Here is a 444,911-nt window from a genome sequence, read left to right as displayed (position 1 = left end):
AGCCGCACACCTTCCTCGTACGCCAGTCGTCGTACCGCGTCCTCGGCGGCGAGCACCAGCCAGCGTTGCGCAGTCGCACCTTCCCCGTACGGCGCCAGCTCGGCCCGGTGCCGGGCGATGTCGGCGAGGTGCTCGGTCAGGTCGCCGGCGTACTGCTGCTCCAGTACTTCGGCGACGCTCCGGTGCAGCGCGGCTCGATCGGTGGTGCTCAGCGAGGCCTCGACCGCGTCGCGGGTGAGGGCATGGACGAAGCGCAGGTTCTGGTCGAGGAAGCCGAAGGTGATGGCCTCGTCGACCAGCGGCAGGCAGCTCTCCACCGGAAGGTCGAGGACGGCGGCAACTGTGGCGAGCTGGAACTCACGACCGACGATCGCCGCTGCCTGCACCAGCCGGCGGCAGTCGCCGGTGACGCGATCGAGTCTGCTGGCGACGATGTCTCGGACGGTCCGCGGTGGCCGGTTGGGGCGCCAGGAGCCGTCGGCGATCGCGCGCGCGACCTCGGTGACGAACAGCGGGTTGCCGCCGGTGATCGCGTAGACATGGTCGACCTGGTCTGGTGTTGCTGTGGGCAACTGTTCGCGGACGGCGTCGAGGTCGAGCCCGTGGAGGTCGAGGCGGTCGGCGGGGAGGTCTGCCAGGAGTTTCGGGCGCTCGTCGTGGCGGCAGGTGGCGACAACGAGAACCGGGAGGTTGCCGACTTGGCCGGCCAGGTAGCGCAGTACGAGCAGGGAGGGTTCGTCTGCGCGGTGGATGTCGTCCAGCAGGATCACCAGTCCTTGGGGACCGGCGGCGTTCTCGATCGCTTCGGTGACCGCTTCGAACAGCTGGAACCTGTCGCCACCTGCTTCGGCCACGGCGTCTGGACCGCCTGTGCTGGCTTTGCCGGTCAGCAGGTGGTCGGCGTCGGCCTGCAGGCCCTTCAGCACCTGCCGCCACGGCCAGTACGCCGGTGCGCCGTCGCCCTCTACGCACCGGCCCCACACCACCGTGGCACCGGTCGCCAAGGCGCTCCCGGCGAACTCCTGCGCCAGCCGCGTCTTGCCGATACCTGCCTCACCGCCGCAGATCACCACCCGGCCGCGCCCGGCCCGCCCTTCCTCCAGCCAGCCCCGCAAAGCCTCGAGTTCCCGCCCCCGCCCAACGATCCCCATTGGCTTAGCATCGCGCCTCACCCGTACTTCGGGAAGGCCGGTGCCACGGAGCCGGGGCCTTGTCGGTCAGACTTGACCGGTGAAACGGTTCCTGCGGCGGGCTCTCCTGGTGATCGTCGGGTTCCTGCTGGTCGTCACGGTGGGGTCGTTCGCGTACAACGCCTTCACGGACGGCACGGCTCCGGCGCCGGACGGGTTGAAGTTCGTCCAGGCGGGTGACGTCAAAACCCGGTACGAGACGTGGGGCTCCACCGGTACGCCGGTAGTGCTGGTGCACGGCTCGGCGGAGTCGGTTGACACCTGGTCGCTGCTGGCGCCACTGCTGGCCAAGGGGCATCGCGTCTACGCCTATGACATCACCGGGTACGGGTACAGCGAGCGCAAGGCGCCGTACACGGTGGAACACCTTGCTGCCCAGTTGCTCGGGTTCCTGGAGGCTATGCAGCTCGGGGGCCCTGGGCAACCACGGCCGATGCTGGTGGGGCACTCGCTGGGTGCAGGCATCGCGGCTGAGGCGACGCTGGAGGCTCCTGAGCGGATCGGTGGGCTGATGTTCCTCGACGGTGACGGGTTGCCGCTACCGGAGGGTCGCTCGATAGCGCAGGACCTGATCGTTCCGCCGTACCGGACGACGCTGTACCGGATGGTCCTCGGCTCGGACTGGCTGCTGCGGCGGATCTACGAGGACACGTGCGGGCCGGGGTGCCCGGCGATGGTGGTCGACCAGTGGGTCCGGCCGTTCCGTCAGCCGGGGGCGGAGAAGGCAGTGTGGGAGATGACGGCTGACGGGATTCCCGCAGTACAGGCTGAGCGGCTGGAGTTGCTGCGCGGCGTACCGGCTCCTCGGTCAGTGGTGTTTGGGGAGTTCGACACCCAGGGCGGGAACGCGGCTGAGACGGCCACGCGGGTTGGTGCGCCGGCGGCTACGATCATTGCTGGGGCCAACCATTTGACACCGATCTCCCACCCGAGCGAGGTCGCGGCCGCTGTCGAGACGCTTGCTGGGCGGCAGGCTTCGTAGCTGTCAGGCTCAGGCTCCGGCGAGTTCGAGGTTGGCGGCGGTGGCGGTCAGGACGATCGACTGTCCCTCGACGGCGATCTGCCGGAGCTGGGCCTTGAACGGCAACCTCGGGACGGTGATACCGCGGGCCAGCACCGTGCGGACCGTGTCCCGCAGCGGCGCCGGAACGTTGTCGAGGGCAACCTTGTCGACGACCAGCCCGATCCGGCCGTTGCGCGCCACCGGCTGGACCGCGGCGGACGCCTGCAAACCCCGCACGGTCAGGTTCGCCACCAGCTGGTTGTCGACGATCTGCAGCTTGAGACCCTCGATGCCGCTGGTTCGCGCGGTGAGTCTGGTCAGCGCGGCCGGCGAGACGCGGAGCCTGACATCGGCCTGGTCCACCGTGACGGTCCCGCTCGTGTTTCCGGTCAGCATCTCCCGCGGTACGTGGATGGTGTGCATCTCGACCGTCAGGTCCTCGGCGGCGATCTTCTCGACGGTCGGCTCGCGCATGCTGAGCGTGACCTTGTCGAACTTGCTCCTGGCCACCTGCGGCAGGAAGCCGAACCCGCCGATCTCCACCGAGGTGCCGGCCGCGCGGACGTCGTACTGCGCAGCCTCCTCGGCAGCGGCCGTCGCCAGCCGGTCCTCGGCGAGTGACTCGCCGATCCGGTCAGCGGCGACGCCCAGGCCCGCCAGCACCAGCAGGATGACGAGCAGCGTCCGGAACGCGCGACGCGGTTTCGTGGAGCTCATGCTGGCGAAGCCTAGCGAGTTACTCCTAACCCCTGCTCGGCCCGTGCCCGTGGCCCGGTGCCCACTGCCCATGCCCCTGAGGCCAGCGCCCGTGACCCTGGTGCCAGTGCTTGTGGCGACGGGCTCCGCTGAACAGGGCGACCCAGAACAGCATCCACAGGATCCAGGGAGCAGTCAGTACTACGGCCGACACGACCAGCCCGACCGTCAGCACCGGCAGCAACATCATGAGTGGAGGCGGCGGGCCGACCCGGGTCCTGGGACGCTTTGGCCCTTGCTGGGTCAGCTCCGGAAGATCCGCGAACAGGAGCTCGACCTCATCGGCGTACCGGGCCCGGGTCGCCCGGTCGCTGCGCTCCTCGAACTCCTCCTGCGTCAACCGCCCGGCCACGAAGTGCTCACTCAGCGAGGAGACGGCCCGGTCGCGCTCGGCATCGCCGATGCGTAGTGAACCGCCGCCCCAGACAGGGAGAGGCTCGCTCATGACTGGTCCCGCTCGTCGTCGGCGAGGATCGAGTACAGCGTCCGCCGCAAGGTGATCACGGCATCCCGCGCCTTCGCCTGCTGCTCCGGCGTACCGGTCGCCATGACCTGCCACATCGCCGTCGCCACCTGCCCGAGGACCGGCTTCAGCCCGTTCTCGTCATCGTCCGCCGGCGCCGACATCGCCTCCCAGGGAGCCGAGACCTCGTCGGCATGCTCGGCGACATAGGCCCGGCCCTCGTCGGTCAGGGTGAACGTCCGTCGCCCGGTCGCGGCGTCTGCCGTCACCAACCCCTCGTCCTCGAGCTGCTGCAGAGTCGGATAGATCGACCCCGGGCTGGGCTTCCAGGCGCCACCACTGCGCTCAGCCACCTCCTGAATGATCTGGTAACCATTCATCGGCTGCTCCGCCAGTACTGCGAGGATCGCCGCCCGGACGTCGCCCCGCCGGGCTTTCGGACCCCTGAAGCCACGCGGCCCACCCGCCCACGGTGGCGGCCCGCCGAACATCCCCCAGCCGCCGAACGGGTGCTGCCCCCCGAACGGATGCTGCCCGCCGAACGGGTGCTGCCCCTTCGCTGTCCGCCGGCCGGTCATCGCCGCCAGCAGTTCTTCCTTGATCTCCTCGAATCCCGCGCAAGCACGCCCGAACCCGTGCCAGCCGCCGATATACGCCGATCCCGTCATCCCAACCACTCCTCACCGAGCCATCACGATACTCCGACGATATATCGGGAAGTCGCTTCACCCAAGGGCCCGATGGACGGCGGTACGGGAAGTTGCGGTTTGTTGTTACGGTGGGTGATTCCCCGCCGAGCCGTGCACGACTGAAGGGTCGCTATGAGCATCTTCGACAAATTCAAGGACAAGGCGTCCGAACTCCTGGAAGGCGCCACCGGCAAGGTCTCCGAGGCCACCGGTATCGACCTGAGCGGCGCCACCGACAAGATCGCCGAGTCCACCGGCGTGGACGTCGGCGGCGTCACCGACCAGGCGACGCAGTACACGGATGGTCTCGCCGACCAGGCCACGCAGTACACCGAGGGCCTCAGCGAAACCGCCCAGAACGCAGGCGAAACCGCCCAGGGCCACGCCGACGCCGCGGGCGACCAACTCGCCGGCACCACCGGCATCGACGTCCCCACCGAAGACCTCGGCACCCAGGCCACCGACAAACTAGGCGACATCACCGGCCGCTGACCCACCCCTGCCGATCAACTCCCGCGGCCCGTGGCCAGGCGGGAGTGATCGGCGGTCCGGTCAGGTGCCTGGGCGGTTGAGGAGGTAGTCCTCGGCGCGCATGGAGGCGGCCGGTTTGACGTCTTCGGGGATGATCTCGCGCAGGTCGCGTTCGGTCAGGCTGTCCGGGTCGCGCAGGGACAGCCGCGTTGCCTGGTTGGAGATCGCCTCTTCGAGCACGTTGCGGATGAAGCGGCCGTTGCCGAAGTTGTGGCCCCGGGGCGCGGCCGGGATGATCCGGCGGACCTTCTCCAGCACCGCGGGCGAGTGGATCATGCCCTTCTGCCTGGCCTGGAGTTCGAAGATCGCGACCAGCTGGTCGGTGTCGTACTCGTTGAAGGACAGCAGCTTCGGGAACCGCGACGCCAGGCCGGGGTTCGACTCCAGGAACCGCTGCATCTCGCGGTGGTACCCGGCGACGATCACCACGACGTCGTCGCGGTGGTCCTCCATCATCTTCAGCAACGTGGCAACGGCTTCGAGACCGTAGTCGCCCGGCTGGTTCTCCGGTACCAGGGTGTACGCCTCGTCGACGAACAGCACCCCGCCGATGGCCTCGCGGAACTTGGCTGCCGTCAGCGGAGCCGTAGTACCGACTCCTGATCCGACCAGGTCGGACCGGTCGACCTCGACCACGTGACCCTTCTCGAGCACGCCGAGCTGCAGGTAGATCCGGGCGAGCAACCGGGCGATCGTGGTCTTCGCAGTACCGGGCTTTCCGACGAACACCATGTGTCGCGCGCGATCCTGCGTCGGCAGGCCGAGCTCCCTGCGGCGCAGGTTGGTCTTGATCTCGGCGACCATCCGGCGTACCGCGTCCTTGATCGACTCCAGGCCGATCAGGGACTCCAGCTCAGCCAGCGCGTCATCGACCGGCGTCACAGGCTCAGGCAGCACCGACTCCTCCTGCGCCACGGCCGAGGTGTTCGTCTCGCGCGCCGGGACCGGGGTGTTCGTCTCCTTCGCCGCGGCGGGGGTGTTCGTCTCGTCCGCCAGGGCGGGGGTCGCCGGCGTCGCAGTCTTCGGGGCGGTCTTGACGGCCGGCTCGGGCGCCCTCACCGCGGGCGTGGGCTGCGTCTCCGTGGCGGGATGCATCTCGGGCAGCGTGAGCACAGCGGGTTCGGCGGTTTCTGCCGGGGCGAGGCGCTCACGGTTCAGCAGCTGGAAGAACGCACCCAGATCCGGCACCTCCGGCTCCGGCCACGGCCCCTTCTCCAGCACGCCGGCCAGATGGACCGACACGCGAGTCGCCGCGGCCGCCCAAGCCCGCGCCAGTACCTGCTGGTCCTGACCGATCGCCCGCGCCAGCCACTCGGTGTTGCGCTTCAGCCAGACCTGCGTGTCAAAAGCACCGCGCAAATCCGCCAGCGCATGCTCAACATCCCACCCAGCCACACCGAGGATCTGCCCCACGGCGGCAGGCTGCCCACTGAGCCCAGTGGCCCGAATCAACCGGGCGAGGAGCCGCGCGAAGTCCAGCCCGTCATCATCCGCGAGCACCGCCGACAGCTTGGCGTGCGCGTCCCTGAGCGACTCAAGTGAATAGTGCAAAGCCGCCGTGGCGCCCCCAAGCTCCGGCAGTACTGCGCGCTCGGCATCGCTGAGCACGGCGGTGCGCCAGAACTGAACGATCGTGTCGTAGTCGGCCGCAGTGTGCATCCGGACGGCCTCGCGGTCACCCAGCACCCGGTCGAACGCAGCGGTCAGCGCCTGCGCGCGAACCGCCATCGGCTCCGCACCGACGAACATATGCACCACATCACGCGACAACTGCAACGCCTGCAGACGCCCGGCCTCATGGAAGCTGCGCGCCCCACTCACCGCCAGCAACGGCCAATCAGTCGCCGCGACCCGAACCACATGACCGGCCCCCGCGAACCGAACCGAAGGCCGATAGAAATCCCGAGTCAGTACTGCGGAAATGTCGGCGTACGGCCCCTGAAGCACCGGAATCCACCCGGTGAGCAGCGGCGCAACCTGATGCACCAGCCACACGGCAGCCGGCGTACCGTCCACAAAATCCGGAAAGACCCCCGGCCGCAGCCCGTCGGGATCATCGGCCCATTCCCGAAGCCGCCCCCGAACCCCTTCCAGCCACCCATCCGGCACTTCCCACGGCCGATCAGCCCCAAGAACATCGAGCACGCGAGGCCTCCGGATCTCCTGAACCACAGACTCCCTCTCCGCCCTCGGACATCTGCCTTGAAAGCCTCACTTTAATCCGACACCAGCCGACCCCCGGCCACCGGCACCACCCACCGATCCGTAACGAGCCCAGCCGGATCCGTAACGAGCCCGCCCGGCTGAGCGATAGGGCGTGCAACGGGGCGGGGGCCCTTGGGATCAACTATGGGGAGGGCTCAAATGTTTCGAAGCATCAAGCGACTGGGGATCATCACCGCCGTACTGGCGTCGATGATCGTCGTACCGGCGCAGACCGCCGCCGCGGCCGACGGTTGCGGGGACGACTGGTACAAGGGATCGGACGGCTACCTGGAGAAGGACGGCCCCTGGGACGGTGCGGGCACCCGCAACGCGTGGGTCTATCACTCCGGACGGGTGCGGTTCTGCACCCAGAACGACTTCATCGGCGACGACGACAACCGCCGGGCGCTGATCGGGTACCCGAGCGATTCGTACCCGTTCGAGAGCTGGGTCATGAAGAACGGGAACTACAGCAAGTTCTGCGTCCGGCAGACCATCAAGGCGCAGATCACCGGGGTGAAGAGCTCCTCGTCGTGGACCATCAGCGGCTCGGTCTCCAAGGGCGACCCCTCGGTGAGCGCTTCCTACTCCTCCAGCTCCGAGACCCTGACGGTAACGGTGGCCAAGACCGGCACCTGCGCCCCCAACGCCAACCAGATCATCGCCCGCACCAGCGGAATCGTGATCACCGGCACCTCCGACGACTCCGCCGAGGTCCAGTGGGTAGAACTCAACACCCAACTCAGCATCGAGTACTGGGTCAACGGCACCAAACACGTCGACAACCACAACCTCACCGAAAAGGACTACAGCTAACCCGCAGTCCTCCCGAAGTGGCACCCCGACAACTTCCCGGGGTGCCACTTCTCAGCTCGACACAATGCAGGGTGACTACAGTCGAATGATGGACGAGCTGGACGACGATGCTGAGGACTACTGGCTTGAGGGTGGCGTCGATGTTCTGACGAGCGGCGCCGAGAACGGCTTCCTGCAGGAGGTCGACCGGGTCATCGATCTCCTGGGTACGGACGAGTCGTGGCTGGCGTGGTGGCGCGGGGCCAGTAGGACGCCAACTCTGGAGATCTGGCTTGTGGTGGCGAAAGCAGAGTCCGAGGGGGTTGACGAAGAGCGGGTGGTGCGCGGCAGAAAGCGGCACCTCGTGGAGATGCGCGTCGACTTCGAGAAACTCGAACCGTTCGAGCGGGACGAACGCAGACTGCTTGCGCTGCCGGCGATTCTGGAGGGCATCTCACGAGCATGCTCAGCCTTGAAGCTGCCGGGGGAGCCGCCCGCAATCCCCGATGCCGCGCATCCCGCGCCTCTCACCCCCGGCGTCCTCCGCCGAAGACGCCTCCGCGAACTCCGCGGCGAACCGAACACACCGCTACCTGACGGCGGCCTGTTCCCAGCTGCCCACCCGCCGACCACCACCCTGACAGTCCGCTCGGTCCAACCCCCAGACACCCAGCGCCTCGCACCAGTCGCCGCCGTCCCCGACCATGCCCCCGCCGACGGCGAACTCATCGTCGAAATCCACGTCCCCCTGACCGAAACCGGCAACGTCCTACCCGGCGGTCACGGATACGCCCACGGCTGGATCGACGACATCGAGGAGTTCCTCGAGGACGAGTCAAGCGACGGCAGCTTCGAGATCTACGACGGAGCCGAAGAACTCGACGGCGCCTACATCTTCTTCATCGCCGGCGCCCCCGCCGAGGACCTGCTCCGCGTAGCAGCGAACGTGGCCGCCCTCCCCGCCGTACCGCCCGGCGCCTTCGCCGTAATCACCAACGACCAGAGCGAAGAGATGGGAACCGGCCACCACGTCGCCCTTGGCTGAGCGGCACGACCCCCGCGGCTTGAAATCCTTTGCCTACAGCAACTACTGCGCCATGCTCAGTCCGAGCGCCCTTTCAACCGGCGGCTCAGCGCACGCTCCGCCTCACGGCCGGCCTCTCGCTCAGCCAGTGCGTACCGCTTGTCCCAAGTCTTCTTGCCCCGCCCCAGCGCAATCTCCACCTTCGCGCGACCATCCTTGAAGTAGAGCGTCAACGGCACGATCGTCAGCCCGCTTTCGTTGACCTTCCGCTCGATCTTGTCGATCTGAGCCCGGTGCAACAGCAACTTCCGCTTCCGCCGCGACCCATCGTTGAACCACCGCGCCTGCGAGTACTGCGGAATGTGTACCCCGTGCAGCCAGATCTCCCGGTTCTCCACCATGGCGAACCCACCCACCAAAGAAGCCCGCCCAGCCCGAAGCGCCTTGACCTCCATCCCCTGCAACACAATCCCCGCCTCCCACGACTCACCCAGCAGGTAGTCATGAGCAGCCTCCTTGTTACGCGCAACCACAGGCTCGGCCTCGGGCTTCTTCACCCCTAGATTCTCCCCCCACAACGCAACCCACCAGCAACCCGCGCCTCAACTGCCGGCCCGAATCGGACGACATGCTCAGCCGCTCCAGCAATGGTTCTGCGGGCCATCATTGACAGGTGACTAAATGGTCACCTATTTTGCGAGTATGGATGACGACCTGGTGTTCAAGGCGCTCGCGGATGCCACCCGCAGGCTGCTTCTGGATGCACTGCGGGCTCGCGACGGACTCACACTCACCGAGCTCGAGGCCGTCGTCGCGACTCAGGCCGACATGACGCGGTTCGGGGTGATGAAGCACCTGAAGGTTCTGGTCGAGGCGGGTCTGGTGAGGACCGTCAGAGACGGCCGGAACAAACGGCACCACCTGAACCCCGTCCCGATCCGCTTGATCCACGATCGCTGGATCTCTCGCTACACCGAAGTCCAGGTCGCTGCGCTCAGTGACCTCAAACAGCAGCTGGAGACCTCATGACTGAGGGAACGCAGATCTTCGAGATCTACATCCGAGCAACGCCGGAGCAGATCTGGGCGGCGATCACGTCCAACGAGTTCCGGGTCAAGTACTTCCACGGCGGCCGGGCCGAGAGCAGCTGGGAAACAGGCGCCCGGCTGCGCACGGTCGGCCCCGACGGCGACCTGTGGGGCGACAACGAGATCCTGCAGTCCGACCCACCGAAGCTGCTGTCCCACACTGGCGCAGTCTGTACGACCCGGCGATGGCGGCCGAGCCAACGAGCCGCGTCACGTGGACGATCGAGCCCATGAACGAGACCGACGCCCCCAGGTCGGGCGACTACTGCCGTCTTACCGTCACTCACGACCAACTCGAGAACTCGCCACTGACCGCGGAGTCCATCAAGGGCTGGACCTTCATCCTCAGCGGCCTGAAGTCGGTCCTCGAGACCGGGGAAGGACTGGTGACGTCATGGTGACCTGGTACCTGTACCGGCTGCTGCCGCATCGACCCGACTTCGCGGCCACGATGACCGCCGAGGAGAGCGCGGCCATGTTCGAGCACTTCGCCTACTGGCGCGGCCACCTCGACGCGGGGCGCGTGCTGGTGTTCTCGCCGGTCGCCGACCCCGGGCGCAGCTGGGGTTTCGCGGTGGTGTCGGGCGAGGCTGACGAGCTCGCCGACCTGCGCGCCGCCGATCCAGCGGTCAAGGCCGGCTACGCCGACGCCGATTTCCTCCTCCTACCCTCCCCGGTCATCGCCGGCCGGCCCCAGTGATGCCGTTAGGCACAAAGTCATCGCCACCGGACGGCATGGTCGCACCAAGACGCGGCTGTGACCGTTCGGCAAGCCCGAGGCCGACGTTGTACTGCACGAGCGAGTCACGAGGGACCACCGGCGCGCTTCTGCTTATGAGCGATGGCGGTAGGAACTTCACCGCGGCCGGCACAGGCTCAAGGGTGTGCCGACGTCCCGGCCGGATGAAGGCGTTTTCGACAGGTGTTCCTCCGGCAGTGTTGTGGCGCGTTGCAACGTTGCATGGTCACCGCACCACCCAAAGGCCCACGCGCTCGTGAAAGCTGTGCGGTGATGCGACCTTGTGGGGTTGCCGTGGCGGGGTTGGGAATGGCCGACGGCGAGCGGCGACGTAGGAGGCGCGGCTCGGGTGGGTGGGAGCTGCGACGGAGGAGCTGCGTGGCGGCTGTTCGGCTTACGTCTTGGTGGGTGCCCCCGGCAGGATTCGAACCTGCGACGCACGGTTTAGGAAACCGACGCTCTATCCCCTGAGCTACGGGGGCGCACGATGTGACCGGGGTAAGCGTAGCGGACGTTAGCCGGTGATTGCGGTGACGCCTAGGTGGCCGGCTATGGAGGCGTAGCGTTCGGCGTACAGGGTGGTGCAGCGGGAGGCTGTGCAGCCGGCGCCGGCGAAGGTTATGCCTCGGATGGTTGCGGTGGTTGAGCCGGAGCGGGTGTAGAGGGGGCCGCCGGAGTCGCCGCCGACGATTACTACGGAGGTGCCGCGGGTTGCCCGGATCACGTATGTCGTGCAGCCGTCGGGGTCGCAGTACTTGGCGCTGAGCGACTTCACGGTGATGCCGCACAGCGAAGTACTGAAGGAGCCGGACTGGCAGACGGATGCGCCGATGGCTGGGTCGCCGGCGCTCTTGACTGTGCGGGTGTCCACTGGGTCGCCGGGGCCGTCGGTCCAGATCTTGGAGCCGTAGGAGCTGCCGGTCACCAGGGCCTGGTCGTAGTCGGGGTAGTTCGTCCGAACCGTCGTGGTGCCGTAGTAGTGGCTGCCGGAGCGCCAGGCTGTGCCCTTGCCGCCGCAGTGGCCGGCCGTGACCGAGCCGCGCTGGCCGGTGGAGCGCTTGATGACCGAGAAGCCGGCAGTGCAGTTCTTGGTCGCCGATGAGATCCGCGCGCCGCCCCAGTGGCCGCCCTTCGCGGTGTCGTTCAACCGGCTGGTCCGCTGTGCGGCCCCGGCAACCGCCCGTACGCCGTCCAGCGACTGCAGCGCCTCGACCGCAGCGGCGGATGTTGTGGCCTTGTCGTACTCGACCACGATGTCCTCGGACGCCGGATCCAGGTCAACCGTGTAAGTGGTCTTCGCGGCATCGGCCCAGGAGCGGGCGCCTACCCGGTTCCAGGCGTCGGCGATGGAGCGGGCCGAGCGGCAGCTGCGCTCGACGCCGAGCATCTTGAGGCCGGCGGCCGGAACGTTCTTGGAGACGGCGGCCTGGTACTTCTTCTCGTCGGCGACCGAGTCGTCGATGACCACCTTGTAGCCGGTCTCGGCCGACCCCAGTACGCCGACGATGCCCTGGCTGAGCCCGTACGGCAGCCCCGACGTGGGACGCCCGGTCGCATCCAGCGGCTCGATCGACCGTACTGCGGTCGTCACGCCCTCGCCGATCGCCTCGCCCAGCGGCCTCGGGTCCTTGGCAGAGACTGGTTGCGCCAGCCGCGCCCGGTTGGAGGAGGACGTGGTGGGACTCGCGTGGTTGCACACCGCGGCCTTCGTGGCGGCTGTCGCAGCGCCCGGCGCAGCAGTCGACGGCAGGGCCGCGACCGAGGCTGCCACCAGTGACACGGAGCAAAGGGCGAGCAGCGGGACAGTAGCTGAGAGTCGCACTAAAGCTCCCCAATCGGTGGACGGCCTCCGCAATCGTCCGGTCAGGGACTGCACATAGTCAATAGCCGATCACGGTCCGCAAGCAAATTTGACTACCGTGCGCGAGCGTATCTCGCAACTTCACGCCCGTCGCCCGCGTAGAAAGCCAGGCTCGTGGTGTCGGCGCTGATCCGTTTGGCCGCCGCCAGTACCGCCGTGTGCGGCACGTTGTCGCAGCCGATCAGGCGGTGGCCGTTCGCCTGGCTGCTGAACTCGCCGCGCTGCCCGATCGAGTACGTGCCGCTGAGCGAGTTGCAGCCGTCCGAACCGACCCAGGTGCCGTCAGCCTTGAAGGTGATGATCGGGTCCTCGGGGCGCCCGGCCTTGAGGGTGGTGAAGCCGGCAAGCACCTGGGGACGCCAGGTCCCGGCCACTGTCTGGGCGGTTGTCGCAGGGGCCTGCTCGGTGGAGCCGGCGGTTGTGGGGCTGCTTGCGGCTGGCTCTGAGGTGGGCTGCGACGAGCCGTGCAGGCTGGAGCCGACGACTGCGATCACCGCGACCGCGGCAGCCGCAGTACCGGAGACCAGCCAGGTACGCCGCTGCGCGTGGTGCGCGCCGTTGGCGGCTCGGCCGGCCAGGTCAGCTGCCAGCGGGACGGAAGCCGCGGCGCGTTCGAACGTGGCGCGCAGTTCTTCCTCTAGCTCTGTCTTGCTCACGACAACCTCTCATCAACACGGTGGGACTGCCTCGTCCTGCGGAGCGCGGCGAGGGCTCTGCTCGCGGTCGCGCGCACCGAGGACGGTTTGATGCCGAGCAGGTCGGCGATCGTGCGGTCGTCCAGGTCCTGGTAGTAGCGCAGGACCAGGACGACCCTTTCCCGTGGCGACAACGTGGCGAGGGCTCGCCAGAGGTCGTCGGAGTTCACGATGTCCGTGGCCGGATCCGGAACCGTGCGATCGCTGCTGAGGTCGGCCGCCGGAGCCTCGGTGAAGGACCGGCGGCGCGTCATCGACAGGTAGGAGTTGATCAGGATCCGGCGTACGTAGAGGTGTGGGTCGTCGGCCCGCTGCACCTTGCGCCAGGACCGGAACGCCTGCATGAGCGCGATCTGGGCCAGGTCCTCGGCGCGTTGGTAGTCGCCGGAGACGGTGAAACCGAGGCGCACCAGTTCCTGCCCGCGCGCGGACGCGTACTCCTCGAACTCCACTCGCAACTCCCCAGCTGGGCGTACAACACCTCACACCTATTAGACGCACTGTGCTACCCAGGGTGCTGCAGAGATTCACACACAGTTCCGTCTCACCCCACTCGCACCCGGTACGCCGGTACGCGGGCGCGCGAACTGCCGGAGGCGTCAGGGTGCGGGGGCGCAAACGCGGATGAGCACGAGGCTGGCGGCTCGCCTCGAGAGACGGCGGCGGCGAGCCGGGTGCGCCAAGAGGCAGGGGTTGGCGTCGAGGAGCTGGCGGCGGCGGGGCGGGGATGCCCGTGAGGCAGGGCTGGCATTGAGGACCTGGCACCCGGGCGTCTGTTGGGGCGCGGTGAGGTGCGGGCGAGGTGGCGGTTGGGCGTCAGTCGGGGGCGCGCCGGGCGAGAGGCTGGTGGCTGGCCTAAACCGGGTGGGGCCTGGCCACCCGCCTTGCGGGGTCCCCTGGGGGTGGTCGCAAGGCGGGTGGGTGACCCTGGCTCGGACGGCTTCGGGGGGCGCGTCCGGGGCAGGGTCAGCGTAGGCCGAGCGCCTTCACCAGCTCGGGGGTAACCTGCCGCGGCGCGGGGAGCTCGCCTGGCTTGCCCTGTCCTTCGAAAGAGGTTGCGACCAGCTGGCGGCAACCGAATGCTTCCGCGGTGAACGACAGGACGCCGCGGTCGTTGTCGGTGAAACGCAGAACGTAGGTCGGGCCTAGTTCCTTGGTGCACATGGCCGGCTTCTTGGCCACCGGCGGTGCGCTGTTCACCAGGGCGAACAGGTCCGTGGCCTGTTTGGCGGTCCGCTTGGTGTTGACCGTGGCGTAGTCCTGGCCGGTCGCGTCCGGCTCGAACTGGCAGATCGTCACGCTGACCGGCTGGAACAGGGACTTGGCGGTCCCCTTCCCCCAGACAGCCTTGTCGACGGCCGTACGGATCGCGCTGATGGTCTCCGGGCATTCCATGCTCGGTGTGCCGCTGGGTGTGGCGGTGGGGGGAGTGGGCGTTGTGCCGACTGTGGTCGGCGTCTGGCTGGGCGGCTGGGCGCCGGCGCCGCTTGGGCTCTCGTCACCGCAGGCGGCGGTGAATCCGAGAACTGTCACGACGAGCGTCGCCCCGATGAGGCCCCGTGTCCTTGATGCACTCACGACTCGGTCCTTCCGGGTTGGGCAAGGAGACCATCATGGTCGAGGAGGATCTCACTGGTCGTGGCAGAACTGTCACGGCGGCGCGTCTATCTGGTCACGAGGCGGATCGAGTGTCAAAAGTGGCAGTTCTGTAACGCGTGCGACCTGTTCGGGCCCCGGCAATGGGATGATCTGGCGGCAACCGGAGTGACCTGAGGACCGGAGTACCCGACTGGGAGGACGGACGTGGGCAAGAGGAAGGACGCGGCGGAGCTGGCTCGCCGCGAACGCGAGGAATGGCAGCTGGGTCAGGACTGGGCCCGCTGGCTGATCGCGGGCAACACCCCGCAACCGCTCACGTTGTTCGGAATCGTCCTGGAACATGGGGAGATCGCCTACCTGCAGTCCTCCGCGCACTACGCCCGCCTGTACGCCGGGAGTGGCGCCTACACCACCAGCGGCGGGCTGTTCATCGGCAAGCCGGGCATGGTGCTCGGCATGATGGCGGCGAACGCGGCGGTCAACGCGAGCCGGAAGGCGGCCGCCCGGCGGAACACCCAGGTGCTGTGGCGCGATCTGCAGGAAGTCCCGTTGATCGCGACCAACTACCGGCTGATGTGTCATCTGCCGGCCCGGGGCTGGTTGAGCTTCTACTACAACGCGGTCCAGGAGTTCTATCCCGATCCGGCCAACTGGACGGTGACGTTCGGCTTCCAGAACGCCGAGCCGTTGCGCCTCGGCGGACTGGCGGTACCGACGTTGTCCGTGCTCACCGCGTGGTGTGTGCTCGGCGAACGCTGGCAGCAGGAGCCCGGGATCGCACCGCTCGTGCAGGCCGCAACAGCTCCCCAGGTGCAGCCGCCGGAGCAGCAGGCTCAGCTGGAAGGCCAGCAGAAGAACCTGCCTCGAATCCCAGGCCAGGACTGACCCGAAGCGAGGGCCGAGAACCGGATCGCGACTTCACGCGTCGCCCGTCCAGCCCGGACGACGTCGTCACCGCCGTCCGGTACGGGCGCGCCCCAAATCTTGCCGTTCACCAAGCCCGCGTCGATGGCTGGCCCGACGTGCTCCTCGCGGCCCCAAGTCGATGGCTGCTCCGACGTGCTCCCCTGCGGCCCTAAGTCGATGGCTGCTCCGATGTGCTCTCCTTCGGTCGGTAGCCTGGATGCATGACAAGCCCGTACGAAGACGACGAGCCGCTGCTGCCGGACCAGACCCGGGATGACGACGCCCGCACCTGGGGCGAGAACGACACCAGCGACGACGACGAACGCATCCTCCGCGAGGTCCCGCCACACCACTGAGCCCGCTGACCCGGTGAGTTGAAGACCCGATGAGTACGGTTCTTCTGATTCACGGTGGGTTGTGGGACTCGATGGACGCGGAACGCTTCTGGCGTACTCCGAACGTTGTCGCCGAACTGGAGGTACGCGGCGGCTACTGCTGGCGGGCGCGGAGGGCGTCGCGGATTTCGATCAGGAGTTCCTGGTCCATGGTGAGCGGCTCGGGGTCTTCCTCGGGGGTGTCGGAGCGGGCGGCGCGGCGGTCCTGGATCTTCTTCATGGGGACGACGAGGACGAAGTACACGACGGCGGCGGTCAGGAAGAAGACGATGAAGGCGTTGATGACCGCACCTAGGTCGACCTTCGAGGCTGCGTTGCCGTCGACGATGTAGAAGGCCAGGCCGTTGACGTTCTTGCCGCCGAGGGACGCGATCAGCGGGGAGACCAGATTGTCGACCACGGTCTTCACGACCGTGGCGAAGGCGGTGCCGATGACGACCGCGATGGCCAGATCGAGGACGTTGCCCCGCATCAGAAACTTCTTGAAGCCCTCGAACATGGTGCCCGCCTCCACGGATGTGGGCCCGGTCGGACCCTCGACTGATTGACCCCGCAAAAGTAGGACCCAGCCCGGTGGATGGCGAGCAAACGCGCCGCAGCGTCACCGATCGCGATCGGATGTGTCCGATAGGTGATCAGCTCGTGTCCGGAGTCAGCGCGAAACTGATCCGGGCGTTGGCGCTGGCCTGGGCCACTTTGGCGATGGACTCCCGGCCTGCGGCGATCACGACCAAGGCGCCGGACGATCCGGTGGTCGAGGCGCGGGCAGCGGGGAGTGCGAGCACACGCACCCCGTCGGCCAGGGGAGTGGCGGCATCGCCGGGGGTGCTCGTGGCGGCGTACAGGTCTATTCGGTCGCCGACCTGGAGGAGGGTGGTGAGGTCGGCGTCGTCGACGCGCACGGGATAGGCGAATTGGCCGGGTGGCAGCGCGGCAGGCGTGAGGAAGCGGGCGTCGGTCAGTGGCTCGCCGGAACGCACTGGGCCCGCCAGGACGCGTTTGGTGAGGTCGCTGCCAGGGCGGAGCGCGCCGGAGGGCACGACTCCGGTGGGTAGTCGCACGGTGCGGAGGTCACGCGCGGTCGGAGGCGAGCCGCCGGACAGGTCGCGCGCCGCCGCCAGCACGGCCACGGTGGGCGGCGGTGGCGGAGACAGGGCGGTCAGGCCGCAGTACACGGCTGCCGCGGCGGACAGCCCCGCGAGGAGACGGCGGTGCCGGCGAACGGCTTTCAGCAGATGACGAAAAAGTGGTCGGCTCATGCCAGAGAAGGTACGAGCCTTCGAGCACCGTTCCCCCGTTGTCCACAAGGGAATCCGGGAAAGTTCAGGCGGCGCTGCTCGACGACGACCCCGAAGAGCCGGCCGAGGACGAACCCGAGGACGACGAACCAGACGACGACGAACCGGATGACGAACCAGCCGAGGACTTCGCGGCGTCCGACTTCGCCGAGGTGGACGAGGACGACTCCGAGGAGGACGACGACTCGCTCTTGGCCGACACCGTGCTGCTGTTCGACGAGCGGCTGTCGGTGCGGTAGAAACCCGAGCCCTTGAAAACGACGCCGACCGCGTTGAAGACCTTGCGCAAGGTGCCCTCGCACGCCGGGCAGACCGTCAGGGCGTCATCGGTGAAGCTCTGGCGGACCTCGAGCGAGTTACCACACTCGGTGCACTGGTACTGGTACGTCGGCACGTGATTCCCCTTCAGTCCGCTGGCACTCGTACTACTCGACTGCTAATAATGCGCCACGGGCCCGAAGTATTCCAACTCCGGCCCCGCGGCCACCCGGCTCCGGCCCCGCGGCCACCCGGCTCCGGCCCCGCGGCCACCCGGCTCCGGCCCCGCGGACACCCGGTCTAGGCCGCTTTCCGCCGGACCGAGAAGTTCCAGCAGCCGGCGATCACGTTGCGGACGTGGACCAGCGCGACGGCAGGGTCGTCGAAGAGCCGTTTGAGCTCTCCTTCGCTCTCCCCAGGCTCGGCCAGCACCCCTTCGAGCATCTGCCCGGCAGCGTCGTACGGGCGCAGTACTGCCCGCCGATCGATGAAGTCGGCGGGAAAGGACGATCCGGTGAAGCCCGGGCACGCCTCAACGTGGACGAAGACCGGCCCGATCTCCGCGTACGGGCCGCCGAGTTCCGAGGGGCGGTAGGAGATGAGGGCGATCTGCTCGCCCTCGCGAGACAGCCTCAGGCAACAGCGCAAAGGAGCGCCGGCTCCGGAGGTCCGGGGGACCAGCGGGTTGCCGTGGTCGTCATAGCCGTTGCAGCGGATCCTGTCCAGGTCGCGGGCCGGAACGGGGACGAACTCGAGCTCGGTGATCATGCCGGTGGAACGCGAACAGCACCGATTATGTGAGTGGTTGTCCACAGTCCAGGGGAGCGGCATTTGGGGTGGGCCGCCGCATTCTCTAAGTTTGGTCCGTGCGTCGCCTGCTGCGAGTCATCATTGTGTCCGGAATCGCGATCGCCACCTTGCTTCTGGTGGTGGCCGGGACCGGCATCTTCGTCGTCCGCCACTCCTTCCCGAGCTACGACGGGACGGTCGAGCTGACCGGCCTCGACGCGGACGTGGAGGTGGTCCGCGACGGCAACGGCATTCCGCAGATCTACGCCGACAAGCCGGGTGATCTCTTCGCTGCCCAGGGCTACGTGCACGCTCAGGACCGCTTCTTCGAGATGGACTTCCGCCGCCACGTCACCTCCGGCCGGCTGGCCGAGCTGTTCGGCAAGGACGCGCTGGAGACCGACAAGTTCGTCCGCACGCTGGGGTGGCGCCGGGTCGCGGAGAAGGAGCTCGGCCTGCTCACACCGGCCACCCGGCAGTACCTCGACGACTACGCCCGCGGCGTCAACGCCTACCTGGCCAGCCACGCGGGCTCCGGCCTCAGCCTCGAGTACGCCGTACTGTCGCTGAAGGATCTCAACGGGCCGGACTACCGTCCCGAGCCGTGGACAGCGGCCGACTCGCTGGCCTGGCTGAAGGCGATGGCGTGGGATCTCGGCGGCAACATGAACGACGAGATCGCCCGGACCAAGCTCGCGGCGAAGTACCCGGCCACCAACATCGAGACCCTCTACCCGGCCTACCCCTACGACCGCAACGAGCCGATCGTCCCGACCGCCGCGGTGAGCAAGGGCGGCACGTTCACCACCTCCCCGGCCGACACCGAGGCGCGGCGCGGGATGCTGACCCAGGATCTGCTCAAGTCGCTCGACACCGTCCAGAAGGTGGCGAAGGGGCTGCCGCAGCTCCTCGGCCGCGGCGACGGGATCGGTTCGAACTCCTGGGTCGTCTCCGGTGAACACACCACGACCGGCAAGCCGCTGCTGGCCAACGACCCGCACCTCGGCGCCACGATGCCGGGGATCTGGACCCAGGTCGGCCTGCACTGCAACAAGGTCGGCACCGGTTGCCCGTACGACGTGTCCGGCTTCAGCTTCTCCGGTCTGCCCGGTGTGGTGATCGGCCACAACGGCGCGATCTCCTGGGGTTTCACCAACCTCGCCCCGGACGTGATGGACCTCTACCTGGAGAAGTTCAGCGGTCCGGACGCCGTCGTCTTCGACAACAAGATCCGCCCGCTGGTCAAGCGCGAGGAGAAGTTCAAGGTCGCCGGCCAGGACGAGGAGGAGACGATCGTCGTCCGGGAGTCCCGGCACGGCCCGATCATCTCCGACGTCTCCGACGACGCGGGCGACGCCGGCAAGCTGGCGGGCGAGCGGCTGAAGAACCCCGAGGCGTACGGCATCGCTCTGCAATGGACCGCCCTGACGCCGGGCAAGACCGCCGATGCGCTGTTCGCGATCAACCGGGCGCAGGACTGGAAGTCCTTCCGGGCCGCCGCGGCGCAGTTCGAGGTGCCCTCGCAGAACCTCGTGTACGCCGACCGCGAGGGCCACATCGGCTATCAGGCGCCCGGCCAGGTGCCGATCCGCAACCGCGGTAACGGCGACTGGCCGGCTCCCGGCTGGGACTCGCGCTACCGCTGGACGGGGTACATCCCCTTCGACTCGATGCCCACCGAGGCCGACCCCGACGACGGCATCATCGTGACGGCGAACCAGGCCGTCGTACCGAAGACCTACCCGTACCACCTGACCGACGACTGGGACTACGGCTACCGGTCGCAGCAGATCCTCGAGCGGATCCGCGCCGGCGGCAAGCTGGACGCGAACGCGATGGCCTCGATCCAGCTCGACACCAAGAACCGCAACGCCGAGGCGATCGTCCCCTACCTGCTGCACGTCCAGATCAACGACGAGTTCGACCGGCAGGGGCAGGACACGCTGCGGAACTGGGACTTCACCCAGCCGGCCGACTCCGCGCCGGCGGCGTACTTCAACGTCGTCTGGCGCAACCTGCTCGAGCTCACCTTCCACGACCAGTTGCCGGAGGACACCTGGCCGGACGGCGGGTCGCGCTGGTTCGAGGTGATGCGCAAACTGGTCACCCAGCCGAACAGTGCCTGGTGGGACAACCTCGGCACCCCCCAGCGGGAGAGTCGCGACGACATGCTCCGGGAGGCGCTCGTCAACGCCCGCGCGGAGATCACCACCAAGATGGCCCGCGATCCCTCCGGCTGGCAGTGGGGCCGGTTGCACAAGCTGACGCTGACCAACCAGACACTCGGCAAGTCGGGGATCGGTGTGGTGGACAAGCTGTTCAACCGCGGCCCGTACGAGCTGGGTGGCGGTTCGTCGCTGGTGAACGCGACCGCGTGGGACGCGTCGGAGGGCTACGGGGTGACCGCGGTGCCGTCGATGCGGATGGTGGTCGACCTGGCCGACTTCGACAAGTCGCGCTGGATCAACCTGACCGGCGTCTCCGGCCACGCGTTCATGTCGAACTACACCGACCAGACGGAGCTGTGGGTGCGTGGCGAGACGCTGCCGTGGGCCTTCACTCGCGGCGCGGTCGAGGCGACCCGCAAACACACGCTCACCTTCACCAAACCCGAGAACTAGCAACCCCGTTCACCGGGTCTAGCCGGCCGGACCGATGCGGTCCGGCTGGTCGATCTCGCGGCCGCGACCGAAGGGCCGGTTAGAAGGCGGCTTCGAACGCCGCGAAAAGCTCGGGCGGCCAGGTCCAGATGGCTCGTTGGGTCAGCAGCAGTACTACGGTCCGCTGGTCCGGCGAGGTCGACCACAGGGTGCCGAGCCCACCGGCCCAGCCGTACCGCCCGCCGCCGACCGACACCCCAAGACCCCAGCCGGTGTCAGGTCCGAGGAAGTCAACCGCCGCCGCTCGCTGTTCCGCGGTCAAGTGATCCGTGGTCATCTGCCGCACGGACTCGCTCGACAGAATTCCGTTGCCTCCAGCAAGCATCATTCGGGCGAACGCGTGGAAGTCGTCCACCGTCGAGATCAGCCCACCGGCTCCGTCAGGGAACGACGGCGGAGTCGACCACTGGCTGGAACCAGCGCTGTCGAAGTCCTCCTCGCCCAGGTACGCCGTAGTCAGCCGCCCAGGATCCGCAGCCGTGAATCCCGTGTCCTTCATCCCCAAAGGCTCGAAGATCCGCTCCCGCAGCACCTCCTCGAGCGACTGACCCGCAGCCCGAGCGATCAGTACTCCGAGCACCTGCGAGCCGGTCCCGTACATCCACCGCTCACCCGGCTGGTACTGCAACGGCAGCGTCCCGAGTCGCCGCATCCACTCATCGGGATCCAGCGGCGACCGCGGTTTCGGCGGCCCGAAGGTCCGCAGTTCGAGTTCTTCCTCCCGAGAGCGGATCTCGGCGTTGTCCGACTCGCCGAGCCCCATCCGGAACGTCAGCAGGTCCCGCACCGTGATCGCCCGCACAGCCGGCACCGTGTCGTCGAGCGGCCCGTCCGGACGACGCAGTACGAGGGGCGAGGCGAGTTCCGGGATCAGGTCGCCGATCGGCTCGTCGAGCTTCAGAACGCCCGACTCGACCAAGCTCATCGTCGCCGCGGCCACGATCGGCTTGGTGAAGGACGCTACTCGGAACAAGCTGTCCCGTTGCATCGGCGGGCCACCGGAAGCGAGGTTGCCGACGACGTCCACCCGCGTCTCCCCGTCGCGGCTCACCAGGGCGACGGCCCCCGCCAGAGTGCCCTTGTCGACGGCTGAAGTCAGTTGGTCGTGCATCAGCCCATCATGTCGGACACCTGGACCAGTCGGGTCGGCGTGAGGGCAGCGTGGACCGGCTGGTCGTGCGGATCGGCCGGGAGCGAGTCGACGATCTCGGAGTCGTAGACCACGGCCCAGACCGGAGTACCGGGGGAGACGCGCGTCAGGGCTCGGTCGTACGAACCGCCGCCGCGCCCGAGTCGTACGCCGTGACGGTCGACCGCCAGCGCCGGGCAGATCACCAGTTCCGCAGTACCGATTGCGTCGGCTCCCAGGTCGACGGGTGGTTCCGAGAGGCCGAGCCGCCCCGGGACCAGGTCGGCTGCTCCTGGCGCGATGCCCCAGCCGAGGTCGTTGTCGGCGTACAGGACCGGCAGGAGCACCTCACGGCCGGAAGCGAGCAGCCAGTCGATCAGCGGACCGGTCTGCGGCTCGGTGCCCATCGAGATGTAGAGCGCGATCCGTCGAGCGGCCAGTACGTCGGCCTGCTCGCGGGCGACGGCGAGCAGTCCCGCGCCGGAGGGCACGGTCATCCGTTGCCGCGCGGCCAACAACTCCTGGCGGATCGCCGCCTTGGGGGAGAGCACAGCGTGAGCCTAGTCCCCGGCGTCCGGCTTTCCTGCGACGCGGAGTGACACAGTTAACGTCGCGTGGTGATCGACTGCCCTAGGGTTGGGACATGAGTGAGGCAGGTCTTCAGCAGGCACAGGAGAAGATGCGGGCGGCCGGCGCGGCCGAGGTCGCGATCAAGGTCTTCTCGCACTACTACCGATTGCTCGAGTCGGGTCAGCAGGGCACGATCCGGGAGGACGACATCGAGCCGGTGGGCGAACTGCCCCACCTGGAGAACCTCGACACCGACCAGGAGTCGCGGCGGGCAGCCCTCGCCGAGACCGTGGTGATCAAGCTCAACGGCGGCCTGGGGACGTCGATGGGCGTGACCGGGCCGAAGTCGGCGCTGCCGGTCAAGGACGGGCTGAGCTTCCTCGACATCATCGCCCGCCAGATCCTGGCCACCCGCAAGGCGTACGACGTACCGCTGCCGCTGGTGCTGATGAACTCCTTCCGCACCAAGGAGGAGTCGCGGGCCATCCTCAGCCAGTACTCCGACCTGCCGGTGGACGGCGTCCCGCTCGACTTCCAGCAGAACATGGAGCCCAAGCTCCTCGCCGACGACCTGACCCCGGCCGAGTGGCCCGACGACCCTGAACTGGCCTGGTGCCCGCCTGGTCACGGTGACCTGTTCACCGCGCTGGTTGCGTCGGGCACCCTCGACGCGCTCCGGGAGAAGGGTTTCCGGCACGCGTTCGTGTCCAACGCCGACAACCTCGGCGCCACCCCGGACGGCCGGATCGCCGCTTGGATGGCCGAGCACGACGTCCCGTTCGGGATGGAGGTCTGCCGCCGGACCAGGTCGGACCGCAAGGGTGGCCACGTCGCCGTCCGCAAGTCCGACGGGCGGTTGATCCTGCGCGACAGCGCCCAGGTGCACGCGGACGACACCCAGCACTTCCAGGACATCACCCGGCACCGGACGTTCAACACGAACAACCTGTGGATCGACCTGGACCGGCTCGCCGAGCTGATGGCGGGCCACGACGGCATCCTCGGGCTGCCGATCATCGTCAACCGCAAGACGGTCGACCCGGCCGACTCGTCCTCGCCGAAGGTGATCCAGCTGGAGACCGGGATGGGCACCGCGATCGAGACCTTCGAGGGGTCGCAGGCGGTGGTCGTCGACCGGAGCCGGTTCAAGCCGGTCAAGACCACCAACGACCTGCTGGTACTGCGTTCCGACGTGTACGAACTCGACGATGCGGGCGACCTGACCACGACGCACGAGGGCGACGAGCCGTACGTCGACCTGGATTCGGAGTACTTCAAGATCCTGGCCGACTTCGAGGCACGGTTCCCGGCCGGCCCGCCGTCGCTGGTCCGGGCCGACCGGCTCGAGGTCCGCGGTGATGTTGCCTTCGGCAAGGACGTGGTGGTGCTCGGCGAGGTCGAGGTGGAGGCGCCGGCCGGGGAACGGCTGGAGATTCCCGACGGGACCGAGCTCCGTGGATGATGTCTGGATCCGGCCGATGGAGCCGTACGACACGGACGAGGCCGCAGCGGTTTGGTGGCGCTCCCGGCATGCTCAGGGTTCGCAGGTGCCACCGGCCGTCCACACTGAGGAACAGGTCCGCGGCTGGTTCGCCGAGGTGCTGCTACCGGACGGGCAGAGCTGGGTAGCGATGGACGACGGCCGGATCGTCGCCGTACTGACGCTGGACGGCGACGACCTCGACCAGCTGTACGTCGACCCGGACGTGGCCGGCCAGGGCATCGGCTCGACCCTGGTCGACCTCGCGAAGGACCTGCGGCCCGGTGGACTCGCCTTGTGGACGTTCCAGAGCAACACGCGGGCACAGGAGTTCTACCGGCGGCACGGGTTCACCGAGGTACGGCGTACCGACGGTGCCGGCAACGAGGAGCACGAGCCGGACGTCAGGATGGTGTGGGGCGCGCATCCCGAAGCGGCATCGTGAGCTGCTCTGCTGCTTGGGTTCTGGCGTAGTAGACCTCGCGGCCGAGTCGGCGGCGTTCTACCAAGCCACTGCTGTGCAGGCGTCCCAGGTGATAGGACACGGTGGCTTTGGACAGGCCGAGACGGGCAGCAAGGCTGTGTCCCGGCTGGGGGACTTCCAAGGCGGCTATGAGGCGATGGCGAGTGCCTAGGCCATCGGTCAGCGGCTCGTCGGGGGCGTCGGCTGTTGCGTGGGGGCCGATGACGGCAGCGCGGCCTCTGCAGGGGTAGCCGATCAGTAGGTCGCCGCCGGAGATGATGATCGCGCGGCCGCGGTCGAGCAGCACCGAAGGTGCCAGCACTATGCGGCGGCCGGTCCGCGTCAGGTCGAGCTCCAGCGGGGAGTCGAGCTGTGCGCTCTGGCCGTCCCAGTCCTCGCCGTCGACGAGTTCGACGGCCGCGGAGGACATACCGGTCGTCTTCACGAGCTGCAGCCGGTGCATGACGTCGGTCTCGGTCACTGACCGGATCACTGGCCAGGTGGGCGCAAGGAGCACCTGCCACGCTTCTGCCAAGGCCTGCTGAACAGCAGCCAGCAGTGGAGCGGTGTCGCCGGCCCAAGCCGCTGCAACCAGTGCGGTCGGCTGCTTACGCCACTTGTCCGCTACAGCCGGTACTGCGCCCAGGTTGCGGGCGAAGTATTCGTCGACCGGCCCTAGGCGGTAGGTGAGGCGTAGGTGGGCGCGCAGGTCGTCAAGCGGAGTGGCGGCGATGGCAGCGAGCTCGGCCTCGGGAGTCGGGCGGTACTGGTCGGTGAGCGGGATGAGGAAGTCCGGGACTGAGTGGGTCGCTGGGTCGATCAGGTCGAGTAGCAGCGCGCGGCTGGCCGACGAGACCCGGGCCCAGCGCTGAGGGAGCCAGGCCGGTGGCTGGTGTGGGCGCTGCCGGATCCACAGGACGGCTTCGACGACATGCATCATCGGTGACACGGTGAAGCGCAACGTGGACAACTGGTGGTCGTTCAGGCCGAGCCGGATCACCTCACTGATCATCGCTGGTGATGGGGTCGGCCGCGAGAGTTCGAAGGTCTCGAATGGATGGCGGCCGAGGCTGTGGGCGGGGTGTGCTGTGCCACCAACGCCCGATCGGTTTGGAGCCCATCATGCGCCGTACGCACTCCCTCCTGATGGCGACCACTCTGGTCGCCTGCCTCCTGCTCGGCGGAAGCACGGCGCAAGCTGGAAGCCCAGCGCAGGCCGGCAGCACGGCCGAAGCTGGCAACACGGCTGAAGCTGGCGCGGCTGAAGCTGGCGGCGGCGCGGCTGAGGTCGGCGAGGCGGCGGTGGGCGGCGGTGGGTGGAGTGGGCTGAGCCAGTGTGTGCAGCCTGAGCTGGCCGCCTACCTTTGTGGCGAGCTGACAGTCCGGCTGGATCGCTCAGACCGCCGGAGCAAGACCCTGGACCTGCCGGTGCTAGTGGCAGGCAACCCGCAGGCCAAGCGCACGATGCTAATGCTCACGGGAGGACCTGGACAGCCGGGCCCGGTCCTTGCGCCGCGAGTCCTGCAGGCCTTTGAGGGCATCCGCAACGACTACCGCATCGTCATGCTGGACCAACGCGGTACGGGCGCCAACGCGCTGAACTGTCCCGAGCTCCAGGCCGAGCGCGGTGGCAGCGATCTCCGGGTGCCGACCAAGGTCGCAGTACTGGCGTGTGCAGCGACCCTGGGCGCTGACCGTGAGCACTACGCGACCACAGACTCCGTGGCCGACTTCGAGGACCTACGGCGAGCACTCAAGGTCGAGCAGTGGGCCGTCAACGGCGTCTCCTACGGCACCTACACCGCGCAGCGGTACGCCGCCGCGCACCGGTCGAGGGTCACCCACCTCGTGCTCGACTCGACAGTGCCGGTCGATTCCTTCAGAGCCGACCTGGCAGAGACCTTCAACGAGTACGCCCGCGTACTACGCGACGTCTGCACAGCCCCCGGCCGCAACTGCCCTGGCGACCCCGCCGCCGACCTGGCGTCCGTAGTACGGCAGGACCCGGCTCTCGGGCCGAAGTTGCTCGAGGCGATCACGATGATGGGGTACGTCGACCCGGCTCGCCTCCTGTTCGCTCCAGAGGCACTGCACGCGGCGGCCAACGGCGACAGCAAGCGGCTCGGAGACCTGTTCGCGCTGGTCGACCGCTTCAGCCAGGCACCGGCATCGCAGTACAGCCAGGGAATCCAGGCGGCGACGCTCTGCCTCGACCTGGACTTCCCCTGGGGCGGCGCACAGTCGCCGGAGCACAGCAGGGCCCGCAAGGCTGACCGGGCTATCAGCAAACTCACTGCTGAGCAGTTGTGGCCGTTCAACGCCGAAACGGCTCGCAGGAACGGCGAGATGGTGATGTGCGAGTACTGGCCCAAGGTCAAGGACCGTGAGGTTCACGGGCTCTCACTGCGAGGTGTCAACGCTCTGCTGCTGCACGGCGAGCGCGACTTGGGTACGCCGCTCATCTGGGCGCATGAGGCTCATCGGGACATCCCCGGGTCGCGGCTGGTCGTAGTACCGGATGGTGGTCACTCGCTGCAGGTCAGTGGGGCCGGTACCGTCCGGCAGACCGTCACGGACTTCCTCCTGAGCTGATGCTCAGGACACTCCGTAGTGGGTGGCGACCGCGGCGGCGCGGTTGCCCAGGGAGGCGCGCAACCACTGCGGGGACAGGGCTTCCGCGCTGGTGGCGAGCTTCCACAAGGCCCACTGGGCATGTCGCGAATCCTGGAAGGTCACCTCGAGCAGCCGCCAGCCGTGGGCATCGGCCTCTTCGGAGAGAACGGCCAGGGCATTGCCCACCAGGTCATCGCGATGCGCGGGATGGACCCGCACCTGCACGGTGACCTGCTCGCCACCGGTCCGGAACTGTGTGCTGCGTTCCTGCCAGGCCTGGTCGAGATCGACGCCGTCGGGCCGCTGAGCGGGGTCGGGGAGCTCCTCGGCGGCCAGGATCCGGGACAGCCGGTAGGTACGGTCGGCGCCGGACTTCATCGCCAGCAAGTAGCCCTTGTCGCGTGCGGTGACCAGGCCGACCGGGTCAACCGTGCTCCACCTCGAGGCCTTGTTCGCCGCGGCGTAGCGGATGCGCAGCTTGTGGCCGGCCAGTACCGCCCGCCGGATCTCGCTCATGATGCTGTCCGGCACCTCCTCCGGGACCAGCTTGCGGGCGAGGAGGTCGGTCTCGGGATCGATGAGCAGGCGCTGAGCCGCGCCGGTCGCGGTCGCGCGATGGCTCTCGGGGAGCGCGTCGACCACCTTGAGCATGGCCGAGGCGAGCGCCGAGCCGAGGCCGAAGGCCTGGGCCCCGCGACGCGATCCGGCGACCACCAGGGCGAGCGCCTCCTCGTGGTTCAGGCCGGTCAGCTCGGTCTGGAAGCCGGGCAGCAACTCGAACCCGCCCCGCCGGCCGCGTTCGGCGTAGACCGGGACGCCTGCCGCGGACAGTGCCTCGATGTCGCGCAGCACGGTCCGGGTGGCCACCTCGAGCTCGCGAGCCAGCTCCGGCGCGGACATCCGGCCGTTCTGGCGCAGTAGCAGGACCAGCGAAACCAGGCGGTCTGCGCGCATGCGAAAACTCTACCGGAATACACGACACAGGGTGTCGTGATTCGCTGAGAGGCTTAGGGCAGTGACTCTCAGGCACCCTGAGCGGTCATTCCATACGGTCTAGGCGCGCGCAGGCAGTGCCACGGGGGACCGGACTTCGGTGGTCGAGTGCTGCCCTGGTCCGGACGACCGTCGGTGTCCGCTGCCACGGTACTAGCCGTTCTCAAGTCACTACCTGAAGGAGTACTCGGTGGGCTCTCAGCTCAACCCCTACATCAGCTACAACGGCAACGCGCGACAGGCGATGGAGTTCTACCAGGAGGTTCTGGGCGGCAAGCTGGAACTGGGCACGCTGGCGGACTTCGGTGCCGCCCCGGCGGACGCCCCGCACGCCGGCCTGATCATGCACGCCAAGCTCGAGTCCCCGGCCGGCTACACGCTGAACGCCTTCGACGTGCCGGAGGGGATGCCCTACCAGCCGGGCAACAACGTCGCGATCTACCTCGGCGGCGACGACGCCGAGCTCCGGGACCACTTCGAGAAACTCTCCGCCGGCGGCACCGTGACGATGCCGCTGGAGAAGCAGGTGTGGGGCGACGAGGCCGGCGCGCTGGTGGACCAGTTCGGGATCTCCTGGATGTTCAACATCACGCAGTAGCACTCCTGATCGACCACGGAGTTCGGGCGGTGGGCCGGTGTGACCGGCCCGCCGCCGCTCTGCCGCGGGGATTTCCTCTCCAGACCGGTGAAAACGGAGCGGAATTTCCCGGCCATTACCATCGTTGAAATGCGCCTGCGCACAATAGGCAGGCAATGTCCAGACGTTTTGACGAGCCTGGATATCGGCCCGGATATGTTGATCGCTGGTTCGCGCGATGATAACCGGGCAGGGGTGCAGGGGGTGGTGGAGTTCACCGGGAAGCCACCAATCGGTTGGATTTTGAATCCTTGACGGATGGAACCTCCGAAGTGTTAAGGTCGCATCACACTTCGATGGCGACCAGGGAATTGAGTCGCAGTGAGGCAACTCATTTCCCTGGCCGCCACCTCTATGCCCGGGGGGGCCATGAAGAAAATCATCCCGACATTGTCGATCGCCACCGCCGTCTTTTTGGTGGCGGGCGCCACCGTCATCAATTCCGCGTACGGCCAGGCCGAAGCGCCCAATGACCCGCCGGCCGGAGCGGCTGCGGATCCACACGCCGGACACGGCACCCACAGCGAATCCGCGGTCAAAGGCGCCCGCCGGCGGACCGGCGGAACCCCAGTGCCAGTAAGGGATCTCAGCGCGACGCTGGCCAGCGCGGAAGCCAACGCCACCGCCACCGCCGGTACGCCGGCCCGGTTGCTGCAACTCCTGGGCGAGCGGATCGTGGCCAAGGACCTGAACGGAATCATCGCGCTCCATGAGCCCACGGCGGCCGTGGTCAATTGGGACGGAACGATTTCCAAGGGCCGGCCGGCGATCCGGGCGATGTACATCGAATGGTTCAAGTCGGATCCGGTGCTCATCGTCAATCCACTGCAGACCTTGATCAACGGAGGCCAGCCCGGACCGAATGGGACGCTGGTGAACCGCACCGCAAGTATCATGGGTGACTACACCCTGGAGCAGACCGCGCCGGACGGCACCCGGGAGAAATTCACCGGGAATTTCTGCGACATCGTCCGCCAGCAGCCGGACGGCACCTGGCTGTATCTCCAGGACAATCCGTACCCGCCGCACAGCTGATCGGTTGATCTCGGCGATTCGACCTTCTTTGTCCTTGACCGGAAATCGGCCGGGGGCACAGAAGGTCTGATCCGCCCTACCCAAAATCACGCATTCCGGGGGAACTCCTGCCACCATGCGGTCCGCGCCCCGGCCATCGGCCGGCGGTGCCGGGCCGCGGGTCGATGCGCGGACGCGAGTTGCCCACATGTCTGAGGTTTGGAGCAAACTTGAACGGCACCTCGCTCGAAGTTTCGCAAGCCCCGGCTGCCTGGCAGCAGCCTCAGTGGGAAGACCCAGCAGAGGTTGCGCAGGTCCGGGATGTGCTCTCGGGCCTTCCTCCGCTCGTGGAGACCGACTCCCTGGCCCGGCTCCGGAGTCTGCTCGCCGGAGTTGCCGCCGGACAGGCGCAGGTCGTGCAGGCAGGTGACTGCGCGGAGGATCCCGCGGAATCCACCGCAGCTGACATCGGCCGCAAGGCAGGACTTCTCACCGTGCTTGCCGGCGTCATGAGCGCCACCACTCATCAACCGGTCGTGCGGGTGGGCCGGATCGCGGGCCAGTACGCCAAGCCACGGTCGGCGCCCACCGAGTGGGTCGATGGCGTCGAGATTCCGGTGTACCGGGGACACCTGGTCAATGGTCCGGAGCCGGCCCTGGAAGCGCGGCGACCTGATCCCCGGCGCCTGCTGGCGGGCTACCACGCGGCGAGCCAGGTGATGGCCCACCTCGCCCCGACCCCGCTGGCGCGGATCGATCCGGACGTGTGGACCAGCCACGAGGCTTTGCTGCTCGACTACGAGACTCCGCTGCTGCGCCGGGACCGGGCGGGCCGGCTCGCGCTCACCTCAACCCACTGGCCCTGGATCGGCGAGCGGACCCGCCAGCTCGAGGGCGCGCACGTCGCGCTGCTGGCTCAGGTGATCAATCCGCTGGCCTGCAAGGTCGGGCCGCGGATGGAGGTCGCCGAACTGCTCGCCCTGTGCGCGCGGCTCGACCCCGGACGGGAGCCGGGCCGGCTGACCTTGATCGCCCGGATGGGTGCTGACGCCGTCACGGAACTGCTGCCGCCGTTGGTCCGGGCGGTGCACGCCGCCGGGCACCCGGTGATCTGGCTGGTCGACCCGATGCACGCCAACACCGTGCTCACCGCCGAGGGTCGCAAGACCCGGGTCGTGGAGACGATCATCCGGGAGGTCACCGCGTTCCAGCTCGCCGTGCGCTCGGCCGGCGGAGTACCGGGTGGAATGCACCTCGAGACCACGCCTGATCACGTGACCGAATGTGTCGACACCCAGCACGGCACCGACCGGATCGGTGAGAGGTACACGACGCTCTGCGACCCACGGCTCAACCCCCGCCAGACGATAGCGGTGGTCTCGGCCTGGCAGACGCAGCTGATGACGCGGCCCGGGGAGGAACTGTGCCCGGCCTAGCACCGATCACGGCGTACCCGCTGCCGACGATGGGCGAACTGCCCACCAGTACTGCGCAGTGGGCCGTCGACCCGAGCCGCGCGGTGCTGCTCGTGCACGACATGCAGCGCTACTTCCTGGCACCGTTCCCGCCGGAGGTCCGTGACCCGCTGGTGCGCCACTGCGTGCAGCTGCGGGAGCGCAGCGCCGCGCTGGGCGTCCCGGTGTTCTACACCGCTCAGCCAGGGGGCATGACCGAACAGGACCGCGGCCTGCTCAAGGACTTCTGGGGTCCGGGCATGAAGGTGGACCCCCGCGATCGTCAGATCATCGACGAACTCGCACCCCGGCCGGAGGACCGGGTCCTCACCAAGTGGCGCTACAGCGCGTTCTTCCGCTCGGATCTGCTGGCGCAGCTGCGCGACCAGGGCCGTGACCAGCTGATCGTCTGTGGGGTGTACGCGCATATCGGGGTGCTGGTGACGGCACTCGAGGCCTTTACCAACGACATCCAGTCGTTCCTGGTCGCCGACGCGTTGGGCGACTTCTCCGCCGAGTACCACCGGCTGGCGCTGGACTACGCGGCGGCCCGCTGCTCGGTGGTCACCACCACCGAGGAGGTTTTCCGATGAACCCGTCGGAGTTGTTCGACCACGTGCTGGGCGCCGATCCGGGGGCCTTCGCCTTGTTGCACCGCCCTGAGGCACTGGGTGCGGACCGGCTGGAGATCCTGCTCGGCCAGGTCAGCACCCCGGCCCGGCTCGCCGACATCCCGCTGACCAGCCCGGCCGGCCACAACGGCCACACCGGCCAGAACGGCCACACCGGCCAGGCCGGCCAGGCCGGCCACAACGGCCACAACGGCCATAACGGCCAGGGCGGCGGCCGGAGTGAGGCTCGGCAGGAAACGCTCGTCCTGGTGCCGCACCAGCAGATCAGCGAGCGTGGCTTCGCCGCCGCCGCGGACGGCTCACCGCTGCTCGCGATGTCGGTGACCGACCAGGGGCAGGTCGCCATCTCCGAGGCGATGTGCCGCCTGCCCGACGAGGCGATCACCTTGGCCGGCGGGCGTTTCGACACCGAGGACGACGCGTATGCGGACACAGTTCGCGCGGTACTGGAGAACGAGATCGGTACCGGAGAAGGCTCGAACTTCGTGATCAAGCGGGCCTTCGTCACCACCATCACCGGCTACTCCACCCGCAGCGCGCTGAGCTTGTTCCGCCGGTTGCTCACCCGGGAGACCGGCGCCTACTGGACCTTCCTCGTCCACACCGGTACCCGGACCTTCGTCGGCGCCACCCCGGAGCGCCACGTCAGCCTGCGGGACGGCGTCGCGACGATGAACCCGATCAGCGGCACCTACCGCTACCCGCCGACCGGCCCGGACCTGTCCGGCGTCATGAAGTTCCTTGCCGACGGCAAGGAGACCGACGAGTTGTCGATGGTCCTGGACGAGGAGCTGAAGATGATGGCCCGCGTCTGCCAGGGTGGCGGCCGGGTGGTGGGCCCGTTCCTGCGGGAGATGGCCTGGCTCGCGCACACCGAGTACTTCATCGAGGGGCGGAGCGACCTCGATCCGCGGGACATCCTGCGGGAAACGATGTTCGCCCCGACGGTGACCGGCAGCCCGCTCGAGAACGCCTGCCGGATGATCGCCCGCTACGAGCCGCGCGGCCGCGGGTACTACGGGGGCGTGGCGGCCCTCATCGGCCGCGATGCCGGCGGTGCCCGGACCCTGGACTCCGCCATCCTCATCCGGACCGCCGACATCCGCAGCTCAGACCTCGACGACAGAGGTCACGTCGAGGTCGGGGTGGGCGCAACCCTGGTGCGGCACTCCGACCCCGATGCGGAGGTCGCCGAGACCCGTACCAAGGCAGCCGGCGTACTCGCGGCGCTGGGCGTCACCGAGACTGGCGGTAACGCAACGGCTCGGGTCGCGGCGCCGCCCGCCACCGAGCGGCTCGATCAGCACCCGATGGTCCAGGAAGCTCTGCGGCGGCGCAACGCGACGTTCGCGCGGTTCTGGCTCGCCGATCCCGACTCGAGGAGCCGGCCGCGGCCCGAGCTGACCGGCCGCCGGGCGCTGATCATCGATGCCGAGGACAACTTCAGCTCGATGCTGGCCCATCAGTTGCGTGCCATCGGGCTGACCGTGCAGCTCGTCCGCTTCGACGAGCCCTATTCCTTCGACGATCACGACCTGGTCGTCCTGGGCCCCGGTCCGGGTGATCCGCGGGAGTCCGGACTGCCGAGGATGGCCCAGGTCACGGCGGCGATCGAGCAGCTCCTGGAGCGGCGAATCCCCTTCCTGGCCGTGTGTCTGAGCCATCAGCTGCTCTGCCAGTACCTCGGGATCAAGTTGATGCGCCGGAACATCCCGAACCAGGGCACCCAGCGGGAGATCGACTTGTTCGGCTCGCGGGAACGAGTCGGCTTCTACAACTCCTACGTGGGTTGGTCCGGAGCGGAGGACCTCGACTGTCCCGGTGTGGGCGAGGTGCGGATCAGCCTGGACGCCGCCACGGGTGAGGTGCACGCCCTGCGCGGCCCTCAGTTCAGCTCGGTGCAGTTCCACCTCGAATCGGTGCTCACCCAGGACGCGGAACGGATTCTGACCTCGATGCTGACCCGGCTGACCGAGACCGAGGAGGTGCTGAACGCATGAAGGCCACCATCGCCTGGTGGGACCTGGCCGGTACCGGCCAGACCATCGACACCCTCCGCGCCCACCTGCGGGAAGAGGGCGTGGAACCGTGGGCGCAGGTGCAGGGACTGCGGCTGAAGTTCTGGATCTCCGACCGGGAGACCAACCGCTGGGGCGCGGTGATGCTGTGGGAGACCAGCCCCGATCCGGCCGCGCCGCTGCCGCCGAACCGGGCCACCGAACTGATCGGATCCGCGCCGACCCACCGGATGGCGACCGAGGTCGAGGCCGTCGTCGAAGGCGTCCACTCCGGTCGCGGCCTGGCCTTCGAGCCGATCGGGGCGTCGTCATGAGCGCATCGACCGAGCCCGCGGTATCCACCGAGTTCTCCGCGCCGCCCCCTGAACCGATGGGACTGGTCCGGGCCTGGTACGACGACGCGGTCGCGGCCGGCGTCAACAAGCCCGCCCCGCTCGCGCTGGCCACCGCCGATGCCGACGGTCGTGCCTCGACCCGGATGGTGTCGGTGCTCGAGATCCGCGACACCGGGCTGGTGTTCGCCAGCCACGCCGGGAGCCGCAAGGGCCGGGACCTGGCCGCGACAGGCTGGGCATCCGGCGTCTGGTACTGGCGTGAAGTCAACCGGCAAGTGATCGTGAGCGGCCCGACCCGTCCGTTGCCCGAGGGGGAGTCCGACGCCCTGTGGGCCGCGCGCCCGGTTAGTGCGCTCGGCATGTCGGTGGCAACGCGGCAAAGCGCGCCGCTGCTGGACGAGGACGCGCTGCGGGCGCGGGCCCTGGAGCTCGGTCGCGAAGGCCCGCAGTTGCGGCGCCCGGCCACCTGGCTGGGCTATCTGCTCGAGCCGGCGTCGGTCGAGTTCTGGCAAACCGCACCGGACCATCTCTATCCGAGGTTGCGCTACGAGCGCGCCGACCCCGGCTGGCGCAGTGAGCGCCTCCAACCCTGACCGGCACGCCGCCCAGCGGACTCGAGACGTAAAGAAGGTAAAGCGATGTGTGGAATCACTGGCTGGGTCTCCTTCGACCGGGATCTGACCCGGCACCGCCCGGACCTGGACGCGATGACGGCGACGATGGCCTGCCGGGGACCGGACGCCGAAGGCGGCTGGTTCGCTCAGCATGCCGCGTTGGGCCACCGGCGGTTGGCAGTCATCGACATCGAAGGCGGCACGCAGCCGATGGAGGTGCACACCGACGACGGGGCGGTGGCGCTCACCTACAGCGGCGAGGTCTACAACTTCGAGGAGCTGCGCAGCGAGTTGGTCAGCCGGGGCCACCGGTTCCAGACCCGCAGTGACACCGAGGTGGTGCTGCACGGCTACCTGGAGTGGGACGAAGCGCTGGCCGAACGACTCAACGGCATGTTCGCCTTCGCCATCTGGGACGCCAGGGTCGAGAAGCTGGTGCTGATCCGCGACCGGCTGGGCGTCAAGCCGCTCTACTACAGCAGCACCGCCGACGGCGTGCTGTTCGGCTCCGAGCCGAAGGCGATTCTCGCCAACGCGCTGGCGGACCGCGCCGTGGACCTCGACGGTCTCCGCGAGCTGGTCAGCTTCACCCAGACGCCGGGGAGTGCGGTGTGGTGTGGCATGCACGAGGTGGTACCGGGTGGCGTGGTCATCGTCGACCGCAACGGCCTGCGGGAACGCCGCTACTGGAGCCTGCCGACGCGCGCTCACACCGACGACCAGCAGACCACCGTCGAGAATGTGCGCTCGCTGCTCGAGGACATCGTCACCCGTCAGATGATCTCCGACGTACCGCGCTGCACGCTGCTGTCCGGTGGGCTGGACTCCAGCGTGATCACCGCGATCGCCGCCGACCAGCTGGCGAAGAAGGGCGAGAAGGTGCGCAGCTTCTCGGTGGACTTCGTCGGCCGGTCGGACGACTTCGTCGCCGACGACCTGCGCTCCACGATCGACACCCCGTTCGCGCACGAGCTGGCCGAGTACGCCGGCACGCAGCACCAGGACATCCTGCTCGACCATGCCGACATCGCCGATCCCGCGGTCCGCCGCGCGGTGATCACGGCACGGGACAGTCCGCTCAGTCTCGGTGACATGGACGCCTCGCTGTACCTGCTGTTCAAGGCCATCCGCGAGCACTCCACGGTGGCCCTGTCCGGGGAGTCCGCCGACGAGGTCTTCGGCGGCTACCGGTGGTTCCACCAGCCCGAGGTCCAGGCCGCGAACACCTTCCCCTGGATGGCCGTCTTCGTCAGTGGCGCGCGGGCCCAGGTGTCCGATCGGTTCAACGCCGACATCACCGCCGCCCTCGACCTGCCCGGCTACATCGCCGACCGGTACGCCGATGCGGTGGCCGAGGTCGAGCCGCTCGACGGTGAGAGCGCGCACGAGACGCGGATGCGGGTGATGTGCCACCTGCACCTGACCCGGTTCGTCCGGATGCTGCTGGAACGCAAGGACCGGATCAGCATGGCTGTCGGGCTGGAGGTCCGGGTGCCGTTCTGCGACCACCGGCTGGTGGAGTATGTCTACAACACGCCGTGGTCGATGAAGACCTTCGACGGCAAGGAGAAGAGCCTGCTCCGCGCCGCCACGGCCGATCTGCTGCCCGAGTCGATCCAGAACCGGACGAAGGCGCCGTACCCGGCCACGCTCGATCCGCGGTACACCGGCGCGTTGCTGCAGCAGGCCGACGAACTGCTCGCGACCGACGACCGCGTCTTCGAGCTCGTCGACCGGAAATGGCTGCTCGACATCACCCGGCGCGACTCGGCCACGATGCCGATCGACGTCCGCAACGGCATCGAGCGAGTGCTCGATCTGAGCACCTGGCTGGACATCTACCGCCCCGAGCTCCGGCTAGGCTGACCCGCCGCTCGCGGCTACTCTCCGCGATCGGCTGATTACCAACCCATCAAAGCATCAAGAGAGGTACTTCATGGCACACACCACCATCAACCCGGACGGCCTGCACAACCCGGTCCCGTTCGGCTACAGCCACACCGCCGCTGTCCCGGCCGGCGCGGAACTGGTCTTCGTCTCGGGCCAGTACGGCTCGGGCCCGGACGGCCGGGTCACCTCGCCCGAGTTCGCCGACCAGGTGAAGCAGGCGTTCAGCAACCTGGGCGTCGCCCTGGCCGCCCACGGGCTGGACCTCAGCGATGTCGTCCAGCTCCGGACGTACGTGGTGAGCCCGGACTTCGAGAAGCTCGGGATCATCGGCCAGGCGGTGGCCGGAGGCGGCGCGACGCCTCCCACCCAGACCGTCATCGGGGTGGCCGGCCTGGCCGCGCCGGACATCCTGTTCGAGGTCGAAGCCGTCGCCGCGAAGTCCTAGGACACCGCCGCCGTTCGGCCGGGGCCTCCGCCCCGGCCGGCTGGTGGCCCCCCACCCACCGCCACGTCATGGATCGAAGGAGATTCGAGATGGTCGACACCACAACGCAGTCCGCGGGATTCGGTACCGACGCCGAGCTACGGCTCCGGAACCGTGCCGTGGTCGAGGACTACATGACCCGCAAGGGCGAGAACCGCCTGACCCGGTACCTCCTGTTCACCGAGGACGGCGGCGCCGGCCTGTGGACCAGCGACACCGGTGAACCGATCAACTCCCAGGGGCACGAGAAGCTCAAGGCCCACGGCGAGTGGTCGCTGCGGATGTTCCCCGACTGGGAATGGAAGAACGTGGAGATCTTCGAGACCCAGGATCCCAACCGGTTCTGGGTCGAGTGTGACGGCGAGGGGCAGATCCTCTACCCGGCCTATCCGCCCGGCCACTACCAGAACCACTTCATCCACTCGTTCCTGCTGGAGAACGGCAAGATCAAGCAGCAGCGCGAGTTCATGAACCCGTTCCAGCAGTTGCGCGCGCTGAACATCGAAGTACCGACGATCAATCGCGGTGGAATCCCTACCTAGGGACTGACAAGCCAGCAGGCAGGTGGGGATTGCGATGCTCAAACTGGCAACAATCGGCGTCTACGGTTTCGACGGCGAGTCTTTCCTGCAACGACTGCAGCAGGCGAACGTCGGGCTGCTGCTCGACGTACGTCAGCGCCGTGGCGTCCGCGGACCCGACTATGCCTGGGCGAACTCACTGCGGTTGCAGGCCGCCCTCGCCGAGGCCGGGATCGCCTACGAGCACCACCGCGAGCTCGCCCCGACCACCGAACTGCGGCAACTCCAGTACGCCGAGGACGACCGCAACGGCGTCGGCAAGCGCTCGCGGCGCGAACTCGCCGCCGAGTACACCCGTCGCTACATCACCGAGATCCTCGACCTCGCCGATCTCGCGCCGATCGGATCGGCGTTGTCGAGCGATCGGGCCACGGCGCTGTTCTGTGTCGAGCGCGACCCGGAGGCCTGTCACCGATCGCTGATCGCCCGGCAGTTCAGCCAACTGCACCGGGTCTCGCTCGAGCACCTGCGGCCGCTGTGATGACCGGGACCCCGCCGGCCGGCGCGCCGCGACCGCGGATCGCGGTGTTCGCCGGTCCGACGGCGACGATTCTGAACGCACCGGACCTGGTCACCTCGAACAAGGCTCGCGCGCGGCACGGTCTCCCGCTGATCCCCGCTCGCTTCGACGACCTCCGCCCTCAGCGGCTCGCGGCACCGGTGACGGTGTACATCGAAGCGTTCAGCGCGCATCCCCTCGAAGAAGATGCGGCCGACCTGTACGCCGCTCCGGATGGCTGGCTCGACAAAGCCGGTACGTTCCACCCGGAGCAGCCGTCCGATGACGCGACCCCGGTGTACGTCGTCGAACTCCATCCCGACGACGGTCTCTATCCCCTTCCCTACATGGCCAGACAGGCGAACGGGTCGGCTTGGGAAGAGACGGCGGCAACGCCGTACGCCGCACCGGCAGCCGCTCGGCAGACGTTCTATCCCGATGCCAGCCGCCTGTACGAGGAGATCGAGCGGTTCGGCCTCGCTGACCACGGCAATCCGGCCGCGTTGTGGTCGGTCGCCGACTTCGACTTCTTCCGCGCCGCCCCATCGGGCGGCTACACCGCCGGACCCGGTGCCGAGCGCCTCGGGCAGGACTTCTTCGCCTACTACCCGTACCACTTGCAGACCGAGCCCGGTCTGACGCACTTGGCCCAAGCGACCAACCAGGTCCAGTCCGTCCTCGACGGCGGAGAATTCGCCGGCCTGCAATGGCTCGAGGGGAGTCCGACCGTCGAGGAGACCTTGTACTGGCTCGGGCTGGTGATCGACACGACAGTGCCGATCGTCGGGCACGCTGCTCAACGCCGGCACCAGTCCTTGAGCGCCGACGGCGACCGCAACGTGGTGGACGGCGTGAAGTACATCGTGTCGGGCGTCGCCCTCGACGACCGTGGCGAAGACCGCGTCGGTGCCTGCGTGATCGTCGACGAACTCGTCTACGCGGCCCGGGACGTGACCAAGGTCGACGCCCGGCCAGGAGGTTACGAAGTCACCGGCGGGCATGGCGGAATCGTTGCTGACATGGGCGGTTACGGACCGCCTCAGCTCACTTACCTCCCCACCCGTCGTCACACGCACTCCTCGGACCTTCGCCTCACCGTGCTCCCCAAGGAGGTTCCCGGCGTCGCCGGGAGCCTGGCGACCGGCGTATCGGTGGTGGACGTTGCGACCAAGGACGCCGAGGGGATTGTCCCCTCCGCCATGCCGCAGGTCACGATCACGAAGTACGGGCGCTTCGCGGCGCCCCAGGCCGACGGCCTGCCCAGCGCCGACGACGAGGTGGAGATCGTTGCCCGGATCAACGCCAATCTGGCGACAGCGGCGCTGGCCGGATTCGTCTGCGAAGGCATGTCGCCGTTCGCGATGGCCGACCCGGCGAAGAACGCGGCGCTGAGTGTCGCCGTCTTCGCCGGCCAGCCGGTGGTCCGGGTCGGCCGCGGCAACACCGGCGGGATGGCCTACCGGACCGATCCGGCGTTCGTTGCCGGAAGCAACCTCACCGCGACCAAGGCGCGCATCCTGCTGATGGCGGCCCTGCTCAAACTCGGCGCACTGCCTCCTGCCAAGGATCCGTTCAGTCCGACGGACGACGAGCGGGCAGCCACAGCGGAGGCAGTCGCCCGCTACCAGGCCTTGTTCGACACGCACTGACCTGTCCACCGAAGAACTGTGAGAGCGGAACCCCATGGGTAGCTATGAGTACGTGGTGGCCGACGTCTTCACCGACGTCCCGCTGGAAGGCAACCCGGTCGCGGTCTTTGTCGACGCGGCCGGTCTCCCGGCCGGGCGCATGCAGCAGATCGCGCAGGAGATGCACCTGTCGGAGACCGTTTTCGTCCTCCCCGCGGAGCAGGACGGTGACGTGCGGGTCCGGATCTTCACGCCGGTGAACGAGTTGCCGTTCGCCGGGCATCCGACCCTCGGTACCGCGATCGTGCTCGGCGAATCGACGACGGCGGAGCGGATCCGGATGGAGACCGCGATGGGCACCGTGCCGTTCGATCTCGAACGGGACAGCGACGGCCGGGTCGGCGCGGCGCGCATGTGGCAACCGATCCCGACCTGGGAGCCGTATGACCGCGCGGACGAGTTGCTCGCCGGGCTCGGTCTGGCGGCGTCCACTTCGCCGGTCGAGGTCTACAACAACGGGCCTCGGCACGTGTTCGTCGGGCTGGACAGTGTCGACGCGCTCTCCAAGGTCGAGCCGGACCAGCGGATTCTCGCCAGGCTTCCCGACATGGCGGCCAACTGCTTCGCTGGTTCAGGCACGCAGTGGCGGTTGCGGATGTTCTCACCGGCGTACGGCGTAGTGGAGGATGCCGCCACAGGTACGGCCGCCGGCTCGCTCGCGGTACACCTTGGCCGGCACGGCCTGGCACCGTTCGGGGAACGGATCGAGATCCTTCAGGGGGTCGAGATCGGCCGTCCGTCGACGATGCGATCGCTGGCCATCGGTACGCCGGAACGGGTCGAGTCGGTCGAGGTGGGCGGGAACGCTGTCGTCGTCGCCCGGGGAACGCTGTGGGCGTAGCTCCCCGGGCAACGGACGGACACCACCTGCTATTCGCCGCGTACTGCGCGGCGGAGTTTCGCCAGGCGCTCGCGCAGGGTGCGTTCCACGCCGTGCTGCGTGGGGCGGTAGTAGTCCTTCCCCACCAGCTCGTCCGGCGGGTACTGCTGCTCCAGGACACCTTCGGGCACCCGATGGGGGTAGCGGTAGCCGACCGCGTTGCCCAGTTCCTTGGCGCCCGTGTAGCGGCCCTGCCGCAGATGGGCGGGCACCGCACCGACCGCACCGTTGCGGACATCGGCCATCGCCTCGTCGATCCCGACGATCACGGTGTTCGACTTCGGCGCCGTGGCCAGGTGCACGGTGGCCTGTGCCAACGCCAGCCGGGCCTCGGGCATCCCGATCAGCTCGACGGTCTGGGCCGCGGCGACGGCGGCCTGCAGCGCGGTCGGGTCGGCCAGCCCGATGTCCTCACTGGCATGCACCATCAGCCGCCGGGCGACGAACCGCGGGTCCTCACCGGCCACCAGCATCCGGGCCAGGTAGTGCAGCGCGGCGTCCGGGTCCGAGCCGCGGATCGACTTGATGAACGCGCTGATGACGTCGTAGTGCTGGTCGCCCTGCCGGTCGTAGCGCACGCTGACCTCGGTGATGGTCCGCTCCACAGCCGGTACGTCGATCAACGACCCGCCCGTGTCGGCCAGGCCGTCAGCGCTTGCTTCCAGCGCGGTCAGCGCGCGCCGGGCATCGCCGGCCGAGAGGCGCACCAGGGCATCCTCGGCATCAGGCTCCAGCGAGACCGAACCGTCGAGGCCGCGCGGATCCGCGATCGCCCGGCGGAGCAGTTCGCGGACCTCGTCCTCGGTGAGCGGCTCGAGCTGCAACACCAGCGACCGCGACAGCAGCGGCGACACGACCGAGAACGACGGGTTCTCTGTGGTCGCCGCGACGAGCAGTACGACCCGGTCTTCCACGGCTCCGAGCAGTGCGTCCTGCTGGGTCTTGGAGAAGCGATGCACCTCGTCGATGAACAGCACGGTCTGCTGACCGTGCTGGTCGCGACGACGACGCGCGTCGCTGATCACGTCGCGGACCTCCTTGACGCCGCTGGACAACGCCGAGAGGGCGACGAAGTGCCGGGTCTCGGCGGTGGCGAGCAGCCGCGCGATCGTGGTCTTGCCGGTGCCGGGTGGGCCGTAGAGCACGACCGACGAGGCCGCGCCGCCGTCCACCAGCCGCCGCAGTGGCGCGCCCGGACGCAGCAGATGCGACTGGCCGACGACCTCGTCGAGCGAACGCGGCCGCATCCGCGCTGCCAGCGGCGCGGTGGCCGGCACCGTCTCCGCGGGCGCGGCCTCGGGCGACGGCAACTCGAACAGCCCCTCGTCAGCGGTCATCCCGTCGGACCTTTTTCTGTGGGCGATTGGCAGTTCATGAGTGGACCCTACTGCGGTCCCACGGTCGGAAAACTTTCTCGGGAGGGCACGGAATGACAGCGGATGGACAGGCAACTCGGAATGTGGTCGAGATCATCACCGGTGGATGGCGGGCACAGGCCCTTTACACCGCGGTGAAACTCGGCCTGCCCGACCAGATCGAGGCCGGCCGGACCACCGGCGGCGAACTGGCCGAAGCGACCGGGGCGAGCCAGGAAGGGATTCACCGCCTGATGCGGCTGCTGGTGGCCATGGGCGTCTTCGAGGGCAGTGAGTCCACCGGGTACCGGAACACCGCTGTCAGCGCGGCACTTCTCGAAGGTCCTCAGTCTCTCCGCGACATGTGCCTGCTCTACGGCGAGGAGTTCTACACCGCCTGGGGTCACGCTCACCAGGCGATCAGCACGGCCAGCTCGGGTTTCGAAGCGGCGTACGGGATGTCGTTCTACGCGTATCTCGGGCAGGACAAGGACACCGCCCAGCGGTTCCAGCACGCGATGAACGCCGGGAACATGTTCTTCCACCAGGTGCCGGAGATCTTCGACTTCTCCGGCAAGTCGGTCGTGGACGTCGGCGGCGGGGGCGGTCACCTGCTCGCCTCGATCCTGGGCGCGGCACCGGATGCCCGGGGCACGCTCTTCGACCGCGAACACATGATGCCCGCGGCGCGCGCGCACCTGGCCGCCACAGTGGGGCTTGATCGGGTGGAGCTGGTCGGCGGCGACATGTTCGTCGACGTACCGGCGGGCGGGGACGTCTATCTCACCTGCCGGGTACTGGCCGGCTGGGACGACGACGCGGTCGTCGGAGTCTTCGAGAACGTCCGCCGGGCGATGGCGGACTCCTCGTCGCGGCTGCTGGTCATCGATCGTCTGGTCGTGGACGAGAAGTCCACCGTGCTTCCCGCGCTGTGGGACCTGCACCTGCTGATGACGGCCGGCGGCCGCGGCCGCACGCTGGAGAGGTTCACGGAGTTGCTGAACCGGGCCGGTCTGGACGTCGAACAGGTGGCCGAGCTGCCCTCGGAGACGACCGCCCTGATCGCGGCGCCGCGTCCCTGAGCGTCGTCTACTCCGGCGGTGGGTTGGGCGCGTACTGCTTCGCGATCCACCGGCAGATCGCCTCGACGACGTAACTTCGCTCGGCGTCGTCGAGGGCGTGCCCGGCGGGGATGCCGTGCCACTTCGACAGGCAGGTGCGACAGCACGTCGCGGTGGCGTGCTGGGCGACGAAGACGGGATGGCCGCGGTAGGGGGTCTGGCGGCCGTCGTTGAGTGGCTCGGCCGGGGCCAGCTTGCGGCCGATCAGATCCTCGGCGTGTTTGCGCACGGTCGTCATGCCGCGCAGGTCGACGACTGCCCGGTCCCGGCCGTACAGCCGGAACTTCGCGCGGAAGTGGTGCTGCCCGATCCGCTGCAACCTGGCATCCAACTCGTCCACTACCGGAGTCTATGCCGTGCGCCGGGCCTCAGGTTCGAGCGACTACAGTCGCTTGCGTGAGACGGAGTGTTGACGAGCATCTGGAAGCAGTACTCGGCAGGGTGAGTCCGCTGCCGCCATTCGAGCAGCCGCTGATGGAGGCACTCGGGCTGGTGCTCTGTGAGGACGTTGTCTCGCCAGTGAGCCTCCCTGGCTTCGACAACTCCGCCATGGACGGGTACGCCGTACAGGCGGGAGACCTGGCCGGTGCTTCGCCGGAGAACCCGATCACGCTGCCAGTGGTCGGGGAGATCGCCGCTGGGCGGAGTGAGCCGATCGTGGTGACTCCTGGGACCTGCGTGCGGATCATGACGGGCGCACCGATGCCCCGCGGCGCCGACAGCGTCGTACCGGTCGAGTGGACCGACGGGGGAGCCGCCAACGTACGGATCGCCCGAGAGCCGGCGCTAGGAGCCTCCGTACGCCGGGCCGGCGAGGACCTGCAGGCCGGCGACAAGGTGATGGACCGCGACACCGTCCTGAGCCCGCGGCAGATCGCAGTACTGGCCGCAGTGGGCAGGGCCCGGGTGTCTGTGCGCCCGCGCCCGCGAGTAGTGGTGGTCTCCACTGGTGCAGAGCTCCGTGAGCCGGGTACGCGGCTGGGGGACGGGCAGATCTACGACTCCAACAGCTACACGCTGGCAGCGGCTGCCAGGCAGGCCGGTGCGGTTGTGTACCGCGTGGGCATCGTGGACGACGACCCGAAGAAGATCATGGACACGCTGTCGGATCAGCTGGTCCGCGCTGACCTGGTGATCACCTCCGGCGGCGTCAGCAAGGGCGTGTACGACGTGGTCAAGGAGGTGCTGACCAAGCTCGGCACCATCGACTTCCCCGAGGTCGCCATGCAGCCGGGCAAGCCGCAGGGCTTCGGTGTGATGGGCGACGACGAGGTGCCGATCTTCACGCTGCCGGGCAACCCGGTGTCGGCATACGTGTCGTTCGAGGTGTTCGTCCGGCCCGCGCTGCGCAAGCTGATGGGGGCGATGCCGTACCGCCGGCCGACGGTGCAGGGCGTCGTACTGGACGGGTTCGCCTCACCCGCTGGGCGGCGGCAGTTCGTCCGGGCAGCGGCCAGCCTCGGCGACGAGGGCTGGATGGCCAGTACAGTCGGCGGGCACGGCTCGCACCTGCTCGGCGGGTTGAGCCGGTCGAACGCGCTGATCGTGGTGCCCGAGGACGTCACCGCCGTCCGGGCCGGCGAGCAAGCGGAGCTCTGGCTGCTGGACGAGGAGACCGGATGACCGAACCTGCCCGGGGGCTCACCCACGTGGACTCCACCGGCGCGGCCCGGATGGTCGACGTCTCGGAGAAGTCGGCCGGTGCCCGCCGAGCTGTTGCCTCTGGCAAGGTTTTCGTGTCGGCCGAGGTGGTGGCCGCGCTGCGCGGCGAGGGCGTACCGAAGGGTGACGCGCTGGCCGTCGCGCGGATCGCCGGGATCATGGGAGCGAAGCGGACACCCGACCTGGTGCCGCTGTGTCACCCGATCGCCATCACCGGGGCCAAGGTCGAGCTGGAGGTGGCGGACGACGCAGTACTGATCGTTGCCACCGTCAAGACCACCGACCGGACCGGCGTGGAGGTGGAGGCGCTGACCGCTGTCGCTGTGGCCGGGCTCACGGTCATCGACATGGTGAAGGCGCTCGACCCGGCGGCGGTGCTGTCCGACGTACGGGTGGAGCTGAAAGACGGCGGCAAGACCGGGCACTGGGAGCGGCCGTGAGGGCTCTGGTCGTCAGCATCTCGAACCGGGCTGCTGCTGGTGTCTACGAGGACACGACCGGACCGCTGATCGCGGAACGGCTCGCTACTTGGGGCTTCACCGTTGAAGGGCCGCAGGTCGTGCCCGATGGGGCTCCTGTCGGCGAGGCGCTGGTTGCGGCGGTCTCCGCGTCGTACGACGTCGTGGTGACGACTGGTGGCACTGGGATCTCGCCTACGGACGAGACGCCGGAGCGTACGCGAGCTGTGCTGGACAAGGAGATCCCAGGCATCGCTGAGGCCATCAGGGCTTACGGGATAGCGCAGGGCGTGCCTACTGCCGCTCTGTCGCGAGGGCTGGCCGGAGTAGCCGGCAAGACCGTGATCGTGAACCTCCCTGGCTCGCGTGGCGGTGTCAAAGACGGACTGGTGGTCCTGGAGCCACTACTGCGGCATGCAGTCGACCAGGTACGCGGGGGAGACCACCCCCGGACGGACCAGGACTGATGGCGATCGTCCACTGGCCTGTCGAACTCCAGCACGGCCAGGTAGGGCTCCGGCCGCTCAAGGCGTCCGACGGTCCCGAGTGGAGCGCAGCGCGTCAGCGGAACATCAACTGGCTCCGCCCCTGGGACGCGACTCAGCCGCCCGGCGCGGAGGACGGCGCCCGCACCTTCCGCGCAATGGCCCGCGACTGGAACCGCCAGGCCCGCTACGGCCGCATGCTCCCCTTCGTCATCACGTACGGCGGTACTGGGGTCGGCCGGGCCAGGCGGCCACTGGTCGGCCAGTTGACGGTGTCCGGGATCACGTACGGCTCGGCGCGTTGGGCGAACCTCGGGTACTGGGTCGACGAGCAGTACGCGGGCCGAGGCATCGTGCCGACGGCTGTCGCGCTGGCTGCTGACCACTGCTGGTTCACCCTCGGTCTGCACCGGCTCGAAGTCGCGATCCGCCCCGAGAACAAGGCAAGTCTGCGGGTGGTGGAGAAGCTCGGCTTCCGCTACGAAGGCGACCGGCCGCGGTTCCTGCACATCGACGGCGACTGGCGCGATCACCGCATCTTCGCCCTCAACGCCGAGGAAGTCGGGCCGGGCCTGGTAGCACGTCTGCCCTGATCACGCTGCGTGCTTATTCACACCAGTCACACGAGTCTTCTTGCGACACACCGGCTCACGTACCGGACGTGACCCGTTCGGGGTCTTAGCGTCGTCGTCATGGGGACGACAGGGCTGATCTATGTGGCGATCGTCGCCGCGTGGGCTGCCTACCTTGTCCCGATGCTGCTGAAGCGCAACGACGAGGCGAGTCAGCGCCGCTCGGCGGAGAAGTACTCGTCGTCGGCTGCGCGCGTGCTGTCGCGGCAGACCGACGTCCAGGCGCGCTCGCGCTACGTCGTACGACCCCCAGGCTCGGAAGTGTCCGCCGGCCCGGGCGGTGCCGACGAAGTCGTGTCGGATCCGTCGCCGCCGACGCGATACGTCCCCAACCGAGCCCGCCGGGTGGCCGCCATGCGCCGCCGGCGGGTGCTGTCGATCCTGACCCTTTCGCTGTTGTCGGTCACGGCGTTCGCGGGCCTCGGAATGCTGGCGTGGTGGACCCTCGCAGTACCGGCGACGCTGATCGCGACCTTCGTCGTACTGACGCGGGTGCAGCTGCGCCGCCAGGCCCGCGAGCGTGCTGCCCTGGCAGCCGAGCGCAGGGCCCGCGCCGAGGCTCACCACGACCGCGGCCCGGCCACCGCACCGGTGCAGTCGCCGGACCACGAGATGACCATCGAGGTGACGCTCCCCGTCATCGAGGAGCCGGTGGTCCAGACGAAGCCGGAACCACGCACCGACGGCCTGTGGGACCCGGTGCCGGTGACCCTCCCGACGTACGTGATGAAGGAGAAGGCCCCCGACCGCACGGTCCGCACGATCAGCCTGTCCGGCCCGGAAGTCTTCTCCTCAGCCCGCACCGCCGACCCGGAACCCCAAGCGGCCCCCGTAGTACCGGAGCCGGCCCCGGCCCCGGTGGAAGAGCCCGAAATCCGCCGAGCCGTCGGCGACTGACGACGTACCACGAACAGCCCCGAGGTCCATCTCGGGGCTGTTCTCATGCCACGGCAACCGCCCCTCACCCCGCCGCGACCTAGTCGCGAGGCCCCTCAAGGGCCGACGCGAGATCCGGTTTCAGAGAGCGACCGATCGCGTGTTAGAGTTTCGCGGTCGCCAGGAACACGGCGGCAACCTGGGGCTGTGGCGCAGTTGGTAGCGCGCTTCGTTCGCAACGAAGAGGCCAGGGGTTCGAATCCCCTCAGCTCCACCCAGAAACACAAGGCCGGTCATCCCCACGGGAGACCGGCTTTCTGCTTGTACTACGCAACTGCACCCCACGCGTCCGCCGCCGCTCGCTCCTCCGTCGCTCACAGCTCTGGCCGCTCCCACCCACCCATCTCCAAAAGCCGCTCCTGCGTCGCGCGAGCTGCCGCTCCTGCGTCGCGGCGGTTGCCCGGGTGCGGCTCGTCTCCTGCCGCACGGGCGCATTCGCCCGTGATGTTCCATGTGCGCTGCCGGGTATCTCGACGTCTTTGCTACGAGCCGGGCCGGTATCTGTCGTGCAGCGCAGCTTGCTCTTCGAGACGTGATCGCTCCGATGCCTCCGCCCGATACGAAGGCCGCGGTCGTGCAGTTCGGAGCCGGTCGCGGACACCTCGGTCACATGAGAGGTCGGCTATCTACTACCACGGTCGCGGCTCCCAGCTATCCCTGATGAGTCCGATCGCATCCTGAACTACTCGATGCCGGCCGAGCATGAAGTCGATGGTGGTCACTTCGTAGTGGGTGCCCTCGCTAGGAAGGTCGGGTGAAGTAATGGTGTCGATGACGTCATCGAGTGTGTGAGGGACGCCGTGGCCGACCAGATACCGGAAGGAGGTCGCGTATATCTCCTGGAAGGGGATCGGACGCAGTCCCAACTGCTGTGGGGTACCAACAACCCAGGTCCAGTCGATGTCGAAGAGGGCTGGCCAACCTCGAGGCATTGCCACTGCAGCCTTTCCAGAGGTCAGGTCAGCGCGTAGGCGATCGACCTGCGCGGCAGCTGATGTGATCCAGTCCTCGATCTTGGCGACTTCAGGGTACGAGATGGCGTCGATCGGCCACTTGATCTCGAAGCTGATACCTCGACGCTGTTGTGGATCCACTGCCAGAACGTCAAGGTCTCCAGCAGCGCTGTGATCCTGCCGTCGGGCTACAACCCGTTCGGTCACCAGGAGACCTGGCACCTGGTCGAGCCAGGTCTTCCATTTTGCTGCGCGCCCGCCTTGTCGCTGGCCGACGGGCCCGTACCGCGCGGGATCGTACGCGGCGCTGCGCAGGATGATGGCGTCGACTGATCGAGGGGTGATGAGAGGAGGGCAGACGATGACGGCGTCGTCGAGGCTGATCAGTGGTGACACACGGCTAGATCGCCCAGCAGCAAAGGTGAGCCGTTCGATGACGGCGTCGATTGTATAGGGCGGACGTTCGGAAGCAGGTCGGCGATCATTTCGAGCAGACGGAACTTCCGGATAGTGGCCAACGTTGTTTCGGTCCGTTTGCGCATATGCGCCGCCGATTCGCACAGCAAGGCGAACCCCATGAGGGCCGAGAGCACCGCGGCCGCATCGCCGACCGTCAGTCCTTCATCGAGCTTGAAGGAGTCCGGGAGGTTCCCCTCCGGTAATGCATGGCGGTACGCATCGACAGCTGTCTTGGCGCGCCGGGTCGCCGCGTGGAGCACGTGCGTTGGTGGAAGGTCACGCGATGTCCCTGGGCGATTCCGGACCCATCTCTCCTCGATCGGCGTGATCTTTGGCAGCTCAGAGGGGGTCGCGGCATCCTCAAGGAACATATCCGCGGCTTCGAGAGCTGGGTTCCAGCGTTGTCGGATCCGTAACGAATCGCCCCGTCGGCGTACCTCATAACCACCGACTCCAAGGTTGTATTGGAGATTGTCGAGGCGAAGAGCTTCCAGGGCAGCGACGCAGATGTCGACGGCGTCCCTTTCGTCACAGGGCCCGGTTCGCAGCGGAATCTCGTGGTGCCAGGTGATGATCCGAGCTAGGACCGACTCCCAAGGAACATCTGTGCTTAGACCCTGCGCAAACTCCATCGCGCGAATGCGGGTCGCGCATTGCAGCAGTGTGAGGATCCGCTCGGGACCCGACGACCATCCTGGGAGCCCCTCCGCAGACCGGCGGCGGCGTTCGATGAGGTCTGACAACTCATCGTCAGGTTTCAAGTCGTGCCTCGTGGTTCCTCGTCGTTCTGAGTACATGGCGATATACGCCGCCTTCTCCAGAAGTGTCCGACATCAGGTCAGAGACCCTTCCGAGTCATCGGGGTCTTTCGCTTGCTGTATAGCAGTGAGGTACAGCTCGCCAGTGATTACTTGGATGTACCGGCCATCTGGTCCGGTGCGTCAACATGGCCGGTCAGCGTCCGAGGCGGACGATCTCGACCGCAAGCTCCACCAGTGTGCGCGCCCGGCGGACCAGGGGTTCGGCCTTGTTCGCGGTCACCACGTCAGTCCCGTACTCGACATCACCTTTGGCCGAGACCAATTCACGCAACGCCCTTTCGCCCGCGGCGGCCTCGGCCCGCCTGGCCAGCGACTGTCGGAGTTCCTTCGCCGCGGTGGCGTGATCCTTCTTCTTGCTTGTCGAACCGGTGAGCGCGGTGACGATCGCATCCTTTGCGCTGATTCCGGCGTGGATCGCGTCGCCGGCTGCCGGGGTGTACCGCCTGGCGGCAAGGTTGGCTTCAGCCGAGGCGAGATACTCCTCGGCCTTCTTGAGGAAGCTCTTGGCGTGATTGCGCTGCTCGGCCGTGGCCATCATGCAGCTCCGTGCTTGATGCGCGGCTTAGCGCCGATCAGCGCGACGCCGTCCCGGAGGATGTCGCTGACGACCGGCTCGCCCGAGGCAGCCAGCCGATTGAAGTCGGCCTTGGTCAAGACGATGACATCGCAGTTGTTGCCGAGACGTTTACGGACACTGTCCTCAAGCTCAACGCGGTTGTCCCAGTCGGACGGCGCAATGACTGCCAGGTCGATGTCACTGTCCTGCGTTGCCTCACCGCGAGCGATCGAGCCGAAGAGGAGCACTGCCTGCACGTCGCCGTCGATCACCGCGCTGACCGCTTCTCGCAGGGCTGCCACCGGGTCCAGCAGAGTCCGCAGCGGAGCCACAGAGGCGTGGTCCTCATTGATGGTGTGTACGCCGGCCCGCCCGATGGTCTGGGTCTCCGCCAGGCCGAGCTTGGTCAGCGACTTCAGGGCTTCTTGGACAGTCCATAGGCTGTAGTCGTCGCTGAGTAGGCTATGGATCTGTCGTCCCGTCAGGGGTGTGCCAGTGCGCAGCAGGACCGCAAGCACTGCGCCCCGTGCTCCTGGGATGATCCCGCCGAACGGCTCATTGAAGAACATATGACCAAAATACCAGTCATATGAAAGGCGTGACAGTCAAATGACAGTGGCGTTGTGAGTAATCCTTGGGCACACCTTTGATGACGACGCCAGGTCTCTGGAGGCGGTTCAGTACCGTGGTCGGATCGGCGCCGAGGCGCTCGCAGACTCCTGCTGGATGCCTGGTTCCTGAGGACACGTCGCAGAGCCTCGGCATCAATCCAAGGCGCTCACCCATCCGCTTGAGTGAGACTCGTGACATAGAGCCGTTCAGCCTCCGGCCGCTCCCACCCAACGGTGTCTAAAGCCGCCCCTGTGTTGCGCGCTGCTCCTGCGTCGCGGCGGGTGTCTGGGCACCGCGCGCCTCCGGCGCTGCGTGCTTCCCCCGCCGGATCGATCTTCGTGTCCCTGGTACGGGTGGAGTACGGGCAGCGGGTTGTCGCCGGCCGCTCGTAGTGTGCGCCAGATCGAGGAGAGCCGGGTGTAGGGCTGCTCGGTTGCTCGGTGATCGGTTCCGCACCCTGACCCTGGAGGTATCAATGACGAAGTTGATCCAGCGTATGAGCGACGGGCTGCTCTCCGCCTTCGCGCCGAAGATCCAAGCATCGGCCGCCTGTCCGGCGTGCCGCCTGGTCGGGCAGTGCGGTAGCTGCAACGGAAACCGCCGGTACCGGAGCAGGGTGTGCTACTCGGGCCCGGGATGCCAGATCGAGACAGTCACCTGTGTAGCTGTCGCCTCCTGCGCCCCGTAGGCCCGTAGGCCCGTAGCCCCGCAGCGATCGTCGGCGGCGGCGTTCGAGCGGACGCCGCCGACGGCGAATCTGGGTGCCCCTGGATAGAGATGACGAGGTGGGTGTGGAGTATCTCGAGTTCGGCTGCCGGGTTCTGCTGGGTGGTGTGTTCGCCGTGTCCGCCGGCTCCAAGCTCTACTCGCGGGCCGTGTTCGCGGACTTCACGGCGGCGACGGCCCGGTTGACCGGGGCGCGGGTGGCACGGGCGCGGCTGTTCGCCGCAGCCACCGTTGCGGCCGAGTTCGCCGTCGTGGTCGCCTTGATCGTCCCGGCGCTGGTTCTGTGGGGGTTTGCCGCAGGCATCGGCTTGCTGGCCGTCTTTTCGGCGGCCATCGTCCGTTCGCTGCGTCGTGGGCAGCGGGCGCCCTGCCGTTGCTTCGGCGCGTCGAACTCGCCGCTTGGTACGCAGCACGTTGCCCGCAATGCCGCCCTCGCGGCGTTCTGCCTCCTCGGCATTGCCGCGGGCCTGAGCGACGGAGCGGCCTCGCTGGACTTGGGGCCGGCCTGCGTCGTCGCCTTCGCCGCGCTGATCGGCGTGGCGCTGACCGCCCGGCTCGACGACCTGATCGGTCTGTTCCGTACTACGACGGCAACGTTGTAGCCCAGCAAGAAGAGTGAAGAGAGGCTGGATTCCTTGACGACGTTTCTCACCGCGCTGGTGGTCGTGGTCGGCATTGTCGGCGTACTGAACCTGTTGCTGCTGTTCGGTGTCATTCGCCGGCTGAAGGAACACGACCAGGCAATCGCGAAGCTCCCGCAGGGCGCGCTGCACGGTCCGCCCGCGGATTCGATGCGGGCTCCGGGCTCGGAGGTCGACGAGTTCACCGCGGTGAGCACGGACGACGTTGCGGTGAGCAAGGAGTCGCTGGCCGGAGAGACGATGGTCGGATTCTTCTCGGCGTCCTGCGCACCCTGCATCGAGAACGCACCGAAGTTCGCCGCCCGCGCCGCCGGCGTACCTGGTGGAAAGGACAGCGTGCTCGCGATCGTCGTCGCCGACGGCGAGGACGATCCGGCCGAGCTGATCGGCGTCCTCGGCGCCGGCGCGCGGGTCGTCGTCGAGGACTACGACGGACCGATCGCCGCCGCGTTCGGTGTGACCGCGTTCCCGACGTACGCCGTGGTCGTGTCCGGCAAGATCACCGCGAGTGCGATCGACGTGTCCATGCTGCCGGTACCCGCGCCGGCCTGACCGGAGCTCGGCGGTGCTGGGGATCGTTGTTCGCGTCGTCGCTGCCGTCGTTGCGGCCGCATCCGTCGTACTGCTAGTGCGGGCACGGCGGCTGGTGGTGGTCGACGTGCAGGGCCCCAGCATGGAACCGACCCTGTACGACGGCGACCGCGTCCTGGTCAGGCGTGCCCCGCTGACCGCACTCCGAACGGGTGACGTCGTCGTCGTTGCCCGTCCGCACCTCCCCGAGTTCGCGGCGGCGGGGACCTGGGTCATCAAGCGCGTCGCTGCGATGCCAGGCGAACAGATACCGCCGGTGATCCGGCGCAGCTGGGCTGAGAACGACGACATCGACTTCGCGGGTGCGTTGGTGCCGGAGGGACGGCTGCTGTTGCTCGGAGACAATCCGACCCGTAGCGGGGACTCCCGGCACTGGGGCTTCACCACAGGGAATGCGGTACTGGGCGTCGTCACCAGGCCAATGCGTGCACGGGCCAGGGGATAGGCCACATGACGACGGGCCGGCGCAGGTGGCGCACCGTGCGGGGGCTGGCGCCTGCGACGGCGATGGCCTTTCGCGGCGCATCCGCGCAGCTCGGGCTGCTGAGTGTGATCACGTTGGTGGGGGCGGTACTCCCGGTCGCGGTCACCTGGCTGACCAAGCTGGTCATCGACGCGGTGATCCGGGGCACTGCGAGAGACACGCTGCTGGCGCTGGCGATCACCCTTGCTGTCCTCGGTGCGTTGACCGCGACGCTTCCGCAGCTCACCCAGTACCTGTCTGCGGAGGCGCAGCGGCGCATCAGCCGAGTGGCCAAGGACCGGCTGTACCAGGCGGTCAACCGTTTCCCTGGACTCGGCCGGTTCGAGGATCCGCAGTTCCTCAACCAGTTGCGTCTTGCCGAAGCCGCCGACAGTGCTCCGGCGCAGTTGACCATCGCAGCGCTGCAGCTGGTCAGGAACCTGATCACGGCGCTCGGCCTGTTCGGATCGCTCTATCTCATCAGCCCGCTCATCGCCGGCGTCGTCCTGGTCGCCGCGCTGCCGGCCCTCCTGGCCGAACTGGCCCTGGCAAGACGCCGGGTGAACACCACCCTGCGGCTGAGCCCGGACGAACGCCGCGAGCTCTTCTACCAGATGCTGCTGTCCGACGCACGGGCCAGTAAGGAGATCCGGCTGTTCGGCACCGGCGACTTTCTGCGCGGCAGAATGATGCGCACGCTGTCGGGGATTCACACCGCCCGGCGAGCACTCGATCGCCGCGAACTGTTCGTCCAAAGTGGACTCGAGCTCTTCGCCGCTGTCGTCGCCGGTACGGGTCTGGTCTGGGCGATTCTCGCGGCCGGCCGCGGTGAGCTGACCGCGGGTGACATCGCCCTGTTCATCGCCGCGGTCGCGGGCGTGCAGATCGCGGTGGCCGGCGTCGTGTCGTTACTGGCGCAGACGAACGAACAGCTGATGATCTTCAACCACTACACCGTCGTACTCGGCGCTCCGCCGGAGCTGCCCGTTGCGGAGCATCCGGTCGCGACGCCGGTACTGCGCCGCGGGATCGTGCTCGAAGATGTCTGGTTCCGCTACGGCGACGACCTGCCGTGGGTGCTGCGAGGCGTGACAGTGACTGTTCCGTACGGCCTGGCCGTCGGTCTGGTCGGAAAGAACGGCGCGGGCAAGTCCACTGTCGTCAAACTGCTGTGCCGGATGTACGACCCGACAAAGGGCAGAATCACCTGGGACGGAATCGACCTGCGCGATCTCGATCCGGCCCGGCTCCGGGAGAGGATCGGCGCGGTGTTCCAGGACTTCATGTCCTATGACCTCACCGCGGCAGAGAACATCGCGCTCGGCGACCTCACCGCGCTGGTGGATCCGGATCGGATCACCGCGGCCGCCGTACAGGCGGACATCCACGATGTCGTCGAGACCCTTCCGCACGGCTACCGCACCATGCTCAGCCGGATGTTCGCCGATGACGACGGGTCGGACGGGACCGGAGTCGTTCTGTCCGGCGGACAGTGGCAGCGGTTGGCGCTGGCCCGGGCCTTCCTCCGCGCCGACACCGACCTGTTGATCCTCGACGAGCCGAACGCGGGCCTTGATCCGGAGGCCGAAGCCGAGCTGCATGCCAGGATCAGCACCTTGCGCGCGGGAGGCACCTCGGTACTGATCTCGCACCGGCTCGGTACCTTGCGCGATGCCGACCTGATCATCGTCCTGGACGACGGGGCTGTCACGGAGACCGGCACCCACACGTCATTGCTCGCCGGCGGTGGCACCTACGCCCGTCTGTTCACCACGCAGGCGAAGGGTTACCAGAGCGAGTAGAACGCTCACGAGTTCGTTGGGCGTCAGTTGGTTGGGGCGGGGAGTTCGAGGCGGGCTTGTAGGCCGATGTGGTCTGAGAGGTGGGTCGGGCCGGTCGACAGGGGGTGCTTGTCGGTGAATAGCAGGGCTGCGTCGTCTACCTGGATCGACTCGGTGGCGAGGATGAAGTCGATGCAGTGTGGGGTGCTGCCTGGCGGGAGGTAGTCGGGGTGGAAGGTGGGTGGGCATTCTCCGTTGAAGGTGTCGCGCAGGCCGGAGCGCTGGTGGAGGTCGGGGTGGAGGGTGCTTTCTCGGGAGATGTTGAAGTCTCCGCAGACGACGGTAGAGCAGGTGTCGGCTGTTACTGCTTGGGCTAGGGCGGTTAGTTGAGTGTGTTGTAGGGGGCGGAAGCGGTTGTGTTCTGACCAGTTGCCGTCGGTGTTGGCGGTGAGATGGATGTTGAGGACGCGGAGCCTGGTGTCGGCCAGGTGGGTGGTTAGTAGGCCACTGTGGAGGGCGTTGAAGCGGGCTCGGGTGGGGAGCTTTGAGTGGCGTGTCGGCTGCGGGAAGCGGGCGTAGGCGGTCCTTGCCAGCGGCAGGCGCGAGAGGGCGACCAGGCCGCCTGCAGGGCCCGCTACCGACCGCCGGTAGGCCAGGTGGGGGAACGTCGGCATGCCTCTGCGGAGGTGAGCCAGGTGTGGGTAGGCGAAGACCTCTTGCAGGCAGATCAGGTCGATGTCGCTGGTGTTGAGCTCGGACGCGATCGCACCGAAGCGCTCGGCCATGCGGGTGCCCTTCAGGGGCAGGCCGCGGATGTTGAGCGTGGCGACGGTCAGGCGGGTCATCGTGGACCGAGCGACCGATCGACGATGCGCGCGGGGCGTCGTGCCGGGTCTCATTCCCGGGGTGAGGATAGTTGAGCGAAAGATCATTCCGTGGGGGATGGGCGGGCGGTGCGGAGAGTGACACTCTGTGGAGCAGGGGGATGGAGGAGACCGTAGGTCAGGTGGTCGGGAAGCTTGTCCTGGTGGGGGCACTGGGGATGGGCGGTCCGGGCGCTTGGAGCGGGTCTCGGGTGCTGTGGGCGTGGGTGGTGGTGGACGGTGTGGCTGAGGAGTTGCAGGGCTCCAGGTTGGGGATGCGTTGAAGGTTGGTTGAGCTCAACCAGGTGGTGAGCTCAACGGCCGGTGGCCGGATGTGATGGGGGCAGTACATCCGGCGGCCGCGCATCTGACAGTCGCGCAAGGTCGTCACCTCCCGCGTTCACGACAGCCGCCGGCCGGCCGCGGCGCGATGAACCTCACTTCTCGCGTTCGCGGCGGCCCGGCCGGGTGAGAGAGTCGAGCTGTGAGCCTCGTCGAGATCGCCTGCGATGAGTCCGGCTATGAGGGTGAGAAGCTGATCGGTGGGGTCACCGACGTCTTCGCCCATGCCGCCGTCGCGCTCGACAAGGCGACTGCCGCCGCATGTGTGGCCGAGTTGCGGCAACGCATCCGCTCGCCTGCCACGGAGTACAAGGCCAACCATGTACTGCGGTCCAAGCACCGGCCGGTACTCCTCTGGCTGCTTGGTCCCACTGGGCCGCTGCTCGGCCAGGCGCAGGTGCAGCTCATGGACAAGGCGTATTTCCTGGTCTCGCAGCTCACTGAGCAGCTGATCGGTGAGCCGGCAGACGACCTCTATCGCGCCGGCCGTCATGCAGCGGGCTGGGCGGATTTCCTCGAGGCGGCGAACGACCTGCTGCGAGCGCGCGACGACCTGATGACCTTCTACGCCGCCCTTGATCGGCTGGACCACGAGAGCCCGGCAGTAGCTGCCCTGAAGAAGTCGCGGCCGCGAGCTGAGGCGATGGTGCGGGAGGATCCGCCGCTGATCCCGCCCCTCGATCCGCTCATGCGGGCGATCGCCCGGGCCGTCGAGTACTGGGCCGAGCGGAGTCGTTGGGTCGTCATCGCCCACGACCGGCAGACCACCTTGTCACCGGAGCGGATCGCGCAGTTACAGACAGGTACTGCGCTGGCGCGTCTGGAGCTGGTGCACTCGTTCACCGACCCGCGCATCCAGGTGGCCGACTTCCTGGCCGGGGTGGCGCGCAAGATCGCCTCCGACCAGCTCAAGGGTCAGGACGACGCCGAGCTGACCGCGTTGATCCGCCCGTACGTCGATCCGCGCTCAATTTGGGGCGACCTGGACAGCTGGCAGCGCCTAGCATCGTAACCAGGAGCAGCAGCTGCCCCGGGTTCTGTGATCGGGCAACCCCTTGGCAACCGTCCGTGACGGCGGGCATAGTCCTCGCTAGCAAGCACAAAACCTGGGTACAGGCCCTTACCCGGGCACAGCATTGACTACACACAGCACTGACTAGGTACAGGGAGACAGCGGCCGGTGGATTCGGACAGGCCTGCACCGTTGCGGGTGGACGCCGAGACGGCGATCATCCTGCGTGAGGCGTACCACAAGATCGAGTCGCTGTACCGCGGCGACCACTACGGGCTGTACGACTATGTCCGTGCGGTGGCCGGCAAGATCACCACCGTCGACAGCTTCTTCGTCGGCTTCCTCCACGGTTCGAACCGGGTGCGTTACCCGTACGGCTACGACTCCGGCCGGTACGACGACCCGGCGACTCACATCTTCGGGCCGAACGGCCAGACGGCCTGGCTGCTCAAACAGCGGCAGACCTACCGCTTCGCCTACGACAACGGAGCGGCCGTGCAAGCGGGGGTGCCGACCGGTGACGTGACCAAGGAGTCCGCGGACGCGGTCACGGTGCCGATCTTCCGACCGACCCAGAACGGGCCGGATCAGCTGTTCGGCATGCTGTCGATGCACAGCTACACCCCGAACACCTATGACGACAACGCGGTGCGTGCGTTCGAATGGCTCTGTGGACTGGTCGAACGGGTGCTCACCCGCGAGGACGAGGACAAGGATGCGCTGCGCCGGCTACCGGCCGGTGACGACAGCCCGAACCTGCTCACCTCCGATCACGTGATGGAGTACATCGGTCACCGAGTCGCCGGTCTGCGCGAGATCGCCACCGAGGCGATGAACGAACCCGACGTGGCCCACTCACCGGTCCAGGAGCACCTGAAACGGCTGATCCGGTCGACGGAGGAGATGCAGTCCGAGCTGATGGAGATGATGCTCGCCACGGACGAAGGGCCCGAGCGCCGGTTCGCGAGTCTGACCAAGGCCCAGCAGGGCGTGGCCGTGCTCTTGGCCGACGGGCTGGAGAACGACCAGCTCGCCGCCGAACTCGGCATCAGCCTCAACACGGTCAAGACTCACCTCAGCGCGATCCTCAAGAAGTACGGCATGGTCAACCGCGCCCAGATCGCCGACGACGTCCGCAAGTACCTGATCCGCTGACGCAGCCCGCGGATTGCCGGGCCAGCCACTCCGCTGGCTCAGTCTCCCGAGGTGCTCGGCCAGTCACTCTGCCGGCTCAGTCTCCTGAGGTGCTTGGCCAGCCGCTCCGGCGGCTCAGTCTCCCGAGGTGCTTGGCCAGCCCTTCCGCTGGCTCAGACTCCCCAGCTGCATCGGCCAACCGCTCCGCTGGCTCAGGCTCCCAGTTGCTCGGCTAACCATGGCTCGACTACTGGGAGGATCTGGGCGGCCTGCATCGCTTGCATGTGGTCGAGTCCGTCCAGCAGGTGAACTGTCCAGCCGAGGTTTTCGAGTAGCGACTTGTTGGCTGCCGCCGGGGTGGCGATGCTGACCAGGGTGTTGCCCCAGCGTTCGCCGTACTGGATGTTGTCGGTGCTGCCGACGATGCAGAGGCGGGGGATGGTGAGCTGGTCCTGTACCGCGTGGTCGTCGAATCCCTGCAGGGCTTGGTAGAGGGTGAGGAACTGCCGCGTCTGATCTTTGCTCAAGGCAACTTCTGTACTGTCCCAGTCGCCGGGCTCGACCACCTTGTCGCTGACCGGCTTGCCTGCCTCGGCATGGGTCGCCTCGGTGACCGCGAGCATGGCGTCGTACGGGCCGTCGATGGGTGGATAACCGCCCATCGCCAAGGCGGTCAGGCGTTTGGTGCGGATGGCGAGTTGCAGGCCGGCCATGCCGAGCCAACTGTAGCCGTAGTACGCGAAGGTGTCGGCGTCGGCGGCGTCCGCGACGGTCAGGAAGTCTTCGACCAGCTTGTCGGGCGTGAGGGTGTCGGGCAGCGGGTTGGCCTGGATGTGACCCTCGTAGTCGAAGGCGATCACTCGGAAGCGCTTGCTGAAGCCCTGGGTCAGGGTGTATCCGAGGGCCGGATCGGCGCCCCAGGCGCGGAGTTGCTCAGTCTCTGGTCCCTCGACCGGAGCGACCGGATTGACTGGGAGCAAGAGGTTCGGGCCTTCGCCGTGCACTTCGAAGTCCATCATCAGAAACTCCTTACGATGTATAGTGTTCCCAGGAACGATAACACTTTACGGCGTAAGGAGTAAAAGTGACCGAGGTGATCGGCCAGGGCGATGCGGCGCGCACGCTCGCTCTCCTGTGGGGCAAGGTCGCCACGCCGAAGCGCGGGCCGCGGCACTCGATCGGCTCCGACGAGGTCATCGCCGCGGCGGTCCGGATCGCCGACCGGCAAGGTCTGCCGGCGGTCACAATGCGGGCCGTGGGCAACGAACTCGGCCGGACGGCGATGTCGCTCTACACCTACGTCCTCAGTCGCGAGGTGCTGGTGGACCTGATGTACGACAGCGTCCATGCGGAGTTCGGCGCGCCGCGCAACGTCAAGGACTGGCGCAAGGCGATCGCGAGTTGGTGCACCAGGTTGCGCGATCTCTACCTCGCTCATCCCTGGCTGCTCGAGGTCTCGTCGGCCAGACCGGTCCTCGGTCCGAAGGAGCAGGAGGTGCTCGAGTCCTTGCTCAGGATCCTGACCAAGGCCGGTCTGCCGCTGGAGGACCGGCCGGCGGCGACCAGTGCGCTGTTCAGCGTCGTACGCGGCGCCGCCAAACAAGCGAGCGAGGCCAGGGCTGCGGTGACGGAGGAGGACGCCGAGTGGTGGGCCGAGCGTGCGCAGGCGCTCGCCGTGGCAGCTCCCGACTTCGCCGAACGGTTCCCGGAGTCCACCGCGATGGCCACCCATCAACGCAAAGGAGGTCCACAACCATGGATCCGTGCGGCCGACCAGGCCTTCACCGGCGCCATCGCGCTCATCGTCGACGGCCTGAGCCAACGAATCGCGCCACCAGCGGAATGATCAGCCGCGTGCCACCAGCGGAATGATCAACCGTACGTCGAGCGCGAAGGTGTACACGTACCACTCGACCAGGCGGCCCATCGAACCTTAAGAACTGCCAGGACCTGCTTCTGGCGAGTCGTCCGGGTCGCCGAGTTTGATGCCCAGCGCCGAGGCCATCGCGATGGTGACGGCGAGGGTGTCGATGGGGGAGGAGTTGGCGATGGTGGCGCCGGCCAGGCTGCCGATGCCGCGGGTGCCGTCCCAGGTGCAGTCGACGAAGACCGCACCGTTGGCGGTCACTTGGGAGAACTCGACGCCGGTCAGGTCGCAGCGGCGGAAGACCGTGCCGGTCAGGTCGGCCGAGACGAAGTCCGCACTCTGCAACCGGCAGTCGGTGAACTCGACCTTCACGAACTTCGCGAACCGGAACGAGCTGAAGTCGAGCACCGAGTCGCGCACGGTCACGTGCTGCAGGTTGGTCCCCGAGCCGGCGAACCCGGTCAGCCGCGACGACGAGATCGCCAGCCGGGTGCCCGAGGCGTCGGCCCAGCGCGCGTTGGCGAGATCGCAGTGGTCGATCTCGAGGTCGACCAGGATCAGCTTGTCGAGGTCCGAGCCGCCGAGGTTGACCCTGGTCAGGCGGCAGCCGCTGAGCTCGAGGTGCTCGGCGAGCAGACCGCCCAGATCCTGGTCGGTCAGCGCGAGGTCGGTGAGCCGGTCCTCGTCCTCCACCTCGTCGACGGTCAGCGTTTTCTCGTCGAGCTGCGTGCGCAGTCGAGGGGTGGCGATGCGGACGGTGGGTTTGCGAGCAGGCATGTCGGCCACCGTAGCGACCGCCGCCGTCAGTTTCCGGAGCCCGTACTGCGCTGGTAGTGCGCGGCCGCGCCGATCAGGGCGGAGTGTTCGGTGTCGGCGGTGGCGCTGACGGGGAACGGGAACACGTCGGCCACCACGTCGAACGCGCCGGAGATCGACCCGCCGAGCACCACCCGAGTCGCGCCGAACCGCTCGAGCCACGGCACCAGTGCGTCGGACAAATCCTGAAACGCTCCGACCAGAGCACCCTTGGCCTTTTCGTCTCCCGCCCGCGCCAGTTCAGCGATTTCTTTGACGCCGGTACTACGGGGCAGTGGCGAGCCGAGCAGTTCGGCGTACCGGTTGAGGATGGCTCGGGCGGAGATCCAGTCTTCGAGCGGGCGGCCGTTGTGGGTAGTTCGGTAGAGCTCGCCGCCGGGTGGGACGGTGTCGCCGGTGCGGATGGCGCGGCCGTTGGCGAGGAAGGCGGAGCCGATGCCGGTGCCGATGGTGATGCCGGCGCAGCGGTCCAGGCCGCGGAGTTCGCCTGCTGACCACTCGCCGACCGTGAACGCCTCGGCGTCGTTCAGGAAGATGACCTGGTCGAGCCCGAGGCGTTCGCGCAGGCTCTGGCCGAGGTCGTGCCCGTAGAGGGACGCGAACTTGTCCAGCTGGTACCACGCCACGCCGGCCGCGAAGTCGAACGGCCCGGGCAACGCCACCGCCAGACCCCTTGCCAACGGCAACTGCCGGGCGGCCGCGCACAGCTCGCCGATGATCGAATCGGCATCAGCCTTCGAATCCAGGCCGGCTCGATGCACGCCCTCGACCACCCCGGTTGAAGGCGACACCATCGCCGCCGTCACATGACTCCCACCGATCTCCAGCACCGGCACACCCGCACTCATGCCGCCCATCATCCACGACGGGCCCGCCGATGGGGGCGCGCGCCTTCACGGTATCGGTCTGAACGTGGCGAGCTGCCGATCGGTGCGGGGGCCGGGCAAACTGCCGCAAAGGTGGCTCAGCAGTTCGGCGAGGAGAAGGTGTTCTTCCTGGGTCACTCGCACGGCGGGTTCGTCGGGCTGCAGTTTGCGCTGGACTACCCGGACCGGGTGCGCGGGATCATCGTCTACGACGGGATGGCGTTCAACGGCCAGGAGTTCGGTGGCGCGCGTCAGTTGCACGACGGGATCGCCGGCTCCGAACTCGTCGTACTGGCCGGCAGCGGGCACTTCGGCCATCTGGAGGAGCCCGGGGAATTCTTCGGTTCCGTACTGCGTTTCGCGACGGCGCACTGAGCCGGGAACCTGTGGGACCTGCCCGAACGTAGAGTGGGGTGGAGGGCGGTCCGTCGCCGCAGCGACTGACGGGGGTTACCGGGTTTGCGTGCCGAGACCAGTGCGACATCCGCGATCACGGCGCTGAGCGTCGCGGTCGCGGCGGTCGGTCATGCGCTGGCGGGTGGATCCGTTTCGCTCGCGGTGCTGCCGCAGCTGGTCGTGCTGGCCGCCATCGGCTGGTCCCTCGGCGAACACCTGACCGGCCGCCGCATCCTCTCAATCACCACCCTCGCCACCCTCCAACTAACCGCTCACCTAACCCTCGACCTAACCCACCCAGCCTCCACACCAGCCCCGACGCCCACCGGCCACGCCGCCATGGGGCACGCCGCCACGGCGATGGACCATGCCGCGATGGGGCACGCCCCGACGTCGATGTCGGACGCCGCGACGGCAGCGGCGACGCACCACGCCACGCTGGCTCACGCCGCGACTGCCGCGGACCAGTCCGCGGCAGCGGGTCATGCCGCGATGGGCCATGGGGCGGGGGAGATGGCGGGGATGCTGCATGGCGGCGGGAGTGCGGTGCCTGGGGCGGGTGAGGCTGCGGGTGGGTTTGCGGCTGGGATGCACGACGGGGTTGGTGGGGCGGCGGCTATGTCGGCTGCCCACCTGCTGGTCTTGCTGGCCGGTGTGGTTCTCGTCGGCAGCACTCATCGGTGGGTTCAGCGTGTAGTGCGGATCCTCGCGCGTCTGGTCCCGCACCTTCCCGAGCCCGCCGTCGCGATCCCCGGTGTGCGCGCAGCGCTGCCCGGCGTACCGGAGCAGCCTCGGCTGACCCAGCGGTGGCTGACCTCGGGGGTCTCGCGGCGCGGGCCTCCGCAGTACCGGGTTCTCGGAGCTCTGTCCTGACCGTCCCGTGCTCTCGCGGGACGGTTCGCAACCGTTGCCCGCGAAGGGTTTTCCGTCATGCCTCAGACGTTTGTACTCCGCGCTGCCGCGATCGCCGCGGCCAGTGCGCTCATCCTGGCCGGAGCCGCCGGTTCGGCCTCCGCCCATGTCACGGTGTCGTCGCCGGACGCCAAGCCGGGCGGTTACGCCAAGCTGGTGTTCCGGGTGCCGACCGAGTCGGACAGCGCCAGTACCACCAAGCTGGTCGTCTCGCTGCCGAAGGATCACCCGTTCGCCCATGTCGGCGCGCAGGTGAAGGACGGCTGGAAGGTGGTCAAGACGACCGAGAAGCTGCCGCAGCCGGTGAAGGTCGGTGACGTCACGCTGTCCGAGGCGATCACCACCGTCACCTGGACGGCCGCGGCCGGCGGCGTACCGCCGAACGACTTCGACGAGTTCGCGTTGTCGGTCGGCAAGCTGCCCGAGGGCGTCGACACGCTCAACTTCCCGGCGGTCCAGACCTACAGCGACGGCGAGGTGGTCAAGTGGGAGCAGCTCGCCAAGGACGGCGCGGACAAGCCGGAGCACCCGGCGCCCACGCTGAAGCTCGCCGCAGCCCTGACGCCGGTGGCGCCCACCACTGAGGTGGACAACACGGACACCCTCGCCCGCGCGCTCGGTGCAGGCGGGTTGCTGCTCGGTCTGGTCGGTCTTGGGCTCGGTCTGCGGGCCGGGCGGACACGGAAGGCGACGCCGTAATCGTGCGTCGAACAGCCGCTGTGCTGGTGGCGTCGCTGCTCGTCCTGGTGGGCTCCACCGGGACGGCGGCGGCGCACGCCAAACTCGAATCCATGACGCCGGCCGACGGTTCGACCCAGGCCGTGCCGCCGACGGAGGTCGTGCTGACCTTCAACGAGCCGGTCGGCAGTACCGGCGCCGTCGTACAGGTCAAGTCACCCAAGGGGACCAACGTGTCCACCGGCGAGCTCAAGGTGATCGACAAGACCGTCACCCAGCCGGTCGACGGGCTGGTCGACATCGGCAAGTACACCGTCGATGCCCGGATCGTCTCCGCCGACGGCCACCCGATCACTGTCACCGCCAGCTTCACGATCACCCACGCCGGCCACCCGGCCACGCCGGTCGCCGGATCACCGGCCACCAAGGACAGCGGGTCGAACGTGGTGGTGATCGTCGCGATGTCCCTGGTGATGCTGGTCGTCGTCGCCCTGGCCATCGTGATCGTCCGCCGTAAACCCGCGCCGCCGCCGCAATGAGAAAGGCCCTAGGGCTTGGAGTTGTCACCGCAGGCGTCGTAGTACTGGTTGCGGCGTTGGTGCTGGCGGGCGGCGCGCCGAAGCCGCTGCCCGCGGGCCTGACGGGTGCCGGCCAGCCGGCCTCGTGGGCAGTCCCCGTACTACGCCTGCTCGCCGACCTCGCCGCTGTCGCCACCGGTGGAGCGGTCCTCGCAGCGGCATGGTTGCTAACAGCAACAGATAAGAAGCTTTCAGGACAAGCCCTTCGGGCCTGCCAGGATGCCGCCGTAACGGCAGGGCTGTGGGCCGTGGCGAGTATCGGGTTGTTGCTGACCACAGCTTCGGTCATCCTCGGCGTGCCGCTGTCGCAGCTGGCTGCGCGGGCCGGGGATGCGGGCTCGCTAGACCAGGTCAGGGCGCTCGCGCTCACCGTCGTACTGACCGCTGTGCTCGCGGTGATCCTTTCGGGTGCGCGCACGGTCGCGACCGCGCGGGTAGCGCTCGTCCTGATCGCCGCGGCCCTGACCGGCCCGCTCCTGACCGGACACGGCGCGACCGAGCAGACAAACCTCTGGTCGGTCCTCGCGACCGCGTCACTCGTCGTCCACGTCTTCTGCGCGACCGCCTGGATCGGTGGGCTCGGTTCGGTACTGCGCTACGGCCGCGACCAGCTGGCGATGATCGAGAGGTTCAGCCGCCTCGCCTTCGCGTGCGCCGTGACGATCGGGCTCACCGGCCTGCTCACCGCCGAGATCCACCTCGGTGGCCGTGACGACGGCTTCGGTCTCATCACCCAGTGGGTGACCACCGGGTACGGCGCACTGGTCTTCGCCAAGGCGGTCGCCTTCGTCCTGCTCGTCTGGATCGGCCGCATGCACCGCCAGGCCACGCTCCCGGCCCTCGCCGCCAACGAGCCGGCCGCCTTCTGGCGGCTCGCCGCGGTCGAGCTCCTCGTCATGGCCGGCACGGTCGGACTCGCCGTCGCCCTGTCCCGTACGCCGTAGCTCAGTGACATGTCAACAGGCCACGTACGATGGGTGGATGAAGGAGACGCGGGGGCTCGATGCGCGGGAAGCACAGCTCTGGCAGCTGTACCGCGACGCCTACCGCGAGCTGACCACGACGCTCGAAGGCCGCCTGATCCGCAACGCCGGGCTGTCCGGCGCGGACTACGCGCTCCTGCATCCGCTCTCCGTCGCGGACTCCGGCGTACTGCGCACGCGCGACCTCGGCCGCTCGATCGGGTGGGAGCGCAGCCGCCTGTCGCACCAGGTCAGCCGGATGGAGAAGCGCGGGCTGGTGGTTCGCGAGGAGTGCGAGTCCGACGCCCGCGGCTCGATGGTCCGCTTGACCGAGGCCGGCCGGGTCGCGATCGAAGCAGCCGCGCCGGACCACGTGGACGCGGTCAGAAGCCACTTCCTCGACCAGCTGACCCGCGAAGAGCAGGACCTCCTCGCCAAACTGCTCGACCGCGTCCTGGCCGACCTCCCCACCCGCGCCGCCGACACCCCCCTCGCCGACTGCTGACGCAGCCCCCTCGCCCCCACGCCCTCTCGCGCGACCTCTGAGGGGTCAACCCCGCAAAGGGTGGGTTGCCCCCCGGGAATCCGAGGGGGCAACCCACCAACTGCGGGGTTGACCCCTCAAACGCCGGGCGGCGGGCGGCGGGCGGGCGAGGGGCGGGGTGGGGCGGAAGGTGGTGGTGACTGCCAGTACTCGGGGTTGGAAGCTGGTGACACGCCGTTACGGGCGACGGGGGCGCGGGGTCTGGCGGAACAATGAAGAGGTCCGTTCAGATGCGCCTGAATTTGACAACTATTTTCATTAACGGCAGGATTCTGACCCGACGACCACTCCTCGTCGGAGCCCCCGACCGTGAAGGAAAAACGGATGTCCGATGTTCTGAACAGACGGGGATTCCTCGGTTTGGCCGGGGGTCTGAGCCTGGCCGCGCTGACCGGTTGCGGATCCGGCGGCAGCACTGACGCGGCTGCCCAGCCGAAGGCGGGCGGCAGGCTGCGCGCCGTCTTCGCCGGTGGTGGCGCCAAGGAGGTCCTCGACCCGCACGTGCAGAGCCTGTTCGTCGACATCGCCCGGCACAAGGCGATGTACGAGAAGCTCGTCGAGCTCGGGCCGGACCTGAAACCGTTGCCACGCCTGGCCGAGAAGTGGGAGCCGGACGCGCAGGGCGCGACCTGGCGGTTCACGTTGCGGGACGCGACCTTCCACGACGGCAAGAAGCTGACCAGCGAGGACGTGCTCTACAGCCTGGCCCGGATGGCCGACCCGGCCGCGCCCGAGCGGGTCGCGCAGTCGTCGCTGGCCGCGCTGGACCTGCGCCGCTGCAAGGCGATCGACCCGCGCACCGTCGAGCTCGTGCTGACCGCCCCGAACGCCGAGTTCCCGGCGTTGCTGGCCGGTATCGGCACCCAGATCGTCCGCGACGGCTTCAAGGACCCGACCAAGCCGATCGGTACCGGCGCGTTCAAGTTCGTCTCGTTCGAGGCCGGCCGCTCGATGGTCGCCGGCCGGTACGACGACTACTGGGACGGCGCGGCGAAGCTCGAGGAGCTGCACATCCTCTCGGCCGACGCCGAGGCGCGCGCCAACGCGTTGCAGGGTGGCCAGGCGGAGTACGCGAACGACATGACCGCGACCTTCGCCCGGACCGCCGAGGCGGGTAAGACGGTCAAGATCGTCGCGGCCAAGGGCAGCACGACGCAGGCGTTCGTGATGAAGGTGGACCAGGCGCCCTTCGACAATCCGGATGTCCGGATGGCCTTCAAGCTGCTCGCGGACCGGCAGCGGCTGGTGGACGTCGTGCTCGCCGGTCGCGGGGTGGTGGGCAACGACCTGTTCGGCAAGGGCTTCCAGTACTACCCGGCCGACCTGCCGCAGCGCGAGCGGAACGTCGAGGAGGCGAAGGCCCTGCTGAAGAAGGCCGGCCTGCTGAACAAGGAGGTCGAGATCTTCACCGCCGATGCTTCGGCGGGCTTCGTCGAAGCGGCGACGCTGTTCGCCGAGCAGGTCGCCGAGGCGGGCGTGAAGCTCAAGGTCACCACCGGCAGCGCCCAGACCTACTCGAAGGACCTGCTCACCAAGGGCGCGATCGGCAGTCACCGCTCGGGGGCGATGCCGATTCCGCAGTACATCACCGACCGGTTGCTGTCGAAGTCGCCGTTCAACGTGACGCACTGGAAGCAGCCGGCTTTCGATGCCGCGTTCGCCGCCGCGCAGGTGCAGACCGACGAGGCGGCCCGGACGGCGAAGTACGGAGAACTGCAGAAGACGTTGCGGGACACCGGCGGCATTCTCGCCTGGGGGCATCCCGACTTCATGGTCGCGGTGTCGGCCAAGGTGCAAGGTGTCCAGGCCGTGCCGCCGAACACTCTGGAGTCGGCCCGGTTCGACAAGGTGTGGCTGGCCTGAATGCGGTCCTATGCTGCCCAGCGGGCCGCATTGGCACTGGTCCAGCTGGCTGTCCTCTCGATCCTCGTCTTCGTCCTGACGGCGTTGCTCCCCGGCGACGCCGCGGACATGCGGTTCACCGAGACGCTGACGCCTGAGCAGGTCGCCCGGCTGCGTGAGCAACTCGGGTTGGATCAACCTGCTCTCGAGCGGTTCACCCACTGGTTCGGCAACGTGCTGACCGGCGACCTCGGGACGTCGCTGATCAGCGGCGGCCCGGTGCTCGACATCGTCAAGGCGTCGGCCGGAGCAACCCTGGTCCTCACCCTCGCCACACTGGCGGTCGTCGTTCCGCTGGCGGTTGCCCTCGGCATCTTGATGGGGACGCGGGAGAACGGCCGGCTGGACCGGACCATCACCTCGATCACCTTGGCGCTGAGCGCGATCCCCGACTTCGTCATCGCGGTCGTGCTGGTTGCGATCTTCTCGCTGAAACTCGGATGGCTGCCCGCTACCTGGGTCGGTGGATCGCTGTTGGCGAGCCCGGTGCTGCTGGTGCTCCCGGTCGCGGTTCTCCTCGGTCGCACGGTCTGCCTGCTGTCCCGCCAGGTGCGGGCGGGCACGATCAATGCGCTGCATGCCGACTACGTCGTACAGGCTCGGCGGCTCGGGGTTCCCCGGCGGCGGTTGTTGCTCCGGCATGTGCTGCCGAACGCTGCGGTTCCCGGAGTACAGGAGTTGGCCAGGACCGGGGACACCTTGCTGGGTGGGGTTCTCGTGGTCGAGGCGATCTTCGCGATCCCCGGGTTTGCGACGGCGCTGGTCGACGGGGTGGAGACGCGGGACGTGCCGGTCGTCCAAGGATTGACTCTCGTGCTCGCGGTCGCCGCGTTGCTGATCAACCTGGGCGCCGACCTCGTCTGCAACCGGCTGGTCCCGCGGACGGAGCTGCTGCGATGAGAGCTCTCAGAGCCCGTACGCCGCTCGCCGTGTCCACGTTGCTGGTCCTGATCCCCTTGCTGGTGGCATTTCTCGGCCCGATGATCTCTGTCGGGGTCAAACCAGGACTGCCGTACGACAAGGCCGGCCTGCTCGGCACGGACGGGCTCGGCCGGGATGTGTTCAGCCTGCTGCTCGAGGGTGGTCGCACGGCTCTCGGGATGGCGCTGGGTGCGGTTGTGACGGCGTACCTGATCGGCGGAGCGATCGGTCTGGTCGCCGCCTCCACTCGTCACCGGTGGGTCGACGAGGCGTTGATCCGGCCACTCGATGTCCTACTGCCGCTGCCCTCACTGCTGGTGATCAGCGTGGTCGCGGTCGGTTGGCGCGCGTCGCCTCTCGCGATCACGCTGGCGGTTGCCATGGTCAACGTCCCGACCGTCGCGCGATTGGTCCGGGCGGCTGCACTGGATGCTGCCAGCGGTCCAGTGGTCGAGGCGTTGCGCATGCAACGGGAGAGCTGGGCCGGCATCCATCTCGGGTACGTCGGTCGCGCGGTCCTCGGGCCGGTTGCCGCCGACATCGGAACGCGGATCACGCTGGCCGTCTTCCTCGTTGCTTCGGTCAACTTCCTCGGTCTCGGCCTCAGCCCCACCGCGCCGGACTGGGCGGTCAGTATCTCGCGCAACCGCGAGGGACTGTTGCTGCAGCCGTGGGCCGTGCTCGCGCCGGCTCTGTTGCTGGTCTCGTTCACGCTCGGTTTCAACCTGCTGGCCGACCGGCTGGTGCACCGGGCGCGGCGGCTTGCCGAGGTCAAGCGATGACGACGGCAGAAGAGCAGGCCGGGCAGGCCCTGGTGAAGGTCGTCGGGCTGGCAGCCGTGGCTGGTCAGAGCATCCTCGTCGACGGCGTGGACTTCGAGGTGTGGCCGGGACAGGTGACCGCCTTGGTCGGTGCCTCGGGGTCCGGCAAGACCACGTCTGCCCTGGCCCTGTTAGGTGAACATGGCAACGGCGTGACACTGACTGGCTCTGTGCAAGTGGACGGGCAAAAAGTCATCGACAGCAACGGTGTGACCGCGACAGCCGCCAACGTTCGTGGCCGGGTTGTCGCCTACATGCCGCAGCATCCGGGCAGCGCGCTCAATCCGGCGCGGCGGATCGGCGCGGCGCTGACCGAGCTGGCCAAGCTGCATCACCCGGGTGCCGAGGTCGTGCCGGAGGCTCTGCGCGCAGCCCAGCTTCCGTCCGACCGGGCTACACTCCGGCGGTTCCCACATCAGTTCTCCGGTGGCCAGCGGCAACGAATCGCCCTGGCGCAAGCGCTGACGTGCCGTCCGAAGGTGCTCGTCCTGGACGAGCCGAGCACCGGGCTGGACTCGATCACACGGCTCCAGTTGGTCGGCGAGCTGAAGGACCTTGCCAACGCGGGTCTCGGCATCCTGCTGCTCAGCCACGATCTCGACCTGGTCCGGGAACTGGCTCATCGCGTCGTGGTGCTGTCGGCGGGCCGGGTGAGCGGCGATGTGCTTCCAAGCGCAACCAGGCCAGCCATCGCCACGGCAACCCGTAGTACAGGCGAGCCGTTGCTGCAGGCATTCAAGGTGTCCGCGTCGTTGCGCACCCGGGGCCGCGACCCGATCCTGCAGGACATCGATCTCGCGGTGCCACCAGGTGGTTGTGTCGGCATCGTGGGCCGGTCGGGCAGTGGCAAGACCACCCTCGCGCGCTGCCTCGCCGGCCTGCACGAGCGCCACACCGGCCGCATCACTTTGGCCGGCGAAGACCTGCCCGTACTACGGAAGCGTTCCCTCGACCAGAACCGTCGCGTCCAGTACGTCTGGCAGGAAGTCCGCGGCTCCTTCGACGAACGCCGACTCGTCGACGAACAAGTCGCCCGTACTGCGGTACGCCTGCGCGGGCTGACCCCGGCCGCGGCGCGAGCCGAAGCCGTGGCGACCCTGGCAAGGCTCGGCGTCTCGGCGATGATCGCCGCGAGACCGCCCAGTCAACTGTCCGGCGGCGAACTCCAGCGAGCCGCTCTCGCGAGGGCGTTGCTCGCGCGTCCCGACGTACTGGTGTGTGACGAGATCACCACGGCGCTGGACGAGCAGGGCACCGCGCTGGTGGTCGAACTCCTGAACGAGCTGAAGACCCAGGGCACTGCCCTGGTGTGGATCAGCCACGACCTCGGACTGGTGTCCGCCGTCTCCGACCACGTGCTGGTGCTCGACGCCGGCCGGGTCGTCGAACAGGGGCCGCCGGCAACTGTCATGACCGAACCGAGCACCGAACTGACCCAGCGGCTGGTGAGGGCCGCTTTGATCGGACAGGAACCCCCAGAAGCGCCGCCCGTGCTGACCAGTAGTGCCGACACGAGAAGCGAGCCGAACCGATGAAGCCTTCCCGACTGCACGATCACCTGGCGGAGGCGATCAAGGACCCGGACCCGATCCGGGTCGGCGACGACCTGATCTGCCTGCGATTCGAAACGATGAAGGTGTACTCCGCGCTCGGAGCGGTGCGCCATCTGCTGGAGACCGGCGCGGTCCAGCCGGGCGACACGTTGATCGACAGCTCGAGCGGGATCTACGCCCACGCGCTGGCGCTGGCCTGCCATCGGTACGGGATGAAGTGCCACATCGTCGGCTCGACCACGGTCGACCGGACCCTGCGGATCCAGCTGGAGATCCTCGGCGCGACGATCGAACAGGTGCCGTCCTCGAACAACCTGCAGCTCGACCAGAACCTCCGGGTCCGCCGGATCAGCGAGATCCTGCAGGACAACCCTACGTACCACTGGATGCGGCAGTACCACGACGACATCCACTACCTCGGCTACGGCGCGGTGGCCGAGCTCGTCTCCGAGGTGGTGCCGTCCGGGCCGCTGTGTCTGGTCGGGGGAGTCGGCACCGGCGCCTCGACCGGTGCTATCGCGCAGTACCTGCGGGACCGTGGACGGGACGTGAACCTGGTCGGCGTCCAGCCGTTCGGCAGCATCACCTTCGGTGCCGGGCACACCCAGGACCCGGAGATGATCATCGCCGGGATCGGCAGCTCGATCGAGTTCCGCAACGTGCGGCACGAGCTGTACGACCGGTTGCACTGGGTGTCCTTCGACTACGCGATGTCGGCTGCCGTGGACCTGCTCCGAACCAGCGGTGTCTTCGCCGGACTGTCCGCGGGCGCGGCGTACCTGTCCGCATTGTGGGAACACAACTGTGACAGCGGCCGCACCCACGTCTTCCTCGCGGCCGACACCGGCACCCGGTACGTCGACTCGGCTTTTTCCCGGTATGCCGATGCGCGGCCGATGGCCAGCATGCGGCCGCGGGAGATCGACTCGCTGGACCAGCTCGCGGTGCCGTGGTCGGCGATGTCCTGGGACCGGCGCGAAACGGTCGTTGCGCAGCGCCAGGAGTTCCCATCTGCGACTCCGTCGCATTAAAGTGGGCTTCATGAGTACCGGCTACCTGCTCCTGCCGCAGTTGTTCACGGCAACGGAAGTCGGCCGCCTGCGCGACGCGGCCGAGCAGGTCCACGCCGAGGTGGTGTCGGCCGCGGAGTCGGGGGAGACCGACGTGACGGTCTGGCCGGACGGGCACCGGCTGGAGGAGATCCGCGGTACGACGATCCACTGGGAGCCGGATGCTGCGGGCAAAGCGGTGCGAAGCCTCGCGCCGGTGGCTCAGCTGCACCCGACGCTGGCCGAGTTGTGGACAGAACCACGCCTGACGACACCGATGGAGTCGTTGATCGGGGCACCGGTTGGGCCGTTCGTGTCCAAGCTCAACTTCAAGCGGGCCGGGGTCGGGTCGGAGTTCGCCTGGCACCAGGACTTCCCGTACTGGTACTGCTGCGCGGGCGACGCGGCGTACGACATCGCCACCGCGATCGTGATGCTCGACGACAACACCGTCGAGAACGGCGCCATGACGCTGATTCCCGGCAGCCACCTCGAAGGCCCGGCTCGGCGTGACCCGCTCGAGCCCACGGGACTGTTCGTCGATCCCTTGACTGTCGACGTCGGGCGCGCGGTGACTGTGACGGCGCCGGCCGGATCGGTGCTGATGTTCCCGGGGCTGATGGTCCACCGGTCCGCGCCCAATCGCACGGCCACCGATCGCCGTTCGCTGCTCTTCTGCTTCCAGCCCGCTGGACGTCCAGAGTTGTCCGCCCTCAACTATCACGCCGAAAGGCTGGCTGATCTGCCATGACCGCCTCCGTGGCCGCCCTCACGACCGAAGTTCTCAACGGGGAGTATGGGCCCGCGCCCTCAGAGCTCAACGTCACCAGCGCTTTCTGGCTGCACCACACCACCCGGCTACCTGGCGCTGACGTCACCTATCGCAACTACTACGTGCTGCTGCGGGTCGGCGAGGTCTTCGGCGCCTGCTCCTTCGAAGCGGGCGAGCTTGACCCGTCGTACTGCGCGGAAACCTCCGGCCTGCCGCTGTCCGAGCTGATTGCCGACGGCCCCTTGCCGGTGCGGATCGCGGCCCTGGACGCGTACCTGGCCGCTGTCGAGCCACACCATCTCTCAGCCCAGGCCGAAGAGGTCGTCCTCCCAGCCGGTACGCCGGACGTGCGCGCCCGAGCCCGCGATGCGGCGGTCGCCGGCCTGCTGGATGTCGCCGAGGGTTCGAAGGTCGCCCTGATCGGCGTCGTGAACCCGTTGGTCGAGGCAATCACTGCGCTGGGCGGCACCTGTCTGCCGTGCGACTTCAACCTCCGCGAAACAGCCTCCGGAATCCCGGTTTCCCGCGACATGGCGCAGGTCGTCGACGCCGCGGACGCCGTGGTGGCGACCGGAATGACCTTGAGCAACGGCAGTTTCGACACCTTGCTTACTAGTTGCCTACAGCAATCGAAGCCGCTGGCCATCTATGCTCAGACCGGAAGCGCCGTCGCCCGCGCCTTCCTCGGCTCCGGTGTCACCGCCCTGTCCGCGGAGCCCTTCCCCTTCTCCCAGTTCAGCGCCCGTCCCACCAGCCTCTATCGCTACCGCAAGAACGGATCCCCCACGCCGTGACCACCACGACCGAAGTACGCAGTACAGGAGAAGTGCCGGGCGACTGGCGGATGGCCAAGCGGTTGTGGCCGTTCCTGCTCGCCTCGGCCGTGAGCCTGATTCCGTTCACCGTGTTCGGCATGTACCTGGTGCCGATCGCGGCGGCGGCCGACGGCAGTGTCGCCGAGATCGGCGGTCTGCGAGGACTCGGAGGCCTCGCAGCCCTCATCGTCGGCATCGCGCTCGCACCGCTCGTCGACCGCCTGGCCCGGGAGCTGGTCGCCGCCGGCGGCCTGGCCCTGCTGGGCCTCTCGGCCGCACTAGGAGCCATCGGCAACGTTTTCGCGCTGGCCACCTTCTGCCTGCTGATCGGCGCCTCGACCTCGATCCTCGCCCCGTCGATCGGTGCCGCGGCCGCCGACCGCTTCACCTCACCCGCCGCCGCGGGCCGGGCCGCGACGCTGGTCTCGGCGACCACGTCGATGATGGCCATGCTGGCCGCGCCCTTGCTCGCAGTACCGGGCCTGTTCTGGGGCTGGCGCGGCAATCTTGTCGCCGCGGCGGTGATCTCACTGGCACTGTCCGCCGCGTTCTTCTGGCGCGGCTGGGGTCGCAAGGCACCGCTGCGAGCCGGTGGAGCGAAGCGGATGAGCTACCTGGCGACGTACCGGGCCCTGGCTCACGTCCCGGGTGCGCTGCCGCTCCTCGGCGTCGCGATGCTGAGGACGGCCGCTTTCATGGGCTATCTCGCTTACATGGCGGCGTTCTACGACGAGAAGTTCGACCTGGCTCCCGGCTGGTTCGCGCTGGTCTGGTCGCTCAGCGGCGCATCGTTCTTCGTGGGCAACCTCTTCGCCGGCCGCTACCTGGCCGCGGACCGGCCGTGGCTCAGCTCCGAGAGGACGCTGCTCCTGGGCCTGCTGGCTGCGCTGCTCGCCGTCTCAGCCTTCTACTTCGCCCCGAGCCTTCCGCTCACCCTCCTGCTGACTTCCCTGATGGGCGTCGCCCACGCCACCGTCGCCGCCTGCGTCACGACCTTGCTGGTACGCCGCAGCGACGCGCTCCGCGGCTCCGCGCTCAGCGTCAACGCCGCGGGGATGAGCATGGGCACCTTCGTGGGAGCCGCGGCGGGCGGCGCAGGCCTCGGCCTCGGCGGATTCCCCGGCCTGGCACTGGTTTTCGCCCTGATCACCTTCGCCGGCGTCCTGCTCGCACTCCGTGTCCGGCCGGTAGCGCAAACCTGATGGCAGCTTTTGACAGGTGATCGGACGCGGTTCCGGACAGGATCCTCTGACATACTCCGCCAGTCTGTCATTCCTGAGGCCCTGGGGGGTCCCTGTGTCGTTCCGTCCTGTCCACCTCGCGTTTCTCGGCGTCCCCGCCGCGCTGATCGCAGCCACGCTGGTAGCCGTCACCGGCCCGTCCAGCACCGCGGCGCCCGAGCCGCACAAGCCGGCCTTCCGCTCGCACACCGCGGCCAAGCCCGAATTCGAGCCGAACTCGGTTCTGGTGAAGTTCAAGAAGAAGGCGAACACCGCGGCACGGAACGCGACCGCGTCGAAGCTCAGGGCCACCGCCGACAAGTCCGTGGTCGCGGACGTGGTCAAGCTGACCGGCGACGCTCCCGCGGCCGACCTGCTGAAGAAGGCGAAGGCCGACCCCGCTGTCGAGCTCGCCTCGCTGAACTACCGGCGCTACGCGTCTGCCACCCCGAACGACTACTACTACAGCAACTACCAGCGGGCGAACCTGACGGGTGCCCGCGTCCCGGAGGCCTGGGATCTGTCCAAGTCCACCGGAAACCAGGTCGTCGCCGTCCTGGACACCGGCGTCGACGCCGGTCACCCGGACCTGGCCGGTCGTCTGGTCCCGGGTTTCAACGCCACCTCTCCGAACCGCGGCCCGATCGACGGTGACGGCCACGGCACGATGACGCTCGGCATCATCGCGGCCGCCGCCAACAACGGCAGCGGCGTCGCCGGGGTCGGCTGGAACGCCAAGGCCATGCCGGTCAAGGTGCTCGCCGACGACGGCACCGGCTACGACGCGGACATCGCCGAGGGCATCGACTGGGCCGTCGCGCACGGTGCCAAGGTGATCAACCTGTCGCTCGGCGGCCCCGGCGACAACCCGGTGCTGCACGACGCCGTCAAGCGCGCTGTCAACGTCGGCAACGTCGTGGTGATCGCCGCCGCCGGTAACGACGGCAACAACGTCTATCAGTACCCGGCGGCGTACCCGGAGGTCATCGCGGTCGGCGCGACCACCGCCAATGGCACGCTGACCGACTTCAGCTCGTTCGGCAGCTGGGTCGACGTCGCGGCGCCGGGGACCGACGTCCTCAGCACCTACCCGCGCGTTCCCGGGGACCCCGATGACATTCCCTACGCGTTCTGCACCGGCACCTCGTGCTCGTCGCCGATCGTCGCGGGCATTGCCGCGCTGATGCGGAACAAGTGGCCGTCGTTGACGACGACCGAGGTCGCGCGCCGCCTCAAGGTGCTGTCCCGGGACGCGGGTCCGCGCGGTACCGACCCGTTCTACGGCGCCGGCATCGTGGACGCGTACGCCGCCCTGGGCGGCAAGGTCGGTGCGGACTTCGCCGGTGGAGCTGCCGACGGCAACGACCAGCCGGCTCGCGCTGTCAGGGTGAGCGCCGGTACCCCGGCAACCGGTGCGATCAACACCGAGGGCGACGTCGACTGGTACGCCGTCGACTCGGCCGCGGCCCGCAACCTGCGCGTCTCGGTGACCGGGCCGACCTTCAACGGGGACGAAAGCTGGACGAACGTCGGTCCGGAGATCGACGTCTACGACGCGGGCCTCAAGTCTCTCGGCCACGCGGTGAACGCGTTCCCGGAGATCGACCCGAAGGCGGGTCCGATCTGGGCACCGCTGACCGCGACCGCCGACGTCAGTGCCGCCGCCGGTACGACGTATGTTGCTGTGCGCAACAACAACGGCTCGCGTGACAGCCGGCCGTACAGCATCAGCATCACCGAAGCCGGCGCAGGCGGCGCGGACACCGGCGATGACTACCCGATCCTGGACATCTCGCCGGCCACCTACGCGGCCGGGGTCGCGAACACCGTGGTGCCGAAGGTGACGTTCGCCCGCGCCATGGACGCGAGCACCGTGGTGACCAACCGGCTCCGGCTGCAGAACGCCAAGACCGGTGCGTTCGTGCCCACCGTGGTCAGCTACGACGCGGCGACCCGGACGGGCACGATCACGCCGTCCGCGCCGCTGCTCGAGAACACGACGTACCGGATCACTGGTGAGGCGCTGCACGAGGAGAACGGCGCGTCGCTGCCGGTGCTGGACTCGGTGTTCACCACGGTCAACCTGGCGCCGCAGAAGCTGACGACGTTCACCGCGACGGGGGCGTACAAGGCCGCGACCGTGGCTTGGACGATTCCGGCGACGCCTGATCTCGACCAGGTCATCATCCGGCAGAACGTCGGGGGCAGGGCGCCGACGCTGACCACCGGGACGCTCGTCTACGCGGGCACCGGGTCGTCGGTCAAGGTGACCGGCCTCGCGCTGGCAACGACGTACACGTACGCCGGCTGGGTGAAGGATCGTGGGGGCAAGGTCAGCCCGGTCTCGGCGAAGGCGCTGAGCGGGGTGAAGTCGGGGATCCGGACTACCTCGACGCTGGTCAACTACGGCGGTGCGATCACGCTCAAGGGGAGTGTGCTGCGGATCGACAACGTGGCGTTCGCGGGGCTGCCGGTGCATCTTTACGGCCGTCCCAAGAACGTCAGCACCCTCAAGCTGATCACCACCTTGAAGACCAGCTCGACCGGTTCGGTCAGCTACACCCTCAAGCCGGGCGTGTCGACCGTCTACACCATGGTGTTCCCGGGCAACGCCGACCTGATGGGAACGCGCACCGCCGACATCACCGTGAACGTCGCGCCGACCATCACGTCCGTCCTGTCCCCGACTGCCATCAGGCTCGGCCAGGCGACAAGGTTCTCCGGCGTCGTCACCCCACGGCACTACGGCACACCGGTCTACCTGCAGTTCTACTCGGCCAAGACCTGGCGCACGATCGCCTCAGTCAAATTGAGCACCACCGGCGCCTACGCCTTCGGCATCAAGCCGGCGGCTCGCGGCAGCTTCGCCTACCGAGCCCTCTTCACCGCAGACGCCGACAACGCCCAGGCCCTGAGCCCGATGCGAATCGTCAACGTCAGCTAACAGCCACACCTTGAAACGCGCCCCGGCCGACTACTCGGCCGGGGCGCGCTGTTGTTCAGTTCGCTCCGGTTGCCCGCTGCTCGGCGAGCACTCCTTCAAGCCACCGCGCGAACGCGGGAATGTCCTTGATCGCGGACTGGTCAACGGTGAGATCCTTGGCCCACTGGTCTCGCGGCACGATCGGAAGCCGCTTCTGCCCCAGCCCGCTCTGAACGAAGCCGACCGTCCCCACCTCGGCCCACGGCAGGAAGCGGTTGCGTCCCGCCCGTACGCCTTCCTGGTCGACGGTCAGCGACGGGTACCGAGTGAAGATCCGCCAGCCGTACCAGGCCGAGCTACCCACAGCGGTCGCCAGGAACAACCCGGCGAAGGCGATTCGGACCGAGTCCGGGTCTGGACCGTCCGCTTGAATCAGCCGAACCACTTGCACCAGCACGAGCGCCCACAGCACGCCCAGGAACTTCAGCACCCAGCGCGGACGGGGAGTGAAGACCACCCGGCCGTTCTCCCGCAGTTCGCTCGACCAGGCGACCTGCGACTCCTCGCCCATCACTGTCACGCTGTTCCCCCCAGCCTTGTGCGGTGTGCGGCAACCTTAGGCCTTAGCGGAGGCGGGCGGCTCGGGTGTTGAGGTAGCGCTGCTCGGGGAGGCTGGTGGTTCGGCGGGCTGCGGCTAGGTAGGCGGTGAGGGCTTCAGCGTGGTTGCCGGCCAGTTCGTGGAGGTGGGCTCGGGCTACGTCGACTCTGTGGTGGTTGGTCAGGCGCGGGTCTTTGGCTAGGTCTTCGATAAGGGTGAGGCCGGCTTGGGGGCCTTGGACCATCGCGATCGCCACGGCGCGGTTGAGGCGGGCGATCGGGGTGTCGTCGAAGCGGACCAGCAAGTCGTACAGGGCAACGATCTGCTTCCAGTCGGTTGCTTCGGGGGTTTGCGCCTCGTCGTGGACGGCAGCGATGGCGGCCTGGAGTTGGTAGGGACCGAGGGCGGTGCGGGTCATCGCGTCGGTGACCAGGGCGGTGCCTTCGGCGATGGCTGTCTTGTCCCAGAGCGAGCGGTCTTGCTCGTCCAGGCGGATCAGGTCGCCGGCCGGCGTAGTACGGGCTGCTCTGCGGGCGTGGGTTAGGAGCATGAGGGCCAGCAGGCCTGCAACCTCGCCATTGTCGGGGAGAAGACGGTAGGCGAGGCGGGCAAGGCGGATGGCCTCCTCCGCGAGGTCGACGCGGTCGGTGCTGGTGTAGCCCTCGTTGAAGATCAGGTACAGGACTTGCAGTACTGCGGCCAGTCGCTCAGGCAGCTCCGCAGGGGGAGGCGGGCGGAACGGGATGCCCGAGGTGCGGATGCTCTGCTTGGCCCGGGTGATCCGCTTGCGCATGGTCTCTTCGGGGACCAGCAGGGCACGGGCGATCTCGTCCGTGGTCAGACCGCCGACCGCTCGCAGGGTCAGCGCGATCTGCGCGGCCCGGTTCAACGACGGATGGCAGCACAAGAACAGCAACAAAAGCGTGTCGTCGGCATCGCGTGGCCCGGCGGAATCGGCGCCGGGGGCAACCAACGGCACCTCCAGCGCCTGCCTGTCCTCGCGGCGGCGCCGAGCCTCCTCGCTGCGGAGCTCGTCGGTCAGCCGCCGCGACGCGACAGTGATCAACCACGCGCGCGGCTGCGCCGGTACGCCGTCGCGCGGCCACTGCTGCGACGCCGCCAGCAGCGCCTCCTGTACGGCGTCCTCGCACGCGTCGAAGTGCCCGTAGCGACGGACCAGCGCCCCGAGCACCTGCGGCGTGAGCTCACGCAACAGGTGCTCGAAGCCGGGCTCGGTCACCTCGGGGACCGGCGCACCGCCCATGGTCAGGACTCCGCCGAGCCGTCCATCAGCGGTCGCACCTCGACGATGTCGCCGACCGTGTCGACGATCCGCTGGGCGATCTCGTAGGCACGATCCGCGCTCACCACGTCGACGATGCCGTAGCTGGCCAGCACCTCCTTGACCTCGGCGTACGGGCCGTCGGCGGCGACCGTGCCGGCCGGGGTGGCGCGGATGGTGCGGGTCAGTGACGGGTCGCCGAGACCGGCGGTGGCGACGAACTCGCCGCTCTCGGTCAGCTCCTTGCCGAGTTGCTCGTAGAAGTCGCAGGCCTTCTGGAACTCCTCCGGATCCCAGCTGCCCTCGACCCAGGTCTGAGCGTTCGTGTAGGCCAGCATGATGAACTTCATCTCGTACTCCTTGCCGATGCGGCCCCCGGGGTGGGCGCCTCTCGTCCAGTAGTCGGAGGCCGGTCCGCCACCGGGACATCCTGCCTGAGAAAAGCTTCTCAGCGGTTGGTGTCCCTGCGACGTCCCCAGCTCCGACCCAGTGGTGAAACCTCCCACGACCAAGGAGCAGGAACGATGAAGCGAGTCACCAAAGCCGTCGCCGCCGTCGCATTGAGCACCGCACTGGTCAGCAGCGCATTTGCCCAGTACTGCGGCCGCCACCGTCGAATGGCCGAACCCAGGTCGCCATACGTACGAGGGCACCATCGACGGCGCGAAGTACAAGGTGGAGATGCCGGAGCGGTGGAACGGGACGCTGCTGCTCTACAGCCACCCGTACTACCCCGACGGAATGCCCGAGTTCCCGCCCGGCTACGGCAACCGGGTCGACAGCGAGGCGTACTTCCTCGAACAGGGCTATGCGCTGGCCGCCTCGGACTTCAAAGGCCGGACCGGGTTCGTGATGAAGGAGGCAGTGGATGACCAGGTCGGCGTACTGAACTGGTTCGAGAAGCACGTCGGGAAGCCGCGCCGGACCGTGGCGACCGGATCGTCGGGTGGCGGGGCGATCTCGCTGCTGCTGGCCGAGAAGCACCCGAGCAGGATCGACGGTGTGGTCGCGATGTGTGCGCCGACCGACGTACACGGGCAGTGGAACATGTCGCTGGACATCAACTTCGCGCTCAAGACCCTGCTCGCGCCGGGTGCCGACGACATCGAACTGGTCAACGCGAAGGACCCGAAGGGCAGCGACCTGCGGATGCAGAAGCTGCTCACCGAACAGGTCGAGACGGCGCAGGGGCGGGCGCGGATCGCGTTGGCCAGTGCCTTCGGGAACGTGACCGGGTGGAACTCCGCGCACGACCCGAAGCCCGCATCGGTCGAGGGGCAGATCCGGGCGCAGTACCAGCTCCACCTGATGGGTGCGGCCAGCGTCTTCGGGGCCGTCGGGCAGGCCGATCTCGCCGCGCATGCGGGTGGCAATCCGTCGCACAACGTCGGCGTGGACTACGCGCGGCAGTTGGCCAAGTCGGATCAGCTCGAGTTGGTTCGCAAGGCGTACCGGGAGGCCGGGCTTGATCTCGGGAAAGACCTCGCGCGGCTCGCGAAGGCACCGCGGATCAGCCCGGATCCGGCCGCCAGGCAATGGATGCTGCGCTACGCCGTACCGCGTGGCACGACGCCGTCACCGGTCGTGACGCTGCACAACACCGTGGATCTGGCCGTCGCCGATCACGAGCGCTGGTACGCCGGACAGGTGCGCCGGAACGGGGACACCGGCAAGTTGCGGCAACTCTTCGCGGCACGGGCGACCCACTGTGCGTTCAGCATCGCCGAGGAGGCTGTTGCCCTGGAGACGTTGCTGACCCGGATCGAGAGCGGACGCTGGCCTTCGACCGCGCCGGCTCACCTCAATGCGAAGGCTGCCGCGCTCGGTGAGTCGTGGAGCAAGGTCTACGACTTCGCCACCAACTCGGACGCGGTACGGCCGCCCGCGTTCACGGCGTACCGGCCGAATCCGCTGCTGCGCCCGTCCCGTTGACGCCCTGGGGCCATGCCGGGTCGGGGGATTCCCCGGTGTGGCCCTGAGGTGTGGGATCGCGACCCTGGATCGGTGCGGAATTCATTCCGGCTGACCGGTGTGGAGGGCTATCGTTCGCGGTTATGGAGAACTTGCCGGAGCCGTCCAACCCGCACGCGCACCTGCGGGCCTCCGACACCGATCGGGACCAGGTGGTCGAGGTACTGCGCGACGCGTTGATGTCCGGCCGGCTGACGCAGGACGAGCACGCCGAGCGGCTGGAGCAGACGCTGCAGGCTCGCACGCTGGGGGAGCTCGAGCCGATCACCCAGGACCTCGCCGTACCGGGTCAGCCGTTCCAGCCGGTGCGCGCCGCGGCGGCCGCGCCGTCGAACAGCCCGGTACCGATCGAGGAGCCGGCCAACCCGGCCGACAGCTTCGACCGCGTGGTCGGCATCTTCGGCGGCGGTGAGCGACAGGGCCGCTGGCGGGTGCGTCGGCGGACCAACGCGCTGTGCATCTTCGGCGGCTACGACCTGGACATGACGGATGCCGTGTTCGAGGGCCGCGAGGTGACGATCTGGGCGTTCGCCATCTTCGGTGGCATCGACCTCACCGTTCCCGACGCCGTCGAGGTCCGCAACGAGGGCTTCGGCATCTTCGGCGGCTTCGGCGCCCGCGGCGGCGACAACCCCGACCCGAACGCCCCGGTCGTCATCGTCAAGGGCCTGGCCCTCTTCGGCGGAGTCGGCGGCCAGGTCAGCTCGAAACGCCACAAGAAACGCTTCAAGAACCAAGGCGGCCACGGCGGCCACGGCGGCCCTCACAGCCTCGGCCACTGAGCTTTCAGCGGCCGGCGGTCAGATCCAGGACTTGAACCACATGCGGCTGAGCCAGTCGGGGTGGGGGAGGACCTGGTCGGTCAGGATCGGCCAGATGTAGGCGAAGTTGAGGACGACCAGGACGACGAAGGCGCCGACGACCGCGCTGCCGACCAGCCGGCGGGGGGTGGACGGCAGGTCGGGCTGCCGGGCCGGGCCGAGGATCTTGCCGAGGACCAGGGCCAGTGCCATCACGGTGAACGGGATCATCGTGACTGCGTAGAAGAAGAAGATCGGCCGGTCGTCGAAGGCGAACCAGGGTGCCCAGCAGGTTGCGAACGCGATGATCGGTACGCCGAACCGCCAGTCGCGCTGGGCGATCCAGTAGACCAGCGAGGCGAGCAGGGCGAGCGCGCCGGCCCACCACAGCAGCGGCGTACCGACGGCTGAGATGACCGAGAGGCAGTTCGTGGGGGGCTGGGCCGTGCAGCCGTTCGTGCCGGGCTTGATGTCGTTGACCGCGTCGAAGCCGATCGGGCGGGCGACGATCGGCCAGCCGGCCGGGTGCGACGAGTACGGGTGGGTGGCCTTCTTGATGTAGTCGCCGGTGTGGAAGTCGAGCAGTTCCTGGTGGTAGTGGATCAGCGAACGGAAGTCGTCCGGAACCACCTTCATCACGCCGTGCGCGGGGTTCTTCGAGGCGTAGTCGTGGCCGTAGGCGTTGTCGTGCAGGAGCCAGCCGGTCCAGGTCGCGGTGTAGGTGACGATCGCGACCAGCACGATGCTGAGAAACGCGGGCAGGCCGTCGACGAAGACGGACTTGAGCAGCGGGCGCTTGGCGCCGAGCGCACGGCGGGCGCCGACGTCCCAGGCGAACACGAGGATGCCGAACGCGGCCATCACCCAGATCGCGGACCACTTGGTGCCCAGCGCCAGGCCGAAGCAGACGCCGGCGGCGATCCGCCACGGCCGGATGAGCAGCCAGCGGCCGATCTTGCGGCTGCCGTCACGGTGCTCGAGCGAGTTGGCGTGCCGGCGGCGGGTCCAGTCGCGGTCCGCGACCAGGCAGGAGATCGCGGCGACCAGCCAGAACGCCAGGAAGACGTCGAGCAGGGCGACCCGGGACATCACGAAGTGCAGGCCGTCGACGGCGAGCAGCAGACCGGCGATGCAGCCGATCAGGGTCGAGCGGGACATCCGGCGGACAGTCCGGATCACCAGCAGCACGGTCAGCGTGCCGAACAGCGCGGGCATGAAGCGCCAGCCGAAGCTGTTCATCCCGAACAGGTGCTCACCGGCCGCGATCATCCACTTGCCGACCTCGGGGTGCACGGTCAGGCTCGGGGTGTCCTTGAAGACGTCCAGGTTGCCGGACAGGATCGCCTTGTCGGCGGCTCCCTCCGGCTTGTCGATGAACTGCCGGGCGTAGCCGAACTTCAGCAGCGAGTACGCGTCCTTGGCGTAGTACGTCTCGTCGAAGACGAACTTGACCGGGTTGCCGAGGTTCCAGAACCGCAGGATCGCCGCGAACGCCGTGATCGCCAGGGTCGCGATCCAGCCGCCCTCGAACTCCTTCGGCATCGGCGGGTACAACCGCTCCTTGAGCGGCGGCAACCGTCTTCCGAGCACGTCCCGCCCGAGCGTCTCACGCACCTCGGCACCCGCCCCGGGCACCTCGGCCGGCTTCGCGGTGTCGTCCTCGATCACGGCAGTCACGCTGGCCATCGTACGGAGCCGGAGGTACCAGCGCCTCCCCGCTCCTCCCCGGGTGTTGCCGACGGGCTGTGGATAACCACGGAAACGTTCGCCGGACCTTCTAGACTCATGACCATGAGGACGCCGAAGGAAGAGCTCCACGCGCTGATCGACTCGCTGTCGGACAGCGCTGCCGCAGATCTCCTGCCGGAACTCCGGCTCCTGAAGCTGCAGGCCGAGGCCGGCGCTGAGCGTCCGCAGCCGAGTGGCGCCTGGCCGCCGGCCTGGTTCGGGTCGATCGAGGGAAGCCGCCCCGACCTGTCCGAGAACCACGAGGACATTCTTCAGGCCGAGCTCGGACGCAATTCCCGGTGATCGTCGTCGACACCGGCCCGCTGGTCGCCGCAGCAATCAGCACCGACACCAACCACCGCCGCTGCGTCGACCTGTTCACGTCCCTGAGGCTGGCCAACGAGCGGCTGATCGTCCCGCCGTTTGTGGTGACAGAGGTGTGCTACCTGCTTGCCCGCGAGAACGGCGCCAAGTCGGAAGAAGCGTTCGCTCGCTCGCTGGCCGCTGGTGACTTCGTCATCGCGCCGGTCACGAGTTCCGGGCTCGACCGTGCCGCTGACTTGATCGGCCAGTACGCCGACCTGCCGCTGGGTTTCGTCGACGCGTCGGTGGTCGCTCTCGCGGAGCAGCTGGAGCTGCAGGAGATTGCGACCTTGGACAGGCGTCACTTCAGTGTTGTCCGGCCTCGGCATGTCGATGCGTTCACTCTGCTGCCGTGAGCGGGCGATTGGTGTTGGTGGGGACTCCTATTGGGGACTTTTCGGATGCTTCGGGGCGGTTGCGGAGGGTTTTGGGGGAAGTTGATGTGGTGGCCGCGGAGGATACTCGGCGGTTGAAGCGGTTGACGAGTGAGTTGGGGATTGTTGTCACCGGGCGGGTGACCAGTTTCTTCGAGGGGAACGAGCGGCAGCGGACCGATGAGTTGGTTCAGGCGTTGCTTGAGGGGCAAACGGTTGCTGTGGTGACCGATGCGGGGATGCCCAGCGTGTCGGATCCGGGGTATCGATTGGTGGCGGCCGCGATCGAGGCGGGGATCCAGGTGACCGCCGTACCGGGGCCGTCCGCCGTACTGACCGCGCTGGCGTTGAGTGGGTTGCCGGTGGATCGGTTCACCTTCGAGGGGTTCCTGCCGCGGAAGTCGGGGGAGCGCGCGAAGCGGTTCGCCGAGCTCGCGCGGGAGCAGCGCACGATGATCTTCTTCGAGGCGCCGCACCGGCTGGCCGCCTCGCTCAAGGATCTCGCCGAGGCGCTCGGCAAGGATCGCCGTACTGCGGTCTGCCGCGAGCTCACCAAGACGTACGAGGAGGTCAAGCGCGGGACCGCCGCCGAGCTGGCCGAGTGGGCCGCCGACGGGGTCCGCGGCGAGATCACCATCGTGGTGGCCGGCGCCGACCCGTCCGCCCGCGAACTCGGTCCCGAGGAGCTGGCCGCCGAGGTGGCCGCCGACGAAGAGGCCGGCACCCCCCGCAAACAGGCCATCGCCGACGTCGCCAAGCGCTTCGGCGTACCGAAACGCACCGTGTACGACGCAGTACTGGCCGCCCGCCCACCCAAGTAATACTGTCGGCGCCGCCTGGTAGATCAAAGGGATGATCACCAGCGAGGAACTCGAAGCCTTCATCGTCCGCGCCAAGGCCGCGAGCTACGTCGGCGACGGCGAACTGCGGTTCACCGACGGCGACCTCGAGTACTGCGACAGCTACCTGGGTGGCGCCGACTTCCTCGGCCAGGAGGTCGTCCGCGTGGGGTCGACGCCGATCTGGGGGATGAACTACTACGGCTTCCTCCTCGAGCCGGGCGTGCTCGATGCGGCCGGGGCTGGGCGGGTCATCAAACGAGCACTGAGCGCGATGTACGCCGAGGGCAGGTTCCTCGGCGGGTTCTCGTACCGGCAGGACGACTGGGTGTACGTCGACGAGAGCCAGGGGACCGTCGATCGGTTCGAAGGGGGTGAGCGGATCGAGAGCGCGGACGGGACTACGGCGTACCGGTTGAGCTACCACGGGGGCCGGATCCTCGCCTGAGGGTCTGGTAAATCGCCCTCAGCCCGAGCACTACCCTTGAGGGCATGTCCGAGAAGGCCTTTTACCTCACCACCCCGATCTACTACGTCACGGCGCCGCCGCACATCGGTAGTGCCTACACGACGGTGGCCGGGGACGTCCTGACCCGTTGGCACGCCCAGCGGGGCGAGCGCAAGTGGTACCTGACGGGTACTGACGAGCATGGCGAGAAGGTGATGCGCAGCGCCCAGGCGCAGGGCATGACGCCGCAGGAGTGGACGGACAAGCTGGTCGAGGAGTCCTGGAAGCCGGCTTGGGTCGATGTCGACATCGACTACGACGACTTCATCCGGACCACCGAGAAGCGGCACACCGAGCGGGTCCGCGACTTCTGGCAGACCCTCTACGACAAGGGTGACGTCTACAAGGGCGAGTACGAGGGCCTGTACTGCGTCGGGTGCGAGGAGTTCAAGCTTCCCGCCGACATCAGGACCGACGAGGACGGCACCCAGCGGTGCATGATCCACGGCACCGAGCTGGAGACGGTCTCGGAGACCAACTACTTCTTCCGGCTGTCCGCGTACGCCGACCGGCTGATCGAGCTGTACGAGTCGCAGCCGGACTTCGTCGCGCCGGCCAGTGCCCGCAACGAGGTCATCTCGTTCGTGAAGCAGGGCTTGCAGGACCTGTCGATCACCCGCTCGACCTTCGACTGGGGCATCCCGGTTCCGTGGGACGAGGACCACGTCCTCTACGTGTGGATCGACGCGCTGCTCAACTACGTCACCGCTGCGGGCTACGGCACCGACCCGGAGCGCTTCGAGGAGCTCTGGCCGGTCGACGTGCACCTGGTCGGCAAGGACATCCTGCGGTTCCACGCGGTGATCTGGCCGGCCATGCTGATGGCTGCCGAGGTCGCAGTACCGAAGCAGGTCTTCGCGCACGGCTGGCTGCTGGTCGGCGGCGAGAAGATGAGCAAATCGAAGCTGACCGCGATCGCGCCGAAGGAGATCACCGACCACTTCGGCTCGGACGCGTTCCGGTACTACTTCCTGCGCACGATCCAGTTCGGTTCGGACGGCTCGTTCTCCTGGGAGCACCTGAACGCGGTGTACACCTCCGAGCTGGCGAACGGCCTCGGCAACCTGGCCAGCCGGATCGCGGCGATGGTGAACAAGTACTTCGACGGCGAACTGCCCGAGCCCGCCGACCACGGCCCGGCCGAGCAGGCGCTCGCCGACCAGCTCGCCGAGGCGGCCACCAAGGCGGACGAGGCGATCAACACCCTCGCGTTCCACGACGCGCTGGCGGCGATCAACGACCTGGTCGGCGCGGTCAACGGCTACGTCTCCGAGCAGGAGCCGTGGAAGGTCGCGAAGGACGAGTCGCAGAAGGCCCGCCTCGCCACCATCCTGTACACCTCGGCCGAGGTACTGCGCGCTGTCGCGGTACTGCACAACCCGACGATGCCGAAGACCGCCGCCAAGCTCTGGACCCTCTTGGGTGCCGAAGCCAAGCTCGGCCCGCTCGCGGACCAGCGCATCCAGGACGCAGGCACCTGGGGCCAACTCCCCGTCGGCTCCGTCCTGGTCAAGGGCGAGTCGCTCTTCCCCCGCCTGGCAGACCCCGAGGCCTAGCCCAGACTGCGGTGCCCGGCCGGCGTCGGCGTCGGCAGGGCACCGCTATTGGCCGGCTGGCCGGTTGTAGAGCCTGTTGCGAATTGGGTTGGGGTTGGCATTGTGTCCCGAGGTCGGTTCCGTGAGCGTGAGATCCGCCGGTCATCGCTCAGGCTGCTGAACCGTTTCGGGAGGGTTTTGTCCAGGACCGGGGTGGGTCTTACCCCCGATCTGGACTACTTCCCTCCCCAGTCGACCGAGTCGTCGTACCGACAGGCGCGTTAGGTCGTCTAGCTGTAGGCGAAGCGGGAAGGGGGCGTGGGGACGTCGTCCAGGCGGGGGTCGAAGCGTTCGACGAAGTTCACCCCGGCCGGGATCTCGATGCTTGCTGTCGAGGTCCAGCCGCGGGTCAGGGTGGGGAAGTCCGGCACATCGGGGTGGTAGTGCGGCTTCCCCGTGCCGAGGGCGTCGACTGCCATCGGGGCGCTGACCGCTTGGTAGCGGAAGTCGGCGGACAACCGGAGTTGCCGCGTCATGTTCGGCATCGCCCCGTGCACGGTCAGGCTGCCGAACAGCAGCACGTCACCCGGCCGGTACGACGTGGTCCGCCACTCGGGGTGGTTCTCATCGGCCTCGGCTCGCATCATCCCGGGTCCGTCCGACGCCTTCACCGGCAGTACGCCGAGCCGCGGCGATCCGGCGAAGACGCGAAGCCCGCCGATCTCGGGTGGCGCGTCACTCAGTGGCAACCACGTCGTCAACGTGTCGATGTCGCCCTGGATGAAGCGGTAGTCCTGGTGGATCGGCGTCGGGTTGGCCCCCGGCGACGGCGGCGCGATCCGGCAGATGTGCGCCGGGTGCGCGAACGCCTCCTCGCCCAGCAACCGCTCCGCCAGCCCCAGCAACTCGGGCCGGATCGCCAGTGCATGAAAGGCCTCCGTGCTCTGGATCGCGGTGTAGGCGCCGAAGAACCCGGGTGAACCTTCCTCGACTGCCCGGCCCGAGGCAAGCAAGTCCTCGGGCGACGACCCAGGCGCGAGCCAGTCGCTGTCGGCGAGAATCTGGGCGATCTGGTTCCGTACGTCGTCGATCACCGCCGCCGGCAGCAGGCCGCGAAAGAACAGGTACCCCTCGGTGGCGAGGCGTTCGCGGAGTACCGCTGCGTCGTCGGCGACGGGGGTGGAGTCGAGCAGCTCTTTCATTTCTTGTTCCCGATCTTGTCCATGGCGGCCGCGATACTGGGCACGCCGGTCTTGTTCAGGTACAGCTCGTTCGCGGTCTTGTTGATCTCGGCAACCTTCGCCGTCCAGCCCTCGGCGATCGGCATGTTCACCGTGCTGCCGGCCGCCGAGTCGAGGAACGGCTGCACGTCGATGTTCTTCTTCTTCCAGTACGCCGCGTAGCCGGCGCCCGCGTCGTTCAGGGCGGGGATGATGTAGCCCGCGTCGCCCATCAGCTTCTGCGCCTTCTCCGAGCCGAGGAAGGCGATCAGCTTGCCGGCCTCGTCGGGGTGCTTGGTCTTCGCGAACATCACCTCGGCCAGCCCGTTGATGACCACCGTCCGCCCGGACGGTCCGGCCGGCAGCGCGGCGACCCCGATCGGGAACTTCACCTCGGGCAACGCGTACGGCAGCAACGCGTTGTTGGCCGGGAACATCGCGACCTCACCGCGGTAGAACATCTCGGTCGCCTGCCCGGTCGGCGGGTTGGTCCGGGTGCCGTCGGGCGAGACCTTCCACTTGAAGATCAGGTCCCGCGCCCATTGCAGTGCCTCGACCGACTTCGGGCCGGCGAAGTCGAAGGCGCCGTACGGCTTGTCCATCGCCTTGCCGCCGTTGGAGGCGATCCAGTTCAGCCACTGCGTCTGGCTGTGGTTCCAGGAGCAGAAGCCCCACTGCTTGTCACCGACCGTCAGCTTGCGGGCGATCTCGAGGAAGTTGCCCGAGCCGTCCGGTGCCCAGGTGAGCTCGGTGGGCATGGTGATCCCGGCCTTGGCGACCAGATTCTTGTTGTAGAGCAGGCCGACCACGCCGAGGTCCTTCGGCATCCCGAGCTGCTTGTCCTCGAACTTGTACGACTGGACCACGTTCGGGTGGTACGAGTCGAGCTTGAGCCCGGCCTTCGCGATCACGTCGTCCAGCGGCGCGAGCACACCCTTGCCGGCCAGGTCGGGGAAGTTCTCGACGGTCAGCCAGAAGACATCGGGCGCCTTGCCACTGGCCAGCTCGGTGGTGAGCTTGGTCCAGTACTGGTCCCAGGGCAGCACCTCCATCCGGACGGTGATGTCGGGGTTCTCGGCGGTGAAGGCTTCGAAGACCTTTTTGTAGCCGACTTCCTGCTGCTCGTCCCACAATCGGTAGACGAGTTCGGTCTTGCCGCCGCTGCTTGCTTTGTCGTTGGACGAGCCGCAGGCAGTCAGGCCGCCGAGCAGACCAGCCGCACCGAGCAACACAGTCCGTCGTGACAGGGGAGTGGACATCATGCCTCCGAATTACTTGAGCCCGGTAACAGCGACCGAGCGGACGATGAAGCGCTGGAAGAAGATGAACAACACCAGCAGGGGAGCCAGCGCGATCAGGCTGCCGGCCATCACGGCGTTGTAGTCGACGCCGATCTCGCTCTTGAACAACGCGATGCCGACCGAGAGCAGCCGCTTGTCCTCGCTGCTCGTGATGATGAGTGGCCACAGGAAGCTGTTCCAGTTGGCGACCACGGCCAACGTGGTGACGGTGACCAGGATCGGTTTGGACAGTGGCAACACGATCGACAGCAGCGTCCGGACCCGCCCGGCGCCGTCGATCCGGGCCGCGTCTTCCAGGTCGGCCGGGATGGTCCGGAAGAACTGCCGGAGCAGGAAGATCGCGTACGGCGTCCCGAGCATCGTCGGCAGCATCAGGCCGGCCCAGGTGTCGACCAGCCCGAGCCGCTGCATCATCAGGTAGAGCGGGATCATCGTCACCACCGGCGGCACCATCAGAGTCGACAAATAGACCCAGAACAAGGTGTCCCGGCCCGGGAACGACAACCGCGCGAACGCATAAGCAGCCAGTACTGCGAACACCAGCTGCCCGACCGTGATGCCCACGGTGACCGCGATGGTGTTGACCAGATAGCCACCGAACCCGGACCCGAACAGCCGGTCGAAAGCCGCCGTGCTGGGTGGCCGGCCGGGCTCCCACGGCGCGGTGGCGAATAGTTGCCCAGGGCCCTTGAAGGCGGTCAGCAGGGTCAGGTAGTAGGGGAAGATCGCGAACACGCAGCCGGCCACCAGGACGCCGTACGGCAGGATCCGGAATCTCGACATCGACACCACCTCAGGAGAAGTCGTACGTCGTGCGACGCTCGAAGTAGACGAACTGGGAGATCGTGACGACCAGGATCACCACGAAGAGCAGCACCGAGATGGTCGAGGCGTAGCCGAAGTCGTACTTGCGGAACGCCTCGTCGTAGATCAGGTAGGTGGCCACCTCGGTGCTGTTGCCGGGGCCGCCCTCGGTCATCACGAAGATCGTGTCGAACGCCTGGAACGAGCCGATCACGTTGGTGATCAGCACGAACAGCATGGTCGGCCGCAGCAGCGGGAGCGTGACGGCGAAGAAGTGCGCGGCCGGTGAGGCACCGTCCAGTGACGATGCCTCGCGCAACGAGGCGGGGATGTTCTGCAACCCGGCCAGGAAGAACAGCATGTTGTAGCCGGCGAACTGCCAGATGTGCACCGCCGCGACACTCGGCATCGCCAGCAGCGACGAGGACAGCCAGGCCGGACCCTCGACGCCGAAGACCGCGAGGAACTGGTTCAGCGCGCCGCGGCCCGGATCGAAGATCCACGTCCAGACCAGGCCCATCGCCACCGGCGTCGCCATCCACGGGATCACCAGCAACGCGCGGAAGTACTTCATCCCGCGAAGTTTCCGGTTGACCAACAAAGACAGCAGCAGAGACAGGATCGTCGTACCGGGGACGCAGATCAGGACGTAGTACAGGGTGACGAGGAAGGAGTGCCAGACGTCGGAGTCGCCGAGCAGGTCGCGGTAGTTGGCCAGGCCGATGAATTCGGGGGTGGACAGCAACTTCCAGTCGAAGAGGCTGAGCACGATGACGATCAGCACCGGTGCGAGCAGGAAGCCGAGGACGCCGACCATGCTCGGAGCGAGCAGGGCGTAACCGGCTAAGGTCTGCCGTTGCCGTTGGGACCCGCGGCTGCGGCGGGGTGCGGGTTTAAGCATCGGGATCCCTCAGCGACGGTTCCTTGAGGGGATGGGGCCGGGGCGAGCTCGGGGTGAGCAGTTCCCGGGTGCGGTCGAGCCCCCACTGGTCGAGTTCGCCGATCGGATCGCTGGACATCCGCAGGCCGGGCGCGGCCTCGATGTGAGCCGCCCACAGCTCGCGTTCCTGCACGTCGGGCCGCACGATCAGGCAGTCGGAATCGTTGGCCCACCAGCGGCCGTGCAGGAACTCGCGAGCGATCGAGGTGGACCGCGCGCCCCGCTGACCGGGTTGGCTGATGTCACCTGAGGGCGGGTCGACCAGCGGGTCGGTGTCGGGGGAGATCCGCATGCAGTCGACCAGTCCGAGGCTCGGCAGGATCGGGGCGCCGCAGCCGTGCAGGATGCGGTTCGGCCCGACCGCCTGGCGGAGCAGACGCAGACCGTGCCGGTACGCCGCGATGCCGTCGAGCTGTTCGTGCCGTCGGCCTTCGATGGCGCCGGCGTACAGGAAGTCGAGTTTGAAGTGGTCGTAGCCCTGGCGGCACAGCTCGGTGAAGACGTCCTGGAGATGTCGGGCGGCGCCGGGATGGGTGACGTCGAGGACAAGTTGCTCCTGGCCCCAGTTGGTACCGGCGGTAATGCCGGGCACGAGCCACTCGGGATGCAACCGCGCGGTCTCGCTCTTGCTGCCGACCAGGAACGGCGCGACCCAGATGCCGGCTCGCCGGCCGCCGGAGCGGATGTCGGCGGCCAGCCGGACCGTCGAGCCGAAGTCTTCGCGCGGAGTCAGCCAGTCGCCGATCTCCGCCTGGTAGCCCTCGTCGAGCAGCACGAGATCGACGCTCAGATCGTGCTCGTCGAACTGCCGCACCTCGGCCATCACGTCCCGCTCGGTGACCTTGCCCCAGTACGCGTACCAACTGCACCACGACGGCCCGAACACCCGTACCGCGTGGTCGAGCGACCCGCGCGCCGCCGAGAACCCGTCGGCCCAGTCGGCCAGCGCCGTGTTCGGGTTGGCGTAGGTGCCGGTGGCAACCGACACCTCGCCGTCGGCGGAAACGACGAGCCGGTCGCCGTGCACCTCGCACCGGATCGATGGCACCAGGTCTGGGGAGGTGGCGCCGATCACGGTCACATCGTTGCCATTGGCAACGGCGAGCAGGCCCTCGCCCTGGAAGCGGGCCAGGCCGGCTTCGGCAGACCCAGCCATCGGCTGGGCCGCCCCGGGCCGATAGGCCATGACGTGGTGGTTCGCAGCGGTGGGCCGCGGTGGCTGCGCGCTGAGCGGGTACCAGCCGGAGGGGCTCCAGGACTGCCAGCCGTGTTCGAAGACCAGGGTGGTGGCATCGGCGGGGAGTTCGGTGACGGGGACGAAACCCACGGGGATCCTCGATTCTGGGGATACAGGATCTTGCTGCTGTGTGGGTAATCTAGGGACCCGCGCGAAGGGTGCACTATGACAGAGCCTGCTGATTTTGAGCACGATCTTGCTACTCAGGTCCTGATCGAGCTCTACAGCGAGATCCCGCCGCCGAGCAAACTGGTGACCGGCCACTTCCACAGCGGTGGCGACTACCGGGTGGTCCGGCCGGGCGGCGTCGGCAGTTGGTACCTGCTCTACACCGCCGGCGGCACGGGGCAGTTCCAGATCGCGGGCGACAGACTCACGCTGCGCCACGGCGACCTGGTGCTGGTCAGCCCGGGGACCGAGCACGACTACGGCACGGTCGGCACCTACTGGGAGACCTGGTGGGCGCACTTCCAGCCGCGGCGGGAGTGGCACGCCTGGTGGTCGTTGCCGCAAGCAATGCCCGGTCTGTCCTACGTGCGGCTCACCAGGCCGTCCGAGACCGACCGTCTGGTGTCCGCGTTCGCCAGGCTGCACAGGGATGCGCAGCTGGCCGGTCTGTCACCGACGGGTGACACCGAGTTGCATCTGCTGGAGAAGAACCTCGCCGTCCAGCTGACGATGAACGGCATCGAGGAAGTCCTGCTGATCGCGACGAGCAGCCTGCGCAAGGACACCCGTCAGCTCGACTCGCGGGTGCAGCTGGTGCTGGACGCGGTCACCTCCGACCCGTCCCGCCCGTACACGCTGACGAGCCTGGCCGGGCTTGCCCAGGTCTCCGTCTCGAGGCTCGCCCACCTGTTCAAGGAACAGGTGGGCGACTCGATCATGAACGTCGTCGTCGGGCTACGGCTCCAGCGCGCCTCCGAGCTGCTCGGCGCGACCGACATGTCCGTCGCGCAGATCGCCCGCGCGGTGGGCTTCGAGTCCCCGCACTACTTCAGTCGGCAGTTCGGCCAGCGCTTCGGCCTGTCGCCGACCAAGTACCGCCAGAAGGTCAGGAGCCCGGAGTTAGAGCAATATTGAGTTCGGTGGCGGCCGCGTAGTTCGCGCCGCCTTCGAGGCCGATCAGACGGACGTAGCGGGCCGTCGTACCGGCTGGGAAGCGGGCGATCTTGGCGTCGACCGTGCCATCCCAGTTGCCGGTGGCAACTGATTGCCAGAGGTTGCCGTCGGCGCTCACCTGGACGTCGTACTTCGAGATCCGGCCGTTCGGCACCGCTGCGTCCTGGCGTGGCGTGTAGACGAGCGCCTCGATCGAGCGGGTCTGCTTGAGGTCGAGAGTGATGTACTGCGGCAACGGCGCATGCGGACTCCAGTTGGAGTGCCACATCGTGGTGCAACTGCCGTCGAGCGCGGCCGCGGCACTGTAGGCGGGCGACCCCTGACTCGTCGCGGTGGCGGTCATCTCGCTTTGCGGCAAAAGGTTCAGCGGCCCGAACGGACCGTCGACCGGTGGCGGCGTACCCGGGATCGCCGTCACCCTGCCGAGTGCGGGAGCCGTGATCGACTGGCGGCTTCGCAAGTAGTTCAGGAAGACCTCCTGGCCCATTCGCGGTGCCCGGATGAGATCCGTGTACTGCTGGAAACCCGGATACCCGTACTGCGCCCCGTGCAACGGCATCGCCGCGCTGGTGGTCACGCGATACGTCTTGCCCAGTTCCAACCGTTTGCCGCGGATGAACACCTTCGCCGGATCGACCCGCTGACCCACCGGCTTGCCGAGATCGTAGGAGTACCGGACCTGATCGGAGACGGCGAGCGAGGACAGCCGCCGGCACCCGTACGCCGGTGGGATCCATTGCTGCTCGAGGAGCTGCTCGATGGTCGAGCCCTTGAGCGACAGTGTGGTGATGGGCGAGATGCCGGCCACCGGCCACGCATCGCCGTACCGGACCGTGCCGGCCTTGAGTCCGGTCGCGATCACGTCGATGCCCAGGTCGGCCGGTACGAGCGCGAGGTCGGCGCCACCGTGGGCGGTGTGCGCGGCCTCCGAGCGGTAGAGGTCCGCGACCAGGTTGCCGGTGCGGCTCTCCGCGGTCTTGGAGAAGTCGAGGTCGCGGTCGAGCTTGGCCAACGGCTGGGTCTGCCGGACGGCCCACTTGTCCATCCAGTACTTCACGATCTTCTGGACGCCGGCGTCGGGCGTGAGGTCCTTGGTCACAGCGTGGTTGGTGGCGGTGGTCGCCGAGCGGATCACCTCACCGGTCGCCGGGGCGAGCGACAGGTTGACCTCGCCGAGCAACCGGCCGTGGTTGGAGGCCTCCAGGACAGGCCGCGGTACGCCGTTCGGGTCGGGGATCATGCAGTTGAAGGCGGTGTGCCAGTGGCCGCCGAGGATCACGTCGACGTCGGGGGAGATCGCCCGAGCGGCGTCGAAGATCGGCCCGGTCGGGTTCTTGCACTCGTTGAACAGCCCGCCCTGCTGACCGCCCTCGTGCATGCTGACCACGATCGCGTTCACACCCTGCGCCTTGAGCTCGGCCGCGGCCCGGTTCGTCCCGTCGACCAGCCCCTGGAACTCCAGCCCGGACTGCGCGATGGACAGCGTCTCGTGCGGCGTACCGGGGAAGGTCACCCCGATGAAGCCGACCCGCGCCGTCCCGGCCTGCGCGATCCAGTACGGCGGAAGGACCGGCTGTTTCGAGGCGGCGTCCACCACGTTGGCCGCGTGATAGCCGTAGTCGGTGCCCTGGAACGGGCGCCCGGTCGAGTCGGTGAAGCAGCTGTCGAAGCCGGGCTTGCCGTAGCACTCACCCGACACCATCCGCCGCAGGAACGGCAGCTCTCGATCGAACTCGTGGTTGCCCGCGACATCGAAGTCCATCCCGAACGCGTTCAGCACCTCGATCGTCGGCTCGTTCGCGAACGCCTGGGTGTAGTCGGGCCAGCCGCTGAACTGGTCACCCGACCCGACCATGAAGCTGTTCGGCTGCCCGGTCCGGAGCTTGTCCAGATGCGCCTTCAGGTACGCCGCGCCGCCGACGGCGAGGCTGCCCGACGGGCCGGCGATGGTCAGGTTCTCGGTCTCGGACAAGTACCCGTGCAGGTCGGTCAGGCTGAGGACCTGGACGGGAATGGGAGCGGCGACGGCTTCTGTCGGTACGACGAGAGTGGTGGTCAACACCGCGCCCACCAAGGCGATCATGGCGCTGAGTCGGGACTTCCTGGGCATCGGCTGCTCCTGGGTCGTCGAGCGGAACGAGTCGCAACCTAGCCAGCCCAGCGGCCCTGCCGATATCGCCGAGCTTGCTGAGTTCCTGCACGATCCGGCTGCGGTGACGCCTTTCTACAAGACGGTGGCGGCGGGTGGTCGTACGGTCGGAGGAGAGCAGATCGATGGGAGTTGGACATCATGGCCGACTATGTGGCCACCGCGGAGACCGAGATCGAGGCGTCGCCCGAGCAGGTCTGGGACGTGCTGACCGATCCTGAGCAGGTCAGGAAGTTCATGTTCGGGGCCGACGTGCAGACCGACTGGCAGCAGGGCAGTCCGATCACCTGGCAGGGCGAGTACGAGGGCAAGAAGTACACCGACAAGGGCGAGATCCTCGCGGTGGAGACGGGACGCCTGCTCAAGGTGACCCACTACAGCCCGCTGAGCGGTCAGCCCGACGAACCGGAGAACTACCACACCCTCACCTACGAGCTGACCGGCGACGGCACCAGGACGCACCTCAAGTTGAGCCAGGACAACAACGGCAGCCAGGAGGAGGCGGACCACTCCCGCGGCATGTGGGAGATGCTCGTCAAGGGCGTGAAAGAGGCAGCCGAGAACAACTAGCCCCCGGGTAGGCGTCATCATTACCGGATGACGGGGACGAATCCGACAGTAATCACTCGGTCACTGCCCGGCATCGGGCTGCTCGGGTGGTGGCTGCTGGTGCCGGTCAGTGCGGTGCTGCTGCTGGTCCGGATCGGCGACTCGACCGGTGAGAGTGTCCGCTGGATCCTCACCTGGCTGATCGCCGTCCTGCTGCCCGGCACACTGCTGTGGCGCGCCCTGGCCGGCGGCCGATCGTTGACCCAGGACCTCGGATTCGGAGCTGTCCTCGGCCTAGCCTGGCAGCTGGCAGTCTGGGGAATCTGTACTGCGCTCGGCGTCCCGCTGCTGCAGTGGGCCTTCGTCGCCGGCTTGCTGGTGGTCTTCGCCGCCAGCAAGACGCTGCGGCCGCATCTCGCCTGGCGCGGCACCAGCCCGTCGCCGCCTCACTGGTGGCACATCCTGCTCGTGGCCAGCCTCTTGCTGGCCATGGTGCGGACTGTGGTGGTCATCCTGCGACCTGTCCCGCTGCCGCCGATCGCAGCGACGCGACACCAGGACATCTGGTACCAGCTCGGGCTGGTCCAGCAGTTGCTGCGTGACGTGACGCCTGCCGACCCCTGGGTGCTGGGCGAGCCGCTGATCTACCACTGGTTCGCGACCGCCTCGATGGCCAGCGGTTCGGTCATGGCCGATGTGCGGCCGCCGCAGGTGCTCATCCACGAGTGGCCGCTCACGATGCTGCTCACTCTGGTCCTGGCCGGCTGGGCCGCTGGCGAGGCGCTGAGCCAGCGAGCCTGGGCCGCACCGCTGGCGGGTGCTCTCGCCGGCGTACTGCCGGGCGCCATCCAGTTGGTCGACACTCCTACTGCCAACATGTCGGCGGCGCAGGTGGTGCAGGGGCCGACGGGCACTATGGCCGGGGTCGTGATGCTGGGGTTGGTCGGTCCGACCGTGCTGATCCTGCGACGCCAGGCGGGTCCGGGTGTCTGGACCGCGATGGTGCTGATGCTCGCGCTGGCGACCGGGACGAAGCCGACGCTACTCCCGATCATGGTGGTCGGTTGCCTCTTCGCCGGTACCTGCGCCTGGGTTGTGGAGCGCCAGGCGCCGTGGCGGACGGCCGCGTTGGCTGGGGTGGCGGCTGCGTTCCTGCTGGCGTCGTCGTTCGCGTTGACCGGCAGTACGGGCGGCAGCCGGTTCCAGTTCCTCGCGGCGCTTCGCGTCCAGCCGTACTACCAGGCCGTCACTGGCGACAAGACCTACCCGGCCACGGGCAACTGGGTGCTGCCGTCGCTGGAGTACGGCGATGCCCGGATGATCCTGTTCGCCGTTGTGCTGGTGGCCTATTACCTTGTGGTCAACGCGGTCCGGTTGCTGACGCTGCTGGGGTTGAAGATGTCCCCGGTACGCCGCGATCCGGCGTACTGGTGGATCGGTGGCTGTGTCATGGCCGGCACTGGCGTGACGCTGATCTTCTCGCACACGGGCTATTCGGAGTACCACTTCCTGGGCGCGATCCTGGCGCTCGGGATGGTCGGAGTGGTTGCCGTTGGCGTCAACCTTTCTGGGCAGATGCAGCCTGGGCAGACGCGGCCGCGCGAGCTCGTCGTGGTTGCGGTTGCTGGGCTGCTCACCGCGACGGCGACCTATCTCCTCTGGCCGACCGACACCGGGACCCACACGGTGGCGCGCGCCGCGGCCGGGTTGCTGGCGCCGTTCGGCGTGCTGGCGGTGGTCGGGGCGATCGCGATCGTGGGGATCAACCGGACACGGCAGGCCGCATCGGCCGCAGTACAGGTGATTGTGCTGATGGTGGCGGCGAGTCTGCCGGTGCAGTTCATCGTGCTCGGGGATGCGGTGCGGGATGCGGCCAGGCCGTTGCCGCCGCCGAACATCGAGTGGCGGACGTACCTGACCAAGGAAGAGCAGAGCGCGATGCTCTGGCTGCGCAAGCATCTCGAGCCCAATGATGTGGCCGTCAGCAACGTGTTCTGCATGCCGGCGCCGTACCGGCCGGGGTGCCCCAACGACGCGTACTGGATGACCGGGCTGAGTGGTGTGCAGCTGTGGATCGGTGGCTGGGCCTACGCGCCGGCGAACCTGGCGGCCACCGATCATCGGCGCAGCTTCCTGCTCCAGCAGTCGCCGTGGCCCGATCGCGTGCTGGACAGCCGGATCGCGGTCGAGAAGCCGTCCGAGCAGCACCTGGCGAAACTGGCCGGCGACTTCGGCATCACCTTGGTCATCGGCGACCTGCGAGCCGGCCCGGTCTCCCCGAAACTGGAACAGCTCGCCACCGAGATCTACCGCAACCAGGACATCCGCATCTACCGCCTCCGATAACCCGTACGGCGTTGTCGGCTCCGGTCAGTAGGCTGTTCCTCATGTCTACCGACGGTGTGGAGGTCGATCGTCCGACCCGGGAACGTGCTGCCATCGGGGAGGACGGCCGCTCGCGGGATCGCAGCCGGCCCGCGGTGCCGGACCAGTTGCCGATGAGTGTGGTCGACGCGCACTGCCACCTGGACATCGCCGACGGCGAGGACGGCAACTGGCTGGCCGCCGCCGAGGCGATCAAGCTGGCCGCGTCCGTCGGGGTGACCCGGATCGTCCAGGTCGGCTGCGACCTGCCCGGCGCGGTCTGGGCGGTCGAGGCCGCCGAGCAGTACCCGAACCTGATCGCCGGCGTCGCCCTGCACCCGAACGAGGCGCCGAAGCTGGCCGCGGCCGGTGAGCTGGACAGCGCGCTGGCCGAGATCGAGCGGCTCGCCTCCTCGTCGGAGAAGGTCCGGGTGATCGGCGAGACCGGCCTGGACTACTTCCGGACCGGCGAGGATGGCCGGGCCGCGCAGCACGCGTCGTTCGCGGCGCACATCGAGCTGGCCAAGCGGCTGGACAAGACGCTGATGATCCACGACCGGGACGCGCACGACGACATCCTGGCCATCCTGGACCGCGAAGGCGTGCCGGACCGGCTGGTGATGCACTGCTTCTCCGGCGACACCGAGTTCGCCCGCGAGTGCGTCAACCGTGGAGCGTTCCTGAGCTTCGCCGGGGTGATCACGTTCAAAAATGCCCAGTCGCTGCGGGACGCGCTGGCCGTGACACCGCTGGACCGGGTCCTGGTCGAGACGGACGCGCCGTACCTGACGCCGATGCCGCATCGCGGGCAGCCGAACGCGTCGTACCTGATCCCGCACACGGTCCGGAAGATGGCCGGGGTCCTGAACATCTCGGTCGCCGAGCTGTGCCAGGCGCTGTCGGACAACTCCGACCGGGCGTTCGGCGGGTCCTGGTAATGGAGTTCAGCGAGGTCGTCCGGCGCCGGCGGATGGTGCGCAACTACGACCCCGACCGGCCGGTGCCGGCCGAGATCCGGGAGCGGATCCTGGAGAACGGGCTGCACGCGCCGTCAGGCGGGTTCAGCCAGGGCTGGGCGTTCCTAACCCTCGAAGGGGACGACCGGGAGCGGTACTGGCGGATCGCGGCCGAGGATCCGGACGAGAAATATGTGGAGTGGATCACAGGGCTGCGGCGGGCTCCGCTGCTGATCTTCGCGTTCGCCCACAAGGACGCGTACCTCGACCGGTACACCGCGCCGGACAAGGGCTGGACCGACCGGGACGAGAAACACTGGACGGCGCCGTACTGGTACATCGACACCGGGATGGCGGCTCTGCTGATGTTGCAGACGGTGGTCGACGAAGGCTTGGGTGCTTGCCTTTTCGGGCCGCCGGCGGAAAAAGTGGAGCGGCTCAAGGAGGAGTTCGGCGTACCGGCCGGGTTCGATCCGGTGGGGGTCATCTCGGTCGGCTACCGGGCCCCCGACAAGCGGTCGCCATCGCTGAAGCGTGGGCGTCGCAGTACTGCCGAAGTCGTGCATCGCGGGCACTGGGGCCGTCACGACGGGTGATGGGCCCGTTACACCTTTTTGCGACTCGCCGACCAGTGGATTGGCGCTTGCGGCACTTGTTCGTTACTGTCTCGTGATGTTGGCCGGGATCGGGGAAGGTTCCGGGTGGCACGCCCCTCGGCGGAGGACCGTGGTTTCCGGGCCCTGTACCCGGCATACGCGGCCTTGCGCCAGTGCCGCCTCACCCCGTGCCCGGGTAGCTCTACCTGGGAGCGTTAGTGCGTAAGTCCATCATCGCGGCTGTGGGCGCCACGGCCGTGTTTGCCGTCGTGGGCGGCTCTGTGGCCTATGCGACCAAGAGCAAGACCGTGAGCCTCTCGATCGACGGCCAGGTGCAGCAGGTCCACACCTTCGGCTCCACCGTCGGGGACGCCCTCAAAGCGAAGAAGATCCAGGTCGGCGAGCGTGACCTGGTGGCCCCTGCGCTGGATGCCAAGCTGCAGGACGGGCAGGAGATCGCGGTGCAGTACGGCCGCCAGCTGACCGTCACCGCGGATGGCTCGAAGAAGACCTTCTGGACCACGGCGGACAGCCTCAGCGAGGCGATGACCGACCTGGGCCTCCGCTATGACGGTGCCGTCTTCTCCACCAGCCGGAGCGCGCCGATCGGGCGCGAAGGCCTGGAGCTGACCGTTCGCACCCCCAAGACCCTGCAGATCGTCCGGCTGGGCAAGGCCGTCGCGGTCAAGTCGATGGCAGCGACCGTGGGTGAGGCGCTGACCAGCGCCAAGATCCCGTTCGACTCCAACGACCGGATCGTCCCGGCCGCGACCACCGCCCTCAAGCCGGGCAGCGTGACCAAGGTCGTCGTGGTCAAGGTCGACACCCGCACTCTCACCGAGAAGCAGGCCATCGCCTTCGACAAGGTGGAGACCAAGTCGGCGACGCTCGAAGAGGGCGAGACCAAGACCACCACGAAGGGCGTGGCCGGCTCCAAGTCGGTCAAGTACCTGCTGACGTACCTGGACGGCAAGCTGGCGACCAAGAAGCTGGTCTCCAGCAGCGTGGTCACCAAGCCCGTCGACGAGCTCGTCACGGTCGGCACCAAGCCGAAGCCGGAAGAGCCCGCAACACCCCCCGCGGCCGACGAAGAGCCGGCCACCGGCAACACCAGCGCCTGGGACCGGATCGCCGAGTGCGAGTCGGGCGGCAACTGGGCGACCAACACCGGCAACGGGTACTACGGCGGCCTGCAGTTCAGCAGTGGCACCTGGGCGGCCTACGGCGGTACGAAGTACGCCCCGAACGCGCACCTGGCGTCCAAGGCGCAGCAGATCGCGATCGCCGAGAAGGTGCGCGCGGCCCGCGGCGGCTACGGTGACTGGCCGCACTGTGGCAAGAGGGCTTGATCCTGAGGCTTCTCTGCCAGACTGGCGCTTGTGACCAGCGCTGATTCATCCACTTCCGCCGGACCGAGGCTTCTCGGTCCGGCGGAAGTGCGTTCACTGGCTGCCCGGCTCGGGGTGCGCCCGACCAAGCAGCGCGGCCAGAACTTCGTCATCGACCCGAACACGGTCCGCCGCATCGTCCGGGCCGCCGAGCTGTCGGCGGAGGGCGAGACGGTGCTGGAGGTGGGTCCAGGGCTCGGTTCGCTGACGCTGGCATTGCTTGCCGAGGGCCACCGGGTGACCGCGGTCGAGATCGACCCGGTGCTGGCCGGTGCGCTGCCCGCCACGATCGCGGAGTACGCGCCGAACCAGGCCGCCCGGCTGACCGTGGTCGAGGCCGACGCGATGAACGTCGGACCGGCCGACATCGGTGAGCCTGACTCGTGTGTCGCGAACCTGCCGTACAACGTCGCAGTACCGGTTCTGCTGCATCTACTGGCCATCTCGCCGTCGCTACGGCACGGGCTGGTGATGGTCCAGTCCGAGGTGGCTGACCGGCTGGCGGCGCCGCCTGGGTCGCGCACGTACGGCATCCCGTCCGCCAAGGCCGCCTGGTACGCCGATGTCCGCCGCGCCGGCCCCATCGGCCGCAACGTCTTCTGGCCGGCCCCGAACGTCGATTCCGGATTGGTTGCCTTCACCCGGCGTGAGCCACCGGCAACTGTCGCCACCCGCCAAGAGGTCTTCGCCGTCATCGAGGCGGCCTTCTCGCAACGCCGCAAGACGGTCCGCTCGGCCCTGGCGCGCTGGATGCCCGACCGCGAACGCCTCGACGCCATCCTCGCCACGGCCGGCATCGACCCGACCCTGCGCGGCGAGATGCTCGGCATCGAGCAGTTCGCCGCAATCGCCGGTGCTGGGCACTAGTGCCCCGCGCCGGAATTTGCGTTGCGCTAGCGGCGCCCAGGCACGCACCTCGCGGCAGCGGAGAAACGGCAACGATGGAAAAACATCGCGGCCGCTCCTCCGCCACCGCGATGCACGCACCTGGACACCGCTATCGCTAACGCAAATTCCGGCGTGGGGCACTAGCCTGTGGCGGTGTCTGCTCATCAGGTGACGGTCCGGTCGCCGGCCAAGATCAATCTCGGTCTGGCCGTCGGTCCGCCGCGCCCGGACGGCTTCCATCCGCTCGCCACCGTCTACCAGGCCGTTGCCTTGTACGACGATGTCACGGCGACGCTGCGCGACGACTCGGAAGTCACCGTCGAGGTGCTCGGCGACTTCGCCGACGACGTCCCGGTCGACGAGTCGAACCTCGCCGTCCGGGCCGCGCGGCTGCTGCAGGCGGAGTACGACGTGGACGAAGGCGTCGATCTCACCATCCGCAAGACCATCCCGGTCGCGGGCGGCATGGCGGGCGGCTCCACGGACGCCGCCGCGACACTCGTTGCCTGCAACCGGTTGTGGGGGCTCGGGCTGGTGCAGTCCGAGCTGGAACACCTCGCGGCGGAGTTGGGCAGCGACGTACCGTTTTGCCTCGTCGGTCACACGGCGTTGGGTCGCGGCCGTGGTGAGCAGGTCACCGAGGTGATGTCGCGCGGCACCTTCCACTGGGTGTTCGCGATCGCCGACGGCGGTCTCTCGACGCCGGCCGTCTACAAAGAACTCGACCGCCTCCGCCCCCTCCGCCGCGTCGAGCCACCGGAGGTCCGGCCCGAACTCCTCTCCGCCCTCCTCTCGGGCCAGCCCGCCGCCCTGGCAGTTGCCGTCAGCAACGACCTCCAAGTAGCTGCCCTCTCCTTGCGCCCAGAGCTGGCCGCCACGCTCCAATTCGGCCTGGACCAAGGCGCCCTAGCCGCCATGATCTCCGGCTCCGGCCCCACCTGCCTCTTCCTGGCAGCCGACAGCCGCCGAGCGGTCGACCTAGCCGTAGAACTAGCCGAATCCGGCCTCTGCCGAGTGGTCCGCCAAGCCGAAGGCCCAGTCCCCGGCGCCCGAATCCTCCCAGCCCCCATCAACCGCTAGTGCTGCGTCTAGCAGCGTTGGGAAGGTAATCGTGTGTTGAGGGCGTCTGGACGGCAGGTCTTGCGGGGGGGGGGGTACGACAGCAGTTGGATCCGCAGCCAGGGCCCCGGACCCGGCCAGGCGCGCTGCCGGCCCCGTGAGCAGCGAGCCGGTCAACCGGCGATGACGCCGTCGTGAACCGGCCGGGGCCCCCCGACACCCACGGATCCCCACCGCATCAATGCCGTCCTGGACGACCCACCGCTGAGCGTGGCGAGTCTCGCGAGCGATCCAGATTGATGGGCTGAAGCTCCGTTGTGCCCACGCCACCCCGGGGCGGGCCTGCCGGTGACCTTGTGCATGACCTGAGCGTTCCGCCGTGCTCCGGACGCTCAGCCCGTGCACAAAGCCGGCACAGGCCGGACCCGGCCGGGCATGGCCGGGCCCGACCTCCCCGAACCGTCGACTGCCCGCTTCCACCGATTCGGGGAGGATCTTCTCCCCACACTGGTAGCACGACCCTCCCCAAGTCCGGCGAAAATCCTCCCCGGAACCAGTCCAGGCGGAGCTGCCACCCCTCCACCCAGCCGCAGGACCTGACCTCCAGCAGACACCAGCCGACCTGACTACCTCCCCAACGTTGCTAGACGAGGCATTAGCTACTACTGCCTATGCAGGGTTCTTGAGGACTTCGGTGAGGGCGGAGATGCTGTGGTTGCCGTGGCCTGCTTCGACGGCTCGTTCGAGGAGGTCGTGGAAGGGTTTGTGCCAGGTGATGTCGAGGTTGGCTTCTTTTCCGAGGGCGGCGTCGTGGGCGGCTCCGGCCAGGAACAGGTTTACCGAGGATGCTGGTTTGGTGTAGTCGGCGCGGTCGATCTCGTCGGCGAAGATCGGTAGGACCGAGTTGATCATTTCGAACCACTTGGTGCTGAAGCGCACCATCGAGGCTGCCTCGAGGCCGCGCGCTTGCAATGCGGCCGCGCCCTGGAAGAAGCCGACGAGCGCAGGGAGCAAGGTGCCGCCCACTGCCATCTCGTAGAGAGCGGCGAGGTCGGGGTCCGCGCCTAGGTAGACGGTGTCGCCGCCCAGGACGCGCAGGGTTGGTGCGAACTCGTCGAAGACGGTTTTGTCGCCGCCGTAGTACAGGAGGGTGTCTTCGGCTCCGACGGCGGACGGGACGTTCTTGACCGCCCCGCCGAGGTAGCGCGCGCCTTGTCCGAGAACCCATTCGGCCAGCTCGCGAGCACCGGCCGGTGAGCCGCTGTTCAGGCTGACGAGCGTCCGCCCTTCGAGCGCAGCGGTGGCCGGCTCCAGGGCCTCGATGGTTCCTTCGTAGGTGGTGAGGCACGTGATGATCAAGGGACTCGCCGCGACTGCCTCGGTGATCGTGGTCGCGTGAACAGCGCCCTGGGCGGCAAGGGGCAAAGCCTTCGAAGCAGTTCTGTTCCAGACGGTGGTCCGGTGGCCGGCCTCGATGAATGCTGCTGCCAGTGCGCTGCCCATCGAGCCCAGCCCGAGGACGGTCACGGGAGTGTGGTGGTCGGTCATGCGACTCAGGCTCTCGTGGCGCAAACGGTGCGACAAGTACCTACTTTTTAGTCAGGTACTGACTCTTTGGTCAGTCGGGCGAGGTCTTCCTGGAGCGGTGTCAGATCGGGCAGGCGTTTCTGGGCGGCGACGGTCAGGGCTTCTTGGAGGTGGGTGGTGGCGATGGAGCGGTCGCCGGCTGCTTCGTGGGCCAGGGCGAGGTGGTGGAGGATCAGGACGTGGCGCTGGCCGTCGTCGTAGTGGGTGCTGATGGTCAGGGCCTCGTCGTGGTGGCCGATCGACGTCTTCGGGTCGCCGGCGAGGCGGTAGGTGACGCCTAGTTCGTCGAGCGCTTCGGCCAGGCCCAGCTGGTCGTCCGCCGTCCTGAACTTCGCCACCGCCTGGTGCAGGTGGTCGAATGAGGCCGCGAAATCGCCGGCTTCCCGATAAGCGATGCCGGAGCCGAGGAGCGCCGTCGCGAGATGGTGCTGCGCGTCGTACCGGTTGCTGATGGCAATGGCTTCGTCGTACGCCGATCGCTGGGCTGCCGTCCTGCCCAGCCGACCCTCGGAGTTGCCGATGTTGAAGTGCGCGATCGCCTCGTCCGGCAGGTCGCCGAGTTGCCGGTAGATCGCGAGAGCTCGGTGGCCGGCGTCGATCGCTTGCTGGTAGTCGCCGTTGAGGTGGAGGACGTGGCTCAGGTTCACCAGGGCCGTCGCGGCGCCGCGTAGATCGCCGAGGCCTTCGAAGAGTGCCACCGCGCGGTGGAGTTCGGCGATGGATTCCTCCGGGCGACCCGCGCCGACCCGCGCGAGGTCGAGAAGGACCAGGCCGAGATCGGTGCGCAGATGGCCCTCGGCACATGGGTCGTCGGTCGCGACCTCGAGCGCCGCACGGAAGACCTGTAGGCAGTCCATCCAGTGCCCGCGGGTGGCGTAGAAGGTGTGCAGCCCGATCGCGAGCCTGAGGATCGACACCGCCGGGACTCCCGGCGTCCGCACAGCCTGCGCCATCACCGCGACCAGATGCGGCCGCTGCCCGTCCAGCCAGGACAGTGCCGCGCCCATGGTCTGGTACTCCGGTCCGCCGTTCGCGATCGGAGGCTGCGCCCGGTACCACGGCACCCGGCCGGCCTTCGGGAAGCCCAGTTCGATCGACTGCCAGCCCGCCGAGGCGTACAGGTCGAGGATCCGGGTGAGCGCCGCGGCCCGTTCGTCCGCGCTGATGGTCGCCTGCGCGCGCTCCCTCGCATACATCCGCAGCAGGTCGTGCAGCCGGTACCGCCGTGGCGCCAGCGACTCGAGCAGGTGAAGATCGCAGAGGTCCTCGAGCGCATCGGTCGCCGCACGCTCGTCACAGTCCAGCAGCCGAGCCGCGACCTCAACAGTCAGATCAGGACCATCCGGTACTCCGAACAGCGCGAACGCGGCCGCGGCTCGTTGCTCACGGCCACTCTGGCTAGCGGCCAGGTCGTCGATCGAGACGTCGAAGCTGGCCCGGACGCCGAGCTCCTGGTCTTGCAGGTGGTCCAGTCGGCTCCGTTCGTCGCGGAGCAGGCCGGCCAGGTGGGTCAGTGGCCAGCGAGGCCTGGCTGCCAGACGGCCGGCGGAGATCTTCAAGGCGAGCGGTAGGAGGCCGCAGGAGTCCAGGATCGATCGGGCGGCCTCTGGTTCCTGGTCGACCCGGTCGCCGCCCACGGTCGTCTTGAGGAGGCCGAGGCCTTCTGGTGCGGACATCAAACCGAGTCGGAGGATCTGCGCGGCCGGCATGCCGGACAACTCCTGGCGACTGGTGATCAGTACGGCGGATCGGCCGGTGCCGGGGACCAAGTACTCGACTTGGGCGGCGTCACGCGCGTTGTCGAGCAGGATCAGGGCGCGACGGGTGGCCAGCAGTGTTCTCAGGCGAGCCGCCGCCTCATCCACCTGGACCGGGACGTCCGGACCGGACAAGCCGAACGCGCGCAGCAGGTAGTTGAGCGCCTCAAGCGGTGAGACGGGGGAGTCAGTGCCGTACCCGCGGAGGTCCAGGTACACCTGCCCGCCGGGGTACTCCTCGGTGACCTCGTGAGCCGCCTTCACAGCCAGCGTCGTCTTGCCGACACCACCCATCCCGGTGATGCCGACGATCGCCACGCCAGACTCCCGGGTGAGCGCGGCCCGCAGTACGCCGAGATCGCCGCTACGCCCGGTGAACCCTGCATCAACCAAGGGAAGCTGTCGCGGCACCGCCGCGTCGGAGCCGCCCGGCTGCCCCGCAGCATCGGCCGAGCCGGGCCCCGCGCTGCCAGGCCCCGCGCCGCCGGGTCCAGCCGTGCCGAGTGGGCCGCGGGACGCAGTACCGGATGCTGGGTTGTCGCGCTGGGCGGCGGGTTTGCCTTTGCGGCGGGCGGCCTGGGTCAGCGCTTGGCGGTCCTCAGGGCGGAGCCGCAGGGCGTGGGCGAGGGCGGTGATGGTCTCTGGGCGTGGGTATTTGCGGACGCCTCGCTCCAGGGCGCCGATGGCGGCGAGGCTGGTGCCCGAGCGGTCCGCCAGGTCCTGCTGGGTCAGGCCGGCGGCCTTGCGGTACTGGTGGAGCAGCGTTGCGAACGCTTCCATCTGCCCGTCCTCTCAGCCGAAAACCCGGTCGCCGGATCCTGACCGGAAGGCTATCGTCAGTGACCGTCAGTGGTCCCGCACGCGATCCAGAGGAGTCCCCAATGCGCGAGGTGTCGATCTACGCCATCACTCCTGATCGCTGCGACGCACCCGCGAGGACCTTTGAACACTCTGACGATGGGCATTCTGGCGCATGTCGACGCTGGTAAGACCAGCCTGACCGAACGCCTGCTGTACGCCGCGGGCGTGATCGACCACGTCGGTCGCGTGGACGACGGCAGCACCACCACCGACTCGATGGACCTGGAACGCCGGCGCGGCATCACGATCCGCTCGGCCGTGGTCTCGTTCGAGCTCGGTGACCTCACCGTCAACCTGATCGACACCCCCGGCCACTCCGACTTCATCGCCGAGGTCGAGCGCGCGCTGTCCGTGCTGGACGGTGCCGTGCTGGTGATCTCGGCGGTCGAGGGCGTCCAGGTGCAGACCCGGCTGCTGATGCGCACGCTGACCCGGCTGCGCATCCCGACCCTGCTGTTCGTCAACAAGATCGACCGGATGGGAGCCCGGTACGACGAACTGCTCGCCGATATCGGGCGACTCCTCACCCCCGCGGCGGTCGCGATGGGTTCAGTCACCGACCTGGGCACCCGCGGGGCGCAGTACGAGCCATTTCCCCTTATCCACAAGGCGCTTGGCGAGTTGCTTGCTGAGAGCAATGATCGCTTCCTGAGCGGCTATCTCGATGACTCATTGACCGCGGAGGACTACCGGCGCGAGCTGGCCGACCAGGTCGGGCGCTCGCTTGTGCATCCCGTGTACTTCGGGTCTGCGATGACCGGCGAAGGCGTGCCCGAACTCATCGACGGCATCCGCGAGTGGTTGCCCCGAGCAACCGGTACGCCGGAGGAGCCGATGCGAGCCTCCGTGTTCAAGGTGGAACGCGGTACGGCGGGGGAAAAGATCGCCTCGGCCCGGGTGTTCGCGGGCACGCTGCAAGCTCGCCAGTCGATCGACGGGCACCACGGCGGGGCGCAGTACGAGGTGAAACCGACCTCGCTGCAGCTGTTCGAGCACGGCGGCACGCGCTCCGTCGACAGCGTGGAGGCGGGCCGGATCGTCGCGCTGCGCGGGCTCAAACGAGTGCAGATCGGTGACCAACTCGGCATGCCCGTCGGCCGGGACGAACAGCTCTTCGCGCCGCCGACGCTGGAGACCGTCATCCGGGCCGGCGATCGGGTGAAGCTGTTCCAGGCGTTGCAGCAGCTGGCTGAGCAGGATCCGCTGATCCGGGTCCGCAAGGGCGCGCTCGGGGAGATCTCGGTCAACCTGTACGGCGAGGTGCAGAAGGAGGTGATCGCCTCGCTGCTGGAGGACGAGTACGGGCTGACGGTCGGCTTCAGCGAGACGACGCCGATCCACGTCGAGCGCCCGGTCGGCGTCGGTACGGCGGTGCGCGAGATGGGTGAGCCCGGCAACCTGTGCTGCGCGGGAGTCGGGTTCCGGATCTCGGCCGCTCCGATCGGTACGGGGATCGACTACCGGCTGGAGGTCGAGCTCGGCGGGCTCCCGCGGGCGTTCCACACCGCGATCGAGGAGACGGTAAGGACCGCTTTCCAGCAAGGGCTGTACGGGTGGGAAGTGCGGGACTGCCGGGTGGACCTCACCCTGACGCAGTACTCCTCCGTCGGAACCGCTGCCGGGGACTTCCGGCGTCTCGTCCCGCTGGTCCTGCTCGACGCGCTACGAGAGGCCGGTACGACGGTGTGCGAGCCGGTCAACAGCTTCGAGCTCGAGCTGCCACCGGACGCGGTTTCGGCGGTGATCGCCAAGCTCACGGAGGCGGGCGCGACGCTCGACAGCACCCAGGTCGCTCCCGACCGGACGGCTCTCACCGGCCGCATCCCGGCCGGCCGCGTTCACGCCTTCGAAGCCCAGCTCCCCGGCATCACCCACGGCGAGGGCATCCTCCTGACCACCTTCCACGGCTATCACCCGGTGGGTGGCCGTCCGGACCGTCACCGCTCCGCCATGCCCTAGGCTTGAGGGGATATGGCCGCCACTCCTGCACCCAACCTTGTCAATCTGGAAGCTGTCTCCAAAGGCTTCGGAACCCGCACCCTGCTCGACGGGGTGACCCTCGGCATCGGCCGGGGCGAGCGGATCGGGGTGGTCGGGCGGAACGGGGACGGGAAATCCACGCTGCTGCGGTTGCTGGCCCGGGAGGAGACGCCCGACGCCGGCCGGATCACGCACAACCGCGACCTGCGACTTGGCTTCCTCGGTCAGGTCGACACTCTGGATCCCGAGCTGACCGTCGCTCACGCAGTACTGGGTGACGTCGAGACCTACACCTGGGCCGCTGATCCCCGCGCACGCTCGGTGATGGAGCACTTGCTCGGTGGCGTCGACCACAAAGCATTGGTCGGCACGCTGAGTGGTGGCGAGCGCCGCCGCGCGTCGCTGGCCCGGCTGCTGATGACCGAGGTCGACCTGCTGATCCTCGACGAGCCCACCAACCACCTCGACATCGAGGCGGTCGACTGGCTCGCGCAACACGTCGTGGACCGGGCCGGCGCGCTGATCGTGGTCACTCACGACCGGTGGTTCCTCGATGCGGTCTGCAACGAGACCTGGGAGGTCCAGGGCGGCAAGGTCAGCTCGTACGAGGGTGGGTACGCCGCCTACGTGCTGGCCAAGGCCGAGCGGTCCCGCAACGAGGCCGTTGTCGAAGGCAAGCGCCAGAACCTGATGAAGAAGGAGCTCGCCTGGCTGCGCCGGGGAGCGCCCGCGCGGTCCACCAAGCCGAAGTTCCGGATCGAGGCCGCGAACGTTTTGATCGAGAACGAGCCGGCCCCGCGCGACAAGCTCGCCCTGGCCCAGCTCGCCACCTCCCGCCTCGGCAAGGACGTCTTCGACGCCGAGGACGTCTCGCTGCGGTTCGGCGACCGGCTGATGCTCGACCACGTCACCTTCCGGCTCGGCCCGGCCGACCGGATCGGTCTGCTCGGGCCGAACGGGGCCGGCAAGACGACCTTCCTCAAGGTCCTCACCGGCCTCCTCCCGCCGGACACCGGCCTGGTCAAGCAGGGCAAGACGGTCCGGGTCGCCAACCTGTCGCAGACGCTGGAGGATCTCGACGGTTCGGTGACCGTGCTGTCGCACATCACCGACATCCGCCGTACCGCTGCGCTGGCCGGCCGGGGCGGGGAGATGACGTCGTCGCAGCTGCTCGAACGCTTCGGCTTCACCGGCGACAAGCTGACCACCCGGATCAGCGACCTGTCCGGTGGCGAGCGCCGCCGGCTGCAGCTGCTCCGGATCCTGCTCGACGAGCCGAACGTGTTGATCCTCGACGAGCCGACCAACGACCTGGACGTCGAGACGCTGACCGTGCTCGAGGACTTCCTGGACAACTGGCCGGGCGTCGTCGTGGTCGTCACCCACGACCGCTACTTCCTGGAGCGGGTCAGCGACATGGTCTACGCGATCATGGGCGACGGCTACATCCGCCACCTGCCCCGCGGCGTCGACCAGTACCTCGACGAACTGGCCTCCGGTACTCCGGTACGCCGCGCCGCCACTTCCGCTCCGACCCCGTCGACGCTGGCTGAGCGGCAGGCCGAAGCCGAGGTGACGCCGGCCGAGCCTGTTGCCGACCCGGCCGCGGCGCGGGCTGCCAAGAAGGAGCTCAACCGGATCGAGCGGCAGCTGGCCAAGCTGACCCAGTCCGAGGCGAAGCTGCACGACCAGCTGGCCGCGAGCGCGAGCAACTACGAGCGGCTGGCCGAGCTGGACACCGAGCTACGCAAGCTGGCCGAAGAACGCGGTGAGCTGGAAACCGCCTGGTTCGAAGCGGCCGAACGCGCGGAATAGCGCGTCGACGGAGGCCTCGATCACGTTGTCAGGACATTTCCGGCGCGGCTGAGAATTGTATACCTGATCAAATCCTGAGGCTCATCTGAGTCGCGGCATACCCTCCGATCCCCTGTAGCTCGGAGGGTATGCCGCGCCTGCCGGGTGAGCGGGTCCCGTACCGGTCAGGTTGTCCGAGCCCCGAGCCCCGGACACCACCAACCGGCTTCGGCGGACCACCTCTGCCGCCGAAGTTCGCCGAATCATGAACGGTGTGTAGCTGATCGACCACCGATGGCGAGGACACTAGTTGGGCCGGTGACTCAGTGTCGATAGTCGGGCGCTACAGCAATCTCACGATCTCGTTGCAACTAGCAACGATCGGCACCGGGATAAAGTGACGGGTCGTCTTTTCGGATTATTCCGGCACAATTCCGGCGGGTAACAGGCCGGTGCCGCGGAAATGTCCGCTCAGTGGTTTTCCTGGTCGAACGGGCCGACCAGTTCGCGCAGTACCCGGGCGATCTTGGCCTGGTCGCGTTCGCTGATCGAGCCGAGCAGGGTGCGTTCGTGGGCGAGCAGGTCGGCCATCGCCGCGTCGACCGAGTCGCGGCCGGCGTCGGTGAGTTGGACGAGCACGCCGCGACGGTCGGCCGGATCGGGCAGCCGCTCGACCAGCCCGCGCGCGGCCAGCCGGTCCACCCGGTTCGTCATCGTCCCCGACGTCACCAGGGTCTCCTTGAGCAGCCGGCCGGGAGAGAGCTGGTACGGCTTGCCGGCCCGCCGCAACGCGGCCAGTACGTCGAACTCCCACGACTCGAGCCCATGCGTCTCGAAGGCCTGCCGGCGAGCCCGGTCGAGATGCCGCGCCAGCCGGCTGACCCGCGACAACACCTCCATCGGCGCCACATCGAGATCCGGCCGCTCCCGCCGCCAGGCCTCGACCAGCCGATCGACCTCGTCTCTCATACTCCCGAGCCTATGCCATCAAGACTCTTGACATCAAGACAACTCCCAGGCGTAAAGTATCTCGACATCAAGAGATCCCCGGCGGAGAGGCTCCCCCATGCGCACATCACCGACCTGGAACCCCCACCAATACAACAAGTACGCCGCAGAACGAGGCCGCCCCTTCGCAGACCTACTAGCCCAAGTCCACCTGGAGGACAGGACGGTTGGTGGTCAGCAAGGAGCGGCTGGGCCAGCCGGATTGCCCGGTGGGCAAGGCGAGCACGCGCCGGCGCAGGCGGCAGCCGAGCAGGGCGAGGACAGGCCGGCGGGGCCGGCAGGCGGCCGGGCTGAGGCAGCTCAGGGCGCCGGCTTTGAGGGGGAGCAAGGCGAGCGGAGCGAGCGAGCTGGGGCGGGCGAGGCGGCGCAGCCGGCTATGCCCGGGGGAGGGGAGGGGGAAGGCGGGGCCTCTCTCGACACTGCGTCTTTCGGAGCCGGCGGCGGGGAAGGGAGTGATGGGTTGCTGGTGGTTGATCTCGGGTGTGGGCCTGGGAATTTGACTGCTTCGTTGGTGGAGCGGTGGCCCGGGGCTCGGGTGCTCGGGGTGGACAGTTCGCCGCAGATGATCGAGGCGGCTCAGGAGCTGGCCGGGGAGCGGCTGAGCTTTGAGGTGGGGGATGTGCGGGAGTGGACCGCGGAGCCAGAGTCGGTCGACGTGATCGTCAGCAACGCGACGCTGCACTGGATCCCCGAGCATCTCGAATTGCTTCCGGGGTTCGTCCGGGCGCTCAAGCCGGGTGGCTGGTTGGCTATTCAGATTCCTGGCAACGGGGATGCGCCATCCCACGCCATTCTTCGCGAGTTGGCGAGCACCGAACCGTACGCGGAGTACGCAAGAGATCAGTCGCTCCGGGCGGATGTGCCTGGCCCGGCGGAGTACGTCGCAGCGCTAAGCGCCGAAGGGTGCACGGTCGACGCGTGGGAGACGACGTACTGCCACATCCTGCAAGGTGACAACGCAGTGCTGGAGTGGGTCAAGGGGACGGGGGCGCGGCCGGTGCTTCAGGCGTTGCCCGACGAGTTGCGGGCGCAATTCGAAGCGGAGTACGGGGCTCGGCTTAACGAGGCTTATCCGCAGCAGCCGTTCGGGACGTTGCTGCCGTTCCGGCGGATCTTCGCTGTTGCTCAGAAGGGAAACTGATGATGAGGCTCGACCATGTGCAGGTGTCCTGTCCGCCCGGCGGTGAGGAGGTCGCCCGCGCCTTCTACCGCGACGCGTTGGGGATGACCGAGCTCGAGAAGCCGCCGTTGCTCGCCGCCCGCGGCGGTTGCTGGTTCAAGGACGGTACTGCCGAGGTGCACGTCGGCGTCGAGGAGAACTTCACACCGGCGCTGAAAGCCCACCCCGCACTGGCCGTCGACGACCTGGATGCACTCGCCGAAACCCTGCAGGCCAAGGGATATCCGGTCAAGTGGGACAACGAAACGATCCCGGGCCGCCGGCGGTTCCACACCGCCGACGGCCACGGGAATCGAGTCGAGATCGTCTGACCTACTCGGTGGCCAGCGCTCCGGCCGGGGCCACCTTGGCCGCGCGCCGAGCCGGCAGGACCGACGCAAGCAGACCGGCCACAGCAGCGACCAACGCGATCGTTAGCAACAGACGACCCGGTACGGCGTACTGGACCGGACCGTCGACCTGGCTACCCATCAACGCTGAGGTCCCGGTCCACCCATAGATCAGGCCGAGCGCGATCCCGAGGCCGGCCGCGACGAGTGCCATCAGCAACGACTCGACCGCGAGCATGCCGCGCAACTGTCGCCGGGTCAGCCCCATCGCCCGCAGCAACGCGTTCTCCCGGGTGCGTTCGAGCACGGACAGGCTGAGGGTGTTCCCGACCCCGACCAGTGCGATCAGGACCGAGACCCCGAGCAGGCCGACCGCGACGAGCAGCAGTACGTCGAACACCTTGGTGTAGAAGCTCCGCTCGGCCAGCCCGCCGCCGATGGTCAGGCTCTTGACCGTGGGCAGCGACTGCTTGAGCGCATCGATCACCTCGGGACCGTCAGCCTTGGGATCGGAGGCCAGCCAGTAGCCGGTCACGGCCGCGTTCGGCGCGAGCTTGCTCAGATCCGCCTGCGTGATGGTGATCGGATCCAGACCGCCCGCCCGGACAGCCTTCAGGGTGAGCTTCTGCTTGCCTGACACGATGGTGATCGTCGAGCCGTCCTCGACGTTGAGCATGCCCAGCGTCTGGCGGTCGATCAGCGCGGTACCGGGCTGCAGTTGACCGACCAGCTTCGGGTCGTGGATCACCGAGCCGGCCACCCCCTGGTCGACGCCGGTGATGTCCAGCGTCTCGCCGCCGGTCTTGACCTTCGCTGACTTGACCGGCACCACCTGCGTGATGCCCTTGATGTCCTGCAGTTGCTTGGCCGCGGTGGCCGGCATCTTCTCGTCGTACACCTTCAGTGTCACATCGACCGGGTACTCCTTGTCCATCGTGACGTCGAACGTCTTGCGGACGGAGGCGATGCCGACACAGGTCAGGCTGATCAGCGTCACGCCGATCAGCAGCGCCGAGGTGGTCGCCGCGGTGCGCCGCGGATTGCGGACAGCGTTGGCGACGGCGATCCGCGCGGGCACCCCACCACTCCGCGCGGGCAACGCGCCCAGGACCCTGACCAGCGCCGGTACGAGCAAGGAACCGACCGCCAGTACGCCGAGGAAGGACATCACCCCGCCGGCGACTCCGATGAGCACCTGGCTCGACGTGGCGGCCATGACGAGGAGGGCTCCACCACCGGCCAGCAACAGGAAGCCGAGGACGAGTCGCAGTACGCCGGCCTTGGACTTGGCGACCGGAGCCGCCTCGGGCCGGAGAGCCGCCAGCGGAGCAACCCTGGTCGCCCGCCTCGCCGGTACGACGGCAGCCAGGATCGTGGCGACCGTACCGAGCGCGAGCGGGACGAACACCGACGCGAGGCCGAGGTGGAGAGCGACCGGCGGCAGTCCCCAGTCGAACGTGCGGGCCAACGTCAGGGCGATCGCGGACAGCGCGACGCCGAAGACCACACCGATGCCGGAGGCAACCAATCCGACGATGGTGGCTTCCGCGAGGACCGAGGAGAACACCTGCTTGCGGGACGCGCCGACACAGCGCAGCAGCGCCATCTCGCGGGTCCGCTGGGCGATCACGATGGTGAACGTGTTGGCGATCACCAGGCAGGCGACGAACAGCGCGATCACGGCGAACATGCCGAACACGCCACCGAGGACGTCGATCCCGCTGGTGATGCCTTTCACTTCGTGGTCGATCCACGCCGTACCGGTGTAGACGTCCACGCCGTCGTTGACGACGCCGTCGATCGCGGCGGCCAGCGCGGCCTGGGTCACGCCGGGCGCGGCCGCGACCTTGATCCGGTTGAGGTAGCTCCCCGGTTCGAAGGTGTTCACGGTCTCGGCGGTGGCGACCGCGTTCGCGCCGCCGATCGACGTACTGTCGTCGAGCAGGCCGACGACCTTCACCGGGTAGGTCTTGCCCTCCCAGGTGCTGAGCTTGAGCTCCTGGCCGACCGCGACCTTGTACTTCTCGGCCAGCTTGACCGGCAGCGCGATCTCGTTCTTTGCGTCCGGCAACTTCCCGGACTTGGCCGTCGGCCCGGCGATCTTGGCGGTGTCGTAGCGCGCGTCGACGCCCAGGCTGTCCGGCCGGACCTGACCGGCCCACTGGACCTGCATGTACGCCGAGAGCTCGGTGACGACCGATGCGGCCTGCGGCAGTTTCGCCACCGCGGCTGCCTCCGCGGTCGTGATCGACTCACGATTCGGGTTGGCGACCGCGTCGACGCCGGCGTTCTGCTTGCCGATGGTCTGGTCGATACCGTTGGTGGCCGACGAATGCGCGGTCATCGCCAGGGTGCCGAAGCCGACCCCGAGCACGATCGCCAGGCAGGCGGCGACCAGGCGGCCCAGATGGGCGCGCAGGGAGGAGAGGATGGAGCGTCGCACGGTCAGGCCCCCAGCTGCCGCAGGGCGTCCAGGACGGACTCCGGGGTCGGGTCGGCGAGCTCACCGGCAAGCTTGCCGTCGGCAAGCATCACGACGCGGTCGGCGTACGACGCCGCCAGCGGGTCGTGGGTGACCATCACCACGGTCTGGCCGAACTCGCGCACCGATCGGCGCAGGAAGCCCAGCACCTCGGCGCCGGAGCGGGAGTCCAGATTGCCGGTCGGCTCGTCGGCGAAGACCACCTCGGGCCGGCCGACCAGCGCGCGGGCCACCGCGACCCGCTGCTGCTGACCGCCGGACAGCTCCGACGGGCGATGCGTGAGCCGGTCCGCCAGGCCGAGTACGTCGATCAGCGTGCTCATCCACTGCTGGTCGGGTTTGCGGCCGCCGAGCTCCAGCGGGAGCAGGATGTTGTCCTTGGCGGACAGCATCGGCAGCAGGTTGAAGGACTGGAAGACGAAGCCGATCCGGTCCCGCCGGATCCTCGTCAGCGCCGCGTCGGGCAGCTGGGTCAGCTCGGTCTCCCCGAGCAGGACCTGTCCCGAGGTCGGGGTGTCCAGCCCGGCCAGGCAGTGCATCAGGGTCGACTTGCCCGAGCCCGACGGACCCATGATCGCGGTGAACCGCCCGACCCCGAAGTCGACGGAGACCCCGTCGAGGGCGGCAACCGCGGTGTCACCCTGGCCGTACACCTTGCGAAGTTCGTGCGCGCGGATGGCGGTCCGGTCAGCGGCGTCCTGCGGCAAACGGCCGAGCGGGAGCTCACCGGTCTGGATGGTCATCGTTCTCCTCGAAAGGCCCGGGACGAGACGTTCTCGCCCACCTTCCAAGAAGCTACTGATCAACCGCCGCTGAAGAGTCGGACCAGGGAATGGAGTGTGCGTACGACCAGAGTCGTACTACTTCCCAGCCCACGCAGTGATCTCGTACGCCGCACCGCCGGGCTGCGGCGGACCCCCACTCAACTCCGTCGACGTCATCTTCGGCTGCTGGAGGACCTGGATGACCCTGCCATCGCGCAGATGGATCTCCAGGAAGATCCCCAGTGGGCGGTATTCGAACTGGGCGAAGTCCACTTCGCTCCGGTGAAACCGGCTGGTCCTGATCGGATGACCCACCAGCAGTTCGTCCTCGGTGATCTTGACGTCGTTGACCATCGCCATGACCAGCACGAAGAGGAGCAGAACAATCGATCCGGCGATCGCCGGATCGAGCACGATGGCGGCGACGATGGCCGCAACGATCAGCACGCCGGCGCAGGTGAAGGTGAAGCGGCCGGGGCCCCAGTGGCGCAGTACCGGGTCTTGCATCATCAGCGAGGTGGTTTGACGATGCCGGTTTCGTAGCCGAGGACCACCAGGGCGACCCGGTCGCGGAGGCCTGTTTTGGCCAGGATCCTGCCGATGTGGGTCTTGACCGTCGCCTCGGACAACGTGAAGAGCCGGGCGATCTCGGTGTTCGACAGGCCGCGGGCCACCTCGACCAGGACCTCGCGTTCGCGAGCCGTCAGGTCGGCCAGGTCGGGGCGTTCGCGCTCCTCGTCGGGGAGGGAGCCGGCGAAGTGCTCGAGCAGGCGGCGCGTAGTACTGGGGGAGACGACCGCGTCGCCGGAGTGGACCTGGCGGATCGCGGAGAGCAGGTCGGCCGGGGGAGTGTTCTTGAGCAGGAAGCCGGCCGCGCCGGCCTTGATCGCGGCGAACGCGTACTCGTCCAGATCGAACGTCGTCAGCACGATGACTCTGGGGGCTTCGGGCAACGATTGTAGTTGCCGCGTCGCCTCAACTCCGTCCAGCCGGGGCATCCGGACGTCCATCAGTACTACGTCGCAGGCGGTGACCCGGAGCTTCTCCAGCGCCTCGCCACCGTCACCGGCCTGGCCGACCACCCGCATGTCCGGCTGCGAGTCCACCAGCATGGTGAAGCCCGCCCGGACCAGTTCCTGGTCGTCCACCAGGAACACCCGGATCGTCTCGTCGGTCGGTCGGGTGCCGTCGGTCGATGCGGTGTCGGTCACTGAACTCCTCCGTGGGGCAGGTTGTACGGCAGCTTGGCGATCACCTCGTAACCGCCGCCCGCCTTCGGTCCGGCGTTCACCGTACCGCCGGAGATCGACGCGCGTTGCCGCATCCCGACCAGCCCGTGCCCCGGGTCGTTGCCCGGCGCGACCCCGGCGCCGCGCCCGTCGTCGGTGACCACCACGGTCAGCATCTCGCGCCCGAAGTCGAGTTGGACGCAGGTCCGCGCTCCCGGCCCGGCGTGTTTCAGCGTGTTGGTCAGCCCTTCCTGCACGATCCGGTACGCCGTCAGTCCCAGCAGCGCGGGCAGATCGCGGGGGGTGCCGGTCACCTCGTAGTCGACGGTGAGCCCGGCCTGCCGCACGTTCTCGATCAGCTCGGGCAGCGACGAGACGCCGGGTTGCGGGCGCGGCTGGTCCGGGTCGAGCTCGGGCTGGGCGTCCTGCTTGAGAATGCCGAGCATCTTGCGCATCTCGGTCAGCGAGGCGCGGCCGGTGTCGCCGATGGTGGCCAGCGCCTTCTTGGCCTGCTCGGGCGAGGCGTCCGCGGCGTACAGGCCGCCGTCGGCCTGGACGATCATGATGGACAGGCCGTGCGCGACCACGTCGTGGATCTCGCGGGCGATCCGGGTCCGTTCGTTCGAGACGGCGAGCTTGGCCTCCCGGTCGCGGTCGCGTTCGAGTTGCGCGGCGCGCTCCTCCAGCTGGGCGACGTACAGGCCCTTGGTCCGGCGGCGCTCGCCGAACGCCCAGACGCCGAACACCATCGCGCCGAGCGCGACCATCATGGTGACCTGCTGGCGCCAGTCCGAGCTGCTGTAGTACCGCGCGGTCGCCATCAGGACGCCGAGTCCGCCGACGGCGAGGGCGATCCGGCTGTACTTCACCTCGCCGTACACGGCGATCGTGTAGAGCGCGATCAGCAGGCCGACGTTGGCCGGCATCAGTTGCGCACCGGAGAGCCACTGCAGGACGGCGACTCCCGAGACGGCGAAGAAGACCGGCTCGGGGTGGCTGCGACGCCAGACCAGGGGCACCAGCATGCCGAAGCCCAGTACGCCGGCGAGGCCCTCGTAGGCGAGCGACAGGAGTCCGACGAACAGGCTGAGCCCGCCCGCAAGCAGCAGGTCGAACGCCTTGCTGCTCGGGCTGACCTGTCGCCGGGGCGCCAGGATCCCGGCCATGGTCCCCGTCATAGCGGCCAGATTACGGCGTACCGGGCCCGATTTGGTCATGCCCCAGGTGGATGTCGGCGTCCTACCGGGGTCTCATCCGCGTGCGCCGTACTGCGGACTCACGCGCGTACGGCGTACTGGCTGGCGCGGTCGGCGCGGGACTTGACGGCGTACCGGCGTCCGGCTCGCCGTCGTACTGCGGGCTACTTGTGCGGGCGGGTCGAGAGGGTGGGCTTCGCCTCGAGGCCGGAGAGGCCGTTCCAGGCGAGGTTGACCAGGTGAGCGGCGACATCGGGCTTCTTCGGGCGGCGTACGTCGAGCCACCACTGGCCGGTCAGCGCGACCATGCCGACCAGCATCTGGGCGTACATCGGGGCGAACTTCGGGTCCAGGCCGCGGCGCTTGAACTCCTCGGCCAGGATGTGTTCGACCCGGGTGCCGACGTCGCTCAGGATCGAGATGAACGAACCGGTGGCCGAGCCGACCGGTGAGTCGCGGACCAGGATGCGGAAGCCGTCGGAGGAGTTCTCGATGTAGTCCAGCAGCGCCAGCGCGGCCTGCTCGACCAACTCGTGAGCGCGGCCGGCCGTCAGACTGGCTGTCACCGTGTCGAGCAGTTTGCGGACCTCGCGATCCACGACTACGGCGTACAGGCCCTCTTTGCCGCCGAAGTGCTCGTAGACGACCGGCTTGGAGACCTCGGCGCGGGCGGCGATCTCCTCCACGGACGTCGCCTCGTAGCCCTTCTCGGCGAACAGGCCGCGGGCTATCACGATGAGCTGCTCGCGCCGGTCGGCACTGGTCATCCGGACCCGGGTCGACCGGCGCGGCTTGGGATCGGTCACTGCGGACACGCCCTAACGATCACGTCAGCATCATGCCGCAATTCGGGGGTCGGAGGTGGGAGATTTACGGCCCGCTCAGGCCGCCGCACGGTCTGCGGCAGTCACCCGCCGCGCTTCGAGACGTTCCTTGACCGGCCAGCGGACGTCGCTGACCCACCCGAGTTTCTCGAAGAACCAGATGCACCGCGCGGAGGTGTCCAGCTGCCCGCGGAGTACGCCATGACGTGCGCAGGTCGGGTCGGAGTGGTGCAGGTTGTGCCACGACTCACCCTGGCTGAGGATCGCCAGCCACCAGACGTTGCCCGACTTGTCCCGGCTCTTGAACGGCCGCGCGCCGATCGTGTGGCAGATCGAGTTGATCGACCAGGTGACGTGGTGCAGCAGCGCGATCCGGACCAGGCTGGCCCAGAAGAACGCGGTCAGCGCACCCTCGATCGACCATGACCAGAGCCCGCCGATGACAGCCGGCGCGAACAGGCTCGCCAGCACCAGGAACGGGAACATCCGGGACACCTTGACGATGTCGCGATCCTTGAGCAGATCCGGCGCGTACTGCCGCTGCGGGGTCTGTTCGGTGTCGAACAGCCAGCCGATGTGCGCATGCAGGAAGCCCTTGGTCAGCGCGCCGAAACTGGTGCCGTACTTCCACGGGCTGTGCGGGTCGCCCTCGCGGTCGGAGAACTTGTGGTGCTTGCGGTGGTCCGCCACCCAGCGCACCACCGGCCCCTCGATCGCCAGCGAACCGGCGATTGCCAGCGCATACTTGAGCGGCCGGTTCGGCTTGAACGACTTGTGGGTGAAATACCGGTGGAAGCCGATCGAGATCCCGTGCCCGGAGACCGTGTAGAACACGGCCGCGATCACGATGTCCCGCCAGCCGAGGAACCCACCCCAGGCGATCGGTACCGCTGCCAGCACCGCCAGGAACGGGATCCCGATGAACAGCGCCAGGGCGATCTGCTCCCAGATCCCCTTCTGCTCACCCCCACGCGTCCCGTGATCGGTGTCGAACTCGCCAGCCTGCCGGGCGCCGATGGGCGCCTCCGGTGCCGCAACTGGAGTCATGATTTCCCCTTGGTGGAGGACGGCTTACCTACGCAACCGTAAGCTACGGAGCCGTAGGTAAGGAACCCCTGGCGTGTCGCCTTGCCCACCCATGGCAGACTGTTCCGGCGTCCACGCGATCCCCCGTGGGGTAATCGGCAGCCCGCGAGACTTTGAATCTCGAAGATCTGGATCGAAACCAGGCGGGGGAGCAACACAAACCCCCAGGTCAGAGCTCTGACCTGGGGGTTTCCTGTACTTCGCACCCACTCGTACTCGTGTCGCGGGGCTAGATGTGATGTCCAGGGACGTTGGTCAGTCGGCTGACTGGTGGCCTGCCGCCGATTGCGGAGTGGGCTCGGTGATGATTGTAGAAGTGGAGCCAGCCGGGCAGGGCTGTGTTGCGTTGGTCGGTTGAGGTGTAGAACCGGGCGTAGGCCCAGCCGTCGGCCAGGGTGCGGTGGAAGCGTTCGATCTTGCCGTTGGTTTGTGGCCGGTAGGGCCGGGTCCGTTTCGGGGTGATGCCGAGTGCTGCGCAGGTGTCGCGCCAGGCGAATGAGCGGTAGCAGGACCCGTTGTCGGACAGGACGCGTTCGACGGTGACGCCGTGGTCGGCGTACCAGGCGACGGCCCGCTGGAGTACTCCGGCGGCGGTGTCGGCTTTCTCGTCGGTGTGGATCTCGGCGTAGGCGACGCGGGAGTGGTCGTCGATGACGGTGTGCAGGAAGGCTTTGCCGGTGCGGGGTTTGTAGTCCTTGCCCTTGGGCAGGCCGGGTGTGGCGAGCTGATTTTGGTAGCCCTGCTGGCGGCCGACGAAGCGGTGGCCTCCGCCGTCGGGGATGTTGGCGAACTTGGTGACATCGACGTGTATCAGCGAGCCGGGGTGGTCGTGTTCGTAGCGGCGCAGCGGTTCGCCGGTGACCCGGTCGACGCGGGACAGGCGGTTGACCCGGCAGCGGACCAGTACGGCGTGCACGGTCGAGGCCGCGACGCCGAGCCGGCCGGCGATCTGGACCGGGCCGAGCCGGTGGCGCCAGCGCAGTCGCACGATCCGGCGTACCAGATGCGGCGGTGTCTTGGCGGGGCTGTGGTGTGGGCGGGAGCTGCGGTCAGCCATCCCAGCGGCCCCTTCGGCCCGGTACCGCTCGGCCCACTTGCGCGCCGTCTTGGCGGCAACCATGAACATTTTCGCCGCCGCGGCGTAGGTCCAGCCCTGATCGACGATCAGACGCGCCAGCCGTAGCCGGGTGCGTGGGGTCAGAGTCGCGTTAACGTGGGACACGAAGGCCTCCGGTTTGGTGAAGCGGTTCCTTAGACAGCTCCACTTCACAACCGGAGGCCTTCACCTGTCACACCGACTCACCGCCACAAGGCGGGCCAACCTCCCTGGACATCACAGCTAGAGCGTTGTGCCCACCCGAACCAGGTGGCCGGGGTGGGGCGTTTGGGCGTCTGGCTCGCGGTGCGTCGGCAGGGTCGACGCGCGCCGCCCCCTGCAACCACCGATGCGCTGGCTGCCGTCCTCCGCCGTTGTCCGCAAGGTCGGGGACAGCTCGGCTACTCCTCCGGCGAGCCTGAGAACACTCGGAGTACATGGCCGTCCGGATCGGCGACACGAAATTCTGCATCGTCACCCGCGTAGGGCACCAGGATCTTGGCATCCTTGGTGATGAGGCGGTCGTACAGCGCGGCGGGTTCGGTGACGAACAGCGCGAGCCATGTGCCGGGCTGTCCCTGGCCGCCCACGCAGAGATAGATCTCGTGTTCATCCCAGCGGATGATGCCGAAGTCGGCTGGATCTCCGAAGGTGGCAAGAAGCTCGAAGTCGAGAACCTCTGTGTAGAACTTGAGGCTGACTTGCAGGTCGGAGACGTTCAAAATCGGGTTGATGTGGACAAGAGTCCCGCCTGCCGGACCCGGCATGGTCTGCTCCTTCGGGTCGATCTTGCTAACGCTTTTGCTAACAGGGTGTGGACGGCTGTGGGGCAAACTCCGACCTGGGTGGATGCCAAGCTTGCCGACCTGCTCCAACAGGAGCACGGGTGGTGCGAAACCTGAATCCCAGGTCGGCAGGCTGACCTGGCCCTACTTGGTTTGGGGGCGGGGTTTGAAGCGGCGGACTTCGTGGGGCCAGCCGCAGGCTTCGGCTACTTTGGCGGCCCAGTGTTTGGCGGTTTCGTCGTCGGGGACGTCTACCAGAGCGAATCCGCCCAGGAACTCCTTGGTTTCGACGTACGGGCCGTCGGTGATGAGGATCTCGCCGGACGTGGGGTCGGCGTTGTAGATCGGGCCGTCTTCTTCCTCGAGGCCGCCGGCGAAGACGTAGACGCCGGCTTCCTTCATCTCGTTCACGACGGCCATGGCGCGGGGGCCGCGTCCGGCGAACCATTGCTCGGTGTGGTCACCCACCCACTGCTGGTTGAAGTAGATGAGGTACTCGGGCATGTCTGCTCCTTCGGCTCGGGCGGACCCGCTGTCCGCCTCCACCTACGCTACGAACGGCGCCGGGCGGATACGACAGAACCGCCGCAAGATGTTCGCCCCGATCTGGGATGCGGGAGAGGATGGGGGTTATGTCGACTGAATACGGACTCCCTCTCGCCCAGGTACTCGGCGACGGCTTCCGCGTGCCGCCGCTGCTTCCGGGCTGGACTGCCCTGGAAGGCGTCGTACTGGTCAAGTGTCTGGACGACGAGGGCCATCCGAGCTGGGCGTTTCGCGAGACCGAGGGAATGAACGTCGAAGAGGTGATCGGCATCCTGACCATCCAACTCGACATGCTCCGCGAGCGGGCCGTCGATTCCTTCCGCTCCGAAGACGACTGAACAGGTGCCGGACCTCAAGCTCGAGCTCTTGCGGACCTTGCAGAGCAGCCGGGCGATCATGCTCGCCAAGCTGGACGGGCTGCCGGAGTACGACCGCCGCCGCCCGCTGACACCGACCGGTACCAACCTGCTCGGGCTAGTCAAACACCTGGCCGGCCTGGAGTACGGGTATCTCGGCGAATCGTTCGGTCGTCCAGCGCCCGAGCGCCCGACCTGGTTCCGCGACGACCCGTACGACGAGATCGACATGTGGGCCGAGCCGAACGAGTCGACCGACTACATCATCGGCGTGTACCGCCAGGCCTGCGCCCACTCGGACACCACCGTCGGCACCCTCACCCTGGACAGCCCCGGCCACGTAGCCCACTGGCCCGAGGATCAGCAGACGACCACGTTGGGGGTCCTGCTGATCAGAATGCTCACCGAAACAGCCCAGCACGCCGGCCACGCCGACATGATCCGCGAACTCATCGACACCCCTGCCTGACCAGCAAAGCGGTCAGCGCCCACACCTCGGCCCGATATCAGTTGGTCCCCAGTTCCGGTCTAAGGGAGTCAACGAGCTTGGTGCGCCGGCCGCGCCTTGGTCAGGCGGGAGGCAAGCCTAGGCGCGCCCTAACGATCTGAGCATCCCCTGTGCCACAATCCGGCGCGCCGGTGATCTGTGAGCGCTTCGTGATGCGCGTGTTTGCGCTGAACCAACTCACAAGCTGGCCTTGGCAGTCAATCAGGTTTGCCACATTCGCGGCAACCACCTCTGGCCACAATGTACGGTCCAGCACCTCCAAGAAATGACGCTCGGTCTTCAGTCCCTTGACGGCGTCGGCCCGTAGTGCCTTTGCCGATGCGCCTGCGTCGTAATCTTTGGCGAACTTCTCACTGGTGACATTCCTCGGTTCCACCGCAGCCAAATAGACTTTGCCTGCCTGCGCGATGGTCAGGACCTTCGGCGTCGGCGTTGAGGTTGGCGTCGGCGTTGGCGGCGCTGGCGTGACCTCGCTCATTACTTCACCCGCGAGCCTTTGCGCTGTCGCATCATCAATGCCGTTGCAGGCTGTGGGACGGCTCGCTGTTGGGCCACCAGGTGTCGCCAGCGCCTTGCCATAGTCGGCCTTCATTGCTGCCTTGCACGCCGCCGTATCGCCCGGCCCGTTTGAGGGTGGCTCCTCCCCGCTGCAGCTAGCCAGCATGGCAACCACTGCAATGCTGCCAATTGTCGCTACGAACTTCCTCATGAAAATCATCCCCTCCTCTGGCGAGATTCGCAGCAGGCGGCATGGTCGGCAAGGTCGTACGGAGCACTGACGCACAAACGGAAGACAAGAGCACGACCACCAGGGACGGGGTGATCGTGGCTCCTAGGGACCGCTGAGGGCTCGTCAGGCGGCCGCCTGAGTACGCCGGCGACCATCACGCGCAGCTTGGCTGGTTCCTTGGTCGGCCGGATTCCCCGGGCGGCTGGCCACTACGACGTGGCCAACGCCCAGGAATATCCGGTCGCCCCGCCATCGCAACCAAGAGACCATCGCCGCACTTCGTCGAGGTGGTGAGTAGTTCACATGTTGCCCCACGCAACATCACGCCGTCGTCCACAGGATTGACCTCCTTGTGTACAACATGGCCACTTCCTGCCAAACGCGCTTTCCCTTATCTACAAGGCGGTCTGGGCACGGAAACTGTCGGTGGCGGTGTCTAGAGTCTTCTGCATGGAGACCACGCAGCTACTCCCACCATCGAGACTCGGCGACAGCGACCTGCTGTCCACCCTCGACGCCGTGGACGCTGCCCTCTCCACCTTGACCACGTACCGCCTGCAGTTGGTCGCCGACTTCGACCAGCGCGGCCTCGCGGCCCAACACGGTGCCCGCGACACCATCGAGTTCTTGTCGCTGCGTCACCATCGCAACCGCCGCGAGATCAAGCGAGACCTCACGACCGCCGAGGCCCTCCCCAGCTACACCGCCGTCACCGCCGCCCTGCCCGACCCGGCAGCACCCGCCGACCCGACACCCACCACCGCCGACGCCCCGGCACTGGGCCTGGTGTTGAACCCGGGCCAGGCCGAAGCGATCATCACCACCTTGAAGAAAGCCCCAGCGTCGGTCCCGGTCGAGTTGTTGCGGGTGGCCGAGGAGCAGATGATCGAAGCCTCCCAGCTGCTCACTCCCGACGGGCTCCTGGGTTTCGGCCGCGAAGTCCTGGCCCGGCTGGACACCGACGGCCCCGAACCCGCCGAACACGACGCCGCCGCCAAGGAAACTCTTACCTTGCACCGGGCCGACGGCGGCGTGAAGTTCACCGGCTACCTCGCGGGCGAGAACGCCGAACAGTTCCGCACCCAGATCAACCGGTTGTCCAAGCCTCACCGCACCGTCGACGGTGAGCTGGACCCGCGCCCGCACGACAAGCGCCAGGCCGACGCGTTGAGCTTGATCCTGGACCTCGCCGCGGCCAACACACCCCGCACCGACAACGACCCGGCCACCTCGAACGGCTCGCACGCCCCGGGCGTCCCGCACATCACCATCACCATCGACTTCGACGACCTCCGCACCGCCACCGCCCACGCCGTCGGCGAACTGGTTTACGGCGACAACCTGTCCGCCTCCGCGATCCGGCGCCTCGCCTGCGACGCTGCCATCCTGCCGATCGTGCTCGGCTCGGACTCCCAACCGCTCGACGTCGGCACCGAACAACGCTTCGTGACCCGGCCGATCCGGCGCGCGCTGATGAGGCGGGACAAGGGCTGCGTGGTCTGCAAGGCGCCGCCGTGGCAGTGCCACGCCCACCACCTCATCCACTGGATCGACGGCGGCCCGACCTCGATCGCCAATCTGGTGCTGCTGTGCGCCGGTCACCACCGCGCCGTGCACTCCGGCCAGTGGGCCATCACCATCACCGGCGGCGTCGTCCACGTAACCCGGCCCACCTGGACCAGCCCCGGCACCACCACCGCCGCGGATCTCGCCAACCTCACCGACCTGTCCAGGTACACCTCGACCTCCGGCCGACAGGTCAGCGTCAACCCCCACCACGAACACCCCAGCATCACCACGCCCCACGAGCACCCCAACGTCACCCCGAACCACGAGCACCCCAACCGGCTCCCGGGCACCAGCCTCACCGGACAACCCGACCGGCAGATCAGCCGGCGGGTCAGCCCGGAGCCCAGTCCGCAGCTGAGTCCGCAGAGCAGCTCGGGGCCCGGTCCGCAGCCAGGCGGCGGCGCCTTGCCCTGGCTGACTCCCGAAGCTGTCGCACTCCTCGATCCGTGGGGCGACGGCGGCACCCCCTTCCGCCGGGCCGTAGTAGCCACCGCGCCGGGCGGCGGTTCTCAGGCCGCCGCCCGAAACCCCCATCGGCCACGGGCAGGGGGGCGCGCAAAAGCACGTCATCGCACGCTCGATGACCGCAGGCCGATGACCGCAGCCCGATGACCGCAGCAGCATTCCACGAGCAGCAGAGCGCAGTACGAGCCGAGCTCTCGACGCCAGCTCTGCCGCGGGAGAACGCCGCCGCCAACCCGCGCGCAGCGCTTCGGGGACAGCGCCGCCGCCAATCCGCGGGCAGCGCTGGGGAGACAGCGCGGCGGGACAACGCCGCTGCCAACCCGCGGGCAGCGGTGCGGGGACAGCGTCGCGGGACATCGCCGCTGCCAACCCGCGGGCAGCGCCGCGGGACGGCGCGGAGGACAACACTGCTGGCTACCCAGGATGCGGGCAGGGGGCGGCCGGTTGGCCTGGCTGGCTCCCGATGTTGTCGGGTTTGTGGATCGCCAACAGCACCTGGTCGCTGAAGTCGGCAAGAGACTGGTCATCCGGCCCGCGGTGCGTCGTACGCCCTGGTCAGGCTGAGGTGGTTGCTCAGCAGCGTGGGTGGCTGGTTGCCATGAGCCGCCGCGTACGCGGGTGGCCTCCCTCGTCGAAGCGCGCGGTCTGGGATAGCCCGTGGTGCCGCTTAGGCCGGCGGTAGCGGCTGGCCGCGGTGGAGCGGTGCTTCGGATCGGGCATGGCTTCGCTGCGGCTCGGTGGTGGCGTTCGTGTTCTGTTTATGGTTTCGGCATGGAATTGGATGAGTATCAACGAGCGGCGCTTCGGACGGCTGCGCCGAAGGAGAAGTTCAACGAGGTGTTTCATCTGCTGCTCGGGCTGGTCGGCGAGACAGGTGAGATCGCTGAGAAGGCCAAGAAGATCGTGCGGGACAAGGACAGTGACTTCTCGCAGTGGGATATCGAAGATCTCAGCAAGGAGCTCGGGGACACGCTCTGGTACGTCGCGGTGATCGCGGACTACTTCGGCATTTCGCTCGATGACGTTGCCCGACTCAACATCGCGAAGCTTGCCGATCGGCAGGACCGGGCAATGCTTGGCGGCAGTGGCGACAACCGCTGAGCCGTACAGCTGGTGGGAACCGAACCGCCAACACTCACAAACTGCTCTGCACAGCGCGAGACCATGCCCATCCACGCCTGACCGGGATGGCTGGACGAGGTTTGTGAGTGCGGCCGGTCCGCGAAACACGTCAGGCGTCCGGCGTCGACCGACGCGGTCCGAGGCTGAGACGTATGGGCCTGCACTCCCATCCGGCCAGGCTGGGGATGAGGCGCTGCCGCGGCATGGGGACAGGTGCGGGCGGGCGGTTACCCGATCGACGCCAGGCCAGGTGGACCCAAATGCCTGCACCGCAACTAGGTTCGGGTGGCGCAACGCTCCAGGCGGCGACAAGAGCACGGGTGTGGGTAGGTGCTAGGCCGTTGTACTCTGCCGGTCGGATGTTGACGGAGGGTGGGCATGGCGGTCGGCGAAGGGTCGGGGCGGTTCGAGGTCGAGGTGGATGGGGAGCGGTTTGAGGTAGTCGCGCGCCCTGAGACGCCGGGGCAGTACGACTTCACCTGGCTGTCTGGGCCCAACCCTGGTTATGGCTTCAGCTCGGCTAGCTCAGACGGGTCGGATCGCACCGCGGCCGCGCTGGAGGAGTCGATTCGGGGGTTTTTGGATCAGGTTGATCCGGTCACTGGCTATATCGAGTAGGTGACGGGGTGCGGGAGTTGTTGAGGCCGGCGATTGCGGCCCTCGTGGTTGCGGCTGGGTTGTGGTTGGCGATTTCGCCGACGGAGAGCACTGTTCGGTTGACTAGTGATGCTGCTCGCGGGGTCACCTTGCGCGATGTGCGGCCCAGTGCGACCGGTGACGTTGATCCGCGACTGGCTAATGCTGTGGATGCGAGTCTGGCTCGTCGCGGCGTCGCCGTCCGGACTGGCAACCTTGCGCTTTTCCTGCAGGATGTTGCGCCCGCGTTGCGGCCCAGGCAGGCGCAGTTGTTCCGCAATCTCCAGGCCATTGGCGTGAGCGTGACCTACCGTCGCGCCGAGCCCTGGGACAAGTTCGGCACGGAGACCACGACCTTCCGCGTCAGCATGCGATATCTCCTCCGCGGCAGCCGCCTCGGTCAAGCGGCCACGGACGTCGGCTACACCTACTCTTTCCGCAAAGGCCGCCTGCTGCTCGTCTCCGATCGCGACCTCGACCGGGCCATCGGCTCCAACCGTCAGCCCTGGGACTTCGGTCCTGTCGCGGTGGTCCGCAGGGTCAATGTGGTCGTGATCGCGAACCAAGGTCAGCTCCAGCGTGCCGTGCGTCTCGCCGACGAGACGGTTGCGGGGGCTCGGGAGATCCGCAAGATCTGGCCTGGGCAGCTACAGACAGTCCCGTACGTCGTGGCGCTGCGCGAGCCGCAGGTCTTGACCGAGCTCCCGCCGACGATTCCCGGCGACGAACCGGCTCAGGTGCGAGCGATGCCGAGCCCGGCGAGCGATTCGATCCAGCCGGCTGGTGGCTGGCTGGTACTCCGGCAACCCGCGCTGACCACGGCCCAGTGGAGTCATGTGCTCATGCATCTCCTGCCGGTCAGACTCGGCGACGGAGCGCCCCGCTGGTTGTCTGAGGGCATGGCGCAGTACGCCGGGAACCTGCGGTTGCCGGCTGCGCAGCGAGCCAAAATGCGGGCCGCCATCACCCAGCAAGAGCTCACGCGCCTCACCAGGCTGCCCAGTGATGACGAGTTCACCGGAGGTGCCGGCGGCGGGACCGCCGGCGGAGGTGGCGCCGGTACCGGCGGGGGTGGCGAGGGAGTCGCCGGTGGAGGTGGCGCCGGGGTGGCTGGGGAAGGTGCCGACGGCGGAGTCGCGGGAGGACGTGGAGCCGGTACCGCTGCAGTTGGCGCAGGGGGCGTCCGAGGTGGAGGCGACGGGCCCGCTGGACGGGCAGCCGAGGGGGTCAGTTGGCTGGCGGTGGAGCGTTTGGTCTCGGAAGCGGGAGTGAAACGGGTCACGGAGTACTACCGTCAGGTCGCTCGTCGGGGCTACAACGACGCTGCCAGGGAGCGGCTGATGCAGGAATACACCGGGTTCACGCCAGCGCGGCTGGTGGAGGCCGTGCGTGGGACCGCGCGCTGAGCCAGTAGGCTTGCTAAGGCACCGTTCCGAGTGTCCGTGACAGTCGTTCCAGCCGAACTCGCCGGGAACTCGAGGAGAAAACCGCGTGACCTCCCACCGTCCTGCCTCTGTCATCATCATGGCCGCCGGGCAGGGGACCCGGATGAAATCCGCCACCCCCAAGGTGCTGCACGAGATCGGCGGGCGCAGTCTCGTCGGGCACGCGGTGGTCACCGCCCGTGCGCTGGCACCTGAGCACCTGGTCGTCGTGGTCGGTACCGGCCGCGAGCTGGTCGAGGCCCACCTGGCCGAGATCGACCCCGACGCCCGCACCGCCGTCCAGGAGCAGCAGCTGGGCACCGGCGACGCGGTCCGCTCGGGCCTGAGCGCAGTACCGGCTGATTTCGATGGCGCCGTGATCGTCACGTCGGGTGACGTTCCGCTGCTCGCGGCCGAGACGCTCCAGGAGCTCGTCGCCGAGCACGAGCGCAGCGGCAACGCGGTCACCGTGCTGACCGCGCGGGTGCCCGACCCGACCGGCTACGGCCGGATCATCCCGGGTGAGGACGGCAGTGTCGCCGGCATCGTGGAGCACAAGGACGCGACGCCCGAGCAGCGCCAGATCGACGAGATCAACGCCGGGATCTACGCCTTCGACGCGGCCACCCTGCGCGACGGGCTGACCCGGATCACCACCGACAACGCCCAGGGCGAGCTGTACCTGACCGACGTACTCGCGATCGCCAAGAGCGACGGCAAGCGGGTCGGCGCGTACGTCACCGAGGACGCGATGCAGACCGAGGGCGTGAACGACCGCGTCCAGCTGGCCACGCTCCGCGCCGAGCTCAACCGGCGCACGCTCGACGGCCTGATGCGGGCCGGCGTCACCGTGGTCGACCCGAACACCACCTGGGTCGACTCCACCGTCACCCTCGACCGCGACGTCACCCTGCTGCCGAACACCCAGCTGCACGGTGCCACCAAGGTCGCCACCGGCGCCACGATCGGCCCGGACACCACGCTGACCGACGTCGAGGTCGGCGAGGGCGCCTCGATCATCCGGTGCCACGGCTCGGGCGCGGTGATCGGCGCCCAGGCGACGGTCGGTCCGTTCGCCTACCTGCGGCCCGGTACGACGCTGGGCGTCAAGGGCAAGATCGGCACCTTCGTGGAGACCAAGAACGCCGCGATCGCGGACGGCGCCAAGGTCCCGCACCTCACCTACGCCGGGGACGCGACGATCGGTGAGGGCGCCAACATCGGCGCCGGCACGATCTTCGCCAACTACGACGGGGTCAACAAGTTCCACTCGACGATCGGCAAGTACTCGTTCGTCGGCAGCAACTCGGTCCTGGTCGCGCCGGCGGACATTGCCGACGGCGCCTACATCGCGGCGGGCAGTGCGATCGACGCCCCGGTCGGGCCGGGCGAGATCGCGGTCGCCCGGGGCCGCCAGCGCAACATCCGAGGCTGGGTCGCGCGCAAGCGGGCCGGGACGAAGACGGCGAAGGCCGCCGAGGCGGCACTCGCGGCGGCCGGCGAGACACCGGCCGGTGGCTCGGATGCTGCGCCGGGCGGCGCTCAGAGCGACACTGGCGAGAAGGCGTAACGGGAGGCATGGCCATGAGTGGGATGAAGCGGACCACCGAGAAGAACCTGATGGTGTTCTCAGGCCGGGCGCACCCCGCCCTGGCCGAGCAGGTCGCCGAGGAGCTCGGATCGGGGCTGGTGCCGACCTCGGCGTACGACTTCGCCAACGGCGAGATCTACGTCCGGTTCGAGGAGTCGGTCCGGGGCAGCGACGCGTTCGTGATCCAGAGCCACACCTCGCCGATCAACGAGTGGATCATGGAGCAGCTGATCATGGTCGACGCGCTGAAGCGGGCGTCGGCCAAGCGGATCACCGTCGTACTGCCGTTCTACGGCTACGCCCGGCAGGACAAGAAGCACCGCGGCCGGGAGCCGATCTCGGCCCGGCTGATGGCCGACCTGTTCAAGACCGCCGGCGCGAACCGGCTGATCTGCGTCGACCTGCACACCTCGCAGATCCAGGGCTTCTTCGACGGCCCGGTGGACCACCTGATGGCGCTGCCGATCCTGACCGACTACGTGCGGGACAAGTACGGCGACCAGCAGCTGGCCGTCGTCTCCCCGGACGCCGGCCGGATCAAGGTGGCCGAGCAGTGGTCGGCCCGGCTGGACAACGCGCCGCTGGCCTTCATCCACAAGACCCGCGACATCCACCGGCCGAACGAGACGGTCGCCAACCGGGTCGTCGGTGAGGTCAAGGACCGGGTCTGCATCCTGGTCGACGACATGATCGACACCGGCGGCACGATCACCAAGGCGGCCGACGCGCTGATGGCCGACGGCGCCGCGGGTGTGGTGATCGCGGCGACGCACGCGATCCTGTCCGGCCCGGCGGTCGACCGGCTGAAGAACTGCCAGGCGAGCGAGGTGATCGTCACCAACACGCTGCCGATCGCCGAGGAGAGCGAGTTCGACAAGCTCACCGTGCTGACCATCGCGCCGCTGATCAGCCAGGCGATCCGCGAGGTCTTCGAAGACGGCTCGGTCACCAAACTCTTCGACGGCCGCGCCTGACCAACCCGCCGGTCAGCCGCACTGACCTGACCAACCCGCCGGCCGACCACGCCTGACGGCTGACCACGCCTGACGGCTGACCACGCCTGACGGCTGACCAAGCCGCCGCCCGCCCGCTGACGGCCGGCACAGTCGGCGACATGCGCTAGCCCGCACGCTGCCCGAGCCGGCGCCACGCGCAGTACGCCGTACCGAGGCTGGCGGCCGTCATCGGTACCGCGGTGAGCAGTCCGGCGATCTAACGTCGGGATCGGCCGCCGGCTCTGGCTCAACGAGCGCACCGTCGAGACCCATGTCGGCAGCATCATGGCCAAGCTCGGCCTGGTGTCGAACGCCGAGGATGACCGGCGGGTGCTTGCGGTCCTGGCCTATCTTGGTCAGAACTGACTTCCGAAGGAGCTGGCCACATGCGCATCGCCGTCTTCCACCCCGGCGCGATGGGTTCGCGGCTCGCAGCCCAACTGGTTGCTGCAGGCCACGAAGTCCACTGGGACCCGGAAGGTCGCAGCCCAGCCTCCGTCGAGCGGGCCGAGGCAGCCGGACTGATCGGTACTCCGTTCGCTGACGCGGTCGGCGCGGCCGATGCCGTGCTCTGCTCGTGCGCACCCCAAGGCGCGGTCGACGTCGCGGCCCGGGTGGGAGCAGCCGGCTTCACCGGCATCTACATCGAGGCGAATCCACTGTCTCCGAGCTCGTTGCGCAAGGCCCAGGAAGCGTTGCCAGACGCAACCTTCGTCGACGCCGGCGTGCTCGGCCCGCCGCCGGTGGGCGGACCGTTGCCGACGCACCTGATGCTGTCGGGATCGGCGGCTCAGCAGGTCGCTGAGTTCTGGGCCGGGACGGCCCTGACGCCGATGGTCGTGGGTGCCGAGGTAGGTGCCGCCAGTGCGGCCAAGGCGGCGTACGCCCTTTACAACAAGGGCAAGGCGGCGCTCGCGGTCCTGGCGTTCCAGCTCGCCGAGAAGCACGGTGTCACGGACGCGCTGACCGCCCAACACGTCCGACTGGACGCGGAGGCACTCAAGGACCCCGGCCTCCCCGACAACCTGCGACGAGTCGCCTGGCGTTGGGGCCCCGAGTTCGACGAACTAGGCGAGACCCTCGACGCCGCGGGCCTCGAAGGCGACGCGGCCCGCGCGCTCCGCCAGGTCTGGACCAAGCTCAGTCAATAGGCTTGCCGTAGTCGGTCAGGACGAACGGGGGCAGACGGTCTACGACGCCGGTCAGGCAGTCGAGATCCTGCAGAGCCTGGATGATGGTCCAGTAGTCCCTGCCCGGCGAGATCAGCAGGTGGTTCTCGATCCGCCAGGTAACGTCCGGGTACCGCAGCATCCACTCCATCATCTGCGGGTGCAGCACAGCCGAGGAGAAGCGGTCGTCGGGTCCCTGGACCCAGAAGTTCTTGTTGAAGGCGTTGCTCTCGAGTTCCAGATCCGGCACGCCCAGCGTTCGCAGGACCGGCTGGTCCTTGTCCACCACCAGGCGGGGCAGGGCGACCGGCAGGTCGACGACGACCATGTGCACCTCGTTGATCCTGGTCGACTTGCCCGACCTGGTCACGTACGTGTAGTCGAACAGCCGGAACGAGTGGCCGTTGTGCTCGCCGGTGAAGGTCACGTGGGCCTCGCCCCAGTGGCCGAAGATGTCCACGGCAACGGCTGCCAGCTCGAGATCCGGGTCGCCGTAGTCCCAGCCCAGTTCGACCGCCGCCGCGGCACGGGCCGCCAGCCGCCGCTTGGCCCGCGTCACGAAGTACCGGTAGAGCGCGATGCAGCCGGCGATCGGGACCAGGATGGACGCGATGGTGAGGAGAAGTTCGTTCATGTACGCCGCCTGTCCGTGGTCGCGGGAGCTGGCGTCCCGGCCCCGGGACCCTAGCGGAGGCGGCGGGCCACGGAGGGGTCTACTGCGCCGTCGTGCAACAAAGCCGCCAGCGCCTCGACGCCGTCCACCAGCCGCGGGCCTGGGCGCGCGAAGCAACCGTTCGCATCCACAGCCCAGACCGGTACTGCGCGTGGCAGCGAGCCCTGGTCGAGCAGGTCCTGCGTGAGCCGGCTGGCCTCGTCGAGGTCGAAGCCGCAGGGCGCCGACACGATCACCTCGGGCCTAGCCGCCTCGATGGCGGGCCAGGTCGTCCGCACCGACCGGAGTCCGGCCGTGCCGAGTACGGGGAAACCGCCGGCGTACTCGACCATCTCCGGGATCCAGTGGCCGGGCGCGAACGGTGGATCGGTCCACTCCAGCACCATCACCCGGATGCTGCCCTGGATCCGGACCTTCGCCAGCCGCTTGCGCAGGTCCTCGGCGAATCGGCCGGCCGGACGCCCGATCGCGTCACCGATCAGCTCGATCGAGTCGAAGACGCCGTCGAGGTCGTACGGGTCCGTGCTCACCACCTGCGCCTCGCAGCCGAGGTAGCTCAACGCCTCCTCGACATCGTCCACGTCGACCGCGCAGACGGCGCACAGGTCCTGGGTGATGACGAGATCGGGGGACAGGTCGCGCAGGGCATCGCGGTCCAGCTTGTAGAGGTCTTCGCCCGCGGCCACCCGTTCCCGGACGGTCGCGTCGATCTCGGCCGGCGTCAGGCCCGCGGGGAGGCTGGTGGCCGAGACGATCCGCCGCTCCCGTGCCTCGCGCGGATAGTCGCACTCGAAAGTCACGCCCACGACGTCGTCCCCGGCCCCGAGCGCGAAGCAGATCTCGGTGGCCGAGGGCAGCAGCGAGACGATCCTCATCCCTCGACTTTACGACGTGACCGTCGCCATCGCAGATCCCGAAACCCTCTGAGGGGTCAACCCCTCGGAGGGTGGGTTGCCCAGCCGGAAACTCGCTGGGCAACCCGCTCGTGGAGGGGTCAACCCCTCAGAGGCCGGACGTGACGATTACGGCTGGACGGTGAAGGTGTAGGTCTTCTGTCCGGTGGTCACCGCGGCGCCGGCGGCCGTAGTACCGGTGGCTTCGAAGGTGACGGTGTAGGTGCCGGCTGCCTCGAAGGCCCAGTTGGCGTGGGCGTGGGTGTTGATGGCGAACGTCCGGGTGTCCGGCAGTCCGTTGCCGCTGTCGTACCAGACCGTCGGCGTCCCGAACGAGTTGGTGGTGAAGAGGCTGACGTGGGCCGGCCCGGTAACGGAGACCAGCTTGACGCTCAGGTTGTTGCCCTGCAGCGCTCCGCTGGGTACGCCTTCGGTGTTGATGCCAGGCCAGACGAGGTTGCTCGCCTGGGTCTGCGGCAGGATCCACACCGGCGAGCCCGCCGTACCGAGGAACGCGTACGCCGATCCCGACGGCACCGTGGTCTTACTGGCCGACACAGCATTCAGTACAACGTCCGCCGGGGCCCGGTCGACCGCCGGGGTGACCGTGGCGTCGCGGAGGTCGAGGGTGAGTGCGGAGCCGGTCCAGTCGACGTCCACGGCGTCGACGTGACCCTGGGAGATGGTGGTGAGAGCGTGAGCCGGCAGGACCTGGAGCATGGTCAGCACTGCGGCAGTGGCAGCGCCGGCGAGCACCCGGCCCTTCACTGGCCGACCTTGAAGCAGTAGGTGGCGATGGCCGAGGTGACCCTCTTGCCGGTCGCCGCCAGCGTTCCGCTGACCCGGACCTTCACCTGGTAGGTGCCGGCCGCCTCGAACGCCCAGTTGGCGTGCAGGTGACCGCCGGCCGAGGTGTTGATCCGGTCGGGCAGCCCGTTGCCGCTGTCGACCAGGACGGTCGGCGCGCCGAAGGCGTCGGTGGTGAAGATGCTCAGCTGGCCCGGGCCGCTGACCCCGACGACGTCGACCTTCAGCGAGTCGTGGGTGAAGGTACCGGGAGTGACCTCCTCGGAGCCGATCCCGGGCCAGAGCAGCTCGGGGTCCTGCACCTGGGGCAGCACCCAGGCGCGAGCGCCCGGAGCACCGAGGAAGCTGTACTGCGGGTCGGCGGGTACGGCGATCTCGGAGCCGGGCTTGGCGACCAGCTGGACCTCCGAGGGGGCGTACTCGGTGTCGGTCTCGTCGTCGTGGACGTGCACGTTGAAGGCACCGTCCTCGAAGGCGATCCCGACCACGTCGACGTGGCCCTGGTCCAGCACGACCCTCGAGGTGGTGGCGTCGGCCGGCAGGGCGACGCCGGAGAACGCGAGCACTGCTACGGCAGGCAGCGCCACGCGGTGGAGTTTGCGCATGACTTTCCTTTCACACTCGGGCGGGGACTACAGCCGCCGCAGCGGAGCTGCGACGGTGGCGGAGGAGGCCGTGCCGGGGCGCGAACACCCAGCAGGCGAGGAAGACGGCGGTCGCCGTCAGCACGATCAGCCCGCCGGCGGCGAGGTTGAACGCGTAGGATAGGTACAGGCCGGTCAGGCCGGAGAACGCGCCGATCAGCGGCGCGATCAGCATCATCGCGACGATCCGGTCGGTGAGCAGCCGGGCGCAGGCGGCCGGGGTGATCAGCAGCGCCAGCACCAGGATGTTGCCGACGGCCTGGATCGAGATGACGATCGCGATCGTCACCATCGCGTACAGGGCCATGTCCAGCCAGAAGATCGGCAGCCCGACCGAGCGCGCGGTCTCCCGGTCGAGACCGACGGTGACGAACTCCTTGTGGAACGCCGCACTGACCAGCAGCAGGACGGCACCCGCGACCGCGACCGTGACGACGTCACCGTCACTGATCCCGAGCACCGAGCCGAACAGGAACGACTCCAGCGATCCGCCGTACCCCGGCGCGGTGCTCATCACCACGATGCCGAGCCCGAACGCCGCCGCGAAGAACACCCCGATCACGGTGTCCTCCTTGAGCCGGCGGTTCTGGGAAACGACCGCGATCGAGAAGGCGGTGATCAGCCCGGCAACGATTCCCCCGGCCACCAGGCTGGTCTGCAGCACGAAGGCGATCGCGATACCGGGGAAGACCGCATGCGCCACCGCATCGCCGATGAACGCCATCCCGCGCAGCGCCACGTGGCTGCCGATCACGCCGCAGACGACGCCGGACATCAGGACGACGAGGAACGCCCGCTGCATGAACACGTGCTGCCACGGCTCGACGAAGAACTCGATCATCGGGTCACCCCGAGCGTGTGCAGCAGCTGCTCGGACCGCGCGACGCCGAAGGCCCGCAGCCAGATGGCGGGATCCCGCAGCTCCTCGGGCGATCCGTCGGCGATGACGGTCTCGTTCAGCAGACAGAGCCGGCCACAGGTGTCGGCGGCGGCCGGCAAGTCGTGCGTGGTCATCAGAATCGCGGTGCCTTCACTGGTCAGCGTGCGGAACAGCCGGGTGAGAATCTCCTGCGTCGGTACGTCGAGACCCGTGAACGGCTCGTCCAGCAGGAGAAGGCTCGGGCGCAGCGCGAGGGCGCGGGCGACCAGCACGCGCTGGCGCTGCCCACCGGACAACTCACCGATCGGCCGGCGCTGGAGATCGGTCAGGTCCACGCGCTCCAGCGCTTCGGCGACAGCTGCGTGGTCGTCTTTGCCGGGCCTTCGCAGCCACCCGATCCGATGTGTCCGGCCGGTCATCACCGCGGTCCGGACGTCGACCGGATAGTCCCAGACGAACTCGTGCCGCTGCGGCACGTAGCCGATCCGCCCGCGGGCTTCCCGCGGCGACTGCCCGCCGACGACGATGCTGCCTTCCTTCACCGGCAGGAGCCCGAGCAAAGCCCGCAACAGCGTCGTCTTGCCAGCTCCGTTGGGTCCGATCAATCCAACCTGCTCGCCTTCCTCGACGACCAGATCCACGTCGTGCAGGACCCGCCGCCCACCCAACGCCACACCCACACCCGCAACCCGTAGTACTGCGGACGAGGTGCCGGCGCCAACAGTTGCCTCGGCGTCGGAGGCGCCCGCCTTCATGCTCGCCTCCGGTGGATGAGGACGTAGGTCGCAGCGAGTAGCGCGATCAGGGCGGCGGAGCCGCCGATCCATGGCCAAGGCGTGCCGCTGCCCTCGTCCGCCGGCTGCTGCTCAGCGGCGGGTGCCTCCGCGCCTGCGGTTGTGGGTTTGAAGGCTTCTCGGGGGTTGCCGGGGCCGGCGTACAGGCGGAGGGGTCTGCGGTCGGTGACGGTGGTGCCGTCGGTGAGTTTCGCGGTCATGGCGATGTCGAGCAGGTAGGTGCCGGGCGCGGAGAAGGTCCAGTTGCCGTGCACGTGGGTGTTGACGTCGACGCCGGTCTGCTGCGGGAACGGCTTGCGGCTGTCGAAGACCGGCGACGGCTTGCCGAAGTCCGAGTTCAGGAAGAGCGTGAAGGTGCCCGGCCCTTCGACGCCTTCAAGCGACCACGTCACCTCACGGTCGACGCGCTTCGCCACCTCGGTGTCCTGCGTGTTCCAGCCCGGCCAGACCACACCGTCCTGCTGCACCTGCGGGATCACCCACACCTTCGCCCCCGGCTTGCCGAGGAACTCGTACGACGGATCGGCGGGCACGGCGAGTGACGCTTTGTCGGTCGCCTGGACGACGACGTTCTCCAGCGGCCGCCAGACCGTCGGGTCACCGGTGTCGTCGCGCAACTGGATCGTCCACTTGCCGTCCACGAACCGCGGCCCGATGTCGACATGCCCCGTGGCGATCACCACCTGTTCGGTCGGCGGCGCCGGAACAATTGCCACCGGCAACAAAAGCGCGAGCAGCAGTCTCACTTCGGATCCCCCAGGCAGCGCAGCAGTTCGTCGGCGTTGTGCCGCATCATTGCGACGTAGGTCTTGGCCTTCTCGTCGAACGAGTCGCCGTAGATCGAGCAGACCCGGACGCCGTTGTCGCGGGCGACCTGGGTCAGCACGGACGCGCGCTGCGCCAGGTTCGGCTCGATGAAAACGGCAGGCACCTTCAGGTTGCGGATCGTCTCGGACAGCTTGCGCACCTGCTCGACACTCGGCTCCTGCGCCGGATTCGGTACGACGAACCCGGCCACCTTCATCCCGTACGCCGACGCCAGGTAGCCGAACGCGTCATGGGTCGTGATCAGCTGCCGCCGCGCGGCCGGAATCTTCGCCAACTGGGAGCGGACATAGGAGTCGAGGTCGTCGAGCTCCCGCAGATACGCGTCGGTGTTGCTGCGATAGGTATTCGCCCCATCCGGATCGACCTTGACCAGCGTGTCCCGCATCAACTGCACGTAGGCCTTCACGTTCGCGACGTCCTCCCACAGATGCGGGTCGATCTCGCCGTGCACGTGCTTGCCGAGCACCGCCTGCGGGAGTTGGTGGATCTGCGCTCCCGCCTTGCCGAGGAACGCGAACCGCGGATCGTCCGGCACGGTCTCGAGCGCCTTGCCCGGGACGTCGATGACGACGCGGGCCGCCGGTACGACGGTTTGCGCCTCGCCTGGCTGCTTCGCATCGGAGTACGCGTAGACCTGGCCGGTGTCGAGGTCGACGGTCAAGTCGGTGTGGCCGTCGTCGAGGACGGTCGCCTTGCCGCCGTCGGCCGGGCGGACCTGGTGGGGTTCGACTCCGACGGCGAAGGTGAAGGTGCCGCTGCCCAGTGTCTGCAGGGGTTTGCCGTCGCCGACGTCGAGCTTGCCCTCGAGGGTGAGGTGGTAGACGCCGGGTTTGGTGAAGGCCCAGTTGAGGTGGGTGTGGGCGGCGGGTGGCAGCGTCATGCTCTCCGCCGGGCCGTCGGAGTCGAAGTACACGTCGGGCTGGCCGAGCGACTCGGTCAGGTAGGCGACGAGTTTGCCGGGGCCGACGACCTTGGTGGCGGTGAGCTGGACGGACGACGTACGGGTGGCGCCGCGCGCCTTGCCGTTGCCGCGAACGCGAAGACCGAGCCACAGCACGTCCAGGCCGATGTCCTCGACGAGCGGGATCACGTGCGCGCCGTACGACTCGGCCGCCTCGGCGAGCGAGACGTTGGGGGAGTCCTTGGGCGCGTTCGCGTCGATCGTCTTGATCAGGGCCTGCGGTTCGAGCAGCAGGTGGTTGGTGAAGGTGACGTCGGCCTTGGCCACGCGCTTGGCGTCCGCCGGGGCCGGCTCGTAGGAATGCGGGTCACCACCGGCCGGTACCAGCGAGGACGCCTCCACCCGGTCACCACCCACGCGCTGGGCGAGGTCAGCCAGAATCTCGGTCGTCGCGACGACATTGAGCTTCCCGCCACCACCGGCCGCAACTCCAGAACATCCACTGGCAGCCAGTACTACGAACGCCAGCGCCGCGGCGGTCACCCGCCTGCCGCGCCTCACGCGTCACTCCGGCGGCGAGTGGCAACCAGCACGACAACACCGATCACTACCAGCGCAGCCCCGCCGCCAACCCACCCGGCGCCGATGTCACCGCCGGTAGAAGCCAACTTGCAGTCCACCCCAGGCCGAGGCGAACCACCCGCCACCAACGCGGTCACTGCGCTCTGGGTGCCGCTGCCGCCTATAGCAACCGCATTCGAGGCGGCTGTGTTCTGTGCGCCCGTGGCGCGGGCGGCTGCTGGGTAGGCGGCGCCGCCGGGGGCGTTGGCGGTGGTGGCTACAACGAAGGTGAGGGTTGCGGTGGTGGAGGAGGTGGCTCCGCTGGTGAGCGTTGCGGTGTGGGTGAAGGTGGCTTGGTAGGTGCCTGGCGTGGTGAAGGCCCAGTTGCCGTGGGCGTGGGTGCCCAGCGGGATCCTGTAGGTGTCCGGCAGGCCGTCACCGCTGTTGAAGATGATCTTCGGGCGGCCGAACGAGTCGAACTCGAAGATGGCGAAGTTGCCCGGTCCGGTGACCCGGTCGAGGCGCCAGTCGACACCGGTGGAGAGCTGGCCGGCGGTGAGTTCCTCGGTGTTCCAGCCGAGCCAGATGACGCCGTCCTTCTGCGTCTGCGGGATCTGCCAGAGTTGCGCGCCCTCAGGGCCGAGGAAGCCGAACGCTCCGCCGGGTGCTCGGGTGGCGGCTGCCGCGGTCAGGCGGATGGTGACCTTGGCGGGGTCGCGCCAGATCGGGGTGCCGGGCTTTGTGCCGTCCTTTACCCGGGAGGTGAGTTTGTTGCCCTCCAGGCGTACGGCGTAGTCGGCGTGGCCGTTGGAGAGGGTTACTCGAGTTGGGTCGGCGCCTGGTGGGTTGGGCGGGGTGGTGGTGCTGGGGGTTGTGCCGGGGGAGGTGGTGCCGCCGGGAGAAGACGTGGTGGCGCCGGGAGAGGTGGTGGTGTCGCCGGGTTGGTTCGGGGTGCTGGTGGAGGTGGTTCCGCCCGGTGCGGTCGTGGTGGGGGCCGGCGGTGGGGTGGTGATGCAGGGTGGGAGGTTGCCCGAGGGCGTGCTGGTCGGGTTGGGATTCGGCGGGGAATCACTTGAGTTGTCATCCGCTTGCCCGCCAGAAGGAGCGGTGGGCGAGGTCCGCGGTTGGGTGGGCGTTGGCGTCGAGGACGGCGTCGGCGTCGGGCTGGTGCCGGGAGGAGTCGGCGCGGTGGTCGGTGGTGTCGTCGGTGGGGTGGCCGGCGGGGTGGTGGGTGGCGTGGTCGGGGGAGTGCTCGTCGGTGGGGTCACCGGAGGGGTGGTGGGTGGGGTGCCGGTGGGTGGGGTGACCGGAGGCGTGGTCGGGGGAGTGCCCGTGGGTGGGGTGACCGGAGGGGTGGTGGGTGGGGTGCCGGTCGGTGGGGTCACCGTCGGGCTGGTCGGTGGGGTGCTGGTGGGCGGGGTCACCGTCGGGCTGGTCGGTGGGGTGACGGTGGGGGTGGGGGTTGGTGGGGTGTAGGGGCCGACTACGAAGGTGTAGGTGACTGGGCCTGAGCTCAGCGGGGCGCCGGCTGTTGTGGTGGCGGTTGCTTGGAAGGTGAGGGTGTAGGTGCCTAGCTGGGAGAACGACCAGTTCGCGTGGACGTGTCGGCCGACCTGTTGGCGGTGGACGCGGATTGCGGGGTCGGCTGAGCTGAACACTCTCTGCGCTACGCCGGTGAACTCGTTGTAGTTGAAGAAGACCTCGACGTTGCCCGGCCCGGTGGCCGACACCAGCGTCAGGTCGACGACGTCGCCGGCCAGTACGCCGGGGGCGATCGTCTCGGTGTCCCAGCCCGGCCAGATCAGCTCGGGATCCTGCGCCTCCGGTGCGATCCAGACCGAGTCGCCGGGCTTGCCGAGGAACGCGAAGGCCGGGTGGTCGGGGAGTTCCACCCTGGCCGTGCCCTTGTCCTCCAGGTTGAAGATCAGCCCGGCCGGGTCCGCCTCGCGGTAGTCACCCAGTCCGATCCGCGTGTTGAGTCGCAGCGCCGAGCCGTCGTACGTCGTGTGCAGGGCGTCGGTGTGGACCGCCTGCAGCACCTCGGGCGGCGCTTCGGCGTACGAGCGCAACGGCAGGAACGCCACCGCCAGTGCCAGCACCAGCGCGAACCCGGCGGCAGCGGCACTCCGCAGAACGGAACGGCGCCTGTCGGGTCGGGCGGAGGTGGGCAGGGCAGGGCTGAAGCGTTGGTGAGCGGCGGTCACCGGGTCCCCCAGGGTTCGGTTGTCAGCGTGCAGCAGGACTGTATCTGACTTGACAACCATTTTCAGTAAGCCCGGACGAAACTCCGCTCCACCCCGCCCGAAAGTCGGCGCCGGCGCGAGGGGAGAAAATCACCCCCGGAGCGGATTTCTCGTCTGGGCGCACACGTGGGTAGACTGTTTTGGTTGCCTCGGCGAGGGACGCCCCCCGGACGCAGTCACGCTCACCCGTGATCTGTCGGGCGCGGCTCCGTGATCGACGCGGTGGTTCGTTGCCTGACGCCTTCCGGAGTCAAGACGTGCCCGCTGAGGCCAGCAGCTGTGCAGGACCACCACAACACATCACCGCAACGCACTTGAGGAGTTCATCTCGTGGCCGAGGTCAAGATCCAAGCCGAGTCGCGCACGGAGTTCGGCAAGGGTGCTGCCCGCCGTATCCGCCGGGACCACAAGGTGCCCGCCGTTCTCTACGGTCACGGCACGGACCCGGTGCACATCACCCTGCCCGGTCACGACACGATGCTGGCGCTGAAGACCGCCAACGCGCTGCTGCTGATCGAGGTCGAGGGCTCCGACAGCCTGCTCGCACTGCCCAAGCAGGTCCAGCGTGACCCGATCAAGAACACCATCGAGCACGTCGACCTGGTGATCGTGAAGCGTGGCGAGAAGGTCCAGGTCGAGATCGCCGTGCACGTCGAGGGCGAGGCCGTCTCCGAGACCCTGGTGGTGCTGGAGAACGCGTCCATCCTGGTCGAGGCCGAGGCGACCCACATCCCGGACGGCGTCACCGTCTCCGTCGAGGGCCTGGACGCCGGTGCGCAGATCCACGCGTCCGACCTGCAGCTGCCGGCCGGTACGACGCTGGCCGTCGACCCGGACACCCTGATCGTCAACGTCACCGCGGCCCAGACCGCCGCGCAGGCCGACGCCGAGATGGCCGAGGCGGAGGCCGAGGCCGGTATCGAGCGCGACGAGCCGGCCGCTGCCGAGGCCAGCGCCTAGGCAGTACGCCCCAGCAGTAGGTAACAAAGTTCGACAGGAGGGCCGGGATCCGTGGCGGACGACGTGTGGTTGGTCGTCGGGCTGGGGAATCCCGGCCCTTCCTATGCCAAGACCCGGCACAACGTCGGGCAGATGGTCGCCGACGAGCTGGCCGCCCGGTCCGGCGGCAACTTCAAGCAGCACAAGCAGGCCAAGGCCGACGTGGTCGAGACCAGGATCAGCGGCATCCGGACCATCCTGGCCAAGCCCCGGTCGTACATGAACGAGTCGGGCGGCCCGGTCTCCGGGCTGCTGAAGTTCTTCAAGGTGGAGCCGACGAACCTGATCGTGCTGCACGACGAGCTGGACATCGACTTCGGCGTACTCCGGGCCAAGTTCGGCGGCGGCGACAACGGGCACAACGGACTCAAGTCGATCCGGAAGTCTGTCGGTACCGGCGACTACTATCGGGTCCGGTTCGGGGTCGGCCGCCCGCCCGGGCGGCAGAACCCGGCCGACTTCGTGCTGAACGAGTTCTCCTCAGCCGAACGCAAGGATCTCCCGTTCGCGGTCGACCGGACCGCCGACGCCGTCGAGTCCCTGCTGACGGATGGCCTAGAAGTGACCCAAGGACGGTATAACTCGTAGTGATGGACAACTCGTGAAACTGGCCGGTCTGGTCGACACCCTGATCACCGATCCGGTGGTGGCCGAGGCGGTGCGGGACGCCCGCACGGACGACGTCACGACCCTCGACCTGAGCGCTCCCGGGCCGGTCCGCCCGGTCCTGATGGCTGCCCTCGCCGCTGCCCGTGGCGCGGACCGTCCCGTCCTCGCTGTCACCGCAACCTTCCGCGAGGCCGAGGAGCTCACCGAGTCGCTGCAGTGCCTGGTCGAGCCCGGCACGGTCGCCTACTACCCGGCCTGGGAGACCCTGCCGCACGAGCGCCTGTCGCCCCGGTCCGACACGGTCGGCCGCCGGCTCGCCGTACTGCGCCGGCTCGCGCACCCCGATCCGTCGGACGAGACCACCGGGCCGATCAAGATCCTGGTCGCGCCGGTCCGGTCCGTGCTGCAGCCGCAGGTCGCCGGGCTGGCCGATCTCCGGCCGGTCCAGCTGCACGTCGGCGACTCCGTCGAGCTCGAGGACGTCACCGAGCGGCTCTCAGCGGCGGCGTACCACCGGGTCGATCTGGTCGAGCGGCGTGGCGAGTTCGCGGTCCGCGGCGGCATCATCGACGTCTTCCCGCCGACCGAGGAGCACCCGCTGCGGGTGGACTTCTTCGGTGACGATGTGGAGGAGATCCGGTACTTCGCGGTCGCCGACCAGCGGTCGCTCGAGATCGCCCAGCACGGCCTGTGGGCTCCACCCTGCCGCGAGCTGTTGCTCACCGACGAGGTGCGCTCCCGCGCCGCAGTACTGGCCAAGGAACACCCTCAGCTGTCCGAACTGTTCGAGAAGCTTGCCGAGGGGCACGCGGTCGAGGGGATGGAGTCGCTCGCGCCCGTCCTGGTCGACCACATGGAGTTGCTGGTCGACCTGATGCCGGCCGGCACCCACGTCATCGTCAGCGACCCCGAGCGGGTCCGGGCCCGGGCGCACGATCTGGTCGCCACCAGCCAGGAGTTCCTGGAGGCGTCCTGGGCGGCCGCTGCCGGTGGTGGCCAGGCGCCGATCGACCTGGGCGCGGCGGCGTACATCTCGCTGGCCGACGTCCGGGCGCACGCGCTGAGCAAGGGCCTTGCCTGGTGGAGCATGTCGCCGTTCGCGGCGGCCCCGACCGACGTGCCGACCGACCTGCGCGACTCGATGGGCGAGCGGATCTCGGTCGACATCGACACCGATGCCGGCGCGGTCCGCAGCCGCTCGATCGCGGTCACCGAGGTCGACCCGTACCGCGGCGAAACGGCTGCTGCCGTTGAGGATGTGCGTCGCTGGCTTCGGGACGGGTGGCGCGTCGTCTGCGTCACCGAGGGACACGGCCCGGCGCAGCGTCTGGCCGAGGTGTTCTCCGAGGCGGAGCTGCCGGCGCGGACCGTCGAGAGCATCGACGAGATCCCGCCGACGGGTGTCGTGCAGATCTCGCAGGGCCAGCTCGAACGCGGATTCATTGCCGAAGGCATCAAGTTCGCCGTACTGACCGAGAACGACCTGGCCGGTCAGCGGTCGGCGGCCGAACGGCGTTCCCAGCAACGGATGCCGAGTCGGCGGAAGAAGACCGTCGACCCGCTGGAGCTCGCGCCCGGCGACTACGTCGTGCACGAACAGCACGGCGTCGGCCGGTACGCCGAGATGCTGCAACGCACCGTCGGCACCGGCGCGCAGAAGGCCACTCGCGAGTACATCGTCATCGAGTTCGCGCCGAGCAAACGCGGCCAGCCGGGCGACCGGCTGTACGTGCCGACCGACCAGCTCGACCAGGTCACCCGGTACGTCGGCGGCGAGCAGCCCTCGCTCGACAAGATGGGCGGCGGCGACTGGGCCAAGCGCAAGGGCCGCGCTCGCAAGGCGGTCCGCCAGATCGCCGGCGAACTGATCAAGCTGTACGCCGCGCGCCAGGCGACCAAGGGGCACGCGTTCGCCAAGGACACCCCGTGGCAGCGTGAGCTGGAAGACGCGTTCCCGTTCGTGGAGACGCCCGACCAGCTGGCCACCATCGACGACGTGAAGCACGACATGGAACGCGTCACCCCGATGGACCGGATCGTCTGCGGTGACGTCGGTTACGGCAAGACGGAGATCGCCGTCCGGGCCGCGTTCAAGGCGGTGCAGGACGGCAAGCAGGTCGCCGTACTGGTGCCGACCACGCTGCTGGTCCAGCAGCACTACGCGACCTTCGCCGAGCGGTACGCCGCCTTCCCGGTGAACGTCGCGCCGTTGTCGCGGTTCCAGACCGACAAGGAGTCCAAGGCGACGCTGGACGGTCTGGCCGACGGCTCGGTCGACGTGGTGATCGGGACGCACCGGCTGCTCGGCGGTGAGGTCGCGTTCAAGGATCTCGGCCTGGTCGTGGTCGACGAGGAGCAGCGCTTCGGGGTCGAGCACAAGGAGCAGCTCAAGCAGCTCAGGACCGCGGTCGACGTACTGACGATGTCCGCGACGCCGATCCCGCGCACGCTGGAGATGTCGATCACCGGCATCCGCGAGATGTCCACGATCGCGACCCCGCCCGAGGAGCGGCACCCGGTACTGACCTTCGTCGGTGCCTACGAAGAGGGTCAGGTGACCGCCGCGATCCGGCGCGAGCTGCTCCGCGAGGGCCAGGTCTTCTTCGTCCACAACCGGGTGAACACGATCGAGAAGGCGGCCGCCCGGATCCGCCAGCTGGTCCCCGAGGCCCGGGTCAGCGTCGCGCACGGGCAGATGCCGGAGCACCAGCTCGAGCAGGTCATCCAGGGCTTCTGGGAAAAGGAGTCCGACGTCATCGTCTGTACGACGATCGTCGAGTCCGGCATCGATATCTCGAACGCGAACACCCTGATCGTCGAGCGCGCCGACCTGCTCGGCCTGTCCCAGCTGCACCAGCTGCGCGGCCGGGTCGGCCGTGGCCGCGAGCGCGCCTACGCGTACTTCTTCTTCCCGCCGGAGAAACCGCTCACCGAGACGGCACACGACCGGCTGGCCACCATCGCGCAGCACGCCGACCTGGGTGCCGGCATGCAGGTCGCGATGAAGGACCTGGAGATCCGCGGCGCCGGCAACCTGCTCGGCGGCGAGCAGTCCGGGCACATCGCGGACGTCGGGTTCGACTTGTATGTCCGGCTGGTCGGCGAGGCGGTCGCGGAGTACCGGGGCGACACCCAGGCCGATGAGCCCGAGGTCAAGATCGAGCTGCCGATCGACGCGCACCTGCCGCACGACTACGTGCCGTCACAGCGGCTGCGCCTGGAGATGTACCAGCGGCTGGCCGCGGTACGGGACGAGGACGGCATCGCGGAACTGGTCGAGGAGCTGCACGACCGGTACGGCGACATCCCGCAGCCGGTGCTGAACCTGATCGAGGTGGCGAAGTTCCGCAACCACGCTCGCAAGGCCGGGCTGCACGACGTCACCCTGCAGGGCAATCTGATCAGGTTCGGACCGGTCGAGCTGCCCGATTCGAAGGTCCTGCGGCTCAACAGGCTGTACCCGAAGAGTCTGGTCAAGCCGCAACTGCGTACGATCCTGGTGCCGAGACCTGCCACCCGGCCGGTCGCCGGTCAGCCGTTCCGCGACCAGGAGCTGCTGCAGTGGTGCACCAGACTGATCGACGACGTGATCGCCGAACCGGTCGGCGCGTCGGTATGACCAAGAACTGGAAGATGCGAGGAGATTCGGTGAGCACTTCGCGACGGCTTCGGGCGGCCAGGCTGCGGGTAGGTGGCGTGGCGCTGGCCTCGGTCCTGCTGCTCGGCGGCTGCGCAGCGGGCACCCACCCGGGCGCGGCGGCGACGATCGGCGACAAGGAGATCAGCGTCGGCGAGCTGGAGAAGTCCACCACGGCGATCCAGAGCGCGGTGGGCTCCGAGCAGCAGGTCGCGCCGGCGGCCGTGCTGAAGATCCTGGTCAGCAACGAGCTGGCCGCCCAGGTGCTCGACCAGCGCTCGATCAAGGTCAGCGACGCCGAGCTCGCGCCGGCCATGAAGGTCGTCGTCGACCAGTCGCTCTACCCGAAGTTCGTGGCGAACCCGGTCACCACCGACTTCCTCCGGGCGGCGGCCCGCGCGGTGGTCGGCCAGATCAAGCTGGGCGGCGGTACCGGGTCGGTCACCGACCCGAACGCGCAGCAGCAGAGCGCCGAGGGCGCCAGGCTGGTCGAGGAGGCGGCGAAGGCCATCAACGTCGACATCGCGCCGCGCTACGGCAGCTGGGACGGCACCCAGCTCAAGGAGGGTTCGGGCTCGCTGTCGAACCTGTCCGAGCAGTCCAAGAAGGCCCAGACGCCTGACCCGCAGCAACAGCAGCAGCCCGAGCAGCCGCCGGCCGAGCCGCAGGGCTGATCCTTGCCGGGCTCGATCAAGGTCGTCCTCACCAGTCCACGGGTCGCGCCCGGGTTGCTGACCCGGGCAGCCTGGCAGGTGTTCACCGACGCCGGCCAGATCGGCGCCTCGGCCGGGCCTTCCCGGCCTGACGTCCAGGCGCTGATCGGGTCCGGGCTCGTCGTCCAGCACATCGACGGCGATGTCTCCGAGCAGTGGAGCTGGCTGACGAGCGCTGCGTTGGACGGTTCCGACGTAGCCTGGCTGGTCGGTGAGGACGGCGAGCCCGCGTTGCTCCGGCTGATCGCCGACGAGCTCAGCCGCGAGCCGCGACCGGAGTACGAGGTCGAGATCGTGCACGGCTCGTACGACGTACCGGGGGCGCGGCTGATCGACCTGGTCCGGGTGATGGACCGGCTCCGCCGGGTCTGCCCGTGGGACCAGGAGCAGACGCACCAGAGCCTGGCGAAGTACCTGCTGGAAGAGACCTACGAGACGCTCGAGGCGATCGACTCCGGCGACTACGTGCACCTGCGCGAGGAGCTCGGCGACCTGGTCTTCCAGGTCATCTTCCACTCCCGCATCGCCGAGGAGATCGACCCCGACGACGACGGCTTCTCGATCGACGACGTGGCCGGCGACCTGGTCGAAAAACTCATCCGCCGCCACCCGCACGTCTTCGCCGGCGTCCCGGTCGCCGACGCGGCCGCGGTCGAGGCGAACTGGGAATCCATCAAAGCCACCGAAAAACAACGCACCTCAGTCCTCGAAGGCATCCCGCTCGCCCTCCCCGCCCTGGCACTCGCCGACAAGGTCCTGGGCAGAGCGGCCAAAGTCCTTCCTGATGGTCTTCCAACTGTTGAAGCCACCGATGAAGACGCGCGCATCGGCCAACTCCTGCTCGACCTCGTCCGCCAGGCCCGCGCGGTCGGCGTGGACCCAGAGCAGGCCCTTCGCACTGCCACCCACCGCCTCGCCGACCAGATCCGAACCGCAGAAACCGGCTAGCTTGCGGATCCAGGCTTGGATCAGATCTTGTCGGCCGCTACGACCGAGACACGAGCCTCGTCGCCGACCAGGGCGACCAGGTCGCCGAGGTCGGAGGTCGCGATCACGCAGGGACCCGGTTCCGCGAGCGCGGTGGCGACGAGGATCGCATCCACCGCCTGACCGGATCCCAGCCTGGCACTACCGATCAGCTTCCCGGCGTGTTCACCGATCGCCGGGGTGACCGGCTGAACGACGATCCCACCGAGGACGCGGTGGACGCCCGCGTCACGCGGTGAGCCGCGAAGGGCTTCGGCGAGGATCGCGGCGGAGGTGACGACGCGACGGCCGTCGAGGTACGCGGCTTGCAGCCGGATGTACATGGCGCGGTCGGTGGCCGCCCGCGACAGGCCTTCGTTGTCCAGAACCAGAGTCCCTTGCGCGGTGGAACGCACGCGCTTGCGGGCACTCACTGCTCGGGCCATTCGGCGCGGGCCTGCGCCAGTTCTTCCTCGGTCACCGGATCGTGGTTCTCCGCAAGCTCGGCCAGCAGATCGCCGAGGCGGTCGTGCTCCAGTTGGCGAACCAGCGCCTCCGTCACGTAGGCGGACACGTTGCCGCGACCGGCCCTCGCCCTGAGCTCGGCAGCCAGCTCGGAGGGAATGGTGACGCTCATCTTGTCGGTGCGTGCTGGTTCACCCATGGGGCTATCCTACCGTCGGTAGGATCCGTGCTCCAGCGGTTCGATTTTCCAGGTCGCGGTGATGGCTGCTTCGGCGGTCGGCCAGTTCGGGGTGTGGGTCAGGCCGGCTGGGATGGTTCGCTGGGGGCCGAAGAGGTAGCGGTGGGGGACCAGGCCGGCCAGGGCGTGGTGGACGTCGGGTTTGTCGTCGATGAAGTGGGTGATGGCCAAGTCCGCGCAGTGGATCGCCTTGTCGGGGCGGCGGAGGCAGAAGCGGACGTTGGCTTCGGGGATCCCGGTCCGGGTGAAGAAGTCGTGGTGCCGCAGCCAGTCGAGTGAGCGTTGCTGGATGCGTGGGCCGCACTTGGAGACCAGCCAGGCCTGGCCGTCGAAGAGTTCCACCAAGCGGGTGATGGCCGCGAAAGCGCCCGGTACGCCGGGAGTACGCAGTACGGCCGCCCGGTCGCCGTGGAAGAACGCGGTGTCCTCGCCGGGCGGGCTGTCGATGATGACGCGGCCGATGTCGATGCCCAATCTGTTCATGGATCGATGGTGCCGCTGCGGACTATGTCGACAGAACTATTAAGCGACCTGAAAGCTATAGTTTGAAGTGATGATTCTGGATCGCCTGGTCGCCGAGGACCTGGAGACGTTCGCGGTCTTCGCCAAGCACCGCAACTTCACCCATGCGGCCGGCGAGCTGCACGTCAGCCAGCCCGCGTTGCATGCCAGGATCCGCAAGCTCGAGCAGACGCTGGGCAAGCAGCTGTACGAGAAGCAGGGCCGCACCCTCCTGCTCACCGAGACCGGCGACCAGCTTGCTGCTTTCGCCAACGACACCAGGTCGCGCGCCGCCGCGTTCCTCGACTCGCTCGACGTCCTGCCGCCCCGGCCGCTCGTCCTCGCGGCCGGCTCCGGGGCGTATCTCTACGTCATCGGTGACGTGCTCCGCCGGTACCTCGATCGCAAGCTTGGGTTGCGCCTGATGACCACCGACTCGGACGCCACGCTCGCCGCAGTACGGGATGGCACGGCTGATGTCGGGGTCACCGCGCTCACGATTCCGCCGGAGGATCTCGACTGCGCGTTGCTGACGCAGTACCCGCAGGTGCTCGCGGTTCGGCCCGATCATCGGCTGGCGGAGCGGCGTACGGTGCGATTGAAGGATCTCCAGGGAGAGGCGCTCGTCGTACCGCCGAAGACCCGCCCGCATCGGCAGCAACTGGAGCGGAGCCTGCTGGACGCGGGCGTCGACTGGTCCGTCGCGGTGGAGGCCGAAGGCTGGGTTCTGCTGGTCCACTTCGTCCGGATGGGGATCGCGCCCGCGGTGGTCAACGGCTTCGTCCGTACGCCTGCCGCCGTACGGACCATCCCGATCAAGGACCTCCCGAAGATCCGTTACTACCTGGTCACCCGTCGCAACCGCCCCGCCGACAACCGTCTCGACACGTTGCGGACCTTGCTGACACGCTACGTCTCGTGAGCCAGGCGAGCCGGCAGTTGTCCCGACTGCTCAGACACACCGCGGGCGAGCGCGGCCTCGCCATGACCCCCGACGGCTGGGCTCTGATCGAAGACGTCTGCGAACTCCTCCACCTGGACCGTACTGCGCTCGCGGCCGCCGTCGAGCGCAACGATAAGGCGCGCCTGCAGGTGGACGGCGACCGGATCCGCGCCTGCCAAGGGCATTCCAGCGAGGGCATGCCGGTCACCCTGGAAGCTCTGGAAAACAGTTGGCGCCAGGTGACCCCCACCGAACTCCTGTGGCACGGCACGAATCTGGCCGCGCTCGACTCCATCCTGGCCGCGGGCCTGCACCCGGGCCGGCGTACCCACGTGCACCTCGCCCCAGCCCCGGACAGCCCTGTCGGCAGGCGATCCAAGGTCGAGGTACTCCTCGGCATCCACCCGGCGAGGCTCGGCCAGCCGGTTTTCGAAGCTCCCAACGGGGTCCTGCTGGTCCGCTCGGTCCCGCCCGCTGCGATCTGCCTGGTGGAGAAGGTCACCTCTGTGTGATCGAGAGTTTCATCCCGACGTAGTCGAAGGTGACGGCGTACGGCTTGAAGAACTCATGGGTGAAGTTGGCGATCAGGTCGAACCCGAACTGCGCCGACTGTCCCGGGCCGGGGATGCCGGGGCCGAGCTTCTCCACGGCGTTGCCCCGGATGTTGCGCCTGACCGCGTTGCCGAGACTGATCCGGTCGGCGGTGACCGGGTACACCTTGATCCCGTTCCGCTCCCTCGGATGGGCGTAGTCCACGGTGAGGCCGTACTGCTCGGCGATCGCCACCGTCGTGTCCAGGCCGCTGGCGATGCCACCGGTGTCCACGGTCACCATCTTGGGTTTGTGCCGCCCGAGGCTGCCCACCGTGCACGGGAAGTGGTCGCCGGCCAGCCACAGCGGCAATCTGGCGAGCTCGTTGCGTGGGGGACGAGCAGGAGTGCGCCGCAGCAGCAGGGCCTGGCCGGCATAGTCCATCGTGGTCAGGAAGTGGTAGAAGACCGTGGTGCCGAACGCACCGGCCGCCTGCGAGCCGTCGGGAAGGGGCGGCCGCTGCACGTTGTTCCACTGCACCGGGATGTTGCGGATCTCGATGTCGCCGATCCTGAACGAAGCCAGGATGCCCAGGTGGATCACGACGGGCTGGCCGTCAACGACGCCGCCTTCCCAGCTGGCCAGCGTCCGCAGTCCTGCCTTCTCCGCGGCCTCTGGCGACAGGTCCAGCGTGCCGTAGGTGTCGAGATAGAACTTCTCCGGCCTTCCACCGTTGAGACGCGCCTCGACCGACGGCACCGGATCCAAGGTGTGGAAGGGTACGCGGGTACTGCGGGCCCCGGAGATCTGCCAGGGCCTGCCCTTGAGTTGGGAGTAGACCTCGCCGAACGCTGTGTCGCGCGGACGGCCGGTACGCCGCATCAGCGGGACCGCGCGAGCGAGTTGGTCCCGCCGTACGAAGGACTCCGCGAGGCGCTGGGTGGAAGCGATGTCGCCAGGCGCCAGGGAGATGGCTTCGGACAGATGCGTCTCCGCAGTACGGAATCGGTTGGCCAGTAGCGCGATGTAACCGATCCGGGCGTGAGCGTGAGCGTTGTCCGGGTCGTCGCGCAGCAGGCATCGGTAGCCCCACTCGGCGTCCGCGAACCGGCCTTGCCAGAAGAGCTGATCCGGATCGGCCGGGGCGGCGTACGCCGGGAGCGTGGAACCCAGCAGGGGAAGGGCCGCGCCGGCCGCGGCCGCAGTACCGGCTCGCTGCAGGAATGCGCGGCGGTCGAGACCGTTTTCTGGCAGAGACATGTCAGGTTCCTTCCAGGATGCTGCGGACGTGGCTGTGCGGCCAATCAACCGGAGCAGAGGTTTCCTGAGCGTTTCCCCACTGGTATCGGACGCGGTCCACCGGGCCGGCTGGTCTGGCCGCTAGGCTCGGGGCTGACATCAGGTGTGAACAAGGGAGTAGATGTGGCCACCATCGAGGCCGTCGGCGCCCGCGAGATTCTTGACTCGCGCGGTAACCCCACTGTCGAGGTCGAGGTTCTCCTCGACGACGACACCGTAGCCCGGGCGGCAGTGCCGTCGGGTGCTTCCACCGGCCAGTTCGAGGCCGTCGAGCTGCGTGACGGGGACAAGTCCCGTTACGGCGGCAAGGGGGTCCAGAAGGCCGTCACGGCCATTCTGGAGGACATCGACAAGGAGATCGTCGGCTACGACGTCCACGAGCAGCGGCTGATCGACCAGGCCATGCTCGACCTGGACGGTACGCCGAACAAGTCCAAGCTGGGCGCGAACGCCATCCTCGGCGTCAGCCTGGCGGTCGCCAAGGCCGCGGCCGAGAGTGCCGGTCTGGACCTGTACCGCTACGTCGGCGGCCCGAACGCGCACGTGCTCCCGGTGCCGATGATGAACATCCTCAACGGCGGTTCGCACGCGGACAGCAACGTCGACGTGCAGGAGTTCATGATCGCCCCGATCGGCGCGGCGACCTACTCCGAGGCCGTCATGCAGGGCGCCGGCGTCTACCACGCGCTGAAGGCCGTGCTGAAGGAGAAGGGCCTGTCCACCGGGCTCGGCGACGAGGGCGGCTTCGCCCCGAACCTGCCGAGCAACCGCGACGCGCTGGACCTGATCCTGGTCGCGATCGAGCGGGCCGGCCTGCAGCCGGGCAAGGACATCGCGCTGGCCATGGACGTGGCCGCGAGCGAGTTCCACACCGACGGCGTGTACGCCTTCGAGGGTGGCAAGAAGACGACCGACGAGATGATCGCGTACTACGCCGAGCTGGTCGCGTCCTACCCGATCGTGTCGATCGAGGACCCGCTGAACGAGGAGGACTGGGCCGGCTGGATCAGCCTCAGCTCCCAGCTCGGCGACAAGATCCAGATCGTCGGCGACGACCTGTTCGTCACCAACGTCGAGCGGCTGCAGCGCGGTATCACCGAGAAGGCGGCGAACTCGCTGCTGGTCAAGGTGAACCAGATCGGCTCGCTGACCGAGACGCTGGACGCCGTCGACCTGGCCCACCGCAGCGGCTTCACCTGCATGATGAGCCACCGCTCCGGCGAGACCGAGGACACCACGATCGCCGACCTCGCGGTGGCGACCAACTGCGGCCAGATCAAGTCCGGCGCCCCGGCCCGGTCCGATCGCACCGCGAAGTACAACCAGCTGCTCCGGATCGAGGAGGAGCTCGACGACGCGGCCCGGTACGCCGGCCGTTCGGCCTTCCCTCGTTTCAAGGGCTGACCGACGTAAGCTGCTGAGATGTCCTCCCGCCGGGATCCAGGTGCGCGCCCAGGCTCGCGACCGACGAGTCGTACTCCGTCACGCCCACCTGCCCGCCGGGACGGCACCCAGCCGAAACGCCGGACGACGAGTGCCCCGGCCGGGCCACCCCGGACCCGGGGTTCTCGCAACCTCACCGGCCGGGCAGCCGTCGTGCTGCTCGTGCTCGGTGCGCTGATCGTCTCGTACGCGCAGAGCCTGCGGGTCTGGTTCGACCAGCACCAGCAGATCAGCACGCTGCAGCAGGAGATCCGCGACCGGGAGAAGCGGGTCGACCAGCTGGGCGACGAGGTCCAGCGCTGGAACGACGACGCCTACGTCAAGGCGCAGGCGCGGCAAAGGCTCGGCTGGGTGATGCCCGGCGAGATCGGCTACCGGGTGATCGGCGCGGACGGCAAGCCGATCGGCGCCCCGCCCGAGCCGGCCGGACCGGCCGATCCGCAGGCCGACGACCCGGAGAAGCCGACCTGGTACACCAAGCTCTGGGGCAGCGTCGAAGGCGCGGGCAAGCCGCCGGAGCCGGTGAAACCGGCGACGCCGAAGCCGACCCCCAAACCAGTTCTGACCGCACCACCGAAGGGCAGCAGGTGAGCGTCACCCCCGAGACCGGGTCGTCCAGGGACGCCACGGCCGTCAGCGAGCAGCTCGGCCGCCCGGCCCGCGGGATCCGCTCGATCGCGCACCGCTGCAGCTGCGGCCTGCCCGACGTCGCCGAAACCGAGCCCCGGCTGCCCGACGGCACCCCGTTCCCCACCACGTACTACGTCACCTGCCCACGACTCGCCTCGGCGATCGGCCGGCTCGAGGCGGAAGGCGTGATGAAGGAGATGACGGAGCGCTTGGGTGAGGACGAGGAGCTCGCTGCCCGCTATCGCGCCGCGCACGAGGACTACCTGCGCCGGCGCAAGGCACTGGGCGACGTACCGGAGGTCGAAGGCATCAGCGCCGGCGGCATGCCGACGCGAGTCAAGTGCCTGCACGTACTGGTCGGCCATTCACTGGCCGCCGGCCCCGGCATCAACCCCCTAGGCGACGAAGCCCTAGCCATGCTCCCCGACTGGGGCCGCCGAGGCCCCTGTGTCTGAGTCGTTGCGCGTTGCGGCCGTCGATTGTGGGACCAACTCGATTCGGCTGTTGATTGCCGACTATGCCGACGGGGAGCTCAGCGAGGTTGATCGGCAGATGCGGATCGTCCGGCTGGGGCAGGGGGTCGACTCGACTGGGGCGTTCGCGGCCGAGGCGCTGGCGCGCACCTTCGAGGCGTGTGCGGAGTACGCCGGGATCGTGCGGGCGGCCGGTGTCGAGCGGTTGAGGTTCGTGGCGACGTCGGCTGCGCGAGACGTGAGCAACCGGGACGAGTTCTTCGCGGGCGTGTCCGAGCGGTTCGGGGTCGAGCCGGACATCATCTCGGGTGCTGAGGAGGCGGCGCTGAGCTTTCGCGGTGCGACGAGTGGGCTGGCTGCGCTCGAGGTGCCAGGTCCGTATCTGGTGGCCGACATCGGGGGTGGGTCGACCGAGTTGGTGCTCGGCGACGCCCGCGGAGTACTGGCTGCCGAGTCGCTCGACATGGGGTCGGTTCGGATGACCGAGCGGCATCTGCACTCGGATCCGGCGTCGATCGAGGAGATGCGGGCCGCGACGAAGGATGTGGACGCGCTGCTCGACTCGACCTCCGTGCCGTTGTCGGAGGCGCGGTGTTTGATCGGGGTGGCCGGGACGGTGACGACGGTCGCCGCGGTCGCGCTCAAACTGACCGAGTACGACCCCGGCGTGATCCACCATGCCCGGATCGCGGCCCCTTTGTTGCTGGACACGACTTCGTGGTTGATGGGGTCGAGTCGCGCCGCACGTTCCGTAGTACCGGCGATTCATCCTGGGCGGGTTGATGTCATCGGGGCGGGCGCGTTGATTCTGCAGCGGTTGCACGACCGGGTTGCCGATGGGCTGGCTTTCGACGAGGTGCTGGTGTCGGAACACGACATCCTCGACGGAGTCGCGCTAGCCCTCGCGACGGGCGAGTAGCGAGAAGCTGTTGGGGAGGCGGCCCTCCCAGGCGGCTGCCCGGTGTCCGTCGGCGGGACGCCAGAACGGTTCGGCGTACTCTTCCAGCGCCTCGATCGCGAGACCCGCCCGGACGCACGCGGTGACGATGTCGCCCAGCGACCACTGCCACTCCTGAGCGCCGTTCGCCGGGAAGCTGTCGTTGATGTGCGACCTCGCGAAGTAACTGCGATCGTCCCGGATCCGTGGCTTGTCCTCGTCCCAGGACCACAACGGCACGGTCGGGTGTGCCTCGTACACATAAAGCCGGCCACCAGGCTTGAGCAGCCTCGCGACCTCCGTCGCCCAGGCCTGGATGTCGCGCATCCAGATGAGCGCGCCCTTGCCCGTGTAGACCAGATCCGCGCACCCGTCCCGGAGCGGGAGCGTCGGCACCTCGGCCACGACGTACTGGACTCCGACCTCCAGTTCACACGCCCTCCGCTGCGCCGCCGCGGCCGCCGTCGAGCTGTAGTCGACCCCCACCACCTTCCGCGCACCCTTCGCCAGCAGGTCCACGTCGTCGAGCCCATGCCCACTCTGCAGATGCACCACCACCGGAGCCTCAGCGAGCGTCGGCCCCAGCAACTCCAGCTCCCACGCCCTCAACGACTCCAGCCGCCGGGCCTCAGCCAGAAGCTCGTCGTACTCATCCACATGCTTCCGCGACGCCCGCTCCCACGCCACCCGATTGGCTGCCACCTCAGCGTCCATCCACGACATCTTTCCGGTCCCGGCCGGCCACGGCCACCCATATAACCTGGCTGGATGCGACTACCGCACCCGTTGACGGGGGAGTTGTATGAAAGTCCGGTGCCGCCGGGCACGGGCTGGCCCGAGGATCCGGCGGCGCGCAGTACGCCGGTTGCTCATGATGCGAACGAAGTCGTGGAGCTTGCGCAGACGGATGATTTGGCGGAGATCGACGCGAGAGTGTCCGTCTGCCGGGCCTGTCCGCGATTGGTCGAGTGGCGTGAAGACGTTGCCTTGAGCAAGCGAAAGTCCTTTGCCGACCAGCCGTACTGGGGTCGCCCGATCGCGGGCTGGGGTGCGGCCGAGCCTCGCGTGCTGATCGCGGGTCTGGCGCCGGCCGCGAACGGCGGCAACCGGACCGGTCGCGTCTTCACCGGCGACCGCTCGGGCGACTGGCTGTTCGCCTCGCTCTACCGGGTCGGCCTGGCGTCCCAGCCGACCAGCGAACACGCCGGCGACGGCCTCCACCTGCTCGGTGCCCGGATGATGGCCGCGGTCCGCTGTGCCCCACCCGCCAACAAGCCGACCCCGCTGGAGCGCGACACCTGCGCACCCTGGTTCCACGCCGAACTGAAGCTCGTCCTGCCGACCACCCGGGCCATCGTCTGCCTCGGCAAATTCGGCTTCGACGTCCTGCTCAACGCGCTGCAGGCGGTCGGCGGCCAGGTCCCGCGCCCCCGCCCCACCTTCGGCCACGCGGTCGAGTACGCCGTACCGGGCCCGTACGGCGAAGTCACCGTCCTCGGCTGCTTCCACCCCAGCCAGCAGAACACCTTCACCGGCAAACTCACCGAACCCATGCTCGACGCGGTCCTCACCCGAGCCAAAACCATCGCCGGGCTGTAATGGACATGTGTTCAATTTCCGAGCGTGTTCAGCTAGATTGAACATGTCAAAATATTGAACGGAGTGAACAACAGGGTGGATTCGGAGATCGGCGGGCTCCTGAGGGAGCAGCTAGAGGCAGTTGGATTGCGGATTGACGGGCCGACCTTGTCAGAGGTGGTCGAGGCTGGGGAACCGCTGACTGCCAACCTGAGCCGTCGCGGGACGCGGCGGTCCTACTGGCTGAGCTATCAACCGGATATGACTCTGACGGAGGTCAGCAGACTCAGGCACTGGGCCGGCGAGCGCCCGCTGCTGGTGCTTGGCGAGCGAATCTCCGAGCGGAGTGCGAGTGCCCTCCGAGATGCGGACATCCAGTACCTCGACAGTGCGGGTAACGCCTACATCGCCTTCGAGGATGTCCTGATCGACATCAGGGGACGGCGCAGTCCTCTGCCGAGACTGAGGCCGGCTTCGTCGGCCCGTTCGGTCAACCTGTTCAGCCCGCGCCGGGCGCGCGTCGTCTTCGCGCTCGTCACTTGGCCGCAGTTGGTCAAGGCGAGTATCCGTGAGCTTGCGACCGTCGCAGGCGTGTCGCCAGGACTCGCGCACGACTCTCTCGACCTGCTGGCGCAGAACGGATATGTAGGTTCCGGTCGGCACCGTGAGTTGCGTGATGCTGAAGACCTCCTGGATCACTGGACTGCCGCCTATTCGTCAGGCTTGGCACCGACCCTCGGGCTACGGGAGTACTCCGGCGACATCGATCAAGTGCGGTCCGCGAATCAGCCGATCTTCGTCAGTGGAGAGTCGGCCGTCCCGCGGATGATCCGGCCGGTCTCTCTCACGATCTATGTCGAGCAGTGGGACCCGATGCTGGCGCTCGTCAACCGCTGGCGCTCCGACGAACGGCCGAACATCTCGGTCAGGCAGAAATTCTGGAACGAACCCGAGCCCGCCAAGGAGTTGTCGGACGGGATGCTGCTGGTGCCGTGGACCTTGGCGTACGCCGATCTGATGGCGACCGGCGAGTCGCGCCAGCGGGACATCGCTCGCCAACTGAGGGACGAGCTTGCTGCGTTTTGACGATGTTGACGTCCGACAGCTCGACCTTGCCCGCCTGGTCGTCGAGGAACTCCTGGAACTGGGTGACCTCGAACCGGACCACCTCATGATCGTGGGAGCTTCGTGCCGCGACATCCTGCATGCGGGTTTGGGGCACGATTTCGCGCTTCGAGCGACCACGGATGTCGACGTGGCCATCGCGCTTCCTGCGTGGGCGCCTTTCGAGACACTGACCCAGCAGTTGCAACCGACCGGTTCCAACGGAATTCGCTACCTCGTCCGGGAGATCGCCGTAGATCTCATGCCCTTCGGTGAGGTGGAAGATCCGGTAGGCACAGTGATGCCGGCGCGGCGGGCGGAGGATATGAATGTCTTTGCCTTCAGTGAAGTCTTCGAAGGAGCGTTGAAGCTCTCGTTGAGATCGGGTCTCGAGGTCCGGATCCCTGACCCGGCCGGGTACTGCGCGCTGAAGCTGTCCGCCTGGGCGGCTCGCTGCCCGGGCTACGAGTACCGGGACGGAGCCGACATTGCAGCAGCGCTCTACTGGTACGCGGAATCTGATGACATCAAGAATCGCCTCTTCGAGACCGACGAAGGCAGGGCGATCCTGCTGGCCGCGGACTTTGACCAACTACTGGCCTCCGCGGAACTGCTCGGACGGGACGTTGCCGTCAAGATCGGGCCGGAGCGAACTCGCGAGCTGGAGGCCAGGTGGCCGCCCCTGGTCCGGAGCCGACTGGTGGGTGAGTTGGGGCACGAGACCATCCCGCGGTGGACTTCAGATCTCGTCCGCCGCGAGGTGGTCATCGAGAGGCTCTGCGCCGGACTCTGGGACTGACCGTCCGGCACCCCTCCTGAGCCGAGCCAAAACCATCGCCGGGCTGTAATGGGTTATCGCTAGGACTGGGTACGGGGCAGGACGCAGGATAGGGGACGTTGGTCCCCCGGATGAGGGACTTCCGGTGGTTGAGATCACCCGCCAGAGGGTTTGTGAAAGTTTTCACGAGCGCGTTATGCTGAAGCGGACATGAAGTTGGAGCATCCACTCAGGGAGAGTGAAGCAATGGCAGCCCAGGTACCGCACATCCTCGTCGTCGGAGGCGGTTACGTCGGGATGTACACCGCCTACGGCCTGCGCAAGGCCGCCCGCCCGGGCAAGATCCGGGTCACCGTGGTCGACCCCCGCTCGGTGATGACCTACCAGCCGTTCCTGCCCGAAGCGGCGGCCGGTTCGGTGGAGCCGCGGCACGTCGTGGTGCCGCTGCGCAAGACCCTCAAGGGCTGCCGGGTGGTCACCGGCCGCGTCACCGGCATCGACCACGACCGCAAGGTCGCCAAGGTGATGCCCGAGGAGGGCCCGGACTACGAGCTCGCGTACGACCAGGTCGTGATCGCGATCGGCTCGATCGCCCGGACGCTGCCGATCCCGGGGCTGGCCGAGGAGGCCACCGGGTTCAAGAACGTCGAGGAAGCGATCGCCCTGCGCAACAAGGTGCTGGACCGGCTCGACGTCGCGTCCTCCCAGCCCGACCCGGCGCTGCGCAAGTCCGCGCTGACCTTCGTCTTCGTCGGTGGCGGATACGCAGGCATCGAGGCGTTCGCCGAGCTCGAGGACATGGCCCGCTACGCCACCCGGTACTACGACAACATCCAGCCCGAGGACATGCGCTGGGTGCTCGTCGAGGCGACCAACCGGATCCTGCCCGAGGTCGGCCCGGAGCTCGGCCAGTACACCGTCGAGCAGCTGCGCAAGCGCAACATGGACATCAAGCTGGAGACCCGGCTGGAGTCCTGCGAGAAGGGCCACGTCGTGCTCAGCGACGGCGAGGAGTTCGACTCCGACACCATCGTCTGGACGGCCGGCGTGAAGGCCAACCCGGCGCTCGCCGCGACCGGCTTCCCGCTGGACGAGCGCGGCCGGGTCAAGTGCCTGGCCAACCTGCGGATCGAGGGTGTCGACGACGCCTGGTCCGCCGGTGACAACGCCGCCGTACCGGACCTGACGGCGGAGCCCGGTGTGTACTGCGCACCGAACGCACAGCACGCAGTACGGCAGGCCAACCGGCTCGCGGCGAACATCCTCCGGGTGGTCGACGGTCAGGAGCCGCAGGAGTACAAGCACAAGTACGTCGGCTCGGTGGCGAGCCTCGGCCTGCACAAGGGCGTCGCCCAGCTGTACGGCGTGAAGGTCAAGGGCTGGCCGGCCTGGTTCCTGCACCGGACGTACCACGTGTCCCGCGTCCCCACCTTCAACCGCAAGGCCCGGGTCATCCTGGACTGGACCCTCGCGCTGTTCTTCCGCCGCGAGGTCACCAGCCTGGGGAGCCTGCAGACCCCGAACGACGAGTTCCGCCGGGCTACCGGCAGCTGATCAGTAGTCGATGGGAGCGGTACCCCAGTTGGTGGGGGCCGCTCCCATCTGTACGTCGATCCGCCCGCCATTCGTGATGAACGACTCGGGTAACCAGGACTCGGCGCGCGCCTTCCCGTTCAGGCTCAGCGATTGCACGTACTGGTTGGCATCCGAGGTCTCCGGTGCCGTGATGGTGAGTCGTACTCCGTTGCTGCGGTGAAGCTCGACCTTCGGGAACAGGGGACTCCCGACGAGCAACTCGGCCCGCCCCGGCGTCTGCGGGAACAGCCCGATCGCGGCGAACACGTACCAGGCCGACAACGTCCCCAGATCGTCATTCCCGGGCAGCCCCGACGGTCCGGTCCCATAGACCGTGTCGACGATCTCGCGAGTCGTCGCCTGCGTCTTCCAAGCCACGCCCAGTCCGTTGTAGAGCCAGGGCGTGTGCAGCCCCGGTTCGTTGGTCGGGTCGTACCGCAGCGGACTGCCGCCCTTGACCGCCCAGTTGCCCGCGGCATCGTGGAAGAACCCGTCAAGCCGCGGTACGACGTCACTGCCGATCGCCGCCGCGAGCCCGGACACGTCCTGCGGCACCATCCACGTGTACGTCGCACTGGATCCCTGCGCGAATCCCACCTCGGTCGACGGGGTGAACCCCGGCTGCCAGGTCCCGTCAGCCTTCCTTGCCCGCTGGTAGCCGACGGCCGGATCGAAGGTGTTCTTCCACCAGCTACCGCGTTCCGCGTCGAACTGCTTCCCGAGCCGCGATCCCCACTGGGCAAGGGAGAAGTCGGCCAGCGAGTTCTCCAGCGTCTCGGCCGCGCCACCCCAGCAGTGACACGCGTCCTGCGGCGCAAAGTGCTTTGCCAGATAGGTGTTCAGAGCGGGTCGTTGCCCAGTGCATTGCCCCGGGCAACCGCCGTCGTTCTCCGCGTCGGCGTTCTGAACCGTTGCCTGCCGCACCAAGGAGTCATAGGCGCCCTCGGCATCGAAGTTCCGCACACCCATCGCCGCGAAGGTCGCCAGCGTCGGCGCCGCCGGATCGCCGGTCATCACGTGGGTCGGGCCGTTGTTGTGCAGCCAGCGATCCCAGATCCCCTTGTTCTGCTGGGCGAACTGGTACATCGACTGTGCGAAGTCACCCGCGATGTCCGGCTTCAGCAAGGCCAGCAGCTGGATGTGCGCCCGGTATTGGTCCCACCCCGAGAACGTCCCGTACTGCGCCCGCTGTCCCTCGGCGAGGCGGTGGATCCGCTGGTCGCTGCCGAGGTACTGACCGTCGACGTCGTTGAAGATGTTCGGCTGCAGCATCGCGTGGTAGAGCGCGGTGTAGAAGGTGGTCCGCTGCGCTTGGCTTCCGCCGGTGATCCGGACCTTCTGCAACTCGTTCTTCCACTGCTTGTAGCCGTCGGCGGCGATCCGGTTCACGGTCGCGTTCGGGCGCACCTCGGCGGCGAGGTTCTGCTCCGCACCTGCGAGGCTGACGTAGGAGATGCCGATCCGCATCCGCACCTTCGCACCGGGCGCGAAGCTGACGTAACCGCCCGAGCCGCGACCAGCCCGGTCCGCGCCCGTAGCGTAGCCCTCGCCGCCCGTGGTCCGGGTGCCGCCCGGCGTGATCGTGCTGTCCTTCCACGTCCCGGTCGCGACCACAGGCTGGTCGAAGGAGGCGGTGAAGTAGAGCCGGTAGTACGACTTGCGGTTGTTGATGCCACCGTTGGCACGCCGGCCGCAGAACGCGCCGGTCAGCACGGAGCCCGTCACCTTGCGGCCGGCCGCGTCGAGGGTGATCTCCGCGTCCTCGCTGCCGTTGAGCGAGTTCGACGTACGGAAGAGCAGATGGGGCCGGCCCTCGCTGGGGAAGGAGAAGTCGCCGACGCCCGCGCGGGTGGTGACCGCGAGATCCGACTTCACCCCGTTCGCCAGCGTCACGGTGTACCGGCCGGGCTTGGCGACTTCGTCCGCATGGCTGAAGTTGCTCGCGTACTTCGCGTCGGTGGTGTCGGCCGTCGGCGAGGTGTCCACCGCACCGACGTACGGCATGATCGGCACGTCACCGGCCGCGCCCGGATTGCAGCCGGCGCCGTTGACGTGCGTGAGGCTGAAGCCACGCACCCGCGTCACGTCGTACTGATAGCCGTTGGCCGCGCCGGTACTGGTCTGGTCGCCGCGCGTGCTGGTCGGGCTCCACGAGATCATCCCGAACGGGCGGACCGCTCCGGGCCAGGTGTTCCCGTCCCGGGCGGAGCCGATCAGCGGGTCGACGTACGAGGCTGGATCCACCGAGGCTTCAGCCGGTACGGCGGGCAACAGCAGGACCAGAGCGAGACCACCGACGAGCAGGCGCATGGAGAACCTTCCGGGACGGGCGGGAGGGTTCGAGGCTAAAGCGGTTGAGTGAAGCGGCGGTGATCAGCGCGTGTCGTCGAGGAGGCCGGCGTCGTGGACGAGCAGGGCGATCTGGACGCGGTTGTTCAGGTCCAGCTTGGTGAGGATGCGGGAGACGTGCGTCTTCACCGTCGGGATGCTGAGGTAGAGGGTCGCGCTGATCTCGGCGTTCGACTTGCCCTCGCCGACGGCCACGGCGATGTCGCGTTCGCGGTCGTTCAGGTCCTTGAGGCGGTTGACGGCCTTGAGTTTGCGCTGGTCCTGGCCGGAGGCGGCGACCCGGTTGATCAGCCGCTTGGTGACGACCGGCGACAACACCGGCTGGCCGCTCGCGACCCGGCGTACCGACTCGACGATCTCCGCCGGTGGAGTGTCCTTGAGGATGAAGCCCGCGGCGCCCGCGCGGAGCGCGCGCAGTACGTGCTCGTCGGCGTCGAAGGTGGTCAGGATGACGACCTCGGGCGCTTTCGGCCGTCGGCGGACCGCCTCGGTGGCGGTCAGGCCGTCCATCCCGGGCATCCGGATGTCCATCAGCACGACATCGGGGGAGAGCCGGTCGATCAGGCTCTGGACGCCGCTGCCGTCGCCCGCCTCGCCGACCACCCGGATGTCGGGCGCACCACCGAGCATCAGCTGCAGGCCGGCGCGCAGCAGCGGATCGTCGTCCACGATCAGTACCCGAATGGTCATGCCGGCCACGGTAACCAGGCGGCGAGCCGGAACTCGCCCTCGGGGGTCCGGCCGTGTTCGAGCCGGCCGTCGACGAGCTGGGCGCGTTCGGTCAGGCCGAGCAGTCCCTGACCGTCGCCGAATCGCTTGCTGGGCGCGGGATTCGTCACTTCGACCTTCAATCCGTTGCCTGGTGCACCGATCACCTGGATCCGCACCGCCTGGCCCGGAGCGTGCTTGAGCGCATTGGTCAGACCTTCCTGGACGATCCGGTACGCAGTCCGCCCGACGTGGTCCGGAGGGTTGCCCGGGGCATCGAAATTCAGCTCGACCGGTACGCCGGCCTGGCGGGAATCCTCGACCAGAACCGGCAGATCGGCGAAGGTCGGCTGGGGGAGTTCGCCGACCGGCGCGCGGAGTACGCCGATCACTTCGCGGAGGTCCTGGAGGGCTTGGTGCGCGCTGGCCCGGATGGTCTCCGCGGCGCCGGCGACCTCCTGCGTTGTCGCGTCCGGGCGGTAGGCCAGGGCACCCGCGTGGACGCTGAGCAGGGACAGTCGGTGCCCGAGTACGTCGTGCATCTCGCGGGCGATCTCCTCCCGGGCCCTCATCTGGGCCTGCTGTGCCTGGAGGCGGGCCACCGCCTCGGCTCGGTCTGCGCGATCGCGGAGGGTCTGCAGGAGTTGCCGGCGGGACCGCAGGTACAGGCCCCAGCCCGCCAGAGCCACGTAGATCAGGATCGCCCAGAGGGCGACTTCCCTCGGCGTCTCGGCCTTCTGCCGGACCTCGATGTAGATCATCAGGCAGATCAGGTTGAGGCCGAAGATCATCGCGGTGGTCCGGAACGGCCGGTAGATCGCCACGGTGAGGATCAGGAACAGGGTCGCGATCCCGGCCGTGTCCGAGAACGTCCCGAGGAGCGCCGAGATCACCCCCAGCTGGACCGGCCACCGGCGCCGGAACCAGAGTGCCAGGCACAGCGCCATTCCGGCCCAGAAGTCGAGCGCGAGCAACCAGGGGGCGATCGGGTCGCTCTTGCCGTCGTCGTACAGGAGGAACCCGCCGAACACCGCGACGAGAAAGCTGAGGCTGTCGACCGCCCAGTCCCGGACGCTGCGTCGAGGGCCTTCGGATCCGACCATGAGGACGAAGATAGCCAGACTTCCGCGCCTCCGGGGCCGGTTGACCGTGTCCGGATACCGAAGTCGTGGCGGGTCGAGACTTTGGTCCGGGTAGGTTTTCGCCCATGAGTCAGCTCGCAGTCACCGTCATCGGCCCGGATCGCCCGGGCATCATCGCCGACGTCACCGAGGCGCTGGCGCAGACCGGCACCAACCTCGAAGACTCCACGATGACGCTGCTCCGCGGCCATTTCGCCATGATGATCGTCTGCACCGGCCCGCTGGCCGAGGTCCGCGAGGCGCTCGAGCCGCTGCGTGGGGAACTGGTCATCACCGTCCGCGAGATCGGTCCCGAACACGCCCACGCGCCCATCGGAGCGCCGTACCTGCTGAGCGTCCACGGCGCCGACCGGCCGGGCATCGTCTCCGCGGTGACCCGGATGATCGCGAGCGTCGGCGGCACGATCACCGACCAGACGACCCGGCTGAGCGGCTCGCTGTACGTGCTGACCGCCGAGGTGGAGATCCCGGCGACGGCCGAGCTGGGCATGCTGCAACGCGCACTGGAGATCACCGCCGAGGAACTCGGTGTCGGCGTAACCCTGCGCCCGGCCGAGAGCGACGATCTGTGAGCTCGCAAGCCGCGCACCCCAACCAGGCTCTCGCCAGCTGGAGCCCAGCCCAACTGGGCCTCGTCGGCGACGTACTGGAGGTAGTCCAGGCGCCTCATCCCGTGCTCGCCACTGAGGGCGCTGAGGTCGACCCGCTGGACCCGGTGATGGTCGCGCTGGCTGCCGATTTGGTGGCGACCATGCGGGTATCGCCGGGGTGCGTGGGGCTGGCGGCGCCGCAGGTGGGGGTAGCGGCCCAGATGTTCGCCCTGGACGTGACCGGCCATCCGAAAACCCGCACCTGCCACGGCGTCTTCGTGCTGTGCAACGCCGTCATCGTGGAAGCCACCCGCCAGGAGAAGGCCCGCGAGGGCTGCATGTCGGTGCCAGACCTCACCGGAGACGTCAAACGAGCCACCCGCCTGACCGTGACAGGCGTCCTGCCCGGTACGAAGGACGAGGTCACCCTGACCACGGACGCCTTCGAAGCCCGCGCAATCCAACACGAAATCGACCACTGCGCGGGTGCTTTGTTTCTGGACCGCGTCGCAGGCGCCCACGCCATCTACCCCCGAAAGGTCTACCTGTAGGCCCCCGGCGACGGCTTCTGCCCCGTACTCCTCATCCGCGTACGCACGTCGCCCCACCCACCCCCTCGTCTCGCCGTGGGCTATTGCGGGTGCGCGTCAGGCGCAGGCCGACTCTGGCTTCCCCGCCCACCCACCCTTTGGGGTGAGCGCCAAGCGTGGGCGAAAGCTGGTTTCCCCGCCCGCCCACCCTCCCCAGGCGGCGGCAGCGGCTCAACCAACGCCCACTCATCGTCGGACAGCTCCGAGGGATAACACGACCTCGCATCACCCCGGCATCCTGACCGAATCAACCACTCAAAACACGCACTCAGGCAGGTGGGCGCCGGGCCGCGAAATACTGGTTGAACCGCCTCAGGAAGACCAGCGGAATGGATGCGACCATCGCGAGCAGAGCCAGGGCGCTTCGCGCGTAGTCCAGTACGAAGTACGAACTCGGGAACTCGAAGAATGGGGGTATGTAGCCGGTCGTGAAGCCCTGGGTGTCGCCCCGGGTCAGCGCGACGAGGCTGGACAGGGCCCACAGGGAGGCGAGCACGGTCATCGTGATCCGCGCCCAGTGCCGGCCGCTACGCATCTTGAGGCCGAGCAGGATCCAGAGCCCGCTCAGGAGCAGGTCTCGGACCGTGAAGAAGACGAACAAGGCGAGCAGAGGCCCGTTCACCTTGTCACGGAGTTCGACCATCGACGCCTGAACGTCCCCGCCCGTCGTGCCGAACACATCGTCCACAGCCCTCTTCACGACCACGAAGGCGGCCACGTTGAGCACGATCGCCACCGGCGGCACCACAACCGCGATCCAAAACGCGACCTCGACCGCGACCGGCCGCCTGCCGGTGAACCCGTACGAGCGCAGCGGCGAAGACATGCGACAGAACTATAGGGCTCCGCCTCCGCTCGCCGTCACGACCGCCGGGCAGGGAACGGACGCAGGCGTGGCTGACCGCCCACCGGCGATTCGCCCGCGACTACGCCCGAAAGGCCTACCTGTAGGCCCCCGCTGACGGTCTCTGCCCCGTACTCCCCATCCGCCGACCCACATCGCCCCACCCACCACCTCATGTCGTCAAGGGCTATTGCGGGTGCCGTCAGAGGTAGGCCGACTGTGGTTTCCCCACCCGCCCACCCTGCTGCTGCCCGTCAAGCGTCAGCGGGAGCTGGATACCCCGCCCGCCCTCCATGCGGTTGAGCATCAAGCGCTGGCGGAACCTGGTTTCCCGCCCGCCCTCCCCGGGTGCGAGCGTCACGCGGTGTCTACCCTGCCGGGACCGCTGCGTCTGCGCCGAGCTGATCCACCTCAATCGCCTGTCCGGACATACCCACCGCACCCGACCTGCTTACCCTGTGTCCGTGGCCAGCATCTACTTGTAAGGTGCTCCTCTGGTCTCACGCCCGGGTGGCGGAACGGCAGACGCAGCGAGCTTAAACCTCGCGGCCCTAACAGGCATACGGGTTCGAATCCCGTCCCGGGCACACGGAACCTGACTGCGAAATACAGGCGGTCTGACAGACCACGGCTGTCGCGGTTGCAGGCGCGGTTGCAGTCGGCGCAGTGTCAGCCGTGTCCTCCGACCGCGGGCGTCAGAATCTCCAGCCCTCTCGGCCCCCTCCGTCCATCGAGATCTGACAACTTTCTGTACGGCTTCAAGACGGGCCCCTCCAGGGCCCGAAAGGCGCGCCGCCACCGAAGGACCGGGGGAGCGGGGCAGCCTCCGGCTCCTCGCCTAAGGGCTCGTCGGCCCCGTCCCCCGTTGGCTTGGCGCGCACGTGCCAAAGGTGCCGGTCGCAGACAGCAGAACTCGCCATCAACGATCGACACCCTGTGATGTAGCCACTCGCAAATCGGCCGGCCACTCGCCGCCGTGGTCCAGGCCGCCCGCCCTCTGATCCTGAGCTACCGCATCGCCCCGCTAGCAATCATGGAAGGGACGGTCCGGCCCGGCACGCGTCAAGGGCGCCTTCGGCGTCGCTTCGCGATCGAGCCCCTTGACCCGCACCGAACCAAACCTAACGTCGGCAGCTATCGGGGCGATGCGGGAGGACTGCCCGCATCCTCAGGTTTGAGGGGCTTGGTTCATTTCCGGGGATGGTCGAGTTGAGAAGGACAGATGCCAGTCCTCTTGCTCTTCCCCATTGATCTGAAGGTGCCACGAATACCTCTTGCCGGGAGCGAGCGCGAGGACGGGGATGTTGATCGCAAGCGGGACATCGATCGGCGTACCTTGCTTTAAGCCTGCTGGCCGACCGACCTCGAATGAGCCCCGCACCTCTATGGCTGTGTCACCAGCCGGACCAGGCTGCGTCACGGGCTCGCCGTCCTCACCCAGAAGTCTCATAAATAGCGCAAACGGCTCATTTGTCCGATCCCAGGGAACATCGAACTTCAGGGCCAACGCTGAGGTGAACGGCCCAGGACCTGTGACACTCCATCCGCCACCGGAGATGAAGAGCTTGCCGTCCGCCACCTGCACATGGTCGCACAGCAGCATCGTGACTCTTATTGCCATCCAGCTAGCTCCAGGTGCTCATTGACCTCGGCTTCCAGTCCGTTTGACGATTGCACCGGAAACGCGAACCCGTAGGACATGAAGGCAGAGAAATGTTGGCGAACGACATCGCCCGAGCTTGCACCTATGCCGAGCGGTGCCGTCAGTGACTTTCCCGCAGAAATCTCAGCAACAACAACCGCACCGCTAGACGATGTCTCAAGAAGCTCAATGTCCTCGGTCTCTAGATAGAAAGGTAAACCATCTTTAACAAGACCGCGGACCTCAGCCAAACTGTCACCGACCACGACATACCCACTAATGTCCGGTGAGTCCGCCCACCAACCATCTAATTCATGATGGTATTGAATGCGAATTGTTTTCACTGCAAGGCCTCCCTTCTATCTATAGCAAATCCAGCGCTTCATCTTCATCCAAGCCGACGCTGTCAACCAGGATCTTCCTGACTACTCCCGGCGGAACTGTGGCACCCGAGTGATAGGAGTACAAAATTTGAGGTCTCCCCTCGCTCCGAAGCACTCGATGCGACCCGTTCTGCCTCACGATCTTGTACTTCAATGGCGCCCGCAGCAGTACCGCCAACAGTGCATCAGCCTTAACTGACGGGAACTGTGGCACAGCGAGCATCGTGCCATGGCGTCTCGCGACTGCATAGAGCTCAAGGCCCACCACCCCCCGTGACTGCGACTGGCACATGCTCCACATCTCCAGTGTGCCCTGAAGCGCAACCGAGAAGCATCATGTAGGGGGTAGGATCACGAACGCAGTCGGTCGGTCCGCGCTGGACAGGTCGGTCAGGTCGGTCAGGTCGGTCAGGTCGGTCAGGTCGGTCAGGTCGGTCAGGTCGGTCAGGTCGGTCAGGTCGGTCAGGTCGGTCAGGTCGGTCAGGTCGGTCAGGTCGGTCAGGTCGGTCAGGTCGGTCAGGTCGGTCAGGTCGGTCAGGTCGGTCCGAAGGGCTCGGTATCGACCACGGCTGCGCTTGAATGGCCCCGTTCTGACGTCGTTGCCCCAGTTTGGAACGATGAGGCGCGGTTGCATTAGCGGTTGCAGTTCACCCCTGTTCATCAGTGATCGATGCGGTGCTGGCCGAGCTGGCCACGACTCCCGCGAACGTCTATGGACGGGCAAGGATAAGGTCAGGTCGAACTTAAACCTCGCGGCCCTAACAGGCATACGGGTTCGAATCCCCGGGCACACACGGCACCTGACCCAAGAAGTACCGGCAAAGTGACCATGGCTTTTCGCGATTGCCTGCGCGGTTGCAGCGCCCGTCCTCCGCATAGAGTGATCTGGTGCCAGACTTCCCGCCTTGTGATGACGTCTGCGGCGCTCTCGAGGAACACGTCAGGCGCTACTTTGCGGGCCGAGCCATCGACGCGTTCACGTGGCCGGCTGGGCCCATCCACGAACAGAATCCTCACTTCAGGGTTCTTCGCGTCGCACCAGCAACCGCCGCCGACGTCTGGACCTACGTCTCCGTGGGCGGCTGGGCCTCGACCGATGGAGATTTCGGTCTCGAGTTTCTGATCTGCACGGCCGCTGCCGAGGACCGCGCTGTGGAACTGCTGGCGATGACGGTCTTCTACAACCGCGGAGGGAAGCTCGGACTGGCGCACACGCTGCCGATCGGTGAGCCGTGGCTCCCGGGGTCAGTTTGCGACCACCTACTGATCAGCCTCCCGTACCCCTACGGTCCCGAGTTGCAGACGTGCCACGTTGGTGATCGTCACGTCGAGTTCTTGTGGCTCCTTCCGATCTCCGACGCGGAGCGAGACTTCAAGGTCGCCTCGGGCCTGGAGGCCCTCGAATCGCGTTTCGACGAGGTCGGGTTGAGGTATTGGCAGGCCGATCGAGCCTCTGTGGTCTGACCGCAACATACTCAGCTGCCGCGATCCGCGCGCTCGACTGTCGCAGATCCCGAACCTCATGGCTGGGCTGCGGCGGTCGTAGCATGGCTCGATGTTCTTTGGTTCTGGTCGGTCGATTGCTCGCCGGGATGTGCATCGTAACGGGATGATTGCCGCGGTGGAGACTGCGCGGGTCGTGCGGGACGACGCGGAGGCGCTGCTCACCTGGACTGCAGCCGGGTCGGACTGCATGTTGCGTGGCACTCGGGATGGCGCGTCGATTCGGAAGATGTCGGTGGCGGAGCGGGACCGCACGCCGTCCATGCTCTGGCCGCGGCGGTGGGAAGGCCGGCACGTGCTGATCCGCACCGAACCCGGGGCCGACCATTCGGTGTGGTGGTTCTTCGACCTGGAGATGAGGTTCGAAGGCTGGTACGTGAACCTGGAGTCTCCGGTGCGCCGCTGGTCGGCCGGGTACGACATCCTCGATCACGCGCTGGACATCGTGGTCGCGCCCGATCGCAGCTGGTCCTGGAAGGACGAGGACGAGCTGGCCGAGCGCACCGATCACCCGGCGTACTGGACGGCAGCCGAGGCCGACCGCGTCCGCGCCGCCGGCAAGCGCGTCATCGGCGACATCGAGGCCGCCCGCTTCCCATTCGACGGCCAGTACACAGACTTCCGCCCCGACCCGTCCTGGGCCCCAGCCGACCTACCCCCGTACTGGGACACCGAGGTGGCGTCCCACTGATCTCAGTGCGGGCAACGCTCAGCCGATGGGCTGACAGGAGTACGTCTAGGTGAGCGGCATCCGGCGGCCGACGCCGATCTCCTCAGCCTCGTCATTGGTGACAATGGCGAAAACACCCTGCGGGATGCCAGGCAATGCGGCCACGTCGCCGGCCACGGTGAGGAGGATGTCTTCGCTGGCCCCGGTGATGAAGTACAAGTACTCGTCGCCGAGTTCTTCACCATCGTCGTATACCTCGAAGGTTCCTTCGTCCTCCCGCTCGGTGAGGTACTCATCGACCTCGAAGATCCAGGGACACGGATAGTCATCCGGGATGATGGCTGTACTCCGCGGCCAGGTGGTGCCGGGCGGCAGACCTGTGCTGACGAGCGGTATGTGAATCTCGACGATGAGCTGCGCCATGATCGGATCCTAGGGACTGGGCAGGCCGTAGTTCAGCACACCGTCCTCGGCCTATGGGTTCAGGTAGAAGTCGACCTTTGGTAGGGCTTCGGGCAGGGGCTGGTGCATGTCCAGTTGGAGGTAGTTTCCTGGGGGTCGTTGGATGCGATTCATCCCATCGCGGAACAGCGCCTCGCCGTCCGCCAGTTCGTTGCCGAGGTCTAGTGGTGGATGGTTGACGCCGCGGCGGTGGCTTCTGAGTCGCGGTCGTTGGCGAAGCCTTTCGTCGAGGATCTTCAGGTCACGAACCTGGCATTCGATGTATCTGTAGGTCGCGTTGTGCTCCCTGGCGATTTCCATGCCCTCGGTCAGGATCCTCGGCCAGAAGCATGGGCTGTCCATGACTACGGGATGCCCTTGAGCGAGCACGTGGCGGGCCTGCGCATACATCACCTCGTACGCCGCCTTGGTACTACTGGCCAGGTCGAAGCCGGCGCCGAGAAGAGCGGACTTGATGACGTCGTAGTCCACGGCGACCGCACCGAACGTGTGTACGACGTGGGCCGCGACGGTGGATTTCCCCGAACCTGGAACGCCAGACATCTGCAGCAGGAACATCGGCCCCCGCCCTCCATTCGTGGCTCGCCGTCATTCATTGGGTGGTGCCAGCCGTTGGGATTAGCTCGGTGGTTCGCCGGGGGCGCGGTTGTTGAGGATTCGGTGGTAGAGGGTGCTGTCTCGCCAGGCGTTGTTGATGTGTAGGTAGTTGCGGGCCAAGCCGTACTGCTCGAAGTTGTTCTTGGTGAGGACGCGTTGGGATGCGGTGTTCTCGGCGTTGGTGCTGGCTGCGATTCGGTGCAATAGGAGGTCGGCGTCGGCGATCTCGCAGACGGTTGCGACGGCGGCCGAGGCCAGGCCGCGGCCTACGTTCGAGGCCTCGATCCAGTAGCCGAGGTCGCCGCTGCGGAGGGCTCCGGCGACGATGTTGGACAAGGTTGCGGTTCCGATCAGGCGGTCGCCGGCTACGAGCACCCACGGGATGGTGTTCTCCCTGGAGAGCAGGTCCTCGAATCGCGCTGTCTGGAAGTCCGGTTCGTACCACTCGGGTGGGCGGCGCGGTTCCCACGGTGCCAGTTGCTCGCGGCTGCGCCACTGCGCCGTACAGAACGCGGCGGCGTCGCTGAGTTCGACAGGTCTGAGCAGTACTTCGGTCGTCAGCGGACGCGCGAGATTCACCTGAGCACCCTATAGAGCGGGGACGAGCGGACCTCAGGGCTGTCAAACTGGCGGGATGGAGGGGACACAGCCGCAGCAGTCTGAGGAGTCGACTGTCGATGCGCAGGCAGGCCGGGTGGGGATTTTCCGTCAGCTGTTCGACATCAACTCTTTTTACTCGGAGGAAGGGCGGCGGGGTTGGCGGCTCTGGCTCGTCCAGCTGGTTCTTTTCGGGGTGGGCAGCGGGGTCGGCTGGCTCGTCTGGCGGATCGTCGACGCGGATTCGGCGAGCGATCGGTCGTTCTTCGAGCGCATCCTCACGAACGCCTACATCTGGACCTGTCTGATCGTCACTGCCGTCTACGCACTCCGCGATTGGCTGGCCCGTCGGCGGAACGCCAAGCGCGCCTGAGTCCATGAGGTCGTTGCGGAGTTGGTTTGTTCGCGAGACGTCGCCTGGAGCAGTTGTCCAGGACGCGCCGGCGACCGAGATCCTCGGTGTCACGGACGATCCCCGGCACGATGTCGCGAGTGGCGGGACCGGGCTTTACGAGTTCCGGACCGCCGGCGGCGTACCGGTGTATTTGCATGACACCACGTTGACCAGCCTCGAGTGGCAGCCCGTACTGCGAAGGCTGGTGGTGCGGTTTGCGTACGACGATCCGCAGTGGACGCCGGCGGAGGCGGTCGACACCCCGGTCGTGGTGATGGCCTTCGACGACGTGGTGATTCGCGAATGGCGCCAGGATCACGAGGATGAGGAATCAGCTCCCGCGAACGTCGCCGGGCAGGTGAGTGATTTCTCGTACGACGGTGGTGACTCGTTCGGGTTGGTCACCTATCAGTCGGAGATCTCTTTCCGGGCGAAGCGGCTGACCGTTTCGGTGGAGCCTGTCCGATAGCGGCGAGGCTGTTCGTCGTACTGGGTGACGGAAGGAGTCGAGCGTGAATGTGATTGTGGCCGGCAAGGTGTACGTCGATCCGGCGGTGCGGGACCGTTTTGTGGCGGCGCATCGGGAGATTGTCGAGCGGGGGCGGGAATATCCGGGCTGCCTGGAATTGTCGGTTTCGCCGGATTCCGTGGAGCCGGGGCGGGTGAATATCTACGAGTACTGGGATTCGCACGACTCCCTGGATGCTTTCCGGGCGATCGCGCCGGCGCCGGCGGAGCGGATCGAAATGCTGGACATGCAGGTGCTCAAGCACGACGTGTCCAACACCAGAGGACCGTTCGACTAGGCGTCGATCGACAGGCCGGGCCGTTCGTCGTCCCAGGCGGCCGCGGAGATGCGCCAGCCGTCAGCACTGCGGATGAACTGCATCGTCTTCATGCCACGACCCGTGAAGGCGACGCCGTTCTGCACACCCTTCTTGGCATAGCTGCCCCACCAGTGCGCGATGTCCCCGAAAATCTCGGTCCGCCCGGTCTCGGCCCATTCACGGAAGTCGACCAGCGTGCCGCCCTCCAGCAACACCTGACGCGGAGCGATGAAGTCCTCAACCCCATAGACAGCGGGCTCGCCGCCACCAGTCCGCACGATCACAGCTTCCGCAAGAAACAGCTCCCGCAGTACGCCAAGCCGCTCGGCGCACCCCTCCCCAGAGGTGAACGCCCCGAAGAACGCATCCACCATCCCTTCAAGCTCAGCGCGGTCGGCGGCGATGGCGGCGTCGGGGGAGTCCATGGCGGCGGAGTCAGTCATCCGCCGATCGTAGATGTCCGCCTCGCCGGCATTGTCAGAGTGTCGTGAGAGCCGTTGACTGTCCGCCGACACCTGCGTCACACCTGCTGATCGGTTGGGTTTTGCAACTGGTTTCGTGGGGCGGGAGGGAATTGGTGGGGAACAGGGGGTGATCCTCAGGCGTTGTTAAGGGTGGGCCCGTAGTATCGGTGTACGACCCACAGCGGGTCGACAGTGGGTCATCAGGAGGATGACATGCAGAGCAGTAACCCGGTCCTGAACCGGTCGAGTGCATTTGCGCCTGGCCAAGGCCAGGCCTATCCCGGGGCCGCTCCGTACGGTCAGCCGGGTCCTTACGGTCAGCCCGGCCAGTACGGCGGGCCCGGTATGCCGCCCCAGCAGTACCAGGGCGCGCCGGCTGACAGCCGCCCCATGACGTTGGACGACGTCATCGTCAAGACCAGCATCACGCTCGGTGTCGTGGTCGCGGCCGCGGCGGCCGCCTGGGTCATGGTGCCGAACAACCTGGTCACGCCGGTGTTCCTGGCCGGCATGTTGCTGGCGTTCGCGCTCTCGATGGTGCTGTCGTTCTCGCGCCGGATCAATCCCGCGCTGGTGATGGTGTTCGCCGCCGCCGAGGGTGTGTTCCTCGGGATCGGCAGCAAGTTCATCGCCGCGTACGTCAATGACGCGGGCATCGTCGTCCAGGCGATCCTGGCCACGATGGTGACAGCGGCTCTGACGCTCGCGTCGTACAAGTACTTCGCGATCAAGGTGACGCCGAAGTTCACCAAGATGGTCATCATCGGCACGATGGGCTTCGCCGGTGTGATCCTGATCAACTTCATCGCCAGCATGTTCGGCTACAACTCCGGGATCGGCGGCTTCGGCCCGATGGGTCTGCTGTTCGCCGCGATCGGTGCCGGACTGGCGGTGTTCAACCTGATCCTCGACTTCGACATGGTCGAGCAGGGTGTCCGCGCCGGAGCCCCGCAGAACGAGGCCTGGCGCGCCGCCTTCGGCCTGACCGTCACGCTGGTCTGGCTGTACTGGAACCTGCTCCGGATCCTCGCGATCCTGCGCGGTGGCGACTGATCAGCAACTAGCGGCAGCAAGCTAGCCGACTGACACAAGGCCCGGCTCCTTCAGGTGGAGGAGCCGGGCCTTCGTCGTCCCCGGTACGCCGCGGGCAACACGCTAGGTGACGGACCGGGACTCGCTGGCCGCGCGTCGCGAAGCGTCAGTGGTCAGGCGAAGCGTCGACCGGTCAGGCGGGGTCGGTGAACGAGATCGGCTTGCCGGCGGCGCGGGCGTAGGCGATCTCGCGGCTCGTGGACTCACCGATGTACCCACCGGGGTTGACGACCAGAACCCGGTCAGCCAGGTCGATCTTGCGCATGTGAAGCGCGCCCAACGCGGCCTTCTGCTCGTCGCTGATGAGCCCGTCTGCTTCGTGATCCCCGGCGCGCGGAAAGACCCCTGGCGCCACGACGATGACGCCGGCCAAGGTCAGCTCACGGTTCGCCGCCTGCATCTCGTCCAGGAACCGGGCAGACCCGCAGATACACACAATCTCAGTTCGCTCAGCCACGACCCGACACCTTACGCAGCGAGTCCCGGGCGAACGAGTTTGCAGCGGATCCTCCCGGCCGGAAGCTCGCCGCGCGTGGGCACCCACCGCGACGTAGGAGCGGCAAAGGAGGGGCGGGTGGGAGCGGCCAGAGCTGGGAGCGGCGGCGGCGCGTGGGGGGTTCGTAGTACGGCCGCGGGAACAACGAAGACCTGCCCTTCCACCTGAAAGGGCAGGTCTCCGCGAAAAGTCAGTCTCCTGTTCGGCTCGTCAGCCCATTCGCCTTTGCGCTTTGACCAGGTCGTATTCGTGGACGATGGCTGTGGCGTGCCCGTGAGCGAGGGCGTACTCGCTGGAAAGCCATCTCACCCTGTCGTCGAAGCGCAGGAACGACGGTCCGTCGTTCATCAGTTTGAACCACTCATCCATCTCGCGTCCGGTGCACCGGGGCACCTTCTCCACCAGGCGTTGGTGCGTCTCCTCGGAGTGGTTCAAGCCCATCTTCGCCTCCCGTCATCGGGGTATCGCGTTGCTATCGACTGTGCCTCAGGAAAACGCCACAGACAAGACCTTCTTGATGAAAGTCAACGCTCAGCGGACGCTCTATTTCCCAACAGGCACAGCGTCCGGGGTGGATTCGGACGGCTCCTCGACGCGCTCGACCTCGGGATTCGGGTGCCGGCGGCGATGCCGCAACTCAGCCCAACGGCCCCGCGGACCGCGTTCGTGGCCGGCGACCTGAGCGGCCGCGACCTCGGTACCGGCGGTGCGAGCAGCCTGTACTGCGGCCTCCGCGATCGGCAGCACCGCTTCGCCCCGGAACGGCTCCGGGTGGACGAACGATTCCGGGCCGATCCCCATCGCGGCGGCCACCGAGGGCAGCAGCGCGGCCGCGGCTGCGGCGTACCCGGTGACGGAGGGGTGGAAGTTGTCCTCGCCCCACATCGACGGGTTGGTCCGGAAGGCCTCGCTGAGCAGTGAGCCCATCGACACCGTCCGGCCGCCGGCCTCGACCACGCTGATCGTCTGGGCCGCGGCCAGTCGCTGGCTCCACGAGCGCGCCACCTGGCGCAGCGGCGGCATGATCGGCCGGACGACGCCGAGGTCCGGGCAGGTGCCGACGACGACCTCGCAGTTCGCGGCGCGGAGCCGGCGTACGGCGGCGTCGAGCAGCCGGACCGAGGTGGACGGCGGCACCTGGGACTTCACGTCGTTGACGCCGATCAGGATCGCGGCCACGTGCGGGCCGGCCAGCAGGGCGTTGTCGACCTGACCGGCCAGGTCGATCGACTTGGCGCCGGTGCGCGAGACGTCGACCAGCCGGACCGGGCGCTTCGCCAGCTCGGCGAGACCGCAGGCGAGCAGGACGCCGGGGGTCTCGTCGGGTGAGGAGGTGCCGTATCCGGCGGCGCTGGAGTCGCCGATCATCGCGAGCGTGATCGGGTGACCTGGGTAGCGGCCGTACAGGCCGTCGCCCTTGGCCGGGTGAGCCTTCATCGGACCGATGACGCGCTTCGCGTACCGCGCTTCCGCGGTCAGTACGCCGTACAGCGTCGCCCCGATCAGTCCGAGTCCCCCGCCACCGAAGGCTGCGGCCTGGGCCAGTTTCTTCGCGGCCCGGGCTTTTGTCATACCCCAAGGATTACATGCTGTGAACACCACGCAAGCGAAATAGGCCATCGACGCGCTCAAGTGCCACCTCGGCGCTATCGCGTGGCGCTGGCGACGCCCAGGCACGCACCTCGCGGCGTTGGAGAAACGTCCACGATGCTGGGCATCGAGGACGCTTCTCCGCCTTGCGATGCACGCACCTGGACGCCGCCATCACTCACGCGATGGCGCCGAGGTGGCACTTGTCCCATACAGTGAGATACGTGCGCTACGTGAACTCACTCCTGGACCTGGTCGGCAACACGCCGCTCGTGCGGCTTTCGAAGACCACTGACGGCGCCAAGCCGCTGGTGCTCGCGAAGGTCGAGTACTTCAACCCGGGCGGGTCCGTGAAGGACCGGATCGCCGTCCGGATGGTCGAGGCGGCCGAGGCTTCCGGCGAGCTCAAGCCGGGCGGCACGATCGTCGAGCCGACGTCCGGCAACACCGGGGTCGGGCTGGCGATGGTTGCCCAGGCCAAGGGGTACAAGTGCGTCTTCGTCTGCCCGGACAAGGTCAGCGAGGACAAGCGCAACGTGCTGAAGGCGTACGGCGCGGAGGTCGTGGTCTGCCCGACCGCGGTCGCGCCGGAGCACCCGAACTCGTATTACAACGTGTCCGACCGTCTGGTCCGCGAGATCGAGGGCGCCTGGAAGCCGAACCAGTACGCCAATGTGAACAACCCGATCTCGCACTACGAGTCGACCGGTCCCGAGCTGTGGGAGCAGACCGAGGGCAAGATCACCCACTTTGTCGCGGGTGTCGGCACCGGCGGCACGATCAGCGGCACCGGCAAGTACCTCAAGGAGGTCTCCGGCGGTCGCGTCCAGATCATCGGCGCTGACCCGGTGGGCTCGGTGTACTCCGGCGGCAGCGGCCGGCCGTACCTGGTCGAGGGCGTCGGTGAGGACTTCTGGCCGGAAACCTACGACCGGAACATCGCCGACCGGATCATCGAGGTCTCCGACGCGGACTCGTTCGCGGTGACGCGACGGCTGGCTCGCGAAGAGGCGATGCTGGTCGGCGGTTCCGCCGGGATGGCGGCCGCTGCGGCGATCCGGCTGGCACACGAGCTGGACGACCCGGAGGCCGTGATCGTCGTACTGCTGCCGGACGGCGGGCGCGGCTACCTGACCAAGGTGTTCAACGACGAGTGGCTGGCGCAGTACGGGTTCCTGGCGCACGAGCGGCAGGGCGCGACGCTGGGCGAGGTGCTCGCCCGCAAGGACGGCAGCCTGCCGCCGCTGGTGCACACGCACCCGCACGAGACGATCGCCGAGGCGGTTGAGATCCTGCGCGAGTACGGCGTCTCGCAGATGCCGGTCGTCCGCGCGGAGCCGCCGGTGATGGCGGCCGAGGTGGCCGGCTCGGTGTCGGAGCGGACGCTGATGGACGCCCTGTACTCCGGCAAGGCGCGGCTCGCCGACATCGTCGAGCTGCACATGGACCCGGCGCTACCGTCACTCGGAGCGGGCGAGTCGGTCACGAAGGCGGTCGAGATGCTGGAAGGGCGCGACGCCCTGATGGTGCTCGACGACGGCAAGCCGGTCGGCGTGCTGACCCGGCAGGACCTGCTCGGTCACCTGTCCGTCGGCTGAGGTTTTCGGCTGGGGTCAGCGGTCGACGACGGTGGGGATGATGGCGATCAGGGCGGTGATCAGGACACCGCCGACGATGACTACTGTGCTGAGGATCTGGAGGAGGTTCATGCTCCAAGGATCCTTCGCCGGGTGATGGAAAACGTCGGTCCAAGGACCAGTCTTCTTCTCCACCCATAGTCGTAGGCCGGCCCTGAGCGGCTCCGACTTCAGTACTCCGGGGGGACCCTGAGAGTGCCGGACCGCCCCCACTCACAAACCTGCTCTCCGCGGGCCCGAACGCACCCCGCCACGCGTGGCTGGGCCTGGTCCGTGCCGGCTGGGCAAGGTTTGTGAGTGGGAGCGGTCCGCGCCCACCCCGTGCGGCGCGGCGTTGGCGGGGCTAGTGGGTGAGGACGTAGTCGGCGGGGTTGAGGCGGCGGGTTCGGTTCCAGTAGGAGATGGTGAACTTGGGCCAGATGGTGGAGTTGCGGCCCTGGGGGTCGAGGTACCAGCTGTTGCAGCCCGACTGCCAGACCGTGTCGTCGAGCTCGCTCTGGACCTCGGTGACGAACCGCTCCTGCGCCTCCTCTCGTACTTCGACCGACGACGCGCCTCTCCGCCGCAGCAGGTCTAGTGCCTGCATCACGTAGCGCACCTGCGCCTCGATCATGAACACCATCGAGGAGTGCCCGAGTGCGGTGTTCGGGCCGACCAGCAGGAACAGGTTCGGGTAGCCGGCCACCGTGATGCCCAGGTGGGCGCCGATGCCGTTCTGCTTCCAGGTGTCGGCGAGGTCGATCCCCTCGCGGCCGAGGATGCCGATCCGGGTCAGGTTGCCGGACACCTCGAACCCGGTGCCGAGCACGATCGTGTCGCACTCCCGCTCAAGCCCGTCGTCGGTCACCACACCGGTCGGCGTGACGCGGCTGATCCCGGTCGTCACCACCTCGACGTTGTCGCGCATCAAGGCCGGGTAGTAGTCGTTCGAAATGAGGATCCGCTTGCAACCGATCTGGTAGTCCGGCGTCAGCTTGGCCCGGAGTACGGGGTCGGTGATCTGCTTGCGGAGGTGGCGTTTGGCCTGCAGTTCTAGGCCCTTCATCAGCTTCGGGTTGGCCGCGAACCCGAGCCCGCGCGCCTCCAGCCCCCAGAAGATGACGTCGCGGATCGCCCGCTGCCCAGCCGGGAAACGGGAGTGCAGCGCCCGCTCACGCGGACCGATCGCGCGGTCCGGCTTCGGCGTGACCCACGGCGCGGTCCGCTGGTACACGTCCACCTGAGCGGCCTGCTCGGCGACCGGCGGGACGAACTGGATCGCCGAGGCCCCCGTCCCGATCACTGCCACCCGGCGCCCGGTCAGGTCGTGCTCGTGGTCCCACTGCGACGAGTGAAACGCCTTGCCGGCAAAGGAATCGAGCCCAACGATGTCGGGGTACTTCGGCTTGTGCAGGTTGCCCACACCGGCCACCAGGGCCTGCGTCTCGAGCGTCTCGGTGCCGTTGACCGTGACCGTCCACTGCCCGGTCAGCTCGTCGAACGCCGCCTCGGTGACGTCGGCGCCGTACCGGATCTTGTCGGCGATCCCGTACTTCGCGGCGCAGTGCTCCAGGTAGGCGAGGATCTCGTCCCAGGGCGCGAACATCCTGGTCCAGCGCGGGTTCTGCTCGAACGAGAAGGAGTACAGGTACGACGGGATGTCGCAGGCGCAGCCCGGATAGGTGTTGTCCCGCCAGGTGCCGCCGAGCCGGTCGGCCTTCTCCAGGATGACGAAGTTCTCGCAGCCGGCCTGGCGGAGTTTGATCGCCATGCACAGGCCCGCGAACCCGGACCCGACGATCGCGACCTCGACTGTTTGCGAACCTGCGCCGGCTGCCATAGCAGCGAAGGTTACCGGCCAGTCAGGTCCGGTGTCAGTGCTCTTCCGGGTCGAGTTTCAGCCGATGCAGGATCTCCCCGGCGTTCGGGATGACGAGGGTGTCCGGATCCTTCTCGTACTGCGCCAGGTCGAACCCCGCCGGATCCAGGTACCCGAGGTGGGCGCCGCGGACGACGTCTTCCGGGATGCCCGTCGCCAGCGTGACGTCGACGCGGCAGCGCTCGCCCTCGACCGGGCCCCAGGTACCTGCGCCGCGGAGGTGGGTCGAGTGGGCGAGCACACCCCAGTGCATCGACCGGAACCTGTCCCACTGGCCGAGGAAGTAGTCGCGGCAGTGGTACCCGAGCTGCTCGATCTCCGGATGCATAGCGGCCAGTTGGGTGATGTGCGGCGCGTAGAGGATGACCTCACCGCCGTCGGCGACGATCGGCTCGACCTTGTAGAACCCTTTGGCGGCCGTCCAGATGTCCTGGTACCGCGCTGGCATCAGCGACACGACGCGGCGTACCGGCTTGTCGAGGTAGCGGACGTGGGTCTGCGCGGAGACGGCAGCCGCTGCTTGCCAGGAGGAGGCGGTGTCGCCGAAAGCCACGGCGTGCAAGGCGTCCGTGCCGGATTGGGCGACGACGCTGAGGGCGAGTTTCTCGGCCGGGATAAGGGCGGCGGCCTCGTCGATCAGCGCGCGGACGGGGGTGATGCCCGGCGTACCGATGATGCCGGCGCTGGTGATGAGCGCGCCCAGCCAGTGGGACAGGTCGATCACCTCCTGGCCGGCGACGCCTGGGAAGAAGTACTTGTTGCCCCCGGAGAACCCGACCACTTCGTGCGGGAAGACCGGTCCCACGACGAGGGCGACATCGTGCTCGACGACCGCACGGTTGAGGCGGACCGGGACGGCCTCGTGGAGGAGTCCGCCGGAGATCTCGGCGACCCGGGACGCGCTGATGGTGCCGAGGTCGACGAAGGTCTCCTCCTTCCACCATTCGTGGTTCAGGACGGTCAGGTCGTCGTACCGGCCGCCGAGGTGGGCGGTCAGCTCGGCCGGCGACATCTCGGCATGGGTGCCTAGAGCAACGAGTACGGTCAGCCGGGAGACCTTGCCGGCCAGCGCGCTGTGGACGGCACCGAGCAGGAGCGGGAGGGGGCAGCTGCGGGTGGCGTCGGGGACGATGACGCAGACGCTTCGCCCGTCCAGTCCGGCGCCGGCCAACTGGTCGCGGATGAAATCGCTGACCTCACCGCCGGACAGCACCTGCCCGGCTCCACCCAGCACGGTCGCCCTCGGCACCTCCATCACACCCATCCCCAAAGCGTAGCGGGAAGCGATTGCCGAGCCTCGCCTCCGGAGAGGGGGATGCGGGCGGTCAGGTGGGCCAGGCTTTGAGGGCTGCGGTGGCTATGGCGGTCAGGTCTGCCGGGGTTGCGCCGTCGCGGGATTGCTGGGACATGCCCTGGAGGGTGGCGCCGGTGAAGAGGGCGAGGGTGCGGGCGTCGGCGGTCGGCGGGAGGATGCCTGCGTCGATGTCGGACTGGATGCGGGACTCCAGGGCCGCCACATTGGCGTTGCGCATGGCGCGGAGAGACTCTTCGACGTCGGCGGAGGCCGCTGAGCAGTTCTGGGCGGCGCTGATCACCAGGCAGCCGCGGGGGTGATCCGGTGACGTGTACTCCGCGGCCGCTTCGAGCAGCATGCGTGCGATCGCCTCCCGGGCGGTCGGTTCCTCTGCCAGCGCCTTCGCGGTGAACGAGCCGTGGGTCTGCTGGTAGCTCGCGACCGCCTCCTGGAAGAGCTGCCGCTTGTCGCCGAACGCGGCGTACAGGCTGGGCGCGCCGATCCCGAGCGCCGTGGTCAGGTCGCTGATCGAGGTCGCCTCGTACCCGTGCTCCCAGAAGGTCAGGGCCGCCTGCTCGAGCGCCGCCTGGCGGTCGAAGGAGCGCGGCCGTCCGCGTTGCGCTGTCATGCGAAACATTCTATAGCGCTCGCTACAAAACATGGTACGGTTCTTTCTGTAGTGATCACTAGAGAAAGGGCTCGAGGATGAAGAAGCTGCAGGGCAAGACGGCGCTGGTGACCGGTGGCAGCCGCGGGATCGGCCGGGCGATCTCGCTCCGGCTGGCGGCCGACGGCGCCCGCGTGGCGGTCCACTACGGCCGCAACGAGGTCGCCGCGAAACAGACGATCGCCGACATCGAGGCGGCCGGCGGCGCAGCGTTCGCAGTACGGGCGGATCTGGCGGCCGAGGATGCGGCGCGGACGCTCTGGGCCGCGTTCGATGCGCAGGCTGACGGGCTCGACATCCTGGTGAACAACGCGGGGATCGGCAAGCAGCAGCCGCTCGCGGACGTCACACCCGAGTGGTTCGACGAGTTGTTCGCGGTGAACGCCAAGGCGCCGTTCTTCCTGATCCAGCAGGGTCTGTCGCGGTTGCGCGATGGTGGCCGGATCATCAACATCGGCTCTGGCGTGACCCGGATCGCGTTCCCCGCCGACACGGCGTACTCGATGACCAAGGGTGCGCTGAACATCCTGACGCTTGCCTTGGCCAAGGAACTCGGGCCACGCGGGATCACCGTCAACACGGTTGCCCCAGGCATCATCGAGACCGAGATGAACGGCTGGCTGGCCGACCCGGCCGCGGCCGCCTCCGCAGCGGCGTACTCGACCTTCAACCGCGTCGGCCAACCCGCCGACGTCGCCGACGTGGTCGGGTTTGTTGCCTCTGACGACGCTCGCTGGGTGAGTGGCCAGTACCTCGACGCAACCGGCGGCTCCCAGCTGTAGTCAACCGGAAACCCTTGGTAGGCAAGGGATTACCGGCCCGTAAGGGATGAGCCGTTGACCGGTTCGGCCGCCGGGGAGCACGATCGGCGTGTCCACTGGGGAACAGCTGAGCGAGGGGGAGTTCCCATGTCCGACACGATCGCGCGTACGCCAGGAGCTCACCGGGGACGGCCGGACGGGTTCGGGGGAGTGGTACTGCGGCCGGGCGATCCGCCGTACGACGAGGCCCGATCGGTGTTCAACGCAATGATCGACAAGCGGCCGGGCGTGATCGCGCAGTGCGAGTCGGCCGCCGATGTCGCCGCAGCGGTCCGGTACGGCGTCGCTGAGGGACTCGAGATCGCGGTCCGCGGCGGCGGTCACAGCGTTGCCGGCGCATCGGTGACGGACGGCGGTGTGGTCGTCGACCTGCGCAAGATGCGGTCGGTCCAGCTCGATCCGGAGGCCAAGCTTGCCCGGGTGGCTGGTGGCGCCACCTGGGCGGACCTTGACGGAGCCTGCCAGCGGTACTGGCTGGCGACGACCGGCGGCCGGGTTTCGACGACGGGGGTTGCAGGGCTGACGCTCGGGGGCGGGTCGGGCTGGCTGGAACGCAAGTTCGGCCTGGCCTGCGACAGCCTGGTGTCGGTGGAGCTGATCACCGCGGACGGGCAGCTGGTGATCGCCGACGAGACCAAGAACACCGAACTGTTCTGGGCCTTGCACGGCGGTGGCGGCAACTTCGGGATCGCGACGGCGCTGACGTTCAAGCTGCGGCCGCTGACGTCCGCGACCTTGATGCTGCTGTTGTGGCCGGCTGACGCGGGGCCCGAGGTGATCCGCCGGTATCGCGACCTGTTCGAGGCCGGTGCGCCCGAGGAACTCGGTGGTGGCGTGATCTTCCTGACCGGGCCGCCGGAGCCGTTCGTACCGCTGCATCTGCAGGATGAGCGGCTGATCGCCGTAGCTGCCGTCCACGCGGGGCCGGAGGACGAGGCGCGGGAGCTGTTCGCGCCGATGTTCGACCTCGGGCCGGAAGGCGTGATGGTCGCCGAGATGCCGTACGCCGAGATCCAGTCCTCGCTGGACGATCCGCCGGGTCTGCGCAACTACTGGTCGGCCGAGCATCTGACCGAACTGCCGGACGAGGCGATCAAGGCCTTCTGCGACCGGGACGCCGATCGGCCGCACCCGTCGCCGTCACAACAGGCGCTCTTTCCGTGGGGCGGTGCCGTGGCCCGAGATGCCGGCAAGTGGCCGTTGCCGCACCGGAACGCCGCCTGGGTGGTGCATCCGTTCGGACTGTGGATGGATGCGGCCGATGACGAGCGCGGGATCGAATGGGCGCGGAACGTCTGCGCGCACCTGAAGCCGTGGTCGACCGGTGCGGTGTACCTGAACTTCATCGGCGACGAGGGGCATGGCCGGGTGGTCGCGGGCTTCGGTCAGGAGAACTACGACCGGCTGGCGCGGGTGAAGGCCGAGTTCGATCCCGGCAACGTGTTCCACCTGAACCACAACATCTTGCCCGCTTAGGAGACCAGCTCAGAGGTGACGGTGGTCCGCTTCAGGCGCGACCACTGGAGACCGACCACGATCAGGTACGCGGCGACGCCGAGCGGCGCGATCCAGAGCTGGTAGAAGGGAAACTTGCCGGAGGCAACGCTCACCACGAAGATCACGGCGTACGTGACGAGACCGGCGACGGTGCCGCGCCGACGGGAGTCGCGGGCGGTGCTGGGCAGCGGACCGTTGCCGCGATCAACTTTCGTCGCGAGAGCGGCCAGACCGGCGACCATTGCGACGGCCATGACCAGCGCGCCCGGAGGTCCGCCGAGGATCGCGGCGAACACGTTGGCGCCGGCGTACAGGCCGAGGGCCAGGAAGGTGAGGCCCCCGCCGATCCCGAGATGCCAGAGTCGGCGGGTGCGGAGGTTGACGGCTTCCGCGGAACGCGGGATGCCTGGCGGCTCGGCCAGCCGCCGAAGTACGCAGTACAGGCCGAACGCGGTGAAGGCGGCGGTGAGGACGAAGATGATCGTCAGGACCGTCGAGCGGGTGGGCGAGATGAACTGGTGGACCTCGCTGCCGTAATCGCACGCCGCGTGCGGAGGCAGCCACTGCGTGGTGATCCGTAGACCATCGCCCTCGGCTAGTGGGAACGCCTCCAGGCAGTCGCGGTCCGGATCGAACCAGCTCGGCATCGAGGCCGACACTGCCAGACTCCACCCCAGCATCGACAGCAGTCCGAGCACGAACACGCTGCCCGCTCTACGCCTCACCAGATCCACGCCTCCACCTTCTCACCAGTTCGGGATCGCTCCGGGCGGGTACCGGGTGCCGGTGAGCGACTGGTTCCTGACCGCCGCCGAGCGAGGAAATCCCGCGACCGAGCTCGACCGCGCCTGGTCGACCGGCAACTCGGTGCGCCTGCTGGTCCACGGAGCCGTCTACTTCCAGCGCCTGTACGACGAACTGCGCGGGCTCTCGCGCGGCGATCGCGTCTACTTCACCGACTGGCGCGGAGACGCCGACGAGCGGCTGACCGAGGACGGGCCGGCGATCGGCGATCTGCTCTGCGACCTGGTGCGCAAGGGGGTCGAGGTCCGCGGGTTGCTCTGGCGGTCGCACTCGGACCATCTGCGGTTCAGCGCGCAGGAGAACCAGCGGCTCGGGACCGAGCTCAACGAGGCCGGTGCTGAGATCCTCCTCGATCAGCGGGTCCGCAGGCTGGCCTCCCACCACCAGAAGCTGTTCGTCATCCGGCACAAGGGGGCGGCGGCCTCGGATGTCGCGTTCGTGGGTGGGATCGATCTGTGTCATCAGCGCCGGGACGACCGGCGGCACCTGGGCGATCCGCAGCAGGCGCCGATGGACCCGAAGTACGGTCCGCGGACGCCGTGGCACGACGCGATGCTGGAACTGCGAGGGCCGGTGGTCGGGGACGTCCTGCTCACCTTCGTCGAGCGCTGGGACGATCCGCATCCCCTCGACCGGCGGACGCCGTACCGGATGTTCGTGCAGCGTAAGGAGAGGATGCCGCGCCACCCGTCGAAGCTGCCCGAGACGTTTCCGGATCCGCCGGAGGCGGGGCAGCACGCAGTACAGCTGCTGCGGACGTACGGGCACAAGCATCCGCCCTTTCGCTTTGCTCCGAAGGGGGAGTACAGCGTGGCGCGCGCCTACCGGAAGGCGTTCGGGCGGGCGCAACGGCTGATCTACTGCGAGGATCAGTACCTGTGGTCGGCAGTGGTTGCCGACGGCATCCGTGAGGCGCTGGAGCGGTCGCCGGAGTTGCGGGTGATCGCGGTGGTGCCGCGGTACCCGGATGCGGGCGGACGGATCAGCGGACCGCCCGAGTGGTACGGGCGGCTGCAGGCACTGGAGACTCTGCGCTCGGCGGCGCCGGACCGGGTCGGGGTCTACGACCTGGAGAATGCGGAGAGTACGCCGATCTACGTGCACGCGAAGGTGTGCGTAGTCGACGACGAGTGGTTCACCTGTGGGTCGGACAACTTCAACCGGCGCTCCTGGACGAATGACAGCGAACTGACGTGTGCTGTGGTCGGCGAGGGACTGGCGCGCTCGGTGCGGTCGGAGCTCTGGTCGGAACACTTGGGTGGCGAGCCGCAACTCGATCCGGTGGAGGGCTTCGAGCAATGGAGGTCGGTCGCCGCCGCGCTGGATGCCTGGCATTTTTCGGGCCGGATTGGGCCGCGTCCGCCGGGCCAGATCCGGTCCCATGATCCCGCCCCGCTCGGACGGCTGACCAAGCTGTGGGCGCGCCCGCTGTACAACCACCTCTACGACCCGGACGGCCGCCCCCGAAAGCTCCGCCGGCACAACGACTTCTGATTCAGTTTCCTGACAGGTGGAAGCCGGCGAAGAGGCGGCCGCCGTGTGGGGTGAGGATGGCGTCGACGGTTGCTGTCAGTGCTTCCGGGTTGCCGTTTGCGGCTGCGCGCATCGCGGCGGGGAGGGCGGTCACGTAGTCGGTGGCGTGCTTTGTGTCGTACGCCGTGAGCTCCCGCAGGAGGCCTTTGCCTGTGCCGGTCCAGTGGTGGGAGCCGGTGAGTAGCAGGGCGGCGGCTTCCTGCCAGAGGATCGAGGCGACGGCGGTTCTCACGTCGTTGCTGTCGGCACCGATCAGGTCCTCGAGGAGGTCGGTGATCTTGTAGCGCAGCAGCTGGAGTTCGGTGTTCGTCAGGGGTGGTGGGCCGGCCTGGATCTGGGCTTTGCCGCTCTCCTGCCATCGGGTCGCGGAACCGTCGGTGTCGAGCAGGATGATGGTCTCGCCGATCAGGCGCATCATCGACGGCTGGCGGCGTTGGCGGTCCTTCTCGCAGTACGTGGCAAGTGAGGCTTCGGTGTGGACGAAGAGTTCGACCGGCCAGGCGGCGTACTGGAGTGATTCGCGGAGCGGCGCCGGCGGGCCGGGGAGGAGCACGGTGATGTCGAGGTCGGAGGTTGTGGTCGCGGTGCCGCGGGCGACGCTGCCGCCCAGCCAGGCGGCGCGCGCCTGCGGGTAGCGCTCCTTCACCAACTGGCGGGCGAGGTCTACCGCTTCGTCGAGCATCCGGTCAGTCTCGCGGAGCGGGTGTGGGATCTCCAATGGCTTTAGAGCGGGTCCTGGCCGAGCTCGGTGCGGCCGTCGATGAGTTCGCGGGCGGCGTCCAGGTGGCCGAGGTGGCGGGCGGTCTCCTCGATCATGTGCAGGACGATGAAACGCAGGTCGGTGATCAGCGCGGTGTCACCCTGACCGTGGTCGCCGACGGGGACGGTGGACAGCGGCAGGGTTTCCAGTACTGAGTCCGCGCGGGCGATCTGGTCGCGGTAGAACGCGAAGACGGTCTCGGCCGAGTGTGGGCTGGTGAACGCGTCGCCGTCCTTCTCGTCGGGATCGTCCGGGTCGTCCGGGTCGTCCGGCCAGGGGAGCGGACCTGCGGACCCGAGCGCGACCTCTTGGAACCAGTGCCGCTCCGCGTGCGCGAGGTGCTCGATCATGCCGAGCATTGTCCAGCCAGAAGGCAGCACCGCGGTCGCCAACTGCTTGTCATCGAGCCCCGCCACCACCTCGAACACCCGATCCCGCTGAGCATCCAGAAACGAGATCAACATCCGATCCACGCCATCCATCCCCATACCCCGCATTCTGCTCCACCCCACCGACAAACCACCCGCGATCGCCCGGCGCCGGGACCGGCCCGCGAGCCCCCGGTACCCAGCTACCAGCGGAGTGCGCCGGCCCATCTCAGGACGGCTAGGCGGGGACGGCTAAGGGGGACCGGCTAGGCGGGGACGGCTAAGGGGGACCGGCTAGGCGGGGACGGCTAAGGGGGACCGGCTAGGCGGGGACGGCTAAGGGGGACCGGCTAGGCGGGGACGGCTAAGGGGGACCGGCTAGGCGGGGACGGTCAGGCCGGGGCGGCTTCGCGGGGATGGCTACGCCGGCCCGGCGGCTTGGCGGGGACGGCTACGCCGGCTTGGGCGAACGGCTCGACCAGCACCGTGTAGTGCTCCTGCGCGATGCGCTCCCGCTTGAGCAGCGCCCGGGCCGCGATGACCGTCGTGCTGACCGCATCCGAGAACAGGTACTGGCGCTAGTCGTCCAGCTCGTCGGCCCGCGGTAGGAGAGCCGACCGAACCGCGTGGCTCACCGCCGAGAACTCCGATGCGGACAGCACCTTGCTTGTCACGCGTCCACCGGCGGCACAAGGCAGAGCGACCATCGGGTGAAGGCATTACTACTCGGCGGACGCCGGCAGCAGCCACCGCGGTGGCTGTCCGCCGCATGACTGCGGCGAGAACCCAAGGCTTCGCCGACCAGGCCGGCCAGCGCCTCCGGCGGCACAGGCAGAGCGACCATCGGGTGAAGGCATCAATCAACTACTCGGCGGACGCCGGCAGCAGCCACCGCGGTGGCTGTCCGCCGCATGACTGCGGCGAGAACCCCAGGTCGTTCGCCCAAGCTAGGCGGTGTGGGTTCGCTCGAGGGTAGCGAGGTCGCGTTCGGCGTACTGGCGGTGCTGGTATTCCTCGTTGAGGACGATCGAGAGGCATTCGCGGATCGGGTAGCTGATGGGATGGGGCCAGCCCGATGCTCCGGTCACCGGGGTGGTGTCGCCGGCCAGTTGGTCCTCGGTGAGTTGGTCGACGTACCGGCGTACGGTCGCCATCCGGTCCTTGCGCAGGGCAAGCGCCTCGTCCAAGGTCGGGCGGGCGGCGCGATCTCGCGGTACGCCGGGCATGTCCGGCATCTCGTCCCATGGCAGGTCGAGCGGATGCCACGGTGAGGGGTCGCCCAGGATCGCGCGGCGTACCCAGGCATCGGTGGCGAAGGCGAGGTGGCGCAGCGTCTCGATGAAGGACCACTCGCCGTTCACGCTCTCGTGCAGGGCCTCCGGTGGCAGCGCTCTGGCCCGCGCGACCGTCTCGTCCCAGCGCCGCTCCAGCAGATCCCACGCTTCCCGGAAGCCGGTGGGGTCGGTGGGACGCATCTTGGGCCGGTCGGGATCACGCCGGTCGAGCTCGGCCTCGACCAAGGGTGCGACGTCGACCCCATTGATGGTGACGTTCTGGACCTCGCCGGTGATCCGCACGTCCGTCAGCTCCACGCCGCGCAGTTCGGCGCCGTGCAGGTTGACGTCGCGAAGCAGGGCCCCGTCCAAATTGACGCTGCGCAGTACCGAATCGCTCAGATCGACGTCGCGCAGTACTGCGCCGCTCAGGTCCACGCGCTCGAACTGTGCCCCCGGCAACTTCGCCGAGCGGAACTGTGCGTCCCGCAGCGTGACCTCTTCGAAGATGCCGGAATCCTCAGTCATACCTCGCACGGTAGAGCAGCACCCGGACAATTTCCCGCCCTGATTCAGCGAGAGGTTGTGACCACGATCTTGCCCACGTGCGTGTTGGCCTCGAGGTGCCGGTGGGCCTCGACGATGTCCTCCAGCGGGAAGGTGCGATCGACGACCGGCCGGAACCCGCCCGACCGCAGACCCGTGCTGACAAAGGCGACAGCCCGGCGCAGCCGCTCAGGATCGCGACTGATCTCGTGAACCGTGTAGGTGCGCAGGTTGAGCGCAGGCATCCCGAGCTCGAATCCCGGGTACGGCGTCGGCTGCCCGCTCGCCGCACCCCACAGGAAGAGCGTCCCGTCGGCAGCGACGGCGCGCGCCAGATCGACCACGCCCGGCCCCGCCACCGCATCGAACACGTACTCCGCGCCGCGCCCGCTCGTCAGCGCCAGGATGCGGCCCGCCACGTCCTCTTCGTCCGAAATGATCACCTCGGCAGCACCCTCGTCGAGCAGCCGCTGGCTCTTGCCGCTGGTCCGAGTGACGGCGACCGGTGTGGCGCCCAGTCGGTTCGCGGTGTGGATCGCCGCCAGCCCGACGCTGCTCGACGCCGCGTTGATCACGACCACATCGCCCGCCCGGACACGGCCGACCTCGACCATCGCGCCGTACGCCGTGAGGTAGGGCATCCAGACCGCCGCACCCGATACGGCGTCGACCGACTCGGGGCGGGGGAGCAACGCGGTCACCGGCGCGAGCGCGCGTTCGGAGTACTGGGGGTAGTCGTTCTGGGAGAAGTTCGGGATGACGCTGACCGGTTGCCCTTTTGTGAACCCGCTGACGCCGGGGCCGAGTGCCTCGATCACGCCGGCTGATTCGCTGCCCAGGCCGGCGGGGAACTGCTTGACCGGCTCGATGTACTGACCGCTGCGGAAGAGGATGTCGGCCCGGTTCAGCCCGATGGCTTCGACCCTGAGGAGGACCTCACCCGGGCCTGGTTGGCCGGGCTCGACGTCGTCGAGTCGCAGTACGTCGGGCCCGCCTGTCTCCTGAAACCGCACGGTGATCGCCATGCGCTCCAGGGAACCCCAGAACTATGACGACTGTCAAACTATGATGGCTGTCGTACTATGGAGCACATGGGCCGTACGTCGCACCACCCCGAGCTGTCCGAGTTCGACCTCCAGCAGGTCCTGGAGGCGCTCGTCGACCCGGTCCGCCGCAGCATCGTCCAGCAACTCGATGCCGCCGGCCACGACATCAAGTGCGGCGACTTCGACCTGTCCGTCCACAAGTCCACCGCCACCCACCACTTCAAGGTCCTCCGCGAGGCCGGCCTGATCCGCCAGTACTACGTAGGCACCTCCCGCCTCAACACCCTCCGCCGCGAAGACCTCGACCAGGCGTTCCCCGGCCTCCTCACCGCCATCACCACACCTCAACCGGCAGCGCACTAGCGGCCGCGGGATGCGGGAGTATGCGCAGATGCATGAACCACCGTCCACCGCCGGCAAGTTGATCAGAGACCGGATCCCCGAGATTGTCCGGGCCAAGGGCGAGGAGTTGGTGACGTACCGGGCCGACGCGGCCGAGTATCGCCGCAGGCTTCGCGACAAGTTGCTGGAGGAGGTCGACGAGTTCCTGACGGCCCAGCCGGACGAGGCGATCGAAGAACTCGCTGATGTGCTCGAGGTCGTCTATGCGCTGGCCGCCGATCTGGGAGCCGACTCGTCCACCTTGGATCGGGTCCGCCGCGACAAGGCAGTCGCCCGAGGCGCCTTTGCCGAGCGACTCGTCTGGACCGGCTCGTAGTACTTGGAACTGGAATGAGTATGTGATCAGCCAAGAGATCCGCGATCCGCCGATGAGCGGACTCAGAGATAGCTCTCCGGCACCGGCCCAAGAACATCCACCTGGCATCGGGCTGCGATCTCGTCCAGTAGTTCCGGCGTCGCCGAGTCGGTTGCTACTGCGTCGGCCAACTCCTCGAAATACTGGACCATGGCGGCAGGCGAGAAGAGATTCAGCTTCTTACCAGGACCCGCCGAAACGACCTTGAACGTGTGGGGCGTGGCTCTTGGTACGTAGACAAAAGTTCCGGGCGGACACAGGGTTTGCTGCTCCTCGATGAACATCAAGTATTCACCCTCAAGCACAAAGAACGCCTCGGCAGCATCACGATGAAGGTGGAGTGAGGGACCAAACTCCGGTGGCTCACTTTGCGTCTGCAGCAGAGTGAACTGGCCAGCTGTCTGCGTAGATGTTGCCAGGACTTCGGCCTCGAAGTTGCCCAGATCGAGATGCCGGCCCTGGCCAGGAGGAACGATGAACGCCTCGTTCATGGTTGACATGGTGCTCCTGGCGCATGCTGATCGCAACCAGCTCACATGGCCACACCGTGCGCTGTGCCCCCATCCGGAGCTGCCGCAATCCGTGCTTTCACCTGTCGCAGCTCACCTGGCGGACAAGTGTCGCGCAGCACCCGACGGAGGACAGAACTGGAATGAGTAGAGGTCAATAGTTGTCCGCTACTGCTTCTAGGGTCGGAGTATGACGACAGCGATTGAGCAGCAGAACGTGACGGGCGAGCGGGCCGACATCCTGGACTTTCTCGGGAAGCACCGGTACTTCCTGCGGTACACCGCGCAGGGTCTCTCCGACGAGCAGGCGAACACGCGCAGTACCGTCAGCGCGCTGACGATCGGCGGGCTGATCAAGCACGTCACCGCGGTCGAGCGGAACTGGGCCGAGTTCGCCCAGGCGGGTGGCGGCCAGCAGGTGCCCGAGGAGATCGAGTTCACCCCGGAACGGATCGCCGAGTGGGAGAACCAGTTCCGCCTCGCCGAGAGCGAGACGCTCGCCGGCGTACTGGCGGAGTACGAGAAGGTCGCGGCCGCCACCGACGAGCTCGTCCGCACCCTCGACCTCGACACCACCTACGAGCTCCCGGCCGCCCCCTGGCAACCCCCGGGCGTCTTCTGGTCGGTACGCCGCGTCTTCCTCCACATCACCGCCGAAACCGCCCAACACGCCGGCCACGCCGACATCATCCGAGAGTCCATAGACGGCCAGAAATCCATGGGCTGACCGACCCAGAACCCGGCCGGCGTTGCTGGCCGGGTTCTCGCCTGTTCAATCGGTCTGTTCGGGGTCGTACATAAATTTGCGCACGTCCTGCGCGCAACGACAGGCAACCGCGGTCTTGGCCGCCCACTTCAATGCGTCCTCCCGCGTGGGTACGTCGACGATCATCACCCCGCCGATGACCTCCTTGCTCTCCGGATACGGACCGTCCGTCACGAGCCCGCCCGTGTCGACCACCGCGTGCTCAACGTCGTTGTCGTCGTAACGCAGCCCACCGGCGAAAACGAACACCCCGGCATCCTTGGCCTCCTGCACCACCGCATGACTGACCCTGCTCACCTCCGGGAAGTCCTCCACGGGGATGTGGTCCATCGCGCCCTTCTCGAACGAGATCAGGTACTTCGGCATCGCACCACTCCTAGGTCCCAGGCAGCCTTCTCCAACCGCCACTCACCCCTACTACGAACGCCCACCACAGATTCCGACACGCTACTGAAAAATTCTCCGCCCGTCGGTTGGGACTGCGCATTCCATCTTCGTGCCCACAGATCAAGCGGTTGCGTCAAGCGCGACATTACTCACAGCCGAAAGTGGCTCAGGGCGTGCCGAAATAGGTCATACGATGGCCAGGGGCGAGAACTTCTCGGCCCTTGAACGGAGTGGTGATGACGGAAAACAAAATCGACTTCCGCGTATTCAACAAGGACGTCATCGAAGAATTTCGCAGTAATGCCGGAAAGGTCGGCGGGGTGTTCGACGGCATACCCCTGGTCCTCATCATCACGAAAGGCGCAAAGACCGGCGAGGATCGAGTGAGCCCGCTCGCCTACTACGCCGACGGCGACCGCATCGCCATAGCCGCCACGTACGCCGGCTCCGACACGCATCCCGCGTGGTACCACAACCTGGTCGCCAACCCAGACCTCGTGGTGGAAACCGGCACCGACACCTACGAGGCAACGGCGGCGGAGGTCAAGGGCGAAGAACGCAACCGACTGTTCGCCGGCTTGGTAGAGACCAACCCCCGCCTCGGCACCTACAGAACTCTGACCACCCGCAAGATCCCCGTCCTGGCAGTAGAACGCAAACGCCGCTAGCCAGTAGGCGAGGCTTGGGATTTGGCCCCGCTTCGGCGTCTGATGGAGATCCAGGTCCAAAGCGTGTCAATAACGAACACGAAGCACCAGATCCGACTCCAAAACTTCAGCAGAGTCGAGTTCTCCCGGTCATTGCCGAACAACCAGTTCCACCGAGGAGTCCCCTCAGGGATGCCGTCCTGAATAGCATCCAGCGGCCAAGACTGCCCAATCACCACCAACACGACCTGCCCCACCACAAACAACCCCAAATGCCCAACCCAACGCTTCCGGGAATACAGATTCTCCGCCTGCACCTCATCCCGCTCGTCCTCGTGCCTCGGACCATCCTGTCCACTCGCCACGATCGCCCCTCCCTCTGTAGCCGGGCTGTTTTCACACGATCGTAACAATACCGAGGCTCAAGACGCCGTTAGCCGAACCTGGACGGTGAGTGCAGCCCGCCGAGCGCGCCTCATGCAGCCACGCCCGTGGGCTTGAGTGTCCCGAGCGACAGGATGTAGCCCGCACGACCGCGGTTCCGCACGCTCACGGACCACGCCGGCAGTCCGGAATCAGGCACTACGTCCTGTCGCTCGGCACACCCGCCCTCACGACGGCAGCCGCGGCACCCCCGGCGCGAGGCACATGACGCGCTGATGGATGTGATGTGTTGCTGCAGGGACGTGAGTGCCGGCGGGACGACCGACCTAGCGCTCGGAAAGGTAGGCCGGTGTGCGTCCGTCAATCCCGGCAGGCGAAGCCGCTCTCGTCCGCCGGGAGCGGGGACCAGTCGGTGGGTGCTACTCGTAGGAGATGCTCACCTGTTCGCCCACCGAGCCATCCGGATTCCTAACGATTCGGCGCGTGGTGTCGGCCGGCAATACCCCGGCAGTACCGTCGGTCGGCGCGACTGGTGCCATGACCGGATTACCCTCATCGTCCAGCACCACCCGACCGTCTTCCCCAGCCACTGGCGCCATAGACCCGGGCACGAACGTCCCAGGTTCTTCCTCCCACCATGGCTGCGACGAGTAGCCGTGGCCCGGCTATTCGCCGTCCAGCCAGGCGTTGGTGCGGGTGGCGTGGACTGCGCCGGTGAAGGCGACCGGGATCTTGCCGTGCGACGTGATCGCGGTCGCCGTGCCGTTGGCCTTGCTGAAGGCGTATTGGTAGCCGGAGTCGGTGTTGTGGTCGATGCCCACGACGATGGACCCGTAGTTGTTGCCGCAGTGCTCGACCTGGAGCGACTCGAAGGAGGACCAGCCGGCCTTGCGGATCAGCTTGACGACCGGCTTCGCTGTCGCGGTGGTGGGGATGCGGATTGTGTAGAGCGCGCCGGCGGTGGTCGTCATCAGGAGCGTGTCGTACGTCGGCTGCTGGCTGATCATCGCCATCGCCTTGAAGCTCTTGAACCCACCGAACGAGCCGTATGCCTTGTATCCGATGCCGTTCGCCGCGTACCGGTAGAGGCTCCCATTGGTGTTCAGGCCGTACAGGAACGAGTGCTTGTGACCGAGCGGGTCGGCGTAGTTCGAGGTGGCGATCGCCTTGAAGCTCGTCCACCCGCCGCCGAGCTTCGTCGCGGTCACCCGTGCCCGGCTACCCGGCGGGGTGATGGTCGAGTGCCGGTACAAGTTCCCGCCTTGCAGCAGCAGCCCGTAGGAGTACTGCTGACCCTGACGCGTCGTCGACATGTGCCAGGTCGACATCGCCCTGACCGGCACGAACTGCGCAACCTCAAAGCGATCCCAGACTCGCGGCGGCTTTGCAGCGAGGATGTCAGCCTCCTGCACGGCGTTCGCGCTGTCAGTCCAGACAATCCGATTGATGCACGGCACCGAATCGGCAACAGCAGCCTGCGCCGGCCCTGATAATCCGCTGGCCACCAACACTCCGACCCCACCCAGAACCAACCCGAGTCGCCGCACGCCCATCGCCCCGCCCCTCCACAATCCTGAACCCCGGACCGCAGACGATAGCGCCCCCTCCGGACCAACCACCCATCCTCTGCCACTTCCTGCAAACGAAAGCGGCCCCCACTACCCGGTGGGGGCCGCCTTCAAAGCGAAGGGATTGGGGCGGCGCGAGCGACGCGGGTCCGGTTGGCGTCACGTGAGGCCGCCGTTGGGCTCGGGTGGGCGCAAAACTGCGGCCCGCCGTATGAGTACGGGTGGGTGCGAGACGCCGACCCGGGTCCGCGATGCGGGTTGGATCCGCATCGCGGGGAGTTCGCTATGGGTTCGGGCGGGTGCGACGCTCCAGTCCGATTTACGAGTACGGGTGGGGCGATGGGCCTAGCTTGGGAACGGTACGCCGGTGTTGCTGTGGCAGCGGTAGCCGTTGGGGTTTTTGTGGAGGTACTGCTGGCGGTAGCAGTACCACGGAGGCGACAGAAGGTCCTTGTAGCGGGAGGACGCCGTGTCTGACTTGAAGTAGTCGGCGGACCCCTGCCCGGAGGTTTTGTTCCCAGCCGTCACATCTCCAGCAGTCACTGCACGCTCGGTCCGAGCTTGTCGCGGACCGCAGCTGACACTACGACGTTCCACGTACCGTCACGATCGTTCCTCCCGGTGATCTCCAGGTCGAACCGTAGTGGTTGCCGGGGACGGATCGCGGCGGGTCGGTCGCACGGAGTATTGGTCGGGCCTTCGCTCTTCCTCTTGACAGTTCTGGGAGGCTGGGCGCCATGCCAGAGAGCCGCACGTGGAAGAAGGGGGAGCGCCGCACTCCGGAAGAACGCCTTGATCAACTGGTCTTTCGGTGGCTGACTCCGACCTGGCGCTATCCACGCCTGCGGGGTGTCAAGGCTTTCGTCATGCCGCGCCCTCGGCAGCGATGGTTCCAGTGGCGCCTGTACAGAGCGGGCCGTCGAATCCCCGCCGCCGACGCGATCGTGCTGCTCGAATCCGGCGCGCGGACAGGGATGGTCGCCACCTGGCTCATCGCGGCCGGACGACGTGAGGATCTGCGTCCAGCTATCGAACGTGGCTTCGTCGGCGAGATGCCGTACGGGTTGGGGTGGGACTACTGCCGCACGCTGGCCTGTCTGGGCACCGACGAAGATGCCCGGATACTCGTCACTTACCTGGAGCGGGCTTTGGCCCTGCCGCCCGATGAAAGCGATTCGAATCCCTTGCAAGCCGGTGCTCTCGTCGCGCTTGAGTACCTCGACGAGAAGCTCGGCACCGAGTATGCGCAACGGTTCACTGCCCCCGGCGGGCCGTGGGAGCGTTGGCCCGGTTCCGAGGGCGAACCCTGGACCAGCGATCTGGAGCCAATCCGGGCCGAGGTTGCCTTCGCTTGCGGCCAGGACCCCGGCTATCGCCGGCAGACGAAACTCGAACGAGCCGAGGCCAAGCGCAACCGCCGATCGTAGGCGATCAGCTCACCGGATCGGCTGGGTGAGGGTGGGGGGAAGGGGCAGGCCGGCCTTGGTCAGGGTGTGTCAGGCGAAGTGGGTTGGAGCGTCGACTCGCCGCCGGCAGTACCGCTTCGCCCGTCTGGTTCGAGTGCAACGATGCGATTCCGGGTCGGCAAGGTGCGGGCCCACGCGATACGGGTTGGTCCGCATCGCGGGGGCCTCGCTATGGGTTCGGGTGAGCTCAACGCTCCAGCCCGGAACGTGAGTACGGGTGGGGGAATCTGCTAGCCCGGGAACGGCACCCCAGTGTTGCTGTGGCATCTGTAGCCGTTCGGCACCTTGTGTAAATACTGCTGGTGGTAGGCCTCGGCGTAGTAGAAGGTGTCGGCTGGGGCTATTTCGGTGGTGATGTCGCCGTAGCCGAGGGGCTTGATGACTGGGGCGTAGAGGTCGCGGGTTCGTTCGGCCTCTGCCTTCTGCTCCTCGGTGGTGTAGTAGATCGCCGAGCGGTACTGGGAGCCGAGGTCGTTGCCCTGGCGCATGCCCTGGGTTGGGTCGTGGGTTTCCCAGAAGACCTTCAGCAAGTCGGTGAAGGTGGTTTTCGACGGGTCGTAAACCACCCGAACAGCCTCGGTCTGGCCGGTGCGGCCGCTGCAGACTTCCTCGTACGTCGGGTTCGGGGTGTAGCCGCCGGCGTAGCCGACTGCGGTGGTGTAGACCCCGGGCTGCTGCCAGAAGATCTCCTCGGTGCCCCAGAAGCAGCCGGTGCCGAACCAGACCTCCTCGAACCCTTCGGGGGCGGGTGCGGTCTGCGGCGTACCCAGCACGATGTTCTCCGCCGGTACGGCGAATGTGGGCTCCGGCCGGCCCGGCAGGGCGGCCTCCGGCTCGACCAGGGCTGTCTTGTGGTTGAAGAACGACATCTCACGCCTCTCGCAGAGTGACTCTCATAGTCTCCCAACGCCACACCCGGAGCGAACCTTCCCCCAGCCGATTACGGGACGTTTACGTCCAACCGGCCAAGCGAGGCAAGGCGGCCAAGCGAGGCAAGGCGGCCAACACGGCCCACACGGCCAAGGCCGTCAGGCGATCATCGCGGCGGTACGACGGAACGGTGGCGCCTCGGTCAGCGACTCGTACGACGACGCCAGTCGCGCGACAGCGTCACGCAACGTGTCCGGATCAAGCGTGTACGGCAACCGCAAGAACGACTCCAACCCGCCATCAGGCGAGAACCGCGACCCCGCCACCACCAGTACTCCGTTCCGCTGGGCCACCCCCACCAAGCTCGAACTCACCGGCTCCGGCAGTTCACACCACATCGACAACCCGCCTCCCGGCATCTCGAATCGCCACGACGGAAGCGCAGTACGGAGAGCATCGGCCAACGTGTCGCGGCGGCGGGCGAGTTCTGCTCGGCGCTCGGTCATCAGCGAGGTGCGCGACCGTAGCAGCCGGGTGACGATGAGTTGTTCGAGGACCGGGGCGCCCAGGTCGAGGGAGGCGCGGGCGTCGAGGATGCGGGCGACGAGGGTTTCGGGGGCGCGTAGCCAGCCGATCCGGAGGCCGCCCCAGAACGACTTGCTGACCGAGCCGATCGTGAGCACGCCCTGTGGGTCGAACGCGGCGAACGGCGGCGGCATCTCCTGCCCGTCGAGCGACAGTTCGAACAGGGTCTCGTCGATGATCGCGGTGGTCCGGGCCCGCGCGAACGCGGTTGCCAGCCGCTTCCGGTCGTCGGCGGACATCAGCCGGCCGGTCGGGTTCTGGAAGTCGATCACCAGCCAGGCGGCGCGTGGCGACGACTGCCGGATCGTTGCCTCCAGCAAGGGAAGGTCCCAGCCGTGCGGGCTCATCGGGACGGCGACGACGCGGCAGCCGCTGCGCCGGATCGCGTCGACGGAGTTGGGGTGGGTCGGGCTCTCGGTCAGCACCCGGTCGCCGATCTGGGTCATCGCGCGGATCGCGAGCGAGGTCGCGGCCAGCGCGCCGGCGGTGACGACGATCTGGTCGGCCGTGGTGGGCAAGCCGCGCTCCCGGTACGTCGCGGCGATCTCCTCCCGCAACTCAGGCAGCCCCTGCGGGTGGTAGCCGGCCGTGGCCAGATGCCTAGGCAGGTCCTCGAGCGCGTCGCTCACGGCACTGCTGATCCCCGGCACGGCCGGTGACGCGGCGCAGGTGAAGTCGTAGAGCCCGTCGGTGTCGATCCCCGGTGCATGATGGCGGCCGAGCTCCGGCTCGACCTTCGACGGCAGCGAGGTGACACTGCCCGAACCGCGTCGGCTGGTCAGATAGCCGCGGTCACGCAGCTCCCGGTATGCCGAGGCGACCGTCGTGCGGCTGACTCCCAACGCGTCGGTCAGTTCGCGCTCCGACGGAACCCGTGCGCCGGGCATCAGCCGGCCATCGGCGATCAGCAACCGCAGCCGCTCGGCAAGACTCCGGTACGCCGGTCCGGAGCCGTCCGACCAGCTTCCGAGCAGACCGGCGAGCGTGCTGGCGGGAACCTGTTGCCCTGTCATGCAGTCCACTATTACCTAATTGGCTATCGAACACCAGGCCAATCGGCCGCAAAGTGGTCACTGTGACCGCCACTTCTGAAGCCCCGCCCGCTCGGGGCCGCCAACTAGCCGCACTGAACCCGATCGAGCAGCTCCGTGCCGGCCACCTCCCGCGCCGCCTCGTCCAGCTCTACGTCGGCCTGACCCTGTACGGCGCGTCGATGGGCCTGATGATCCAGGGCAACCTGGGACTCGACCCGTGGGACGTCCTGCACTACGGCATCACCCAGCACGTCGACGTGAGCTTCGGCACCGTGGTGATCGCGATGAGCTTCCTCGTGTTGCTCGCCTGGATCCCGCTGCGGCAGTGGCCCGGACTCGGCACGATCAGCAACGCCATCGTGATCGGCCTGGTCACCGACCTGACGCTGTCGGTCGTCGACCGGCCGGACGCGCTCTGGGTGCGGATCGTGTTCATGACCGCGGGCGTCGTGGTGAATGCCGTGGCAGGCGCGCTCTACATCGGCGCCCAGCTCGGGCCGGGTCCGCGCGACGGGATGATGACCGGTCTGGTCCGGCGTACCGGGAAGAGTGTGCGGCTGGTGCGGACCAGCATCGAGGTCACCGTGCTTGCGATCGGCTGGCTGCTCGGCGGCGTGGTCGGCTTCGGCACCGTTTTCTACGCCCTGGCGATCGGCCCACTCGTGCACGTCCTCCTTCCGATCTTCACCGTCAAACTCCCCGACCGGGCCGAGGCAAAGAGCTGAGCCAACGGCCCAACAGGCAGCGGCTCCCGATCCAGGTGGATCGGGAGCCGCTTGTTTCGCAGGACCCCTCAGACCTGCGTCCGGACAGATCAGCCGACCGGTTCCATCGCCCGGTCCTCGGTGGGCGCGGCCGGCTTGATCTTCAGCTTCCGCGGCCACCAGATCCGGTGGCCGAGCAGCGCGGTCAGGCTCGGGACCAGGAAGATCGACATCAGGAACGCCGAGATCGCGATCCCCGCCGCGACCGAGAAGCCCATCTCGGTCAGCAGCGCCATCCCGGCCAGCATCAGCGACGAGAACGTCCCGGCGAGGATCAGCCCGGCCGCCGCCACCGACGGACCGCCGTGCTCGATGGCCAGATCCGCAGCTTCGCGCGGATCGGTACCGAGCTCGGCTTCCTCGCGCAGCCGCGCGATCATCAGGATGTTGTAGTCGGTGCCGATGGCAACGACGAACAGGTAGAGCATGATCGGCAGCGAGAACGTCACGCCCGCGTGCCCGGCCGCGCCCTGGAAGACCAGCACGGTCGCGCCGGTGGTGCTGAAGAAGCTGAGCACGACCGCCAGCATCAGCATCAGCGGCGCCAGCAGGCTGCGCAGCAGAAGCGCCAGGATGATCGCGATCAAGCCGCCCGCGACCGGGAAGATCACCTTGAGGTCGCGGCTGTTGGCGTCCCGGATGTCGGCGTAGCTCGCACTGACCCCGCCGATCAGCGTCGTCGTACCGGCCGGGGCCTGGGCGTGGGCGACGTCGTTCAGCTCGCCGTCGATGAGATCCAGCGAGGCTTTCGCGTACGGCGCGTCGGCCAGCACCACGTTGATCTGGGCAACTGACTTGTCCGGGTTGAGCGCGGCCGGCGAACCGTCGGCCCCGGCGGGAAGAACCGAGCCGACACCCGGCACCTTCGCCAGCTTGCCCGCGAACGTCTGGAGCTCGGCGGGATCGAGCGGCGAACCGTCGGTGCTCTTGACGTAGACCGTGGTCGGGTTGAGCGCCCCGGCCGGGAAGCCGGCCTGGAGATCCTTGATCGCGCGACCGGACTCGGTGTCCTTCGGCAGTTGGCTGAAGGCGTCGTAGTCGACCTTCATCCCCAGCGTCCCGAGCGCGAGCAGCACCATGATTCCGCCGGAGACCAGTGCGACCACACCCGGCCGGCGGGCGGTGAACTGGCCGAGCCGCTTGAAGGTGGCGCCCTTCGGCGTCTTCTGCCAGGACTTCGACGGCCAAAACACCTTCGGGCCGAGCAGTGAGACGACCGCCGGGATCAAGGTGATCGCGGCGAAGGCCATCACCGCGACAGCGATCGCCAGGCCGGGGCCGAGGCTCTTGAAGCCACCGAACACGGCCAGCAGCAGTGCGCTGAAGGCGACCACGATCGCTCCGGCCGCCGACACGATGACCTCGGACACTCGCGCGGTCGCCGAGACCAGAGCCTCCTTCGGCTGCTCACCGGCGCGCAGGCGTTCCCGGAAGCGGAACAGCAGGAACAGGATGTAGTCCGTCCCGACGCCGTACAGGACGACGGTCAGGATTGTCTGCAGGTCCTGGGTCACCTGCAGGTCGAACGCCTTTGCAGCAAGGGCGATCAGCCCCGGAGCGATCGCGCTGACCAGACCGACCGTGAGGATCGGCAGCAGGGCCGCGACCGGGCTGCGGTAGATGAACAACAGCAGGCCGACGATCAGGACGAGGGTCGCGATCCCGACCACGACGAAGGCGTTCTCGAACGCGTCCTGGTTGTCGAGGAAGAGCGCGACATCGCCGGTGACGCCGTACTGCAGGCCGCTGTCCTTCATGGCCGGGCCGGCCACGTCGCGGACCTTCTGGACCGCGTCGAGGACGGCCTGGTCCTCGGCCAGACCCTTGAGGCCGACGCTGACGAGCTGGACCTGCTTGTTCGGCGAGACCGCCTGAGGGCCGGTGACGGCGCCGGTGACCCGCTCGATCTTCGCGGCGGTGATCTTGGTCGCGAGATCAGCGACCTTGGTCTGGTCGGCCGCTGTCAGCGCGCCGCCGTCGGAGCGTTTCACCACGATGCTCGCCGTGGCGTCGTTGGTCTGGCCGAACGCGTCGGCGGCCAGTTTCTGGGCCTGGACGGACTCGTAGGAATCAGGCAGGAAGCTCGCCTGGTCCTTGTTGGTCACGTCGGCCAGCGTCGGCGCGAAGGCGACCACGGCGACGGCCGCGATCACCCAGGCGGCGATCACCTTCCACGGGTTGTGGACGACAAAGCGTCCGAGCTTGGTGAACACAGGTCCCTCCTGACAGTCATGTCTCACTTACCTGCCGGTCGGTAGGTAGGTAGACTACCTGCCGCACGGTAGATAAGAAAAATGAGAGGGTGGGGACGTGCAGCACGAGACTTCGCGAGACGGCGGCCGCCCCCGCGACACCAAGGCCGAGATCCATCGGGCGGCGCTGGCGCTGTTCTCCAGCCAGGGCTACGAGAAGACGAGCCTGCGAGAAATCGCCGAGCAGGTAGGCATCACGAAGGCGTCGCTGTACTACCACTACTCGTCCAAGCAGGATCTGCTGCGGGCGATCATGGGGACGTTCTTCGAGGACATCGCGGTGCTGTTCGAGCGGGTCGACAGCCTCGAGTGGTCACCGGAGAACGAGATGGTGCTGCTGGGCGAGTACCTGGACGTCGTCATCAAGCACCGCTCGACCGGCCCGACTCTGGTGCGGGACATGACCGCGGTACTGGCCGCTTTCGGTGACGAGTTGGACAACCTGATCAAGCACAGCCGGCGCTTCCAGGTGTGGCTGGCCGGGCCGGACCCGAGCCCGGCCGATCGGGTCCGGGCGTCGGCCGCGGTCGAGGTGATCGGCGCGGTGCTGTCCGCCGGGATGGAACCGGAGGTGATGCCCGACGAGGAGCTGCGGGCCATCCTGCTGGACGCCGCAGGCGCAGTACTGTCCCGCAGAACCCGCTGACGCAGTACTGGGCGTCGAACGCGCTGGCGGTGAGCAACGGGCGTGGTGCCAGGCATGGAGCGCGCCGGCCGGAGCGCAGTACCGGCGGGTGAAAAGGCGCTGACGCCCGGCCTGGGGAGCCGGACGTCAGCGGGTGAGTGCTGGGGTCAGCGCTCCGGGCTGTCTGGTTTGCGGTGCTTGTTGTGGCTGTTGGCAGCCTCGCCCTTGTGGCCTGCGGCTGCCTGAGCCGCCGGCTTGGTGGCGACCGCCGCGGAGGCGGGGGCCATGGCTGGGTCCGCTCCTGGTGCCGGTGGGCCGCTCTTAGCCGGCTTGCCGCCCTCGCCCGACTGCTGGCCGGCGGGGGCGTTCGCTACACCGTTCTGGGTCTGCGTCACCGGGCCGGTGTTGCCGCTGGCCACCTGTACGCCGTTGACCGGGCCGTTGATGGTCGGGCCGTTGCTGCCGGCCTCGACCTCGGGCGCACGGTGACGTCCGCCGGTCTGCTGCGCCTCGGCGGCAGGCATCGGCATCGTGTTGTTGAGCGCGGCGTGGAAAGACTTGGCCTCCGCGGCCTTGGCCGCGGGGAGGTCCGGAGCCGCCTGCGCGGCAGCGGCAGCGTTCTCCGGCACGACAGGCACATTGACCAACGTCGGCGGTCCGTTGTCGTCGACAGCGGCAACCGGCGCGGCCTCGGCCGGAGTCGAGACCTGCGCCGCAGCCGGCGCGGCCTCGGCCGGAGTGGGGACCTGCGCCGCAGCCGGCCCGGCCTCGGCCGGGGTTGGGACCTGGACCGCGGCCGCTTCCTCTCGACCCGGAGCAGCCGCAGCGGCCGTTGGCTGCTGTGCGCTGCGCCCGGTCGGGTTCTGGCGGCGTTCGTTGTAGTCGGCGGCGAACTTCTCGGCCTTCTCCTTCGCGCCGTTCGCCACCGCTCTGGAGCCGTCAGCCACGGCCTTGGACCAGCGCGATGCCGTGTTGACCACGTTCGCCGTTCGCTGCCCCATGGTCTGGCGGACAGGATCTGGTCGTGCCGCGACGGCTGCCGCGGCTGCCCGCGCCTGGGTGTAGTGCTGCTGCGCCGCTTGCTCGATGCCGTTGCGCACGACGCCACTCAGCTGGGCATGGGAGAGCATCTTCAGATCCTGCTTGTTGACCCCTGATCGGCCGATCGCCTCCCGGACCTTCGGGTCGACCCGCTTCACCTCGCTCTTGGCCTGGGCATAGGCCTGCTTGAGGATTTGCTTACCGGCGCGGACGTCCTTGCGGTTCTCGTTCCACCGCGAAAGCTTCTTGAACGGATTGCGGGTCTTCTGGTGCGACGGCGTCGTCGCCTGGACCTGAGCGCTGGCCTGGGCGTTGATTTGCTGGGCGAAGCGCTCGTGCCCGTTCCCGTAGAGGCCCTCGACGTTGGCGTGCGCCAAGTGCTTCAGGTCGCTGCTGTTCATCCCCGAGCGCCCGATGGCGGCCAGCACGGCCGGGTCCATCCGCTTCACGTCCCGCATCGCCTGGGCGTACGCGGCCTTCAGCGTGCTGGTGCCTTGCTTGGTGAACTTCTTCGGGGACGGATTCCTCCAGCGGCTCACGGTTCTCCTAGTCGATGTAGACGGCGTAGTTGACCCCGACGGCCGTGGTCAGCGGATCCTTGGTCGGCTTGGTGCTGTACAGCCGCAGTTGCGCGCCCGGGCGCATCCAGACCGCAAGGTGTCGACGGCCCGCGCCGGCACCCGGTTCCCACTCGTCGTCGAACCCGTCGATGCTGTCGTCGCCCACGTAGTCCGGGACGCCGAAGTGCCGGGTCACCAGCGCGACGTGGTCCGGCCAGTGCGCGTCCAGCCCGGCCTCGGCCGCGGCCAGGTCGTCAGGACCGATCTCGTACGCCGACCAGCCGCTGTCCGGGCAGTCCGAGAAGGCCAGCCCGGCGAAGACGATCATCGTGGTCCCGCGCGGGGTGGTGAAGCCCCAGGAGACCATCTCGTCGTCGATCACCTCGCCCGGTTCGAGCGGCCACGGCTTCCAGGTCGTGTGCGTCATCACCCGGTTGACCAGGGCGCGGACGACCGCCGGACCCGACTCGTCGTCGTCCGGACCGGCCAGCAGGCTCCAGTCGGCGATCTCGGCGAAGTCGGCCAACGCCCGGTCGTCCTGGTCGAGCAGCCTGTCCTGCGTTCTCATCCGCGGCGTTCCTTCCGTCCGTCACAACGCGTCAACCAGGCAAACCGTAGGCCCCTTCCGGGGTCACCGCCAGTCGCTATCCACAGGCACTCCGTGCGCCCCCGCCGTAGCTGTGGACGGGGTGCCGGACGGGATAGGACCAGGACGTACGCTGGTCCGGTGAACTCTGAACACTCCTACGGCTTCGAGACGCTTGCGATCCACGCCGGGAACGAGCCCGACCCGACCACCGGCGCGGTGGTACCGCCGATCTACGCGACCAGCACCTACAAGCAGGACGGTGTCGGCGGGCTGCGCAACGGTTACGAGTACTCCCGGTCGGCCAACCCGACCCGGACGGCGCTGGAGGAGTGTCTGGCGGCGATCGAGGCGGGCACCCGCGGGTTCGCGTTCGCGAGCGGGCTGGCGGCCGAGGACACGCTGATCCGGTCACTGTGCGTGCCGGGTGACCACGTGGTCTTCCCCGACGACGCGTACGGCGGCACCTTCCGGCTGTTCGCCAAGGTGCTCGGCACCTGGGGTGTCGAGATGACCCCGGCGGCGGTGACGCACCCGGACGCGATCCGGGCCGCGATCCGGCCGGGCAAGACCAAGGTGGTCTGGCTGGAGACGCCGACCAACCCGCTGCTCAACGTGGCCGACATCGCGATCGTCGCCCAGATCGCGCACGACGCCGGCGCGTTGCTGGTGGTCGACAACACGTTCGCCTCGGCGTACCTGCAGCAGCCGCTGGAGCTCGGCGCCGACGTGGTGGTGCACTCCACCACGAAGTACATGGGTGGGCACTCCGACGTGATCGGCGGCGCGCTGATCGTCCGCGACCAGGAGCTGGCCGACAAGATCGCCTTCCACCAGAACGCGATCGGCGCGGTGGCCGGCCCGTTCGACTCCTTCCTGGTGCTGCGCGGTATCAAGACGCTCGGCGTCCGGATGGACCGGCACAGCGACAACGCGGAGAAGGTCGTCGAGTTCCTGCAGCGGCACCCGGGCGTCACCTCGGTGCTCTACCCGGGCATCGACGGCCACCCCGGTCACGAGACGGCCGCCAAGCAGATGAAGCGGTTCGGCGGGATCGTGTCGTTCCGGGTCACCGGCGGTCTGGAGCACGCGCTGGAGATCTGCAACAAGGCCGAGGTCTTCACCCTGGGTGAGTCGCTCGGCGGCGTCGAGTCGCTCATCGAGCACCCGGGCAAGATGACGCACGCCTCGGTCGCCGGTACACCGCTGGAGGTGCCGGCCGACCTGATCCGGCTCAGCGTGGGCATCGAGACGATCGACGACCTGCTGCTGGACCTCGACCGCGCGATGGCGTGAGCCTGTGGGTGGCGGTCGACTTCGGGTCGACCTTCACGAAGGCGATCGCGGTGGACGCGGGCTCGGGCGACCTGGTCGCCCGGGCCGAACACCGCACCACCATCGACACCGACGTACTGGACGGCTGGCAGGCCTGTCGTACTGCGCTGCTGGCGGCGGACGCCGGTGTCGCCAAGGCTGACGTGCTCGCCTGCTCCAGCGCGGGTGGCGGGCTGCGGATCGGTGTCGTAGGCAACGAAGAGCTCGTCACCGCGGAGGCGGGCCGGCGGGTCGCGTTGTCCAGCGGTGGGCGAGTGGTTGCTGTGGTCAACGGTGGGCTCACGGCAACTTCTCTGAAGGCGCTGCGGGCCGAGCGGCCTGACGTCGTCCTCTTGCTCGGCGGCACGGACGGTGGCAACTCGGCGGTCATCACTAACGCGGCCGCGGTGCTGGCGAAGTACAAGTGGCGGCGTCCTGTGGTTGCTGCGGGCAACGTTGATGCTCAGGGCGAGATTCGTGAGTTGTTGTCAGCGGCAAACGTTCCGCACGTGATCGCGGCGAACGTCGTACCGGAGATCGGGGTGTTCGCGCCGGACGGGGCGCGGGCGGCGATCCGGGAGATGTTCCTGGCGCATGTGATCGGTGGGAAGAACCTGTCCCGCGATCCGGGCTTCGCCGCGATGGTCCGGGCGGCGACGCCGGACGTCGTACTGCGCGGCGTCGGGGTGCTCGCCAAGTTGCACGGTGACGTCGCGGTGGTCGACATCGGTGGCGCGACCACGGACGTGCACTCGGTCATCGAGCTCGACCCGGAGGACGCGAACCTCGGCCGTGAGGTGGTCGCGACCCACCCGGTCACCCGGACCGTCGAAGGCGATCTCGGGATGCGCTGGAGCGCAGTACCGGTGGTGGCGGCCGGGATCGAGGCTGGCCTGCTCGAAGCCGGTACGCCGCTTGACGCTGCCGCCGCCCGGCGACACGAGGACCCCGCGTTCCTGCCGGGTGATGCGGCGGAGGCGTCGTACGACGAAACTCTTGCGCGGGTGGCCGCGACGGTGGCGCTGCGGCGGCACGCGGGCCGGCAGCGGGTGGTCTTCGGGCCGGGTGGCCGCGTGATCGAGCGCTCCGGCAAGGATCTGCGCGAAGTGGACCTACTGGTCGGGTCCGGGGGAGTGCTGCGGCACAACGGGCCGGAGGTCGCCGCGCGGATCCTCGGCGGCATCTCGCTCGGGGCGCAGGAGGAAGGCTGGCTGGTGCCGAACTCACCTCGCACCTGCGTGGACTCGGACTACGTTCTGGCCGGCGTCGGGCTCCTCGCTGACCTCGACCCGGTGGCTGCTGAAGGACTGGCCGCACAGATTCATGGAACGGTTGGCGCCGGGCACTAGTCTCGAAGAACTTTGAGACCCGGAGGTGTCATGAGCAAACCGGACGAGCCGGTCCGACCGGAATCCGACGACGCCGGTGTGCCGCATCCCGGGGTGCCTGACGTCGGCGGCGACCAGGAGAGCCCGGTCGCGGACAACTCCGCCGCCACTCGGGTCAGCACGACAGTGCCCGCCGCTGAGGAACACCTGGTCGCGTCGTCGAGCCGCGGGCGGGTCGATCTCGGCGTGACGCCGGCGATGCAGATCGCCAGTGCGTGGTCGTGGCGGTTCCTGGTGATCGTGGCAGCCGTGCTGGTGATCGGCTACGGGATGCGGTACCTGTCCGAGGTCGTCGTACCGGTGACCGTCGGCGTCCTGCTCACCGCGCTGCTCGTGCCGGTGACCAACGGGCTGCAGAAGCTTCGGCTACCGCGCGGTCCGGCCGCCGGCATCACGGTGATCGCGACGATCGTGGTCGTCGCCGGGCTGCTCACGCTGGTCGGCGCGCAGATCGCCAGCCAGTTCGACAAGTTGTCGGCCCAGGTCGGCGAGGGCGTCCAGCAGTTGCGCGACATGCTCCGGATCAGCTTCGGGCTGACCGAGAAGGACATCACCGACTCGCTCAACAAGCTCCGCGAAACCGTGATGAGTGGCGGCGGTATCGGTCAGCGCGCGGCCGAGGTCGGTACGACGGCGACGCACGCCATCGCGGGTATGTTCATCGCGCTGTTCTGCCTGTTCTTCTTCCTCTACCAGGGACCGCAGATCTGGGCCTGGGTGGTGCGGCTGTTCCCGCTGCACGCCCGCGACAAGGCGGACTCGTCCGGGCGCAAGGCCTGGGTCTCGCTGACGGCGTTCGTCCGCGCGACGATCATCGTGGCCGCGGTCGACGCGATCGGCATCTCCCTCGGCGCGGCGATCCTCGGCCTGCCACTGGTGAGCGCGATCGGCATCCTGGTCTTCGTCGGCGCCTTCGTCCCGGTGGTCGGCGCGCTGGTCAGCGGCATCGTCGCGGTCCTGGTCGCCTTGGTCGCCAAGGGCCCGATCGTCGCGATCATCATGCTGGCGGTCGTGATCGGCGTGCAGCAACTAGAGGCCCATGTCCTGCAGCCGTTCTTGCTCGGCCGCGCCGTCAGCGTCCACCCGCTGGCAGTCATCCTGGCGATCGCCACCGGCGTTGTCGTCGCCGGCATCGTCGGCGCCCTGCTCGCGGTCCCGACCGCCGCAGTCCTCAACACCATCATCAACCACCTGGCCGGCAACGACGTGGACCCAGAACCCCCACGCCCCATCCCCAGAACAATTCCCCGCCGCCGCCCACCCAGAAGACCAGTGGACGACCCACTCCCGTAAACCCAGCACGCCACTACGCGGTTGCGCTGGATCCGTCGCGGAGGACGAGAGGCGCGGCGTCAGCGTTCGCGTTCCTCGGGGCCGCGGGATTGTTCATAGGGGCGGCGGGTTGCTTCGCCGGTGGAGGCTGCTGCTTGGGGTACGCCGGGGCGGGTGTGGCCGGTCTGGAGGAGGCGCATGGAGTTGTCGAGGTCAGGGGACGCGGCGCGGGTTCGCATCTCCTGGGCCCAGGCGGACATGTCCTGCTTGAGGGCTGCGGTCTGCTCCGGGCCGAGGCCTTGTTCGGCGTACTTCGCGTCCGGGATGCGCGCGGCCGTCGACAACTGCTCGGCGAACATCTGCCGGTCCATCGGAGTGCCCTCGCGCTCGTCGCCCAGGGCAAGCAACTCGTCGCGGGAGTACCGGCCGTCCTGGACCGCGGACTGCAGGTCGACAAAATCCTTGGCTTCACCGCGACCATAGGCCGCACCCACCTTCGAACCGACCGCGTCGTCGACCGACAGTACCGGCCCCACGTCGGACTCCACCGCGGGACGGCTGCGGTAGTCGCGGCCCATGTCGAGCTGGGTCGTCCGGCCGTCCTTGGTGACCTGCAGCTGGGCGAACTCCTCGTACTGGCGGGGAACCGCGACCTGGTAGCCCTCCGCCTCGAAGGCCGACTGCACGTTGGTGACCGCGCTGTTGAAGTCCGTCTGCCGGTCGGTGAAGATGTCGACGTCCTTGGACGGCCTGCTGCCGATCCCGTGCATGGTCAACGCGTTGCCGCCGGCCAGCGCGAACCCCTGCTCGCGGCTGGCCGACAGGGCGATCCGGGCGGCTGCTTCGTGATCCGGATCCATCACTGCCACACGCCGCCGGCCCCCAGCGCCGCCAGCTCAGGGAACGCGGTGTGCCAGCGACGGACGCAGTACCGGGGCAGTCGCAGCTGCGGCCACAGCTCGATGAGCAGCTCCTTGTTCAGGAAACGGCTCAGGTCCTCGACGGTCGAGGCCTCGCTCAGCACCGCGGTGTACAGCGATACCCGGTCGTCGGAGTTGGCCAGGTCGTAGGTCCGCGGCGGACTCCAGTCGATCGGCACGCCGACCTCGACGGTCCCAGAACGCGGGCCGGTGAGCTGGTCGAGAGACTGCGGTACGACGTACGGGATCCGGGACGCGTACGTGTCTCCGGGCTGGGTCCGGCGCTCCTCGTTCATTCGGCCATTCTCGCTGATGCCTGGCTCAGCCGCTCGGCCCATTCGGTCGCGGTGGTGCGGATCCTGGCGATGAGCTCGGGTGATGCGCCGTAGCGTTCGAAGCCGGAGGCGGGGAGGCGGCTGGCGGTGCGGAGTTGGGTGGCGAGCATCGGGCGGTCCAGGGGAGTGGCTTCTCGGTGGTCGGCGAGGGTGAGGAGGGCGTCCGTGTCGTAGCGGCCGCTGTCGAGTACTGCCTGGATGTCCATGAGGTCTCGGGGCTCCAGGCGGGAGTACAGCGCGCCGACCTTGCTGCCGACCGCGTCGGGCTCTGACAGCACCGGGCCGACGGCCAGCTCGACGGGCGGGTGACCGCGGTGGTCGACGCCGAGGTCGGCCTTGGCGTTGGTGCCGTCCTCGGCGGTGACGACGAGCCGGGCGAAGAGCGGAGCCTGCCGGGCCACCACGACGTCGAGACCATCAGCCCGGTACGCCGCCGCAAGCTGCTCGACCGCCTGGGCGAAGAGCTCGGGGTCCAGCACATTGGTGAACAGGTCGATGTCGTCGGAGTCGCGTTCGCCGAAGCCGTGCGCTCGCAACGCATAACCGCCGGCTAGGACGAACCCGTCGCCGGCAACGGCACGCAGGCCGACGGTCGCCAGCCTGGTCTGCAGCGGATTCATGCCGACAGTCTGCGTCAGCCCGACCCGGTACGCCGGTACGCCGGCCGAGTCGCCGGCGCGAAACAGCCGCCGGGACGCCGGTCGAGTTGCCGGCGCAGATCAGCCGCCGGTACGCCGGCCGAATCGCCGGCACAGAACAGCCGCCCCCGGGGGATCCCGAAGGCGGCTGCTGGTAGTGGTGTGGATCAGTGCAAGGCGGCGGCGGACGAGGTTTCGATGTTCTGCTCGTCGGGGTTCTGCGGGCCGTCGGCGCGGCCGGCCAGGCGCTGCTCCGGGGTGATGATCGCGAGGACCAGGGCGATCGCCAGGAAGGGCAGCGAGACCAGGAACACGTCGTCCATCGCGCTGACCAGGCCGTTGAGGGCCCAGCCCTTCATCGGTTCCTTCAGCTCGTGCAGTGCCTGCACGCTGTTGGCGGCCTTGGCGAGTCCGTCGACCATGCTCTGGGTCGCGTTCGGGACGATGTCCTTCAGGTGGACCTCCAGCCGGCTGGTCAGCACCGCGCCGTACACGGCCGTGCCGATCGCGCCACCCATCGAACGGAAGAACGTCATCGTCGAGGTCGCGGTCCCCATGTGCTGCCGGGGCACGCTGTTCTGCGCGGCCGTGACGGTGATCTGCATCGACAGGCCGAGACCGGCTCCCATCACGAACATGTAGATCGCCAGGTGCCAGTACGGCGTGGTCAGCCCGATCGTGGACAGCATCACCATCGCACCGCCGACCAGGACCGCGGAGATGATCGGGTAGATCTTGTACCGCCCGGTCTTGCTCATCAGCTGGCCGCTCGGGATCGAGGCGGAGAAGATGCCGACGATCATCGGCAGCAGGGCCAGCCCCGACCTGGTCGGGGACATGTCCTTGACCGCCTGCAGGTACAGCGGCAGGAAGATCAGCGCACCGAACATCGCGAATCCCAGCAGGAACGCGTAGCCCGCGTAGCCGGAGAAGATGCGGCCCTTGAACAGGTCCATCGGGATGATCGGTTCGGACACCCGCAGCTCGACCAGGACGAAGACGACGGCCAGTACGACGGCGCCGATCAGCAGCGCGAGCGTGGTGACGTTGCCCCAGCCGTTCTCGGGACCGGACCAGGACACCGCCAGCAGCAGCGCGGTCACCGCGCCGGTCACGATCGCGGCGCCCAGGTAGTCGATCTTGTGGTTGCGCCGCACGTGCGGCAACTTCAGGACGGCGGCGACGACGGCCAGTGCGACCAGGCCGATCGGCAGGTTGATCCAGAAGATCCAGCGCCAGCCCGGTCCGTCGGTGAGCAGGCCGCCGAGCAGCGGGCCGGCCACCGAGGACAGACCAAAGACGGCACCGAACCATCCCATGTACTTGCCGCGCTCGCGCGGCGGGACCACGTCGGCGATGGTGGCGAACGCCAGCGACAGCAGGCCGCCGGCGCCCAGACCCTGGACGGCCCGGAAGCCGATCAGCATCTCGATGTTCTGCGCCAGCGCTGCCAGCACCGAACCGGCCAGGAAGGTGACGATCGCCGCGATGAACAGCGGGCGCCGGCCGTACAGGTCGGAGATCTTGCCCCACAGGGGAGTGGAGGCGGTCGACGTCAGCAGGTACGCCGTGACCACCCAGGACAGCTTGTCGAGACTGTTGAACTCGCTGACGATCTGCGGCAGCGCGGTACCGACGATGCTCTGGTCGAGGGCGGCCAGGAACATGCCGGCCATCAGGCCGCCGAGGACCACCATGATCTGCTTGTGGGACAGGTAGCTCGGGGCATCCGGGTCTGGCGCTGCGCCGCCGCCGGCGACGGCGGGCTCTGTGGTGCTCATCTGTTGTTCTCCACGTTCTCTACGGATTTGCGGTGCGCGGCGGCGGCAGCGGCCCAGCCCTTGTCGGCCCAGGCCTTGCCGGCGTCGCCACGCTCGTCGACGAGACTGGTGACGCCGTCGGCGAACCGGGTCATCAGCCGCTCGAAAGTCTCGATATCGCTCTCGGACCAGCCGTTCATCGCCTGGCTGAGCAGTTCCATCCGCCGCTTGGCGGCGGCTTCCCACTCTTCGCTGCCCTGCTCGGTCAGCTCGACCCGGAAGGCGCGTCCGTCGTCGGGGTCCGGGGAGCGGCGCAGCAGGCCCGCCTGCTCGAGCGCCCGGACGTGCCGGCTGGCGGTCGAGGCGTCGATCTCCATCTTGGCGGCGAGATCGGACAGCCGCAGTGCGCCGTTGCACCGCAGGACGAACAGCACGAGATGAGCGCTGTGGTCGATCGTGTCGCCGGGTTGCTTCGACCGCAGCCTGCGGCCGATCCGGGTGAAGGCGTGCAGAACGCCCTCCACCGGCGTCTTCGGCTCTGAGCCTTCATTTACATGCATGGTGCAAGCATATACATACTTGCGTGATGCACGCAAATGGTTTCTGGGAGGACAGAATGAGGCAATCGGGCGAACTTGGAGGACGGGTATGCAGCAGGTGGCGGTAGTGACCGGCGGGGGATCGGGGCTGGGGCGGGAGATGGCGCTCGCGCTGGCCGCAGTCGGGTTCCAGGTCACGGTGACCGGGCGGACCGAGGCGAAACTGCGCGAGACGGCCCAGGCGGCCAGCGTGGCTGCTGTCGGGTCGGCGGGTGTGGGAGAGGTGCGGACCGCAGTACTGGATGTGGTGGATGGTCGTGCTGTGGCTGCGTTCTTCGAGTCGCTGGAGCGGATCGATCTGCTGGTGAACAACGCGGGGACGGGGGCGCCGGCGGCCGCAGTACAGGATGTGACCGAGGAGGACTGGCGGCGAGTTGTCGACACGAATCTGACTGGGTCGTTTCTGTGTGCGCAGGCGGCGTTCGCGTTGATGTTGCGGCAGGAGCCGTCGGGTGGGCGGATCATCAACAACGGCTCGATCTCGGCGCACGCGCCGCGGCCGCACGCGATCGCGTACACGGCGTCGAAGCATGCGATCACCGGCCTGACCAAGGGCCTGGAGCTGGAAGGCCGCGGGCGCGGGATCACGGCTTGCCAGATCGACATCGGCAACGCGGCCACGTCGATGACGGCGGGGATGGGCGAGGGGGTGCTGCAGGCCGACGGCTCGGTGGCGGCCGAGCCAACCTTCGACCCGAAGATCGTGGCGGACTTCGTGGTGCGGATCGCCCAGTTGCCCACCGACGTCGCAGTGCCAACCCTGACAGTGATGGCGGCCGGCATGCCGTTCGTGGGGCGCGGCTAGGTACTGCGCACCTCCGTAATCCGCGGGCGGCTTGTCGGTGGGGCGGTCTAGGGTCGGGGTGTGGCGGAGTTGCGGGAGTCGTTGGTGCGGGCGCGGGGGTTGCGGAAGTCCTATGGGGACTTCGAGGCCGTCGCGGGGATCGACCTGGACGTCTGGAAGGGCGAGGCGTTCGGGTTCCTCGGACCGAACGGCGCGGGCAAGTCGTCGACGATGCGGATGATCGGGGCGGTGTCGCCGATCAGTGGTGGTGAGTTGCGGATCCTCGGGATGGATCCGGCGACCGACGGGCCGGCGATCCGGGGGCGGCTGGGAGTCTGTCCACAGGACGACTCACTCGACCTCGAGTTGTCCGTGCACGAGAACCTGACGATCTACGGCCGGTACTTCGGGCTCAGCCGGGCCGTCTGCCGGGAGCGGGCCGACGAGTTGCTCGAGTTCGTCGCGCTGACCGAGAAGGCCAAGGTCAAGGTCGACGAGCTGTCCGGTGGGATGAAGCGGCGGCTGACGATCGCCCGGTCCCTGGTGAGCAAGCCGGACCTGTTGCTGCTGGACGAGCCGACGACCGGGCTGGACCCGCAGGCGCGGCATCTGCTCTGGGACAAGTTGTTCCGCCTGAAGCAGGCGGGCGTCACGCTCATCATCACCACCCACTACATGGACGAGGCCGAGCAGCTGTGTGACCGGCTGGTGGTGATGGATGCCGGCCAGATCGCGGCCGAGGGGTCGCCGGCCGAGCTGATCCGCGACTACTCGACCCGTGAGGTGACCGAGCTGCGGTTCGGGCCGGAGGTGATGAGTTCGGATCACGATGCTTTGGCCGGCAAGGTGGAGGACCTCGCGCAGCGCATCGAAGTACTGCCTGATCGGTTGCTGCTCTACACCGATGACGGTGAGCGTGCGGTCGCGGCGGTGCACGAGCGTGGTCTGCAGCCCGCGGCCGTCCTGGTACGCCGGTCCACCCTGGAGGACGTGTTCCTCCGGTTGACCGGCCGGACCCTGGTCGACTGATGTCCGTCGCGGTGGAGAACGGCCTGCGTCAGTTCGACTACTGGCTCACGGTCTACAAACGCACCTGGAAGGGCAGCCTGGTCAGCAGTTTCCTGCTGCCACTGCTCTATCTGGCCGCGATGGGGATCGGGCTCGGATCGTTTGTCGACGGCAACGGGACGGGTGCGCTCGGCGGCGTCAGCTATCTGCAGTTCATCGCGCCGGGGCTGCTCGCCGCGACCGCGTTGCAGATCGCGGTGGGCGAGTCGACGTACCCGGTGATGGGCGGGATCAGGTGGCACAAGACCTACTTCTCGATGGTCGCCACGCCGCTGCGGCCGGCCGACGTGATGTACGGGCAGCTGGCCTTCATCGCCTTCCGGGTGCTGACGACCTGCCTGGTGTTCCTCGCGGTGATCGCCGCCTTCGGTGGGCTGGGATCGGCGTGGGGTCTGCTCGCGTTGCCGGTCGCGTTGCTCACCGGGATGGCGGCGTCGGCGCCGGTCTGCGCGGTCGCGGTCGGGCTCGACAACGACGCCGGTTTCGCGATGATCTTCCGGTTCGGCGTCATCCCGGCGTTCCTGTTCTCCGGCGCGTTCTTCCCGGTCTCGCAACTGCCGAACTGGATCGAGTGGCTCGCCTACGTGAGCCCGTTGTGGCACGGCGTCGAGTTGTCCCGTGACCTCAGCCTCAGCACGGTCGAAGTCCTGCCCGCGCTCGGCAACCTCGCCTATCTGGCGGCCTGGTTCGCCGTCGGCACCTGGTTCGCGGTCCGCCGCCTGCACGAGAGGTTGATCAGCTGATGGCGACACTCGCCGCCCGCGTCGTACCAGTACCGGTGCGGCCCGGCAACGGCCGCCAGTTGGTGGAGCGCAACTTCCTGGTCTACCGCCGGGCCTGGGTGGTGTTCGTCTCCGGGTTCTTCGAGCCGGTGTTCTACCTGCTGTCGATCGGCATCGGAGTCGCCCAACTGGTCGGTGACTTCACCCTGTCCGACGGCACGGTGATCGGGTACGCGGCGTTCGTCGCGCCCGCGATGCTGGCCAGTTCCGCGATGAACGGGGCGATCTTCGACTCGACGTACAACATCTTCTTCCGGATGAAATACGCCAAGCTCTACGACTCGATCCTCGCCACGCCGCTGCGGCCGTGGGACGTCGCGACCGGTGAGGTGACGTGGGCGTTGCTGCGCGGCGCGTGCTACTCGGCGATGTTCATCCTGGTGATGCTCGCGCTGGGCCTGGTGGAGTCCTGGTGGGCAGTGCTCGCGCTGCCGGGGGCGGTGCTGATCGGCTACGCGTTCGCCGGCGCCGGGATGGCGCTGACCACGTTCATGCGCAGCTGGCAGGACTTCGAGTTCGTCCAGCTGGCGACGATGCCGATGTTCCTGTTCTCGGCGACCTTCTACCCGGTCGAGACCTACCCCGGCTGGATCCGCTGGCTGGTCGAGCTCACCCCGCTCTACCAAGGGGTGGTGCTGGAGCGAGCCCTCACCACCGGCACGGTCAGCTGGACCCTGCTCATCAACGCCCTGTACCTCGCGGCGATGGGCACCGTCGGCATGTACGTCGCCTCCCGCCGCCTCGGCAAGCTCCTCCTCAAGTAGCAATCAGTCTGCGAAGCCACCAGAGAGCACCGCGGATCATGGCGCCGGTACCCCGATCGGACAGGTGATCCGCGAGGTGCAGGGAGGTCATCGTTTGATGGAGCGCGCCCAGCTCCTCGGCGAGCGTGAGCGCGCGGCGCAGCTCGGCCGGCGACGCGTACTCCTGCCACTCGGCCAGATAGGCGTCTCGCACCTGCGGGCTGGTCGACAGCGGTGATCGTTTCTCGACGAAGGTGACCAGGTCGAGGAACGGATGCGACACCGCCGCGTCGGTCCAGTCGAAGGCCAGCACCTCCCCATCCCGTACTGCAAGGTTGCGCGGGTGCAGGTCGCCATGCAGCAACGTCTCCGGTACGCCGATCGCCGCCAGCTCGCCGATGGCTTTCCGCAACTCCTCCGCCCGGCGAGGCAGCTCGGCGCGCTCGTGCGGCTCGAGTTGCTCGGTCGCCGCGTTGGCCCCGAGGAGCCGGTCGATTTCGCCGTCGAGCACCGCGAGTCGGCGATCTACGCAGGTGAGGGAGAAAAGCACCTCGGTCTGGTCCGCGAAGCTGCGCTGCAGACGCGCATGACCCCGCAAGGACTCGATCCACAGCTCAACCCCGGTTTCATGAGCCAGCGCCCGCCCGAGATCGGGCAGCAGCATCCAAGCGCGCTCCTCGTCGATCGCCAGCGGCGCGGGAACCTCACCGGGCCGGGCGTCGGACAGCCCGCGCAACAACACCGGCTCATGCGCGAACAACAACGGCAACGCGTCGGCCCGGGCCGGCCGGATCGTGCTCGAATGCCCCAGAGCCTTGAAATACACGTTCCCTTTGGCAGTGGGACACCGCAGTACGTTCGACAAACCCCAGCACCGCACTTGAGCCGGTACGCCGGTCAGCGGGGTGCCCGCGTCGGTCAGCTGCTTCTTGATCCACGGCAGCGCCTCGGCGTACCAGCCAGGTCTCGTCCAGGCCGGTGTCACGGGAGCATCCGAGGGCAGGGCCAGCTGCCGTCTCGCTGACTCGGCCGCTGGGTCGTCGAAGTCGGCAACCCAGCGCGCCCCGGGAGGGATCGCCCCGGTGTTCACCATCAGATACATCACCTCGCCGGACCCAGCGCCGGACCCAGCGGCAGCTTTGCCGTCGTCGAGGCAGCTCAGGACGTACGCATCGATCCCGAGCTGATCGCTCAAAGCCCGCACCGCCGGCTCGACATCGGGGAACCAGAAGTCGTCCGCGACCTCCACCCGAGGGAGCCCAGTAGGCAACACCAGAAGGGATTCGTCGTCCGGTCGCACCACCACCGCCGTGACTCTCATACGGGTTGACGCTAGTTGACCCACGCAAGCCAAATTCCGATGCCGTGACGGTCACCTGCTGCAACCAGTCGGTCGCACCCAGCGTCCGACGGATATGGTCAACCTCTTCGCCGCCTGGTTCCGGCGCATCAAGGATCAAGCGACCGTCCTCGAGCAACTGAAGGCACCGCTGGAGGAGCTGCCCGGCGGTCAGGATCAGTGGATCCAGGACTCGATGGACTGGTTCGTCGAGCAGTTCGGGCGCGACGTGCTGGAGCGCCCGATCGTGCTGCCGTCCGAGTTCGTTGCGGCGGAGTACGACGGCTCCGAGACGGCTGCGCGCGCCCTCTTCGAGCGGGTTCGCGAGCGGATGGGCGTGCTGCCCGGCCGGCTGATAGTGCGCTTCGACCTGGATGCCCTCGACGGCCACCTCGACAGGTACCGCGGTAGGCAGGCGCCCCAGATCGCCGGAGCGACTCGCCTGCGGTTCGGGTCGTGGCTGCCGGGCAAGGAGTACAACACGGTCTTCATCAGCGGGCGGCTGCTTGCCGAGCCGTCCGTGCTGGTGGCGAACTTCGCCCACGAGATCGGGCACGAGGTGCTGCTCGGCTCGGGCCGGGTCAGCGTCTCCCGGCCGGACCAGGAGTCGCTGACCGATCTGCTGGCCGTCGTGACACAAACAACGCAAACCACCGCACCGGCCCGCCTGACCTGGGACGCGCGCCTCTGGGGCGCCCTCCTCGTGGTCTGCGGCGTGATCTTCCTCGACGGCCTGGACGTGTCCATGGTCGGTATGTCGCTGCCCTCGATCGGGGCCGACCTGGGCGTCTCGCTCTCCTCCCTGCAGTGGGTCGTCACCGGCTACGTGCTCGGGTACGGCGGGTTCCTGCTGCTCGGTGGCCGCACGGCCGACCTGCTCGGTCGCCGCAAGGTCTTCCTGATCGCGCTGGCCGTCTTCGCCGTGGTCTCCATGCTGAGCTCACTGGCCACCAACCCCGAACTGCTCGTCGCGACCCGGTTCGTGAAGGGCATCGCCGCCGCCTTCACCGCGCCGGCCGCGCTCTCGATCCTCACCACGACCTTCCACGAGGGCCCGGATCGCAACCGTGCCCTCAGTATCTTCACCACCTGCGCCGCCAGCGGCTTCTCGATGGGCCTGATCCTCGGCGGCCTGCTGACCGAGGTCGGCTGGCGCTGGACCTTCCTCGCGCCCGGCCCGGTCGCGCTGATCGTGCTGCTGTTCGCCGTCAAGCTGATCCCGAACAGCCCCCGCGACGAGACCGTCAGCGGGTACGACGTACCGGGTGCCATCACCGTCACGGCCGGCATGCTGACGCTGGTCTTCGCGGTCGTCGGCGCCGAAGGGGCCGGCTGGGGATCCTTCCGCACCATCGGCCTGTTCGTCCTGGCCGCTGCCCTGCTGGCGGCCTTCGTCCTGATCGAACTGAAGACCAAGTACCCGCTGGTCCGGCTCGGCATCTTCCGGGAAGGCAACCTGCGGCGCGCCAACCTGGCGATCATGACGGTCTTCGGGGCCTACGTCTCCTTCCAGTTCATCGGAACGCTCTACCTGCAGAACATGCTCGGCTGGTCGTCGCTGGAGACCGCGCTCGGCTTCCTGCCGGCCGGCCTGATCGTGGCCTTCCTGGCGCCGAACGCCGGCAAAGTGGCGGACCGGATCGGTACCGAGCGGATGGTCGCGACCGGCCTGGCGCTGTTCGTCGTCGGCTACGCGCTGTTCCTGCGGATCGGCCCGTCGTCGGACTACGTGGCGACCGTGCTGCCGACGATCGTGCTGATCGGTCTCGGCTTCGCGCTCAGCTTCCCGGCGCTGAACATGCAGGCGGTCAACGGCATCCCGGACCACGAGCAGGGGCTCGCCTCGGGGGTCTTCAACACCTCCAGCCAGGTGGGTGGAGCGATCGTGCTCGCCATCACCACCGCGGTGATCGGTAGCCAGTCGCATGGCGTCACCACGCCGAGCGGGATGCTCTCGGCGTACAAGCCGGCCCTGATCGTCATCACCGCCATCACCATCGGCGGCCTGCTGATCGGCCTGGCTGGGCTGCGTGGCCTGAACGCCCGGCGGGCTTCCGCGGCCGCGGAAGCTGCCGAACTCGAAGCAGTGCAGAAAGAACTGGCGGACGAGGAAATGAGCCCGGTCGCCTGAACACCACAGAGAGAAGCAGTGCGGGTCACGGGCTACTCCGCCGTGACCCGCACTGCCATGTTCCAGTTGGGCGTGGCTGGGCACCGGTGATGGATGCGCACCGAAGAGTCGGAAGGTCGTCTCCTGGCCGCGAGGTACCGGCTACTCGAAGTACTGGGCCGGGGCGGGATGGGGTTGGTCTGGCATGCGCGGGACGAGGTGCTCGACCGCGAGGTGGCGGTCAAGGAGATCGTGCTGCCGCCCGAGTTGCCCGAGGAGGAACGCGCCGTACTGCGACGCCGAACGCTCCGGGAGGCCCGCTCGGCGGCCAGGCTCAGTGACCCGAACGTCGTCGCTGTGTACGACGTCGTGGAGGAAGAGGGCCGGCCGTGGATCGTGATGGAGTTCGTCAAGTCCCGCACGCTGGCCGACGTCGTCCGGCAGGACGGGCCGCTGCCGTACCGGCAGGTGGCGAAGATCGGGCTGCAGGTGCTGGCCGCATTGGAGGCGGCGCATCCGGCGGGCGTGCTGCATCGCGATGTGAAGCCGAGCAATGTGCTGCTGGCCGACGATGGGCGCGTGGTGCTCACCGACTTCGGCATCGCGACGCTGGAGGGTGAGTCGACGCTGACCCAGTCGGGGACGCTGGTGGGATCTCCGGCGTACATCGCTCCTGAACGCGTGCAGGCGCGAGGCGCCGGGCCCGAGTCGGACCTGTGGTCGCTGGGCGCCACTCTGTACACGGCGGTCGAGGGTCGGCCGCCGTACGAGCGCGGCAATGCGCTGACCACCCTGACCGCTGCGGTGACCGAGCCTCCCGATCCACCGAGGCTGGCGGGGCCGCTGTGGCCGGCACTGGAAGGTCTACTCCGCAAGAGCCCAGCAGACCGCGTAGACGCCGCTACCGCCCGCCAGTTGCTACTACAAGCGGCCACCCCCATCACTCCGGCAACCGTGCCGCGTCCTGCGCCCACCCCACGACCTGACGCGGATCGGGGGCAGGGGACTCGGGTGCTTCCGGTGCCGCCGGTTGTTCCGGAGGCCGAGGTGCCGGAGGTCGCCTCTGCGTCCACCTCGCCGGTTGTGCCACCGCCTGCGCCACCGCCTGTGGCTCCGCCGCCGCCTTCGGGCGACCGGAGGCCTCGGCTGCTGCCTGTGCTGTTGGTTTGCCTGTTGCTGATTGCAGCTCTTGGGGCGTGGGCCGCCTTCCGTCCGGACGACGACAGCCCGCGGAGCCAGTCACCGGGGACGTCCAGTGCGGCACCTACGGTTGCGCCGACCTCGCAGCCGACTGCTGCAGGGCAGAGCAGTGCCCCTCCGAGTAGTCAGCCCCAGACCAGCCAGCCACAGACGAGCCAGCCGCAGACCAGCCAGCCGCAGACGAGTCAGCCGCCGAGCACCCGGCCGCAGAGCAGTGCGCCTTCCACTCCGGCTCCGACCACGCGGCCAACCAGTCGGAACACTCAGCCGGGCAACGCGGGCGCAGTACCGGCTGGGTTTGAGCGGCATGTCGATCCGACCGGGTTCTCGCTCGCAGTACCGGACAACTGGACCGTGCGGCGCGAAGGAAGCCGGGTGTACTTCCGTGAGTCCGGGGGGCCGCGCTTCCTGCTCATCGACCAGACCGACCAGCCGAAGGCTGATCCGGTGGCCGACTGGCGTCAGCAGGAGGCTGCGCGACGGGACAGCTATCCGGAGTACAGGCGGATCCGGCTGGAGGCGGTGGACTACTTCCAGAAGGCTGCCGACTGGGAGTTCAGCTACGCGGTCCGCGGCGGGCGGCAGCACGTGCTGAACCGTGGCGTGGTCACCAGCCCGCAGCAGGCGTACGGGATCTACTGGTCGACACCCGAGGGGCAGTGGGCGGCTAGTCAGGATCTGTGGCGCACCATCACGGACAGCTTCCGCCCGGCCACCTGACCCCTGTCCTGGCACCTGGGCGGCGGGCAGTTCAGGGGCTGCGCGGGAGAGCTCCGGGCTATCCCCGATTGGTTTCGACCCGTCCGGGTGCTGGACTGGGGGTATGAGCGATCAGAGCAACTACGACCGACGGGTCAAGGACATCCTCGACCGAGTCGCCAACGGCCACCTCACCTCCGAAGAAGCCGCGACCCTGATCGCTGCCATCCCGACCACGTCCAGCTCAGAGAGCGCCCCACCCACCCCCGGCGCCTCCGGCGAACCCAGCACGCCCGCCGCTGAGGCGGAAGACGAGGCTGATTCCGGTACGCCGTCGGCGGCTGTCTGGGCCGAGGTCGTCGACACGCCCGACACCACGATCCCGGCACCCGGCGCGCCGAAGCACGCCGCAGAGCCGTCGCAGCCTTCGCAGCCGGCTGAGCCGACTGTGGCGGCTTCAGGTGGCGAGGGCAGCGTGGTGGATGACGCCGCGATCGTGCGGGAGCCCGAGCGGACGGCCGAGCCGCCGCCGGCCGCCGAGTCGGTGGTTCAGGACGAGACGTTGCACAGCAATCTCGTCGTACCGGCCGGCGTACGACGGGTGACGATTCGCGCGATCGGCCGCCGGGTGCGGCTGATCGGGGAGCCGGCCGTCACCGGTGTCGCGGTCGACGGGCCGCACGTGATCAAGCGCGACGGCGACACCCTCGCGATCAGCAGCGAAGGCGACATGGGCGTCTCGATCGACGGGTTCAGCATGCTGCGCAACCCGACCGACCTGAAGTCGCACGTGAACGGCCTCGCCAAGGAGCTGTCGATCCGGGTCAACCCGATGCTCCAGGTGGAGATCGAGGTGACCGGCGGAAGTGTCACGGCCGAACGCCTCCCCGGCCTGGCCCGCGTCCGCGTCACCGCCGGGACGGCGAAGGTCACCGACGTCGACGGCCCGATCGACCTGCTCGTCCAGGCCGGCACCGCCACCCTCGACGCCCAGATCACCAAGGGCCGCTCCCGGGTGCGGGTCGAGTCCGGCGCTGCCAACGTCATCCTCCGCCGCGGCTCCGACGTCCGCGTCCACACCGAAGCCCAACTCGGCCGCGTCAGCTGGTCCGGCGCAGTCTCCGGTCAATCCAAAGACGTGGAAATCGGCCGAGGCCGAGCCGCTCTGGACGTCGAGGTCCTGGTCGGCTCCGCCCAAATCACCTCCGACTAACCGCACATCTACCTGCACGCCCCGCCTCAGTGGCTGTCTGCTGGGGTGGGGATGGTGCGGAGGGTGCGGTAGGGGGAGAGGAGTAGCCAGGTGGTGCCTAGCAACGTGGCTAGGCCGGCTATGAGAAGGGTGGGGCGTAGGCCGAGGGCTGTGGCAGTGAGGCCGCCTAGGAGGCTGCCTACGGGGGCAGCTCCCCAGCTGACGAAGCTCATGGTGGCGCTGACTCGGCCCTGGAGGTCTGGTGGGCACAGGCGTTGGCGGGTGCTGATCGCCAGGATGTAGCTGACGATGATGCAGATCGCCGCCAGCAGAGTGCCCAGTACATACCAGGCGAGTCCCCAGCCGGGCCCGGTCAGCGCCTGCATCGTGAACGCCACCCCGATGCCCGCTGACGACAGTACGAGCGCCCGTGCGTCGCCCACCCGCCTGCTCAGCCGCTCCGTGAACCATGAAGCCGCCAGCGCACCCAGTAAGCCGACCATGCTGAGCAGCCCGATCGTGCTCGGCGACAGGTGGATCTCCCGGACCAGGAACACGATCATCACCGCCCCGCTGGCCATCTGGAACAGCATCGTCGTGGTCTGGTTCAACGCGATCGGGCGCAACAGCGGATGCCGGAACACGTACTGCAGCCCTTCACCGATCTCCCGCCGCAGGTTCGGCCGTTCCGCCGGCGCCGGCCGCGGTTCCGGAGTACGGATCGAGCGGAGCCACAAGGCTGACCAGAGGAAGCCGACGGCGTTGAGGCCGAGCGTGACGGCTGCACCGATCCACTGGACCAGGAACCCGCCAGCACCAGCTCCTGCGATAGCGGCAACCGAGTGGTTGGCCGCGAGCTTCGCATTGCCGGGCAGGAGCTGTTCAGGAGCGAGCAACCGCGGCGGATAGGAGCTGTGCGCCACGTCGAACAGCACAGTCAACAGACCAGCCACCGCCAGTACGACGTACAGCTGCGTGAGAGTCAGTACTCCGAACCACGCCGCCACCGGGATGGACCCGAAGAGCACAGCCCGGCCCAGATCCGCAGCGACGAGCACCGGCAGGCAGCGCACTCGGTCAACCCAAGCGCCGGCGAACAACCCGATCAGCAGCCAGGCTGCCGTCTCGCAGGTGCGCAGCAGCGAGACCTGCAGCGTGGAGGCGTCCAGGACCAGTACTGCGAGCAGCGGCGCCGCCATCATGCCGAGGCGACTGCCGAGCTGGCTCAGCAGGTCCGCGATCCACAAGCGGCGGAAGTCGGGATGGCGGAGGATGCCCGGCGGCGTGGGGCCGGACCCGTCGCGAGCGGGAGGCGTCATGAAGCCGACGGTAGGACGCAAACTTGAGCCCTGTCGACTCAATGTCAACAAAGTTGAGTCGAGGCGACTCAGGTTGGGCTGGCACGGAAAAGCCCTCGAAAACTGTCGGCGAGGTCCGCCAGGATGACCTGCATCACATCCCTGGAAGGAGCGGCTGCGATGGCTGCAATCGAGGCGAGCGGCCTCGTGAAGACGTTCAAGGCCCGCAAGAACACGGTCAAAGCGCTCGACGGTATCGACCTGGAGGTCCCCGAAGGCACCGTGCTCGGTCTGCTCGGGCCGAACGGCGCGGGCAAGACCACCACGGTCCGGGTGCTCACCACGCTGATGAGGCCGGATGCGGGCAGCGCCCGCGTGCTCGGCCACGACGTGGTGAAGGAGGCCGACACCGTGCGCAGTCTGGTCGGGCTGTCCGGCCAGTACGCCGCGGTCGACGAGCTACTGACCGGCCGGGAGAACCTGTGGATGTTCGGCCGGCTCTACCGGCTGAACAGCGCGCAGGCCAAGCAGCGGGCCGACGAACTGCTCGAGATCTTCGATCTGACCGACGCGGCCGACCGGATCCTGAAGACGTACTCCGGTGGCATGCGCCGCCGGCTCGACCTGGCCGGTTCGCTGATCGCGCACCCGAAGGTGCTGTTCCTGGACGAGCCGACCACCGGGCTCGACCCGCGCAGCCGGCTCGACCTGTGGAAGATCATCCGCGACCGGGTCAGCGAGGGCGTGACGATCCTGCTGACCACGCAGTACCTGGAAGAGGCCGACGAGCTGGCCGACACGATCGCCGTGGTCGACCACGGTTCGGTGATCGCCCGCGGTACGGCGGACGAGCTGAAGGCCAAGGTGGGTGGCGAGCGGATCGAGCTCGTGGTGAGCGAGCCCGACGAGACCTATCGGGCGCTCGAGCTGCTGACCGCGGCACTGGAGATCACCGACCCGGACGCGACCACGCTCGAGCAGCACAGCAAGCGGGTGACGATGCCGGCACCGGGCGGCTCGGACGCGCTGGTCACGGTGATCCGCACGCTGGACAACGCCGGGATCCGGATCGCCGACATCGGTCTGCGCCGGCCGACGCTCGACGACGTGTTCCTCAGCCTGACCGGCCACGTGACCGACAACCCCGACACGGCCACCGACGAGGACCAGGCCGGCTCCGCGAAGAAGAAGGTGAAGTCATGAGCACGACCGGTACGCCGGTGAAGGTGAGCCCGCTCGGCCGGGCGGTCTCGGATGCGGGCATCCTGGCCTGGCGCAGCCTGAAGCGCATCCCGCGGACTCCGGACATGCTGATCTACGCGACCATCCAGCCGATCATGTTCGTGCTGCTGTTCGCGTACGTCTTCGGCAACGCGATCCCGATCCCGGGCTTCCCGGGGGCGCGGGCCTACCGGGAGTTCCTGATGTCCGGGATCTTCGCGCAGACGATGGCGTTCGCGGTCGCCTCGGCCAGCGTCGGGCTCGCCGACGACATGTCCAAGGGCCTGATCGACCGGTTCCGGTCGCTGCCGATGGCGCGCTCGGGCGTGATCGCCGGGCGGGTGATCGGTGACGTCGTCTTCAACGCGTTCGTCATGCTGGTGATGGTGATCTGCGGCTTCATCGTCGGCTGGCGCTGGCACAACGGTCTGGGCAACGCACTGGCGGCGTTCGCGATCCTGCTGCTGTTCGCGTTCGCCATGCTGTGGGTCGGCGCGCTGATCGGCCTGTCGGTCGGCGGCCCGGAGGTCGCGGCCTCAGCCGGGCTGCTCTGGCTGTTCCCGTTGACGTTCCTTTCGAACGCCTTCGTGCCGACCCCCAACCTGCCCGGCGGTCTGCAACCGGTGGCCGAGTGGAACCCGATCTCCTCGATCGTCGCCGCCTGCCGTCACCTGTTCGGCAACCCGAGCCCGTTCGCCAGCCCCGACGGCTTCCCGGCCCAGCACCCGGTCCTGCTCTCCCTGATCTGGTGCACCGTCATCATCGCCGTCTTCGCCCCACTCGCCGTCAACAAGTACCGCCGAGCCACCGGCCACTGAGACCCCGCAGTACCGGCTCGGACGTAGTACCGGAGCAAAGAAGAACCCCGGGGACCGATGTGAACTGGTCCCCGGGGTGTCTTCCAGGAAGCGGTCAGGCTTTGAAGGGGACCGCGGCGACGATCTCCACCGTGACGGGCTTGCCGTTCGGGGCCTCGTAGGTCGCCTTCTCACCCTTCTTCTTGCCCAGGATGGCCGAGCCGAGCGGGGACTGCGGTGAGTACACGTCGATGTCGACCGAGGTGTCCAGGGCGAGCAGCTCGCGGGAGCCGAGCAGGAACGTCTCGACCTCGTCGTCACCGGCGAACTTGATCGAGACCTTCATCCCGGGCTCGACCTTGCCGCCGGCCTTCGGGGTCTCGCCGACGCGGGCGCGGCGCAGCATGTCCTCGAGCTGCCGGATCCGCGCCTCCATCTTGCCCTGCTCGTCCTTGGCGGCGTGGTAGCCACCGTTCTCCTTGAGGTCGCCCTCGTCCCGCGCCTCGCTGATCCGCTGGGTGATCTCGGACCGGCCGGGACCCTTCAGCTCCTCGAGCTCGGACTTCAGCTGGTCGTAACCATCCTGTGTCAGCCAGACAACGCTGTCCTCGTCGATCTTCTGCGTCACGGGCTGCTCCTTTGTCGATGGGATGGGTAGAAAAGCAACAGGGCCGCCGTCGTCGACGGCGACCAATCCACTGAGCGTAGCAAGACTGCGCTCAGAACCCCACAGTTCTTCGCCTGCGCAAACACTTGGCAAACGGTTACCAACGAAGTCGAGGTAATCGTTTGCCCTGCCCGGGCTGCCCGGAAAGAGCCGGCGCGGGGGGATCCTCAGTTCGGACGGTGGGCGTCGGCCGTAGTACAGCCGATCAGTACGACGGCCGTCGCGGCCCGCTGCGTGGTCAGCGTCGCGTCGACCGCCTGCTGGCGGGGCGAATCGGCGGGCACCGTCACGGTGATCTCGCCGACGATCGAGAAGTCGGCCGCTTTCGCCTGCACCCGGCACTGCGCCTCGACCGACTTGGTCCGATCGACCTGGATCGTCGCGGTCGCCGAGGTCGGCGAAGTGATCCGGAAACCCAGCAGCCGCGACGATACCGGCGGGTTCGACTGGATCAGCGCGACCCAGAGCAGCCAGGCCAGCGCGACCAGGGCGAGCGCGCCGATGACGCCGTACAGCAGCGGTTTCCGGCCGCGGCCGGTCCGTCCGTAGCGGGCGTCCAGAGCGGCGCTCCGGCTGCCGGTCGGGGCGGCAGGGCGTGGGTCGGTCACTGGTTCTCCTCGGGCTTGGAGGACCATTGTGTCTTGTGACCGAAGATCTTCGCCTGCTGCATGTCCATGCCCACCCCGACGACGAGTCCAGCAAGGGTGCCGCGTCGACCGCCCGCTACGTCGCCGAAGGCGTCGATGTGATGGTCGCCACCTGTACCGGCGGGGAACGCGGCTCGATCCTCAACCCCAAGATGGACCGCCCGGACGTGCTGGCGAACATTACCGAGATCCGCCGCCAGGAGATGGACGCGGCCCGCGAAATCCTCGGCGTCCGGCAGGAGTGGCTCGGCTGGGTCGACTCCGGCTTCCCCGAAGGTGACCCGCTGCCGCCGCTGCCGGAGGGCTGCTTCGCCTCGCTCAAGGTGGAGGACGCGGCGGCGCCGCTGGTGAAGCTGATCCGCGAGTTCCGTCCGCAGGTCGTCACGACGTACGACGAGAACGGCGGCTACCCGCATCCCGATCACGTGATGTGCCACCAGATCACGGTCGCGGCGTTCGAGGCGGCCGGCGACCCGGACGCGTACCCGGAGCTCGGTACGCCGTACCAGCCGCTGAAGCTCTACTACCACCACACCTTCCACCGCGAGCGGATGAAGGCGCTGCACGACGCGATGCTCGCGCGCGGCCTGGAATCGCCGTACGCCGATCGCCTGAAGGACTGGAAGCCGGACCCGGAGAACGAGAAGCGGATCACCACCCGGGTCGCCTGCGCCCAGTACTTCGAGGTGCGCGATCGCGCGTTGCTCGCGCACGCGACCCAGATCGACCCCGACGGCGCGTGGTTCGCAGTACCGCTGGACGTTCACCAGCAGGCGTGGCCGACCGAGGACTACGAGCTGGCCCGGAGTCTGGTGGAGTCCGAACTGCCTGAGGACGACCTCTTCGCGGGGCTGCGCTGACGGCGGGAGCAGACGGTGAGACACTGGCAAGGTGACAGCGATGAGCCCACTCCTGAGCATCAGTCTGCCGATGGCCGAGATCGACCCGAACTCGGTGCGGCCCGGCTGGGTCGCGCTGCTGATCGTGCTCGCGCTCGGTGGCGCCACCTTCCTGCTGTGGCGCAACATGGCCAAGCAGCTGAAGAAGATCGACTTCGATCCGGACGCTGGTGCGCGCGACCGAGCACCGTCCGACGTCCCGCCGACCACCTCCCCGGCCCCGGCGGACGCTGCCGAGCCGAAGACGGCGGACAAAGCCACTGACGCCGACCGCCCGGTGGACCACCCCACGAACTGACGCCTGCTCACCGCGGGTAGGCAGCGCCGGGAGTTGGTGCCTGGGGCAACGGTCGGCGGTGCCGGCGGCAGGCTGGGATCGCCGAAAGTCACGCTCTGGCAACCGTTTGCGCTGGTCTGATCACGAGATGGTGTCGTGCCGGGACACTGTTAGATAGCTCACCTATAGTGTGCGCGTGTCCATCCATGGCCCCGAGGGCGGGAACGCTCTGTGACCGCGACCCGCGCCGCCCGGCATCGCATGCCCGGACGTCTGGTCGCGGGTGGTGCAAGCGCTGTCCTGGTCGCCGCGGTGGCGATGGTGATCGCTCTCTACGCGTCCGGCAGTGAGCCGACGGGGGAGGCCGGAGGACTTGGCGGGCCCAGTGCCTTGACCGAATGGCTGCTACCGCTGTCCCGATTGCTAGCCACCATGGCCACCGTCGGCTGCGCCGGCGCATTGCTGGCCGCGGTCGTTCTGCTGCGGACCGACGGCGGACCGCTCGGTCTGCAAGGCCGGCGGGCGATCCGGGACGCCAGCAACTCCGCGATCATCTGGGCCGCCGCCGCGTTGGCCGGCGCGATCCTGACCGCCGCGGTCCTACTGAACACCCCGGTCGACCTGCTCCGCCTCCGCCTGGACGACGCACTCGGCGTCCCCGAGGTGAAGGCGCTGCTGATCAGCACCATCCTGGTGGTCGCGCTCGCGGTCGGCATCCGTCGCGTCCAGACCTCCTCGGCCGCCGGACTCGGCGTACTGGTGGCGATCGCCGCCCTCATCCCGCCCGCGCTGACCAGCTATCCCCGCAACGAGCCGTACGTCGTCCTCGCGGGCGCGGCGCTCGTCATCCACGTGATCGCGGCGACGAGCTGGGTCGGCGGCCTGGCCGGCCTGGTTCGCTACGGAAGGGCCAGCCGCAACGGCCTCCCGCTCGTCCTCGAACGCTTCAGCCAGGTCGCGCTGGCCTCCTCGATCGCCGTCCTGATCAGCGGCCTGATCAGCGCGGTCGGCCGCCTCGCCGCCAAGGGCGGTGGCTTCGACGCGGTCCTCGACGTCCTCACCTCGGACGCGTACGGCGCCCTCCTGCTCGCCAAAACCGTCGCCTTCGTCGCCCTCATCATCGGCGGCTGGCTCCACCGCCGCCACGCCGTCGACAACGTCACCACCACCGGCCGCGGCTTCTGGCAACTGGTCGGCACCGAACTCTTCATCATGGCCGTAGCCATCGGCCTCTCCGTAGCCCTCGCCCAAACCACCTGACACGCGAAGCATCGCCACCGTCACCGATTGCCCTAGTGTGCTGAGCAACAAGGACAAGGGGTGGGCGCCGTGACCCAAGTACAGAGCCAGGTCAGCTTCGACATTCTCGCCGGTGATGACGCGCTGGGCCTCGAGCGGCTGACGACAGATCTCGAGGCGGACCTGTCAGCGGTCGGCGAGGTGTCCAGGCTGGTCAGTGAGCCGAAGCCTGGGGACAAGGGGGACGCCGAGCCGGCCCCCGCCGTCCTGAATGTGCTGACGGGCGTCGCCCCGGTACAGATCGAGGCGCTGGTCCGGGTGCTCACCGGTTTTGCCAGGCGTCACAAGGATCGCGGTGTGTACGTGCAGCTCGATGGCTACGAGATCAAGCTCGACCACGCCTCCGCCGAGCAGGTCGACGATCTGATCGCCACGTTCCAGTCAGCTGTCAAGCGGCACCAGAGCTGACGGGGCGGCACGCGCTGCGTGCAGCCCGGCGCCCGGGGTTGCCGGCGACGACCTAACGTGGGGGTATGGCCTCCAACGAGCTTGGTAAGTCGACTTCGCCCTATCTTCGGCAGCACGCCGACAACCCGGTGCACTGGCGGGAGTGGTCGGAGGGGGTGTTCGCGGAGGCGCGGGAGCGGGATGTTCCGGTGTTCCTGTCGGTCGGGTACTCGGCTTGTCACTGGTGTCATGTAATGGCGCACGAGTCGTTCGAGGACGCGGCGACGGCGGCTTATCTGAACGAGAACTTCGTGTGTGTGAAGGTCGACCGGGAGGAGCGACCCGACGTCGACGCGATCTACATGCAGGCGACCGTCGCGATGACCGGGCACGGTGGCTGGCCGATGTCGGTGTTCCTGACGCCGGCGGCCGAGCCCTTCTTCTGCGGGACCTACTTCCCGTCGGAGCCGCGGCACGGGATGGCGAGTTTCCGGCAGGTGCTGGAGTCGCTGGTGAACGCGTGGCAGACCAAGCGCGGGGACATCGACAAGGTCGGTCGCTCGGTTGTCGAGCAGCTTGGTGCTCCGGCGGCGGCCGCTGAGGGAGTCATCGGTGAGGAGACGCTGGAGCGCGCTGTCGCGTTGCTGAAGGCGGACTTCGATCCGGTCGACGCGGGCTTCGGGAGGGCGCCGAAGTTCCCGCCGTCGATGGTGCTCGACTTTCTGCTCCGATACCACCGGCGGACCGGTTCGGCGGAGGCGCTCGAGATGGTCAGCCAGACCTGTGAACGAATGGCGCGCGGTGGCATGTACGACCAGCTCGCCGGGGGATTCGCCCGGTACAGCGTCGACGGGCAGTGGGTGATCCCGCACTTCGAGAAGATGCTGTACGACAATGCCCTGCTGCTCGACGTCTACACCCACTGGTGGGCGATCACCGAGGAGCCGCTGGCGAAGCGGATCGCCATCGAGACCGCCGACTTCCTGCTCGCCGAGCTGCGCACTCCCGAGGGCGGCTTCGCCTCCGCCCTCGACGCCGACACGGAAGGCGAAGAGGGCCGGTACTACGTCTGGACGCCTGACGAGCTCCGCCAATTGCTCGGCGACGAGGACGCCGGCTGGGTGATCGACCTCTGCGACGTGACCGGCACGTTCGAGCACGGCACGTCCGTTCTGCAGTTGCGCGAGGATCCCGACGACCCGGTGCGCTGGCAGAAGCTCAGGTCAGTACTCCGCGACGCCCGTCGCGCCCGCACCTATCCCGGGCGCGACGACAAGGTGGTCGCGGCGTGGAACGGATTGGCGATCACGGCCCTTGCGCGCGCGGGCGTAGTACTGGAGAAGCCGGAGTACGTCGAGGCTGCGGTGGCGGCGGCCGAATTGGTCCGGGAGGTGCATCTGGATCAGGCCGGAATCCTGCATCGGACGTCGCGGGACGGGCAGGTCGGCGGCGCGCACGGTGTGCTGGAGGACTATGCGGCGTATGCGCAAGCCTGCCTGACGTTGCTGGGTGTCACCGGCAACGATGCGTGGCTGGAGCTGGCGCAAACCTTGCTGGACCGGGTGCTGGAGCAGTTTGTTGCTGATGGCACCTTCTATGACACGGCGGCTGATGCGGAGGCGCTGGTGTGGCGGCCGCAGGACGCGACCGACAATGCGAGTCCGTCCGGTGTGTCACTGGCGGCCGAGGCGTTCACCACGCTGGCGTCGGTGACCGGATCGGCCCGGTACGAGGACGCTGCGCAGCAAGCACTGCGGTTGTCCGCGTCGATCGCAGGCAGGGCGCCGCGCTTCGCCGGCCGAGCGCTGGCCGTTGCCGACGGCTTTGCTTCCGGTCCACTCGAGATCGCCATCATCGGCGGCTCCGACGAGTTGTTGCGCGAGGCAATGGTGCAGGCGCCGTGGGGGACTGCGATCGCCACCGGGGTGCCGGGTTCGAACGTTCCACTGCTGGCCGGTCGTGGGCTGGTCGACGGCAGCCCCGCGGCGTACGTGTGTCAGAAGTTCACCTGCCGGCTGCCGGTCGTGTTGCCGGAAGACCTTCGCCGTGAGTTGACGGCTGCTCGCTGACAACCTGCGTCAGTGCGGGTTTTCCCTGCCATTTCGCTGGAATCTCTTGACTCTCGGGGTCCTGAGGGCCAGAGTCCACCCTCAGTCGGATGTAACAGATTTCGCATGTCCTGATACATAGTGTCACAGGTGAGCAGTGGCACTGCTGGGCCAGAAGCATCCGGCGTCCCCAATTGAATTGGTCGTTGCGCCCAAACAGCGACCACACCGTGAGGAGATGTTGTCTTGAAACGACTGACATCAGCAGGGGCGGTGGCCATCGTCGCAGCAGCGGGAATGGCCGGAGCTTTCACAGGATCGCCCGCAGGAGCCGCCGACCGTACGGCTCCGCTTCCGGCATCCGGCTTCAACCAGCCGGCCGCCGTCCAGGCCGAACAGGCGCTGACCGCGCAGACGGCCGCAGCTCTCGGTTTGGCGGGCGGTGAGGTACTGCAGGTCCGCGACATCGTCAAGGACGCCGACGGCACCGAGCACGTGCGCTACGACCGCACGTTCAACGGCCTCAAGGTCATCGGTGGTGACCTGATCGTGGAGCGCAAGAGCAACGCGATCAAGAAGGTGGTCTACAACCGCGGCGCCAAGGCCGTCGGGGTCGCCTCCATCAAGCCGTCGCTGTCCCAGGCCGCCGCCCTGGCCAAGGGCTCGAAGTCAGCGAACTTCAAGGCCACCAGCAACAAGGGGACGCTGGTCGTCTTCGTCGGCACCGGCAAGCCAGTGCTGGCCTACGAGGTCGTCACGTCGGGCGTCAAGGCCGACCAGACCCCGTCCGTGCTGCACTCGATCGTCGACGCCAAGACCGGCGCCGTGCTCGAGCAGGACGACGAGGTCAAGTCCGGTACCGGTAACTCGATGTACTCCGGCCAGGTCAGCATCGGGACCTCCGGCAGCTACTCGATGTCGGACCCGAGCCGCGGTGGCAACAACACCACCGACCTGAACGGCGGCACCTCCGGCACCGGCACGATCTTCACCGATCCCGACGACACCTGGGGCAGCGGCACGACCGCGAACCGCCAGACCGCCGGCGTCGACGCGCACTACGGAGCGCAGGTGACCTGGGACTACTACAAGAACGTCCACGGCCGCAACGGCATCTGGAACGACGGCCGGGGTGCGCGGTCCCGCGTGCACTACGGCAACGCCTACGTGAACGCGTTCTGGGACGGCACCCAGATGACGTACGGCGACGGCGCGAACAACGCCCAGCCGTTGACCTCGCTCGACGTGGCCGCCCATGAGATGAGCCACGGCGTCACCGAGGCGACCGCCAACCTGAACTACTCCGGTGACGCGGGCGGCCTGAACGAGTCCACCTCCGACATCTTCGGTACCGCGGCTGAGTTCGCCGCCAACAACACGCAGGACCCGGGCGACTACCTGATCGGCGAGAAGATCAACATCCGGGGCAACGGCACGCCGCTGCGCTACATGGACAAGCCGTCGAAGGACGGTCGTAGCGTGGACTGCTGGTCGACGAGCACCGGCGGTATGGACCCGCACTACTCCTCCGGCCCGCTGAACCACTGGTTCTACCTGGCCTCCGAGGGCACCGGCAGCAAGGTCATCGGCGGCGTCACGCACAGCAGCACCGCCTGCAACGGCGCCACCATCACCCCGGTCGGCCGCGACGTGGCGGCCAAGGTCTGGTACCGCACGCTGAGCACCAAGCTCACCTCGGGCAGCAACTACAAGGCCGCCCGCGAAGGGGCGATCAACTCCGCCATGGAGCTGTACGGCGCAGACTCCGCGCAGTGCAAGGGCATCCAGGCTGCCTTCGACGGCATCTCGGTCCCGGCCGGCACGGCCGCCTGTGGCGGTGGCACCGACCCGGAGCCGCCGACCGGTGACAACCTGCTGAAGAACCCGGGCTTCGAGTCGGGCGCGGTGAACTGGACCGGCACCACCGGTGTGATCACCAACAGCACCTCCAAGCCGGCCCGCACCGGCAGCTACAAGGCGTGGCTGCAGGGCAACGGCCGCTCCAGCACCGAGAACATCGGCCAGTCCGTCGCCATCCCGGCCACGGCCACCGCGGCCAGCCTGTCCTTCTGGATCCGGATCGACACCGCGGAGACCACCAGCTCCAGGGTCTACGACACGGTAAAGGTCCAGGTCGTGGACGGTACGACCACCACCACGCTCGGCACCCTGTCGAACCTGAACAAGAACACCTCCTACGTGCAGAAGACCTTCAACATGACCGCCTACAAGGGCAAAACCGTCACCGTGAAGTTCGTCGGCCAGGAGGACTACTCGCTGCAGACCAGCTTCGTCATCGACGACGTGTCCCTGGTCGCCGGCTGATCCCAGCCCGCACCAAGTAGTCCCGCTTCTCCAAGCCCGGGGCGTACGGCCTCCGCCCAGGCCGTACGCCCCGTCTGTTTTCCCCGCACCACCGCCCTTGTGAGGCAAGGAGTCCCCCATGCTCAAGTCCCCCGTGATCGGCGTCCTCGGCACCGCCCTCGTCGCAGCCGCCGTCCTCGTCCCCGGCAGCTCCGCCCAGGCTGTCGTCTCGCCCGACATCTCGGTCACCAACGCCAAGGCGCATCTCGACCAGTTGCAGTCGATCGCCACGAACAACGGTGGCAACCGCTACACCGGCCGCCCCGGCTACCTCGCGTCCGCCAACTGGGTGAAGTCCAAGCTCGACGCGGCCGGCTACACCACCTTCCTGCAGTCGTTCTCGACCTCGGCCGGTACGTCGTACAACGTGATCGCGGAGTGGCCGTACGGCGATGCCAACCACGTCGTGATGGCCGGCTCGCACCTCGACAGCGTCAGCTCCGGTCCCGGCATCAACGACAACGGCACCGGCAGCGCGGGCGTGCTGGAAACCGCACTCGCGTACGCCGCCAGTGGGCAGGTGCCCAAGAACCGGTTGCGGTTCGGCTTCTGGGGCGCCGAGGAGCTCGGCCTGCTCGGCTCGAAGTACTACGTGAACAGCCTGCCCTCGGCCGACCGGGCCAAGATCGAGCTCTACCTGAACTTCGACATGATCGGGTCGCCGAACCCGGGGTACTTCGTCTACAACGACAACCCGGCCGGCAACGGCGCCCGCGACGACTTCGTCAGCTACTTCACCAGCAAGAACATCCAGACCGAGTACGTCGACGTGCAGGGCCGGTCGGACCATGCCGCGTTCCGGTCGCTCGGGATCGCCACCGCCGGGACCTTCTCCGGCGCCGAGGGCACCAAGACGTCAGCCCAGGCGGCGAAATGGGGAGGCACAGCCGGACGGGCGTACGACCCCTGCTACCACCGCTCGTGCGACAACATCAACAACCTCAACCTGACGTCGCTGGACCGCCAGATCGACGCGATCGGTCACATGGTCTGGAACTACGCGCAGAAGGACTACGGCACGACCGAACCGCCGACCGGCGACAACCTGCTCCAGAACCCGGGCTTCGAGTCCGGCGCGGTGAACTGGACCGGCACCACCGGCGTCATCACCAGCAGCACCTCGAAGCCGGCCCGCACCGGCACCTACAAGGCGTGGCTGCAGGGCAACGGCCGCACCAGCACCGAGAACATCGGCCAGTCGGTCGCCATCCCGGCGTCGGCGACCGCTGCCTCCCTGTCGTTGTGGATTCGCATCGACACCGCGGAGACGACCAGTTCGACCGTCTACGACACCGTGAAGGTGCAGGTGGTCGACGGGACGACGACGACCACGCTGGCGACGTACTCGAATCTCAACAAGTCCACGTCGTACGTGCAGAAGACGCTGAACGTCCTTGCCTACAAGGGCAAAACGATCACGGTGAAGTTCGTCGGCGCCGAGGATTCGTCGCTGCAGACGAGCTTCGTCATCGACGACGTGGCGGTCACCGCCGGCTAGATCAGCTAGACCGGCTTGCAGCGGTTGCCGGGTTTGGTGGCTTCGGTGAGCAGCGTGCCCACCGGGGCCACCATCGGCTTCAGCTTCGGGTCCTCGAGCCGGGCCAGCCCGCCACCGGCCGACACCGCGACGATCATGTCGTCCGGGTGCCGCACCGTCGGCTTCGTGATGCCGACCGAGGCCCAGTCGACCTGCTGGATCGCGGTGGTGAGGTCGCCGAGCAAACCGGCGTCCAGCTTGCACTTCGCGGGCTCCTTGCCCATCGAGGTGACGGTGGCGACTCCGTCGGTGCCCACCACGACCGTGTCGTTGAAGCCGGCGAAACCGCCCGTCCGGGTCACGGTGAACGGCAGCGGGCCGGCGCCGGGCGTCGCGCTCGGAGTACTGGTGATCGGTGTAGTCGCCCCGGGCAGGGACGGCGTACTGCCCGCGCCAGGATCGGATTCGTCGCCACACCCGGCGAGGGCGAGGCCGGCTGTCGCTGCCAGTACTGCGAACCGAAGGTGTCTCACACCCTCATGCATACCCATCAATCGGCTGACGGCAGACTTCGTGCATGGGCTGGTACACGAATGTCATCCGCTCGTTAGGGCATCGGCCGGTGTTCGCCACGGTCGGTCGCGCTGCGGTACCAGTTGATCGCTGGCTGCAACAGAAGACGGGTGGTCGGATCATGGTCCTCGGCCGTCTCGCCCTGCCGACTTTGCTGCTGACCACCAAGGGACGCAAGTCCGGTCTGCCCCGGACCGTCCCGCTGCTCTACGCGCCCGACGGCGACAACTTCGTCGTCACCGCCTCGAACTGGGGACAGCAGAACCACCCGGCCTGGTCGGGCAACCTGCTCGCCTGCGACGGGGCGACGGTCGCTCTGCCGGGTGGACGCCAGATCCCGGTCCGCGCAGCCCTGGCAGAAGGGGCTGAGCGGGACCGGGTCTGGCCTCTGGTCACCCGGGTCTGGTCTGCCTACGACACGTACGGCGAACGCAGCGGCCGCGCGATCCGGGTGTTCGTCCTCACTCCTCGATGACCGTCGACACCAGGTCGACCAGCGCGCGGGTCAGGCGCACTCGCTCCTCGAAGAGGTCGAGGCCGCACTCGGTCAGCTTGCCCAGCTGCTCCAGTGGCAGCGCGGTGAAGGTCGCCCGGACCAGCAGCGAGCCGAGGTAGCCGTAGAGCACCTCGTCCTCGGTGACGGTCATGCCCTCCGCGGCCACTCCGTCCAGAAATCCCCTGAGGATGACCGTGTGGATTGTGGGCAGGTCCTCCGCCTTGAGCTCCCCGGCGTGCGCCAGGCCGACCAGGAGCTGGCCCAGGTCGAACCCGATCGCCTGAGGGCAGTCGAACCCCCAGTCGATCACGACGAACTCGTCCTGGTTGTCCTTCGGTACCAGCAGATTCTGCGGACTCGCGTCCCCGTGCTGATACGTCTGCGGCAAGGTATCCAGCCGATCCAGTACTGCGGGCAGCCGGCTCCCCAGGTCGAGCAGCTCGTCCCGAAGCCCGTGATCGCCGGTGGCGCAGACAGCCTCGGCCAGCAGCGGGTGACGCCAGGTCTGGTCGTCAGCCAGCAAGGGGAGTGCGCCCATGATGACTCGGCCGTTCGCGTAGTACCGCAGGCCGGCCCCGGGTTCGTGCACGTTGGCCCGCTCGAGGAGTGGCTCGACGAGGTGGGCTTGGCGGCGGGCGGACAGCTGGCCGATCAGGTGGGCCGCGTGCTCGAAGCGCCCGAGTGGCCAGGCGCCGGGCGCCTGGATGACGTCTTCCATCCACAGGGTCGCCCGGTCGTCGTCGTACTCGGTGATCCGGTACATCTTGGGCAACCGCAGTCCGTCCGGCAGCAGGGTCGCGATGTTGCTCCGGTGCGCCGCGACCTCGAGTTGCCAGGGCAGGTTCTCGACGAAGTGCTCGCGGAACGGCTCCGGGACGAGGTGGATCAGTGGCCAGTGCCGGGCCGAGCGGAGCTTCTTGACGAAGGTGGACCACTCGACGGTCCGGCCGGCGACGGTCGCGGTGCCGGCCACCCGGAGGAGTTGCTCGGTGCTCGGCGTACCGATCTCGTAGTCGACCGGTTCGACCCGGGCGGTGAGCGGCTGGGCGTCGGCACTGCCGGTGACGGCGCGGACCAGCTCGGTCAGGGCGCGTTCGTCGGGTGCGTCCCGGCCCAGCGGGGCCAGGCTGGTGATGGTGGTGGTCTGCATGGGTCCCCCCGGCGTTCTGCGGTGATGGTCCGAGGATGCACCCGAACCTTCAGCTCACCTTCAGATCGCCGCGCTGGGACCCCGGATCAGCCCACCCGGTGTCAGCCCCCTGGAGTCAGCCCCCTGGAGTCAGCGCGGCCGGAGTCAGCCGGCCCGGTAGGTGGCGATGCTGACCGCGATGTAGTGGCAGATGAACGCGGCCACCGTGCAGGCGTGGAAGATCTCGTGGAAGCCGAACCACAGCGGGGACGGGTTCGGCCGCTTGGTGCCGTAGATGACCGCGCCGATCGAGTAGAGCCCGCCGCCGACGGCCAGCAGGCTCACCACGGCCGCGCCGCCCAGCTGGTAGAAGTCACCCATCCAGAAGATGGCCACCCAGCCCAGGGCCAGGTAGATCGGGGTGTAGAGCCAGCGCGGGGCGCCGACCCAGAAGATCCGGAACAGGATGCCGATCAGCGCGCCGCCCCAGGCCAGGCTGAGCAGCAGGATCCGGTCGTTGCCGCGCAGCAGCACCACGCCCAGTGGGGTGTAGGTGCCGGCGATCAGCAGGAAGATGTTGCTGTGGTCGAGCCGGCGCAGGATCGCCTCGCCGGTCGAACCCCAGTAGAACCGGTGGTAGAGCGCGGAGATGCCGAACAGCAGCATCGAGCCCATCGTGTAGACGGCAGCGGCCCAGCGAGCGCTCGAGGTCGGCGCGAGACAGATCAGCACGATGCCGGCCGCGGTCGCGAGCGGGAAGGTGCCGGCGTGCAGCCAGCCGCGCAGCTTGGGCTTCAGCGGCGAGAGCTTGTCGCTCAACCGATGGCCGTGCTCGTGCTCGTCCTCGTGCGGAGTGGCATCGGTCGGGGTGCTGGCTGTGGTCCTGGCCGTCATCGCCGTCCTCTCGCTGGGGCGTCCAAAAATCCTTACCCAACCGTAACCTACGGGACCGTAGGTTGGTTCCTCCCGAAGGATGAAATGTAGGCGAGATCACCGGCACGGACAGCCCCCACGGAGTGTCCGATGCACGAACTCCGGCAAAAGTTCGATCCCGCTACGAACCGGAAATGTCGGCTAGCCTCGAAGCCTCAGCGTCGTCGAGGAGAGCACACTGCCCATGCGGACACCTGGCAAGGCCAAGCTGCGCGACCTGGTCTACGGACTGTACGAGCGCAGGCTGGCGCGATCGCTGTCGCCGGACCGGATGCCCCGCCACATCGGCGTGATCATCGACGGCAACCGGCGCTGGGCCAGGGCCGCCGGCGACCCGGTGTCGCGCGGTCACGAGGCGGGCGCCACCAAGATCACCGAGTTCCTGCACTGGTGCGACGAGGTCGGCGTCAAGGTGGTCACGGTGTGGATGCTCTCCACCGACAACCTGACCCGCCCGGCCGACGAGCTGGAGCCGCTGCTGCGGATCATCGAGCAGACGGTCGAGGAGCTGACCGAGATCGGCCAGTGGCGGATCCACCCGGTCGGCGCGCTCGACCTGCTGCCCGGTGCGACCGCCGAAGTACTGAAAGGCGCCGAGGCCGCCACCGAGCACGCGCAGGGCATGCTGGTCAACGTCGCCGTCGGGTACGGCGGCCGCCGTGAGCTGGCAGACGCGGTCCGGTCGCTGTTGCTGGAGGAGGCCGCCAAGGGCATCTCGATCGAGGAGCTGGCCGAGCGGGTCGACGTCGAGCACATCGCCGAGCACCTCTACACCAAGGGCCAGCCGGATCCGGACCTGGTCATCCGGACGTCGGGGGAGCAGCGGCTGGGCGGGTTCCTGCTGTGGCAGAGCGCGCTGAGCGAGTTCTACTTCTGCGAGGCGCTCTGGCCGGACTTCCGTCACGTCGACTTCCTGCGGGCGATCCGGAGCTACGCCCAGCGCGAGCGCCGCTTCGGGACGTGAGTACTGCGGCCTCGGGAGCACCCCGGCCGCACCGGCGGCACGTAGTACGGCGTCGGAGGTAGTAGGCGTAGGTTGCTGCGCCCAGTGCCACGCCCCAGACGACCCAGAGGGTGCCTGGCAGCGTCAGGCCCCACAGGTCGCCGCCGTCCTCGTCTGACAGCCGCAGGTTCATCAGCCCGGCAGGGATCAGTACTACGGCCACGATCGACGCCGGGATGATCGCCAGCATCGGTGGGACCCGCCGGCCGGCCTTGAACCAGATCCAGCGTGGGTAGACCTCACCCCAGCGGTGCACCAGGCCGTGCGTCAGGATGCTGCCGGCAACCGCCATGAGCGCCATCCCGAGACCCATCTCGAGCATGCCGGGGGTGTCGGCCATCATCTGGTGGAACTCGTCGGTGATGCCGAGCTGCCAGCCGAAGTACCAGGCGATCCGGGTGAGCTCGTAGGGGATGTTGGCAACTACTGCGACGAGTACTGCGCGGCGGCCCCAGCGCAGGGCGCCCTCGGGGGTCTGCCAGGGCCTGAGTGGCCGCTCGCTTCGACCGCAGCTGCCACAGGCCTGACGGCGCCTGCGGTGGTAGCTGACGGCTGTAGCGGCCCACAGGAGGCCGCCGAGGAACATGATCAGGATGTTCACGCGGTGCCAGTACAGGATGTCGCCGATGCCCTCCTGTGCGCCTGGTACGCCGGTGAAGGCGAACACGAGGATCGCCGGCGACAGCGCGAGCATCCCCAGCGGCGTGTAGTCGGGGATGACCAGTGCCAGCAGAACGGCCATGGTGCCGGCAAAACCCAGCAGCAGAACCCCGCCGCCTCTGCCGCCTCGGCCGTCGCCGCCTTGGCGGCCGCCGCTCGGGCCAGCCGCTGGCCGGGCCGTCGGCCTCTGCAGAGTCATCACCAGTGCGACGATCGCGCCCAGCAGGCCGAGCACGGCCATCGCCGGGGCCACCACGTCCACCGGAGCGCCTTCCAGCAGTGAGGCGGTCGAGTGGTCGTCGTCGACGCGGGCGAACGGGTAGCCGGAGCCGCCGGTGGCCCAATAGATGCCTAGTGCTCCATAAGTCAGCGACCAGAGCGATGTGGCGTAACCCAGCGCGTTTTTCAGCATACGTAGAGCGTGCGGCGGCGTACCGGCGTACCGGCTCACCCGGCGGGGTGAACGGCGTCGCCCGGTGGAGGGAAACGTGTAACAAGCCGTTAACCCCGTGGCCGGGCGTGTCGGGCTGCGCCATTTGCGGGACAGACCTACGCTCACTAGTGACGGTCGGAGGGGAAGCCGGTCGTCCGGGAGGCCCGATCAGATGAGACGCAACTGCTCGCCGGTAGCCCCATGAGGGGCCGAACGGAGTGCCCGAGACCCACGGTCTCATTCTCGCTGATTTCCGGTTCCGTGCGTGCAGCGGAACGGAGGGGGTCTGCACCAGACCTCCGGGTCCGGACCCGGTCCAACACCTAACCACTGGTGGGCCGGGCGTGGTGCACGCTGCGGTCCGAGAGGACGTGCGACATGGCTGCCACCCACGCCAAGGCGTCAAACCCCTCATCCACACCGGACCAGCGCACTTTCGTGCTGGACACCTCGGTGCTGCTGTCGGATCCGCATGCGATGGAGCGGTTCGACGAGCACGAGGTGGTCATTCCGGTGGTCGTCGTCACCGAACTGGAGGCAAAACGGCATCACCCTGAGCTCGGCTACTTCGCTCGCACCGCGTTGCGCTTGATGGACGAGCTCCGGATCCAGCACGGACGGTTGGACGCACCCCTGCCAGTGGGGGAGAAGGGTGGAACACTCCGGGTCGAGCTCAATCACACCGACCCCGAGAGCCTGCCGGCCGGTTTCCGGCTCGGCGACAACGACAGCCGCATCCTCGCGGTGGCCTGCAACTTCCAGGCCGAGGGCCGCAACGTCACGCTGGTCTCCAAGGACCTGCCGATGCGGGTCAAGGCCTCGGCCTGCGGGCTGGACGCCGAGGAGTACCGGGCCGAGCTGGCCCTGGAGTCGGGCTGGACCGGGATGGACGAGCTCGAGGTCCCGGTGAGCGACGTCGACGCGTTGTACGAGGACGGCGTACTGGACATCCCGGAGGGTCGTGAGTTCCCGACCCACACTGGGCTGGTGCTGCTGTCCGAACGAGGCAGCGCGCTGGGCCGGGTGATGCCGGACAAGCGGATCCGGCTGGTGCGCGGCGACCGGGAGGCGTTCGGGATCCGCGGGCGGTCGGCGGAGCAGCGGGTCGCGCTTGACCTGCTGCTGGATCCCGACGTCGGGATCATCTCGCTCGGCGGCCGGGCCGGTACCGGCAAGTCGGCGCTGGCGCTGTGTGCCGGGCTCGAGGCGGTGATGGAGCGCCGCCAGCACAAGAAGGTGGTCGTCTTCCGGCCGCTGTTCGCGGTCGGCGGCCAGGAGCTGGGCTACCTGCCCGGTTCGGAGTCCGAGAAGATGGCGCCGTGGGCGCAGGCCGTGCACGACACGCTCGGCGCGCTGACCAGCGGTGACGTGATCGACGAGGTGATGGACCGCGGCATGCTCGAAGTCCTGCCGCTGACCCACATCCGCGGCCGGTCGCTGCACGACGCGTTCGTGATCGTCGACGAGGCGCAGTCGCTGGAGCGCAACGTGCTGCTCACCGTGCTGTCCCGGATCGGCGCGAACTCACGGGTGGTGCTCACCCACGACGTGGCGCAGCGTGACAACCTGCGGGTCGGCCGGCACGACGGTGTCGTCGCGGTGGTCGAGAAGCTGAAGGGTCACCCACTCTTCGCCCACGTGACGCTGACCCGGTCGGAGCGCTCGCCGATCGCGGCGCTGGTCACCGAGATGCTGGAGGACGTCCAGCTCTAGGTCTTCTCGCCGGCAGTTCTGTAAAACAAGAGTAAGACTTTCGCGGTACCCGGTGCGGCCACCTGCCAGGTGGCCGCACCGTTCCTTGTGACGTTGTTGTGATCACGCTCTGATTAGGCCAGAGTATGTTCCTGTTGCAGCCGACGGGGGTCGGGTATCTCGGAAGGACAGATGAAAGCGAAGCGCTCTGTCGCGATCCTCGCAGTCAGTGGTATCGCCGTTGTATCGGTTGTCGCAGGCTTCGACCTCTTCGCCTCCCCGGGCAGTAACTCGGCGTCCGGCGCGGTCTCCGGGCGCGCCGAGATGGCCGTGATGAACAGCGAGCGCGCGCTGGCCGCCAAGGCGCCGACCCCGAAGCCGAAGTCGGCCGCCGAGCAGGCCCAGGAAGTCATCCAGCTGCGCAACCAGATCGAGGCCGTCGACGCCGCCCGCCGGGCCGCGCAGGACGCCTCCGACCGGAAGCAGAAGGCGAAGAACACCGCCCTCGCCCGGTACAAGGCACTGAAGAAGACCGAGGAGAGCTCCCGCGAGGAACGCGCCAGCCGGGACGCCGAGCGCAAGAAGCTCGAGGGCACCCCGCGGGAGATCGCGAAGAACCTGCTGGCCGACCACGGCTGGGGCGAGAGCCAGTTCAGCTGCCTGGACAAGTTGTGGATGAAGGAATCGGGCTGGCGGGTGTCGGCGGACAACCCGACCTCCAGCGCCTACGGCATCCCGCAGGCCCTCCCCGGCAACCGGATGGCGGCGTACGGCAAGGACTGGCGCACCAACCCGGTCACCCAGATCAAGTGGGGCCTCGACTACATCGAGAACCGCCACAACTCCCCCTGCGGCGCCTGGGCCCACTCCAGAGCTAAGGGCTGGTACTGAGCGAGCTGGCGCGGGCGATCAGCGAGCGGGGCGAGCTCCTGCTGCGACGCCGAGAAGACGGGGCACTCGAGCTGCGGGTGAACGGCGTGTTCGTGATGGACGATGCCGAGACCTCCAGCGAGGAGTTGCTCGCCTCTGCGGCTCTGGACGCCGTACTACGGCCCGCCCGGGTGCTGGTGGGCGGGTTGGGGCTCGGGTACACCGTGCGCGCGTTGCTGGCCGACTCGCGAGTGGAGTCGGTGGTGGTCGCGGAGATCGAGCCGGCGGTCGTGCAGTGGATGCGGGACGGGCTGGTGCCGTCGGTGCTGGACGACGACCGGGTTGCAGTCGAGGTGGGCGACGTGCGAGACGTAGTACTGGCTCAGCCTCCCGCGTCGTTGGACGGGTTGTTGCTGGATGTGGACAATGGGCCGGATTTCCTTGTGTACAACGAGAATTCGGCGTTGTACGAGAGTGACTTCCTGGCTGAGTGCAGGCGGCGGCTGGCTCCGGGTGGGGTGCTGACCGTGTGGTCGTCGTCGGCGTCAGCCGCGTTGGAGCTGGCGATTCGGGAGACTTTCGGCAGGTGTGAGGTGCGACCCGTCCCGGTGCGACTGCAGGGACGGGCCGAGGCGTACTACGTCTATCAGGGCAGTTCGTAGTCGAGGGTGAGGCGCGGGCCCTTGTCGTCGTGCTCGAAGACGACCGCGCCGGTGAGGCCGGTCAGGTCGCCGTCGGCCGCGACGATCTTGCCGGGGGAGGAGTCCTGGTCGGCGCTGGCCCCGTGCACCATCACGAAGGTGCCCTCGCGACCGGCCAGCGTGCCGGTGAACCGCTCCACCGCCGTGTACGCCGCGGGGCCGGCCGGGGTGCCCACCATCAGCAGCTCGGCCGAGCTGGTCCCGTCGAGACCGCTGCCCTCCAGCTCGGCGCTGCTGAAGGTCTTGCCGACCACGGCCCGGCCCAGGGTGAGATCACCCGAGTCGTCGTAGTCCGACTGGTCCCACTTGGTGATCTCGAAAGCCTGGGTGAAGCGCATCGGAACTCCCTTGGTGTCGTTGTCCACAACGGTTCTATCAGTCCCGGCCGACAGTGCGGATCGAAGTACTCTGCAGGTATGGGAGACAACGTGGAATTCAGGATCGAGCACGACACGATGGGCGAGGTGAAGGTGCCGCGCGACGCGTTGTGGCGGGCGCAGACCCAGCGTGCGGTGGAGAACTTCCCGATCTCCGGCCGGCCGCTGGCGCCGGCGCTGGTGCACGCGCTCGCCCAGATCAAGGCGTCGGCCGCGGTGGTCAACGCCGAGCTCGGGGTGGTGGACCAGAAGCTTGCCGACGGCATCGTGGCGGCCGCGGACCGGGTGGCCGCGGGGGAGTTCGACGCCGAGTTCCCGATCGACGTGTTCCAGACGGGGTCCGGGACGTCGACCAACATGAACGTGAACGAGGTGCTGGCCACCTTGGCGACCCGCGAGCTGGACGCCGAGGTGCACCCGAACGACCACGTCAACGCGAGCCAGTCCAGCAACGACACCTTCCCGTCGGCGATCCACGTCGCCGCGACGGCGGGTGTGGTCCACGACCTGCTGCCTGCGTTGGAGCACCTGGCGGAGTCCCTGTCGCGCAAGGGCTCTGAGTTCGCCGAGGTGGTGAAGTCCGGGCGCACGCACCTGATGGACGCGACACCGGTCACCCTCGGGCAGGAGTTCAACGGGTACGCCGCGCAGATCACCCGTGGGGCCGATCGCGTCCGCGCGACCCTCCCGCGCGTGACCGAGTTGCCGCTGGGCGGGACGGCGGTGGGGACCGGGATCAACACGCCGGCGGGGTTCGCGGCCAAGGTGATCACTGAGCTGAACCGGCGTACCGGGCTGGAGCTCAGCGAGGCGGCCGACCACTTCGAGGCACAGGGTGCCCGCGACGCGCTGGTCGAGTTGTCGGGCCAGCTGAAGACCATCGCGGTCAGCCTGACGAAGATCTGCAACGACCTGCGCTGGATGGGTTCGGGGCCGCGCGCCGGGCTCGGCGAGATCGCGTTGCCGGACCTGCAGCCGGGCTCGAGCATCATGCCCGGCAAGGTGAACCCGGTGATCTGCGAGGCGACGCTGATGGTCGCCGCGCAGGTGATCGGCAACGACACCACCATCACGGTGTCCGGCGCGGGCGGAAACTTCGAGCTGAACGTGATGCTCCCGGTGATCGCGCGCAACCTGCTCGAGTCGATCCAGCTGCTGAGCAACGCCTCCCGCCTGCTCGCCGACCGCTGCGTCGACGGCATCACCGCGAACGTCGAGCACGCCCGCGCACTGGCCGAGTCGTCGCCGTCGATCGTCACCCCGCTCAACCGCTACATCGGGTACGAGAACGCCGCGGCGGTGGCCAAGAGCGCGCTCAAGCAGGGCAAGACGATCCGCGAGGTCGTGATCGAGAACGGTCACGTCGCGAACGGCGACCTGACCGAGGCCCAGCTCGACGCCGCCCTCGACCTGCTCTCGATGACCCGGCCGGCCGACTCGTGACGGCCGCCGCGACGGCCGGGACGGACCTGCACTGGGCGCCCGGGACGACGATCGAGTGGATCTACGAAGGAACGGGCCGGTTCAGCGACCTGCCGAACGTGCGGCCGATGACGGTGATCCGCGACGACGAGGACGGACTGGTCGCCTGGCTCGCCCCCGGCACCCCGGTGATCAAGCCGGTCCTGTCCGACGGCCGCGAGATGCGGTACGCCGGTCCGGAGGGCATGTTCACCGAGGATCGGGTGCTCAAGCTCGACATCTGGCACGGCACCGGCATCCTCAAGGTGGCACCGACCGGCAAGCCCTGGTCGATCTGGCACTTCTGGGCTGCCGACGACACGTTCCTGGGGTGGTACGTGAACCTGGAAGAGGAGCACCGGCGCGACGTGGCGGCCCGGCGTACCAGCTCGGTCGATCATGTCCTCGACCTGTGGATCACGCCGGACCGCCGGATCGACTGGAAGGACGAGGACGAACTGGAAGGCGCCGTCACCACCGGCCGGTTCACCGCCGCCGAGGCGACCCGCATCACCGCCGACGCCCACGCCGCGGTCCAGGAGATCGAAGCCTGGGGCCCACCGTTCACCGACAACTGGAAAGACTGGCGCCCCGACCCCACCCTCCGCCTCCCCGAGGCCCCCACCGGCTACAAGGTCACCCACATCACCAAGGAACTCCTCGGCTAGCCTCCGTCGGTCACTTGCCGTGTGTGTCGCGCCGGCTGATGCGGCCTGGAGTGGGGCCGGGTCCGGCAGACTTGGGGGATGGCGATGATGGATACCGGCTGCCGGGGGTTGTTGATCGCCGGCGGTGGGGGAGCCGGCAAAACGACCATGGGGCAGGCGATCGCGCGGATCCTCACCGACCGGTTGCTGCCGACCGCGGTGATCGACCTCGACGCGCTGGCGCAGTACGGGCCGGCGCCGGCGACCGAGCGTGGGTTCCACGACCGGCTCCGGATCCGGAACCTCGCGGCGGTCTGGGCGACCTATCGGGCAGCCGGTGCCCGGTTTGTCGTAGTCAGCGGGGCCATCGGCAGCCCGGAACTCCGTCAGGCGTTCACCGAGTCTCTGGCGGGCTGTGACGTGCAGATGGTCAAGTTGCTGACCCCGCCGACGCTGGTCGAGAGCCGCACCCGGGGCACCACTCGAGGCCCGGAGTGGGACCTCCAGCAGGCGCTGGCGGAGTACGACGAAACCCCCGGGGTCGAGGACTTCGCCATCACAAACGACCGCCCGGCCCCGGAGACCGCCGCCAAGATCCTGCTGACCGCAGGCTGGATCGACCACTGAGCCTGGGGACCGCAACGGGTCGATTACGGGCGGCGCTTTTCTCCGGGGACGGGTTTACCGTGAGAAACATGCACACCATCGAACTGAACGACGAGGAGCTCCGGCTGCTGCGACACGCCCTGCGCTCCTACCTGCAAGCCTTCGGCCACGACGAAGCCGAGCAGCTCCGCGCCGCAAAACACCTGATGATCCGCCTCCCCGACCCAGCCACAGCAGCCGACGCCGGCTGACCAACTACAGGTTTACTCGGCGAAGCCGAGGCCGCGGTCCGCGAGCGCGGCCTCGAGGATCGTGACGGCCTTCGGGCCTACTCCGTGCATCGCGAGAAGGTCGCGTCGGGAGTGGGTGGCAAGCTGGGTGAGGGTGGTGATTCCGGCTGCCAGGAGGGCGCTGTTTGCCGGGCGGCCGATCGGGGGTAGGTCGCCGATCTGGGCGGGGACGTCGCGGGTGCTCATGGGTCAGCTTCGCGGGCGGACGGTCAGTGGGACCGGCTTCCGGGTGTCGGTGAAGAAGTCGTTGCCTTTGTCATCGACCACGACGAAGGCCGGGAAGTCTTCGACCTCGATCTTCCACACCGCTTCCATCCCGAGTTCGGCGTACTCGATCACGTCGACGGACTTGATGCAGTCCTGCGCCAGCCGCGCCGCCGGTCCGCCGATCGAGCCGAGGTAGAAGCCGCCGTGCTCCTTGCAGGCCGCCGTCACCTTCGCCGAGCGGTTGCCCTTGGCAAGCATCACGAAGGATCCCCCGGCCGCCTGGAACTGGTCGACGTACGCGTCCATCCGCCCCGCCGTCGTCGGCCCGAACGACCCCGACGCGTAACCCTCCGGCGTCTTGGCCGGCCCCGCGTAGTACACGGCGTGGTCCTTCAGGTACTGCGGCATCGGCTCACCCGCGTCGAGCCGCTCCTTGATCTTGGCGTGCGCGATGTCGCGCGCCACCACCAGCGGCCCGTTCAGCGACAGCCGCGTCTTCACCGGCAGCTTCGACAGCTCGGCGCGGATCTCCGTCATCGGCCGGTTCAGGTCGATCCGGACGACCTCCGACTCCTCGGCCAGGTGCTCATCGGTCGTGTCCGGCAGGAACCGCGCCGGATCGCGCTCGAGCTGCTCCAGGAAGACACCCTCCGGCGTGATCTTCGCCAGCGCCTGCCGGTCCGCCGAGCAGGACACCGCGATCGCGACCGGGCAGGACGCGCCGTGCCGCGGCAGCCGGATCACCCGGACGTCGTGGCAGAAGTATTTGCCACCGAACTGCGCGCCGATCCCGAACTCCTGGGTCAGCTTGAAGACTTCCTCCTCCAGTTCGACGTCACGGAACCCGTGCCCCAGCGGCGATCCCGTCGTCGGCAGCGCGTCGAGGTAGTGCGCCGACGCGTACTTCGCGGTCTTCAGCGCGTACTCCGCGGACGTCCCGCCGACCACGATCGCGAGATGGTACGGCGGGCAGGCCGCGGTACCGAGGGAGCGGATCTTCTCGTCCAGGAACTTCATCATCCCGTCCGGGTTCAGCACCGCCTTGGTCTCCTGGAACAGGAACGACTTGTTCGCCGACCCGCCACCCTTGGCCATGAAGAGGAACTTGTACGCCGGGTCCGCCGCGGCCGAGCCCGGCGTCGAGTAGAGCTCGATCTGGGCCGGCAGGTTCGAGCCGGTGTTCTCCTCGTCCCACATGGTCAGCGGCGCCATCTGCGAGTAGCGCAGGTTGAGCTTGGTGTAGGCGTCGTACACGCCCCGGCTGATCCACTCCTCGTCGATCGCGCCGGTGAGCACGCCCTCGGACTTCTTGCCCATCACGATCGCCGTACCGGTGTCCTGGCACATCGGCAGCACGCCGCCGGCCGAGATGTTCGCGTTCTTCAGCAGGTCGAGCGCGACGAACCGGTCGTTCCCGGACGCCTCCGGGTCGTCGATGATCCGCCGCAGCTGGGCGAGGTGCGCAGTACGGAGGTAGTGCGAGATGTCGTGCATCGCCTCGGCCGTGAGCTGCTGCAGCACCGCCGGCTCCACCTGCAGGAACGTGCGGCCGCCCGCCGTGAACGTGCTCACGCCCTCGGTGGTGAGGAGCCTGTACTCCGTGTCGTCGGCACCCAGCGGCAGCAGTTCGGAGAAGTTGAAGTCGGCGGACACCGGTGCGTACCTCCTGGCAAGTGGTCTGAGTCGGTGCTCAGCCTAAGCCGCCCGGGTCGCCCCCGCTCCGACAGGGGACGGACTGTGCCGTCCCTCACGCCGGACCGGGGGCCGCCGGATCAGTACCAGTCGGTGTAGGCGAGCGCCCAGGAACCGTTGGCGTCCCTGCAGACCAGGGTCGCCTTGGCCAGTCGACCGTTCAGATTGTTGGCCATCTTGGTGTAGGCGAAGTCAATGCCGGGATCGACGCTCTCGCTGACGGCTCCGTCGGAGATCCGGTCACCGTTGGAGTCGCGGTGGACGATGACAGAACAGCCCTGCGGTGCGTTGCTGATCCGCCCGTAGGCGCCGCAGCGGTTCGAGTAGTAGAACTCCAGCTTGACCTGGCGGCCCTGCCAGCCGGCGTACTGGACCGCACCGCGCGGGACATCGGACGGAAGGAAGAAGGTGCCGCTGCACCCGGCGATTGTCGGGTAGGACCCCTCATAGGCCAGGGCGCCGTAGTTGCCCGAACTGGAGGGGGCCGCCTGGGCGGCGGACGGCTGGAGGCAGAACGCCACGACCGCGGCGACGAGCGCGGCGAACACAGTCATCGTTCGTTTCAAGGTTGGTCTCCTCGGTGAAAGCTGAGCGGCCAGGATGGCGCGGTGCCGGGTTCACTTCGACTGTGATCTCAGGGTTTGCCTCAGGGGTGGATCGGGGTGATAACGCATCGGCGAGTGGCCGTTCTCGCGCGTAAGGTTTGGTTGTGGCCCACGACGACGCACCGCAGCCCGACCGCCCGCAGGACACCCCGCCGCCTGCGCGGCCGGCGCCGCTGGGTGGCGATGAGTTGGCATTGCGGCGGCGGGTGTCGGACTTCGAGCGCGAAGAGGTCGCCGACGTACTGCGCGAATCCGCGGCCGAAGGCCGGCTGAGCTACACCGAGCTGGAAGACCGGCTGGAGACCCTGTACTCCGCCAAGACCTACGGCGAGCTCGTCGAGATCACCGCCGACCTCCCGAACGGCCCCGCCCTGCCTGCCGCGACGGCCGGTCAGGCGAGCGCTGCAGCAGTCACGCCCGCAGCGGAGCCGGGGATGACCGTGCACGCACCGGCCATCAAGGTCTTCCTCTCCGACGCGAAGCGCGTCGGCAACTGGCTCGCCCCACAACACCAGGAGATCAACGCCGTCCTGGGCGACGTGACCCTGGACTACACCGAGGCGCACATCCCGTACGACGAGGTCTTCATCGAGGTGAAGTCGATCCTCGCGGACGTGAAGATCCGGGTCCCCCAGAACGCAATCGTCCACCTGGACAGCAACCCAGTCCTAGGCTCCGTCACCGAACAAGGCGAAAGCGGCCTAGGCCCAGTCGCCGCACCCCCCACCACCCCACCCAAAACCTTCCACATCCGAGGCACCGCCATCCTCGGCGACATAAAAATCAAACGAGGCCCCCGCCTAACCAAACGCCTCGGCCTGATCTGAGCCCGCGCGGCTCACTCAGCCCCAGGTTGTGGTGTGGTCTGTGGCTGTGGGTGGGTCGGCGCCGGGGCGGGTGCAGGTGATGGCGGCGGCCTTGACTGCGTAGTCGATGACAGCGTGGAGGGTTTGTTCGTTCAGGCCTTCGAGGCGTGCTGCGCCTAGTAGGCCTCGGGTTTGCAGGCCTGCGATCAGGGCTGACATGAAGGAGTCGCCGGCGCCTACTGTGTCGACGACCTTGATGGCCGGGGCGGTCACCTCGACGCGGGTGGTGCGGGTGAGGCCGATGGCGCCGTCGCCGCCGCGGGTGATCACCACGCACTTGGTCCGGTCGACAGTTAGTAGTTCGGCCGCGATCTCGTCCGGCGACGCACCGGGGCGCAGGAACTCGCAGTCCTCGTCGCTCAGTTTCACCAGGTCCGCCGAGGCTGCCAGCTCCCGTACTGCGGTCCAGGTGCTTTCCGGGTCGGGCGTGATCGTTGGGCGCGCGTTCGGGTCGAGGGTGACCGTGACGGGCTGCTCGGTCAGCGATGCGAGGAAGGTGCGGATCGCGGCGGCGCCTGGTTCGAGCACGGTGGCGATCGAGCCCGTGTGCACCGCCGGGCAGCCGCGCCGCAACGAGAGCGCCGGAGGCTCCCAGGTGATGTCGAACTGGTACGACGCGACCCCGTTGGCGTCGAGCGTCGCGGTCGCAGTACTGGTCCGGAAGTTCGGGTCGACCGAGCCGGGGGACAGCTGGACGCCGTTCCCGAACAGGTGCGCGCCGAGCTGATCGCCGTACGGGTCCGTGCCGAACCGCGTCACCAGCTCGGTCGGCAGCCCAAGCCGAGCCAGCCCAACCGCCACGTTGGCAGGAGACCCACCAGGCGTCGCCTTGCTCCCGTTCTTCCCGTTCCGCCCAGAACCAGTCCCCGATCCGCTACGGCTGGAGACGATGTCGACGAGCGCCTCACCGATCACGAGTACGGGCGCGGTCATACCGCCACCCGCCCTTGACCAATGAGGTGAGGCAGCCCGGTCATGGGGCCTCCCGGTCTGGACTGAGGAGCGGAGGAGCGAAGCGACGGAGCGACGAGGGAAGACCGGGAGGTTAGCCCCATGACCGCGCCGAGCCGGAGGCGAGGCCAAAAGCAGAGCCTCATCGGGCGTGCTCGAAGTCGATTGCGGAGTAGGCGCGGAGCTTCGCCAGCTGGTGTTCGCTTTCGATGCTGCGGATGGTGCCGCTGCGGGAGCGCATCACCAGTGAGTGGGTGCGCGCGATCGAGCTGCGGTATCGCACGCCGCGGAGCAGCTCGCCGTCGGTGATGCCGGTCGCGACGAAGAAGCAGTCGTCGCCGCTGACCAGGTCGTCGGTCGACAGCACCCGGTCGAGGTCGTGGCCGGCGTCGATCGCCTTCTGCCGCTCGTCGTCGTCCTTCGGCCAGAGCCGGCCCTGGATCATCCCGCCCATGCACTTCATCGCGCAGGCCGCGATGATGCCCTCCGGCGTACCGCCGATGCCGACCAGCATGTCCAGACCGGTGTCGGGCCGGGCCGCCTCGACCGCACCCGCGACATCGCCGTCGCTGATGAACTTGATCCGCGCACCGGTCGCCCGGATCTGCGCCGCCAGGTCGTCGTGCCGCGGACGGTCGAGCAGTACGACGGTGACGTCGTCGACCGAGGAGCCCTTCGCCTTCGCGACCCTCCGGATGTTCTCCGCGACCGGCAGCCGGATGTCCACCACGTCAGCGGCCTCCGGGCCGACGACGAGCTTCTCCATGTAGAACACCGCGGACGGGTCGTACATCGTGTGGCGCGGCGCCACCGCCATCACGGCGATGCCGTTGGCCATCCCCTTGGCGACCAGCGTCGTCCCGTCGACCGGGTCGACCGCCACGTCGCACTCCGGGCCGTCGCCGGAACCGACCTGCTCGCCGTTGTAGAGCATCGGGGCGTTGTCCTTCTCGCCCTCGCCGATCACCACCACGCCGTTCATCCCGACGGTGCCGATCAGGGTCCGCATCGCGTTCACGGCCGCGCCGTCGGCGCCGTTCTTGTCGCCCCGGCCGACCCACCGTCCGGCCGCCATCGCGGCTGCCTCGGTGACCCGGACGAGTTCCAGGGCGAGGTTGCGGTCGGGCGCGTGCTCGTCGACCTCGAGATGGGCAGGGGGAGTGGACGGGTCGCTCATGCCACGGATCGTAGCCAACGACCGGTGTCCGGCCGTGAGCGGTCTCGGGGGACACTGGTGCCATGAGCTCGACAGGTGAGGAGCAGACGGCGGCGCAGACACGGGCCCAGGCGGAGCGCGCACAGGTGCGTGCCGAGGCCGAGGCCTACCGTGCGCAGAACAAGATCGACCGGGCCAAGGCGCGGACGCTGACCAACATGGTCTGGGCCCTGCTGGCCTGCTTCATCGTGGTCGCGTTCCTGATGCTCGTCACCTGGCGGCCCAAGGAGGAGCGGGTCCGCGCGGTCGACTACACGCCTCAACTGGCCGAAGCCCGCAAGGTCGCCCCCTGGGTTCGCGGGCCCGAGCCGATGCCGGCCGGCTGGACCGCGACCAGCGCGACATTCCGGGCGCCGCAGCAAAGCCCGATCACCTGGCACCTGGGAATTGTCACCGACCAGAAGAAATACGTCGGGCTGGAGCAGTCGAACGTGACCAGCAATGGATTCCAGACCGACAAACTCGGCAAAACCGAGGACGACGGTACGGCGACCGTGGCGGGCGTGGTCTGGCAGCGCAAAACCCTGCTGGAGCGAAAGAATGAGCATGCGCTTGTTCTGATCGGCTCCGGGGTCACCACGATCGTCACCGGAAATGCGGGTTATCCCGTACTGGAAACGTTTGCCGCTACTTTGCGCTGAATTCCGGAACCTATTCAGCCGTTGACACACCGGGCCGGACGCGGTTCTATCGTCGGGTCGGCATCGACGGAGGAGTTCCGATGTTTCGCATCGACCGGTCCAGGGGTTGATGCCGCGTGTTCGTCACCGGACTGGTCCTGGCCGCCGACGGGTCCCCGCGCCTCGGCGTACCGAAGCAATTGCTGGCCTATCAGGGCGGCACGTTGCTGGAGGCGTCCCTGGAGACCGCGCGCGAATGCGGCTTCGACCAGTTGATCGTGACGCTCGGGACGGCGTCGGAGCAGGTTCGCGAACGGGTCGATCTGGACGGCGCGCGGGTGATCGAGTCGCCGCATGCCGACACCGGGAGCTCCTCGATCGTGCCGGCGCTGGACGCGGTCGATCGGCGTACCGACGGCATTGTGGTGATGCTCGGTGACCAGCCGGGAGTGACATCGGCCACTGTCTGGTCGCTGGTCGCAGAGGTGGCCGGGCCGTCGACACCGATCGGCGTGAGCCGCTACGACAACGGCCGCGGCAACCCGTGCTGGTTCGGGCGGGAGCTGTTCGGCGAGCTGCGGCAGCTGCGCAATGACCAGGACATCTGGGCGGTGATCGCCGCCAGCCGCCACCCGGTCACCGATGTAGATGCCGTAGGCAACATTCCGCTCCGGGTCGAGAGCTGGGACGACTACCAGTCGCTGGTCGCCCAGCCCCACACCCGCGGCCTCGACCCGCCGATCGTCCCGCCGGCCGCCCTCCCCACCCGGGGCCGCATCACCCGCCGCCCCCACCACCGCCGCCGCGTCTGACTCTGTACGCCGTCTACTCGCTTCCGGTGAGGCGAAGGCCGATGACGCCGATCAGGATCAGGGCTATACAAGCCAGGCGGGGAAAGCTGAGTTGTTCGCCGAAGAGGAGTACGCCGAGGGTGACGACTCCGAGCGAGCCCAGCCCGGTCCAGACGGCGTACGCCGTGCCGACCGGGAGGCGGTCGAGCGTCTTGGACAGCAGCACCACCGAGATCACCCCGAAGACGAGAACGCCGGCCGTCGGCCAGAAGCGGCTGAACCCGTCGCTCGGTTTGAGGCTCAGTGCGAACGCGATCTCGAACACGGCCGCGGCGATCAGCACCAGCCAGGCCATCAGGCCGCCAACGAGCCACGCTGGTGGCGCAGCGTGACGTTCGCGACCCGGGCGCCGAGGGCGGCGGCGGTGCGCAGGTCGGTCTCCGGCGGCGCTTTCTCCGCGGACAGGTCGGCATCCGACTGCGCCATCGCGCCCAGCCAGCTGCCGAGCCGGTTGAGGTCCTCGATGCTTGCGGTCGAATCGGCCCAGCCGGGGTAGAGGTCGAGACCGACCCAGATCATCCCGTGCTGGGCGGCGAACACGGCCATGTCGACCAGGCTGTTCAGCTTGTCGCCCGACATCGCCTTGGAGTTGGTGAAACCGGCGGCGATCTTGTCCCGCCAGGCCAGATCGGCGGCCCAGACCTTCACGCTGGCCTCGGCGAACGCCTTGAACACCGCGCTCGGGCTGCCCATGTAGGTCGGCGCGCCGAAGATGATCGCGTCGGCGGCGGTCAGCCGCTCCCACACGTCATCGGTCAGTTCGTCCAGCGGTACCAGCTCGGCGACGGCTCCCGGTACTGCGGACGCGCCCGCCGCGACGGCCTCGGCCTGCCTCGCGGTGTGCCCGTAGCCCGAGTGGAAGGCGATCGCGATCCGGACGGATGGGTTGCTCATGGTGCTTCCTCCAACGGTCGTGTGCGGACTACAGTCCGTCTTATGAACGACAGTACCGGACCGCAGTCCGTTTCTCCAACGACTCTGCCACTTCTGGGTGAACCACGCCCAGAGCGCGCGGACGCACGCCGAAACCGGCTGAAGGTGCTGGAGGCGGCGGAGCGGCTCTTCGCGGAGCAAGGCGTGAAGAATGTGTCGCTGGACGCGATCGCGGCCGAGGCAGGCGTAGGGAAGGGCACCGTCTTCCGCCGCTTCGGCGATCGGGCCGGCCTCGCCGTCGCGCTGCTGGATGAGCGCGAGGTGGAGCTGCAGACGAAAATCCTGTCCGGCCCGCCACCCCTCGGCCCGGGAGCACCCGCGATCGACCGGGTGAACGCCTTCCTGACGGCGTACTGCGAACTGCTGGACCGCCACGTCGAACTGTTCGTCGACAGCGAAAACGCGTCAGACGGCGCCCGCTACCGCATCGGCTCATACCGCCTGTGGCACCGCCACATCGCGATGCTCGTCGAAGAGGCCCGCCCAGACCTGGACGCCGACTACACCGCCCACTTCATCCTGGCCCCGCTGGCAGCCGACCTCCACCAGGCCCTCCGCGCCGAAGGCTTCACCCTCCCGCGCATGCAATCAGCCCTCATCACAGCCACCACAGCCCTGCTCACTTCCTGAAACCCAGGAAGCAGGATCAGTTCGACTTGTCCTCGTGGCTGGCTTGCGCTTCGGCTAGGCGTTGGCGGGCGCCGTCGAGCCATTGCTGGCAGGTGGTGGCGAGTTGTTCGCCGCGCTCCCACAGCGCCAGGGATTCCTCGAGGGTGGTGCCGCCGGCTTCGAGTTTGCGGACTACCTCGACGAGTTCCTCACGGGCTTGTTCGTACGAGATCTCCGGGCGGGCCGCCGGTTCGGCGCTCTTGCTCACGTGCTCTCCTTCACCTGTACGTCGAAACGGCCGTCGCTGACCCGTGCGTTCAGCACATCACCCGCTGCCACCTGAGCCACCTCGCGCACCGCTGTCCCGTCGTCCAGTTGCAGCACGGAGTACCCGCGCTCGAGGGTGGCCTTGGGGGACAGCGCCCGGACGCTCGCCAGCCGGTGCGCGAGATCGTCACTCGCGCGATCCAGCCGGTGGGTCAGGGTGCGGCGGCTGCGGTCGAGCAGTGCGGCGACCTCGTCGGACCGCCGTTGCAGATCTGTTGTCGGAGCGGCCAGCGACGGCCGGCTGCGGATCGCGGCCAGCGCATGCGCCTCGCGCTCCAGCCAGCCGCGGATCGCCCGCGACCCCCGCTCACGCAGCAGCCGTACGCCGTCGAGCTCCTCCCGCACGTCCGGCACGATCCGCTTGGCCGCGTCGGTCGGGGTCGAGGCGCGCAGGTCGGCGACCAGGTCGAGCAGGGGCGAGTCGGGCTCGTGGCCGATCGCGCTGACGATCGGCGTACTGGCCTGGGAGACGGCGCGGATCAGGCCCTCGTCGGAGAACGGCAGCAGGTCTTCGAGCGAACCGCCGCCGCGGGCGATCACGATCACCTCGACGGACTCGTCGCTGTCGAGCCGGCGGAGCGCGGTCATCACCTCACCGGCCGCGGCCGGGCCCTGGACCGACGCGTACTCGACGCGGAACGCGACCGCCGGCCAGCGGCGTTTGGCGTTCTCCAGGACGTCGCGCTCCGCGGCGGAGTCGCGGCCGCAGATCAGCCCGATGGTGTGCGGCAGGAACGGCAGCTTCTTCTTGCGGTACGACTCGAACAGCCCCTCGGCGGCGAGTAGTTGCTTCAGCCGCTCGATCCGGGCCAGCAACTCACCGATGCCGACGTGCCGGATCTCGCTGACCGCGAGCGCGAGCGTGCCGCGCTTGGCGAAGAAGTTGGCCTTGGCGTTCACCACGACCCGGGCGCCGTCGGTCACCGGTGGATCCACCGCGTCGAAGATCCGCCGGTTGCAGGTGAAGCGCAGCGAGATGTCCGCGTCGGTGTCGCGCAGGGTGCCGAAGACGGTGGTCATGCCCCGCCCTGCCGAGACGTCCGTCAGCTGCCCCTCGACCCACACGGCGCCGAGCTGGTTGATCCAGCCGGCAATGCCGTTCGCAATCGTGCGAACGGCCGCGGGTGCGTCCGGCGAGGTTTCCAATGCCACCCGGCGACTCTACGACCCCGCACCGACAACCCCCGCCGGCGCCACCAGGTTGCGTGTCATGGCAGCCCGCCCGTACCTCCTCCTGGACGTTGACGGCCCGCTCAATCCGTACCGCGCGAAGACGATCCCACCCGGCTACCAGCTCGAAGACGCCGCACGTGGCCCGCTGGGTGGGCGGTCGGCCGTTCCTCTGGATCGACGACGAGATCAACCGCCACGACCGGTTCTACCTGGAGTCGACCGAGGGAATCGGACCATTTCGCCTACATCGCGTCGAGGCCAACCGCGGACTGACACCGGCGGACTTCGTCGCGATCAGAGCCTGGGGCGAAGGCAACCGGTCACAACCTTCTCGATGAGTTCGTCGATTTGCGGTGGACCATCAGGTCTACCGCAGCGGAGTGGCTGTCCTGACCTACGAACCCCGCTAATTCCTTTGCGTCAAAGGCAGCAAGGACGCATTCTTGTGGGGAAGGTACACCTCCTGGAATCAGTCGCCCGGATAGGGCGGGCGACTGATTTCGCTTGCTGTCAGCAACAAAGTCGACCGGTCGGCTGACGCGTACTCAGCCGATCGGTTGAGCTGCGACAAGAGCTGGTTGGTCAATGCGCGAGGCCCGGCCGCAAGGTTCCGCTCACCGGCCGTCGGCGTCAGCGACCGGGGCGCCGTGTGGCCGAAGCGTTTCATCGCGGTCTGCTCACGCTCGGTGACAGCTGACCCGTCGCAGGCCGTGATGTCCGCCACGGCCGGTGGGGTGTCCGGCTACGCCCCGTACGATGGGAGCCGTGACTGCCCAGCCTAAGACCACCGCTACTTCGACCGCCGTGAGAACCAAGCGGGTTCTGCTCGCGGCACCGCGGGGATACTGCGCCGGCGTGGACCGGGCCGTGGTGGCGGTCGAGAAGGCGCTCGACCTGTACGGGCCGCCGGTCTACGTGCGCAAGGAGATCGTGCACAACAAGCACGTCGTCTCCACGCTGCAGGCGCGCGGGGCGATCTTCGTCGACGAGACCGACGAGGTGCCCGAGGGCGAGACGGTGATCTTCTCCGCGCACGGCGTGGCGCCGGTGGTGCACCAGGAGGCGGCCGCGCGGCAGCTGAAGACGATCGACGCGACCTGCCCGCTGGTCACCAAGGTGCACCACGAGGCGAAGCGGTTCGCCGCCGTCGACTACGACATCCTGCTGATCGGTCACGACGGGCACGAGGAAGTCATCGGCACCAGCGGTGAGGCTCCCGACCACGTGCACCTGGTCGACGGCCCGGGCGACGTACCGAACGTGGTCGTCCGTGACCCGGAGAAGGTGGTCTGGCTGTCCCAGACGACCCTCTCGGTGGACGAGACGATGGAGACCGTACGCCGCCTGCGCGAGCGGTTCCCGCAGCTGCAGGACCCGCCGAGCGACGACATCTGCTACGCCACCCAGAACCGGCAGACCGCGGTGAAGAAGATGGCGCCGGACGTCGACCTGATGATCGTGGTCGGCTCGCGCAACTCGTCCAACTCGGTCCGGCTGGTCGAGGTCGCCCTCGAGCACGGCACGAAGGCGGGCTACCTGGTCGACTACGCGGCGGAGATCGACGAGGCCTGGCTGGAGGGCGTCGACTCGGTCGGTGTCACCAGCGGCGCCAGCGTGCCCGAGCTGCTGGTGCGCGACGTGCTCAGCTGGCTCGCCGAGCGCGGTTACGCCGACGTCCAGGAGGTCACCACTGCGGAGGAGAGCCTGGTTTTCTCTCTCCCCCGCGAGCTGCGCGCCGACCTCAAGGCGGCGGGCATGCCGACCACCGGTACTTCGGACCACGCCTGAGGGTCAGCGGATGACGATCTTGGCGGACTTGGTCGCCCGGAGCGTCTTACCGTTCGCGCCGCAGTACATGACCGTGTAGCTGAAGGTGTACGTGCCGGCCTTCTGGTAGACGTGCGGACCGTCCATGAGGGTGTAGGTCTCCTGTGAGGTGACCCGCTTCTTGGCGCCGGTACAGGTGACCGAGCCGCCGTCGGAACCGCTCTGCTCACCGTCGCCGTAGGTGTAGTCGGTGCCCAGTGTGCGGTTCAGGAAGCTGGTGCCGGCCGGTAGTTCGGTGCCGGCCGTGGTGTCCCCTTCGATGCCGAGCGGTGAGATCACCGTGCCCTTGAGCGTCACCTCCATCAGCAGGGACCGGCCGGTCACCGTCGGCGTGAGCGTCACGGCGACGCCGATCGCCGGCGGAACAGGCGGCGGGGTTGTGGTCGGAGATCTGGTCACGGTGACGGTGATGCCACCAGTTGGCGGCAGGTCCACGATCGAGCTCCCGCCGCCCGGCTTACCGGAGACCGGTGGGCTGGTGTTGATCTCGGTGAGGCTGTTGCCCGCCACAGTGATCGCAACCACTGCCGCGGCTGCCAGTACGGCGACACCCGCGGTACGACGGCGGCGTACGGTGCGGACCTTCGCGAACACCGCTTCACTCGGTACTGCGCTGGGCGGTGGCGGATCCGCGACCAGTTGCTGGAACCTGTCCTTCAGCTCTTCGGGCATGGGTCAGCCCTCCTTCCGGGCCGCGGCGCTGGCGGCCGGAGCGATCAGGGGATCATCACCGTGCGGGTGTAGGACTCCAGCGCGTTGGGACTGCGCAGGGTCTTGCGGTGGAACCACACCTTGGTCAGCGAGGTCTGGACGAGATCCTCGGCCAGATGCCATTCACCGGTCAGCAGGTAGCCGAACCGTTGCAGTGCGGTGAAACGTCCGTCGACGAACGCGGCGAACTCGGCGTCCAGCCCTGGATCCATCAGATGCCCCCTCAGGTGACTCGGTCAGCAGTGTGATGACCGGGCCGGGGCAAAAGGTTGACGTGTGATCAGGCGGAGTCGAGGTCGTAACTGTTCTGTGCGGCCGAGATGGCCGGCATGTGCTCCTCGGCCCAGTCGCTGACGGCCTGGATCGGGCCGATCAGGGACTCGCCCATCGGAGTCAGCGTGTAGACGACCCGCGGCGGTACTTCGGCGAAGATCTCGCGGCTCACCAGCCCGTCGCGCTGGAGCCGGCGCAGGGTCTGGGTGAGCACCTTGGGCGCGACCTTGCCGATGCCGTCGCGGAGCTCGGTGAAGCGCATCGGGCCGCTGCTCAGCAGCAGGACGGCGAGCACGGTCCACTTGTCGCCGATCCGGTCCAGGACCAGGCGAGTCGGGCAGTCGGGGTCGAACACGTCGCCCCGGGTGAACAGCCTGGCGGCCAGGTCCTCTCCATTGGTAACCACCAGGTACTTATAGCACGTTGAAGTAGCCAGTTACCAATGGTTACTGTCGGCGCTGTTGTGTCGGTCAACGAGAGGAGAGCTGTTCATGAAGATCGCGATCTACGGTGCGAGCGGGATGGTCGGGAGCCGGATTGCCGCCGAGGCGGTCAGCCGTGGGCATGAGGTCGTGGGCATCACGCGGTCGGGTGGCGAGCAGCCGGCCGGCGTACGGGCGGTGGTCGGCAGTGCGAACGACGAGGCGTCGGTGAAGGAGATCGCGTCGTCGGTCGACGTGCTGGTGTCGGCGATCGGACCGAGCCGGACCGGTGGAGACCCGCAGGAGTTCGTGAACGCGATCGACACGCTGATCGCCGCGGCTGGTGGAACCCGCCTGGTCGTCGTCGGTGGCGCCGGAAGCTTGGTTGCCGATGGCAAGCGGTTGGTGGACTCGCCCGAGTTCCCGGAGATCTACAAGTCGGAGGCGCTGGTCGTCGCCGGCGTGCTCGACACGTTGCGCGCGACCCCTGCTGGTGTCGAGTGGACAATGCTGTCGCCGGCTCAGGTCATCCAGCCGGGCGAGCGCACCGGCAGCTTCCGCCTCGGCCTCGACGAGCCGGTCGGCACCGAGATCTCGGCCGAGGACTACGCCATCGCCCTCGTCAACGAACTCGAAACCCCCGCCCACTCCCGCCAGCGCTTCACGGTCGGCTACTGAGAAGCCCCCGTGGGCCCGCCACCCGCTCGGGTGGCGGGGTAATCGCGTGCCAAACGACAGGATGTGCCGCTCGAACTTGTAGAGCGGTTACGCCTGAGTCTTGCAGGCGAGACGGCGTATACGGGGTGCACTACCTGTCGGTCGGGACACAAGTCGCCCACCGGGGCGCTCCGTGGACCGGTCGGGCCTCAGGCTGGTTGGCTGGTGTAGTCCAGGTAGCGGTCGAGGGTGTAGACCCAGCCGGTGTCGTAGGCGGTGCGGGCTTCCTCGCCGTCGGGGCGGCGTTCCCAGCCGGTGTGGATCAATTCGACCTCGGTTCCGTCGTCGAGTGGGATGAAGCTGACCTTGATGCTGCCGGCCTGCTTCGGGTCGGTGCCTGGATGCCAGGTGAAGGACAGGCTCTTGGGCGGGTCCCAGTCCGAGATCGTGCCCCAGTAACCGAGCGGGCCGTCTTCGCCGTACTCGACGATGCGGCCGCCGACCGCGCCCTCGAGTTTGACGTCGGTCGCCTTGGCATGGCCGACTGAGTGCGTGGCGAGCGGCCACCAGGCGCCGATCTCGGCGGTGAACAACTCGAAGGCGCGCTCCGGGCCGACCGGCACGACCAGCCGTTTGATCAATGGCGCGATGCTCATCTCTGGTCCTCCTGAGTCGCTTCGCCGGTGCCCTTGCCGGCGCCCTTCTCGGTGCCCGCATGGGCGGTGACCGTTTCGGCACGCTCGACGTGCTCGGCGAAGGCGTCCAGCGCGTCGCCCCAGAACTGGTCGAGCCAGTCCCGTACTTCGTCCAGACCGCCGCGGTCGATCCGGTAGATGTTCCGGGTGCCCCGCGTCTCGTGGTCGACCAGTCCGGCCCGGCCGAGCACCTTCAGGTGCTGGGAGATCGCCGGTCGGCTGACCGGGACGCGTTCGGCGAGCCCGGCCACCGAGCTCGGTCCGCCCCGGCGCAGGATCTCCAGGATCGTGCGCCGGGTCGGATCACCGAGGGCGTCCAGAACGGCGCCCGCTTGGTAAGTACCCACGAACGGTAAGTTGCCACTTACCATCGCAGCTGTCCAGACCGTGGCAGAACCCCGGACCCCGCGCGGGCGGATGCGCGGGACCCGGGGTGGCCGGCGTACCGGAGTACTGGTCAGCTGAAGGGGTCGAGGGTGATGTAGGCCTGTTGCGGGTTGCCGTCGTGGACGAGCGACTCGTGGTGGCCGACGTCGTCGAAGGCGAAGCCGTAGGCCTTGCCGTCGACCATCTGGGCGTGGATCTTGCGCGAGTAGTGGTTGGTCACGTTGTCGAGGTAGAAGCCGGAGTTGTTCGCGTCGGGCTGGTTCGGGTTGGTCAGCAGCGTGGAGCGGTTGAACCCGGCGCACAGCGTGCGGGAGATCGGCCCGCGAACCAGGTCGTTCGGAGCGTCGAGCAGGCCCGCGCAGCCGAAGATGCTGGCCGAGTTGGGCTTCTGGAACGAGGTGACGACCGCGCCGGAGCTGTTGGTGAAGTTCATGACGTTGCCCGAGACGCGCCCGAAGTACTTGATGTTCGGCTGGTCGCCGAACGGCGTCACGGTGAGCGTCTGCGAGCTGTACTTCGACCAGACCCGGTTGACGTAGTCATCCATGATCGAGGCCGGCAACGCGCCCGTCTCCACCCCGTACGTCGGGGCGAGGGCGCGCAGGATGGACCCGTTGGGTGCTGTCTGGATCAGGTTCGCCCAGCCGCCGGGCTGGCCGCGGAGGGCGTTGAAGAAGTTGTTGTAGCCACCGGGCTTGAGATGGCCGGTGTTCTTGGTGCTGCCGTTCGCGAGCTGGACGCCGACGGCGTACGGGGCCGAGAACATGTCGACCTGGGTGCTGTTGATCCACAGGCCGGAGTCGTTCAGCGTGTACTCGGTCCAGTTGAAGAGGATGTTGCGGTTGGGGTCGCTCGGGTTCTGAACAGCCGGCTGCACCAGGCCGCCGGTGGTCAGTTTGAAGACGAGCTTCTGGCCGTAGGAGAAGTACACCCGGCCGGAGAACTTCGGCATCCGGATCGTGATCGACTGGCCGTTGGCGGGTCCGGCGATCGACGCGTCGGGTGCCGGGGTGGGCGGGTTGCCGCCGGCGGGCCACGCGTGGAAGGTGCCGTTGGCATCGGCCCAGCCCTGCTGGCCGGTCTGCAGATTGGTGCCGAGGTTGTAGATGTAGACGGGGTCGGCCCGGCCGGACTTGTTGGAGATCTTCAGCGGGATGGTCGACGGCACGGCTTCGGCCGGGATCGTGACCGTTGCCACCAGTCCGGCGGCGACGGTACTCGCGGCGGCGAGAACCGCCAGCAACTTTGTTGTGATGCGCACAGCTCCTCCTCAGGTTTGTCCCAGGTGAGAAGGCGTCATCCGGCGAGGGACGGTGGATCGCCGAATGAGTGAGAGCGCTCTCATACTTGAGTTGCCCTTCCCGCCTTGTCAACCTCCGGCAGGTGGCGGCTTTCCGACGCTTGATATGCCGACCTGGCCTTGATCGGCCTGACAAGTGCCGGCCGACGGGTTTCCGGCCGCGCGGGACGGTCAATGCTCGGGACATGAGCCTTGGGCAACATTTTGTTCGGAGCGTCCAGCTGTCGAGTGTCCGGACGCGGTATCCACGCGTCGTCGGGCGGAACGCGCGGCTCGGCAGCCATGGGAGCGGGGGAGAGGACGAGATCGTTGTCCTGCGCACCGATACCGGCAAGGTCGGGTGGGGGCTTGTTGCCGGTCCGGTCCCAGACGTGGTGGGGCGGTCGGTGGAGGAGTTGATCGATCCCGCGTCGGGGGTGCGGGACGAGTCGCTGCGCGGGCTGGACTTCGCACTGCATGACCTGGTGGGGCAGATCGAGGATCTGCCGGTGTATGCGCTGCTCGGCGGGCGAGGCCGTACGACGGTGCCGGCGTACGACGGGGCGATCTACTTCGCCGATCTCGATCCGGATGAGGAGCCGGGTGGGCCGGCCGCAGTACTGGCTGACTGTGCTGCCGATGATGCGGCCGGGTATCGGGCGTTCAAGCTGAAGATCGGCCGGGGCAACCGGTGGATGGAACGCGCGGCCGGTGACGCGCGGGACATCGAGGTGACGCGGGCCGTTCGGGCGGCCTATCCCGAGCATCGTCTGCTGGTGGACGCCAACGACGGGTATGACTGCGACGGCTTCATCGAGTATCTGCGGGCGGTCGATGACTGCGATCTCTACTGGGTCGAGGAGCCGTTCCTCGACGATCCGGACGATCTCGCTCGGCTGCGCGGCTATCTCCGGGAGACCGGATCGGCGACGCTGATCGCCGAGGGCGAGAGCAACCCGGACTTGACGTTGCTGCTGGAGATCGCGGGCCGTGGAGACCTCGACGTCCTGCTGATGGATGTGGTCTCGTTCGGCCTGACCAGCTGGCGCTCGGTGATGCCGACCCTCGGACGGCTCCGCGTCCGGGCATCACCCCACGCCTGGGGCCTCCCACTCAAGACCCTGTACGCCGCCCAACTCGCCGCCGGCCTGGGCTGTGTCGACACCATCGAGGGCGTCCCCGGCGAGACGCTCGGGGTGGACACCACCGCCTACCGCTGGCAAGACGGCAACCTCACCGTCCCAGACCGCCCCGGCTTCGGTCTCCCCCTCGATGTGCTGTCAGATTGACGTGCCTCAGCCGGCCTCGGTGTCGAAGCCGGGGAGTGGCGGTGGCTCTCGGCGGGTTTTGTCGACGGTGGGGCCGGGGAGCCAGCGGTGGGTGTCGGCGGAGTCTTCGACGGCCAGGAACTCGGGTGCGGTGAGCGGGCGCGTCGAGGCCTCTATCGACTCCATCGCGGTGAGCTCGGCTTCGGTGACGTGAAGGTCGCGGAGTTTGCGGGCGGAGGTAAAGACACGGCGTTCGAACGAGCCGACGGTGCTGTTGTAGGCGTCGACAGCTGAGGTGAGGGAGCGGCCGACCCGGCTGAGGTGTTCGCCCATCGTGCTGAGGCGTTCGTAGAGTTCGCGGCCGAGCTCGAAGACCTGCTGGGCCGACTCGGTCAAGGCCGACTGGTTCCACGCGTACGCCGCTGCGCGCAGTGTCGCGATCAGGGTCGTCGGCGTCGCCAGGATGACGCGGCGTTCGGCGGCGTACTCGAGCAGGCTCGGCTCCACGTCGAGCGCCGCGGACAGGAACGACTCCCCGGGCACGAAGAGGATGACGAACTCCGGTGTCGAGGGCAGCCTCGACCAGTACGCCTTGGCGGAGAGCTGGTCGACGTGCGTGCGCAGGTGGCGCGCATGCGCCCGCAACCGCTCTTCGCGGAAGTCCGCATCGTCGCTCTCGGCCGCCTCCAGGAACGCGGCCAGCGGCACCTTCGAGTCGACCACCAGATTCTTGCCCTCGGCAAGTCTCACCACCATGTCGGGACGCAGCATCCCGTCGACGGACGTGGTCGTCGTCTGCTCGGTGAAGTCGCAGTGCGCGACCATCCCGGCCAGCTCGACCGTACGCCGAAGGTGCAGCTCACCCCACCGCCCGCGCACCTGCGGTTTTCGCAACGCGGTCGACAGCGACGCGGTCTCGCGCCGCAACGCCTCACCACTCATCCGTACTTCGTTCACCTGCTGGTGCAACTGGCTCTGCCAGGCGGCACGCCCCTTCTCCAACTGGTTGAGCTGGGCATGCAATCGGTCGAGCGACTCCTTGACGACCGCCTGGCCCGACATCTGCTGCCCGACCGTGGTCCGCTCCTGCGTCAGCTCCACCACCCGGTCTTCCGCCGCGTCGCGCTCGGCCGTGATCCGGGCGAGCTCGGCACCGTCGCGCCCCCGCGACCAGAGCACGCCGAAGACCCAGCCGAGCCCGAGCCCGACCAGCAAAAACACGAGGAGCAGCAGAACCGCAGTACCGGTCATGTCACCGACAGTTGCAGACGGCACCGACAATTTCTCGCCGACAAGCCCGGCGGCCTCGAACTGCCCGTTTCTAGAGCACGAGTTCCGGCTTCTCCCCGGCCTCGCGGACGGCGCGGGAGCGGGTGATGCGCCACGCCGGGAAGGTGCCGAGCAGGGCCGCCGCGGCGAAGACCCAGAGCAGCAAGTGGGCCGAGTCGAGCACGGAAGGCTCACCGAGCTTGACCAGTACTCCGGCCAGCGCGGCGCTGAAGGCGCTTGCCATCAGGAAGACCGTGTTGATGCCTGCCGAAGCCTTGGCTGCCTCCTCCTCGTCCGCGACGCTGCTGAACGCGGCGACAGCGAGGTGCGGGAACGCGATGCCGATCCCGGCGCCGGCCGCGAACAGAGTGACGAACCACAGAGTCACCACCACCGCGGGCGGGGTGTGCTGTTGCAGAGCGGCGTACGCAGCCAGGCCGATCGCCAGCAAAGCGGGACCGCCGACGAGCAATCGCCGTACGACGCCCGGCTGGTTGGCGCTCGCGCTGACCGTCTGGCTCAGCGACCAACCCAGTGACAGAGCGGCGCCGAGGAAGCCGGCCAGCAACGGCGACAATCCGCCCAGCTCCTGACCGAACAGCGGGATGAACGCCTCGGTACCGATGCCGAAGGCAAGAACACCGACGGTGAGGTAGACCCACTTCAGCGCAGTGCCGCGCGCGAAGGTGACCCGGGGAAGAACCGCTGCCTTGGCGGTGCGCTCATGCGCAACGAACGCGGCACCCAATCCGAGCCCGACGATCAGCGCCAGACCGGTTGCCACACCCGCGGGCACGATGCTCGCGATGCTGACCATCGCAACAGCAGCAGTCAACAAGACCAGCGATACAGCCGGTACTGCGGAGCTGGACGCCGAACGCTCGGTCCGCGGGATCACGCGCACGACGACGACCATCAGTACTGCGGCAAGCGCGACCAGGATGCCGAAGGCCGGCCGCCATACCCCGACCTCGCCGAAGGCACCACCTGCGGCCGGGCCGACCAGGTTGCCGACTCCCCACATCGCCGAGACGAGCGCCGCTCCCTTGGCCCACAACCGCTCAGGCAGCGCTCGCTGCAGGAGTGCGTAACCGAGACCGGCAAGGAGACCTCCGCCGAGCCCTTGCACGGCCCGGCCGGCCAGGAAGACGCCGATGCCCGGGCTGGCGGCCGCGAGCAGTGAGCCTGCGCCGAACAACCCGAACGCCAGCAGATAGGCGAACAGCGAGCCACGGGTGGTGAGGATCCGGCTGACCAGCATCGAACTGATCACCGAGGCGACCAGGAAGGCGGTCATCGTCCAGGCGTAGAAGCCGGCGCCGCCGATGTCGCCGACGATCGTCGGCAGCAGGCTGGTGGTGAGGTAGACGTTGCTGGCTTCCATCAGTACCCCGCCGGCCAGCACCACCGCCACGGGGGCATAGGTGCGGCCGAGCAGTTCACGCCAGGTACCGGTCTGTGTCGTCGTCTTCGCCATGTGGCCGACCGTAAAACTTCAAGGGCGCTTTAGTTCAAGGGTGAGTTAGCACTCCATCGCGGGGAAGGTGTAACCCTGGGCCTTCAGGATGCGCAGCGCCTTGTCGAGGGCCGCGACGGTTTGGCTGCGGTCGCCGCCGCCGTCGTGCATGAGGACGATGTTGCGGCGATGGGCGTTCGTCAGGATGTTGTTGACGATGGCCTGGGTTCCCGGCCGGGCCCAGTCGCGAGGGTCGACGTCCCAGAGCACCTCGACCATGCCGGCCGCCTTGATGTCGGCGCGGACCTTCGGGTTCGACGCGCCGTACGGCGGACGGAAGCACTTCGACCGCGGGCCGTCGAAGATCTCGTGGTGGCGTTTGGCCGCGGAGATCGCGGTCAGTTGCGCATGTGAGATCGAGTGACTGCCGATTGTGTTGCCTGCGGCAAGGATCTGTTCGCGTAGGCCGGGGTGGGCCGACTGCATGGTGCCCAGTTGGAAGAAGGTCGCGTGGGCGCCGTATTTCGCCAGCACCTGCAGGATCTTCGGTGTCCAGACCGGATCGGGGCCGTCGTCGAAACTGAAGAAGATGACCTTCTTGTTGCCCGCCGCCGCGGCCGCGGTCGGGTTGCCGGCCGGGACGCCCGGCGTACCGGAGCCCGGCTTGCCTGTGGTCGGGGTCGACGTCGGCGGAGTGGGTGGCGGCTGCGGGGATGGCGAGGTGTGCGGTTTGGACGAGACGGCCGGCTTGGGCGGTGTGGTGTGGCCCAACGCCAGGGCGATGAGTGAACCGACGACCAGCGCGGCCGCGACCCCGGTGGCAATGAAGGCGGCAAGCTTGCGGGACATGATGCTCCCTTGCGGATCAGGCGGATGTTCCCCAGAAACGCTCCCCCTCAAGGAGCTTTCACAAGAGGAGACGCCCTGCCTGTCGCGGTGGTTGGCGCAGCCGTGTTGCGACCACATCTCAGTGACCTTGCGGTGCAGGCCGGCGTACCGGCGTACCGATGGCCACGGTGTGTGATCGGGTGGCGGCACCGACTATTTAGGTCGGCCGGGCCGGGCCGCGTAGTCTTGTCGCCCGTGGCACTCTCCATCGGAATCGTCGGGCTCCCCAATGCGGGCAAGTCCACGCTCTTCAACGCGCTGACCAAGAACAACGTGCTCGCGGCGAACTACCCGTTCGCCACGATCGAGCCCAACGTCGGGGTGGTCGGCGTACCCGACGCCCGGCTGGGCAAGCTCGCCGAACTGTTCGGCTCGGCCAAGCAGCTGCCGGCCACCGTGCAGTTCGTCGACATCGCCGGCATCGTCCGCGGCGCGTCGGAGGGGGAGGGGCTGGGCAACAAGTTCCTCAGCCACATCCGCGAGTCGGACGCGATCTGCCAGGTCACCCGGGTGTTCCGCGACGACGACGTCACCCACGTCGACGGCAAGGTCTCGCCCGCCGACGACATCTCCACGATCCAGACCGAGCTGATCCTGGCCGACCTGCAGACCGTCGAGAAGGCGATCCCGCGGCTGGAGAAGGAGTCGCGCCTGAAGAAGGAGAGCGTCGCCGTTTTGGAGGCGGTCCGCGTCGCGCAGAAGCACCTCGAGGCCGGTACGCCGATCATCGCCACCGACGTCGACCGGGACGCGATCCGCGAACTCATGCTGATGACGGCCAAGCCGTACCTGTTCGTCTTCAACTGCGACGCCGACGAACTGGCCGACGAGTCGCTCAAGCAGCAGATGCGCGACCTGGTCGCGCCGGCCGAGGCGATCTTCCTGGACGCCAAGTTCGAGGCCGAACTGGTCGAACTCGGCGACGAGGACGAAGCCCGCGAGATGCTCGCCGAAATGGGCGTCGAGGAGCCGGGTCTCGACGTACTGGCCCGCGTAGGCTTCGAAACCCTGGGCCTCCAGACCTACCTCACGGCAGGCCCCAAGGAATCCCGCGCCTGGACCATCAAAAAGGGCGCCACCGCCCCCGAAGCCGCCGGCGTCATCCACACCGACTTCCAGCGCGGCTTCATCAAGGCCGAAATAGTCTCCTTCAACGACCTGATGGAAGCCGGCTCCATGGCAGCAGCCAAAGCAGCCGGCAAGGTCCGCATGGAAGGCAAGGACTACATCATGTCCGACGGCGACGTAGTCGAGTTCCGCTTCAGTCCAACGTCTGGCGCGAAGAAAGCCTGATCGTGGCGCGGGTGGTCGATCCGCGATGGGCCAGGGAGGTTCGATTCAGTCCTACGCCTGGCTTAGTCAAGAGGCAGGAGGGTGGGCAAGTGACCGGCGTGGGCTGTGATGCGTGAAGACCCGGACGCGTCGGAGCGTCCTGGAGAAGACGACGGAGAGTTGGCGACCAGTCAGCGTGTGGTCTGTACGGCGGTTGCGCTGGTGACGGGGGCCGGCGGAGGCGTGGGAGTGTTCGTTGACGGTGCGAGTAGCGCCGGTGTCCCCGTACTGCTAGGTATCGGCGCATTATTCGGCTATATCGCTATCTCGGGTCAGCGACTGACCCGTCTGAAGCTTGGCGACAATGAAGCGGCATTCGGCCGTTCGTTCAAACGAATCTTGAAGGATCCGGATATCTCGGATTATGCCAAGGCGGAAGTTGCTGAGCATCTGGACGAAGACGATCTTCCGCTTCCAAAGAGCGTCAAGGATGTAGTTCATGCGGTGCTCGAAGATCGTCGCCAGTCGATGGCTTATGAGCGAGACGTCAGCTCTGCGCTTATGCGAACAGTTGGTTCTGATCGTAGGATCGAGCTTGACGGCACTGAATTCGCAGACGGCGGTGTCGTCTTCACTGGCCCTGAGAGCGGGGTTATCGGGATCGCAGTAAAATGGTTTGAGCAGCCGGTTGACGACGTGGAGTTCTTTCGCGCCGTCAGACCGCTGGGCAGGATTTCTCAGTTCGGAATTCTTGTGACGAACCAATCCTGCGGGGAGAGTGCATTCAACTTCGATGTGCACGGGCGATCGGCTGAATGGACTATTGTCACTTGGCGAAATCCGGCTGATGACGCCGAGTTGTGGCGGGCCTACGGCCGTGTTGTCAATGACGCTTCGGACGAATCCCTGCGGCGTAATATGCAAGATGGGAATTCTGCGTAGTCGAGTTCCGCTTCAGCCCAACATTGGGTCCGGCAAGTAGGAATCTCCTGCAGGTGGTGTCGATCTCCTGGCGCGGGTGTCGTAGCGAGAGGGACGGCCGGTCTATTAACAGCGAGGTGGAGTTCCATGAACGTGGATCGGTGGATAGGGCTTGCGGGTCTGCTAGCTAGCATCGTTGGTATCCCGCTTGCAGTAGTTCTCGCGCGGCGTGGTCGGCAGCGACCAAAACTCCGTACGGCCGAAGATTTTGACATCCTCATGAGTCCTGAGCAGGGGATCGCGCGCGAGGCACTAAGTATCGCCTACAAGGACAGGAGCATCGAGCGAGTCAGTCGCACCAATATCGCCATTTGGAATGAGAAGGGCGGCGATACCATAAACGGGACCGACACACTCACTCATGACCCGCTCCGGATTCAAGTCGAAGGCGATGATGACGCGATCTTGCAAGTCCAGCTTCTCGCCGTCAGTCGTGAGCAATGCCAGATTGCGCCAGAATTGGATCCTGATGATCCAACCAAGGTGCTGTTAAAGTTTGACTTTCTTGACGCCGGTGACGGCGCTGTATTCGAGGTGCTGCATGTGGGCGATCAGGCGGCGACGGTTACAGGGACTATCCGGGGCGCGACCCTTTCAGGTAAAACAAAGACGGTTCTCACGCCACCGTCTCTCAATGTCATTGCGGTGCGACCCATCTTCAAGCGCGTGTGGCATCTGCTAAGAGGTAACGATGTGCACCCTGGGTCCAGTCGCTTCCGGCCAATTTTCGCCTTGGCCTTCATTCTTTCAACTGTAGTGGCATCGGCTGTAGTTGTCGTTTTGTTGGCTCTCATGCAATTCAAGAATCCGGAACTCGTCGACATCTCTCAGTTTGACGTGACATCAACATCGGGTCAGGCTGAGTTGGCTGAGGAGATAAGAAAAGGAAACACCCTGCCGAGGGAGCGGGTGCTTAGTCTATTGTTCATATTCCCTGTAGGTCTCTTTGTTTATACGGCACGTCAGACTTGGAGAGATCAGTTCGGTTCCCCGATCCCTTCCTCAATTGTAGCTAGGCGGCTTTATGGACCGGTTGAAGGGGAGAATCAGATTTCTTCTCCTGACTGAGGCGCTCGTCGCGCAGAGGCGACAAATCGAATTGCGATTGTGCAACGAATTCCGCTTCGGTCCAATCTGGCAGCAGCAAGTAATCTGACATGCAGCAGGGGGTGGCTCTCCGACTAGAGAGCCCACCCCCTGCTGCATGAGGGAAGCGAGCTGACCTTGCTTGGCTTAATCGGCCGCCACTCGCCTTCGAAGCTGGGTACCCGGCACGGGCCGTCGCTTCAAGTTGTACTGGAAGGCTCGCCGCTCATCCCCACCCGGCACGACCTCCGTAAGGTACGCGCTCGATGGATGAACCGGGATGATCTGCGCGACGGTTGCTAGAAGTCCGTACCTCCCATGCCGTGGGGCGTGCACGGGCGGTCCCTCTCCGCTTCGTGACCAGGCGGTGACCGTCTGACACATGGCCTTGCGCCTGGATCTCTCCACTAGGTGGGTATACGCTAAAGGATCCTGTAGTACTAGGACCCTAAGGAGTTTGTGCGCACTATGAGCCGCGTTTCCCTGGATCCTTCGGCTGACCGCTCCCTGACCGATCAACTGGCTGACATGCTGCGGAGTGAAATCCACTCCGGGCAGCGTCAGCAGGGTAGCCAATTACCTAGCGAACGTGAATTTGAGCAGGACTACGGAATCAGCCGAACGGTAGTCCGGGACGCCTTAGATGAGCTCGTTCTTGAGGGCATCGTCGTTAAGAGAAAAGGGTATGGGTCCTTCGTGCGCGAACAACCTCCCGTTCGCCGGATTTCCTCCGATTCCCGGCATGCCGTCCACCGCAATTCAGGCAAGCCAGTATTCGACGCCGAAGCCGATATGCAGGGCAGGGTTCCATCACGGCGCATTCTGGGTGTCGAGCGTGGACCTGTCCCCTCTGACATTGCGCCTTGGCTCGCCTGCTCCCCTGGAGACGAGGTAGTCATCCGACGCCGATTGCAGTTGCTCGATGATCGGCCGGCCGTTTTATCAATGAGCTACTACCCACTCTGGTTGGCCGCTGACACCGATCTAGAGTCACCGGACGCATTGAAAGTCGGACCAGACGCGACGATTGAGAATCTGGGACACCGATTCTCATGGGGCACTGAGGTCTTTCGTGCGCGGATGCCCACCCCCCACGAGCGCCGACTGTTGCAACTCGACCCGGGCGTACCTGTAGTTCGGATGCTTCATATCGACTACGACCCGGACAACCGCCCCCTTCAGGTTGCCGATGATTTATACGCGGCAGATCAGCACGAGTTTGCATTTATATGGTCCGAGCCAGAAGGCGGTAACAAATGACCGTGCCTGAATGGCCTGCGGACTGGAGCGAGCGCATCTCAGGCGCAAGTTGCGATTTCTGCGAGAATGGCGGCCAAGACAGAAATGCCTACGGCGCACGGATCTTCTCTGGCGAATATGTCGATGGATACTTGCAAAGCGCGGATATTCAGCGTGGCTACACCCTGGCAATCTGGAAGGGCCGCCACATAGTTGAGCCGACCGAGTTGCACGACAGAGAAGCAGCGGGATTCTGGATAGAAACACTCACCGTCGCTCGCGCCTTGATGCAGTTCTACCAACCTCTCAAGATGAATTACGAAACACTCGGCAACACTAGTCCGCATCTTCACACGCACCTCTTACCGCGCTATGAGATCGATCCGCGTCCTGGGCAGCCATTTCCACTACTCCCCCAATCTGACAATGAAGTCCAGATGCCGGAAGATCGATTCGTCTCCGAAGTGACTGCCCTCCGGAAATTGCTGCAAGCTACCTAAAGCAACCCGCTCCCGAAGCCCTCGCCTCCCCCGCCACTGACGGGGATGGGGCGAGGGCTTCCGCATGCCTAGGACTACCAGTGCTTGACATCACTCCCACTGGTAGTCCTAGGATGACCAGTGGGATGACGGCCCTTCAGAACCGAACTGAGCGACGCCCCGGTGGCTGGCACCACCGAGGCGTCCGGGTCGCACTAGTCCATTCGCGTAGAGGAGCACAACCCGTGAGCATCATCCACCTTTCCCCCGTCAGCGGCGAAGAGCCGACCGCCTCCGATTTGGCGAAGATCGATCGTGAGTGGCCGCTGATCGCGGCCGAACTGGATCTGCTGGACGCGCAGATTTCCTTCATCAACGCTGGTCCGTCGCCGTGCGCGCTGGACCGTCGCCGGGTGCGCCGCGCTGAGCGGCGTGTACTGGCCGTCAGCCGCGAGCTGGCCGACGCCGACGCCGACGCCGGTTCGGAGGTTGTGGCATGAGGCGGCCGCGCAGGGTGAGTCTGTGGGATGTACAGGCCCGCCGCCTTGGCGTTGACCCGGCCGCTGTGCCAACCGAACTTGAAGCCCGTCTGGTGGCGTTGCTGGCCACCGTGACCGGTGAGGTTCCGCCCGCCGATTCAGCCGAAGCTGCGGTTGCCGCTGGCGACCTGTGGGCGCTGTCCGGCTTCCTGACCGACGCTCGCCGCGTCCTTGCAGGCAAGGAGATTGCAGCATGAGCACGCCGCTTCGCACGACCTACCCGGCCCCGGTCGAGGAACTGATCCCGGCCGCCCGCAAACTCGCTGACAAGCTCGGCAGGATCCCGTCACAGAACAAGATCAAGACCGAGCTTCGGATCGGCACGGAAAAGGCTCGTATGGTCCGTGCCGCCCTGATGGGGTTCGACTCCCAGCCCACTCCCGACCCGGCACCGGAACCGGTCGAGCCGCACTTGCGCGTAGTCGAGGACCAGACCCCGGACGCGCCCACCGAGCCCGACAACGGGCCTGACGGTGAGCCTGCCGGTAGTGGCGAGGAGATGCCCCCCGCGCCTCAGGCGGGGGCATCTCCGCAGGTCACGCCGCACACAGAACCGGACAAGACCACTGCCCCGACTGCTGCCCCAGTCCCGGCCGAGGCGGGCAAGCCGGTTCGCACCTGGCCGGTGTGGGTGCTGGCGCTGCCCGCGTTCGTCGCGGTGTGGTCGGGCTGGGTCGGACTGGGTGGGCTGACCGGGTTCGGGGTGGTCGCGCCGCTGCCCGGCATCGCTGACGGGTTCACGATCAACACCGCGATCACGCTGCCGATCGGAGTCGAGACGTACGCCGCGTTTGCGCTGCGGGTCTGGCTGTCCGGCACGGTCCCGAGCCGGGCGCGCAAGTTCGCGATGTGGTCCGCGCTCGGTTCCCTGCTGACCGGCGCGCTGGGTCAGGTGGCCTATCACCTGCTCGAAGCAGCCGGATACACGAAAGCCCCCTGGCCGATCGTCATGGCCGTTGCCTGCCTCCCGGTGGCCGTGCTCGGCATGGGTGCCGCCCTGGCCCACCTGATCCACGCCCGTCCCACCACCGAGGAGGACTGAGCGATGACCGAGCTCCCCAACGACAACGTGCCTGAGCCGATCGACCTGGACGCGCGCCGCGCTCGCCGCGACGACCCGAAGACCGACGCCACCACCACGGCCGCCGCCGATGCTGACGGCTCGACCGAGAGTGCCGGCACTTCGGTCCCGCTGTCGCCGCGTGAGGTTGAGCGGATGGACACCGCCTACGAAGTCGCGCTGGATGACGAGTCCGACACCGACCCGGGCGCGGGCAAGGTGCTGGTGCCGGTCGATCGCCCGGGACTGGCCGTGCCGGTGGCTGAAGGTGAGCGGCTGCCGATCATCCCGGTTCACCTGCTACCGGGGAACCTGCGCGGCACGATCTCGCGGGCGCTCGCCCGGTCGGGCCATGTGGCCGCGTTCCACGCCGTTCGTTCGCCCTGGTACGGGACGAAGCTGGCGTGGTTCGCCGGTCGCGGTTTCACCCGGCTGGTGCGCAACCAGATCCGCTGGTGGTGGGTGCCGAACTCGTTCTCGCTGCTGCAGAAGACTGCCGATGACTCGGCCTACAAGGAGTGGGAACGAATCCACAGGCAGGTCAAGGCAACCCGCGCGTGGCGTGGTGGCGTTCTTGCCGCTCAGAACCTGGCCGTGGCCATTGGTGCGCCGATCGCTGTGAACATGGCTCCTACGGCCGCTGTGGTCGCTGCCGGGGCCGGTGCGGTCGCTGCCCTGGCGCACTACGGCCGTCCGGCTGGTCAGACGCTGGTCGGGACAGCGGTGGTCGCTCCGCGGTTCCGCAAGCTGAACTCAGACATCGTTCTTCGTGCCTACTACGCGGCCGGTCTGGGGAACCCGGACAAGACCGACAAGCAGGTCAACTTCGGCTCAACCATGTCGCGAGACAAGTCCGACACCGGTACAGAGGTCCTGATCGACCTGCCGTGGGGTTTGGGCTGGTCAGACGTGCTGAAAGCCCGGGAGAAGATCGCTTCTGGCCTGGACGTGCACGAGCGTCAGGTGTTCCTGTCCCCGGACGATTCCTCGTCGCGCCGTCACCGGTTGTTCGTGGCCGACGTGGACCCGCTGGGCATCCCGGCCGGGCACACCGACCTGTTGGACGGCAAGCGCCGCTCGATATGGAAGCCCGTCCGGTTCGGCCTGGACGAGCGCGGCAACGTGGTCTGGCTGTCGCTGCCGTGGTTCTCCCTGCTGGTCGGAGCCCAACCCCGCAAGGGCAAAACCTTCTCTGCCCGGCTGGTCGCGCTGCACGCCGCGCTCGACCCGTACGTGAAGTTGATCGTTGTCGACGGCAAGAACTCTCCGGACTGGCTGGGCTTCAAGAAGATCGCCCACCGGATGATTTTCGGTGAGGTCCCGAACGTGAACGACCCCGACCCGATCGGGCACCTGCTCGCGTCGCTGGACGAGATCATCGCCCACATCGACACCGTCAACAGCCTGCTCACCACCCTGCCGGTCGATGTGTGCCCGGACGGGAAGCTGACCGAGGAACTGGCCCGCGACCCGCGCTATCCCGACCTTCGCGTGTGGGTGCTGGTGATGGAGGAATTCCAGAAGTACTTCGAGACCGAGGACCAGGAGGTCAACAAGCAGATTGCCCGCAAGCTGTCGCTGATCCAGGCAGTCGGCCCATCGGCTGGTGTGTGGCTGATCTCCTGCTCGCAAAAGCCTTCTGGCGTCGGTGCCGGTGACGTGGGCCGGTTGTTCAACCGGTTCCGCGACAACCACACGCTGCGGTTCGCGCTGCGCTGCGGTAACCGTGACGTGTCCATGGCCGTCCTGGGTGGCGACGCCTACCAGGAAGGCTTCGACGCCTCCACACTGCCGCTGGGCGACAAGTTCCGGGGAGTCGGCTACCTGTACGGCGCGGACGACCACCCGCCGACAGTGCGCACCTACCTGGCCGACGCCAAGGACGCCGACAAGATCCTCACCGCTGCCCGCAAGCACCGCGAGGCGATGAACCTGCTCACCGGCGAGGCAGCAGGCGAGCAGATCGAGCGGGCAAGCCGCGACGTGCTGGCCGACATCCTCACCGTGCTGGGTGCCGACACCGCCGCGCACTGGGAGGCGATCGCCGGACGGCTCGCCGAGCAGATGCCCGAGCAGTACGAGGGCACGACGCCGGAGGCGATCTCGGCTCAGGCCCGCGCGCTCAACGTCCCCAGCCGGGACGTGAAGCGCGACGGCGTCAACCGCAAGGGTGCCCGCGCCGACGACATCCGCAAGGCGATCGAGCGCCGCGACGCGGGCAGCTAACCCAGATGCCGGCAATCACCACGATCTACAGACAGTAACCAACTCAACAGGGGTCGCGGGACGGTTCAGGTAGCGCGCCCAGCGCTACCGGTAGCGGCAACGCTACCCGCCCCGCTACCCCACAACTCCACCCTGACCAGGCCGTATATCCGCAGGTATCGGGTCGCGGCTCAGGCTCCTCACGCCCAAAAACAGCCCTCTGGAGGCTTTTCATGCTCTCCCCCTCCGCTACCTCTACCCTCGCCGCCGCTACCCACGGTAGCGGGCAGGGTAGCGCCCTCGTCGGCCTGTCCGGCGAGCTGGCAGCCACCGCCCACACCATCGCTCAAGCCGCTGTCGTGGCACTCATCGTGACCGGCGTCGCCGCGTTCTACCTGCTCACCTGTCTGGTCTGGCCGTTCGGCAAGTGCCGCCGCTGCCACGGCGAGGGCAAGTTCAAATCCCCGCTCGGCAGCGCCTACCGCCACTGCGGCCGGTGCCGTGGCTCCGGGCTGCGGCTGCGGCTCGGCCGCCACGTCGTCAACCACATCCGCGCCACCCGAGGGGCGGGCACCAACACCGTCAGCAAAGGCAACAAGAAGTGACCCGCCGCCTGATGGACAAGGCGAGTCTGCACCCGGCACGGGCGCGCTGGATCACCTTGTGGAACGACAAACAAGCCCTCGGCTGGGACCACCATGGCACCCCAGTGTTCAAGTTCAAGTGGGCACCCGCAGGACTCGCCACCCGCCGCCAACTCCGCGCAATGCGCATGTGCCCGGGCGGACACGAGCCCTACGCCCTGCTCGTGTGGCGCAACGGGCAGCGCTGGGCATACCTGTACCGGCTCGATCTCGCCCGGCCGTCACGCGTGCCGTCACCGGCCCAGTTGAACGCCCTCGACAAGGCCATGCAAGCCCGCCGCACCTGCGGGCAGTGCGGCCGGGTCACCGACTACTGCATCCCCACCTCAGACGGCCGCTGCGACCTGTGCATCGCGGCCTACGCCGACCGCTACAACACCGCCGCCTGACTCCGAATCCCTCGAGGGGAGAACGCGATGAGCGACATCCTGACCACCGCCCTGGACGCCGCCGAACACGGCTGGCCAGTGTTCATGCTCGGACGCTCCAAGCGACCCGTAGCCAACTGCGACGACTGCCCGCCCGACGCGCACGACCCGGCGACCTGCGGACACCTGACCTGCCACGGCTTCTACGCCGCCGCCACCGACCCGGCCCGCGTCGCCGCGATCGTCGCGGCCGTCCCGCGCGGACAACTCGCCGTACGAACCGGTGTCGTGTCCGGGCTAGCGGTGGTCGATGTAGACCCCGCACACGGCGGCGACCACAGCCTCTCCGGCCTGATGACTGAGCGGCTGGTGCCGCGCACCCTGCACGTTCACACCGGCTCTGGTGGCCTGCACCTGTACTACCGCCACCCCGGACAGCACATTGCGTCCCGGCCGATGCCGAACCGGCCCGGAATCGATGTGAAGGCAGACGGCGGCTACGTCGTCCTTCCGCCCTCGATCCACCACCGCACCGGCCGCGCCTACCGATGGGGCATCGCACACGAGCTCGAAGAGATGCCCCCCGCCCTCGTCGAGGCCTGCCTGCCGCCTATGCCGGCACTTTCGCCCGCCCCGCCGACCACCCCAACCACCACGATTCCGGGCGGGGGCATCTCCCACCCCGACAAGCTCCTCAGCGCCCACATCGACGCCGTACGCCACGCCCCCAAGGGCAAGCGCCGAACCACCCTCTACGGGGCCGCTAGAGGCGTTGCGCGGATGGTCGCGGCCGGAGTCATCGACCAAGCCGACGCCGTCGCCGCGCTCACCTACGCAGGTCACGTTGCCGCGCAAAGCGACCGAGACATCCGAGCCGCCATTACCGGCGGATTCCGTGACGAAGGGATCGCCGCCGCATGAGCGCCGAGCACCTGCCCGACTGGCTCCCACCCCTCGAAGAGCCACCCGAAGACCCCTGGGAAACCGAGCCGATCATCCCACCGACACCGCTCAGGCCAACCCAAAATCTTCAGCACACACCCATGCATCACGACCCGATGGGCACGCCTGCCACCGTTGCGGCCGGGCCCGTGTGGGACGGCGAACCGGTGCCGCTGAGGACTGACCGGCTGCTACGGCCGTTCCCGGTAGACACCTTCCCTGGCTGGCTGGCCGACCACGTTCACGCGGTGGCCGAAGCGACCCAGACACCGGCCGACCTGGCCGGGTCGGTGGCACTGGCCTGCTTGTCCACGGCGGCCGGTGGCAAGGTGCTCGTGCAAGTCGATCGGTCCTGGGTCGAGCCCGTCAACCTCTACACCGTCACTGCACTGCCGCCCGGGTCGCGCAAGTCGCCGGTGTTCCGCGCGATGACCGGCCCGCTCAACGACGCCGAACAGGCGCTGCGCGAGACCACCGCAGAGCAGCGCGTCGAAGCCGAACTAGCCTCCCGGATCGCCCTGGCCCGCGCCGAAGACCTTGCTAAGAAGGCCGAACGCGCCACCGCCAACCCGCAAGAGGCTCTGGCCGACGCGACCGAGGCAGCCAAGGAAGCCGCGGGAATCGTGGTGCCCGCGCTGCCGCAACTGATGACCGACGACGTGACGCCGGAAGCGTGCGTGTCCCTCATGGCCAACCACGACGGCCGGATCGCTGTCCTGTCGGCCGAGGGCGATGTGTTCGCCACCCTCACCGGCACCCGCTATTCGGCCGCGCCCAACCTCGGAGTGTTCCTCAAAGGCCACGCAGGCGACCCGATCCAAGTCGATCGCAAAGGCCGCGAGTCCGAGTCGATCGAACGACCCGCGCTCACGCTCGGAGTCACCACCCAACCCGGCACCCTGCAAGGACTCGCAGCCCAACCCGGCTTCCGCGACCGAGGCGTCATCGCCCGCATCCTCTACAGCCTGCCCGTCAACACCGTCGGCACCCGCAACAACCAAGCCGAACCCGTCCCCGAACCCATCGAACAGACCTACCGCGACACTCTCCGCACCCTCGTCCTGCTCCTGGCCGACCACGACACCCCGCACCTGCTCACCCTCACCCCCGACGCCCGCCAGATCCTGCTCGACTTCCAAGACTGGATCGAACCCCGCCTCCACCCCCGCACCGGGCAACTCGCCACCGTCACCGACTGGGCCTCCAAGCTCGCCGGAGCCGTCGTCCGCCTCGCCGCCCTGCTCCACCTGGCCCACACCTTCACCACCGGCTACGCCACCCCCATCACCGCCGACACCATGCATGCCGCCGAACGCATCGGCCGCTACTACCTCGACCACGCCCTGGCCGTCTACGACCTCATGGGCCGCTCCGACCCCGACCTAGACGACGCCCGCGAAGTACTCGACTGGATCACCAAGCACTGCCACAAAACCGGCCGCGACACCTTCACCCAACGCGACCTACTCCGCGCCAAAAACGGCCGAACCGGACTCAACACCGCCGCCGCCCTCGAAACCCCGCTGCGCGTACTCACCGACCACGGCTACATCCGACTCCGCGAAAACAAGCCCGGACGAGGCCGCCCCTCCATCGCCTTCGACGTCCACCCCGCCACCCTCCAAACCCCCTGACAAAAATGACAAAAATGACGAAACCCAACTTCTGTCATTTTTGTCATTTTTGTCAGGGCATCATCGACACAGGGAGACCTAGCACTGTGAGCCAAGTGATGGCCGATGAGTTGGCAGCCCACATCGCGGCTGTTGTAGCAGCCGCCCCGCCGCTGACTGAGGAGCAGTTGAGGACGATCGTCTCGCTACTCGCTCCGAAGAACACGACCGCGCAGATGCGCACGCGCACCGCGCGTGACAAGCGCGATCGCATCTACGGCGATTCCCGCGCCGCATAGCGGTCACCAACAAAGCAGGTCCGGTCCCTCGCTCTGGGGCCGGACCTGCTTGTCTTTATGCCAGGCTATTCGCGCCATTCCAGTGAATCGGAACAGTCGCCGGGTTGAACCTTCTGTCACCGTGCTTGCCGGGTCGGAGGATCACCGTCATGAGGCTGTCAAGCACGGTTCTTTGTGCCATAAGCGTCAGGTCATCGAATGCGGCGGCCGGGTCGGGTCGGCTTAATAGTTCGACCAGGGGAGCAGTGCCGCTAATGGCTGCAAGTCGCCGCTCGATATCCTGAAGCTCGACCCGAATCTTCTCAGTCGCGACTGAATAGCGGCGACCGTCGATGTGTCCGGCGTCGTAGTCGTTCTCTATAAGCTCAAGCCTCGCTCTAAGCGCCCTGGATTCCGCTTCAAGCGGTGTGGCCGACTCTGCCGGTGCGCGGCGCATTCGTGCCAGAACATCGGTCAGGCTGAGTCGCGCTTTGATGACTGAAATCACGTACGCGTCTACGGGAGCTATGGAGCGGACCAGGCACGCGTTCGGGCAGCGGTATCGGTTGCCGGACCAGGCGTAGATCCGTGAGCCGCAATCACAGCACAGGAAGAGACCACTTCCTAAGTGGCGGCGATGAGTGCCGATTTTGTTCGTCTTCCGACGTGGATCAGCTAATCGCGCTTGCACCAAGGCGAATTGGTCTTCTGAAACCAGAGGCTCCCAGTTGCCGGGTTTTCCTGTAACTTCACCCTTGTATATCGCCAGTCCTGCATATCGAGGATTGCGAAGGATTGAAGAAATAGAGGAGTAGTTCCAACGACCACCACGCCGCGTCTTTATTCCCTCCGCTTCGAATCGTGCAGCGATACCTTTCAGTGATTCGCCATGGCTGAACTCTTCGAATATGCGCCTAATAAGAACTGCCTCAGATTCCACAATCTCGCCCGTCGTGGTGTATCCGGTCAACCGGACTCCCAAGGGAGGGCGACCCATATCTGCGCGCTGTTGCAGGGCGCGTTTTTGTCGAGCACTTTTGCGATCTACCTCGCCGCGAGCTACGGCGAGTTTGATTCGAGCGAAAAGCATGCCTCCATCCGTAGAGAGATCCGCCTCGCCGTTTGCGGTGACGATGACCAATTGCCCTGTCTTCGCTCGATCAATCCAGTCTTCGAGTTGCCGAGGCTGACGCGTCAGTCGGTCAAGGTCATAGCAAGCCAGTGCATCAAATGATCCGGCGTCGTATGCGCTAATCAGGGCGTCGTAACCCGGACGCTTTTTCCGCTCATCGCTGGCGCTTACGCTGTTGTCGACGAACTCACCAACGATCGTCCATCCTCGCTCGTCGCAGATCCGGAGGCAGTCCTCCCGCTGGCGATCGATGGCCAGCATCTCCCCAGTAGCGTCCAGGCTGATGCGCAGATACAGGGCGGCTCGGCGGCTCGGCTGCATGATCACACGTTGGATCGTAGCGTAACTGGGTCGAGTTCCGCTTCAACGTCTAATCCGGGCGTTACTGCGGTGACCGGGGGGCCTCCCAGCGTGCACAGCGCTCATCAGAAATACAGCAAAAAGAGCTTAATGCCTGCTTCCCGAGCCTAGTATCTCGAGATCGGGGTCACCTGCAGGGAGTCAATGCCGTGACCTTTAGCGGTATGCCCAGCTAATGCAAGCATTGGGTCTTGCGGGCCGTTGTATCGGCCACGTCCGTTCATCCCGCGCAGGGCTGGTCATCCTGACCGGGGATGGCGGAGACATCCTGCATACTGGTCAGATGCGGGTCTTCATCAGCAGTGTCCGCCGGGGGCTGGAGTCGGAGCGGGATGCCCTACCTGGCCTGCTGATCGCGACCGGCTTCGAGCCCGCGCGGTTCGAGGACTTCGGCGCCTTGCCCACACCCAGTCGGGAGGCCTGCGTTCGTGGCGTCCAGGCCAGCGACGTCTACCTTTTGCTCCTGGGGCCGGCCTATGGCGACCCGCTCCCTGAGACGGGCCAGTCTCCCACCGAGGATGAGTGGGTAGCGGCCATCACTAAGGGCATGCCGAAACTGGTGTTTCGGAAGGCGGGCATCGACGCCACCACTGAGCCTCGGCAGAGGACCTTCATCGAGAAGGTAGGCGACTACGCATCCGGGATCTTCTACGCGACCTTCTCCGACACTACCGACCTGCAGAGGAAGGTTGTCGAAGCCCTACGCCGTCTCGCTGCCGCACCCAGCCCACTGACGTACGAGACACTCCCGCACGATCAGACGCCAACATTCTCGTGGCGGGACGACTGGCGGAAGCCCCAGGACACCACCTGGAGCGGTCAGAGCAGCGGACTCGGCATGGTCGAGCTTCACATCGTGCCGCTCGACGGTGGCGGTCGGCCAGGGCGAATAATGCGTGCCATCAGCGACACCCTGGTGACCCGGCTTCGTGAGTTCGGGGCGCTGTCGACCCATCAGGGTGTCGAACCGCGAACGTCGAATACCGAAGCGGTCATCGAACTCCCGCCACCGCCGCGCGGAGGCTCGGGTATCGGTACGACCCATCCTGCTCAGCTGCGCGGCGTTCGCCTAGTCGCAGCCGGACAGTTGTCAGTGTGGTGGACCCTGCCAGGCGATTCGATGGCTGCAATCCTGGACCCCGACGAACTGGTCACGACCACCGCATTCCACCTCCGGTTGGCCGGCGCCCTCGGCGTGCTTGATGGAGGCCGCTTTGCAATCGCTATCGGGCTCAGCGGCGGCAACATGATCACCGAGGGAAAGGTGACCGGCGTCGCCCGCTCGTCGGTGAGCTACGCGATGAACAGCGACGAGCATGTCCATGTCGTCCCGGACGAAACCGTATCGGCGGCCGCGTTCGACCTGGGTGCAGACGAGGTCGCCCGCAACCTCGTCGGGGCGCTCATCCAGGAGTTTCACGGTCGCCGCTGAGCCATCTTGTGCCTGGGGGCCGACTGTCACCCACGCTAGCAGGCGGCGGAGTTGCCTGCTGACGTTCCGCTATTCACTATTCTCCGCGGTTCTCGGATAGTAGGACGTACGTCACCCCTCAAATGTTCGTAGGTCGAACAGGTGACGAAGGAGGAGCCGGTGAGTGATCAATACCGCGTCCGGGTCAAGTTTATCTGCCGCTCGGGCCATGAGCATATGATGTGCATCCCGATCGACCGGGGTCTGCCCCCGGAGCTTCGATGCCCCCCTGAGCAGCAGCAGGGTTTCGGCGGCGGGGGCGAAGGTTGCCCCCTCCCACCTGATTATGAGGCCAGGATTGATTACGAGCTGGGACGCAATCTGCAAGAGAGCAAGCGCCGGGGATTCGTGCTGATCGAGGGGTGATGTCGGGCGTCCTTGAGACCGCGAGTCCTCCTGCGCGCGGGTGGTACGAGCGGCGTGGGTGACGTTCGACAAGGGTGGGTGGAGCGTCACCGAGACGGCGTTCCGTCGTCAACTCCTGACCCAGCCGAGCACGAACTCGTCCGACCTTTACGGTGCGGCCCGGGGCAGGTAGAGGTCGTGTCACCTGGTGACTAGCGGGTGTCCGCTGGTAACTGCCAGATGGGCTGGATTCCGGGCAACGATAGGGAGGTGCTGCGGCAGTCGGTTGCCGTGGGTGCCTGACCGGAGGGAATTGTTGTGGGAGAGCGGGGAGTTGCCGGAGGGTCGGCTGCGGCGACTATGCGGGCTGTTGTTGTCGGTGAGACCGGTGGTTTGGATGCGCTTCGGTTGAGCACGGTGCCGTTGCCCGAGTCGCCGCCCGGATGGGTGCGCATCAAGGTGAAGGCGTTCGGTGTCAACGAATCTGAGGTCACCACTCGCAAAGGCGAGTCGGACGGTGAGGTGACGTATCCGCGGGTCCCCGGCATCGAGGGCGTAGGGATCGTCGACCTGGCCCCCGAGGGTAGTGGGCTGCGGGTGGGGCAGCGGGTGGCGACGATGATGGGTGGGATGGGGCGGTCGTTTGACGGTTCCTATGCGCAGTACGTGGTTGTGCCGGTTGATCAGGTCATCTCGTTTGAGACCAGGCTGCCTTGGGATGTGGTTGGGGCGTTGCCGGAGATGTTTCAGACTGCCTACGGGTCGCTGGACAAGGGGCTGAAACTCGAGGCCGGGCAGACGGTGCTGATTCGCGGTGGTACCTCGACCGTGGGGCTGAGTGCGGCGGCGATGGCGAAAGGGCTCGGAGCGACCGTGATCGCTACCACGCGCGACGCCAACCGGATCGATGAACTGCTGGCGATGGGTGTCGATCACCCGATCGTGGATAACGGGGAGATCGCCGGGAAGGTTCGGGAGATTGCCCCGGACGGCGTGGATGCCGCGCTGGAGTTGGTGGGTTGCTCGGTGCTGGCTGACACGCTCGGGTGCGTGCGCGTCTACGGCACGGTCTGCTTCACCGGAGCGCTGGCGGGTGCGTGGACGCTGCCCGACTTCTCCCCGTTCCTGATCCCCACCGGAGTACGGCTGACCAGCTACGCGGGCGGGGCCAGGGACTTGCCTGCGCGGGTGTTCCAGGAGCAGTTGGACGCCATCGCCGATGGGCGGCTCAAGGCCCCGGTCGCGAAGGTCTACCACGGTCTGGAGCAGGTCCGCGAGGCTCACGCCGCCATCGAGGCCGGCACCAGCCCGGGCAAGCACGTAGTACTGCTCGACAATCCGGGAAGGACCGAGTAGTGAGCAACACAGCCACAGCGCCGGATGCGATCAAGGTGCACCGGGCGCGGGTGCACAACCTGAAGAACATCGACGTCACGGTGCCGTTGGGGAAGCTTGTTGCGATCGCCGGAGTCTCCGGCTCGGGCAAGTCCTCGCTTGCTCTCGGGGTCCTGTACGCCGAGGGGTCCCGTCGCTACCTGGAAGCCTTGTCCACCTACACCCGGCGCCGCCTGACCCAGGCTGGCCGCGCGGCCGTGGACAGCGTTGAACACGTGCCTGCCGCGCTCGCACTACGCCAGCGACCCAGCATCCCCGGCGTCCGCAGTACGTTCGGTACCTCGACCGAACTGCTCAACAGCCTCCGCCTGATCTACTCCCGGCTCGGGCACCACCAATGCCCCAACGGCCACCGCCTCGAACCCACCATGGACGTCGCCCTCGACCTGCCGCTGACCTGTCCGGTCTGCGAGGTGGTGTTCGGACCGCCGGGCGCCGAGTCGTACGCCTTCAACAGCGACGGAGCCTGCCCCCGCTGCAGCGGCACCGGGACCATCCGCGATGTCGACGACGACTCGCTCGTCCCCGACCCGTCGCGCAGCATCGACGAGGGCGCGGTCGTTCCCTGGTCGATGTTCGGGCTGGCCGCCATTCCGAAGGTGGTCGCCGAGCTCGGCGTACGGACCGACGTGCCGTTCGCGGAGCTGACGAAGAAGGAACGGGCGGTCGTCTTCGAGGGGGAGCCGGTCAAGCGGCGGATCGTCTACCCGGCCAAGAACGGCAAACTCTTCGAGTTGAACGCCAGCTACCGCAACGCCCGCCAGGCGGTCGAGCAAGCACTGAAGAACGCCACGACCGCCAAAGGCCTGGACCGCGTCGACCGGTTCCTGTCCGTCCAGACCTGCCCGGACTGCCACGGCACGCGGCTCAGTGAGCTGGCCCGGTCCACCCTCGTCGACGGCATCAACCTCGCCGAGGCCACCGCCAAGTCACTCGACGACGTCGCCGCGTGGGTCCAGAAGATCCCCGCCACGATGCCGGGACCGATGACCGCGATGGCCGACAGCATCGTGGTCCAGATGGTCGAGACCGCCCAGCGCCTGATCGAACTCGGCCTCGGCTACCTCACCCTCGACCGTGCCTCGTCGACCCTGTCCACCGGTGAACGTCAGCGCGTCGCCCTGTCCCGTGCTGTGCGCAACCGCACCACAGGTGTCCTGTACGTCCTCGACGAGCCCTCGATCGGCCTGCACCCGGCCAATGTCGACGGCCTGTTGAGCGTCATCCGCAGCCTCCTTGCCGACGGCAACTCTGTGGTCGTCGTCGACCACGACACCCAGCTACTGCGACAAGCCGACTGGCTGATCGAGATCGGACCGGGCTCCGGCCGCGACGGTGGCACTGTCATCGCCGCCGGCACCCTCGACGACGTCGCTCGTTCCAGCGACTCCCGGATCGCCGGGTTCCTCACCGGGCGCGAGGACGTGGTCGTCCGCGCCCGCCCCGATCCGGACGAGGTCTTCGAACTCGGCCGGGTCCACCTGCGCACCGACCCGCTGCACACCGTCCATGCCCTCGACCTCGACCTCCCGCGCGGCCGAATGATCGCCGTGACCGGAGCCTCCGGTTCAGGTAAGACCACCCTTGTCCTGGAGAGCCTGGTCCCGGCATTGAAAGCGCATGCGGCCGGCAACCAACTTCCCGCTCACGTCCGCAAGCTCACCCCCGACGGCATCACCCGGGTCAACGTCGTCGACGCCGCCCCGATCGGCATCAACGTACGCTCCACCGTCGCGACGTACAGCGGCGTCCTGGACGAGCTGCGCCGCGCGTACGCCGCCACCCCCGCGGCGAAGGAACGCGGCCTGAAGGCAGGCGACTTCTCCTACAACACCGGCAGCCTGCGCTGCCCGACCTGTGAGGGCACCGGCCAGATCGAGCTCGACGTCCAGTTCCTGCCCGATGTCGACATCATCTGTCCCGACTGCGAGGGAAGGCGCTATGCCCCGGCCGCCGACGCCATTCGGCGTACCGTCGGCGAAGACGAGGGCCTGACCCTGCCCGAACTGCTGGCCTGCACCGTTGCCCAGGGCATCGAGTACGCGGGCGACCTGAAGAAGGTCCGCTCCCGCCTGGAAACGCTGCAGGAGCTCGGCCTTGGTTACCTCACCCTCGGCGAGGCCACGCCGGCCCTCTCGGGCGGCGAGGCGCAGCGGCTCAAGCTCGCCTCCGAACTCGACCGCGACCAGCACGACGCCCTGTTCGTCCTGGACGAACCCAGCGTCGGCCTGCATCCCCTCGACGTACGCGTCCTGCTCGGCGTCCTGCAGCGGCTGGTCGACAACGGCGCCACCGTCCTCTTCATCGAGCACGACCTCGACCTGATCGCCAACGCCGACCACGTCATCGACCTCGGTCCTGGCGGCGGCGCTGACGGCGGGCGCATCACCGCGACAGGTAATCCCGAGGAGGTCGCTCAGACCCCCGACAGCGTCACCGGCCGGTACTTGCGTGAGCACCTCCGAGCCTGAAACTCCGCTACTAGTCGGCGGTGGTGTCGCGGGCCGCATAGGCGGCCGGCGTCAGGCCGACGTGCTGACGGAAGAACCGGCCGAAGTTGGCCGCGTCGGTGAACCCGAGATGAGCGGCAACCGCTTGAGGGGTCCACTGGGCATTGGCGAGAAGGCGACGTGCTTCGAGCACTCGCCGCTCGTTGACCACCTCCCGCACCCCCTTGCCGGTGGCGTCCTGCACGGCACGGCTGAGCGTGCGCACCGAGCAGCCCAGCAGTTGCGAGTACTCCTTGGCCTGGTGCAGCTCACGGAAGTGCAGCTGCAGCACGTCCAGGAAGCGGTCGTAGGTGTCACGGCGTACGGCGGCGGCCACCCGCTTGCTCGAAACATCGGGGGTCTGGACCAGGCGCAGTAGCAGCGCTTCCAGGAGGCTGCGCCGCAACGCGTGGTGAACGGCCAGCGGGCGGTGTCCCATCGCACGGTGCTCGTCCAGCAGCTGCAGCGCCGTCTGCTGCAGCCAGGGGGCGTCGTCCGGGTGCGGGGTCAGCACAGCAGGCGCGTCGTGCGCGGTGAGGGACGACAGGAGGCCGGCCGTGTCGGGCCGTAGTACATCCGGTTCGAACAGGATGAAGGGTCCACGGGCGGTACCAGGCTCGTGCCAGCACTGCGCCTGCCCGGGGCGCACCCACAGCCACTGGCCCGGAGCTACGGTGCGCGTGACGTGGTCGACGTCGTGCCGCATCTCACCCTCGGTGACCAGAATCATGTAGTGGAAGGTGGCGCGACCCGGCCGGGGCGGGTTCCACGGCCAGTCGTCGTGGCGGGCGTGAAAGTCCTCGAGCGTGGTCACTTCGAGCCCGTACGGCGTACCGGCCGGCGGCTGGAAGCCGTACAGCGGCACGGTGGCTGCCCGGGTGCGCGGGCGTGGGCCGGGCTCCGCCAAGGAGCGGGGCGCGGAGCCCCGCCCGAGCCCGGCAGAGTTCTCGGAGTGTCGCTTGTCGACCACCACGTGTCCGCAGCCTACCGTCCGAATTGTCCGTGGCCGGGGACATGATGGGACCTGGCGCTGCGAGCCGACCGGCGCAGCCGTCCCACACCCGAGCTGAGAGACCGATGGAACCGACCGAACCAGCGTTGCCGCTCTTCGACGACGAACCCGCACGGCCGCTGGCTGACCGGATGCGGCCGACCCAGCTGGACCAGGTCGTCGGGCAGGAACACCTCCTCGCCCCCGACGCCCCGCTCGGCCGCATGGTCGCCCAGCAGCGGCTGGTCTCGTCGATCCTGTGGGGGCCGCCCGGGGTCGGCAAGACGACCATCGCGCGTCTGCTCGCCGAGCAGACCAATCTCGTCTTCGAGCCAGTCTCGGCGACCTTCTCCGGGGTGGCCGACCTGCGCAAGGTGTTCGCCGCGGCCCAGAAGAGGCGCACCATCGGGCAGGGCACCCTGCTCTTCGTCGACGAGATCCATCGCTTCAACCGTGCCCAGCAGGACAGCTTCCTGCCGTACGTCGAGGACGGCACGGTGGTCCTGGTCGGCGCCACGACGGAGAACCCGAGCTTCGAACTCAACGGCGCTCTCCTCTCCCGCACCCAGGTCTTCGTCCTCAAACGCCTCGACGAGACAGCCCTGTCGACGCTGATCGGCCGCGCGGAGGAGCTCACCGGCCGCCCCTTGCCACTCGACGACACTGCCCGCCATGCCCTGATCGCGATGTCGGACGGCGACGGCCGCTATCTGCTCAACATGATCGAGCAACTCCAAGCCTTGCCCGTCACCGACGAACCGCTGGACACCACCGCGCTGGCCCGGCACGTCCAGCAACGCGCCCCGCTGTACGACAAGTCGCAGGAGGGCCACTACAACCTCATTTCCGCGCTGCACAAGTCGATGCGCGGCTCCGACCCGGACGCGGCCCTGTACTGGCTCGCCCGGATGCTCGACGGCGGTGAGGATCCGCTCTTCGTGGCCCGGCGGATCGTCCGCTTCGCCAACGAGGACATCGGCATGGCCGACCCGCACGCAGTACAGCAGGCGCTCGCCGCCTGGGACGTGTACGAGCGACTCGGCTCGCCCGAGGGAGAACTGGCGATCGCGCAGGCCGTTGTCTACCTGGCGACCGCGCCCAAGTCCATCGCCGTCTATCGAGGCTTCGGCGCCGCGCAGCGATCCGCTCACCGCACCGGCTCGCTGATGCCGCCTGCCCACATTTTGAATGCGCCGACGCGGCTGATGAAACAGCTTGGCTACGGCAAGGACTACCAGTACGACCCCGACACCGCTGAGGGCTTCTCCGGCGCCGACTACTTCCCCGAAGACATGGACCGCGAGGCGTACTACCAGCCCACCCGGAATGGCTACGAAGCCCAGATCACCGAACGCCTCCGCCAGTGGGCGGCCTTACGCGCCCGCACCCAATCCACCGACTGACCGACTGACCGACTGACCGGTCGGCGGGCTGGAAATCGATGGATCGCCTGAGGCCGGCGGGTCTAGGGTCATGGGCATGCCTGATGCCCTGTTCTCTGTACCTCGGTTGGCGGCTGTCTACGATCCGCTGGAGCCGGAACGGCCTGATCTCGAGGCCTATCTGGCGATGGTGGGGGAGTTCGGCGCGTCGAGCGTGCTGGATGTCGGGTGTGGGACGGGGAGCTTTGCCGTGATGTTGGCTGAGCGTGGGGTCGAGGTGGTGGGGGTCGACCCGGCGTTGGCTTCGCTGGAGGTGGCTCGGGGGAAGGCGGGGGCTGAGCGGGTTCAGTGGGTTCATGGCGATGCGGGGGCGTTGCCGCCGTTGCAGGTCGACCTGGCGGTGATGACCGGCAACGTGGCGCAGGTGTTCATCCAGCATGACGACTGGGCCGCGACGCTGACCGCAGTACGGCGTGCGCTTGCTCCGGGCGGACGTTTCGTCTTTGAAACAAGGGATCCGGCCCAACAAGCGTGGCTGAGATGGAACCGGGACGACACCTACAAGCGGATCGACGTACCAGGCGTCGGCAGGGTGGAGAACTGGACTGACCTAGTCGAGGTCCGGTTGCCACTGGTGACCTTCAAGTCGACCTATCTCTTCGCCGAAGACGGCGCGACCCTCACATCACAGTCCACACTGCGCTTCCGCACCAAGGCCGAGCTCGAGGAGTCGCTCACCCAGGCCGGGTTCGCGGTCGACGAAGTACGGGACGCACCCGATCGGCCCCAGCTCGAGTTCGTCTTCGTCACCCGCCGGCTGCCGTAGTTGGTACGGCCAGGGCGCCGGGCAGGGGTGGGGGTCACCGGCACCCTGGCCTGCTTAAAGGTATGTCGGTGGGCCAAACGGCGTGCAGTGGTGATGGGCTGGAAGGCTTGCAGGTAAGGGGTTTCCGCGGCGGAGGGTGTGTGCGGGGTTACGGAGCGGCGGCAGGAACGGTGCGGTCTGTGGCGAGCTTCACAGCGAAGACGGCCAGCGCGGTGCCCATCAGGTAGCGGTGGATGCGGGCCCACAGCGGTTTGCGGCTGAAGAAGACCGCGACAGAGCCGGCGGTGATGACGAAGATCGCGTTCACTCCGACGCCGACCGCGAGCTGGGTGAGGCCGAGGATCAGGCTCTGGGCGGCGACGTGGCCGCGGGACGGGTCGACGAACTGGGGGAGCAGCGAGATGTAGAGGATCGCGATCTTCGGGTTGAGCAGGCAGGTCAGCAGGCCCATGCCGAACAGCTTGCGCGGGCGATCAGGTTCGAGCGCGTTCGGGGTGAAGGCGGAGCTGCCGCCGGGCCGGAGAGCGCCCCAGGCGAGCCAGAGCAGGTACGCCGCGCCGGCCAGCTTCAGCGCCACGTAGATCTGCGGGACCAGCGCGAACAGGGTCGCCAGGCCGGCGGTCGCGGCGAGCAGGTAGACGAGGAACCCGACGCCGACACCGGCCAGCGAGGTGAGCCCGGCGCGGCGGCCCTGGGTGACGGAACGCGAGACGAGGTAGATCATGTTCGGGCCGGGAATGACGACCAGGCCGAGCTCGATGAGCGCGATCCCGATCAGTGCCTCGGTGCTGACCACCATCAAACTGTCCCCTCCGACGTCGTTGCTGCCGCAGTGAAACTAACAGTCGTGCCGGCCGGCGCCGGAAGGATTTTCCTCCGCTGAGACGCGTTGAGGGCCCCCGCCGATATTCGCTGGCGGGAGAGCAGTCACAATTGGTTAGCTAGAACCTGGAATGCCTGACGGTTTGAAGGAGACGGTATGAGCGAGACGCCCAGCAAGCCGGCCAAGGACGATCTGCAGAAGAAGTTCCGCGAGGCACTCGCCAAGAAGAACCAGACCCACGAGTCGCACCCCGGTAGCGGGCCGCGGCACGAGGGTGTCGGCGAGGCGCACAACGACAAGCAGAAGCGCCAGTTCCGGCGCAAGTCCGGCAGCTGATTTCCGCCGCCAACCATCCGTACCGAGCCCCGGGTTACCGCCCGGGGCTCTAGCTTTTCCCCGGGTACGACGAGAGCGCCGGCTTCGCCCGGTACGACGAGAGCGCCAGCTTCGCCCGGTACGACGAGAGCGCCGGCTTCGCCCGGTACGACGGGGGCGCCGGCTTTCCCCGGTACGACGGGGGTGGGCGCCGGCTCGGTTAAGGTCTGCCGGGTGAGCGTGCCGTTGCATTTCGCCGTCAAGACCCGGCTGGTCGAGTTGCTCGAACGGCTTGGCGAGGGGGCTGCGTTACCGCCGGAGCGGACGCTGGCTAAGGAGTTCGGCGTCTCGCGGTGGACCATGCGGCAGGCGATCCGGGAGCTGGTCGCGGACGGCCGGTTGCGCGCGCGGCAGGGGCAGGGGACCTTCGTGGCGACGCCGAAGCTGATCCAGCCGCTCGCGCTGCTGAGCTATACAGAGGCGTTGCGGGCGCAGGGGCTCCAGCCTGGCCGTGAGGTGGTCGTTTTCGAGGAGATTGCCGCCGACGAGGTGCTCGCCGGCCAACTCGAGATCGCGGTCGGCGATCCGGTACACCGGCTGGAGCGAGTGCTCCTCGCGGACGGTCAACCGATCGGCCTGGAGACGACGTACCTGTCGGTGGCGCGTTTTCCCACTTTGCGCGAGGTGCTGCAGCCGGAGGGCTCGCTCTATCGCTGCCTGACCGACGACCTCGGCGTCCAGTTCGCCGAGGGTGAGGAACTGGTCGAGACGGTCATCGCCAGCCCGCGCGAAGCCGAGTTGCTCAAGGCAACCCAGTCACTGCCGATGCTTCTCCTCCACCGCACCACCCGCGACACCACCGGCCGCCCGATCGAGTCGGTCCGCTCCCTCTACCGAGGCGACCGCGTCGGCTTCCGCGCCACCCTCCGCCCCTAGCCGGCCGGACCGCCCACACTCACAAACCCTGCCGTTCCTCCGCGGGTGGAGGCCGGCGCACGCTCGGCCGGGTGCGACCGGCTGAGGTTTGTGAGTGGGGGCGGTCCGGGGTGTTTGCCGGGGCTTCACCTGTTGGTTGGCGGGTGGGCGGCGGCGGGTAATTGGTCCGGACCAATCTTGGCTCTAGTTGAGCTGAGGGAGTGGTCGCGGTGCGGGTTGTGGTGGTCGGTGCTGGCGTGCTGGGGACGTTTCATGCCCGGGAGGGGGTGAGACGCGGGTACGACGTCCTGCAAGTCGAGCGCGAGCTCGAGGGCCGCGGCGCGAGTGTGCGGAACTTCGGGCTGGTCTGGGTGAGTGGGCGGGCACCCGGCAACGAGCTCGAGACAGCACTCCGGGCGAGGGAGTTGTGGGAGCGCGTCCCGGGGATCGGGTTCCGCCCGGCCGGGTCGTTGACGGTGTGCCGGACCGAGGACGAGCTGGCCGTCGCCAAGGAAGCAGCGAGCCGCGCAGATGCCGCCGCCCGCAACTTCGAAGTGCTCGACGCCGAGCAGACGCGCACAAGAAATCCGGCGCTGAAGGGCGACCTGCTGGGCGCGCTCTGGTGCGCCCGCGACGCCATCGTCGAACCCCGCCGCGTACTCCGGGAGCTCAGAGCCGAACTGGAGAAGTCCGGTCGCTACCAGTTCCTCCCCGGCCGCGAGGTCCGGGAGGTCCGAACAGGCGCGGTGCGTGACGATCACGGCGAGATCCACGCGGCCGACGAGATCTTCCTCTGTACCGGCGCCTGGCACAGCGGCCTCATCCGTGAGCTGGCCGGCGAGTTGCCGCTCCGCAAGGTCCGGCTGCAGATGATGCAGACCGCTCCGCTGGACGAGCAGCTCACCACGGCCGTGGCCGATGCGGACAGCTTCCGCTACTACCCGGCGTACCAGGGAGCGGCGCTGGATGCGCTGAAACAGACGCCGCAGGCAACTGTTGCCGCGGACAACGCGATGCAACTGCTGATGGTCCAGCGAGCCGATGGCGGGCTGACGATCGGCGACACACACGAGTACGCCGAGCCGTTCGGGTTCGACGTCCAGAGTGATCCGTACGACTACCTGAGGACCACGGTCGAGAGTCTGCTCGGCCGCCCCTTGCCGCCGATCGTCCGTCGTTGGGCCGGCGTCTACTCGCAAGCGACCGACGGCGGAGTCGTCGTACGGCGAACCGTCGATCGCAACGTCACCCTCGTCACCGGTCCGGGTGGTCGCGGGATGACCATGGCGCCCGCGATCGCCGAAACCAGCTACCAGGAGGCCGGCCTGTGATCCAGCTCGCGGTGCTCGACATGGCCGGTACGACGGTCGCCGACGACGGCCTCGTCGAGGAAGCCTTCACCCACGCGATCGGTGCCCAAGGCATCGAGCCTGACAGTGCGCGGTACGGCGAGATGCTGCGCCACGTACGGGCGACGATGGGGGAGTCGAAGATCACCGTCTTCCGTCACCTCCTCGGCAGCGACGAAGCGGCCGCGCAACAAGCCAACCAGGCCTTCGAGACCGCCTATGGCGCATTGGTCGACGAAGGTCGCTGCAGCCCGATCGAAGGCGCCGAGGAAACCATCCGCGAACTGCAAAGCAACGGCGTCAAGGTCTGCCTCACCACCGGCTTCTCCGAGACGACCCAGCAGCGGATCCTCGGCGCGCTCGGCTGGAAGAACCTCGCCGACCTCACCCTCTGCCCAGCCCAGGCAGGTCGCGGCCGACCGTACCCAGACATGGTCCTCACGGCCGTGCTCGCCCTCAAAGCCGATGCCGTGTACGCCGTGGCTGTGGCCGGCGACACCGCGTACGACATGACCACGGGGGTCCGGGCCGGCGCCTGGATCATCGCCGGAGTCCTGACCGGTGCCCACGGCAACGATCAGCTGGCAGCCGCCGGCGCCACCCATGTCCTCGAGTCGGTCCGGGACCTGCCCGGTCTGCTCAACCACTAACCAGACGGAGTTGTGATGTTCCGCTCGCGTGTCCTCACCGGTCTGCTCGCCGGTGCCCTGCTCACCTCGCTGGTCGCCTGCGGTGGCACCGGCGCCGCTTCCACCACCGGCGGTGGTGATGACAAGACCGTCACCGTGTACAGCGCCGACGGCCTGGCGGACTGGTACAAGACCAGGTTCGACGCATTCACCCAGCAGACCGGGATCAAGGTCCAGTTGGTCGAAGCCGGCTCGGGGGAGGTCGTCTCCCGGCTGCAGAAGGAGCAGTCGAACCCGCAGGCCGATGTCGTCATCACGTTGCCGCCGTTCATCCAGAAGGCATCGGCCGACAAGCTGCTGCAGCCCTACGCAGTGCCCGGCAGCGACCAGGTCAAGGGACCGAAGGCCGCCGACTACGTGGCCGTGATCGACAACTACCTGACCTTCATCGTCAACACCTCCAAGACGGCGGCACCGAAGACGTTCGACGACCTGCTGGATCCGCGCTTCAAGGGCAAGATCCAGTACTCGACCCCCGGCCAGGCAGGCGACGGTACTGCGGTGCTGTTGTTGCTGCAGCACCTCCTGGGCAAGCAGGGCGCACTCGACTACCTCAAGAAGCTCGAGGCGAACAACGTCGGCCCATCCGCATCGACCGGCAAGCTCCAGCCGAAGGTGAGCAAGGGGGAGATCTGGGTCGCCAACGGGGACGTCCAGATGAACCTCACCTCGATCGCGCACGACAAGTCGGCCTTCACGCTGTTCTTCCCGGCGACGGCTGACGGCAAGCGCAGTACGGTGGCGCTTCCTTACGTCATGGGACTCGGCGCGGGCGCGCCGAACAAGGACGGTGGCGAGAAGCTGATGACGTACCTGCTCTCGCCGGAAGCGCAGCAGACGGTGTCCGGTGACGCCTTCGGCATTCCGGCCCGGTCGGACGTGAAGCCCACCGACGCCAACTTCCAGTCGGTGCTGAAGGCAACCGCCGGGGTGGAGATCTGGCAGCCCGACTGGAACGCGGTTCTCGCCGATCTCGACGCAGACGTTGCCGCCTACAACAAGGCAGTGCAGGGATGACCGTTCGGCTCGAGGACGTGACTGTGCGGTTCGGCCGGACGGTTGCGTTGGAAGGGCTCGACCTGACCGTCGCGGCCGGTGAGACGGTGGCCTTGCTCGGTCCGTCGGGGTCGGGCAAGTCCACCGCGCTCAAGGCGATCGCGGGGTTCGTCCAGCCGAGTCGCGGCCGGATCTGGCTGGCGGGTCAGGACGTTACCGGCGTACCTCCGGCCAGGCGAGGGATCGGGGTGGTGGTCCAGCAGTATGCGCTGTTTCCGCATCTGCGGGTTGCGGACAACGTCGCGTTCGGGCTGCGGGCCGCCCGCAAGCCGAAGGCGGAGGTCGCTCGCCGGGTGGGGGAGATGCTCGAGATGGTGGGGATGGCGAAGTACGCGCGAAGGTTTCCGCGGGAGTTGTCCGGCGGGCAGCAGCAGCGGGTCGCCATCGCGCGGGCGCTCGCGATCCGGCCACCGGTGCTGCTGCTGGACGAACCGCTGGCCGCGCTGGATGCGCAACTGCGCGCTGACATGCTGGCCGAGTTGCAGAAGTTGCGGCGCGAGGTGCCGGACGTCGCGATCGTCTACGTCACGCACGACCAGTCCGAGGCGCTCGCGCTGGCCGACCGGATCGCCGTGATGCGCGATGCTCGACTTGTCGATATAGCGCCCGCCGCGGACCTGTACTCCGCTCCGCCGTCCGCCTTCACCGCGTCGTTCCTCGGCGGCGCCAACCTGTTGCCGGTAGAGCTGGTGCAAGGCGGAGTTCGCCTGGCGGGCCGCCCAGTGAACGGATTTCGCCCGGACAAGCAGGACGAAGAACTTCTGCTCTGCATCAGACCTCATGCCATCAAGCTCATCGACGGCGGGGGATGGCCCGGGCAGCTGGTGGCGGCGCAATGGCGGGGTGCTTCCAGCCGGTTGACCTGCACGCTTGACGGGTTGCCCGGCGTACCGGTGCAGGTCGACGTACCGGCTGATGGGCGGTTGCCCGAGATCGGGAGCAGCGTCTCCATCGAGTTGCCGCCGGAAGCCTGCACGCTGGTTGCCGCGGAGGCGCGCTGATGGCCGTCGAAGCAGTCACCACACCACTTGCCCTTGGCAATAAAATCGCGCCGGGCAGAAGCGGATCCGGCTGGCTGCTGCCTCCACTCCTGGTGCTCGCGGCGCTCGTCGTCTATCCGCTGATCCTCGTCGCCACGGAGTCCTTCACCGGCGGGTTCGCCACCTGGCGGGAGGTGGCCGGTTCGGCGGAGTTCCGCGACGCGCTCGTCCGCACGATCCAGATCGCCGCCTGTTCGACGATCGGCTGCCTGGTCGTCGGGACGTTCCTCGCCGTGGTGATCACGTTCGTTCCGTTTCCCGGCGCCCGCGTGGTCTCCGGCCTGGTCGACGCGATGCTCGCGCTGCCGTCGTTCCTCGTCGCTCTCTCCTTCACCTTCCTCTACGGAACGGCCGGCGTAGTCGGCTCACTGGTCGGCGTCGGCGGCTTCCTCACCACGCCGTGGGCTGTCGTCCTGGCCGAGATCACCTTCTACACCCCGTTCGTGATGCGGCCGCTGCTGGGCGCGATGGCGCAGATCCCGCGGGTCCAGCTCGATGTCGCCGCGAGTCTCGGTGGCGGTCCGTGGCGAGTGCTCCGCCAGATCGTCCTGCCCGAGGTCAAGCCCGCGCTCGCGGCCGGTGGCGGCCTGACGTTGCTGCTGACCCTCAACGAGTTCGGCATCGTGCTGTTCCTCGGCGCCCGCGACACCACGACCCTGCCGATCCTCGTCCACACCAAAGGCATCGTGATGTTCGACTACCCGGGCGCCTGCGTGATCGCCGTGGTCCAGGTCCTGCTCTCGATCGGCCTGTACGTCGCACTGCGCGCGGTCCTCACCCGGCAAGGAGGCAGCCGTGCTGCTCTGGACTAGATCCGGCAAGCTCGTCACCTGGATCGCCTTCGGGCTCGTCTTCGGCGTCTTGATCCTGGCGCCCTTCATCGTCGTGGCGGCCGCAGCCTTCGCGGGTAGCTGGAACGGCGTCTTCCCGTCGAACCCGACCGCGTCGCACCTCGCAGAGGCGCTGTCAGGCGACGAGCTGGCATCGCTGATCGTGAGCCTTCAGACCGCATTCCTCGGCGGCCTGCTCGCCGTCGTTCTCGGCAGCTGGGCTGCGATCGCCGCGCAAACAGCGCCGAAACCACTGGCCAGGTTCGCGGACAGCCTGCACCACCTGCCGATCGCAGTACCGTCCGTGGTCGTCGGACTGAGCCTGCTCGTTGCCTTCTCGCGCCAACCGGTGCTGCTCAACGGCACCCAGTGGATCGTGGTGATCGCCCACCTCGTCCTGATGGTTGCCTTCAGCTACGGAACGGTTGCCGCCGCACTGCAACGAACCGACCGCTCGTACGCCGAGGTCGCGGCCTCCCTCGGCGCGTCACCGGCCCGGGTGCTCTGGCGGATCCGGTTGCCGATGTTGCGTCCGGCAATCGTCTCGGCCGCGAGCCTGTCGATCGCGCTGTCGATGGGTGAGGTCGGCGCGACGATCATGGTCTACCCGGCGTCGTGGCGGACCTTGCCGGTGAGCGTGTTCGCGCTGACCGATCGCGGCCAGACATTCACCGCAGCCGCCGAGTCGCTGGTCCTCCTGGCCGTGACCGTCGTCCTCGTCGTCACACTGGATCGGCTGCGCGGCCGTTCGGTGGAGCGCTGATGAGCTCGGTCAGCCGGCCGAGCTGAAGCTCCCAGCCTTCCAAGTGACCGCTGGCGTCCTCCGGGGTGCTCAGGCCGGTGTGGGTGAGAAGCATGCGCGTGCCGCCGGCAACCTCGGTCAGCTCGACCCGGACCTGGGACGGCTCGCCCTCGTGGTCCCACTGCCAGGTGAACTCGAGGAGTTTCGGGGCGTCGACCTCGGTGTAGCGGCCGCGGACGACGTACGGGCCCATCGTGACGACGTACTCGCCGCCGACCCGGACGTCGGCGTCGACCTTGAGGTCGAGCGACGGGTTGGGGCAGTACCACCGGGTCAGCAGCCCGGGTTCCGTCCAGGCGGCATAGACGCGCTCGATCGTTGCCTTCAGCACCCGTTCGATCCGGATGTCAGTCGTCATCTTCGCTCTCCAGGAGTTCTTCCAGCCGATCGACCGTGCTGTTCCAGTACGTCGTGAGGTCACCCAGCCAGCCCTGTACTTCGGTCAGCGCGGCGGGTTGCAGCGTGCAGACGACAGTGCGCCCGAGTTTGCGGCGGCGGACCACCCCGGCGTCGACGAGCACGCCAACATGCTTGGTCATCGCCGGCGCGGTGATCCGATGCGGCGCCGCGAGCTCACCCATCGTCGCCTCGCCACGGCTCAGCTGCTGCACGATCGCCAGCCGGGTCGGATCCGCGAGCGCGGCGAAGGTGGTGGCCAGAGGCATGACTGACACTTCACCAAGTGGTGAAGTGTTTGTCAAGAGGTCACAGGAGCTGGTCGAGGAGCTCGGCGGCTCGCACCGCGCCGTCCGTGGCCACCGGGAGGTAGTCGACCGGTTGGGTCAGCCGCTTGGCGATCGCCTCGGCCAGTACCTGGGGGTCGGAGGCTTCGGCGTAACTCAGGTGGTGGCCGGCGTTGTAGCGGTCGAGGCGGGTGCGGACGTGGAACTCCTGCTCGAAGTGGTGCTGCAGCGGTATGTAGATGAACGGCACCCGCTGTGCCGTCAGCTCCATGCAGGTGGTCAAGCCGCCCTGGGTGATGGCCAGATCGGCCACCGCCAGTTGCTGCGGGAGATCCGGCAGGTAGCCGTGCACGGTCACGCCTTCGACGACGGGCAGTTCGGCTGGGTCGAGCCGTGGCCCAGTGACGAACATGAACTCCAGCTCCGGCACCAGTCGGCGAGCCAGCGGCACCGCATCGAGCACTCGCCGCAGTAGAGCAGAGCCGACCCCTGATCCGCCGACGGTCACTACACACAACAGCCGGTCACTGCGACGCCGAGGTTGCTCAAGAGCCGGCCGGAAGCCCGTGATGTAGCCGGTGAAGGTGTAGTTGGCCGTGGTCCAGTCGCGGATCGAGGGCAGGCCTGGGCCGAAGGTCGCGGTGATGATGTCGTCGGAGTCGCCGACGAAGAGCGAGTGATCGCGCAACCGCGGGAAGCGGGCCCGATGGCCCAGCATCTCGGCGTTGTAGTCCGCGGTCAGGTGAGCCTCCGCGGCGCCGCCGTCGGGCATCGGGAGCCAGCCGACGAAGTCGGTCAGCCAGGCATAGGAGAAGCGTTTGAGCTCCGGATTCTCGTGCAGGAAGTAGTCGACCTCCCACGCCTCGTCGCCGATCACCAGGTCGTAGTGCCGGTCGTCCACCACATCGGCGAAGGTGAGGAAGTTGGCGACCAGGATCTCGTCCATCCGGCGGATCGCCTGGAACGCGTGCAGGTCGTGCTCCTCGGCCTCGAACTCCACGTGCGCCGACTCGTTGATCAGGTACGCCGACGCCGGGTGGACCGTCTCGCCGGAGTCCTCGAGCACCCGCGTGACGGGATGTTGCGCGAGCCAGTCGATTTGCAGCTCCGGCCGGCGGCGACGCAGCTCCTGGGCGATCGCCAGGTCGCGTCGAGCATGCCCGAGACCGATCGGTGACGACAGGTAGAGCGCCCGTCGCGGCCGGTTCATCGCGCGCACCCAGGTACGCCGTACCGGCTGTGGCGCGACCTGGTCGACGAAGGCTTTCAGCAGCCGGTTGAACGCCACCGGATCGCGGGCGTGCGGCGCGTGGCCGCCACCCGCGATCGTGACGAGCGAACCACCGGTCAGCTCGGCGAGCCGGACACCTTCGGCATAAGGCCGGATGGCGTCCTTGTCGCCCTGCACCACCAGCACTGGGCACGTCACGTCGGGTGCACCCGGCGTACGGTCCTGCCGGGCCTCCTCGGTGTCCACCAGCACCTCTGGAGTGGTCTGCAGGCTCCACCGGATGCAGTCCTCGGTCTGCTTGGTGGAGTGCGGCTCGTTGAAGAGCTGCCCGAAGAAGAACCGGACGAAGTCCTCGTAGCCGCCTTCCAGCCAGTAGTGCCGGTTGTACTTCGCCCAGCCTTCGTTGCTGTCGTGCCGCTCGTTCCAGTTCCAGCGGGACCTTTCCTCCAGACTCGGGACGAGCCCGGCCGCCACACCGACACAGACGATGCCCAGTACACGATCAGGTTGCGCTGCTGCCAGCTGCAGCGCCCACGGGCACCCCCGCGAGAACCCGACGAGCACGCACTGCTGAGCACCCGCTGCATCCAGTACTGCGAGCGCGTCCGCGACGTACTCCTGATCCGCGTACGCCGCGGCCCCTACCGGCCTGCTGGAAGCACCAGCGCCCCTGCCGTCGAAGGTGATCACCCGGAAGTGCCTGGCCAGGTAGGGCACCTGTGCCTTCCACACCCGCGACGGCACGATCGACCAGGTCGGCAGGAGGACAACCGTGGGCCCTGTCTTGCCGGCGGGCCCGTCCCAGACCTGGTACGCGATCGTCACGCCGTCCCGCTCGACCGTCCCCATCTGGTCGGCCGGTCGAGCAGGGCGCTCTACAACCTGATGCATGTGCTCACCCCCTAGTCGCACTGTGTCAGGGGCGGACTTCGAAGACCAGGTTGAAGGGGGTCTCGGCCGCGGTACGGAACTGGGTGAAGCCCGCTGCCGTGGTGACGTCGCGGATGCGGGCCGGGCCGGCTTGAGTGCCCAGTGCCAGGCCGACGTCCTGCGACAGCGAGGCCGGAGTACAGAGCAGTGTGGAGAAGCCGTAGTAGGCGCGGCCGACCGGGTTGAGGTTGTCCTCGACACGGTCGCCCGCCATCGGCTCGACGACCATCCAGGTGCCGTCGGGCGCCAGCGACTCACGGACGTGCTTGGCGGCGCCGACCGGGTCGCCCATGTCGTGCAGCGCGTCGAAGGTGGTCGCCAGGTCGTACCCGGTTCCGCCGTACTGCGTAGCTGCCGCGACCTCGAACGTCACACGATCCGCGACCCCGGCCTCGTCCGCTCGCAACCGGGCGGTCTCGATCGACTCCGCGTGGTAGTCGGAACCGACGAAGGTGGAGCGCGGGAAAGCCTGGGCCATCAGGATGGTCGAGGCACCGTGCCCGCAGCCGATGTCGGCCACCCTGGCACCCGTCTCCAGCTTCTGTACGACGCCGTCGAGGGCGGGCAGCCAGCCGGCCACCAGGTTCGCGTTGTAGCCGGGGCGGAAGAACCGCTCGCAGCCGATGTGGACGTCGGAGGTGTGCTCGTGCCAGCCGATGCCCGCACCGCTCCTGGCCGCCTCGATGGTCTGGCTGGTGTGCTGCACGGTGCCGAGAGCGATCTGGAAGAAGCCGGGCAGGAATGCCGGGCTGTTCTCGTCCGTCAGCGCTACTGCCTGCTCCGGCGGCAGCAGGTACTTACCGGTGGCCGGGTCGTACTCGACGAAGCCCCCGGCGGCCTGTGCGTTGAGCCATTCGCGTGTGTAGTGCTCGCTGGTGTTGGTGCGCTCGGCCAGCTCGGCGGGTGTGGTCGCGCCTGCGTCGGCCAGTGCGCGGTAGTAGCCGAGGCGGTCGCCCATGACGACCAGCGCCGCGTTCAGCGTCGCCCCCACCTCGCCCACGGCCTGCCCCACGAACGCCATCAGTTTGTCCATGTCGATTGCGACTGTGGTCATGTCAGTTCCCTCCCTGGATCTGTACCGCGAACCTAGGAGTGCGGGGGAGTTGCTCGCATCAGGTGACCTACCTAGTCGGTAGGTGGTGTACTGCCAGACATGCTGATCGGGCGGGCGACCGAACGGCGGGCGATCGAACGGCTGGTCGCGGGGGCGCGGGTGGGATCCAGCGGGGTACTCCTGATCACCGGAGAACCGGGAATCGGGAAGACAGCTCTCGTGACCGAGGCGGCGACACTCGCCGCGGGCCTGCGCGTCCTGACGGCTCGCGGCACCGAAGCAGAACACGAGATTCCGTTCAGTGCCCTCCATCAGCTCCTTCGCCCCGCGCTCGGCGAACTCTCCCGAATCCCCGCACCCCAGCGGGAGGCACTGTCAGCTGCTCTTGCCCTGACTGCCACAACCGGACACTCCAGTGCCAGCGCGCAGGAGCGGTTCGCCGTGGGAGCGGGAGTGCTGAGTTTGGTTTGCCGGTACGCCGAGCGGGCGCCGGTGGCGGTGTTGGTGGATGACGCGCATCTGCTGGACCTGCCGAGTGCTGAGGCGTTGTTGTTCGCAGCTCGGCGGTTGGTGGCTGATCCGATTGTGCTGGTGATCGCGGCGCGGGCCGGTGAGGTGCATCCGTTGGCTCAGGCGGACCTGCCGCAGCTTCAGCTGAGTGGGGTCGGGCTGGAGGCGGCACAGGAGCTGGTCGCGGGACTGCCGGTCGACCTGGTCGCCAGTCTCCACCGCACGGTCGCGGGCAACCCGCTGGCACTCCTGGAGCTGGCAAGGGATCCCGAGCAGCTGCGACGCGTTCCGCCCGGAGTACCGGTGCCTGTCCCGGCACTGCTCGCAGAAGCCTTTGCTGCAAGGGCAAACAAGCTCAGTGAGGCTGCTCGGACCGCACTGCTCGTCGCCTCCGTGGATGACGGTGAGTTGGGAGTAGTGGCCCGCGCCTGCGCCGACCTGGGCGTTGACATCGCCGTCTTCGCCGAAGGGGAGCGGGCCTCGCTGGTGAAGCTCAAGGACGGTCGTGTCGAGTTCAGGCACCCCCTGGTCCGCTCTGCCATCTACTCGAACGCCGAGCCCGCTCACCGTCGTGCTGTCCACCTAGCGGTGGCCAACGCAGTACAGGATGACGACCGCCGCGCCTGGCACCTCTCCGAGGCAACACTCGGCACAGACGACGCAGTAGCCGCCGCACTGGAGGTAGCCGGCAACCACGCGGTAGACCGCGGAGCACACGCAGTCGCCGCAACCGCCTTCGAACGAGCCGCCCGCCTCACCGGTACTACGGGCGCTCGCGCGCTGCGGCTGGTCGCAGCAGGTGAGGCGGCCTGGTTTGCCGGGTCGCCGGAGCGAGCGGACGAGTTGCTGAGTGAGGCACTCGCCCTGGATCCACCCCAGCAGGTCCGTACTCACGCCAACGAGCTGCGCGGCGACATCGCGCTGAAGTGTGGCTCCCCTGCAAGAGCCCGCGACATCCTGTTCGCAGCGGCTGAGAGTGCCGACCCGGAAGCGGCAGTGGGTCTACTCGCTGACGTGGTCAACGCCTGCTTCCGCCTAGGCGACGCTGCTGGGGCTCTGCAAGCTGCAGACAACCTGAGCAAGTTGCTGCAGGACATCGATCGCCCAGGTACTCGCGTGATCGGCCTGCTCGCTTGTGGGGTCGCCAAGGTGCTCTCTGGCCGTGGCGGGACCGAGGAGATCCGTCAGGCCCTGGCGCTGGCACCGTCGGTGGCCCTGGAACACGACCGGCGCCGCCAGGTCTGGATGATGCTCGCCCCGATGTTCCTGCGCGAGAGCGGTACCGGCCGCGCCCTGATCGAAGAGGCGATGCGGGAACGACGGGACCAGGTCGCGGTCGGAGTACTGCCGGCGGTGCTCTTCCTGCTGGCCCGTGATGACGCAACCACTGAGCGCTGGGCTGATGCGGCTGCGTCGTACGACGAGGGGATCCGGCTGAGCCGAGAGACCGGGCAGACGACCGAGCTGGCGCTCAACCTGGCGGGACTGGCGTGGCTGTCGGCCCAGCAGGGGCACGCAGCGCAGTGCCGGGCACTCGCCGCGGAGGCGATGGAGATCTGCTCGGAGCGGCAGATCCATCTGGGGCTCGTCTGGTCGCTGTTCGCGTTGGGGGAGCTGGCACTGGGCCAGGGCGATCCACAGTCGGCGCTGCCGCAGTACGAGCGGTTGGCTGAAGTGCTGACGTCGTTGGGAGTGCTGGACCCTGACCTGTCGCCAGTACCGGAGCTGGTCGAGGTCTACCTGCGACTAGGGAGAGCCGACGACGCTGCCGCGGTGGCGCGGGCTTTCGCAGTACGGGCTGGTGAGAAGGGGCAGCCGTGGGCGCAGGCGAGGGCGGCCAGGGCGTTGGGACTGGTCGACGAGGATGAGCAGCAGTTCCTGCAAGCGTTGGAGTGGCATGAACGGACACTGGACGTCTTCCAGGCCGCACGGACCCGCCTGGTCTACGGAGCCTGGCTGCGGCGCGTACGACGGCGGGTGGATGCCCGCGAGCAGCTACGGCGCGCAGTAGCAGCGTTCGACCAGCTAGGTGCACCAGGCTGGGCCGACCAGGCTGCGGCCGAGCTGAAGGCCACAGGGGAGACAGCACGCCGCCGAGAGCCCAGTACTGCGGACGACCTGACCCCGCAGGAGCGGCAGATCGCCCGGCTCCTTGCCGACGGGCACAGCACCCGCAGTGTCGCGGCACGACTCTTCCTGAGCCCCAAGACGGTCGAGTACCACCTGCGCAAGGTCTACACGAAACTGGGCATCCACTCTCGTCCGGAGCTGGCCGAAATTCTCGCGAAGGGTGGCCCGGGGCCGACGTAACCTGGCCGACGTGACCTCGCCCTATCTGGAAACGAGTGGAACGAAACGGCACGCGGGCTTCGCGGAACTGGGTGCGAAGGCCCCGCTCCATCGCTTGACCCTGTTCACCGGCGTACCGGTCTGGCTGGTGACCGGGTACGCCGAGACGCGGGAGTTGCTGGCGCATCCCGATGTGGTCAGGTCGGAGCTGGACGGGCCGCACCGCGACGAGGTGACCGACGAACTGATCGCGTCGCTGGAGCAGCACATGCTCAGCGCCAACCCGCCCGACCACACCCGCCTGCGCAAGCTCGTCTCGGCCGCCTTCACCCGGCGCCGGATCGAGCAGCTGGAACCGCGGATCCTGGAGATCGCCGCCGGCCTGCTGGACGAGATGGCGGCCGCGGGCGGCGAGGTCGATCTGGTCGACTCCTACAGCTACCCGCTGCCGATCACGGTGATCTCCGAGCTGATCGGCATCCCGGCGATCCGGCGGGACGACTTCCGACGCTGGTCGTCGGTGGTGGTCAACGCGGCCGTCCACCCGGCCGAGGTCTACATCGAGGCCGCGACCGCGATGGTCATGTTCATCCGCGAACTGATCGAGGACAAGCGCGTCAGCCCCTCGAACGACCTGCTGTCGGACCTGATCGCGGTCCGCGACGGCGGCGACCGGTTGAGCCCGGACGAACTCACCTCGATGGTCTACCTGCTGCTCGCGGCCGGGCACGAGACCACCGTCAGCCTGATCACCAACGGCGTCCACGCGCTCCTGCGGAACCCGGACCAGCTGGCGCTGCTCAAGGCCGAGCCCGAGCGACTGCCGGCCGCCGTCGAGGAGCTCCTCCGGTACGACGGCCCGCTGCAGGCCGCGATCCCGTACATCGCCAAGGCCCCGATCGAGATCGGCTGGCACGTGATCGCGCCGGGTGAGGTGATCGTCTTCGCGCTGCTCGCCGCCAACCGCGACGCGGGCAAGTTCGAGCAGCCCGACCGGCTCGACATCACCCGGGAGGCCTCGCACGTCGCGTTCGGCCACGGCATCCATCACTGCCTCGGCGCACCGCTGGCCAGGCTGGAGGGCCGGATCGCGCTCGGCATGCTCTTCGACCGCTTTCCCGGGCTGGAACTGGCCGCCGACGACGACCCGATCCGCAGCCAGGGACTGCTGATCAATGCCATCACCCGGCTGCCGGTGAGGCTGTAAACGCACTGGTCCTTACGGATGAATTTCTGGTGCTCTCCCGCCTGGCGGCGGGTTCGCGGATTCGGTGGGGGTTGACTTCGGATGGCATGCTTCAAGTCGTGACAGAGCTGATGGAGACCGCCCGGCACGTCCTCGAGGTCGCCATGGCGTCTCCCTGGCTGATCCTGGTGCTCTTCCTGGCCGCCGCCATCGACGCCGTCTTCCCGGTCGTACCGAGCGAGGGCCTGGTCGTCACCGCGGGGATGGCAGCCGCGGCCGGCCACCAGAACCTGCTGCTGGTGATCGTCGCCGCGATGGCCGGCTCGATCATCGGCGAATCCGTCTGCTACCTGCTCGGCCGTGGTTCAGGTCCCACGCTGCTGCGCTGGATGCGCCGCCGGGACGCCCGGCAGCGGATGTTCGAGAAGGTGTCCAAGGCGCTGCACTCGCGCGGCGGGCTGATCCTGATGACCGTGCGTTACGTCCCGGGCGCGCGGATGGTCGCGACGCTGACCGCCGGAGCGACGGCGTACTCGTACCGCAAGTTCATCCTGTTCACCGCCGCCGGCGTCACGATCGCCTACACCTACGTCGCGCTGCTCGGCTACCTGGGCGGGGACGCCTTCGCGCACGACTCGCTCAAGGCGCTCGCGTTCAGTCTCGGCATGGCCTTCACGATCGGTCTCGTCATCGAGACCAGCCGCCGGATCGCGGTCCGCCGCCGTGCCTCCAGGGCCACCGCGGGCTGAGAAGCTCTTGCTTCAGAGCTTGAGGTAGCCGAAGGCGTTCTGCCAGGTGCCGCCGGCCTTGATCCGCTCGACGATGAGGCGCTGCAGCTTGGTGTCCTGCGGGAACTCGTCCAGCTTGTCGAGATCGTGGCTGCGGAACGTGAAGAAGATCGCGCTGTCCTGAGAGTCGCGCGGTTCGCCGTACGGGGTGAAGCGGCGGCCGAACCGGACCATGTTGGAGTCCTGCGGCAGGTTGTCCAGCAGGTACGGGTCGAGCAGCCAGGAGCCGAGCGTCGCGGTCTTCACCGGGTACTCCGGGAACACGCGCGGGAAGAACTCACGAGCCTGGTCGAAACTGTCGTCGATCGCCTCGGGCGTCAGCGGACCCGTCTCGGGGATGTGGACGCCGATGACCCACTCACCAGTCTCGGTCCCGGGCACCGGCTTGTCCGCCGGCACCTGGTGCAGCAGGAACTGGAGCCGGCCGAGCGCGTAGAGGACGCCGCTCCAGTGGATCGCCATCCACCAGTGCGTCGCCAGGCCGTACTCGCCGAACGTCCGGCGGTGTACGTCGAGCTGTTGTCCCAGATCGGCCAGCGTGGCCCAGCTGACCTCGTCGCTGACCCCGCGCTCCTGGTGGTACCGCCGGATGTCGGGCAGCGTCTCCAGGAACGCCGCGACCGAGATGCGCGGGTCGTCGGGCATCTCCAGCCCGTCACCCTCGGGGCGGAACGCGCCGATCGCGGTACGGAGCTGCCCGGCCAGCTTCTCGACCGCGGCCGGATCGGCCTCGAACTGCTCCGCGGCCTCCCGATCGGCGTCGGTGAAACCCAGCAGGCGGTACTCGTCAACGGTAGTCACACACTCAACCGTAGCCGTTGGATACTTACCAAGCCTCCCGGTTTCCGGTGCCTGGGCGTTGTCCTGGCCGGCTGTGGCGGCGGGTCAGCCGGCGGCGGTGTCGATGTGGCGGGCCAGCACCAGGTCGTCGTCGGTGAGGCCGCCGGCTTCGTGGTTGGTGACCCGGAAGGTGATCGTGGTGTAGCGGATGTCGATGTCGGGGTGGTGGTTCATCGACTCGGCCAGCTGGGCCACCGTCGCGACCAGCCGGATGCCGTCCAGGAAGGAGGGCTTCTTCACGCTGCGCACCAGCGCGTTGTCCACGACCTTCCACTCGGGCAGGTGGTCACGCAACGCGGCGTCGATCTGGTCATCGGTCAGCAGCTCAGCCATAGCCGACACTCTAGTGCGTCGTGCCGGACATTCCGTTAGCGATAGCGGCGCCCAGGTGCGTGCCTGGGCGCCGGTAGCGCAACGGAATGTCCGGCACGACGCACTAGTGCTTCTATTTGGGCTCCAGTGACCGCCAGAAGGCCAGTCGGTGCTCCTGTTCGTAGTCGACCGGCGCGATCTTGCCGGGAGCCAGCGACTGGACGCTGCCGGGCCCGCTGAACCGCTTCCACTCCGGTACGCCGGTGCCGTTCGGGTCGCCGCGATGGGCGAAGTTCGCCCAGTAGCGGATCATCGTGTCCGACAGCGCGACCTGGTCCGGCCGCATCGCCGCGGTGCTCTTGGAATCGGGGAACAGGTAGCTCACGTCGCCTGCGTGCCAGGCGCCCGGGTCGTAGCCCTTCGGGAACGGGATGTCGAGCGGTGCGTCCCGGTCGGCGAACTCGTAGAACCACAGCGGGTTCTTTGCCGAGAGCAACTGGTTCTGCCGGAGCTGGGACCGGGCCCACATCCGGTCCGTGATCACCGCAGCCCAGGCCCTGGCCGGTGTCGGATAGTCCTTCAACGGGTACTCCGCGGCGACCTTCGCGGCCTGGTCGCCAAAGGCCGTGCGGAGCAGTTCCGGATAGCCGGCCGCGGTCACCGGGCTGCCGGCCAGCTCCCGGAAGAACGCTACGAATGTGGTGTGCTCGTCCCGCGTCGTCCCGGACAGCACCGGCACCTCGGTGAAGTTGCCAGCAGCAAGCGCCTTGTCCGGATCAGGCGGTAGCTGATCGTTGCCCAGCGCATACGGCTGGAAGATGTTCATCACCTGCGGTACGGCGAGAAGCTTCGGCGCCGGCACCTTGCGAAGGCAGGCAAGATCCTTGCAGCCAAGCTGTTTCGCGACCACCTGGCCTTGCGTCTCGGCATCCTTCGTCGTGGTCCACCCGTACCACGGCAGTGCGGGTAGTCCTGGATAGGTCGCGCCGGCAGGCATGTCCATCAGGGTGAAGCCGCTCTGCATGATGACCCGGTGGAACAGTCCGCGCGACTGCTCCGACATCAGATGCGCGCTGGTCGCGGTCGCGCCGTACGAGACGCCGAACAGGGTCACGTTGGCCGGGTCGCCACCGAAGGCGGCCGCGTTGCGCTGGACCCAGCGCAGTACGGCGCGTTGATCCTGCAGGCCGATCGTGCCGGAGTGCTCGAGGCCGGGGAACCCGAAACCGCCGAAGACGCCGAGGCGGAAGTTGAAGGTGATCACCACGACGTCACCGGTGACCGCGAGTCGCGCTGGGTCGAACTGGTCGCCCGCACCGATCGCGCCGTCGCCGTGGATCCACACCATCACCGGCTTGCGCTGCTCGGGTGAGGCGGACTTCGGCGTGGTGACGTTGAGGAACAGGCAGTCTTCGTTGCTGCTGGCAAGGTTTGCGATGGCGTTCTTGTTCTGTGGGCAGGCGCTGCCCGGTTTGGTGGCGGCGCGTTCGCCGGTCCACGGCTTGGCCGGTTCGGGCGGTGCCCAGCGCAGGTCGCCGACGGGCGGGGCGGCGTACGGGACGCCGTTGAAGACGCGGCGGTCGGGATGCACGATGCCGCGGACGTCGCCGGTGTCCGTGTGGACGACCGGGCCGGGCGGTTCTGCTTGTGGTGGTGGGTCCTCGTTGCAGCCGGCAACTAGGAGAAGGGCAAGGGGGAGTGCCAGTAGGCGTTTCATCTCAGGCCTTCCTGGTGGTGAGGTCGACGAGAGTCGCGAACTCCTGGGCCGCCGCGTCGAGGTCCAACTCAGGGTCCAGGTCGAGTTGGCGGATCAGGCCGTCGCGAATCGAGAGGATGAAGACGGCAACGAGCTGCGGATCGAAGTCCCGCAGTACGCCGCTCCGTTGGCCCTGCTCGAGCACCGCGGCGAGGGCGGCCTGGTCGGAACGGGTCAGCTCGGCCGGCGCGAGGTCGCTCTTGATCCGGACCAGGGTGGACGCGTGGCTGCGATGGGTGCGGAGGAACGCGACGTTCGCCTCGACGAAGCCGTGCAGGACGGCGAGCGGTTCCTCGACGCCGTCGGTCCGGGTGAGGACGAACTCGCCGAACCGGGTCAGGATCTCGCGGCCGACCTCCTCGATCAGCTCCTGCTTGCCGGCGAAGTGGTAGGAGATCAGGCCGGTACTGCTCAGCCCGGCCTCGCGGGCGATCTCCTTGAACGACGCCTGCGCGACACCGTCCCGCGCGATCACCTCGATCGCCGCCGCGACGATCTGGGCCCGGCGCGCCTGCTCGGTCAGGGTTCGTTTTGCTCGCATAAGCAAATATTAGCTCAGCCAAGCAAATTAGGTCATGTGGTGCGGATTCTGGTCGCGGTGAGGAGGGCGGCGAGGGCCAGGGCGACGCCGGCGGAGATGATGACACCGAAGACCCACGGGCGCGGATCGCCGGCGTTGAGCGCCAGCAGGGTTCCGCTGATCGCGAGCGCGGTGGAGATGCTCATCGTCCCGGCCATCTGGGCGGCGCTGACGTTGCGGCCCGAGTTGCTGTCGTCGGACAGATCGAGGGTCAGCACCGACAGGCTCGACGAACTGAGGCCCATGCCGATCCCGGCGATCGTCCAGCCGATCAGGCCGAGCCAGAGGATGTCGCCGGCCCACGCGAGCAGGGAGGTGCCGGCCAGTCCAGCAGTCATCAGCGTCAGGCCTGAGCGCAGTACGGTCACTCGCTGCAAGCCGTGCTCGCGCCCCTGCAGCCAGGAGCCGAATGCCCAGCTGACGCCGGTGATCGACAGCGTGATGCCGGCGCGGGACGGGCTGAAGTCGTGTTCCAGGGTGAGCAGGAGTGGCAGGTAGGCGCCCGTGCCCGCGAAGGCCGCACCGGTCAGCCCGCGCGCCGCGACGACGGACGGGAAGCCGCGCCGGAGTACGAACGTGCCCCGAGGCATCACCCGAACCGCGGCCGTGGCGAGCACCACGACGCTCACCGCGATCGTCACCCCGGCCGGCCAGCGGTGATGCTCCAGTTGGTCGCCGGCCAGCGTCATCGAGAAGAGCGCAACCGACGCGGCGAACGCCCACGGCATGGCGGCGCGCCACGCAGCCAACTCAGCGGCATCCTCCGTACTGCGTTCGGGCGCGGGTGTGCGCGAGGCGACTCGCATCGCCGGCCGGAGCAGGAACCAGCTCGGCACCAGCAAGAAGAGTGCGCCGAGGAAGACCCATCGCCAGCCGACCTGCTCGGTCACCAAGCCGGTCAAGAATGGGCCCGCGACTGACGGGAGAATCCACATGGCCGCGAACAACGAGAACATCCGCGGGCGTAGTACGGCCGGAAGAGTCCTTGCCACGAGCACCATCAGGGCGACGTCGAGCAGGCCTTCCGCGAAGCCACTCAGCAGTCGGCCGGCCACCACCATCGGCATGCCCTGCGCTGTGCCGACCAGCAACTGGGCCAGCGCGAATGCGATCGCACCGGCCCGCAGCGTCGGGATCGGACCGCGACGGTCGCTCCACAATCCGGCGATCGCCAGCGATACCAGGTAGCTCGCATTCGGCGCGGCATTGGCCAGGCCGAAGGCGCTCAACGCGTCGAACTCCTGCACCATCGTCGGCAACGCGGTTCCCACCGCGCGGTTCTCGAACGCGGCCAGGGTGACCAGCGAGATGACGCCGAGAACGAGCGGCAGGTGGGTTCCGCTGAACAGCCGGGGCGGTGGTGGGGAGACCTCAGTGGCGGGCATGCCGGCAATCCTGAGTGTTAAAGCGCGCTTGAGGTCAAACGGTCAGGGTGACTTGGTGTTCGGCGTCAGGTGCGAGATCGGCTGTCGGGTAGGCGGAAGACGAGCACCAGGACCCGTAGTACGAGGACTGCGCAGATGACCAGCAGGTTGTAGGCGAAGAGCTGGTAGAGGGTGAGCGTGGTGGTCACCCGCGGGCCGCCCGGCGTACCGAGGAGCAGGACCGCCATCAGGCCCGCGGTCGAGCCGAGGATCACCAGCAGTGCTTGGTGGAGCAGGCCGGTCAGGTGCCGGCGGTCGCGTTCGTCGGCGAACAGGCGGACGTTGAGGTTGAGACGACCGCTCTCCGCCGCGGCCGCGATCCGGTCGATCCGGCGGGGCAGTCTCCTGAGCATCGGCAGGAGGGTGGCGAGTTCTTCGGTCGCCGTACGGCGCAGTGCGTCGGGGGCGAGCCGATCGGTGACGTGCGCGGCGGCGAACTGGCGGGAGGCGCCGACGAGGTCGAAGCCCGGGAAGATCCGCGCGATCGTGCCCTCCACAGTGGCGAGGGCGCGGAACACCGCGGCGACCTCGGGCGGTACCCCTAGTTCGTGCGACGCGATGATCCGGAACAGGTCGTTGAACATGGCCGGGCCGAGTTGTGCGCCCGCACCGAGATGCCGCGCCATGAACTGGCCGACCGCGCGCTCCAGGCTCTGCTCGTCGATCACGTCCGGCCGGTGGACGATCTCCAGCAATGCGTCGGTCGCCGCGACCGGGTCGCCGTGGTCGACGGCGAGCAGGAACCGCTGCAGCGCTTCGCGGGTGGACGGATCGAGCCGCCCGACCGAGCCGAGGTCGAGCATGCCGATCCGGCCATCGGTCAGCAGCAGGAAGTTGCCCGGGTGCGGGTCCGCGTGGAAGACACCGTCGATCGCGACCTGCCCGAGCAGGCACTCGAAGAGCACCTTCGCCAGCCGGGCGGGGTCGAGACCGCGCTCGGCGATCGAGGGAGCGGCCGCACCGAGCCCGATCCCGTCGAGGCGCTGCATCGTGAGGACCCGTCGCGTGCACAAGCGCTTGTGCAGTTCCGGTACGACGATGTCGGGGTTGTTGGTCACCGACTTGCCGGCCGCGACGCTGGCCATGTTGCCTGCCTCGACGGTGAAGTCGAGCTCCTCGCGCATCGCGTCGGCGAACCCTTCGGCCAGCGAGCGCACGCCCATCGACCGGCCCCAGTCGGTGTTCCGCTCGAGCAGCCGCGCGAGTCGCTGCACGATGTCCAGATCCCGCGCGACAACACTCGCGATGCCGGGCCGTTGCACCTTCACCACGACCGGTACGTCGTCCAGCCGGGCGGCGTACACCTGAGCCACGGAAGCCGCGGCGAGAGGCTCGATGGAGAAGTCGGCGAACACCTGCCGCGGCGGCGCACCGAGCTCCTCGGTGAGCACGGCCTCGACCTGATCCCACGGCGCGGGGGAGACCTGGTCCTGCAACCGGCTGAGCTCGAGCGCGACCGATGCGGGGATGACGTCACTCCGAGTCGACAACACCTGCCCGAGCTTGACGAAGGTGACACCAGCCTCGTCGAGCGCGATCCGCAACGACCGAGCCAGATCAGCCTGCCCAGCCGCATTCTCATGCCCCGGGCGCCGGCGCCCCCGCAGATACGGACCGAGCCCGTGCTTGATGGCGATCCGCAGGATCTGCAGATAACGGCGAGTGCGCGCCACCCGGCCACTAATATCCCGGCGCAAATCCCGGGCCCGAGGCAACGACCCGGTCGGCACCAGCGCCTCGGACAACACCAGAAAGATCAACCCGGTCAACATCGAACACAACGCCGTCAACCCAAGCAACGCGAACGCCGCCCCGCTGGACCCCGTCCAGGGCAAGGGCCCAGCCAACGCAGTCATCAACGGCCCAAACATGGCCAACGTCAAAGCGGCCCCCACCGCCAACCGCCCCAACCCGAACCGCACCCCCAGCAACCGCTGCGAAAACGGCACAAACACCACCATGAACACACCGACATTGATCAGCCCGACAACCACCACATCCATGCCGGGAACCCTAAACGCTGCATCACCCACCCACCTCACCCACCCGAGGGACCCACCTCCCTCCCCCGGCAGCGACTACGGACGAGCAGAACAAAGCGAGACAAGAGATAGTGGGGCTGCCGCCGGTTGCCGAGCACTCCAGCCGGGCCGCCGCGCACCGAGCCACCTACCACCCCCAACCCCAAACCCCACCCCCAGCCCACCCCCACCCCCATCGCCGCCAAAGGCGCACTTTGTGCACGACGAGAGTGTTCTACCGGCGAGTAGACACTCAGGCGGTGCACAAAGTGCGGGTTTGACGAGCGTGGGCCGGGGGCTTGGGGTGGGGGTTGGACCGAGCGGATCGCCGAGCTTGGTGCACTGGTCGAGTCTGCTCCTGCTCTCCAGTGCGGGTCCTGGACGTGCGAAGGCCGTCCGCAGCGGGTGCTGGGGACGGCCTTCGGGTACGGCTGGGTCAGGCTGGGCGGCGGCGGATTTTGTTGCCTAGCCAGACTATGGGGTCGTACTTGCGGTCGGCGACTCGTTCCTTCATCGGGATGAGGGCGTTGTCGGTGATCTTGATGTGTTCGGGGCAGACCTCGGTGCAGCACTTGGTGATGTTGCAGAAGCCGAGGCCGTGCTGGTCCTGGGCCTGGTGCTGGCGGTCCGCGGCGTCGAGGGGGTGCATGTCCAGTTCGGCGATCCGCATCAGGAAGCGCGGGCCCGAGAAGGACTCCTTGTTCTCGTCGTGGTCGCGGATCACGTGGCAGGTGTCCTGGCACAGGAAGCACTCGATGCACTTGCGGAACTCCTGCGAGCGCTCCACGTCGACCTGCTGCATCCGGTACTCGCCCGGCTTCAGGTCGGCCGGGGGAGTGAACGAGGGGATCTCGCGGGCCTTCTGGTAGTTGAACGAGACGTCGGTGACCAGATCGCGGATCACCGGGAACGTCCGCATCGGGGTGACCGTGACGGTCTCGCCCTCCTCGAACGTGTTCATCCGGCACATGCACATCAGCTTGGGCATGCCGTTGATCTCGGCGCTGCAGGAGCCGCACTTGCCGGCCTTGCAGTTCCAGCGGACCGCCAGGTCCGGTGTCTGGGTCGCCTGCAGCCGGTGGATGACGTCGAGGACGACCTCGCCCTCGTTGACGTCCACCTCGTAGTCCTGGAGCTCACCACCTTCGGCGTCACCCCGCCAGACCCGGAACTTGCCTTTGTAGGTCATGCCGGCAGCTCCTCTTCGGTCAGGTACTTCTTGAGTTCGTCCAGCTCGAACAGCTCCAGCAGGTCCTCGCGCATCGGGATCTGGTCCTTGCGCGAAACGTCCACGCTGCCGTCGGCGTTCAGCCCACAGACCAGCAGCAGCTTGCGCCACTCGGCGTTCATGCCCGGGAAGTCGTCGCGGGTGTGACCGCCGCGCGACTCCTCCCGCTCCAGTGCCGCCTTGGCGACGCACTCCGAAACGGTCAGCATGTTGCGCAGGTCGAGCGCCAGGTGCCAGCCCGGGTTGAACTGCCGGTGGCCCTCGACGGTCATCTTCGCGATCCGGCCGCGGAACTCGGCCAGCCGCGCGAGCGCCTGCTCCATCTCCTCGGCCTTGCGGATGATGCCGACCAGGTCGTTCATCGCCTGCTGCAGTTCCTGGTGGATCGTGTACGGGTTCTCCCCGCCCTCGAGCTCGAACGGCGCCAGCGCCTCGGCCGCCGCCGTGTCGATGTCGGCCTCGGCGATCTTCGGCCGGTTCGCACCGAGCGAGTCGACGTACATCGCCGCGCCCATCCCGGCCCGGCGGCCGAAGACGAGCAGGTCGGACAGCGAGTTGCCGCCCAGCCGGTTCGACCCGTGCATCCCGCCCGCGACCTCACCGGCCGCGAACAGGCCCGGTACGACGGACGACGCCGTGTCGGGGTCCACCTCGACGCCACCCATCACGTAGTGACAGGTCGGGCCGACCTCCATCGGCTCGGCGGTGATGTCGACGTCCGCGAGCTCCTTGAACTGGTGGTGCATCGACGGCAGCCGGCGCTTGATCTCCTCGGCCGGGAGCCGCGACGACACGTCCAGGAAGACGCCACCGTGCGGCGTACCGCGGCCGGCCTTGACCTCGGAGTTGATCGCCCGGGCGACCTCGTCGCGGGGCAGCAGCTCGGGGGGACGCCGGTTGTTGTCGGCATCCTTGTACCAGCGGTCGGCCTCTTCCTCGGTCTCCGCGTACTGCGCCCGGAACACGTCCGGCACGTACTCGAACATGAACCGCTTGCCCTCGGAGTTCTTCAGTACTCCGCCGTCACCGCGGACCGACTCGGTGACCAGGATGCCCTTCACCGACGGCGGCCAGACCATGCCGGTCGGGTGGAACTGGATGAACTCCATGTTGATCAGCGTCGCGCCGGCCCGCATCGCCAGCGCGTGACCGTCGCCGGTGTACTCCCACGAGTTCGAGGTGACCTTGAACGACTTGCCGACCCCACCGGTGGCCAGGATCACCGCCGGTGCGTCGAACAGGATGAACCGGCCGGACTCACGCCAGTAGCCGAAGGCACCGGAGATCGCGTCGCCGTCCTTGAGCAACTCGGTCACGGTACACTCGGCGTACACCTTGAGGTTGGCCTCGTAGTCGCCGGTGGCGGCGAAGTCCTCCTGCTGCAGCGAGACGATCTTCTGCTGCAGGGTGCGGATGAGTTCGAGGCCGGTGCGGTCGCCGACGTGCGCGAGCCGCGGGTAGGAGTGGCCGCCGAAGTTGCGCTGGCTGATCCGGCCGTCCGGCGTACGGTCGAACAGCGCGCCGTAGCTCTCCAGCTCCCAGACCCGGTCGGGCGCTTCCTGCGCGTGCAGTTCGGCCATCCGCCAGTTGTTCAGGAACTTCCCGCCGCGCATCGTGTCGCGGTAGTGGACCTGCCAGTTGTCGTTGGAGTTCGCGTTGCCCATCGCCGCCGCGCAGCCGCCCTCGGCCATCACGGTGTGCGCCTTGCCGAACAGCGACTTACACACGATCGCGGTGCGCTTGCCCTGCTCACGGGCCTCGATCGCCGCGCGCAGGCCGGCGCCGCCGGCCCCGATCACGACGACGTCGTATTGGTGTCGTTCCAGCTCAGTCATAAGAGATCAGACGTCCGAATCAGTTGAAGAAGCGCAGGTCAGAGAACCAGCCGGCCGACAGCGACATGATGTACGCGTCGGTGAGGATCACGGTGAACAGCGAGATCATCGCGAAGGTGCCGTGCTTCGGGTTCAGCTTGGATACGAAGGTCCAGTACCGGTAGCGCAGCGGGTGCTTGGAGAAGTTCTTCAGCCGTCCACCGACGATGTGCCGGCAGGCGTGGCAGGACAGCGTGTACAGCCACAGGAAGACCAGGTTGATCCAGATGATCACGGTCCCCAGGCCGATGCCGAAGCCGCCGTCCTTGCCGTGGAAGGCGAGCACGCCGTCGTACACGTTGAGAACACCGAAGACCAGCGCGCCGTAGAAGAAGTAGCGGTGCAGGTTCAGCGCGACCAGCGGGAACTTCCGCTCACCGGTGTAGCTCTTGTGCGGCTCCGGTACGGCGCAGGCCGCCGGCGCGAAGAACAGCGAGCGGTAGCCGGCCTTGCGGTAGTAGTAACAAGTACCGCGGAAGCCGGCCAGCACCGCGAAGGTGATGATGCTGAACGGGATCACCCGCGGGAACTCGCCGAACCAGGTGCCGAGGTGGCTGGAGCCCGGGACGCAGGACTCGGTGACGCACGGCGAGTACAGCGGCGTGAGGTAGTGGAAGTCGTCGACCCAGTACCACTTGTTCATGAAGATCCGGACCGTCGCGTAGACGACGAAGAAGCCCAGGATCACCCCGATCCGCAGCGGCGCCAGCCACCAGCGGTCAGTGCGTAGTGTCTTCTGCCCGATCTGCGCGCGACCGGGACTGCTCGTTCCAGTCGCCATCAGGGGGCGTGCCGGTCCGGTGCGCCGAAGCCTTCGTGCTCCGCGTCGGTCCACATGGACGCGTCGTATTCCACGTCGGGGATCTCCTCGAGTTCCTCCGGAACAGGTCCGGGTCTGTGATGAGGGTCGGGAGGGCCGAGCTCGGCCAGGTCGTCACTCAGCCTGGCCACGTCCGACACCAATCGGCGAACGCCGAGGGTGTCACCGTACTCCTGACTGAGCTTTCCGACGCTGGCATGCAGCGCTTCGAGAGCGCGTTGCACCGCTGCCACGGTGCTGTTGCCGTCACCCATGCCGACTCCAGTGATGGTTTTGTCGCTGTCAGTATGGGCACACTTTGCCCTCGCCGGGCGCACAACGGAAGACCCCTCGGTACGGCGTGTTTCTAGTTAGGGCTACCTCAGTTGCCGAGGAGCCGACGAGTGGAGTAATGGAGCGAATCCGGCCTTCAGGACAAGGAGATTCGCGGGCGGCGTCAGTACTTCGACCTGCCGCAACCCGGCCGGCCGAGTCGGCGAGGCATACCCCTCCCATGACCAGCTGAGTACCGAACCGTCGAGCACCAGAGCCGGCCGGCCGTCGAACCGGATCATCGCGCCATCGGGCAGTTCGTCCAGCTCGGCGATGGTCGTGCGTTGCCGGCGGGTTCGTGGTTCGACGCGTTCGAGATGCAGCTGGCGGTCCATCGCGGCGGCCCGCGGGCGCTCGGACAGACCACGCCCGGCGGCCCACGCACCGGCGTACAGGAGGTAGTCGTGGCGGCGGCAGTAGGCGCACGGGCGATGGCCGGCGGCCAGGGCGACGGCCTCGTCGAAGAAGAACAGTGCGGTCCAGCGGCCAGGCGGCATCGGATCGCGCTGGCCGCCCTTCCAGTCCAGGACGCAACAGATCCAGGCGTTCGACCGCCAGCGGGTGACGCCCAGGGTGCGATCGGGCCGGTGCAGCGTGCCGCGGTTGCCCATCAGCAGACCGCGGCCGGACTCGGCGACGATCTCCTGGGTGGGTAGCACTCTGTTCTGTAGTGGCACGGGACCATCATCACCGTGGGACATGGCACAGTGCATGCCCATGAATGAGCCGCAGATCGTCGTCGGGGTGGCCGTGATCCGGGCCGGCCGGGTGCTGGCCGCGCTGCGTCCCGGACCGGACGGTGGCTGGGAGTTTCCCGGCGGCAAGGTCGAGCCGGGGGAGACCGACGAGCAGGCCGCCGTCCGTGAGCTGCGCGAGGAACTGGCCCTGGAGATCAAGCCGCGGCGCTCATTGGGGCCGCCCCAGGCGATCGGCGAGAAGTACTTGCTTAAGGTGTACGCCGCGGACCTGCTGGGTGGTGAACCGGTTCTCCATGAACACAGCGCGATCAGGTGGGTCGGACCGGCGGAATTGGCCGGCCTGAATTGGCTGCCGGCTGACCGTCCGTTCCTCAGTGAGCTACGCAAAGTAATGGTTTGTGACATCTAAGTGTTAAGCGCACGAGATCCGTCACGATTCCGTGACATCGACGCCAGCCCAGTGGCGTCCACAGTGCGAGATCCGTAGGGTTCCCGGCAACTCGACCGTCTGGGTGACGGCGGTGCGACCAAAAGCGGAAGGTAGGCAACAGCGATGACGCTGGGGGTTTCGGACGACCTGTCTCCAGAAGGCGGTCTGCCGGCAGATGGTTTGGCCGAGACCGCTGAGGCCAAACAGATCGAAGGGCGCTCCCTGGGGCAGATCGCCTGGGCCCGGCTGAAGAAGGACAAGATCGCCGTGATCAGCGCGATCGTCATCCTGCTGATCATCGCGGTGGCGATCTTCGCGCCGCTGATCGTCAAGCTCAACGGCTTCCCGCCGGACCAGTTCAACAAGGTCGATGCGGACGGCAACCCGTTGCTGAACACGCGCGACGGCGGTATCCCGATCGGCGGCCTGTGGGGCAGCGGTACGAGCAGTGAGCACTGGCTCGGCGTCGAGCCGCAGAACGGCCGCGACGTCTTCTCCCGGCTCGTCTACGGCACCCGGGTCTCGCTGCTGGTCGCCCTCGGCGGCACCCTGATCGCGATCGTGATCGGCACCGTCATCGGCATGGTGGCCGGCTACTTCGGTGGCTGGATCGACACCCTGCTCAGCCGGCTGATGGACATCATGCTGAGCTTCCCGGCGCTGCTGTTCATCATGGCGCTGACGCCGGTGGTCGCGGACCGCGGGCAGGACCTGCTGGGGATACCCGACGACAACAGACTCCGATTAGGCGTGCTGATGTTCGTCCTCGGCTTCTTCGGCTGGGCCTACCTGGCCCGGATCGTGCGGGGCCAGACGCTGTCACTGCGGGAGCGCGAGTTCGTCGAGGCGTCCCGGTCGCTGGGCGCCGGTCCGGCGTACGTGATCTTCAAGCAGATCCTGCCGAACCTGATGCCGACGCTGCTCGTCTACACCACCCTGCTGATTCCGGGAAACATCACCGCGGAGGCCGCGCTGTCCTTCCTGGGCGTCGGTATCAAGGAGCCGACGGCTTCCTGGGGCCGGATGATCGACGACGCCTCGGACTGGATCGAGAGCAACCCGCTGTACCTGTTCTTCCCCGGCATCGCGTTGTTCATCACGGTGCTGGCCTTCAACCTGCTGGGCGACTCCGTGCGTGACGCCCTCGACCCGCGCGCCGGGAGGAGCTGACCCATGGGCCGCTATCTGATCCGGCGTCTGCTCCAGACGATCGTCATCCTCTGGGTGATCAGCGCCATCACGTTCTTCCTGTTCTGGATCACCCCGGCGAACCCCGCCCTGCTGATCTGCGGACGGAACTGCAACACCGACACGATCGCCACGGTGAACGCGACCTACGGGTTCGACAAGCCGCTGATCGTCCAGTACGGCACGTACATGCAGGGGCTGGTCAGCCCGACCGGCCGCGAGATCGGCTCCGAGGGCAACGAACGCACCTGCGCGTGGCCGTGCTTCGGCGAGTCGTACCAGAACGGCATCCCGGTCTGGGAGTCGATCTCCACAGCCTTCCCGGCGACCTTCTGGCTTGCCTCCGGGGCCGCGGTCATCTGGCTGTTCTTCGGCGTGATGCTGGGACTGATCGCCGCCTTACGCAAGGGCAAGGCGATCGACAAGCTCAGTGTGGGATTAGCCCTGTTCGGCGTCTCGTTCCCGACCATCGTGTTCGGCTATCTGCTGTTGTTCCTGTTCATCGTCAAACTCCAGTGGATCCCGTTCCCGGACACCGCGAACTCGGCCCTGTTCAGCGTCGGCCCGCTGAAATGGATGCAGTTCTACATCCTGCCGTGGATGACGCTGGCCCTGGTCTACGCGGCGCTGTACACCCGGCTCACCCGGGCCAACATGATCGACACGATGAACGAGGACTACATCCGCACCGCCCGGGCCAAGGGTTTGGGCGAGGGGACGGTGATCTTCAAGCACGGGCTGCGCTCGGCGCTGACCCCGATCGTCACCATCTTCGGCCTGGACCTCGGCGGCCTGCTCGGCGGCGCGGTGATCACCGAGCAGATCTTCAGCATCACCGGCCTGGGCCGGTTCGCGATCGACTCGGTGCTCAGCAACGACCTGCCGGCCATCATGGGGGTCGTCCTGTTCGCCGCGATCTTCGTCGTCCTGGCCAATGTGATCGTCGACGTCCTGTACGCCTTCATCGACCCGCGCGTGCGGTTGTCCTGATCCGACGAGGAGACAAGTGACCGAGTCTGTGACAACCACAGCGAGTACGAACGCCAGGACCGGCAAGCCGTTCCTGGAACTGAAGGACCTGCAGGTGCACTTCCCCACCGACGACGGCGTGGTGAAGGCCGTCAACGGGCTGAGCTTCACGCTGGAACGCGGCAAGACGCTGGGCATCGTGGGCGAGTCGGGCTCCGGCAAGAGCGTCTCGAGCCTGGCCATCATGGGTCTGCACAAGGGCAGCCGGGCCAAGGTGGGCGGTGAGATCTGGCTGGACGGCGCCGAACTGGTGGGCATGTCCGTGCCGGAGATCCGCCGGCTGCGCGGCCAGCAGGTGGCGATGATCTTCCAGGACCCGCTGTCGGCGATGCACCCCTTCTACCGCGTCGGCGACCAACTGGTCGAGGCGTACAAGGTGCACAACGACGTGACCAAGGCGGTCGCCAAGAAGCGCGCCATCGACCTGCTCGACCGGGTCGGCATCCCGTCGCCGGACAAGCGGTTCTTCGACTACCCGCACCAGTTCTCCGGCGGTATGCGGCAGCGCGCGATGATCGCGATGGCGCTGATGTGCGACCCGCAGTTGCTGATCGCCGACGAGCCGACCACCGCCCTGGACGTCACCGTGCAGGCGCAGATCCTCGACCTGATGATGGATCTGCAGAAGGAGTTCAACTCCGCGATCATCATCATCACCCACGACCTCGGTGTCGTCGCCCAGATGGCGCAGGACGTGGTGGTCATGTACGGCGGCCGGGTGGTCGAGTCCGGCCCGGTCCGCGACATCTTCTATCGGCCCGAGATGCCCTACACCTGGGGTCTGCTCGGCTCGATCCCGCGGGTGAACCGCGGGGGCGATCACCGGCTCAAGTCCATCCGGGGTACTCCGCCGTCCCTGATCAACCTCCCGGCCGGGTGCCCGTTCCAGCCGCGCTGCGACTACCAGCAGTACGTCGAGGGCCACTCCTGCAAGGGCGAGGTCCCCGAACTGCTGCAGATCGGTACCAGTGGCCACCGGGTGCGCTGCCACATCGAGACCGAGCAGCGCAAGAAGCTGTTCATCGAGCAGATCAAGCCGAACCTGTGATGCCGGCACCGAAGGACGAGGAGCGATCGTGAGTACGTCGACGTCGGCCGAGCAGGCCGTCCAGGCGGGGCAGGGGGAGGTGCTGCTCGAGGTCAAGGGTCTGCAGCGCTACTTCCCGGTCACCCGTGGCATCGTCTTCCAGAAGCAGACCGGAGCGGTCAAGGCGGTCGACGGCATCGACCTGACCATCCACTCCGGCGAGACCCTTGGCGTGGTCGGCGAGTCGGGCTGTGGCAAGACCACCACGGGCCGGCTGGTGACCCGGCTGGACGAGCCGACCGGTGGCTCGATCCGGTTCAGCGGCACCGACATCACGCACCTGAGCCGCGCCCGGATGCGGCCGTACCGGCGGGAGATCCAGATGATCTTCCAGGACCCGTTCTCGTCGCTGAACCCGCGGCAGACGATCGGCACGATCATCGCGGCGCCGTTCCAGATCCAGAAGGTGGACAGCGAGGGCGGGACCAAGAAGGCCGTCCAGGCGCTGATGGAACGGGTCGGGCTGAACCCGGAGCACTACAACCGGTACCCGCACGAGTTCTCCGGCGGCCAGCGGCAGCGGATCGGCGTCGCCCGGGCGCTGGCCCTGCGGCCGAAGCTGATCGTCTGCGACGAGCCGGTCTCCGCGCTCGACGTCTCGATCCAGGCCCAGATCGTGAACCTGCTGGAGGACCTGCAGGACGAGTTCAACCTTGCCTATCTGTTCATCGCCCACGACCTGTCGGTCATCCGGCACATCTCGGACCGGGTCGCGGTGATGTACCTGGGCAAGGTGGTCGAGATCGCCGAGCGCGACGAGCTCTACAACCATGCTCGGCACCCGTACACGCACGCGCTGCTGTCGGCGGTTCCCGAAGCCGACCCCGACGCGCTCGCTCACCGGGAGCGGATCCGCCTCACCGGTGACGTGCCGAGCCCCTTGAACCCGCCGTCCGGGTGCCGTTTCCGGACCCGGTGCTGGAAGGCGCAGGACGTCTGCGCCGAGAAAGAACCCGAATTGCTGCAGATCGGTGCTCCGGGTCATCGGGCTGCGTGTCACTTCCCAGAGGAGCGCGATGTGATCTGAACAGTGCGGAGAGTAGCCGTTAGATCTATCGATGGCAATGATGCAATCACGATCTGGTCACCGAGCCGAACTCTCGTTGCGCCACTTGTGATTCCGTGAGTTGATGACCGCGAATTGACGCCAGATGACCTATCCGGCCGCCGCGACCCGGCGTGGAACGTCATGACAAGGAAGGAACTACTGGCTATGAAGTACGCCAAACGAGTAGGACAGGTAGTTGCCGTAGGGGTCAGCTTGACCCTGGTGGCGACCGCTTGCGGCGGCGGGAACGATGACGCCGGCGGCACGTCCACGCAAGGCAGCACGGCCGGGGCCAAGGGGGGCACCGTCACCGTTTACCACGTCAACGACGTAGAACACCTCGACCCGCAGCGTAACTTCGTCACCGACTCCTCGATGATCGGCAAGCTGATCACCCGGACGCTGACGGACTACCGTTACGACGCCAAGGCGAAGAAGATCGTGCTGGAGAACGACCTGGCTGCCAGCTACGAGTCGACGCCCGACTTCAAGACCTGGACCTTCAAGCTGAAGGACGGGCTGAAGTACGAGGACGGTTCGCCGGTCGTTGCCGCCGACATCAAGTACGGCGCCGAGCGTTCGTTCGCCGCCGACATGGCCGAGGGTGCGCCGTACGCGCACGAGTACCTCGACTGCCCCGGTTACAAGGGCCCGTACGTGGCCGGCGGTGACAAGGGCTGCTCCGCGATCGAGGTCCCGGACGAGAAGACGGTCGTGTTCAAGCTGAACCGTCCGGTCCCGACCTTCGAGGGCACGGCCAGCATGAAGGTCTGGTCGCCGGTCCCGAAGGCCAAGGACACCAAGACCGCGTACGACAACAAGCCCGTCTCGACCGGCCCGTACAAGATCGAGTCCTACACCCGCAAGAAGCAGCTCACGCTGGTCCGCAACGAGAACTGGGACCAGAAGACCGACCCGCTGCGGACCGCGATGCCGGACAAGTTCGTCTTCAAGTTCGGTGACGCCGAGGCGACCGTCGACCAGCGGCTGTTCGCCGATGGTGCGGCCGACAAGAGCTCGGTGAGCTTCTCCGGTGTGCAGCCGGAGAACATCGCCAAGACCAACCAGGCGAACGTCAAGGACCGGGTCATCTCGTCCGAGGACATCTGCCGTCGTTACATCGCCTTCAACACCCAGAAGCCGCTGCTGAAGGACCAGAAGCTGCGCGAGGCGCTGTACTACGGTCTGGACCGGACCAGCTACCGCGACGCGCGTGGTGGCGAGCGGCTGGCCGCGGTGGTCGACTCGATCATCCCGGACGACCTCGAGGGCTACAAGGCGGAGGAGCACTTCAAGGCTCCGCCGGAGGGCGACAAGGAGAAGGCCAAGGCAGCACTGGCCGAGTCCGGCTACAAGGGCGAGAAGCTCGTCCTGGGCACCGCTGACGCCGGTCTGGCCGTCAAGGCTTCCGAGGCGGCTCAGGCATCCTGGAAGGCTATCGGCATCAACGTCGACATCCGCAAGATCCCGGGTGACAACTACTACTCGACCCAGCAGGTGGACAAGTCGGCGACCGACCTGATCACCGCCGGCTGGTGCTACGACTGGGCGACGCTGGCGACCATCGTGCCGCCGGTGTTCGGTCCCGACAGCACCGCGCCGAACAAGGCCGCGCAGAACAACTACGCGCGCAGCCAGGTCGGCTGGGACAAGATGGCCGAGCTGTCCAAGGAAACCGACAAGGCCAAGCTCACCACCGGCCTGTCCGACCTCTACACCGAGATCATGAAGACGGCGCCGCTGGTGCCGACCGTTCAGGACCTCAACGTGTACGTCGTCGGTTCGAACATCGACAACGCGGTGGCCGACCCCAACACGGGTGGTCTGCCGGACCTCACCCAGATCGCGCTGAAGAAGGCGAACTGATCCAGGTGCAGGACCTTCGCCGTTAGCAGTTAGGTGAAGGAGGGGCGGTTCCCTTCGGGGAGCCGCCCCTTCTGCGTGTTGTGAAGATCAGGTGGTGCGCAGGAGTTGCACCAGATCGGCGGCGCCGTGCGCGTCGTGCTGCTCGTGGATCGACAACGCGATCCGCCACTCGCGTCGCGCCTCCGGCAATCGGCCCTGGGCCAGGTGGAGCTCGCCGAGGCTCTTGCGGATGTCCGCCTCGCACAGCCAGTCGCCGTACTGGCCGGCGATGGCCAGGCCCTCGCTCTGGGCGGCGATGGCTTCGTCGTACCGGCCCTCTGCCATCCGCAGGCGGCCCAGCTCGTTCAGTACTTCGGCCTGGGGGATCGCCGCCTCCGCGGTTCGGTAGAGCTCCAGGCTCTGGCGCAGGGCTTCGCCGGCGATCTCGTACTGGCCGGCTTCGCGGTAGGCGACTCCGACGTTCTGCGCGATCATGCCGCGGTACTTCTCCAGCCCTGGCTCGACCAGCAGGTCCATCGCCTCGTCGAAGTGCCGCTGAGCCGCCTCGGGCCTGCCGGTCTTCAGGTAGAGCATGCCGAGTGCCAGACAGGCCCAGGCCGCTCGCGGTGGGATGCCCAGGCGCAGGCCGATCTCCCGGGCGCGTGCGGCGTACGGGATGCCGTCGGTGGTGCGGCCGGTGCGCTCCAGCACGTGGCTGAGGCTGCTGAGGCAGAGCGCTTGCAGGTTGCCGTCACCCGAGCTCTCCGCAGTGTCGACCGCTCGGCGGAGGGGAGCCACTGCTTGCTCGTACTGCCCCAGCTCCGCGTGTGCCGCACCGAGGTCATGCAGGACGAGCCCTTCGGCGATGCGGTCGGGGCCACCGCTGACCAGGCGCAGTACGGCCTCGTTGGTCTGCAGCCACTCGAGCCATGCTCTGCGGACCGCGTAGTACGCGTTCAGCCCGACAGCCAGCTGTACTGCGAGGCCGGGCTGCTCCGCTGCGGCCTGTTGCACGATGCCGACCAGGTTGGGGCGCTCGTTGTCCAGCCAGGCGAGTACGTGCTCATGGCTGGGCAGGTCCTCGGCGTCGGCCAGCCACTCCTTGTCGAGCCACCGCTCGCGGGTCACCCCGTGCCCGGCGTACTCACTGGCCTTCCAGACGACAGCGGAGACCCGCTTGATCCACCTAGTGATGGCAGCCGTCTTGTCCGGCTCGGTCAACATCTGCTCGGCAAGCTCCCGTGCAGCCACCCGGAGAAGGTCGTGCAGCCGGTACCGTCCTGGGGCCGGCGTCCCCAGCAGGTGCACGTCGACCAGCCGCTCCAGTACTACGACAGCCTCGGGCTCAGGACTGTCCGACAGTGCAGCCGCCAGAGCCGACGTTAGCTCCACAGACTCCGACAACCCGAGCAGCGCGAACATCGTGACGGCCTGTACGTCGATCGGGTCGTCACTGCCGGCCAGCTGCTCGATCGACAACACCAGAGTCGCCCGTACGCCGGAGTCGTCCAGCTGCAACTCGTCCAGCCGGCGACGGCCGTCAGCCAGCCGCTCGGCGAGGTGTGCCACCGGCCAGGTCGGGCGGGACGCCAGCCGGGCACCTGCCATCCGGATCGCCAGGGGCAGGCCACCGCACTGGCGCACTACCTCGGCACACTCGTCCTCCGGCGCGTCTGGGCGCTCCGAGATGCGGCGGAGCATCTCGATGGACTCCTCCAGTGGCGGCTCGGCCAACTGGAACTGACGGCCGCCAAGACCGGCCATGCTGCGCCGGCTCGTCACGATGACCGCGCAGCCGCCAGTACCCGGTAGCAGCGGGCGGACTTGGTCCTGGTCGGCCGCATTGTCGAGTAGCAGCACCAGACGGCGGTCCGCGAGCGCAGTACGGAATCGTGCGGAGGCGGTGGCCAGGTCGGCTGGTGTCGTCTCGCCCATGTCCTCCAGGAGATAGGTGAGAGCGTCCAGTGGTTCGAGTGGTGGGCCGATGCCGAAGCCGCGCAGGTCGAGGTACAGCTGACCGTCCGGGAAGTGCTCAGCGACCCGGTGAGCGGTGTGGATGGCCAAAGTGGTCTTACCGATCCCGCCCATGCCGGTGATCGCCGTGACGCTGACCCCTTTGCCAGTGGTCAGGTAGCGGGTCAGCAGCTCGATCTCCCGGACCCGGCCGGTGAAGTCGCCACTGGCGAACGGGAGCTGTCTGGGGGAGGCAGCCACGGCTGGCTTGGTCTTCGGTTTGGTCTTGTCGCTCCGGCCGCGACGAGAGGCCGCGGCGGCCAGTGCGGCGGTCTGGTCGGGATCCAGGCGGAGCGCTCGGGCCAGCGCCCGCACTGTGCTCGGTTGGGGGTAGCGCCGGGTGCCGCGCTCGAGGGTGCTGATCGCCTGGACGCTGATGCCGGAGTCCTCCGACAGCTCTTCCTGGGTCAGCCCTGCCGCCGTCCGATGCCGGCGGAGCAGGGCCGCGAACTGGGAATCCACTGCCACACTTCCCCCGATCGCCGCTTTTGTATGGGTGAACTGTATGGGTTGTACCTGGTGAGCCGGTCTGGACCAATCGAGAATTGGACCTGCACGACGACTGGGGAGGAGATGTGCATGTCGGTTTACCAGGCTGTTCCTGCTGTGCGCCGGGAGGACTTCGCGCCGGAGGTTGTCTGTGAGGTCTACGAGCTGGAGTCGCGGCGCCGGACGCCGGCCGTCGCGGAGGAGCTGACCGGCCGCCAGGTCACCATCGGGCGGTTGATGGCCACCGGCGCCAAGGACGCGGCCATCGCCCGTCAGCTCGGGCTCTCGCTGCGGACCGTCCGGGCCGAGATCAGCGCGCTGATCGCTGGGCTGGGGGCCAAGTCGCGGTTCCAGGCAGGCTGCCTGCTGGTCCGCCGGTTCGGCTGAGCCGGGGCGGCGGAAAGCCGGAAAGCGGAGGGCCGGGGGCTGTCGGAGGGGCCACGTAGGCTGGCGACATGAGTGAGCTTCCTGACCGTCGTCTGCTGCTGGTCCATGCCCATCCCGACGACGAGACGATCAACAACGGCGTGACGATGGCGCGCTATGTCGCCGAGGGTGCGCGGGTCACCTTGGTCACCTGCACCCTCGGTGAGGAAGGCGAGGTCCTGGTCCCGGAGCTGGCGCACCTGGCCGCCGACCAGACCGACGGCCTCGGCAAGCACCGGATCGGCGAGCTGGAGGCCGCGATGCGCGAGCTCGGCGTCACCGACCACCGCTTCCTCGGCGGCCCGGGCAAGTACCGCGACACCGGGATGATCTACGACGAGCAGGGCAACGCCGCCGTCCCGCCGCAGACCCGGCTGGACAGCTTCTGGCAGGCCGACCTGCTGACCGCGGCGAACGATCTGGTCCCGATCATCCGCGAGGTCCGCCCGCAGGTGCTCGTGACGTACGACGAGTTCGGCAACTACGGTCACCCTGACCACGTCAAGGCGCACCGGGTGGCCACGTACGCCGCTGCCCTGGCCGCGGCACCGTCGTACCGGGAAGACCTGGGGGAGGCCTGGGACATCGCGAAGATCTACTGGATGGCGATGGCCGAGTCGGGCATGCGGGAGAGCCTGCGCAAGCTGCGCGAGTCCGGTGACACCACGACCTTCGAGGGCATGGACCCGGAAGGCCCGCTCGGCCCGTTCGTCACCCCGGACCGGTTCATCGACTGCGTGATCGCCGGCGAGGGCTTCATCGATCGCAAGATGAACGCGATGAAGGCGCACGCCACCCAGATCACCGTCGACGGCCCGTTCTTCGCCCTGTCGAACAACAACGGCAGCGAGATCTGGGGCAGTGAGGCCTACCGCCTGGTCAAGGGCGCCGCGGCGCCCGGCCCCGACGGCGTCGAGACGGACCTCTTCGCAGGCCTGTGACAGTGATCGGTGACACACACTGGGTTGAGGTATCAACCATCTCTACGACTTAGGCTGCTGGGGTGACGACGGACCCCGGCAGTATCGAGTCCGCGGAGTTCCGTACCGCGCTGGGCCGGTTCGGCTCCGGGATCACGATCATGAGCACGCTGCAGGACGGGATCGCGCACGCGATGACCGCGAACGCGTTCACCTCCGTGTCGCTGGAGCCGCCGCTGGTGCTGGTGTGCGTGGATCGCGGGGTCCGGATGCACGACGCGGTGCTGGACTGTGGGTATTGGGCGGTGTCCGTGCTGGCCGGCCGTCAGCAGGGCATCGCCGAGCGGTTCGCCAAGTCGGGCCGGGACCTGTACAGCCAGTTCGACGGGATCGGCACCCAGCCGGGTCCGAAGACCGGCTGCCCGCTGATCGAGGGAGCGCTCTCGTGGCTGGAGTGCCGCACCTGGGCGACCTATCCCGGCGGCGACCACACGATCGTCGTCGGCGAGGTCCTCAGCCTCGGCGTGGGCGACCCGGATGACCCCGCCGCACTGATGTACTACGCAGGCCAGTACAGGGCACTCGAGGGCAAGTCACACCGCCCGGTCCTGTAGTCTGTGCCGTTGCTGTTACTTGGTTTCGAGCAGGAGGACTCTGTCCGGTGGGGAGAAAACAGCTCGCGGGGATCATCGCCGCGGCGGGGTTCGGGGTGCTCGTGGCCGGGTACGGTCTGGCGTTCGCGCTGACCGGCGACAAGGTGCCCGGGGATACGACGGTGCTGGGGATTCCCCTCGGTGGCCTGTCCGAGGATGACGCGAAGGCCAAGTTGCAGGCCGGGCTGAAGGACCGCCTGGTGCTGCCCATCAACGTCAAGGTCGGCTCCCGGACGTTCCAGGTGAAACCCGCCGAGGCCGGTCTCACCCTGGACGTGGACGCTACCGTCGCCGAGGCCGGCGCCGGCCGCAGCCTGAACCCGGCGCACATCTGGCAGTCGATGACCGGCGGCGAAGCGGTCCAGCCGGTGATCGCCAAGGACGAGGCCAAGCTGAAGGCCGCGATCGAGAAGCTGGCCGGCCAGGTGAACCGGCCCGCCACCGAAGGCACCATCACCTTCGTCAAGGCCAAGGCGGTGAAGCACCCGTCCGCCGACGGTGTGCAGCTGGACGTCGAGGCCGCCACCCAGACGGTCGTGGCCGGCTTCCCGTCGGACGGCAACCCCAAGGCCCTCCAGGTCGACGTGACCAAGCCGAAGGCCGGCAGCGACGTGATCGACAAGGCGATGGCCGAGTACGCCGTGCCCGCGATGTCCGGCCCGGTCCGGTTGACCGTCGGTGAGAAGAGCGCCGACCTCGAACCCGAGGAGATCGCTCCCGCGCTGACCCTGGTCGCCAAGGACGGCGTTTTCACGCCGACCCTGAACGCCAAGATGCTCGAGCCGCTGTTCGCCGAGCGGTTCAAGAAGCTCGAGACGCTGCCGAAGGACGCGACGGTGCAGATCGTCGGCGGCAAGCCGAAGGTGATCCCGGCCGTCGACGGCATGGTGGTCGCCCGCGACAAGGTCGTCCCGGCGATCCTCGCGCTGCTGCCCAAGCCGATCGGCCAGCGCACCGCTGCCGTCGGCCTGGCGCACACCAAGGCTGCCGTCACCACCGAGGCGGCCGCGGCGCTCGGGATCAAGGAGGTGATGGGCGAGGCCACCACCAAGTTCCCGCACGCCACCTACCGCAACGTGAACATCGGCACCGCCGCGCGCAAGATCAACGGCACGCTGCTGAAGCCGGGCGAGATGTTCAGCCTGAACAAGATCGTGGGCGAGCGGACCAAGGCCAACGGGTTCACCGAGGGCAACATCATCAACGGCGGCAAGTTCGTCCTGGACCTCGGCGGCGGTGTCTCGCAGTCGGCCACGACGACCTTCAACGCGGCGTTCTTCGCCGGCCTGAAGGACGTCGAGCACAAGGCGCACAGCGTCTACATCGACCGCTACCCGGTCGGCCGCGAGGCCACCGTGGCCTGGCCGTCGGTGGACCTGAAGTTCCTCAACGACTCCGGCAACGGCATCCTGGTGCAGACCATCTTCACCGCGTCGACGCCGAGCAGCTCGGGTAGCCTGACGGTGAAGATCTGGGGCACCAAGGTCTGGGACATCACCGCCGGGCAGTCGGCGAAGTCGAACTTCCGCGCTCCCGGACTGGTCTACAACACCGAGAAGAACTGCCGGCCGCAGGCGCCGACGACCGGTTTCGACATCACCATCTACCGCTACTTCAACAAGAACGGCCAGCGGGTCAAGACGGAGTCCTTCACGACGAAGTACAACGCGGCCGACGACATCCGGTGTGGCCCGAAGCCGGGCACGACGCCGCCGTCGACGGAGACCACGCCGCTTCCGGGTGGCGCCAAGCCGTCGACGACCACGCGTCCGCCGGGCAGCTGAGCCAGTAGTCGATGTGGGCCGTTTCCTCCGGGGGCGGCCCACATTTGTGCGCCGGGCCTATTGCGGGTGCAGGGTGTGCAGACCGGCGGCGATCTGGCCGAACAGCTCCTCGCCGATCACGGCGCCTTCCCGGCGTACCTCGGCCGGGTCGATCCGTAGTACCCGATCGAGCCGGAGCTCGCTGGCGCGGCCGGCCTTGTCCCAGGGGCCGCTGCCGATGTCGAGCCAGACCCGGCCCCAGCGCTTCTCGTCGGCCGCGTCCCGGTCGTGGTCCTTGCTGGTCAGGATGAGCGCCAGCAGGAAGGGCCCGTCGGACCCGACTACCAGGACCGGCCGGTCCTTGCCCCGGTTGTGGTCTTCCTCGAAGGGCACCCAGGTCCAGACGATCTCGCCCGGATCAGCCACCCCGTCGTCGGGATGCGGCGTGTATTCGACGTGCACCCTGCCCTCGTAGTCGCCCGCGTACTCAGGTCGCACCACCTCAGTCATGTGCCGACCCTACCGACTCGGCGCCGCACCGACCGTGAGGTAGCGGTAGCGATACGCAACGGCGTACCCGAGGTTCGTGTAGGTCGTCATGGCGGCAGTGTTCTCCTCCAGGACCTCTACGTAGCTCCGGCGACCTCCCTGCTGCCCAGACCAGCGTGCAAGGCCCTGCAGGACGGCTGTGGCGAGCCCACGGCGTCTGTACGTCGGGTCTACCCGTACTGCGTCCACCCCCAGCCAGTGGCCGGTCATAGAGCCGCGGCCGACCGCTACGACCTGGCCGTCCAGCTCTATGGAGGCGAAGACGGCTTTGGGGGCGCCTTCCATCACTGCGGGCGCTGCCGCCGGGGGAGTGCCCTCAAAGGCTGCCTGGTACCAAGCTGCGTCCGGCTTGTCCCGGATAGCCACCTCATGAGCCGGCTCTGCGTTGAGGTGGTCCAGAGTCGCGTGCAGAACCAGTACGTCGCTCTGCTCCGGCCGGGCGTCGACCCAGCCGAGCTGCTTGATCTCCTGGGCCACAGGGCTGTCCAGGCGGACCAGGGCCAGCGGGGGGAGGTCGCGCTCGGCATAGAAGGCTTCAGCGCGCTTCAGAGCCTCCGAGACGGGCATCTCGGGATCACCGGCGGGCAGCAGGGAGTTGGCCCGGCCAGTCCAGCCACCAGAGGCTCGCAGGAGCCACTGACCGACGTACGAGGTCTCTGCCGCGGGGCGGCCGAGGGCTGTGGTGAGGAAGAGTTGCTCGACGTCCACGTGTCGTAGCGGCATCGGTGGAATCCGTTTGGCTGCTGAGACGTCCTCCAGACGGATCCGGTACGGCGTACTGTCGGAGTGCCGGACCACCAGCCAACCCGCGTCGTATGCCTGCAACACCCCGATGACATCGGTCAGCTGTCCGCCAGGAAGCCGGTGGCGGACCACGACACGGTGGCCGATATCACGGGCGCTGAGACCTGACACGATGCGGACTCCTGGCAGAGTGGGGCAAGGACTACCGTGATACTAGGTAGCCGCACCACCATATGAGCATCGGGAACACCGCACCGCAGCATCCTGACCGCTGCGCCTGCTGGCTATAGGAGGAGTACCAGTGACCTACGTCATCGCGCAGCCGTGTGTTGACCTCAAGGACCTCGCCTGCGTCGAGGAGTGCCCCGTCGACTGCATCTACGAGGGCAACCGGATGCTGTACATCCACCCGGACGAGTGTGTCGACTGTGGGGCGTGCGAGCCGGTCTGCCCGGTGGAGGCGATCTACTACGAGGACGACACCCCGGAGCAGTGGAAGGACTACTACACCGCCAACGTCGACTTCTTCAACGACCTGGGTTCGCCCGGTGGCGCGTCCAAGATGGGCAAGATCGACAAGGACCACCCCTTCATCGCCGCCCTCCCCCCGCAGGAGCACGACGAGTAGGCAAGTCCTGCACACGCCCGGATCGGTCCCAGGCCATCCGGGCGTTGCTGTGCCCGCAGGTAGGCGGTATTGAGACTGAAGGAGGTCTCTGGTGTCTGCTTCGTTGTCTTCGCGGCTTGCCGCGGTCGTCGACGCGCTGCCGCTCGTCCCGGGGCTCCGCGTCCTCGAGTTCGGCTGCGGCCCGGGCGCGGCCGCCCGTGAGGTTGCCCGTCGCGTCGGCCCGAGCGGTTTCGTCCTCGGCGTCGACCGCTCCCCGAAGGCCATCCAGCAGGCCCTGGCCGCTGAGCAGCTCTCCAACCTGGCCTTCCGCCAGTCCGCCGTCGACGTGTTCGAGTTGGAGCCAGGCGAAGCCCCGTACGACCTCGCCTTTGCCATCCGAGTAGGCGCCCTCGACGGCCGCCACCCAGCTCAGCAGGCGCCGTCTCTGGCCCGCATAGCCGCGGCCCTGACCCCCACCGGCCGCCTCTTCATCGACGGCGGCACCCCGCTCCGCGAACTGAAGCTCTGACTATTCCTCGATGACGTCGACGTGGACGTGGTCGAGGTGGCGGAGGGTGTCCTTGTTGCCGGGGCGGTCGGGCGCCGTGTAGTCGCGCCAGCCACTGTCGGAGCGGCCGCCGGAAGTCCAGATCTTGTCGGCGAAGATGACGGTGCGGATCCCGAGGTGGTCGGCGCGCGCCACCAGGTACTGCGCCACCGCCCAGCCCTTGACCGTGTTCGCCGTCGAGATCGGCTTCACGAAGATGTCGACCGCCCGGCCCTCGTAGTGGGCCGAGCCCTCCATGTGTCCCGTCGTCACGCCACCCGGCTGGTAACCCCCGGTCGACAGCTTCCCGAACGTCGCGACCAGATCCCTCCGGACCGTCTCTGCCCGTGGTGTCAGCCCGGTCTTGCCCATGGTCTCGGCCGGCAGCGAGGCGGTGCTGACCGTGCAACTGAAGGCCGCCTTGGACTGGCCGGTGAGCGCGGACGCCAGCACTCGCGCATCCGCCTCGTGGTCGGCATAGGCGTTGGGGAAGGCGCTCCGCTGGACCCGGTCAGCAGCAACCGTCACCGCAAGCTTCTGGTAGTTCTTCACCTTCACCAGCGCGTCGTAGAACTTCGCCGCCGCGTAGTGCGGGTCCTGCACCTGCGCAGGCGTCCCCCAGCCCTGCGACGGCCGCTGCTGGAACAGCCCGAGCGAGTCCCGGTCACCATGCGCCAGGTTGCGCAGTCCGGACTCCTGGTACGCCGTGGCCAGCGCGATCGTGGCAGCCCGCGCCGGCAGACCACGCCGTACTGCGATGCCCACGATGATCGCCGCGGACTCGGCCTGCTCCAGGTCCAGTACGACGCTCGCGTCGCTGACCGTCGCCATGCACTGCTCACGGGGCGGCAGCAGCGGCCCGACGCCCTTGCCGCCGATCCACGCGATCCCCACCCCGACGGCAAGCGCGAGCGCACCTATTGCTCCTACGGCAACCAGCGTGCCCCGGTTCATCGGCATACGAGTTCCAACGTTCGGGACCGGCGTACAGGTTCCTGGAGATGGGTCACGCTGAGTATGACGCGCCGCTCCTCGCCTAGGTTGGCGTGATTTGTCACGCGTTGGCGTGCAGGGCTTCGTTGAGCGTGATGCCCTCACCCTTGCGCGGGCGGGCCTCGACGGCGCCGGTGACCGAGTTGCGCAGGTAGAGCAGGCCGGGCTGGCCGGACAGGTCGCGGGCCTTCACGACGGAGCCGTCGGGCAGCGTGACCTTCGTACCGGCGGTGACGTAGAGACCCGCCTCGACCACGCAGTCGTCACCGAGCGAGATGCCGACGCCACCGTTCGCGCCGAGCAGGCAGCGCTTGCCGATCGAGACGACGGCCTTGCCGCCACCCGACAGGGTGCCCATGATCGAGGCGCCCGCGCCGATGTCGCTGCCGTCGTCGACCACGACCCCGGCCACGATCCGGCCTTCCACCATCGACGTCCCGAGCGTGCCGGCGTTGAAGTTGACGAAGCCCTCGTGCATGACGGTGGTGCCCGAGGCCAGGTGCGCGCCGAGCCGGACCCGGTCCGCGTCGCCGATCCGGACGCCGGACGGTACGACGTAGTCGGTCATCCGGGGGAACTTGTCCACACTCGTCACGGTCAGGTGCAGGCCGGCCGCGCGGGCGCGGAGCCGGACGTTCTCGATCTCCTCGACCGGGACCGGGCCGTGCGAGGTCCAGGCGTTGTTCGGCAACGCGCCGAAGATGCCGTCCAGGTTCAGGCCGTGCGGACGGACCAGCCGGTGCGAGAGCAGGTGCAGTCGCAGGTACGCGTCAGCGGTGTCCGCGGGTGCCTCGTCCAGCACGATCTCGGCCTGGACGACGGTACGGCGTACCTGGCGGAGGTCGTCGTTGCCCTCGGCAGCGATCAGCTCGGCCGGTGCCTTCACCTCGGCGGGGGCCTCGCCCAGGGCGGGGGCCGGGTACCAGACGTCGAGCACGCTGCCGGAGGGGGTGACGGTGGCGAGGCCGAAGCCCCAGGCGCGGGTGGCGTTCTCAGTCATGCCCAAAGCCTGCCAGACGCCGGGTCATCGCTCGTCCACCGGTCTGAACAGTGGATAGCCTCGCAGCAGGCGTACCGGACCGCGACGAAAGGATTCCCATGCCGGTTTCCCTGATCCTCGACACCGATTTCGGTACCGACGTCGACGACCTGCTGGCGTTGACGGCCATCCTGGGTTCGCCCGAACTCGCCCTGGCCGGCGTGACCACCGTGTACGGCGACGTGTTGTTGCGGGCGCGGATGGTGGCCAGGGTGGCCCGCCTCGCCGGTCGTGACGTCGGGCCGATCGTGCCAGGGCGTGGCGAGCCGCGATCCGGTCGTGAGGTCTGGTGGGCCGGGCACGAGGGCACGCTGATGCCGGGGCTCGAGCAGGAGGAGGTCAGTACGGATGACCCTGTCGCTCTGCTGGCCGGGTCGGCGACGGTGCTGGCGGTCGGGCCGCTGACCAATGTCGCTGAGGCGGTCGAGGCCCCTGGGCATCAGATTGAGGAGCTGGTCCTGATGGGCGGGGACTTCGGCGGCGGCGACGAGCCCGAGCACAACCTCAAGTGCGACGTCACCGCGGCGGCTGCGGTCTTCGGCTCCGGGTTGCCCTTGACGACGATCGGCATCGACCAGACGAGGCGGCTCCGGCTCGACGCGGCGCTGGTCGCCGAACTCGAGTCCGCGGGGTCGTTGGGTGAGCTGGCCGGCGCGGAGATCCGGCAGTTCTGGGAGTTCCGGCAGCGCGACTTCAACCAGCCGCACGATCCGGCGGCGGTGCTGATGATGGTCGAGCCGGAGCTCTTTTCGTTCGCCACCGGGCGGATCGTCGTGGAGGATGACGGGCTGACCCGGTTCGCGGCGGACCCGGCCGGCCCGCACCGGATCGTCACCGACCTGGACCCCGAGCGGGTCACCCGCCGGATCGTCGACCGGATGCTCGCCGCCATCAACTGACCAGCCAGCAACTGACCAGCCACTAACCGACCTGAGATCGACTGGCTCGCGATCGACTGGTCGGCGATCGATTGACCTGCGATCAACTCACTCCTGGAGGACGCCCGCATGCTGCCCGCTTGGCTCGATCCGATCGCCGGACCCGTCCTGGCCGCCACCCAGGCGCCGAACCTCGGCGACCTCAAGGGCGAGGTCCTGCGCGAATGGGGCTCGTCAGAGGTCTGGCGCCTGTCGTACGGCCTGCGCAGTGTGATCGCCAAGCGCGGCAGCGACGCGCAGGTGACCGAGGCCGCGGCGTACCGGCGGCTTGTCGTGCCGCTCCAGTTGCCGGCGCCGAAGTTGATCCACGCCGAGGGGACGGACGACGCCGTACTGCTCGTGCTCGCCGATGTCGGCCTGGGGAGTCTGGAGCAGGAGCCGACCGCGGAGGGCTTCCTGGCCGCTGCCGAGCTGATCGCCGCTGTTCGTTCGCAGCCGATCGATGCGCCCAGCGAGTTCACGCCCGACCACCTCCGAGACCTGGTACGCCGGAGTCCGGCCGACGGCGAGCTGGCGGCGCGACTCGAGACGGTAGGGGTTGCGAAGCTGGAGGAGTTGCAGAAGGAGACGCCGGCCCGCGTGGTCCACGGTGACTTCGTGCCGAAGAATCTTGTCACCGACGGCACCCGCTGGACCGTCGTCGACTGGCCGCTCGCGCACGTGGCTCCACACCTGAGCGACCTCTACACCCTGCTCCGCGATGCTGTTGCCGTCGGCCACCAACGCGGGCCGATCGTTGCCCGCTACATCGATGCTTCCGGCACCGATCCTCAGCTGGTCCAGCGCCAGCTCGCGATCGGGGGAATCGCGTTCACCCTGCGCGCCCTGACCTGGGTCGTCGAGGAAGGCGTGAATACCGTGCCCTCCTCCAGAGAGTGGATCGCGCCGCTGCTGGCGGAGTTGACCGACATCACCACCAACCTGCGATGAGGGACCTGATCCTCGGCGGAACCAAGAATCTCGGCCGCCACGTCGCCGAAGCAGCGCTCGCCGCCGGGCATGAGCTGACCCTCTTCAATCGCGGCCGGACCAACACCACCCTCTTTCCCGAGGCGACCCACCTGCGGGGCGACCGATCGGCGCCCGAGGCGCTGGCGTCGGGGGAGTGGGATGCCGTCATCGACATGTCCGGCTTCCTGGTTCGAGACCTGCGCCGAAGTGCTGAACTGCTGCGGGACCGCGTCGGCCACTACACCTTCATGTCCTCGATCGCGGTGTACGCGCGCAGGACAACGCCGGGGATGACGGAGGACGCGCCTTTGTTGCCGTGGCCCGAGGGTGCTCCGGAAGACGAGCTCACGATGGATCTCTACGGACCGTCGAAGGCCCGGGCCGAAGGACTGCTGGCCGAGACGTTCGGTGAGCGCACCACGGCTGTCCGGTCGGGCTTCGTCGTCGGACCGTACAACCCGGACTTCGGCAACTGGGGCGAGGCGCTCGCCACCGGCAAACCACTCGAATGCGCCGCGAGACCGGATCAGCCGATCCAGTACCTCGACGCCCGTGACCTGGCGGCGTTCCTACTGCGGGTGACGGTTGACCGCCGCGCCGGAGCGTTCAACGCGGTGAGCGAGTCGATGACGATGGCGACCCTCGCCGAGGCGTGGCGGTCCGTAGTACCGGGAAGTCCGCCGGTGGACTGGGAGCCGGCCGTGGATCGCTTCCACCTGCCGCACGACGGATCGAACGACGGGACCTTCCTCCTCGACAACTCCAGAGCGCTAGCCGCCGGTCTTGAGGTGCGGCCGGCGGCCGACTCGGCGCGAGCTTGCATGGAGTGGATCCAAGCCGGAAACACCCCACCCCCACCGCCGCACTGATCGTGGCCGAGCGGTTCAGCTTGTGGCAGGTCGCCGTGCCGGTGTTCGGGCCGACGGTGGTGAACTCGGTGGGGATGGGGGCGATTCTGCCGATCATCGCCCTGTCGGCGCTGGAGTTGGGCGCTTCGGTCGGGACGGCGGCCTTTCTGGTCGGCGTACTGGGGTTCGGGTACTTCGCGGGGTCGCTGCCCGCCGGCGCGTTGGTGGTGCGGATCGGCGAGCGGCGGGCATTGTTGCTGGCGGCAATCGTCACGGCGGCGGCTTGGCTCTTGGCGTGGCTCGCGGGCAGTTGGCAGGTGCTTGGTCTGGCGCTGGTCGTCGCCGGTCTGTCGGGCGCGGTGTTCAGCTTGGCGAGGCAGTCGTATCTCACCGATGTGGTGCCGATCGGGATGCGTGCCCGGGCGATGTCGACGCTCGGCGGAGTGAACCGGATCGGCTTGTTCGTCGGCCCGTTCCTCGGTGCGGCGGCGGGCCATCGGTGGGGGATCGCCGCCGCGTACGCCGTCGGGGTCGCCAGTTCGCTCGGCGCCGCAGTACTGCTGCTCTGTGCCGGTGATCCTGTCCGGGAGCACGTCCTGCCGGAGCGACAGCCGATCCGGAAGGTGCTCTGGGACAGCCGCCGCGTCTTCCTCACCCTCGGCACCGGCGTCTTCGTGATCGCGGTGGCGAGGATCGCACGGGTCAGCCTGGTCCCGCTCTGGGGTGAACACGTCGGCCTGTCCGCCACCGACATCTCGATCGTCTTCGGCATCACCAACGGCATCGAGATGCTGCTGTTCTACCCCGCCGGCCTGGTGATGGACCGCTTCGGCCGTGTCTGGATCGCCGTCCCGTGCACCCTCGCGCTCGGCCTCGGCATGCTCGTCCTCCCGCTCACCAGCACCCTGTACGCCGTACTCGCCGTCGCCAGCTTGATGGCCATAGGCAACGGTCTCGGCTCCGGCATCATCATCACCCTGGGCGCCGACGCCGCCCCACCAGCCCTCCGAGCCCAGTTCCTGGCCGGCTGGACCGCCTGCGCCGAACTAGGCGGAGTCCTAGGCCCCCTCCTGATCAGCGCCATCACCTTCCTAGCCCCTCTAGCCACAGCCACCCTCACCCTAGGAGCCCTAACCACCCTAGGCGCCACCTGGCTAGCCCACTGGGTCCCCCGCCACAAACCCCAAACACCCGAGTAGCAGGTGGGGTTAGGGGGTTTTGGGGGCTGAGGTGGCTCGGATGTGGAGTTCGGTTCTCAGGGTGACTGTGGATGGGGGGCGGCCGGGGGAGGCTATGCGGTCTTTGAGGAGGAGGCCTGCGGTGCGGCCCAGTTCGTAGGTGGGCTGGGCGACGGTGGTGAGGGAGGGGACGACCAGGTCGGCCCAGGGGAGGTCGTCGAAGCCGACCACGGCGATGTCGTCGGGGGCGCGGAGGCCGCGCTTGGCCAGGCATTCCAGGGCGCCGACGGTCATCAGGTTGTTGGCGACGAAGAGGGCTTCTGGCGGTTCGGGCTGGTCCAGCAGGCTTTCCATCGCCGCGAAGCCGCCGGCCTCGCGGAAGTCGGCATGGCGGACCAGGTCCTTCTCGAAGCGGATGCCGGCGCCGCGAAGAGCGGAGCGGTAGCCGGCCAGCCGGTCCATCGCAGTACTGACTCGTCGAGGTCCGGTGATGCAGGCGATCCGGCGGTAGCCGCCGTCGATCAGGTGCTTCACGCCTTCGGCCGCGCCGTGCTCGTTGTCGACCAGGACGGTGTCCGCCTCGACGCCCTCGACCCGGCGGTCGATCAGCACCATCGGCGTCTTCGCCTCGTCGAGCTGCTGGACGCCTTCGGCGGTCGACGTCGGCGAGATCACCACACCGGCCATCTGCTCGGTCAGCACGGCCGACGCGTACGCCGCTTCCTTGGCCGGGTCCTCGTCGGAGTTGCACAGCACCACGTGGTAGCCCTCGGTCTGTGCGACGTCCTCGAGTCCGCGGACCAGCGAGGTGAAGAACGGGTTCTCGATGTCGGAGATGACCACTGCCCACAGGTTCGTGCTGGCGCGACGCAGGTTGCGCGCCACTCCGTTCGGGCGGTAGCCGAGCTCGGCCACGGCCGCGCGGACCTTCTCGGACAGTTCCGGATCCACGTTCCGGCGGCCGCTGAGCACCCGCGACACAGTGGCCGGCGATACGCCAGATCTACGCGCGACGTCGTAGATCGTCGTCATACTCGCTCCCCGCTCGAGGCCTAGCTGCCGTCTGGACGGCACAAGGATCTCACGGCGGAGGTTGCCCGACAGCGAAAGGCATCGCAGCACGTGCTTGCGCGTCGAGCAAGGCCAAAGCGGCTGCGCGGGTCGGGGCCGAGGCGGCCGCACCGTCCAAGGTGGTGGACAGCGCGCCCGCGGCATTGGCCAGCTGTACTGCGTCAACGAGCGCGGCGCCGTCTGCCAGCGATGCGGCGAGCGATCCGCAGAAGGCATCTCCTGCACCGACTGTGTCCACAGTTGCGACGGAGTGGGCCGGGACGCGCATTTCCACGCCATATTGACGATCCAAGACGAAGGCGCCGCGCGAGCCGAGGGTGACAACGCAGCCGCGCAGATCCCACTCATCGGCCAGACGCCGGGCGATCGCCGGTACCTGGGTTTCGTCGTCGCAGTCCAGGCCGGTCAGCGCCGCGGCCTCCACCTCGTTCGGCACCAGGATGTCGACGAAGGCGGCCAGCCCGGTATCGACCGGTCCGGCCGGCGCCGGAGTGAGGATCGTCAGAACGCCCGCGGCCGAGGCGAGCTGGAGGGCAGCTCTGCTCGCCTCGACCGGGAGTTCGAGTTGCACACTGAGAACCTTGCTGGACGTCAGTACGGCGGACGCCGCCTCCACCTCCGCCGGGGTGATCGCGGAGTTCGCGCGGGACACGATGATGATCGAGTTGCCCCCGTCCGGCAGCACCAGCGGGAGTCCCACGCCGGTCCCGAGCTCCGGATGCCGAACCACCCAACTGGTGTCGACCCCGTCGGTCTTGAGCAGCTCGAGAAACTCCTCGCCGTACCGGTCGTCCCCGATGGTGCCGACGATCGCGGTGCGGGCTCCCATCCGCGCGGCTGCGATCGCCTGGTTCACTCCCTTGCCGCCCAGGTGCTCGGCGAATCCGGTGCCGTGCAAGGTCTCGCCGGGCAACGGCCGCCGTTCCGCACTGGCGACCAGGTCCTTCATGAACGACCCGAGCACACACACGTCGTACCGGGTCATTCCGCCTCCCCGGCGCCGAGCAGCTTGCGGCCGAGCGCGCCGGACGGGTGATAGCGGGCGAAGTCGTGGTGGGTGAAGTCGCGCAGTACGACGAGTGCGCAGGCGAGCGCGTCGCCCATCACCAGGGCGGCGGTGGTGGAGGCGGTCGGGGCGAGGTTCAGCGGGTCGGCCTCGCGCAGGACCATGGTGTCGAGCGTGTACGTCGCCAGCCGGGCGAGCGTCGAGTCCTCGGCGCCCGTCATCGCGATCACCGGGATCTCGCGGTCGCGCAGCATCCGGGCGAACGCGCAGACCTCGGCGGTCTCACCCGACGCGGACAACGCCAGCACCAGATCGCGTTCGGTCACCGCGCCGGAGTCGCCGTGCAACGCGTCGCCGGCGTGGATGAAGGACGCGGGCGTGCCGGTACTCGCGAGCGTGGCGGCGATCTTGCGTCCGACCAGCCCGGACTTGCCCAGTCCGGTGACGACCAGGTGCCCTTCACACGCGGCTGCCGCTTTCAGTACGTCGAGGAACACCCCGTCGAGCCGCCCGGCCAGTGCCGACACCGCCGCCGCCTCGGTCTCGATCGCGTTCCGCGCTGCCGCCAGCCCTTGGGTCACGAGTTCTCGCGGCAACTCCGTCCTCGGCACTACTGGCATTCTCGACCCGCTTTCCGGTCCAGAGTCAGAAATCGATTTCCGAAGACTAGGCAAGACGGCGACACAGTGTCAACGGCTGCATCCTGTTCAAAACAAGCGTGAACGGCAGCTCCGGTCAAATCGTTGACATCGGGACTCTTGACCACTCCCGGCCGCGATCGTAGATTGCGAGAAATCGATTGCCCAGTCTGGCCGCTCGACCCCTGGAGTTCCTGATGCCCGCAACCTCCCCTGTAAATCCCAGGCCGATCAGCCGGCGATCGGTACTGCGCGGCGGCCTCGGCGCCCTGGCCGTGTCGGCCTTCGCCGGACCCCTGCTGACTGCCTGCGGCGGTGACGACGCCGGTGGCGACGGCAAGGAGCTGTCCTTCTGGAACTTCTACGGACCGTCCGACGACAACAGTCCGCAGAGCAAGTGGTTCGTCGCACTCGCCGACCAGTGGAACGCGAACAACGACGTCAAGGTGAAGCTGCGCTACATCCCCGGCAAGGACTACCTCAGTGGTACGACACTGCAGACCGCGTTCCAGTCGGGGCAGGGCCCGGACATCTTCCTGATCAGCCCCGGCGACTTCCTGCGCTACTACAACGGCGGCGTCCTGCAGGACCTGTCCGGCGACCTGTCCGCCGAGACCAAGGCTGACTACCTGCCCGGCCTGCTGGAGGCGCGCAGCGTCGACGGCAAGGTCTACGGCCTCCCGATGGAGATCGAGCCGCTCGCGATGTATTACAGCGAAACCGCCTTCGAGAAGGCCGGCCTGTCCGAGGCTGACCTCCCGAAGACCTGGGACCAGACGCTGGCCGTCGCGGAGAAGCTGACCGGCAAGGACCGGTACGGCGTGATGTTCGAAACCCTGCCCGGGTACTACCAGAACTTCACCTGGTACCCGTTCCTCTGGCAGGGCGACGGTACGCCGATCAAGGACGGCAAGGTCGCCTTCGACTCGCCGGCCGCCGTACAGGCGCTGAAGTTCTGGCAGGACACGATCAAGAACAAGGTCGCCCCGCGGAAAGCTCTCGGTGACGGCGGCGGTGATGTCCTGTCCAACCTCGGCTCGGGCGCCGTGGCGATGCAGCAGAGCGGCATCTGGGCTGTCTCCGACCTGCGCAGCAAGGCGAAGAACTTCAAGTACGGCATCATTCCGCACCCGATCCCCGACGGTGGCAAGCCTGCCAGTGACCTCGGCGGCTGGGCCTTTGTGGCCAACTCGAAGGGCAAGAACCCCGAGGCCGCGGCCAAGTTCATCGCCTGGGCGCTCGGCTCGACCGATGCCGAAGGAGTCGAGCGGCAGCGGCAGTGGAACACCGTGGTCAAGACGAACGTCCCGCCGCGCAAGTCGGTCCAGACCGCCGCCGACGCCAAGGGTGCTTTCGCCGAAGGCGTGCTGAAGAAGTTCGTCACCGAGATCGCGCCGACCGGCAAACCCGAGCCGCGCTTCCCACCGGAGGTGTACCAGCCGATCGCGGACGCGATCCAGGCCTGCCAGCTGAACGGCGGCGATCCCGGCAAGGCGGCGGCGGACGCGGCGCAGAAGATCGACACGTTCCTGAAGACCTACCAGGGTGCGCCCATCACATGACGACGACCACGAGCGCGCCACCGTCGAGACCGCCCCGGTTGACGGCGGTCCGGGAGAAGAAGCCGATGACGAAGCGGCGGCGCGAGGCACTGGCGGCATACGCCTTCCTGGCGCCGGACGCGATCGGCCTGCTGATCTTCGTCGCGCTGCCGATGCTGCTCGCCTTCGGCGTCGCCTTCTTCAAGGTCGATGGCTTCGGCAACTACCAGTACGTCGGTCTGGCCAACTACAAGTTGATGATCGGTGACGACCAGTTGCTGGCGTCGCTCAAGATCACCGCGATCTACGTCGTCACCTTCGTCCCGCTCGCGTTCGTGGTGAGCTTCGCGCTGGCGATGCTGGTGCGCAACCATTTCCGCGGCATCGGCTGGGTCCGCTCGGCGTTCTTCCTGCCGAACGTGGTCAGCCTGGTCGTGGTCGGCCTGATCTGGCAGTTCCTGCTGGTCGACAAGCGCGGTGCCCTGTCGAAGCTGCTCGGCCCGCTCGGGCTGGGCGACGTGTCCTTCCTCGGTACGCCGGCGCTTGCCCTAGGCACCTATGTGGTGATCAGCGTCTGGTTCCTGATGGGCTACCAGATGCTGGTCTTCCTGGCCGGGCTGAAGGACGTGCCGAAGGAGTTGGAGGACGCGGCGCAGATCGATGGCGCGAGCGCGTGGCAGCGGTTCCGCTACGTGATCTGGCCGCTGCTGCGACCGACCAGCTTCTTCGTCGTGGTCAACTCGACGATCGGCGCGGTGACCGGCTTGCAGGCGTTCGACCTGGTCTACGTGCTCACCAAGGGCGGACCGGCCCGGGCCACCAGCACGGTCGTCCTCTACATCTACGAACAGGCCTTCACCTTCAACAACATGGGGTACGCCGCCGCGCTGACCACCGTCGTCGTCACGCTGCTCATCCTCTGTACCGGCCTGATGTTCGCCGTCACCCGAGGAGGCCGCTTCGATGAGGACTAGATTCTTTCCCGTCCTGGCTCATGTCCTGGCAGTTCTCGCGGTAGCGCCACTGCTCTGGGTGCTGATCAGCGTGCTGAAGCCGCCGGAGGAGATCTTCTCGTTCGGCTGGCCGTCGACCTGGACGCTGGACAACCTGCAGTACGTGCTGCTGAAGATCCCGTTACCGCGGTTCCTGATGAACAGCGCGATCGTCGCGGTGGTCGTCACCGTGGTCGCGTTGTTCTTCCACTCGATGGCGGCCTACGCGCTCGCGCGCCTGCGGTTCCCCGGCCGCGGCATCATCTTCTCCGGCATCATGTCCACCCTGCTGGTCTCGCTGCCGGTCATCCTTGTCCCGCTGTTCCTGGTAGCCAAGCAACTCGGCCTGCTCGACAGCTACGCGGGACTGATCGTGCCGAGCATCTTTCATGCCTTCGGCATCTTCCTGCTCCGGCAGTACTACCTGAACATTCCGCGGGAGCTGGAGGAAGCGGCCGACCTGGACGGCTGTGGCTACTGGCGCCGGTACTGGAGTGTCATCCTGCCGCTCAGCCGCCCGGTGCTGGCCAGCCTGTCGGTGCTGTTCTTCCTGGCCAACTGGAACGCCTTCCTCTGGCCGCTCACGATCACCCGCAATCCGGATCTCCGGGTCATCCAGCTCGGCATCTCCGGCATGCAGGGCCAGTACGCCTCCGCCTGGAACCTCATCCTCGCGGCCGCGGTGATCGCGGCGATCCCGACCGTCGTCGTCTTCGTCGCCGGCCAGAAACGCCTGGTCGACGCGATGAAGACCACCGGCCTGAAGTAGTTGCTCCGGGCTCCGGGCTCCGGGCTCCGGGCTCCGCGCGCCGGGATGGGTGCTCCGGGCTCGGTGCTCCGCGGCTCAGGTCGCGCAGGTGATGCAGGTTCGCGCGGTCGGCCGGGCGAGGAGCCGGCCGGTCGCGATCGGTTCGCCGCAGCGCTCGCAGCGGCCGTAGTCACCCGCGTCCAGCCGCGCCAAGGCGCTGTCGAGCTCCTCGAGGCGCTTGCGGGCGTCCGCGAGAAGAGTGCTCGTCTGCGACCGCTCGAACGCGATCGTCGAACCCTCCGGATCGTGTTCGTCGTCGGTCGCGACCAGCCGCGAGGCCTCCACGATCGCTTCCAGGTCGGTGCTGAGCGCCGCGATGCGTTCCGCCGTACTGGTTCGGTCGGCGGTGAGCGCTGCGCGTAACTCGGGATCACCTGACATGGTGCCCATTGTTGCTCGGGATCAGGGCCAGGGCTTCAGCTCGGGCAGGTCGCCGGTGATGGGCCGGACGGGGCGGCGGCCGGCCATCCAGGCGGTGAGGTCGGTGAAGGTGCCGGTGAGGATGCGGTCTTCGCCGGTGCCGTTCTCCCAGCGGGTGTTGCCCCCGACCAGGATGAGGTGGAGCCCGTCAGGTGTGCGCGCCTTGAGGAAGTCGAGCAGGTGCAGGCAGAACTCCACCGACCAGTCGTCGGAGGTCGGCTCGAGAGCGAGGTCGACAGTGTGTACTTCGAGTTCGCGCCAGCCCGTGTAGACGGTCGCCGCCAGGTCGCCGTTGCGGTGCGTGACCGGTCGCGACCAGTCGTCGACCTTCCGCCAGGCGTCGAGCAGTCCGGCGGTGGCGGTCCGGACGTGCTCCCGCAACTCGTCCGCCGACCGCCCGGCGCCGGCCTCGATCGCGGCATCGCGAGCCGGGCGGCCGCCGTCGTACATCTCGACCAGCCGGCCCGCCAGAGCTTCCTCGACCTGCCGTGTCATCGCCTCGCTGAAGTACGCGATGTGCGTCAGCACATGCCCACGCGACCACCCGGGCAACCCGGACGGCGCCCGCACCGCCTCGTCGTCAAGACCTGCCAGTACTGCGGTCAGCCGTGCGACCGTTGCTTCCATGTCAGGTTTCACCCTCCAAACCTAAACCGCGGAGCCGGCCGGGCGCCCGGCCGGGCTCCACCGGCCAGGCTCTACCCGCCGGATGGGAACAGGCCTCCCTGCCGCAGGCGGTCGGTGACGCGGTTGCGAGCATCTGGCGTGGCGAGGATCGCGGCCGACTGCTGCTGGCGGGCCTCGACGCCGGCCAGCCAGGCCTCCTGCTCTGCGGAAGTGATCGTCGCGTCCCGGCCGGAGACCGTCTTGACGATCAGGTCGGCCACCGCGGCCTGCTCCTCGGCCTTCGGGTGGAACGCGGCCGCCTTCAGCAGGTCCGGCTCCTTCCCCTGGATCCAGGCCTTGGCCTTGGCACAGACATCGTGACCCACCGACGCCTTGAAGACATCGACGTACTTTGCCTGCCCGGCTTTGGCGGCAGCCTGGATCGCCTTGTTGAGCTCGGACAGGATCTCCGTCAGATAGGCGTAGTCGCCCTTGGCCAGCGGCAGTTCGGCACAGGTGGTCTTCGGCGGCGCGAGGGTGGGATAGCCGACCAGTACGATCGTCGCCTTGGGCGCGGCCTTGCCCTTGACCGCCTTCACCACGGCGGTCAGCCGACCCTTCGTCTTGGCGACGTTCTGCTTCAGCTGGTCCTTGCCGCCGGTGGTGAACTTCTTCTTGCAGGGCGCGCCGTCAGGGTCCGACTTGCGCAGCTTGGGGCAGACGGTGAGCAGGCTGGCCAGCACCCCGAAGTCGTTGGCACCGAAACCGATCGTGACCAGGTCGGCCTGCTTGCTGACAGCATCGAGCTGGGCAGGCAGGAAACCGGCCGGGGTGGTCTGCGAGGCCTCGACATGGGTGGTGTCCGCACCGCCGCAACTGACGTCGGTCGACTTCGGCACCTTCAGCTTCTGGACCAGCAAGGCCGGGTAGTTGCCGCCCGACCGCAGACAGGCCAGGTTGGCCAGGTCCAAGGGTGGCACGAGTGGCGCGGCGGTGTAGTTGTCTCCCAACGCCACGTAGTACTTGTACTTCGGCGCTGCGGGGGCGGGCGCGGCGGCCGCGCTGACGGCGGTGCCACCAGCCGTCGAGACCAGCGCGAGCGCGGTGAGGCCGGCTACCGCGGCGAGCCGGTTGGGGATGGTCATCAAGCCTCCAACGATCTCGGGGCAGGAGGCGGCCCGCCGGTCTGTAGCAGTAACGTGACTATCGGTTACCAAGGCGCGGCGTCATAAACGCGCCCGCCGGCGGAATCCGCTGCACAATTTTGTGACGGTTCCGCGGGCGGCGGTTCTCGGGGCAGGGCCGCGAGCGCCGTTAGCCTGGGGGGATGAGTGTCGGGCGGTTCAAGGATCTGTGCGTCGATGTCGGGTCCACGAGTCTGATGGCGGCCTTCTGGGGGCAGGTGCTCGGGCTGACCACCCCGGCGGACAATCCGGAGGTGCTGCTCGGCGACCGGCCGGAGAAGACGATCTGGCTCAACCAGGTGCCGGAGCCGCGGACCGTGAAGCAGCGGGTTCATCTGGACGTGCACACCGGCGCGATCGAGGATCTCGAGCGGCTCGGGGCGAGCGTGCTGGAGCCGATCACCGAGGAGCAGCACTGGGCCGTGATGGCCGATCCCGAGGGCGGGGAGTTCTGCGGATTCGTGCGCGAGAACCACTCGGAGTACCGGCTGATGGAGCTGGTGGTGGACTCGGCGGACGCTGAGGCTCAGGCGCGCTGGTGGGCGGGGATCGTCGGTGGCGATTTCTCGCACGACCCGGACAAGCCGTGGTACTGGCTGGAGAACGTGCCGGGGCTGCCGTTTCAGTACTGGGTGTTCGTCCCGGTGCCCGAGCCCAAGACGGTGAAGAACCGGATCCACTGGGACATCACAGCGGACGACCTCGACGCCGTTCTGGCAGCGGGTGCGACACTACTGCGGCCCAAGGACGACACCATCAGCTGGCACGTCTGCGCTGATCCCGAGGGCAACGAGTTCTGTGTTTTTCTACCACCGGCGACCGAGGAATCTGATGGCGAAGCTTGATCTTGACCAGTCCAGTCCTGACCTGTGCGAGGCTCTGGTCGATGTTTCGTCGGTCAGTGGTACCGAGCAGGAGTTGGCTGACGCCGTTGAGGCGGCGTTGTCGGCGTACGGGCATCTGACGGTGTCGCGGCACGGGAACACCGTGGTGGCGCGGACCGAGTTGGGGCGTGCGGAGCGGATCGTCATCGCCGGGCACCTGGACACCGTGCCGCTGAACGCGAACCTGCCGTCTCGCCGCGCGGACGGCCTGATCCACGGGCTCGGCGCCTGCGACATGAAGGGTGGCGTCGCCGTCGGGCTGCGGCTGGCGGCGACTCTGACCGAGCCGAACCGGGATGTCACCTATGTCTTCTACGACTGCGAAGAGGTCGACGCCGAGCTGAACGGGCTCTTCAAGCTGACCCAGACCCATCCCGAGCTGCTGCAGGGCGTGTTCGCGGTCGTGATGGAGCCGTCGAACGCGGCCGTCGAGGCCGGCTGTCAGGGCACGATGCGGGTCGACGTCACGACGTACGGCGAGCGGGCCCACTCGGCGCGCTCGTGGATGGGCAAGAACGCGATCCACGCGGCCGGGGAGATCCTCGACCGGCTGGCGGCGTACGAGCCGCGGCGGGTGCCGATCGACGGGCTCGAGTACCGCGAGGGGCTCAACGCGGTCGCGATCAGCGGCGGAGTCGCCGGCAACGTCGTACCGGATCTGTGCACGGTGTCGGTCAACTACCGATTCGCGCCGAGCCGGTCCGAGGCGGAGGCCGAGGCGCATGTCCGGGAGGTCTTCGCGGGGTTCGACGTCGTGGTGACCGATTCGTCACCGGGCGGGTTGCCGGGGCTGGAGCGGCCGGCGGCGGCTGCGTTCCTCCAGGTCGTCGGGGGAGAGCCGAAACCGAAGTTCGGCTGGACCGACGTGGCGCGCTTCACCCTGCTGGGAGTGCCGGCGGTGAACTACGGGCCGGGGGACCCGCTGCTCGCGCACAAGCAGGAGGAGTACGTGCCGGAGGCTGAGATCGAGCAGTGTGAACAGCGGTTGAGGAGTTGGTTGACGGCGTGAGGCCCGGCCGGTTTCGGCGGGCCTGAACCGGGTCGCCGGACTAACCTGGGGGCATGGCAGACCCATCGATCCACCCAGACCGTCCGCAGGGCTCACAGCAGCGCGGGCCTGTCGTGATGCGCCGCAACCAGGTGCAGCAGTCGACCTCCGAGCAGCGGTTGCTGGACAGCCGCGGCCCCTCGGACTGGGTGCACACCGACCCGTGGCGGGTACTGCGGATCCAGTCGGAGTTCATCGAGGGCTTCGGCATGCTGGCCGAGCTCGGGCCGGCCATCAGCGTCTTCGGGTCGGCGCGGACCAAGCCGACGGACCCGATGTACGCCGCCGCGGAGGAGTTCGGCCGCAAGCTGGTCGCCGCGGGCTACGCGGTGATCACCGGGGGTGGGCCGGGGGTGATGGAGGCGGCGAACAAGGGCGCCTCGGAGGCCGGTGGTGTGTCGGTCGGCCTGGGCATCGAGCTGCCCTTCGAGAACGGCCTGAACGAGTGGGTCGACATCGGGATGAACTTCCGCTACTTCTTCACCCGCAAGACGATGTTCGTGAAGTACGCGCAGGGGTTCGTGGTGATGCCGGGCGGGTTCGGCACCCTGGACGAGCTGTTCGAGGCGCTCACCCTGGCGCAGACCCGCAAGGTCACGTCGTTCCCGGTGGTGCTGTTCGGTACGTCGTACTGGAGCGGACTGGCCGACTGGCTGCGCGAGACGATGCTTGCCGATGGCAAGATCTCGGCGGCGGACCTGGAGATGTTCACGATCACCGACGACGTCGACGAGGCGATCAGCTACATCCTGAAGGCCGGCGAGCTGGCCGACGCGGCCGCCGAGGAGGCCGCGGCCGAGGCCCAGCGGGACGTCGACGAGGCCGACAGCCCGGAGGCCCGGGAACGCCGCGAGGTCCGCCGGCTCGGCTCGGACGGCAGCTGAAATCGGCAGCCGCGGGACGCGCGTGCCGGAGGCCGAACTGGCTCTTGACAGCGGGCGACTGGCCCGGGGTTGTGCGGGGTAGTCCGGGGACATGGCACGATCGGTCCCGTGATGTGGTTCTTCGGGCTCATTGTCGTGCTCCTGATCGGAGCTGTTGCCGTCGTTGCCTCCGGACGCTGGGGTGCGATGGCCCCCGCGTACGACGACCGGCCGGACCTGACCGTGCCGGCGCGGCAGGCGCTCACCGCGGAAGACCTCGCCAAGGCCCGCTTCGGCGTCGGCCTGCGCGGTTACCGGATGGACGAGGTGGACACCCTGCTCGAACGGGTGACCCGCGAGGTGGCCGAACGCGACCGCCGGATCGCCGACCTGGAACGAGCGGTCTCCCCGATCATCCACGGCCCCGAGGGCGCGGGCTTCACGTCCCGCTCCGAGTACGACGCCACAGACTTCGAAGACACCGGCTACAACAAACCCATCCTCGTAGGCGGTGACTTCCCCACCCCGGAGCCGACTCCGGTAGCGGCACGCGAGCAGCAAGAGCCCGCAGCCTCGCCGGAGCCACCCGAGCAGGCAGCCCTCGCCCAGCCGCAAGCGGCGGGCTCGCAGGACGCGCTCGCGGTAGCCCCGCCGGACGCACCCCCGCCCACCGAAGCTACCGCCCAGCCGGAGGCGCAGGTGGGTGCCCAGCCGGAGGCGACGGCCACCGCGGACGCGCTTCCCGAGCCCAACGCAGTAACGGACGCGGAGGCACCTGCGGAACCGGCGGACGTAGTACAGGAAGACGAGGAGCGTGAGCCGGCCTCCGTACTTGATGGGCCTCAGGCCCCGGTGCCGCTTCCTCCTCTGCTGCAGGAGCTGGTGCACACGCACGACGCGAACGAACCAGAGCCGACGCCCTGGTTCGAGGCCAAGCCACCTCCGCCCGATCACACCGCGGACCCCGCCGCCGAAGGCGCCACCGACGCGGATCCGGAGACTGATTCCGACGAGGCGAGTGGTGAGCCTCGTGGCCGGCACAGCGCCGCCCCCGACCTGGGCGCCGTGCAGCGACCGAACTGATGACCTGCCACGCGGAAGCGGCCGTCGACCTTCCGCTCGACCAACAGGCCGCCTGGGACGTGGTGATGGACTGGAACGGTCAGTCCGCCTGGATGCTGTTCACCCGCGTCTGGGCGACCGGCAACCACGGCCAGGGCGTCGGCGGCGGTGTCGCCGCGCGGACAAGTGTCGGTCCCGTGGGATTCACTGACGACATGGTCATCACGCACTGGGACCCGCCGCGCGAATGTACGGTCGAACACCTCGGCGCGGTCGTCCGAGGTACCGGCACCTTCGCCGTCCGCGCCACGCCGGAGGGCAGCACCTTCGTCTGGTCCGAAGACGTTATCCCGCCACTGGGACCACTCGGCCGTACTGCGTGGCCGCTGGTGCGCCCCGCGTTCGAGCTGATGATGAGGATCTCGCTGAAGCGCCTCGCCGACGGGATCGCCCGATGAGCGTGATCGGCCCGGACGGCAAACCGCGCTGCAGCTGGGCGACGTCGGCGCCGGAGTACATCGCGTACCACGACGACGAGTGGGGTCAGGAGATCCGCGACGACCAGGGCCTGTACGAGCGGCTGACGCTCGAAGGGTTCCAGTCGGGGCTGTCCTGGATCACGATCCTGCGCAAGCGGGAGAACTTCCGGAAGGCGTTCGCCAACTTCGACCCCGAGCGGGTCGCGGCGTACGGACCGGCTGACTTCGACCGGCTGATGGCCGACCCGGGCATCGTCCGCAACCGCCTGAAGATCAACGCCGCCATCACCAACGCCCGCGCCCTCCTCGACCTGACGCCCGGCGAACTGACCGAGTTGCTCTGGTCCTTCCAGCCCGCCCAGCGGCCGGCTCCCCAAACCGAAGCCGAGGTCCCGGCCACCACCCCAGAGTCAATCGCGATGTCCAAAGCCCTGAAGAAAAAGGGCTTCGTCTTCATCGGCCCCACCACCAGCTACGCCCTCATGCAAGCCACCGGCATAGTCAACGACCACGTAGCCGACTGCGTCGCGCGCTGACCGGCTGAACGCTGACGCCCTGAGGGGTTACCCCGCGAAGTGCGGAGATCTACCGAGGGTGTGCGCAGGTATACCCTCGGTTATTTCGCGGGATGGTGCGGAAAATCGTGGTGGGTTGCTATCACTGCTGGGTCAGGTGCTTTCGGTAGTTTGCCGATTGCTTTCCGTTACTGATCTGGAGTGAGGCCCGCCCATGCCCCGACGCAAGATCCTGTCCTCCCTGGCCGTTCTGGCCGCCGCCCTCGGCGTCCCCGCCCTTGCCGCCCTGCCCGCCGCGGCCGCCCCTGCGCCCGAGGCGACCACGATTTCGTCGTACGCCGGGTCGCCGCAGGAGGCGGCTGCTAACAAGGCGTTTTACGACGCGGTGATGAAGTCGGCTCTGGCCAAGCAGGCCAAGAGTGGTAACTCGCTCGCGGCGGTCACCGTTCGGTATCGGGTGAATGCGCCGACCTTCGCGACTCAGATCGCCCGCTCTACTCAGATCTGGAACTCGTCCGTCACCAACGTGCGGCTGGTGCAGAGCTCCAGTGGGTACGACTTCTACTACACCGAGGGCAACGACCCGCGTGGTTCGTACGCGTCTACCAACGGTCACGGTCGTGGGTACATCTTCCTCGACTACCGCCAGGCGCAGGTGTACGACTCGACCCGGATCACTTCGCACGAGACCGGCCACGTGCTCGGCCTGCCGGACCACTACTCCGGTCCGTGCAGTGAGCTGATGTCGGGTGGCGGTCCTGGTCCGTCCTGCACCAACGCCTGGCCGAACTCGACCGAGCGCAGCCGCGTCAACCGGCTGTGGGCCAACGGCTTCACCGGTGGTCTGAACGCGTACACGACCGCTCGCTGACCCGGCCGAAAGCCCCCGCCGAAATCAAACCCCGCCCGAACAAGGCCGCGGCCCGGAACCGATCAGGTTCCGGGCCGCGGTCTGGTCACTTGCCCTGGAAGGTCGGCTTCTCCTTGGCGACGAAGGACGAGACCGCGTTGCGGTGGTCCTCGGTGGCGCCGGTCAGCTCCATCTTGCCGGCCTCGAACTTCAGCGCCTCGGCGAGCGTGTGCGTCGCGGAGTACGCGAGCGACTGCCGAAGAGCGCCGTAGGCAACAGTCGGCCCGTCGGCCAGCTTGGTCGCCAGCTCGCTGGTCGCCGTACCGAGCTCGTCGGCCGGTACGACGGAACTCGCCAGGCCGAGCGTGAGTGCTTCGGTCGCCGGGATCGTGCGGGGGAAGTACAACAATTCGGTCGCTTTCGCGTGGCCGACCAGCCGGGGCAGGGTCCACGAGATGCCGGTGTCGCAGGACAGCGCGATGCCGGCGAAGGCGAAGTTGAAGCCTGCCGTGTCGGCGACGATCCGGAAGTCGCAGGCGAAGGCCATCGACGCGCCCGCGCCGGCGGCGACTCCGTTGACCGAGGCGATCACCGGCTTCGGCATCTCGGCCAGCGCCAGCGCGATCGGGGCGTAGTGGTCGGGGACCGTGCTCCACAGCGCGTCCAGGTCATTGGCCTGGAGCAGCCCGATGTGCTCCTTCAGGTCCTGGCCGACGCAGAACGCCCGCCCGGTCCCGGTCAGTACGACGCACCGGACCGCCTCGTCCTCGGCGGCCGCGGCGACGGCGTCCCGCAGGGCCACCTTGGTCGGCGTGTCGAGCGAGTTCATCGCCTCCGGCCGGTTCAGGGTGATCGTGGCGACGCCCGCCGTCACGTCGTACGCGACAGAGTCACTCATCGTTGCTGGCTCCCAACACTCGGTGAAAAACAGTCAGTGAACGGTCAGGCAGTTGTCCACGAAACGCCCGGCCGCGTGGCTCAGCCGGGTGGCGTGGAAATCGAAGAACGCGGCCGCCCTGGTCCCGGCCCAGTCGGTCGGCAGCAGCTCGGCCGGCAGGCCCGGATCGAGGAACAGGAACTTGCGCCATTCGTGCACCAGCTCAGACCGTACTGCGAACGCCTGCTCGTCGGTGACACCGTCGCCCGCGCTGTCCGCCAGCGCCTTGGCCTCGTTCAGCCAGGCGTCGTACGACGCGCCGAGCTCGTCCAGTTTCCAGACCCGCCGGGCGAACGCCGCCGCGTCGTCGTCGACCGGTGCGCGGAACCGGTCGGCCGCGATCCCCTCGATGTCGAGGATCTGGTCCACCTCGGCGTCGTGGCGCAGCCCGACCCAGGCCGCGTCGGACAGCGGAGCCCAACCCAGGAAGGCGAATTGGCTCGCCAGCTGCTCGCGGCGGCGGGCGTTCGGGATCTCGCGCAGGATGCTCAGATGCCAGTGCCCGTCCCACTCGCCCTCGGCGCCGTCGGTACCGGTCCGGTAGATCCGGGCAGCGGCGTCGTCGAGGCGGCGACGCGCCCGGGCGGTGAGCGCGTAGCCGGGTTGTCCGTCGATCTTCACCGGCTCGAGCCAGCCCTGCCGGACCATCCGCGAGACGGCGGTCCGGACGGCCGGCGGATGCACGCCCAGCGGGGCGAGCAGCCGGACCAGGGCGGCCACCGGAGCACGCGCTCCCCGCGCGCGCAGGTGGTCGCCGTACAGGTCGAAGAGCGCTGAACGGGCGTGCACGAGACCTGAGTCTGCCGTATGGTGCACGGCTCTGGCCCGTGATCGGGGATAATGGGTCCAGATAGACAGTGCGATGCGCGCCGACGGCGCATCACCACGTGGGCGCCGGCGACGGAACTCCCTCGTGGTGTCGTCGCTCAACACCGAAGAGGGCAGTATCCAATGAGGGAAGGGGTGCGCGCATGGCGGCGATGAAGCCGCGGACGGGCGATGGTCCGCTCGAGGTCACCAAGGAGGGCCGGGGCATCGTGATGCGGGTTCCGCTCGAGGGCGGCGGTCGGCTCGTCGTCGAGCTGAACGCCGATGAGGCGACCGAGCTGGGAAACGCGCTCAAAGCCGTTGTCGGCTGATCCGATCCCCCGGGGCGTTCGTCAGAACGCACCCTGAACCACTCCGCGACCCCGGTGGGTGCCTTTTCCGGCACCGGCCGGGGTCGTTACGGTTGCACCCACAACCTTTGATCAAAAGTGAGGACGTCAGGTGGCTCGCCGCAGCAGCGCCCGCAACATCTTCCCGACTCTGCCTGCCGTCGTCTGGCAGCCCGGGCTCCCGGTCCACGGGTCGCGCACCTGGGTGATCGTGGTCGGCGAGGCGGGACTGCCGGCCGCTGCCAAGGAAGCCGGTGAGCGGCTCGGTGTCGACCTCGGCCGGCTGCTCGAGGCGCAGCGCGGCACCGGGTTCAGTCCGGGCGCCGGCGCGACCGCGGCGTACCCGCTGCTGACCGGCGAGGTGGCCGAGGTGCTGCTGGTGGGGGCCGGCGACGGCTCCGCGCGGGACCTGCGACACGCCGGAGCGGCGATCGCGCGGTTCGGCCGGGGCAAGGACGAGCTGACCACGGTTGTTGCCGAGGGCATCGACGACGAGGCGCTCCAGGCGTTTGCCGAGGGCATCGTGCTGGGGTCGTTCACGTTCACCCGCAAGACCGTCGACGTCGGCAAGCCGATCGTCGAGCGCGTGGTCCTGACGGACGGCACCGACCTGGATCGTGCTGACGTGCTGGAGCGCGGCTTGGTGATCGGGCGAACCGGTTGGCTGGCGCGCGAACTGGCAACAACTCCTTCGAACGAGAAGGACCCGGCCTGGCTGGCTGCCCGCGCCACCGAACTGGCCGGCAAGACCGGGCTGGACGTCCGGGTCTGGGACGAGAAGCAGCTCGCGGCCGACGGCTTCGGCGGCATCCTCGCGGTCGGCCAGGGCTCGACCCGCCCGCCGCGGCTGATCCGGCTGGACTACACCCCCGAAGGCGCCACCAAGGACACGCCGTACGTCGTCCTGGTGGGCAAGGGCATCACGTACGACACCGGCGGCCTGTCGCTGAAGCCGCGCGAGGGCATGGTGTCGATGAAGCGCGACATGACCGGCGGCGGTTCGGTGATCGCGACCATGGCGGCCCTGCGCGAGCTGGGTGCGCAGGTCAAGGTGACCGGGCTGGTGTGTTCGGCGGAGAACATGCCCTCGGGAACGGCGTACCGGCCGGACGACGTGATCCGGCACTACGGCGGCCGGACGACCGAGGTCAAGAACACCGACGCCGAAGGGCGGCTGGTGCTGGCCGACGGACTCGCCTACGCGGTGAAGGAGCTGAAGCCCGACGCGGTCGTCGACATCGCGACGCTGACCGGCGCGATCAAGGTGTCGCTCGGGTCGATGCTGTACGGCGGACTGTTCGCCACCGACGACGCGCTCGCGGGGCAACTGACCGCGGCCGGCGAGGTGTCGGGCGAGCGACTGTGGCGGATGCCGCTGCCGGACCAGTACGCCGACCTGATCTCGACGCCGATCGCCGATTCGGTGAACAGCTCGAAGGGGCCGGGCTCCATCACGGCCGCGTTGTTCCTGAAGACCTTCGCCGGCGACCTGCCGTGGGCACACCTCGATCTGTCCAGCATCGCGGAGTCGCCGCGCGACGAGTTCGAGTACTCCCTCGGCGCGACCGGTGCGGGCGCCCGCCTGCTCACCACCTGGCTGACAAGCGAAGCGCCCACGGCCGGGATCAGCTAGCCGTCTTTCGGGGCGAGGCGCTCTGAGGGCCGCGCACGAGGACGTAGACGAACAGCGTGGCCATCACGGCGAAGCCTGCCCACATGGCCTGTTGCCAGCCGTCGACGAAGGACTCCTGCGCGGCACGGATGAGTGCCTCCGCTTGCGGGCCGGCTCCCTCTGCTGCCGCGATGGCGTTGGCCATGCCTTCGCGCGCGGTGTCGGCCGCGCCCTCGGGGATGCCCGGCGTACCGGCGAGCCTGGAATCGATGGCGCTGCTGTAGCCGGCGGACAGGACTGCGCCGAGGAGGGCGACGCCGAGCGCAGTACCGAACTCTCTGGTGACGTCGTTGAGGGCAGACGCGACTCCTTGGCGTTCGCGGGGCAACGCGGTGGTGATGGCTTCGGTGGACGGGGTCATCGACAGGCCCATCCCGAGTCCCATCGCCAGCATCCCGGGCAGGACCGAGAGGTAGCCGCCCTCGACGGAGACGAAGGTCGCCATCAGGGCCAGGCCCGCGGCGGCGAGGAGGATTCCGGATGCCATCGTCGAGCGGCTCCCGATCCGGGCGGCGAGATGTGGTGCCAGGCCGGAGGCGAGCATCATCAGCAGCGCCATCGGCATCAGCGCGAAGGTCGAGCGCAGCCCGGACCAGCCGAGCACTGCCTGGAAGTACGGGAAGAGGACGACGAAGATCCCCGCCAGTACGCCGAAGACGGCCAGCAGCGACACGGAACCACTGGCCAGTCCGCGCTCTCGGAAGAGCCGGATGTCGAGGAGCGGGGCCTGCTGACGTAGCTCCCAGGCGATGAAGCAAGCTGCGGCGAGGATTCCGACGAGGAGACTCAGCAGGGTCGCGGGCTCCGTCCATCCGTGCACCGGGCCTTCGTGGAGGACGAAGATCAGGCCGAGTACTGCGACCACCGACGTCAGCGAGCCGATGAGGTCGAAGCGATGTTCGCTGGTTTCGCGGGAGTTCGGGACGGAGCGCAAGGACATCAGGGCGGCGGCGAGGACGAGGGCGACCGGCAGGACGAAGAGCCAGCGCCAGGTGGCCAGGTCGACCAGGACGGCCGAGAGGAACATCCCGAGGATGCCGCCGCCACCGGCGACGCCGCTCCACACGCCGATTGCCTTCGACCGCTCCTGGTCGGGGAAGGTCGAGGTGATGACGGCGAGGGTGACCGGCATGATCATCGCCGCGCCTACGCCGCTGAGGAGCCGTGCGGCGAGCATGAGTTCGGTTGAAGTGGCGAGGCCGGCGGCGGCGCTCGCTACTCCGAAGATGGCGAGGCCGGTGAGCAGGACCGGCTTGCGGCCCCAGCGGTCGCCGATCGCGCCGAGCGGGAGGAGCAGCGCGGCGAGGCTGATCGTGTAGATGTTGATGATCCACAAGACGGTGCTCTGCGAGGCACCGAACTCGACGGCAAGCTCGGGCTGGGCGACGTTCAGCCCGGAGACCGAGGCGATGACGGCCATCAACGCGATACAGACGGCAATCAGAATCGCCCGCCGCTGCCGCGGATCGTCGACGGTCGCTTCCGCGGGTCCTGCCGGGGCAGGGTGGTTGGTGCTCATGAGTTCCTTTCGGGAGGTCGCTTCAGGCCCGGCGGGTGGCGCGGACGATGACGTCGTGGAGGGTCAGCTCTCGGATGCCGGAGAGGGTGCGTTGCTGCTCCTCGGCGGTGACGACTTCCCACTCGGCGGGATTGAGGCGGGCTGTGATGGCGGCGGCGGTGGCGGTTGCCTCGGCGGGAGGGTGATGGTCGTGTCCGTGGCCGGTCGCGTGGGTGTGCAGGTGGCCGACGATCAGCAGGGTGCCGCCGGGCGCTACCCAGGTGGCGAGGCGGTCGTAGAACTCCAGCTGGGGCATCGCCGGGTGGGCGTAGTGGGTCATGACCAGGTCGTACTGCGTCCCCGGCTCCCAGACGCTCAGGTCCGCCTCGACCCACTGCACCCGCCCCGCCGATCCGCGCTCAGCCGCGCGCTCAGCGGCTCCGTGGTCAGCCGCGTGCTCGGCGGCTCCGCTCGCAGCCTCGCGGGTGGCGGCGCGGGCTAGGGCTTCGCGGGAGATGTCGGCTGCTGTTACCTGCCAGCCGTTGGAGGCGAGCCAGGTTGCCTCGGCGCCCTCGCCGCAGCCGGCGTCGAGCGCAGTACCCGGGACGAGGTCGCCGACCTCGCGAGACAAGTACGGGTTCGGCGGGTTCGTGCTCAACGGTCCGCGACCGCCGCCGGTCCAGTGCTGTTCCCAGTACTCCCGGTCGAATCGGTGCTGCTCGGTCATCTCCACGTCCTCTCGTCAGCTTTCCTTGACGAGCGTGCGACCATGAGCACGGATGAGCAAACTACGTTGCCGAATGGAAAATTGGCGCCGATGAACGATTCGCTGGACCGCACCCTCGAGGCGGTCGGACCAAGACTGAAACAGCTCCGGCAACGCCGCGACGTCACCCTCGTCGAGCTGGCGCAGGAGACGGGCATCTCCGTCAGCACCCTGTCCAGGCTGGAGGCCGGACTACGACGCCCCACGCTGGAGCAGTTGCTTCCGCTGGCCCGCTTCTACGGCGTCACCATCGACGAACTCGTCGACGCCCCGCCCACTGGCAATCCGCGCGTCACCCTGCGACCGATCAACTGCGACGACGGCTCGGTCATCCTGCCGCTGACTCGCCGGCCCGGAGGCATCCAGGCGTACAAGTTCGTTCTACCAGCAGGCAAGGACGATGCCGAGCCGGAGCTGCGCACCCACGAGGGCTACGACTGGGCGTACGTGCTGAACGGCACCCTGCGCCTCGTCCTGGGCGACCACGACCTGCTCCTCCAACCAGGTGAGGCCGCCGAGTTCGACACCCGTACGCCGCACTGGTTCGGCGCCACCAGTGCGGGGCCGGTCGAGTTCCTCAGCCTGATCGGCAAACAAGGCGAACGAGCCCACGTCCGGGTCGCCCCGAAAGCTCGTCCGCCCGCCTGAGTCAGCTTGTGGTTCCGACCAGCGACCTGAATCAGTTCGTGGTTCCCACCAGCGACTCGTACAGCTCGACGGTCCGGTCCGCGACCGCGTCCCAGCCGAATTCGGAGATGGCCCGGGCGCGGCCGGCCTTACCCATCGCCTCGGCCCGGGCAGGGTCGGCGACCAGGGCGTTGATGCCCTCGGCGAGTTCGCGCTCGAAGGTGGCGATGTCGTTCTCGTCGTACCGGACCAGCGTGCCCGTGACGCCGTCGACGACGACGTCGGGGATGCCGCCGACCGCGCTGGCGACGACGGCGGTCTCGCACGCCATCGCCTCCAGGTTCACGATGCCGAGCGGCTCGTAGACGGACGGGCAGCAGAACGCCAGCGCGTGGGTGAGCACCTGACGGACGTCTTCGCGCGGCAGCATCTCCGAGACGATGAACACGCCGTCGCGAGTGGCCTTCAGTTCGTCGACGAGGGCATCGGTCTCGGCCTTCAGCTCGGGGGTGTCGGCGGCGCCGGCCAGCAGCACGAGCTGCACCGACGGGTCGAGCTGCAGCCCGGCGCGGAGCAGGTGCGGGACACCCTTCTGGCGGGTGATCCGGCCGACGAACGTCACGTACGGGCGGCTGAGGTCGACGCCGAGGTGTTCGAGCACGGTCGTCGACGGATCCGGGTGGTAGAAGTCCGCGTCGATGCCGTTGGTGATGATGTGCACCTTGGCCGGGTCGATGGCCGGGTAGCTGGCGAGGATGTCGTCCCGGGTCGCGTTGCTGACCGCGACCACGGCATCGGCGGCCTCGTACGCCGTCCGCTCGGCCCAGCTCGACAGTCGGTACCCGCCGCCCAGCTGCTCCGCCTTCCACGGTCGCAGCGGCTCCAGCGAGTGCGCCGTCACCACGTGCGGTACGCCGTACAGGAGCTTGGCCCAGTGGCCGGCCATGTTCGCGTACCAGGTGTGGGAGTGGACGAGTTCGGCGCTGTCCACGGCCGCCGTCATGGTCAGGTCGGTGGACAGCACCCGCAGGGCCGAGTTGGCCAGCGGGATGCGTTCGTCGTCCTCGGAGTGCGCGATCGCGCCGGCCCGCGGCTCACCCATGCAGTGCACGTCCACCGTGAGTTTCTTGCGTAACTCGCGGACCAGGAAGTCCACATGCACCCCCGCCCCGCCGTACACGTCCGGAGGGAACTCACGCGTGAGGATCGCGATCTTCATCCCCCGACCATAAGCCACCCGGTTCGCGGATTCAGGATGTGCGCGTCGGGACCCAGAAGCGGAGTTTGCCGTGGCGTTCGTCCTCGAGTTCGCCGCCGGCCGCGAGGATGACGCGGCGGGACACCTCGTTGTCCTCGTCGCAGGTGAGCAGGGCCGGGTCGATGCCGAGCCGGGCCGCGATCGGCAGCGACTGGGTCAGCATCTGGGTGGCGTAGCCGCGGCGGCGGGCGGACGGGCGGACGAAGTACCCGATGTGGCCGCCGAGCTCCAGCAGGACCGGGGTGAGATCGTGCCGGATGGCGACCCGGCCGATCCAGTCGATGCCGTCGACGAACCAGAGCATGGTCTCGTGGACGATGTCGGCCGGCGGCGGCAAGCTCTCGTCGGCCTGCGCCCGGATCGCGTCGACCATCCGGGCGAACTGCACCGGATCCTCGGCCCGCTCCCGGCTCCACTCCTCATGAAACCCTCGCGCACCCATCCACCGCTGCTCCGAATCGTCCAGCTCCCCCCAGGCCTCGAGGAAGGATCGGCGCACCGCGGTAGTGGGTTCGACAAGAATTGGCATGCCCCTAGTCTCCGCGACACTCGCAACCGTCTTATGTAACCCGAGTTCGAAAGCTAAGGTGCGGACATGGCGAAGGCTCCCAGAGTTCTCGGAATCGTGCTGGCCGGCGGCGAAGGCAAGCGGCTGATGCCGCTCACGGCGGACCGGGCCAAACCGGCCGTGCCGTTCGGCGGGAGTTATCGCCTGATCGACTTCGTGCTGTCCAACCTGGTCAACGCGGGCATCCGCAACCTGTTCGTTCTGACCCAGTACAAGTCGCACTCGCTGGACCGGCACGTGACGATCACCTGGCGGATGTCCACCTTCCTGGGCAACTTCGTCAGCTGCGTCCCGGCCCAGCAGCGGCTCGGCCCGCAGTGGTACCAGGGCAGCGCGGACGCGATCTACCAGTCGATGAACCTGATCGACGACTTCCAGCCCGACATCATCGTGGTGTTCGGCGCCGATCACGTGTACCGGATGGATGCCTCGCAGATGGTCGCGGCGCACCTCGAGCGCGGTAACGGGGTGACCGTGGCCGGGATCCGGGTGCCGCGGTCCGAGGCGTCGGAGTTCGGCGTGATCAAGACCGCCGACGACGGGCACACGATCGCCGACTTCCTGGAGAAGCCGGCCGATCCGCCCGGGCTGCCGGACTCGCCGGACGAGACGTTCGCCTCGATGGGCAACTACGTCTTCACCGCCGACGTCCTGGTCGAGGCGCTGCGCAAGGACGCCGCGAACCCGGCGTCGCGGCACGACATGGGCGGCGACATCGTCCCGATGATGGTGGCCGAGGGCAAGGCCGGGGTCTACGACTTCAAGGACAACGACGTACCGGGTGCGCTCGACCGGGACCGCTCGTACTGGCGCGACGTCGGCTCGCTGGACTCGTACCACGAGGCGCACATGGACCTGGTCTCGATCCAGCCGGTGTTCAACCTGTACAACCACGACTGGCCGATCTTCACCTCGCACCCGCAGCTGCCGGGCGCGAAGTTCACCGACGACGCGACCGTCGGCGAGACGATCGTCTGCTCCGGCTCGATCATCACCGGCGCCTGTGTGGACCACTCGGTGCTCGGCGCGAACGTGATCGTCAGCTCGGGCGCGACGATCGAGCGCGCGGTGATCATGGACAACTGCCGGATCGGCGCCAACGCCGTACTGCGGAACGTGATCCTGGACAAGAACATCGTGGTGCCACCCGGCGTGAAGATCGGCGTCGACCCGGACCTGGACCGCGAACGCGGCTTCACCGTCAGCAAAGGCGGCGTGACGGCGATCGGGAAGGGAACGGTCATCGAACCGTGAGCTCCGGCGAGGCTGAGGCCAAGGCGCTCGATGCCGCGGATCCCGGGCATCGGGAGTTGTTCGACGTACCGCCGGCCGAGGGTGGGCGGTATCCGGAGGTCGCGTACTTCGCGGGCAACTCGCTGGGGTTGCGGCCGAAGGCGACGCGGGCCGAGCTGCTCGAGGATCTCGACGCGTGGGCCACGCTCGGGGTCGAGGGGCATCTGGATGCGGCCCGGCCGTGGTTGCCGTACCACTCGTTGCTGACCGAGCCGGCCGCGCGGCTGGTCGGCGCGCTGCCGAGCGAGACCGTCGTGATGAACTCGCTGACGGTCAACCTGCACCTGCTGATGGTGTCGTTCTACCGGCCGTCCGCGGATCGCTTCAAGATCGTCATCGAGGACTCGGCGTTCCCGTCGGACAGCTACGCCGTGCGGTCGCAGGCGCGGTTCCACGGCTACTCGCCCGACGAGGCAATCGTCCGGCTCGCGCCGCGGCCTGGTGAGTCCGTACTGCGAACCGAAGACGTCGTCGAGCGGATCAGCGGCTCTGACGTGGCGCTCGTGCTCCTCGGTGGAGTGAACTACCTGACCGGCGAGCTGATGGACATCCCGGGGATCACGGCGGCCGGCCGCGCTGCTGGTGCCATCGTCGGCTGGGATCTCGCGCATGCCGCCGGGAACGTCCCGTTGTCGCTGCACGACTGGGACGTCGACTTCGCCGCCTGGTGCTCGTACAAGTACCTGAACTCGGGGCCGGGCTCGCTGGCCGGTGCGTTCGTGCACGAGCGGCACCTCGGTGCCTCGCTGCAGCGCTTCGAGGGTTGGTGGAGCACCGAGCAGGGGAGCCGGTTCGAGATGGCGCCGGAGTCGCGGCCGCCCGCGACCGCCGACGCGTGGCAGGTGTCCAACCCGCCGATCTTCGCGATGAGTCCGGTCCGCACGTCGCTGGAACTCTTCGACAAGGTCGGCATCGCCGTACTCCGCGAGCGCAGCCTGCGGCTGACGGCGTACCTCGAGAGGTTGCTCGCCGATCTCACGCCTAGCCGGCCGCTTCAGGTGATCACGCCGTCCGATCCATCGCGGCGGGGCGCTCAGCTGTCGCTGCGCATCAGCGGTTCGCTGCGGGCCGGTGAGCTGGCGAAGACGCTGCGCTTCGAGCACGGCGTGATCGCGGACGCACGAGAGCCCGACGTACTCCGGCTGGCGCCCGTCCCACTCTATTCGCAGTACCACGACTGCTGGCGCGCGGCGGAAGCGCTGGCTCAAGCCGTCCCGGAGAGTGCATGAGCGAACGTGTAGCCATCGTCGGCGCCGGGCTGGCGGGGAGCCTGCTCGGGTGTTACCTGGCGCGTCGCGGGCTGGCCGTCACCCTGTACGAGCGGCGGCCGGATCCGCGGGTCGGGCAGCCCGAGCGGGGGCGGTCGATCAACCTGGCGATCTCCGAGCGCGGGCTGGACGCGTTGCGCCGGATCGGGCTGGTCGAGCAGGTGATGGCCGACGCGTTGCCGATGAAGGGGCGGATGATCCATCCGGTCGAGGGGCCGCTGGACTTCCAGCAGTACAGCGCGTCGGGGGAGCGGGCGATCAACTCGATCAGCCGCGGCACGCTGAACAACGCGCTGCTCGACGCGGCCGCGGCGGCTCCCGGCGTGGAGGTGCTGTTCGAGCACCGGCTGGTGGAGCTCGACTCTGCCTCGGGCTCGATGGTGTTCGAGACGCCCGCGGGTATGGTGAAGGCGACGGCGGACGTCGTACTGGGTGCTGATGGCGCGGGGTCGGCGGTGCGTGAGCAGTTGCTGGCGGAAGGGGCTGTGGGGGAGGAGGTCGACTTCCTCGACTACGGGTACAAGGAGTTGAGCATCCCGCCGGCGGACGGGACGTTCGCGATGGATCCCGGCGCATTGCACATCTGGCCGCGCGGTACGTCGATGATGATCGCGCTGCCGAACCCGGATCAGTCGTTCACCTGCACGTTGTTCTGGCCGGCCGGCAGTTTCGATGCCCTGAGCAACCGGGAGTCGATCGAACTGCACTTCCGCGAGCACTATCCGGATCTGTTGCCGATGGCACCTTCGTTGGTGGACGACTACCTGCACAACCCGGTCGGCGTACTGGGGACCGTGCACACGCAGCCGTGGCAGGCTCACGGCCGGACCGCGCTGATCGGTGACGCGGCCCACGCGATCGTGCCGTTCTACGGGCAGGGCGCCAACTGTGCCTTCGAGGACGTGGTCGAGCTGGACCGTTGTCTGTCCGACACGGGTGGCTCGTGGGCGCGCGCCTTGCCGTTGTACGAGCACCGCCGTCGGGAGAACACCGAGGCCATCGCGGAGATGGCGCTGGCCAACTTCGTCGAGATGCGCGACAAGGTGGCCTCGCCGGTCTTCCGGCTGGGCAAGCGCGTTGAGCATGGGTTGGAGCGACTCTTCCCCGGGCGCTACATCTCCCGGTACGAACTGGTGTCCTTCACGACCACGCCGTACGCACAGATCCGGCAGCGGGTGCAGCGGCAGCACCAGTACCTCGCTGCTGCCGCGTTGCTGGGTGCAGGTGTGGTGGGAGCCGCTGCGCGGATCGCCCGGAGACCGCGATGAGTCTGTGGGAGCCAGGGCTCCTGACTGGGCAGCCGGCCTCTGTGGGGCTGCTGCGGAATTACGTCGGCGGGGCCTTCGTGGACGGCGGTGGCTCGACCTTCGCGAAGATCAGCCCGGTGACGGGCGAGCAGATCTTCGACGTGTCCGAGGCCGACGCCGGGATGGTGGATGCCGCGGTGTCGGCCGCGCGGGCCGCGTTGGACGGGCCGTGGGGGCGGATGAGCGAGCAGGAGCGGGCGGTCGTGCTCAGGCGGGTGGCTTCAGAGTTGGAGCGGCGCTTCGAAGATCTGGTGGCGGCTGAGGTCGGGGACACCGGCAAGTCGATCAGCCAGGCTCGGGCGCTCGACATTCCCCGGGGCGCGGCCAACTTCCGGTCGTTCGCCGACTTCGCGACTACTGCTTCGACCGAGTCCTTCACGACTGTGCTCGCTGACGGCCGGCGGGCTTTGAACTACGCGGTCCGTAAACCGGTCGGGGTCGTCGCGATCATCGTGCCGTGGAACCTTCCGCTGCTGCTGCTCACCTGGAAGGTGGCGCCGGCGCTTGCCTGTGGCAACACTGTGGTGGTGAAGCCTTCCGAGGAGACTCCGTCGTCGGCCACCGTTCTCGCCGAGGTGATGGACGCGGCCGGAGTACCGGCTGGAGTTTTCAATCTGGTGCATGGGTTCGGACCGTCGTCGGCCGGCGAGTTCCTGACCCGGCATCCTGGGGTCGACGCGATCACGTTCACGGGTGAGTCGGCGACTGGCTCGGCGATCGCCAAGGTCGCGGCCGACGGGGTGAAGGCGGTCTCCTTCGAGTTGGGTGGCAAGAACGCCGGGTTGGTGTTTGCCGACGCCGACCTGGACGCGGCGGTCGAAGGCTCGGTCCGGTCGGTCTTCACCAACGGCGGCCAGGTCTGCCTCTGCACCGAACGGCTCTACATCGAGCGGTCGATCTTCGACGAGTTCTGCACCCGCCTCGCGGCCCGCGCCGCTGAGATGCCCTTCGGCTGGCCTTCCGACGAGGCCACGGTGAACATGCCACTAATCTCCAAGACCCACCGCGACAAGGTCCTCTCGTACTACGACCTCGCGCGCGCCGAGGGTGCGTCGGTCCTCACCGGCGGTGGCGTTCCGTCCTTTGGTGATGCGCGTGACAACGGTTGCTATGTGCAACCGACGGTAGTGACCGGGTTGGCTGCTTCGGCTCGGACGAACACCGAGGAGATCTTCGGGCCGATCTGTCACGTGGCGCCGTTCGACTCCGAGGACGAAGCGTTTGCCTTGGCCAACGACAGTCAGTACGGGCTGGCGGCAACGGTCTGGACGCGGGACGTCGGCCGGGCGCATCGAGCCGGCGCGGCGCTCGACGTGGGCATTGTGTGGGTGAACACGTGGTTCCTCCGCGATCTGCGGACGCCGTTTGGTGGGATGAAGCTCTCCGGTATCGGCCGGGAGGGTGGCAACCACTCGCTGCACTTCTATTCCGAACTGACCAACGTGTGCGTGGAGCTGTCATGAGCGAGGCGAAGCTGGTGGCGGGGAAGGCGACGCCGCGCGGGCGGTTTCCGCACGTGAAGGTGGCCGGCGGGTTCGCCTATGTGTCGGGGACGTCCAGCCGGTTGCCGGACAACACGATCGCGGGGGCATCGGTCGACGAGTTCGGGACGACGACGCTCGATATCCGGGTGCAGACGCGGGCCGTGCTGGAGAACATCCGCGACATTCTCGCGGCGGTCGGCGCGGGCCTCGACGATCTGGTCAGCGTCACGACGTACCTGGTGTCGATGAACGACTTCGGTGGCTACAACGAGGTCTACGGCGAGTTCTTCGACGAGACCGGCCCGGCGCGGACGACTGTCGCGGTGCACCAGCTCCCACATCCTCAATTGTTGATCGAGATTCAAGCCGTAGCGGCCGTCTCCCAAGTGCACAGCCCGCAAAGGAGCGAATGATGGTCAGTCTGGAGTCCACGAACTTCCCGGAGTGGATCGAGCAGAACAAGCACCTGCTCAAGCCGCCGGTGGGCAACAAGCAGATGTTCCCGACCGGCGACGACTTCATCACCATGGTGGTCGGCGGCCCGAACCAGCGCAACGACTTCCACGTCGACCCGTACGAGGAGTTCTTCTACCAGATCAAAGGCACCATGCACGTCGACGTGATGACGGAGGACGGACCGGCCCGCGTCGACATCAACGAAGGCGAGATGTGGGTGCTGCCCCGCAACATGCCGCACTCCCCGCAACGCGACGCGGACTCGATCGGCCTGGTGATCGAACGAGTCCGCGAACCAGGCACCCTGGAAAAGTTCCGCTGGTACTGCGCCAACTGCAACGGCATAGTCCACGAGGTAGAACTCCAGGTCACCGACATCGTCGCCGACCTCCCCCCAGTCTTCCAGGCCTTCTACGAAAGCGAAGAGGCCCGCACCTGCCCCACCTGCAACACCCTCCACCCAGGCAAGGCCTGATGCCCCGCACCGTCGACGTCCACACGCATCTGGTGCCGAAGGGCTGGCCGGACCTGGGGGCTGCGTGTGGCGGCGACGGGTGGCCTTGGTTGCGGGTGGATTCTGAGCGCGCGGCGATGATCATGGTTGAGGAGACGGAGTTCAGGCCGGTGGGGGCGCAGGCTTGGGATCCGGTGCATCGGCGGGCGGATATGGATGCTGATGGCATCGATTTGCAGGTGGTATCGCCTACGCCGGTGTTCTTTGCTTATGAGCGGCCGGCGGATCAGGCGGTCAAGGTGGCGCGGATCTTCAACGATCTGACCTTGGAGACGCTTGCCGGGGACAACAGGATGGTGCCGTTCTGTCAGGTGCCGTTGCAGGATCCGGATGCGGCCTGTGCGGAGCTCGACCGGTGTCTTGCTGCCGGGCACGTCGGCGTTGAAATCGGTAACCACGTCGGCGACAAGGATCTCGACGACGCCGGGATTGTTGCCTTCCTCAAGCACTGCGCGGACGTCGGCGCCCCCGTCCTGGTGCACCCGTGGGACATGCCGGGCGGCCCGCGCCTCGACCGGTGGATGGCGCGCTGGCTGACCGGAATGCCCGCGGAGACACATCTTTCCCTGCTCGCGATGATCCTCGGCGGCGCCTTCGACGAGCTGCCCGAGTCGCTGCGGATCTGTTTCGCCCACGGTGGTGGGAGTTTCGCCTTCTGGCTCGGCCGGGTGGAAAACGCGTGGCAGCGCCGCGGCGACGTAGTACGGGGAAAGTCGCAGCATCCGCCCAGTCACTATCTCGGGCGGTTCTCGGTCGATACTGTGGTGTTTGAGCAACCAGCCCTGCGGTTACTGGTGGAGACCCTTGGTGAGGACCAGGTGATGGTCGGCAGTGACTACCCGTACCCGCTCGGTGAACGGCCCGTGGGGGAGGTTGTCCGGCGGGCCGACTGGCTCTCGGCCGATCAGCAGGTCAAGCTGCTGTCAGAGAACGCCCTGCGTTTCCTGGGCCCGAGCGTCCCGTCAGCGGGGCACTAGCTGGGAGGTCTGATGACGGAAGACCGCTCCGTACTGTCACGCGAGGCGAGGGAACCCGACGACCAGCTGCAGTACGGCGACTACCCGGAGCAAGTGGTCGACGTCTGGCACGCGAAGGACTACCGCCCGACGATCGTCTTCATCCATGGCGGGTTCTGGCGCCCGGAGTACGACCGGACCCATGCCCGCCCGCTCGGTGAGGCGCTGGCCGACGAGGGCTGGCCGGTGGCATCGATCGAGTACCGCCGCGAGCCGGGACATCCCGACCGTACTGCGGAGGACGTCCGCGATGCGCTCGACCGGCTGCCCGACCTGATGGACCTCCAAGCCGGCTTCGTGCTGACCGGCCACTCAGCGGGCGGCCACCTGGCTTTGTGGGCCGCGGCAACGTTCAACCCGGTCCGGCTCCGCGGAGTCCTCGCGCTGGCGCCAGTCGCCGACCTGCTGATGGCTGACCAACTAGGGCTCGACAAGACCGCAGTACAGGACTTCATCGGCGGCGGCGTCCGCAACGACCTCGACCCCACCCACCTCCCCGCCCCGATCATGCCCGTCGCCATCATCCACGGCACTACCGACCAGCGCGTGCCGATCGGTGTCTCCGAGTCCTACGTGACTGCCCATCCCACGGCGAAGCTCATCCCCGTCGCGGGCGCCGGCCACTACGACGTGATCGATCCCTACAGCGAAGCCTGGCACCACGTCATAGCCGAACTGACCCGCTTCAGTAGCTAGGGCATGTCTGACAATCCCCTGCGTGCTGCGCGGCACTCGGCACGGCACCTCGCCGCACTGGAACAAGGGCCACGATGCGCCGCATCGCTGCCCTCGCTCCAGCACGCCGAGCTACCGCACCGAGCACCTGCTCGCGACTGCAGGGGATTGTCAGACATGCCCTAGGCGTCAGGCGCGTTTGACGGCGGCCAGGAGGCCGTTGCTGGTGGGGAGGAGGGCTGAGGTGAGGTCGTCGTTGTCGCGGACGGCTCGGATCAGGTCGCGGACGGCGGTGGTTTCCGGGTCGCGGTGGGACGGGTCGGCGACCCGGCCGCGGTGCAGGGCGTTGTCGAAGGCGACGACGCCGCCGGGGCGGAGCAGGCGCAGCGCCTCGTGCAGGTACGCCGTGTACTCGCGCTTGTCCGCGTCGCAGAACACCAGGTCGTAGTGGCCGTCGGTGAGCCGGGTGACGACGTCCAGCGCTGAGCCGGCGATCAGCCGGAAGCGGTTGGACGGGATGCCGGCGTCCAGGAACGTCTTGCGGGCCAGGCGCTGGTTCTCCGCGTCCAGGTCGACCGTGGTCAGCGTGCCGTCGGAGCGCATGCCGCGCAGCAGCGCCAGGCCGGAGACGCCGGTCCCGGTGCCGATCTCGACGACCGCCTTAGCGCCCGCCGCGGCGGCCAGCATGCTCAGCGCGGAGGCCGCGCCGGGGCCGATCGCGGAGATGCCGCTGTCCTCGGCGCTCGCCCGGGCACCGGTGACGACCTCGTCCTCACCGGTGTAGTCCTCGGCGTAGGCCCAGGACGTGGGGTCGATGCCCGTGGCGATGATGCCCTCCCTGATCGATGCCGCTGCGGTACTCATCCCTGCGCTGGTCATCCCTGCGCTGCTCATATAGGGCGAAGCCTAGCGTCCCGAGGCGTCCGGTCAGCGCCTCCCGCGCGGACATTGCGCACTCCTGCTCGTAACTTGGGCCCTTGAGCAGATATGATCGTGTTGACGAGGCAGCAATCACCCGCTGAAGGAGGTCCGAGCGATGTCAGGAACGAATGACGTCGATGCCGGCTTCCTTGAACACGGTCAGCTGCGACTCGTCGGCCTGGGCGTCGGTGACGAGCGTGTCGATCTCGGTCAGCTCACAGATCCGGGCGAAGGCCCGCTGACCGAGCTTGCTGGAGTCGGCCACCACGACCACCTTGGCGGCCCGGCTGACGATCAGCTGGTTGATGTTCGCCTCGCCCTCGTGGTGGGCGGTGGCGCCGGTCTCGTCGATGCCGTCGACGCCGATGAAGGCGATGTCCAGCGACAGGTCGGCCAGGATCCGGTGCGACAGCGGCCCGATCATCTCGTACGACTGCGGCCGCGCGACGCCGCCGGTCAGCACCATCTTCACGTGCGGGCGGACGATCAGCTCGTTGGCGATGTTCAGCGCGTTGGTGACGAGCGTGAAGGCGGGCTCACCGTGCTCGGCGGACAGCTCCGGCCGGGTCGCCAGCGTGCGGGCCACCTCGGAGATCGTCGTACCGCCGTTCATCCCGATCACCATGCCGCGCCGCACCAGCGTGGCCGCGGCCTGCGCGATCCGCTGCTTCTCCGACGCGAAACGCGCAGTCTTGTAGCGCAGCGGCAGGTCGTAGGAGACCGCGTTGGCGACCGCGCCGCCGCGGGTCCGGGTCAGGAGCTGCTGTTTTCCCAGGTGGTCCAGATCGCGCCGAATCGTCGCAGCGGAGACGTGCAGCTGCTCCGCGAGCTCGTCGACATCGATCGCGCCCTTCTCCGCGAGCGACTCGAGCAACGTATTCAGGCGTTCGTAACGCTTCACCCGGGCGTCCTCCTTCACAGAATCGGTCAGCCGCACGGCTGCCGGTTGGCACCATTCGATCACGTTCGAGCAGTTTCGACCATTACATCTCCGGAGACCACATGACGCAGACGCCATTCGTGAGCACTGAGATCGCCACTCAGCCCGAGTTGTGGCGGCAGGTGTCGGCCGGTTTCGCGCAGTACGGTGGCGCATTGCCCGGTCCGGGTCAACGCGTCGCGGCGGTCGGCTGCGGGACGTCGTGGTTCATGGCGATGGCGTACGCCGCGCTGCGCGAGGACCTCGGCCAGGGCCTGACCGACGCGTTCGCCGGGTCGGAGTTCCCGGCCGGCCGCGAGTACGACGCGGTGGTGGTGATCAGCCGGTCCGGTACGACGACCGAGGTGCTCGACCTGATCCGGCAGACCTCGTTGCCGACCATCGCGATCACCGCGACGCCGGGGTCGCCGATCGTCGAGCTGGCCGACCACACGATCATGCTCGACTTCGCCGACGAGCAGTCCGTCGTACAGACCAGGTTTGCGACGACGACGTTGGCGCTCCTGCGGGCGTCGCTCGGGCAGGATCTGTCGCAGGCTGCCGCTGATGCCGAGGTCGCGCTCACGATCGACGTGGACGAGCTGGCGAAGCTGGAGCAGGTCACGTACGTCGGGACGCGCTGGACGGTCGGGCTGGCCCACGAGGCGGGCCTGAAGCAGCGCGAGGCGGCGTCGGCGTGGACCGAGGCGTACCCGGCCATGGACTACCGCCACGGCCCGATCGCGATCGCGCAGCCGGGCCGCGGCGTCTGGATCTTCGGCGAGCCGCCTGTCGGCCTGGTCGAGGACGTGGCGGCTACTGGCGCGACGATCGTCCACCACCCCGAGCTGGACCCGATGGCCTCCCTGGTGGTGGCCCAGCGAGTCGCAGTCGCCAAGGCGCTGGCCCTCGGCCTCAACCCCGACCAGCCCCGCAGCCTGAGCCGCTCGGTCATCCTGGACTGAACGTGGGTAGGGCCCGGCCGGATGACACCGGCCGGGCCCTACACAGGTATCTAGCTAGAACCAGACCTTGCTGGTGACGGCAGCTGTCAGCTGGGCGATGCTGAACGGCGGTTCGGCGGCCAGCATCGGGCCGGACTTGCGCGCAGTGTTGTACGACAGGATGGCGATCTCGTAGCCGTCCTTGGTGAGCAGCGATGCCGACTGGCAGACGCCTGGCATCTCGGCGGGACCGACCGAGCGCCAGGTCATGAGCACCGTCCCGTCGGGACGTTGCGTGCAGGTCAGCTGCTTGTTTGCTCCCTGAAGTAAGCGGCACCGCTCCTCCGGAGTACCGGCGTACGCGCCGAAGCCGACAGTCGTGCTGAAGCCGTTCCACAGGAAATGCGCGTACTGGCCCTCCTTGCCGTTGTCGATGATGCGGCCGGTCCGCTCCTCGGCGGGGGTGACCTTGCCGGGGTAGAGCCGGGTGAACAGACCTGGCAGGTCGGCAGCCTTGACCGGGATGTCGGCGACCGCGCCACCCAGCGGACCGGTTTTGACGGGCTTGCCGGACGGTTGGACGGTGTTCGCGCGGTCCCTGCCCGAATTCGGGGCGGTGCTCGGATTCGGGGCTGTGCTCGGTTTCGAGGCTGCGCTCGGCGTCGAGACCGCCGCGCCGGCGGGTGCGCCGGCTGGGGCGAACCCGGTGCCGCCGACGTTCGGAGCCAGATTCACCGCGGCCCCGACGACCGCGGCGACGGCGACGGCCGCGGCAGCCGCAGTACCGATGGCGTTGCGGCGTCGTCGGACCTGGCCGCGTTCGACGCTGCCCTGGACCAGCGCGGCGACGTCGGGCTCGAGGTGCGCGGTGGTGTCGTGGAAGAGCGTGGAGACCCGGCCGTCGCTGTCAGTGGTGTTGTCGTCGTACATGGTCAGTCCTTTCCAATCCTCAGTGAGTCGTCGGCCAGCCCGCGGATCCGTTCCAGGGCGCGCATACTGCGGTTGCGGACCGCCCCGGCCGAGATGCCCATCCGGTCCGCCACCTCGTCGACGCTGAGGTCTTCGAGATAGCGCAGGACCAGGACGACGCGGTCCGCCGGCGGCAGCTCGGCCAGCAGCTGCAGGAGCGCGACCCGGACGCTGGCACCTGTCGCCGGATCGGTGACCGCCTGGTCGGGGACGTCGGCGTACGGCTGCTCGCCGTCGCTGCGGCGGCGTTTGCCGCCCAGGAACGTGCGGGTCAGCGTCGTCTGGGCATACGCGGCGGGGTTGTCGATCCGGCCGAACGGCCGTCGCCACCGGGCATAGACCTTCGCGAGGGTCTCCTGGACAAGGTCCTCGGCCTGGTGGTGACTGCCACAGAGCAACCATGCCGAGCGGTAGAGCTGCCCGGCACGCGCATGGGCGAACTCCTCGAACTCCTGCTGATGACTTGATCCACTGGGGTTCGGCATCGTTCTCCTCGGTTGGCGTCACCCCTTTCGATGCGCAGCTCGGTACGAATGTCACATGCGAGCAGCCGTAACGGGAGACACCAGCGCCCAGCCCAGGCGGCTGTAGAGGGCCAGGCCATCAGCCGTGGCGACCAGTACTCCGGTACGCGCGCCGCTGCGGCTAGCTGCCTGGCTGAGGGCGCGCATGACCGTGGTGCCGAGACCACGACGCCGGTGATCCGGCTCGGTCACCACCTGGTCGATCACTGCGTACTCGCCGTCGACTGCTGCCTTGCCCCGCGCCGCCTGCTCGCCCTGCCTGCTAACCACCACGTCGATGACGCTGCCGGCCCGCACCACTTCCAGCTCGTACTCCGGTGCGCAGGTGGGCGGCTTGCATGTCAGCTGAGTGCTCATCAGGTACTCCGGCGGCTGGATCTGCCACCGAGCGTCGAGTGCGGGCTGGTCGGCGCAGATCTTCAGCCACGTGCCAGGCGCCGTGAGTCGAGCGGCCAGGGCCGAGGAGTGGTTGGGCAGCACGTAGCGCGTGAGGTGCCCTGGCAGGCCGACGTCGATGCGATACCCCTCAGGCACTGCCACCGGGGAAGGAGTGCCTCGAGCGATCGCCCACCCCGCAGCCCACGCTCCTACTTCAACTGGCATGCGCTGTCTCGCTCCGCTTGCGTCGGACCGCCTGCTAGCCAGCCGATGCCGGAGGCGGCTACTAGTCCTGCTGCCACCAGCAGGAGAGCTCTGTGGGTGCCGACCACCGGGACCAGCAACCCAGCCCCCGCTTGGCCGAGTGCTGCTGCACCTACTCGCAGGCTGGCGGCTGTAGTGCTGACCCGACCCTGCAGAGCCGTCGGTGAGTACTGCTGCCGAGCAGCGAACATCGCCGGCAGCATCGGGCCTTCCACCAGACCGGTGGCCGCAGCAAGCACGAGGAGAACCGCAAAGGTGCCAGCGAGCGGCCAGGCGGCAAAGGCCAAGCCGTAGGCGGCCACTGACACCATCACGACGTACTCCGGTCGCCAGCGAACCTGCAGGCGACCCAGGAGAAGTGCGGTAGTGACGCTACCCAACTCCAGTGCTGTCCAGAGGTAGCCGGCCGCCGACCGTGGTGCTCCGACTGATGCCATGTGCAGCGGCAGGGTGATCAGCAGCATCCCGGTGACGCCCATCAGTAGGGTGGTGGTGACTGTGGAGGCCCGCAGCCGCGGAGTACGGGCTAGGTGGGCGAGCCCGGCTATTACGGAACCCAGGAAGGGCTCTGGGGCTGCCGGTGCTGGCGGTAGAGCGGGTAGGCGTCCGATGGCCAGGATGCTCAGTGCTGCCATCGCAGCGATGACTACTGCGGCTGCCTCGGCCGACACGGCGGCTGCGAGCGTGGCGGCCGCTGCTGGCCCGGTGATCGCTGCTATGCCGAAGCTGGCCGCCTCCAGCGAGTTCGCTCGGGGTAGACGCTCAGACGGGACCAGGCTGGGCAGCATGCTGGTGAACCCACCGCTGACGAGCGGCAGCGTCGTACCGGCGACTGCCGCGAGGACTGGTGTCACCCAGGCGGCGGTATGGCCGACTACGGCCAGCATGGCGAGCATGACAGCGCCCAGCACTGCCTGGCTGACCGCTAGCGCCGTACGCCGGTACTGCGTCCGGTCCAGCCAGGCGCCGAGCAGGGGCCCCGTGATGACAGCTGGCAGGGCGTAGGCGGCTCCGGTGAGACCGGCAAGGGCCGCGCTGTCGGTCCGCTCCAGGACGAGCAGGACGAGCGTGAAGGCGACCATCTCGGCCCCGACCCGCGCAAGGGTGGCGGCGAGTAGGTAGCGCGGCAGCATCTGAGTCTCCTGTAACGCATAGCTGTCAGTTACGCGTTACGCTAGCAAAAGCGTTACGATCGGTCGAGTGGAAAGCCTGACGACATTGGACCGGATGATCCGGCTCGCCGTCGACCTGGTGAACACCAAGACGCTGGACCCGGAGCAGCTGACCTCTCCGGAAGCGCTGAAGCGGTTCCTGCTCGACCACGGCGAGCCGACCGCGACGGTCGACGAGGGTGACCTGGCAGCCGTGAAGGCGATCCGTGAGCGGCTCCGCGCGGTCTTCCACGCCGAGCCGGCAGCCGCGGCCGGCGTGCTCAACGAGTTGCTCGGCGACTACGCAGTACGGCCGTATCTGTCCGATCACGACGGGTCGCCGTGGCACCTGCACGTGGCCAAGCCCGATGCGACCTGGGCCGAGTGGCTGGCTGCCGGTGCCGCGCTCGGGCTGGCGGGGTTCGCCGCCGGGCACGGGTTCGAGGCGATCCACACCTGCGCCGCGCCCGACTGCGAACGCGTCTTCGTCAACGCCGCCGAGCGCCGCCCCCGCCGGTTCTGTACGCCGACCTGCTCCAGCCGCACCCGCGTCGCGTCGTACCGCGCCCGCAAAGCGACGCCTAGGATCGAGCCTCGGGATCCGGCAACAGAGGAGCGCACGTGAGTCACACCGTGGTGGCAGAGCTGGTGGCGAACGTCCAGTCGGTGATCGCCAAGGCCGGGGACACGGTCGGGCCGGAGGACACCCTCGTCATCCTGGAATCGATGAAGATGGAGATCCCGGTGCTGGCCGAGGTGGCCGGCACGATCAGTGAGATGAAGGTCGCCGCGGGTGAGGTCGTCCGGGACGGCGACCCGATCGCCGTGATCGATGAGAAGTGACGATCAACCAAAGTGGCAGTGAGCGCGTCTTCCTCAGTGAGAGCCGGGAACTTCCCGTTCGCGGGGGCCGTTGACTCGTCGTACTGGCATCCCAGGGTCGAACCAGGGTGTACCCGACGTGCGAAGAGGACGGTGAACGCGGCACCATGGTGTTCTCACTCGTTGCCGAGCGGACCCAGGGAGGCGTTGTCGTGAAGCCCGTCGACACCTCCGTGGTGCCTGCTCAGAGCACCCCGCAGCTCCGGCCCGAGGCCGAGACGCTGCCGTCCTGGGACGAGATCGTCCGGGCCCACTCCGCTCGCGTGTACCGGCTGGCCTACCGGCTGACCGGTAACAAGCACGACGCCGAGGACCTGACCCAAGAGGTTTTCGTGCGGGTCTTCCGCTCGCTGTCGTCCTACACGCCCGGCACCTTCGAGGGCTGGCTCTACCGGATCACCACCAACCTGTTCCTGGACGGCGCGCGCCGCAAGCAGCGGATCCGGTTCGACGGCCTGCCCGACGACGCGCACGACCGGCTGCCCTCCAAGGGCTCCGGGCCGGCCGAGAAGCTCGACCACGACCTGTTCGACCACGATGTGCAGTACGCGCTGGACGCGCTGCCGGAGGACTTCCGCGCGGCCGTGGTGCTCTGCGACATCGAGGGCATGACGTACGACGAGATCGCTGACGTGCTGGACGTGAAGCTCGGCACCGTCCGCAGCCGGATCCACCGCGGCCGCTCGATGCTGCGCAAGCACCTAGAGCACCGCGCGCCCCGGTCCGGCCAGACCCGTGTCAGTGGCCCGCCGTCCGACGGGCCCTTCCACCCCGATCAGGGTGGTCTTGCCGGAGGTGGCGACCGGTGACCCTGCAACATCCCTTGGACAAGCTGAGCGCCGTCGTCGACGGCGAGCTGGACCACGACTCGCGGGACAAGGTGCTGAGCCACCTGGTCAGCTGCGACGACTGCCGCTCCGAGGTAGATGCCCAGCGCCGGCTGAAGGCCCGGCTGGCGGCAGTGGCCGACCCGGAGCCGTCCCTCGACCTGATGCAGCGCCTGATGGGCGTCCCGTCGTTCTCGACGGAGCCGCGCGAGGAGGTCCGCCCGGTGCTCACACCGGCCGCCTTCACGCTCAGCCCGCAGCGTTCGGCGTTCCCCGCGGCCCGCAACGACAGCACCCGGCCAGGTGTCCGTACTGCGCCCCGCAGCCGCCGGCGGACCGGCGTGCTGGGTGCAGCCGGCTCTGCGGCAGCCATGGCCTCACTACTCGGTACTGCGTTCGTCCTGGGTGACCCGGCGCGGTCGGAGCAGCCGCCTGCGCTGCAGCCGCCGGTGGCGACCTTCTCCGCCGACCTCGGTGCAGCCAGCGCTGGTGCGCCCTTCGCGGACCCGGTGGCGATCATGAACTCCTTCAACGGGGCGGGATACGCCGGGCTGAGCCCGACGCTCCAGCCGGTGGCCTTGACGGGGCGTTGACCTGTGAGCCTCTCCCGGCTCGCCGTGCTGGTCGGCACTGCGCTGATCGGCTTCGGCCTGCCCATGCCCGCAGGGGCCGCGCCGCCACCGGTCGGTCAGCGTGAAGACAACCCGACGGCAGTCGCCTGGCTGGAACGCGCGGCGGCGGCACCGGATCACGTGTCCTTCCACGGCACCCAGATCATCACCTCCTGGGGGCCGCAGGGCTCCAGCTCGGCGATGCTCGACATCGTCCACGCCGCCTCGCAGGGGTCGGAGATCAGCGTGGTCGGGTCACCCGCTTCGCCGGGAGCCAAGGCGTTCGTCCAGCGGGCCAACCACGCGGTGGGGCCGACTGTCGACGGCGGGCCGCTCGCGCTCCTCAAGGCGACGTACGACCTGGTCTACAAATGCTGCACGGACACGATCGGGCGGGCCGCAGTACTGATCGAGGCGTTGCGGGCCGACCAGACGCTGGCGGCGCGGTTCTGGATCGATCGGGCCACCGGGTTGCTGCTGCAGCGGCAGCTGTTCAGCACCGACGGCAAGACGATGGTCCGGGCGACCGTGTTCACCGACCTGGAGATCGAGGGCTCGCAGTTCATCGGGCACCTGCCGCCGATGGCGCCGGGCAGCGTGGAGCCGGTCGGCTTGGGCAACATCGAGGGGCTCCGGTCGCAGGGCTGGACCTGTTCGCCCACCCTCCCGGCGGCGCTGCAGCTCTATGACGTCCACCAGGACCAGACCACCAAGGCCCTGCAGTTCTCGTACTCCGACGGGCTCTTCAACGTCTCGCTCTTCGAGCAGCGAGGGGAGCTCGACCCGTCGGCTGTCGCCGGCTACACGGCGACCACGACGGCCGAGGGCGCCCGGGTGTACCAGCGGTACGGGATGCCGTCGTACGTGGTCTGGTCGTCCGGCGGGATCGTCTACACACTGGTCGGCGACCTGCCGTTCGAGACGCTGCAGAAGGTGGTCGAGGCCTTCCCGCACGCGCCGCCACCGAAGGTGACCGCGGTCGAACGGATGGGCACCGGACTGGCCAAAATCGCGTCGTGGCTCACGCCGATGGGTGCGCTCTCGCGCAAGCTGGGATAATCACTGGAGGGAGTACTTCCCGGCACCCCGGTGCGGGTACTTCCACTACCGAGACGACGACGACCTGAGGCGGGCACCGTGAGCTGGGATGACGCCGAGCCGACTGTCCGGAACCCGCAGAACCCAGCGGCTCCGGACAGCACCCAAGAGATCCCACCCGCCCCCACACGCGCCGGTACGGCGCCCGTCGAGTCCAGTGAAACCACTCTCGTCGACGCGGCTTCAGCCCTCACCGCACCAGTCCCCGTGACTCCTGCTGAACCTCCTGCGGCCGCTGGACCTGGCGCGCCCGCTGCACCTGCCGCTGCGGGGGCGGCAGCTTCGGGTTCGGCTTCGGCTGGTCCTGCGGTGTCTGCTTTGGTTCCGCCGAGTCCTGCGGCCGGGTCGATGCCGCTGCCGGCTCCGGGCAGCAGTACGGCGTACGCGCAGGGCAATGGCCGGTCCACGACCCAGCGGAGCTTCGGGGTGCCTGACGAGCCATTCCGGCCGGTGTACCAGGGGCAGGCCTGGCCGACCCAGCAGCCGACGTACACGCCTCCGCCGCCGCTTGACTGGCACCAGCAGCAGGCCCGCGCCTATACCCCGGCGCCGCCGCAGAAGCCGAACAGGGTGATCGGCCTCGCGGCCATCGTCGCGCTGATCGTCGGCCTGATCGCCGGTGCTGGTGCGGCTGCAGCCGTCGTGGCCCTCGACCGCAACGGCCCTGTTGATGAGCAGGCAGGCCCGCCAGTCGGCCAGGGCGCCGACCCGAAGGTCAAGACCGGCTCCGTCGCGTCCATCGCCCAGGCGCTGCTGCCGAGCGTCGTGCAGTTGAAGGTGGAAGGCGCGGACAACTCCAACGCGACCGGCTCCGGCTTCGTCATCGACAACTCCGGCCACATCCTGACCAACAACCATGTGGTCTCGGCCGCCGCGTCCGGCGGTTCGATCCAGGTGGTGACGCAGAAGGGCAAGACCTCCACCGCGCGCTTGGTCGGCCGCTCACCGGCGTACGACCTGGCCGTGGTCCAGGTGGTCGGGGTGGACGCGCCGTCGGTGCAGTTCGGTGAGTCCGCGAAGGCGATCGTCGGGCAGGACGTGGTCGCGATCGGTTCGCCGCTCGGCTTGGCCGGCACGGTCACCTCCGGCATCGTCTCGGCCAAGAACCGCCCGGTCACCGCCGGCGGCGAAGGCGAGATCTCCTACATCAACGCGCTGCAGACCGACGCGGCGATCAACCCCGGCAACTCCGGCGGCCCGCTGGTCGACATGGAAGGGCACGTGATCGGGGTCAACTCCGCGATCGCCACCGTGCGCGGCGCCCAGGAAGGCACCAGCGGCAACATCGGGCTCGGGTTCGCGATCCCGATCGACCAGGCCCGGCGTACCGCCCAGCAGTTGATCGCCTCCGGCAAAGCGTCGTACCCGGTGATCGGCGCGAACGTGGACATGCAGTTCGAAGGTGGCGCCCGGGTCAGCGAGGTCACGCCCGGCTCGCCCGCCCAGCGCGCCGGCCTGCGCACCGGCGACGTGATCATCCGGATCAACAACCAGCCGGTCGACACCGCCGAGGCACTGATCGTCGCGATCCGCGCCCATCGGCCGGGCGAAAGCGTCCGGCTCGACTTCGAGCGGGCCGGGAGAGCACGCCAGGCCACCGTGACGCTGGGCCAGCAGACAGGCTGACCCGTCCGGGACGTCGACCGGCCGCGAGCTACGCTGTCCGCGGCGCAACGCAACGCTCAGGGTTGGGAAAGGTGGGGCCATGTTCGGCATCGGGCCGCTCGAGTTGGCTGTGATCGCGATCGTCGCCATCCTCGTCTTCGGCCCTGACCGGCTGCCCGAGTTCGCCCGCACCGCGGGCAAGCTGCTGCGCCAGGTCCGCCAGATGGTCAACAACGCCCAGAACGACCTCCGCGAGGAGCTCGGCCCGGAGTTCGCCGACCTGGACGTCCGCGACCTCAACCCGCGCAGCTTCGTCCGCAAACACCTGCTCGACGGCATCGACGACGACTTCGACGACAAACCGGTGTCGAACTCGAACGACATGATGACGCCGCAAAGGCTGCCGGCCGGAGTACGAGCGCCGTTCGACCCCGAAGCCACTTAAATGTCCACGCAGGCGCTCTTGCTCGCTCCTTCGTCGCTCCCGCGGCGCTAGCTCCCACCCACCCCCGGGGCGCGGGCTCCTCCGTCGCCCGCTTGGTGACAGCGAGGTGGTCAGGTGAGGCCGCCCGTGTGGCTGGTGAAGGTGGTTGTGCGGGGCAACCCGACTGCCTGAGGTGACTGCGGAGCGCATGGCCGGATTGCTCGAGGGTGGGGTGGCTGTGGAGTGGTTGGGTTCTGCGCCAGCGTCAGAATCCTCGTCGTGGTGGTGCCCGCCGTTGTTACGCTCGCCGGGTGGCGTAGGGCGCGGTGATTGGGCTGGGGGTGGGCTATGGCGGTGGAGAGTGAGCATCGGGGGTCGGACTCGCCTTATGTGGCGCGGGTTTGGCGTGGGCGGACGTCTGGGGTGGAGCAGCTGACGTCTGTTGCCACTTCGACCTGGGAGTTGGTCTTTTGGGAGCAGCAGGGGGTCATGCACGCTGCTGTGCGGGGGCCGGAGACGACGGCGTCTCGTGCCGAGGCGGCCGGGGACTCGGAGTCGTTTGGGATCACGTTCGCGCATGGCACCTCGATGCCTCATCTTCCGATCGGCGAGCTCGTCGACGGTGAACGTGGCAGTCCGTACGTGACCGAACGGACGTTCCTGCTGCGGGGCGAGGAGTGGCAGATTCCCGACTTCGACGACGCGGAGTTGTTCGTGGAGAAGTTGGTGCGCGCCGGCGTCCTCGTCCGGGACCCCCTCGTGAACGAGGTGGTGTGGGGCGGCGCCGCGCGGGTCGGGTCGCGGTCAGTGCAGCGCCGCGTGGCCGCCGCCACAGGACTCACCCAGGGGGCGATCCGTCAGATCGAACGGGCGCGGGAGGCTGCGGTGCTGCTCGGGGCGGGGGTCCCCGCCCTGGAGGTCGTGCACCGGTGCGGGTACTACGACCAGCCGCACCTGGCCCGCTCCCTGCAACGGTTCATCGGCCGAACCGCCACGCAACTGCGTCAGCCTGATCCCACCGCCGATCCCCTGTCGCTTCTGTACAAGCCCGAGGATCCAGCCGGCTCATAGCGTTGTGTGCACGCGGTGACCACCACCGCGACACAACGAAAGGCCACTCCAATGTCAGAAGGCACCGTCACCTCCGCCGATGGCACCACCATCGCCTACACGGCGTGGGGCGCCGGCGACCCGATCGTCATCGTCGACGGCGCGACCGCCTATCGCGCCACCAACCCGTTGAACCAGGAGACGGCGGAACTGCTCGCCGACGAGTTCCTGGTCATCAACTACGACCGGCGCGGTCGCGGGGAGAGCGGCGACACCCCGCCGTACGTCGTCGAGCGCGAGTTCGAGGACCTCGAGGCGATCATCGAACAGGCCGGCCAGGGGCGGCCGGTGACCGTGTTCGGCTGGTCCTCCGGCGGCAATCTCGCGCTCAACGCCGCCCAGGACGGCGTACCGATCGCGCGTCTCGCGCTGTTCGAGCCGAACGCGGCCGTCGACAACGCCCGCCCGCCGCTGCCCGGCGACTACGTCCAGCGCCTCGACGCGGCCGTCGCCGCCGGCCGGCCGGGCGATGCGGTCGCGCTGTTCATGACCGCCGCGGTCATGCTGCCCGAGGAAGCGGTCGCCGGGATGCGCGAGCAGGACTTCTGGGCGGGACTCGAGGCCATCGCCCCCACGATCGCCTACGACGGCCGTCAGGTCGGCGACACGCTCTCGGGCAAGCCGCTGCGCTCCGAGCTGTGGAACAAGATCGACATCCCGGTCCTGGTGATGCACGGGATCGACACCTGGCCCGCCCTGGCCGCGGGCTCCCGCGCCATTGCCGCGCACCTGCCCACTTCCACTCTCACGCCGGTACCCGGTGAGGAGCACTCGACCACCCCCGACGTACTGGCCGCCGCGCTGCGCGCATTCATCAAGGAGAACTGACATGGGCAAGATCGTGCTCACCGAGTTCATGTCCATCGACGGCGTCGTGGAAGCACCCGGCGGAGAGGACTTCAAGTACCCGAACTGGACCTTCGAGTTCGACCGCGGCGACGGCGAACGGTACAAAGAGGCCGAATCGCTCCAGGCTGCCGCGCTCCTCCTCGGGCGCAGGACCTATGAGGGTTTCGCCGCAGCCTGGCCGCAGTACGAGGGTGAACTGGCCGACAAGTACAACACCATGCCCAAGTACGTCGTCTCCCGTACCCTCACCGACCCCAAGTGGGCAGGCACGACCGTGCTGAGCGGCGATCTGGAACAGGACGTGACCCGGCTCAAGCAAGAGGTCGACGGCGAGATCTCCGTGGCCGGAAGCATCCAGCTCGCCCAGAGCCTTCTCGCCCTCGACCTCGTCGACGAGATCCACCTGATGACCTCACCGCTCGTCCTCGGCCACGGCCGCCGGCTCTGGGCAGAGACGCCGGACAAGACCGCGTGGACGCTCAGCGAAGCGACGGCGTACGGCGACAGCACCCTGCTCACCGTCTACCAGCGCCGCACCGTGTCAGCCTGAGGCGACGCCTAACCTCAGCCGCGCTCGATCGGCGTTACGCCCGTGTCCAGTGAGGATTTCTCCCCGTCAAGCCGAGGGTGCGGTCAAGCAGTGCGGCGGTGGACGGAACGGGGACTTCCGGGCCGTAGAGACCCATTTCGCGGCCGAAAGGTGCATGACCAACGGTTTCGGTGTGGACGAAGTCGAGGACCTCGTCGTCGTAGCTGACGTCTTGGCCTGTTGCGCGGGCGAGGTCCCAGCCGTGGACTACGAACTCGACCAGGATCATGCCGCCGATCAACGGGGCGGGAGAGTTCTGACCGCCGAGGGGTGTCAAGCCTTCCCACGCGGCGGGGTCGCTCCAGGCGTCGGCTGTCTGGCGTAGCTGGGTGGCGAGGTCCACGGTGCAGTCTCCGGTGGTGAGGTCGATGTCGTTCTCCGCGGCAGCCGGTGGCATCAGAGCCTCCTTGCGGGCAGCCGCTTCGAGTGACGGGCCCCAGAAGAGGAGATGATTGATCAGGCTCCGTACGTCGTACTCCGCGCACGGCGTCGGCGCGGCGAGTTGGCCGGGCTCGATCGCGCTGACCACCTTGGCGGTTGTTGCGGCGGCTCGAGTCATCAGGTGGTGTCCATGCATGCCGGACAGGTTAGGTCTGGGACTAAATGGCTGTCTTGAACAAACGCGACAAGCGCGAACTCGACTGGCCGCGTCATCAGCGTCACCAGTTCTTCCAGCCGTCCGAGGATCTCGCGCAGTTCGTGGTGCGTTATTGGCATGCGAGTTGGCGGTACACAACGCCGTACCGGCAGTTGATCGTCCCGTTGCCCCAAGTGAATCTGTCGTACCGCTGCGGCAGCCTCCCGGAAATTCACGGGGTTTCTCGCGGCCACACCTTCAGGGAGTTGGCCGGCAACGGTTGCGCATTCGGGGTGACGTTTCGCCCCGGCTGCTTCCGGCATTTCCTCGGCAAGGCAGTGCGGTCGATCACGGACCGATCCGTGCCCGCCGCGGAAGTCTTCGCCGACGTACCGGATCGCCCAGAGATCCCGCTGATCGAGGCGATGCTCCGACAGCGTCTGCCGACCTCCGATCCATCAGCAGATCTCGCCACCGCGGCCATCGACACGATCGCCACAGAGCCCCGCATCCAACGCGTGGATCTCCTCGCCAGACAGCTCGAGGTCAGCGTCCGCCAACTCGAGCGACTGTTCGCCGAGCATGTCGGTGTGGGGCCGAAGTGGGTGATTCGCCGCTATCGCCTGCAAGAGGCCGCCGACCGGATGGCGGAAGCCAAGCCGATCGACTGGGCCACCCTCGCCGACACCCTCGGGTACGCCGACCAGGCCCACCTGACACGCGACTTCACCCGCATGTTCAGCGAACCCCCGACCGCGTACGCCGCCCGCTACCCCAGCAAGCGCTAGCACCTGCCGTCGAATCTGCCGAGGCATGCAACGTCAGCTCCCGGTCGATCCGTCTTGGTCCGTTGACTTCGACCGAGATCTGGGAGGGCCTGACATGGCTCGACGTTCTAGAACGAGGCCCGCGATCGCCGTTGTGGCGATCGCGGGTCTTGCACTTTCCGGGGTGACCGCACAGGCAGGTGCGGCGCCGGTCGCCGGCGAACCCCCAAGCCCTGCTGGCAAACCCTCAGCCCCTGCTGGGAAAGACGTGCAGGTCACGCTGATCACCGGCGACCGGGTCGTCCTGCACGGCGGGGATCCGGCGAAGCAGTCGGTCGAGCGGGGAGCCGGCCGGGACCGCGTCAGCTTCCAGACCTATCGCTCGGGGGATCACTCGTACGTGATTCCGTCCGATGTGACCAAGGCGATCGGCGCCGGTCGGCTGGACAAGCGGCTGTTCGACGTGACCGGGTTGATCAAGGCTGGGTACGACGATGCGTCGTCCACGGTGATCCCCGTGCTGGCGACGTACGACGGGGCGGCCAAGCGCAGCGCGCCGGTGGGCGCGAGGGTGAAGCGGCAGTTGCCGTCGATCAAGGGTGCGGCCCTGGCGGTGGACAAGGCGAAGGCCGGTGCCTTCCTGGCGAAGCCGGGTGGGTCGGCCAAGATCTGGCTGGATGGCATGCGTCAGGTGACGCTGGACCAGACGGTCCCGCAGATCGGTGCTCCGGCCGCGTGGGAGGCGGGCTTCACCGGCAAGGACGTGAAGGTCGCCGTCCTCGACACCGGGATCGACGCGTCACATCCGGATCTGGCGAGTCAGGTGGTGGAGGCGAAGAACTTCACCGATGCCGAGACCGGCGATCACTTCGGGCACGGCACGCACGTCGCGTCCACGATCGCGGGCACCGGTGCCGCGTCGGGTGGCAGGTACAAGGGGGTGGCGCCGGACGCGAAGTTGTACGACGGCCAGGTCTGTAACGGCTTCGGCCAGTGTCCGGACTCGGCGATCGTGGCCGCGATGGAGTGGGCGGCCAAGGACATCAAGGCCGCTGTCATCAACGTGAGCCTCGGCGGTCCGGACACCCCGGAGCTCGATCCGCTGGAAGAGGCCGTCAATCGGCTGACCGCGGAGACCGGAGCCTTGTTCGTGATCGCGGCCGGCAACTCCGGTCCGGCCGCCCGGACCGTCGGTTCACCGGGCAGTGCGGACGCCGCGCTGACCGTCGGAGCGGTCGACAAGCAAGACCAGTTGGCCGACTTCTCCAGTCGTGGACCGCGAGTCGGCGACAGTGCGCTGAAGCCGGACGTGACCGGGCCCGGGGTCGCTGTGGTCGCCGCCAAGGCGAAGGACTCGATCATCGGCGAGCCGGTCGGCGAGCAGTACCTGCAGCTGTCCGGTACGTCGATGGCGGCGCCGCACACCGCTGGTGCGGCGGCCCTGCTCATGCAGCAGCACCCGGCGTGGAAGGCGGGTGAGCTGAAGAGCACGTTGATGGGATCGGCCAAGGCGGCCGCGGACCAGACGGCGGTCCAGCAGGGGGCCGGGCGGATCGACGCCGCCGCTGCGGTCAAGCAGAACGTGGTCGCGGTGGAAGGCAATGTGTCGTTCGGGCTGGCGACCTATCCGCACACCGACGACGAGCCGGTCACCAAGACGCTGACCTATCGCAATCTCGGCGACGAGGCGGTCACGCTGCAGCTGGCGGCGACCTTCAACGACGCGGCCGGCAACCCGGCACCCGCGGGTGCGCTGCAGTTGAGCGCGACCACGGTGACCGTGCCGGCCGGCCGGACCGCCTCGGTCCAGGTCACGTCGAACACCAAGCACACCGGGCCGGACGGCTTCTACTCCGGCCGGATCGTCGCGACCGGGGCCGGCCACACGATCGGCGTACCGGTCGCGGTGGAGAAGGAGGTCGAGAGCTACAACCTGACCGTGAAGACGATCAATCCGGCCGGTGCGCCGTCGGACTACCCGGTGGTGATCGTCGATGTCGACAACCCCGAGCTGACCCGGTACGACACCGACGGCACGCTGACGGTCAAGCTGCCGAAGGGGGACTACGTCGTCGAGCACTTCCTGGAGCACGAGCGCGCCGCGGACGACTGGGCGATCTACGAAATGGCTGCTCCGAGCGTCACCCTCGACGCCGACCGGACCGTCGTCCTCGACGCCCGGCTGGCCAAGCCCGTGCGCCAGAGCGCGCCCGCGGCGGATGCCGAACAGGTGAAAACCGAGGCTGGTTTCACCCGGCAGTCGGCGACGCCCGGCGCACTACGCTTCTCGTTGGGGATGGCTGTGTCCCGGGATGCGCTCTACACCCTCGGCACCGGTCCGCAGCTGCCGGCTGCGCAGCTGAGCGGCTACGTGACGTCGCAGCTGGCGAAGCCCGGTGCGGACGGCCGCTTCACCAACACGCCCTATGTGTACCAGCTGGCCAAAATCCAGCCTGGGATGTTCGCCACCGGCTACGAGCGCGTCGCGCGGCCGGGTGACCTTGCGACGGTGACCTCGACGATCAACGCGACGTCCGGGGACAGCGCCTACCGGTTCGTCTGGCCGGTGATCCCCGGCACCGTCCCCCTGTCGCGCGGCATCATGTTCGACACGAAGCGGCCGGTCAGCTTCTACTACGACGAGCTCCCGGACGGCTGGCTCGGTGGGGCGGAGGGCACGGACTGGAGTCTGGAGAGCGTGTCGCCGCAGGTGTTCCGCGCCGGGCAGACGTACCAGGAGCGGTGGAACGCGGCAGCGTTCGGTCCGCGCGTTTTCTGGGCCCAGCGGACAGGCGCAACGATGGTGGTGCTGGCCGGGAACGCGGGTGACGCCGAGGGGCACTACGGTCGTACCCCGCTGGACTCGGGGAGCGTTGCCCTGTACCGGGACGGTGTCCAGGTGGCGAGCAACGACACCTTCGGGTACGTGATCGCCGACGGCCTGCCGGCCGGCCAGGCGACGTACAAGCTGGTGACCACCGGAACGCAGTCGCGGACCGAGTTCGCGACCCGCGTCGACCTGACCGCGACCTTCACCTCGGCCGCGTCCATGCAGGACACGCCGCTGGCGATCAGCACCGTCCGCTTCCAGCCCAAGGTCGACGGCGACAATCTGGCGGCCCGCACCAAGCTCACCGTGCTGCCGGTTGTGGTCGACGGCGCAACGGACCTCAAGTCGCTGAAAGTCGAGGTCTCCGGTGACAACGGCACCACCTGGAAGCAGGCATTGGTCACCCGCACCACCAAGGGCTACCAGGCCGCCTTCATCACCCCGGCCGGCCCCACCGTCTCGCTTCGAGCCCACCTGGTCGATCGAGCCGGCAACACCACCGACCAGTCAGTCATCTCCGCCTACAAACTGAAGTAGTCCGAAACATCCCGAGGCCCTCGCCGGTTGCGGCGAGGGCTTCGGTTTGGCCTGTCAGGTGTGGAGGAGCTCGTAGGTGACGCGGTCGTCCAGGACGCCGGATCGGAGGGAGAAGGCCTGGTGTTCCGTTCCGGCGTGGCGGAAGCCGGCTGCTTCCGCGCTGCGGCGGGCGGCGACGTTGGTACCGGCGGTGCGGATCACCAAGCGCCGCTGACCGAAGCCCTCCGGCACAGGAGCGAAGAACCACTGCGCCACTCCTCGCACCGCCTCGGCGGTCAGCCCCCGGCCCTGAGCCTCGGGATGCAGCCAGTAGCCGAGCTCGCCCGCACCGTTGCGCAGGTCGAACAGCGTGAGGTTGCCTAGAGCAACATCCGACGCGCGATCAGCCAGGCACCAGTTGAACCGCACCCCCGCCGCCGCTTGCTCAGCCATGTCCTTCAGCCAGAAGCGAGCGTCCTCCGCAGTGAAGGGCTGCGGGATGAAGGGCAGAAAATGAGCCGTCGCCTGATTGGTCCGTGCCGTCGTGATCCGCTCGACCTCATCGCCGCGCCAGGTCCGCAACCGCAGCCGGTCGGTCTCCAGCACAGGATTCTCGAACCATGGTCCGCGCGGTGCGCGTCGATCGGACGGTGAGATCCATCCGGTCCAGGCATCGGTACGCCGGCCGCCGGTTTCCGCCATATCCGGAATCGTAGGGCCGAAGTGGAACCCGGTGGCCCAGGCGACTCGGCGGGACCCCCAGTTGCCCCGCACCGCCCACCAGTGAATGACGGCGAACCCGCAAGTGGAGAAGCCGAACTCCAGCGCCAGTCGCACCGCCCGCGAGGCGACGCCGGCTCCTCGGGCCCACGGGGACAAGCCGAAGTGCACACTCGCGTTGCCCAGGCGGTCGGGCTCCAGGCCGACGGTTCCGGCGTACCGGTTCTGGTACTCGATCACGAAGACGAGGCGGGTGCCGGCCGACCACGACTCGGTGATGCCGTGCAGGATCCAGTTGCGCGCGTCAGCGGCGTCGTACGAGGTGTTCTCGCTGGTGTAGCGCTCGATCGCGCCGGGCAGGTCATCCGGGCGCGGCGGACGCAAGGTCACCACGCCGTCGGTCAGGACAGGGGCATCGCTGGGAAGGACCACCCGCGCACTCTTCCGAATGCGCGGGCAGAGGGCAACCGGTAATTCAGTCGCCCAGATTGACGCCCGGAAAATCAGCGGCCGACGGGGGAGAGGCCCAGTTGGCGGCCGAGGAGGCCTCGGGGTTTGCCGCCCAGGCGCTCGGCGATCTCGCCGAGGACCAGGGCAGCCGGGGTCTCCGGGTCTGCCTTCACCAGCGGCTCGCCGATGTCGCCGCCGCTGCGAAGGCGCTCGTCCAGCGGCACCTCGCCCAGCAGGGGGATGTCGTACCCAAGGCGCTGAGACAGGGTTGCCGCCACCCGGGCGCCGCCGCCGGAGCCGAAGATCTCGATCCGGTGCTCGGGACCGCAGTGCGGGCAGGGCAGGAAGGACATGTTCTCGATCACGCCGGCCACTCGCTGGTGCACCATCTGGGCCATCGTCCCGGCCCGCTCGGCCACCTCGGCGGCGGCCTCCTGCGGGGTGGTCACGACGATCACCTCGGCGCTGGTCAGCCGCTGGCCGACCGAGATCGCGATGTCACCGGTGCCCGGCGGCAGGTCGAGCAGCAGGACGTCGAGGTCGCCCCAGTAGACGTCGGCCAGCATCTGCACCAGCGCACGGTCCAGGATCGGCCCGCGCCAGGCGACCACCTGGTCGCGCTTGGGCTTCAGCATGCCGATCGAGATCACCTTCACGCCGTGCGCGGGCACCGGCATGATCATGTCGTCGACCGCGGTCGGCCGCTCGTCGGCCACCCCGAACATCGCCGGGATCGAGTGACCGTAGATGTCGGCGTCCAGGACACCGACCGACAACCCCTTGGCCGCCATCGCGACGGCCAGGTTCACCGTCACCGACGACTTGCCGACGCCACCCTTGCCGGAGGCGATCGCGAACACCTTGGTCAGCGAGTCGGCCCGGGAGAACGGGATCTCCTTCTCCGCCACCCCGCCGCGCAACTGCGTCTGCAGGGCCGCGCGCTGCTCGGCCGACATCACCCCGAGCTCGATCTCCACCCCGGTCACGCCGTCGAGCGCGCTGACGGCGGCGGTGGTGTCGCGGCGCAGCGTGTCCTTCATCGGGCAGCCGGCGACGGTCAGCAGGATTTTCACCGCGACCACGCCATCGGTCTTCACCACGACCGATTCGACCATGCCGAGTTCAGTGATCGGCTTCTTGATCTCCGGGTCGATGACGCCACCGAGCGCGGCGGTCACTTGGTCAGCAGTTGGGGCCATACCCACCAGGCTACGTGCTCCCCACACACCCACCCATCCCGGTCCATGTGACGTAGGCCCGGCAAGGCGACCCTAACCTCAGACGCGGTCGTCCTCGCGGTCCTTGAGTTCCAGTTCGGCCAGCAGGGAGCGGAGTTCCGAGCGGAGGAAGTCCCGGGTGGCGACCTCGCCGACGGACATCCGGAGGGAGGCCATCTCGCGGGCCAGGAACTCCATGTCGGCGCGGGTCCGGTCGTCCACGTCGCGGTCGCGTTCGTACTGGACCCGGTCGCGGGACTCCTGCCGGTTCTGGGCGAGCAGGATCAGCGGAGCGGCGTACGAGGCCTGCAGGCTGAGCGCGAGGGTCAGGAAGATGAACGGGTACTGGTCCCAGCGCAGGTGCTCGGGCGCGAAGATGTTCCAGGTCACCCAGAAGACGATCGTGCCGGTCATGTAGACCAGGAACTGCCCCGTGCCGAGGAAGCGGGCGATCCGCTCGGACAGCCGGCCGAAGGCGTCCGCGTCGTACGCGCGCCGGCGCACGATCGTCCGGCGCAGCTCGCGCGGGATGTCCAGCCGGTCGGCGGCCGGCCGCATCAACCGGCGCTCGTCGCTACTGCGGTCGTCACGGGGCATGGCCGTCCACCTCCTGCTGATCGGGTTCGCGCCAGTCGTCGGGGAGTAGATGGTCCAGTACGTCGTCGACGGTGACCGCGCCGAGCAGCCGGCCCTCGTCGTCCAGTACCGGCGCCGCCACCAGGTTGTAGGTGGCGAGGTACTTGCTCACGGCATGCAGACTGTCGTCCGGCCGGAGCCCGTCGAGATCGGTGTCCAGGGCAACGGACACCAGCGCGGACGGCGGTTCGCGGAGCAGCCGCTGGATGTGCCCGACGCCGATGAACCGGCCGGTCGGCGTCTCCAGCGGCGGCCGGCAGACGTAGATCATCGCGGCCAGGGCCGGGCTCAGTTCCGCGTTGCGGACGTGCGCGAGCGCGTCGGCGATGGTCGCGTCGGCCGGCAGGATCACCGGCTCCGACGTCATCAGGCCGCCGGCCGTGCGCTCCTCGTAGGTCAGCAGCCGGCGGACGTCCTCGGCCTCGTCCGGCTCCATCAGGGTCAGCAGCCGTTCGGCCGTGTCGGTCGGCAGCTCGGCGATCAGGTCGGCCGCGTCGTCGGGAGACATCTCCTCGAGCACGTCCGCGGCCCGCTCGGTGTCCAGCCCGGCCAGGATCTCCACCTGGTCGTCCTCGGGCAGCTCCTCCAGTACGTCGGCCAGCCGCTCGTCGTCCAGAGCCGCAGCGATCTCCTTGCGCCGCTTGGGTGAAAGCTCGTGCAGTACTCCGGCCAGGTCGGCCGGCTTCATCGATTCGAAAGCGGCCAGGATGTGGGTCGCGCCCTGGCCCTCCTCCATCTGCGCGAAGCCGCTCACATCGACCCAGTCGAGCACGTGCGACTGTCCGCGGCGCCGCCGGAACCGCTTCGCGCCCTCGGTCACCGCGACCTTCGACAGCACCCAGTCGCGGGTCCGCCACTGCTCCATCGCCAGGTCGAAGACGGTCGCCTCGGTCCCCGACTCGCGGATCGTCACGGTCCGGTCCAGCAGCTCACCGAGCACCAGTACTTCGGTCGCGCGCTGCTTGAAGCGGCGCATGTTCACCAGCCCGGTGGTTATCACGTGACCGGCCTCGACCGACGTCACCCGGGTCATCGGCAGGAAGATCCGCCGCCGGGTGAACACCTCGACCACCAGCCCGAGCACCCGTGGCGGCTGCGTCCCCTGCCGGAGCATGACGACGACGTCGCGAACCTTGCCGACCTGGTCCCCGTTCGGGTCGTACACCGGGAGACCGGCCAGCCGGGCGATGTAAACGCGCGACGGTGATCCGCTCATGGCACTGAGGCTAGTGCCCCAGGACTAAAACTCCGTACATTGTCCCGGCGCCCGGTGACCGTCAGGTGAGCTTGGGTCGGCGGCTGGAGCGGCGGTGAAGGGTGATCGGGCGTTTGCCGCGAGTCGTGGCAGGGCTGCCTGCGGGCGTCTCCAGTCGCAGGCGGTCGTCGTACCGGCCCGCGGCCTCGGTGATTTCGCCGGTGGGCTCCAGGACGAGCAGGTCGGCTTCGGACTGCCAGCGGTCGAGCTGAGTGTCCAGACCGTCGGCGTTGAGCCGCTCCGTTCGCAGTACCTGGGCTGCGGCGGTCCACTCCTCGCTACCGGGCTCCAGCCGCCGTACTGCGGCCTTCCAGCCCGCCAGGCGACTAGTCGCAGGCTTGGCCGGTACTACGACCTCAGCCGTGCCCGCTTCAGCCAACCCGGGCAGCGGCTGCTCAGCACTCCCAGCCCTGTCAGCCAGTACTACGTACGCACCGTCCACTGTGGCGAACCAAGCAGGGGCGGGCCGGCCGCCGTTCCACGACAACCAGACGAGGCCGGCCTTCTTCATCACCCCGGCGATCTCCGCAACAGCCTCGTCAGTCGTCACCAGCACAGGGTGTCACAAGTCACGGATGGCAGCCTGCACTCCCGCTTGGAACCGAGTGTGGGCACCCAGGCCGTGCAGTAGCGCCGCCAGCTTGCGCTGAGCCGTCCGCGGGCTGACCCCGAGTTCCTGCGCTATCGCCTGATCCGAGAAGCCCGACAGCAGCAGTGAGATCAGCAGACGCGTCTCTGCCTCGTCATCCGGCACAGCAGGCAGCGCCCGCTCCCACTGCCTCTCGAAGAGCTCCTGATAGGCGTCGAGCAACCCGCACGGCTGCAAGATCGCAGCACGGTCCTCCCCGAGCACTATCAGCCCCAGCCGCTCGTCGAGGAGGTACAGCTCCATCGGCAGCAGTGGCACCACTCGCGCCTCGGCAGGAGCGTCCGTCGGCAGTACTGCCGCCTCATAGATGGTCCGGCAGTCCACATGGACCTCGACGGGCGGTTGCTGCGACCGGATCAACCTCCGCACCTCGGACCGCGCCGCCTGCTGGACCTGGGCGACCCGTTGACGCACAGCCGCCACACCGCTCACGTACTCGATCAGTGTCGGCGTCGGCCTGGTCACATGCTTGCGGTAGGCGACCTTGAGGGCGGCGATGTGTTCGCGGGCCTCCCGCAGCCGCTGCTCGTGGTCGACCAGCAGCACCTCCAGCGCGATGTCCGGCGACACTGCGACGGTGACGCCGTCCACCAGCGTCGCCAGTCCCTTGTCCACCAGGGCCGTCACCGCGTCGCTGTCAGCCACCGGCTCATGCGAGACCAGAGCCCGGTACGCCGCGTGCTCGGCCGGCGTCAGCCCGAGCACTGTCAGGTCATCCGTCATGTGGGTCCAACCATCCCCGCAGTACAGCCTGGTAGCCCGCCTGGAACCTGGTGTCGGTACCCAGCCGTAGTCGCATCCGCTCGATCCTGGACCGCACACTGCGCTCGGTCCAGCCGAGCTGGGCGGCCGACTCGCTGTCGGTGAGCCCTGACATCAGCAGGGCGAGCAGGTCGCGCTCCTGGTCGGTGGGCTCGTCCGCGCTGCTTGACTGCCCGGCGTACGTGGCCAGCGGGATGGCCCGGCTCCAGAGCTGCTCGAACAGGCCCTGCAGCCCGGTGACCAGGACCGGGTCATGGATCAGCAGACCGGCCGTGTAGCTGGTCGCGTTGACGTCGATCGGGACGAACGCCATCGGCCCGTCGGTCAGCAGCATCTTGAGCGGTACGTCGCCGACCCGGGCCTGCTCGCCGTCGTTGACGCCCCGCACCCGGGCCGCCAGTCGCCCCGGCCGGTCCACCGAGCGGGTCCGGTCGTAGAGGATCCGGATACTGATGTCCATCTCGGCGAGCTTCTCCAGCGGCTCCTGGTCCACCTGCGACGGGTCTTCCATGAACGGCGGCGCGTCCGAGAAGGACAGCTCGCCCTTGGCGCTGCGGACCAGCCGCTCGATCCCGTCGGCGATCTCCGGCTCGCCCCGCAGGACCTCGATCAGCTCGGGCGGCTCGCTGCGCGCAGTACTGGTGTGGAAGCGGGTGGCGAGCAGGACGGTCTCCTGCCGGGCCTTGGCCAGCTCCAGCTCGCGGTCGCGGACCAGGAGCTCCAGGGTGATGTCCGGCGGGAGCACGAGGTAGCGCGGTGGGTCGGACGGCATGAGCGTGATCAGGCCGAGTTCCACCAGCCGGTCGGCGGCGGCCGGGTCGCCCACTTCCGCCTGCGTCAGCGGCCGGTTGGACACGAGTCGCTCATACAGGTCCTGCTCAGCGCGGGTCAGACCGAGTGGCTCCAGCACTGCACGATCATCGCCCACACCGGGGTCTGTGTCTTGCGGTGACCCCCACCACATCGCCGACTGGCGTGAGCGATGTCACCGGCGCCGAGCGGGCGGTTTCGCCGTACGCTGCGAGTGACTGACGGGTAACCGAGCTTAGGGATGCGGCGATGGCTGACGAGACAACCACCGGCAAGGCCTTCCGGAGCAGGCGTTCGTGCCTGGCGACGCCGGGCTCCAACCCGCGCTTCCTGGAGAAGGCCAAGGGCCTGGACGCCGACCAGGTGTTCCTCGACCTGGAGGACTCGGTCGCGCCGATCGCCAAGGTGGACGCGCGCAAGAACATCGTCGCGGCGCTGAACGAGGGCGGCTGGGGCAGCAAGACCCGGGTGGTCCGGGTGAACGACTGGACCACCGAGTGGACCTACGCCGACGTGATCGAGGTGGTCGGCGGGGCCGGTGCCAACCTCGACTGCATCATGCTGCCGAAGGTGCAGACCGCCGAGCAGGTGGTCGCGCTCGATCTGCTGCTGACCCAGCTGGAGAAGGTGCACGGCCTGGAGCCGGGCCGGCTCGGGATCGAGGCGCAGATCGAGAACGCGCTCGGCCTGACCAACGTGAACGCGATCGCGGCCGCCTCGCCGCGGGTCGAGACGATCATCTTCGGCCCGGCCGACTTCATGGCCTCGATCAACATGAAGTCGCTGGTGGTCGGCGAGCAGCCGCCCGGGTACGACGTCGGTGACGCCTACCACTACATCTTGATGCAGATCCTGATGGCCGCCCGGGCGTACGGGAAGCAGGCGATCGACGGGCCGTACCTGCAGATCAAGGAGCTGGACGGCTTCCGCCGGGTCGCGAGCCGCTCGGCCGCGCTCGGCTTCGACGGCAAGTGGGTGCTGCACCCGGACCAGATCGCCGCCGCGAACGAGGTCTACTCGCCGCGCCAGGACGACTACGACCACTCCGAGAACATCCTCGATGCCTACGACCACTACACCTCGGCCGCCGGTGGCGCCCGCGGCGCGGTGATGCTCGGCGACGAGATGATCGACGAGGCGTCCCGCAAGATGGCCCTCGTCATCTCCGCCAAGGGCCGCGCCGCCGGCATGACCCGCACCAACATCTGGAAGCCCGAGGCCTGACCGCGCCACCACTGGTGGGTTCGCACCCTCTTTTGGCACCTTGAACAAGTCATTTCCTGTTCAAGGTCACCGGAAGGTGTTCAAACCCACCAGAGGGGGCTGGGGGGTCAGCTGAAGGTGAGCGCCTTGAGGATGTGGATCGGGCGGGCCGGCGGGCCGTCCAGGTCCGGGTCGGCGATGCCGGCCTTGACCATCCGGTCGAAGGTGGCCATCCCGTGGATCACCCGGCCGAGCACGGTGTAGTTCGGCGGGATGTTGGCGAACGAGTGCACGACGAAGAACTCGCTGCCGTTGGTGCCCGGGCCTTGGTTGCCCATGGCAACGGTGCCGCGGGGGTAGGTCTCCTTGCCGGTCACCTCGTCGGGGAACTTGTACCCCGGTCCGCCCTCCTCCTGCCGATAGATGTCACCGCACTGCAGGACACCGAGCCGGGCGGAGTTGGTCAGCCGGAAGCACTGGGTCCTGTCGTAGAACCGGCTGTTGGTCAGGTGCACGAAGCTGGACACGCCACAGGGCGCGTTCGCGCGATCCATCCGGACCACGAACGAGCCGTAGTTGGTCGCGAAGAACACGTCGACGGTGCCCTTCGCGACCGCGGTGGCCGGTGGGATGGTGACCGGCTTGGCGGCCGGGTTCTCCGGAGTCGGGGTGAACTCGCACTGCACGGTCGGCGGCCGGGTCCCGGCCGGTGCGGCGGGCGCGGCGCCCGCGGTGGTCGAGGTCAGGGTCGACGCGGCAAGTCCGGCGACGACCAGCAAGCTGAGTTTGCGCAACATACGGGTCAACCTAGCTGCGGGTGACAGCGATGTCACCGGATTCCCGGCCCATCAAACGCCCGACCCGTACGCCGGGCCGCCGGGCAGCCCGGCGTACGCGTGGGGGCTTTGATGGCCTGGGGGTCCGCCACCTCAGGTTTTGCCGAAGGAAAGGGCCGCGCACTCGCACCGGGCGGGCGAGCCGCCTAGGGTGGGGCGCTGATCGGCTGACAGTGAGGTGTTGGGTGTGAACGGCGAGGTACTCGCGGGGCGCTATCGATTGCTGGCCCCGCTGGGGCGCGGCGGCGCGGGCGAGGTGTGGCGGGCCGAGGACTCGGTGCTGGCCCGACCGGTGGCGGTGAAACTGCTGCGCCGGCTGGAAGGCGACCCGGTGGACGCCGTCGAGCGCTTCCGCACCGAGGCACGCGCGTCGGCCCGGCTGACCCATCCGAACGTGGTCGCGACCTACGACGTCGGTACTGCGAACGGCCAGGTCTTCCTGGTGATGGAACTCGTCGACGGGCCGGACCTGGCGCAGTTGCTGCGCTCGAAGGGGTTGCCGCCGGATCAATTCGTCGCTGACATCGCACTGCAGGGTGCTCGCGCGTTGGATGCGGCCCACGCGGCGGGGATCGTCCACCGCGACGTGAAACCCGGCAACCTGTTGCTGGCGCCCGACGGCACACTCAAGATGACCGACTTCGGTATCGCCCAGGCCGTTGGCGTCGACAACTCCACTGGACCGGTACTACTCGGCACCGCCGGCTACGTCTCGCCCGAACAGGTCCGCGGCGAGCGCGCCACCCCCGCCAGCGACTGGTACGCCTTCGGCTGCGTCCTCTACGAACTCCTCGAAGGCACGCCACCCTTCACCGGCACAGACGTCATGAACGTCATGCACCAACACCTGGACACCCCACCACCCCCAGTCCGCCAGACCGAGACAGTCCCCGGCCTAGCAGACCTAGTCATGACCCTCCTCTCCAAAAACCCAGCCGCTCGCCCCTCCTCAGCCGCTGCAGTAGCCGCGTACCTGAACAGCTCCACGACCCAACCCGCAGACAACAGCACCCGAGTCCTGCCGACGCTTCCGGCACAGGTAGTTGGAGGCTCCGCAGAAGCAGCTGCAGGGTCGGCGCCGGTGGCTGCGGCGGGGATCTTGCCGGCGGGTGCGTTTGACGAGCGTGACGAGCCGGTTGAGCGGGAGTCGCGGCGGGGAGCGTTTGTGAAGGCCGGTGTGGCGGCTGGGGTTGTGGTGGTTGGGGTGGTTATTGCTGTGTTGTTGCGGCAGGGGGTGGCTTCTGATTCGCCGGCTCAGGCGGGTGGGGTGCCTTCGGTTACTCCGTCTGTGACGGTCAAGGCGGTGGTGACGCCCAAGGCGACTCCTACGCCGAGTAAGACGCCCAGTAAGAAGCCGACGCCCAAGAAGACCGCTACGAAGAAGCCGTCTACTCCGCAGGTCGGTTCGCCGGCGTCGCTGCGGTTGTTGGCCCAGATGCTGCGGCAGCACGAGCAGGAGCGCGGCATGAAGACCGCGCGCGAGGCTGCCAAGGATCTGGATCAGGCGGCCAAGGCGCTCGAGGAAGACGACGTCGAGCAGGCGAGGAAGCAGTTCCAGCAGGCCAGGCAGCGGCTGCTGGAGGCTCAGCGCGAAGGGCGCTGGCGCTCCACCCCGCAGATCTCCGCCATGTTCGCGGTCATCGGCGCTACGTTGCGGGAGGACGACGGCGACGGCGACAACAACGACGGTGACGGCAGCGGCTGGAACGGCAACGGCTGGAACAGCAACTGAACCAGCCGGCCGAACCCCGCGCACCGCAGTACCGGCGTGAGGCAGGTGACGGTCGCGGGGTGGCCGGTGTCACAGCGGGTGTCGGGCTGGGCCGACATGCTGGGAGCCGCGATACTCACCAGTAGTGCCGTAGCTAGGGGTCGCGGGCCGACGGAAGGAGCGCCGCTGATGAGCAGGTTGCAGCAGACCGAGGGACTCACCGACATCCAGGAGGAGATCCTGAAGACGGTCCGGGCCTTCGTCGAGTCCGAGATCCTGCCGGTGGCGACCGAGCTGGAACACAAGGACGAGTACCCGACCCAGATCGTCGAGGGCCTCAAGGAGCTCGGCCTGTTCGGGCTGATGATCCCGGAGGAGTACGGCGGGCTGGGCGAGTCGCTGCTCACCTACGCGCTCTGCGTCGAGGAGATCGCCCGCGGCTGGATGAGCGTGTCGGGCATCATCAACACGCACTTCATCGTCGCCTACATGCTGCTGCAGCACGGCACCGACGAGCAGAAGCAGAAGTACCTGCCGCGGATGGCCGCCGGCGAGGTCCGCGGCGCGTTCTCGATGTCCGAGCCCGGCTGTGGTTCCGACGTCGCCGCGATCAAGACCAAGGCCGTCAAAGATGGTGACATGTACGTCGTCAACGGCCAGAAGATGTGGCTGACCAACGGCGGCAGCGCCAACCTGGTCGCCGTCCTGACCAAGACCGACGAGGGCTCGGACTCGGTCTACAAGAACATGACCACCTTCCTGGTCGAGAAGGAGCCGGGTTTCGGTGAGGTCGACAAGGGCCTGACCGTGCCGGGCAAGATCGAGAAGATGGGCTACAAGGGCGTCGACACGACCGAGCTGATCTTCGACGGCTACCGGATCGACGCCGGCCAGATCCTCGGCGGCGTACCGGGCAGGGGTTTCTACCAGATGATGGACGGTGTCGAGGTCGGCCGGGTGAACGTGGCCGCGCGCGGCTGCGGGGTGGCCCGGCGGGCGTTCGAGCTCGGCATCTCCTACGCCCAGCAGCGCGAGACGTTCGGCAAGAAGATCGCCGAGCACCAGGCGGTGTTGTTCCGGCTGGCCGACATGGCGGTCAAGGTGGAGGCCGCGCACGAGCTGATGGTCAAGGCGGCCCGGAAGAAGGACGCCGGTTCGCGCAACGACTTCGAGGCCGGCGTGGCGAAGTACCTGGCCAGTGAGTACTGCTCACAGGTGGTCGAGGACTCGTTCCGGATCCACGGCGGCTACGGGTTCTCCAAGGAGTACGAGATCGAGCGGCTCTACCGCGAGGCGCCGATGTTGCTGATCGGCGAGGGCACGGCCGACATCCAGCGGATGATCATCGGCCGTCGTCTGCTCGAGGACTACAAGCTGTAGGACTTCAGTGCGCTGGTACTGCGGGCCGCGCGTTCTGGCGCAGGCTGCCGGAGCCGTGGCCGGACAGTAGCCAGATGCCCAACTGGGTCACCTCGTGCTGGACGGATGCGCCGACTCGCCGCGTGGTGATCAGCCCCGCCTCCCGCAGTACGGTCGCCTGGTGGCTGGCCGCGGCCGGGGAGATCTTGCAACGGCGGGCCAGCTCGGTCGTCGTACAGCCGGTCACTGTGGCTTCCAGCGCGGCGGCGCGCGTGGAGCCGAGCAGGGAGCCGAGGACGTCCGAGGAGTCCGTCGAGTCGGAGGTGGCCTGGCGCAGGATGCCCGGCGCGTGCTGGATCGGGTAGACCAGGATCGGCTTCAGCTCGGGATCCCGCAGCTTGGTGGGGACCTGCCAGCAGAAGGCGGACGGCTGCAGCTCGATGCCACGCCCGTCCAGGTAGAGGTCGCGGTCCTGCATGTCCAGCACCTGCAGCACCGGCGCCACCCAGCGGACGCGCGGGTGCAGCGTCGACAGCAACCGGTCGACACCGTGCCGTGCAAGGGCTTCGCCGCGATGCGCGTGGTCAGCGGAGACGTGGGTGCCGATCGACTTCCAGTACGGCGCGATGGCGGCATCGTGGTACGACCGGATCGCCCGGCCGAGCTTGTGCAGGGCGCTGCTCTCGCCCTGTGCCAGCTCCCGGGTCCACGGGGAGACCGGACGGTACCTGCTCAGCAATTGCAGCTGGCTGCGCAACTGCTGACGTGGCGTCGACAGCATCAGCTCCAGCGCGGTCTCGAAGTCCGGCGCGGACGCGGCCGGGGTGAGGAAGTCGGGGGAGTAGCCCTTCGGCGGGGTCAGCTCGAGCAGCAGCCGCATCTGGTCCGGCGCCACCTTGGTGCGGATCGAGCGGCGCCAGTCCTCGAAGATCAGCCGGCCCTCGGAGTGCTGGAGCATGTGCAGACTGAGCAGGATCTCCCACGACGGCGCCGGCTTCGTGGAGACGGTCGTCCGCGCGAGGTCGCGTGGAGTGAAATGAATGCGCAGCACGGAACCCTCCCTCATCCTCAGCGTCCCGGCGTCCCCGTTGCCGTCGGTCGCGGATCGTGGCGGACCACTGACCGAACGCTATGGCCCGATTGAATCAGGTCTATTCCAGAGCACACAACCGTTTGAGTCACACTCGGCCGGGGCAGTGGCGGCCATGGCAAGAGGTTGCCAACCGGCCGGAGAACGGGTATGGCGGCCGGCCGGTCAATGCGGGTGGCGGTGAGTTGTCAGAGCCACCGATTGCGCTTGAACAACAGGTAGAGCACCGTGCAGGCGGTCAGCATCAGCCCGAGCACCGCGTAGTACCCGTACTTCCAGGTCGTCTCGGGCATGTTGTCGAAGTTCATCCCGTAGACGCCGGCGATCATCGTCGGCACCGCGAGGATCGCCACCCAGGCAGAGATCCGGCGCATGTCGTCGTTCTCCGACACCTGGACCTGGGCCAGCCCGGCCTGCAGGATCGAGCTCAGCAGCTCGTCGAACGAGACCACCTGCTCCTTGACCCGCAGCAGGTGGTCGTCGACGTCGCGGAAGTAGTTCCTGGTCTCGTCGCTGATCAGCGGGTGCTCCTGTGTCGACAGCGCGCGCATCGGGCCGGTCAGCGGCGCCACTGCCCGCTTCAGCTCCAGTACCTCGCGCTTGAGCTGGTACACCCGGTCGATGTTGCGCCAGCCCCGCGGGCTGAACATGTCGACCTCGATCAGGTCGATGTCGGCCTGTACCGCGGCCGCGACGGCAAGGTAGCTGTCGACCACATGGTCGGCGATGGCGTGCAGTACGCCGCCCGGTCCGGCCGCCAGACGTTTCGGCACCTTCTCCAGCTGCTGCCGCAGCCCGGTCAGCTCGCCGTGGTCCCCGTGCCGCACGGTGATCACGAAGCCGGGACCGCAGAAGACCATCACCTCACCGGTCTCCACCACCTCACTGGTGGCGGTCAGGTCGCCGTGCGGCACGTACCGGACCGTCTTCAGTACTGCGAACAGCGTCTCGCCGTACCGCTCCAGCTTCGGCCGCTGGTGTGCCTCGGTGGCGTCCTCGAGCGCCAGCTGGTGCAACCCGAACTCACTGCCGAGCACTGCCAGCTGGCGCTCGTTGGGCTCGAACAGACCGATCCAGACGAACCCGTCGCCGCGTCTGGCCCGGGTGAGGGCGTCGACGTACGACGCGGGCCGGGGGTCGCGGCGGCCGCCCCGGTAGTAGGCCCAGTCGACCAGGGCGCCGTCCAGCTTGCCGCTGCCGACCAGGTCGAGAGGTGCGCCGGCACCCGGGGAACGCCTGGCGAAGACGCGTCCCACCCGGCGTGTCGCGCCCATGTCCCACTTCCATCCGGTCATCGAGGCGAGGCTATCAACGGCCCGTCACCAGTCGTCGGCAATGATGGAGTTGCCAGCAAGCGGAGAGGAACGACGATGACCACGCAGGGCATGCCCTCGATGGACCCCAGACCCACCGGTCTGACGATCGGGACCTATGACACCTACCGGGAGGCGCAGCGAGCGGTCGACTACCTCTCGGACGAGAAGTTCCCGGTCGAGCACACCACCATCGTCGGCAACAACCTTCGCCAGGTGGAGAAGATCACCGGGCGGCTGAGCTGGGGCAAGGCACTCACCGCCGGGCTGGCCAGCGGCGCCTGGTTCGGCCTGTTCGTCGGTGTCCTGCTCGGCTTGTTCACCAGCGGCAACGGCGGCTGGCTGGCGGCCGTGGTGACCGGCGTGGTGCTGGGCGCGCTCTTCGGGATGGCGTTCGGTGCGATCGGCTACGCCCAGCTCGGCGGCCGCCGCGACTTCACCTCGCGCACCGCGGTGGTGGCGACGACGTACGACGTGCTGTGCGACTTCAAGCACGCCGAAGAGGCCCGGAACCACCTGGCCAAGCTGGCCCTCAAGGGCGAGGTCGCCCCGCGGCTGCCGGAGCAGTCGAACTAGGAACGCAGGGCACTAGCTGACACCGGGGACGAAGCCGGTCTCCTCCTGGATCCTGGCCGCTTCGGTGGCGTGGCCGGCGGCAGGTTCCACGACGGCGAGCAGGAGCAAGGCACGGCAGGCGAGGATGCGATGGCCGAGCTGGCGGGCGGACCGCAACGCCTGCTTGGCCAGCTCCGCTGCCCGTTCCGGTTGCCCTCGCCCCAGGTCGGCTTCGGCCAGGCCCAGCACGGACTCCGCGACTGTGGCCTGGTGGCCGTTGCTGCGGGCGATACCGCGAGCAGCCTGGTGATGGCGCGCAGCGTCGTTCCAGTGGCCCCGCCGGCTGCAGATCTTTCCCAGGACGTTCAGAGCCGCGGCCTCGTGCCACGGCCGGCCGCTGCCGTGGCTGCGGGTCAGTGCCCTTCTGGTCCAGCTCTCGGCCTCCTCCAGGTAGCCCAGATCGGCGTAGAGCAAGGCCGTCTCGTACTGCTGCGGCAGTGACTCGTCCTCCGACTGCGCGGCCTCGCTGAGATCCGTCTCTGCTTGGGTCAGGTCTCCCAGTAACCGGTGGGCCACGCCTCGGTTGAACAGAGCCACTGTCCTGCTGCGGCTGTCGGGCGCGATGGCGACAGCCTCGTCCGCGGCCGCGAGTGCCCCGGCGAGGTCGCCCAGGTTGCACTGCGCATTGCTGAGGCTGTTCAGGGCGTTGGCCAGAGCTACCGGGCGGTCGTGCTCGCGCAGACCGGCGACTCCCCGCTTCAGCAACTCCGCTGCCTTCAGCGACTGGCCCTTATCGTCGTAGGCCATGCCCAGGTTGCAGAGCAGTGCCGAGTACCCCAGGGTGAATCCCGCCCGCGCGTAGAACTCCGCAGCCTCACGGGCCAGCTCGATGGCCGCGGCGTTGTCGCCACTGACGAACTGCAGCGCTCCAAGACTGTGCAGCATCGCGCCTTGCCCGCCGAGGTCGCCACTGTTCCTGGCGGCCGCCATCCCGGCCAGAACCGTTGCCCGCCACGCATCCAGCCTATGGTTGATGGTCAGGTAGTGGCGGAGGATGTCGGCCAACTGCCACGCCACCTGATTCGGGCCGCGCTCGGCAGCGCGCTTGATCATGGCAACCAGGCCCGCCTCCTCCTGCTCGAGCCAGGTGTGCGCCTCGTCGGGGTCGCCGAACGTCTGCGAGCCGAGTCGAGGTGTCAGCCGGACCGCAGGCAGGTAGGCGAAGCGGGTAGCGGCGTCAGCGGTCGACAGGTACCACTCACACAGTCGCAGCCAGGCCGCCTGGGCTTCCGGCTCCGCCTCGGCACGCTGTTCGGCGTACAGGCGGATGAGGTCGTGCATGCGGTACCGGTCGGCTTGGCGGACCAGCAGGTTGGCGCTGACCAGGCTGTCGAGGAGTGTGCCGGCCTCCTGCGTTCCCGTGCCGAGTAGTGCGGCGGCAGTCGGGATTGTCACGTCTGGACCGGGCACCAGTCCCAGTAGGGCGAACAGGTGTCGGGAGTCGGGGAGCAAGCCCTCGTACGAACGCGCGAAGGCGCCCTCGACGGCTGCGTCGGGTTCACCGACTACTGACAGCGCCAGCAACCTGTTGCTGCCCCGAAGCTCCTCGACGTACGCCGCGATCGAGTCCTCCGAGCGTTGAGCCAGGTGACCGGCGGCGATCCGCAGAGCGAGGGGGAGACAGCCACAGAGCTTGGCTAGCTCCTCCACAGCCGGTAGCTCACCATCGACTCTTTCCGACCCGAGTACAGCCCGCAGTAGCTCAACGGCTTCGGCCAACTCCAGTACTGCGACCGTCGTGCCCAATGCGCTGTCCAGGACACTCAACCCGGCCAGCTCATTCCGGCTCGTCACCAGTACTGCGCTGTCGCGTGAGCCCGGCAGTAGTGGCCGGACCTGCGGTGAGTTCTTGGCATCGTCGAGCAGGATCAGGACCCGCTTGTCGGCCAGTAGCGAGCGCAACCGGGCCGACAGTGTGTCGACATCACCCGTCATCGCCTCAGCACCGGCCAGCTCCAGCAGCGAGCGCAGTACCTCCAGTGGGTCCCTCTCGGAGTCACCGGCGCCGTCCAGGCGCACGTACCACTGCCCGTCGGGATACCTGCTCCGCAACCGGTGAGCGACCCGCACTGCCAGCGCCGTCTTGCCCGCACCCGGCGGCCCGCTGATGGTGACCACCGGTACTGCGGCAGGGCTCGTCAGCCGGTCCAGGATCGCGTCCACCTCGTCCTGACGGCCGACGAAGTCCCCGATGTCGAGTGGGAGCTGCCGGTGCACCTGCCACTCGGCCGAGGCCGCCGGGCGCTCAGTCTGTTGCCCGGCCAGTACGGCGATGTGGACGCGACGGATCTCCTCACCGGGATCGACACCCAGCTCGTCCCGCAGCAGAGCAGCCACCTGGTGGTACGCCGCCAGGGCGTCACCCTGCCGAGCCGAGTTGTGCAGGGCGAGCATCAGCTGGGCCCAGAACCGCTCGCGGAGCGGGTACTGCTTGGTCAGTGCGGTCAGCTCCGGTACCAGTTGGGTGTGCTCACGCAGGGTGAGCCGTTCGTCGATCAGCTGCTCGGTGACGCGCAGCCACTCCTCCTGCAGCACCGCTCTCTGGTCCCGGACCACCGGGTAGTCCAGGGTGCCGGTCAGCGGCTCCCCTTCCCACAGCTGCAGTGCCGCCGTCAGGTCCTCGATGGTGCCGGCAGCCGCCAGCAGCCGGAACTGCAGAAGGTCCAGCTGGTGATCCTCGACATCCAGTCGGTAGCCGCCGATCACCGTCTGGAGCCGGGCTTCCGGGCCGAGCACGGCCCGCAGCCTCGACACGGCCGTGTGCAGGGCGCGCTGCGGCCGGGTCGGCGGCTCACCACCCCAGAGCCAGAGGACCAACTCCGGGAAGGTGACGGTCTGGTTCGCGTTGATCAGCAGGGCGGCCAGCAGGTTCCGCAACCGGGGTGCCCCGATCGGCACCTCCGTTCCCTCCTCAAGGACCGCAATGGGACCTAGCAGACGGAAGACGGGACTCATGCAGGTCAGTGTTACCTGACCAGGGGTCGGTACCTTCCAGCAACGCGTGTCCGAGTTGGGTTGCCTGATGGATCACCGATTTGCCCCGGCGCTGCGAAATGATCAGACCGGCGTCCCGCAGTACGGCGGTCTGGTGGCTGGCAGTGGCCAAGGTGATGCTGCAGGAGCGAGCCAGCTGAGTCGTGGTCGCGCCCTCGACGGTCAGGGCCAGGACGGTCGCGCGGGTCCGGCCGACCAGTGAGGCCAGCCGCTCCTGCGTGTCCTCACTCGAGCGCTCCTTGTGCAGCAGCCCACCGGCGTACTGGACCGGGAACACGAGGACCGGGGGGAGCTGGTCGTCCATCAGCTTCGTGGGCTGCTTCCAGCAGAAGTACGACGGCTGCAGCCGCAGACCCCGGCCGTTGAGCCGCATCTCCCCGTCCGGGAAGGCGGGGATCTCCAGGACCTGCCCCTGCCAGCGCGCCTGCGGGTGGATCCCGGTCAGCATCGACCCGACTCCACCTGTGGTCAGCTGGTGCATCCGGTGCCGGTTGTCCGCCTGCACCGCCGACCGCAACGACGGCCAGTACGCCGCCAGCGCGGACCGGTGGTACACCCGCACCGAGTGGCCGAGCCGATGCAGGCTCTCCGGGCGGGCCTCGCTGAGCTGGCGCACCCAAGTGACCGACGTACGGTTCGGCTTCAGCAGCGACAGGTCCCTGCGGACCCGGTGGCGTGGCGTCGACAACATCAGGTCCACCGCGTCACCGAAGTCACTCGACTGGCTGGTCGGCGTCAGGAAGTCGGGGGAGTAGCCCACCGGCGGCGCCAGCGCGGCCAGCGGTCCGACCACCTCCCGTTGGAGCCTGCGACGCATCCGCTGCCGCCAGGCGCCGTACGCGAGCGGGCCGTCCTCGACCTGCAGCATGTGGAGGCTCAGCAACACCTCCCAGAGCGGGTCCGGCTCCGCGGCCAGCGTCGTCCGGGCGATGTCCTCGGCGGTGAAGTGAATACGCAGCATGCTGTTCCTTCCCAGTCCGGAGCCTCCAAGGCGGCTCCAGCGGCCCCAGAAGACCAGGGAAACAGCAAGGCCTTACCGATCGCTCACCTGCGGGTGACGTATCTCTCCCGGGCCGTGACGCTGCTGAGAGGAAGGCCACGCGGCGAGGTACTGCCGCTGCGGCCCCCGATTGGGCAGCATGGGCCGCGGGACGGGGTCAGCGGAAGGAGCAGGGATGCAGTTCGGTCGCAGTTACGAGGAGTTCGAGGTCGGCGCGGTGTACAAGCACTGGCCCGGCAAGACGGTCACCGAGTCCGACGACCACCTGTTCTGCCTGCTCACGATGAACCACCACCCGCTGCACCTGGACGCCAACTACGCCGAGCAGACCACCCAGTTCGGCAAGAACGTTGTGGTTGGCAACTACATCTACTCGATCCTGCTCGGCATGTCGGTCCCCGACGTGAGCGGCAAGGCGATCGCCAACCTGGAGATCGAGTCGTTGCGGCACATCGCCCCGACCTTCCACGGCGACACCATCTACGGCGAGACCACCGTGCTGGACAAGTGGGAGTCCAAGTCCAAGGACGACCGCGGCGTCGTCTACGTCGAAACCAAGGGCTACAAGCAGGACGGCACCGTGGTCTGCCTGTTCAAGCGCAAGGTCATGGTCCCGAAAGACAGCTACCTGCAAGCCCGCGGCGGAGACCAGCCGGCCCGCCCCACCCCCCTCACCTGACCCACCCCCGCCCCACCCCACCCCACCCCACCCCACCGCCGGCTGGCTGCCGGCGCATCCCGAAACGTGCACTTTGTGCACCGGGTGAGTGGCTACCTGCCAGTACGACGCTCAGGTGCTGCACAAAGTGGGATTTAGGGGTTGGGTGGGCGGAGCTCGACCAGGACGGCGCTGGGCATCTGCAGGATGAGGGTTACTGCTTCTGTTGATCGTTCCAACGGGGTCGTGCGGAGTGTGTTGCGCTCGGCAAGTAGTTGCCACTGGTCGTCGGTCGGCCAGTCGCCGATCTCCAGAGCTTCTGCCTCCGCCACCAGGTTGCCCGAGTCCTCGGACAGCCAGGTGGCGGTTGCCTGCCACGACGGATCTACGCCGGGGAAGTTCAAGGTGATCTCCCGGCCGAGGTCGGCCGCGCCCTCCGCCTTGGACTGGTCGAGGGTCAGGTTCCAAACCAGTACGGCGATCCGGTCGCGATCCCGGGATGCCCACGCCTCCACCAGACTCCCGCCACCGTCGCCCTCGACGACCACGGGCAGCTCGACCGGACCGAGACGGCTCAGCAGCGACAGCGCGTGGAAGCGTGGCTTCGCCAGCCCGCCGACCGTCTGCAGCCCGAATCCGCCGTGCAGCAGCCGCGGCGGCCGGCCGAGCTCCTCGAAGTGGTCCGACGCCACCCAATAGGCCAGCGCGTCCACCCGCCCTGCCGCCGAACGCATCCCGCGCAGCAGGAACACCCCGGAGAACACCGAGTCGCTGATCGGATTGAAATGCGTCGGCGTCACGCCCCACTCGGTCCACAGGATCCGCGCCTCGCCGAACCCGTGCCGCTCCAGCGACGCCCGTACGTCGAGCGGCGGGCTCCCATAGGTGTGCGTCGTCACGAAATCCACGGCCGCACCACTCGAGGCCGCATGCGCAAGCAGGTCGTCCACCCACCCGGCTGCAGCAGAGGACGGACCGCCGACGGCCAGCCGCGCGTCGACGGACTTCACCGCGGCGGCGGTCACGTCGTACAGGTGTAGCCACTCCGTTTTCGTGCCGGACCAGAAGACCTCGAGGTTCGCCTCGTTCCACACCTCGAAGTCCCAGGTCAGTACTTCGTCCAGCCCGTACCGGTCGACGAGATGCTGGACGAGCGCACGGACCAGGTCGTGCCAGCGCTCGTACGACTTCGGCGGCGAGATGATCGCGCCGTACTCGAAGACGGTCCTCGACGGGTCGGCCGCGAGCTCCCGGGGCATGAACCCGAGCTCGACCACCGGCCGCAACCCGAGCCCGAGCACCTTGTCGTAGATCGCGTCGACCACCGCGAAGTCGTACGCCGGTACGCCGTCCACCTCGGTGTAGACCCGGGTGTCGTCGTGGAAGATCGCATGCGCCCGCACCGTCCGGACGCCGATCTCGTCACGCATCCGGCGCAGCGCCTGCTCCAGCTCGACCCCGATCTCGCGACCGCCGGTGAGGTCCTTGCAGAGCAACTGGCTGAGCCGTTCGCTGCCCACCATCGGCACCCAGGGCCGCGGCAACTCAGTGCCCTCGGCAACCGCATCCACAGTCACCCGGACACCAGGCAAGTTGTCACCGGCAACCAAAGCGGTTGCCTCGACCGACGGACCCGGCCGACCGTGCACGGTCACCTCGGGGACACTCGCCACCGCATACCGGTACGTCGTACCGGGCGTGCCCGTCGTGTCGACGTACGGGGGCGCCGGGACCGACAGGATGTCGCGGCTGTGGTGGTCGACCGGTCCGAGCGAGGAGTCGTCCAGGCCGCGCAGGATCACGTACCCGACCGCGCCCGGTACCGGTGACCAGTCCACCGTCACCTGGCCGACCCCGCCCACCGCCGTCACCCACGCCGGCGGATCGAGGTCGGGCAACGAGACCGCGCGGGTCTCGTCGCTGTGCCGGGCGATCCGCTCGTCCCAGTCGGCCCTCGCGTTGCTCTGCATCCCAGTGACTCCCGTTGGTCGATCAGTCGAGGCCGGCGGTGAACTGCTCCATCGCGATCAGCGGGCGGACCCGCCGGACCATGTCGCCGACGGCGAAGTTGCGCCGGATCGAGTCACCCGCGAAGACGTTGCCGATGGCACCCATCACCATCGCCTGGTCGAGGGACAGATAGCGCCGGGCGATCAGCCCGGACTTCACCGCGACCGAGTCGAAGAACCCACCTCCGCCGTACGCGTGCAGCATCGACTCGATCCGGCTGAGGTTCTCGATCGCCTGCCGCGGCGCGTACTGCATCGCCAGGAACGCGGCATGCGGCGTCACCACGCCGTCGCCGTACGTCGGGTTCGGGTTGGTCCCCTCGCGGCAACCCTCGAACCCCGCGTCGTAGTTGGTCGCCTCGAGATCCGAGGGGTAGCCGCCCGGGTCCATCCCGATCGCGTCGACACCGTAGACCGAGTACCCGCCCTTCGGGTTGCTCGCCGGCGAGAAGCCCCAATACCCGTACTTCGCTTCGTCCATCCCGTGCTCGATCTGCGCCCGGACTGTCAACGGGTGGTTGATGCCCCAACTGCGCGGCGCCCAACTCGACTCCGGCACGAACAGATCGGGCATCAGCGACTCGAACATGTCGCCACCCCAGGACGGCACGAGCCGCATCCCGCGGTACGAGTAGCTGCCCTCGAACACGTCGATGCCCAGGTAGGTCCGATGCACGCCCACCGGCCGCTGCTCCACCCACGACCAGTCGCAGGAATCCGGGAAGGTGCGGTAGGTGGCGAAGTACTGCTGCGGTGGCACCTGTCCGCGCGCGATGCCGATGTACGGCGCGATCCGCGCTTCGGTGTTGCAGGTGTCGTAGTGGAACTTGCGGTAGTACACGTCCGGCCCGGCGCCGGCGTGGTTGCCCTTGTCGGTCGCCTCGTCGGGCGGCGACGTCTCGAAGAAGCCACCGCGCATCAGGCCCGCTCCGAGGCCGGGCCGGGCGTCGGGGTTGTAGTAGTAGGCGAAGTTCATCTTGGCGAGCAGCGGGTCGGCCAGCCGGCGTACGGCGGGCTCCGCGTTGCGGACCACCATCAGCGCCGCCGCGAACCAGCCGTTGTCCACGCTGGACACGAACGGCGTGATCGCCTTGGTCCCGTCGGGATCGACCCGCAGGACCTCGCCGGTCGATTCGTCGTACCAGTTGAAGTACATGCCGCTCGGGTCGTGATGGTCGACGCGGGTCATCGTGGTCAGCGTCTGGGTGAGTCGCCGGATGGACTCGCCCCGGGTGATGAGGCCGAGCTCGCGGGCGACGATCGTGCTCCACAGGTAGCCGCCGATGTTGGTCGGCGAGGTGTACCTGCTGCGGACCGGGTTGGTGACGGACTCCCCGATGTTGTCGGCGGGCAGGCCGGTCTTCTCGTCGGTCATCGCGACCAGGCTGCGCCAGGTGTCCCGGGCCCAGCGGCCGACCAGAGCCCGGTCCTGGCGACTTGGCTGCCACCCACCCCGAAGGAGAGCGGCGGGATCCGGCGTACCGGCGTACGAGCTGGTGGTGATGCCGGCGGATCCGGCGAGGGTGGCAGCGCCAGTGGCTGCCAGTAACGTGCGTCGGCTGATGTTGGCGGTCATCCGAGCCTCCAGAGAGTTATTTGATGCCGGTGATGGCGATGCCCTTGGTGACGTGGCGCTGGAAGGCCAGGAAGATCACCAGCACCGGTACTACGACGACCACCGCGCCGGCCATCAGCAGGCCGAAGTTCTGCGCGTTCTGGCCGGTCGAGTACAGCGCCAGGGCGACGGGCAAGGTGTACTTCTCCTCGGTCTGCGCGACCACGAGAGGCCACAGGAAGTTGTTCCAGGAGCCGAGGAAGGTGAGGATCCCGAGGGTGGCCAGGGCAGGCCTGGTCAACGGGAGCATGATCCGGGCGAAGATGCCGAGCTCGCTGCTGCCGTCCACCCGGCCGGCGTCCATCAGGTCGTCGGGCAGACCCTGGAAGAACTGCCGCATCAGGAACACCCCGAACGGCGAGACCAGGAACGGCAGGATCAGGCCGGGGTAGGTGTTGGCCAGCCCGGCGTTGGTGACCAGGACGAACAGCGGGACGAAGGTGACCACTCCCGGCACCATCAACGTGCCCAGTACCAGGACGAACAGCGCGGTCCGGCCGCGGAAGTGCAGCTTGGCCAGCGCATACCCGACCATCGAGCAGAAGATCAGGTTGCCGGCCGTCACGGCCAGTGCGACGACCGTCGAGTTGAGGAAGTACCGGGGGAAGTTCGCCTTCGCGAACAGGTCGTCGTAGTTCTGCGTGGTCGGTGCCTCGGGCAACCAGGTCGGCGGCACCCGGAGCAGCTCGCCCTGGGTCTTGAAACTGCCGAGCAGCATCCACAGGAACGGCGCGGCCACCGCGACCAGCCCGAGGATCGCGATCAGGTAGATCCACCAGGTCCGGCGCATCACTTCTCCCTCAGCAGCTTGAACTGGATGAAGGTCACCACGGCGATCACCACGAAGAGGATGTAGCTCATCGACGTGGCCAGCCCGTAGTTGCCGAAGCCGAACTGCTGGTAGGTGTACATCGACACCGACACCGTGCTGTTCAGCGGCCCGCCCTGCGTCATCACGAACGGCTCCTCGAAGAACTGCAGGTAGCCGATCCCGGTGGTCACGCTGGTGAACAGGACGGTCGGCCGGAGCAACGGCAGGATCAGGTACCGGAACCGTTGCCACGAGCCCGCACCGTCGAGCTGGCCGGCCTCCTCGACGGACTGCGGGATGCCCTGCAGACCGGCCAGGAAGATGATCATCGCCGAGCCGAAGTTGCGCCAGACCGCCATCATGATCAGCGACGGCATCGCCCAGGTCTTCGACGCCAGCCAGTTCGGGCCGTCGATGCCGACCCAGGACAGGACGGTGTTGAGCAGGCCGGCCTCCGGGGCGAGCACGAACCGCCAGATCACCGCGATGGCGACGATCGAGGTGATCACCGGCAGGTAGTAGCCGACCTTGAACAGACTCTGGAACCGCTTGACGCCGCGATCCAGCAGCAGAGCCGCCGCCAGCGCGAGGACGAGAGTCAACGGCACCCCGACCAGCACGAAGTACGCCGTGTTGAGCGCGGCCTTACGAAACGTCTCGTCCTGAAAAGCCCTGAGGTAGTTGTCGAAACCGACCCCGTTCACCGCAAACGGCGTCCGCAGATCCCGCTGCCTGAGATCGGTAAAACTCATCCCCAACGACCCAAGCACCGGCCCAGCAGTAAAGGCCAGAAAGAGCACGACAAACGGCAAGGTAAGGATCCAAGCAGCCGCGGTCTGACGGCCGGAGGCCGCCGACCGCCCCCTGCTGCGGCCGCCTGCTCTACCCCCTCCACCTCGCCCGGCGCCCGGCCGCCTCGGCGGCCGGGCGCCGGGAGAGGTGCTTGGCTCGGTCGAGCCCTGCAGTGACGTCGAGTTCACCGCGATCAGCCGCCGGTGCCGATCGACGCTGCTTTGGTCTGGATCGCCTTCGCGGTGTCGGCGGGGGACTGGCCGGACTTGGCCATCTTCTCCACCTCGGCGTCGAACGCGGCGGCGACCTGCTCCCAGCTCACGATCGCGGGCGGTGCCTTCGCATCCTCGAGCTGCTTGCCGAACACCGGCAGCAGCGGGTCACTCGCGATGCTGGGGTCCTCCCACGCGCTCTTCACGGCCGGCAGATCGGTCGACAGCTTGAACCACTGCGCCTGCGTCTTGGCGTCGGACAGCCACTTCACCAGCTTCCAGGCGCTGTCCTTGTTCTTGCTGTTCTTGAACACGACGAAGTTGCTGCCACCGACGAACGACGTCGCGGTCTTGTTCTTCGGCAGCTGGAAGACGCCGATGTTCGGCTTGATCTTGTCGCCACCCAGCTTGGTCACCGAGCCGGCCATCCACGGGCCGGAGATGAACATCGGCACCTCACCGCTGACGAACTGCGCCTCGGTCTGGTTGGCCGGCAGGTCGGTGCCGGCCAGCTTGTCGGTGAAGAAGCTCTGGTAGTACTTGAGCCCCTCCTGCATCTCCGGGGTGTCGAAGGTGAACGTCTTCTGGTCGTCGGTGGTGATGTTCGCCCCGGCCGACCACGCGAACGGCATCACGGTCTGCCACGACCCGGTCCCGCCCGGCTGCAGATTGATCCCGTACTTCGCGCCGGCCTTCTCCTTCATCGCCTTCGCCATCGCCTTGAGCCCGTCCCAGTCGGTCGGCGGCGTGGTGATCCCGGCCTTGGCGGCCAGGTCCTTGCGGTAGTAGACCAGCCGCGTCTCGACGTACCAGGGGACGCCGTAGCTGGTCCCGCCGACCTTGGTGGTCTCGTTGGCACCCGCGAAGAAGCCGCTGGTGTCGATCCCGGCCGGGGTCGGGTCGAGTGCGTCGAGGTCGGCGAACTCACCCATCCAGGTGGTGCCGACCATCGCGGCGTCCGGCAGCGTCTGCGCGGTGATCGCGGTGGTGAACTTGCTGTGCGCGGCGTCCCAGGGGATCGGGGTGATCTTGACCTTGGCGCCCGGGTTGGCCTGCTCGAAGGCGGCGGTCAGCTTGGGCAGGTTCTCGCCCTCGGTGCCCATCGCCCAGACGGTGATCTCGCCGGTGGCGGGTCCGTCGCTGATACTGGTCGTTGCCTGTGGCGCTGATTGTCCGGAGTCGTCCGACCGGCCGCAGCCGGCCAGCGCCAGCGTCGTCGCCGTGAGTGCCGCACCGCCGATCACCAGTCGGCGGCGGGTGGTCTGGGTGAACATCAGTGATTTCTCCTCAACCGGTTGATGGTGCTGCCTGTGTTTCCCCCGGTCCCGTGCCGCAACTACCGCGCAGCACAAGCTCCGTCCCCAGTACGTCGTTCCGCGCCCGCGTCCGCTCCCCGCTGATCCGTTCGTGCAACCGCTGAGCCGCCAACCGCCCCAACTCGGCCATCGGCTGCCGCACCGTCGTCAGCCCCGGCGACACATACCGAGCCGCCATCACGTCATCCCACCCCGTCACCACCACATCCCCAGGCACCCGAACCCCGCCGTCCCCCAGCCCTTTCACAATCGCCAACGCCAACTCGTCGTTAGCACAAACCAAGCCGTCCGGCCGCCCTGCAGACCAGCACACCTCGGCTCCTGCCGCCCCGCCGCCGGCTCCGCCAACTGCGCTGTCCTCCACGGCCCCGCCCTCTGCGGGGGTGCCGTCCTTTCCCCAGTTGGTTGCTTCTAGCAACCGTGCGGCGAAGGTCGTACCTGCTTCTTCTGTGAGGGGGACTCGTTCTGGTTTGGGGACGTCGAGAGCGCGTGCGCGGAGTGCTGACGAGAAGCCGGCGTAGCGTTCGGAGACGTCGTACGAGCTGTCGGGATCGCCGACGAACAGCAGACTCTGGTGACCGTGATCCAGCAACCGACTCGTCAGCTGCTCGGCACTGGACGCGTTCTCGCTGCGCACCGAGTCGCATCCGGTCAGCGGTGGATGCGCCACCAGCACGATCGGGACGTTCGCTCGTCGCAGACCCTGGATCGCGGGCAGGTCCAGTGCGTTGCCGTGGACAACGATTCCGTCGACGCGACTGGCCAGATCGCGCAGGGTTCGGGACGGATCGGGGTTGCCGTGCGTGACGGTCAGGATCACGCTCTGGCCGTGCTCACCGGCCCACCGCTCGTACCCCATCAGCAGGTCGCCGTAGAACGGACCCGCCAGGTCGGGCAGGACCAGGCCGTGCGCCTCATGCCGTTGCACAGCGAGACTTCGAGCCGCCCGCAGGGGCACGTAGTTCAGCTCCTGCGCCGCCTGGTCGACTCGCGCCCGAGCCTTCGCCGAAACCGGTCCGGTCCCTTGCAGGACGCGCGAAACAGTCGCGATCGACAGCTTCGCCAGCGCCGCGACATCGTAGATCGTCGCGGGCCTGCCGGTCGGTCCGGAGGGCATCCGTCGGTCTCCTCACGGTAAAGTGGAAGCGCTTACAGTTTTCGACCTTGCCTTGTCCCGAGGCGGTTGGTCAAGGGCTCGGCCGGAGTGGATCCGGCTTTCTGCGACGATGGCGGGGTGAGTACACACGCGCAGCCCGGTGAACGGAAGGACCGGCTCTGGCTGGTTCGGCACGGCGAGACGGAGTGGAGCAAGTCGGGTAAACACACCTCGACGACCGACCTGCCGCTGACCGAGGAGGGGGAGCGGATCGCCAAGTCGCTGAAGGAGCGGCTGGCGGGACAGGAGTTCGATCTGGTGCTGACCAGCCCGCGCCAGCGCGCCCGGCGTACGGCGGAACTGGCCGGCTTCGCGGACGCGGAGGTCGACGAGGACCTGGTCGAGTGGAACTACGGCGACTACGAGGGCATCACCACCGCGGAGATCCGCAAGACGGTCCCCGGCTGGACGGTCTGGGCCCACCCCACGCCGAACGGTGATACCCCGGAGCAGGTCTCAACCCGTCTCGACCGGGTCAACGCGAAGATCGCCGCGGTCGACGGCGACGTCCTCGTCTTCGGTCACTCGCACGCCCTGCGCGCGCTGACCGCCCGCTGGCTGGAACTCGACGTCACCGAAGGCCGCCACTTCGTCCTCAACACAGCCACCGTCTCCATCCTCGGCTGGGAACGCGGCTCCCCGGCCATCCACCAGTGGAACGCCTGATCAGCTTTCCCTCGGGCCGGCGATCCGGTTGGTGAGCAGTGTGACGCGCCATGATCCTAGCCCTGCTAGATATTCTGCCGACGGCAGTGTCAGTGATGCTGTCGGACTGCCGGTCGCGGTCTTTCCACCGGTGGGTTCGGCCGCCACGGCTCTCGGTGCCACGGCTCTGACCGCGGTCATCGTCGCCGGCCTACTCCTGCGGGAGCGCCAACTCGTACAGGTTGATGCTGCAGAACTCCCGAAAGCCCAGGCGCTCGTAAACTGACCGGCCGGCCGGAGACGAGCCCAGTACGGCGTACTGGCTGCCCGAGTCGCGAGCCTCCCGCAGTGCGGCGGAGGTGAGCGCGGCGCCGATCCCGCGTCGCCTCGCCTCGGGCACCGTCATCACGAAGTACACCCCGGCCACTCCAGCTGCCAAGAACACCGTTGCTGTGGCCACCGGTTCGCCGTCGAGGTAGCCCAAGTAGTGCCGCCACGGATCCGCGACGCCCAGCCGGCGGTAGACCTGAGCCACCCACTGCGCCTCCTTCGGGCCTTCGCCGAATCCCCGGCCCAAGGTGTCCGCCCAGACGCCCAACTCCGCAAGACCGATCCGCTCGACCCGCAGCCCGGCAGCCTCCGCCTCCCGCAGTTCGGTGAGCCGGAGGGCCATGCCGGGCTCTGCGCCGCCGTGGCGGAAACCGGCGGTGAGGAGCCGGTCACCCAGATCCAGCGGACGCATCGACGGCCCGACGTGCCAGCTACCCGGTACGCCGTGATCCTTCAACTCCTGAAGGGATTCGGCGACTACTTGGTCCGCTGCGCCGTCGTCGACCGAGCAGTCGACGACCGCGTTGTGGTAGTCGAGCGGCGACCCACCGATCGTCCACCGCACCCCATCGGCCGACCGCTGCCGCCCACCACCCGCGGCACCCATCGCCAGCAGCAGTTCAGCCGCGTTGCCCTCGATCGCTCGCGTCAGCGCATCAACGCTGCCGTCGATTGCTGGAGTCTCGTCCACCTGTCCGAGTCTCCGCCAACCCACCGACAGATTGCGACCGGTTTACCCCGGCAACGCGTTCCACTGCGCCAGTGTCGAGGCGAGCAACGTCGTGGTGGGAAGGTTCTCGAACTCCTCGCGGCTGACGAATCGCGCGTCCAGCGCGTCGTCACCCGCTGTCAGCGTGCCGCCGACCGGCTCCGCCTGGTAGTCACGGATCACGTACAGCCTGCCGTTCGGAGCGTCGCGTTCGACCTCGCCGACCAGGTCGCCGACCTCGACCGTGAGACCGGTTTCTTCCGCGACTTCCCGGGCCACCGCGGTCGGGTCGTCCTCGCCCGGCTCGACCCGGCCACCCGGCAACGACCAGAGTCCGCGGCCGGGTTCGTTGGCGCGCTGGATGACGAGCAGCCGGTGCTGTTCGTCGTACACGAGAGCGCCGACGCAGTCGACCCGCTGCGGCCGGCTGGGGAACTCCAACGGCTCTTCCATGTGGAAAACCATAGGGCCGCCGACCGACCCGGATAGCATCACTGCTGACAGTTGTCCAGAGAAGGGATCCCGATCACTCGTGCGCATCGACCTGCACACCCATTCGAACCGCTCGGACGGCACCGACCCGGTCGACGTCCTGATCGCGCACGCGAAGCGGGACGGCCTGGACGTGATCGCGCTCACCGATCACGACACGGCCGACGGCTGGGGCGAAGGTCGGCGGGCCGCCGAGGAGGTCGGGATCGGCTTCGTGCCGGGGATCGAGATCTCCTGCAAGCTCAACGGGATCAGCGTGCACCTGCTCGGGTACCTGCTGGACCCGTCGTACCAGCCGCTGGCCGACGAGCTGTCCACCGTCCGCGACGGCCGGACCGACCGGATTCCCTCGATCGTTGCCCGCCTCAACCGGATGGGCGTCGCCCTGACCGTCGACGAGGTGCTCGCCCAAGCGACCGGTACGCCGTCCGTCGGCCGCCCGCACGTCGCCGACGCACTGGTTGCCAACGGCACCGTCGCCGATCGCGGTGAGGCCTTCGACCGGTTCCTGGCCGACGGGCGCCCAGGGCACGTCTCGCACTACGCGATCGAGCCGGGCCGGGCGATCGAGGTGGTCCGCGCGGCCGGCGGCGTACCGGTGATCGCGCATCCGTGGGGCCGGTCCAGCCACAGGGTGATGACCGCCGAGACGATCGCGCGCCTGGTCGCCGACCACGGCCTGGCCGGCATCGAGGTCGACCACCAGGACCACTCACCGCAGTCCCGTACGACGTTGCGCGCGATCGCGCGGGAGCTCGGCATCATCTACACCGGGTCCAGTGACCACCACGGCGCGGGCAAGGTCGACCACGACCTGGGCGTCAACACCACCGAGCCGGAGCAGTTCGAGCGGCTCCTCGAGGTGGCCAAGGCGAACGCGGCCGCCGCCCCTGACGCAACCGCAGCCGAGGCGTACCTGCCATGAACGACATCATCAACCTCTCCTTGCTCAGCTCGGTCTTCGTCACGCTGTTCGTGATCATGGACCCCCCGGGCACGGTGCCGGTCTTCATCTCGCTGACGGCGGGGCAGTCGCGCGCGGTCCGCAAGAAGGCCGCGTGGCAGGCGGTGCTGGTCGCGTTCGGCGTGATCGTCGCGTTCGCGATCTTCGGCCAGCAGATCCTGACCCAGCTCCATATCTCCCTGCCTGCTCTGCAATGCGCGGGCGGTTTGCTGCTCCTGCTGATCGCGTTGCAGTTGCTGACCGACACCGCCGAGGACCCGGTCCAGACCAAGAACGTGAACATCGCCTTCGTCCCCCTCGGTACGCCGCTGCTGGCCGGTCCGGGCGCGATCGTCGCCACGATGGTTTTCGTCCAGCGTGCTGACGGAGCGTTGCCGGACGTGGTGGCGATCTCGGTCGGTATCGTGCTGATCCACGTGGTGATGTGGCTGACGCTGCGCTTCTCCGGGCTGATCATGCGGCTGCTGGGGGAGAACGGCGTCCTCCTCGTCACCCGGATCGCGGGTCTGCTGCTGAGCGCCATCGCAGTACAACTGGTGGCGGATGCGGTGACAGACTTCATCAAGGCCGGCTGATGCCCGACACCCTGCCGGGCATGCCCACCAAGCTGTTCGTCGCGACACCGACCAAGCTGCTGAACTTCGCCGACTGCAAGCGCAAGTATCGCTACACCTACCTGGAGACGCCACGCCCGCCGAAGGGCCCGGCCTGGGCGCACAACACGGTCGGCGGGGTCGTGCACGAAGTGCTCGCCGAGTTCTTCGGCCGCTGGCCGGCGGCTCGCCGTACGCCGGACGAGGTCGTCGCGAAGATCCGCTCGAGCTGGCGGCAGGACGGATTCCGCGACGAGCAGCAGTCGCTGACCTGGCGCGAACGGGCCACCGACATGGTCCTCGGCTACCTCCGCGACAGCGACCCGTACTACGAACCGCTCGGCGTCGAGCGCACAGTTGCCTTTACCACCGAGCGCGCCAGCCTGCGCGGCCGGGTGGACCGCATCGACGAGCGCCCGGCCCGCGACGGCAGCGGCGGATCAGAGTTGGCCATCGTCGACTACAAGACCGGCCGCCATCCACTCACCAGCACAGACGCCCGCTCCTCCTTGGCGATGGCTCTCTACGTCCTGGGCGCCCGCCGAGTCCTCCGCCGCCCGTCGACCCGAGTCGAGCTACACCACCTACCGACCAACACAGTCGCCGCCGCCGACCACGACGACGCCTCCCTGGCCCGCCACCAACGCCGAGCCGAATCAATAGCCGACGACGCCGCAGCAGCCGAAGCCCACTGGCGCACCGGCCTAACCCCAGCCGAAGCCGACAAACACTTCCCACCCGAACCCTCCCCCCTCTGCGGCTGGTGCGACTACGCCCAAATCTGCCCACCCGGCCGCCGAGCAGCCCCCACCCGACCCCCCTGGTCAGCCCTGGAAGACGTACCAACCCCCACCCCCGACCCCACCTGACCAGACTTATCCACAGATCCAAATCTCCACCCCACCACCCGTTCCACCCTGACTACCGTCGAGGTATCGACCGAGTCAGGGGGAACAGATGGCGTCCGCCCCAGTCAGCCTGGACAACCTTCCGGAACCGCGTGAGCTGCATGCGCGGCTTTCCGAGCGCAGGAGGCTTGAGTGGGAAGATCCGCTTCCGACGAAACGTGAGCTCGCCAAGGAGTTCGGCGAGGTGGCGGCGGTGGCGAGTCTGGCGATGCTGGCCAGGATCGCGGACGCCGAGCATCTGGTGACCGAGGATTTCGTTGCTGCCGTGCCTCCTCGCAGCGTCTCTTACCAACTGGAGTCCCGGGTGAAGTCGCCGCGGTCACTCGCCCGGAAGATCAGCGCGTCGAACGCGCACCGCTCGAAGCCCGCGGAGCCTCAGGATGTTCTGCGCTACACCGTCCGCGCCGATGCGCGCGGTCGCTGCATCGCGCTGTCGGACGGGATGCGTCGACCTGCCGGTCTCGGCGAGCTGAGCGAACTGGGCGGCGTACCGGTAGCAGTCAGAAGCTACGGTGAGGCGTACGGGAGAGGCGCGATGCGCCCCGGTGCGGCCGTGCCTCCCGCCGAGGCAGGTAAAGGCACCGCTCAACAAGTAGCCATGGATCTTCAGCAGGGAAAGGGGATGGGGCGGTGACGCGGCTCTTTGTGGTTCGTGAAGATGGGGTGACGGTGTGGGTGGCGGCGTTGATCGACGAGGACATCTGGACCTACGTCGCCAACACCGGGCGCTTTCATCGCAACGCCGGCCTGCGGCACGACTTCTTCATGCTCAAGGAGCTGGAGTACACCGAGGTCGGCCTGTCCGAGGCACGCCGGTTGATCGCCGCCGGCGTCGGAACCTTGACCGAGGAGTGGCAGGCGGACGCGCTGGAGAAGTGGCAGCAGGATCCTGAGGCGATGAGCACAGAAATCGTCTTCGCCTCACACATCGCCGATCTTTCCTGACGCCGCCGAGCCCGCGTAGAGGCGGGCGATGATGGATTCGATGGTGGGGTCGGCTATGGAGAGGTCTACGAGGGGGTAGCGGGCGGCGATCTGGGCTACCAGCGGGGCGGCGCTGGTGGTGGGTGGGAAGGTCAGGTGCTGGCGGGGGCCTTCGGTTTTGGTGACTGTGGTGCCGGGGATTTCGATGGGTGGTAGCGAGGTGGCCAGGTCGACTATCAGGGTGCGGGGGGCCGACTGGCTGGCTCGGAGGCCGGTGAGGGTGCCGTCGTAGACCTGGTGGCCGTGGTCGATGACCATCACGCGGGAGCAGAGCGCCTCGATGTCGTCCAGGTCGTGGGTGGTGAGGATGATCGTGGTGCCGCGTTCCTGGTTGACCTGCGCCAGGAACTCCCGCAGTCGCGCCTTGCTGATGATGTCGAGGCCGATCGTCGGCTCGTCGAGGTAGACGATCTCCGGGTCGTGCAGCAGCGCCGCCGCGATGTCGCCGCGCATGCGCTGCCCCAGCGACAGTTGCCGCACCGGTACGTCGAGCAGGTCGCCGAGATCCAGCAGCTCCACAAACGTCGCCAGGTTCTCCAGATGCCGCGCCTTCGGTACGCCGTACATCTTCTGCAGCACCGCGAACGAGTCCTTCAGCGGCAGGTCCCACCACAGCGTCGTCCGCTGCCCGAAGACGACGCCGATCCGCTTGGCCAGTTTGAGCCGGTGGCGGGACGGGTCCACGCCGGCCACCCGGATCGATCCGCCGGTCGGGACGAGGATGCCGGTGAGCATCTTGATCGTGGTCGACTTGCCGGCGCCGTTCGGCCCGATGTAGCCCATCACCTCGCCGGGCTCGACGGTGAAGGACAGCCCGTCGACCGCCCGCACCTCCCGCCGGGTACGCCGCAGCCCGACCCGGCTCGTCACGGTGAAGGCGCGGGACACGTTCTCCAGTTCGATCACGGACACTGCTAGCTCCCTGTACTGCGGTAGCGGCGGAGGCCGGCTCGCCAGGCCAGTGACGCCAGCGCGATCATCGCGATGGCCACCAAAGGCGCGAGCAGGCCGATCCAGGACGGCAGCCCCAACGGGGCGGGTTTGCCCAGCACGTAGAGCACCGGGTAGTAGTTCACGAACGCGAGCGGTACGACGAAGGTGACGGCGCGGACGACGTCCTGGCCGAAGACCACCAGCGGGTACTGCGTCAGCTGCTGCCCGCCGTAGGTGAACGAGTTGGACAGCTCGGCAGAGTCGATCGCGATGAACTGGAACGCGGCACCGAGCACGAAGATCGCGCCGAAGATCATCGTGCCGGTGATCAGCGACACCCCGAGAACGATGCCCTTGGCAACGGTCCAGTCGAGCTCGGTCCGGGACAGCGCGATGGCCAGGATCAGTCCGGCCTGCAGCGGCCGGCCGATCCGGCGGAGCGCGAAGTCTCCTGCCACCGCCTGGAGGAAAGCGGGCACGGGGCGAACCAGCCACACGTCCAGTTCGCCGGTCCGGATCCGTTGCCCGACCTGGTCGAGCGACCCGGTGAGCAGGTTCGCCAGCCCGAGCGTCATCGATGCCGTGCCGTAGAGGATCGCCATCTCGCCCAGACTGAACCCGCCGAACGACTTGATGTGGCTGAACATCAGGAACACGGCGGCGAAGTCGGTCCCGGTGATCAGTACGCCGGTCAGGACGGTCAGCGCGAACGACAACGGATAGGCCAGCCCGGACCGCATCCACATCGTCATCAGCAGCCAGTACTGACCGGGCCAGCCCAGCGCGGCGCGAAGGCGTGAGGTCACCGCTGCGTCAGCCACCGGCGATCACCACCTTCCGCGTCGCGAAGTACGTCGCCAACTGTCCGGCCAGCACCAGGATCAGGATCCACAGCAACTGGAAGGCCAGCGCCGACCCGACCCCGCCGGGATTGCGACCCAGCCAGACATCGATCGGCACCTGCAGAGTTGCTGCCCACGGAGTGGCCCGGGCGAACTCGCCGATCCAGCCGGGGAACAGCACCAGCGGCAGCGTCGAGCCGGAGAAGAACAGCGACAGCGCCATCGCCAGGTTCTCCATTCCGCGCGAGTCGGTGATCCAGAACCCGGACAGCGCCACCAGGTACCGGACCCCGAAGCTGACCGTGATCCCGAACACCACTGCTACCGCAACCGCCAGCCACTGCACCGCGGACGACGGGAAGTTCAGGTCGAACACGAGCGCCCCGACCAGCAGCGGAGCACCACCGCGGACCAGCAACTGAAAGAGCGCCCGGCCCGCGTCGACGGAGAGCCACCACAACATCAGGTGGGTCGGCCGGTACAGATCGACCGCGATCTCCCCGGTCCGGACGCGTTCGCCGAGCTCGGCCGTGGTGGTGGCGCCGAAGATCCCGACCGGCAGCAGCAACCCCTGCTGGAGCCAGACGAAGGTGAGCGCGTCGGACACGTCGTACCCGCCGAGGCCAGGGCGGGCGTCCCACAGCGTCAGGTAGACGCCGCAGAAGATGAAGCCGAACACTGTGTTGGTGAAGATGCCGGACACGGTGGCGATCCGGTACGTCGAGAACCGGCGGAACGACCGCACCGCGATCGCCCAGTAAACCCCCACGCAACCTCCTTCGGAACACTCGAGGTGGTGTCCGGACAAAGCCCCAGCGGCATGCGGAACCGCCCCGGTTCCGCGAAGGACCGGGGGTTCGGACACCACTGTGGCGGCACGGGAAACCATGCCGTTGTCAAGGGAAGGAATCGGACAGTACGCCGGGCCGCCGCGGGGCGTCAACTCGATTGTGACGGCCGGAGCTGTGTCAGGACCGTGATGGTCCACGGCCCCGGGAGACCATGACTTGAGCGGGCCGATCTCGTTGACTTGCGGGAGGGCCCCAACCGGATCGGTGTTCCCGGGGTAGACAAGGTATGCCGACGATGACGACGGACGACCCAGTGCCGGCGAAGGCTCCGCCCGCGGACGGAGCCGGATTCGTCGACTGGGTGCGGCCGCACCTGCCCGCGATGGCCAGGGTGGCGGCGCGGCTCGCGGTCGGCGCCGACCGCGACGACATCGTCCAGGAAGCACTGACCCGCGCCTGGCTGAAACGCGACCAGTACGACGGCAGCCGCGGTACCGCGTCGTCGTGGTTGCTGGCGATCACCGCGGACCAGGCCCGCAAGGCGGTTCGCCGGTTGCGTCCGGTCGCCGAGCTGGCCGACCACGACCAGCCGGTACGCCGTCCCGACGTCGAGGCGCAGGTCGATGTCGACCAGGCCCTCGGCGAGCTGTCGCCCCGGCAACGGCTGGCCGTCGACTGCTACTACTTCGCGGACCTGTCGATCGCCGACACCGCCGCGGTGATGGATTGCTCCGAAGGCACCGTCAAGTCCACTCTTTCCGATGCGCGGGCCCGCCTGCGCTCTCTGCTGGAGGTCAGCGAATGAAACCGACCGACAAGGTCGACGACCTGCTGACGAAGGCCGGCGCCCAGTGGCGCGCGAGCCAGCCGTCCGCGCCCGAACCGGACCTCGACCGCATCACCAGTGCCCAGCGGAAGCGCCGCTGGCTGGTGCCCACGCTGGCCGCGGCGAGTGTGGCCGCCATCGCCACCGCCGCGCTGATCGTTCTCCCGGACCGCACGGAGCCGGCCGTCGCCCCACCGCCGAGCGCGCCCAAGGTCATGCAAGGTGAACCGCGGTCGGTTCAGCCCACGGCCGCACAACCCGGTGCCGACGGCCTCCTGGTCCGCGACGGCGACAAGGTGGAGATCAACGGTCAGATCGTCGCCGTCCCCGGCAAGGACCCGGTCTTCTGCCCGGACGTCATCCGGACACTTCCCGGGTACCCACCGGGTAAGGAGCCGCCGCCGTACTGCGGAGACGACCAGTCGGTCAAGCTGATCGGTCTTGATCTGGCCAAGCTGAGCGAGCCGAAGCTGACTCAAGGGGTCCGCAGTGGGTTCGGCCACGTGGTCGGGACCTGGCGCGCCAAGACCATCACGGTCGAGGAGCAGGCGGCGTACCGAAAGCTGCCGGGGTCGGAGCCGGCCGAGCAGATGTCGTGCCCGCCGCCGGCCGGCGGCTGGCAGTCGCGGCCGAGCAACCTGGACTCGAAGCCGGTGCAGGACTTCCTGACGTCGAAGGCCGACGTGATCTCCGGTCAGCGGGTCAGCTATCCGGCCGGCCACAGCCGGAAGGCGCCGGTGGTCTTCTCGGTCGGTGTCGCCAAGGGAGACCTGGCGGCGTTCCGCAAGGCACTGGAGACGGTCTATAAGGGCAACTTGTGTGTGTTCCGGGGCAAGATCAGTCTCGCTGAGAACACGCAGATCACCGAGGCTCTCTCCACGCTGATGGGTGAGCGCAAGGACCTGAGCATCTTCCACGGCGGCGGCAGCCGGGGCGACGAGGGCCTGGTCCCCGTGCACCTGCTGGTGTTCGACGACAAAGCCAAGGCTGCCCTGACTCCGCTGGGCCTGGAGAAGCTGGACATCACCCCGTCGGTGCGCCCGATCCGCTGACAAATTTGCTGAGAGCAACCAAAGATGCCCAGCGGTGACCTCACCGCTGGGTATCTTTCCATCCGGGCTGAAACAGCCCTGGCGAGACCATCGCCGGGCCTGTTGCACCAGGCCGGCGATTCGAGACGCGCCGGGCAGCAGCTCCCATTCTGCCCGGCGCGTCACCTCAGCCCCAACAGTTAGATCAGCTCAAGAGGTCGACCAGAGCATCGCCTCGAGGGGTTCGCTGGATTCTGACCTCGCGGCCGACCCGCTGGCGTAGTACCAGGCCTGCCGCCGCCAACTGGCTGCAGTGGTACGTCGCAGTACTGGGCCCGGCGGCCAGGTGGTCGGCGAGGCCGCCCATGCTGTTCGGGCGGTCCAGTGCGCGCAGGATCGCGGCCCGGATCGGCCCGATCAGCAGGGTGAGGCTGTCGGTCGTTGCTTGCGGTGGCCCGGCGCCCAGCCGGCCGAGACCCGGTACGGGATAGCCGAGCCAGGCCCGCTCGGGCTCGTCGAGGTTGAAGACCGACGCCGCCGACCCGGAGACGAGTGGCACCAGCACGATCGGCCGGTCCTCCAGCTCGACCCGGTACGGGTGCCGGTCCGACAGGTACAGCGTTTCGTGCTGGTACTGGACCCGGTTGCTCAAGCCCGCGAACAGTACGTCGAGCCCGTTCGTCACCACGGCGGCGCCGATCCGCTCGGTCTCGCGGTTCCGGAGCGCGGTGGACTGCTGCCAGATCGGCGCGTACGCCCGCCAGGCCGCGGACAGCAGTGCCGCATACAGGTTCAGCCACTTCTGCGGATGACGCAGTGCATTGCGCCAGGGCGGGGGCGGATCGCTGGGCGACATCAGTTCGACGCCCTGCTGCAGGTCGTCCGGCGACAGGTCTGCGACCCGCGCGAGTTGCTCCGAGACAGGTGCGCCGTCGATACCCAGCGGGGTGAGACAGGCCGGCAGCAAGGCCCCGGTCCGGTCGAACATCGGGATCACCGCCCGCGCCGCATCGCCCGGGAGGCCTCTGCGGATGCTCTTGATCCAGTCCGGCGCGATGCCCTGCCGGGGGCCGCCGAGCGCATCCACCACTAGCGACAGCAGGCTGGCCATCGGCGCCGGCGCCACCGAGACCCGCACCCGGTCCAGCGGGCCCAGCACCAGTTCGGTGTGCTGGGGGCTCCGCGTCGGCGGTGCGGTCACGTCCGCGGTCATGCGGTGATCCTCGAACAGCTCCGCTCGGGCATGAACCTGTCCCTTCGCTAGCCAGACCTGACTAGACCAGATTAGGTCGGCCGGAGGCCAGTGCGAGGGGGATTTCATCCTGGTGGAAACGGTTGCCAACCGCGGATCAGCAGCGCGGCGACTCAGTGGTGGTGGAAGAAGTCGACCAGCAGCCGAGCCGTCGCGGCCGGCTGCTCGATCGCGGGGGAGTGGGCAGCATCCGGCACGACCTGAGCCGGTACGCCGAGCTTCGCCGCCATCGCGTCCTGGACCTCCAACGGCCAGCCGTCATCGGACTCGCCGTACACGACCTGAACGCGGACGCCCGACTCCGCCAGCAGGTCGGTCCGGTCGTCGGTGTCGATCAGCCGCCGGGTGACGGCGGCCAGCCCGGCCGGGGTGTTGCCGGTGAACCGCTTGCGCAGGAAGGCGGCGATGTCCTCGGCCGGCTTGAGGTAGCGCGCTTCCTTGCTGTCGTGCTCCAGCTTGAGGTCGTAGACCTGCTCGATCGGCAGGTTCTCCAGCCCGTACGCGAGCATCTGCAGCCCCTGCACCTTCGGCTCGTCGCTGAAGGCGGCCGGGCCCGAGCACAGCAGCGTGATCGTCGAGAACACGCTCGGGTCCGTCAGCACCGCCTCCCGGGCCACCAGCCCACCGAACGAGTGCCCGACCAGTTGGCTGTAGCCGCCGAGCGCCTTGCTCATCGCCACCACGTCGGCCCCGAGCTCCGCCAGCGTGTACGCCGACGGGTCGTCCGGCCCCGGCGTCTCGAACTGGCCGCGCTGGTCCACCGCCACCGCGATCCACCCGTAGCGTGCCAAGTGGTCTACGAGCGGGGTGAAGTCTTCCTTGCTGCCGGTCCAGCCGGGAACCAGCAGGACCGTGCCCAGCGGCGTACCGATGTCGGGCCTGGCCTGCAAGGTGGCGAAGTTGCCACGGTCGGTCTCCAGGGTCGCGGGGCGGACCCCGTCGGGCAGTGTCAGCGTGCGCGGCGTACTCACGAGTCCAAGGTATCGGGTCGTTCAGCCCAACCGGCCGCACTGGGGTCGATGATCCTGAGACCTCAATAAAACTTTAAGTCGAGGCTCGCCCCGCCGGGCCGGGCGTTTCACCGTGCGGCACAATGGCCGGGTGCCTCGCACACTTGCGGTTGCGAACCAGAAGGGCGGCGTGGCCAAGACGACCACGGGGGCCTCGCTCGGCGCTGCGCTGGCCGGGCTCGGGCAGCGGGTCCTGCTGGTGGACCTGGACCCTCAAGCCTGCTTGACGTTCTCGGTCGGGCTCGACCCCGAGGACCTCGACAAGTCGATCTACCAGGTGCTGCTCGGCGGGGTGAAGGCACGCGACGTGATCGTGCCGTCCGACGAGGGTCCTGACCTGCTGCCGGCCACGATCGAGCTCGCCACGGCCGAGGTGAGGCTGGCTTCCGAGAGCGATGCCGAGCACGTGGTCCGATCCGCGCTGCGGCCGGTTGTAGCGGCGTACGACTGGATTCTGATCGACTGCCCGCCCACCCTCGGACTGCTGACGGTGAACGGGCTCACCGCGGCGACGGACGTGCTGATTCCCTTGCAGTGCGAGACTTTGGCGCACCGCGGCGTCGGCCAGTTGCTGGACACCATCCACGACGTCCAGCGCCTGACCAACCCCGCCCTCGAAGTACTGGGCGTCCTACCGACCCTGTACGACGGCCGGACGACCCATGCGCGAGCCGTGCTGGACACGATCGCCGAAACCTACGCGCTGACCGTGCTCGCCCCGCCGATCCCGAAGTCCATCCGCTTCGCCGAGGCGCCCGCGATCGGTCAGACCATCCTCACCACCGCACCCCGCTCGGCAGGCGCAAAGGCCTACCGAGACGTGGCGGCATCTCTGCTCTAAGGGGTCAGTGGCGGTCGGGGTGTTGGGGGAGTGGCGCGTTGCTGGTCGGCGTACCGGCTGATGCTGTTGCCGTTGCGACGGCCGGAGCCTGCGGGCGGCGGAAGCGGTTGCGGTAGCGCCAGATCGGGTAGCCGATCAGGAGGAAAGCGATCAGGAACGGCAGTACTGCGCCGAAGGCTGTCGCGAGGGCGGAGAACGTTGCTGTGAAGGCGTCCCAGCCGCCGCGCAGGCCGGACAGGAAGCCGGGGTCTTCCGCCTTCTCCACCACGGGTTCTTTGCCCTTCTCGGCCAGGGTCAGCGTCAGGGTCGCCAGTTCGGTCTGCAGGGACAGGTTCTTCTGCTTGGCCAGTAGCGCCTCGAGGTCGGCCTCGCGCCGGGTCAGTTCGCTTTCCACCGAGACGACGTCGCCGATCGTGGTCGCCTTGGCGAGCAGTGCGCGCATCCGATTCAGGCTGGCCCGCTGAGAGGCGATCCGGCTGTCGACGTCGACCACCTGCTCGGTCACGTCGCTGGATTCCTGGTGGATCGAGGTCCGCTTACCGAGCCCCGAGAGCCGCTCGATCGCGGTCTCGTACGCCGCCGTCGGCACCTTCAGCACCAGGTTGGCCCGGGTGATCCGGCCGTCGTTGTCGCTGGTCGTGTCCTCGGAGGCGACCTGGCCGCGCAGGCCGGTGACGACGCCGATCGCCTTCTGCCGCTGGTCGCTGACCTTGTTGTGCTCGACCTCGACGGCCAGCGAGCCGGTCTTGATGATGGCCCGGCTGATCGTCGGCTGTGCGGCCGGCGCTCCCTTGCCGTCCGTCCCGGCCTGACCCTGACCGGCCTGGTTCTGGCCGGGCTTGCTCTCCGGAGCGGCCGCGCTGCCCCGGTCCGGAGCCGCGGCGCCTTCGCTGGCACTGTCGTTGCCGCCGGAGCCGCCGCAGCCGGACAACAGCACGGCCGCGGCCAGGAACACTCCTGCAACCGCGGCCGACGTACGCATCCTCGTCATCGCCACACCCTTCCTCCCACGATGGTCCCCGTCGTTTCTAGGACGGGGTGGGGAGGCCGGGTGTTGCGCCCGGCGGTCACCGTTCAGGCACAGAGCGGCGACGAACTGGTCTCGCCGCGGACGGTGACGCGCCGGTTACTCGTTCACTCAGGTGACGTGAAGGTGGGTACGACGACACCCGCCGCGCTCTTCTTCACCGGAGCCTTCTTCACAGCCTTCTTGGCAGTCGACTTCGCCGTCGTCTTCTTCGGCGCCTGCTCAGCCTTCTCGCCCTTGGTCGCCGCCGGCTTCTCGGCCGACTTCTTGACGGCAGCCTTCTTGGCAGCAGCCTTCTTCTTGGCCGCCGGCCGCTCAGCAGCAGCCTCGACAGGCGCCTCAGCAACCGCCTCAGCAGCCGGTACTGCGGCCGCTGCCGCGAGATCGTCAGCCGGCTTCTCGGCAACCTTCTTGGCAGCCCGCTTCCGAGTCGCCTTCTTCACCGGCTTCTCAGCAGCAGTCTTGACAGCAGGAGCCTCAGCAACAGGAGCCTCAGCAACAGGTGTCTCAACCGCAGCCTGCGGCTCAACAGCCTGAGGCGCCGCCTCCGCCGAGGCCCGCTTCCGCGTCCGCTTCTTGGCCGGCGCCTTCTCAGCCGCCACCTCAACAGATGCCTCAGCAGCAACAGGCGTCTCGACAGCAGCCGACTGCGGCTCGCTCGCCTCAGCGGCCGCCTCCGACACGCGACGCCGAGTGCGCGTGCGCCTCGCCGGCGCCTGCTCGCCCTCAGCCTTTGCGCTCACCGGCTCATTGCTGACCGCAGTCTGCTCGGAGCTGACCGCGGTCGGTGCCTCGGCGGCTTCGACCTGCGTCTCGGCGCCCGACTCGCGGCGACGGCGGCTGCGCTGGCGGGGCTTGCGCTCGGCCGGCGCCTCGGTGGAGGCCTCGACGTTCGGCGGTACCGCGGTCTTCGCGGTGACGTCGGCTTCGGACTTCTGCTCCGTCGACTCGCCACCCTCGACCGGCTGACCGGCGCGCAGCCGGCGGCGGTTGCGGTTCGGCCGCTTCCGCGCCGGGCGGTCGCCACCGGCGGCAGCACCGTCGGTCTTCGGCTCGCCGTCATGGCTGCGGACGCGGTCGCGATCACCGTCGTGGCTGCGGACCCGGTCACGGTCCCGCTCGCCGCGGCGTCCGGACGGCTTGTCGTGGCTGCGCTCCTGCCGCTCGACGGCTTCGCGCGGCGGCTTGATCCGGCCCTTGGCCTCGGTGGGGATCCCGAGGTCGTGGTAGAGCTCGGGCGACGTGGAGTAGATCTCCTGCGGCTCGTCGTACGGCAGGTCGAGCGCCTTGTTGATCGTCTTCCAGCGGACCAGGTCCGGCCAGTCGACGAAGGTGACGGCGATCCCGCTCGCGCCGGCCCGGCCGGTGCGGCCGATCCGGTGCACGTAGGCCTTCTCGTCCTCGGGGCAGGTGTTGTTGATGACGTGCGTGACGCCCTCGACATCGATCCCGCGGGCCGCGACGTCGGTACAGATCAGCACGTCGATCTTGTCGCCGCGGAACCGGGTCAGTGCCCGCTCGCGGGCCTGCTGGTTCAGGTCACCGTGGATCGCGGCGGCCCGGAAGCCACGGTCGATCAGGTCGTCGGTGAGCCGGGACGCCTCGCGCTTGGTCCGGCAGAAGATCATCACCCGCCCGCGGTCGTCGGCCTGCAGGATCCGGGCCACCACCTCGGGCTTGTCCAGATCGTGCGCCCGGTAGACGAACTGGGCCGTGGTCGGCACCATCTGGGAGTCGTCGTGCGACTCGGCGCGGATGTTCAGCGGGTGCCGCATGTGGGTGCGGGCCAGGCCGATCACGGCCGACGGCATGGTCGCCGAGAACAACATGGTCTGGCGCAGCTCGGGGGTCTTGCGCAGGATCCGCTCGACGTCGGGCAGGAAGCCCAGATCGAGCATCTCGTCGGCCTCGTCGAGGACGAGCACCTTGATGTGGCTCAGGTCGAGCACACCCCGGTTGGCCAGGTCGAGCAGCCGGCCCGGCGTACCGACGACGACGTCGACGCCGGCCTTCAGCTGGTCGAGCTGCGGGTCGTAGGCGACCCCGCCGTAGATGGTGAGGATCCGCACGGTGCGCACCGTGGAAGCGGTCGTGAGGTCCTTGGCGACCTGGATGGTCAGCTCGCGGGTCGGGGTGACGACCAGGGCCTGCGGCTTGCCGGGCGCGGCCAGTTCCTCGTAGTCGGCTTCGCCGGGGGAGATGGTGCGCTGCAGCAGCGGGATACCGAACCCGAGGGTCTTACCGGTACCGGTACGGGCCTGGCCGATCAGGTCGGTCCCCAGCAGTGCGACGGGGAGCGTCATCTCCTGGATCGGGAAAGGCTCGGTGATGTTGACGCGGTCGAGCGCGTCGCAGATCTCGGGCAGAACCCCGAGCTCTCGGAAGGTGGTCAGGCTGATCGCCTCTCACATGCTTGATACGGACAGGTTGCAACAGTGGCCGGGTGGGCGTGGTCTGCCCTACTTTTCACGGCGCGGGACACTGTGCAAGCGGCTCGCACCAGCTGCCCATCTGGGCGCGTCACCGGCGAAACACCGTCCAGTGTAGCCGGAATACCCGTTCCGGCTCGCTTCACCGTTTTCCACCCCAGGCGCTTGCGGGCAGATAGTGTGCGCAGCATGACCGAGCATCGCGAGGGAATCAAACAAAACAGCCCGACTTGGAGCCTCGCGAACACCGCAGCGAAGCGAGGATGTTCGTGAGTGAGATGACGGCCTTTGATGATCCCGCCTACCGGGCCGCGGCGGTGGATCTGCTGGGCGTGCTGGCGTACGGCGAACTGACCGCGTTCGAGCGGATCGCCGAGGACGCCAAGCTCGCTCCGACCCTGGACGACAAGGCGCAGCTGGCCCAGCTGGCGACCACCGAGTTCGGCCATTTCGTCCAGTTGCGGGACCGGCTGGTCGCGCTCGGGGTGGACCCGATGGAGGCGATGCAGCCGTTCGTCACGCCGCTGGACGCCTTCCACGACCACACCGCGCCGTCGGACTGGCTGGAGGGCCTGGTCAAGGCGTACGTGGGTGACGGTCTGGCGAACGACTTCTACCGCGAGGTCGCGGCGTACGTGGATGCCGAGACGCGGGCGCTGGTGCTGGAGGTGTTCGCCGACTCCGGTCAGGCGGAGTTCGTGGTGGACCGCGTCCGCGCCGCGATCGACGAGGACCCGAAGGTGGGCGGCCGCCTTGCGCTGTGGGGACGCCGCCTGGTGGGTGAGGCCCTCAGCCAGGCCCAGCGCATCGCCGCCGACCGAGACCCGCTCGCCGCCCTGCTGGCCGGCAGCGTCGACCGCCCCGGTCTCGACCTGGCCGCGATCGGCCGGATGTTCACCCGCCTCACCGAGGCCCACACCGCCCGCATGACCGCTCTCGGCCTGCAGGCCTGAGGCCTTCGGACAGCGAGGCCTCCGTACTGCGAGGCCTCCGTACTGCGAGGCCTCCGAAAAGCAGAGCGGCCGCCTGCCCCGGTTGGGGTGGCGGCCGCTGTGAGGGTCCTGCTCAGACTCTTGCCTTGCTGTTGCGCGACGAGATGATGGCGACGACGACCGCGGCACAGATGATCTGGATCAGGTACTGGATCCAGTCCGGCCCGTTGGTGTCCTTGACGTCGAGGAAGTAAGCGATCAGACCGCCGATGAAGGCGCCGATGCCGCCGCCCAGGATGGTCCAGCCGAGGCTGATGTTCTGCTTGCCCGGCAGCACCAGCCGGGCCAGTGGCCCGAAGATGACTCCGGCGATGAGACTGACGATGATCATCCAGACCCAGTAACCCACGGTTCCTCCTTGAGGGATGGCTTGACCGTCGGCTCGGTGGTGCAAAAGCACCACCGGCCGCACAGGTCTGCAACTCATCGTCCTCCGCGCGCGACCGGCCCGCCCGGCCGACTCGCCGTCCGTGACCGGATGTTCACCGGCTGCACAGCGGATCGGCCGCCGCCCCTGAGGGCGACGGCCGATGCCGGGTTACCGGTTTGCTGTGTGGTGGTTGAGCCGTCGGTCAGATCGTGCGGCTCTTGGAACGGCCGGTCACCATCGCGGCGACCACGACCAGCACGGCCGCGACGACGATGCTGATGATCCAGCGGACCCAGTCGATGCCGCTGGTGGCCTCGACGCCGAGTGCGGCGGCCAGGTAGTAACCGATCAGTACGCCGCCGATGCCGCAGAGCACCGTCAGCCAGATCGGGATGTTGTCCCGGTCGCCCGGGGCCACGAACTTGCCGAGCAGGCCGATGATGATGCCCGCAATGATGACGCCAATGATTTCCATGACGCTGGTTCCTCCTAGTGACGACCACGTCCGCACGGCGTGACGTTTTGTCCCGTCGTAGTGGAACCGGTTACCGGCGCCGGGCCCCGGTAAACGTGCCCGGGGTCAACCGTTGTCGCGCCGTGCCGCGGCCGTCACCAGGATCGGTTCAGATCGCGCCGAAACCGACCTTGCGGATCGAGACCTCGCCGATCTCCACGTAGGCCAGCTTCTCGGCCGGGACGAGCACCTTGCGACCCTTCTCGTCGGTCAGCTGCAACAGACCGGACTTGCCGCCGAGCGCGTCCGCGACGGCCTGCTCGACCTCTTCGGGGCTCTGCTCACTCTCGAGCACCAACTCGCGATTGGCGTGCTGTACGCCGATCTTGACCTCCACGAAACCCTCCCGGGCACGTTCCGACCGGCGGCTCTCGCCGGTACCCGATTCGAGCCTATCCGCTACCGACTCCGCGTTCTCACCCGTCCGCCCAGAGCAGAACCTCCGCGGCCCGGACCAGCCCCCGGCGGAGACCGGCGGTGCCAGTACGCCGCAGTACAGGCCCCAGGTGCGAGGAATCAGCTTTCGGAGCGGGGGAAGGCGCGGATGCCTCGCCAGGCCAGGCTGGCGACCAGGTCGGCGGCCTGCTCCTGGGCGAGCGTCGGGTTCTCCGAGGCGAGCCAGTACCGCGCGCTCACCTGCGCCATGCCGACCAGGCTGACCGCGAGCACCATCGACTGTTCCTTGTTCAGCCCGGCGTCCGCGCTGATCACCTCGGAACACGCCTCGGCGCACGCGTGCGTCACCCGGTCGACCCGCTCACGGACGGCGGGCTCGTTGGTCAGGTCGGACTCGAAAACCAGCCGGAAGGCGCCCTGCGCGTTCGCGACGTAGTCGTAGAAGGCGTGGATCGTCGCACCGACCCGCTCCTTGTTGTCGTCAGTGGAGCGCAGTGCGTCCCGGACCGAGGCCACGATCGCCTCGCAGGAGGTGTCCAGCAACGCCAGGTACAGCTCCAGCTTGCCGGGGAAGTGCTGGTAGAGCACGGGCTTCGAGACGCCGGCGCGGTCCGCGATGTCGTCCATCGCGGCGGCGTGGTAGCCGTTCGCGACGAAGACTTCCTGGGCCGCCTCGAGCAGTTGAGCGCGGCGCGCCAACCGCGGCAGACGGCTGCCGCGCTTGGGCGCGGTCTCCGGTGTCGTCGACACGTCGGGCTCCTTCGGATGGTGCGGCACCCGAGCACGACCCCCGGGTAGTTGAACTGAATCCTACCCAGCGGTGTGTCCGCCCAGTAGCTTCGCCCGCCGGGCACTGGTACTTCGGACCGGCGTCACTGCCGGTAGTCGCCGTCGTCGTCCTCACCGGCAAGCCGGTGCTGGTCGGCCACATCGGCAGGGTCGGCCTCGGCCGGTACTTCGAAGTCCTCGACGGCGTCCTGGTCGTCGAGGGGACCCAGCAGTTGCTCCAGGACGTCGGCCTCGGGCGCATCGTCGCGGCGTTCGGTGTCGAGGATGGGCCGGTCGAGCGGTTCGTACGGATCGCTGGTCATCGAGCTCTCCTCTGCGTCGTGCGGTCAGGACTCTGTACCCAGAGTGCCGGTGGTTATGAGGGCAACGGTTGCGGATCGTCGTACAGGCCTTCGAGGATGTCGCCGTACTCGTCGATCCGGGCCAGCACGTCGGCCGGCAGGAAGGTCAGGTCGGCCGGTTCGGTGGCGGCCGCGACCTCGTCCCAGTCGATCGGCGTGGAGACGCGCGGCTCCTCGGCACCCCGCAGCGAGTACGGCGCCAGCGTGGTCTTGGCGCTGGCGTTCTGGCTCCAGTCGATGAAGACCTTGCCCGGGCGGAGCGCCTTGGTCATGTTCGCGGTGACGTTCTCCGGCAGCGCCTCGGCGAGTTGCTCGGCGAGCTGCTTGGCGAAGGCACTGGTGGCGCGCGAGGAGGCCGGCTCGATCGGCACGTAGAGGTGCATGCCCTTGTTGCCGGAGGTCTTGGGCCAGCCTTCGAGGCCGAAGTGGTTCAGCAGCTCGCGCAGGGCCAGCGCCACGTCGCAGCACTCGACGATCGTCGTACCGGGGCCTGGGTCGAGGTCGAAGACGATCAGGTCGGCCATCGGGTTCTTGCCGGTGTCGGACAGGCCGATCCGCCACTGCGGGACGTGCAGTTCGAGCGCCGCCAGGTTGGCCAGCCAGACGATCGTCTGGATGTCGTCGGCGATGACGAAGTCGGCCTCGTCCCGCCCGGTGGAACTCCCGGGGGTCGGCAGCGTCACGGTGCGGACCCAGTTCGGCGTACCGCGGGGTGCGTTCTTCTCGAAGAAGTACGCCGCTCCGGTGCCGTCCGGCCAGCGCTTGCGGGTCAGCGGCCGGTCGGACAGGTGCGGCAGCAGCAGCGGCGCGACCTGGAGATAGAAGTCGATCACCTCGGCCTTGGTGAACCCGGTCTGCGGGTACAGCACCTTGTCGAGGTTAGTGAGCTTCATCGCCTGCCCATCCACCTCAGTGGTCAATTGCTTCGGTGCAGCT

At 68.0% G+C, this 444,911-nt stretch carries 455 protein-coding genes and 3 tRNA genes (2 of these 458 only partly in view); 253 read left to right on the top strand and 205 right to left on the bottom strand.

Features of this window, described 5'->3' with window-relative positions; all coding sequences use genetic code 11:
* Window positions 1-1,151 carry the 5' end (the start) of an ATP-binding protein gene (locus tag ACQPYM_RS34645; RefSeq protein WP_433009123.1) on the bottom strand. It extends 1,585 nt beyond the left edge of the window, so the window shows 1,151 of its 2,736 coding nt (coding positions 1-1,151); its start codon is at window positions 1,149-1,151; its stop codon lies off the left edge, out of view.
* Between the two features lie 79 nt (window positions 1,152-1,230).
* Here ACQPYM_RS34645 and ACQPYM_RS34640 point away from each other — a divergent pair, with 79 nt between their 5' ends.
* Window positions 1,231-2,172 (top strand): alpha/beta fold hydrolase, encoded by a 942-nt coding sequence (locus ACQPYM_RS34640; RefSeq protein WP_433009120.1) that lies wholly within the window; start codon window positions 1,231-1,233, stop codon window positions 2,170-2,172.
* 9 nt (window positions 2,173-2,181) lie between these two features.
* Here the strand turns inward: ACQPYM_RS34640 and ACQPYM_RS34635 are convergent, their stop codons facing one another.
* The 3 genes from ACQPYM_RS34635 to ACQPYM_RS34625 are packed head-to-tail and all read right to left on the bottom strand — an operon-like array spanning window position 2,182 to window position 4,080.
* Entirely contained in the window at window positions 2,182-2,910 is a 729-nt protein-coding gene (locus tag ACQPYM_RS34635; RefSeq protein ID WP_433009117.1) for an LmeA family phospholipid-binding protein, read from the bottom strand.
* A 25-nt stretch (window positions 2,911-2,935) separates the two neighbouring features.
* Entirely contained in the window at window positions 2,936-3,394 is a 459-nt protein-coding gene (locus ACQPYM_RS34630) for a DUF1707 SHOCT-like domain-containing protein (RefSeq protein WP_433009114.1), read from the bottom strand.
* Window positions 3,391-4,080 carry a PadR family transcriptional regulator gene (locus ACQPYM_RS34625; RefSeq protein ID WP_433009111.1) on the bottom strand — a complete coding sequence of 230 codons (690 nt, stop codon included), beginning with the start codon at window positions 4,078-4,080 and terminating at the stop codon, window positions 3,391-3,393. The genes ACQPYM_RS34630 and ACQPYM_RS34625 overlap by 4 nt, the downstream gene beginning before the upstream one ends.
* 153 nt (window positions 4,081-4,233) lie before the next feature.
* Between ACQPYM_RS34625 and ACQPYM_RS34620 the strand changes: the two genes are divergently transcribed.
* Window positions 4,234-4,593: a hypothetical protein gene (locus ACQPYM_RS34620; RefSeq protein ID WP_433009108.1), complete on the top strand. Its 360-nt coding sequence runs from the start codon at window positions 4,234-4,236 to the stop codon at window positions 4,591-4,593.
* Window positions 4,594-4,653: 60 nt separating this feature from the next.
* Here the strand turns inward: ACQPYM_RS34620 and ACQPYM_RS34615 are convergent, their stop codons facing one another.
* Window positions 4,654-6,777: an AAA family ATPase gene (locus tag ACQPYM_RS34615; protein ID WP_433009106.1), complete on the bottom strand. Its 2,124-nt coding sequence runs from the start codon at window positions 6,775-6,777 to the stop codon at window positions 4,654-4,656.
* Window positions 6,778-6,996: 219 nt separating this feature from the next.
* On the opposite strand from ACQPYM_RS34615, the gene ACQPYM_RS34610 reads away from it, so the two are divergent.
* Together ACQPYM_RS34610 and ACQPYM_RS34605 are read left to right on the top strand one after the other, a co-directional pair.
* On the top strand, window positions 6,997-7,653 hold the full coding sequence (locus ACQPYM_RS34610; RefSeq protein ID WP_433009103.1) for a hypothetical protein: 657 nt from the start codon (window positions 6,997-6,999) through the stop codon (window positions 7,651-7,653).
* An 88-nt stretch (window positions 7,654-7,741) separates the two neighbouring features.
* Window positions 7,742-8,677: a hypothetical protein gene (locus ACQPYM_RS34605; RefSeq protein ID WP_433009100.1), complete on the top strand. Its 936-nt coding sequence runs from the start codon at window positions 7,742-7,744 to the stop codon at window positions 8,675-8,677.
* 56 nt (window positions 8,678-8,733) lie between these two features.
* Here the strand turns inward: ACQPYM_RS34605 and smpB are convergent, their stop codons facing one another.
* Complete coding sequence (gene smpB / locus ACQPYM_RS34600) at window positions 8,734-9,213, bottom strand: SsrA-binding protein SmpB (RefSeq protein WP_433009097.1); 480 nt, start codon at window positions 9,211-9,213, stop codon at window positions 8,734-8,736.
* A 145-nt stretch (window positions 9,214-9,358) separates the two neighbouring features.
* On the opposite strand from smpB, the gene ACQPYM_RS34595 reads away from it, so the two are divergent.
* The 4 genes from ACQPYM_RS34595 to ACQPYM_RS34580 are packed head-to-tail and all read left to right on the top strand — an operon-like array spanning window position 9,359 to window position 10,444.
* Window positions 9,359-9,685: an ArsR/SmtB family transcription factor gene (locus tag ACQPYM_RS34595; protein WP_433009094.1), complete on the top strand. Its 327-nt coding sequence runs from the start codon at window positions 9,359-9,361 to the stop codon at window positions 9,683-9,685.
* Window positions 9,682-9,978, top strand: a complete 297-nt coding sequence (locus tag ACQPYM_RS34590; RefSeq protein WP_433009091.1) for an SRPBCC domain-containing protein — start codon at window positions 9,682-9,684, stop codon at window positions 9,976-9,978. Before ACQPYM_RS34595 ends, ACQPYM_RS34590 begins: the two co-directional genes overlap by 4 nt.
* On the top strand, window positions 9,975-10,145 hold the full coding sequence (locus tag ACQPYM_RS34585) for a hypothetical protein (protein WP_433009088.1): 171 nt from the start codon (window positions 9,975-9,977) through the stop codon (window positions 10,143-10,145). Before ACQPYM_RS34590 ends, ACQPYM_RS34585 begins: the two co-directional genes overlap by 4 nt.
* Window positions 10,139-10,444: a hypothetical protein gene (locus ACQPYM_RS34580; protein WP_433009085.1), complete on the top strand. Its 306-nt coding sequence runs from the start codon at window positions 10,139-10,141 to the stop codon at window positions 10,442-10,444. Before ACQPYM_RS34585 ends, ACQPYM_RS34580 begins: the two co-directional genes overlap by 7 nt.
* Window positions 10,445-10,892: 448 nt before the next feature.
* On the opposite strand, the gene ACQPYM_RS34575 is transcribed toward ACQPYM_RS34580, so the two are convergent.
* The 5 genes from ACQPYM_RS34575 to ACQPYM_RS34555 all read right to left on the bottom strand — a co-directional run bounded on the left by ACQPYM_RS34575 (window position 10,893) and on the right by ACQPYM_RS34555 (window position 14,617).
* A tRNA-Arg gene (locus ACQPYM_RS34575) sits at window positions 10,893-10,965 on the bottom strand.
* 32 nt (window positions 10,966-10,997) lie between these two features.
* Window positions 10,998-12,263 carry a S1 family peptidase gene (locus ACQPYM_RS34570; protein WP_433009082.1) on the bottom strand — a complete coding sequence of 422 codons (1,266 nt, stop codon included), beginning with the start codon at window positions 12,261-12,263 and terminating at the stop codon, window positions 10,998-11,000.
* A gap of 134 nt (window positions 12,264-12,397) precedes the next feature.
* Window positions 12,398-13,000: an META domain-containing protein gene (locus ACQPYM_RS34565; RefSeq protein ID WP_433009079.1), complete on the bottom strand. Its 603-nt coding sequence runs from the start codon at window positions 12,998-13,000 to the stop codon at window positions 12,398-12,400.
* Complete coding sequence (locus ACQPYM_RS34560; RefSeq protein ID WP_433009076.1) at window positions 12,997-13,491, bottom strand: SigE family RNA polymerase sigma factor; 495 nt, start codon at window positions 13,489-13,491, stop codon at window positions 12,997-12,999. The genes ACQPYM_RS34565 and ACQPYM_RS34560 overlap by 4 nt, the downstream gene beginning before the upstream one ends.
* Before the next feature lie 514 nt (window positions 13,492-14,005).
* The gene (locus ACQPYM_RS34555; RefSeq protein ID WP_433009073.1) at window positions 14,006-14,617 is read right to left on the bottom strand and encodes a hypothetical protein; all 612 of its coding nucleotides are present in this window, start codon (window positions 14,615-14,617) and stop codon (window positions 14,006-14,008) included.
* Window positions 14,618-14,842: 225 nt separating this feature from the next.
* Here ACQPYM_RS34555 and ACQPYM_RS34550 point away from each other — a divergent pair, with 225 nt between their 5' ends.
* On the top strand, window positions 14,843-15,523 hold the full coding sequence (locus ACQPYM_RS34550) for a hypothetical protein (protein ID WP_433009070.1): 681 nt from the start codon (window positions 14,843-14,845) through the stop codon (window positions 15,521-15,523).
* 242 nt (window positions 15,524-15,765) lie between these two features.
* Window positions 15,766-15,900, top strand: a complete 135-nt coding sequence (locus ACQPYM_RS34545) for a hypothetical protein (RefSeq protein ID WP_360285945.1) — start codon at window positions 15,766-15,768, stop codon at window positions 15,898-15,900.
* Window positions 15,901-16,033: 133 nt separating this feature from the next.
* Here the strand turns inward: ACQPYM_RS34545 and mscL are convergent, their stop codons facing one another.
* The 4 genes from mscL to ACQPYM_RS34525 all read right to left on the bottom strand — a co-directional run bounded on the left by mscL (window position 16,034) and on the right by ACQPYM_RS34525 (window position 18,263).
* Window positions 16,034-16,438 (bottom strand): large conductance mechanosensitive channel protein MscL, encoded by a 405-nt coding sequence (gene mscL, locus ACQPYM_RS34540; protein WP_433009067.1) that lies wholly within the window; start codon window positions 16,436-16,438, stop codon window positions 16,034-16,036.
* A gap of 136 nt (window positions 16,439-16,574) precedes the next feature.
* Window positions 16,575-17,198 carry a Flp pilus assembly protein CpaB gene (gene cpaB, locus ACQPYM_RS34535; protein WP_433009064.1) on the bottom strand — a complete coding sequence of 208 codons (624 nt, stop codon included), beginning with the start codon at window positions 17,196-17,198 and terminating at the stop codon, window positions 16,575-16,577.
* Window positions 17,199-17,262: 64 nt separating this feature from the next.
* Entirely contained in the window at window positions 17,263-17,631 is a 369-nt protein-coding gene (locus ACQPYM_RS34530) for an FmdB family zinc ribbon protein (RefSeq protein WP_433009061.1), read from the bottom strand.
* 164 nt (window positions 17,632-17,795) lie between these two features.
* Window positions 17,796-18,263 carry a DUF1203 domain-containing protein gene (locus tag ACQPYM_RS34525; RefSeq protein ID WP_433009059.1) on the bottom strand — a complete coding sequence of 156 codons (468 nt, stop codon included), beginning with the start codon at window positions 18,261-18,263 and terminating at the stop codon, window positions 17,796-17,798.
* 98 nt (window positions 18,264-18,361) lie between these two features.
* Here ACQPYM_RS34525 and ACQPYM_RS34520 point away from each other — a divergent pair, with 98 nt between their 5' ends.
* Window positions 18,362-20,905 (top strand): penicillin acylase family protein, encoded by a 2,544-nt coding sequence (locus ACQPYM_RS34520; RefSeq protein WP_433009056.1) that lies wholly within the window; start codon window positions 18,362-18,364, stop codon window positions 20,903-20,905.
* 79 nt (window positions 20,906-20,984) lie between these two features.
* On the opposite strand, the gene ACQPYM_RS34515 is transcribed toward ACQPYM_RS34520, so the two are convergent.
* Both ACQPYM_RS34515 and ACQPYM_RS34510 read right to left on the bottom strand, forming a co-directional pair.
* Entirely contained in the window at window positions 20,985-22,055 is a 1,071-nt protein-coding gene (locus tag ACQPYM_RS34515; protein WP_433009053.1) for a serine hydrolase domain-containing protein, read from the bottom strand.
* Window positions 22,055-22,624 carry a 5-formyltetrahydrofolate cyclo-ligase gene (locus ACQPYM_RS34510; RefSeq protein WP_433009050.1) on the bottom strand — a complete coding sequence of 190 codons (570 nt, stop codon included), beginning with the start codon at window positions 22,622-22,624 and terminating at the stop codon, window positions 22,055-22,057. The genes ACQPYM_RS34515 and ACQPYM_RS34510 overlap by 1 nt, the downstream gene beginning before the upstream one ends.
* Window positions 22,625-22,716: 92 nt before the next feature.
* Between ACQPYM_RS34510 and ACQPYM_RS34505 the strand changes: the two genes are divergently transcribed.
* Window positions 22,717-24,105 (top strand): UTP--glucose-1-phosphate uridylyltransferase, encoded by a 1,389-nt coding sequence (locus tag ACQPYM_RS34505; protein WP_433009048.1) that lies wholly within the window; start codon window positions 22,717-22,719, stop codon window positions 24,103-24,105.
* Window positions 24,098-24,568: an N-acetyltransferase family protein gene (locus ACQPYM_RS34500; protein ID WP_433009045.1), complete on the top strand. Its 471-nt coding sequence runs from the start codon at window positions 24,098-24,100 to the stop codon at window positions 24,566-24,568. Before ACQPYM_RS34505 ends, ACQPYM_RS34500 begins: the two co-directional genes overlap by 8 nt.
* Here ACQPYM_RS34500 and ACQPYM_RS34495 read toward each other — a convergent pair.
* The gene (locus tag ACQPYM_RS34495) at window positions 24,528-25,598 is read right to left on the bottom strand and encodes an ArsR/SmtB family transcription factor (protein ID WP_433009042.1); all 1,071 of its coding nucleotides are present in this window, start codon (window positions 25,596-25,598) and stop codon (window positions 24,528-24,530) included. The two genes, ACQPYM_RS34500 and ACQPYM_RS34495, sit on opposite strands and share 41 nt — an antisense overlap.
* 110 nt (window positions 25,599-25,708) lie before the next feature.
* Between ACQPYM_RS34495 and ACQPYM_RS34490 the strand changes: the two genes are divergently transcribed.
* Window positions 25,709-27,178: an alpha/beta hydrolase gene (locus ACQPYM_RS34490; protein WP_433009039.1), complete on the top strand. Its 1,470-nt coding sequence runs from the start codon at window positions 25,709-25,711 to the stop codon at window positions 27,176-27,178.
* Between the two features lie 3 nt (window positions 27,179-27,181).
* Here the strand turns inward: ACQPYM_RS34490 and ACQPYM_RS34485 are convergent, their stop codons facing one another.
* A complete protein-coding gene (locus ACQPYM_RS34485) occupies window positions 27,182-28,153 on the bottom strand; it encodes a helix-turn-helix transcriptional regulator (protein ID WP_433009036.1) in 972 nt (323 codons plus the stop codon).
* Window positions 28,154-28,382: 229 nt separating this feature from the next.
* Between ACQPYM_RS34485 and ACQPYM_RS34480 the strand changes: the two genes are divergently transcribed.
* The 14 genes from ACQPYM_RS34480 to ACQPYM_RS34415 all read left to right on the top strand — a co-directional run bounded on the left by ACQPYM_RS34480 (window position 28,383) and on the right by ACQPYM_RS34415 (window position 40,879).
* Window positions 28,383-28,790, top strand: coding sequence for a VOC family protein (locus tag ACQPYM_RS34480; protein WP_433009033.1), 408 nt, complete (start codon window positions 28,383-28,385; stop codon window positions 28,788-28,790).
* 39 nt (window positions 28,791-28,829) lie between these two features.
* Window positions 28,830-29,084, top strand: a complete 255-nt coding sequence (locus tag ACQPYM_RS34475; protein ID WP_433009030.1) for a hypothetical protein — start codon at window positions 28,830-28,832, stop codon at window positions 29,082-29,084.
* Between the two features lie 66 nt (window positions 29,085-29,150).
* Window positions 29,151-29,864 (top strand): YybH family protein, encoded by a 714-nt coding sequence (locus ACQPYM_RS34470; RefSeq protein ID WP_433009027.1) that lies wholly within the window; start codon window positions 29,151-29,153, stop codon window positions 29,862-29,864.
* 164 nt (window positions 29,865-30,028) lie between these two features.
* Window positions 30,029-31,279 (top strand): 3-deoxy-7-phosphoheptulonate synthase, encoded by a 1,251-nt coding sequence (locus tag ACQPYM_RS34465; protein ID WP_433009024.1) that lies wholly within the window; start codon window positions 30,029-30,031, stop codon window positions 31,277-31,279.
* Entirely contained in the window at window positions 31,267-31,890 is a 624-nt protein-coding gene (locus ACQPYM_RS34460) for an isochorismatase family protein (RefSeq protein ID WP_433009021.1), read from the top strand. The genes ACQPYM_RS34465 and ACQPYM_RS34460 overlap by 13 nt, the downstream gene beginning before the upstream one ends.
* Window positions 31,887-33,929 (top strand): anthranilate synthase family protein, encoded by a 2,043-nt coding sequence (locus tag ACQPYM_RS34455; protein WP_433009018.1) that lies wholly within the window; start codon window positions 31,887-31,889, stop codon window positions 33,927-33,929. Before ACQPYM_RS34460 ends, ACQPYM_RS34455 begins: the two co-directional genes overlap by 4 nt.
* Window positions 33,926-34,261: a hypothetical protein gene (locus tag ACQPYM_RS34450; RefSeq protein WP_433009015.1), complete on the top strand. Its 336-nt coding sequence runs from the start codon at window positions 33,926-33,928 to the stop codon at window positions 34,259-34,261. Before ACQPYM_RS34455 ends, ACQPYM_RS34450 begins: the two co-directional genes overlap by 4 nt.
* A complete protein-coding gene (locus ACQPYM_RS34445) occupies window positions 34,258-34,875 on the top strand; it encodes a pyridoxal 5'-phosphate synthase (RefSeq protein WP_433009012.1) in 618 nt (205 codons plus the stop codon). The genes ACQPYM_RS34450 and ACQPYM_RS34445 overlap by 4 nt, the downstream gene beginning before the upstream one ends.
* Before the next feature lie 45 nt (window positions 34,876-34,920).
* Window positions 34,921-36,762, top strand: coding sequence for an asparagine synthase (glutamine-hydrolyzing) (gene asnB / locus ACQPYM_RS34440; protein ID WP_433009009.1), 1,842 nt, complete (start codon window positions 34,921-34,923; stop codon window positions 36,760-36,762).
* 70 nt (window positions 36,763-36,832) lie between these two features.
* The gene (locus ACQPYM_RS34435) at window positions 36,833-37,231 is read left to right on the top strand and encodes a RidA family protein (RefSeq protein WP_433009006.1); all 399 of its coding nucleotides are present in this window, start codon (window positions 36,833-36,835) and stop codon (window positions 37,229-37,231) included.
* Between the two features lie 89 nt (window positions 37,232-37,320).
* A complete protein-coding gene (locus tag ACQPYM_RS34430) occupies window positions 37,321-37,812 on the top strand; it encodes a PhzA/PhzB family protein (RefSeq protein ID WP_433009003.1) in 492 nt (163 codons plus the stop codon).
* Window positions 37,813-37,846: 34 nt separating this feature from the next.
* Entirely contained in the window at window positions 37,847-38,332 is a 486-nt protein-coding gene (locus ACQPYM_RS34425; protein WP_433009000.1) for a DUF488 family protein, N3 subclade, read from the top strand.
* On the top strand, window positions 38,332-39,999 hold the full coding sequence (locus ACQPYM_RS34420) for an asparaginase domain-containing protein (protein ID WP_433008997.1): 1,668 nt from the start codon (window positions 38,332-38,334) through the stop codon (window positions 39,997-39,999). The genes ACQPYM_RS34425 and ACQPYM_RS34420 overlap by 1 nt, the downstream gene beginning before the upstream one ends.
* A 34-nt stretch (window positions 40,000-40,033) precedes the next feature.
* Window positions 40,034-40,879, top strand: a complete 846-nt coding sequence (locus ACQPYM_RS34415; protein ID WP_433008994.1) for a PhzF family phenazine biosynthesis protein — start codon at window positions 40,034-40,036, stop codon at window positions 40,877-40,879.
* 29 nt (window positions 40,880-40,908) lie between these two features.
* On the opposite strand, the gene ACQPYM_RS34410 is transcribed toward ACQPYM_RS34415, so the two are convergent.
* Complete coding sequence (locus ACQPYM_RS34410) at window positions 40,909-42,255, bottom strand: replication-associated recombination protein A (protein WP_433008992.1); 1,347 nt, start codon at window positions 42,253-42,255, stop codon at window positions 40,909-40,911.
* Window positions 42,256-42,347: 92 nt separating this feature from the next.
* On the opposite strand from ACQPYM_RS34410, the gene ACQPYM_RS34405 reads away from it, so the two are divergent.
* A complete protein-coding gene (locus ACQPYM_RS34405) occupies window positions 42,348-43,355 on the top strand; it encodes a methyltransferase (RefSeq protein WP_433008989.1) in 1,008 nt (335 codons plus the stop codon).
* 7 nt (window positions 43,356-43,362) lie between these two features.
* Here the strand turns inward: ACQPYM_RS34405 and ACQPYM_RS34400 are convergent, their stop codons facing one another.
* Window positions 43,363-43,734: a DUF4186 domain-containing protein gene (locus ACQPYM_RS34400; protein WP_433008986.1), complete on the bottom strand. Its 372-nt coding sequence runs from the start codon at window positions 43,732-43,734 to the stop codon at window positions 43,363-43,365.
* A gap of 56 nt (window positions 43,735-43,790) precedes the next feature.
* Between ACQPYM_RS34400 and glp the strand changes: the two genes are divergently transcribed.
* From glp to ACQPYM_RS34370, 6 genes are all read left to right on the top strand, one after another.
* Window positions 43,791-45,017 carry a molybdotransferase-like divisome protein Glp gene (gene glp, locus ACQPYM_RS34395; protein ID WP_433008983.1) on the top strand — a complete coding sequence of 409 codons (1,227 nt, stop codon included), beginning with the start codon at window positions 43,791-43,793 and terminating at the stop codon, window positions 45,015-45,017.
* Complete coding sequence (moaC, locus tag ACQPYM_RS34390) at window positions 45,014-45,496, top strand: cyclic pyranopterin monophosphate synthase MoaC (RefSeq protein WP_433008980.1); 483 nt, start codon at window positions 45,014-45,016, stop codon at window positions 45,494-45,496. Before glp ends, moaC begins: the two co-directional genes overlap by 4 nt.
* Window positions 45,493-45,981 carry a MogA/MoaB family molybdenum cofactor biosynthesis protein gene (locus tag ACQPYM_RS34385; RefSeq protein WP_433008977.1) on the top strand — a complete coding sequence of 163 codons (489 nt, stop codon included), beginning with the start codon at window positions 45,493-45,495 and terminating at the stop codon, window positions 45,979-45,981. Before moaC ends, ACQPYM_RS34385 begins: the two co-directional genes overlap by 4 nt.
* Window positions 45,981-46,592: a GNAT family N-acetyltransferase gene (locus ACQPYM_RS34380; protein ID WP_433008974.1), complete on the top strand. Its 612-nt coding sequence runs from the start codon at window positions 45,981-45,983 to the stop codon at window positions 46,590-46,592. The genes ACQPYM_RS34385 and ACQPYM_RS34380 overlap by 1 nt, the downstream gene beginning before the upstream one ends.
* A 99-nt stretch (window positions 46,593-46,691) precedes the next feature.
* Entirely contained in the window at window positions 46,692-47,528 is an 837-nt protein-coding gene (gene sepX / locus ACQPYM_RS34375) for a divisome protein SepX/GlpR (RefSeq protein WP_433008971.1), read from the top strand.
* 180 nt (window positions 47,529-47,708) lie between these two features.
* Window positions 47,709-47,781, top strand: a tRNA-Ala gene (locus ACQPYM_RS34370).
* A gap of 415 nt (window positions 47,782-48,196) precedes the next feature.
* On the opposite strand, the gene ACQPYM_RS34365 is transcribed toward ACQPYM_RS34370, so the two are convergent.
* The 4 genes from ACQPYM_RS34365 to ACQPYM_RS34350 all read right to left on the bottom strand — a co-directional run bounded on the left by ACQPYM_RS34365 (window position 48,197) and on the right by ACQPYM_RS34350 (window position 50,925).
* Window positions 48,197-48,916, bottom strand: coding sequence for a hypothetical protein (locus ACQPYM_RS34365; RefSeq protein WP_433008968.1), 720 nt, complete (start codon window positions 48,914-48,916; stop codon window positions 48,197-48,199).
* A complete protein-coding gene (locus ACQPYM_RS34360) occupies window positions 48,904-49,611 on the bottom strand; it encodes a hypothetical protein (RefSeq protein WP_433008965.1) in 708 nt (235 codons plus the stop codon). The genes ACQPYM_RS34365 and ACQPYM_RS34360 overlap by 13 nt, the downstream gene beginning before the upstream one ends.
* Before the next feature lie 322 nt (window positions 49,612-49,933).
* Window positions 49,934-50,335 (bottom strand): hypothetical protein, encoded by a 402-nt coding sequence (locus tag ACQPYM_RS34355; RefSeq protein ID WP_433008962.1) that lies wholly within the window; start codon window positions 50,333-50,335, stop codon window positions 49,934-49,936.
* Complete coding sequence (locus ACQPYM_RS34350) at window positions 50,335-50,925, bottom strand: nucleotidyltransferase domain-containing protein (protein WP_433008959.1); 591 nt, start codon at window positions 50,923-50,925, stop codon at window positions 50,335-50,337. The genes ACQPYM_RS34355 and ACQPYM_RS34350 overlap by 1 nt, the downstream gene beginning before the upstream one ends.
* An 828-nt stretch (window positions 50,926-51,753) precedes the next feature.
* Between ACQPYM_RS34350 and ACQPYM_RS34345 the strand changes: the two genes are divergently transcribed.
* The 4 genes from ACQPYM_RS34345 to ACQPYM_RS34330 are packed head-to-tail and all read left to right on the top strand — an operon-like array spanning window position 51,754 to window position 55,191.
* Complete coding sequence (locus ACQPYM_RS34345; protein WP_433008956.1) at window positions 51,754-52,296, top strand: MauE/DoxX family redox-associated membrane protein; 543 nt, start codon at window positions 51,754-51,756, stop codon at window positions 52,294-52,296.
* Window positions 52,297-52,329: 33 nt separating this feature from the next.
* Complete coding sequence (locus tag ACQPYM_RS34340) at window positions 52,330-52,887, top strand: TlpA family protein disulfide reductase (protein ID WP_433008953.1); 558 nt, start codon at window positions 52,330-52,332, stop codon at window positions 52,885-52,887.
* 13 nt (window positions 52,888-52,900) lie between these two features.
* On the top strand, window positions 52,901-53,371 hold the full coding sequence (locus ACQPYM_RS34335; RefSeq protein WP_433008950.1) for a S26 family signal peptidase: 471 nt from the start codon (window positions 52,901-52,903) through the stop codon (window positions 53,369-53,371).
* 5 nt (window positions 53,372-53,376) lie between these two features.
* Complete coding sequence (locus tag ACQPYM_RS34330; RefSeq protein WP_433008947.1) at window positions 53,377-55,191, top strand: ABC transporter ATP-binding protein; 1,815 nt, start codon at window positions 53,377-53,379, stop codon at window positions 55,189-55,191.
* A 23-nt stretch (window positions 55,192-55,214) separates the two neighbouring features.
* Here the strand turns inward: ACQPYM_RS34330 and ACQPYM_RS34325 are convergent, their stop codons facing one another.
* A complete protein-coding gene (locus tag ACQPYM_RS34325; protein ID WP_433008944.1) occupies window positions 55,215-56,015 on the bottom strand; it encodes an endonuclease/exonuclease/phosphatase family protein in 801 nt (266 codons plus the stop codon).
* A 140-nt stretch (window positions 56,016-56,155) separates the two neighbouring features.
* On the opposite strand from ACQPYM_RS34325, the gene ACQPYM_RS34320 reads away from it, so the two are divergent.
* From ACQPYM_RS34320 to ACQPYM_RS34310, 3 genes are all read left to right on the top strand, one after another.
* Window positions 56,156-56,317 carry a hypothetical protein gene (locus ACQPYM_RS34320; RefSeq protein WP_433008941.1) on the top strand — a complete coding sequence of 54 codons (162 nt, stop codon included), beginning with the start codon at window positions 56,156-56,158 and terminating at the stop codon, window positions 56,315-56,317.
* Window positions 56,318-56,517: 200 nt separating this feature from the next.
* Entirely contained in the window at window positions 56,518-57,387 is an 870-nt protein-coding gene (locus ACQPYM_RS34315; RefSeq protein WP_433008938.1) for a hypothetical protein, read from the top strand.
* 168 nt (window positions 57,388-57,555) lie between these two features.
* Window positions 57,556-58,542: a helix-turn-helix transcriptional regulator gene (locus tag ACQPYM_RS34310; RefSeq protein WP_433008935.1), complete on the top strand. Its 987-nt coding sequence runs from the start codon at window positions 57,556-57,558 to the stop codon at window positions 58,540-58,542.
* A gap of 191 nt (window positions 58,543-58,733) precedes the next feature.
* On the opposite strand, the gene ACQPYM_RS34305 is transcribed toward ACQPYM_RS34310, so the two are convergent.
* Window positions 58,734-59,540: an alpha/beta fold hydrolase gene (locus tag ACQPYM_RS34305; RefSeq protein ID WP_433008932.1), complete on the bottom strand. Its 807-nt coding sequence runs from the start codon at window positions 59,538-59,540 to the stop codon at window positions 58,734-58,736.
* A 65-nt stretch (window positions 59,541-59,605) separates the two neighbouring features.
* On the opposite strand from ACQPYM_RS34305, the gene ACQPYM_RS34300 reads away from it, so the two are divergent.
* Window positions 59,606-60,367: a TetR/AcrR family transcriptional regulator C-terminal domain-containing protein gene (locus tag ACQPYM_RS34300; protein ID WP_433008929.1), complete on the top strand. Its 762-nt coding sequence runs from the start codon at window positions 59,606-59,608 to the stop codon at window positions 60,365-60,367.
* 87 nt (window positions 60,368-60,454) lie between these two features.
* On the opposite strand, the gene ACQPYM_RS34295 is transcribed toward ACQPYM_RS34300, so the two are convergent.
* A complete protein-coding gene (locus tag ACQPYM_RS34295; protein ID WP_433008926.1) occupies window positions 60,455-61,165 on the bottom strand; it encodes a pentapeptide repeat-containing protein in 711 nt (236 codons plus the stop codon).
* 26 nt (window positions 61,166-61,191) lie between these two features.
* Window positions 61,192-62,052 (bottom strand): ROK family protein, encoded by an 861-nt coding sequence (locus ACQPYM_RS34290; protein ID WP_433008923.1) that lies wholly within the window; start codon window positions 62,050-62,052, stop codon window positions 61,192-61,194.
* Between the two features lie 111 nt (window positions 62,053-62,163).
* On the opposite strand from ACQPYM_RS34290, the gene ACQPYM_RS34285 reads away from it, so the two are divergent.
* From ACQPYM_RS34285 to ACQPYM_RS34215, 15 genes are all read left to right on the top strand, one after another.
* A complete protein-coding gene (locus ACQPYM_RS34285; protein WP_433008920.1) occupies window positions 62,164-62,445 on the top strand; it encodes an alpha/beta fold hydrolase in 282 nt (93 codons plus the stop codon).
* Window positions 62,446-62,529: 84 nt separating this feature from the next.
* Window positions 62,530-63,339, top strand: a complete 810-nt coding sequence (locus ACQPYM_RS34280) for a hypothetical protein (protein ID WP_433008917.1) — start codon at window positions 62,530-62,532, stop codon at window positions 63,337-63,339.
* A gap of 57 nt (window positions 63,340-63,396) precedes the next feature.
* Entirely contained in the window at window positions 63,397-64,077 is a 681-nt protein-coding gene (locus ACQPYM_RS34275) for a YcnI family copper-binding membrane protein (RefSeq protein WP_433008914.1), read from the top strand.
* Window positions 64,078-64,079: 2 nt separating this feature from the next.
* Window positions 64,080-64,595, top strand: coding sequence for a copper resistance CopC family protein (locus ACQPYM_RS34270; protein WP_433008911.1), 516 nt, complete (start codon window positions 64,080-64,082; stop codon window positions 64,593-64,595).
* Window positions 64,592-65,578, top strand: a complete 987-nt coding sequence (locus tag ACQPYM_RS34265; protein WP_433008908.1) for a copper resistance D family protein — start codon at window positions 64,592-64,594, stop codon at window positions 65,576-65,578. Before ACQPYM_RS34270 ends, ACQPYM_RS34265 begins: the two co-directional genes overlap by 4 nt.
* 37 nt (window positions 65,579-65,615) lie before the next feature.
* Window positions 65,616-66,101: a MarR family winged helix-turn-helix transcriptional regulator gene (locus ACQPYM_RS34260; protein ID WP_433008905.1), complete on the top strand. Its 486-nt coding sequence runs from the start codon at window positions 65,616-65,618 to the stop codon at window positions 66,099-66,101.
* A 363-nt stretch (window positions 66,102-66,464) separates the two neighbouring features.
* Window positions 66,465-68,003, top strand: coding sequence for an ABC transporter substrate-binding protein (locus tag ACQPYM_RS34255; RefSeq protein ID WP_433008902.1), 1,539 nt, complete (start codon window positions 66,465-66,467; stop codon window positions 68,001-68,003).
* A complete protein-coding gene (locus tag ACQPYM_RS34250) occupies window positions 68,004-68,942 on the top strand; it encodes an ABC transporter permease (RefSeq protein WP_433008899.1) in 939 nt (312 codons plus the stop codon).
* A complete protein-coding gene (locus tag ACQPYM_RS34245) occupies window positions 68,939-69,745 on the top strand; it encodes an ABC transporter permease (protein WP_433008896.1) in 807 nt (268 codons plus the stop codon). The genes ACQPYM_RS34250 and ACQPYM_RS34245 overlap by 4 nt, the downstream gene beginning before the upstream one ends.
* Window positions 69,742-71,319, top strand: a complete 1,578-nt coding sequence (locus ACQPYM_RS34240) for an ABC transporter ATP-binding protein (RefSeq protein ID WP_433008893.1) — start codon at window positions 69,742-69,744, stop codon at window positions 71,317-71,319. Before ACQPYM_RS34245 ends, ACQPYM_RS34240 begins: the two co-directional genes overlap by 4 nt.
* Window positions 71,316-72,368, top strand: coding sequence for a pyridoxal-phosphate dependent enzyme (locus tag ACQPYM_RS34235; RefSeq protein ID WP_433008890.1), 1,053 nt, complete (start codon window positions 71,316-71,318; stop codon window positions 72,366-72,368). Before ACQPYM_RS34240 ends, ACQPYM_RS34235 begins: the two co-directional genes overlap by 4 nt.
* A 10-nt stretch (window positions 72,369-72,378) precedes the next feature.
* Entirely contained in the window at window positions 72,379-73,137 is a 759-nt protein-coding gene (locus ACQPYM_RS34230; RefSeq protein WP_433008887.1) for a phytanoyl-CoA dioxygenase family protein, read from the top strand.
* Window positions 73,134-73,952, top strand: a complete 819-nt coding sequence (locus tag ACQPYM_RS34225; RefSeq protein WP_433008885.1) for a Rossmann-like domain-containing protein — start codon at window positions 73,134-73,136, stop codon at window positions 73,950-73,952. The genes ACQPYM_RS34230 and ACQPYM_RS34225 overlap by 4 nt, the downstream gene beginning before the upstream one ends.
* Complete coding sequence (locus ACQPYM_RS34220) at window positions 73,949-75,175, top strand: MFS transporter (RefSeq protein ID WP_433008882.1); 1,227 nt, start codon at window positions 73,949-73,951, stop codon at window positions 75,173-75,175. Before ACQPYM_RS34225 ends, ACQPYM_RS34220 begins: the two co-directional genes overlap by 4 nt.
* Before the next feature lie 94 nt (window positions 75,176-75,269).
* The gene (locus tag ACQPYM_RS34215; protein WP_433008879.1) at window positions 75,270-78,137 is read left to right on the top strand and encodes a S8 family serine peptidase; all 2,868 of its coding nucleotides are present in this window, start codon (window positions 75,270-75,272) and stop codon (window positions 78,135-78,137) included.
* A gap of 55 nt (window positions 78,138-78,192) precedes the next feature.
* Here the strand turns inward: ACQPYM_RS34215 and ACQPYM_RS34210 are convergent, their stop codons facing one another.
* The 3 genes from ACQPYM_RS34210 to ACQPYM_RS34200 are packed head-to-tail and all read right to left on the bottom strand — an operon-like array spanning window position 78,193 to window position 80,346.
* Window positions 78,193-78,687, bottom strand: a complete 495-nt coding sequence (locus tag ACQPYM_RS34210; RefSeq protein WP_433008876.1) for a hypothetical protein — start codon at window positions 78,685-78,687, stop codon at window positions 78,193-78,195.
* 52 nt (window positions 78,688-78,739) lie between these two features.
* Window positions 78,740-79,978 carry an RNA polymerase sigma factor gene (locus ACQPYM_RS34205; RefSeq protein WP_433008873.1) on the bottom strand — a complete coding sequence of 413 codons (1,239 nt, stop codon included), beginning with the start codon at window positions 79,976-79,978 and terminating at the stop codon, window positions 78,740-78,742.
* A gap of 2 nt (window positions 79,979-79,980) precedes the next feature.
* The gene (locus ACQPYM_RS34200) at window positions 79,981-80,346 is read right to left on the bottom strand and encodes a YciI family protein (RefSeq protein ID WP_433008871.1); all 366 of its coding nucleotides are present in this window, start codon (window positions 80,344-80,346) and stop codon (window positions 79,981-79,983) included.
* Between the two features lie 238 nt (window positions 80,347-80,584).
* On the opposite strand from ACQPYM_RS34200, the gene ACQPYM_RS34195 reads away from it, so the two are divergent.
* Window positions 80,585-81,928 (top strand): alpha/beta hydrolase family protein, encoded by a 1,344-nt coding sequence (locus ACQPYM_RS34195; RefSeq protein WP_433008868.1) that lies wholly within the window; start codon window positions 80,585-80,587, stop codon window positions 81,926-81,928.
* A gap of 122 nt (window positions 81,929-82,050) precedes the next feature.
* A complete protein-coding gene (locus ACQPYM_RS34190) occupies window positions 82,051-82,749 on the top strand; it encodes a DUF1707 SHOCT-like domain-containing protein (RefSeq protein WP_433008865.1) in 699 nt (232 codons plus the stop codon).
* A gap of 18 nt (window positions 82,750-82,767) precedes the next feature.
* Here the strand turns inward: ACQPYM_RS34190 and ACQPYM_RS34185 are convergent, their stop codons facing one another.
* Window positions 82,768-84,453, bottom strand: a complete 1,686-nt coding sequence (locus ACQPYM_RS34185) for a dolichyl-phosphate-mannose--protein mannosyltransferase (RefSeq protein WP_433008863.1) — start codon at window positions 84,451-84,453, stop codon at window positions 82,768-82,770.
* Between the two features lie 105 nt (window positions 84,454-84,558).
* On the opposite strand from ACQPYM_RS34185, the gene ACQPYM_RS34180 reads away from it, so the two are divergent.
* Genes ACQPYM_RS34180 through metG form a run of 5 tightly spaced genes read left to right on the top strand, consistent with a single transcriptional unit; the run spans window position 84,559 to window position 88,135 of the window.
* Window positions 84,559-84,798: a hypothetical protein gene (locus ACQPYM_RS34180; protein WP_433008860.1), complete on the top strand. Its 240-nt coding sequence runs from the start codon at window positions 84,559-84,561 to the stop codon at window positions 84,796-84,798.
* A complete protein-coding gene (locus tag ACQPYM_RS34175) occupies window positions 84,795-85,214 on the top strand; it encodes a type II toxin-antitoxin system VapC family toxin (RefSeq protein WP_433008857.1) in 420 nt (139 codons plus the stop codon). Before ACQPYM_RS34180 ends, ACQPYM_RS34175 begins: the two co-directional genes overlap by 4 nt.
* Before the next feature lie 8 nt (window positions 85,215-85,222).
* Window positions 85,223-86,053 carry a 16S rRNA (cytidine(1402)-2'-O)-methyltransferase gene (gene rsmI / locus ACQPYM_RS34170; RefSeq protein ID WP_433023448.1) on the top strand — a complete coding sequence of 277 codons (831 nt, stop codon included), beginning with the start codon at window positions 85,223-85,225 and terminating at the stop codon, window positions 86,051-86,053.
* A 31-nt stretch (window positions 86,054-86,084) separates the two neighbouring features.
* Window positions 86,085-86,519, top strand: coding sequence for a DUF5680 domain-containing protein (locus ACQPYM_RS34165; RefSeq protein WP_433008854.1), 435 nt, complete (start codon window positions 86,085-86,087; stop codon window positions 86,517-86,519).
* 44 nt (window positions 86,520-86,563) lie between these two features.
* Window positions 86,564-88,135: a methionine--tRNA ligase gene (gene metG / locus ACQPYM_RS34160; protein ID WP_433008852.1), complete on the top strand. Its 1,572-nt coding sequence runs from the start codon at window positions 86,564-86,566 to the stop codon at window positions 88,133-88,135.
* Between the two features lie 269 nt (window positions 88,136-88,404).
* On the opposite strand, the gene ACQPYM_RS34155 is transcribed toward metG, so the two are convergent.
* Genes ACQPYM_RS34155 through ACQPYM_RS34135 form a run of 5 tightly spaced genes read right to left on the bottom strand, consistent with a single transcriptional unit; the run spans window position 88,405 to window position 93,706 of the window.
* Complete coding sequence (locus ACQPYM_RS34155) at window positions 88,405-89,316, bottom strand: phytanoyl-CoA dioxygenase family protein (RefSeq protein WP_433008850.1); 912 nt, start codon at window positions 89,314-89,316, stop codon at window positions 88,405-88,407.
* Complete coding sequence (locus tag ACQPYM_RS34150) at window positions 89,313-90,593, bottom strand: ABC transporter substrate-binding protein (RefSeq protein WP_433008847.1); 1,281 nt, start codon at window positions 90,591-90,593, stop codon at window positions 89,313-89,315. The genes ACQPYM_RS34155 and ACQPYM_RS34150 overlap by 4 nt, the downstream gene beginning before the upstream one ends.
* A 12-nt stretch (window positions 90,594-90,605) precedes the next feature.
* Window positions 90,606-91,418 carry a carbohydrate ABC transporter permease gene (locus ACQPYM_RS34145; protein ID WP_433008844.1) on the bottom strand — a complete coding sequence of 271 codons (813 nt, stop codon included), beginning with the start codon at window positions 91,416-91,418 and terminating at the stop codon, window positions 90,606-90,608.
* Window positions 91,419-91,428: 10 nt separating this feature from the next.
* Window positions 91,429-92,340 carry a carbohydrate ABC transporter permease gene (locus tag ACQPYM_RS34140; RefSeq protein ID WP_433008841.1) on the bottom strand — a complete coding sequence of 304 codons (912 nt, stop codon included), beginning with the start codon at window positions 92,338-92,340 and terminating at the stop codon, window positions 91,429-91,431.
* Window positions 92,333-93,706, bottom strand: coding sequence for a glycoside hydrolase family 36 protein (locus ACQPYM_RS34135; protein ID WP_433008838.1), 1,374 nt, complete (start codon window positions 93,704-93,706; stop codon window positions 92,333-92,335). Before ACQPYM_RS34135 ends, ACQPYM_RS34140 begins: the two co-directional genes overlap by 8 nt.
* A 75-nt stretch (window positions 93,707-93,781) precedes the next feature.
* On the opposite strand from ACQPYM_RS34135, the gene ACQPYM_RS34130 reads away from it, so the two are divergent.
* Window positions 93,782-94,699, top strand: coding sequence for a helix-turn-helix domain-containing protein (locus ACQPYM_RS34130; protein WP_433008835.1), 918 nt, complete (start codon window positions 93,782-93,784; stop codon window positions 94,697-94,699).
* Here the strand turns inward: ACQPYM_RS34130 and ACQPYM_RS34125 are convergent.
* Window positions 94,671-96,848 (bottom strand): discoidin domain-containing protein, encoded by a 2,178-nt coding sequence (locus ACQPYM_RS34125; RefSeq protein WP_433008832.1) that lies wholly within the window; start codon window positions 96,846-96,848, stop codon window positions 94,671-94,673. The two genes, ACQPYM_RS34130 and ACQPYM_RS34125, sit on opposite strands and share 29 nt — an antisense overlap.
* 180 nt (window positions 96,849-97,028) lie before the next feature.
* Here ACQPYM_RS34125 and ACQPYM_RS34120 point away from each other — a divergent pair, with 180 nt between their 5' ends.
* From ACQPYM_RS34120 to ACQPYM_RS34090, 7 genes are all read left to right on the top strand, one after another.
* Window positions 97,029-97,457 (top strand): SRPBCC domain-containing protein, encoded by a 429-nt coding sequence (locus ACQPYM_RS34120; RefSeq protein WP_433008829.1) that lies wholly within the window; start codon window positions 97,029-97,031, stop codon window positions 97,455-97,457.
* A 27-nt stretch (window positions 97,458-97,484) separates the two neighbouring features.
* Window positions 97,485-99,782: a hypothetical protein gene (locus ACQPYM_RS34115; RefSeq protein ID WP_433008826.1), complete on the top strand. Its 2,298-nt coding sequence runs from the start codon at window positions 97,485-97,487 to the stop codon at window positions 99,780-99,782.
* A gap of 41 nt (window positions 99,783-99,823) precedes the next feature.
* Window positions 99,824-100,738 carry a TatD family hydrolase gene (locus ACQPYM_RS34110; protein WP_433008823.1) on the top strand — a complete coding sequence of 305 codons (915 nt, stop codon included), beginning with the start codon at window positions 99,824-99,826 and terminating at the stop codon, window positions 100,736-100,738.
* Window positions 100,738-101,352 carry a nitroreductase family protein gene (locus ACQPYM_RS34105; protein WP_433008820.1) on the top strand — a complete coding sequence of 205 codons (615 nt, stop codon included), beginning with the start codon at window positions 100,738-100,740 and terminating at the stop codon, window positions 101,350-101,352. The genes ACQPYM_RS34110 and ACQPYM_RS34105 overlap by 1 nt, the downstream gene beginning before the upstream one ends.
* A 218-nt stretch (window positions 101,353-101,570) precedes the next feature.
* The gene (locus ACQPYM_RS34100; protein WP_433008818.1) at window positions 101,571-102,701 is read left to right on the top strand and encodes a transglycosylase family protein; all 1,131 of its coding nucleotides are present in this window, start codon (window positions 101,571-101,573) and stop codon (window positions 102,699-102,701) included.
* Between the two features lie 87 nt (window positions 102,702-102,788).
* Window positions 102,789-103,607, top strand: a complete 819-nt coding sequence (gene rsmA, locus ACQPYM_RS34095; protein WP_433008815.1) for a 16S rRNA (adenine(1518)-N(6)/adenine(1519)-N(6))-dimethyltransferase RsmA — start codon at window positions 102,789-102,791, stop codon at window positions 103,605-103,607.
* Between the two features lie 174 nt (window positions 103,608-103,781).
* Window positions 103,782-104,708, top strand: a complete 927-nt coding sequence (locus ACQPYM_RS34090) for a 4-(cytidine 5'-diphospho)-2-C-methyl-D-erythritol kinase (protein ID WP_433008812.1) — start codon at window positions 103,782-103,784, stop codon at window positions 104,706-104,708.
* A 648-nt stretch (window positions 104,709-105,356) separates the two neighbouring features.
* Here the strand turns inward: ACQPYM_RS34090 and ACQPYM_RS34085 are convergent.
* Together ACQPYM_RS34085 and ACQPYM_RS34080 are read right to left on the bottom strand one after the other, a co-directional pair.
* Window positions 105,357-106,235 (bottom strand): NAD(P)-dependent oxidoreductase, encoded by an 879-nt coding sequence (locus ACQPYM_RS34085; RefSeq protein WP_433008809.1) that lies wholly within the window; start codon window positions 106,233-106,235, stop codon window positions 105,357-105,359.
* A 47-nt stretch (window positions 106,236-106,282) separates the two neighbouring features.
* Window positions 106,283-108,811, bottom strand: a complete 2,529-nt coding sequence (locus ACQPYM_RS34080) for a tetratricopeptide repeat protein (protein WP_433008806.1) — start codon at window positions 108,809-108,811, stop codon at window positions 106,283-106,285.
* 177 nt (window positions 108,812-108,988) lie between these two features.
* Here ACQPYM_RS34080 and ACQPYM_RS34075 point away from each other — a divergent pair, with 177 nt between their 5' ends.
* Both ACQPYM_RS34075 and ACQPYM_RS34070 read left to right on the top strand, forming a co-directional pair.
* Window positions 108,989-110,851, top strand: a complete 1,863-nt coding sequence (locus ACQPYM_RS34075) for a GTP-binding protein (RefSeq protein WP_433008803.1) — start codon at window positions 108,989-108,991, stop codon at window positions 110,849-110,851.
* A 12-nt stretch (window positions 110,852-110,863) separates the two neighbouring features.
* Complete coding sequence (locus tag ACQPYM_RS34070; protein ID WP_433008800.1) at window positions 110,864-112,687, top strand: ABC-F family ATP-binding cassette domain-containing protein; 1,824 nt, start codon at window positions 110,864-110,866, stop codon at window positions 112,685-112,687.
* A gap of 450 nt (window positions 112,688-113,137) precedes the next feature.
* Here the strand turns inward: ACQPYM_RS34070 and ACQPYM_RS34065 are convergent, their stop codons facing one another.
* The gene (locus tag ACQPYM_RS34065) at window positions 113,138-113,635 is read right to left on the bottom strand and encodes a MarR family winged helix-turn-helix transcriptional regulator (RefSeq protein ID WP_360286040.1); all 498 of its coding nucleotides are present in this window, start codon (window positions 113,633-113,635) and stop codon (window positions 113,138-113,140) included.
* 535 nt (window positions 113,636-114,170) lie between these two features.
* On the opposite strand from ACQPYM_RS34065, the gene ACQPYM_RS34060 reads away from it, so the two are divergent.
* Entirely contained in the window at window positions 114,171-114,815 is a 645-nt protein-coding gene (locus ACQPYM_RS34060; protein WP_433008797.1) for a methyltransferase domain-containing protein, read from the top strand.
* The gene (locus ACQPYM_RS34055) at window positions 114,815-115,165 is read left to right on the top strand and encodes a VOC family protein (RefSeq protein ID WP_433008794.1); all 351 of its coding nucleotides are present in this window, start codon (window positions 114,815-114,817) and stop codon (window positions 115,163-115,165) included. The genes ACQPYM_RS34060 and ACQPYM_RS34055 overlap by 1 nt, the downstream gene beginning before the upstream one ends.
* 1 nt (window position 115,166) lies before the next feature.
* Here the strand turns inward: ACQPYM_RS34055 and ACQPYM_RS34050 are convergent, their stop codons facing one another.
* The 10 genes from ACQPYM_RS34050 to ACQPYM_RS34005 all read right to left on the bottom strand — a co-directional run bounded on the left by ACQPYM_RS34050 (window position 115,167) and on the right by ACQPYM_RS34005 (window position 125,149).
* On the bottom strand, window positions 115,167-117,626 hold the full coding sequence (locus ACQPYM_RS34050) for an ABC transporter permease (RefSeq protein ID WP_433008791.1): 2,460 nt from the start codon (window positions 117,624-117,626) through the stop codon (window positions 115,167-115,169).
* 2 nt (window positions 117,627-117,628) lie between these two features.
* Window positions 117,629-118,408 carry an ABC transporter ATP-binding protein gene (locus tag ACQPYM_RS34045; RefSeq protein WP_433008788.1) on the bottom strand — a complete coding sequence of 260 codons (780 nt, stop codon included), beginning with the start codon at window positions 118,406-118,408 and terminating at the stop codon, window positions 117,629-117,631.
* Window positions 118,409-118,525: 117 nt separating this feature from the next.
* Window positions 118,526-118,939 carry a hypothetical protein gene (locus tag ACQPYM_RS34040; RefSeq protein ID WP_433008786.1) on the bottom strand — a complete coding sequence of 138 codons (414 nt, stop codon included), beginning with the start codon at window positions 118,937-118,939 and terminating at the stop codon, window positions 118,526-118,528.
* Entirely contained in the window at window positions 118,939-119,541 is a 603-nt protein-coding gene (locus ACQPYM_RS34035; protein WP_433023446.1) for a response regulator, read from the bottom strand. The genes ACQPYM_RS34040 and ACQPYM_RS34035 overlap by 1 nt, the downstream gene beginning before the upstream one ends.
* 95 nt (window positions 119,542-119,636) lie before the next feature.
* Window positions 119,637-120,836 (bottom strand): sensor histidine kinase, encoded by a 1,200-nt coding sequence (locus ACQPYM_RS34030; RefSeq protein ID WP_433008783.1) that lies wholly within the window; start codon window positions 120,834-120,836, stop codon window positions 119,637-119,639.
* A 182-nt stretch (window positions 120,837-121,018) separates the two neighbouring features.
* The gene (locus tag ACQPYM_RS34025; protein WP_360286082.1) at window positions 121,019-121,660 is read right to left on the bottom strand and encodes a TetR/AcrR family transcriptional regulator; all 642 of its coding nucleotides are present in this window, start codon (window positions 121,658-121,660) and stop codon (window positions 121,019-121,021) included.
* Between the two features lie 75 nt (window positions 121,661-121,735).
* Entirely contained in the window at window positions 121,736-122,725 is a 990-nt protein-coding gene (locus tag ACQPYM_RS34020) for an acyl-CoA desaturase (RefSeq protein ID WP_433008780.1), read from the bottom strand.
* 268 nt (window positions 122,726-122,993) lie between these two features.
* The gene (locus ACQPYM_RS34015) at window positions 122,994-123,986 is read right to left on the bottom strand and encodes an IS481 family transposase (RefSeq protein ID WP_433008778.1); all 993 of its coding nucleotides are present in this window, start codon (window positions 123,984-123,986) and stop codon (window positions 122,994-122,996) included.
* A 275-nt stretch (window positions 123,987-124,261) separates the two neighbouring features.
* Window positions 124,262-124,627 (bottom strand): VOC family protein, encoded by a 366-nt coding sequence (locus ACQPYM_RS34010; protein WP_433008775.1) that lies wholly within the window; start codon window positions 124,625-124,627, stop codon window positions 124,262-124,264.
* A gap of 162 nt (window positions 124,628-124,789) precedes the next feature.
* Window positions 124,790-125,149 (bottom strand): YciI family protein, encoded by a 360-nt coding sequence (locus tag ACQPYM_RS34005; protein WP_433008772.1) that lies wholly within the window; start codon window positions 125,147-125,149, stop codon window positions 124,790-124,792.
* A 128-nt stretch (window positions 125,150-125,277) separates the two neighbouring features.
* Between ACQPYM_RS34005 and ACQPYM_RS34000 the strand changes: the two genes are divergently transcribed.
* Together ACQPYM_RS34000 and ACQPYM_RS33995 are read left to right on the top strand one after the other, a co-directional pair.
* Window positions 125,278-125,529 (top strand): hypothetical protein, encoded by a 252-nt coding sequence (locus tag ACQPYM_RS34000; RefSeq protein ID WP_433008769.1) that lies wholly within the window; start codon window positions 125,278-125,280, stop codon window positions 125,527-125,529.
* 4 nt (window positions 125,530-125,533) lie between these two features.
* Window positions 125,534-126,016 carry a DinB family protein gene (locus tag ACQPYM_RS33995; RefSeq protein WP_433008766.1) on the top strand — a complete coding sequence of 161 codons (483 nt, stop codon included), beginning with the start codon at window positions 125,534-125,536 and terminating at the stop codon, window positions 126,014-126,016.
* A gap of 100 nt (window positions 126,017-126,116) precedes the next feature.
* Here ACQPYM_RS33995 and ACQPYM_RS33990 read toward each other — a convergent pair whose 3' ends face one another.
* Window positions 126,117-126,764: a hypothetical protein gene (locus ACQPYM_RS33990; protein ID WP_433008763.1), complete on the bottom strand. Its 648-nt coding sequence runs from the start codon at window positions 126,762-126,764 to the stop codon at window positions 126,117-126,119.
* A 471-nt stretch (window positions 126,765-127,235) separates the two neighbouring features.
* On the opposite strand from ACQPYM_RS33990, the gene ACQPYM_RS33985 reads away from it, so the two are divergent.
* From ACQPYM_RS33985 to ACQPYM_RS33950, 8 genes are all read left to right on the top strand, one after another.
* Complete coding sequence (locus ACQPYM_RS33985; RefSeq protein ID WP_433008760.1) at window positions 127,236-128,966, top strand: DUF222 domain-containing protein; 1,731 nt, start codon at window positions 127,236-127,238, stop codon at window positions 128,964-128,966.
* A 624-nt stretch (window positions 128,967-129,590) separates the two neighbouring features.
* Entirely contained in the window at window positions 129,591-129,920 is a 330-nt protein-coding gene (locus ACQPYM_RS33980; RefSeq protein WP_433008757.1) for a nucleoside triphosphate pyrophosphohydrolase family protein, read from the top strand.
* A 399-nt stretch (window positions 129,921-130,319) separates the two neighbouring features.
* Window positions 130,320-130,559, top strand: coding sequence for a hypothetical protein (locus ACQPYM_RS33975; RefSeq protein ID WP_433008754.1), 240 nt, complete (start codon window positions 130,320-130,322; stop codon window positions 130,557-130,559).
* Between the two features lie 314 nt (window positions 130,560-130,873).
* Entirely contained in the window at window positions 130,874-131,983 is a 1,110-nt protein-coding gene (locus ACQPYM_RS33970) for a hypothetical protein (RefSeq protein ID WP_433008751.1), read from the top strand.
* Window positions 131,984-132,068: 85 nt separating this feature from the next.
* Complete coding sequence (gene glmU, locus ACQPYM_RS33965; RefSeq protein WP_433008749.1) at window positions 132,069-133,571, top strand: bifunctional UDP-N-acetylglucosamine diphosphorylase/glucosamine-1-phosphate N-acetyltransferase GlmU; 1,503 nt, start codon at window positions 132,069-132,071, stop codon at window positions 133,569-133,571.
* Between the two features lie 14 nt (window positions 133,572-133,585).
* On the top strand, window positions 133,586-134,566 hold the full coding sequence (locus ACQPYM_RS33960) for a ribose-phosphate diphosphokinase (protein WP_433008746.1): 981 nt from the start codon (window positions 133,586-133,588) through the stop codon (window positions 134,564-134,566).
* Window positions 134,567-134,815: 249 nt separating this feature from the next.
* Window positions 134,816-134,953 (top strand): LuxR C-terminal-related transcriptional regulator, encoded by a 138-nt coding sequence (locus ACQPYM_RS33955; RefSeq protein WP_433023444.1) that lies wholly within the window; start codon window positions 134,816-134,818, stop codon window positions 134,951-134,953.
* 20 nt (window positions 134,954-134,973) lie between these two features.
* On the top strand, window positions 134,974-135,738 hold the full coding sequence (locus tag ACQPYM_RS33950; RefSeq protein ID WP_433008743.1) for a DUF1932 domain-containing protein: 765 nt from the start codon (window positions 134,974-134,976) through the stop codon (window positions 135,736-135,738).
* On the opposite strand, the gene ACQPYM_RS33945 is transcribed toward ACQPYM_RS33950, so the two are convergent.
* The 9 genes from ACQPYM_RS33945 to ACQPYM_RS33905 all read right to left on the bottom strand — a co-directional run bounded on the left by ACQPYM_RS33945 (window position 135,728) and on the right by ACQPYM_RS33905 (window position 144,941).
* The gene (locus tag ACQPYM_RS33945) at window positions 135,728-136,390 is read right to left on the bottom strand and encodes a hypothetical protein (protein WP_433008740.1); all 663 of its coding nucleotides are present in this window, start codon (window positions 136,388-136,390) and stop codon (window positions 135,728-135,730) included. The genes ACQPYM_RS33950 and ACQPYM_RS33945 overlap by 11 nt on opposite strands.
* Before the next feature lie 50 nt (window positions 136,391-136,440).
* Complete coding sequence (locus ACQPYM_RS33940) at window positions 136,441-137,304, bottom strand: cobalamin-binding protein (protein ID WP_433008737.1); 864 nt, start codon at window positions 137,302-137,304, stop codon at window positions 136,441-136,443.
* A 147-nt stretch (window positions 137,305-137,451) separates the two neighbouring features.
* Window positions 137,452-138,090 carry a choice-of-anchor M domain-containing protein gene (locus tag ACQPYM_RS33935; protein ID WP_433008734.1) on the bottom strand — a complete coding sequence of 213 codons (639 nt, stop codon included), beginning with the start codon at window positions 138,088-138,090 and terminating at the stop codon, window positions 137,452-137,454.
* Entirely contained in the window at window positions 138,087-138,734 is a 648-nt protein-coding gene (locus ACQPYM_RS33930; RefSeq protein WP_433008731.1) for a choice-of-anchor M domain-containing protein, read from the bottom strand. Before ACQPYM_RS33930 ends, ACQPYM_RS33935 begins: the two co-directional genes overlap by 4 nt.
* Window positions 138,735-138,744: 10 nt before the next feature.
* Window positions 138,745-139,614 carry an anchored repeat-type ABC transporter permease subunit gene (locus ACQPYM_RS33925; protein ID WP_433008728.1) on the bottom strand — a complete coding sequence of 290 codons (870 nt, stop codon included), beginning with the start codon at window positions 139,612-139,614 and terminating at the stop codon, window positions 138,745-138,747.
* Window positions 139,611-140,408: an anchored repeat-type ABC transporter ATP-binding subunit gene (locus ACQPYM_RS33920; RefSeq protein WP_433008726.1), complete on the bottom strand. Its 798-nt coding sequence runs from the start codon at window positions 140,406-140,408 to the stop codon at window positions 139,611-139,613. The genes ACQPYM_RS33925 and ACQPYM_RS33920 overlap by 4 nt, the downstream gene beginning before the upstream one ends.
* Entirely contained in the window at window positions 140,405-141,193 is a 789-nt protein-coding gene (locus tag ACQPYM_RS33915) for a choice-of-anchor M domain-containing protein (RefSeq protein WP_433008723.1), read from the bottom strand. Before ACQPYM_RS33915 ends, ACQPYM_RS33920 begins: the two co-directional genes overlap by 4 nt.
* Complete coding sequence (locus ACQPYM_RS33910) at window positions 141,190-142,719, bottom strand: anchored repeat ABC transporter, substrate-binding protein (protein WP_433023442.1); 1,530 nt, start codon at window positions 142,717-142,719, stop codon at window positions 141,190-141,192. Before ACQPYM_RS33910 ends, ACQPYM_RS33915 begins: the two co-directional genes overlap by 4 nt.
* 14 nt (window positions 142,720-142,733) lie before the next feature.
* Window positions 142,734-144,941, bottom strand: a complete 2,208-nt coding sequence (locus tag ACQPYM_RS33905) for a choice-of-anchor M domain-containing protein (RefSeq protein WP_433008720.1) — start codon at window positions 144,939-144,941, stop codon at window positions 142,734-142,736.
* 369 nt (window positions 144,942-145,310) lie between these two features.
* On the opposite strand from ACQPYM_RS33905, the gene ACQPYM_RS33900 reads away from it, so the two are divergent.
* The 5 genes from ACQPYM_RS33900 to ACQPYM_RS33880 are packed head-to-tail and all read left to right on the top strand — an operon-like array spanning window position 145,311 to window position 151,886.
* Entirely contained in the window at window positions 145,311-145,940 is a 630-nt protein-coding gene (locus ACQPYM_RS33900; RefSeq protein ID WP_433008717.1) for a 50S ribosomal protein L25/general stress protein Ctc, read from the top strand.
* Window positions 145,941-145,991: 51 nt separating this feature from the next.
* Window positions 145,992-146,567: an aminoacyl-tRNA hydrolase gene (gene pth, locus ACQPYM_RS33895; protein ID WP_433008715.1), complete on the top strand. Its 576-nt coding sequence runs from the start codon at window positions 145,992-145,994 to the stop codon at window positions 146,565-146,567.
* A 13-nt stretch (window positions 146,568-146,580) separates the two neighbouring features.
* On the top strand, window positions 146,581-150,207 hold the full coding sequence (mfd, locus tag ACQPYM_RS33890; RefSeq protein WP_433008712.1) for a transcription-repair coupling factor: 3,627 nt from the start codon (window positions 146,581-146,583) through the stop codon (window positions 150,205-150,207).
* A gap of 29 nt (window positions 150,208-150,236) precedes the next feature.
* A complete protein-coding gene (locus ACQPYM_RS33885) occupies window positions 150,237-150,899 on the top strand; it encodes a hypothetical protein (protein WP_433008709.1) in 663 nt (220 codons plus the stop codon).
* 3 nt (window positions 150,900-150,902) lie between these two features.
* Complete coding sequence (locus tag ACQPYM_RS33880) at window positions 150,903-151,886, top strand: MazG family protein (protein WP_433008707.1); 984 nt, start codon at window positions 150,903-150,905, stop codon at window positions 151,884-151,886.
* A 20-nt stretch (window positions 151,887-151,906) separates the two neighbouring features.
* On the opposite strand, the gene ACQPYM_RS33875 is transcribed toward ACQPYM_RS33880, so the two are convergent.
* From ACQPYM_RS33875 to ACQPYM_RS33865, 3 genes are read right to left on the bottom strand one after another with little or no spacing between them, the layout of a single operon-like run.
* Entirely contained in the window at window positions 151,907-152,320 is a 414-nt protein-coding gene (locus tag ACQPYM_RS33875; RefSeq protein ID WP_433008704.1) for a type II toxin-antitoxin system VapC family toxin, read from the bottom strand.
* Window positions 152,321-152,334: 14 nt separating this feature from the next.
* The gene (locus tag ACQPYM_RS33870) at window positions 152,335-152,568 is read right to left on the bottom strand and encodes a hypothetical protein (protein WP_433008702.1); all 234 of its coding nucleotides are present in this window, start codon (window positions 152,566-152,568) and stop codon (window positions 152,335-152,337) included.
* Between the two features lie 9 nt (window positions 152,569-152,577).
* Window positions 152,578-153,090, bottom strand: a complete 513-nt coding sequence (locus ACQPYM_RS33865; protein ID WP_433008699.1) for a hypothetical protein — start codon at window positions 153,088-153,090, stop codon at window positions 152,578-152,580.
* A gap of 70 nt (window positions 153,091-153,160) precedes the next feature.
* Here ACQPYM_RS33865 and ACQPYM_RS33860 point away from each other — a divergent pair, with 70 nt between their 5' ends.
* Window positions 153,161-154,030, top strand: a complete 870-nt coding sequence (locus tag ACQPYM_RS33860; RefSeq protein ID WP_433008696.1) for a LysR family transcriptional regulator — start codon at window positions 153,161-153,163, stop codon at window positions 154,028-154,030.
* Window positions 154,027-154,563, top strand: a complete 537-nt coding sequence (locus tag ACQPYM_RS33855) for an RNA 2'-phosphotransferase (protein ID WP_433008692.1) — start codon at window positions 154,027-154,029, stop codon at window positions 154,561-154,563. Before ACQPYM_RS33860 ends, ACQPYM_RS33855 begins: the two co-directional genes overlap by 4 nt.
* On the opposite strand, the gene ACQPYM_RS33850 is transcribed toward ACQPYM_RS33855, so the two are convergent.
* Window positions 154,550-155,842 (bottom strand): aspartyl protease family protein, encoded by a 1,293-nt coding sequence (locus tag ACQPYM_RS33850; protein ID WP_433008689.1) that lies wholly within the window; start codon window positions 155,840-155,842, stop codon window positions 154,550-154,552. The genes ACQPYM_RS33855 and ACQPYM_RS33850 overlap by 14 nt on opposite strands.
* 162 nt (window positions 155,843-156,004) lie before the next feature.
* Here ACQPYM_RS33850 and eno point away from each other — a divergent pair, with 162 nt between their 5' ends.
* Genes eno through ACQPYM_RS33830 form a run of 4 tightly spaced genes read left to right on the top strand, consistent with a single transcriptional unit; the run spans window position 156,005 to window position 159,346 of the window.
* Entirely contained in the window at window positions 156,005-157,285 is a 1,281-nt protein-coding gene (eno, locus tag ACQPYM_RS33845) for a phosphopyruvate hydratase (protein ID WP_433008686.1), read from the top strand.
* Between the two features lie 18 nt (window positions 157,286-157,303).
* On the top strand, window positions 157,304-157,915 hold the full coding sequence (locus tag ACQPYM_RS33840; protein WP_433008683.1) for an FtsB family cell division protein: 612 nt from the start codon (window positions 157,304-157,306) through the stop codon (window positions 157,913-157,915).
* Entirely contained in the window at window positions 157,912-158,409 is a 498-nt protein-coding gene (locus ACQPYM_RS33835) for a DUF501 domain-containing protein (protein WP_433008681.1), read from the top strand. The genes ACQPYM_RS33840 and ACQPYM_RS33835 overlap by 4 nt, the downstream gene beginning before the upstream one ends.
* Before the next feature lie 49 nt (window positions 158,410-158,458).
* Window positions 158,459-159,346, top strand: a complete 888-nt coding sequence (locus ACQPYM_RS33830; protein ID WP_433008678.1) for an exopolyphosphatase — start codon at window positions 158,459-158,461, stop codon at window positions 159,344-159,346.
* Here ACQPYM_RS33830 and ACQPYM_RS33825 read toward each other — a convergent pair.
* Window positions 159,323-160,078, bottom strand: a complete 756-nt coding sequence (locus tag ACQPYM_RS33825; protein ID WP_433008676.1) for a class I SAM-dependent methyltransferase — start codon at window positions 160,076-160,078, stop codon at window positions 159,323-159,325. The two genes, ACQPYM_RS33830 and ACQPYM_RS33825, sit on opposite strands and share 24 nt — an antisense overlap.
* Window positions 160,079-160,132: 54 nt before the next feature.
* Between ACQPYM_RS33825 and ACQPYM_RS33820 the strand changes: the two genes are divergently transcribed.
* The 4 genes from ACQPYM_RS33820 (at window position 160,133) to ACQPYM_RS33805 (ending at window position 164,378) form a co-directional block, all read left to right on the top strand.
* Window positions 160,133-160,963: a uracil-DNA glycosylase gene (locus tag ACQPYM_RS33820; protein WP_433008673.1), complete on the top strand. Its 831-nt coding sequence runs from the start codon at window positions 160,133-160,135 to the stop codon at window positions 160,961-160,963.
* Between the two features lie 240 nt (window positions 160,964-161,203).
* The gene (locus ACQPYM_RS33815; RefSeq protein ID WP_433008670.1) at window positions 161,204-162,028 is read left to right on the top strand and encodes a type IV toxin-antitoxin system AbiEi family antitoxin; all 825 of its coding nucleotides are present in this window, start codon (window positions 161,204-161,206) and stop codon (window positions 162,026-162,028) included.
* Window positions 162,015-162,845: a hypothetical protein gene (locus tag ACQPYM_RS33810; RefSeq protein WP_433008667.1), complete on the top strand. Its 831-nt coding sequence runs from the start codon at window positions 162,015-162,017 to the stop codon at window positions 162,843-162,845. Before ACQPYM_RS33815 ends, ACQPYM_RS33810 begins: the two co-directional genes overlap by 14 nt.
* A 225-nt stretch (window positions 162,846-163,070) precedes the next feature.
* Window positions 163,071-164,378, top strand: coding sequence for an NAD(P)/FAD-dependent oxidoreductase (locus ACQPYM_RS33805; protein ID WP_433008664.1), 1,308 nt, complete (start codon window positions 163,071-163,073; stop codon window positions 164,376-164,378).
* On the opposite strand, the gene ACQPYM_RS33800 is transcribed toward ACQPYM_RS33805, so the two are convergent.
* From ACQPYM_RS33800 to ACQPYM_RS33790, 3 genes are all read right to left on the bottom strand, one after another.
* A complete protein-coding gene (locus ACQPYM_RS33800; protein WP_433008662.1) occupies window positions 164,379-166,709 on the bottom strand; it encodes a GH92 family glycosyl hydrolase in 2,331 nt (776 codons plus the stop codon).
* A gap of 63 nt (window positions 166,710-166,772) precedes the next feature.
* Complete coding sequence (locus ACQPYM_RS33795; RefSeq protein ID WP_433008659.1) at window positions 166,773-167,438, bottom strand: response regulator transcription factor; 666 nt, start codon at window positions 167,436-167,438, stop codon at window positions 166,773-166,775.
* The gene (locus ACQPYM_RS33790) at window positions 167,435-168,559 is read right to left on the bottom strand and encodes a sensor histidine kinase (RefSeq protein ID WP_433008656.1); all 1,125 of its coding nucleotides are present in this window, start codon (window positions 168,557-168,559) and stop codon (window positions 167,435-167,437) included. Before ACQPYM_RS33790 ends, ACQPYM_RS33795 begins: the two co-directional genes overlap by 4 nt.
* Window positions 168,560-168,663: 104 nt before the next feature.
* Here ACQPYM_RS33790 and ACQPYM_RS33785 point away from each other — a divergent pair, with 104 nt between their 5' ends.
* On the top strand, window positions 168,664-169,170 hold the full coding sequence (locus ACQPYM_RS33785; RefSeq protein WP_433008653.1) for a glycine cleavage system protein R: 507 nt from the start codon (window positions 168,664-168,666) through the stop codon (window positions 169,168-169,170).
* The gene (locus tag ACQPYM_RS33780; protein ID WP_433008650.1) at window positions 169,167-169,739 is read left to right on the top strand and encodes a peptide deformylase; all 573 of its coding nucleotides are present in this window, start codon (window positions 169,167-169,169) and stop codon (window positions 169,737-169,739) included. Before ACQPYM_RS33785 ends, ACQPYM_RS33780 begins: the two co-directional genes overlap by 4 nt.
* Before the next feature lie 307 nt (window positions 169,740-170,046).
* Here the strand turns inward: ACQPYM_RS33780 and ACQPYM_RS33775 are convergent, their stop codons facing one another.
* Window positions 170,047-170,604 carry a hypothetical protein gene (locus ACQPYM_RS33775; protein ID WP_433008647.1) on the bottom strand — a complete coding sequence of 186 codons (558 nt, stop codon included), beginning with the start codon at window positions 170,602-170,604 and terminating at the stop codon, window positions 170,047-170,049.
* A 522-nt stretch (window positions 170,605-171,126) separates the two neighbouring features.
* Between ACQPYM_RS33775 and ACQPYM_RS33770 the strand changes: the two genes are divergently transcribed.
* Window positions 171,127-171,209 (top strand) — tRNA-Leu (locus tag ACQPYM_RS33770).
* 581 nt (window positions 171,210-171,790) lie between these two features.
* Here ACQPYM_RS33770 and ACQPYM_RS33765 read toward each other — a convergent pair.
* The 4 genes from ACQPYM_RS33765 to ACQPYM_RS33750 all read right to left on the bottom strand — a co-directional run bounded on the left by ACQPYM_RS33765 (window position 171,791) and on the right by ACQPYM_RS33750 (window position 173,281).
* The gene (locus ACQPYM_RS33765) at window positions 171,791-172,225 is read right to left on the bottom strand and encodes a DUF6941 family protein (protein WP_433008645.1); all 435 of its coding nucleotides are present in this window, start codon (window positions 172,223-172,225) and stop codon (window positions 171,791-171,793) included.
* Between the two features lie 8 nt (window positions 172,226-172,233).
* Window positions 172,234-172,608: a type II toxin-antitoxin system HicB family antitoxin gene (locus tag ACQPYM_RS33760; protein ID WP_433008642.1), complete on the bottom strand. Its 375-nt coding sequence runs from the start codon at window positions 172,606-172,608 to the stop codon at window positions 172,234-172,236.
* Between the two features lie 19 nt (window positions 172,609-172,627).
* Window positions 172,628-172,870 (bottom strand): type II toxin-antitoxin system HicA family toxin, encoded by a 243-nt coding sequence (locus ACQPYM_RS33755; RefSeq protein WP_433008639.1) that lies wholly within the window; start codon window positions 172,868-172,870, stop codon window positions 172,628-172,630.
* A gap of 111 nt (window positions 172,871-172,981) precedes the next feature.
* On the bottom strand, window positions 172,982-173,281 hold the full coding sequence (locus ACQPYM_RS33750) for a hypothetical protein (protein ID WP_433008637.1): 300 nt from the start codon (window positions 173,279-173,281) through the stop codon (window positions 172,982-172,984).
* Window positions 173,282-173,535: 254 nt separating this feature from the next.
* On the opposite strand from ACQPYM_RS33750, the gene ACQPYM_RS33745 reads away from it, so the two are divergent.
* Window positions 173,536-174,111, top strand: coding sequence for a suppressor of fused domain protein (locus tag ACQPYM_RS33745; RefSeq protein WP_433008634.1), 576 nt, complete (start codon window positions 173,536-173,538; stop codon window positions 174,109-174,111).
* A 145-nt stretch (window positions 174,112-174,256) separates the two neighbouring features.
* On the top strand, window positions 174,257-174,841 hold the full coding sequence (locus ACQPYM_RS33740; protein WP_433008631.1) for a DUF402 domain-containing protein: 585 nt from the start codon (window positions 174,257-174,259) through the stop codon (window positions 174,839-174,841).
* A gap of 45 nt (window positions 174,842-174,886) precedes the next feature.
* Here the strand turns inward: ACQPYM_RS33740 and ACQPYM_RS33735 are convergent, their stop codons facing one another.
* The 3 genes from ACQPYM_RS33735 to ACQPYM_RS33725 all read right to left on the bottom strand — a co-directional run bounded on the left by ACQPYM_RS33735 (window position 174,887) and on the right by ACQPYM_RS33725 (window position 176,458).
* A complete protein-coding gene (locus tag ACQPYM_RS33735; protein ID WP_433008629.1) occupies window positions 174,887-175,243 on the bottom strand; it encodes a hypothetical protein in 357 nt (118 codons plus the stop codon).
* A 51-nt stretch (window positions 175,244-175,294) separates the two neighbouring features.
* On the bottom strand, window positions 175,295-175,825 hold the full coding sequence (locus ACQPYM_RS33730) for an AAA family ATPase (RefSeq protein WP_433008626.1): 531 nt from the start codon (window positions 175,823-175,825) through the stop codon (window positions 175,295-175,297).
* A gap of 75 nt (window positions 175,826-175,900) precedes the next feature.
* Window positions 175,901-176,458 (bottom strand): GNAT family N-acetyltransferase, encoded by a 558-nt coding sequence (locus ACQPYM_RS33725; RefSeq protein WP_433008623.1) that lies wholly within the window; start codon window positions 176,456-176,458, stop codon window positions 175,901-175,903.
* Between the two features lie 55 nt (window positions 176,459-176,513).
* On the opposite strand from ACQPYM_RS33725, the gene ACQPYM_RS33720 reads away from it, so the two are divergent.
* The 3 genes from ACQPYM_RS33720 to ACQPYM_RS33710 are packed head-to-tail and all read left to right on the top strand — an operon-like array spanning window position 176,514 to window position 177,676.
* A complete protein-coding gene (locus tag ACQPYM_RS33720; RefSeq protein WP_433008620.1) occupies window positions 176,514-176,849 on the top strand; it encodes a hypothetical protein in 336 nt (111 codons plus the stop codon).
* Between the two features lie 4 nt (window positions 176,850-176,853).
* The gene (locus ACQPYM_RS33715) at window positions 176,854-177,339 is read left to right on the top strand and encodes a hypothetical protein (protein WP_433008617.1); all 486 of its coding nucleotides are present in this window, start codon (window positions 176,854-176,856) and stop codon (window positions 177,337-177,339) included.
* 43 nt (window positions 177,340-177,382) lie between these two features.
* Window positions 177,383-177,676, top strand: coding sequence for a putative quinol monooxygenase (locus ACQPYM_RS33710; protein ID WP_433008614.1), 294 nt, complete (start codon window positions 177,383-177,385; stop codon window positions 177,674-177,676).
* On the opposite strand, the gene ACQPYM_RS33705 is transcribed toward ACQPYM_RS33710, so the two are convergent.
* Window positions 177,673-178,140, bottom strand: coding sequence for a DUF4440 domain-containing protein (locus tag ACQPYM_RS33705; protein ID WP_433008611.1), 468 nt, complete (start codon window positions 178,138-178,140; stop codon window positions 177,673-177,675). The two genes, ACQPYM_RS33710 and ACQPYM_RS33705, sit on opposite strands and share 4 nt — an antisense overlap.
* Window positions 178,141-178,374: 234 nt before the next feature.
* On the opposite strand from ACQPYM_RS33705, the gene ACQPYM_RS33700 reads away from it, so the two are divergent.
* Window positions 178,375-179,214 carry a Bax inhibitor-1/YccA family protein gene (locus ACQPYM_RS33700; RefSeq protein WP_433008608.1) on the top strand — a complete coding sequence of 280 codons (840 nt, stop codon included), beginning with the start codon at window positions 178,375-178,377 and terminating at the stop codon, window positions 179,212-179,214.
* A gap of 172 nt (window positions 179,215-179,386) precedes the next feature.
* On the opposite strand, the gene ACQPYM_RS33695 is transcribed toward ACQPYM_RS33700, so the two are convergent.
* The 3 genes from ACQPYM_RS33695 to ACQPYM_RS33685 all read right to left on the bottom strand — a co-directional run bounded on the left by ACQPYM_RS33695 (window position 179,387) and on the right by ACQPYM_RS33685 (window position 181,321).
* The gene (locus ACQPYM_RS33695; protein WP_433008605.1) at window positions 179,387-179,710 is read right to left on the bottom strand and encodes a hypothetical protein; all 324 of its coding nucleotides are present in this window, start codon (window positions 179,708-179,710) and stop codon (window positions 179,387-179,389) included.
* Window positions 179,711-179,959: 249 nt separating this feature from the next.
* Complete coding sequence (locus ACQPYM_RS33690) at window positions 179,960-180,190, bottom strand: DUF4287 domain-containing protein (RefSeq protein ID WP_360284994.1); 231 nt, start codon at window positions 180,188-180,190, stop codon at window positions 179,960-179,962.
* 102 nt (window positions 180,191-180,292) lie between these two features.
* Window positions 180,293-181,321, bottom strand: a complete 1,029-nt coding sequence (locus ACQPYM_RS33685; protein WP_433008601.1) for an SGNH/GDSL hydrolase family protein — start codon at window positions 181,319-181,321, stop codon at window positions 180,293-180,295.
* 242 nt (window positions 181,322-181,563) lie between these two features.
* Between ACQPYM_RS33685 and ACQPYM_RS33680 the strand changes: the two genes are divergently transcribed.
* Complete coding sequence (locus ACQPYM_RS33680) at window positions 181,564-182,937, top strand: cystathionine beta-synthase (RefSeq protein ID WP_433008598.1); 1,374 nt, start codon at window positions 181,564-181,566, stop codon at window positions 182,935-182,937.
* Window positions 182,938-183,319: 382 nt separating this feature from the next.
* Here the strand turns inward: ACQPYM_RS33680 and ACQPYM_RS33675 are convergent, their stop codons facing one another.
* From ACQPYM_RS33675 to ACQPYM_RS33665, 3 genes are all read right to left on the bottom strand, one after another.
* Window positions 183,320-184,795 carry a flavin-containing monooxygenase gene (locus ACQPYM_RS33675; protein ID WP_433008595.1) on the bottom strand — a complete coding sequence of 492 codons (1,476 nt, stop codon included), beginning with the start codon at window positions 184,793-184,795 and terminating at the stop codon, window positions 183,320-183,322.
* 34 nt (window positions 184,796-184,829) lie between these two features.
* The gene (locus tag ACQPYM_RS33670) at window positions 184,830-186,098 is read right to left on the bottom strand and encodes a lactate racemase domain-containing protein (RefSeq protein ID WP_433008592.1); all 1,269 of its coding nucleotides are present in this window, start codon (window positions 186,096-186,098) and stop codon (window positions 184,830-184,832) included.
* Between the two features lie 61 nt (window positions 186,099-186,159).
* A complete protein-coding gene (locus tag ACQPYM_RS33665) occupies window positions 186,160-186,756 on the bottom strand; it encodes a TetR/AcrR family transcriptional regulator (RefSeq protein WP_433008589.1) in 597 nt (198 codons plus the stop codon).
* A gap of 77 nt (window positions 186,757-186,833) precedes the next feature.
* On the opposite strand from ACQPYM_RS33665, the gene ACQPYM_RS33660 reads away from it, so the two are divergent.
* Both ACQPYM_RS33660 and ACQPYM_RS33655 read left to right on the top strand, forming a co-directional pair.
* The gene (locus tag ACQPYM_RS33660) at window positions 186,834-187,577 is read left to right on the top strand and encodes an SDR family oxidoreductase (RefSeq protein ID WP_433008586.1); all 744 of its coding nucleotides are present in this window, start codon (window positions 186,834-186,836) and stop codon (window positions 187,575-187,577) included.
* 126 nt (window positions 187,578-187,703) lie between these two features.
* On the top strand, window positions 187,704-189,092 hold the full coding sequence (locus tag ACQPYM_RS33655) for an FAD-binding oxidoreductase (RefSeq protein WP_433008583.1): 1,389 nt from the start codon (window positions 187,704-187,706) through the stop codon (window positions 189,090-189,092).
* Here ACQPYM_RS33655 and ACQPYM_RS33650 read toward each other — a convergent pair.
* Window positions 189,089-189,847, bottom strand: a complete 759-nt coding sequence (locus ACQPYM_RS33650; protein ID WP_433008580.1) for a hypothetical protein — start codon at window positions 189,845-189,847, stop codon at window positions 189,089-189,091. The two genes, ACQPYM_RS33655 and ACQPYM_RS33650, sit on opposite strands and share 4 nt — an antisense overlap.
* 52 nt (window positions 189,848-189,899) lie before the next feature.
* Here ACQPYM_RS33650 and ACQPYM_RS33645 point away from each other — a divergent pair, with 52 nt between their 5' ends.
* A complete protein-coding gene (locus ACQPYM_RS33645; protein ID WP_433008577.1) occupies window positions 189,900-191,411 on the top strand; it encodes a phospholipase D family protein in 1,512 nt (503 codons plus the stop codon).
* Between the two features lies 1 nt (window position 191,412).
* On the opposite strand, the gene ACQPYM_RS33640 is transcribed toward ACQPYM_RS33645, so the two are convergent.
* The 4 genes from ACQPYM_RS33640 to ACQPYM_RS33625 form a co-directional block, all read right to left on the bottom strand.
* A complete protein-coding gene (locus ACQPYM_RS33640; RefSeq protein WP_433008575.1) occupies window positions 191,413-192,132 on the bottom strand; it encodes a nucleotidyltransferase domain-containing protein in 720 nt (239 codons plus the stop codon).
* Between the two features lie 41 nt (window positions 192,133-192,173).
* Window positions 192,174-192,674, bottom strand: coding sequence for a DinB family protein (locus tag ACQPYM_RS33635; RefSeq protein ID WP_433008572.1), 501 nt, complete (start codon window positions 192,672-192,674; stop codon window positions 192,174-192,176).
* An 851-nt stretch (window positions 192,675-193,525) separates the two neighbouring features.
* Complete coding sequence (locus ACQPYM_RS33630; RefSeq protein ID WP_433008569.1) at window positions 193,526-194,380, bottom strand: DinB family protein; 855 nt, start codon at window positions 194,378-194,380, stop codon at window positions 193,526-193,528.
* Window positions 194,381-194,424: 44 nt separating this feature from the next.
* Complete coding sequence (locus ACQPYM_RS33625; RefSeq protein WP_433008566.1) at window positions 194,425-195,423, bottom strand: zinc-dependent alcohol dehydrogenase family protein; 999 nt, start codon at window positions 195,421-195,423, stop codon at window positions 194,425-194,427.
* Between the two features lie 66 nt (window positions 195,424-195,489).
* Between ACQPYM_RS33625 and ACQPYM_RS33620 the strand changes: the two genes are divergently transcribed.
* Together ACQPYM_RS33620 and ACQPYM_RS33615 are read left to right on the top strand one after the other, a co-directional pair.
* A complete protein-coding gene (locus ACQPYM_RS33620) occupies window positions 195,490-195,807 on the top strand; it encodes an ArsR/SmtB family transcription factor (RefSeq protein WP_433008563.1) in 318 nt (105 codons plus the stop codon).
* 28 nt (window positions 195,808-195,835) lie between these two features.
* Window positions 195,836-196,162, top strand: a complete 327-nt coding sequence (locus ACQPYM_RS33615) for a nucleoside triphosphate pyrophosphohydrolase (protein ID WP_433008560.1) — start codon at window positions 195,836-195,838, stop codon at window positions 196,160-196,162.
* A gap of 62 nt (window positions 196,163-196,224) precedes the next feature.
* Here the strand turns inward: ACQPYM_RS33615 and ACQPYM_RS33610 are convergent, their stop codons facing one another.
* Entirely contained in the window at window positions 196,225-196,692 is a 468-nt protein-coding gene (locus tag ACQPYM_RS33610; RefSeq protein ID WP_433008558.1) for a cupin domain-containing protein, read from the bottom strand.
* Window positions 196,693-196,900: 208 nt separating this feature from the next.
* Between ACQPYM_RS33610 and ACQPYM_RS33605 the strand changes: the two genes are divergently transcribed.
* Window positions 196,901-197,437, top strand: a complete 537-nt coding sequence (locus ACQPYM_RS33605; RefSeq protein WP_433008555.1) for a DinB family protein — start codon at window positions 196,901-196,903, stop codon at window positions 197,435-197,437.
* Between the two features lie 45 nt (window positions 197,438-197,482).
* Here the strand turns inward: ACQPYM_RS33605 and ACQPYM_RS33600 are convergent, their stop codons facing one another.
* Window positions 197,483-197,842, bottom strand: a complete 360-nt coding sequence (locus ACQPYM_RS33600; RefSeq protein ID WP_433008552.1) for a YciI family protein — start codon at window positions 197,840-197,842, stop codon at window positions 197,483-197,485.
* Between the two features lie 257 nt (window positions 197,843-198,099).
* Between ACQPYM_RS33600 and ACQPYM_RS33595 the strand changes: the two genes are divergently transcribed.
* Complete coding sequence (locus tag ACQPYM_RS33595; RefSeq protein ID WP_433008549.1) at window positions 198,100-198,531, top strand: nitroreductase/quinone reductase family protein; 432 nt, start codon at window positions 198,100-198,102, stop codon at window positions 198,529-198,531.
* Between the two features lie 1,028 nt (window positions 198,532-199,559).
* Here the strand turns inward: ACQPYM_RS33595 and ACQPYM_RS33590 are convergent.
* Window positions 199,560-200,237, bottom strand: a complete 678-nt coding sequence (locus ACQPYM_RS33590) for a hypothetical protein (protein ID WP_433008546.1) — start codon at window positions 200,235-200,237, stop codon at window positions 199,560-199,562.
* A 962-nt stretch (window positions 200,238-201,199) separates the two neighbouring features.
* Between ACQPYM_RS33590 and ACQPYM_RS33585 the strand changes: the two genes are divergently transcribed.
* Window positions 201,200-201,889: a DUF6000 family protein gene (locus tag ACQPYM_RS33585; protein WP_433008544.1), complete on the top strand. Its 690-nt coding sequence runs from the start codon at window positions 201,200-201,202 to the stop codon at window positions 201,887-201,889.
* Window positions 201,890-202,158: 269 nt separating this feature from the next.
* Here the strand turns inward: ACQPYM_RS33585 and msrA are convergent, their stop codons facing one another.
* Together msrA and ACQPYM_RS33575 are read right to left on the bottom strand one after the other, a co-directional pair.
* Window positions 202,159-202,797 carry a peptide-methionine (S)-S-oxide reductase MsrA gene (gene msrA, locus ACQPYM_RS33580; protein ID WP_433008542.1) on the bottom strand — a complete coding sequence of 213 codons (639 nt, stop codon included), beginning with the start codon at window positions 202,795-202,797 and terminating at the stop codon, window positions 202,159-202,161.
* A 159-nt stretch (window positions 202,798-202,956) separates the two neighbouring features.
* The gene (locus ACQPYM_RS33575; protein WP_433008540.1) at window positions 202,957-204,396 is read right to left on the bottom strand and encodes a PLP-dependent aminotransferase family protein; all 1,440 of its coding nucleotides are present in this window, start codon (window positions 204,394-204,396) and stop codon (window positions 202,957-202,959) included.
* Between the two features lie 62 nt (window positions 204,397-204,458).
* Between ACQPYM_RS33575 and ACQPYM_RS33570 the strand changes: the two genes are divergently transcribed.
* The gene (locus ACQPYM_RS33570) at window positions 204,459-205,142 is read left to right on the top strand and encodes a YczE/YyaS/YitT family protein (protein ID WP_433008538.1); all 684 of its coding nucleotides are present in this window, start codon (window positions 204,459-204,461) and stop codon (window positions 205,140-205,142) included.
* An 89-nt stretch (window positions 205,143-205,231) separates the two neighbouring features.
* On the opposite strand, the gene ACQPYM_RS33565 is transcribed toward ACQPYM_RS33570, so the two are convergent.
* On the bottom strand, window positions 205,232-207,394 hold the full coding sequence (locus ACQPYM_RS33565; RefSeq protein ID WP_433008536.1) for an MMPL family transporter: 2,163 nt from the start codon (window positions 207,392-207,394) through the stop codon (window positions 205,232-205,234).
* A 97-nt stretch (window positions 207,395-207,491) separates the two neighbouring features.
* On the opposite strand from ACQPYM_RS33565, the gene ACQPYM_RS33560 reads away from it, so the two are divergent.
* Window positions 207,492-208,079, top strand: a complete 588-nt coding sequence (locus tag ACQPYM_RS33560) for a TetR/AcrR family transcriptional regulator (RefSeq protein ID WP_433008534.1) — start codon at window positions 207,492-207,494, stop codon at window positions 208,077-208,079.
* Between the two features lie 146 nt (window positions 208,080-208,225).
* Here ACQPYM_RS33560 and ACQPYM_RS33555 read toward each other — a convergent pair whose 3' ends face one another.
* Together ACQPYM_RS33555 and ACQPYM_RS33550 are read right to left on the bottom strand one after the other, a co-directional pair.
* Window positions 208,226-209,638 carry a hypothetical protein gene (locus ACQPYM_RS33555; RefSeq protein ID WP_433008532.1) on the bottom strand — a complete coding sequence of 471 codons (1,413 nt, stop codon included), beginning with the start codon at window positions 209,636-209,638 and terminating at the stop codon, window positions 208,226-208,228.
* A gap of 7 nt (window positions 209,639-209,645) precedes the next feature.
* Window positions 209,646-210,227: a hypothetical protein gene (locus tag ACQPYM_RS33550; protein ID WP_433008530.1), complete on the bottom strand. Its 582-nt coding sequence runs from the start codon at window positions 210,225-210,227 to the stop codon at window positions 209,646-209,648.
* Window positions 210,228-210,386: 159 nt separating this feature from the next.
* Here ACQPYM_RS33550 and ACQPYM_RS33545 point away from each other — a divergent pair, with 159 nt between their 5' ends.
* Genes ACQPYM_RS33545 through ACQPYM_RS33535 form a run of 3 tightly spaced genes read left to right on the top strand, consistent with a single transcriptional unit; the run spans window position 210,387 to window position 214,240 of the window.
* Window positions 210,387-211,541, top strand: coding sequence for a cystathionine gamma-synthase (locus ACQPYM_RS33545; protein ID WP_433008528.1), 1,155 nt, complete (start codon window positions 210,387-210,389; stop codon window positions 211,539-211,541).
* Window positions 211,538-212,908 carry a glutamate mutase L gene (locus ACQPYM_RS33540; protein WP_433008526.1) on the top strand — a complete coding sequence of 457 codons (1,371 nt, stop codon included), beginning with the start codon at window positions 211,538-211,540 and terminating at the stop codon, window positions 212,906-212,908. The genes ACQPYM_RS33545 and ACQPYM_RS33540 overlap by 4 nt, the downstream gene beginning before the upstream one ends.
* A gap of 30 nt (window positions 212,909-212,938) precedes the next feature.
* Entirely contained in the window at window positions 212,939-214,240 is a 1,302-nt protein-coding gene (locus tag ACQPYM_RS33535) for an AI-2E family transporter (RefSeq protein ID WP_433008524.1), read from the top strand.
* Window positions 214,241-214,299: 59 nt separating this feature from the next.
* On the opposite strand, the gene ACQPYM_RS33530 is transcribed toward ACQPYM_RS33535, so the two are convergent.
* The 5 genes from ACQPYM_RS33530 to ACQPYM_RS33510 all read right to left on the bottom strand — a co-directional run bounded on the left by ACQPYM_RS33530 (window position 214,300) and on the right by ACQPYM_RS33510 (window position 218,432).
* A complete protein-coding gene (locus ACQPYM_RS33530) occupies window positions 214,300-215,079 on the bottom strand; it encodes a nucleotidyl transferase AbiEii/AbiGii toxin family protein (protein ID WP_433008522.1) in 780 nt (259 codons plus the stop codon).
* Window positions 215,079-215,435 carry a hypothetical protein gene (locus tag ACQPYM_RS33525; RefSeq protein ID WP_433008520.1) on the bottom strand — a complete coding sequence of 119 codons (357 nt, stop codon included), beginning with the start codon at window positions 215,433-215,435 and terminating at the stop codon, window positions 215,079-215,081. Before ACQPYM_RS33525 ends, ACQPYM_RS33530 begins: the two co-directional genes overlap by 1 nt.
* Entirely contained in the window at window positions 215,432-216,094 is a 663-nt protein-coding gene (locus ACQPYM_RS33520; protein WP_433008518.1) for a nucleotidyl transferase AbiEii/AbiGii toxin family protein, read from the bottom strand. Before ACQPYM_RS33520 ends, ACQPYM_RS33525 begins: the two co-directional genes overlap by 4 nt.
* Window positions 216,095-216,279: 185 nt before the next feature.
* Window positions 216,280-217,893, bottom strand: a complete 1,614-nt coding sequence (locus tag ACQPYM_RS33515; RefSeq protein WP_433008516.1) for an MDR family MFS transporter — start codon at window positions 217,891-217,893, stop codon at window positions 216,280-216,282.
* Entirely contained in the window at window positions 217,890-218,432 is a 543-nt protein-coding gene (locus ACQPYM_RS33510; protein ID WP_433008514.1) for a MarR family winged helix-turn-helix transcriptional regulator, read from the bottom strand. The genes ACQPYM_RS33515 and ACQPYM_RS33510 overlap by 4 nt, the downstream gene beginning before the upstream one ends.
* Window positions 218,433-218,520: 88 nt before the next feature.
* Between ACQPYM_RS33510 and ACQPYM_RS33505 the strand changes: the two genes are divergently transcribed.
* Genes ACQPYM_RS33505 through ACQPYM_RS33490 form a run of 4 tightly spaced genes read left to right on the top strand, consistent with a single transcriptional unit; the run spans window position 218,521 to window position 221,869 of the window.
* Entirely contained in the window at window positions 218,521-219,276 is a 756-nt protein-coding gene (locus tag ACQPYM_RS33505) for an SDR family oxidoreductase (RefSeq protein WP_433008512.1), read from the top strand.
* Between the two features lie 60 nt (window positions 219,277-219,336).
* Window positions 219,337-220,284, top strand: a complete 948-nt coding sequence (locus tag ACQPYM_RS33500; protein WP_433008510.1) for an ABC transporter ATP-binding protein — start codon at window positions 219,337-219,339, stop codon at window positions 220,282-220,284.
* Complete coding sequence (locus tag ACQPYM_RS33495) at window positions 220,284-221,066, top strand: ABC transporter permease (RefSeq protein WP_433008508.1); 783 nt, start codon at window positions 220,284-220,286, stop codon at window positions 221,064-221,066. Before ACQPYM_RS33500 ends, ACQPYM_RS33495 begins: the two co-directional genes overlap by 1 nt.
* Window positions 221,066-221,869, top strand: coding sequence for an ABC transporter permease (locus tag ACQPYM_RS33490; protein ID WP_433008506.1), 804 nt, complete (start codon window positions 221,066-221,068; stop codon window positions 221,867-221,869). The genes ACQPYM_RS33495 and ACQPYM_RS33490 overlap by 1 nt, the downstream gene beginning before the upstream one ends.
* Here ACQPYM_RS33490 and ACQPYM_RS33485 read toward each other — a convergent pair.
* Window positions 221,862-223,169, bottom strand: coding sequence for a phosphotransferase (locus tag ACQPYM_RS33485; RefSeq protein WP_433008504.1), 1,308 nt, complete (start codon window positions 223,167-223,169; stop codon window positions 221,862-221,864). The genes ACQPYM_RS33490 and ACQPYM_RS33485 overlap by 8 nt on opposite strands.
* Window positions 223,170-223,263: 94 nt before the next feature.
* Between ACQPYM_RS33485 and ACQPYM_RS33480 the strand changes: the two genes are divergently transcribed.
* The 3 genes from ACQPYM_RS33480 (at window position 223,264) to ACQPYM_RS33470 (ending at window position 228,409) form a co-directional block, all read left to right on the top strand.
* Window positions 223,264-225,318: an MFS transporter gene (locus tag ACQPYM_RS33480; RefSeq protein WP_433008502.1), complete on the top strand. Its 2,055-nt coding sequence runs from the start codon at window positions 223,264-223,266 to the stop codon at window positions 225,316-225,318.
* 93 nt (window positions 225,319-225,411) lie between these two features.
* Window positions 225,412-227,217, top strand: a complete 1,806-nt coding sequence (locus ACQPYM_RS33475; protein ID WP_433008500.1) for a protein kinase domain-containing protein — start codon at window positions 225,412-225,414, stop codon at window positions 227,215-227,217.
* Between the two features lie 103 nt (window positions 227,218-227,320).
* Window positions 227,321-228,409 (top strand): hypothetical protein, encoded by a 1,089-nt coding sequence (locus ACQPYM_RS33470; protein ID WP_433008498.1) that lies wholly within the window; start codon window positions 227,321-227,323, stop codon window positions 228,407-228,409.
* Window positions 228,410-228,435: 26 nt separating this feature from the next.
* On the opposite strand, the gene ACQPYM_RS33465 is transcribed toward ACQPYM_RS33470, so the two are convergent.
* Window positions 228,436-229,707, bottom strand: coding sequence for an MFS transporter (locus tag ACQPYM_RS33465; RefSeq protein WP_433008496.1), 1,272 nt, complete (start codon window positions 229,705-229,707; stop codon window positions 228,436-228,438).
* A 159-nt stretch (window positions 229,708-229,866) separates the two neighbouring features.
* On the opposite strand from ACQPYM_RS33465, the gene ACQPYM_RS33460 reads away from it, so the two are divergent.
* Both ACQPYM_RS33460 and ACQPYM_RS33455 read left to right on the top strand, forming a co-directional pair.
* Window positions 229,867-230,889: an ATP-binding cassette domain-containing protein gene (locus ACQPYM_RS33460; protein WP_433008494.1), complete on the top strand. Its 1,023-nt coding sequence runs from the start codon at window positions 229,867-229,869 to the stop codon at window positions 230,887-230,889.
* Window positions 230,886-231,725, top strand: coding sequence for an ABC transporter permease (locus ACQPYM_RS33455; protein ID WP_433008492.1), 840 nt, complete (start codon window positions 230,886-230,888; stop codon window positions 231,723-231,725). Before ACQPYM_RS33460 ends, ACQPYM_RS33455 begins: the two co-directional genes overlap by 4 nt.
* A 94-nt stretch (window positions 231,726-231,819) precedes the next feature.
* On the opposite strand, the gene greA is transcribed toward ACQPYM_RS33455, so the two are convergent.
* Both greA and ACQPYM_RS33445 read right to left on the bottom strand, forming a co-directional pair.
* On the bottom strand, window positions 231,820-232,332 hold the full coding sequence (gene greA / locus ACQPYM_RS33450) for a transcription elongation factor GreA (RefSeq protein WP_433008490.1): 513 nt from the start codon (window positions 232,330-232,332) through the stop codon (window positions 231,820-231,822).
* A 206-nt stretch (window positions 232,333-232,538) separates the two neighbouring features.
* Complete coding sequence (locus ACQPYM_RS33445) at window positions 232,539-232,979, bottom strand: DUF4307 domain-containing protein (RefSeq protein WP_433008488.1); 441 nt, start codon at window positions 232,977-232,979, stop codon at window positions 232,539-232,541.
* Between the two features lie 35 nt (window positions 232,980-233,014).
* Here ACQPYM_RS33445 and mca point away from each other — a divergent pair, with 35 nt between their 5' ends.
* The 7 genes from mca to ACQPYM_RS33410 all read left to right on the top strand — a co-directional run bounded on the left by mca (window position 233,015) and on the right by ACQPYM_RS33410 (window position 241,790).
* Window positions 233,015-233,878 (top strand): mycothiol conjugate amidase Mca, encoded by an 864-nt coding sequence (gene mca, locus ACQPYM_RS33440; protein ID WP_433008486.1) that lies wholly within the window; start codon window positions 233,015-233,017, stop codon window positions 233,876-233,878.
* A 40-nt stretch (window positions 233,879-233,918) separates the two neighbouring features.
* Window positions 233,919-234,215 (top strand): hypothetical protein, encoded by a 297-nt coding sequence (locus tag ACQPYM_RS33435; RefSeq protein WP_433008484.1) that lies wholly within the window; start codon window positions 233,919-233,921, stop codon window positions 234,213-234,215.
* 210 nt (window positions 234,216-234,425) lie between these two features.
* The gene (locus ACQPYM_RS33430) at window positions 234,426-235,454 is read left to right on the top strand and encodes a copper resistance D family protein (protein ID WP_433008482.1); all 1,029 of its coding nucleotides are present in this window, start codon (window positions 234,426-234,428) and stop codon (window positions 235,452-235,454) included.
* Window positions 235,455-235,523: 69 nt separating this feature from the next.
* The gene (locus tag ACQPYM_RS33425; protein WP_433008480.1) at window positions 235,524-235,901 is read left to right on the top strand and encodes a hypothetical protein; all 378 of its coding nucleotides are present in this window, start codon (window positions 235,524-235,526) and stop codon (window positions 235,899-235,901) included.
* A 65-nt stretch (window positions 235,902-235,966) separates the two neighbouring features.
* Window positions 235,967-237,949 carry a thioredoxin domain-containing protein gene (locus tag ACQPYM_RS33420; protein ID WP_433008478.1) on the top strand — a complete coding sequence of 661 codons (1,983 nt, stop codon included), beginning with the start codon at window positions 235,967-235,969 and terminating at the stop codon, window positions 237,947-237,949.
* A 225-nt stretch (window positions 237,950-238,174) separates the two neighbouring features.
* A complete protein-coding gene (locus tag ACQPYM_RS33415) occupies window positions 238,175-240,253 on the top strand; it encodes a M4 family metallopeptidase (protein ID WP_433008476.1) in 2,079 nt (692 codons plus the stop codon).
* A gap of 118 nt (window positions 240,254-240,371) precedes the next feature.
* Window positions 240,372-241,790, top strand: coding sequence for a M28 family metallopeptidase (locus ACQPYM_RS33410; protein ID WP_433008474.1), 1,419 nt, complete (start codon window positions 240,372-240,374; stop codon window positions 241,788-241,790).
* 5 nt (window positions 241,791-241,795) lie between these two features.
* Here the strand turns inward: ACQPYM_RS33410 and ACQPYM_RS33405 are convergent, their stop codons facing one another.
* Window positions 241,796-242,302, bottom strand: a complete 507-nt coding sequence (locus tag ACQPYM_RS33405; protein WP_433008472.1) for a hypothetical protein — start codon at window positions 242,300-242,302, stop codon at window positions 241,796-241,798.
* Window positions 242,303-242,346: 44 nt separating this feature from the next.
* Here ACQPYM_RS33405 and ACQPYM_RS33400 point away from each other — a divergent pair, with 44 nt between their 5' ends.
* Window positions 242,347-242,817 carry a nitroreductase family deazaflavin-dependent oxidoreductase gene (locus ACQPYM_RS33400; RefSeq protein ID WP_433008470.1) on the top strand — a complete coding sequence of 157 codons (471 nt, stop codon included), beginning with the start codon at window positions 242,347-242,349 and terminating at the stop codon, window positions 242,815-242,817.
* Here the strand turns inward: ACQPYM_RS33400 and ACQPYM_RS33395 are convergent.
* Both ACQPYM_RS33395 and trhA read right to left on the bottom strand, forming a co-directional pair.
* Complete coding sequence (locus tag ACQPYM_RS33395; protein ID WP_433008468.1) at window positions 242,804-243,988, bottom strand: phosphotransferase; 1,185 nt, start codon at window positions 243,986-243,988, stop codon at window positions 242,804-242,806. The two genes, ACQPYM_RS33400 and ACQPYM_RS33395, sit on opposite strands and share 14 nt — an antisense overlap.
* A 144-nt stretch (window positions 243,989-244,132) precedes the next feature.
* Window positions 244,133-244,861 (bottom strand): PAQR family membrane homeostasis protein TrhA, encoded by a 729-nt coding sequence (gene trhA / locus ACQPYM_RS33390; RefSeq protein ID WP_433008466.1) that lies wholly within the window; start codon window positions 244,859-244,861, stop codon window positions 244,133-244,135.
* A gap of 223 nt (window positions 244,862-245,084) precedes the next feature.
* Here trhA and ACQPYM_RS33385 point away from each other — a divergent pair, with 223 nt between their 5' ends.
* The 4 genes from ACQPYM_RS33385 to ACQPYM_RS33370 all read left to right on the top strand — a co-directional run bounded on the left by ACQPYM_RS33385 (window position 245,085) and on the right by ACQPYM_RS33370 (window position 250,220).
* Window positions 245,085-245,864, top strand: coding sequence for an isoprenyl transferase (locus tag ACQPYM_RS33385; RefSeq protein WP_433008464.1), 780 nt, complete (start codon window positions 245,085-245,087; stop codon window positions 245,862-245,864).
* A gap of 1,510 nt (window positions 245,865-247,374) precedes the next feature.
* Window positions 247,375-248,709, top strand: a complete 1,335-nt coding sequence (locus ACQPYM_RS33380) for a PhoH family protein (RefSeq protein WP_433008462.1) — start codon at window positions 247,375-247,377, stop codon at window positions 248,707-248,709.
* Between the two features lie 171 nt (window positions 248,710-248,880).
* Complete coding sequence (locus tag ACQPYM_RS33375; RefSeq protein ID WP_360285095.1) at window positions 248,881-249,579, top strand: hypothetical protein; 699 nt, start codon at window positions 248,881-248,883, stop codon at window positions 249,577-249,579.
* Between the two features lie 95 nt (window positions 249,580-249,674).
* Window positions 249,675-250,220 (top strand): spermidine synthase, encoded by a 546-nt coding sequence (locus ACQPYM_RS33370; RefSeq protein ID WP_433023440.1) that lies wholly within the window; start codon window positions 249,675-249,677, stop codon window positions 250,218-250,220.
* Here the strand turns inward: ACQPYM_RS33370 and ACQPYM_RS33365 are convergent.
* Window positions 250,205-250,597: a DUF3224 domain-containing protein gene (locus ACQPYM_RS33365; protein ID WP_433008460.1), complete on the bottom strand. Its 393-nt coding sequence runs from the start codon at window positions 250,595-250,597 to the stop codon at window positions 250,205-250,207. The two genes, ACQPYM_RS33370 and ACQPYM_RS33365, sit on opposite strands and share 16 nt — an antisense overlap.
* Before the next feature lie 78 nt (window positions 250,598-250,675).
* Here ACQPYM_RS33365 and ACQPYM_RS33360 point away from each other — a divergent pair, with 78 nt between their 5' ends.
* From ACQPYM_RS33360 to ACQPYM_RS33345, 4 genes are all read left to right on the top strand, one after another.
* Window positions 250,676-252,079, top strand: coding sequence for a class II fumarate hydratase (locus tag ACQPYM_RS33360; protein ID WP_433008458.1), 1,404 nt, complete (start codon window positions 250,676-250,678; stop codon window positions 252,077-252,079).
* Window positions 252,076-252,765, top strand: a complete 690-nt coding sequence (locus ACQPYM_RS33355) for a DUF402 domain-containing protein (RefSeq protein WP_433008456.1) — start codon at window positions 252,076-252,078, stop codon at window positions 252,763-252,765. Before ACQPYM_RS33360 ends, ACQPYM_RS33355 begins: the two co-directional genes overlap by 4 nt.
* 78 nt (window positions 252,766-252,843) lie before the next feature.
* On the top strand, window positions 252,844-253,371 hold the full coding sequence (locus tag ACQPYM_RS33350) for a hypothetical protein (RefSeq protein WP_433008454.1): 528 nt from the start codon (window positions 252,844-252,846) through the stop codon (window positions 253,369-253,371).
* Between the two features lie 68 nt (window positions 253,372-253,439).
* A complete protein-coding gene (locus tag ACQPYM_RS33345) occupies window positions 253,440-253,601 on the top strand; it encodes a hypothetical protein (RefSeq protein ID WP_433008452.1) in 162 nt (53 codons plus the stop codon).
* A 12-nt stretch (window positions 253,602-253,613) separates the two neighbouring features.
* Here the strand turns inward: ACQPYM_RS33345 and ACQPYM_RS33340 are convergent, their stop codons facing one another.
* The 3 genes from ACQPYM_RS33340 to ACQPYM_RS33330 form a co-directional block, all read right to left on the bottom strand.
* Entirely contained in the window at window positions 253,614-253,826 is a 213-nt protein-coding gene (locus ACQPYM_RS33340; protein WP_433008450.1) for a hypothetical protein, read from the bottom strand.
* A 3-nt stretch (window positions 253,827-253,829) separates the two neighbouring features.
* Window positions 253,830-255,500, bottom strand: coding sequence for a fumarate hydratase (locus ACQPYM_RS33335; RefSeq protein WP_433008448.1), 1,671 nt, complete (start codon window positions 255,498-255,500; stop codon window positions 253,830-253,832).
* Between the two features lie 119 nt (window positions 255,501-255,619).
* Window positions 255,620-256,105, bottom strand: a complete 486-nt coding sequence (locus ACQPYM_RS33330; RefSeq protein WP_433008446.1) for a hypothetical protein — start codon at window positions 256,103-256,105, stop codon at window positions 255,620-255,622.
* 143 nt (window positions 256,106-256,248) lie between these two features.
* On the opposite strand from ACQPYM_RS33330, the gene ACQPYM_RS33325 reads away from it, so the two are divergent.
* A complete protein-coding gene (locus ACQPYM_RS33325; RefSeq protein ID WP_433008444.1) occupies window positions 256,249-256,971 on the top strand; it encodes a DUF1707 SHOCT-like domain-containing protein in 723 nt (240 codons plus the stop codon).
* A 15-nt stretch (window positions 256,972-256,986) separates the two neighbouring features.
* Here ACQPYM_RS33325 and ACQPYM_RS33320 read toward each other — a convergent pair whose 3' ends face one another.
* Together ACQPYM_RS33320 and glpX are read right to left on the bottom strand one after the other, a co-directional pair.
* Window positions 256,987-257,943, bottom strand: a complete 957-nt coding sequence (locus ACQPYM_RS33320) for a carbohydrate kinase family protein (RefSeq protein WP_433008442.1) — start codon at window positions 257,941-257,943, stop codon at window positions 256,987-256,989.
* Between the two features lie 160 nt (window positions 257,944-258,103).
* Entirely contained in the window at window positions 258,104-259,138 is a 1,035-nt protein-coding gene (glpX, locus tag ACQPYM_RS33315; protein WP_433008440.1) for a class II fructose-bisphosphatase, read from the bottom strand.
* 62 nt (window positions 259,139-259,200) lie between these two features.
* On the opposite strand from glpX, the gene ACQPYM_RS33310 reads away from it, so the two are divergent.
* Window positions 259,201-259,818 (top strand): DUF4245 domain-containing protein, encoded by a 618-nt coding sequence (locus ACQPYM_RS33310; protein ID WP_433008439.1) that lies wholly within the window; start codon window positions 259,201-259,203, stop codon window positions 259,816-259,818.
* A gap of 116 nt (window positions 259,819-259,934) precedes the next feature.
* The gene (locus tag ACQPYM_RS33305) at window positions 259,935-260,609 is read left to right on the top strand and encodes a nucleotidyltransferase family protein (protein ID WP_433008437.1); all 675 of its coding nucleotides are present in this window, start codon (window positions 259,935-259,937) and stop codon (window positions 260,607-260,609) included.
* A gap of 13 nt (window positions 260,610-260,622) precedes the next feature.
* Here the strand turns inward: ACQPYM_RS33305 and ACQPYM_RS33300 are convergent, their stop codons facing one another.
* Together ACQPYM_RS33300 and ACQPYM_RS33295 are read right to left on the bottom strand one after the other, a co-directional pair.
* A complete protein-coding gene (locus ACQPYM_RS33300; RefSeq protein WP_433008435.1) occupies window positions 260,623-260,943 on the bottom strand; it encodes a DMT family transporter in 321 nt (106 codons plus the stop codon).
* Window positions 260,943-261,542, bottom strand: coding sequence for a flavodoxin family protein (locus ACQPYM_RS33295; protein ID WP_433008433.1), 600 nt, complete (start codon window positions 261,540-261,542; stop codon window positions 260,943-260,945). Before ACQPYM_RS33295 ends, ACQPYM_RS33300 begins: the two co-directional genes overlap by 1 nt.
* Before the next feature lie 42 nt (window positions 261,543-261,584).
* On the opposite strand from ACQPYM_RS33295, the gene ACQPYM_RS33290 reads away from it, so the two are divergent.
* Window positions 261,585-262,211, top strand: a complete 627-nt coding sequence (locus ACQPYM_RS33290; protein ID WP_433008431.1) for a TetR/AcrR family transcriptional regulator — start codon at window positions 261,585-261,587, stop codon at window positions 262,209-262,211.
* 16 nt (window positions 262,212-262,227) lie between these two features.
* Here ACQPYM_RS33290 and ACQPYM_RS33285 read toward each other — a convergent pair whose 3' ends face one another.
* From ACQPYM_RS33285 to ACQPYM_RS33275, 3 genes are all read right to left on the bottom strand, one after another.
* Window positions 262,228-262,458 (bottom strand): exodeoxyribonuclease VII small subunit, encoded by a 231-nt coding sequence (locus ACQPYM_RS33285; protein ID WP_433008429.1) that lies wholly within the window; start codon window positions 262,456-262,458, stop codon window positions 262,228-262,230.
* Complete coding sequence (xseA, locus tag ACQPYM_RS33280; protein ID WP_433008427.1) at window positions 262,455-263,669, bottom strand: exodeoxyribonuclease VII large subunit; 1,215 nt, start codon at window positions 263,667-263,669, stop codon at window positions 262,455-262,457. The genes ACQPYM_RS33285 and xseA overlap by 4 nt, the downstream gene beginning before the upstream one ends.
* Window positions 263,670-264,159: 490 nt before the next feature.
* The gene (locus ACQPYM_RS33275; RefSeq protein ID WP_433008425.1) at window positions 264,160-264,414 is read right to left on the bottom strand and encodes a hypothetical protein; all 255 of its coding nucleotides are present in this window, start codon (window positions 264,412-264,414) and stop codon (window positions 264,160-264,162) included.
* 32 nt (window positions 264,415-264,446) lie between these two features.
* Between ACQPYM_RS33275 and ACQPYM_RS33270 the strand changes: the two genes are divergently transcribed.
* Window positions 264,447-265,478 (top strand): 4-hydroxy-3-methylbut-2-enyl diphosphate reductase, encoded by a 1,032-nt coding sequence (locus ACQPYM_RS33270; RefSeq protein ID WP_433008423.1) that lies wholly within the window; start codon window positions 264,447-264,449, stop codon window positions 265,476-265,478.
* Between the two features lie 3 nt (window positions 265,479-265,481).
* Here ACQPYM_RS33270 and ACQPYM_RS33265 read toward each other — a convergent pair whose 3' ends face one another.
* The 3 genes from ACQPYM_RS33265 to ACQPYM_RS33255 form a co-directional block, all read right to left on the bottom strand.
* On the bottom strand, window positions 265,482-266,189 hold the full coding sequence (locus ACQPYM_RS33265; protein ID WP_433008421.1) for a hypothetical protein: 708 nt from the start codon (window positions 266,187-266,189) through the stop codon (window positions 265,482-265,484).
* Window positions 266,190-266,233: 44 nt separating this feature from the next.
* The gene (locus ACQPYM_RS33260) at window positions 266,234-266,440 is read right to left on the bottom strand and encodes a sigma factor (RefSeq protein WP_433008419.1); all 207 of its coding nucleotides are present in this window, start codon (window positions 266,438-266,440) and stop codon (window positions 266,234-266,236) included.
* A 68-nt stretch (window positions 266,441-266,508) separates the two neighbouring features.
* On the bottom strand, window positions 266,509-266,907 hold the full coding sequence (locus ACQPYM_RS33255; RefSeq protein WP_433008417.1) for a winged helix-turn-helix transcriptional regulator: 399 nt from the start codon (window positions 266,905-266,907) through the stop codon (window positions 266,509-266,511).
* Window positions 266,908-266,992: 85 nt separating this feature from the next.
* On the opposite strand from ACQPYM_RS33255, the gene ACQPYM_RS33250 reads away from it, so the two are divergent.
* Window positions 266,993-267,601 carry an NAD(P)-dependent oxidoreductase gene (locus ACQPYM_RS33250; protein WP_433008415.1) on the top strand — a complete coding sequence of 203 codons (609 nt, stop codon included), beginning with the start codon at window positions 266,993-266,995 and terminating at the stop codon, window positions 267,599-267,601.
* 188 nt (window positions 267,602-267,789) lie between these two features.
* Here ACQPYM_RS33250 and ACQPYM_RS33245 read toward each other — a convergent pair whose 3' ends face one another.
* From ACQPYM_RS33245 to ACQPYM_RS33235, 3 genes are all read right to left on the bottom strand, one after another.
* A complete protein-coding gene (locus tag ACQPYM_RS33245; protein WP_433008413.1) occupies window positions 267,790-268,236 on the bottom strand; it encodes an SRPBCC domain-containing protein in 447 nt (148 codons plus the stop codon).
* A complete protein-coding gene (locus tag ACQPYM_RS33240; protein ID WP_433008411.1) occupies window positions 268,233-268,622 on the bottom strand; it encodes an ArsR/SmtB family transcription factor in 390 nt (129 codons plus the stop codon). Before ACQPYM_RS33240 ends, ACQPYM_RS33245 begins: the two co-directional genes overlap by 4 nt.
* Before the next feature lie 110 nt (window positions 268,623-268,732).
* Complete coding sequence (locus tag ACQPYM_RS33235; RefSeq protein ID WP_433008409.1) at window positions 268,733-269,923, bottom strand: glycoside hydrolase family 64 protein; 1,191 nt, start codon at window positions 269,921-269,923, stop codon at window positions 268,733-268,735.
* Between the two features lie 224 nt (window positions 269,924-270,147).
* On the opposite strand from ACQPYM_RS33235, the gene ACQPYM_RS33230 reads away from it, so the two are divergent.
* The gene (locus ACQPYM_RS33230) at window positions 270,148-271,230 is read left to right on the top strand and encodes a mandelate racemase/muconate lactonizing enzyme family protein (RefSeq protein WP_433008407.1); all 1,083 of its coding nucleotides are present in this window, start codon (window positions 270,148-270,150) and stop codon (window positions 271,228-271,230) included.
* A 6-nt stretch (window positions 271,231-271,236) separates the two neighbouring features.
* Here the strand turns inward: ACQPYM_RS33230 and ACQPYM_RS33225 are convergent, their stop codons facing one another.
* From ACQPYM_RS33225 to ACQPYM_RS33215, 3 genes are read right to left on the bottom strand one after another with little or no spacing between them, the layout of a single operon-like run.
* Window positions 271,237-272,484 (bottom strand): DNA recombination protein RmuC, encoded by a 1,248-nt coding sequence (locus ACQPYM_RS33225; RefSeq protein ID WP_433008405.1) that lies wholly within the window; start codon window positions 272,482-272,484, stop codon window positions 271,237-271,239.
* A gap of 46 nt (window positions 272,485-272,530) precedes the next feature.
* Entirely contained in the window at window positions 272,531-273,955 is a 1,425-nt protein-coding gene (locus tag ACQPYM_RS33220) for an MFS transporter (RefSeq protein WP_433008403.1), read from the bottom strand.
* Between the two features lie 45 nt (window positions 273,956-274,000).
* Complete coding sequence (locus ACQPYM_RS33215; protein ID WP_433008401.1) at window positions 274,001-274,783, bottom strand: polysaccharide deacetylase family protein; 783 nt, start codon at window positions 274,781-274,783, stop codon at window positions 274,001-274,003.
* A gap of 234 nt (window positions 274,784-275,017) precedes the next feature.
* On the opposite strand from ACQPYM_RS33215, the gene ychF reads away from it, so the two are divergent.
* The 14 genes from ychF (at window position 275,018) to ACQPYM_RS33145 (ending at window position 287,549) form a co-directional block, all read left to right on the top strand.
* Window positions 275,018-276,115: a redox-regulated ATPase YchF gene (gene ychF / locus ACQPYM_RS33210; protein WP_433008399.1), complete on the top strand. Its 1,098-nt coding sequence runs from the start codon at window positions 275,018-275,020 to the stop codon at window positions 276,113-276,115.
* Window positions 276,116-276,223: 108 nt separating this feature from the next.
* The gene (locus ACQPYM_RS33205; RefSeq protein WP_433008397.1) at window positions 276,224-277,036 is read left to right on the top strand and encodes a hypothetical protein; all 813 of its coding nucleotides are present in this window, start codon (window positions 276,224-276,226) and stop codon (window positions 277,034-277,036) included.
* A gap of 126 nt (window positions 277,037-277,162) precedes the next feature.
* Window positions 277,163-278,143 carry a hypothetical protein gene (locus tag ACQPYM_RS33200; RefSeq protein ID WP_433008395.1) on the top strand — a complete coding sequence of 327 codons (981 nt, stop codon included), beginning with the start codon at window positions 277,163-277,165 and terminating at the stop codon, window positions 278,141-278,143.
* Window positions 278,144-278,629: 486 nt separating this feature from the next.
* Window positions 278,630-279,421: a GntR family transcriptional regulator gene (locus ACQPYM_RS33195; protein WP_433008393.1), complete on the top strand. Its 792-nt coding sequence runs from the start codon at window positions 278,630-278,632 to the stop codon at window positions 279,419-279,421.
* Window positions 279,418-279,900: an HIT family protein gene (locus tag ACQPYM_RS33190; RefSeq protein WP_433008391.1), complete on the top strand. Its 483-nt coding sequence runs from the start codon at window positions 279,418-279,420 to the stop codon at window positions 279,898-279,900. Before ACQPYM_RS33195 ends, ACQPYM_RS33190 begins: the two co-directional genes overlap by 4 nt.
* Before the next feature lie 224 nt (window positions 279,901-280,124).
* The gene (locus tag ACQPYM_RS33185) at window positions 280,125-280,379 is read left to right on the top strand and encodes a DUF6284 family protein (RefSeq protein ID WP_433008389.1); all 255 of its coding nucleotides are present in this window, start codon (window positions 280,125-280,127) and stop codon (window positions 280,377-280,379) included.
* A gap of 65 nt (window positions 280,380-280,444) precedes the next feature.
* Complete coding sequence (locus ACQPYM_RS33180) at window positions 280,445-280,615, top strand: hypothetical protein (RefSeq protein ID WP_433008387.1); 171 nt, start codon at window positions 280,445-280,447, stop codon at window positions 280,613-280,615.
* On the top strand, window positions 280,612-281,460 hold the full coding sequence (locus ACQPYM_RS33175) for an ABC transporter permease (protein ID WP_433008385.1): 849 nt from the start codon (window positions 280,612-280,614) through the stop codon (window positions 281,458-281,460). Before ACQPYM_RS33180 ends, ACQPYM_RS33175 begins: the two co-directional genes overlap by 4 nt.
* A 3-nt stretch (window positions 281,461-281,463) precedes the next feature.
* Window positions 281,464-283,704 carry a cell division protein FtsK gene (locus ACQPYM_RS33170; RefSeq protein ID WP_433008383.1) on the top strand — a complete coding sequence of 747 codons (2,241 nt, stop codon included), beginning with the start codon at window positions 281,464-281,466 and terminating at the stop codon, window positions 283,702-283,704.
* 212 nt (window positions 283,705-283,916) lie between these two features.
* Complete coding sequence (locus ACQPYM_RS33165; RefSeq protein ID WP_433008382.1) at window positions 283,917-284,288, top strand: hypothetical protein; 372 nt, start codon at window positions 283,917-283,919, stop codon at window positions 284,286-284,288.
* Window positions 284,285-284,716 (top strand): RRQRL motif-containing zinc-binding protein, encoded by a 432-nt coding sequence (locus tag ACQPYM_RS33160; protein ID WP_433008380.1) that lies wholly within the window; start codon window positions 284,285-284,287, stop codon window positions 284,714-284,716. The genes ACQPYM_RS33165 and ACQPYM_RS33160 overlap by 4 nt, the downstream gene beginning before the upstream one ends.
* Before the next feature lie 27 nt (window positions 284,717-284,743).
* A complete protein-coding gene (locus tag ACQPYM_RS33155) occupies window positions 284,744-285,616 on the top strand; it encodes a bifunctional DNA primase/polymerase (protein WP_433008378.1) in 873 nt (290 codons plus the stop codon).
* Window positions 285,613-287,271 (top strand): YfjI family protein, encoded by a 1,659-nt coding sequence (locus tag ACQPYM_RS33150; protein WP_433008376.1) that lies wholly within the window; start codon window positions 285,613-285,615, stop codon window positions 287,269-287,271. The genes ACQPYM_RS33155 and ACQPYM_RS33150 overlap by 4 nt, the downstream gene beginning before the upstream one ends.
* Window positions 287,272-287,285: 14 nt before the next feature.
* The gene (locus tag ACQPYM_RS33145) at window positions 287,286-287,549 is read left to right on the top strand and encodes a hypothetical protein (protein WP_433008374.1); all 264 of its coding nucleotides are present in this window, start codon (window positions 287,286-287,288) and stop codon (window positions 287,547-287,549) included.
* A gap of 55 nt (window positions 287,550-287,604) precedes the next feature.
* On the opposite strand, the gene ACQPYM_RS33140 is transcribed toward ACQPYM_RS33145, so the two are convergent.
* Complete coding sequence (locus ACQPYM_RS33140) at window positions 287,605-288,981, bottom strand: recombinase family protein (protein WP_433023438.1); 1,377 nt, start codon at window positions 288,979-288,981, stop codon at window positions 287,605-287,607.
* Window positions 288,982-289,303: 322 nt separating this feature from the next.
* On the opposite strand from ACQPYM_RS33140, the gene ACQPYM_RS33135 reads away from it, so the two are divergent.
* From ACQPYM_RS33135 to ACQPYM_RS33120, 4 genes are all read left to right on the top strand, one after another.
* The gene (locus ACQPYM_RS33135; protein WP_433008372.1) at window positions 289,304-290,452 is read left to right on the top strand and encodes a DUF4062 domain-containing protein; all 1,149 of its coding nucleotides are present in this window, start codon (window positions 289,304-289,306) and stop codon (window positions 290,450-290,452) included.
* Between the two features lie 141 nt (window positions 290,453-290,593).
* Window positions 290,594-290,857, top strand: a complete 264-nt coding sequence (locus tag ACQPYM_RS33130) for a hypothetical protein (RefSeq protein ID WP_433008370.1) — start codon at window positions 290,594-290,596, stop codon at window positions 290,855-290,857.
* A gap of 339 nt (window positions 290,858-291,196) precedes the next feature.
* Complete coding sequence (locus ACQPYM_RS33125; protein WP_433008368.1) at window positions 291,197-292,192, top strand: zinc-binding dehydrogenase; 996 nt, start codon at window positions 291,197-291,199, stop codon at window positions 292,190-292,192.
* The gene (locus tag ACQPYM_RS33120) at window positions 292,192-294,702 is read left to right on the top strand and encodes an excinuclease ABC subunit UvrA (RefSeq protein ID WP_433008367.1); all 2,511 of its coding nucleotides are present in this window, start codon (window positions 292,192-292,194) and stop codon (window positions 294,700-294,702) included. The genes ACQPYM_RS33125 and ACQPYM_RS33120 overlap by 1 nt, the downstream gene beginning before the upstream one ends.
* A gap of 10 nt (window positions 294,703-294,712) precedes the next feature.
* On the opposite strand, the gene ACQPYM_RS33115 is transcribed toward ACQPYM_RS33120, so the two are convergent.
* Window positions 294,713-295,585, bottom strand: coding sequence for a helix-turn-helix domain-containing protein (locus ACQPYM_RS33115; protein WP_433008365.1), 873 nt, complete (start codon window positions 295,583-295,585; stop codon window positions 294,713-294,715).
* A 212-nt stretch (window positions 295,586-295,797) separates the two neighbouring features.
* On the opposite strand from ACQPYM_RS33115, the gene ACQPYM_RS33110 reads away from it, so the two are divergent.
* Together ACQPYM_RS33110 and ACQPYM_RS33105 are read left to right on the top strand one after the other, a co-directional pair.
* Window positions 295,798-297,114, top strand: a complete 1,317-nt coding sequence (locus tag ACQPYM_RS33110) for a replication-associated recombination protein A (protein ID WP_433008363.1) — start codon at window positions 295,798-295,800, stop codon at window positions 297,112-297,114.
* A 76-nt stretch (window positions 297,115-297,190) separates the two neighbouring features.
* A complete protein-coding gene (locus ACQPYM_RS33105) occupies window positions 297,191-297,919 on the top strand; it encodes a class I SAM-dependent methyltransferase (RefSeq protein ID WP_433008361.1) in 729 nt (242 codons plus the stop codon).
* A 148-nt stretch (window positions 297,920-298,067) separates the two neighbouring features.
* Here the strand turns inward: ACQPYM_RS33105 and ACQPYM_RS33100 are convergent, their stop codons facing one another.
* Window positions 298,068-298,718: a LysE family translocator gene (locus tag ACQPYM_RS33100; protein ID WP_433008359.1), complete on the bottom strand. Its 651-nt coding sequence runs from the start codon at window positions 298,716-298,718 to the stop codon at window positions 298,068-298,070.
* Window positions 298,719-298,898: 180 nt separating this feature from the next.
* Here ACQPYM_RS33100 and ACQPYM_RS33095 point away from each other — a divergent pair, with 180 nt between their 5' ends.
* The 8 genes from ACQPYM_RS33095 to ACQPYM_RS33060 all read left to right on the top strand — a co-directional run bounded on the left by ACQPYM_RS33095 (window position 298,899) and on the right by ACQPYM_RS33060 (window position 305,699).
* On the top strand, window positions 298,899-299,078 hold the full coding sequence (locus tag ACQPYM_RS33095) for a DUF5302 domain-containing protein (RefSeq protein WP_360285156.1): 180 nt from the start codon (window positions 298,899-298,901) through the stop codon (window positions 299,076-299,078).
* Window positions 299,079-299,291: 213 nt separating this feature from the next.
* Window positions 299,292-299,993, top strand: a complete 702-nt coding sequence (locus ACQPYM_RS33090) for a GntR family transcriptional regulator (protein WP_433008357.1) — start codon at window positions 299,292-299,294, stop codon at window positions 299,991-299,993.
* Window positions 299,994-300,202: 209 nt separating this feature from the next.
* Window positions 300,203-301,303, top strand: a complete 1,101-nt coding sequence (locus ACQPYM_RS33085; protein ID WP_433008355.1) for a TIGR03364 family FAD-dependent oxidoreductase — start codon at window positions 300,203-300,205, stop codon at window positions 301,301-301,303.
* On the top strand, window positions 301,300-301,971 hold the full coding sequence (locus tag ACQPYM_RS33080) for a phosphonatase-like hydrolase (protein WP_433008353.1): 672 nt from the start codon (window positions 301,300-301,302) through the stop codon (window positions 301,969-301,971). Before ACQPYM_RS33085 ends, ACQPYM_RS33080 begins: the two co-directional genes overlap by 4 nt.
* 15 nt (window positions 301,972-301,986) lie before the next feature.
* Window positions 301,987-303,027: a 2-aminoethylphosphonate ABC transporter substrate-binding protein gene (locus ACQPYM_RS33075; protein WP_433008351.1), complete on the top strand. Its 1,041-nt coding sequence runs from the start codon at window positions 301,987-301,989 to the stop codon at window positions 303,025-303,027.
* Window positions 303,024-304,067, top strand: a complete 1,044-nt coding sequence (locus ACQPYM_RS33070) for an ABC transporter ATP-binding protein (RefSeq protein ID WP_433008349.1) — start codon at window positions 303,024-303,026, stop codon at window positions 304,065-304,067. The genes ACQPYM_RS33075 and ACQPYM_RS33070 overlap by 4 nt, the downstream gene beginning before the upstream one ends.
* Window positions 304,067-304,918: a 2-aminoethylphosphonate ABC transporter permease subunit gene (locus ACQPYM_RS33065; protein ID WP_433008347.1), complete on the top strand. Its 852-nt coding sequence runs from the start codon at window positions 304,067-304,069 to the stop codon at window positions 304,916-304,918. The genes ACQPYM_RS33070 and ACQPYM_RS33065 overlap by 1 nt, the downstream gene beginning before the upstream one ends.
* On the top strand, window positions 304,902-305,699 hold the full coding sequence (locus tag ACQPYM_RS33060; RefSeq protein ID WP_433008345.1) for an ABC transporter permease: 798 nt from the start codon (window positions 304,902-304,904) through the stop codon (window positions 305,697-305,699). Before ACQPYM_RS33065 ends, ACQPYM_RS33060 begins: the two co-directional genes overlap by 17 nt.
* Here the strand turns inward: ACQPYM_RS33060 and ACQPYM_RS33055 are convergent.
* From ACQPYM_RS33055 to ACQPYM_RS33040, 4 genes are read right to left on the bottom strand one after another with little or no spacing between them, the layout of a single operon-like run.
* Window positions 305,659-306,096, bottom strand: coding sequence for an SRPBCC family protein (locus tag ACQPYM_RS33055; protein WP_433008343.1), 438 nt, complete (start codon window positions 306,094-306,096; stop codon window positions 305,659-305,661). The two genes, ACQPYM_RS33060 and ACQPYM_RS33055, sit on opposite strands and share 41 nt — an antisense overlap.
* Entirely contained in the window at window positions 306,086-306,403 is a 318-nt protein-coding gene (locus ACQPYM_RS33050; protein ID WP_433008341.1) for an ArsR/SmtB family transcription factor, read from the bottom strand. Before ACQPYM_RS33050 ends, ACQPYM_RS33055 begins: the two co-directional genes overlap by 11 nt.
* Before the next feature lie 40 nt (window positions 306,404-306,443).
* The gene (locus tag ACQPYM_RS33045; RefSeq protein WP_433008339.1) at window positions 306,444-308,543 is read right to left on the bottom strand and encodes an alpha/beta fold hydrolase; all 2,100 of its coding nucleotides are present in this window, start codon (window positions 308,541-308,543) and stop codon (window positions 306,444-306,446) included.
* Between the two features lie 25 nt (window positions 308,544-308,568).
* Window positions 308,569-309,636 carry a class I SAM-dependent methyltransferase gene (locus tag ACQPYM_RS33040; protein WP_433008337.1) on the bottom strand — a complete coding sequence of 356 codons (1,068 nt, stop codon included), beginning with the start codon at window positions 309,634-309,636 and terminating at the stop codon, window positions 308,569-308,571.
* A gap of 99 nt (window positions 309,637-309,735) precedes the next feature.
* Here ACQPYM_RS33040 and ACQPYM_RS33035 point away from each other — a divergent pair, with 99 nt between their 5' ends.
* The 3 genes from ACQPYM_RS33035 to ACQPYM_RS33025 all read left to right on the top strand — a co-directional run bounded on the left by ACQPYM_RS33035 (window position 309,736) and on the right by ACQPYM_RS33025 (window position 314,370).
* A complete protein-coding gene (locus tag ACQPYM_RS33035; RefSeq protein ID WP_433008335.1) occupies window positions 309,736-312,456 on the top strand; it encodes a helix-turn-helix transcriptional regulator in 2,721 nt (906 codons plus the stop codon).
* Window positions 312,457-312,466: 10 nt separating this feature from the next.
* Entirely contained in the window at window positions 312,467-313,642 is a 1,176-nt protein-coding gene (locus ACQPYM_RS33030; protein ID WP_433008333.1) for a cytochrome P450 family protein, read from the top strand.
* 98 nt (window positions 313,643-313,740) lie between these two features.
* Window positions 313,741-314,370 (top strand): DedA family protein, encoded by a 630-nt coding sequence (locus tag ACQPYM_RS33025; protein ID WP_433008331.1) that lies wholly within the window; start codon window positions 313,741-313,743, stop codon window positions 314,368-314,370.
* 12 nt (window positions 314,371-314,382) lie between these two features.
* On the opposite strand, the gene ACQPYM_RS33020 is transcribed toward ACQPYM_RS33025, so the two are convergent.
* The 11 genes from ACQPYM_RS33020 to ACQPYM_RS32970 form a co-directional block, all read right to left on the bottom strand.
* Window positions 314,383-315,210: an acyltransferase domain-containing protein gene (locus ACQPYM_RS33020; RefSeq protein ID WP_433008329.1), complete on the bottom strand. Its 828-nt coding sequence runs from the start codon at window positions 315,208-315,210 to the stop codon at window positions 314,383-314,385.
* Window positions 315,211-315,294: 84 nt separating this feature from the next.
* Window positions 315,295-315,582, bottom strand: a complete 288-nt coding sequence (locus ACQPYM_RS33015) for a 4a-hydroxytetrahydrobiopterin dehydratase (protein WP_433008327.1) — start codon at window positions 315,580-315,582, stop codon at window positions 315,295-315,297.
* 112 nt (window positions 315,583-315,694) lie between these two features.
* A complete protein-coding gene (locus ACQPYM_RS33010) occupies window positions 315,695-317,278 on the bottom strand; it encodes a carboxylesterase/lipase family protein (RefSeq protein WP_433008325.1) in 1,584 nt (527 codons plus the stop codon).
* A 1-nt stretch (window position 317,279) separates the two neighbouring features.
* Entirely contained in the window at window positions 317,280-317,858 is a 579-nt protein-coding gene (locus tag ACQPYM_RS33005; RefSeq protein WP_433008323.1) for a TetR family transcriptional regulator, read from the bottom strand.
* Between the two features lie 32 nt (window positions 317,859-317,890).
* Complete coding sequence (locus tag ACQPYM_RS33000; protein WP_433008322.1) at window positions 317,891-319,282, bottom strand: MFS transporter; 1,392 nt, start codon at window positions 319,280-319,282, stop codon at window positions 317,891-317,893.
* Between the two features lie 65 nt (window positions 319,283-319,347).
* Window positions 319,348-321,324 (bottom strand): ABC1 kinase family protein, encoded by a 1,977-nt coding sequence (locus ACQPYM_RS32995; RefSeq protein WP_433008320.1) that lies wholly within the window; start codon window positions 321,322-321,324, stop codon window positions 319,348-319,350.
* A gap of 454 nt (window positions 321,325-321,778) precedes the next feature.
* Window positions 321,779-322,531: a succinate dehydrogenase/fumarate reductase iron-sulfur subunit gene (locus ACQPYM_RS32990; protein ID WP_433008318.1), complete on the bottom strand. Its 753-nt coding sequence runs from the start codon at window positions 322,529-322,531 to the stop codon at window positions 321,779-321,781.
* On the bottom strand, window positions 322,528-324,405 hold the full coding sequence (locus ACQPYM_RS32985; protein ID WP_433008316.1) for a fumarate reductase/succinate dehydrogenase flavoprotein subunit: 1,878 nt from the start codon (window positions 324,403-324,405) through the stop codon (window positions 322,528-322,530). The genes ACQPYM_RS32990 and ACQPYM_RS32985 overlap by 4 nt, the downstream gene beginning before the upstream one ends.
* A 19-nt stretch (window positions 324,406-324,424) precedes the next feature.
* The gene (locus tag ACQPYM_RS32980; protein ID WP_433008314.1) at window positions 324,425-325,225 is read right to left on the bottom strand and encodes a hypothetical protein; all 801 of its coding nucleotides are present in this window, start codon (window positions 325,223-325,225) and stop codon (window positions 324,425-324,427) included.
* Window positions 325,225-325,518 (bottom strand): hypothetical protein, encoded by a 294-nt coding sequence (locus ACQPYM_RS32975; protein ID WP_360285177.1) that lies wholly within the window; start codon window positions 325,516-325,518, stop codon window positions 325,225-325,227. The genes ACQPYM_RS32980 and ACQPYM_RS32975 overlap by 1 nt, the downstream gene beginning before the upstream one ends.
* Before the next feature lie 102 nt (window positions 325,519-325,620).
* Entirely contained in the window at window positions 325,621-326,253 is a 633-nt protein-coding gene (locus ACQPYM_RS32970) for a hypothetical protein (RefSeq protein ID WP_433008312.1), read from the bottom strand.
* A gap of 40 nt (window positions 326,254-326,293) precedes the next feature.
* Here ACQPYM_RS32970 and ACQPYM_RS32965 point away from each other — a divergent pair, with 40 nt between their 5' ends.
* From ACQPYM_RS32965 to ACQPYM_RS32940, 6 genes are all read left to right on the top strand, one after another.
* Entirely contained in the window at window positions 326,294-326,683 is a 390-nt protein-coding gene (locus tag ACQPYM_RS32965) for a (deoxy)nucleoside triphosphate pyrophosphohydrolase (protein ID WP_433008310.1), read from the top strand.
* 144 nt (window positions 326,684-326,827) lie between these two features.
* A complete protein-coding gene (locus ACQPYM_RS32960) occupies window positions 326,828-327,874 on the top strand; it encodes an ABC transporter permease (RefSeq protein ID WP_433008308.1) in 1,047 nt (348 codons plus the stop codon).
* Between the two features lie 3 nt (window positions 327,875-327,877).
* Entirely contained in the window at window positions 327,878-328,882 is a 1,005-nt protein-coding gene (locus ACQPYM_RS32955; protein ID WP_433008306.1) for an ABC transporter permease, read from the top strand.
* Window positions 328,883-328,898: 16 nt separating this feature from the next.
* Window positions 328,899-329,969 (top strand): ABC transporter ATP-binding protein, encoded by a 1,071-nt coding sequence (locus tag ACQPYM_RS32950; protein ID WP_433008304.1) that lies wholly within the window; start codon window positions 328,899-328,901, stop codon window positions 329,967-329,969.
* A gap of 28 nt (window positions 329,970-329,997) precedes the next feature.
* Complete coding sequence (locus ACQPYM_RS32945) at window positions 329,998-331,035, top strand: ABC transporter ATP-binding protein (protein ID WP_433008302.1); 1,038 nt, start codon at window positions 329,998-330,000, stop codon at window positions 331,033-331,035.
* Between the two features lie 162 nt (window positions 331,036-331,197).
* Window positions 331,198-332,922 (top strand): ABC transporter substrate-binding protein, encoded by a 1,725-nt coding sequence (locus tag ACQPYM_RS32940; protein WP_433008301.1) that lies wholly within the window; start codon window positions 331,198-331,200, stop codon window positions 332,920-332,922.
* 87 nt (window positions 332,923-333,009) lie between these two features.
* On the opposite strand, the gene ACQPYM_RS32935 is transcribed toward ACQPYM_RS32940, so the two are convergent.
* A complete protein-coding gene (locus tag ACQPYM_RS32935; RefSeq protein ID WP_433008299.1) occupies window positions 333,010-335,376 on the bottom strand; it encodes an ATP-binding protein in 2,367 nt (788 codons plus the stop codon).
* Between the two features lie 117 nt (window positions 335,377-335,493).
* On the opposite strand from ACQPYM_RS32935, the gene ACQPYM_RS32930 reads away from it, so the two are divergent.
* The 4 genes from ACQPYM_RS32930 to ACQPYM_RS32915 all read left to right on the top strand — a co-directional run bounded on the left by ACQPYM_RS32930 (window position 335,494) and on the right by ACQPYM_RS32915 (window position 339,186).
* Entirely contained in the window at window positions 335,494-335,790 is a 297-nt protein-coding gene (locus ACQPYM_RS32930) for a response regulator transcription factor (protein WP_360285190.1), read from the top strand.
* A gap of 68 nt (window positions 335,791-335,858) precedes the next feature.
* Window positions 335,859-336,770 carry an N-acetyl-1-D-myo-inositol-2-amino-2-deoxy-alpha-D-glucopyranoside deacetylase gene (mshB, locus tag ACQPYM_RS32925; RefSeq protein WP_433008297.1) on the top strand — a complete coding sequence of 304 codons (912 nt, stop codon included), beginning with the start codon at window positions 335,859-335,861 and terminating at the stop codon, window positions 336,768-336,770.
* A gap of 62 nt (window positions 336,771-336,832) precedes the next feature.
* A complete protein-coding gene (locus tag ACQPYM_RS32920; RefSeq protein ID WP_433008295.1) occupies window positions 336,833-337,363 on the top strand; it encodes a flavin reductase family protein in 531 nt (176 codons plus the stop codon).
* 47 nt (window positions 337,364-337,410) lie between these two features.
* Window positions 337,411-339,186 carry a VanW family protein gene (locus ACQPYM_RS32915; RefSeq protein WP_433008293.1) on the top strand — a complete coding sequence of 592 codons (1,776 nt, stop codon included), beginning with the start codon at window positions 337,411-337,413 and terminating at the stop codon, window positions 339,184-339,186.
* A gap of 57 nt (window positions 339,187-339,243) precedes the next feature.
* On the opposite strand, the gene ACQPYM_RS32910 is transcribed toward ACQPYM_RS32915, so the two are convergent.
* The gene (locus tag ACQPYM_RS32910) at window positions 339,244-339,675 is read right to left on the bottom strand and encodes a type II toxin-antitoxin system PemK/MazF family toxin (protein ID WP_433008291.1); all 432 of its coding nucleotides are present in this window, start codon (window positions 339,673-339,675) and stop codon (window positions 339,244-339,246) included.
* 9 nt (window positions 339,676-339,684) lie between these two features.
* The gene (locus tag ACQPYM_RS32905; RefSeq protein ID WP_433008289.1) at window positions 339,685-340,629 is read right to left on the bottom strand and encodes a GNAT family N-acetyltransferase; all 945 of its coding nucleotides are present in this window, start codon (window positions 340,627-340,629) and stop codon (window positions 339,685-339,687) included.
* Window positions 340,630-340,759: 130 nt separating this feature from the next.
* On the opposite strand from ACQPYM_RS32905, the gene fdxA reads away from it, so the two are divergent.
* Window positions 340,760-341,086 carry a ferredoxin gene (fdxA, locus tag ACQPYM_RS32900; RefSeq protein ID WP_131285641.1) on the top strand — a complete coding sequence of 109 codons (327 nt, stop codon included), beginning with the start codon at window positions 340,760-340,762 and terminating at the stop codon, window positions 341,084-341,086.
* Between the two features lie 91 nt (window positions 341,087-341,177).
* The gene (locus ACQPYM_RS32895) at window positions 341,178-341,594 is read left to right on the top strand and encodes a class I SAM-dependent methyltransferase (protein ID WP_433008287.1); all 417 of its coding nucleotides are present in this window, start codon (window positions 341,178-341,180) and stop codon (window positions 341,592-341,594) included.
* On the opposite strand, the gene ACQPYM_RS32890 is transcribed toward ACQPYM_RS32895, so the two are convergent.
* On the bottom strand, window positions 341,595-342,572 hold the full coding sequence (locus ACQPYM_RS32890) for a hypothetical protein (protein WP_433008285.1): 978 nt from the start codon (window positions 342,570-342,572) through the stop codon (window positions 341,595-341,597). It abuts the gene before it with no gap.
* A 94-nt stretch (window positions 342,573-342,666) separates the two neighbouring features.
* Window positions 342,667-343,605: a 2,3,4,5-tetrahydropyridine-2,6-dicarboxylate N-succinyltransferase gene (dapD, locus tag ACQPYM_RS32885; protein ID WP_433008283.1), complete on the bottom strand. Its 939-nt coding sequence runs from the start codon at window positions 343,603-343,605 to the stop codon at window positions 342,667-342,669.
* 98 nt (window positions 343,606-343,703) lie between these two features.
* Here dapD and ACQPYM_RS32880 point away from each other — a divergent pair, with 98 nt between their 5' ends.
* The 4 genes from ACQPYM_RS32880 (at window position 343,704) to ACQPYM_RS32865 (ending at window position 347,580) form a co-directional block, all read left to right on the top strand.
* Window positions 343,704-344,543, top strand: coding sequence for a nucleoside hydrolase (locus ACQPYM_RS32880; RefSeq protein ID WP_433008281.1), 840 nt, complete (start codon window positions 343,704-343,706; stop codon window positions 344,541-344,543).
* Between the two features lie 108 nt (window positions 344,544-344,651).
* Window positions 344,652-345,512 (top strand): phosphotransferase family protein, encoded by an 861-nt coding sequence (locus ACQPYM_RS32875; protein WP_433008279.1) that lies wholly within the window; start codon window positions 344,652-344,654, stop codon window positions 345,510-345,512.
* Entirely contained in the window at window positions 345,509-346,402 is an 894-nt protein-coding gene (locus tag ACQPYM_RS32870) for an NAD-dependent dehydratase (RefSeq protein WP_433008277.1), read from the top strand. Before ACQPYM_RS32875 ends, ACQPYM_RS32870 begins: the two co-directional genes overlap by 4 nt.
* Window positions 346,360-347,580 (top strand): MFS transporter, encoded by a 1,221-nt coding sequence (locus ACQPYM_RS32865; RefSeq protein ID WP_433008275.1) that lies wholly within the window; start codon window positions 346,360-346,362, stop codon window positions 347,578-347,580. The genes ACQPYM_RS32870 and ACQPYM_RS32865 overlap by 43 nt, the downstream gene beginning before the upstream one ends.
* A gap of 9 nt (window positions 347,581-347,589) precedes the next feature.
* Here ACQPYM_RS32865 and ACQPYM_RS32860 read toward each other — a convergent pair whose 3' ends face one another.
* Genes ACQPYM_RS32860 through ACQPYM_RS32850 form a run of 3 tightly spaced genes read right to left on the bottom strand, consistent with a single transcriptional unit; the run spans window position 347,590 to window position 350,247 of the window.
* Entirely contained in the window at window positions 347,590-348,591 is a 1,002-nt protein-coding gene (locus tag ACQPYM_RS32860; protein WP_433008273.1) for a LacI family DNA-binding transcriptional regulator, read from the bottom strand.
* A 49-nt stretch (window positions 348,592-348,640) separates the two neighbouring features.
* Window positions 348,641-349,615 carry a ribokinase gene (locus ACQPYM_RS32855; protein ID WP_433008271.1) on the bottom strand — a complete coding sequence of 325 codons (975 nt, stop codon included), beginning with the start codon at window positions 349,613-349,615 and terminating at the stop codon, window positions 348,641-348,643.
* Window positions 349,612-350,247 carry a KpsF/GutQ family sugar-phosphate isomerase gene (locus tag ACQPYM_RS32850; protein ID WP_433008269.1) on the bottom strand — a complete coding sequence of 212 codons (636 nt, stop codon included), beginning with the start codon at window positions 350,245-350,247 and terminating at the stop codon, window positions 349,612-349,614. Before ACQPYM_RS32850 ends, ACQPYM_RS32855 begins: the two co-directional genes overlap by 4 nt.
* Window positions 350,248-350,471: 224 nt before the next feature.
* On the opposite strand from ACQPYM_RS32850, the gene ACQPYM_RS32845 reads away from it, so the two are divergent.
* The 3 genes from ACQPYM_RS32845 to ACQPYM_RS32835 are packed head-to-tail and all read left to right on the top strand — an operon-like array spanning window position 350,472 to window position 353,576.
* Window positions 350,472-351,836, top strand: coding sequence for an extracellular solute-binding protein (locus ACQPYM_RS32845; protein WP_433008267.1), 1,365 nt, complete (start codon window positions 350,472-350,474; stop codon window positions 351,834-351,836).
* Complete coding sequence (locus ACQPYM_RS32840) at window positions 351,833-352,789, top strand: carbohydrate ABC transporter permease (protein WP_433008264.1); 957 nt, start codon at window positions 351,833-351,835, stop codon at window positions 352,787-352,789. Before ACQPYM_RS32845 ends, ACQPYM_RS32840 begins: the two co-directional genes overlap by 4 nt.
* A complete protein-coding gene (locus tag ACQPYM_RS32835) occupies window positions 352,779-353,576 on the top strand; it encodes a carbohydrate ABC transporter permease (protein ID WP_433008262.1) in 798 nt (265 codons plus the stop codon). Before ACQPYM_RS32840 ends, ACQPYM_RS32835 begins: the two co-directional genes overlap by 11 nt.
* Before the next feature lie 75 nt (window positions 353,577-353,651).
* Here the strand turns inward: ACQPYM_RS32835 and ACQPYM_RS32830 are convergent, their stop codons facing one another.
* From ACQPYM_RS32830 to ACQPYM_RS32820, 3 genes are all read right to left on the bottom strand, one after another.
* The gene (locus ACQPYM_RS32830; protein WP_433008259.1) at window positions 353,652-353,996 is read right to left on the bottom strand and encodes a TraR/DksA family transcriptional regulator; all 345 of its coding nucleotides are present in this window, start codon (window positions 353,994-353,996) and stop codon (window positions 353,652-353,654) included.
* Window positions 353,997-354,017: 21 nt separating this feature from the next.
* Window positions 354,018-354,662 (bottom strand): maleylpyruvate isomerase family mycothiol-dependent enzyme, encoded by a 645-nt coding sequence (locus tag ACQPYM_RS32825; RefSeq protein WP_433008257.1) that lies wholly within the window; start codon window positions 354,660-354,662, stop codon window positions 354,018-354,020.
* A 71-nt stretch (window positions 354,663-354,733) separates the two neighbouring features.
* Window positions 354,734-355,786 carry an SGNH/GDSL hydrolase family protein gene (locus tag ACQPYM_RS32820; RefSeq protein ID WP_433008255.1) on the bottom strand — a complete coding sequence of 351 codons (1,053 nt, stop codon included), beginning with the start codon at window positions 355,784-355,786 and terminating at the stop codon, window positions 354,734-354,736.
* 182 nt (window positions 355,787-355,968) lie between these two features.
* On the opposite strand from ACQPYM_RS32820, the gene ACQPYM_RS32815 reads away from it, so the two are divergent.
* The 7 genes from ACQPYM_RS32815 (at window position 355,969) to snpA (ending at window position 361,547) form a co-directional block, all read left to right on the top strand.
* The gene (locus ACQPYM_RS32815; protein WP_433008253.1) at window positions 355,969-356,670 is read left to right on the top strand and encodes a VOC family protein; all 702 of its coding nucleotides are present in this window, start codon (window positions 355,969-355,971) and stop codon (window positions 356,668-356,670) included.
* Complete coding sequence (gene dapE / locus ACQPYM_RS32810; protein WP_433008251.1) at window positions 356,657-357,718, top strand: succinyl-diaminopimelate desuccinylase; 1,062 nt, start codon at window positions 356,657-356,659, stop codon at window positions 357,716-357,718. The genes ACQPYM_RS32815 and dapE overlap by 14 nt, the downstream gene beginning before the upstream one ends.
* Before the next feature lie 53 nt (window positions 357,719-357,771).
* A complete protein-coding gene (locus ACQPYM_RS32805) occupies window positions 357,772-358,641 on the top strand; it encodes a TIGR00730 family Rossman fold protein (protein ID WP_433008249.1) in 870 nt (289 codons plus the stop codon).
* 111 nt (window positions 358,642-358,752) lie between these two features.
* Window positions 358,753-359,703 carry a DivIVA domain-containing protein gene (locus ACQPYM_RS32800; RefSeq protein WP_433023436.1) on the top strand — a complete coding sequence of 317 codons (951 nt, stop codon included), beginning with the start codon at window positions 358,753-358,755 and terminating at the stop codon, window positions 359,701-359,703.
* On the top strand, window positions 359,703-360,140 hold the full coding sequence (locus ACQPYM_RS32795; RefSeq protein ID WP_433008247.1) for an SRPBCC family protein: 438 nt from the start codon (window positions 359,703-359,705) through the stop codon (window positions 360,138-360,140). The genes ACQPYM_RS32800 and ACQPYM_RS32795 overlap by 1 nt, the downstream gene beginning before the upstream one ends.
* The gene (locus tag ACQPYM_RS32790; protein WP_433008245.1) at window positions 360,137-360,697 is read left to right on the top strand and encodes a DNA-3-methyladenine glycosylase I; all 561 of its coding nucleotides are present in this window, start codon (window positions 360,137-360,139) and stop codon (window positions 360,695-360,697) included. The genes ACQPYM_RS32795 and ACQPYM_RS32790 overlap by 4 nt, the downstream gene beginning before the upstream one ends.
* A gap of 193 nt (window positions 360,698-360,890) precedes the next feature.
* A complete protein-coding gene (gene snpA / locus ACQPYM_RS32785; protein ID WP_433008243.1) occupies window positions 360,891-361,547 on the top strand; it encodes a snapalysin in 657 nt (218 codons plus the stop codon).
* 85 nt (window positions 361,548-361,632) lie between these two features.
* Here the strand turns inward: snpA and ACQPYM_RS32780 are convergent, their stop codons facing one another.
* Both ACQPYM_RS32780 and ACQPYM_RS32775 read right to left on the bottom strand, forming a co-directional pair.
* Window positions 361,633-362,424: an enoyl-CoA hydratase/isomerase family protein gene (locus ACQPYM_RS32780; protein WP_433008241.1), complete on the bottom strand. Its 792-nt coding sequence runs from the start codon at window positions 362,422-362,424 to the stop codon at window positions 361,633-361,635.
* 33 nt (window positions 362,425-362,457) lie between these two features.
* Entirely contained in the window at window positions 362,458-363,252 is a 795-nt protein-coding gene (locus tag ACQPYM_RS32775) for a PaaX family transcriptional regulator (protein WP_433008239.1), read from the bottom strand.
* A gap of 182 nt (window positions 363,253-363,434) precedes the next feature.
* Here ACQPYM_RS32775 and ACQPYM_RS32770 point away from each other — a divergent pair, with 182 nt between their 5' ends.
* Window positions 363,435-363,602 (top strand): DUF3117 domain-containing protein, encoded by a 168-nt coding sequence (locus tag ACQPYM_RS32770; protein ID WP_012923066.1) that lies wholly within the window; start codon window positions 363,435-363,437, stop codon window positions 363,600-363,602.
* A gap of 130 nt (window positions 363,603-363,732) precedes the next feature.
* A complete protein-coding gene (locus tag ACQPYM_RS32765; protein WP_433008237.1) occupies window positions 363,733-365,253 on the top strand; it encodes a leucyl aminopeptidase family protein in 1,521 nt (506 codons plus the stop codon).
* On the opposite strand, the gene ACQPYM_RS32760 is transcribed toward ACQPYM_RS32765, so the two are convergent.
* A complete protein-coding gene (locus ACQPYM_RS32760; protein WP_433008235.1) occupies window positions 365,246-366,811 on the bottom strand; it encodes an MFS transporter in 1,566 nt (521 codons plus the stop codon). The genes ACQPYM_RS32765 and ACQPYM_RS32760 overlap by 8 nt on opposite strands.
* 22 nt (window positions 366,812-366,833) lie before the next feature.
* Window positions 366,834-367,517, bottom strand: coding sequence for a class I SAM-dependent methyltransferase (locus ACQPYM_RS32755; RefSeq protein WP_433008233.1), 684 nt, complete (start codon window positions 367,515-367,517; stop codon window positions 366,834-366,836).
* Window positions 367,518-367,607: 90 nt separating this feature from the next.
* Here ACQPYM_RS32755 and ACQPYM_RS32750 point away from each other — a divergent pair, with 90 nt between their 5' ends.
* Window positions 367,608-368,204 (top strand): helix-turn-helix domain-containing protein, encoded by a 597-nt coding sequence (locus ACQPYM_RS32750; RefSeq protein ID WP_433008231.1) that lies wholly within the window; start codon window positions 367,608-367,610, stop codon window positions 368,202-368,204.
* Window positions 368,205-368,235: 31 nt separating this feature from the next.
* Here the strand turns inward: ACQPYM_RS32750 and glgA are convergent, their stop codons facing one another.
* A complete protein-coding gene (gene glgA / locus ACQPYM_RS32745; RefSeq protein WP_433008229.1) occupies window positions 368,236-369,402 on the bottom strand; it encodes a glycogen synthase in 1,167 nt (388 codons plus the stop codon).
* Between the two features lie 31 nt (window positions 369,403-369,433).
* Window positions 369,434-369,970, bottom strand: coding sequence for a GNAT family N-acetyltransferase (locus ACQPYM_RS32740; RefSeq protein ID WP_433008227.1), 537 nt, complete (start codon window positions 369,968-369,970; stop codon window positions 369,434-369,436).
* 66 nt (window positions 369,971-370,036) lie between these two features.
* Between ACQPYM_RS32740 and glgC the strand changes: the two genes are divergently transcribed.
* From glgC to ACQPYM_RS32700, 8 genes are read left to right on the top strand one after another with little or no spacing between them, the layout of a single operon-like run.
* Window positions 370,037-371,263, top strand: coding sequence for a glucose-1-phosphate adenylyltransferase (gene glgC / locus ACQPYM_RS32735; RefSeq protein ID WP_433008224.1), 1,227 nt, complete (start codon window positions 370,037-370,039; stop codon window positions 371,261-371,263).
* Window positions 371,260-372,531 carry a kynureninase gene (gene kynU, locus ACQPYM_RS32730; protein WP_433008222.1) on the top strand — a complete coding sequence of 424 codons (1,272 nt, stop codon included), beginning with the start codon at window positions 371,260-371,262 and terminating at the stop codon, window positions 372,529-372,531. The genes glgC and kynU overlap by 4 nt, the downstream gene beginning before the upstream one ends.
* A complete protein-coding gene (locus ACQPYM_RS32725) occupies window positions 372,528-373,838 on the top strand; it encodes an FAD-dependent oxidoreductase (protein ID WP_433008220.1) in 1,311 nt (436 codons plus the stop codon). Before kynU ends, ACQPYM_RS32725 begins: the two co-directional genes overlap by 4 nt.
* Window positions 373,835-375,340, top strand: coding sequence for a 2-hydroxymuconic semialdehyde dehydrogenase (locus ACQPYM_RS32720; protein WP_433008218.1), 1,506 nt, complete (start codon window positions 373,835-373,837; stop codon window positions 375,338-375,340). The genes ACQPYM_RS32725 and ACQPYM_RS32720 overlap by 4 nt, the downstream gene beginning before the upstream one ends.
* The gene (locus tag ACQPYM_RS32715) at window positions 375,337-375,774 is read left to right on the top strand and encodes a RidA family protein (protein ID WP_433008216.1); all 438 of its coding nucleotides are present in this window, start codon (window positions 375,337-375,339) and stop codon (window positions 375,772-375,774) included. The genes ACQPYM_RS32720 and ACQPYM_RS32715 overlap by 4 nt, the downstream gene beginning before the upstream one ends.
* Entirely contained in the window at window positions 375,774-376,292 is a 519-nt protein-coding gene (locus tag ACQPYM_RS32710; RefSeq protein ID WP_433008214.1) for a 3-hydroxyanthranilate 3,4-dioxygenase, read from the top strand. The genes ACQPYM_RS32715 and ACQPYM_RS32710 overlap by 1 nt, the downstream gene beginning before the upstream one ends.
* Window positions 376,292-377,308, top strand: coding sequence for an amidohydrolase family protein (locus tag ACQPYM_RS32705; protein ID WP_433008212.1), 1,017 nt, complete (start codon window positions 376,292-376,294; stop codon window positions 377,306-377,308). The genes ACQPYM_RS32710 and ACQPYM_RS32705 overlap by 1 nt, the downstream gene beginning before the upstream one ends.
* A 12-nt stretch (window positions 377,309-377,320) precedes the next feature.
* A complete protein-coding gene (locus ACQPYM_RS32700; RefSeq protein ID WP_433008210.1) occupies window positions 377,321-378,043 on the top strand; it encodes an alpha/beta hydrolase in 723 nt (240 codons plus the stop codon).
* Window positions 378,044-378,211: 168 nt separating this feature from the next.
* On the opposite strand, the gene ACQPYM_RS32695 is transcribed toward ACQPYM_RS32700, so the two are convergent.
* Together ACQPYM_RS32695 and ACQPYM_RS32690 are read right to left on the bottom strand one after the other, a co-directional pair.
* Complete coding sequence (locus ACQPYM_RS32695; RefSeq protein ID WP_433008208.1) at window positions 378,212-378,886, bottom strand: O-methyltransferase; 675 nt, start codon at window positions 378,884-378,886, stop codon at window positions 378,212-378,214.
* Between the two features lie 175 nt (window positions 378,887-379,061).
* Window positions 379,062-379,844: a DeoR/GlpR family DNA-binding transcription regulator gene (locus tag ACQPYM_RS32690; protein ID WP_360285263.1), complete on the bottom strand. Its 783-nt coding sequence runs from the start codon at window positions 379,842-379,844 to the stop codon at window positions 379,062-379,064.
* A 101-nt stretch (window positions 379,845-379,945) separates the two neighbouring features.
* Here ACQPYM_RS32690 and ACQPYM_RS32685 point away from each other — a divergent pair, with 101 nt between their 5' ends.
* On the top strand, window positions 379,946-380,827 hold the full coding sequence (locus ACQPYM_RS32685; RefSeq protein ID WP_433008206.1) for an SIS domain-containing protein: 882 nt from the start codon (window positions 379,946-379,948) through the stop codon (window positions 380,825-380,827).
* Between the two features lie 54 nt (window positions 380,828-380,881).
* Here the strand turns inward: ACQPYM_RS32685 and ACQPYM_RS32680 are convergent, their stop codons facing one another.
* The 4 genes from ACQPYM_RS32680 to ACQPYM_RS32665 are packed head-to-tail and all read right to left on the bottom strand — an operon-like array spanning window position 380,882 to window position 384,074.
* Window positions 380,882-381,736 carry a hypothetical protein gene (locus ACQPYM_RS32680; RefSeq protein ID WP_433008204.1) on the bottom strand — a complete coding sequence of 285 codons (855 nt, stop codon included), beginning with the start codon at window positions 381,734-381,736 and terminating at the stop codon, window positions 380,882-380,884.
* A 2-nt stretch (window positions 381,737-381,738) separates the two neighbouring features.
* Window positions 381,739-382,260, bottom strand: coding sequence for a SigE family RNA polymerase sigma factor (locus ACQPYM_RS32675; protein WP_433008202.1), 522 nt, complete (start codon window positions 382,258-382,260; stop codon window positions 381,739-381,741).
* Between the two features lie 51 nt (window positions 382,261-382,311).
* A complete protein-coding gene (locus ACQPYM_RS32670; protein WP_433008200.1) occupies window positions 382,312-382,839 on the bottom strand; it encodes a GNAT family N-acetyltransferase in 528 nt (175 codons plus the stop codon).
* Between the two features lie 47 nt (window positions 382,840-382,886).
* The gene (locus ACQPYM_RS32665) at window positions 382,887-384,074 is read right to left on the bottom strand and encodes an MFS transporter (protein WP_433008198.1); all 1,188 of its coding nucleotides are present in this window, start codon (window positions 384,072-384,074) and stop codon (window positions 382,887-382,889) included.
* A gap of 67 nt (window positions 384,075-384,141) precedes the next feature.
* Here ACQPYM_RS32665 and ACQPYM_RS32660 point away from each other — a divergent pair, with 67 nt between their 5' ends.
* The 10 genes from ACQPYM_RS32660 (at window position 384,142) to ACQPYM_RS32615 (ending at window position 392,048) form a co-directional block, all read left to right on the top strand.
* Entirely contained in the window at window positions 384,142-384,717 is a 576-nt protein-coding gene (locus tag ACQPYM_RS32660) for a CGNR zinc finger domain-containing protein (protein WP_433008196.1), read from the top strand.
* Entirely contained in the window at window positions 384,714-384,935 is a 222-nt protein-coding gene (locus tag ACQPYM_RS32655) for a biotin/lipoyl-binding carrier protein (RefSeq protein WP_433008194.1), read from the top strand. The genes ACQPYM_RS32660 and ACQPYM_RS32655 overlap by 4 nt, the downstream gene beginning before the upstream one ends.
* Window positions 384,936-385,081: 146 nt before the next feature.
* Window positions 385,082-385,783, top strand: coding sequence for an RNA polymerase sigma factor SigE (gene sigE / locus ACQPYM_RS32650; protein WP_433008192.1), 702 nt, complete (start codon window positions 385,082-385,084; stop codon window positions 385,781-385,783).
* Window positions 385,780-386,394 carry an anti-sigma factor family protein gene (locus tag ACQPYM_RS32645; protein WP_433008190.1) on the top strand — a complete coding sequence of 205 codons (615 nt, stop codon included), beginning with the start codon at window positions 385,780-385,782 and terminating at the stop codon, window positions 386,392-386,394. The genes sigE and ACQPYM_RS32645 overlap by 4 nt, the downstream gene beginning before the upstream one ends.
* Window positions 386,395-386,397: 3 nt before the next feature.
* Entirely contained in the window at window positions 386,398-387,471 is a 1,074-nt protein-coding gene (locus ACQPYM_RS32640; RefSeq protein ID WP_433008188.1) for a sigma-E factor regulatory protein RseB domain-containing protein, read from the top strand.
* A gap of 348 nt (window positions 387,472-387,819) precedes the next feature.
* On the top strand, window positions 387,820-389,136 hold the full coding sequence (locus ACQPYM_RS32635; RefSeq protein WP_433008186.1) for a S1C family serine protease: 1,317 nt from the start codon (window positions 387,820-387,822) through the stop codon (window positions 389,134-389,136).
* A 79-nt stretch (window positions 389,137-389,215) separates the two neighbouring features.
* Window positions 389,216-389,560 (top strand): sec-independent translocase, encoded by a 345-nt coding sequence (locus ACQPYM_RS32630; RefSeq protein WP_433008184.1) that lies wholly within the window; start codon window positions 389,216-389,218, stop codon window positions 389,558-389,560.
* A gap of 468 nt (window positions 389,561-390,028) precedes the next feature.
* Window positions 390,029-390,610: a helix-turn-helix domain-containing protein gene (locus tag ACQPYM_RS32625; protein WP_433008182.1), complete on the top strand. Its 582-nt coding sequence runs from the start codon at window positions 390,029-390,031 to the stop codon at window positions 390,608-390,610.
* 51 nt (window positions 390,611-390,661) lie between these two features.
* On the top strand, window positions 390,662-391,477 hold the full coding sequence (locus tag ACQPYM_RS32620) for an alpha/beta fold hydrolase (RefSeq protein WP_433008180.1): 816 nt from the start codon (window positions 390,662-390,664) through the stop codon (window positions 391,475-391,477).
* Window position 391,478: 1 nt separating this feature from the next.
* Complete coding sequence (locus tag ACQPYM_RS32615; protein ID WP_433008178.1) at window positions 391,479-392,048, top strand: dihydrofolate reductase family protein; 570 nt, start codon at window positions 391,479-391,481, stop codon at window positions 392,046-392,048.
* Between the two features lie 34 nt (window positions 392,049-392,082).
* On the opposite strand, the gene ACQPYM_RS32610 is transcribed toward ACQPYM_RS32615, so the two are convergent.
* Entirely contained in the window at window positions 392,083-392,664 is a 582-nt protein-coding gene (locus ACQPYM_RS32610; RefSeq protein WP_433008176.1) for a TIGR03086 family metal-binding protein, read from the bottom strand.
* Between the two features lie 26 nt (window positions 392,665-392,690).
* Between ACQPYM_RS32610 and ACQPYM_RS32605 the strand changes: the two genes are divergently transcribed.
* Both ACQPYM_RS32605 and ACQPYM_RS32600 read left to right on the top strand, forming a co-directional pair.
* Entirely contained in the window at window positions 392,691-393,452 is a 762-nt protein-coding gene (locus tag ACQPYM_RS32605; protein WP_433008174.1) for a helix-turn-helix domain-containing protein, read from the top strand.
* Window positions 393,453-393,615: 163 nt separating this feature from the next.
* Window positions 393,616-396,798 (top strand): S8 family serine peptidase, encoded by a 3,183-nt coding sequence (locus tag ACQPYM_RS32600; RefSeq protein ID WP_433008172.1) that lies wholly within the window; start codon window positions 393,616-393,618, stop codon window positions 396,796-396,798.
* A 54-nt stretch (window positions 396,799-396,852) separates the two neighbouring features.
* On the opposite strand, the gene ACQPYM_RS32595 is transcribed toward ACQPYM_RS32600, so the two are convergent.
* The 7 genes from ACQPYM_RS32595 to ACQPYM_RS32565 all read right to left on the bottom strand — a co-directional run bounded on the left by ACQPYM_RS32595 (window position 396,853) and on the right by ACQPYM_RS32565 (window position 403,376).
* The gene (locus ACQPYM_RS32595; RefSeq protein ID WP_433008170.1) at window positions 396,853-397,929 is read right to left on the bottom strand and encodes a GNAT family N-acetyltransferase; all 1,077 of its coding nucleotides are present in this window, start codon (window positions 397,927-397,929) and stop codon (window positions 396,853-396,855) included.
* A 71-nt stretch (window positions 397,930-398,000) separates the two neighbouring features.
* A complete protein-coding gene (locus tag ACQPYM_RS32590; RefSeq protein ID WP_433008168.1) occupies window positions 398,001-399,146 on the bottom strand; it encodes an Mrp/NBP35 family ATP-binding protein in 1,146 nt (381 codons plus the stop codon).
* 78 nt (window positions 399,147-399,224) lie between these two features.
* Window positions 399,225-399,761, bottom strand: a complete 537-nt coding sequence (locus ACQPYM_RS32585) for a DUF1003 domain-containing protein (RefSeq protein ID WP_433008166.1) — start codon at window positions 399,759-399,761, stop codon at window positions 399,225-399,227.
* Window positions 399,751-401,016 (bottom strand): magnesium transporter MgtE N-terminal domain-containing protein, encoded by a 1,266-nt coding sequence (locus ACQPYM_RS32580; protein WP_433008164.1) that lies wholly within the window; start codon window positions 401,014-401,016, stop codon window positions 399,751-399,753. Before ACQPYM_RS32580 ends, ACQPYM_RS32585 begins: the two co-directional genes overlap by 11 nt.
* Window positions 401,017-401,077: 61 nt before the next feature.
* Complete coding sequence (locus ACQPYM_RS32575) at window positions 401,078-401,605, bottom strand: hypothetical protein (RefSeq protein ID WP_433008162.1); 528 nt, start codon at window positions 401,603-401,605, stop codon at window positions 401,078-401,080.
* A gap of 12 nt (window positions 401,606-401,617) precedes the next feature.
* Window positions 401,618-402,427, bottom strand: coding sequence for a hypothetical protein (locus ACQPYM_RS32570; protein ID WP_433008160.1), 810 nt, complete (start codon window positions 402,425-402,427; stop codon window positions 401,618-401,620).
* Window positions 402,417-403,376 (bottom strand): hypothetical protein, encoded by a 960-nt coding sequence (locus ACQPYM_RS32565; protein WP_433008158.1) that lies wholly within the window; start codon window positions 403,374-403,376, stop codon window positions 402,417-402,419. Before ACQPYM_RS32565 ends, ACQPYM_RS32570 begins: the two co-directional genes overlap by 11 nt.
* 149 nt (window positions 403,377-403,525) lie before the next feature.
* Between ACQPYM_RS32565 and ACQPYM_RS32560 the strand changes: the two genes are divergently transcribed.
* Window positions 403,526-404,500 (top strand): HpcH/HpaI aldolase/citrate lyase family protein, encoded by a 975-nt coding sequence (locus ACQPYM_RS32560; protein ID WP_433008156.1) that lies wholly within the window; start codon window positions 403,526-403,528, stop codon window positions 404,498-404,500.
* Window positions 404,501-404,607: 107 nt separating this feature from the next.
* Here the strand turns inward: ACQPYM_RS32560 and ACQPYM_RS32555 are convergent, their stop codons facing one another.
* Window positions 404,608-405,276 carry a peptidylprolyl isomerase gene (locus tag ACQPYM_RS32555; protein WP_433008154.1) on the bottom strand — a complete coding sequence of 223 codons (669 nt, stop codon included), beginning with the start codon at window positions 405,274-405,276 and terminating at the stop codon, window positions 404,608-404,610.
* 226 nt (window positions 405,277-405,502) lie between these two features.
* Here ACQPYM_RS32555 and ACQPYM_RS32550 point away from each other — a divergent pair, with 226 nt between their 5' ends.
* Window positions 405,503-407,047: a protein kinase domain-containing protein gene (locus ACQPYM_RS32550; protein ID WP_433008152.1), complete on the top strand. Its 1,545-nt coding sequence runs from the start codon at window positions 405,503-405,505 to the stop codon at window positions 407,045-407,047.
* Between the two features lie 168 nt (window positions 407,048-407,215).
* Window positions 407,216-408,406 (top strand): acyl-CoA dehydrogenase family protein, encoded by a 1,191-nt coding sequence (locus ACQPYM_RS32545; RefSeq protein ID WP_433008150.1) that lies wholly within the window; start codon window positions 407,216-407,218, stop codon window positions 408,404-408,406.
* Between the two features lie 4 nt (window positions 408,407-408,410).
* Here ACQPYM_RS32545 and ACQPYM_RS32540 read toward each other — a convergent pair whose 3' ends face one another.
* Window positions 408,411-409,436, bottom strand: a complete 1,026-nt coding sequence (locus ACQPYM_RS32540) for an ArsR/SmtB family transcription factor (RefSeq protein ID WP_433008148.1) — start codon at window positions 409,434-409,436, stop codon at window positions 408,411-408,413.
* Between the two features lie 227 nt (window positions 409,437-409,663).
* Complete coding sequence (locus ACQPYM_RS32535) at window positions 409,664-410,770, bottom strand: magnesium and cobalt transport protein CorA (RefSeq protein ID WP_433008146.1); 1,107 nt, start codon at window positions 410,768-410,770, stop codon at window positions 409,664-409,666.
* A 75-nt stretch (window positions 410,771-410,845) separates the two neighbouring features.
* On the opposite strand from ACQPYM_RS32535, the gene ACQPYM_RS32530 reads away from it, so the two are divergent.
* The gene (locus tag ACQPYM_RS32530; RefSeq protein WP_433008144.1) at window positions 410,846-411,364 is read left to right on the top strand and encodes a general stress protein; all 519 of its coding nucleotides are present in this window, start codon (window positions 410,846-410,848) and stop codon (window positions 411,362-411,364) included.
* A gap of 12 nt (window positions 411,365-411,376) precedes the next feature.
* On the opposite strand, the gene ACQPYM_RS32525 is transcribed toward ACQPYM_RS32530, so the two are convergent.
* Window positions 411,377-414,301, bottom strand: a complete 2,925-nt coding sequence (locus ACQPYM_RS32525) for a BTAD domain-containing putative transcriptional regulator (RefSeq protein ID WP_433008142.1) — start codon at window positions 414,299-414,301, stop codon at window positions 411,377-411,379.
* A gap of 13 nt (window positions 414,302-414,314) precedes the next feature.
* Window positions 414,315-415,358: an ArsR/SmtB family transcription factor gene (locus ACQPYM_RS32520; protein WP_433008140.1), complete on the bottom strand. Its 1,044-nt coding sequence runs from the start codon at window positions 415,356-415,358 to the stop codon at window positions 414,315-414,317.
* A 214-nt stretch (window positions 415,359-415,572) separates the two neighbouring features.
* Between ACQPYM_RS32520 and ACQPYM_RS32515 the strand changes: the two genes are divergently transcribed.
* On the top strand, window positions 415,573-416,076 hold the full coding sequence (locus tag ACQPYM_RS32515) for a MaoC family dehydratase (protein ID WP_433008138.1): 504 nt from the start codon (window positions 415,573-415,575) through the stop codon (window positions 416,074-416,076).
* 134 nt (window positions 416,077-416,210) lie between these two features.
* On the opposite strand, the gene ACQPYM_RS32510 is transcribed toward ACQPYM_RS32515, so the two are convergent.
* The 6 genes from ACQPYM_RS32510 to ACQPYM_RS32485 all read right to left on the bottom strand — a co-directional run bounded on the left by ACQPYM_RS32510 (window position 416,211) and on the right by ACQPYM_RS32485 (window position 423,927).
* Window positions 416,211-418,025 carry a GH39 family glycosyl hydrolase gene (locus ACQPYM_RS32510; RefSeq protein WP_433008136.1) on the bottom strand — a complete coding sequence of 605 codons (1,815 nt, stop codon included), beginning with the start codon at window positions 418,023-418,025 and terminating at the stop codon, window positions 416,211-416,213.
* 22 nt (window positions 418,026-418,047) lie between these two features.
* On the bottom strand, window positions 418,048-419,640 hold the full coding sequence (locus tag ACQPYM_RS32505; RefSeq protein WP_433008134.1) for a glucoamylase family protein: 1,593 nt from the start codon (window positions 419,638-419,640) through the stop codon (window positions 418,048-418,050).
* Between the two features lie 16 nt (window positions 419,641-419,656).
* Window positions 419,657-420,469, bottom strand: a complete 813-nt coding sequence (locus tag ACQPYM_RS32500; RefSeq protein ID WP_433008132.1) for a carbohydrate ABC transporter permease — start codon at window positions 420,467-420,469, stop codon at window positions 419,657-419,659.
* Entirely contained in the window at window positions 420,469-421,242 is a 774-nt protein-coding gene (locus tag ACQPYM_RS32495) for a carbohydrate ABC transporter permease (RefSeq protein WP_433008130.1), read from the bottom strand. Before ACQPYM_RS32495 ends, ACQPYM_RS32500 begins: the two co-directional genes overlap by 1 nt.
* Before the next feature lie 233 nt (window positions 421,243-421,475).
* Window positions 421,476-422,768: a sugar ABC transporter substrate-binding protein gene (locus tag ACQPYM_RS32490; protein ID WP_433008128.1), complete on the bottom strand. Its 1,293-nt coding sequence runs from the start codon at window positions 422,766-422,768 to the stop codon at window positions 421,476-421,478.
* A gap of 13 nt (window positions 422,769-422,781) precedes the next feature.
* A complete protein-coding gene (locus ACQPYM_RS32485; RefSeq protein WP_433008126.1) occupies window positions 422,782-423,927 on the bottom strand; it encodes a LacI family DNA-binding transcriptional regulator in 1,146 nt (381 codons plus the stop codon).
* A gap of 117 nt (window positions 423,928-424,044) precedes the next feature.
* Here ACQPYM_RS32485 and ACQPYM_RS32480 point away from each other — a divergent pair, with 117 nt between their 5' ends.
* Complete coding sequence (locus tag ACQPYM_RS32480) at window positions 424,045-424,632, top strand: histidine phosphatase family protein (protein WP_433008124.1); 588 nt, start codon at window positions 424,045-424,047, stop codon at window positions 424,630-424,632.
* A gap of 190 nt (window positions 424,633-424,822) precedes the next feature.
* Here ACQPYM_RS32480 and ACQPYM_RS32475 read toward each other — a convergent pair whose 3' ends face one another.
* Both ACQPYM_RS32475 and ACQPYM_RS32470 read right to left on the bottom strand, forming a co-directional pair.
* Window positions 424,823-425,632 carry a GNAT family N-acetyltransferase gene (locus ACQPYM_RS32475; protein ID WP_433008122.1) on the bottom strand — a complete coding sequence of 270 codons (810 nt, stop codon included), beginning with the start codon at window positions 425,630-425,632 and terminating at the stop codon, window positions 424,823-424,825.
* Between the two features lie 42 nt (window positions 425,633-425,674).
* Entirely contained in the window at window positions 425,675-426,103 is a 429-nt protein-coding gene (locus ACQPYM_RS32470) for an NUDIX hydrolase (RefSeq protein WP_433008120.1), read from the bottom strand.
* A gap of 79 nt (window positions 426,104-426,182) precedes the next feature.
* Between ACQPYM_RS32470 and ACQPYM_RS32465 the strand changes: the two genes are divergently transcribed.
* The 5 genes from ACQPYM_RS32465 to ACQPYM_RS32445 all read left to right on the top strand — a co-directional run bounded on the left by ACQPYM_RS32465 (window position 426,183) and on the right by ACQPYM_RS32445 (window position 429,552).
* Window positions 426,183-427,067, top strand: a complete 885-nt coding sequence (locus ACQPYM_RS32465) for a PHP domain-containing protein (RefSeq protein WP_433008118.1) — start codon at window positions 426,183-426,185, stop codon at window positions 427,065-427,067.
* A complete protein-coding gene (locus tag ACQPYM_RS32460; RefSeq protein WP_433008116.1) occupies window positions 427,064-427,681 on the top strand; it encodes a MarC family protein in 618 nt (205 codons plus the stop codon). The genes ACQPYM_RS32465 and ACQPYM_RS32460 overlap by 4 nt, the downstream gene beginning before the upstream one ends.
* 20 nt (window positions 427,682-427,701) lie before the next feature.
* Window positions 427,702-428,568 (top strand): RecB family exonuclease, encoded by an 867-nt coding sequence (locus ACQPYM_RS32455; RefSeq protein ID WP_433008114.1) that lies wholly within the window; start codon window positions 427,702-427,704, stop codon window positions 428,566-428,568.
* A gap of 88 nt (window positions 428,569-428,656) precedes the next feature.
* Window positions 428,657-429,241 carry a hypothetical protein gene (locus tag ACQPYM_RS32450; RefSeq protein ID WP_433008112.1) on the top strand — a complete coding sequence of 195 codons (585 nt, stop codon included), beginning with the start codon at window positions 428,657-428,659 and terminating at the stop codon, window positions 429,239-429,241.
* Window positions 429,238-429,552, top strand: coding sequence for a hypothetical protein (locus tag ACQPYM_RS32445; protein ID WP_433008110.1), 315 nt, complete (start codon window positions 429,238-429,240; stop codon window positions 429,550-429,552). Before ACQPYM_RS32450 ends, ACQPYM_RS32445 begins: the two co-directional genes overlap by 4 nt.
* On the opposite strand, the gene ACQPYM_RS32440 is transcribed toward ACQPYM_RS32445, so the two are convergent.
* Genes ACQPYM_RS32440 through ACQPYM_RS32430 form a run of 3 tightly spaced genes read right to left on the bottom strand, consistent with a single transcriptional unit; the run spans window position 429,529 to window position 432,135 of the window.
* Window positions 429,529-430,503 carry an ABC transporter ATP-binding protein gene (locus ACQPYM_RS32440; RefSeq protein WP_433008108.1) on the bottom strand — a complete coding sequence of 325 codons (975 nt, stop codon included), beginning with the start codon at window positions 430,501-430,503 and terminating at the stop codon, window positions 429,529-429,531. The genes ACQPYM_RS32445 and ACQPYM_RS32440 overlap by 24 nt on opposite strands.
* Before the next feature lie 2 nt (window positions 430,504-430,505).
* Complete coding sequence (locus ACQPYM_RS32435; protein WP_433008106.1) at window positions 430,506-431,345, bottom strand: ABC transporter permease; 840 nt, start codon at window positions 431,343-431,345, stop codon at window positions 430,506-430,508.
* Complete coding sequence (locus ACQPYM_RS32430) at window positions 431,338-432,135, bottom strand: ABC transporter permease (protein WP_433008104.1); 798 nt, start codon at window positions 432,133-432,135, stop codon at window positions 431,338-431,340. The genes ACQPYM_RS32435 and ACQPYM_RS32430 overlap by 8 nt, the downstream gene beginning before the upstream one ends.
* Window positions 432,136-432,452: 317 nt before the next feature.
* Between ACQPYM_RS32430 and ACQPYM_RS32425 the strand changes: the two genes are divergently transcribed.
* Window positions 432,453-432,962, top strand: coding sequence for an RNA polymerase sigma factor (locus ACQPYM_RS32425; RefSeq protein WP_433008102.1), 510 nt, complete (start codon window positions 432,453-432,455; stop codon window positions 432,960-432,962).
* Window positions 432,959-434,035, top strand: coding sequence for a hypothetical protein (locus tag ACQPYM_RS32420; RefSeq protein ID WP_433008100.1), 1,077 nt, complete (start codon window positions 432,959-432,961; stop codon window positions 434,033-434,035). The genes ACQPYM_RS32425 and ACQPYM_RS32420 overlap by 4 nt, the downstream gene beginning before the upstream one ends.
* Window positions 434,036-434,219: 184 nt before the next feature.
* Here ACQPYM_RS32420 and ACQPYM_RS32415 read toward each other — a convergent pair whose 3' ends face one another.
* Both ACQPYM_RS32415 and ACQPYM_RS32410 read right to left on the bottom strand, forming a co-directional pair.
* A complete protein-coding gene (locus tag ACQPYM_RS32415; protein WP_433008098.1) occupies window positions 434,220-435,227 on the bottom strand; it encodes a winged helix-turn-helix domain-containing protein in 1,008 nt (335 codons plus the stop codon).
* Window positions 435,228-435,379: 152 nt separating this feature from the next.
* Window positions 435,380-436,237, bottom strand: a complete 858-nt coding sequence (locus tag ACQPYM_RS32410) for an alpha/beta fold hydrolase (protein ID WP_433008096.1) — start codon at window positions 436,235-436,237, stop codon at window positions 435,380-435,382.
* Between the two features lie 130 nt (window positions 436,238-436,367).
* Between ACQPYM_RS32410 and ACQPYM_RS32405 the strand changes: the two genes are divergently transcribed.
* Window positions 436,368-437,117: a ParA family protein gene (locus tag ACQPYM_RS32405; RefSeq protein ID WP_433008094.1), complete on the top strand. Its 750-nt coding sequence runs from the start codon at window positions 436,368-436,370 to the stop codon at window positions 437,115-437,117.
* 4 nt (window positions 437,118-437,121) lie between these two features.
* On the opposite strand, the gene ACQPYM_RS32400 is transcribed toward ACQPYM_RS32405, so the two are convergent.
* Both ACQPYM_RS32400 and ACQPYM_RS32395 read right to left on the bottom strand, forming a co-directional pair.
* A complete protein-coding gene (locus tag ACQPYM_RS32400; protein ID WP_433008092.1) occupies window positions 437,122-438,108 on the bottom strand; it encodes a DUF4349 domain-containing protein in 987 nt (328 codons plus the stop codon).
* 143 nt (window positions 438,109-438,251) lie between these two features.
* Window positions 438,252-440,447: a DEAD/DEAH box helicase gene (locus tag ACQPYM_RS32395; RefSeq protein WP_433008090.1), complete on the bottom strand. Its 2,196-nt coding sequence runs from the start codon at window positions 440,445-440,447 to the stop codon at window positions 438,252-438,254.
* Window positions 440,448-440,851: 404 nt separating this feature from the next.
* Between ACQPYM_RS32395 and ACQPYM_RS32390 the strand changes: the two genes are divergently transcribed.
* On the top strand, window positions 440,852-441,526 hold the full coding sequence (locus ACQPYM_RS32390) for a ferritin-like fold-containing protein (protein ID WP_360284934.1): 675 nt from the start codon (window positions 440,852-440,854) through the stop codon (window positions 441,524-441,526).
* Window positions 441,527-441,638: 112 nt separating this feature from the next.
* Here the strand turns inward: ACQPYM_RS32390 and ACQPYM_RS32385 are convergent, their stop codons facing one another.
* From ACQPYM_RS32385 to ligD, 6 genes are all read right to left on the bottom strand, one after another.
* Window positions 441,639-441,914 carry a GlsB/YeaQ/YmgE family stress response membrane protein gene (locus tag ACQPYM_RS32385; RefSeq protein WP_433008088.1) on the bottom strand — a complete coding sequence of 92 codons (276 nt, stop codon included), beginning with the start codon at window positions 441,912-441,914 and terminating at the stop codon, window positions 441,639-441,641.
* 223 nt (window positions 441,915-442,137) lie between these two features.
* The gene (locus ACQPYM_RS32380) at window positions 442,138-442,410 is read right to left on the bottom strand and encodes a GlsB/YeaQ/YmgE family stress response membrane protein (RefSeq protein ID WP_433008086.1); all 273 of its coding nucleotides are present in this window, start codon (window positions 442,408-442,410) and stop codon (window positions 442,138-442,140) included.
* A 148-nt stretch (window positions 442,411-442,558) separates the two neighbouring features.
* The gene (locus ACQPYM_RS32375) at window positions 442,559-442,786 is read right to left on the bottom strand and encodes a DUF3107 domain-containing protein (RefSeq protein ID WP_360284909.1); all 228 of its coding nucleotides are present in this window, start codon (window positions 442,784-442,786) and stop codon (window positions 442,559-442,561) included.
* A 179-nt stretch (window positions 442,787-442,965) separates the two neighbouring features.
* Window positions 442,966-443,595 (bottom strand): TetR/AcrR family transcriptional regulator, encoded by a 630-nt coding sequence (locus ACQPYM_RS32370; protein ID WP_433008084.1) that lies wholly within the window; start codon window positions 443,593-443,595, stop codon window positions 442,966-442,968.
* Between the two features lie 122 nt (window positions 443,596-443,717).
* Window positions 443,718-443,936 (bottom strand): hypothetical protein, encoded by a 219-nt coding sequence (locus ACQPYM_RS32365; RefSeq protein WP_433008082.1) that lies wholly within the window; start codon window positions 443,934-443,936, stop codon window positions 443,718-443,720.
* 53 nt (window positions 443,937-443,989) lie between these two features.
* Window positions 443,990-444,911: the 3' portion of a non-homologous end-joining DNA ligase gene (gene ligD, locus ACQPYM_RS32360; RefSeq protein ID WP_433008080.1), read on the bottom strand. Its footprint extends 5 nt past the window's final position; the window shows 922 of its 927 coding nt (coding positions 6-927); its start codon lies beyond the right edge, outside the window; the stop codon is at window positions 443,990-443,992.

It is taken from the genome of Kribbella sp. CA-294648 (assembly GCF_050943845.1).
Lineage (GTDB): Bacteria > Actinomycetota > Actinomycetes > Propionibacteriales > Kribbellaceae > Kribbella.
This window is presented reverse-complemented; position numbering and strand designations above follow the sequence as displayed.

What these genes read in the sequence shown, in the direction of transcription:
- ACQPYM_RS32455 (WP_433008114.1), top strand. Translation starts at nt 427,702, where the DNA reads ATGCCCACCAAGCTGTTCGTCGCGACACCGACCAAGCTGCTGAACTTC.
- ACQPYM_RS34620 (WP_433009108.1), top strand. Translation starts at nt 4,234, where the DNA reads ATGAGCATCTTCGACAAATTCAAGGACAAGGCGTCCGAACTCCTGGAA.
- ACQPYM_RS33040 (WP_433008337.1), bottom strand. Translation starts at nt 309,636, where the DNA reads ATGACCACAGTCGCAATCGACATGGACAAACTGATGGCGTTCGTGGGG.
- ACQPYM_RS32495 (WP_433008130.1), bottom strand. Translation starts at nt 421,242, where the DNA reads ATGAGTTTTACCGATCTCAGGCAGCGGGATCTGCGGACGCCGTTTGCG.
- ACQPYM_RS33945 (WP_433008740.1), bottom strand. Translation starts at nt 136,390, where the DNA reads ATGAACGAACTTCTCCTCACCATCGCGTCCATCCTGGTCCCGATCGCC.
- ACQPYM_RS32860 (WP_433008273.1), bottom strand. Translation starts at nt 348,591, where the DNA reads ATGACGACGATCTACGACGTCGCGCGTAGATCTGGCGTATCGCCGGCC.
- ACQPYM_RS33635 (WP_433008572.1), bottom strand. Translation starts at nt 192,674, where the DNA reads ATGTTGATCTCGTTTCTGGATGCTCAGCGGGATCGGGTGTTCGAGGTG.
- ACQPYM_RS33575 (WP_433008540.1), bottom strand. Translation starts at nt 204,396, where the DNA reads ATGACAGGGCAACAGGTTCCCGCCAGCACGCTCGCCGGTCTGCTCGGA.
- ACQPYM_RS32875 (WP_433008279.1), top strand. Translation starts at nt 344,652, where the DNA reads ATGCTGCCCGCTTGGCTCGATCCGATCGCCGGACCCGTCCTGGCCGCC.
- ACQPYM_RS34250 (WP_433008899.1), top strand. Translation starts at nt 68,004, where the DNA reads ATGCGGTCCTATGCTGCCCAGCGGGCCGCATTGGCACTGGTCCAGCTG.
- ACQPYM_RS34350 (WP_433008959.1), bottom strand. Translation starts at nt 50,925, where the DNA reads ATGTTCTTCAATGAGCCGTTCGGCGGGATCATCCCAGGAGCACGGGGC.
- ACQPYM_RS32740 (WP_433008227.1), bottom strand. Translation starts at nt 369,970, where the DNA reads ATGCCAATTCTTGTCGAACCCACTACCGCGGTGCGCCGATCCTTCCTC.
- ACQPYM_RS32505 (WP_433008134.1), bottom strand. Translation starts at nt 419,640, where the DNA reads ATGACCGCCAACATCAGCCGACGCACGTTACTGGCAGCCACTGGCGCT.
- ACQPYM_RS33740 (WP_433008631.1), top strand. Translation starts at nt 174,257, where the DNA reads ATGATTGCCGCGGTGGAGACTGCGCGGGTCGTGCGGGACGACGCGGAG.
- asnB (WP_433009009.1), top strand. Translation starts at nt 34,921, where the DNA reads ATGTGTGGAATCACTGGCTGGGTCTCCTTCGACCGGGATCTGACCCGG.
- ACQPYM_RS32955 (WP_433008306.1), top strand. Translation starts at nt 327,878, where the DNA reads ATGGGCCGCTATCTGATCCGGCGTCTGCTCCAGACGATCGTCATCCTC.
- ACQPYM_RS34125 (WP_433008832.1), bottom strand. Translation starts at nt 96,848, where the DNA reads ATGCCCAGGAAGTCCCGACTCAGCGCCATGATCGCCTTGGTGGGCGCG.
- ACQPYM_RS34140 (WP_433008841.1), bottom strand. Translation starts at nt 92,340, where the DNA reads ATGCTTAAACCCGCACCCCGCCGCAGCCGCGGGTCCCAACGGCAACGG.
- ACQPYM_RS34325 (WP_433008944.1), bottom strand. Translation starts at nt 56,015, where the DNA reads ATGACCCGCCTGACCGTCGCCACGCTCAACATCCGCGGCCTGCCCCTG.
- ACQPYM_RS32555 (WP_433008154.1), bottom strand. Translation starts at nt 405,276, where the DNA reads ATGTTGCGCAAACTCAGCTTGCTGGTCGTCGCCGGACTTGCCGCGTCG.
- ACQPYM_RS34145 (WP_433008844.1), bottom strand. Translation starts at nt 91,418, where the DNA reads ATGTCGAGATTCCGGATCCTGCCGTACGGCGTCCTGGTGGCCGGCTGC.
- ACQPYM_RS34075 (WP_433008803.1), top strand. Translation starts at nt 108,989, where the DNA reads ATGGGCATTCTGGCGCATGTCGACGCTGGTAAGACCAGCCTGACCGAA.
- ACQPYM_RS33815 (WP_433008670.1), top strand. Translation starts at nt 161,204, where the DNA reads ATGACTCTGACGGAGGTCAGCAGACTCAGGCACTGGGCCGGCGAGCGC.
- ACQPYM_RS33100 (WP_433008359.1), bottom strand. Translation starts at nt 298,718, where the DNA reads ATGGTGGTCAGCACCGAGGCACTGATCGGGATCGCGCTCATCGAGCTC.
- ACQPYM_RS34275 (WP_433008914.1), top strand. Translation starts at nt 63,397, where the DNA reads ATGCCTCAGACGTTTGTACTCCGCGCTGCCGCGATCGCCGCGGCCAGT.
- ACQPYM_RS32755 (WP_433008233.1), bottom strand. Translation starts at nt 367,517, where the DNA reads ATGACCGAGCAGCACCGATTCGACCGGGAGTACTGGGAACAGCACTGG.
- ACQPYM_RS33930 (WP_433008731.1), bottom strand. Translation starts at nt 138,734, where the DNA reads ATGCGCAAACTCCACCGCGTGGCGCTGCCTGCCGTAGCAGTGCTCGCG.
- ACQPYM_RS33840 (WP_433008683.1), top strand. Translation starts at nt 157,304, where the DNA reads ATGTCCTCCCGCCGGGATCCAGGTGCGCGCCCAGGCTCGCGACCGACG.
- ACQPYM_RS34545 (WP_360285945.1), top strand. Translation starts at nt 15,766, where the DNA reads ATGACAAGCCCGTACGAAGACGACGAGCCGCTGCTGCCGGACCAGACC.
- ACQPYM_RS32490 (WP_433008128.1), bottom strand. Translation starts at nt 422,768, where the DNA reads ATGTTCACCCAGACCACCCGCCGCCGACTGGTGATCGGCGGTGCGGCA.
- ACQPYM_RS33550 (WP_433008530.1), bottom strand. Translation starts at nt 210,227, where the DNA reads ATGAGAACGCAGGACAGGCTGCTCGACCAGGACGACCGGGCGTTGGCC.
- ACQPYM_RS34260 (WP_433008905.1), top strand. Translation starts at nt 65,616, where the DNA reads ATGAAGGAGACGCGGGGGCTCGATGCGCGGGAAGCACAGCTCTGGCAG.
- ACQPYM_RS33765 (WP_433008645.1), bottom strand. Translation starts at nt 172,225, where the DNA reads ATGCTGCTGTGCGACCATGTGCAGGTGGCGGACGGCAAGCTCTTCATC.
- ACQPYM_RS33495 (WP_433008508.1), top strand. Translation starts at nt 220,284, where the DNA reads ATGTCCGTCGCGGTGGAGAACGGCCTGCGTCAGTTCGACTACTGGCTC.
- ACQPYM_RS32995 (WP_433008320.1), bottom strand. Translation starts at nt 321,324, where the DNA reads ATGGATGTGGTGGTTGTCGGGCTGATCAATGTCGGTGTGTTCATGGTG.
- ACQPYM_RS33820 (WP_433008673.1), top strand. Translation starts at nt 160,133, where the DNA reads ATGCGACTACCGCACCCGTTGACGGGGGAGTTGTATGAAAGTCCGGTG.
- ACQPYM_RS33825 (WP_433008676.1), bottom strand. Translation starts at nt 160,078, where the DNA reads ATGGACGCTGAGGTGGCAGCCAATCGGGTGGCGTGGGAGCGGGCGTCG.
- ACQPYM_RS33690 (WP_360284994.1), bottom strand. Translation starts at nt 180,190, where the DNA reads ATGGGCTTGAACCACTCCGAGGAGACGCACCAACGCCTGGTGGAGAAG.
- ACQPYM_RS34005 (WP_433008772.1), bottom strand. Translation starts at nt 125,149, where the DNA reads ATGCCCGAGTACCTCATCTACTTCAACCAGCAGTGGGTGGGTGACCAC.
- ACQPYM_RS32570 (WP_433008160.1), bottom strand. Translation starts at nt 402,427, where the DNA reads ATGACGGATGACCTGACAGTGCTCGGGCTGACGCCGGCCGAGCACGCG.
- cpaB (WP_433009064.1), bottom strand. Translation starts at nt 17,198, where the DNA reads ATGAGCCGACCACTTTTTCGTCATCTGCTGAAAGCCGTTCGCCGGCAC.
- ACQPYM_RS32760 (WP_433008235.1), bottom strand. Translation starts at nt 366,811, where the DNA reads ATGAGCACCAACCACCCTGCCCCGGCAGGACCCGCGGAAGCGACCGTC.
- ACQPYM_RS33140 (WP_433023438.1), bottom strand. Translation starts at nt 288,981, where the DNA reads ATGCAGCCGAGCCGCCGAGCCGCCCTGTATCTGCGCATCAGCCTGGAC.
- ACQPYM_RS32985 (WP_433008316.1), bottom strand. Translation starts at nt 324,405, where the DNA reads ATGACTGAGCTGGAACGACACCAATACGACGTCGTCGTGATCGGGGCC.
- ACQPYM_RS34455 (WP_433009018.1), top strand. Translation starts at nt 31,887, where the DNA reads ATGAACCCGTCGGAGTTGTTCGACCACGTGCTGGGCGCCGATCCGGGG.
- ACQPYM_RS33640 (WP_433008575.1), bottom strand. Translation starts at nt 192,132, where the DNA reads ATGCTCGACGAAGCGGTAGACCTCGCCCGCCAGTTGGTGAAGGAGCGC.
- ACQPYM_RS32685 (WP_433008206.1), top strand. Translation starts at nt 379,946, where the DNA reads ATGACGCAGACGCCATTCGTGAGCACTGAGATCGCCACTCAGCCCGAG.
- ACQPYM_RS33800 (WP_433008662.1), bottom strand. Translation starts at nt 166,709, where the DNA reads ATGCGCCTGCTCGTCGGTGGTCTCGCTCTGGTCCTGCTGTTGCCCGCC.
- ACQPYM_RS32965 (WP_433008310.1), top strand. Translation starts at nt 326,294, where the DNA reads ATGAATGAGCCGCAGATCGTCGTCGGGGTGGCCGTGATCCGGGCCGGC.
- ACQPYM_RS34320 (WP_433008941.1), top strand. Translation starts at nt 56,156, where the DNA reads ATGGAGGAGACCGTAGGTCAGGTGGTCGGGAAGCTTGTCCTGGTGGGG.
- ACQPYM_RS32585 (WP_433008166.1), bottom strand. Translation starts at nt 399,761, where the DNA reads ATGCCCCGTGACGACCGCAGTAGCGACGAGCGCCGGTTGATGCGGCCG.
- ACQPYM_RS33000 (WP_433008322.1), bottom strand. Translation starts at nt 319,282, where the DNA reads ATGCCCGCCACTGAGGTCTCCCCACCACCGCCCCGGCTGTTCAGCGGA.
- ACQPYM_RS32665 (WP_433008198.1), bottom strand. Translation starts at nt 384,074, where the DNA reads ATGCTGCCGCGCTACCTACTCGCCGCCACCCTTGCGCGGGTCGGGGCC.
- ACQPYM_RS32960 (WP_433008308.1), top strand. Translation starts at nt 326,828, where the DNA reads ATGACGCTGGGGGTTTCGGACGACCTGTCTCCAGAAGGCGGTCTGCCG.
- ACQPYM_RS32630 (WP_433008184.1), top strand. Translation starts at nt 389,216, where the DNA reads ATGTTCGGCATCGGGCCGCTCGAGTTGGCTGTGATCGCGATCGTCGCC.
- ACQPYM_RS33155 (WP_433008378.1), top strand. Translation starts at nt 284,744, where the DNA reads ATGAGCGACATCCTGACCACCGCCCTGGACGCCGCCGAACACGGCTGG.
- ACQPYM_RS34610 (WP_433009103.1), top strand. Translation starts at nt 6,997, where the DNA reads ATGTTTCGAAGCATCAAGCGACTGGGGATCATCACCGCCGTACTGGCG.
- ACQPYM_RS34405 (WP_433008989.1), top strand. Translation starts at nt 42,348, where the DNA reads ATGACAGCGGATGGACAGGCAACTCGGAATGTGGTCGAGATCATCACC.
- ACQPYM_RS33505 (WP_433008512.1), top strand. Translation starts at nt 218,521, where the DNA reads ATGCAGCAGGTGGCGGTAGTGACCGGCGGGGGATCGGGGCTGGGGCGG.
- ACQPYM_RS33735 (WP_433008629.1), bottom strand. Translation starts at nt 175,243, where the DNA reads ATGGCGCAGCTCATCGTCGAGATTCACATACCGCTCGTCAGCACAGGT.
- ACQPYM_RS32380 (WP_433008086.1), bottom strand. Translation starts at nt 442,410, where the DNA reads ATGGAAATCATTGGCGTCATCATTGCGGGCATCATCATCGGCCTGCTC.
- ACQPYM_RS32545 (WP_433008150.1), top strand. Translation starts at nt 407,216, where the DNA reads ATGAGCAGGTTGCAGCAGACCGAGGGACTCACCGACATCCAGGAGGAG.
- ACQPYM_RS34445 (WP_433009012.1), top strand. Translation starts at nt 34,258, where the DNA reads ATGAGCGCATCGACCGAGCCCGCGGTATCCACCGAGTTCTCCGCGCCG.
- ACQPYM_RS32425 (WP_433008102.1), top strand. Translation starts at nt 432,453, where the DNA reads ATGACGACGGACGACCCAGTGCCGGCGAAGGCTCCGCCCGCGGACGGA.
- ACQPYM_RS33755 (WP_433008639.1), bottom strand. Translation starts at nt 172,870, where the DNA reads ATGCTCGCTGTGCCACAGTTCCCGTCAGTTAAGGCTGATGCACTGTTG.
- ACQPYM_RS33400 (WP_433008470.1), top strand. Translation starts at nt 242,347, where the DNA reads ATGGGCTGGTACACGAATGTCATCCGCTCGTTAGGGCATCGGCCGGTG.
- ACQPYM_RS32400 (WP_433008092.1), bottom strand. Translation starts at nt 438,108, where the DNA reads ATGACGAGGATGCGTACGTCGGCCGCGGTTGCAGGAGTGTTCCTGGCC.
- ACQPYM_RS32825 (WP_433008257.1), bottom strand. Translation starts at nt 354,662, where the DNA reads ATGGAAGCAACGGTCGCACGGCTGACCGCAGTACTGGCAGGTCTTGAC.
- ACQPYM_RS33510 (WP_433008514.1), bottom strand. Translation starts at nt 218,432, where the DNA reads ATGCATGTAAATGAAGGCTCAGAGCCGAAGACGCCGGTGGAGGGCGTT.
- ACQPYM_RS34305 (WP_433008932.1), bottom strand. Translation starts at nt 59,540, where the DNA reads ATGATGGACTTCGAAGTGCACGGCGAAGGCCCGAACCTCTTGCTCCCA.
- ACQPYM_RS32845 (WP_433008267.1), top strand. Translation starts at nt 350,472, where the DNA reads ATGCCCGCAACCTCCCCTGTAAATCCCAGGCCGATCAGCCGGCGATCG.
- ACQPYM_RS34420 (WP_433008997.1), top strand. Translation starts at nt 38,332, where the DNA reads ATGACCGGGACCCCGCCGGCCGGCGCGCCGCGACCGCGGATCGCGGTG.
- ACQPYM_RS32835 (WP_433008262.1), top strand. Translation starts at nt 352,779, where the DNA reads ATGAGGACTAGATTCTTTCCCGTCCTGGCTCATGTCCTGGCAGTTCTC.
- ACQPYM_RS32725 (WP_433008220.1), top strand. Translation starts at nt 372,528, where the DNA reads ATGAGCGAACGTGTAGCCATCGTCGGCGCCGGGCTGGCGGGGAGCCTG.
- ACQPYM_RS33340 (WP_433008450.1), bottom strand. Translation starts at nt 253,826, where the DNA reads ATGAGCACCCGCGACGTCCCCGCCCAGATCGGCGACCTACCCCCGATC.
- ACQPYM_RS32695 (WP_433008208.1), bottom strand. Translation starts at nt 378,886, where the DNA reads ATGAGTACCGCAGCGGCATCGATCAGGGAGGGCATCATCGCCACGGGC.
- ACQPYM_RS33010 (WP_433008325.1), bottom strand. Translation starts at nt 317,278, where the DNA reads ATGAAACGCCTACTGGCACTCCCCCTTGCCCTTCTCCTAGTTGCCGGC.
- ACQPYM_RS32880 (WP_433008281.1), top strand. Translation starts at nt 343,704, where the DNA reads ATGCCGGTTTCCCTGATCCTCGACACCGATTTCGGTACCGACGTCGAC.
- ACQPYM_RS34525 (WP_433009059.1), bottom strand. Translation starts at nt 18,263, where the DNA reads ATGATCACCGAGCTCGAGTTCGTCCCCGTTCCGGCCCGCGACCTGGAC.
- ACQPYM_RS33975 (WP_433008754.1), top strand. Translation starts at nt 130,320, where the DNA reads ATGGCGGTCGGCGAAGGGTCGGGGCGGTTCGAGGTCGAGGTGGATGGG.
- ACQPYM_RS34585 (WP_433009088.1), top strand. Translation starts at nt 9,975, where the DNA reads ATGAACGAGACCGACGCCCCCAGGTCGGGCGACTACTGCCGTCTTACC.
- ACQPYM_RS33345 (WP_433008452.1), top strand. Translation starts at nt 253,440, where the DNA reads ATGCACACCATCGAACTGAACGACGAGGAGCTCCGGCTGCTGCGACAC.
- ACQPYM_RS32615 (WP_433008178.1), top strand. Translation starts at nt 391,479, where the DNA reads ATGGGCAAGATCGTGCTCACCGAGTTCATGTCCATCGACGGCGTCGTG.
- ACQPYM_RS32940 (WP_433008301.1), top strand. Translation starts at nt 331,198, where the DNA reads ATGACAAGGAAGGAACTACTGGCTATGAAGTACGCCAAACGAGTAGGA.
- ACQPYM_RS34630 (WP_433009114.1), bottom strand. Translation starts at nt 3,394, where the DNA reads ATGAGCGAGCCTCTCCCTGTCTGGGGCGGCGGTTCACTACGCATCGGC.
- ACQPYM_RS33670 (WP_433008592.1), bottom strand. Translation starts at nt 186,098, where the DNA reads ATGGGTGTGATGGAGGTGCCGAGGGCGACCGTGCTGGGTGGAGCCGGG.
- ACQPYM_RS32855 (WP_433008271.1), bottom strand. Translation starts at nt 349,615, where the DNA reads ATGACCCGGTACGACGTGTGTGTGCTCGGGTCGTTCATGAAGGACCTG.
- ACQPYM_RS33980 (WP_433008757.1), top strand. Translation starts at nt 129,591, where the DNA reads ATGGAATTGGATGAGTATCAACGAGCGGCGCTTCGGACGGCTGCGCCG.
- ACQPYM_RS33290 (WP_433008431.1), top strand. Translation starts at nt 261,585, where the DNA reads ATGAACGACAGTACCGGACCGCAGTCCGTTTCTCCAACGACTCTGCCA.
- ACQPYM_RS33050 (WP_433008341.1), bottom strand. Translation starts at nt 306,403, where the DNA reads ATGCCTCTGGCCACCACCTTCGCCGCGCTCGCGGATCCGACCCGGCTG.
- ACQPYM_RS34425 (WP_433009000.1), top strand. Translation starts at nt 37,847, where the DNA reads ATGCTCAAACTGGCAACAATCGGCGTCTACGGTTTCGACGGCGAGTCT.
- ACQPYM_RS33035 (WP_433008335.1), top strand. Translation starts at nt 309,736, where the DNA reads ATGCTGATCGGGCGGGCGACCGAACGGCGGGCGATCGAACGGCTGGTC.
- ACQPYM_RS33295 (WP_433008433.1), bottom strand. Translation starts at nt 261,542, where the DNA reads ATGAGCAACCCATCCGTCCGGATCGCGATCGCCTTCCACTCGGGCTAC.
- ACQPYM_RS32800 (WP_433023436.1), top strand. Translation starts at nt 358,753, where the DNA reads ATGTGGTTCTTCGGGCTCATTGTCGTGCTCCTGATCGGAGCTGTTGCC.
- ACQPYM_RS32560 (WP_433008156.1), top strand. Translation starts at nt 403,526, where the DNA reads ATGGCTGACGAGACAACCACCGGCAAGGCCTTCCGGAGCAGGCGTTCG.
- ACQPYM_RS34070 (WP_433008800.1), top strand. Translation starts at nt 110,864, where the DNA reads ATGGCCGCCACTCCTGCACCCAACCTTGTCAATCTGGAAGCTGTCTCC.
- ACQPYM_RS32535 (WP_433008146.1), bottom strand. Translation starts at nt 410,770, where the DNA reads ATGACCGGATGGAAGTGGGACATGGGCGCGACACGCCGGGTGGGACGC.
- ACQPYM_RS34450 (WP_433009015.1), top strand. Translation starts at nt 33,926, where the DNA reads ATGAAGGCCACCATCGCCTGGTGGGACCTGGCCGGTACCGGCCAGACC.
- ACQPYM_RS33195 (WP_433008393.1), top strand. Translation starts at nt 278,630, where the DNA reads ATGAGCCGCGTTTCCCTGGATCCTTCGGCTGACCGCTCCCTGACCGAT.
- ACQPYM_RS32470 (WP_433008120.1), bottom strand. Translation starts at nt 426,103, where the DNA reads ATGGAAGAGCCGTTGGAGTTCCCCAGCCGGCCGCAGCGGGTCGACTGC.
- ACQPYM_RS33145 (WP_433008374.1), top strand. Translation starts at nt 287,286, where the DNA reads ATGACGAAACCCAACTTCTGTCATTTTTGTCATTTTTGTCAGGGCATC.
- ACQPYM_RS33960 (WP_433008746.1), top strand. Translation starts at nt 133,586, where the DNA reads ATGAGTGGGATGAAGCGGACCACCGAGAAGAACCTGATGGTGTTCTCA.
- ACQPYM_RS33150 (WP_433008376.1), top strand. Translation starts at nt 285,613, where the DNA reads ATGAGCGCCGAGCACCTGCCCGACTGGCTCCCACCCCTCGAAGAGCCA.
- ACQPYM_RS33950 (WP_433008743.1), top strand. Translation starts at nt 134,974, where the DNA reads ATGCGCATCGCCGTCTTCCACCCCGGCGCGATGGGTTCGCGGCTCGCA.
- ACQPYM_RS32815 (WP_433008253.1), top strand. Translation starts at nt 355,969, where the DNA reads ATGAGTGTCGGGCGGTTCAAGGATCTGTGCGTCGATGTCGGGTCCACG.
- ACQPYM_RS33260 (WP_433008419.1), bottom strand. Translation starts at nt 266,440, where the DNA reads ATGGATCCAGGGCTGGACGCCGAGTTCGCCGCGTTCGTCGACGGACGT.
- ACQPYM_RS33515 (WP_433008516.1), bottom strand. Translation starts at nt 217,893, where the DNA reads ATGAGCACCACAGAGCCCGCCGTCGCCGGCGGCGGCGCAGCGCCAGAC.
- ACQPYM_RS33615 (WP_433008560.1), top strand. Translation starts at nt 195,836, where the DNA reads ATGCATGAACCACCGTCCACCGCCGGCAAGTTGATCAGAGACCGGATC.
- ACQPYM_RS33475 (WP_433008500.1), top strand. Translation starts at nt 225,412, where the DNA reads ATGCGCACCGAAGAGTCGGAAGGTCGTCTCCTGGCCGCGAGGTACCGG.
- ACQPYM_RS32510 (WP_433008136.1), bottom strand. Translation starts at nt 418,025, where the DNA reads ATGCAGAGCAACGCGAGGGCCGACTGGGACGAGCGGATCGCCCGGCAC.
- moaC (WP_433008980.1), top strand. Translation starts at nt 45,014, where the DNA reads ATGACCGAACCTGCCCGGGGGCTCACCCACGTGGACTCCACCGGCGCG.
- ACQPYM_RS32830 (WP_433008259.1), bottom strand. Translation starts at nt 353,996, where the DNA reads ATGTCAGGTGATCCCGAGTTACGCGCAGCGCTCACCGCCGACCGAACC.
- ACQPYM_RS34295 (WP_433008926.1), bottom strand. Translation starts at nt 61,165, where the DNA reads ATGCCTGCTCGCAAACCCACCGTCCGCATCGCCACCCCTCGACTGCGC.
- ACQPYM_RS34030 (WP_433008783.1), bottom strand. Translation starts at nt 120,836, where the DNA reads ATGACGGGGACCATGGCCGGGATCCTGGCGCCCCGGCGACAGGTCAGC.
- ACQPYM_RS33720 (WP_433008620.1), top strand. Translation starts at nt 176,514, where the DNA reads ATGGAGGGGACACAGCCGCAGCAGTCTGAGGAGTCGACTGTCGATGCG.
- ACQPYM_RS33860 (WP_433008696.1), top strand. Translation starts at nt 153,161, where the DNA reads ATGATTCTGGATCGCCTGGTCGCCGAGGACCTGGAGACGTTCGCGGTC.
- ACQPYM_RS32975 (WP_360285177.1), bottom strand. Translation starts at nt 325,518, where the DNA reads ATGGGTGACGGCAACAGCACCGTGGCAGCGGTGCAACGCGCTCTCGAA.
- ACQPYM_RS34255 (WP_433008902.1), top strand. Translation starts at nt 66,465, where the DNA reads ATGTCCGATGTTCTGAACAGACGGGGATTCCTCGGTTTGGCCGGGGGT.
- ACQPYM_RS32910 (WP_433008291.1), bottom strand. Translation starts at nt 339,675, where the DNA reads ATGACTGAGGTGGTGCGACCTGAGTACGCGGGCGACTACGAGGGCAGG.
- ACQPYM_RS32750 (WP_433008231.1), top strand. Translation starts at nt 367,608, where the DNA reads ATGAACGATTCGCTGGACCGCACCCTCGAGGCGGTCGGACCAAGACTG.
- ACQPYM_RS33360 (WP_433008458.1), top strand. Translation starts at nt 250,676, where the DNA reads ATGGGAGACAACGTGGAATTCAGGATCGAGCACGACACGATGGGCGAG.
- ACQPYM_RS34065 (WP_360286040.1), bottom strand. Translation starts at nt 113,635, where the DNA reads ATGAGAGACGAGGTCGATCGGCTGGTCGAGGCCTGGCGGCGGGAGCGG.
- ACQPYM_RS34380 (WP_433008974.1), top strand. Translation starts at nt 45,981, where the DNA reads ATGGCGATCGTCCACTGGCCTGTCGAACTCCAGCACGGCCAGGTAGGG.
- ACQPYM_RS34010 (WP_433008775.1), bottom strand. Translation starts at nt 124,627, where the DNA reads ATGCCGGGTCCGGCAGGCGGGACTCTTGTCCACATCAACCCGATTTTG.
- ACQPYM_RS33205 (WP_433008397.1), top strand. Translation starts at nt 276,224, where the DNA reads ATGCGTGAAGACCCGGACGCGTCGGAGCGTCCTGGAGAAGACGACGGA.
- ACQPYM_RS33320 (WP_433008442.1), bottom strand. Translation starts at nt 257,943, where the DNA reads ATGACCGCGCCCGTACTCGTGATCGGTGAGGCGCTCGTCGACATCGTC.
- trhA (WP_433008466.1), bottom strand. Translation starts at nt 244,861, where the DNA reads ATGACGGCCAGGACCACAGCCAGCACCCCGACCGATGCCACTCCGCAC.
- msrA (WP_433008542.1), bottom strand. Translation starts at nt 202,797, where the DNA reads ATGTCGTTCTTCAACCACAAGACAGCCCTGGTCGAGCCGGAGGCCGCC.
- ACQPYM_RS33165 (WP_433008382.1), top strand. Translation starts at nt 283,917, where the DNA reads ATGCTCTCCCCCTCCGCTACCTCTACCCTCGCCGCCGCTACCCACGGT.
- metG (WP_433008852.1), top strand. Translation starts at nt 86,564, where the DNA reads ATGTCCGAGAAGGCCTTTTACCTCACCACCCCGATCTACTACGTCACG.
- ACQPYM_RS32890 (WP_433008285.1), bottom strand. Translation starts at nt 342,572, where the DNA reads ATGCCGATGAACCGGGGCACGCTGGTTGCCGTAGGAGCAATAGGTGCG.
- ACQPYM_RS34265 (WP_433008908.1), top strand. Translation starts at nt 64,592, where the DNA reads ATGAGAAAGGCCCTAGGGCTTGGAGTTGTCACCGCAGGCGTCGTAGTA.
- ACQPYM_RS33105 (WP_433008361.1), top strand. Translation starts at nt 297,191, where the DNA reads ATGCCTGATGCCCTGTTCTCTGTACCTCGGTTGGCGGCTGTCTACGAT.
- ACQPYM_RS33865 (WP_433008699.1), bottom strand. Translation starts at nt 153,090, where the DNA reads ATGAACAGATTGGGCATCGACATCGGCCGCGTCATCATCGACAGCCCG.
- ACQPYM_RS33610 (WP_433008558.1), bottom strand. Translation starts at nt 196,692, where the DNA reads ATGAACGAGGCGTTCATCGTTCCTCCTGGCCAGGGCCGGCATCTCGAT.
- ACQPYM_RS32820 (WP_433008255.1), bottom strand. Translation starts at nt 355,786, where the DNA reads ATGACCATCCCCAACCGGCTCGCCGCGGTAGCCGGCCTCACCGCGCTC.
- ACQPYM_RS34180 (WP_433008860.1), top strand. Translation starts at nt 84,559, where the DNA reads ATGAGGACGCCGAAGGAAGAGCTCCACGCGCTGATCGACTCGCTGTCG.
- ACQPYM_RS32515 (WP_433008138.1), top strand. Translation starts at nt 415,573, where the DNA reads ATGCAGTTCGGTCGCAGTTACGAGGAGTTCGAGGTCGGCGCGGTGTAC.
- ACQPYM_RS34410 (WP_433008992.1), bottom strand. Translation starts at nt 42,255, where the DNA reads ATGACCGCTGACGAGGGGCTGTTCGAGTTGCCGTCGCCCGAGGCCGCG.
- ACQPYM_RS33920 (WP_433008726.1), bottom strand. Translation starts at nt 140,408, where the DNA reads ATGAAGGCGGGCGCCTCCGACGCCGAGGCAACTGTTGGCGCCGGCACC.
- ACQPYM_RS32605 (WP_433008174.1), top strand. Translation starts at nt 392,691, where the DNA reads ATGGCTGTCTTGAACAAACGCGACAAGCGCGAACTCGACTGGCCGCGT.
- ACQPYM_RS34190 (WP_433008865.1), top strand. Translation starts at nt 82,051, where the DNA reads ATGGAGAACTTGCCGGAGCCGTCCAACCCGCACGCGCACCTGCGGGCC.
- ACQPYM_RS33940 (WP_433008737.1), bottom strand. Translation starts at nt 137,304, where the DNA reads ATGAGGATCGTCTCGCTGCTGCCCTCGGCCACCGAGATCTGCTTCGCG.
- ACQPYM_RS33925 (WP_433008728.1), bottom strand. Translation starts at nt 139,614, where the DNA reads ATGATCGAGTTCTTCGTCGAGCCGTGGCAGCACGTGTTCATGCAGCGG.
- ACQPYM_RS34505 (WP_433009048.1), top strand. Translation starts at nt 22,717, where the DNA reads ATGAGTGAGGCAGGTCTTCAGCAGGCACAGGAGAAGATGCGGGCGGCC.
- ACQPYM_RS34465 (WP_433009024.1), top strand. Translation starts at nt 30,029, where the DNA reads ATGCGCGGACGCGAGTTGCCCACATGTCTGAGGTTTGGAGCAAACTTG.
- ACQPYM_RS33095 (WP_360285156.1), top strand. Translation starts at nt 298,899, where the DNA reads ATGAGCGAGACGCCCAGCAAGCCGGCCAAGGACGATCTGCAGAAGAAG.
- ACQPYM_RS33700 (WP_433008608.1), top strand. Translation starts at nt 178,375, where the DNA reads ATGCAGAGCAGTAACCCGGTCCTGAACCGGTCGAGTGCATTTGCGCCT.
- ACQPYM_RS33595 (WP_433008549.1), top strand. Translation starts at nt 198,100, where the DNA reads ATGACGGAAAACAAAATCGACTTCCGCGTATTCAACAAGGACGTCATC.
- ACQPYM_RS32870 (WP_433008277.1), top strand. Translation starts at nt 345,509, where the DNA reads ATGAGGGACCTGATCCTCGGCGGAACCAAGAATCTCGGCCGCCACGTC.
- ACQPYM_RS34225 (WP_433008885.1), top strand. Translation starts at nt 73,134, where the DNA reads ATGACCGCCTCCGTGGCCGCCCTCACGACCGAAGTTCTCAACGGGGAG.
- ACQPYM_RS32365 (WP_433008082.1), bottom strand. Translation starts at nt 443,936, where the DNA reads ATGACCAGCGATCCGTACGAACCGCTCGACCGGCCCATCCTCGACACC.
- ACQPYM_RS34085 (WP_433008809.1), bottom strand. Translation starts at nt 106,235, where the DNA reads ATGACCGACCACCACACTCCCGTGACCGTCCTCGGGCTGGGCTCGATG.
- ACQPYM_RS33220 (WP_433008403.1), bottom strand. Translation starts at nt 273,955, where the DNA reads ATGGCGAAGACGACGACACAGACCGGTACCTGGCGTGAACTGCTCGGC.
- ACQPYM_RS33460 (WP_433008494.1), top strand. Translation starts at nt 229,867, where the DNA reads ATGGCTGCAATCGAGGCGAGCGGCCTCGTGAAGACGTTCAAGGCCCGC.
- ACQPYM_RS33990 (WP_433008763.1), bottom strand. Translation starts at nt 126,764, where the DNA reads ATGAGGAAGTTCGTAGCGACAATTGGCAGCATTGCAGTGGTTGCCATG.
- ACQPYM_RS34185 (WP_433008863.1), bottom strand. Translation starts at nt 84,453, where the DNA reads ATGGCCAGCGTGACTGCCGTGATCGAGGACGACACCGCGAAGCCGGCC.
- ACQPYM_RS33805 (WP_433008664.1), top strand. Translation starts at nt 163,071, where the DNA reads ATGGCAGCCCAGGTACCGCACATCCTCGTCGTCGGAGGCGGTTACGTC.
- ACQPYM_RS34035 (WP_433023446.1), bottom strand. Translation starts at nt 119,541, where the DNA reads ATGCTGGTGGACTCGCAGCCGGACATGCGGGTGGTCGGCCAGGCCGGT.
- ACQPYM_RS32680 (WP_433008204.1), bottom strand. Translation starts at nt 381,736, where the DNA reads ATGTACGACGACAACACCACTGACAGCGACGGCCGGGTCTCCACGCTC.
- ACQPYM_RS33790 (WP_433008656.1), bottom strand. Translation starts at nt 168,559, where the DNA reads ATGGTCGGATCCGAAGGCCCTCGACGCAGCGTCCGGGACTGGGCGGTC.
- ACQPYM_RS32710 (WP_433008214.1), top strand. Translation starts at nt 375,774, where the DNA reads ATGGTCAGTCTGGAGTCCACGAACTTCCCGGAGTGGATCGAGCAGAAC.
- ACQPYM_RS34605 (WP_433009100.1), top strand. Translation starts at nt 7,742, where the DNA reads ATGGACGAGCTGGACGACGATGCTGAGGACTACTGGCTTGAGGGTGGC.
- ACQPYM_RS33270 (WP_433008423.1), top strand. Translation starts at nt 264,447, where the DNA reads ATGGGAGCCGTGACTGCCCAGCCTAAGACCACCGCTACTTCGACCGCC.
- ACQPYM_RS32580 (WP_433008164.1), bottom strand. Translation starts at nt 401,016, where the DNA reads ATGAGCGGATCACCGTCGCGCGTTTACATCGCCCGGCTGGCCGGTCTC.
- ACQPYM_RS32610 (WP_433008176.1), bottom strand. Translation starts at nt 392,664, where the DNA reads ATGCATGGACACCACCTGATGACTCGAGCCGCCGCAACAACCGCCAAG.
- ACQPYM_RS33775 (WP_433008647.1), bottom strand. Translation starts at nt 170,604, where the DNA reads ATGTCTTCGCCGCTGCGCTCGTACGGGTTCACCGGCAGGCGGCCGGTC.
- ACQPYM_RS33070 (WP_433008349.1), top strand. Translation starts at nt 303,024, where the DNA reads ATGACCGTTCGGCTCGAGGACGTGACTGTGCGGTTCGGCCGGACGGTT.
- ACQPYM_RS32395 (WP_433008090.1), bottom strand. Translation starts at nt 440,447, where the DNA reads ATGACGCTCCCCGTCGCACTGCTGGGGACCGACCTGATCGGCCAGGCC.
- ACQPYM_RS32715 (WP_433008216.1), top strand. Translation starts at nt 375,337, where the DNA reads ATGAGCGAGGCGAAGCTGGTGGCGGGGAAGGCGACGCCGCGCGGGCGG.
- ACQPYM_RS32500 (WP_433008132.1), bottom strand. Translation starts at nt 420,469, where the DNA reads ATGCGCCGGACCTGGTGGATCTACCTGATCGCGATCCTCGGGCTGGTC.
- ACQPYM_RS33795 (WP_433008659.1), bottom strand. Translation starts at nt 167,438, where the DNA reads ATGACCATTCGGGTACTGATCGTGGACGACGATCCGCTGCTGCGCGCC.
- ACQPYM_RS33370 (WP_433023440.1), top strand. Translation starts at nt 249,675, where the DNA reads ATGGACGATGCCGAGACCTCCAGCGAGGAGTTGCTCGCCTCTGCGGCT.
- ACQPYM_RS34040 (WP_433008786.1), bottom strand. Translation starts at nt 118,939, where the DNA reads ATGATGCAAGACCCGGTACTGCGCCACTGGGGCCCCGGCCGCTTCACC.
- ACQPYM_RS34240 (WP_433008893.1), top strand. Translation starts at nt 69,742, where the DNA reads ATGACGACGGCAGAAGAGCAGGCCGGGCAGGCCCTGGTGAAGGTCGTC.
- ACQPYM_RS32415 (WP_433008098.1), bottom strand. Translation starts at nt 435,227, where the DNA reads ATGACCGCGGACGTGACCGCACCGCCGACGCGGAGCCCCCAGCACACC.
- ACQPYM_RS34515 (WP_433009053.1), bottom strand. Translation starts at nt 22,055, where the DNA reads ATGCACGACCAACTGACTTCAGCCGTCGACAAGGGCACTCTGGCGGGG.
- ACQPYM_RS34150 (WP_433008847.1), bottom strand. Translation starts at nt 90,593, where the DNA reads ATGTCCACTCCCCTGTCACGACGGACTGTGTTGCTCGGTGCGGCTGGT.
- ACQPYM_RS34045 (WP_433008788.1), bottom strand. Translation starts at nt 118,408, where the DNA reads ATGACCATCCAGACCGGTGAGCTCCCGCTCGGCCGTTTGCCGCAGGAC.
- ACQPYM_RS32590 (WP_433008168.1), bottom strand. Translation starts at nt 399,146, where the DNA reads ATGGCCCCAACTGCTGACCAAGTGACCGCCGCGCTCGGTGGCGTCATC.
- ACQPYM_RS34415 (WP_433008994.1), top strand. Translation starts at nt 40,034, where the DNA reads ATGGGTAGCTATGAGTACGTGGTGGCCGACGTCTTCACCGACGTCCCG.
- ACQPYM_RS33530 (WP_433008522.1), bottom strand. Translation starts at nt 215,079, where the DNA reads ATGGATCCGGATCACGAAGCAGCCGCCCGGATCGCCCTGTCGGCCAGC.
- ACQPYM_RS33520 (WP_433008518.1), bottom strand. Translation starts at nt 216,094, where the DNA reads ATGAATCCGCTGCAGACCAGGCTGGCGACCGTCGGCCTGCGTGCCGTT.
- ACQPYM_RS33230 (WP_433008407.1), top strand. Translation starts at nt 270,148, where the DNA reads ATGAGCCTTGGGCAACATTTTGTTCGGAGCGTCCAGCTGTCGAGTGTC.
- ACQPYM_RS32485 (WP_433008126.1), bottom strand. Translation starts at nt 423,927, where the DNA reads ATGCCCTCCGGACCGACCGGCAGGCCCGCGACGATCTACGATGTCGCG.
- ACQPYM_RS34230 (WP_433008887.1), top strand. Translation starts at nt 72,379, where the DNA reads ATGAGTACCGGCTACCTGCTCCTGCCGCAGTTGTTCACGGCAACGGAA.
- ACQPYM_RS33435 (WP_433008484.1), top strand. Translation starts at nt 233,919, where the DNA reads ATGAGCCCACTCCTGAGCATCAGTCTGCCGATGGCCGAGATCGACCCG.
- ACQPYM_RS33665 (WP_433008589.1), bottom strand. Translation starts at nt 186,756, where the DNA reads ATGACAGCGCAACGCGGACGGCCGCGCTCCTTCGACCGCCAGGCGGCG.
- ACQPYM_RS34000 (WP_433008769.1), top strand. Translation starts at nt 125,278, where the DNA reads ATGTCGACTGAATACGGACTCCCTCTCGCCCAGGTACTCGGCGACGGC.
- ACQPYM_RS32795 (WP_433008247.1), top strand. Translation starts at nt 359,703, where the DNA reads ATGACCTGCCACGCGGAAGCGGCCGTCGACCTTCCGCTCGACCAACAG.
- ACQPYM_RS33625 (WP_433008566.1), bottom strand. Translation starts at nt 195,423, where the DNA reads ATGGCGATCACCGTGCGGTTTCAGGAGACAGGCGGGCCCGACGTACTG.
- ACQPYM_RS34430 (WP_433009003.1), top strand. Translation starts at nt 37,321, where the DNA reads ATGGTCGACACCACAACGCAGTCCGCGGGATTCGGTACCGACGCCGAG.
- ACQPYM_RS32930 (WP_360285190.1), top strand. Translation starts at nt 335,494, where the DNA reads ATGTCGGTTTACCAGGCTGTTCCTGCTGTGCGCCGGGAGGACTTCGCG.
- ACQPYM_RS34200 (WP_433008871.1), bottom strand. Translation starts at nt 80,346, where the DNA reads ATGAAGTTCATCATGCTGGCCTACACGAACGCTCAGACCTGGGTCGAG.
- ACQPYM_RS34155 (WP_433008850.1), bottom strand. Translation starts at nt 89,316, where the DNA reads ATGAAAGAGCTGCTCGACTCCACCCCCGTCGCCGACGACGCAGCGGTA.
- ACQPYM_RS33585 (WP_433008544.1), top strand. Translation starts at nt 201,200, where the DNA reads ATGCCAGAGAGCCGCACGTGGAAGAAGGGGGAGCGCCGCACTCCGGAA.
- ACQPYM_RS34635 (WP_433009117.1), bottom strand. Translation starts at nt 2,910, where the DNA reads ATGAGCTCCACGAAACCGCGTCGCGCGTTCCGGACGCTGCTCGTCATC.
- ACQPYM_RS33490 (WP_433008506.1), top strand. Translation starts at nt 221,066, where the DNA reads ATGGCGACACTCGCCGCCCGCGTCGTACCAGTACCGGTGCGGCCCGGC.
- ACQPYM_RS32720 (WP_433008218.1), top strand. Translation starts at nt 373,835, where the DNA reads ATGAGTCTGTGGGAGCCAGGGCTCCTGACTGGGCAGCCGGCCTCTGTG.
- ACQPYM_RS34210 (WP_433008876.1), bottom strand. Translation starts at nt 78,687, where the DNA reads ATGGGCGAGGAGTCGCAGGTCGCCTGGTCGAGCGAACTGCGGGAGAAC.
- ACQPYM_RS33535 (WP_433008524.1), top strand. Translation starts at nt 212,939, where the DNA reads ATGAGCAAACCGGACGAGCCGGTCCGACCGGAATCCGACGACGCCGGT.
- ACQPYM_RS34580 (WP_433009085.1), top strand. Translation starts at nt 10,139, where the DNA reads ATGGTGACCTGGTACCTGTACCGGCTGCTGCCGCATCGACCCGACTTC.
- ACQPYM_RS33660 (WP_433008586.1), top strand. Translation starts at nt 186,834, where the DNA reads ATGAAGAAGCTGCAGGGCAAGACGGCGCTGGTGACCGGTGGCAGCCGC.
- ACQPYM_RS32700 (WP_433008210.1), top strand. Translation starts at nt 377,321, where the DNA reads ATGACGGAAGACCGCTCCGTACTGTCACGCGAGGCGAGGGAACCCGAC.
- ACQPYM_RS32625 (WP_433008182.1), top strand. Translation starts at nt 390,029, where the DNA reads ATGCACGCTGCTGTGCGGGGGCCGGAGACGACGGCGTCTCGTGCCGAG.
- ACQPYM_RS34080 (WP_433008806.1), bottom strand. Translation starts at nt 108,811, where the DNA reads ATGGAAGCGTTCGCAACGCTGCTCCACCAGTACCGCAAGGCCGCCGGC.
- dapD (WP_433008283.1), bottom strand. Translation starts at nt 343,605, where the DNA reads ATGACTGAGAACGCCACCCGCGCCTGGGGCTTCGGCCTCGCCACCGTC.
- ACQPYM_RS32780 (WP_433008241.1), bottom strand. Translation starts at nt 362,424, where the DNA reads ATGAGTGACTCTGTCGCGTACGACGTGACGGCGGGCGTCGCCACGATC.
- dapE (WP_433008251.1), top strand. Translation starts at nt 356,657, where the DNA reads ATGGCGAAGCTTGATCTTGACCAGTCCAGTCCTGACCTGTGCGAGGCT.
- ACQPYM_RS34110 (WP_433008823.1), top strand. Translation starts at nt 99,824, where the DNA reads ATGTCTACCGACGGTGTGGAGGTCGATCGTCCGACCCGGGAACGTGCT.
- ACQPYM_RS33245 (WP_433008413.1), bottom strand. Translation starts at nt 268,236, where the DNA reads ATGAGCATCGCGCCATTGATCAAACGGCTGGTCGTGCCGGTCGGCCCG.
- ACQPYM_RS34290 (WP_433008923.1), bottom strand. Translation starts at nt 62,052, where the DNA reads ATGAGTGCGGGTGTGCCGGTGCTGGAGATCGGTGGGAGTCATGTGACG.
- sigE (WP_433008192.1), top strand. Translation starts at nt 385,082, where the DNA reads ATGGTGTTCTCACTCGTTGCCGAGCGGACCCAGGGAGGCGTTGTCGTG.
- ACQPYM_RS33630 (WP_433008569.1), bottom strand. Translation starts at nt 194,380, where the DNA reads ATGACTGAGGATTCCGGCATCTTCGAAGAGGTCACGCTGCGGGACGCA.
- ACQPYM_RS33045 (WP_433008339.1), bottom strand. Translation starts at nt 308,543, where the DNA reads ATGCATCAGGTTGTAGAGCGCCCTGCTCGACCGGCCGACCAGATGGGG.
- ACQPYM_RS34120 (WP_433008829.1), top strand. Translation starts at nt 97,029, where the DNA reads ATGGCCGACTATGTGGCCACCGCGGAGACCGAGATCGAGGCGTCGCCC.
- ACQPYM_RS32805 (WP_433008249.1), top strand. Translation starts at nt 357,772, where the DNA reads ATGGCAGACCCATCGATCCACCCAGACCGTCCGCAGGGCTCACAGCAG.
- ACQPYM_RS33075 (WP_433008351.1), top strand. Translation starts at nt 301,987, where the DNA reads ATGTTCCGCTCGCGTGTCCTCACCGGTCTGCTCGCCGGTGCCCTGCTC.
- ACQPYM_RS32840 (WP_433008264.1), top strand. Translation starts at nt 351,833, where the DNA reads ATGACGACGACCACGAGCGCGCCACCGTCGAGACCGCCCCGGTTGACG.
- ACQPYM_RS33110 (WP_433008363.1), top strand. Translation starts at nt 295,798, where the DNA reads ATGGAACCGACCGAACCAGCGTTGCCGCTCTTCGACGACGAACCCGCA.
- ACQPYM_RS33850 (WP_433008689.1), bottom strand. Translation starts at nt 155,842, where the DNA reads ATGTCTCTGCCAGAAAACGGTCTCGACCGCCGCGCATTCCTGCAGCGA.
- ACQPYM_RS33715 (WP_433008617.1), top strand. Translation starts at nt 176,854, where the DNA reads ATGAGGTCGTTGCGGAGTTGGTTTGTTCGCGAGACGTCGCCTGGAGCA.
- ACQPYM_RS33170 (WP_433008383.1), top strand. Translation starts at nt 281,464, where the DNA reads ATGACCGAGCTCCCCAACGACAACGTGCCTGAGCCGATCGACCTGGAC.
- ACQPYM_RS34055 (WP_433008794.1), top strand. Translation starts at nt 114,815, where the DNA reads ATGATGAGGCTCGACCATGTGCAGGTGTCCTGTCCGCCCGGCGGTGAG.
- ACQPYM_RS33055 (WP_433008343.1), bottom strand. Translation starts at nt 306,096, where the DNA reads ATGACGACTGACATCCGGATCGAACGGGTGCTGAAGGCAACGATCGAG.
- ACQPYM_RS32530 (WP_433008144.1), top strand. Translation starts at nt 410,846, where the DNA reads ATGACCACGCAGGGCATGCCCTCGATGGACCCCAGACCCACCGGTCTG.
- ACQPYM_RS34130 (WP_433008835.1), top strand. Translation starts at nt 93,782, where the DNA reads ATGACAGAGCCTGCTGATTTTGAGCACGATCTTGCTACTCAGGTCCTG.
- ACQPYM_RS33605 (WP_433008555.1), top strand. Translation starts at nt 196,901, where the DNA reads ATGACGACAGCGATTGAGCAGCAGAACGTGACGGGCGAGCGGGCCGAC.
- ACQPYM_RS32390 (WP_360284934.1), top strand. Translation starts at nt 440,852, where the DNA reads ATGACGGCCTTTGATGATCCCGCCTACCGGGCCGCGGCGGTGGATCTG.
- ACQPYM_RS33135 (WP_433008372.1), top strand. Translation starts at nt 289,304, where the DNA reads ATGCGGGTCTTCATCAGCAGTGTCCGCCGGGGGCTGGAGTCGGAGCGG.
- ACQPYM_RS33310 (WP_433008439.1), top strand. Translation starts at nt 259,201, where the DNA reads ATGAGCTCGACAGGTGAGGAGCAGACGGCGGCGCAGACACGGGCCCAG.
- ACQPYM_RS33350 (WP_433008454.1), top strand. Translation starts at nt 252,844, where the DNA reads ATGGCGATGATGGATACCGGCTGCCGGGGGTTGTTGATCGCCGGCGGT.
- ACQPYM_RS34245 (WP_433008896.1), top strand. Translation starts at nt 68,939, where the DNA reads ATGAGAGCTCTCAGAGCCCGTACGCCGCTCGCCGTGTCCACGTTGCTG.
- ACQPYM_RS33215 (WP_433008401.1), bottom strand. Translation starts at nt 274,783, where the DNA reads ATGTCCCGCAAGCTTGCCGCCTTCATTGCCACCGGGGTCGCGGCCGCG.
- ACQPYM_RS33465 (WP_433008496.1), bottom strand. Translation starts at nt 229,707, where the DNA reads ATGACGCCTCCCGCTCGCGACGGGTCCGGCCCCACGCCGCCGGGCATC.
- ACQPYM_RS32460 (WP_433008116.1), top strand. Translation starts at nt 427,064, where the DNA reads ATGAACGACATCATCAACCTCTCCTTGCTCAGCTCGGTCTTCGTCACG.
- ACQPYM_RS33785 (WP_433008653.1), top strand. Translation starts at nt 168,664, where the DNA reads ATGAGTCAGCTCGCAGTCACCGTCATCGGCCCGGATCGCCCGGGCATC.
- ACQPYM_RS33365 (WP_433008460.1), bottom strand. Translation starts at nt 250,597, where the DNA reads ATGCGCTTCACCCAGGCTTTCGAGATCACCAAGTGGGACCAGTCGGAC.
- glgC (WP_433008224.1), top strand. Translation starts at nt 370,037, where the DNA reads ATGGCGAAGGCTCCCAGAGTTCTCGGAATCGTGCTGGCCGGCGGCGAA.
- ACQPYM_RS33480 (WP_433008502.1), top strand. Translation starts at nt 223,264, where the DNA reads ATGGTCAACCTCTTCGCCGCCTGGTTCCGGCGCATCAAGGATCAAGCG.
- ACQPYM_RS33300 (WP_433008435.1), bottom strand. Translation starts at nt 260,943, where the DNA reads ATGGCCTGGCTGGTGCTGATCGCCGCGGCCGTGTTCGAGATCGCGTTC.
- ACQPYM_RS34115 (WP_433008826.1), top strand. Translation starts at nt 97,485, where the DNA reads ATGACGGGGACGAATCCGACAGTAATCACTCGGTCACTGCCCGGCATC.
- ACQPYM_RS34435 (WP_433009006.1), top strand. Translation starts at nt 36,833, where the DNA reads ATGGCACACACCACCATCAACCCGGACGGCCTGCACAACCCGGTCCCG.
- ACQPYM_RS33470 (WP_433008498.1), top strand. Translation starts at nt 227,321, where the DNA reads ATGAGCGATCAGAGCAACTACGACCGACGGGTCAAGGACATCCTCGAC.
- ACQPYM_RS34165 (WP_433008854.1), top strand. Translation starts at nt 86,085, where the DNA reads ATGATCACCAGCGAGGAACTCGAAGCCTTCATCGTCCGCGCCAAGGCC.
- sepX (WP_433008971.1), top strand. Translation starts at nt 46,692, where the DNA reads ATGGGGACGACAGGGCTGATCTATGTGGCGATCGTCGCCGCGTGGGCT.
- ACQPYM_RS33250 (WP_433008415.1), top strand. Translation starts at nt 266,993, where the DNA reads ATGAAGATCGCGATCTACGGTGCGAGCGGGATGGTCGGGAGCCGGATT.
- ACQPYM_RS34105 (WP_433008820.1), top strand. Translation starts at nt 100,738, where the DNA reads ATGGAGTTCAGCGAGGTCGTCCGGCGCCGGCGGATGGTGCGCAACTAC.
- ACQPYM_RS33655 (WP_433008583.1), top strand. Translation starts at nt 187,704, where the DNA reads ATGTCCGACACGATCGCGCGTACGCCAGGAGCTCACCGGGGACGGCCG.
- ACQPYM_RS33005 (WP_433008323.1), bottom strand. Translation starts at nt 317,858, where the DNA reads ATGCGAGCAAAACGAACCCTGACCGAGCAGGCGCGCCGGGCCCAGATC.
- ACQPYM_RS33190 (WP_433008391.1), top strand. Translation starts at nt 279,418, where the DNA reads ATGACCGTGCCTGAATGGCCTGCGGACTGGAGCGAGCGCATCTCAGGC.
- ACQPYM_RS33395 (WP_433008468.1), bottom strand. Translation starts at nt 243,988, where the DNA reads ATGCAGACCACCACCATCACCAGCCTGGCCCCGCTGGGCCGGGACGCA.
- ACQPYM_RS34205 (WP_433008873.1), bottom strand. Translation starts at nt 79,978, where the DNA reads ATGGGCGGTGCGCCGGTCCCCGAGGTGACCGAGCCCGGCTTCGAGCAC.
- ACQPYM_RS32770 (WP_012923066.1), top strand. Translation starts at nt 363,435, where the DNA reads ATGGCGGCGATGAAGCCGCGGACGGGCGATGGTCCGCTCGAGGTCACC.
- ACQPYM_RS33525 (WP_433008520.1), bottom strand. Translation starts at nt 215,435, where the DNA reads ATGAACGAGGAGCGCCGGACCCAGCCCGGAGACACGTACGCGTCCCGG.
- ACQPYM_RS33380 (WP_433008462.1), top strand. Translation starts at nt 247,375, where the DNA reads ATGGCTGCCACCCACGCCAAGGCGTCAAACCCCTCATCCACACCGGAC.
- ACQPYM_RS33730 (WP_433008626.1), bottom strand. Translation starts at nt 175,825, where the DNA reads ATGTCTGGCGTTCCAGGTTCGGGGAAATCCACCGTCGCGGCCCACGTC.
- ACQPYM_RS33985 (WP_433008760.1), top strand. Translation starts at nt 127,236, where the DNA reads ATGGAGACCACGCAGCTACTCCCACCATCGAGACTCGGCGACAGCGAC.
- ACQPYM_RS33455 (WP_433008492.1), top strand. Translation starts at nt 230,886, where the DNA reads ATGAGCACGACCGGTACGCCGGTGAAGGTGAGCCCGCTCGGCCGGGCG.
- ACQPYM_RS33375 (WP_360285095.1), top strand. Translation starts at nt 248,881, where the DNA reads ATGAAAGCGAAGCGCTCTGTCGCGATCCTCGCAGTCAGTGGTATCGCC.
- ACQPYM_RS34590 (WP_433009091.1), top strand. Translation starts at nt 9,682, where the DNA reads ATGACTGAGGGAACGCAGATCTTCGAGATCTACATCCGAGCAACGCCG.
- snpA (WP_433008243.1), top strand. Translation starts at nt 360,891, where the DNA reads ATGCCCCGACGCAAGATCCTGTCCTCCCTGGCCGTTCTGGCCGCCGCC.
- ACQPYM_RS33750 (WP_433008637.1), bottom strand. Translation starts at nt 173,281, where the DNA reads ATGCAACCGCGCCTCATCGTTCCAAACTGGGGCAACGACGTCAGAACG.
- mshB (WP_433008297.1), top strand. Translation starts at nt 335,859, where the DNA reads ATGAGTGAGCTTCCTGACCGTCGTCTGCTGCTGGTCCATGCCCATCCC.
- ACQPYM_RS34020 (WP_433008780.1), bottom strand. Translation starts at nt 122,725, where the DNA reads ATGACTCCAGTTGCGGCACCGGAGGCGCCCATCGGCGCCCGGCAGGCT.
- ACQPYM_RS33485 (WP_433008504.1), bottom strand. Translation starts at nt 223,169, where the DNA reads ATGAGAGTCACGGCGGTGGTGGTGCGACCGGACGACGAATCCCTTCTG.
- ACQPYM_RS34490 (WP_433009039.1), top strand. Translation starts at nt 25,709, where the DNA reads ATGCGCCGTACGCACTCCCTCCTGATGGCGACCACTCTGGTCGCCTGC.
- ACQPYM_RS33620 (WP_433008563.1), top strand. Translation starts at nt 195,490, where the DNA reads ATGGGCCGTACGTCGCACCACCCCGAGCTGTCCGAGTTCGACCTCCAG.
- ACQPYM_RS33600 (WP_433008552.1), bottom strand. Translation starts at nt 197,842, where the DNA reads ATGCCGAAGTACCTGATCTCGTTCGAGAAGGGCGCGATGGACCACATC.
- ACQPYM_RS32980 (WP_433008314.1), bottom strand. Translation starts at nt 325,225, where the DNA reads ATGGCGACTGGAACGAGCAGTCCCGGTCGCGCGCAGATCGGGCAGAAG.
- ACQPYM_RS33685 (WP_433008601.1), bottom strand. Translation starts at nt 181,321, where the DNA reads ATGACAAAAGCCCGGGCCGCGAAGAAACTGGCCCAGGCCGCAGCCTTC.
- ACQPYM_RS33125 (WP_433008368.1), top strand. Translation starts at nt 291,197, where the DNA reads ATGCGGGCTGTTGTTGTCGGTGAGACCGGTGGTTTGGATGCGCTTCGG.
- ACQPYM_RS34360 (WP_433008965.1), bottom strand. Translation starts at nt 49,611, where the DNA reads ATGGAGTTTGCGCAGGGTCTAAGCACAGATGTTCCTTGGGAGTCGGTC.
- ACQPYM_RS34330 (WP_433008947.1), top strand. Translation starts at nt 53,377, where the DNA reads ATGACGACGGGCCGGCGCAGGTGGCGCACCGTGCGGGGGCTGGCGCCT.
- glpX (WP_433008440.1), bottom strand. Translation starts at nt 259,138, where the DNA reads ATGAGCGACCCGTCCACTCCCCCTGCCCATCTCGAGGTCGACGAGCAC.
- ACQPYM_RS32520 (WP_433008140.1), bottom strand. Translation starts at nt 415,358, where the DNA reads ATGCTGCGTATTCACTTCACCGCCGAGGACATCGCCCGGACGACGCTG.
- ACQPYM_RS33265 (WP_433008421.1), bottom strand. Translation starts at nt 266,189, where the DNA reads ATGCCCGAAGAGCTGAAGGACAGGTTCCAGCAACTGGTCGCGGATCCG.
- ACQPYM_RS33385 (WP_433008464.1), top strand. Translation starts at nt 245,085, where the DNA reads ATGCGGACACCTGGCAAGGCCAAGCTGCGCGACCTGGTCTACGGACTG.
- ACQPYM_RS34595 (WP_433009094.1), top strand. Translation starts at nt 9,359, where the DNA reads ATGGATGACGACCTGGTGTTCAAGGCGCTCGCGGATGCCACCCGCAGG.
- ACQPYM_RS33175 (WP_433008385.1), top strand. Translation starts at nt 280,612, where the DNA reads ATGAGCACGCCGCTTCGCACGACCTACCCGGCCCCGGTCGAGGAACTG.
- ACQPYM_RS32705 (WP_433008212.1), top strand. Translation starts at nt 376,292, where the DNA reads ATGCCCCGCACCGTCGACGTCCACACGCATCTGGTGCCGAAGGGCTGG.
- ACQPYM_RS33870 (WP_433008702.1), bottom strand. Translation starts at nt 152,568, where the DNA reads ATGGGTGAACCAGCACGCACCGACAAGATGAGCGTCACCATTCCCTCC.
- ACQPYM_RS33675 (WP_433008595.1), bottom strand. Translation starts at nt 184,795, where the DNA reads ATGGCAGCCGGCGCAGGTTCGCAAACAGTCGAGGTCGCGATCGTCGGG.
- ACQPYM_RS32990 (WP_433008318.1), bottom strand. Translation starts at nt 322,531, where the DNA reads ATGACCTACAAAGGCAAGTTCCGGGTCTGGCGGGGTGACGCCGAAGGT.
- ACQPYM_RS32420 (WP_433008100.1), top strand. Translation starts at nt 432,959, where the DNA reads ATGAAACCGACCGACAAGGTCGACGACCTGCTGACGAAGGCCGGCGCC.
- glgA (WP_433008229.1), bottom strand. Translation starts at nt 369,402, where the DNA reads ATGAAGATCGCGATCCTCACGCGTGAGTTCCCTCCGGACGTGTACGGC.
- ACQPYM_RS33410 (WP_433008474.1), top strand. Translation starts at nt 240,372, where the DNA reads ATGCTCAAGTCCCCCGTGATCGGCGTCCTCGGCACCGCCCTCGTCGCA.
- ACQPYM_RS32450 (WP_433008112.1), top strand. Translation starts at nt 428,657, where the DNA reads ATGGCGTCCGCCCCAGTCAGCCTGGACAACCTTCCGGAACCGCGTGAG.
- ACQPYM_RS34235 (WP_433008890.1), top strand. Translation starts at nt 71,316, where the DNA reads ATGAAGCCTTCCCGACTGCACGATCACCTGGCGGAGGCGATCAAGGAC.
- ACQPYM_RS34495 (WP_433009042.1), bottom strand. Translation starts at nt 25,598, where the DNA reads ATGATCAGTGAGGTGATCCGGCTCGGCCTGAACGACCACCAGTTGTCC.
- ACQPYM_RS34625 (WP_433009111.1), bottom strand. Translation starts at nt 4,080, where the DNA reads ATGACGGGATCGGCGTATATCGGCGGCTGGCACGGGTTCGGGCGTGCT.
- ACQPYM_RS33065 (WP_433008347.1), top strand. Translation starts at nt 304,067, where the DNA reads ATGGCCGTCGAAGCAGTCACCACACCACTTGCCCTTGGCAATAAAATC.
- ACQPYM_RS32620 (WP_433008180.1), top strand. Translation starts at nt 390,662, where the DNA reads ATGTCAGAAGGCACCGTCACCTCCGCCGATGGCACCACCATCGCCTAC.
- ACQPYM_RS33200 (WP_433008395.1), top strand. Translation starts at nt 277,163, where the DNA reads ATGAACGTGGATCGGTGGATAGGGCTTGCGGGTCTGCTAGCTAGCATC.
- ACQPYM_RS33705 (WP_433008611.1), bottom strand. Translation starts at nt 178,140, where the DNA reads ATGACTGACTCCGCCGCCATGGACTCCCCCGACGCCGCCATCGCCGCC.
- ACQPYM_RS33015 (WP_433008327.1), bottom strand. Translation starts at nt 315,582, where the DNA reads ATGGCTGAGCTGCTGACCGATGACCAGATCGACGCCGCGTTGCGTGAC.
- ACQPYM_RS32790 (WP_433008245.1), top strand. Translation starts at nt 360,137, where the DNA reads ATGAGCGTGATCGGCCCGGACGGCAAACCGCGCTGCAGCTGGGCGACG.
- ACQPYM_RS34355 (WP_433008962.1), bottom strand. Translation starts at nt 50,335, where the DNA reads ATGGCCACGGCCGAGCAGCGCAATCACGCCAAGAGCTTCCTCAAGAAG.
- ACQPYM_RS33420 (WP_433008478.1), top strand. Translation starts at nt 235,967, where the DNA reads ATGGCCTCCAACGAGCTTGGTAAGTCGACTTCGCCCTATCTTCGGCAG.
- ACQPYM_RS34485 (WP_433009036.1), bottom strand. Translation starts at nt 28,153, where the DNA reads ATGCGCGCAGACCGCCTGGTTTCGCTGGTCCTGCTACTGCGCCAGAAC.
- ACQPYM_RS32675 (WP_433008202.1), bottom strand. Translation starts at nt 382,260, where the DNA reads ATGCCGAACCCCAGTGGATCAAGTCATCAGCAGGAGTTCGAGGAGTTC.
- mscL (WP_433009067.1), bottom strand. Translation starts at nt 16,438, where the DNA reads ATGTTCGAGGGCTTCAAGAAGTTTCTGATGCGGGGCAACGTCCTCGAT.